The organism is Streptococcus mobilis (assembly GCF_059727625.1).
The window spans coordinates 1-461,373 of sequence record NZ_AP041823.1 but is presented as its reverse complement, the minus strand read 5'-3'; the positions used below and the strand labels follow the sequence as shown (position 1 = coordinate 461,373).

General features: G+C 42.1%; 404 protein-coding genes, 28 tRNA genes, 6 rRNA genes, 1 other RNA gene, 6 pseudogenes and 1 riboswitch (1 of these 446 only partly in view). Of the genes and pseudogenes, 221 read left to right on the top strand and 224 right to left on the bottom strand.

The genetic code is table 11. From position 1 onward, the window contains the following. The 20 genes from spxB to AC6IZR_RS02130 all read right to left on the bottom strand — a co-directional run. A protein-coding gene (spxB, locus tag AC6IZR_RS02225) for a pyruvate oxidase (protein WP_497848693.1) crosses the window boundary here: on the bottom strand, positions 1–398 show its 5' end (the start). 1,378 nt of this gene lie to the left of the window's left edge; 398 of the gene's 1,776 nt are visible here — the first part of the coding sequence; the start codon lies at positions 396–398; its stop codon lies off the left edge, out of view. A gap of 502 nt (positions 399–900) precedes the next feature. Next, the gene (locus AC6IZR_RS02220; RefSeq protein WP_497848692.1) at positions 901–3,123 is read right to left on the bottom strand and encodes a heavy metal translocating P-type ATPase; all 2,223 of its coding nucleotides are present in this window, start codon (positions 3,121–3,123) and stop codon (positions 901–903) included. A gap of 11 nt (positions 3,124–3,134) precedes the next feature. Beyond that, complete coding sequence (locus AC6IZR_RS02215; protein WP_003013285.1) at positions 3,135–3,506, bottom strand: cupredoxin domain-containing protein; 372 nt, start codon at positions 3,504–3,506, stop codon at positions 3,135–3,137. An 18-nt stretch (positions 3,507–3,524) separates the two neighbouring features. Continuing rightward, a complete protein-coding gene (locus AC6IZR_RS02210; protein ID WP_003013309.1) occupies positions 3,525–3,920 on the bottom strand; it encodes a CopY/TcrY family copper transport repressor in 396 nt (131 codons plus the stop codon). A gap of 148 nt (positions 3,921–4,068) precedes the next feature. Beyond that, the gene (locus AC6IZR_RS02205) at positions 4,069–4,701 is read right to left on the bottom strand and encodes an SGNH/GDSL hydrolase family protein (RefSeq protein ID WP_497848691.1); all 633 of its coding nucleotides are present in this window, start codon (positions 4,699–4,701) and stop codon (positions 4,069–4,071) included. After that, positions 4,702–5,550: a Cof-type HAD-IIB family hydrolase gene (locus tag AC6IZR_RS02200; protein ID WP_269796134.1), complete on the bottom strand. Its 849-nt coding sequence runs from the start codon at positions 5,548–5,550 to the stop codon at positions 4,702–4,704. It lies immediately after the preceding gene. A gap of 136 nt (positions 5,551–5,686) precedes the next feature. Further along, complete coding sequence (locus AC6IZR_RS02195) at positions 5,687–6,265, bottom strand: HD domain-containing protein (protein WP_021153850.1); 579 nt, start codon at positions 6,263–6,265, stop codon at positions 5,687–5,689. Between the two features lie 259 nt (positions 6,266–6,524). Beyond that, positions 6,525–7,934, bottom strand: coding sequence for an ABC transporter ATP-binding protein (locus AC6IZR_RS02190; protein ID WP_497848690.1), 1,410 nt, complete (start codon positions 7,932–7,934; stop codon positions 6,525–6,527). Continuing rightward, positions 7,934–9,448, bottom strand: a complete 1,515-nt coding sequence (locus AC6IZR_RS02185) for an ABC transporter substrate-binding protein (protein ID WP_049498616.1) — start codon at positions 9,446–9,448, stop codon at positions 7,934–7,936. The genes AC6IZR_RS02190 and AC6IZR_RS02185 overlap by 1 nt, the downstream gene beginning before the upstream one ends. After that, a complete protein-coding gene (locus tag AC6IZR_RS02180; RefSeq protein ID WP_021153854.1) occupies positions 9,445–10,233 on the bottom strand; it encodes an ABC transporter permease in 789 nt (262 codons plus the stop codon). The genes AC6IZR_RS02185 and AC6IZR_RS02180 overlap by 4 nt, the downstream gene beginning before the upstream one ends. Next, positions 10,230–11,165 (bottom strand): ABC transporter permease, encoded by a 936-nt coding sequence (locus AC6IZR_RS02175; RefSeq protein WP_497848689.1) that lies wholly within the window; start codon positions 11,163–11,165, stop codon positions 10,230–10,232. Before AC6IZR_RS02175 ends, AC6IZR_RS02180 begins: the two co-directional genes overlap by 4 nt. Before the next feature lie 13 nt (positions 11,166–11,178). Beyond that, positions 11,179–11,904 carry a class I SAM-dependent methyltransferase gene (locus AC6IZR_RS02170; protein ID WP_065426843.1) on the bottom strand — a complete coding sequence of 242 codons (726 nt, stop codon included), beginning with the start codon at positions 11,902–11,904 and terminating at the stop codon, positions 11,179–11,181. 5 nt (positions 11,905–11,909) lie between these two features. Beyond that, the gene (locus tag AC6IZR_RS02165; RefSeq protein ID WP_049488973.1) at positions 11,910–12,686 is read right to left on the bottom strand and encodes a class I SAM-dependent methyltransferase; all 777 of its coding nucleotides are present in this window, start codon (positions 12,684–12,686) and stop codon (positions 11,910–11,912) included. Between the two features lie 379 nt (positions 12,687–13,065). After that, positions 13,066–13,782, bottom strand: a complete 717-nt coding sequence (locus AC6IZR_RS02160) for a DUF554 domain-containing protein (protein WP_497848688.1) — start codon at positions 13,780–13,782, stop codon at positions 13,066–13,068. Positions 13,783–13,814: 32 nt separating this feature from the next. After that, positions 13,815–15,479, bottom strand: coding sequence for a MutS-related protein (locus AC6IZR_RS02155; RefSeq protein WP_497848687.1), 1,665 nt, complete (start codon positions 15,477–15,479; stop codon positions 13,815–13,817). A 3-nt stretch (positions 15,480–15,482) separates the two neighbouring features. Next, positions 15,483–16,826 carry a CapA family protein gene (locus tag AC6IZR_RS02150; protein ID WP_497848686.1) on the bottom strand — a complete coding sequence of 448 codons (1,344 nt, stop codon included), beginning with the start codon at positions 16,824–16,826 and terminating at the stop codon, positions 15,483–15,485. Positions 16,827–16,966: 140 nt separating this feature from the next. Next, complete coding sequence (locus AC6IZR_RS02145) at positions 16,967–17,680, bottom strand: CPBP family intramembrane glutamic endopeptidase (RefSeq protein WP_497848685.1); 714 nt, start codon at positions 17,678–17,680, stop codon at positions 16,967–16,969. 541 nt (positions 17,681–18,221) lie between these two features. Next, positions 18,222–19,157 carry a peptide-methionine (R)-S-oxide reductase MsrB gene (gene msrB / locus AC6IZR_RS02140; RefSeq protein ID WP_201037317.1) on the bottom strand — a complete coding sequence of 312 codons (936 nt, stop codon included), beginning with the start codon at positions 19,155–19,157 and terminating at the stop codon, positions 18,222–18,224. Positions 19,158–19,432: 275 nt separating this feature from the next. Beyond that, positions 19,433–19,789, bottom strand: coding sequence for a hypothetical protein (locus AC6IZR_RS02135; protein WP_049514572.1), 357 nt, complete (start codon positions 19,787–19,789; stop codon positions 19,433–19,435). Positions 19,790–20,067: 278 nt separating this feature from the next. Next, a complete protein-coding gene (locus AC6IZR_RS02130; RefSeq protein ID WP_003016837.1) occupies positions 20,068–21,003 on the bottom strand; it encodes a dihydroorotate oxidase in 936 nt (311 codons plus the stop codon). Between the two features lie 299 nt (positions 21,004–21,302). On the opposite strand from AC6IZR_RS02130, the gene gdhA reads away from it, so the two are divergent. After that, the gene (gdhA, locus tag AC6IZR_RS02125) at positions 21,303–22,649 is read left to right on the top strand and encodes an NADP-specific glutamate dehydrogenase (RefSeq protein ID WP_003004977.1); all 1,347 of its coding nucleotides are present in this window, start codon (positions 21,303–21,305) and stop codon (positions 22,647–22,649) included. 280 nt (positions 22,650–22,929) lie between these two features. Further along, a complete protein-coding gene (locus AC6IZR_RS02120) occupies positions 22,930–23,247 on the top strand; it encodes a hypothetical protein (RefSeq protein ID WP_003016835.1) in 318 nt (105 codons plus the stop codon). Positions 23,248–23,837: 590 nt separating this feature from the next. On the opposite strand, the gene AC6IZR_RS02115 is transcribed toward AC6IZR_RS02120, so the two are convergent. After that, positions 23,838–24,686 (bottom strand): mechanosensitive ion channel family protein, encoded by an 849-nt coding sequence (locus AC6IZR_RS02115; protein ID WP_195623418.1) that lies wholly within the window; start codon positions 24,684–24,686, stop codon positions 23,838–23,840. Between the two features lie 137 nt (positions 24,687–24,823). On the opposite strand from AC6IZR_RS02115, the gene sstT reads away from it, so the two are divergent. Then, positions 24,824–26,041: a serine/threonine transporter SstT gene (gene sstT / locus AC6IZR_RS02110; protein WP_497848684.1), complete on the top strand. Its 1,218-nt coding sequence runs from the start codon at positions 24,824–24,826 to the stop codon at positions 26,039–26,041. A gap of 53 nt (positions 26,042–26,094) precedes the next feature. Here sstT and AC6IZR_RS02105 read toward each other — a convergent pair. The 5 genes and pseudogenes from AC6IZR_RS02105 to AC6IZR_RS02085 form a co-directional block, all read right to left on the bottom strand. Further along, positions 26,095–27,425: pseudogene (locus AC6IZR_RS02105) on the bottom strand (alanine/glycine:cation symporter family protein). A 102-nt stretch (positions 27,426–27,527) separates the two neighbouring features. Continuing rightward, a riboswitch (glycine riboswitch) is annotated at positions 27,528–27,622 on the bottom strand. Positions 27,623–27,751: 129 nt separating this feature from the next. Beyond that, positions 27,752–29,170 (bottom strand): C69 family dipeptidase, encoded by a 1,419-nt coding sequence (locus AC6IZR_RS02100; protein WP_155167299.1) that lies wholly within the window; start codon positions 29,168–29,170, stop codon positions 27,752–27,754. Between the two features lie 398 nt (positions 29,171–29,568). Next, positions 29,569–31,908, bottom strand: a complete 2,340-nt coding sequence (locus tag AC6IZR_RS02095; RefSeq protein ID WP_497848683.1) for an endonuclease MutS2 — start codon at positions 31,906–31,908, stop codon at positions 29,569–29,571. 73 nt (positions 31,909–31,981) lie between these two features. After that, positions 31,982–32,536, bottom strand: a complete 555-nt coding sequence (locus AC6IZR_RS02090) for a CvpA family protein (protein ID WP_021153876.1) — start codon at positions 32,534–32,536, stop codon at positions 31,982–31,984. Between the two features lie 10 nt (positions 32,537–32,546). After that, complete coding sequence (locus AC6IZR_RS02085; protein ID WP_003005477.1) at positions 32,547–32,837, bottom strand: hypothetical protein; 291 nt, start codon at positions 32,835–32,837, stop codon at positions 32,547–32,549. Between the two features lie 136 nt (positions 32,838–32,973). Here AC6IZR_RS02085 and rnhC point away from each other — a divergent pair, with 136 nt between their 5' ends. From rnhC to recD2, 3 genes are all read left to right on the top strand, one after another. Then, positions 32,974–33,873 carry a ribonuclease HIII gene (gene rnhC, locus AC6IZR_RS02080; protein ID WP_497848682.1) on the top strand — a complete coding sequence of 300 codons (900 nt, stop codon included), beginning with the start codon at positions 32,974–32,976 and terminating at the stop codon, positions 33,871–33,873. A 3-nt stretch (positions 33,874–33,876) separates the two neighbouring features. Next, positions 33,877–34,527, top strand: a complete 651-nt coding sequence (lepB, locus tag AC6IZR_RS02075; RefSeq protein ID WP_070449379.1) for a signal peptidase I — start codon at positions 33,877–33,879, stop codon at positions 34,525–34,527. A 67-nt stretch (positions 34,528–34,594) separates the two neighbouring features. Continuing rightward, positions 34,595–37,027 carry an SF1B family DNA helicase RecD2 gene (gene recD2, locus AC6IZR_RS02070; RefSeq protein ID WP_497848932.1) on the top strand — a complete coding sequence of 811 codons (2,433 nt, stop codon included), beginning with the start codon at positions 34,595–34,597 and terminating at the stop codon, positions 37,025–37,027. A 231-nt stretch (positions 37,028–37,258) separates the two neighbouring features. On the opposite strand, the gene dinB is transcribed toward recD2, so the two are convergent. Then, complete coding sequence (gene dinB / locus AC6IZR_RS02065; RefSeq protein ID WP_497848681.1) at positions 37,259–38,365, bottom strand: DNA polymerase IV; 1,107 nt, start codon at positions 38,363–38,365, stop codon at positions 37,259–37,261. A gap of 260 nt (positions 38,366–38,625) precedes the next feature. Here dinB and pflB point away from each other — a divergent pair, with 260 nt between their 5' ends. From pflB to AC6IZR_RS02045, 4 genes are all read left to right on the top strand, one after another. Next, positions 38,626–40,941, top strand: a complete 2,316-nt coding sequence (pflB, locus tag AC6IZR_RS02060; protein ID WP_003005386.1) for a formate C-acetyltransferase — start codon at positions 38,626–38,628, stop codon at positions 40,939–40,941. 418 nt (positions 40,942–41,359) lie between these two features. Further along, positions 41,360–42,118: a threonine/serine exporter family protein gene (locus tag AC6IZR_RS02055; RefSeq protein ID WP_023919150.1), complete on the top strand. Its 759-nt coding sequence runs from the start codon at positions 41,360–41,362 to the stop codon at positions 42,116–42,118. 4 nt (positions 42,119–42,122) lie between these two features. Next, positions 42,123–42,590, top strand: a complete 468-nt coding sequence (locus tag AC6IZR_RS02050; RefSeq protein ID WP_003005049.1) for a threonine/serine exporter family protein — start codon at positions 42,123–42,125, stop codon at positions 42,588–42,590. Positions 42,591–45,014: 2,424 nt separating this feature from the next. Then, positions 45,015–45,302, top strand: coding sequence for a hypothetical protein (locus tag AC6IZR_RS02045; protein WP_368397669.1), 288 nt, complete (start codon positions 45,015–45,017; stop codon positions 45,300–45,302). A 707-nt stretch (positions 45,303–46,009) separates the two neighbouring features. On the opposite strand, the gene AC6IZR_RS02040 is transcribed toward AC6IZR_RS02045, so the two are convergent. Next, complete coding sequence (locus AC6IZR_RS02040; RefSeq protein WP_037608378.1) at positions 46,010–46,216, bottom strand: hypothetical protein; 207 nt, start codon at positions 46,214–46,216, stop codon at positions 46,010–46,012. An 80-nt stretch (positions 46,217–46,296) separates the two neighbouring features. On the opposite strand from AC6IZR_RS02040, the gene AC6IZR_RS02035 reads away from it, so the two are divergent. Continuing rightward, the gene (locus tag AC6IZR_RS02035; RefSeq protein WP_173018706.1) at positions 46,297–46,470 is read left to right on the top strand and encodes a hypothetical protein; all 174 of its coding nucleotides are present in this window, start codon (positions 46,297–46,299) and stop codon (positions 46,468–46,470) included. An 83-nt stretch (positions 46,471–46,553) separates the two neighbouring features. On the opposite strand, the gene AC6IZR_RS02030 is transcribed toward AC6IZR_RS02035, so the two are convergent. Then, positions 46,554–47,810 (bottom strand): MFS transporter, encoded by a 1,257-nt coding sequence (locus AC6IZR_RS02030; protein ID WP_497848680.1) that lies wholly within the window; start codon positions 47,808–47,810, stop codon positions 46,554–46,556. A gap of 710 nt (positions 47,811–48,520) precedes the next feature. Here AC6IZR_RS02030 and AC6IZR_RS02025 point away from each other — a divergent pair. The 4 genes from AC6IZR_RS02025 to AC6IZR_RS02010 all read left to right on the top strand — a co-directional run bounded on the left by AC6IZR_RS02025 (position 48,521) and on the right by AC6IZR_RS02010 (position 52,243). After that, positions 48,521–49,141 (top strand): tetratricopeptide repeat protein, encoded by a 621-nt coding sequence (locus tag AC6IZR_RS02025; protein WP_490679182.1) that lies wholly within the window; start codon positions 48,521–48,523, stop codon positions 49,139–49,141. 249 nt (positions 49,142–49,390) lie between these two features. Then, positions 49,391–49,621: a hypothetical protein gene (locus AC6IZR_RS02020; RefSeq protein WP_045759877.1), complete on the top strand. Its 231-nt coding sequence runs from the start codon at positions 49,391–49,393 to the stop codon at positions 49,619–49,621. A gap of 187 nt (positions 49,622–49,808) precedes the next feature. Further along, complete coding sequence (locus tag AC6IZR_RS02015; RefSeq protein ID WP_497848679.1) at positions 49,809–50,981, top strand: hydroxymethylglutaryl-CoA synthase; 1,173 nt, start codon at positions 49,809–49,811, stop codon at positions 50,979–50,981. Further along, complete coding sequence (locus tag AC6IZR_RS02010; protein ID WP_497848678.1) at positions 50,981–52,243, top strand: hydroxymethylglutaryl-CoA reductase, degradative; 1,263 nt, start codon at positions 50,981–50,983, stop codon at positions 52,241–52,243. The genes AC6IZR_RS02015 and AC6IZR_RS02010 overlap by 1 nt, the downstream gene beginning before the upstream one ends. A gap of 48 nt (positions 52,244–52,291) precedes the next feature. Here AC6IZR_RS02010 and AC6IZR_RS02005 read toward each other — a convergent pair whose 3' ends face one another. From AC6IZR_RS02005 to AC6IZR_RS01970, 8 genes are all read right to left on the bottom strand, one after another. Next, a complete protein-coding gene (locus tag AC6IZR_RS02005; RefSeq protein ID WP_497848677.1) occupies positions 52,292–53,119 on the bottom strand; it encodes a PrsW family glutamic-type intramembrane protease in 828 nt (275 codons plus the stop codon). Beyond that, positions 53,112–54,773, bottom strand: coding sequence for a C69 family dipeptidase (locus tag AC6IZR_RS02000; protein ID WP_497848676.1), 1,662 nt, complete (start codon positions 54,771–54,773; stop codon positions 53,112–53,114). The genes AC6IZR_RS02005 and AC6IZR_RS02000 overlap by 8 nt, the downstream gene beginning before the upstream one ends. A 314-nt stretch (positions 54,774–55,087) precedes the next feature. Further along, positions 55,088–56,092, bottom strand: a complete 1,005-nt coding sequence (gene fni / locus AC6IZR_RS01995) for a type 2 isopentenyl-diphosphate Delta-isomerase (RefSeq protein ID WP_497848675.1) — start codon at positions 56,090–56,092, stop codon at positions 55,088–55,090. Further along, complete coding sequence (locus tag AC6IZR_RS01990; protein ID WP_497848674.1) at positions 56,089–57,096, bottom strand: phosphomevalonate kinase; 1,008 nt, start codon at positions 57,094–57,096, stop codon at positions 56,089–56,091. Before AC6IZR_RS01990 ends, fni begins: the two co-directional genes overlap by 4 nt. Further along, on the bottom strand, positions 57,086–58,036 hold the full coding sequence (gene mvaD / locus AC6IZR_RS01985) for a diphosphomevalonate decarboxylase (protein ID WP_497848673.1): 951 nt from the start codon (positions 58,034–58,036) through the stop codon (positions 57,086–57,088). Before mvaD ends, AC6IZR_RS01990 begins: the two co-directional genes overlap by 11 nt. Continuing rightward, positions 58,018–58,896, bottom strand: a complete 879-nt coding sequence (gene mvk / locus AC6IZR_RS01980) for a mevalonate kinase (protein WP_070587397.1) — start codon at positions 58,894–58,896, stop codon at positions 58,018–58,020. Before mvk ends, mvaD begins: the two co-directional genes overlap by 19 nt. A gap of 148 nt (positions 58,897–59,044) precedes the next feature. Next, complete coding sequence (locus AC6IZR_RS01975) at positions 59,045–59,986, bottom strand: serine hydrolase domain-containing protein (RefSeq protein WP_497848931.1); 942 nt, start codon at positions 59,984–59,986, stop codon at positions 59,045–59,047. A gap of 10 nt (positions 59,987–59,996) precedes the next feature. Next, complete coding sequence (locus tag AC6IZR_RS01970; protein WP_070586823.1) at positions 59,997–60,764, bottom strand: CppA N-terminal domain-containing protein; 768 nt, start codon at positions 60,762–60,764, stop codon at positions 59,997–59,999. A gap of 211 nt (positions 60,765–60,975) precedes the next feature. Here AC6IZR_RS01970 and AC6IZR_RS01965 point away from each other — a divergent pair, with 211 nt between their 5' ends. The 3 genes from AC6IZR_RS01965 to AC6IZR_RS01955 all read left to right on the top strand — a co-directional run bounded on the left by AC6IZR_RS01965 (position 60,976) and on the right by AC6IZR_RS01955 (position 64,510). Beyond that, the gene (locus AC6IZR_RS01965) at positions 60,976–63,264 is read left to right on the top strand and encodes a Xaa-Pro dipeptidyl-peptidase (RefSeq protein WP_497848672.1); all 2,289 of its coding nucleotides are present in this window, start codon (positions 60,976–60,978) and stop codon (positions 63,262–63,264) included. Between the two features lie 104 nt (positions 63,265–63,368). Beyond that, positions 63,369–63,863, top strand: a complete 495-nt coding sequence (locus tag AC6IZR_RS01960) for a DUF536 domain-containing protein (RefSeq protein WP_003008835.1) — start codon at positions 63,369–63,371, stop codon at positions 63,861–63,863. A gap of 53 nt (positions 63,864–63,916) precedes the next feature. Then, positions 63,917–64,510: a 3'-5' exonuclease gene (locus tag AC6IZR_RS01955; RefSeq protein WP_070466615.1), complete on the top strand. Its 594-nt coding sequence runs from the start codon at positions 63,917–63,919 to the stop codon at positions 64,508–64,510. A 207-nt stretch (positions 64,511–64,717) separates the two neighbouring features. Here the strand turns inward: AC6IZR_RS01955 and AC6IZR_RS01950 are convergent, their stop codons facing one another. The 4 genes from AC6IZR_RS01950 to AC6IZR_RS01935 all read right to left on the bottom strand — a co-directional run bounded on the left by AC6IZR_RS01950 (position 64,718) and on the right by AC6IZR_RS01935 (position 67,223). After that, the gene (locus AC6IZR_RS01950) at positions 64,718–65,047 is read right to left on the bottom strand and encodes a YbaB/EbfC family nucleoid-associated protein (RefSeq protein WP_350007393.1); all 330 of its coding nucleotides are present in this window, start codon (positions 65,045–65,047) and stop codon (positions 64,718–64,720) included. A 132-nt stretch (positions 65,048–65,179) separates the two neighbouring features. Next, positions 65,180–65,704: a DUF924 family protein gene (locus AC6IZR_RS01945; protein WP_023919178.1), complete on the bottom strand. Its 525-nt coding sequence runs from the start codon at positions 65,702–65,704 to the stop codon at positions 65,180–65,182. 3 nt (positions 65,705–65,707) lie between these two features. After that, positions 65,708–66,556 (bottom strand): ATP-dependent sacrificial sulfur transferase LarE, encoded by an 849-nt coding sequence (larE, locus tag AC6IZR_RS01940; RefSeq protein ID WP_023919180.1) that lies wholly within the window; start codon positions 66,554–66,556, stop codon positions 65,708–65,710. 1 nt (position 66,557) lies between these two features. After that, positions 66,558–67,223 (bottom strand): Crp/Fnr family transcriptional regulator, encoded by a 666-nt coding sequence (locus AC6IZR_RS01935; RefSeq protein ID WP_021153951.1) that lies wholly within the window; start codon positions 67,221–67,223, stop codon positions 66,558–66,560. Positions 67,224–67,383: 160 nt separating this feature from the next. Here AC6IZR_RS01935 and larA point away from each other — a divergent pair, with 160 nt between their 5' ends. From larA to aao, 5 genes are all read left to right on the top strand, one after another. Continuing rightward, entirely contained in the window at positions 67,384–68,658 is a 1,275-nt protein-coding gene (gene larA, locus AC6IZR_RS01930) for a nickel-dependent lactate racemase (RefSeq protein ID WP_021153952.1), read from the top strand. Between the two features lie 8 nt (positions 68,659–68,666). After that, positions 68,667–69,434, top strand: coding sequence for a nickel pincer cofactor biosynthesis protein LarB (larB, locus tag AC6IZR_RS01925; protein ID WP_023919185.1), 768 nt, complete (start codon positions 68,667–68,669; stop codon positions 69,432–69,434). Further along, entirely contained in the window at positions 69,434–70,795 is a 1,362-nt protein-coding gene (gene larC, locus AC6IZR_RS01920; protein ID WP_497848671.1) for a nickel pincer cofactor biosynthesis protein LarC, read from the top strand. Before larB ends, larC begins: the two co-directional genes overlap by 1 nt. 20 nt (positions 70,796–70,815) lie before the next feature. Next, positions 70,816–71,529 (top strand): D/L-lactic acid transporter LarD, encoded by a 714-nt coding sequence (larD, locus tag AC6IZR_RS01915; protein WP_024056458.1) that lies wholly within the window; start codon positions 70,816–70,818, stop codon positions 71,527–71,529. A 137-nt stretch (positions 71,530–71,666) separates the two neighbouring features. Next, complete coding sequence (aao, locus tag AC6IZR_RS01910; RefSeq protein ID WP_497848670.1) at positions 71,667–72,839, top strand: aminoacetone oxidase; 1,173 nt, start codon at positions 71,667–71,669, stop codon at positions 72,837–72,839. 35 nt (positions 72,840–72,874) lie between these two features. Here the strand turns inward: aao and AC6IZR_RS01905 are convergent, their stop codons facing one another. The 6 genes from AC6IZR_RS01905 to tsaB all read right to left on the bottom strand — a co-directional run bounded on the left by AC6IZR_RS01905 (position 72,875) and on the right by tsaB (position 76,934). Then, positions 72,875–73,537 (bottom strand): hypothetical protein, encoded by a 663-nt coding sequence (locus tag AC6IZR_RS01905; RefSeq protein ID WP_497848669.1) that lies wholly within the window; start codon positions 73,535–73,537, stop codon positions 72,875–72,877. A 102-nt stretch (positions 73,538–73,639) separates the two neighbouring features. Next, on the bottom strand, positions 73,640–73,966 hold the full coding sequence (locus AC6IZR_RS01900; protein WP_175742838.1) for an AzlD domain-containing protein: 327 nt from the start codon (positions 73,964–73,966) through the stop codon (positions 73,640–73,642). Further along, positions 73,953–74,648: an AzlC family ABC transporter permease gene (locus AC6IZR_RS01895; protein ID WP_003015242.1), complete on the bottom strand. Its 696-nt coding sequence runs from the start codon at positions 74,646–74,648 to the stop codon at positions 73,953–73,955. The genes AC6IZR_RS01900 and AC6IZR_RS01895 overlap by 14 nt, the downstream gene beginning before the upstream one ends. A 168-nt stretch (positions 74,649–74,816) precedes the next feature. Further along, positions 74,817–75,827, bottom strand: coding sequence for a tRNA (adenosine(37)-N6)-threonylcarbamoyltransferase complex transferase subunit TsaD (gene tsaD / locus AC6IZR_RS01890; RefSeq protein WP_061591222.1), 1,011 nt, complete (start codon positions 75,825–75,827; stop codon positions 74,817–74,819). After that, entirely contained in the window at positions 75,817–76,254 is a 438-nt protein-coding gene (rimI, locus tag AC6IZR_RS01885; protein ID WP_497848668.1) for a ribosomal protein S18-alanine N-acetyltransferase, read from the bottom strand. The genes tsaD and rimI overlap by 11 nt, the downstream gene beginning before the upstream one ends. Beyond that, a complete protein-coding gene (gene tsaB, locus AC6IZR_RS01880) occupies positions 76,251–76,934 on the bottom strand; it encodes a tRNA (adenosine(37)-N6)-threonylcarbamoyltransferase complex dimerization subunit type 1 TsaB (protein WP_497848667.1) in 684 nt (227 codons plus the stop codon). The genes rimI and tsaB overlap by 4 nt, the downstream gene beginning before the upstream one ends. 292 nt (positions 76,935–77,226) lie before the next feature. Between tsaB and AC6IZR_RS01875 the strand changes: the two genes are divergently transcribed. Both AC6IZR_RS01875 and rnjA read left to right on the top strand, forming a co-directional pair. Further along, the gene (locus AC6IZR_RS01875; protein ID WP_003008866.1) at positions 77,227–77,457 is read left to right on the top strand and encodes a DNA-directed RNA polymerase subunit epsilon; all 231 of its coding nucleotides are present in this window, start codon (positions 77,227–77,229) and stop codon (positions 77,455–77,457) included. A 3-nt stretch (positions 77,458–77,460) separates the two neighbouring features. Beyond that, positions 77,461–79,143 (top strand): ribonuclease J1, encoded by a 1,683-nt coding sequence (gene rnjA / locus AC6IZR_RS01870; protein ID WP_003003107.1) that lies wholly within the window; start codon positions 77,461–77,463, stop codon positions 79,141–79,143. 251 nt (positions 79,144–79,394) lie between these two features. Here rnjA and glnA read toward each other — a convergent pair whose 3' ends face one another. From glnA to rsgA, 16 genes are all read right to left on the bottom strand, one after another. Next, positions 79,395–80,741, bottom strand: coding sequence for a type I glutamate--ammonia ligase (gene glnA / locus AC6IZR_RS01865; RefSeq protein WP_003008870.1), 1,347 nt, complete (start codon positions 80,739–80,741; stop codon positions 79,395–79,397). Between the two features lie 39 nt (positions 80,742–80,780). Next, the gene (locus AC6IZR_RS01860) at positions 80,781–81,140 is read right to left on the bottom strand and encodes a MerR family transcriptional regulator (protein WP_003008872.1); all 360 of its coding nucleotides are present in this window, start codon (positions 81,138–81,140) and stop codon (positions 80,781–80,783) included. Between the two features lie 67 nt (positions 81,141–81,207). Then, positions 81,208–81,741 (bottom strand): FUSC family protein, encoded by a 534-nt coding sequence (locus AC6IZR_RS01855; protein WP_003008874.1) that lies wholly within the window; start codon positions 81,739–81,741, stop codon positions 81,208–81,210. A 268-nt stretch (positions 81,742–82,009) separates the two neighbouring features. Further along, a complete protein-coding gene (locus AC6IZR_RS01850) occupies positions 82,010–83,209 on the bottom strand; it encodes a phosphoglycerate kinase (protein WP_223325393.1) in 1,200 nt (399 codons plus the stop codon). A 203-nt stretch (positions 83,210–83,412) separates the two neighbouring features. Beyond that, positions 83,413–88,203, bottom strand: a complete 4,791-nt coding sequence (locus AC6IZR_RS01845) for an endo-beta-N-acetylglucosaminidase (RefSeq protein WP_497848666.1) — start codon at positions 88,201–88,203, stop codon at positions 83,413–83,415. 234 nt (positions 88,204–88,437) lie between these two features. Next, on the bottom strand, positions 88,438–89,448 hold the full coding sequence (gene gap, locus AC6IZR_RS01840) for a type I glyceraldehyde-3-phosphate dehydrogenase (RefSeq protein WP_023919220.1): 1,011 nt from the start codon (positions 89,446–89,448) through the stop codon (positions 88,438–88,440). A gap of 279 nt (positions 89,449–89,727) precedes the next feature. Continuing rightward, complete coding sequence (fusA, locus tag AC6IZR_RS01835; RefSeq protein ID WP_003003071.1) at positions 89,728–91,809, bottom strand: elongation factor G; 2,082 nt, start codon at positions 91,807–91,809, stop codon at positions 89,728–89,730. Between the two features lie 319 nt (positions 91,810–92,128). Beyond that, positions 92,129–92,599, bottom strand: a complete 471-nt coding sequence (gene rpsG, locus AC6IZR_RS01830) for a 30S ribosomal protein S7 (RefSeq protein ID WP_003003105.1) — start codon at positions 92,597–92,599, stop codon at positions 92,129–92,131. A 19-nt stretch (positions 92,600–92,618) separates the two neighbouring features. Then, positions 92,619–93,032: a 30S ribosomal protein S12 gene (rpsL, locus tag AC6IZR_RS01825; RefSeq protein WP_001142332.1), complete on the bottom strand. Its 414-nt coding sequence runs from the start codon at positions 93,030–93,032 to the stop codon at positions 92,619–92,621. Positions 93,033–93,237: 205 nt separating this feature from the next. Further along, positions 93,238–93,774, bottom strand: coding sequence for a hypothetical protein (locus AC6IZR_RS01820; protein ID WP_462128353.1), 537 nt, complete (start codon positions 93,772–93,774; stop codon positions 93,238–93,240). Between the two features lie 23 nt (positions 93,775–93,797). Then, a complete protein-coding gene (gene purR / locus AC6IZR_RS01815; RefSeq protein WP_037599408.1) occupies positions 93,798–94,613 on the bottom strand; it encodes a pur operon repressor in 816 nt (271 codons plus the stop codon). Between the two features lie 135 nt (positions 94,614–94,748). Continuing rightward, a complete protein-coding gene (locus AC6IZR_RS01810) occupies positions 94,749–95,693 on the bottom strand; it encodes a 3'-5' exoribonuclease YhaM family protein (RefSeq protein ID WP_497848930.1) in 945 nt (314 codons plus the stop codon). Next, the gene (locus AC6IZR_RS01805) at positions 95,680–96,930 is read right to left on the bottom strand and encodes a DNA recombination protein RmuC (protein ID WP_003012406.1); all 1,251 of its coding nucleotides are present in this window, start codon (positions 96,928–96,930) and stop codon (positions 95,680–95,682) included. The genes AC6IZR_RS01810 and AC6IZR_RS01805 overlap by 14 nt, the downstream gene beginning before the upstream one ends. A 1-nt stretch (position 96,931) precedes the next feature. Beyond that, the gene (locus AC6IZR_RS01800) at positions 96,932–97,564 is read right to left on the bottom strand and encodes a thiamine diphosphokinase (protein WP_497848665.1); all 633 of its coding nucleotides are present in this window, start codon (positions 97,562–97,564) and stop codon (positions 96,932–96,934) included. Next, a complete protein-coding gene (gene rpe, locus AC6IZR_RS01795) occupies positions 97,557–98,216 on the bottom strand; it encodes a ribulose-phosphate 3-epimerase (protein WP_070594476.1) in 660 nt (219 codons plus the stop codon). The genes AC6IZR_RS01800 and rpe overlap by 8 nt, the downstream gene beginning before the upstream one ends. A 14-nt stretch (positions 98,217–98,230) precedes the next feature. Further along, positions 98,231–99,109: a ribosome small subunit-dependent GTPase A gene (gene rsgA, locus AC6IZR_RS01790; RefSeq protein ID WP_031573894.1), complete on the bottom strand. Its 879-nt coding sequence runs from the start codon at positions 99,107–99,109 to the stop codon at positions 98,231–98,233. A gap of 248 nt (positions 99,110–99,357) precedes the next feature. Here rsgA and AC6IZR_RS01785 point away from each other — a divergent pair. Further along, positions 99,358–99,440 (top strand) — tRNA-Leu (locus tag AC6IZR_RS01785). A gap of 4 nt (positions 99,441–99,444) precedes the next feature. After that, positions 99,445–99,533, top strand: a tRNA-Ser gene (locus AC6IZR_RS01780). A gap of 294 nt (positions 99,534–99,827) precedes the next feature. Here AC6IZR_RS01780 and rsmA read toward each other — a convergent pair. The 10 genes from rsmA to AC6IZR_RS01730 all read right to left on the bottom strand — a co-directional run bounded on the left by rsmA (position 99,828) and on the right by AC6IZR_RS01730 (position 107,055). Then, positions 99,828–100,703: a 16S rRNA (adenine(1518)-N(6)/adenine(1519)-N(6))-dimethyltransferase RsmA gene (gene rsmA, locus AC6IZR_RS01775; protein ID WP_497848664.1), complete on the bottom strand. Its 876-nt coding sequence runs from the start codon at positions 100,701–100,703 to the stop codon at positions 99,828–99,830. 52 nt (positions 100,704–100,755) lie between these two features. Further along, positions 100,756–101,340: a ribonuclease M5 gene (rnmV, locus tag AC6IZR_RS01770; RefSeq protein ID WP_497848663.1), complete on the bottom strand. Its 585-nt coding sequence runs from the start codon at positions 101,338–101,340 to the stop codon at positions 100,756–100,758. Continuing rightward, complete coding sequence (locus AC6IZR_RS01765) at positions 101,312–102,082, bottom strand: TatD family hydrolase (RefSeq protein WP_497848662.1); 771 nt, start codon at positions 102,080–102,082, stop codon at positions 101,312–101,314. Before AC6IZR_RS01765 ends, rnmV begins: the two co-directional genes overlap by 29 nt. A 125-nt stretch (positions 102,083–102,207) precedes the next feature. After that, the gene (gene rpmH / locus AC6IZR_RS01760; protein ID WP_003003086.1) at positions 102,208–102,342 is read right to left on the bottom strand and encodes a 50S ribosomal protein L34; all 135 of its coding nucleotides are present in this window, start codon (positions 102,340–102,342) and stop codon (positions 102,208–102,210) included. A gap of 147 nt (positions 102,343–102,489) precedes the next feature. Continuing rightward, the gene (locus tag AC6IZR_RS01755) at positions 102,490–103,119 is read right to left on the bottom strand and encodes an HI_0552 family protein (protein ID WP_497848661.1); all 630 of its coding nucleotides are present in this window, start codon (positions 103,117–103,119) and stop codon (positions 102,490–102,492) included. A 78-nt stretch (positions 103,120–103,197) separates the two neighbouring features. Continuing rightward, positions 103,198–104,145 (bottom strand): RNA-binding cell elongation regulator Jag/EloR, encoded by a 948-nt coding sequence (gene jag, locus AC6IZR_RS01750; protein ID WP_031573879.1) that lies wholly within the window; start codon positions 104,143–104,145, stop codon positions 103,198–103,200. A gap of 15 nt (positions 104,146–104,160) precedes the next feature. Further along, positions 104,161–104,976, bottom strand: a complete 816-nt coding sequence (locus AC6IZR_RS01745; protein WP_497848660.1) for a YidC/Oxa1 family membrane protein insertase — start codon at positions 104,974–104,976, stop codon at positions 104,161–104,163. Between the two features lies 1 nt (position 104,977). Beyond that, a complete protein-coding gene (gene rnpA, locus AC6IZR_RS01740) occupies positions 104,978–105,319 on the bottom strand; it encodes a ribonuclease P protein component (RefSeq protein ID WP_003002960.1) in 342 nt (113 codons plus the stop codon). Between the two features lie 93 nt (positions 105,320–105,412). Further along, positions 105,413–106,075, bottom strand: coding sequence for a CPBP family intramembrane glutamic endopeptidase (locus AC6IZR_RS01735; RefSeq protein WP_497848659.1), 663 nt, complete (start codon positions 106,073–106,075; stop codon positions 105,413–105,415). Between the two features lie 86 nt (positions 106,076–106,161). Further along, positions 106,162–107,055, bottom strand: coding sequence for a TDT family transporter (locus AC6IZR_RS01730; RefSeq protein WP_497848658.1), 894 nt, complete (start codon positions 107,053–107,055; stop codon positions 106,162–106,164). Between the two features lie 96 nt (positions 107,056–107,151). Here AC6IZR_RS01730 and AC6IZR_RS01725 point away from each other — a divergent pair. Beyond that, positions 107,152–107,647 (top strand): annotated as a pseudogene (locus AC6IZR_RS01725) (transposase); the annotation flags it as partial. A 124-nt stretch (positions 107,648–107,771) separates the two neighbouring features. On the opposite strand, the gene AC6IZR_RS01720 reads toward AC6IZR_RS01725, so the two are convergent. The 16 genes from AC6IZR_RS01720 to AC6IZR_RS01645 all read right to left on the bottom strand — a co-directional run bounded on the left by AC6IZR_RS01720 (position 107,772) and on the right by AC6IZR_RS01645 (position 137,669). Further along, positions 107,772–107,936 carry a hypothetical protein gene (locus tag AC6IZR_RS01720; RefSeq protein ID WP_176745534.1) on the bottom strand — a complete coding sequence of 55 codons (165 nt, stop codon included), beginning with the start codon at positions 107,934–107,936 and terminating at the stop codon, positions 107,772–107,774. A gap of 15 nt (positions 107,937–107,951) precedes the next feature. Then, positions 107,952–108,341 carry a hypothetical protein gene (locus AC6IZR_RS01715; protein WP_497848929.1) on the bottom strand — a complete coding sequence of 130 codons (390 nt, stop codon included), beginning with the start codon at positions 108,339–108,341 and terminating at the stop codon, positions 107,952–107,954. Continuing rightward, a complete protein-coding gene (locus AC6IZR_RS01710) occupies positions 108,313–109,131 on the bottom strand; it encodes a glycosyltransferase (protein ID WP_497848657.1) in 819 nt (272 codons plus the stop codon). Before AC6IZR_RS01710 ends, AC6IZR_RS01715 begins: the two co-directional genes overlap by 29 nt. Positions 109,132–109,148: 17 nt before the next feature. Then, on the bottom strand, positions 109,149–110,027 hold the full coding sequence (locus AC6IZR_RS01705) for a glycosyltransferase family 2 protein (RefSeq protein WP_497848656.1): 879 nt from the start codon (positions 110,025–110,027) through the stop codon (positions 109,149–109,151). A 437-nt stretch (positions 110,028–110,464) separates the two neighbouring features. After that, on the bottom strand, positions 110,465–111,922 hold the full coding sequence (gene gltX / locus AC6IZR_RS01700) for a glutamate--tRNA ligase (protein ID WP_455238505.1): 1,458 nt from the start codon (positions 111,920–111,922) through the stop codon (positions 110,465–110,467). 181 nt (positions 111,923–112,103) lie between these two features. Next, positions 112,104–112,886, bottom strand: coding sequence for an alpha/beta hydrolase (locus AC6IZR_RS01695; RefSeq protein ID WP_070586761.1), 783 nt, complete (start codon positions 112,884–112,886; stop codon positions 112,104–112,106). Positions 112,887–112,956: 70 nt separating this feature from the next. Further along, on the bottom strand, positions 112,957–114,618 hold the full coding sequence (locus AC6IZR_RS01690) for a ribonuclease J (RefSeq protein WP_070449438.1): 1,662 nt from the start codon (positions 114,616–114,618) through the stop codon (positions 112,957–112,959). Positions 114,619–114,821: 203 nt separating this feature from the next. After that, on the bottom strand, positions 114,822–115,364 hold the full coding sequence (locus AC6IZR_RS01685; protein WP_497848655.1) for a hypothetical protein: 543 nt from the start codon (positions 115,362–115,364) through the stop codon (positions 114,822–114,824). 952 nt (positions 115,365–116,316) lie between these two features. Further along, the gene (locus AC6IZR_RS01680; RefSeq protein WP_003012490.1) at positions 116,317–117,081 is read right to left on the bottom strand and encodes an ABC transporter ATP-binding protein; all 765 of its coding nucleotides are present in this window, start codon (positions 117,079–117,081) and stop codon (positions 116,317–116,319) included. After that, on the bottom strand, positions 117,078–117,944 hold the full coding sequence (locus tag AC6IZR_RS01675; protein ID WP_061604848.1) for an ABC transporter permease: 867 nt from the start codon (positions 117,942–117,944) through the stop codon (positions 117,078–117,080). The genes AC6IZR_RS01680 and AC6IZR_RS01675 overlap by 4 nt, the downstream gene beginning before the upstream one ends. A 618-nt stretch (positions 117,945–118,562) precedes the next feature. Continuing rightward, positions 118,563–122,951 carry a Rib/alpha-like domain-containing protein gene (locus AC6IZR_RS01670; protein ID WP_497848654.1) on the bottom strand — a complete coding sequence of 1,463 codons (4,389 nt, stop codon included), beginning with the start codon at positions 122,949–122,951 and terminating at the stop codon, positions 118,563–118,565. A gap of 361 nt (positions 122,952–123,312) precedes the next feature. Next, positions 123,313–134,457, bottom strand: a complete 11,145-nt coding sequence (locus AC6IZR_RS01665) for an SspB-related isopeptide-forming adhesin (protein ID WP_497848653.1) — start codon at positions 134,455–134,457, stop codon at positions 123,313–123,315. Positions 134,458–134,677: 220 nt separating this feature from the next. Continuing rightward, on the bottom strand, positions 134,678–135,172 hold the full coding sequence (locus tag AC6IZR_RS01660) for a beta-class carbonic anhydrase (RefSeq protein ID WP_497848652.1): 495 nt from the start codon (positions 135,170–135,172) through the stop codon (positions 134,678–134,680). A 134-nt stretch (positions 135,173–135,306) separates the two neighbouring features. Further along, on the bottom strand, positions 135,307–136,668 hold the full coding sequence (radA, locus tag AC6IZR_RS01655) for a DNA repair protein RadA (protein ID WP_497848928.1): 1,362 nt from the start codon (positions 136,666–136,668) through the stop codon (positions 135,307–135,309). Between the two features lie 13 nt (positions 136,669–136,681). After that, positions 136,682–137,221, bottom strand: coding sequence for a histidine phosphatase family protein (locus AC6IZR_RS01650; RefSeq protein WP_070587845.1), 540 nt, complete (start codon positions 137,219–137,221; stop codon positions 136,682–136,684). A 1-nt stretch (position 137,222) separates the two neighbouring features. Further along, positions 137,223–137,669, bottom strand: a complete 447-nt coding sequence (locus tag AC6IZR_RS01645) for a dUTP diphosphatase (RefSeq protein ID WP_009731797.1) — start codon at positions 137,667–137,669, stop codon at positions 137,223–137,225. A 417-nt stretch (positions 137,670–138,086) separates the two neighbouring features. Here AC6IZR_RS01645 and AC6IZR_RS01640 point away from each other — a divergent pair, with 417 nt between their 5' ends. After that, the gene (locus AC6IZR_RS01640; protein ID WP_070587842.1) at positions 138,087–140,993 is read left to right on the top strand and encodes a SpaA isopeptide-forming pilin-related protein; all 2,907 of its coding nucleotides are present in this window, start codon (positions 138,087–138,089) and stop codon (positions 140,991–140,993) included. Positions 140,994–141,142: 149 nt separating this feature from the next. Here AC6IZR_RS01640 and AC6IZR_RS01635 read toward each other — a convergent pair whose 3' ends face one another. Further along, positions 141,143–141,832 carry a gamma-glutamyl-gamma-aminobutyrate hydrolase family protein gene (locus AC6IZR_RS01635; RefSeq protein ID WP_049487584.1) on the bottom strand — a complete coding sequence of 230 codons (690 nt, stop codon included), beginning with the start codon at positions 141,830–141,832 and terminating at the stop codon, positions 141,143–141,145. Between the two features lie 273 nt (positions 141,833–142,105). Here AC6IZR_RS01635 and AC6IZR_RS01630 point away from each other — a divergent pair, with 273 nt between their 5' ends. Further along, entirely contained in the window at positions 142,106–143,122 is a 1,017-nt protein-coding gene (locus AC6IZR_RS01630) for an NAD(P)H-dependent glycerol-3-phosphate dehydrogenase (RefSeq protein WP_070587836.1), read from the top strand. A gap of 45 nt (positions 143,123–143,167) precedes the next feature. Next, positions 143,168–144,076 (top strand): UTP--glucose-1-phosphate uridylyltransferase GalU, encoded by a 909-nt coding sequence (gene galU, locus AC6IZR_RS01625; RefSeq protein ID WP_070587833.1) that lies wholly within the window; start codon positions 143,168–143,170, stop codon positions 144,074–144,076. 160 nt (positions 144,077–144,236) lie between these two features. Here galU and AC6IZR_RS01620 read toward each other — a convergent pair whose 3' ends face one another. The 17 genes from AC6IZR_RS01620 to AC6IZR_RS01540 form a co-directional block, all read right to left on the bottom strand. Beyond that, positions 144,237–146,201, bottom strand: a complete 1,965-nt coding sequence (locus tag AC6IZR_RS01620; RefSeq protein WP_497848651.1) for a C69 family dipeptidase — start codon at positions 146,199–146,201, stop codon at positions 144,237–144,239. 448 nt (positions 146,202–146,649) lie between these two features. After that, positions 146,650–147,327 (bottom strand): rhomboid family intramembrane serine protease, encoded by a 678-nt coding sequence (locus AC6IZR_RS01615; RefSeq protein WP_049491404.1) that lies wholly within the window; start codon positions 147,325–147,327, stop codon positions 146,650–146,652. Next, positions 147,311–147,850, bottom strand: a complete 540-nt coding sequence (locus AC6IZR_RS01610; RefSeq protein WP_070587827.1) for a 5-formyltetrahydrofolate cyclo-ligase — start codon at positions 147,848–147,850, stop codon at positions 147,311–147,313. Before AC6IZR_RS01610 ends, AC6IZR_RS01615 begins: the two co-directional genes overlap by 17 nt. Positions 147,851–147,959: 109 nt before the next feature. Continuing rightward, complete coding sequence (locus AC6IZR_RS01605; RefSeq protein ID WP_497848650.1) at positions 147,960–149,093, bottom strand: N-acetyldiaminopimelate deacetylase; 1,134 nt, start codon at positions 149,091–149,093, stop codon at positions 147,960–147,962. Positions 149,094–149,146: 53 nt separating this feature from the next. Continuing rightward, positions 149,147–149,845, bottom strand: coding sequence for a 2,3,4,5-tetrahydropyridine-2,6-dicarboxylate N-acetyltransferase (dapD, locus tag AC6IZR_RS01600; protein ID WP_070587822.1), 699 nt, complete (start codon positions 149,843–149,845; stop codon positions 149,147–149,149). Between the two features lie 65 nt (positions 149,846–149,910). Continuing rightward, positions 149,911–150,825 (bottom strand): hypothetical protein, encoded by a 915-nt coding sequence (locus AC6IZR_RS01595; RefSeq protein ID WP_497848649.1) that lies wholly within the window; start codon positions 150,823–150,825, stop codon positions 149,911–149,913. A 14-nt stretch (positions 150,826–150,839) separates the two neighbouring features. Further along, positions 150,840–151,529 (bottom strand): hypothetical protein, encoded by a 690-nt coding sequence (locus tag AC6IZR_RS01590; protein ID WP_497848648.1) that lies wholly within the window; start codon positions 151,527–151,529, stop codon positions 150,840–150,842. 5 nt (positions 151,530–151,534) lie between these two features. Next, on the bottom strand, positions 151,535–152,242 hold the full coding sequence (locus tag AC6IZR_RS01585; RefSeq protein ID WP_497848647.1) for a hypothetical protein: 708 nt from the start codon (positions 152,240–152,242) through the stop codon (positions 151,535–151,537). 108 nt (positions 152,243–152,350) lie between these two features. Beyond that, positions 152,351–153,436, bottom strand: a complete 1,086-nt coding sequence (locus AC6IZR_RS01580) for a hypothetical protein (RefSeq protein WP_070587812.1) — start codon at positions 153,434–153,436, stop codon at positions 152,351–152,353. A gap of 118 nt (positions 153,437–153,554) precedes the next feature. Then, the gene (locus tag AC6IZR_RS01575) at positions 153,555–154,442 is read right to left on the bottom strand and encodes an LPXTG cell wall anchor domain-containing protein (protein WP_497848646.1); all 888 of its coding nucleotides are present in this window, start codon (positions 154,440–154,442) and stop codon (positions 153,555–153,557) included. Between the two features lie 297 nt (positions 154,443–154,739). Beyond that, positions 154,740–156,089: a glucose-6-phosphate isomerase gene (locus AC6IZR_RS01570; protein WP_497848645.1), complete on the bottom strand. Its 1,350-nt coding sequence runs from the start codon at positions 156,087–156,089 to the stop codon at positions 154,740–154,742. A 489-nt stretch (positions 156,090–156,578) separates the two neighbouring features. Then, positions 156,579–156,673: signal recognition particle sRNA small type (gene ffs / locus AC6IZR_RS01565), an RNA gene on the bottom strand. A gap of 39 nt (positions 156,674–156,712) precedes the next feature. Continuing rightward, positions 156,713–157,222 (bottom strand): tRNA adenosine(34) deaminase TadA, encoded by a 510-nt coding sequence (tadA, locus tag AC6IZR_RS01560; protein ID WP_497848644.1) that lies wholly within the window; start codon positions 157,220–157,222, stop codon positions 156,713–156,715. 302 nt (positions 157,223–157,524) lie between these two features. Then, complete coding sequence (locus AC6IZR_RS01555) at positions 157,525–159,102, bottom strand: ATP-binding cassette domain-containing protein (protein WP_049498605.1); 1,578 nt, start codon at positions 159,100–159,102, stop codon at positions 157,525–157,527. A 144-nt stretch (positions 159,103–159,246) separates the two neighbouring features. Next, positions 159,247–159,525, bottom strand: coding sequence for a hypothetical protein (locus AC6IZR_RS01550; protein ID WP_003009004.1), 279 nt, complete (start codon positions 159,523–159,525; stop codon positions 159,247–159,249). A gap of 118 nt (positions 159,526–159,643) precedes the next feature. Continuing rightward, complete coding sequence (locus tag AC6IZR_RS01545; RefSeq protein WP_003002091.1) at positions 159,644–160,288, bottom strand: HAD family hydrolase; 645 nt, start codon at positions 160,286–160,288, stop codon at positions 159,644–159,646. A gap of 209 nt (positions 160,289–160,497) precedes the next feature. Then, positions 160,498–161,790, bottom strand: a complete 1,293-nt coding sequence (locus AC6IZR_RS01540; RefSeq protein WP_070587805.1) for an adenylosuccinate synthase — start codon at positions 161,788–161,790, stop codon at positions 160,498–160,500. A 319-nt stretch (positions 161,791–162,109) separates the two neighbouring features. Between AC6IZR_RS01540 and hslO the strand changes: the two genes are divergently transcribed. Together hslO and dusB are read left to right on the top strand one after the other, a co-directional pair. Further along, a complete protein-coding gene (gene hslO / locus AC6IZR_RS01535; protein ID WP_070587802.1) occupies positions 162,110–162,982 on the top strand; it encodes an Hsp33 family molecular chaperone HslO in 873 nt (290 codons plus the stop codon). Then, a complete protein-coding gene (dusB, locus tag AC6IZR_RS01530) occupies positions 162,969–163,946 on the top strand; it encodes a tRNA dihydrouridine synthase DusB (protein WP_003012894.1) in 978 nt (325 codons plus the stop codon). Before hslO ends, dusB begins: the two co-directional genes overlap by 14 nt. Before the next feature lie 37 nt (positions 163,947–163,983). On the opposite strand, the gene AC6IZR_RS01525 is transcribed toward dusB, so the two are convergent. From AC6IZR_RS01525 to AC6IZR_RS01450, 16 genes are all read right to left on the bottom strand, one after another. Then, entirely contained in the window at positions 163,984–164,670 is a 687-nt protein-coding gene (locus tag AC6IZR_RS01525; RefSeq protein ID WP_070587799.1) for a YoaK family protein, read from the bottom strand. A gap of 239 nt (positions 164,671–164,909) precedes the next feature. Next, positions 164,910–165,245, bottom strand: a complete 336-nt coding sequence (locus tag AC6IZR_RS01520; protein WP_045759986.1) for a hypothetical protein — start codon at positions 165,243–165,245, stop codon at positions 164,910–164,912. 10 nt (positions 165,246–165,255) lie between these two features. After that, positions 165,256–165,798, bottom strand: coding sequence for a DUF6773 family protein (locus tag AC6IZR_RS01515; RefSeq protein WP_070587796.1), 543 nt, complete (start codon positions 165,796–165,798; stop codon positions 165,256–165,258). Between the two features lie 17 nt (positions 165,799–165,815). Next, positions 165,816–166,010 carry a helix-turn-helix transcriptional regulator gene (locus AC6IZR_RS01510; protein WP_021154050.1) on the bottom strand — a complete coding sequence of 65 codons (195 nt, stop codon included), beginning with the start codon at positions 166,008–166,010 and terminating at the stop codon, positions 165,816–165,818. A 315-nt stretch (positions 166,011–166,325) separates the two neighbouring features. After that, positions 166,326–167,102 carry an NUDIX domain-containing protein gene (locus AC6IZR_RS01505; RefSeq protein ID WP_070587793.1) on the bottom strand — a complete coding sequence of 259 codons (777 nt, stop codon included), beginning with the start codon at positions 167,100–167,102 and terminating at the stop codon, positions 166,326–166,328. Then, the gene (pnuC, locus tag AC6IZR_RS01500) at positions 167,103–167,885 is read right to left on the bottom strand and encodes a nicotinamide riboside transporter PnuC (protein WP_070587866.1); all 783 of its coding nucleotides are present in this window, start codon (positions 167,883–167,885) and stop codon (positions 167,103–167,105) included. A gap of 10 nt (positions 167,886–167,895) precedes the next feature. Beyond that, the gene (locus AC6IZR_RS01495) at positions 167,896–168,957 is read right to left on the bottom strand and encodes an AAA family ATPase (protein ID WP_070587790.1); all 1,062 of its coding nucleotides are present in this window, start codon (positions 168,955–168,957) and stop codon (positions 167,896–167,898) included. A 164-nt stretch (positions 168,958–169,121) separates the two neighbouring features. Then, the gene (locus tag AC6IZR_RS01490; protein ID WP_070587786.1) at positions 169,122–169,856 is read right to left on the bottom strand and encodes a hypothetical protein; all 735 of its coding nucleotides are present in this window, start codon (positions 169,854–169,856) and stop codon (positions 169,122–169,124) included. A 318-nt stretch (positions 169,857–170,174) separates the two neighbouring features. After that, positions 170,175–170,582, bottom strand: coding sequence for a DUF4430 domain-containing protein (locus AC6IZR_RS01485; protein ID WP_497848643.1), 408 nt, complete (start codon positions 170,580–170,582; stop codon positions 170,175–170,177). Then, positions 170,560–171,048, bottom strand: a complete 489-nt coding sequence (locus AC6IZR_RS01480) for an ECF transporter S component (RefSeq protein ID WP_497848642.1) — start codon at positions 171,046–171,048, stop codon at positions 170,560–170,562. The genes AC6IZR_RS01485 and AC6IZR_RS01480 overlap by 23 nt, the downstream gene beginning before the upstream one ends. 9 nt (positions 171,049–171,057) lie before the next feature. Beyond that, positions 171,058–173,487, bottom strand: coding sequence for an ATP-dependent Clp protease ATP-binding subunit (locus AC6IZR_RS01475; protein ID WP_497848641.1), 2,430 nt, complete (start codon positions 173,485–173,487; stop codon positions 171,058–171,060). Further along, the gene (locus AC6IZR_RS01470) at positions 173,488–173,952 is read right to left on the bottom strand and encodes a CtsR family transcriptional regulator (RefSeq protein WP_049489260.1); all 465 of its coding nucleotides are present in this window, start codon (positions 173,950–173,952) and stop codon (positions 173,488–173,490) included. Between the two features lie 375 nt (positions 173,953–174,327). Further along, entirely contained in the window at positions 174,328–177,840 is a 3,513-nt protein-coding gene (locus tag AC6IZR_RS01465; protein WP_497848640.1) for an alpha-L-fucosidase, read from the bottom strand. Between the two features lie 70 nt (positions 177,841–177,910). Next, positions 177,911–178,039, bottom strand: a complete 129-nt coding sequence (locus tag AC6IZR_RS01460) for a YSIRK-type signal peptide-containing protein (RefSeq protein ID WP_141751792.1) — start codon at positions 178,037–178,039, stop codon at positions 177,911–177,913. 104 nt (positions 178,040–178,143) lie between these two features. Continuing rightward, positions 178,144–184,944 (bottom strand): Ig-like domain-containing protein, encoded by a 6,801-nt coding sequence (locus AC6IZR_RS01455; protein ID WP_497848639.1) that lies wholly within the window; start codon positions 184,942–184,944, stop codon positions 178,144–178,146. A 215-nt stretch (positions 184,945–185,159) separates the two neighbouring features. Continuing rightward, positions 185,160–185,681: a Dps family protein gene (locus tag AC6IZR_RS01450; RefSeq protein ID WP_003001978.1), complete on the bottom strand. Its 522-nt coding sequence runs from the start codon at positions 185,679–185,681 to the stop codon at positions 185,160–185,162. 169 nt (positions 185,682–185,850) lie between these two features. On the opposite strand from AC6IZR_RS01450, the gene AC6IZR_RS01445 reads away from it, so the two are divergent. Next, entirely contained in the window at positions 185,851–186,321 is a 471-nt protein-coding gene (locus AC6IZR_RS01445; protein WP_497848638.1) for a COG2426 family protein, read from the top strand. Between the two features lie 127 nt (positions 186,322–186,448). On the opposite strand, the gene tsf is transcribed toward AC6IZR_RS01445, so the two are convergent. Both tsf and rpsB read right to left on the bottom strand, forming a co-directional pair. Beyond that, complete coding sequence (gene tsf / locus AC6IZR_RS01440; protein ID WP_003001949.1) at positions 186,449–187,489, bottom strand: translation elongation factor Ts; 1,041 nt, start codon at positions 187,487–187,489, stop codon at positions 186,449–186,451. 81 nt (positions 187,490–187,570) lie between these two features. After that, entirely contained in the window at positions 187,571–188,353 is a 783-nt protein-coding gene (gene rpsB, locus AC6IZR_RS01435; RefSeq protein WP_003002189.1) for a 30S ribosomal protein S2, read from the bottom strand. A 264-nt stretch (positions 188,354–188,617) separates the two neighbouring features. On the opposite strand from rpsB, the gene AC6IZR_RS01430 reads away from it, so the two are divergent. After that, a tRNA-Cys gene (locus AC6IZR_RS01430) sits at positions 188,618–188,688 on the top strand. A 144-nt stretch (positions 188,689–188,832) separates the two neighbouring features. Further along, positions 188,833–189,591, top strand: a complete 759-nt coding sequence (locus tag AC6IZR_RS01425) for a hypothetical protein (RefSeq protein ID WP_480992558.1) — start codon at positions 188,833–188,835, stop codon at positions 189,589–189,591. A 50-nt stretch (positions 189,592–189,641) separates the two neighbouring features. Here AC6IZR_RS01425 and nusG read toward each other — a convergent pair whose 3' ends face one another. The 3 genes from nusG to rpmG (AC6IZR_RS01410) form a co-directional block, all read right to left on the bottom strand. Then, positions 189,642–190,178, bottom strand: a complete 537-nt coding sequence (gene nusG, locus AC6IZR_RS01420; RefSeq protein ID WP_003002077.1) for a transcription termination/antitermination protein NusG — start codon at positions 190,176–190,178, stop codon at positions 189,642–189,644. Positions 190,179–190,365: 187 nt separating this feature from the next. Beyond that, entirely contained in the window at positions 190,366–190,542 is a 177-nt protein-coding gene (gene secE / locus AC6IZR_RS01415; RefSeq protein WP_003002261.1) for a preprotein translocase subunit SecE, read from the bottom strand. A gap of 9 nt (positions 190,543–190,551) precedes the next feature. Further along, positions 190,552–190,704: a 50S ribosomal protein L33 gene (gene rpmG / locus AC6IZR_RS01410; RefSeq protein WP_003009043.1), complete on the bottom strand. Its 153-nt coding sequence runs from the start codon at positions 190,702–190,704 to the stop codon at positions 190,552–190,554. Between the two features lie 144 nt (positions 190,705–190,848). Between rpmG (AC6IZR_RS01410) and ypfJ the strand changes: the two genes are divergently transcribed. Then, positions 190,849–191,763: a KPN_02809 family neutral zinc metallopeptidase gene (ypfJ, locus tag AC6IZR_RS01405; protein WP_024055188.1), complete on the top strand. Its 915-nt coding sequence runs from the start codon at positions 190,849–190,851 to the stop codon at positions 191,761–191,763. Positions 191,764–192,096: 333 nt separating this feature from the next. Here the strand turns inward: ypfJ and pbp2a are convergent, their stop codons facing one another. Then, on the bottom strand, positions 192,097–194,331 hold the full coding sequence (pbp2a, locus tag AC6IZR_RS01400) for a penicillin-binding protein PBP2A (RefSeq protein WP_497848637.1): 2,235 nt from the start codon (positions 194,329–194,331) through the stop codon (positions 192,097–192,099). Positions 194,332–194,434: 103 nt separating this feature from the next. Between pbp2a and AC6IZR_RS01395 the strand changes: the two genes are divergently transcribed. Next, on the top strand, positions 194,435–195,298 hold the full coding sequence (locus AC6IZR_RS01395; protein ID WP_497848636.1) for an RluA family pseudouridine synthase: 864 nt from the start codon (positions 194,435–194,437) through the stop codon (positions 195,296–195,298). Positions 195,299–195,492: 194 nt separating this feature from the next. On the opposite strand, the gene AC6IZR_RS01390 is transcribed toward AC6IZR_RS01395, so the two are convergent. The 34 genes from AC6IZR_RS01390 to AC6IZR_RS01225 all read right to left on the bottom strand — a co-directional run bounded on the left by AC6IZR_RS01390 (position 195,493) and on the right by AC6IZR_RS01225 (position 234,165). Continuing rightward, positions 195,493–198,288 (bottom strand): GBS Bsp-like repeat-containing protein, encoded by a 2,796-nt coding sequence (locus AC6IZR_RS01390; protein WP_497848635.1) that lies wholly within the window; start codon positions 198,286–198,288, stop codon positions 195,493–195,495. 139 nt (positions 198,289–198,427) lie between these two features. Further along, complete coding sequence (locus tag AC6IZR_RS01385; RefSeq protein ID WP_497848634.1) at positions 198,428–201,919, bottom strand: GBS Bsp-like repeat-containing protein; 3,492 nt, start codon at positions 201,917–201,919, stop codon at positions 198,428–198,430. 144 nt (positions 201,920–202,063) lie between these two features. Then, complete coding sequence (locus AC6IZR_RS01380) at positions 202,064–203,116, bottom strand: glycosyltransferase (RefSeq protein ID WP_497848633.1); 1,053 nt, start codon at positions 203,114–203,116, stop codon at positions 202,064–202,066. Between the two features lie 15 nt (positions 203,117–203,131). Beyond that, positions 203,132–204,229, bottom strand: a complete 1,098-nt coding sequence (gene glf, locus AC6IZR_RS01375) for a UDP-galactopyranose mutase (protein ID WP_497848632.1) — start codon at positions 204,227–204,229, stop codon at positions 203,132–203,134. Between the two features lie 10 nt (positions 204,230–204,239). Next, complete coding sequence (locus AC6IZR_RS01370; RefSeq protein ID WP_497848631.1) at positions 204,240–205,655, bottom strand: flippase; 1,416 nt, start codon at positions 205,653–205,655, stop codon at positions 204,240–204,242. 59 nt (positions 205,656–205,714) lie between these two features. Continuing rightward, the gene (locus tag AC6IZR_RS01365; RefSeq protein WP_497848630.1) at positions 205,715–206,761 is read right to left on the bottom strand and encodes a glycosyltransferase family 4 protein; all 1,047 of its coding nucleotides are present in this window, start codon (positions 206,759–206,761) and stop codon (positions 205,715–205,717) included. Positions 206,762–206,773: 12 nt separating this feature from the next. Further along, positions 206,774–208,021 (bottom strand): O-antigen ligase family protein, encoded by a 1,248-nt coding sequence (locus tag AC6IZR_RS01360; RefSeq protein ID WP_497848629.1) that lies wholly within the window; start codon positions 208,019–208,021, stop codon positions 206,774–206,776. A 19-nt stretch (positions 208,022–208,040) separates the two neighbouring features. Beyond that, the gene (locus AC6IZR_RS01355; protein ID WP_497848628.1) at positions 208,041–208,880 is read right to left on the bottom strand and encodes a glycosyltransferase; all 840 of its coding nucleotides are present in this window, start codon (positions 208,878–208,880) and stop codon (positions 208,041–208,043) included. Continuing rightward, complete coding sequence (locus tag AC6IZR_RS01350; protein WP_497848627.1) at positions 208,877–209,809, bottom strand: capsular polysaccharide synthesis protein; 933 nt, start codon at positions 209,807–209,809, stop codon at positions 208,877–208,879. Before AC6IZR_RS01350 ends, AC6IZR_RS01355 begins: the two co-directional genes overlap by 4 nt. Beyond that, positions 209,790–210,794 carry a glycosyltransferase family 2 protein gene (locus AC6IZR_RS01345; protein ID WP_497848626.1) on the bottom strand — a complete coding sequence of 335 codons (1,005 nt, stop codon included), beginning with the start codon at positions 210,792–210,794 and terminating at the stop codon, positions 209,790–209,792. The genes AC6IZR_RS01350 and AC6IZR_RS01345 overlap by 20 nt, the downstream gene beginning before the upstream one ends. Then, a complete protein-coding gene (locus AC6IZR_RS01340) occupies positions 210,781–211,839 on the bottom strand; it encodes an NAD-dependent epimerase/dehydratase family protein (protein WP_497848625.1) in 1,059 nt (352 codons plus the stop codon). The genes AC6IZR_RS01345 and AC6IZR_RS01340 overlap by 14 nt, the downstream gene beginning before the upstream one ends. 2 nt (positions 211,840–211,841) lie before the next feature. Next, the gene (locus tag AC6IZR_RS01335; RefSeq protein WP_223355695.1) at positions 211,842–212,561 is read right to left on the bottom strand and encodes an IspD/TarI family cytidylyltransferase; all 720 of its coding nucleotides are present in this window, start codon (positions 212,559–212,561) and stop codon (positions 211,842–211,844) included. Beyond that, complete coding sequence (locus tag AC6IZR_RS01330) at positions 212,561–213,457, bottom strand: LicD family protein (protein WP_497848624.1); 897 nt, start codon at positions 213,455–213,457, stop codon at positions 212,561–212,563. Before AC6IZR_RS01330 ends, AC6IZR_RS01335 begins: the two co-directional genes overlap by 1 nt. A 6-nt stretch (positions 213,458–213,463) precedes the next feature. Next, positions 213,464–214,636, bottom strand: coding sequence for a beta 1-4 rhamnosyltransferase Cps2T (cps2T, locus tag AC6IZR_RS01325; RefSeq protein WP_497848623.1), 1,173 nt, complete (start codon positions 214,634–214,636; stop codon positions 213,464–213,466). 38 nt (positions 214,637–214,674) lie between these two features. Beyond that, complete coding sequence (locus tag AC6IZR_RS01320; RefSeq protein WP_497848622.1) at positions 214,675–216,051, bottom strand: sugar transferase; 1,377 nt, start codon at positions 216,049–216,051, stop codon at positions 214,675–214,677. Positions 216,052–216,070: 19 nt separating this feature from the next. Next, positions 216,071–216,763, bottom strand: coding sequence for a tyrosine-protein kinase (locus tag AC6IZR_RS01315; protein WP_195529614.1), 693 nt, complete (start codon positions 216,761–216,763; stop codon positions 216,071–216,073). A 12-nt stretch (positions 216,764–216,775) separates the two neighbouring features. Further along, positions 216,776–217,471, bottom strand: a complete 696-nt coding sequence (locus AC6IZR_RS01310; RefSeq protein WP_195529615.1) for a Wzz/FepE/Etk N-terminal domain-containing protein — start codon at positions 217,469–217,471, stop codon at positions 216,776–216,778. 44 nt (positions 217,472–217,515) lie between these two features. Then, positions 217,516–218,247, bottom strand: a complete 732-nt coding sequence (gene cps4B / locus AC6IZR_RS01305) for a capsular polysaccharide biosynthesis protein Cps4B (protein ID WP_045760016.1) — start codon at positions 218,245–218,247, stop codon at positions 217,516–217,518. Beyond that, positions 218,244–219,713, bottom strand: coding sequence for an LCP family glycopolymer transferase CpsA (cpsA, locus tag AC6IZR_RS01300; RefSeq protein ID WP_480992543.1), 1,470 nt, complete (start codon positions 219,711–219,713; stop codon positions 218,244–218,246). The genes cps4B and cpsA overlap by 4 nt, the downstream gene beginning before the upstream one ends. A gap of 188 nt (positions 219,714–219,901) precedes the next feature. Further along, complete coding sequence (gene nrdG / locus AC6IZR_RS01295) at positions 219,902–220,507, bottom strand: anaerobic ribonucleoside-triphosphate reductase activating protein (RefSeq protein ID WP_201037440.1); 606 nt, start codon at positions 220,505–220,507, stop codon at positions 219,902–219,904. A gap of 4 nt (positions 220,508–220,511) precedes the next feature. Beyond that, positions 220,512–221,012 carry a GNAT family N-acetyltransferase gene (locus AC6IZR_RS01290; protein ID WP_214259979.1) on the bottom strand — a complete coding sequence of 167 codons (501 nt, stop codon included), beginning with the start codon at positions 221,010–221,012 and terminating at the stop codon, positions 220,512–220,514. Positions 221,013–221,049: 37 nt separating this feature from the next. Further along, entirely contained in the window at positions 221,050–221,190 is a 141-nt protein-coding gene (locus AC6IZR_RS01285; protein WP_003002079.1) for a hypothetical protein, read from the bottom strand. 11 nt (positions 221,191–221,201) lie between these two features. Beyond that, positions 221,202–223,412, bottom strand: a complete 2,211-nt coding sequence (gene nrdD / locus AC6IZR_RS01280; RefSeq protein WP_070846152.1) for an anaerobic ribonucleoside-triphosphate reductase — start codon at positions 223,410–223,412, stop codon at positions 221,202–221,204. A gap of 122 nt (positions 223,413–223,534) precedes the next feature. Continuing rightward, a complete protein-coding gene (locus tag AC6IZR_RS01275) occupies positions 223,535–225,373 on the bottom strand; it encodes a glycosyltransferase family protein (RefSeq protein WP_497848621.1) in 1,839 nt (612 codons plus the stop codon). Between the two features lie 164 nt (positions 225,374–225,537). Continuing rightward, the gene (gene cls / locus AC6IZR_RS01270) at positions 225,538–227,073 is read right to left on the bottom strand and encodes a cardiolipin synthase (protein ID WP_497848620.1); all 1,536 of its coding nucleotides are present in this window, start codon (positions 227,071–227,073) and stop codon (positions 225,538–225,540) included. A gap of 276 nt (positions 227,074–227,349) precedes the next feature. Beyond that, positions 227,350–227,760, bottom strand: coding sequence for an SP_0198 family lipoprotein (locus tag AC6IZR_RS01265; RefSeq protein ID WP_049515005.1), 411 nt, complete (start codon positions 227,758–227,760; stop codon positions 227,350–227,352). A 76-nt stretch (positions 227,761–227,836) separates the two neighbouring features. Next, positions 227,837–229,069 (bottom strand): bifunctional folylpolyglutamate synthase/dihydrofolate synthase, encoded by a 1,233-nt coding sequence (locus AC6IZR_RS01260; RefSeq protein ID WP_497848619.1) that lies wholly within the window; start codon positions 229,067–229,069, stop codon positions 227,837–227,839. Between the two features lie 205 nt (positions 229,070–229,274). After that, positions 229,275–229,580, bottom strand: coding sequence for a DUF1292 domain-containing protein (locus tag AC6IZR_RS01255; protein WP_003001941.1), 306 nt, complete (start codon positions 229,578–229,580; stop codon positions 229,275–229,277). A gap of 22 nt (positions 229,581–229,602) precedes the next feature. After that, complete coding sequence (gene ruvX / locus AC6IZR_RS01250; RefSeq protein WP_049492638.1) at positions 229,603–230,022, bottom strand: Holliday junction resolvase RuvX; 420 nt, start codon at positions 230,020–230,022, stop codon at positions 229,603–229,605. Beyond that, positions 230,022–230,288 carry an IreB family regulatory phosphoprotein gene (locus tag AC6IZR_RS01245; protein ID WP_003002070.1) on the bottom strand — a complete coding sequence of 89 codons (267 nt, stop codon included), beginning with the start codon at positions 230,286–230,288 and terminating at the stop codon, positions 230,022–230,024. The genes ruvX and AC6IZR_RS01245 overlap by 1 nt, the downstream gene beginning before the upstream one ends. A gap of 124 nt (positions 230,289–230,412) precedes the next feature. Then, the gene (locus AC6IZR_RS01240; protein ID WP_031576799.1) at positions 230,413–231,009 is read right to left on the bottom strand and encodes an SP0191 family lipoprotein; all 597 of its coding nucleotides are present in this window, start codon (positions 231,007–231,009) and stop codon (positions 230,413–230,415) included. Positions 231,010–231,145: 136 nt separating this feature from the next. Next, complete coding sequence (gene spx / locus AC6IZR_RS01235) at positions 231,146–231,544, bottom strand: transcriptional regulator Spx (protein WP_003009108.1); 399 nt, start codon at positions 231,542–231,544, stop codon at positions 231,146–231,148. Positions 231,545–231,631: 87 nt separating this feature from the next. Beyond that, positions 231,632–232,777, bottom strand: coding sequence for a recombinase RecA (gene recA, locus AC6IZR_RS01230; protein WP_003002082.1), 1,146 nt, complete (start codon positions 232,775–232,777; stop codon positions 231,632–231,634). 119 nt (positions 232,778–232,896) lie between these two features. After that, positions 232,897–234,165, bottom strand: coding sequence for a competence/damage-inducible protein A (locus tag AC6IZR_RS01225; protein WP_497848617.1), 1,269 nt, complete (start codon positions 234,163–234,165; stop codon positions 232,897–232,899). Positions 234,166–234,541: 376 nt separating this feature from the next. Here AC6IZR_RS01225 and AC6IZR_RS01220 point away from each other — a divergent pair, with 376 nt between their 5' ends. Continuing rightward, positions 234,542–235,573: a S66 family peptidase gene (locus AC6IZR_RS01220; RefSeq protein WP_049487735.1), complete on the top strand. Its 1,032-nt coding sequence runs from the start codon at positions 234,542–234,544 to the stop codon at positions 235,571–235,573. A gap of 59 nt (positions 235,574–235,632) precedes the next feature. Here AC6IZR_RS01220 and AC6IZR_RS01215 read toward each other — a convergent pair whose 3' ends face one another. From AC6IZR_RS01215 to mutL, 3 genes are read right to left on the bottom strand one after another with little or no spacing between them, the layout of a single operon-like run. After that, positions 235,633–236,199 (bottom strand): DNA-3-methyladenine glycosylase I, encoded by a 567-nt coding sequence (locus AC6IZR_RS01215; RefSeq protein WP_049487736.1) that lies wholly within the window; start codon positions 236,197–236,199, stop codon positions 235,633–235,635. 9 nt (positions 236,200–236,208) lie between these two features. After that, entirely contained in the window at positions 236,209–236,802 is a 594-nt protein-coding gene (ruvA, locus tag AC6IZR_RS01210; protein ID WP_013904320.1) for a Holliday junction branch migration protein RuvA, read from the bottom strand. Positions 236,803–236,822: 20 nt separating this feature from the next. Further along, a complete protein-coding gene (gene mutL / locus AC6IZR_RS01205) occupies positions 236,823–238,766 on the bottom strand; it encodes a DNA mismatch repair endonuclease MutL (protein WP_497848616.1) in 1,944 nt (647 codons plus the stop codon). Between the two features lie 248 nt (positions 238,767–239,014). On the opposite strand from mutL, the gene AC6IZR_RS01200 reads away from it, so the two are divergent. Both AC6IZR_RS01200 and AC6IZR_RS01195 read left to right on the top strand, forming a co-directional pair. Next, on the top strand, positions 239,015–239,455 hold the full coding sequence (locus AC6IZR_RS01200; RefSeq protein ID WP_021154101.1) for a LytTR family DNA-binding domain-containing protein: 441 nt from the start codon (positions 239,015–239,017) through the stop codon (positions 239,453–239,455). Next, positions 239,449–239,904: a DUF3021 domain-containing protein gene (locus tag AC6IZR_RS01195; protein WP_049474159.1), complete on the top strand. Its 456-nt coding sequence runs from the start codon at positions 239,449–239,451 to the stop codon at positions 239,902–239,904. The genes AC6IZR_RS01200 and AC6IZR_RS01195 overlap by 7 nt, the downstream gene beginning before the upstream one ends. Before the next feature lie 32 nt (positions 239,905–239,936). Here AC6IZR_RS01195 and mutS read toward each other — a convergent pair whose 3' ends face one another. Both mutS and argR read right to left on the bottom strand, forming a co-directional pair. After that, positions 239,937–242,486, bottom strand: coding sequence for a DNA mismatch repair protein MutS (mutS, locus tag AC6IZR_RS01190; protein ID WP_497848615.1), 2,550 nt, complete (start codon positions 242,484–242,486; stop codon positions 239,937–239,939). Between the two features lie 120 nt (positions 242,487–242,606). Beyond that, entirely contained in the window at positions 242,607–243,047 is a 441-nt protein-coding gene (gene argR / locus AC6IZR_RS01185; protein ID WP_023919910.1) for an arginine repressor, read from the bottom strand. A gap of 104 nt (positions 243,048–243,151) precedes the next feature. Here argR and argS point away from each other — a divergent pair, with 104 nt between their 5' ends. Both argS and AC6IZR_RS01175 read left to right on the top strand, forming a co-directional pair. Beyond that, complete coding sequence (gene argS, locus AC6IZR_RS01180) at positions 243,152–244,840, top strand: arginine--tRNA ligase (RefSeq protein ID WP_049507196.1); 1,689 nt, start codon at positions 243,152–243,154, stop codon at positions 244,838–244,840. 153 nt (positions 244,841–244,993) lie between these two features. After that, positions 244,994–245,239, top strand: coding sequence for a hypothetical protein (locus AC6IZR_RS01175; protein ID WP_023919916.1), 246 nt, complete (start codon positions 244,994–244,996; stop codon positions 245,237–245,239). A gap of 240 nt (positions 245,240–245,479) precedes the next feature. On the opposite strand, the gene nrdI is transcribed toward AC6IZR_RS01175, so the two are convergent. The 5 genes from nrdI to malQ form a co-directional block, all read right to left on the bottom strand. Next, a complete protein-coding gene (nrdI, locus tag AC6IZR_RS01170; RefSeq protein WP_070587707.1) occupies positions 245,480–245,935 on the bottom strand; it encodes a class Ib ribonucleoside-diphosphate reductase assembly flavoprotein NrdI in 456 nt (151 codons plus the stop codon). 61 nt (positions 245,936–245,996) lie between these two features. Next, the gene (locus tag AC6IZR_RS01165) at positions 245,997–246,512 is read right to left on the bottom strand and encodes an ABC transporter permease (RefSeq protein ID WP_070587705.1); all 516 of its coding nucleotides are present in this window, start codon (positions 246,510–246,512) and stop codon (positions 245,997–245,999) included. A gap of 426 nt (positions 246,513–246,938) precedes the next feature. Next, complete coding sequence (locus AC6IZR_RS01160) at positions 246,939–249,668, bottom strand: GbpC/Spa domain-containing protein (RefSeq protein WP_497848614.1); 2,730 nt, start codon at positions 249,666–249,668, stop codon at positions 246,939–246,941. Between the two features lie 592 nt (positions 249,669–250,260). Beyond that, entirely contained in the window at positions 250,261–252,519 is a 2,259-nt protein-coding gene (glgP, locus tag AC6IZR_RS01155; protein WP_342983926.1) for a glycogen/starch/alpha-glucan family phosphorylase, read from the bottom strand. 46 nt (positions 252,520–252,565) lie between these two features. After that, on the bottom strand, positions 252,566–254,095 hold the full coding sequence (gene malQ, locus AC6IZR_RS01150; RefSeq protein WP_497848613.1) for a 4-alpha-glucanotransferase: 1,530 nt from the start codon (positions 254,093–254,095) through the stop codon (positions 252,566–252,568). A 449-nt stretch (positions 254,096–254,544) separates the two neighbouring features. Between malQ and AC6IZR_RS01145 the strand changes: the two genes are divergently transcribed. The 6 genes from AC6IZR_RS01145 to pulA all read left to right on the top strand — a co-directional run bounded on the left by AC6IZR_RS01145 (position 254,545) and on the right by pulA (position 262,108). Next, positions 254,545–255,801 carry an extracellular solute-binding protein gene (locus AC6IZR_RS01145; RefSeq protein ID WP_497848612.1) on the top strand — a complete coding sequence of 419 codons (1,257 nt, stop codon included), beginning with the start codon at positions 254,545–254,547 and terminating at the stop codon, positions 255,799–255,801. 132 nt (positions 255,802–255,933) lie between these two features. Next, positions 255,934–257,229, top strand: coding sequence for a sugar ABC transporter permease (locus tag AC6IZR_RS01140; protein ID WP_497848611.1), 1,296 nt, complete (start codon positions 255,934–255,936; stop codon positions 257,227–257,229). Between the two features lies 1 nt (position 257,230). Continuing rightward, positions 257,231–258,073 carry a sugar ABC transporter permease gene (locus AC6IZR_RS01135; RefSeq protein ID WP_041818389.1) on the top strand — a complete coding sequence of 281 codons (843 nt, stop codon included), beginning with the start codon at positions 257,231–257,233 and terminating at the stop codon, positions 258,071–258,073. A gap of 143 nt (positions 258,074–258,216) precedes the next feature. Beyond that, positions 258,217–259,029 (top strand): DUF1189 domain-containing protein, encoded by an 813-nt coding sequence (locus tag AC6IZR_RS01130; protein WP_497848610.1) that lies wholly within the window; start codon positions 258,217–258,219, stop codon positions 259,027–259,029. Positions 259,030–259,040: 11 nt separating this feature from the next. Continuing rightward, complete coding sequence (locus AC6IZR_RS01125; protein WP_497848609.1) at positions 259,041–260,024, top strand: LacI family DNA-binding transcriptional regulator; 984 nt, start codon at positions 259,041–259,043, stop codon at positions 260,022–260,024. An 8-nt stretch (positions 260,025–260,032) separates the two neighbouring features. Continuing rightward, positions 260,033–262,108 carry a type I pullulanase gene (gene pulA, locus AC6IZR_RS01120; RefSeq protein WP_070587689.1) on the top strand — a complete coding sequence of 692 codons (2,076 nt, stop codon included), beginning with the start codon at positions 260,033–260,035 and terminating at the stop codon, positions 262,106–262,108. Positions 262,109–262,289: 181 nt separating this feature from the next. On the opposite strand, the gene AC6IZR_RS01115 is transcribed toward pulA, so the two are convergent. The 11 genes from AC6IZR_RS01115 to AC6IZR_RS01065 form a co-directional block, all read right to left on the bottom strand. After that, the gene (locus AC6IZR_RS01115; RefSeq protein ID WP_021154122.1) at positions 262,290–263,231 is read right to left on the bottom strand and encodes a YitT family protein; all 942 of its coding nucleotides are present in this window, start codon (positions 263,229–263,231) and stop codon (positions 262,290–262,292) included. A 75-nt stretch (positions 263,232–263,306) separates the two neighbouring features. Then, on the bottom strand, positions 263,307–265,061 hold the full coding sequence (aspS, locus tag AC6IZR_RS01110; protein WP_070594645.1) for an aspartate--tRNA ligase: 1,755 nt from the start codon (positions 265,059–265,061) through the stop codon (positions 263,307–263,309). Between the two features lie 97 nt (positions 265,062–265,158). Continuing rightward, a complete protein-coding gene (locus AC6IZR_RS01105) occupies positions 265,159–265,383 on the bottom strand; it encodes a hypothetical protein (protein ID WP_021154124.1) in 225 nt (74 codons plus the stop codon). 251 nt (positions 265,384–265,634) lie between these two features. Next, entirely contained in the window at positions 265,635–266,903 is a 1,269-nt protein-coding gene (gene dltD / locus AC6IZR_RS01100) for a D-alanyl-lipoteichoic acid biosynthesis protein DltD (protein ID WP_049495718.1), read from the bottom strand. Next, the gene (gene dltC / locus AC6IZR_RS01095; protein ID WP_003002265.1) at positions 266,896–267,135 is read right to left on the bottom strand and encodes a D-alanine--poly(phosphoribitol) ligase subunit DltC; all 240 of its coding nucleotides are present in this window, start codon (positions 267,133–267,135) and stop codon (positions 266,896–266,898) included. Before dltC ends, dltD begins: the two co-directional genes overlap by 8 nt. A 15-nt stretch (positions 267,136–267,150) precedes the next feature. Next, the gene (gene dltB / locus AC6IZR_RS01090) at positions 267,151–268,404 is read right to left on the bottom strand and encodes a D-alanyl-lipoteichoic acid biosynthesis protein DltB (protein ID WP_223345503.1); all 1,254 of its coding nucleotides are present in this window, start codon (positions 268,402–268,404) and stop codon (positions 267,151–267,153) included. Continuing rightward, complete coding sequence (gene dltA, locus AC6IZR_RS01085) at positions 268,401–269,951, bottom strand: D-alanine--poly(phosphoribitol) ligase subunit DltA (RefSeq protein WP_485786274.1); 1,551 nt, start codon at positions 269,949–269,951, stop codon at positions 268,401–268,403. Before dltA ends, dltB begins: the two co-directional genes overlap by 4 nt. 18 nt (positions 269,952–269,969) lie before the next feature. Further along, on the bottom strand, positions 269,970–270,098 hold the full coding sequence (locus AC6IZR_RS01080; RefSeq protein ID WP_251457995.1) for a teichoic acid D-Ala incorporation-associated protein DltX: 129 nt from the start codon (positions 270,096–270,098) through the stop codon (positions 269,970–269,972). A gap of 167 nt (positions 270,099–270,265) precedes the next feature. Beyond that, complete coding sequence (locus tag AC6IZR_RS01075) at positions 270,266–271,525, bottom strand: S41 family peptidase (RefSeq protein ID WP_497848608.1); 1,260 nt, start codon at positions 271,523–271,525, stop codon at positions 270,266–270,268. A gap of 92 nt (positions 271,526–271,617) precedes the next feature. Next, entirely contained in the window at positions 271,618–272,301 is a 684-nt protein-coding gene (locus AC6IZR_RS01070; RefSeq protein WP_340281114.1) for a DUF4956 domain-containing protein, read from the bottom strand. Then, positions 272,294–273,073: a polyphosphate polymerase domain-containing protein gene (locus AC6IZR_RS01065; protein WP_371496323.1), complete on the bottom strand. Its 780-nt coding sequence runs from the start codon at positions 273,071–273,073 to the stop codon at positions 272,294–272,296. Before AC6IZR_RS01065 ends, AC6IZR_RS01070 begins: the two co-directional genes overlap by 8 nt. A 213-nt stretch (positions 273,074–273,286) precedes the next feature. Between AC6IZR_RS01065 and AC6IZR_RS01060 the strand changes: the two genes are divergently transcribed. Beyond that, positions 273,287–274,534 (top strand): carbohydrate-binding domain-containing protein, encoded by a 1,248-nt coding sequence (locus tag AC6IZR_RS01060; protein WP_497848927.1) that lies wholly within the window; start codon positions 273,287–273,289, stop codon positions 274,532–274,534. An 89-nt stretch (positions 274,535–274,623) separates the two neighbouring features. Further along, positions 274,624–275,289, top strand: a complete 666-nt coding sequence (locus AC6IZR_RS01055; protein ID WP_497848607.1) for a DUF4947 domain-containing protein — start codon at positions 274,624–274,626, stop codon at positions 275,287–275,289. Positions 275,290–275,377: 88 nt separating this feature from the next. On the opposite strand, the gene AC6IZR_RS01050 is transcribed toward AC6IZR_RS01055, so the two are convergent. Beyond that, positions 275,378–278,173, bottom strand: a complete 2,796-nt coding sequence (locus tag AC6IZR_RS01050) for a YhgE/Pip family protein (protein WP_497848606.1) — start codon at positions 278,171–278,173, stop codon at positions 275,378–275,380. Between the two features lie 133 nt (positions 278,174–278,306). Between AC6IZR_RS01050 and AC6IZR_RS01045 the strand changes: the two genes are divergently transcribed. Then, positions 278,307–278,840 carry a TetR/AcrR family transcriptional regulator gene (locus AC6IZR_RS01045; protein ID WP_003001962.1) on the top strand — a complete coding sequence of 178 codons (534 nt, stop codon included), beginning with the start codon at positions 278,307–278,309 and terminating at the stop codon, positions 278,838–278,840. Between the two features lie 149 nt (positions 278,841–278,989). Here AC6IZR_RS01045 and rpsD read toward each other — a convergent pair whose 3' ends face one another. The 13 genes from rpsD to apf form a co-directional block, all read right to left on the bottom strand. Further along, the gene (gene rpsD / locus AC6IZR_RS01040) at positions 278,990–279,601 is read right to left on the bottom strand and encodes a 30S ribosomal protein S4 (RefSeq protein ID WP_003002210.1); all 612 of its coding nucleotides are present in this window, start codon (positions 279,599–279,601) and stop codon (positions 278,990–278,992) included. Between the two features lie 205 nt (positions 279,602–279,806). Continuing rightward, the gene (locus AC6IZR_RS01035) at positions 279,807–280,538 is read right to left on the bottom strand and encodes an ABC transporter ATP-binding protein (RefSeq protein ID WP_070505976.1); all 732 of its coding nucleotides are present in this window, start codon (positions 280,536–280,538) and stop codon (positions 279,807–279,809) included. Continuing rightward, positions 280,531–281,526, bottom strand: a complete 996-nt coding sequence (locus AC6IZR_RS01030) for an ABC transporter substrate-binding protein (RefSeq protein WP_049506426.1) — start codon at positions 281,524–281,526, stop codon at positions 280,531–280,533. The genes AC6IZR_RS01035 and AC6IZR_RS01030 overlap by 8 nt, the downstream gene beginning before the upstream one ends. A 57-nt stretch (positions 281,527–281,583) precedes the next feature. Then, the gene (locus AC6IZR_RS01025; protein WP_021154138.1) at positions 281,584–282,342 is read right to left on the bottom strand and encodes an ABC transporter permease; all 759 of its coding nucleotides are present in this window, start codon (positions 282,340–282,342) and stop codon (positions 281,584–281,586) included. A 210-nt stretch (positions 282,343–282,552) separates the two neighbouring features. Continuing rightward, positions 282,553–282,825 carry a Veg family protein gene (locus AC6IZR_RS01020; RefSeq protein ID WP_003009183.1) on the bottom strand — a complete coding sequence of 91 codons (273 nt, stop codon included), beginning with the start codon at positions 282,823–282,825 and terminating at the stop codon, positions 282,553–282,555. Position 282,826: 1 nt separating this feature from the next. Then, on the bottom strand, positions 282,827–284,185 hold the full coding sequence (dnaB, locus tag AC6IZR_RS01015; RefSeq protein WP_014714093.1) for a replicative DNA helicase: 1,359 nt from the start codon (positions 284,183–284,185) through the stop codon (positions 282,827–282,829). Positions 284,186–284,210: 25 nt separating this feature from the next. Continuing rightward, on the bottom strand, positions 284,211–284,663 hold the full coding sequence (rplI, locus tag AC6IZR_RS01010) for a 50S ribosomal protein L9 (protein ID WP_003002156.1): 453 nt from the start codon (positions 284,661–284,663) through the stop codon (positions 284,211–284,213). Continuing rightward, positions 284,660–286,636, bottom strand: a complete 1,977-nt coding sequence (locus tag AC6IZR_RS01005; RefSeq protein ID WP_497848926.1) for a GGDEF domain-containing protein — start codon at positions 286,634–286,636, stop codon at positions 284,660–284,662. Before AC6IZR_RS01005 ends, rplI begins: the two co-directional genes overlap by 4 nt. A gap of 197 nt (positions 286,637–286,833) precedes the next feature. Beyond that, positions 286,834–288,744 carry a tRNA uridine-5-carboxymethylaminomethyl(34) synthesis enzyme MnmG gene (gene mnmG, locus AC6IZR_RS01000; RefSeq protein WP_497848605.1) on the bottom strand — a complete coding sequence of 637 codons (1,911 nt, stop codon included), beginning with the start codon at positions 288,742–288,744 and terminating at the stop codon, positions 286,834–286,836. A gap of 10 nt (positions 288,745–288,754) precedes the next feature. Beyond that, the gene (locus AC6IZR_RS00995; protein ID WP_497848604.1) at positions 288,755–289,210 is read right to left on the bottom strand and encodes an NUDIX hydrolase; all 456 of its coding nucleotides are present in this window, start codon (positions 289,208–289,210) and stop codon (positions 288,755–288,757) included. A gap of 146 nt (positions 289,211–289,356) precedes the next feature. Continuing rightward, on the bottom strand, positions 289,357–289,779 hold the full coding sequence (locus AC6IZR_RS00990; RefSeq protein ID WP_497848603.1) for an SseB family protein: 423 nt from the start codon (positions 289,777–289,779) through the stop codon (positions 289,357–289,359). A 21-nt stretch (positions 289,780–289,800) separates the two neighbouring features. Beyond that, entirely contained in the window at positions 289,801–290,922 is a 1,122-nt protein-coding gene (gene mnmA / locus AC6IZR_RS00985) for a tRNA 2-thiouridine(34) synthase MnmA (RefSeq protein ID WP_497848602.1), read from the bottom strand. A 204-nt stretch (positions 290,923–291,126) separates the two neighbouring features. Beyond that, the gene (gene apf, locus AC6IZR_RS00980; RefSeq protein ID WP_070664944.1) at positions 291,127–291,669 is read right to left on the bottom strand and encodes an aggregation-promoting factor; all 543 of its coding nucleotides are present in this window, start codon (positions 291,667–291,669) and stop codon (positions 291,127–291,129) included. A 228-nt stretch (positions 291,670–291,897) separates the two neighbouring features. Here apf and sdaAB point away from each other — a divergent pair, with 228 nt between their 5' ends. The 3 genes from sdaAB to AC6IZR_RS00965 are packed head-to-tail and all read left to right on the top strand — an operon-like array spanning position 291,898 to position 294,082. Continuing rightward, complete coding sequence (gene sdaAB, locus AC6IZR_RS00975) at positions 291,898–292,569, top strand: L-serine ammonia-lyase, iron-sulfur-dependent subunit beta (protein ID WP_003002135.1); 672 nt, start codon at positions 291,898–291,900, stop codon at positions 292,567–292,569. Positions 292,570–292,578: 9 nt separating this feature from the next. Further along, complete coding sequence (gene sdaAA / locus AC6IZR_RS00970; protein ID WP_223325513.1) at positions 292,579–293,451, top strand: L-serine ammonia-lyase, iron-sulfur-dependent, subunit alpha; 873 nt, start codon at positions 292,579–292,581, stop codon at positions 293,449–293,451. Position 293,452: 1 nt separating this feature from the next. Next, on the top strand, positions 293,453–294,082 hold the full coding sequence (locus AC6IZR_RS00965) for an HAD hydrolase-like protein (protein WP_201087700.1): 630 nt from the start codon (positions 293,453–293,455) through the stop codon (positions 294,080–294,082). Positions 294,083–294,106: 24 nt separating this feature from the next. On the opposite strand, the gene AC6IZR_RS00960 is transcribed toward AC6IZR_RS00965, so the two are convergent. From AC6IZR_RS00960 to yfmF, 8 genes are all read right to left on the bottom strand, one after another. Next, positions 294,107–294,757, bottom strand: a complete 651-nt coding sequence (locus tag AC6IZR_RS00960) for a LysM peptidoglycan-binding domain-containing protein (protein WP_201087699.1) — start codon at positions 294,755–294,757, stop codon at positions 294,107–294,109. A 157-nt stretch (positions 294,758–294,914) separates the two neighbouring features. Further along, positions 294,915–295,712, bottom strand: a complete 798-nt coding sequence (locus AC6IZR_RS00955; protein ID WP_118396220.1) for an energy-coupling factor transporter transmembrane component T family protein — start codon at positions 295,710–295,712, stop codon at positions 294,915–294,917. Next, a complete protein-coding gene (locus AC6IZR_RS00950; RefSeq protein ID WP_021154152.1) occupies positions 295,705–296,547 on the bottom strand; it encodes an energy-coupling factor transporter ATPase in 843 nt (280 codons plus the stop codon). Before AC6IZR_RS00950 ends, AC6IZR_RS00955 begins: the two co-directional genes overlap by 8 nt. After that, positions 296,532–297,356 carry an energy-coupling factor ABC transporter ATP-binding protein gene (locus AC6IZR_RS00945; protein ID WP_003010767.1) on the bottom strand — a complete coding sequence of 275 codons (825 nt, stop codon included), beginning with the start codon at positions 297,354–297,356 and terminating at the stop codon, positions 296,532–296,534. The genes AC6IZR_RS00950 and AC6IZR_RS00945 overlap by 16 nt, the downstream gene beginning before the upstream one ends. Beyond that, the gene (gene pgsA, locus AC6IZR_RS00940; RefSeq protein WP_003009208.1) at positions 297,357–297,896 is read right to left on the bottom strand and encodes a CDP-diacylglycerol--glycerol-3-phosphate 3-phosphatidyltransferase; all 540 of its coding nucleotides are present in this window, start codon (positions 297,894–297,896) and stop codon (positions 297,357–297,359) included. It abuts the gene before it with no gap. Between the two features lie 31 nt (positions 297,897–297,927). Continuing rightward, complete coding sequence (locus AC6IZR_RS00935) at positions 297,928–298,335, bottom strand: helix-turn-helix domain-containing protein (protein ID WP_003009210.1); 408 nt, start codon at positions 298,333–298,335, stop codon at positions 297,928–297,930. Positions 298,336–298,361: 26 nt separating this feature from the next. Further along, positions 298,362–299,636: an EF-P 5-aminopentanol modification-associated protein YfmH gene (yfmH, locus tag AC6IZR_RS00930; protein WP_497848601.1), complete on the bottom strand. Its 1,275-nt coding sequence runs from the start codon at positions 299,634–299,636 to the stop codon at positions 298,362–298,364. 8 nt (positions 299,637–299,644) lie between these two features. Continuing rightward, a complete protein-coding gene (yfmF, locus tag AC6IZR_RS00925; protein ID WP_497848925.1) occupies positions 299,645–300,892 on the bottom strand; it encodes an EF-P 5-aminopentanol modification-associated protein YfmF in 1,248 nt (415 codons plus the stop codon). A gap of 155 nt (positions 300,893–301,047) precedes the next feature. On the opposite strand from yfmF, the gene yaaA reads away from it, so the two are divergent. Together yaaA and recF are read left to right on the top strand one after the other, a co-directional pair. Further along, on the top strand, positions 301,048–301,410 hold the full coding sequence (gene yaaA / locus AC6IZR_RS00920; RefSeq protein ID WP_049471768.1) for a S4 domain-containing protein YaaA: 363 nt from the start codon (positions 301,048–301,050) through the stop codon (positions 301,408–301,410). Beyond that, positions 301,410–302,504, top strand: a complete 1,095-nt coding sequence (recF, locus tag AC6IZR_RS00915) for a DNA replication/repair protein RecF (protein WP_497848600.1) — start codon at positions 301,410–301,412, stop codon at positions 302,502–302,504. Before yaaA ends, recF begins: the two co-directional genes overlap by 1 nt. A 45-nt stretch (positions 302,505–302,549) precedes the next feature. On the opposite strand, the gene guaB is transcribed toward recF, so the two are convergent. Together guaB and trpS are read right to left on the bottom strand one after the other, a co-directional pair. Next, entirely contained in the window at positions 302,550–304,031 is a 1,482-nt protein-coding gene (gene guaB / locus AC6IZR_RS00910; protein ID WP_003009220.1) for an IMP dehydrogenase, read from the bottom strand. 141 nt (positions 304,032–304,172) lie between these two features. Beyond that, entirely contained in the window at positions 304,173–305,201 is a 1,029-nt protein-coding gene (trpS, locus tag AC6IZR_RS00905; protein ID WP_003002236.1) for a tryptophan--tRNA ligase, read from the bottom strand. A gap of 206 nt (positions 305,202–305,407) precedes the next feature. Between trpS and AC6IZR_RS00900 the strand changes: the two genes are divergently transcribed. After that, positions 305,408–307,033 carry an ATP-binding cassette domain-containing protein gene (locus AC6IZR_RS00900; RefSeq protein ID WP_497848599.1) on the top strand — a complete coding sequence of 542 codons (1,626 nt, stop codon included), beginning with the start codon at positions 305,408–305,410 and terminating at the stop codon, positions 307,031–307,033. A gap of 49 nt (positions 307,034–307,082) precedes the next feature. Then, positions 307,083–309,650: a YfhO family protein gene (locus tag AC6IZR_RS00895; protein ID WP_497848598.1), complete on the top strand. Its 2,568-nt coding sequence runs from the start codon at positions 307,083–307,085 to the stop codon at positions 309,648–309,650. A gap of 99 nt (positions 309,651–309,749) precedes the next feature. On the opposite strand, the gene AC6IZR_RS00890 is transcribed toward AC6IZR_RS00895, so the two are convergent. The 6 genes from AC6IZR_RS00890 to rlmH all read right to left on the bottom strand — a co-directional run bounded on the left by AC6IZR_RS00890 (position 309,750) and on the right by rlmH (position 312,994). After that, positions 309,750–309,823: transfer RNA gene (locus AC6IZR_RS00890), tRNA-Asn, on the bottom strand. Positions 309,824–309,831: 8 nt separating this feature from the next. Then, a tRNA-Glu gene (locus AC6IZR_RS00885) sits at positions 309,832–309,903 on the bottom strand. A 50-nt stretch (positions 309,904–309,953) separates the two neighbouring features. Further along, the gene (locus tag AC6IZR_RS00880) at positions 309,954–310,712 is read right to left on the bottom strand and encodes a response regulator transcription factor (RefSeq protein WP_129824949.1); all 759 of its coding nucleotides are present in this window, start codon (positions 310,710–310,712) and stop codon (positions 309,954–309,956) included. Continuing rightward, a complete protein-coding gene (locus AC6IZR_RS00875; protein ID WP_455165718.1) occupies positions 310,709–312,049 on the bottom strand; it encodes a sensor histidine kinase in 1,341 nt (446 codons plus the stop codon). Before AC6IZR_RS00875 ends, AC6IZR_RS00880 begins: the two co-directional genes overlap by 4 nt. A gap of 349 nt (positions 312,050–312,398) precedes the next feature. Then, positions 312,399–312,472: transfer RNA gene (locus AC6IZR_RS00870), tRNA-Arg, on the bottom strand. A gap of 42 nt (positions 312,473–312,514) precedes the next feature. After that, a complete protein-coding gene (gene rlmH, locus AC6IZR_RS00865; protein ID WP_003009233.1) occupies positions 312,515–312,994 on the bottom strand; it encodes a 23S rRNA (pseudouridine(1915)-N(3))-methyltransferase RlmH in 480 nt (159 codons plus the stop codon). Positions 312,995–313,198: 204 nt separating this feature from the next. On the opposite strand from rlmH, the gene htrA reads away from it, so the two are divergent. From htrA to AC6IZR_RS00840, 5 genes are all read left to right on the top strand, one after another. Further along, positions 313,199–314,380, top strand: a complete 1,182-nt coding sequence (gene htrA, locus AC6IZR_RS00860; RefSeq protein WP_497848597.1) for a serine protease HtrA — start codon at positions 313,199–313,201, stop codon at positions 314,378–314,380. 71 nt (positions 314,381–314,451) lie between these two features. Next, complete coding sequence (locus tag AC6IZR_RS00855; protein ID WP_023920003.1) at positions 314,452–315,213, top strand: ParB/RepB/Spo0J family partition protein; 762 nt, start codon at positions 314,452–314,454, stop codon at positions 315,211–315,213. Positions 315,214–315,480: 267 nt separating this feature from the next. Beyond that, positions 315,481–316,839: a chromosomal replication initiator protein DnaA gene (gene dnaA / locus AC6IZR_RS00850; protein WP_031574821.1), complete on the top strand. Its 1,359-nt coding sequence runs from the start codon at positions 315,481–315,483 to the stop codon at positions 316,837–316,839. 159 nt (positions 316,840–316,998) lie between these two features. Then, positions 316,999–318,135, top strand: a complete 1,137-nt coding sequence (gene dnaN, locus AC6IZR_RS00845) for a DNA polymerase III subunit beta (RefSeq protein WP_021154169.1) — start codon at positions 316,999–317,001, stop codon at positions 318,133–318,135. A 12-nt stretch (positions 318,136–318,147) separates the two neighbouring features. Further along, positions 318,148–318,339, top strand: a complete 192-nt coding sequence (locus AC6IZR_RS00840) for a DUF951 domain-containing protein (protein WP_003002008.1) — start codon at positions 318,148–318,150, stop codon at positions 318,337–318,339. Positions 318,340–318,374: 35 nt separating this feature from the next. On the opposite strand, the gene AC6IZR_RS00835 is transcribed toward AC6IZR_RS00840, so the two are convergent. After that, positions 318,375–318,872: a DUF1307 domain-containing protein gene (locus AC6IZR_RS00835; protein WP_497848596.1), complete on the bottom strand. Its 498-nt coding sequence runs from the start codon at positions 318,870–318,872 to the stop codon at positions 318,375–318,377. 177 nt (positions 318,873–319,049) lie between these two features. Here AC6IZR_RS00835 and ychF point away from each other — a divergent pair, with 177 nt between their 5' ends. From ychF to purH, 52 genes are all read left to right on the top strand, one after another. Next, positions 319,050–320,165 carry a redox-regulated ATPase YchF gene (gene ychF, locus AC6IZR_RS00830; protein ID WP_003010773.1) on the top strand — a complete coding sequence of 372 codons (1,116 nt, stop codon included), beginning with the start codon at positions 319,050–319,052 and terminating at the stop codon, positions 320,163–320,165. A gap of 68 nt (positions 320,166–320,233) precedes the next feature. Continuing rightward, complete coding sequence (gene pth / locus AC6IZR_RS00825; RefSeq protein WP_003002186.1) at positions 320,234–320,803, top strand: aminoacyl-tRNA hydrolase; 570 nt, start codon at positions 320,234–320,236, stop codon at positions 320,801–320,803. A 4-nt stretch (positions 320,804–320,807) separates the two neighbouring features. Then, positions 320,808–324,302: a transcription-repair coupling factor gene (gene mfd, locus AC6IZR_RS00820; protein WP_497848595.1), complete on the top strand. Its 3,495-nt coding sequence runs from the start codon at positions 320,808–320,810 to the stop codon at positions 324,300–324,302. Positions 324,303–324,370: 68 nt separating this feature from the next. After that, positions 324,371–324,637 carry an RNA-binding S4 domain-containing protein gene (locus AC6IZR_RS00815; protein ID WP_003002258.1) on the top strand — a complete coding sequence of 89 codons (267 nt, stop codon included), beginning with the start codon at positions 324,371–324,373 and terminating at the stop codon, positions 324,635–324,637. After that, positions 324,630–324,998, top strand: a complete 369-nt coding sequence (locus AC6IZR_RS00810) for an FtsB family cell division protein (protein ID WP_003009251.1) — start codon at positions 324,630–324,632, stop codon at positions 324,996–324,998. Before AC6IZR_RS00815 ends, AC6IZR_RS00810 begins: the two co-directional genes overlap by 8 nt. 3 nt (positions 324,999–325,001) lie before the next feature. Then, complete coding sequence (locus tag AC6IZR_RS00805) at positions 325,002–325,130, top strand: SP_0009 family protein (RefSeq protein ID WP_003009253.1); 129 nt, start codon at positions 325,002–325,004, stop codon at positions 325,128–325,130. Further along, on the top strand, positions 325,123–326,388 hold the full coding sequence (locus tag AC6IZR_RS00800; RefSeq protein ID WP_497848924.1) for a serine hydrolase: 1,266 nt from the start codon (positions 325,123–325,125) through the stop codon (positions 326,386–326,388). The genes AC6IZR_RS00805 and AC6IZR_RS00800 overlap by 8 nt, the downstream gene beginning before the upstream one ends. Continuing rightward, complete coding sequence (gene tilS, locus AC6IZR_RS00795) at positions 326,388–327,662, top strand: tRNA lysidine(34) synthetase TilS (RefSeq protein ID WP_497848594.1); 1,275 nt, start codon at positions 326,388–326,390, stop codon at positions 327,660–327,662. The genes AC6IZR_RS00800 and tilS overlap by 1 nt, the downstream gene beginning before the upstream one ends. A gap of 4 nt (positions 327,663–327,666) precedes the next feature. Beyond that, positions 327,667–328,209 (top strand): hypoxanthine phosphoribosyltransferase, encoded by a 543-nt coding sequence (gene hpt, locus AC6IZR_RS00790; RefSeq protein WP_003018402.1) that lies wholly within the window; start codon positions 327,667–327,669, stop codon positions 328,207–328,209. A 10-nt stretch (positions 328,210–328,219) separates the two neighbouring features. Beyond that, on the top strand, positions 328,220–330,193 hold the full coding sequence (gene ftsH, locus AC6IZR_RS00785) for an ATP-dependent zinc metalloprotease FtsH (protein WP_070464840.1): 1,974 nt from the start codon (positions 328,220–328,222) through the stop codon (positions 330,191–330,193). A gap of 91 nt (positions 330,194–330,284) precedes the next feature. Then, positions 330,285–330,356 (top strand) — tRNA-Glu (locus AC6IZR_RS00780). Positions 330,357–330,510: 154 nt separating this feature from the next. Beyond that, positions 330,511–330,990 carry a sigma-70 family RNA polymerase sigma factor gene (locus AC6IZR_RS00775; protein ID WP_003009261.1) on the top strand — a complete coding sequence of 160 codons (480 nt, stop codon included), beginning with the start codon at positions 330,511–330,513 and terminating at the stop codon, positions 330,988–330,990. A gap of 243 nt (positions 330,991–331,233) precedes the next feature. Beyond that, positions 331,234–332,779, top strand: a 16S ribosomal RNA gene (locus tag AC6IZR_RS00770). Positions 332,780–332,832: 53 nt separating this feature from the next. Beyond that, positions 332,833–332,905, top strand: a tRNA-Ala gene (locus tag AC6IZR_RS00765). 123 nt (positions 332,906–333,028) lie between these two features. Further along, positions 333,029–335,925: ribosomal RNA gene (locus tag AC6IZR_RS00760) — 23S ribosomal RNA — on the top strand. A 79-nt stretch (positions 335,926–336,004) separates the two neighbouring features. Continuing rightward, a 5S ribosomal RNA gene (gene rrf / locus AC6IZR_RS00755) occupies positions 336,005–336,120 on the top strand. Together the 16S, 23S and 5S rRNA genes with 19 tRNA genes alongside form the textbook arrangement of a ribosomal RNA operon. Positions 336,121–336,154: 34 nt before the next feature. Further along, a tRNA-Val gene (locus AC6IZR_RS00750) sits at positions 336,155–336,227 on the top strand. 2 nt (positions 336,228–336,229) lie between these two features. Further along, a tRNA-Asp gene (locus AC6IZR_RS00745) sits at positions 336,230–336,302 on the top strand. A gap of 24 nt (positions 336,303–336,326) precedes the next feature. Beyond that, positions 336,327–336,399 (top strand) — tRNA-Lys (locus tag AC6IZR_RS00740). 6 nt (positions 336,400–336,405) lie between these two features. Then, positions 336,406–336,487 (top strand) — tRNA-Leu (locus tag AC6IZR_RS00735). A gap of 17 nt (positions 336,488–336,504) precedes the next feature. Continuing rightward, positions 336,505–336,577 (top strand) — tRNA-Thr (locus tag AC6IZR_RS00730). Between the two features lie 23 nt (positions 336,578–336,600). Then, positions 336,601–336,672: transfer RNA gene (locus tag AC6IZR_RS00725), tRNA-Gly, on the top strand. Between the two features lie 7 nt (positions 336,673–336,679). Beyond that, positions 336,680–336,765, top strand: a tRNA-Leu gene (locus AC6IZR_RS00720). Between the two features lie 19 nt (positions 336,766–336,784). Continuing rightward, positions 336,785–336,858: transfer RNA gene (locus AC6IZR_RS00715), tRNA-Arg, on the top strand. Between the two features lie 36 nt (positions 336,859–336,894). Beyond that, positions 336,895–336,968, top strand: a tRNA-Arg gene (locus AC6IZR_RS00710). A 19-nt stretch (positions 336,969–336,987) separates the two neighbouring features. Beyond that, a tRNA-Pro gene (locus tag AC6IZR_RS00705) sits at positions 336,988–337,061 on the top strand. 6 nt (positions 337,062–337,067) lie between these two features. Next, a tRNA-Met gene (locus tag AC6IZR_RS00700) sits at positions 337,068–337,141 on the top strand. A gap of 16 nt (positions 337,142–337,157) precedes the next feature. Then, positions 337,158–337,231 (top strand) — tRNA-Ile (locus AC6IZR_RS00695). A gap of 10 nt (positions 337,232–337,241) precedes the next feature. Further along, positions 337,242–337,331, top strand: a tRNA-Ser gene (locus tag AC6IZR_RS00690). A gap of 12 nt (positions 337,332–337,343) precedes the next feature. Further along, positions 337,344–337,417: transfer RNA gene (locus AC6IZR_RS00685), tRNA-Met, on the top strand. A gap of 3 nt (positions 337,418–337,420) precedes the next feature. After that, positions 337,421–337,493, top strand: a tRNA-Phe gene (locus AC6IZR_RS00680). Between the two features lie 16 nt (positions 337,494–337,509). After that, positions 337,510–337,580, top strand: a tRNA-Gly gene (locus AC6IZR_RS00675). Positions 337,581–337,613: 33 nt separating this feature from the next. After that, positions 337,614–337,687 (top strand) — tRNA-Ile (locus AC6IZR_RS00670). 4 nt (positions 337,688–337,691) lie between these two features. Then, positions 337,692–337,779 (top strand) — tRNA-Ser (locus AC6IZR_RS00665). A gap of 62 nt (positions 337,780–337,841) precedes the next feature. Continuing rightward, on the top strand, positions 337,842–338,660 hold the full coding sequence (gene mreC / locus AC6IZR_RS00660; RefSeq protein ID WP_497848593.1) for a rod shape-determining protein MreC: 819 nt from the start codon (positions 337,842–337,844) through the stop codon (positions 338,658–338,660). Position 338,661: 1 nt separating this feature from the next. Next, positions 338,662–339,162: a rod shape-determining protein MreD gene (gene mreD, locus AC6IZR_RS00655; RefSeq protein ID WP_070586641.1), complete on the top strand. Its 501-nt coding sequence runs from the start codon at positions 338,662–338,664 to the stop codon at positions 339,160–339,162. Positions 339,163–339,255: 93 nt separating this feature from the next. Continuing rightward, complete coding sequence (gene pcsB, locus AC6IZR_RS00650) at positions 339,256–340,497, top strand: peptidoglycan hydrolase PcsB (RefSeq protein ID WP_070586640.1); 1,242 nt, start codon at positions 339,256–339,258, stop codon at positions 340,495–340,497. A 178-nt stretch (positions 340,498–340,675) separates the two neighbouring features. Further along, positions 340,676–341,650 carry a ribose-phosphate diphosphokinase gene (locus tag AC6IZR_RS00645; protein ID WP_021154183.1) on the top strand — a complete coding sequence of 325 codons (975 nt, stop codon included), beginning with the start codon at positions 340,676–340,678 and terminating at the stop codon, positions 341,648–341,650. 47 nt (positions 341,651–341,697) lie between these two features. Next, positions 341,698–341,838, top strand: a complete 141-nt coding sequence (locus tag AC6IZR_RS00640) for a hypothetical protein (protein WP_192835347.1) — start codon at positions 341,698–341,700, stop codon at positions 341,836–341,838. Between the two features lie 222 nt (positions 341,839–342,060). Then, the gene (gene abpA, locus AC6IZR_RS00635; protein WP_070586639.1) at positions 342,061–342,663 is read left to right on the top strand and encodes an amylase-binding adhesin AbpA; all 603 of its coding nucleotides are present in this window, start codon (positions 342,061–342,063) and stop codon (positions 342,661–342,663) included. An 88-nt stretch (positions 342,664–342,751) separates the two neighbouring features. Continuing rightward, the gene (gene srtB / locus AC6IZR_RS00630) at positions 342,752–343,600 is read left to right on the top strand and encodes a class B sortase, LPKTxAVK-specific (RefSeq protein ID WP_497848592.1); all 849 of its coding nucleotides are present in this window, start codon (positions 342,752–342,754) and stop codon (positions 343,598–343,600) included. Positions 343,601–343,755: 155 nt separating this feature from the next. Next, entirely contained in the window at positions 343,756–344,937 is a 1,182-nt protein-coding gene (locus tag AC6IZR_RS00625) for a pyridoxal phosphate-dependent aminotransferase (RefSeq protein WP_497848591.1), read from the top strand. Continuing rightward, positions 344,921–345,700, top strand: a complete 780-nt coding sequence (gene recO / locus AC6IZR_RS00620) for a DNA repair protein RecO (RefSeq protein WP_455238564.1) — start codon at positions 344,921–344,923, stop codon at positions 345,698–345,700. Before AC6IZR_RS00625 ends, recO begins: the two co-directional genes overlap by 17 nt. Beyond that, on the top strand, positions 345,697–346,692 hold the full coding sequence (plsX, locus tag AC6IZR_RS00615) for a phosphate acyltransferase PlsX (RefSeq protein ID WP_049473290.1): 996 nt from the start codon (positions 345,697–345,699) through the stop codon (positions 346,690–346,692). Before recO ends, plsX begins: the two co-directional genes overlap by 4 nt. Positions 346,693–346,695: 3 nt before the next feature. Beyond that, positions 346,696–346,944 carry an acyl carrier protein gene (locus tag AC6IZR_RS00610; RefSeq protein WP_021154192.1) on the top strand — a complete coding sequence of 83 codons (249 nt, stop codon included), beginning with the start codon at positions 346,696–346,698 and terminating at the stop codon, positions 346,942–346,944. Between the two features lie 150 nt (positions 346,945–347,094). Next, positions 347,095–347,802, top strand: a complete 708-nt coding sequence (gene purC, locus AC6IZR_RS00605) for a phosphoribosylaminoimidazolesuccinocarboxamide synthase (RefSeq protein WP_497848590.1) — start codon at positions 347,095–347,097, stop codon at positions 347,800–347,802. A gap of 211 nt (positions 347,803–348,013) precedes the next feature. After that, a complete protein-coding gene (locus AC6IZR_RS00600) occupies positions 348,014–351,739 on the top strand; it encodes a phosphoribosylformylglycinamidine synthase (protein ID WP_497848589.1) in 3,726 nt (1,241 codons plus the stop codon). A 12-nt stretch (positions 351,740–351,751) separates the two neighbouring features. Further along, positions 351,752–353,191, top strand: coding sequence for an amidophosphoribosyltransferase (gene purF / locus AC6IZR_RS00595; RefSeq protein WP_003015381.1), 1,440 nt, complete (start codon positions 351,752–351,754; stop codon positions 353,189–353,191). A gap of 10 nt (positions 353,192–353,201) precedes the next feature. Next, positions 353,202–354,416, top strand: coding sequence for a PDDEXK-like family protein (locus AC6IZR_RS00590; RefSeq protein WP_497848588.1), 1,215 nt, complete (start codon positions 353,202–353,204; stop codon positions 354,414–354,416). Then, positions 354,406–355,428: a phosphoribosylformylglycinamidine cyclo-ligase gene (gene purM, locus AC6IZR_RS00585; protein ID WP_497848923.1), complete on the top strand. Its 1,023-nt coding sequence runs from the start codon at positions 354,406–354,408 to the stop codon at positions 355,426–355,428. The genes AC6IZR_RS00590 and purM overlap by 11 nt, the downstream gene beginning before the upstream one ends. Beyond that, positions 355,428–355,982 carry a phosphoribosylglycinamide formyltransferase gene (purN, locus tag AC6IZR_RS00580; protein ID WP_497848587.1) on the top strand — a complete coding sequence of 185 codons (555 nt, stop codon included), beginning with the start codon at positions 355,428–355,430 and terminating at the stop codon, positions 355,980–355,982. The genes purM and purN overlap by 1 nt, the downstream gene beginning before the upstream one ends. A gap of 75 nt (positions 355,983–356,057) precedes the next feature. Further along, positions 356,058–357,605, top strand: coding sequence for a bifunctional phosphoribosylaminoimidazolecarboxamide formyltransferase/IMP cyclohydrolase (purH, locus tag AC6IZR_RS00575; protein WP_497848586.1), 1,548 nt, complete (start codon positions 356,058–356,060; stop codon positions 357,603–357,605). 53 nt (positions 357,606–357,658) lie between these two features. On the opposite strand, the gene AC6IZR_RS00570 is transcribed toward purH, so the two are convergent. After that, entirely contained in the window at positions 357,659–358,678 is a 1,020-nt protein-coding gene (locus tag AC6IZR_RS00570; RefSeq protein WP_497848585.1) for a GBS Bsp-like repeat-containing protein, read from the bottom strand. A 182-nt stretch (positions 358,679–358,860) separates the two neighbouring features. Between AC6IZR_RS00570 and purD the strand changes: the two genes are divergently transcribed. From purD to purB, 9 genes and pseudogenes are all read left to right on the top strand, one after another. Then, positions 358,861–360,123, top strand: coding sequence for a phosphoribosylamine--glycine ligase (gene purD, locus AC6IZR_RS00565; RefSeq protein WP_497848584.1), 1,263 nt, complete (start codon positions 358,861–358,863; stop codon positions 360,121–360,123). Positions 360,124–360,317: 194 nt separating this feature from the next. Further along, positions 360,318–360,806 carry a 5-(carboxyamino)imidazole ribonucleotide mutase gene (purE, locus tag AC6IZR_RS00560; RefSeq protein ID WP_497848583.1) on the top strand — a complete coding sequence of 163 codons (489 nt, stop codon included), beginning with the start codon at positions 360,318–360,320 and terminating at the stop codon, positions 360,804–360,806. After that, entirely contained in the window at positions 360,793–361,866 is a 1,074-nt protein-coding gene (gene purK / locus AC6IZR_RS00555; protein WP_497848582.1) for a 5-(carboxyamino)imidazole ribonucleotide synthase, read from the top strand. The genes purE and purK overlap by 14 nt, the downstream gene beginning before the upstream one ends. A gap of 9 nt (positions 361,867–361,875) precedes the next feature. Further along, on the top strand, positions 361,876–363,357 hold the full coding sequence (locus tag AC6IZR_RS00550) for a hypothetical protein (RefSeq protein WP_497848581.1): 1,482 nt from the start codon (positions 361,876–361,878) through the stop codon (positions 363,355–363,357). 45 nt (positions 363,358–363,402) lie between these two features. Continuing rightward, positions 363,403–364,065: pseudogene (locus tag AC6IZR_RS00545) on the top strand (ATP-grasp domain-containing protein); the annotation flags it as partial. Positions 364,066–364,092: 27 nt separating this feature from the next. Further along, complete coding sequence (locus AC6IZR_RS00540; RefSeq protein ID WP_497848580.1) at positions 364,093–366,609, top strand: DEAD/DEAH box helicase; 2,517 nt, start codon at positions 364,093–364,095, stop codon at positions 366,607–366,609. A 123-nt stretch (positions 366,610–366,732) separates the two neighbouring features. Beyond that, positions 366,733–366,960: a phosphoribosylaminoimidazole carboxylase gene (locus tag AC6IZR_RS00535; RefSeq protein WP_497848579.1), complete on the top strand. Its 228-nt coding sequence runs from the start codon at positions 366,733–366,735 to the stop codon at positions 366,958–366,960. A 13-nt stretch (positions 366,961–366,973) separates the two neighbouring features. After that, entirely contained in the window at positions 366,974–368,230 is a 1,257-nt protein-coding gene (locus AC6IZR_RS00530; protein WP_497848578.1) for an SNIPE associated domain-containing protein, read from the top strand. A gap of 162 nt (positions 368,231–368,392) precedes the next feature. After that, the gene (purB, locus tag AC6IZR_RS00525; protein WP_003009314.1) at positions 368,393–369,691 is read left to right on the top strand and encodes an adenylosuccinate lyase; all 1,299 of its coding nucleotides are present in this window, start codon (positions 368,393–368,395) and stop codon (positions 369,689–369,691) included. Between the two features lie 187 nt (positions 369,692–369,878). Here the strand turns inward: purB and AC6IZR_RS00520 are convergent, their stop codons facing one another. Continuing rightward, positions 369,879–370,595, bottom strand: a complete 717-nt coding sequence (locus AC6IZR_RS00520; RefSeq protein WP_014712626.1) for a GntR family transcriptional regulator — start codon at positions 370,593–370,595, stop codon at positions 369,879–369,881. 132 nt (positions 370,596–370,727) lie between these two features. Here AC6IZR_RS00520 and AC6IZR_RS00515 point away from each other — a divergent pair, with 132 nt between their 5' ends. From AC6IZR_RS00515 to AC6IZR_RS00385, 27 genes and pseudogenes are all read left to right on the top strand, one after another. Then, complete coding sequence (locus tag AC6IZR_RS00515; protein WP_497848577.1) at positions 370,728–372,515, top strand: glycoside hydrolase family 35 protein; 1,788 nt, start codon at positions 370,728–370,730, stop codon at positions 372,513–372,515. Further along, entirely contained in the window at positions 372,512–372,988 is a 477-nt protein-coding gene (locus AC6IZR_RS00510; RefSeq protein ID WP_003009322.1) for a PTS sugar transporter subunit IIB, read from the top strand. Before AC6IZR_RS00515 ends, AC6IZR_RS00510 begins: the two co-directional genes overlap by 4 nt. A 26-nt stretch (positions 372,989–373,014) precedes the next feature. Then, the gene (locus tag AC6IZR_RS00505; protein ID WP_156671591.1) at positions 373,015–373,929 is read left to right on the top strand and encodes a PTS mannose/fructose/sorbose/N-acetylgalactosamine transporter subunit IIC; all 915 of its coding nucleotides are present in this window, start codon (positions 373,015–373,017) and stop codon (positions 373,927–373,929) included. Then, a complete protein-coding gene (locus AC6IZR_RS00500; protein WP_003015398.1) occupies positions 373,916–374,737 on the top strand; it encodes a PTS system mannose/fructose/sorbose family transporter subunit IID in 822 nt (273 codons plus the stop codon). The genes AC6IZR_RS00505 and AC6IZR_RS00500 overlap by 14 nt, the downstream gene beginning before the upstream one ends. A gap of 11 nt (positions 374,738–374,748) precedes the next feature. Next, on the top strand, positions 374,749–375,153 hold the full coding sequence (locus AC6IZR_RS00495; RefSeq protein WP_497848576.1) for a PTS sugar transporter subunit IIA: 405 nt from the start codon (positions 374,749–374,751) through the stop codon (positions 375,151–375,153). A gap of 83 nt (positions 375,154–375,236) precedes the next feature. Next, positions 375,237–376,406: an SIS domain-containing protein gene (locus AC6IZR_RS00490; RefSeq protein ID WP_272157716.1), complete on the top strand. Its 1,170-nt coding sequence runs from the start codon at positions 375,237–375,239 to the stop codon at positions 376,404–376,406. Between the two features lie 81 nt (positions 376,407–376,487). Then, a complete protein-coding gene (locus AC6IZR_RS00485) occupies positions 376,488–377,528 on the top strand; it encodes an aldose epimerase family protein (protein ID WP_021154207.1) in 1,041 nt (346 codons plus the stop codon). A 355-nt stretch (positions 377,529–377,883) separates the two neighbouring features. Beyond that, the gene (gene ruvB, locus AC6IZR_RS00480) at positions 377,884–378,882 is read left to right on the top strand and encodes a Holliday junction branch migration DNA helicase RuvB (protein WP_118228649.1); all 999 of its coding nucleotides are present in this window, start codon (positions 377,884–377,886) and stop codon (positions 378,880–378,882) included. Between the two features lie 6 nt (positions 378,883–378,888). Continuing rightward, positions 378,889–379,455, top strand: a complete 567-nt coding sequence (locus AC6IZR_RS00475; RefSeq protein WP_118228648.1) for a nucleotidyltransferase family protein — start codon at positions 378,889–378,891, stop codon at positions 379,453–379,455. Positions 379,456–379,629: 174 nt separating this feature from the next. Further along, positions 379,630–380,055: a low molecular weight protein-tyrosine-phosphatase gene (locus tag AC6IZR_RS00470; RefSeq protein ID WP_118228647.1), complete on the top strand. Its 426-nt coding sequence runs from the start codon at positions 379,630–379,632 to the stop codon at positions 380,053–380,055. 28 nt (positions 380,056–380,083) lie between these two features. Next, complete coding sequence (locus tag AC6IZR_RS00465) at positions 380,084–380,488, top strand: MORN repeat-containing protein (RefSeq protein WP_031572807.1); 405 nt, start codon at positions 380,084–380,086, stop codon at positions 380,486–380,488. Beyond that, positions 380,478–382,280, top strand: coding sequence for an acyltransferase family protein (locus tag AC6IZR_RS00460; RefSeq protein WP_049498137.1), 1,803 nt, complete (start codon positions 380,478–380,480; stop codon positions 382,278–382,280). The genes AC6IZR_RS00465 and AC6IZR_RS00460 overlap by 11 nt, the downstream gene beginning before the upstream one ends. 402 nt (positions 382,281–382,682) lie before the next feature. Beyond that, the gene (gene adhE / locus AC6IZR_RS00455; RefSeq protein WP_070505206.1) at positions 382,683–385,334 is read left to right on the top strand and encodes a bifunctional acetaldehyde-CoA/alcohol dehydrogenase; all 2,652 of its coding nucleotides are present in this window, start codon (positions 382,683–382,685) and stop codon (positions 385,332–385,334) included. Between the two features lie 313 nt (positions 385,335–385,647). Then, positions 385,648–386,229 (top strand): hypothetical protein, encoded by a 582-nt coding sequence (locus AC6IZR_RS00450; RefSeq protein ID WP_014712637.1) that lies wholly within the window; start codon positions 385,648–385,650, stop codon positions 386,227–386,229. Between the two features lie 13 nt (positions 386,230–386,242). Further along, a complete protein-coding gene (locus tag AC6IZR_RS00445; protein ID WP_049498136.1) occupies positions 386,243–386,548 on the top strand; it encodes a hypothetical protein in 306 nt (101 codons plus the stop codon). Continuing rightward, positions 386,548–386,871, top strand: coding sequence for a hypothetical protein (locus tag AC6IZR_RS00440; protein WP_003009394.1), 324 nt, complete (start codon positions 386,548–386,550; stop codon positions 386,869–386,871). Before AC6IZR_RS00445 ends, AC6IZR_RS00440 begins: the two co-directional genes overlap by 1 nt. Positions 386,872–387,078: 207 nt before the next feature. Further along, positions 387,079–387,196: pseudogene (locus AC6IZR_RS00435) on the top strand (alcohol dehydrogenase); the annotation flags it as partial. A 79-nt stretch (positions 387,197–387,275) separates the two neighbouring features. Then, the gene (locus AC6IZR_RS00430; RefSeq protein ID WP_049498135.1) at positions 387,276–388,178 is read left to right on the top strand and encodes a helix-turn-helix domain-containing protein; all 903 of its coding nucleotides are present in this window, start codon (positions 387,276–387,278) and stop codon (positions 388,176–388,178) included. 228 nt (positions 388,179–388,406) lie between these two features. Beyond that, entirely contained in the window at positions 388,407–388,793 is a 387-nt protein-coding gene (locus AC6IZR_RS00425; protein WP_049498134.1) for a hypothetical protein, read from the top strand. 170 nt (positions 388,794–388,963) lie between these two features. Beyond that, a complete protein-coding gene (locus AC6IZR_RS00420; RefSeq protein WP_049498133.1) occupies positions 388,964–389,662 on the top strand; it encodes an N-acetylmannosamine-6-phosphate 2-epimerase in 699 nt (232 codons plus the stop codon). 139 nt (positions 389,663–389,801) lie between these two features. Next, a complete protein-coding gene (locus AC6IZR_RS00415; RefSeq protein WP_013904413.1) occupies positions 389,802–391,118 on the top strand; it encodes an extracellular solute-binding protein in 1,317 nt (438 codons plus the stop codon). A gap of 182 nt (positions 391,119–391,300) precedes the next feature. Continuing rightward, entirely contained in the window at positions 391,301–392,188 is an 888-nt protein-coding gene (locus AC6IZR_RS00410) for a carbohydrate ABC transporter permease (protein ID WP_013904414.1), read from the top strand. A gap of 15 nt (positions 392,189–392,203) precedes the next feature. Next, positions 392,204–393,043, top strand: a complete 840-nt coding sequence (locus AC6IZR_RS00405) for a carbohydrate ABC transporter permease (protein WP_003002334.1) — start codon at positions 392,204–392,206, stop codon at positions 393,041–393,043. Between the two features lie 74 nt (positions 393,044–393,117). Beyond that, positions 393,118–393,570 (top strand): NanQ anomerase/TabA/YiaL family protein, encoded by a 453-nt coding sequence (locus AC6IZR_RS00400; RefSeq protein WP_347102175.1) that lies wholly within the window; start codon positions 393,118–393,120, stop codon positions 393,568–393,570. 21 nt (positions 393,571–393,591) lie between these two features. Next, positions 393,592–394,239 (top strand): DUF624 domain-containing protein, encoded by a 648-nt coding sequence (locus AC6IZR_RS00395; protein ID WP_195915561.1) that lies wholly within the window; start codon positions 393,592–393,594, stop codon positions 394,237–394,239. 31 nt (positions 394,240–394,270) lie between these two features. Further along, positions 394,271–395,188: a dihydrodipicolinate synthase family protein gene (locus AC6IZR_RS00390; RefSeq protein ID WP_497848575.1), complete on the top strand. Its 918-nt coding sequence runs from the start codon at positions 394,271–394,273 to the stop codon at positions 395,186–395,188. Positions 395,189–395,203: 15 nt separating this feature from the next. Further along, positions 395,204–396,091 (top strand): ROK family protein, encoded by an 888-nt coding sequence (locus AC6IZR_RS00385; protein ID WP_013904418.1) that lies wholly within the window; start codon positions 395,204–395,206, stop codon positions 396,089–396,091. 97 nt (positions 396,092–396,188) lie between these two features. Here AC6IZR_RS00385 and AC6IZR_RS00380 read toward each other — a convergent pair whose 3' ends face one another. Then, positions 396,189–397,028: a MurR/RpiR family transcriptional regulator gene (locus AC6IZR_RS00380; protein ID WP_021154218.1), complete on the bottom strand. Its 840-nt coding sequence runs from the start codon at positions 397,026–397,028 to the stop codon at positions 396,189–396,191. Positions 397,029–397,320: 292 nt separating this feature from the next. Between AC6IZR_RS00380 and AC6IZR_RS00375 the strand changes: the two genes are divergently transcribed. From AC6IZR_RS00375 to AC6IZR_RS00325, 11 genes are all read left to right on the top strand, one after another. Next, positions 397,321–397,644, top strand: a complete 324-nt coding sequence (locus tag AC6IZR_RS00375; protein ID WP_497848574.1) for a hypothetical protein — start codon at positions 397,321–397,323, stop codon at positions 397,642–397,644. Further along, positions 397,634–399,595, top strand: a complete 1,962-nt coding sequence (locus AC6IZR_RS00370) for a V-type ATP synthase subunit I (RefSeq protein ID WP_497848573.1) — start codon at positions 397,634–397,636, stop codon at positions 399,593–399,595. Before AC6IZR_RS00375 ends, AC6IZR_RS00370 begins: the two co-directional genes overlap by 11 nt. A 30-nt stretch (positions 399,596–399,625) precedes the next feature. Next, entirely contained in the window at positions 399,626–400,105 is a 480-nt protein-coding gene (locus tag AC6IZR_RS00365) for a V-type ATP synthase subunit K (RefSeq protein WP_003009435.1), read from the top strand. Between the two features lie 70 nt (positions 400,106–400,175). Beyond that, positions 400,176–400,766: a hypothetical protein gene (locus tag AC6IZR_RS00360; protein WP_101770961.1), complete on the top strand. Its 591-nt coding sequence runs from the start codon at positions 400,176–400,178 to the stop codon at positions 400,764–400,766. A 9-nt stretch (positions 400,767–400,775) separates the two neighbouring features. After that, on the top strand, positions 400,776–401,795 hold the full coding sequence (locus AC6IZR_RS00355) for a V-type ATPase subunit (protein ID WP_003015308.1): 1,020 nt from the start codon (positions 400,776–400,778) through the stop codon (positions 401,793–401,795). Continuing rightward, positions 401,776–402,096, top strand: a complete 321-nt coding sequence (locus tag AC6IZR_RS00350) for a V-type ATP synthase subunit F (RefSeq protein ID WP_003009443.1) — start codon at positions 401,776–401,778, stop codon at positions 402,094–402,096. Before AC6IZR_RS00355 ends, AC6IZR_RS00350 begins: the two co-directional genes overlap by 20 nt. Further along, positions 402,093–402,797, top strand: a complete 705-nt coding sequence (locus AC6IZR_RS00345; protein ID WP_003015412.1) for a GNAT family N-acetyltransferase — start codon at positions 402,093–402,095, stop codon at positions 402,795–402,797. Before AC6IZR_RS00350 ends, AC6IZR_RS00345 begins: the two co-directional genes overlap by 4 nt. A gap of 33 nt (positions 402,798–402,830) precedes the next feature. Then, a complete protein-coding gene (locus tag AC6IZR_RS00340; RefSeq protein WP_003015402.1) occupies positions 402,831–404,621 on the top strand; it encodes a V-type ATP synthase subunit A in 1,791 nt (596 codons plus the stop codon). Beyond that, positions 404,608–405,993 (top strand): V-type ATP synthase subunit B, encoded by a 1,386-nt coding sequence (locus AC6IZR_RS00335; RefSeq protein WP_003002370.1) that lies wholly within the window; start codon positions 404,608–404,610, stop codon positions 405,991–405,993. The genes AC6IZR_RS00340 and AC6IZR_RS00335 overlap by 14 nt, the downstream gene beginning before the upstream one ends. 3 nt (positions 405,994–405,996) lie before the next feature. Continuing rightward, entirely contained in the window at positions 405,997–406,620 is a 624-nt protein-coding gene (locus AC6IZR_RS00330; RefSeq protein ID WP_003002380.1) for a V-type ATP synthase subunit D, read from the top strand. Positions 406,621–407,105: 485 nt separating this feature from the next. Then, entirely contained in the window at positions 407,106–408,236 is a 1,131-nt protein-coding gene (locus tag AC6IZR_RS00325; RefSeq protein ID WP_497848572.1) for a LysM peptidoglycan-binding domain-containing protein, read from the top strand. A gap of 86 nt (positions 408,237–408,322) precedes the next feature. Here AC6IZR_RS00325 and AC6IZR_RS00320 read toward each other — a convergent pair. After that, a pseudogene (locus AC6IZR_RS00320) lies at positions 408,323–409,508 on the bottom strand (CynX/NimT family MFS transporter). Between the two features lie 504 nt (positions 409,509–410,012). Beyond that, positions 410,013–410,930, bottom strand: a complete 918-nt coding sequence (locus AC6IZR_RS00315; RefSeq protein ID WP_497848571.1) for a helix-turn-helix domain-containing protein — start codon at positions 410,928–410,930, stop codon at positions 410,013–410,015. 211 nt (positions 410,931–411,141) lie between these two features. On the opposite strand from AC6IZR_RS00315, the gene AC6IZR_RS00310 reads away from it, so the two are divergent. The 4 genes from AC6IZR_RS00310 (at position 411,142) to AC6IZR_RS00295 (ending at position 414,306) form a co-directional block, all read left to right on the top strand. Beyond that, positions 411,142–411,744, top strand: coding sequence for a hypothetical protein (locus AC6IZR_RS00310; protein WP_003015343.1), 603 nt, complete (start codon positions 411,142–411,144; stop codon positions 411,742–411,744). A 510-nt stretch (positions 411,745–412,254) separates the two neighbouring features. Next, positions 412,255–412,536, top strand: coding sequence for an autorepressor SdpR family transcription factor (locus tag AC6IZR_RS00305; protein ID WP_003013876.1), 282 nt, complete (start codon positions 412,255–412,257; stop codon positions 412,534–412,536). Further along, on the top strand, positions 412,523–413,158 hold the full coding sequence (locus AC6IZR_RS00300; protein WP_497848570.1) for an SdpI family protein: 636 nt from the start codon (positions 412,523–412,525) through the stop codon (positions 413,156–413,158). Before AC6IZR_RS00305 ends, AC6IZR_RS00300 begins: the two co-directional genes overlap by 14 nt. Positions 413,159–413,502: 344 nt before the next feature. Next, positions 413,503–414,306 carry a hypothetical protein gene (locus AC6IZR_RS00295; protein WP_497848569.1) on the top strand — a complete coding sequence of 268 codons (804 nt, stop codon included), beginning with the start codon at positions 413,503–413,505 and terminating at the stop codon, positions 414,304–414,306. A gap of 446 nt (positions 414,307–414,752) precedes the next feature. Here the strand turns inward: AC6IZR_RS00295 and rpmG (AC6IZR_RS00290) are convergent, their stop codons facing one another. Beyond that, complete coding sequence (rpmG, locus tag AC6IZR_RS00290; RefSeq protein ID WP_001265622.1) at positions 414,753–414,902, bottom strand: 50S ribosomal protein L33; 150 nt, start codon at positions 414,900–414,902, stop codon at positions 414,753–414,755. A gap of 15 nt (positions 414,903–414,917) precedes the next feature. Beyond that, positions 414,918–415,100 (bottom strand): 50S ribosomal protein L32, encoded by a 183-nt coding sequence (gene rpmF, locus AC6IZR_RS00285; RefSeq protein ID WP_003009516.1) that lies wholly within the window; start codon positions 415,098–415,100, stop codon positions 414,918–414,920. A 214-nt stretch (positions 415,101–415,314) separates the two neighbouring features. Here rpmF and ilvD point away from each other — a divergent pair, with 214 nt between their 5' ends. Both ilvD and AC6IZR_RS00275 read left to right on the top strand, forming a co-directional pair. Then, on the top strand, positions 415,315–417,018 hold the full coding sequence (ilvD, locus tag AC6IZR_RS00280; protein WP_497848568.1) for a dihydroxy-acid dehydratase: 1,704 nt from the start codon (positions 415,315–415,317) through the stop codon (positions 417,016–417,018). Positions 417,019–417,605: 587 nt separating this feature from the next. Continuing rightward, positions 417,606–418,880: a uracil-xanthine permease family protein gene (locus AC6IZR_RS00275; RefSeq protein ID WP_003011521.1), complete on the top strand. Its 1,275-nt coding sequence runs from the start codon at positions 417,606–417,608 to the stop codon at positions 418,878–418,880. A 161-nt stretch (positions 418,881–419,041) separates the two neighbouring features. Here AC6IZR_RS00275 and AC6IZR_RS00270 read toward each other — a convergent pair whose 3' ends face one another. Further along, complete coding sequence (locus AC6IZR_RS00270; RefSeq protein WP_003010891.1) at positions 419,042–419,383, bottom strand: metal-sulfur cluster assembly factor; 342 nt, start codon at positions 419,381–419,383, stop codon at positions 419,042–419,044. Between the two features lie 170 nt (positions 419,384–419,553). Here AC6IZR_RS00270 and hisS point away from each other — a divergent pair, with 170 nt between their 5' ends. The 16 genes and pseudogenes from hisS (at position 419,554) to AC6IZR_RS00190 (ending at position 437,384) form a co-directional block, all read left to right on the top strand. Continuing rightward, positions 419,554–420,837 carry a histidine--tRNA ligase gene (gene hisS, locus AC6IZR_RS00265; protein WP_070464633.1) on the top strand — a complete coding sequence of 428 codons (1,284 nt, stop codon included), beginning with the start codon at positions 419,554–419,556 and terminating at the stop codon, positions 420,835–420,837. Positions 420,838–421,017: 180 nt separating this feature from the next. After that, a complete protein-coding gene (gene thrC, locus AC6IZR_RS00260; RefSeq protein ID WP_014712664.1) occupies positions 421,018–422,502 on the top strand; it encodes a threonine synthase in 1,485 nt (494 codons plus the stop codon). A gap of 50 nt (positions 422,503–422,552) precedes the next feature. Then, a complete protein-coding gene (locus tag AC6IZR_RS00255) occupies positions 422,553–423,833 on the top strand; it encodes an MATE family efflux transporter (RefSeq protein ID WP_497848567.1) in 1,281 nt (426 codons plus the stop codon). Beyond that, complete coding sequence (locus AC6IZR_RS00250) at positions 423,830–424,459, top strand: HAD-IA family hydrolase (protein ID WP_302692907.1); 630 nt, start codon at positions 423,830–423,832, stop codon at positions 424,457–424,459. Before AC6IZR_RS00255 ends, AC6IZR_RS00250 begins: the two co-directional genes overlap by 4 nt. A gap of 268 nt (positions 424,460–424,727) precedes the next feature. Then, on the top strand, positions 424,728–425,156 hold the full coding sequence (locus tag AC6IZR_RS00245; protein ID WP_003009542.1) for a MarR family winged helix-turn-helix transcriptional regulator: 429 nt from the start codon (positions 424,728–424,730) through the stop codon (positions 425,154–425,156). A 15-nt stretch (positions 425,157–425,171) separates the two neighbouring features. Continuing rightward, positions 425,172–425,534 carry a DUF1304 domain-containing protein gene (locus AC6IZR_RS00240; protein WP_227247820.1) on the top strand — a complete coding sequence of 121 codons (363 nt, stop codon included), beginning with the start codon at positions 425,172–425,174 and terminating at the stop codon, positions 425,532–425,534. 514 nt (positions 425,535–426,048) lie between these two features. Next, the gene (gene trpE, locus AC6IZR_RS00235; protein ID WP_497848566.1) at positions 426,049–427,407 is read left to right on the top strand and encodes an anthranilate synthase component I; all 1,359 of its coding nucleotides are present in this window, start codon (positions 426,049–426,051) and stop codon (positions 427,405–427,407) included. Further along, a pseudogene (locus AC6IZR_RS00230) lies at positions 427,404–427,964 on the top strand (aminodeoxychorismate/anthranilate synthase component II); the annotation flags it as partial. The gene trpE and the pseudogene AC6IZR_RS00230, both read left to right, overlap by 4 nt. A 9-nt stretch (positions 427,965–427,973) precedes the next feature. Then, positions 427,974–428,978: an anthranilate phosphoribosyltransferase gene (gene trpD / locus AC6IZR_RS00225; RefSeq protein ID WP_347112562.1), complete on the top strand. Its 1,005-nt coding sequence runs from the start codon at positions 427,974–427,976 to the stop codon at positions 428,976–428,978. Then, positions 428,975–429,742, top strand: coding sequence for an indole-3-glycerol phosphate synthase TrpC (trpC, locus tag AC6IZR_RS00220; protein ID WP_347112550.1), 768 nt, complete (start codon positions 428,975–428,977; stop codon positions 429,740–429,742). Before trpD ends, trpC begins: the two co-directional genes overlap by 4 nt. After that, complete coding sequence (locus tag AC6IZR_RS00215) at positions 429,729–430,316, top strand: phosphoribosylanthranilate isomerase (protein ID WP_497848565.1); 588 nt, start codon at positions 429,729–429,731, stop codon at positions 430,314–430,316. Before trpC ends, AC6IZR_RS00215 begins: the two co-directional genes overlap by 14 nt. Further along, positions 430,306–431,511, top strand: coding sequence for a tryptophan synthase subunit beta (gene trpB / locus AC6IZR_RS00210; protein WP_497848564.1), 1,206 nt, complete (start codon positions 430,306–430,308; stop codon positions 431,509–431,511). Before AC6IZR_RS00215 ends, trpB begins: the two co-directional genes overlap by 11 nt. A 1-nt stretch (position 431,512) precedes the next feature. Continuing rightward, a complete protein-coding gene (gene trpA / locus AC6IZR_RS00205) occupies positions 431,513–432,289 on the top strand; it encodes a tryptophan synthase subunit alpha (protein WP_490679464.1) in 777 nt (258 codons plus the stop codon). Positions 432,290–432,430: 141 nt separating this feature from the next. Continuing rightward, positions 432,431–433,894 (top strand): alpha-L-fucosidase, encoded by a 1,464-nt coding sequence (locus AC6IZR_RS00200; protein ID WP_497848563.1) that lies wholly within the window; start codon positions 432,431–432,433, stop codon positions 433,892–433,894. 257 nt (positions 433,895–434,151) lie between these two features. After that, positions 434,152–436,797: a DNA polymerase I gene (gene polA, locus AC6IZR_RS00195; protein WP_497848562.1), complete on the top strand. Its 2,646-nt coding sequence runs from the start codon at positions 434,152–434,154 to the stop codon at positions 436,795–436,797. Between the two features lie 134 nt (positions 436,798–436,931). Beyond that, positions 436,932–437,384, top strand: a complete 453-nt coding sequence (locus AC6IZR_RS00190; protein WP_031576673.1) for a CoA-binding protein — start codon at positions 436,932–436,934, stop codon at positions 437,382–437,384. A 57-nt stretch (positions 437,385–437,441) separates the two neighbouring features. Here the strand turns inward: AC6IZR_RS00190 and AC6IZR_RS00185 are convergent, their stop codons facing one another. After that, positions 437,442–438,311 carry a DUF975 family protein gene (locus AC6IZR_RS00185; protein ID WP_497848561.1) on the bottom strand — a complete coding sequence of 290 codons (870 nt, stop codon included), beginning with the start codon at positions 438,309–438,311 and terminating at the stop codon, positions 437,442–437,444. A gap of 150 nt (positions 438,312–438,461) precedes the next feature. Between AC6IZR_RS00185 and tgt the strand changes: the two genes are divergently transcribed. The 36 genes from tgt (at position 438,462) to AC6IZR_RS00005 (ending at position 461,373) form a co-directional block, all read left to right on the top strand. Then, entirely contained in the window at positions 438,462–439,604 is a 1,143-nt protein-coding gene (gene tgt, locus AC6IZR_RS00180) for a tRNA guanosine(34) transglycosylase Tgt (protein ID WP_497848560.1), read from the top strand. 432 nt (positions 439,605–440,036) lie between these two features. After that, positions 440,037–440,345 (top strand): 30S ribosomal protein S10, encoded by a 309-nt coding sequence (gene rpsJ / locus AC6IZR_RS00175; protein ID WP_003009585.1) that lies wholly within the window; start codon positions 440,037–440,039, stop codon positions 440,343–440,345. A gap of 81 nt (positions 440,346–440,426) precedes the next feature. Beyond that, the gene (rplC, locus tag AC6IZR_RS00170; protein ID WP_003010846.1) at positions 440,427–441,053 is read left to right on the top strand and encodes a 50S ribosomal protein L3; all 627 of its coding nucleotides are present in this window, start codon (positions 440,427–440,429) and stop codon (positions 441,051–441,053) included. 24 nt (positions 441,054–441,077) lie between these two features. Then, positions 441,078–441,701 carry a 50S ribosomal protein L4 gene (gene rplD, locus AC6IZR_RS00165; protein ID WP_003010827.1) on the top strand — a complete coding sequence of 208 codons (624 nt, stop codon included), beginning with the start codon at positions 441,078–441,080 and terminating at the stop codon, positions 441,699–441,701. Beyond that, complete coding sequence (locus tag AC6IZR_RS00160; protein WP_003009593.1) at positions 441,701–441,997, top strand: 50S ribosomal protein L23; 297 nt, start codon at positions 441,701–441,703, stop codon at positions 441,995–441,997. The genes rplD and AC6IZR_RS00160 overlap by 1 nt, the downstream gene beginning before the upstream one ends. A gap of 17 nt (positions 441,998–442,014) precedes the next feature. Next, the gene (gene rplB, locus AC6IZR_RS00155) at positions 442,015–442,848 is read left to right on the top strand and encodes a 50S ribosomal protein L2 (protein WP_000512900.1); all 834 of its coding nucleotides are present in this window, start codon (positions 442,015–442,017) and stop codon (positions 442,846–442,848) included. Between the two features lie 96 nt (positions 442,849–442,944). Next, complete coding sequence (rpsS, locus tag AC6IZR_RS00150; protein ID WP_000533766.1) at positions 442,945–443,226, top strand: 30S ribosomal protein S19; 282 nt, start codon at positions 442,945–442,947, stop codon at positions 443,224–443,226. An 11-nt stretch (positions 443,227–443,237) separates the two neighbouring features. After that, the gene (rplV, locus tag AC6IZR_RS00145) at positions 443,238–443,582 is read left to right on the top strand and encodes a 50S ribosomal protein L22 (RefSeq protein WP_000818139.1); all 345 of its coding nucleotides are present in this window, start codon (positions 443,238–443,240) and stop codon (positions 443,580–443,582) included. A 12-nt stretch (positions 443,583–443,594) separates the two neighbouring features. Beyond that, positions 443,595–444,248, top strand: a complete 654-nt coding sequence (gene rpsC, locus AC6IZR_RS00140) for a 30S ribosomal protein S3 (RefSeq protein ID WP_003002336.1) — start codon at positions 443,595–443,597, stop codon at positions 444,246–444,248. A gap of 3 nt (positions 444,249–444,251) precedes the next feature. Next, on the top strand, positions 444,252–444,665 hold the full coding sequence (gene rplP, locus AC6IZR_RS00135) for a 50S ribosomal protein L16 (protein WP_000960947.1): 414 nt from the start codon (positions 444,252–444,254) through the stop codon (positions 444,663–444,665). Positions 444,666–444,674: 9 nt separating this feature from the next. Continuing rightward, positions 444,675–444,881 (top strand): 50S ribosomal protein L29, encoded by a 207-nt coding sequence (gene rpmC, locus AC6IZR_RS00130; RefSeq protein ID WP_003002350.1) that lies wholly within the window; start codon positions 444,675–444,677, stop codon positions 444,879–444,881. A 23-nt stretch (positions 444,882–444,904) separates the two neighbouring features. Continuing rightward, complete coding sequence (gene rpsQ / locus AC6IZR_RS00125; RefSeq protein ID WP_000440801.1) at positions 444,905–445,165, top strand: 30S ribosomal protein S17; 261 nt, start codon at positions 444,905–444,907, stop codon at positions 445,163–445,165. A 25-nt stretch (positions 445,166–445,190) separates the two neighbouring features. Beyond that, complete coding sequence (gene rplN / locus AC6IZR_RS00120) at positions 445,191–445,559, top strand: 50S ribosomal protein L14 (RefSeq protein ID WP_003002384.1); 369 nt, start codon at positions 445,191–445,193, stop codon at positions 445,557–445,559. A gap of 74 nt (positions 445,560–445,633) precedes the next feature. Beyond that, a complete protein-coding gene (rplX, locus tag AC6IZR_RS00115; protein WP_003002315.1) occupies positions 445,634–445,939 on the top strand; it encodes a 50S ribosomal protein L24 in 306 nt (101 codons plus the stop codon). A gap of 23 nt (positions 445,940–445,962) precedes the next feature. Further along, a complete protein-coding gene (gene rplE / locus AC6IZR_RS00110; RefSeq protein WP_497848559.1) occupies positions 445,963–446,505 on the top strand; it encodes a 50S ribosomal protein L5 in 543 nt (180 codons plus the stop codon). A 17-nt stretch (positions 446,506–446,522) separates the two neighbouring features. Further along, positions 446,523–446,708 carry a type Z 30S ribosomal protein S14 gene (locus AC6IZR_RS00105; protein ID WP_001085699.1) on the top strand — a complete coding sequence of 62 codons (186 nt, stop codon included), beginning with the start codon at positions 446,523–446,525 and terminating at the stop codon, positions 446,706–446,708. 283 nt (positions 446,709–446,991) lie between these two features. Beyond that, positions 446,992–447,390, top strand: a complete 399-nt coding sequence (gene rpsH / locus AC6IZR_RS00100) for a 30S ribosomal protein S8 (protein WP_003010897.1) — start codon at positions 446,992–446,994, stop codon at positions 447,388–447,390. A gap of 227 nt (positions 447,391–447,617) precedes the next feature. Beyond that, a complete protein-coding gene (rplF, locus tag AC6IZR_RS00095; protein WP_049504188.1) occupies positions 447,618–448,154 on the top strand; it encodes a 50S ribosomal protein L6 in 537 nt (178 codons plus the stop codon). A gap of 83 nt (positions 448,155–448,237) precedes the next feature. Next, the gene (gene rplR / locus AC6IZR_RS00090; RefSeq protein ID WP_003010871.1) at positions 448,238–448,594 is read left to right on the top strand and encodes a 50S ribosomal protein L18; all 357 of its coding nucleotides are present in this window, start codon (positions 448,238–448,240) and stop codon (positions 448,592–448,594) included. 17 nt (positions 448,595–448,611) lie between these two features. Continuing rightward, positions 448,612–449,106, top strand: coding sequence for a 30S ribosomal protein S5 (gene rpsE / locus AC6IZR_RS00085; RefSeq protein WP_003009617.1), 495 nt, complete (start codon positions 448,612–448,614; stop codon positions 449,104–449,106). A 14-nt stretch (positions 449,107–449,120) separates the two neighbouring features. Continuing rightward, complete coding sequence (rpmD, locus tag AC6IZR_RS00080; RefSeq protein ID WP_002894509.1) at positions 449,121–449,303, top strand: 50S ribosomal protein L30; 183 nt, start codon at positions 449,121–449,123, stop codon at positions 449,301–449,303. Positions 449,304–449,448: 145 nt separating this feature from the next. Continuing rightward, the gene (rplO, locus tag AC6IZR_RS00075) at positions 449,449–449,889 is read left to right on the top strand and encodes a 50S ribosomal protein L15 (RefSeq protein ID WP_003002405.1); all 441 of its coding nucleotides are present in this window, start codon (positions 449,449–449,451) and stop codon (positions 449,887–449,889) included. A gap of 12 nt (positions 449,890–449,901) precedes the next feature. Further along, positions 449,902–451,212 (top strand): preprotein translocase subunit SecY, encoded by a 1,311-nt coding sequence (gene secY / locus AC6IZR_RS00070; RefSeq protein WP_023920186.1) that lies wholly within the window; start codon positions 449,902–449,904, stop codon positions 451,210–451,212. A gap of 96 nt (positions 451,213–451,308) precedes the next feature. Further along, positions 451,309–451,947 (top strand): adenylate kinase, encoded by a 639-nt coding sequence (locus AC6IZR_RS00065; RefSeq protein ID WP_003009627.1) that lies wholly within the window; start codon positions 451,309–451,311, stop codon positions 451,945–451,947. 116 nt (positions 451,948–452,063) lie between these two features. Then, entirely contained in the window at positions 452,064–452,282 is a 219-nt protein-coding gene (infA, locus tag AC6IZR_RS00060) for a translation initiation factor IF-1 (protein WP_001029883.1), read from the top strand. Positions 452,283–452,305: 23 nt separating this feature from the next. Next, positions 452,306–452,422 carry a 50S ribosomal protein L36 gene (gene rpmJ / locus AC6IZR_RS00055; RefSeq protein WP_001808836.1) on the top strand — a complete coding sequence of 39 codons (117 nt, stop codon included), beginning with the start codon at positions 452,306–452,308 and terminating at the stop codon, positions 452,420–452,422. Between the two features lie 17 nt (positions 452,423–452,439). Next, entirely contained in the window at positions 452,440–452,805 is a 366-nt protein-coding gene (rpsM, locus tag AC6IZR_RS00050; protein WP_003009631.1) for a 30S ribosomal protein S13, read from the top strand. A gap of 23 nt (positions 452,806–452,828) precedes the next feature. Beyond that, positions 452,829–453,212: a 30S ribosomal protein S11 gene (gene rpsK, locus AC6IZR_RS00045; RefSeq protein WP_003002390.1), complete on the top strand. Its 384-nt coding sequence runs from the start codon at positions 452,829–452,831 to the stop codon at positions 453,210–453,212. A gap of 45 nt (positions 453,213–453,257) precedes the next feature. Then, positions 453,258–454,196 carry a DNA-directed RNA polymerase subunit alpha gene (locus tag AC6IZR_RS00040; RefSeq protein ID WP_003009635.1) on the top strand — a complete coding sequence of 313 codons (939 nt, stop codon included), beginning with the start codon at positions 453,258–453,260 and terminating at the stop codon, positions 454,194–454,196. 11 nt (positions 454,197–454,207) lie between these two features. Beyond that, the gene (rplQ, locus tag AC6IZR_RS00035) at positions 454,208–454,594 is read left to right on the top strand and encodes a 50S ribosomal protein L17 (RefSeq protein WP_003002399.1); all 387 of its coding nucleotides are present in this window, start codon (positions 454,208–454,210) and stop codon (positions 454,592–454,594) included. A gap of 253 nt (positions 454,595–454,847) precedes the next feature. Further along, a complete protein-coding gene (locus AC6IZR_RS00030) occupies positions 454,848–456,119 on the top strand; it encodes a glutamate-cysteine ligase family protein (protein WP_497848558.1) in 1,272 nt (423 codons plus the stop codon). Positions 456,120–456,377: 258 nt separating this feature from the next. Next, positions 456,378–457,924: ribosomal RNA gene (locus AC6IZR_RS00025) — 16S ribosomal RNA — on the top strand. Between the two features lie 53 nt (positions 457,925–457,977). Beyond that, a tRNA-Ala gene (locus AC6IZR_RS00020) sits at positions 457,978–458,050 on the top strand. A gap of 123 nt (positions 458,051–458,173) precedes the next feature. After that, positions 458,174–461,073 (top strand): 23S ribosomal RNA (locus tag AC6IZR_RS00015). Between the two features lie 79 nt (positions 461,074–461,152). Beyond that, positions 461,153–461,266, top strand: a 5S ribosomal RNA gene (rrf, locus tag AC6IZR_RS00010). Between the two features lie 34 nt (positions 461,267–461,300). After that, positions 461,301–461,373, top strand: a tRNA-Val gene (locus tag AC6IZR_RS00005).

Below are 461,373 nucleotides of genomic sequence, written 5' to 3'. Positions count from 1 at the left end.
CGTTTGTTGTAAACAGCGATACCGTTGTACATTGGGTTTTGGTTCAATTCTTGAAAAGCATCCATGTTCAATTCATTAACTGGACGTGATCCAAGAATGGCAAGGAATGGAGTGTTATCCATAGCTGCATCGTAAACACCGTTGATCAAGTGAGTCGCACCAGGTCCACCTGAACCAACTGCAACCCCGATAGAGCCACCAAATTTAGCTTGCATAACCGCTGCAAGAGCACCAGTTTCTTCGTGACGAACTTGCAAGAAACGGATATCTTTGTCTTCAGCCAAAGCGTCCATAAGTGAGCTAAGTGTTCCAGATGGGATACCGTAGATCGTATCTACGCCCCATGTTTTCAATACATTAAGCATTGCTACAGATGCAGTAATTTTCCCTTGAGTCATTCTAACTCTCCTTTAAATCTATTTTGATCCTTTAAAAATGTAGCATAGCGCTTCTACTCCATCTTTGCGATCAGGTTTCGTTTTGAAAATGAGTTTTTTCTGACATTTCTCATGAAAACGATTTACAAAACGATTACAGTATTAATTTATCACAAAGAGAGTCACATGTATAAGAATCTGCTCAGAGATGCTCAATCCCTATTACATAACAGATGCTGATTTTGAGAAAATTTCACAAACTATAGTAGAATAGGATATTTTATTATAATTTGCATGCACCTCTAAGGCTTGTAGCTGTAGGAAATCGAACAAAAAGAGGCTGGGACAAAAGTCCTAGCCTCTTAACTGTTTTTGGATTGTCGAGCAAGACGCAGTGGTTGAGTAGGCTCTACTACGCTAATTTCATTAGCTTTTACAGCCCTACTCAACTGTGCGGAGGTGAGACGACGAAATCGAATTCTAACGAATTACCGATTTCTGTCCCACTCTCTTTTTGTTTCATTTAATCAATTTTCGCAACATTGAGAAGCAGAGAGCTAATCAAAACAGACAAAGAACTAAGGGCCATGGCAAGACCTGCTAGTTCTGGATTGAGGGTCAATCCCAGTCCTACAAAGACTCCAGCAGCAATTGGAAGCCCAAGGAGATTGTAGATAGAGGCCCAGAAGAGATTGAGTAAAATCCTGCGGAAGGTCTTTTGACTCATGTCAAAGGCGCGCACAACGCCAAGCAAATCATTTTGCGTGAGCACGATGCCACCGGACTCGATCGCAATATCCGTTCCAGATCCCATAGCGATCCCCACATCCGCGATCGAGAGAGCTGGAGCATCATTGATCCCATCTCCAACAAAGGCGACCTTGCTAGTTTCTTGCAGTTTTTGGATGGCGCTAGCTTTTTCTTGAGGAAGGACATCAGCAATGACGGTGTCAATTCCCACTTGCTTAGCAATAGCTTGGGCCACCCGTTCATTATCCCCCGTTAACATGACCGTTTTCAAGCCCCGTTCTTTGAGCTTTTTGATCGCTTCTTTTGAGCTGGCCTTCGGAGCATCTTGAATGGCAATCAAGCCAATCACTTGCCCATCCACAGACAAACTGATCACTGTTTTGGCCTGTTCTTGCAACTCTACCATCCGTTTTTCAAGCTCCGGATCCATCGCTGTCCCGTCATGAAGTTTACCATTTCCCAAGGTCACCAACTGCTGGTCGATCTGACCTTGGACCCCTTTTCCTTCAATCGCTTGGAAGTTTTCCACAGGGGATAACACCAAACCTTTTTCTTCTGCTTGGGATAACACCGCTTGGGCTAGTGGATGTTCTGAAAAAGTTTCAAGACTAGCAGCCAGTGTCAAGACACGCGCTTCATCTCCTACAACATCGGTTACAAGTGGTTGACCAATAGTAATAGTCCCTGTCTTATCAAACACAACGGTTTGAATCTTTTGCACTTCTTGAAGAACTGTTCCATTTTTAATCAGAACCCCCATCTTGGCACTACGGCCGGTTCCGACCATCAGGGCTGTTGGGGTTGCTAAACCAAGGGCACAAGGACAGGCAATAATGAGGACAGAGACTGCATAGAGCATGGCCTCTTGAAGCGACGCGCCCAGAAGCACGGACCAAACCCAGAAAGTCGCAATGGCCAAAATCGTCACCACTGGAACAAAGATACCTGAAATCTTATCCGTCAAATCTTGAATAGGAGCACGACTGGATTGGGCCATTTTGACAAAGTCCACAATTTGAGATAAGAGGGTCTCACTACCGACTTTTTCAGCCTTAAAGAGAATGGTCCCATTGCTGTTGATAGTGGAGCCGATCACTGCATCACCAACTGATTTTTCCACAGGCAAGCTTTCACCTGTCACCATCGACTCATCAATGGTCGTACTTCCTTCTACAATCGTCCCATCAACCGCGATCTTTTCCCCAGGACGGACCCGAATCAAGTCACCAATTTGGATATCTTCTGCCGCCACCTCGACATAGTTCCCATCACGGAGAACTTGAGCTGTTTTTGCCTGCAAATCCAACAACTTTTCCACAGCCTCGGAGGCATTGTTACGCATCCGTTCTTCAAAGATTTGTCCTAAGAGGATAAAGAAGATGATAAAACCCGCAGCCTCAAAGTATACTGGCTGACCAGTAAAAAGGGCAAATACACTATAGACATAGGCTACTAGGGTTCCAAGAGCTACCAAGGTATCCATATTGGAATGGTGCTTCTTAAATGAGGCCCAGGCACTCTTGATAAAAGGAACTCCTGCTACCAACATGATCGGCGTTGTCGCTAGAAAGTTTCCCCAGCGATTGACTGGATGGGAGACAAGTCCTGCCCACATCCCGATCATCAAGATTAATAAAGGAAGGGTAAAGATACTAGTAATCCAAAAGCGATCCCGTAAACTTAAGACACGACGGCGTTTTTCCACAACCGTGTAGGAACCCTTTTGCATCTTCATTCCACATGAAAACTCGAAGTCCCCTGTTTCTGTCGGGGTAAAGGATATCACCTTATCCACACCGACTTCCAAAGGCTCTAAAATCCCCTGATCTTCAAACAAAATTTCCTTGTAACAGCCGGAAGGATTGACCCGATGGAAGGTGATTTCAGCAGGGATCCCTTTTTGAAGTTGAAATTCTTTGGGACTATAGCCCTTTTCTGCTGTAATACGGATCTTTTGCACTCCGTTTTCCACAACTGCTTTTTGTTTTTCTACCATACCTAACTCCTTTATTCCACAATCATTTGACCATGCATCATGTTCATTCCACATGAAAACCCATATTCGCCCGCTTTTTCTGGCGTAATTTCAATGACATGTTTTTCACCTAAAGGCAAATCTTCATGAACGCCAAAGTCTGGAAAGATCACTTGAGCCAGACATGAAGATGGATCCTTGCGATTAAAGATGATCCGGGCTGGAACATTCTTTTTCAGGACAATGGTTTCAGGCGAATAGCCCCCCATGACTTCGACTTCAATTTCTTGATAACCTGATTTCTGACGAGCGTGGCCGCTTACCTTTTCATGCTCTGCAAAGAACCACCAAGCAATAAAAGCAACCCCAAGTAAACAAACAATACTAATTAACAATCCAAACATGGAATTTCCTTCTTTCTATTACATACAATTGCAAGGGACTGTTTCGACAGCCTCTGCTTTCTTTTCTTCGAGGACCTGCTGCAGCTGATTAAGATCTGCAAGCGTAAAGTCACTCTCCTGAATCAAGTTTTCAAGCACCTGGACAATTCTTTTTGAGCAAACCTTGTCTTTCACATCCTCAACCACCAAGTCTAAACCCTGGTCCTGCTTCAACAAAGCCGAGTAAACAAAGGCTTTGCCTGATTTTTCTCTAGTCAAACATCCTTTCTCCACCAAGCGGGTCAAGAGAGTCTTGATGGTCGACTTCGACCAGTCAAAGCGCTCGGACAAGACGGCGATCAAATCCGTGCTGGTTTGCTTGCCTTCCATCCAGATAATCTTCATGATGCGCCATTCCGCATTGGAAATTTGCATGGCTTCTCCTTTCTAAATCTACATTTGTAAATCTTATGATGCTATTTTACACCTAAGATTTACATTTGTCAACAAAAAGTTTTAAAAAAAACAAATCTTCCTTTGAAAATTTGTCTAGTTGGGCTTTTTTCACTCCCTATTTTTATCTCTATAATATCTCCTGCAAAGCTTGAGCTAGGATGCGATACCCGGCCACACTTAGATGGAGGCCATCTGTCGTATAGGCTTCTGCTAACTGCCCCACTTCATCCAATAAAGACGAATACACATCGACATAGCTGACCTGGTGGTAGGCTTGGGCCAATTCTTGATAGGCCTGATTGAGGGCCTGAATGTTTTCATTGGTCCGGACATAGACCTTTTGCTTGTAGCGCTCTTCTTGACTCACCGGTAAAACCGAGATCAGGTTGATGTGGGTCAGCGGAAAATCCCGCATGATTGCTTGTAAGACCGATTCTATATTGTCTAAGGTTTCCTTTTGTGGAATTTCTTTTCCGATATCATTGGTCCCGATCAAGAGAAAGATCTGATCCACCGTCGTCCCAAAGACATGGGCATCTAGATGCTTACGAAGGAGATCCGTCTTATAGCCTCGCACTCCTCGATTGACCATGTGCTTAGGACTTTGTAATAGTTCATGAATAGGAAAATACTCCATGATAGAGTCCCCGATAAAGATCAAACCAGGCTCCTTCAGAGGGGCTTGATTGAGCTCCCGATAGGTTGTTAAAATTTTCTCCTGCTCCTTTAAGAGCCAGTCTTCTAACAGTTGTACCGCCATCTACTTCTTTCCTTTCACTTGTTCCCAGAGGGTCAGTCCTAGATACTCTTCGATCACTTGGTAGACACCGCCTTCTTGATGGCTCGGCGCTAGGTGTTTGGCAACAGCCTTGACAGCTTCTTCTGCATTGGCCACAGCATAGGAGTGACCAGCCATTTCAAGCATTTCGATGTCGTTTCCGCTATCCCCAAAGGCCATGACCTGACTAGCATCGAGCTGCCATTTCTCCATTAATTGAGCCAGTCCCCAAGCCTTGTGAATACCTGCTTGTAAGAGATCCATGCTCCCAAAACCGCTCGAAACCGCCATGAGCTGATCTCCAAAAGCCTGTTGGACTTCCCGACTCACTTGATCAAGACGATCCAAGCCAACCACCAAGCTCATTTTAAGCACCTGGTCAAACAAATCGGCTGTCAATTCCGGAACAAACTTCATTCGCTTGTACAAGGCTTCAATCACTTCCGGCTGCATGAATTTTTCAACTTCTGTAAAGACCGTGCCTTCCTTGACAAAGCCACCATTGACAGCTGATACAACCAACTGATCTGAAATTTCCCGGCCCTTAAAATAAGCAAGAACCGCCTCCACCAATTCCCGATCCCAGAATTTTCCTAGAACCATCTGGTCATTCTCAAAAATCCGAGCTCCATTGGCGACGACCAGGGTCACCCGCTTGACCAAGGGACCCAAGAGCTGGCGCATGCGATGGATTTCATTTCCCGTCGCAATGACAAAGCGAATCCCTTTTTGATCCAAGTGGTCCAAAAGCCTTTCCAGACGCGGAAGGTCCACCTCTCCTCGTTCATCTAATAAGGTTCCATCCATATCTGTTGCAATCAACTTAATCATACAATCTAACCTTTTCCCTTTCATAGGGTGCAAACTATCTGTTCCCATTATACCACAGATCAAGCAAGTCAAAACCACCCGTGAAAACAGGTGGTTTACTTTTAGTCTGAAAGTTGCTACTAAAGACCAAGTGATATCATAAATATAATCCCTTTTCTACACTTTCCTGAACCAACTCTTCCGTCAGTTTCCATAACGCTTTGGACTCATTTTTTATAAATTTTTTCTTTTCTAATACCATCTCTGAACGGATATGATCGGGATTATAATTTACTTCTGACACTTCCAAGTGATTGATCAGTGGTACCAAAGCGTCAATCACTCTTGCATATCTTGCCTCAGGACTCTGTCCTTTTTCAAACTCCAACCACAAATTTTTCATATTCAAATAGGTTGCTTCTGGAAGGAGGCTCATTGTTTTTTCTATAGATGCTAGCTCTCTATCATGAGCATGAACCTTTTTTTCATCATCAAACACCCAAGTATCTCCGGCATAAATCTCACCTAAATCATGAATCAATAACAGAAACATGACCTTTTCCATATTCAATTTTTCAGGATAATAATCTTGCAAAACCATCGCAGCTATCGCACCCTGCCAGGAATGCTCGGCACTATTTTCAAACCGTCCATCAAGGGTTCTATTAAACCTTGTTACTGACTTTAATTTCTCGATTTCTTTAATAAAATCAACTGTCTGATTCAAATCACTCATGGCGACTCCAACCTCCCTATTCGAAATTACGACTATCATACCAAAAATCAGGTTTTCCATAAATGAATTCCCGTATTTGCAAAAAGAAAATGTCCCTCCTTTTCCAAGTTCTTCCTTTTTTCTAACAAGAGCAAGAAAAAAGCTAACCGATCCTGACCGGTTAGCTCAGAAGGAAGCTCCATTTTGACAGTGGAGCTTACTAAAATAGGAATCGTTTTTGGCAACACAAACCAGTTTAGGATTATTCACTGCTCGTTCTTCAAATTAAAGTCTCTATCAATTGACCCTCTTTTAAAGCAACGACGGTTGAACAAATCGCTTCAATTAACGACTGATTATGACTAATAAAGACTATCGTCATATTTGTTTCCTCTTGAACTTTTTGCAAAACTTGTATCACTTTTTCCTGATTCGCATCATCTAGCGAACTCGTTATTTCATCACAAATCAAGCACTCTGGTTGTGCGAATATTGCCCTTGCAATGGCACACCTTTGACATTGCCCTCCGGATAATTGATGAGGATATTTTTCTAACCAATCCAATTCTAACTCGAGATTTGTAAATAATTCCTGTATCATTCGAATCCGTTCTGAACGATCCTTTATTTTTCGAATAAATCTTAATGGTTCTTCTAAGCTTTTCAATATCGTTTGATTCGGATTAAAAGATAATAAACTATTTTGGAATAAATATTGAACTCTTCGATAATAGCTTTGTTTTTCTTGAGCCAATACTTCTCTTAATTCTTTTCCTTCAATCAGAATATGGCCTTCATATGGAATAAAGCCAGATAAAATCCTTGCAAGAGTTGTTTTCCCAGCTCCTGAATGTCCGATGATTCCTGTTACTTCATATTTTGGAATATCAACTGTAAGATTTTTAAGAATCACATTCTCATCTTTATAATGGCTTGTTACATGTTTCAATTGGAAAAATGTTTCTTTTTTCTCATTCGATAATCGATTAAAATTGAATTTCTTATGAGAATCTTCCTTCTGTGCGACTAATTCCCCCTCTTCTAAAGTCAACACTTTTGTACAAAATTTATACGCTAACTCTCGTTGATGAGTCACCATAATCGTTGCTGTACGATATTGCTTTGCAAGATGAACAATTAATTGCATCATTTCCATTTGCAATGGAACGTCTAAAGCACTAAAGGGTTCATCCGCAATGATTAATTTCGGATGATTGATAAACGCCATTGCAATCATTACTCTTTGCAACATTCCTCCAGATAATTCATGAGGATATAATTGTAATACTTTTTCTTCTAATTGAACCATTTTCAGTGCTTCAATTATTTTTTGAGGATTGGCTTCTAGCATTATTTCTTCCAACTGTTGTCCAATTGTAAATAAGGGATCTATGCTATGTTGTCCATTTTGAAAAATGATGCCAATATCTTGTCGTAAATATTCTCTTCTCTTTTTACTAGATAAGGTCAACCAGTTTTCTTCTAAAAACTTCATTTCACTCGCATTCATCATGACCTTTTGATGAATATTCCCAAGTAAACATTCTAAAAAAGTCGATTTTCCAATACCGGACTCGCCAATTATCCCGATGACTTCTCCTTCTTTAATAGAAAAGTCTAAATTTTTGAGAATTACTTCCTGTCCGTATGAGGCGTTTAATTGTTTGACTTCAAAAATAGTCTTTTCCATTAGTCTTTTACCAATTTATTCGTAACTTGATAGATATCAGACGGAGATAGTTCAAAATGATGAATAGAATTGTTCATTGCTGCATGTAAGTTGACAAATCCAATGTAATAAACAACTGCTTCGTCTTTCGCATAGTCTTGAATTTTTGCTACTTCACTAGGTAGTTTATCCGCATCTTCTTCATGAGCTAAGGCAGAAATTTTTTCATCTAACCATTGATCTGAATTTTTCACATAATTCAATGCCCCATCACTCGATAAAGCTGCATTTAGGAAGTAATAAGGATCTCCCGTTGCCAATGTTAATGAGGAAGCTAATGCAATGTCATAATCTAATTGATTAAATCCATCGACAGTTTCTTGAATATCAATTTTCAAATCAATCCCTACTTTTTTCAATTGTTGTTGCAAAGCTGTAGCAATTTTTTCATTGGCTAATCTCTTATATGTTTTTAGAACAATTTGTAATGGTTCATTTTGTGCATTAACTAGAATACCATCTGCATTTTTCGTTTTATAGCCGGCTTCTTCTAATAATTTTTTCGTCATTTCTGGTTGGTATTGTTTATTAGCAAAAGTACCACTTGAATAAATACTTGAATCTAAAAAGGCACCATCTGCAGGAGTTACATGACCTTTTAAGAAATCTTGTGTCAATTCTTTTTTATCAATCGCATATAAAATAGCTTGACGAACTTTTTTATCTTGCAATCTTGCTTTATTCAATTCTAAATGATAGGTTCTTGTACTTGATTGATTATACACTTGTACGGAAGAATCTTTCTTTAATGAATCCGCTACATCATCATTTAAATCTACTCCACCATCTACTTCTTTTGATTTAATCGCTAATTCCAATGTTTTTTGATCCGGAATTAATTGATAATGAACTTCCTTAATGGAAGCATTGCCACCCCAATAATGAGTCGAAGCCGTTAATGAAATGGAATCATTTGGTTTAAATTCTTTCACCTCATAAGGGCCTGTTCCTACAATTTTATCCTTGCTTGTTACATCTACAATGGCCGTTTTTGAATCCACTAATTCATGAATAAATTGAGGACTTGGTTTTTCAGTATGAACTGTAAAAGTTTGTGAATTATTCGCTGTATAAGTAGCTGTTTTAAAAATTTCACCTTCCTTATGATTTTCTCCTACTCTTTTCAGGCTAGCAATGACTGCATCACTATTAACAGGATTTCCATTTGAAAATTTTACATTTTCTTTTAAATGAATTTCCCATGTTTGATCATCAATCTTCTTATAAGAGGATGCTAACCAAGGTTCTACATGAAAGTCATTTGTTAAACGAAATAAGGTTTCGCCAATCCCAAAACGAATGGTAAACCAGCCTTCCCAATCTTTTGCTGGATCAATCCCTGCTGTAAATTGAGGATCCCCAATTTTCAAAATTGAATTTTGGCTACCTTTTTGTTGTTGAGATGTTGGATGTACAGGTGCGCATCCAACTAATACTGCTGCTGCAATGATGCATAACAAATTTTTTAATTTCATATTTTCCTCTCTTTCGTCTGTTGAATCCAATGATGAATTCCGTTAAACATAATAATCGTTAGCGTAATCGCAAGTCCTGGAGCAATCATTAACCATGGCGCTTGTTCAAACGATAATCTTCCCTCATTTAACATAGCTCCCCATTCTGGTTGAGGGACTTTCACTCCTATTCCTAAAAAAGATAAGGTTGCTAAACTTAAGATCGTACTTGAAATATTGACGATCATATACGTCACTAATGGTCGTTGAATATTTTTTAAAATCGTCATCAGCCGATACCACAATGGAGCTCCTTGCATATACATCACTGTGACATATTCTCGAACTTTAATTTTACGAATTTCTCCTCTTGTTAATTTGGCATAATAAGGTAAATAACTAATGACAAGAGCAATGATCCCATTTCTTAACCCTCCACCTAATACTCCAGCTACCGTAATAGCTATGAGTAAACTAGGAATGGCTAACAAAATATCAATGATACTCGTTATGATTCTATCAATCCGCTCACCAAATATCCCTGCTAATCCTCCTAAAAGAATTCCTCCTAAATAAGATAAACCAACAATGAAGAGAGAAGCTCCAATCGAATATCTAGCTCCTACAATCACTCGAATAAAAATATCTCGACCAAAATCATCCGTACCAAACCAATGACTAGCATTTGGTGGACTTAACACAGCATTGGCATTCATCGTCTCATAGTTTAAAAATAATGTACTCCATAATAGTAATACAAATACTAAAACAATCATGCCAATTTTCCATTTTCTCTTATTTGTCATGACAAGTCACCGCCTTTAATACGGGTATCTGTCCTATTTTGTATTCCGTCAGAAATTTGAGTGAGCACTAAATATAAAAAGCTAATAGAAACTACAATCATTTGTACGAGTGGATAGTCTCTCGAACGAATACTATCCATTAATAACTTCCCAATTCCTGGCCAATAAAAAATGGTTTCTACTACAACGACACCCGCCATTAAAGAACCAAACGATAATAAGATAATGGTCACCATCGTAGGCAATATATTTTTCAATAAATGTCGTTGAAAGATTTTTGACTCTTCTATTCCACGGTAATAAAGCACTTTAACATATTCCTGTTGTAATTCTTGTTCTAACAAGACCGAAAATTGTTGAATAAATTTTGCACTCATTGGAATAACAAGCGTCGTAACCGGTAATATTAAACCACTCCCCCCTTGTTTAGCTAGTAAAGGAACCCATCTTAATTGAACGCTAAATACATACATTAAGAAATAACCAATCACGAAAGACGGTAATGACATGTTGAAAAACAGAACCAATTGAAAGAGTGACTTTACAATCCGATTGTGACATCGTACAAAAAATATAGACAAGGGGATGGAAATTCCTAGTGAAACCATTAATGTTATCACTGCCAATTGAACCGTATTCATAACGGCTGGAATCATTAAATTCTTAGTCGGGATATCTGATATTAAGCTCTTTCCAAAATCTCCTTGAAGAAATTTAAGGAGCCAATTTCCATATTGTACAAGTAAGGGTTGATTCAGTCCCATTTCCTCACGCATGAGTGCAAGAGCTTCTGTAGAGACACGACCCGTTCCAACTGACATTTTGACAGAAGCAGGATCACTAGGAGCTATATGAATGAGTAAAAATACAAAAAATGAAATGGCAACAAAAAGTATAAATATGGTTAAAATTCTTTTCATTACTTTAAACAATTATTTCCACTCCTTACTTTTTAGCACATAGTAAGAATAAAGGTGTTGGATTATAAAATTCATCTTTTTCTAGATAAATCCTTTGGCTAATAGATCGATCAATTTGCAGAGAGTCAACTTCTTGATTTAATAAATATTGTACATCCCATTGAGGTCGTACTTCACTAGAAATGGATAAACTTCTTTGAATCAGTTCGCATTCTGTTAAAGTATCTTGACTTAAATGATGATGAGCATGATGCTGTGGTAAATGACTCGTATCCGTCATACTAGAAGCACCATAATTTCCATCAATATTAATAAGTAACCCACCTTTTTTTAATACTCGAAGCCATTCACGATAAGCTTTCGGAACATCTGGTAATGTCCAAGTAACATTTCTTGCAATCACTATATCAAAGCTTGCATCCGCAAATGCTAGATTTTGAGCATCCATAGTTAAAAATTGTGCATCGAACTTTTCCTGTTTAGCAAAAACAGTAGCTAAATGGATCATTTCCTTTGTTAAATCAATTCCGATTACTTCATGTCCCATCTGACTTAAAATTCCTGTAAAGAATCCTGTTCCACAACCAATATCTAAAATTTTTAACAGTTTCTTTTGTGGTAAATATTTTTCAAATTCTGTAATCCATCTATCTTTTAAGGGACTATGAAACTCTCTTGTTCGTTGTTCTAAAAAAGAAGAACTTCGATTTGTCCAATAATTTTCAACTCGTTCATGCATGGTTTGTTCCATGGCCTTCACTTATCCCCCTTTACGATTTTGATACAAAACATCGGTGTTGCTCCATAATTTAATTGTTCTTCATAATCCCACACTAAATCCCCAAAATTTTCTTCCGTTTCTACTGAGATCCCTTCCAGTGAAGAAAAATAGTCTATATCCCATTGTGGTCTTTGTTGATAGGTCAAAGGTAATTGCTGAACAATCCAATCCATTTTTTCCTCATCAATCCCTTCACCTTGCCAATAATCTTCTAACTTCTCTTCAACAGCTTTTTGGCGTTTTTTTTCAAATTCTTTTTCTAATGATTCATTTTGAAGAAACGCATACCAGTTTGCGTCAAAAATCAATAAGGTTCCATTTGGTTTCAAGACTTTTAACCACTCTGAATAAGCTTGTTGTGGTTTTTCTAGATTCCAAGTTAAATTTCGACTAACAATGATATCAAAACTTTCTGGTTTAAAATCTAAATTTTGGGCATCCATTTTCATGAGTTGGATGCTTGAATGGCCTTTGCCATATTTTTGAATATTCTCTTTGGCAACTTCTAGCATGTTATTGGAAACATCAATACCAGTTATAGTTGTATAACCTAATTCTTCTAAAATAATTGTGAAAAACCCAGGGCCTGTTCCTATATCTAACACTTTAACATTTTGGTTAGCTGGTAACAATCGTTGCAATTGTTGTTTCCAACTTTCTCTTTGAGTTCCTTCTAATTCTTTTTCATTCACTTTAGAATAGCCTGTGTACCGATGATTCCAATAGTTTTGTATTTCTTCTAACAGGTTCACATTTGTTACTCCCTTTTCAACTCGCTTATTTAATTTCTGTTACAAGTTTACCAAAGAATGCTTGAATTAATGTTAACAAATCATCACATCGAAAATGATTTTTTTAAGGAAACATATGTTAACAAAAAAGAATTCCAGATGACATCCGAAATTCTTCCCCCAAAATTCATAGCTTGATGCAATTTAAGAATCTGTTGCAATTAGTTGGATTATAACCTTTCACCCTTCACCTTAGAAATGAATCCAATCTTTCATCCTTTCTTTTATTTTATCCTATTTAAGGGAAATCCCCTCCTTTTTGGAATACTTCCATTTTTCTAACAAGACTACAAGGGCAATTAAAAAAGCTAACCGATCCTTACCGGTTAGCTTCTCTTTTTTACCCAACAAAAGCCCAAATAATGGCAATCAACACTGCTGGAAGGAGGTTGGCGACCTTGATTCGTTTGCCCCAGATGAGGTTGATCCCAACACAGAGAATGAGACTGGAGCCAACCAGTGAGAGATTCGAAAGAGCTTGTGGGGTCATGATCGGTGCGATCAAATGGGCCAAAAGCGTGATCAAGCCCTGAAGGATCATGAGTGGGACTACCGCAAAGATCGCACCCTTTCCTTTCGAAACGGTCAAAACTAAAACGATGACCATATCCAGAATAGCCTTAGCCAACAAGGTCGAAGTGTCACCTGTCAAGCCATCCTGGACAGCTCCGACCACCGCCATAGCTCCGATACAGATGGTCAGGGCCGTGGTCATAAAGGCATCGACAAAGCTGGTATCACCTTGATTGCCCGTCTTTTCCTTCAGCCATGTCCCGAGGTGCTCCAAGCCCTCTTCAATCTTCAAAAGCTCTCCAAGCACCGTCCCAAGCACTAGACTCAGAATCAACATCATACTGCCGTGACTTTCCACATGACTTCCATGCACCACCAGCATCTTTTCCAAGGTCCCCGCGATGCCCAAGACAAAGACAGCAACTCCTGTCACTTTCAGAAGAGTCTCATGAAAATCTTCTGACAAACGTTGGCCGATGAGCAGTCCTAAAAGCCCACCAAATACAACTCCTAAGGCATTATAGAAGGTTCCTAAACCGATCATTTACAAATTCCTTCGTTCATTTTCGTTCATTTTCATTCCTTTTCAATTTCTTTCAAAGACCAGTGTCCCGTCTCTTCATACTGGTCAATCAAGTCCTTGGCTGTTTGCGTAATCTCCTCTGGATAATGCAGGCTTTCTAGAGTATTGACCGCATTCTTGGTTACTGCTGATCCTGGCTTGATCTGGTAGTCAAAGACAATCTTGCCATCCACATAGCGACTGTCAAAATGGTAATTATCATTAACCTCACCAGAGGCTGCGACCAGCTCAATATCGTGACTGGAAATCATGTAGAGGCAGTTTTGGGCAGCCAACCAGCGGACAATCCCAAGACCTGATCCGATCCGCTCGATGGTATTGGTCCCCTTAAAGAGCTCGTCAATAAAGAAGTAGTGAAAGCCAGACTTCTTCAGATGCTGAATCATACGTAAAATAGCTTTACTTTCAGTGATGAAGTAACTATCTCCAACTTCAATGTCATCGCTCACATCCATAGCCGTTAGCACATGACCATAGGGAAGGGCTAATTTTTCTCCATAGGCAAAGCCTAATCCTTGAGCCAGAATGGCATTGATGGCGACAGTTTTAAGGTAGGTCGATTTCCCGGAGGCATTGTCCCCACTGATGACCATATTTTTCTGAAAATGCACATCATTCGCAATCGGATTGGACAGCAAGGGATGATAGAGCGTCTCGCCCTCAATGCCACCTGTCTCCATAAAGACCGGCTCACAGACCACTTCTAGATCCCGCTTATGGCGCAAGAGACTAATGGCGACTTCCATCTCTCCAAGGAGATCCAGAAGCTTCTGGGCCTCTTTTTGATGAGCCTTCACCTGATTGTAAATATAAACCTGAGCGATCTGCGGGAGTAAAAAGAGGACGTTGAGGTAGAGGAGAATAATTTCCATTTCCGAAGTCCCCGTTGGACTCTGCAAGACACTGGCAAGGATCCGCGTTTTCTTAAAGGGTTTGACCGCTTGCTTCAATTCTTCTTGTTGTGGCAAGGCTAGATGGCTCAAGCGTTCTGCCGAAGCAAAGATGCGGACCAAATAGCTAACATTGTCCAGACGGATTTTATTGGACCAATTGCGCAAACTCGAAAAGACAATATTAAAGACCACACTGATAACCAAGAGGGTAATGGCACCGACTGGCTCAAAGGGGATGGCAAAGAGACAGACAATAGGAAGACAGGCCAAGGCTAGATAGAGGGGTAAACCTGCATAATGCTTGCCGGGATTTGCGACAATGCTCCGCGCCATGTTGTGGTTCTTCTTGCCCAGTTGGTTGAAAATGACCTGGACCTTGAGGCGCAAATCAGGATGCTCTTCAAAGAAGGCTTCTAAGTCATGAAGCTGGTCCTGAGGCTGGAATTCCAGCAGGCGCATCTTTTGATAGAGAGCCTCTGCTCCAAGGCTCGATTGGGTATAGTTGAGCTGATCAAAGACCGCATCCAAAGCCAAATCATGCCAGGTCTGATCATCCACTTGGCTATCGATCGTCTTTCCCTTAGCTGGATAAGCCAGACTATCTATCAAACTTTCTTCTGTGTCTTTCTTGCGAAAGAAAGGCGCTCCATCCCAAGCCTTCTTCAGCTTTTGCTTGAGGCGGATGGCTGTAAGAAATTTGGTTGCCCAAATCACCACGATCAATCCTAGGATCCCAAGCGGGATCCAGTTCACATTTCCTTCCATGCTCTATTCCTTTCCACTCTGAGGCCAGTCCAAGTGGACATGTTCCTTCATTTCTCGGTATGCCGTGTCCACTCTCTCCTTGGTCTCCTCATCCAGCTTGTCGCGGTATTTGCCACCCTGGATAAAATCTTCCAAAATATAGGTCTGGTACTTGTACAAGTCATAGCCTTCAGGAGAATAGGTTCCCTTCGGAGTCCGACTAACCCAGGTTGGATGAGCAGTAGCCGTCTTAATCCGTGTCTTGCGGCCAATCTTTTCGATGGTCACATCCATCAAGACTCCTCGTTCTGTCCATTGAGCTGTCTCCACGTCCCCCATGGTTTCCAGACGCTGATTGGACAGAAAATTCCCCATTGAGTAGATGATAAGCTTGTTTTGACCATCTTTATTGACCACTTCAGCAGGCTCTACAACATGGGGATGCCCGCCAAAGACGATATCAGCTCCCCAAGAAACCATCTTGTGATAGAGTTCTTTTTGCTCTTCTGTCGGCTCCAATTGGTACTCAATTCCCATTTGGGGCATGACAATGGTGATATCGGCCTCTTGCTCCGCCTTTTGGATCTCCGCCTTCATCCGCTCTTCATCCAGATCAGACAAGACATCTGCTTGCTCCTCTGGAGTAAGGGTCGTTTCCATTCCATTAAACCCATAAGCGTAGGCTAGAATAGCAATCTTGATGCCATTCACTTCCTTGATCACCAAGGGGGCCTGGCCTCTCTTTTCATGCGTGTAGACACCGACAGGGGTGATGCCTACATCTTCAAAGGCTTTGGCTGTCGAATAGACCCCTTCTAGACCTGAATCCAGGATGTGGTTGTGTCCCAAATCCATGACATCATAACCAGCATCCTTGATGGCTGGTACGACTTCGCTCGGCGCATTAAAAAGAGGATATCCTGACAAATAATAATTGGGGTTAATGGTTCCCTCAAAATCACCCAAGGCTAGATCCGCCTTTTGTAGCCAGGGTTTGACATACTCATAATTTTCATGAAAATCATAAGTCCCATCTTCTTTTTGCGCGCTCATATAGACCAGATCATGATAGAGCTGATCTCCATTAGCCATGATCCGAGCTGTATGAGGAATCTGATCAGCCGGTGTCTTGGCCTTGTACACAACCTCTGGCCGTTCGGTTGCGGTGATCGGAAAGCCTTGGAACTTTTGCACCCACAAGATAGCATTGGCCACGATAAAAACGACTGACAAGAGCACATAGACAAACTGTTCATTGGTCAGCTGAATCCTTGAAAAAAGACGATCAAAAGCCCAGTCAAAGGCCGCCGATAGTTCTTTTCCCATCGTTTTGATGGTCCCTTTCACATTCTCCCACTTCTCTAACATTCCTACCTCTTCTTCCTACCTCAACAGATTGAGCTGTCATTGAAATACTTTCTCTTCATTGTATCACAAATTTCCAGAGGAGAAAAAAGTTCTGCAAAACAGAACTTTCAAATGACTAATTACTTGAAACAATAGCTTCGTCACACCAAAAAATGCCAGTAGATATAATTGTAGACGAATATCCAAATTGGTTTCCAGTAAGGTAAAAAATTGTAAAAAGCATGTAAGAGAATAACCAATCGTATATCCCTGTGTTTTTTATAAATTTCTGCTAAGAATACCCCTCCAACAAAAAAGAGCAGGAAGGAGATCGGATCGCGAAACACAAACACTAGATGAAGCACTGAAAAAAACAGAGCTGATACTAATACATCTAAGTGCAAGCGACTATGTTTAAAAAAGACATTCATCATGTAAGCACGACAAGTCAATTCTTCCAAAATTGGACCAGTCATAATAGACTGAACGAATTTCAAAAAAACTACTATACCAGTTCCCTTCAAAAACACTGAATCTGGTAGTCTAGGTAATAAATCATTTGGTGCGGGAACAATATAGTTTTGAAATATTGTAGCAATCCACATCGTCATCATATTTAAAAGGAAAATAAGGAAAAAGTAAATCAGATAAGACCACTTCCATTTTGAAGCGGTAAACGTTATCGGAAGTTTTTCCCGTTTCATCCAGAGGATGATCCCAAGACTCAGAAACACCTCAAGAGCTAGCTGGATACTATAAAAAAAAGTAATACTCCCACTGAATAAAGTTGTAATTTTTATCGCAGCCATTACTACAACAAATAAAGCCATAAAGGAAAAACATAGCAAGGCAATCGTATGTTTCAAATATTTCATAATTTCATCTCTACTTTTTTAATTTGGAATTTCATGAAAATGATATTTATTATAGCATAGATTACCTTTATTGAGAACACTATATTTTAGTTTTTCTTTCGTTTCTGAAATATATAATAGAGTCTTCCGCACCTTATAATGCAGATGGAACCTTTTACATAAACCATCCTTAGTAAACTGTCAGAAAAACTCTTAATGATTGTTACTGATGCAAGCATCTACTGAAACTTTCCGCTGTGAGAAAAGTGCCTGAAACATAATTGTTTCAGGCACACGGGAGTTTTGAAAGTAAAACAGTTCGGGGAACTGTTTTAGCCTGAGCCTAAAAATTGAAAAACGAAGGGGTTCAAAACGAATTGAACACGGGCTGCGGATTGTGTCAAAAAGATAAGTCCTCCTAGAATCGAAAGATTCTGCGTCAAACTTCCTATTTTGACTTTATCCGCAGACGCCCTTTGTATCTTGATTTAGTCATGGAACTTCTTCGAAGTTCGCTGACGTCCGTACTCACCTAAGGAAAGTTTCTAAGATGCTTTTTCTATTATTTCAAAGCATTTAACAAATATCCATAACCTTCTTGCTCCATCTCTTCTTTTGGAATAAAGCGCAACGAGGCCGAATTGATACAATAGCGAAGACCACCCTGGTCTTTTGGTCCATCGGTGAAGACATGGCCTAGATGGGCATTGCCTGAGCGGGAACGAACTTCGATCCGCTCCATCCCGTGGCTATGGTCCTGGTAATAGTGGACGACATCTTTGGCAACGGGACGGGAGAAACTTGGCCAGCCACAGCCAGACGCAAACTTATCCTTGGCAAAAAAGAGAGGCTCCCCCGTCGTAATATCCACATAGATCCCCTCTTCAAAGGTCTGGTCATAGGCATTGTGGAAAGGACGTTCCGTCGCGCTTTCTTGAGTGACTTGGTACTGCTCTGCTGTCAGTTTCGCCTTTAGGATTTCTTGATCTGGCTTCTGATAAGCTGCTGGATCAATCAAGGGCTGCTCAGCATCTGTCACATCGATATGGCAATAGCCTCCAGGATTCTTCTTCAGGTAGTCTTGATGGTAGTCCTCCGCCAAAATATAGTGGCGCAAGGGTTCTAGTTCAACCGCAATTTTGCGTCCCAGTTGCTTCTCTTCTTCTGCAAACACTTGGGCGATCACTTCACGATCTGCCTCGTCTGTATAATAGACACCCGTCCTATATTGGCGGCCTCGATCATTTCCCTGTTTGTTAATGGATAAGGGATCGATCACCCGGAAATAGTAGAGCAGAATCGCTCGTAGAGTGATCTTGTCTGGATCGTAGATAACTTGTACAGTCTCTGCATGATCCGTTTCCTTAATCAGTTGGTAATTGGTCGTTTCTACCTGGCCATTGGCATAGCCCACCGTCGTCTGTTCTACACCGGGGATCCGTGAAAAATATTCCTCCAAGCCCCAAAAACAGCCACCTGCTAAATAAATCTCTGCCATCTTTTTTCCTCACTTCCTGCATTCCCCACAAGGAACGCTTCTCATCTATTAGCTCCATCATAATCCAAGAGCCTCAGATTTTCAAGGATTCTGCATCAAAAATCCCTTCTACTATATGTAAAAGGGATTCAATCCTTCTTATTTTTCAAATAAGAAAAAGAGCGAGTAGTAGAAATTCCAAAACGAAATGCTTAACTGATGTAGAAAATCATGAAGAACTACCATGACCAACACCTCCTCTGAATATCTGTGGACAAACACAAAGCTAGTATCAACTACAAAACCACCGTCGGTCCGTAGACCTGTAACTGAGGCTTCACTACCTCATAATGCCAGTGATCATAAGCTCGCCAAGCTTGAAAGGCTTCTTCGTTCAATGCTAGCCCGCCCAGACCAATCAATAGACTGGCGGTCTGATAAAACTTTTCCAACTCGATCAACAAGCGATTGTCTACCCGCCTAGCCTTTCGTAAACCTTTCAACATCTGCTCCAGATTTTCTCGAAATCGAAAGGCATCTGGACTGGGGGTGAATCCTTTCAAAAAGGCTGTTTGAAGAAGGCTGACCGTCGTCCTTGCCTCTTGAATCACATCCCTTTCTTCCATAGCAATCACCTTCCTTTTCACCTCCATTGTACACCTTTTTCTCTCTATAAAAATGGAAAATTCCTAAAACTAGGAACAGAATGAGGTTGGGTCAAAAGTCCTAGCCTCTCAATTATTTTTGGATTGTCGAGCAAGACGCAGTGGTTGAGTGGGCTCTACTACGCTGATTTCATCAGCTTTTACAGCCCTACTCAACTGTGCGGAGGTGGGACGACGAAATTGAATTCTAACGAATGACCGATTTCTGTCCCACTCTCATAAAAAACTTCCCCAAGTTTCCACTTGAGGAAGTTCTTTTCGAAAGATTAGTCAATGTAGTGCAATTTCCCACGGAAGTCTTCCAGGCTTTGGTATCCTTTTTCTTCCATGATGGCTTTGAGCTCCGCAGTGATGCGGTCAAAAGCTCCTACTCCTTCTTTATGGAGTGTCGTTCCAATTTGCACCATACTAGCCCCACAAAGGATATGCTCAAAAGCATCGCGACCAGTCAAGACGCCCCCTGTCCCCACAATCTGGATTTCTGGATTCAGACGTTGGTAAAAGGCATGGACATTGGCGAGAGCCGTTGGTTTAATGTATTCTCCACCAATCCCACCAAAGCCGTTCTTCGGACGGATCACCACGGATTCATCCTCGATGTAGAGGCCATTTCCGATCGAATTGACGCAGTTGACAAACTTGAGCGGGTATTTGTTAAAGATCGCTGCTGCTTGGTCGAAATGAACGATATCAAAATAAGGGGGCAACTTGATCCCTAGAGGTTTGGTGAAATAGGCAAAGACCTCAGACAAGATCCGATCTGTCGTATCAAAATCATAGGCAATCTGAGGTTTCCCAGGGACATTGGGACAAGATAGGTTCAACTCTGTCAATCCTTTAAAGTCACTGTCTTGCACCTTTTTCAAGATGGTATGAGTTTCTTCAGGAGACATGCCGACGAGAGATAAGAAGAAGGTCCGATCTGGATCCGTTTCTTGCAACTCCAATAAGTAATTCAAATAATAGTCCAACCCTTGGTTAGGTAGCCCCATCGAATTGATCGAACCAAGCGGCACATCTTGGTAGCGTGGCTCTGGATTACCAGCACGGAATTCTAAGGTCGCTGTCTTGGTCACAAAGGTCCCCGCAGCTGAGTTCTTCACTTCTTCTAATTCCTCAGTGGTCATACAGGCTACACCTGCCGCATTCATCAAGCAGTTGTCAAATTCAAAACCAGCAATTTGCGTTTTTGTCGATACCATCTTGTACTCCTTTTTTGAAACACCACCAACAGAATCGTTCGGGATGCTCTCTATTTTCTTCTTTCATTATACCATCACTTGGAAGCTTCCGGACAATCAAAGCTAAAAATTCTTCCAAACATTCGGACTTTCCTAGTCACGATAAAATTTTCAGAAAATTCAACTTTTTTCTTTACAAGCCAAAAAAAGTCTGCTATAATGATCCATGTAATAAAACATGACATTGTTTGTCAACTGTCTCAAAGCCACTCCCCTAGCGGGTTTGCTGGTTTTCGTTTCATTCACAAAGGAGAATTAACATGACAACTGCTAAAGAATATATCCAAAGCACTTTCGAAACTGTAAAAGCTCGTAACGGCCACGAAGCTGAATTCCTTCAAGCTGTTGAAGAGTTCCTCAGCACTTTGGAACCTGTTTTTGAAAAACATCCTGAATACATCGAAGAAAACATCTTGGCTCGTATTACAGAACCTGAACGCGTAATTTCTTTCCGTGTTCCTTGGGTTGACCGTGAAGGAAACATCCAAGTAAACCGTGGTTACCGTGTTCAATTCAACTCTGCTGTAGGTCCTTACAAAGGCGGACTTCGTTTCCACCCAACTGTTAACCAAGGGATCTTGAAATTCCTCGGTTTCGAACAAATCTTCAAAAACGTCTTGACTGGTCTTCCTATCGGTGGTGGTAAAGGTGGATCTGACTTCGATCCTAAAGGAAAAACAGACGCTGAAGTGATGCGTTTCTGCCAAAGCTTCATGACTGAATTGCAAAAACACATCGGTCCTTCTCTTGATGTCCCAGCCGGTGATATCGGGGTTGGTGGACGTGAAATCGGATACCTTTACGGTCAATATAAACGCCTTCGCCAATTCGATGCTGGTGTCTTGACTGGTAAACCTCTTGGTTTTGGTGGTAGCTTGATCCGTCCAGAAGCAACTGGTTATGGTTTGGTTTACTACACTGAAGAAATGCTCAAAGCAAACGGCGACAGCTTTGCTGGTAAGAAAGTCGTGATCTCAGGTTCTGGTAACGTTGCTCAATACGCTCTTCAAAAAGCAACTGAACTTGGTGCAACTGTTATCTCTGTATCTGACTCAAACGGTTACGTAATCGACGAAAACGGTATTGACTTCGACCTTCTTACAGACGTCAAAGAAAAACGTCGTGCACGTTTGACTGAATACGCTGCTGAAAAACCAACTGCTACTTACTACGAAGGTTCTGTATGGACTTATGCTGGTAACTATGATATCGCTCTTCCATGTGCAACTCAAAATGAAATCGATGGCGATGCTGCAAAACGTTTGGTCGCTCAAGGTGTGAAAGTTGTCTCTGAAGGAGCAAACATGCCAAGTAACATCGATGCCATCAACGTATACAAAGAAAATGGTATTCTTTACGGACCTGCTAAAGCAGCCAATGCTGGTGGGGTTGCTGTATCTGCTCTTGAAATGAGCCAAAACAGCCAACGTCTTTCATGGACACGCGAAGAAGTGGACGGACGTTTGAAAGACATCATGACCAACATCTTCAACACTGCTAAAACAACTGCAGAAACTTACGGACTTGGTAAAGATTACCTTGCAGGTGCCAACATCGCTGCCTTTGAAAATGTCGCAAACGCGATGATTGCACAAGGTCTTGTATAATCAATCGATATTTTTCTTTAAGACCTTCGGGTCAAAGCCTCTCAACTCCTGAAACCAGTATGTTTCAGGAGTTTTTTTGTAGTCTCCGATCTCTGCGAGGGCAACTGACCCTAAATCATGAGAGTCATTTTTAAAGACAAGGGGCTCGACTGTCTGTAGTGGGGAGATTTGAGCCTTCTCTTTTTCTGTATCTTTTTCTAAAAAATTTTTATTTTTTTTACTTTACCCCCTTGCATTTTTAATAAATTAGTATTAAACTATAGCAAAAGGAGGTGTGCTTATGTTTCTTTTAGCTCAAGAAAAATCAGATACGATCGAATTCCTTAAGTCTGAATTGGTCCAATTACTCTCCAATATGCGACAAGAAATCGCAGCTAGCCGTCAATCACAGACCGGTGCAGCTTGCCATCATATTGAATATTGCATGGACAAGATCCAAAGGGCAAAAAGTTCCGTAGCCATTGCCCTCCCCATCGAATCCTTAAATCTTGAAATCACGACGATGTTGCGCCAGCAACTCATCGTCTTGCCACCAGAGGCTCGAAAAAATTGGGACCAGATTAAAAAGCTGGATTTCAAATACTGCCACTTAAAATAGAGAGTGGGACAGAAATCGGTAATTCGTTAGAATTCGATTTCGTCGTCCCACCTCCGCACAGTTGAGTAGGGCTGTAAAAGCTGATGAAATCAGCGCAGTAGAGCCCACTCAACCACTGCGTCTTGCTCGACAATACAAAAATAATTGAGAGGCTAGGACTTTTGTCCCAGCCTCTTTTTTGTGTTAAAAAATATAAAAAATTAGTTCATAAATTAATTTATTCGATAGAATTATCAATCGTCTACTTAAACTTTCCGCTGTGAGAAAAGTGCCTGAAACAATAACGTTTCAGGCACTCGGGAGTTTTGAGAGTAAAACAGTTCGGGGAACTGTTTTAGCCTGAGCCTAAAAATTAAAAAGCGAAGGGGTTCAAAACGAATTGAACACGGGCTGCGGATTGTGTCAAAAAGATAAGTCCTCCTAGAATCGAAAGATTCTGCGTCAAACTTCCTATTTTGACTTTATCCGCAGACGCCCTTTGTATCTTGATTTAGTCATGGAACTTCTTCGAAGTTCGCTGACGTCCGTTCTCACCTAAGGAAAGTTTCTAAGAGGACCTTGTCTACATTCTAATTTCTGAGCTTTTCTTATTACATGATCCCATTCTTTCCTGTCGGTAGGCTAATCCCTGCTTCCATCAAGGCATCATGGTAGAGTTTATAGTAGGTATGATAGACCGTCGTCTGGGTGCCATTTTGCGCAGTCATCGCAATACGGAAGGAATAACGACCATTTTTTTCGATCTGTGGGCCTAAAATCGTAGGACCTGTCAACACTTCTGGGTGTTTGTCTTGTTGAGACTGATTGACCTGAGCAATCACCTGATAGATCTTGTCGAGATCGGTATTTGCATCTAGCGGAATATCGATCAGCACTCGCATATCACCGCGTGAGAGATTGCTGACGACGGTGATGTTGCGATTCGGAACAAAGTGGAGAGTCCCATCAAAGTCCCGCACCTGGGTCGTGCGAATCCCGACACTGCTGACGATTCCGGCAATATTGATAGATCCATTCGTGAGACGAACATTGTCTCCCACATCCAGCTGGCGTTCTAAAAGGATGAAGAAACCATTGACCAAATCGGAAAGAAAGCCCTGGGCTCCCATCCCAATCGCCACCCCAGCAATCCCAGCACCAGCCAAGAGACTAGAGACTGGAAGACCCAGTATCGACAAAATCCAGTAGATCAAGATGAAATACAAACAATAGTTTAAAAGGCTCTCAACCAAACGGAGAATCGTATTTTTACGGGCTTCATCCTGCACCGTATACTTAAAGGATGGGGTTAATATCCGCTTAACCAGGCTATGGATGACCTTTTTAGCAATAAAAAATAAGAGAAAGATAAAAATCAGAGAGATACATTTTGATATCAGATCATCAAAAATCTTCGTCCAGTCTATTTTACTGAAATAACGTTGGAAAGCTTGACTCATTTATTCGGGCCTTTCTATCAAAGAATAGTATGATTATATCAAATATTCGGAAATAAGGCTATTTTTTGAAAATTTCATTGCTTTTCCCCCCTCACTATCGTATAATATTCCTTAATTATTTTTTAAGGAGGTCTTACATGATTCATCGATTGATTACCACTTGGAATAAAACCAACCTTATGAAAAGGATCGCAATCGGGATTGTACTTGGTGTCATCCTAGCCCTTATCTTCCCGAAAGCAACTGGCATTGGACTCTTAGGAGAGTTCTTTGTTGGGGGGCTCCGTGCGATCGCACCCCTTCTGGTCTTTGCGCTCGTCGCAAACGCCCTCTCCCAACACCAAAAAGGGACAGAGACCAATATGAAAAAGGTCATCGTCCTCTATCTCCTAGGAACCTTTGCAGCTGCCTTCGTCGCTGTTTTGATCAATTACATTTTCCCGATCACCATTACCCTGACTGGAAAGGCCGCTGAAGGATCCTCTCCAAACGGGATTGGCGAAGTGATTAGTAACCTCTTGCTCAAGATCGTCGACAACCCGGTCAATGCCTTGCAGCAAGCCAACTACATTGGGATCCTTTCTTGGGCAACTGTCTTTGGGATTGCCATGAGAGAGGCGAGTGAACATAGTAAAGACCTCCTCCAAACTCTAGCAGACATCACTTCAAAAATTGTTGAGTGGATTATCAACCTAGCTCCATTTGGGATCTTAGGCTTGGTCTTCACGACCATCGCTGGCCAAGGACTCAGTGCCCTTAGTAACTACGGGATTCTCTTACTTGTTTTGGTTGGTACCATGGCATTTGTAGCCCTGGTCATCAATCCATTGATCGTCTTTTTCATGATCCGCAAGAACCCCTATCCCCTTGTTTTTAAATGCCTCCGTGTCAGTGGGGTAACAGCCTTTTTCACTAGAAGTTCTGCAGCTAACATCCCTGTCAATATGCGTCTCTGTGAAGAGTTGGGGCTGAATCCAGATACCTATTCTGTCTCCATTCCACTTGGTTCAACTGTAAACATGGCAGGCGCAGCCGTGACGATCAATATTTTGACGCTCGCTGCTGCCAATACCTTGCACATTCAGGTTGACTTTGGAACTGCTCTCATTCTGAGTGTGGTAGCGGCTATCTCTGCTTGTGGAGCATCTGGAGTTGCGGGAGGATCTCTCCTTCTCATCCCTGTTGCTTGTAGCCTCTTTGGTATCACCAATGATTTGGCCATGCAAGTCGTCAGCGTCGGCTTTATCATCGGGGTCATCCAAGACTCTTGCGAAACAGCCCTCAACTCTTCGACAGATGTGCTCTTCACCGCCATCGCCGAAATGAGTAGCTGGCCAAAAGAAAAACGCTATTAAATGCTCCTATCTCAAATAGATAAGAAAACCCAGATCCATCAATCTGGGTTTTCTTATTTCTTAAAGTATTGTTTGCTTTCTTTGATGATGACAGGGGAGAGAGCTAAAAGGGCAATCAGGTTGGGCAAAGCCATCAGCCCATTCACAATATCCGCGATCACCCAGACCAGATCCAGCTTAAGGAATCCTCCTAGTCCAACCATAAAAACAAAGAAGGTCCGATAGAGGTTGATATGTTTAACACCAAATAGGAATTCAAAACACCGCTCTCCGTAATAAGACCATCCAAGAATGGTCGTGGTCGCAAAAAGCACTAAACATAGGGTCAGAATGATGCCTCCGACTGGGCCAAAGACGCCTGTAAACGTATCCTGAGTCAGGGTACTAGTACTGCCCTTAGCCGTCCACTCACCTGAAACCAAGAGCGAAAGTCCTGTCAAACTACAGATGATAATGGTGTCAATAAAGGTTCCTGTCATGGAGATCAAACCTTGCTCGACAGGTTCATTAGTCTTCGCCGCAGCTGCTGCAATGGGGGCAGATCCAAGACCCGATTCATTAGAGAAAACTCCACGCGCCACCCCTTTTTGGATAGCCATTTTGACCGTTGCTCCTGCGAAACCTCCCTGGCTGCAGTCCCTGTAAAAGCACCCGAAAAGACCGATTTCAAGGCTGGAAGCAATTGGTCCAGATGCAAGGCAATGATCGTGACAGTCGCAAAGATATAGGCAGCAGCCATAAAAGGAACCACTTTTTCAGAGACTTTGGAAATCCAGTGAATCCCTCCAAAGATGATGGTCGAAACCACCAGAGCAATCACTACACTAGCTACTTCTGGAGCTGTTCCAAAACTGGCTTGAAGGGATCCCGTAATGGAATTAACCTGGGTCATGGTTCCGATCCCAAAGAGGGCTACCAACACTCCTGCAACCGCAAAGAAAATAGCCAGTGGTCGCCACTTCTCTCCCATCCCGTGAAGAATGTAGTACATCGGACCACCTGAGATATGACCATTGTCATCCTTGGTCCGATAACGAATGGCTAAGAGCCCTTCTGCATACTTGGTCGCCATTCCAAAGAAGGCTGCCATCCACATCCAAAAGAGGGCACCTGGGCCACCTGTCTGAATCGCTGTAGCTACCCCTACAATATTCCCCGTCCCTACAGTAGCCGCTAGAGCTGTCGCAAGGGCTCCGAAACTCGAGATATCCCCGTGTCCCTCATCTTCTGTAAAGATCAAGCGAAAAGCTTTTGGAAGGTAGCGGATCTGAAGTAAACCCAAGCGAAGGGTCAGGTAGGTCCCTGTTCCTACCAAGAGCACCAACAGCGGGGCGCCCCACACTAGATTATCGAGTTGTTGAAAAAACTGCAATACATGATCCATTTTCTGTCTCCTTTTTCATCGACCACTCGACAGAAAAGAGAAAAAGAAAGAGCACATGTCAAACATGTACTCTGGTCCTGCTTAAAATAGGGGACTTCCCCTATTTTTCGCTCTGTCCTTTTACCTGAGAGTTTGAGTAGATGCATCCTCTACCTTGCCCCTTCGGTGCCATTTCTGGTCTCTCCAGAGTTCCGTCCATTCACAGTCACTCACGCTCCTGCAAACTTCATTCGGTCGTATGTAATTTTCTCTATTTTAATCGATTTTCAAAAGTTTGTCAATCATTTCTGAAAATATCTTGTAAACTACCTGAAAATGCACAGTTTTTAATCACTCAAGGAGAAGTGATTGGTCATGAGGTTGCTAGCATCGAGCAAAATCTTGTCCAAGAGTTGATCTGTCGCTTCCTGGATTTGATCACTCATGGCTTGGTTTTCCGTCTCAAAATCAACGGTTTCACCTGCTGCAAGTGCACGATCGACTTTATTGATGCGTGCATGTCCCCAAGCCATTGTCGATTCTTGGTAGTCATCTAGATCCCCAACATGGTGAGCATAGTGAGGGTCAGCTAGTCCCGCAATAATCCGGTTAGCCCAGTAGAAGGAATCCGTAGTTACCTTAGCCGTCGTATTGGCAAAGTAGTCTGGCGTTGTATCCACTTGGGCAAAGAAAGGAACAGCTGTATTGTATGGCATGGAGCCATAAGAAATCCATTGGATGCCTGTCGTTTCTTGTGGTTTATTGGGACGCAATTGCAGAATCGCTGTCTGGCTGGTCCGGTTGATCCCGATCGTCCGGAAGGTCCGCTGACTCACGTGATCTCCTTCAGGGCCATAAGGATCGTAGATAGTGTCTTGGTAGTGGTTGCTCAAGACATATTTGACATCTTCAATCGTTACCTTGCGATAAGGTTTTTGACACCAAGGAATCTCAAAACTCCGTGGATCCTGCTCGATTTCAGGATTGAGGAAACGCTGGATGGCCCAAGCCCGCGGTGTATTGTAGTGACGGTCCTTGTCTTTTTGGCTACCAAAGGCATAGCGTGGATTAAAGCCTTTCCCTTCTTGATCCAGAATCAAATGGTGCTCTGTGACAAACTTTTCAAGATTCGGGTCACAAAGAAACTCATCGGGATTGCCAAATTCAAAATAATCACTTCCCAGTTGGTTCGGGTTGGTCACATAGGCATCATCAGGGACACGGCGCGCCATCCAGTGGTGACCTCCGATGGTTTCCAACCACCAGATTTCATTCACATCTGAAATCGCAATCCCGTTAGACTCATAAGTTCCGTACTCTTCCAAAATCTTTCCGAGACGCAAGACCCCTTCGCGGGCAGTCTTAACATAAGGCAAGACCAAGGTCAGCATGTCTTCCTCACCGATGCCACTCTCTACAAGAGGATCTGCCCCAAGCACACGGCTATTGGTCGTAATGGTCTCTGTCTCACTCATGGCGACATTATAGACATTGATCCCAGCTTCTCCCCAGATCCCGTCTTTAGGAATGGCATCTGGAACCGCTGTATAGCGAACTGGATTATCTGGCAAGTCGATTTCAAAAGTTGATAAAACAGACTTGTAATGACGTGGTTGATCTTCCGGTTTGACCACGATCAATTTCTTGGGCGTAAAAACGCCATTTTGAGAATCCTCTGTTCGTGCTACAATGGTCGAACCATCATAGCTAGCATTTTTTCCGACTAGAATCGTTGTACACGAATCTGCACTTTCACGTTTACGCATGCGTATCCTCCCAAATCATTCATTGCCTCTATTATAGCACTTTTAAAAGGGAGGACCTATTGAAAATCAGATTTAAAAGCGAATCCTTTTCAACAACTTTCATATTTTCATTATGTAAGATTTTAAAAAAACTAGCTGATAAACAGCCAGGATTTAGAATGTAGATAAATTTTTTTACTTAAAACAACTTAAGTGATATAGAATAATTAAAACTGATACATACTAATAGGCTCATTCAAACATATACTGAAACTTTCCGCCGTGAGAAAAGTGACTGAAACACAATTGTTTCAGTCACTCGGGAGTTTTGAGAGTAAAACAGTTTGGGGAACTGTTTTAGCCTGAGCCTAAAAATTGAAAAGGGAAGGGGCTCAAAACGAATTGAACTCGGGCTTAACTTATCCTTTAAACGTGACAATGGTTGCGCCGCTTCCACCTGCATTTTGTGGGGCATATTCAAAACTTTTGACATGTTTGTTGCGGCGGAGATACTTGGTCACCCCTTCACGGATAACTCCCGTCCCGATCCCATGGATGATATCGACTTGTGCCATATTGTTGAGCAGGGCCTGATCGATAAAGCCATCTAGCTCTTGCATGGCCTCTTCATAGCGTTTCCCACGGAGGTCCAGACGCGCTCTCGGCCCACTCGTGTTCGAGCGTTTGACGACATTCACCTGGCGTTTCTTAGGTTGAGATGCTTCTTTTTCAGCCTTGATGAGGTTGAATTCTTTTTCTTCCAGGGTCATCTTGATCAAGCCGACTTGCGCCTCCCAGCGACCATCTTTGAGTTGCTTGACCAGGCTTCCGCGTTGGCCATAGCTGATAACCAAGATTTCATCTCCCACCTTAGGAGCACGCGCCTTTTTGGCTTTTTTCAAGACCTTGTTTTTAGAAAGGTCGACGGTCTCAGGAGCTAGTTTTTTCAACTGAGCCTTGGCTTCAATGATCTCATGTGGTTTCAACTGGGATTTGGCGTGAAGGCCTTGAAGGATACGGTCACTCTCTGAGAGGGCCATGTCCACAATTTCCTTGGCCTCTTCTCTCGCCTTATTGAGCTCTGTTTCTCTCTCTCTGGTCAATTCGTTATAGAGCTTTCGAAGAGCGCGATTGAATTTGAGATTTTCTTGCTCGACCTCTTGAATGGTATCTAAGCGCTTGCGACTTTCTAAGGTCTGCGCCTCCAATTTTTCAATAATTTGATTGACATCATTATCCGTATTGGTCATCTTCATGGCATCCTGGATAATGGTCTCAGACAAGCCCAAACGACGGGCAATTTCAAAGGCATTGGAGCGACCAGGAACTCCTTGCATGAAGCGATAGGTTGGACGCAGACTCGCAGTGTCAAATTCCATACTGGCATTTTGCACCCCAGCAGTCTCAATTCCATAAGCCTTGAGCTCTGGATAGTGGGTCGTCGCCATGGTCTTAATCCCGCGTAAGCGCAGGTCTTCTAGGATGGCAATAGCAAGGCCAGCCCCCTCTTGAGGATCGGTTCCAGCCCCCAACTCATCCAGAAGGATCAAGGAGGCGGTATCCACTTGATGTAAGATAGATACGATATTGGTCATATGACTGGAGAAGGTCGACAAGCTCTGCTCGATCGATTGTTCATCTCCAATATCTGCAAAGACCTGTGAGAAGATCCCCACACGACTACCTGGATCCGCTAGGATGGGAAGACCAGACTGGGCCATAATTTGCGCTAGTCCCAACGTTTTTAGCATGATGGTTTTCCCCCCTGTATTGGGACCGGTAATCACGATTTCTGTCAAGTCCTCAGTAAAATGCAGGTCATTCGCAACAGCATTTTCAATCAAGGGATGACGTAGTTGCAAGAGCTGAATAGAGCGATTGCTGCTAACCTCTGGTACAACTGCCTTACAATCGCGCATAAACCGATACTTGGCCTTGATCAAGTCTAAGTGACCAATAATCCAAGCGTTATTTGCAATCTCTGCTGCGTGAGGGCGTAGGGTGTCAGACAATTCCTCCAGAATCTGAATGATTTCATACCGTTCATCGGCTCGATGGTTGGCAATTTCTTCATTGAGATTGACGACTGCCCGAGGCTCGATATAAACGGTATTCCCGCTGGCTGAGATATCGTGGACCACCCCTGCAATCCGGTTGCGATAGGTGTTTTTTACTGGTAGAACATTGCGGCCATTCCGGCTAGCAATCACAGCATCCGCTAACATATCGGCTTTGCTTTTCAGCAGGTCTTGTAGAATCTCTCTGACCTGGTGTTCATTTTCCTGGATTCGGCGACGAATTTTGGCCAATTTTTCGCTGGCAAAAGACTCGACAAAGCCTCCTTCGTTGATAGCTTGAAGCCCACCTTGTAGGCGAGGAAGATCTACCAAGTTGTCAAAGAGGCGATTGAGCCTTTCCAGACGGACATTTTCCAAGTTGTCGTTGAAATCCTTGAGCTCATGTGTCACCCGAAGGACAGCTTTTAGCGCTAGTAATTCATCGATATTGAGGGATGCCTCCATCTCCAAACGCTTGGCCACTGGACGGACATCTTGAATGGTCGATACGGCAAAGCGAGGCTCTTCCAAGAGGATCTGCTCCATATCTTCTAGCTCCATAAAGGCCGTTTCGATGCTTTCTTTTTTATCAGTTGGAGTAAGGGCTGCTAGCTCCATCTCCCCTTGTTCTGTCTGTAGATAGGGTTCAAAGAGTTGCTTTACCTTGTCAAACTCCAGAATATCTAAGATTTTTTTATTCATATTTCTCCTACAAAAAAAGTGAGCGTCCTTCCTTGAATCGGACTTGTCTCACTCCTTTCTTCATTTTTGCTCCTTAAGCTCCGATAATCGCAGTCACCCACAAGTTGTGGAACAGACTGGAACTGATCGGGGTATGAAGGATAATAAAGCGGATCAATCCACTTGCATTGAGTCTATTTTGGATGGAAGCCATGGGAACCGTTGAGAGGACAGTCAAGCCCATCTGGATGACCAAGAGAGTTATCACGACGGCGATCACACCCGCTCCAATTTGATACTTGCGATCCTCCAGTTTTTCTGGCTGAGGTACCAAGTGCATAAAGATCCCAATCACACGACCAATCAGGTAGATCATCGCAAAAATCAATACATATGCTAAACCTGCATAAAAGATGTCATCTAATTGAAATAGGTAGCGGTTGGCATAAAAATAATTCACCGATTGCTGGGTGGGACTCGAAAAAGGAACCCATAGAGACAACACCTTGGCCAGTCCCTTGTAGCTACCACCTGCAATCAAGAGGGCCACTAAGGTCACTAGAAAATAATAGGACTGGAGGATAATCCCTCTTGCATAGCCAATATAAAAGCTCCATGCCAAAATCAATAAGATTAAGAAAGTTAACATGTATCTCCTCTTATTTGGATGATTTATCCTTTAAGTCGTCTAAAGCCTTGCGACGAAAATCATCTAATTCTTTTTCTTTGTCGTCAAACTCGATCTCGCGATTTAGTTGCATGGACAAACTATTTACTGCCAATAGGATCGCGATGGTTTCATCATCTGCCTCTGGCATTTGTTCCTTAATTGCTTGGTATTTTTCTTTCGCAACACGTTCGACTTCTTCCATAAACAAATTATCATGGTTGGTTGTTAAAGTGAGCGCTTTGTTTCCAAATGTAAATTTATATCTATTTAAGCTCGCCATAAAAATCACCTCACGGTATTATACCAAAAAAGGCTAGCTTTGTCAGTAGCAAAGCCCCTCTTCACAGGGATTTTCCAGTGAATTCTTTCTTTCTTTTTGCTCCCTCTCTCCCTGAATTTGTGGTACAATAGTGGTTATGGAAAGTATGACACTCACTCCAACACAGGAGCAAATCCTTGATTTTGTCCATACCTATCGCAACTCTCTCTCTCAAAGCAAGAATCCTCATATGGATTATTTCTTTCGACTAGAGGGAGCGACCGTTTCGATCTACAAGTCTGGAAAAGTCTTGCTTCAGGGCAATGACCTTACTCCTTACCTGACCTTTTTCGGGCAAGATGCTGGGAACCCTAAAGGTTCTACTACTTCATCTGCAGGACAAGATCTAGCCATGATCGGAACCGATGAGGTCGGAAACGGCTCTTATTTTGGTGGACTCACCGTCGTTGCATCCTTTGTCACACCTGACCAGCACGACTGGCTCAAAAAGCTCGGTGTTGGGGATTCAAAGACCTTGGATGATCGAAAAATTCAGCAATTGGCTCCTCTCCTTGAGGAAAACATCCAGCACCAAGCACTCTTATTGTCTCCAAAGAAGTACAATGAAGTCATTGCTTCTGGCTACAATGCTGTTTCGGTCAAAGTGGCCCTGCACAATCAGGCTATCTATCTTCTATTAAATAAGGGAGTCCAAGCAGAGCGAATTGTGATCGATGCCTTTACGACGGCTAAAAACTACCAAAAATACGTGAAAGCTGAAAAAAATCAGGTCACCCAAGCCATTGAGTTGGAAGAAAAAGCAGAAGGTAAGTATTTATCTGTTGCAGTTAGTTCCATCATCGCCCGCAATCTCTTCCTTCAAAATCTGGAAGATCTGGGCAAGGAACTGGGCTTTAATCTCCCTAGTGGAGCAGGGGCGAAGTCAGACCAAGTCGCTGCTAAATTGCTTCAGACCTACGGGATGAAGGCTCTGGATTATTGTGCCAAACTCCATTTTAAAAACACAGAAAAAGCAAAGAAATTACTAGAAAGATAAGTTATGTCAAAAAGAAGTTCAAAACATACATCTAGCTCACCAGTTGTGAGATTCCTTAAAGAATGGGGCCTCTTCAGTATTATTGTTGGTCTCATTATCGCCTCTCGCATCTACCTCTGGGCTCCGGTCAAGGTGGACGGCCATTCGATGGATCCAACCCTAGCAGATAGCGAGTATCTCCTTGTGGTCAACCACCTCTCAATTGATCGTTTCGACATTGTCGTTGCCAATGAAAAAGACGACGACGGCAAAACCAAGGACATCGTCAAGCGGGTCATCGGTCTTCCTGGAGATACCATTCAGTACGACAACGATACCCTCTACATCAATGGGAAAAAGACCAATGAGCCCTATTTGAAAGACTACATCGCTCGTTTCAAAAAAGATAAATTGCAATCAACATACACTGGAAAAGGTTTCGAAGAAAACGGAGAACTCTTCCGCCAATTGGCCAATACAGCCCAAGCTTTTACAGTAGACAAGGATGGCAATCCTAAATTTACCTTGAAGTTGCTCGACGATGAATACCTCCTACTTGGAGATGACCGGATCGTTTCAAAAGATAGCCGTCAGGTCGGAGCTTTCAAAAAAGAACAAATCAAAGGACAAGCCGTCTTTAGACTATGGCCGATCTACCCTTTCAAAACTTATTAGTATAGATTAACAGACTGAGGCTGAGACAAGTATGTCCCAGCCTCGCTTTATAAAAAGGAAAGAAATGATGGAATATTATTTTTCTGGTACTATTGAGCGCATTATTTTTGAAAATCCTAGCAGTTTTTTTCGAATCCTCTTGCTCGACATCAGCGATACAGATGCCGAAGACTTTGATGATTTTGAGATTATTGTGACGGGCACCATGGCAGATATCATGGAAGGCGAAGACTACACCTTCTGGGGGGAGCTGGTCCATCATCCTAAATACGGAGAGCAGCTCAAAATCAGTCGCTATGAACGTGCCAAACCCTCTAGCAAGGGCTTGGTGAAATATTTTTCCAGTGATCACTTCAAAGGAATTGGTCTCAAAACAGCCCAAAAAATCGTGGACCTCTATGGGGACGATACCATTGACAAAATTTTGGAGTCCCCTGAAAAATTAGAAGAAATCACAGGTCTCTCCAAGAAAAACCGCCTGGCTTTTGTAGAAAAACTCCGTCAGAATTACGGAACGGAGCGCATTCTCGCCCAACTAGCCAACTACGGCATTCCCAATAAATTGGCCTTTCAGATCCAGGATTTCTACAAGGAAGAAACCCTCCAGATCGTGGAGCAACAGCCCTACCGATTGGTGGAAGATATCCAAGGCATGGGCTTTAAAATCGCGGACCAACTAGCCGAAGAATTGGGGATTGCAAGTGATGCCCCTGAGCGATTCCGCGCGGGTCTGATCCACAGCCTTTTTAGCTACTCTATCGAGACTGGAAATACCTATATCGAAGCCAAGGACCTCCTGCGCTATACCATTGACCTGTTAGAATCCGCTCGGCCAGTAGAATTGGACCCTTCCACTGTCGCCCAAGAATTAGGACGCCTCATCGAGGAAGACAAGATCCAAAACATAGATACCAAGATCTTTGACAACAGCCTCTTCTTTGCGGAGGAAGGGATTCGCAGTCATATCGGTCGCCTCCTAGAAAAAGGAAAGTCGACTTCATTTGACCCTGAGAAAATCAACCAGGCGATTGAGGAGGTTGAAAAAGATCTAGGGATTCGCTACGATGCGATTCAAAAAGATGCGATTCACCAAGCTATCCAAAACAAGGTCTTTATCCTCACCGGGGGACCGGGGACAGGAAAGACCACCGTTATCAATGGGATGATCAGCGTCTATGCCCAACTCCACCAGCTGGATCTTCGGAAGAAACAAGACCTGCCGATCCTCTTGGCTGCTCCAACAGGACGGGCAGCTAGACGCATGAATGAGCTGACAGGACTTCCGAGCGCCACCATCCACCGCCATTTGGGGATGACAGGAGATGATGACACCAGCCACTTAGAGGACTATTTAGACGCAGACTTTATCATTGTGGACGAATTTTCCATGGTCGATACCTGGTTGGCTAATCAATTACTCAGCAATATCGCAACCGATACCAAACTCTTGATTGTGGGAGATGCAGACCAATTGCCTTCTGTCAGTCCTGGTCAGGTCTTAGCTGATCTCTTGCAGACCCCAAGCATCCCTCAGACCAAACTGGAGCATATTTTCCGTCAGAGTGAGGACTCGACCATTGTCTCACTAGCAGGAGACATTCGCCAGGGCAAGCTTCCTCAAGATTTCACAGAACGAAAAGCTGACCGCTCTTATTTCGAAGCCGGAAGCGAACACATCCCTAAGATGATCGAACAAATCACTTCTGCTGCCCTTCGCAGTCAGATCCCTGCTCGAGATATCCAAGTCTTGGCACCCATGTACAAGGGCCAGGCCGGCATTGACAATATCAATACGCTCATGCAAGACCTTCTCAATCCAGCTGTCAAAGATCAGGTGGTCTTTGACACGCCAGACTGCCAATACCGCGATGGAGATAAGGTCATCCATCTGGTCAATGATGCAGAAAGCAATGTCTTTAATGGAGATATTGGCTACATCACCGACCTTCTCCCAGGAAAATATACAGAATCCAAGCAAGATGAATTGACCATCCAATTTGATGGCAATGAAATCGTCTACCCGCGCAATGATTGGTACAAAATTCGCTTAGCCTATGCGATGAGTATTCACAAATCACAAGGAAGTGAATTTCCGGTGGTGATTTTACCCATTACCAATCAAAGCCACCGAATGTTGCAGCGTAATTTGATCTATACTGCCATCACGCGCTCCAAGAGCAAACTGATCCTCTTAGGGGAATACAGCGCCTTTGATTACGCTACTAAAAATACCGGTACTGCGCGCAAGACCTACTTGGTGGAGCGCTTCAAGGACCTGGACGGAGGCGAGGCGACCAAAGACTCTTCTTCAGCCGTTGCCACCGCTTCTGCTACAGTCGAATCCGCACAAAGCAAGGAAGGGACTGTTGAAAGGAAGGCTGAGCCTGATGAACCGACTGTCTATCGATTGACAGAAGACAATCTTCACACCATCTCTCCTATGATCGGACTGACTGAAGAAGAAATTGCAGCCTTTTTTGATGTCAAACAACCTAATTGATACCCCAAAAATTAAAATAATATATTTTTTAAGGCTCATTCAAATACAGCTGAAACTTTCCGCCGTGAGAAAAGTGCTAGAAACACTATGGTTTCTAGCACTCGGGAGTTTTGAAACTTTAGGTTCAAAACTAAGTCATGGAACTTCGTAGAAGTTCGCTGACGTCCGTACTCACCTAAGGAAAGTTTCTAAGATGACTTTGTCATCAATCTTAGGCGACTAGTGAACAAACTAGTCGTTTTCTTTTTCTTCCACTAAAGGCAACTCGGTATGATCCACGAAATTGGTCATGGTGACACCCAAGAGGCGGATTCCAGTATTTGTCGATTCGATTTCTTGAAAAATTTGGCAAGCGGAACGATTGATCCGCTCAGCCTCTCGTGTTGGCTCCGTCAATGTCATTCGCTTGGTCAGGGTGGTGAAGTCTCCATAGCGCACTTTTAAGACCAAGGTCTTTCCTTGCTTGCCGTGTTTTTCCAGCGATTGGGCCACCTTACTGGACAGATTGGCAATTTCTTCTACAATATCATCCTCAGCATAGAGGAGCTTGCGGTAGGTCCGCTCTTTTCCGATCGACTTGCGGATACGATGGCTCTTGACAGGGCTATTGTGAATCCCTCGCGCCTTACGAAAGAGATCATAGCCAAAGCGCCCAAATCGATCGATCAAGGTCATCTCCGGGATAGCTAAAAGATCCGCGCCAGTATAGACCCCCATCTCATGCAGGCGCTCCACTGTCTTCTTTCCTACCCCGTGAAATTTGGCAATGTCCATCTGGCTCAGGAAATCCTCGGCATCCTCCGGCAAGACCACCGTTAGGCCACGGGGTTTTTGGTAGTCACTTGCCATCTTTGCCAGAAACTTATTATAAGAGACACCTGCTGAAGCTGTGAGATGCAGCTCTTCCCAGATCGCATGCTGAATCAAGCGAGCAATCTTGACAGCTGATTTGCTCTGGATTTTATTTTCCGTCACATCTAGATAGGCTTCATCAATACTCATAGGCTCGATCAGATCTGTATAGCGCTTAAAAATCTCACGAACCTGCTCACCCACCTCGCGGTATTTCTCATAATTTCCAGAGATAAAAATCGCTTGAGGACAAAGCTCCAGCGCTTCTTTGGAACTCATGGCCGAATGAATGCCATATTTCCGTGCTTCATAGTTACAGGTCGAGACCACACCTCTCCCTCCTGATTTACGAGGGTCCTGGCCAATTACGACAGGCTTCCCCTTTAAACTAGGGTTATCTCTTTCTTCGACGGCAGCAAAAAATGCATCCATATCAATATGAATAATCTTGCGACTCGTATCATTCACCAATGGAAATATCAGCATTTTTCACCCTCCTTTTTTCTATTATAAGAAGAAAATTTTAGAATTGCAAAAATCGGCCCTTCCTAAAAACATGAAAATTGATGGAAATTCATGTTCATTTTCAAAAATGTAGTACAGTATCGCGGAAGAATTGAAACTGTATTATAAAAGAATCTGCTATTTTTCGCAATTTGTCTTTGTGTAACCGGTTTCTGTATGGTATACTACTATTGTAAGTGCAACAGATATAGTTGCTAGAAAGACAATAGAGGAAAATAAAAATGGTTGTTAAAACAGTCGTTGAAGCACAAGATATTTTTGACAAAGCCTGGGAAGGCTTCAAAGGTGAAGATTGGAAAGAAAAAGCAAGCGTTTCTCGCTTCGTTCAAGCTAACTACACACCATACGATGGAGATGAAAGCTTCCTAGCTGGTCCAACTGAACGTTCTCTTCACATCAAGAAGATTGTTGAAGAAACAAAAGCTCATTACGAAGAAACTCGTTTCCCATACGATAACCGTCCAACATCTATCGCTGATATTGCAGCTGGATATATCGACAAAGAAAACGAAGTGATCTTCGGTATCCAAAATGATGAATTGTTCAAATTGAACTTTATGCCTCGTGGTGGTATCCGTATGGCGGAAACTACTTTGAAAGAAAATGGATACGAACCAGATCCAGCAGTTCATGAAATCTTCACAAAATACGTTACAACTGTAAACGACGGTATCTTCCGCGCTTACACTTCTAACATCCGTCGCGCTCGTCACGCTCACACTGTAACTGGTCTTCCAGACGCTTACTCTCGTGGACGTATCATCGGGGTTTATGCACGTCTTGCTCTTTACGGTGCCGACTACTTGATGGCTGAAAAAGCAAACGACTGGAACTCTATTACTGAAATCGATGAAGAATCAATCCGTCTTCGTGAAGAAGTAAACCTTCAATACCAAGCACTTCAAGAAGTTGTTAAATTGGGTGACCTTTATGGTGTAGACGTACGTCGTCCTGCCTTCGATACAAAAGAAGCGATCCAATGGACAAACATCGCCTTCATGGCTGTCTGCCGTGTGATCAACGGTGCTGCTACTTCTCTTGGACGTGTGCCAATCGTTTTGGATATCTACGCTGAACGTGACTTGGCTCGTGGTACTTACACTGAATCAGAAATCCAAGAATTCGTTGACGATTTCGTTATGAAATTGCGTACTGTTAAATTTGCTCGTACAAAAGCTTACGACGAATTGTACTCAGGTGACCCAACCTTCATCACAACATCAATGGCTGGTATGGGTAACGACGGTCGTCACCGCGTTACGAAGATGGACTACCGTTTCTTGAACACTTTGGACAACATCGGTAACTCTCCAGAACCAAACTTGACAGTTCTTTGGACTGACAAATTGCCATACAACTTCCGTCGCTACTGTATGCACATGAGCCATAAACACTCTTCTATCCAATACGAAGGTGTAACAACAATGGCGAAAGACGGATACGGTGAAATGAGCTGTATCTCATGTTGTGTATCTCCACTTGACCCAGAAAACGAAGAACAACGCCACAACATCCAATACTTCGGTGCTCGTGTTAACGTTCTTAAAGCTCTTCTTACTGGTTTGAACGGTGGTTACGACGATGTTCATAAAGACTATAAAGTATTTGACATCGATCCAATCCGTGACGAAGTTCTTGAATTCGAATCTGTTAAAGCAAACTTCGAAAAATCTCTTGACTGGTTGACAGACACTTACGTAGATGCTTTGAACATCATCCACTACATGACTGATAAGTACAACTACGAAGCTGTTCAAATGGCCTTCTTGCCAACTCACCAACGCGCTAACATGGGATTCGGTATCTGTGGATTCGCTAACACTGTTGATACTTTGTCAGCAATCAAATACGCTACTGTTAAACCAATCCGTGACGAAGATGGCTACATCTACGATTACGAAACAATCGGTGAATACCCACGTTGGGGTGAAGATGACCCACGTTCTAACGAATTGGCAGAATGGTTGATCGAAGCTTACACTACTCGTCTTCGCAGCCACAAACTTTACAAGAACGCTGAAGCAACTGTTTCACTTCTTACCATCACTTCTAACGTTGCTTACTCTAAACAAACTGGTAACTCACCAGTCCACAAAGGGGTATACCTCAACGAAGATGGTTCTGTGAACTTGTCTAAATTGGAATTCTTCTCACCAGGTGCTAACCCATCTAACAAAGCTAAAGGTGGATGGTTGCAAAACTTGAACTCACTTGCTAGCCTTGACTTTGGTTACGCAGCTGATGGTATCTCACTCACTACTCAAGTATCACCACGTGCTCTTGGTAAAACTCGTGACGAACAAGTTGATAACTTGGTAACCATCCTTGATGGATACTTCGAAAACGGTGGACAACACTGTAACTTGAACGTTATGGACTTGAACGATGTTTACGAAAAGATCATGTCAGGTGAAGACGTTATCGTTCGTATCTCTGGATACTGTGTAAACACTAAATACCTCACTCCAGAACAAAAAACTGAATTGACACAACGTGTCTTCCACGAAGTTCTTTCAATGGATGATGCCTTGAACTAAGATTCAAATAGGTCTTAAAAACCAGTCGGAAACGGCTGGTTTTTTCATCCCCATCGCAAGAGTATTCTGAATTTTGAAAGAGTTTAAGAGCCTACTATATAGAGTTTGACAGCGTTTTCTCCAAGTGTTATAGTAGAGCTGTAAATAATATAGAAGGGGTGATCCTATGTTTTTAACATTTATTTTCGCTATTATTTGGCTCTTTATCCTGATTGCACTGATCTTTTTAGCAACCCTTCTCGTCCAGGACAGCACCGTGCAGCACCACCACCCGAGTTAGCGAATGATAAGCCTAAACAATAGCTATTCTAAACGAATTCAGAAAGGATAAGAAACAAACTAGAATTGTCAGATTTTAGTTCTGTCTCTCGTCCTTTTTTGCTATAATAGAAACAGATTATTTAGTAAGAAGGAAATTATGGAAGAGTCAAAACAGATCAACCAAGTGATCGACGTCCTGATGTTAGCTGGAACCCTCCTGATAGAGAGCGGTTCTGAGATTCACCGGGTCGAAGATACCATGATCCGGATCGCCCATTCACAGGGAATCGTCGATTGTAATGTTTTAGCGATGCCAGTCGCTATTTTCTTTTCAATTGAGAATGCCAATGTCACGCGCATGAAACGGATCTTGCGGACTAATTATAATATTGAAAAGGTCTGTGATGTCAATCAGATCTCTCGTCAACTCGTCTCTGGAGAGATCGATCTCGAGCAAGCCTACCAAGCCCTGAGCGAGTTGAAAATGAAGCGCGTTCCTTATACCAATCTCCAGTTGACCATTGCGGCAACCCTCAGTGCTCCTTTCTTCTCCATCATGTTTGGAGGAAATTTCTATGATGCGATTGGAGCAGGTATTGCGACTGTCTTTGCCTTTGCTTTTTCTCTTGTCGTTGAGAAATACGTTCGCATTCCTTTTGCCACTGCCTTTGCGGCCGCCTTTGTCTTTGGCTTTTTGGCCCATATCTGGACGCGCTATAGTGGTTTTCCTTCCAATACCGATCTCATTATCGCAGGCTGTGTCATGCCCTTCGTTCCTGGAATCGCTATGACTAATGCCGTCCGAGATCTGATGAATTACCACCTCAACTCTGGGATGAGCAAACTCTTTGAGACTCTTCTCATTACTCTTGCACTTGGTGCCGGTACAACGGTCGCCCTCGTCCTTATGAAATAAAATGATGAACCTAACTGAATTTTTAATCCAAGCGGTGGCCAGTTTGATTGCCATCATCACCTTTTTAATCGTCCTCAATGTGCAGCGCTCCATGTTGATTCCTGGAGGAATCCTAGGCATGGGCATCTGGCTACTTTACTATATCCTGAAAGGGCCTACCAATGTCATCGTTGCAACCTTTATTGCAGCCATTGTCGGCTCCTGTATCAGTCAGATTTTAAGTATCATTCTCAAGACGCCTGTTGTGGTCTTTATGTTGTCCATTCTCGCACCCTTGGTTCCTGGATATATTTCCTATCGGACTACTTCCTTCTTTGTCAGTGGCCAATATCGCCAAGCAGTGACCAGCGTGACCCTGGTGGTTATTCTGGCCTTGGTGATCTCCATCGGGATGGCTAGCGGCTCCGTTGTCTTGAAACTCTACCATTCTTACCAACGCCATCAAAAAAGAAAAATGACCAATGCCAACTAGCATTTGTCATGTTGGTGACAAAGTCTTCTTAAAACTTTCCTTAGGTGAGCACGGACGTCAGCGAACTTCGTAGAAGTTCCATGACTTAGTTTTGGACCTAAGGTTCCAAAACTCCCGAGTGCTAGAAACAATCGTGTTTCTAGCACTTTTCTCACGGCGGAAAGTTTTTGTATTTTCTTGATTCATTTTAACAATTGGAACTCATTTTTATTTTTTGAAGAAAACTAAAAGTTTATGTACAATTGACTAAACTAAAGCTAAACCATTGATACAACTGAATTAGAAGCATAAAGTACATTCTTTAAAAAGTGTACTTTATTTTTGTTTTGTAAATTATTCTGAAACTACTTTCACATATTAAAAATTGAATCTAAATTGCTGTAGGCCTATAATAAAGATAGGGATAAAAAGAAATCTTCCTAGAAAGGAGTATACTGTATCATATGTGACAGTATTATTAATAAATCATGAAAAAAATAATTACTATAGTACAGTGCATTTTGTTCCCCGTGTCTCCTTACATTGCTAGAGAACTGTGCTTGATGAGTAAAAATCTAGTCGATAATATGTTCCTTACATTCTTTATCATGCTAACAATTTCTTTTTGGCTTTGTATTTGGAAGTTAGGAGATCTTGTGGGAAATCCAAAATAGAAAGTAAAAAGTTGTGCTAGAGATGAGATTTTTATTTATTTTAATTATTAATACACCTTATTTCTTTTATTTAAAATGGAAGGATAAGCCTAAACAAAAAAATAAGTCCTTTTGTTATCTTTATAAGTTTTACATGATTTACTTGTGGTTTATCCTCATAATTTGCATAATGGCTATCGGTATTTTATCCCTTGGAGTAGTAGCTGGTATGGGAAGAAAACTTCCGTTTGGTTTCTTTGTTTTATCTGTTTTATTTGTAGTTCTATTTAGTTTCTATATTTTTAGTATTCTAAAAGAGATAAAGGAATTAAAGCAAATAAAAGGTAAGTAAATATTAACTAAGAGAACTAGCTAACTAGCTTAAGTAAAACATAACACGGCCATGATTCATGAGCCGTGTTTTTGTATGAATGTACAATTGAAAAATTTTTAATTTTCACTTAAATAAAGTACATAATTGACAATGATTAGCACAAAACATTTTTTGGTTATCAAGAAACGAAAGTAGTATGCCATCTTTTTACGAAAAAGCCTATTTTCTTCAAAAAATAACTTTCCGAAAATTTTTCTTTTCCCGAAAGATGTTGAATGAACTAAAAAACAGCCTAAACCGTTGGGGCTGTATGGAATTTTAGCGATAGATTGTCCGCCCTCTAAACTTAAATCAGCTCAGAATGGCTATCTCAGCATGATTTTTTAACATTTTATGCAAAAAAATAACTATTCGGTATCAAAATTTCGAGAATTTTACCGAATAGTTAAAAAAAGAGCAGAATAGAATTTTTTTATCGTATCTAATTTATAGAGTTTGTTGGGATTGTTGCTGAGTTTTTTGTTTATCATTCGAACTTTATTATTATATCATAAAAATGATTAGAAAAATAGACTTGAATTATTTTGAAATTGGTATATGATGAAGGTATAAAAACTATTAAAATAGCCTGATAGAAAGGGGGATAAAAGAATTAATCAGGCTATATAAAATTGGTGATTGGTATTTAATGTTGTAAAACAAGAAAGGGTAGGGTAAAAAATGCAAATACATAAAAAAATTTTTATAGTGGCGTTGGTTTTATCTATTTGTATCTCACTATATTTTCTTATCAATCCGTCTAATATCTTCACCTTTCCGATCCGTGTGCATTCATTTGATGACACATTTAAATATTACATGTTTGTGAAGATTGGAATTGTATTATTATTTATCAAATTCTTACTGGATATATGCTTAGAGTATATCAAGAATTGGTTTAAAAAGTTTTGATATATCTTCACACAAAAAATTTAACATGTAAATAGCCACTGCACCCATAAAATGAGACATAAGAAAACACCCCTGTTGAGATCTGATAAGCTAGAAACAGGGATGTTTTTTTATAGTCAAAAAAGCATATTCATATGTAAAAATTGCAATAATAGACAAGATAAAAATAATTATTTTTTTACTTTGTCAAATATCGAAGTGTGAATAAGTAGATATATAAAAAATGTTGGAATCGAGAGTAATATGCCTAGCAATGAAATTTTACTACCTGTGTATTGATATAATAATGCATTACTAATAAAAAAAGCTAACCCCCCTAATATTATTAAATATATTATAGTTTTAAAAATTTTTTTCATAACAAAAACCTCCTTATACTTGGATACGCTTTCAATTTATTATATAATAAAACTGTATAATAAATCAAATTGGAGGTACATGTAGTAGTTCTCCTTTATTTTTTGTATGATTATATCAGAATGTTTTTAAAAAATGAAAGGGTTTTCTATGGGAAATGATGTGTTTTTTGATTATTTTTTAAGATCACTTAGGTTTCATTTACGTGATAGGTGTAAGGATATTGGATTTATAAAGTTTTTTAAAGATGAAAATAATTGTTTTATTACTATAGAGGATTATGTTTTGGAATCATTTGTGATATTGTCAAATATTTTGAGTGAAAAGAGGATTGTGTTTTCTTGTGGAATTATTTATAGTAAGGGGGTAGTTACTGGAGTAGAAGTATATATGAGTGTATTAGAGTTAGAAAGATTAAATAAATTGTTTAAAATATAGTTTTGAAGCATATTAAATTTTGTCGGACAATAACGAAGCGGTCCTACTAGTCATTTTGAAAGCTGGATGACTTATCTAAGTTACCCAGCTTTCGAAAAAAGTCCTTGTTGTTCGAGGACTTTTTTATGTATATAAAGTTAAAAAAGATGGGATGTACAAAGCTATTCTCAAAATTTCCACCATTTTTTTATGTTCTAGTAGTAGGGTCTCATTTCTTACTGTCAGGGCTCCGATCAGTTGCAACTGGCTGTTGCTTATCCAATCATGACGAAATATAAAAAAAAGCTTCCAACACTATTCAAGCAATTAAAAGTGGGAAAACTTAATCCGTTTAGAAAGATAAACATTTGCCTTTTTTCGCACTTTTGCATCGTCTAAATTAACTATTAAATAGTGAAAGGGGGTAGTAAATGGATAAAGTGATAAAAATCGTTGGCGTGTCTTAACTCTTTTATCGGTTGGCTTTTCATCTTCTTCTATGAGACTGATCTAGTTTTTAGTGTCACAGTGCCTCAGATATGGACGATAGCCTATGCTATAATATTTATTTAAAGATAATCAACAACAAAATAAACAAGAATAGGGAAAAGTCTTTAGGATCAAAAAACGCATAATATTAGGTTTTGAAGAACCTTGATACTATGCGTTTTATTGTGGGGTGATTTACTTTATTTTCTCCTGAAATTGAGTTTTTACCTAGTATCGTTTTACTTCCGATTAGAGATAACAAATTTATCAATGAATAGTAAGTGATATAATGCAAGTACAAATCCCCAGAAACTACCACGAAGAGAAAATTCTTGATGATTAAGAGGAAGCAAATCACGGTTTCCTATATAGATGCATGTCAAAATCACAAATAGAATCCAAAATAAATCAGTCCATTTATATTTTGAAAAATATTTTTTTAGCATAAGAACACCTTCTTCCTTTACTACATTAGTATTATATGATAAAATGTAAGCGAATACAAATAAAAAGGAGGATTTATCTTATGAATGAAAAAAATCGTACATATTTTATTTGTGCAAGTATTATTATTTCATCTATAATTTTAGGACTCTTTATTTATAACGGAATTTATAACGGATTTGACGTTTTGGGTCAATATATAAACGATGGCCTCAGGGTAATTAATAGTAATTTACCTAATGTTTTTAGGCAGTAATAGTAATAGAATTTAAAAAAAAGACAAGGTGTTTTATCCTTGTCTTTTTCGTTTTACGTTTTAATACTGCTTTTGTTTCAATATCAATAAATGTGTTCTTTTTGGAGTATTCTATAGATTCGAGGTAACATTATCATGGTATAGATCAGGAGAGAAACTCCTCCAAATACGAATATCAGGCCTCCGTTTATGTCCTTTTGAAATAAATAAGTAAATACAATGGTACCTATCGGCATGATAGACGTATTCAGTGTGAACAAAGTACTCATTACTCTTCCTAAATAATTTGTTTCAATACTACTTTGAAGATAGGTCATGACGACAATATTTAGAATAACAAGAGTGAATGCGATAATTCCCATAAATAAACCGCCAACGGAAGAAATAATCACTTGGGTGTTAGTAGTTGTAAATGTAATACCCAAACCAACGATAGCGATGGTTAGAAGAAAAAGTGGAATTCGAATTCTATTAGAGAGAAGTGTGTTATTTTCTTTTTTGTCTGGCAGTAGTGACATAGACACACTGGCTAATAACATTCCAACCGCAGACATAGTTTCTAGGATACCTACTGTTGCATTATCTAATAAAAGTTGCTCTTTGATTACAAATGGTACTCCAATGCTAATGGAAGTATAGAAAAAATTCAGTACAACACTAACAAGAATAATATATTTGACAATCTGATTTTCTTTTAAAAATCGGATAATTTCTTTGAACCCCTGTTGATGCTTTTCATTCTGTTTAATCTTAGCTTCTTGCTCTTCATTTTCATAGAAGAATTTCATGGTAAGTAAGACACCTAAAGAAAGGAGATTTGCAATGATTTCTATAAGAATAAAGCCTGAGAAGCCTAACCAATTATAAAGAATGACTCCAATAGCTGGGGAAAGCATGGTTGCGATAGCAATGGCGGTTTGTGTAACAGAGCTTAATCGTTGAATTTTTTTATCATTTACTAATTCGTGGATAGAGGCTGAATAACAAGTATCATTGATGTTAACTGTAATAGAGTGGAATATGACAAACGGAATTACTAAATATAAGATAGTAGATGAATTCGTTAAAAAATAAAATGCATAAAACAGAAGAAAGATAATAAGTCTAAAAATAAAATTATAAATTAAGATCTTTTTATGACGGTATCGGTCTACTAAATTACCGATTGGAACCAAGAAAATCAAACTAACTAAAGGATAGATGATCATGTTGATTCCAAAACTCATTGCCGATTTTGTTTGGTCCAGTAACATTAATCCTAAAGCAAAATTAAAAGCTTTTCCACTTAAAGAACTAATAAAACTACTAATAAAGTCTTTGATGATTTGTCTATTAGACATTTGATCACTTATTAAATTCTTAATATTAACCCCCTCCATTCGTTTCAACATTGCTTCGATTATCTAATACTATTCAATGAACTTGTGTTGTAAGGTAATTGGAATATTAGATAAGCCATAATTTTTGTTAATTAAGATTTTATCAATTATACTAATAAAAGTATAATAAAAAATGTAAAAAATATTGTATTTATGTTTACTCATTATATTTCTTTCTTGCTTTGACATTATCTAAATTGATAACTTCATACGTACCTCTTCTAAAATAGGATATATTTTACAATCGTTAAAGGATTTCAAAATGGAACAGATTGCTTTATCTTGCTTTTTATAGGCTTTAACTTCATTCTAGATGTTGATACTATTTGTCACAATTCTTGACACCGCTTTCGAACGAGACTATAATAATTTTGAGGGCAAGATGGTTTATCTCTTTTATTTGGGAGGTGTCAGATATGCAAATCTATTTTGTTTATTCTATTTTCTATCTATTATCACGCGTAGTAGCACTTGTAGTTCTAGCTTATCTTATTAAGTTACTCATTGCTCGTTTAAAAAGAAACTAAGTAACATTTTGCCCAAATAGTAGTTATTTGGACTTTTTGCTATACTTTAGCCTAGTGGATTAAATTTATAAAGGTAGTGTTTAGCATCTTCTTGTTTAGTGATTTTATTTTATGAAGGTTGTTTATAGGTAAGGGGGGAAATAGATGGTCTCTAAAATCGATGTAGCTTGGGACTTGTTCCTAGAAGGAAAAACATCAGAAGCTAAAAAGTTGGTTGAACAAGATTTTTCCATTGATACCTGTACAGATTTTAGCCTTTTAAATCTGATGGGGTATTTATTATTGGCAGAAAAAGACTATGCCTCGTGTACCCGTATATTTGAGAAATACATTTTATTAGCTCAACAAAATGAAGATAAAGAACATGAACACATTGGTTTACATCAATTAGCGATGATCTACAGAGATCAAGGTGATTTTCATAAGGCTTTAAAACTCATTGAAAATGAAGAGGAGATAATTGAAGAGCATTTTCCAAATGATAATCTAAAGAAAGCTGTGAATAACTACGAACAAGGCTATTTGAGATTGAAATTAAACAATCTTAATGAAGCTCTTACATTCATGAATCTGTCACTGGAACAATCTTTAGAGACTGATGATGTGATTTCTCATGCTTGTAGCTATAGAGGGTTAGGTGAAATCTATTTAGCCTTGGAAGATAAAGGATTAGCCAACACACATTTCAAACGAGCTATAGAACTTTTCAAAAGTGTTGGAGAGTTTGAAGGGGTAAAGGAAATTGAGGAATTGATTAATCGATGATTTTGCATTTAGTTTTTGTTATTTGTTTGCTTAAATAAAGTACATAATTGACAATGATTAGCTCAAAAAATTTTTTGGTTACTAAAGTAATCGCTTCACTTATCTTAAAATAGTTTTTCTCCATTCAAACTAATGCAAAATAATATTCGTTTTTCAATTTCTCTAAGTGTTATCGCTTGCATTTTTACTTAAAAGGGATACAATGATAGTGAAAAAACAAATCCTTTAAAGTATGCGAGGTGCTGTATGATGATAAGCAAGTATATCAAGTATCTTCCTTGGATGATCCTAGGAACCCTCTCCTCCTATCTATTAGCAACTGATTATGCCCGCAATTCATTTGACTTGTTCTATCTGACCTTGAACTTTACGATTGTGTACATCGCTTTAATCGTCTTCTACGAAAAAGTTCTAAGAGACAAATGCAAAGAACTCTTCATACGAATCATGAGCAACCCTAAAAAAGATAAGCAAGGATAAGAGTTGAAAAGCCATCTGAGGATGGCTTTTTCTTATAGATTTTCTATTTTTTATTTGAAACATTGCAAAATCGGTCCCGAGAATGATTTCCTTGCTGATCTAGCTTTTTCAAGGGAGTTTTACCCTTAAATATGGTAAAATAGTAACGAAATATACTAGTAGATATCAAATAAAAAAGAGGTTAAGAATGACAATTGGGATTGATAAGATTGGTTTTGCGACGAGCCCTTATGTCTTGCGTTTAGAAGATTTGGCTGCTGCTCGTAATACTGATCCCGAAAAACTGAGCAAGGGTCTTCTCTTAAAAGAACAAAGTGTTGCACCGATCACAGAAGACATCGTCACATTGGCTGCTACTGCAGCAGATGATATTTTAACAGACGAAGATAAAGAAGCGATCGACATGGTGATTCTTGCGACAGAATCTGGAATTGACCAGAGTAAGGCTGCTGCCGTGTTTGTCCATGGCTTACTAGATATCCAGCCTTTCGCCCGCTCTTTTGAGATGAAAGAAGCCTGCTATGCTGCGACTGCTGCCTTGGATTATGCTAAACTCCATGTTGAAAAATTCCCTCAGAGTAAGGTTTTGGTCATTGCCAGTGACATTGCGAAATACGGAATTGGAACTCCTGGAGAACCAACACAAGGTGCCGGAGCAGTTGCTATGCTGATCAGCCAAAATCCTCGTATTCTATCTTTTAACGATGACAATGTTGCCCAAACACGCGATGTGATGGATTTTTGGCGTCCAAATTATGCGACAACTCCCTTCGTGAATGGGATTTATTCAACGCAACAATATCTAGATTCTCTGAAAACAACCTGGGCAGAATACCAGAAACGGACTGGCCTTACCTTGACAGACTTTGCAGCCGTCTGCTTCCACTTGCCTTATCCGAAATTAGCTCTCAAGGGCTTGAAAAAAATCCTGGATAAGTCAGTGTCAGAAGAGAAAAAAGATCAATTACAATACAACTTTGATCAATCGATTCTATACAGCCAACGCGTGGGAAATATCTACACTGGATCTCTTTTCCTAGGCTTGCTGTCACTACTGGAAAATGACCCCCAACTTAAAGCTGGAGACCGAATCGCCCTCTTTAGCTATGGAAGTGGAGCGGTTTCTGAGATCTTTAGTGCCAATCTCGTTCCTGGTTTTGAGCAACTCTTAGATCACAAACGCATGGAAAAACTGGACCAACGTACGGTTCTTAGTGTTGCTGACTACGAACGACTCTTTTATGAGGAAGTAGATCTAGATCCTAGTGGCAATCAAGTGTTTGAGCCTGCTACGCATCAAACTTTTGCTTTGACAGAGATCAAGGAACACCAACGCACTTACCAGAAAGTAGAAAAATAATGGCACGATTACCAGGTTTTGCAAAACTTTCTCCCACAGAACGCATAGAGGCCTTACTGAAGGAAGGCCTCTTAACTTGGGATGAAGCACAGATCTTAAAAGAACAAAAGGGACTCCCACTTTCTATTGCAGATCAATTGACGGAAAATGTCTTGTCGACTTTTGACTTGCCCTTTAGCCTCGCTCCTTATTTCCTGATCAATGGTCGTGACTATGTCCTTCCCATGGTCACAGAAGAGCCTTCCGTGGTTGCGGCTGCCAGCTTTGCAGCCAAGCTCATCCAACGTTCGGGTGGCTTCACCACCCAGGTGCACCAGCGGCAAATGATCGGTGAGATCGCTCTGACGGATGTTGAAGACATGGAAGTTGCTAGCAAGCGTATCCTAGAAGACAAGAAAACCCTTCTTCAGCTCGCTAATGAAGCCTATCCTTCGATCGTCAAGCGTGGAGGTGGAGCAAGGGATCTTTGGGTCGAAAACAAGGGGGACTTTCTTATTGTCTACTTGGCTGTCGATCCCAAAGAAGCCATGGGGGCCAATATGCTCAATACCATGTTAGAAGCTCTGACCGATCGTATCCAGGAACTCTCTGGTGGTCAGGCCTTGATGGCAATTTTATCCAACTTGGCTACTCGCTCTTTAGTGAGTGCACGGTGTGCCATCGATTTTAAAGCACTGAGTCGAAATCCTGATGAAGCCATTGAGATTGCCCACCGGATGGAGCTAGCTAGCCAACTGGCTCAAGTGGATCCTTACCGTGCGGCTACTCATAACAAGGGAATTTTTAACGGGATTGATGCCCTGGTCCTTGCGACAGGCAATGACTGGCGGGCCATCGAAGCAGGAGCCCATGCCTATGCTGCACAAAGTGGTTCTTACAAGGGGTTGAGTCACTGGACAAGTCAGCCGGAAGAGAAAAAACTCTATGGAGAGATCACCCTGCCAATGCCGGTTGCAACAAAAGGAGGCTCGATTGGCCTCAACCCAACGGTTCAAGTCAGCCACCGTTTGCTAGGAGAGCCTTCTGCTATTGAATTAGCAGGTATCATCGCTTCGCTCGGTTTGGCGCAGAATTTCGCAGCCCTCAAAGCCCTTGTCACCACAGGGATCCAAGCAGGACATATGAAACTCCAAGCACGCTCTCTAGCCCTTCTAGCAGGAGCTAAGGAAGAGGAAGTTCCCCGATTGGTCTGCCAACTCCTTGAAAACAAACCCTTTAACTTAGAAAAGGCACAAACACTCTTACAAGAATTGAGAAAATAAAAGAACTAAGACCCACGTCTTAGTTCTTTTGTGTTTGAAAAAATTTTCTTATTGTTTAAAAAATGGCAACTCGGGATGTTTCTTGGTATAGAGCACCACTTCGATAAAGGTCCCTACTTGGACGGCAAAGAGCAGTCCGACGAGAAGATTAATCCGATGGTCTGTTTCATAAAACGGAGAGTTCCATAAGAAGTGATTGGCTACTGTTGAGAGAACACACCAGAGCCCAAAGAGTTTTTCCTTTTGCTGGGTCACTTGAGACAACAAGAGGAAGACACCAACGGATACAACAGCTGTATAGAGGGCATGTGAAGCTAATCCACCAGATATCCGGTTAATGGCCTCAGTAACCGCGGCTAATTGGCTGGTTTTCGTTTGGCGGGCAACGTACCCTAAATCCTCAATGATTTGAAAACCAAAGCCAGATCCCAAGCCTGCAATTAGAATCGCTTTTAGATCTTTCTTGCCAACCATCAAGACAACCCAAAAGGCAACCAGAGTCTTAAAGAATTCCTCTGAAAACGGGGCCGTCAAAGCATCGGTCCACTTGTTAAAGACAGTGGCATCCTTGATCACATGGCTATTCATAATATCAATCAAGCTATTGCCTGAAAAGCTCAACCAGCCTGCTACGAAGGCTCCTCCAAACATGGCAATCCATAAGACATAAGTTGGGACAGACAACTGCTTGGCCAATCGTTTTGAAAAGAGATAGAGCGGGATAATAATTGCAGCCAAGACAGACAAGTTTAAGACCAAATCTCTGCCGGCAGACTGGCTAAATTCTTGTTGAGAAAGATGACCGAGTTCAAACTCCAAGCCAATTCCTGCAAACAGTAGAAAAAGATAGATAGAGGCTCTTTGAATTTTAGTCATCTTGTTTTCCTCCCTTTTGTTTCTTTGAGCGAATCAGGTAGATTACAATCGCTAGAAGGGTTGCCCCGAACAAGCCTGCTGCTAAAATGTAATCATAGTCAAATTCAACGAGATCAATCTTCTCTTCATAAGCAGCATCTTCTTCGTCATCTAGATCCTGCAGGGCACTTTTTCCGTGTTCATCTGCCACCTTTTGTTCTGCTTCTTTTCTGATTTCTTGCAAGCGTTCGAAGGTCTTCTCAGCTCTTGCTAAGCTTTCCTCTGTTGCCTTCTTACTAGCTTCTTCAGGCTGAGAAGTAAGAGCGATTTGTTCCTGATCACTCAGATCTTGTTCGACCATCCACTGAGACTCCAATCGTTCCATTTCAGTACGAATCGCCCCATCTTCGAATAAATCTGGATACTTGGCCACAAGGTCATTGATTCTTGAAATGGTCCAATACCAAGAGCGATCATTGTAATGATCCCCTAATTCTTGGTAGGCTTGATAGGTGTTGAGAATATTTCCATAGTAGGGTAGGTATGGAGCATTTCGTGGACTACCCATCGACAGCCACATGGTGCCTCCACCTGCACTCGCTGGGACCTCATCTTTCAGTTGGAAAATATGGGCCTCCATGACATTTGGATTGGAAATAGGGTATTTATAAACCGCATCAAACTCCCCTTTTTTCGGAATGCCTTTTCCATCCAGCTCCATTTGATCCTGTGGTTTATATTTGGTTCCTTCCAAACGATTGCGTTGGAGATTCATGGCATCGCGGAGGGTTAATTTTCGATCGGTTGTATGAAGAAGATCAAAGGACGCATCGTCATATTTAACAGGAGAGCTTGGGTCTAGCGATTTGATTCCCGACCAAACCCGAGAGCGATCTGCTTCTTGCAAAGGCGGATTATAGGATTGAGAAACGTGGAATTTTCCGTCCACTTCCTTATAGCTATTGGCTTCTTTGGCGACTTTTTCAAGATCTTTTGAAGCGATCGTGCGTTCGGTATCCGATAGATCGACATGCCCTAAGAAGAAGGTATTTGGAAAGACCGCAAATCGATCCTCTGGGAAGAGAATTGCCGCATATTGATGGCCAGATAGGATTTCCATATACCAGACACCTTCTTTATCGGCAATGGTCACAATATTTCCTTCTGCAGCGCCTTTTTCTTCGACGATTTTAGCAATGAGTTCAACCCCTTCTCTTGCGGTTTTCACACTTGGGAGAACGATACTGGTCAAGCCCGATTCTGCGAGGCCATCCTTGACATAGGGATCCACCTTTTGGATCTTGTCATTTGCTGAAGCAGATACAGTGGCAGAAATGGAAACCCCATATTCATTGAATCCTGCTTCGTCAAAAATCCCCTGATCAGGGGTGACATCTGGAACCGCTGTATACTTATAGCTAATCTCTGGCAAAGGGTATTGAAAACCGTTGGCAGCATCTTCAAAGATGGCTCCTTTTTTATTGTATACACGCTCTCTGACCACAAAATTTTTATTATGGTTGGGTTCTAAATCTTCGGTACGCCCTACCAAGGTCGAACCGTCGGCAGTCAGTTTCTTCCCGATGATGAACCCTGTACAAGCCTCAACAGGTTGAGCAATCAACAAAAGCGGAAGCAAGGCTGCTACAGCTGATCGAAAATAGTGCTTCTTCATCCTAAACTCCTTTTTAAAAATGTTTTTCCTTATTTAGTATACTCTTTTACAAGCCTATTTTGCAAGCGTTTCCAGCAACCGTAAACGATTCGTAAACTATCAGAATTTTTGAGGGAAACACTTTTTCAAAAAAAGAAGAGGCTGGGACAAAAGTCCTAGCCTCTCAATTATTTTTGGATTGTCGAGCAAGACGCAGTGGTTGAGTGGGCTCTACTACGCTGATTTCATCAGCTTTTACAGCCCTACTCAACTGTGCGGAGGTGGGACGACGAAATCGAATTCTAACGAATTACCGATTTCTGTCCCACTCTCTTTCATTTTCTCTGTTGATTTGCTTGCCATAATTTTCCATAGAGGAGATAGTCGACTTTACGGAGCTCTTTCAGGTTCTGACAACCGAGCGCACATAGGAGCAATCTGAGATCTTCTTTCCAGCCTTGGACAAGGGCGATTGCTTCTTCAATGCTCTTAGTCTCTACCATCTCAAGAAAAACGCGGGAAAGTCCTACGCCACGCGCTCCGAGGACCAAGGCCTTGACCATGTCAAGAGGATGACGGATACCACCACTTGCGAGGATCTCAACCTGATCCATCTGATCCTGTAACTGTAAGAGACACTGCGCAGTTGATTGTCCCCAATCATCCAGATAAGCGCGATTGCCACCACGACGATTCTCAATATAGGCAAAACTAGTGCCACCACGACCAGAAATATCGACGGTTTTGATCCCAGCATCTAGCGCAGCCTGAACTGTTTTGGGATCCATACCAAAGCCGACTTCCTTAAGGACTACAGGCACTGGAAAGCCCTGCCCATAGATCTTGAGATGGTCTTTCCAAGTGTGGAAAATCCGCTCTCCTTCGGGCATGAGCAACTCTTGCATCAGATTCACATGAACTTGAAGAAAGAGAGGGTGTAGCTCTTCCACTGTTCGCAAGCCCAAATCTGGCTCTTTATCGATGCCAATATTGGTCGCTAAAAGAAGATGAGGATGGTCTTTTTGGACCGCATACGATTGATCGCTCGGATCCTTCAGCCCTGCACTGTAAGAGCCAGTCACAAAGAGAATCCCACAGGCTTCGGCTACCGCTGCCAACTTTTGATTGATCTCTTTGGCCCGTTTACTCCCGCCTGTCATGGCATTGATATAAAAAGGGACCTCCCAATCATGCCCTGCGAAATGGGTTGTCAAATCAATCTCCACTAGATCCACAAGGGGGAGGGATCGGTGAATCAGCTCGATCTCATCAAAGCTATTATAGGAGGAGCTTTGCTCCAAGGCATAGCGAATATGCTGGTCTTTTCGATTTTCGCTCACGAATCTCCCATCCTTTCTTGGTAAATGACTTCAATATTCTTTTCCTTCCAGCGCTCTATCAAGGTCTGAGTCTCAACTGGGGCAAAACTAAGGGCGATTCCACAGTCGCCTCCCCCAGCACCACTAGATTTGGCACAGGCAGAAAGACCCTCTGTCGCTTCTTGCAGAACTTTCAGAGCTGGGGTATAGATCAAAGGGTTCAAAGACTTTAGGTTCTGATCGGCACGTTTGATACTGGCCTCAATTTCCTTTTGGTTCCCTTCACGGAGGCCTTTTTCAAGATTCTTCACTGCACTCTGGCTCTCCTTGCGAAAGTCTTCCTTGATCGCTCCCTTGACCTGGCGGATCAAATCACTTGAAATCGCTGGTTCCTTGGTCCAACCAACCAGAAAATCATAAGAGATGGCCGGCTTGATCGAGCAGATCTGGTAGTCCCAATCCAGGTCTAAAACTTGTGAAAGGGGCTGAGAAGTCAAGACTTCATGCAACCAAGTCCGATCAAAGGATTGGTAATAAATCAAGTCCTCGTAGGCAATACAAGCCAAATCGCCCATGGAACCATTGTCCCCTCTTTGCACCAAGACCACTGCTGCTAGTCGAAAGAGCAGGTCTGGATTTAAGTCTAACTCATACAGAGCAGCCATGGCCTTGATCACGAGCAAGACCACACTTCCGCTGGAACCAATCCCATACTTTTTCCCCTCTTCGCCCAGTGTTCCTCTAAGGTGAAGGTCAAAAGGTTTAGGGGCTATTCCCTGATCTTTCAGCCACTCTTCCATGAGCTGAATGGTCTCTTGAATCAAGGCGTAGTCCTTATTTGGGGTCAAATCCACCTGGTAACCAAAGAGATCTGAGGCTAGCTGATAGCTTCTAGATTCTTGGATAGTAGCTGACAGATAAATGGGAATAAACTGAATCACGGCTCCATAGCCAGGTGTTAGCACCGCGTATTCTCCAGCTAGATAGAGCTTGCCTCCAGTCTGTACCTGATACTTAGTCTTCATCTTGAGGGTCCTTTGTCTTAGATACGATGGTCCGATAGCGGGCATCAAATAAAGGCACCAGCTGATCCAAGTCTTCTTCTAAACAGAGAACCTTAACGTTTGGCCCTGCATCCATAGTAAAGTAACAAGCATGGCCTGCTGCGCGAAGCTCACGGACAAAGTCCATGGCTTTGTGGCTTTCTTCTGTCAAGTAGCTAAAGGCTGGAGTGGCTGTTCTAGTCGTCGCATGCATAGCAAGGGCATTGCGCTCTGTCAGCTGACCGACCTGTTCAAAATCATTGCCAGCTAGATAGTCCAGCATGTCCTTGTAATCTTGTCGAGACTCTTCGATCCATTCTTTGAAATTAGTCGAGGTCTCCATGCAACGTTTCATCCCTTCCCGGCTGGAAACGGGTTTTTGCTTGTCATTGAGGACCAGCATGATCATCGCGAGTTTCAGGTCTGTCTTGACCTTATAAATTTCTCCACTTTCTTTGTCCCAGGCTGCTAAGGGACCAAAGAAAGACCGTGAAGAAGAGCCCGAAGCAAACTTGGCTTTTTGAGCTAATTCCTCCTGACTCAAGCCCAAATCATAGTACCGATTACAAGCCTTGACGAGAGCAGAGAGCCCGCTTGAGCTAGAGGACAAACCTGCTGCGGTTGGCATGTTGTTGCTGGTATCCACCCGAACAAATCCTGCTTCATCTGCTGGCTTCAAGCTATCAATCACAGCTCCAATTTTGGCTTGCTCAGCTGGATTTTGGAATTCCCCATCGATGTAAAATTTATGCGCAGTCGCATCTGCTGGCAAGGGAGAGAGACTCGTCTCTGTATACATATTCTCTAAGGTCAACGAAATCGAACTGGTCGAAGGGACCATCTGTTTGGCATCTTCTTTTCCCCAGTATTTGATAATCGCAATATTAGCATAGGACTTAGCCTTTACAGGTTTTCGATCCATGTATGGTGCGCTCCTTCTTTTTCTAATGCATGGGCAATGGTTGCTGCTTCACGAGAATCCTTGACGAGGGCAATCACACAGCCTCCAAGACCGCCTCCGCTCATTTTAGCACCTAAGGCCCCATTTTCAAGGGCAACGGCGACCAGGTGGTCTGCTTTTTCACAGCTGACACCTACGGCTCTCAAGTGCTCATGGCAAGTAGTCAAAGCCTGTCCTAGGTTCGTTAGATCATTCATTTTCAGAGCCTCTTCTACCTGCTGGGTCAACTGACCAATCTCATGGAAATGGGACAAAACTTCCTGCCCCCTGGCTTCAACCTTTTGAATCGCCTCACGGGTATTGCCGTGAATCCCCGTATCTGCAATTACCAAGCTAGCTTTTATACCCAGCTCCAGCGGGTAAAAGCCGACATTCCGTATGAATTTAATGGCTTGATCACTCAAACAAGTCTTGGCATCGAGCCCACTTGGATTCATATGGGCAATGGTTTCTGCTCGATTGACCAGGATTTCCAAGGTCTCATCGTCCAGCTCCTCTTGATAATAGTCAAAGACTGCACGAATAGCTGCGATACTCACCGCTGCAGATGATCCCATCCCCCGTTTTTCCGGCACCATGGACTGAATGCGACAGCGAATCCGGGCCTCGCGAATCCCGAGGTGCTCAAGAGACGCAAAAACTGCCATGGACAAGGTGTCATCTTCAAACAAAATCCATGGACTGTCTGCTGGGACGATCTGGCAGATCACTTCGATATGATGGAGTGGCAAAGCAATAGCCGGATAACCATAAACCACCGCATGCTCTCCAATTAAGATAATTTTACTATGCGCCCTTCCGACGCCTATCTCTTTGTTCATATTCATCTCGCTCTATTAAGGTCATTACTATTTTAATATAAATCAGCCAAAAAAGCGATGCTTTTGAAGGAAATCCAACCTAAGACGGAGTTGAGTTTTATCTGACAGATAGCAAAGGGCTAGGATCCATCATCCTAGCCTTCCATTTCTATTTTTCACATTCTTGTTTGATTAGGTCCATCAAGGAGTTGCGGTCCAGGATCCATTGGGCCCGTTCGTCCTTCTCATAGGTCCGGTTGGACAAAAAGATCACAGCTTCCTGCCTCTTTCGATTGTACATGATGAAGGTTCCTGTATAGCCCGTATGATCCAACCAGTCCCCCTCTAGATTCCATCCAAGAGCGCGGGTCTTGCCCTCTTCACGCGCAAAATTCTGAGACAAGTCACGCGCAAAATCATCCTTCAGATAATGCTCTAAGAAGCGCTCTAGATCAGCAACAGTTGAAAAAAGTCCAGCACTTCCCGCATGACGGCCCAGAACTCTCGCTTTGGGATCATGGACACTTCCAGAAGCCACTCCACGGACCGTTGGCACCGCCTTTTCGACCGGTCCAAACCGTGTCTCCGTCATCTTCCAAGGTGTAAAGATCAGCTCTTCAAATAAGCGATCCAAGGGCTGGTGAAACCTGTCTTCTAACCAAAAGGCCAGCAGAAGAAAATTGACGTCAGTGTAATGAAAACTCTTGTCTTCTTTTAACTGCAAATTTTCAAGGGCTGTTTTCAACTGTCTCGCATCCAATTGATCCCGATTGGGGATAAAAGGATCGAGACCAGAAGTATGGGTCAAGAGTTCCCGGATGGTCGTCTTGTCATGAGCAAAACGTGGGTAAAGCTCTTTAAAGGGGCGATCGAGCGGAAGCTCTCCTTTCGCATACAAAAAGGCACAGATGGTAGCGACTCCGACGACCTTGCTGACACTGGCCAAATCATAGACCAGATCAGCCACTACGGGCTCTCCTTTTTCAGGATCCGCAAGTCCTAGATAGTGCTCACTCCATTGACCCTTGCGGTAAAGCGCAAGAGAGGCACCTGGATAGATGCCTTCTTGGATTTGTTCGGTAATTTTTTCGATGATTGCCTTCACGCTCATCACTCCATTCTTATTCTTCATAAGAAATATGGACCTGATCTTGATTGGCTTCAAACCAGAGTTCGATCTGGCTTAGATCCTTGGCAATCAAGAAAGTTCCCTTACGGTGCACAAAATCGACAGTTTCTCCTAAGCTTTCTTTCAGAACTTCCACATCAAAAGGTGCCAATTCGACCTTGATCATGCTCAAATCCCAGGTCACCTTGTTCTCCACTTGGAGATCTTCTCCTTGGGCTTCCTGCAAATGGATAAAGCGGGCAAGATCTGGTAAGCTGCTATAGAACTTCTCAGCCTCAGCAAAATCGGCCACATTAACCTCAAGAAAGTCCACATCAAAGCTCGTCAAACCTTTGAAATCTTCTGGCACGTCAACAAGAGGCGCTTTCTCCAAAGGTTCTAGGCTTTCAAGATTTTCTTCAGCATGCACGAAAATGGTATCTCCTTGAGGAGACACAACTTCAAAGGCGCGACCATTAGCTCCTTGGTAAAGGGCGCTTGTTTCTGGCTGGCGGGCCAACAAATAATCAATTTCTTGAGCTTGTGCCACTTTCACCACGATGCGACCCAATTTCTTTGGACCTTCGACCTTACGCGAACGCATACTCGGTGACTCTTCTAAGACGATTTTTTCTACTTTTGAGGCATCTCCTAAAGATAGGAGAGCTCCTTCTTCCACTAATACTTTCATTCCCAATGTCTCTTCATAAAAGCGTTGATTGACATTTCGGTTATTCACTTTCAAGACTGGGATCACTCTTACGATCTGATTTGCTGTCATACTTTCCTCCAAGCACTTTTTATTGTAAAAGATTTTCTGGCTTTTTACAAGAAATTTTGCGCAGATTTATGAAAAACTCTATCGACAAACGCTTTCCCTATTTTCTTTAGACAATCCCTTTTTGATTCAGTATAATAGAAATTGGAACGATGACAGCGCTGATGCGACTGCTCACTCAATTCGAGATGTGAACAAGATAGGAGAATCCACCATGAAATTTAATCAATTTAGCTATATCCCTACAGCCAATGACACGATGAAGGAAGAGTTGGCTCTTTTGGGCTTTAGCTTCCAAGAAGAGAGCGATCCGAAAAAAATGTTGGAAGCCTTTGTCCGCCAAGTTTCTTTCCAATATAAGGACACAGACTATGCCTTATCGACTCTTGTGGCAGATAAAGAAACCGATTTGCTGGCTTTTTTCAACTCTGAAAAACCCTTAACAGCAGATGTTTTTTATACAGTTGCCTTCCAATTACTGGGCTTTAGTTTTTTTGTCGACTTTGATGATAGTGAAGTCTTTCGCAAGGAGACGGCTTTCCCCATCATATATGGCTCTCTCCTAGAAAACCTCTACCAACTCCTGAACACTCGCACCAAACGAGGCAATATCTTGATCGATCAGTTGGTCAGCGATGGTTTGATTCCTGAGACCAACCAGTATCACTATTTTAATGGCAAGAGCCTCGCGACCTTTACAAGCCATGATGCTATCCGTGAGGTCGTTTATGTCGAAAGCCGGGTCGATACCGACAAGGATGGCCTGCCAGACTTGGTCAAGGTCAGCATCATCCGTCCTCGCTATGAAGGCAAGATTCCAGCTGTAATGACCGCAAGTCCTTACCACCAAGGAACTAACGACAAGGCCAGCGACAAGGCCCTCTACAATATGAATGTCGACCTGGAAGTCAAAGAATCTCATACCATTCAACTAGAAGAACCTCAATTAACAGTAGTCGAACCTGTCGGTCAAGCTGAAGAGGTGGAGGAGGCCGAAGAGCTCCTAACCCATATCAACTCTAGCTATACCCTCAATGACTACCTGCTTCCACGCGGCTACGCTAATCTCTACGTATCTGGAGTGGGGACAAAAGATTCGCAAGGGCTGATGACCAATGGAAATTACCAACAAATCGAAGCCTACAAGAACGTCATCGACTGGCTCAATGGCCGTTGCCGGGCCTTTACAGATCATACACGCAAGCGCCAGGTCAAAGCTGATTGGTCTAATGGAAAGGTCGCAACCACCGGGATCTCTTACCTTGGAACCATGTCTAACGGTCTTGCCACCACAGGTGTGGACGGCCTAGAAGTCATCATTGCAGAAGCTGGTATCTCTTCTTGGTACAACTACTACCGCGAAAATGGTCTCGTGACAAGTCCTGGGGGCTATCCAGGTGAAGATTTTGATTCCCTTGCCGAATTAACCTATTCACGCAACCTTCTAGGTGGGGATTATTTACACCACAATGCGGCTCACCAAGCCGATCTTGATCGCGTCAAAAAAGAGCTGGACCGAGCTTCTGGAGACTACAATCAATTCTGGCACGACCGCAATTATCTCTTAAACGCAAATCGGGTCAAGGCAGAGGTGGTCTTCACTCATGGCTCCCAAGACTGGAACGTCAAACCGCTTCACGTCTTTAACATGTTCCAGGCCCTTCCAGCAAACATCAAGAAACACCTCTTCTATCACAATGGTGCCCATGTCTACCTCAACAACTGGCAATCCATTGACTTCCGTGAGAGCATGAACGCCCTTCTCTCTAAAAAATTGCTGGGCTATGCTTCAAGCTATGAATTGCCTACTGTTATCTGGCAGGACAATACAAAAGAACAAAGTTGGACTTCCTTGGATGATTTTGGCAACCAAACAAGTCAGCGAACCTTCCTACTCGGAGACGGTGAAAAAGTCATCCAAAACCGCTATGAAACAAAAGATTACGAGCGCTATGGCAAGGCTTATCCGACCTTCTTAAGCGATCTCTACCAAGACAAGGCGCAACAGGTGACGATCGATCTTCCAATCGAAGAAGACCTGCACCTCAACGGGAAAGCTCGCCTTCACCTACGACTTCACTCCAGCACCAATAAAGGCCTTCTCTCAACCCAACTCTTAGAGCTTGGAAGCAAGAAATACCTCCAACCCTATCCTGCAGTCTTATCGGTCCGTACACTGGATAACGGTCGCTACCATATGCTAGACAACTTGACCGAGTTGCCATTCAAGGAAGCGGGCCAACGAGTCATTTCGAAAGGTTATCTCAACCTCCAAAACCGGCATGACCTCTTAGAGGTTGAGGCCGTAACACCAGGCGAGTGGATGGAATTTGACTTTGATCTCCAACCAACCATCTACAAGCTCGAAAAAGGTACAACTCTTCGCTTGGTCCTTTACACGACGGACTTTGAAATCACGGTGCGTGATCAAACCGATTACCAACTCACCATTGACTTAGCACAATCAAGCCTCCATCTTCCTGAAATGACAGAGTCCCACTAATCGTGGTATCAAGGCTTAGCCTTTCTTTGCTTCATTTGACAGCTTAGCCTACTTATGTTACTATCTAATAGAGTATTTCATAGAAAAAGATATTAGAGGAAGTTATGGCGATTGAAAAAACTGTCAGCGAAATTGCTGAAATTTTAGGAGTCAGCCGCCAGGCGGTCAATAACCGTGTCAAGGCGCTGGCTCCAGAAGATACCCAAAAAAACGAAAAAGGGGTTACCGTTGTAACCCGTAGTGGCTTGATTAAGCTCGAAGAAATCTACAAAAAAACTATTTTTGAAGATGAGCCAGTCAGCGATGATGTGAAGCAACGCGAATTGATGGAAATTTTGGTAGATGAAAAAAACGCTGAAATCGTCCGTCTCTACGAGCAACTCAAAGCCAAAGACGAGCAACTCGCTAAGAAAGATGAACAGTTGCGCGTGAAAGATGTTCAAATTGCTGAAAAAGACAAGCAATTGGACCAACAACAACAATTGACTTTACAAGCAATGAACGACCGCGATACCTTGAAACTTGAACTCGAACAAGCCAACGAAAAAGTTCAAGAGCAAGAAAGCAAAGGTTTCTGGGCACGCGTTTTCCGTCGATAATCCGGGGCTGGATCCTACCAGTCCTTTTTCTTTTCTACCACAGGAGATTTCCCATGAAAGCATTAGAAGATTATATCGCCTTTGATCTCGAATTTAACCAATACGAAGGCGCCTATCAGATCATCCAGGTGTCTGCCGTACGCTTTACGGACGGTAAAGAAGTCGATCACTACGACTCCTACGTTTACACCGATAAGCCCCTAAAAAGCTTTATTAACGGCCTGACTGGCATTACCCAGGACAAGATCCAAAATGCCCCACAACTCGAACAGGTCCTCAGCGAATTCAAGGCCTTCGTTGGAGATCAGCCCTTGATCGGATACAATGCCAAAAAGAGCGACCTTCCCATCCTACTTGAAAATGGGCTGGATCTAGAAGACCAGTACGCTGTCGATGTCTTTGACGAGGCTTTCGAACGTCGTCCATCTGATCTCCATGGCATTAAAAATCTCCAACTCCACACTGTTGCAGAATTTTTGGGAGTCGCAGGAAAATCACACGATAGCTTAGAAGACGCCCGCATGACAGCTCTTGTCTACGAACAATTCCTCGAATTTGATCAAGGTCGCACCCTCCTTGAAGAGCAAGAGAACTTCTCTACCAACCCCTTCGGAGGCTTGGACTTATCCGGATTTTTTGATGAATAAAAAGAGAGAGTGGGACAGAAATCGGTAATTCGTTAGAATTCGATTTCGTCGTTCCACCTCCGCACAGTTGAGTAGGACTGTAAAAGCTGATGAAATCAGCGTAGTAGAGCCCACTCAACCACTGCGTCTTGCTCGACAATCCAAAAACAATTAAGAGGCTAGGACTTTTGTCCCAGCCTCTTTTGAGTTAATGAAAACTTCCTTAGCTTAAAATGGCAATTTCCCTGCGAAAGCACCGAGTTTTTTCTTGGTTGCAGCATCAATTTCTTCAATGGCAGCATTGATGGCTTGAACCGTCATATCAGAAAGAGTTTCTGTATCTTCAGGATCGACCACTGCAACATTGAAATCAATGGAGAAGACCTTCTTATCACCTGTAAGAGTCGCGACAACCAAATCTTGAGCAGATTTTCCGACAAATTGAGTTGCAGCTAGCTCCGCTTGGCTTTGCTCCATTTGCTTTTGCAATTTTTGAGCTTGCTTCATCATATTTTGCATATTCATCATAGCAATAACATTCCTTCCAAATTGTGAAATTTACAGTTCATTATACCATTTTTTAGACGCTTGGAAAAGCCTAGGTGAGGGAACTCTGACATCATGCCTGCTGTTTCAGGCAATTTCATGAAGAGAGAAAAGAGTTTTGAAATCTGTGGGCCTCATCTTCCCTTAAAAGCCAGAATGTTCTTTCAAATACTCCTCTTCTTCCTTGGTCGAAGGCCGTCCTAAGATGGCATTCCGATGTGGATAACGCCCAAATTGTTGAAGAATGTCCATGTGCATCTTCTCATACTTCAAACGCTTTTCTAAGCCCGGTTGATCAAATAGGCGCAGAGCTTCTTCATGAATGGTTAAAGATTCCGAATGCATAAAAGGCATGTAGAAAAATCCTCTTTGTACAACTGGTAGATCCAAGGCTTGCTCTAAGCCTTCTTGGGCCAAGACCAAGGCCAGGGAATCTGTCGCAAAAGCTTGGGCAGTCCCTCGAAAAATATTGCGAGGAATTTGGTCCAAGAGCAAAATCTCTGCTAAACGCCCTTCTGCCGTAGCCCGCCAGTGAAACAATTCCCCACGACTGGCCTTCCAATAAAGTTCCTCAAAGCGCTCCCGCATTTCTTGATCCAGTGCTTCTGATTTTTTGAACCAATCCTCTGGCTTCAACTCTTCGAACCAGAACCTTATCACTTCCTTCATTGCTTAACCTGCCATAATTTTTTCTTTTGTTTTTTCATCCAATGCATCATTCATCCGGCCGTACTTATATCCAGCCAAATCCAAGGCTACATAGGTAAATCCGATTTTTTTCATGTAGTCATTGATCTTGTCATGCAGTTGGATGGCTTTAAGCAGATGGTCTTCTTCCACTTCGATGCGCGCCAAGTCTCCATGCACACGCACACGGACTTGCTCAAAGCCAAGTCCTACAAGGAACTCTTCCCCTTCAAAAACCCGTTGTACATTTTCTGAAGTGATTTTCACTCCGTATGGGAAGCGTGAGGCAACGCTACAAGATGGCACCTTATTCCAATTGGAGACCCCTCTTTCCTTGGCCAATTGACGAATTTCTGTCTTATAGAGGCCGGCTTCTTGCAAGACACTGCGGACACCCGCTTCGTCCCGAGCCTTGATACCAGGGCGAAAATCGTCGATATCATCCATAATATTGCCGTCTACCAATTGCTTAAAGCCCAGTTCTGTAACTGAATCCTTAATAGTTTGGTACATCAATTGTTTGGTGTAATACCAAATATTGGGCGTATTGGCAGCAATCCGTGGATCACTCAATTCTCTCATTTCCAGTCCAAGCACAGGTGCTCCTAGCTGATCGGCCAAGTCGAGCGCTAGATCGAATTCTTCATTTGAAAACATCTCAGAGTTCACGACGGCCGCAATAACATTGTCAGGTCCCAAGGTATCCAAGGCCACCTTCAAGAGATAAGAGCTGTCAATCCCACCTGAATAGGTAACGGCTACCTTTCCGATTTTTCGTAAAATATCTTGTAATTTTTCTTCTTTTTCTTTTCTGATTTGTGCTTCTGTTGCCATCTTAGAATAGCTCCCTTCCGATAAATTCTTCAATCCGTTCATTATCCAAAATCACGATCTTTTGCTGTCGAATATCCAAAACACCTTCTCGTTTTAATTCATTGAGAATGCGATTGACACTGTTTCGCGTCGAAATCCCACAAAAACCGGCAATATCTTCATTGGTAATGTTGAAATCAATCAAGAAGCCGTCTTCTTGCTCCACACCAAACAAACTGCTTAGTTTTTGCAAATGAAAACAAACCGCCCCTTTTTTACCATTCATCATCATATACTGCTGAGACTCCATACTTTCAGACAGTTTATTACGATAATAGTCCCTCACATAGTCCTGCAGCTCTTTATGCTCTTTGACAAAATTCCAAAACTTGACCCGAGGAATACGATAAAAACTTGCTTCTTCTGTCTCCACTCGCACATTGAAAGGTGAGTCTGTATAGTTGGACACCTCATCACGAATCAAAGAGACAATGTCAATGGCTTTTAGATAGGAAAAGTTAAACTCACGCCCATCACGCATGATGACACTTGTCTTGACCACACCTTCTTTCAAGATGTAGATGTAATCCTCTTTGATCCCACGATAGGAGAGGTAACTATGGTATTTTTTCTTGACGATCGGCGTTCGCCTCTCTTCCAAAAATTTCACTAAAAATTCTGAATTCACGACGGTTTTTCCTCCCCATCTGCTCTTTCTTGAAATCACACTAATGATACACCTGTTCTTAAACAATATAGTTAACATTTGTTGACATCAATTGATGCACACCTCTTTTTAAAAAGAATTATACTATAAGTATCAGTATTAATAAAGGAGATCGCAAATAATGGTAGAAATTAAATTACCGTACGACAAAAAATCGATTGTTGCAAAGATTCCAGATGAAAACTTTGCAGGATTGTTAGAGTCTAAGGCGGAAAACTTCCATAACCCACTGTCTGAAGAAGAAACTGTTGAACGTTCAATGGACAACCCTATCGGCAGCCCTACTTTGGAAGAACTTGCTAAAGGCAAAAAAGACATCGTGTTGATCAGTTCTGACCACACTCGTCCCGTTCCTTCTCACATCATCACTCCAATCATTTTGCGTCGTATTCGCTCAGTTAACCCTGATGCACGCGTGCGTATCTTGGTTGCTACTGGTTTCCACCGTCCTTCAACTCGTGAAGAATTGATCAATAAATACGGCCAAGAAATCGTTGACAATGAAGAAATCGTTATGCACATTTCAACAAACGACGATGACATGGTTAAAATTGGACAACTCCCTTCAGGTGGTGACTGTATCATCAACAAAATCGCTGCTGAAGCTGACTTGTTGATAGCAGAAGGATTCATCGAATCTCACTTCTTCGCTGGATTCTCAGGTGGACGTAAATCAGTCCTTCCAGGTATCGCATCATACAAAACTATCATGGCGAACCACTCAGGTGACTTCATCAATTCTGATAAGGCACGTACTGGTAACCTTGACCACAACCCAATCCACGAAGATATGCTTTACGCTGCTCGTACTGCAAACTTGGCCTTCATCGTCAACGTTGTATTGGACGGCGAAAAACACATCATCGGATCTTTCGCTGGGGACATGGTTGAAGCCCACAAAGTTGGTTGTGACTTCGTTGCAGACTTGGCACATGTGTCTAAGATCGAAAGCGACATCACAATTTCAACAAACGGTGGTTTCCCACTTGACCAAAATATCTACCAAGCTGTTAAAGGGATGACTGCAGCCGAAGCTTCTAACAAAGAAGGCGGAACAATCATCATGGTGGCTGGATGTGCAGATGGTCACGGTGGAGAAGGTTTCTATCGCAACCTTGCTGACGTAGAAGATCCAAAAGAATTCTTGGAACAAGCCATCAATACACCTCGTTTAGAGACTGTCCCAGACCAATGGACTTCTCAAATCTTGGCACGTATTTTGGTACACCACCATGTTATCTTTGTATCTGACCTTGTAGATCCTGAATTGATCACAGGTATGCATATGGAACTTGCAACTTCATTTGACGAAGCGCTTGAAAAAGCCTTTGCTCGTGAAGGAAAAGATGCTAAAGTAACAGTTATCCGCGACGGACTTTCTGTCGTTGTTGAATAGAATCAAACATGGATTTTCAACCCAATCTAGAACAAACACTCCGTTCTTTGCAAGCAGGTCATCTCTCAGTAGAGGATGCGCTGGAGCAAATCAACGGGGTTAAAGAACTAGGGTATGCAGCAATTGATACTGACCGGCAACGTCGCAACGGCTTCCCTGAAGTCGTATACGGCGAAGGAAAGACAGTTGAGCAAATTGAAGGAATCCTGCAATTTCTTTCACAGAAAGAATTGCCGATCCTCACAACAAGAGTCTCTCTCCAAAAGGGAGAGGCTCTTTCTCAGCGCTTTCCGACTGGCCACTATTATCCAGAAGCCCGCTGCTTCGTTCTCAACTCTAAAAAGGAAGAAGCCGATCCTGAACACTACATTGCGGTCGTCACAGCAGGGACAAGTGATGTTCCTGTTGCAGAAGAAGCTGCAGTCACTGCAGAAACCTTTGGCCATTCGGTTCGCCGAATCTATGATGTGGGAGTCGCCGGTATCCATCGCCTCTTCAATCGCTTAGAAGAGATCCAAAAAGCCAGTGTGATCATCGTGATTGCCGGTATGGAAGGAGCTCTTGTCAGTGTCGTAGGAGGCCTTGTGGATGTCCCCGTTATTGCCGTTCCGACCAGCATTGGATACGGAAGCAACCTTCAAGGGCTAACAACCTTGATGAGTATGTTGACCTCTTGCGCTTCTGGCGTAACGGTCGTCAACATTGATAACGGATTTGGTGCAGCTTATTCAGCATGTATGATCAATCGACTCAACCACAATCGAAAGGAAAACTGATGACCAGTCTATTTTTAGAACCTTTTTCTGGAATAAGTGGCGATATGCTCAATGGTCTTCTTGTGGACCTTGGGGCAGATGTCGAGCTTCTTCACACAGAACTCGAGAAACTGGGAGTGGATGGTTTCCACCTCCACGTTCATCGCGTCGCAAAAAGCGCAATTTGGGGAACTGATTTCGATGTTCACCTTCACCACGGGGAGAAAGATACGGGGATTGAAGGTGATTTTGATCACGATCATGAACATCATCACGATCACGAACATCATCATGATCACGAACATCATCACGATCACGAACATCATCACGATCATGAACATCATCACGATCACGATCACCATCACGATCACGAACACAATCATCACCATTCCCACGCGGATGCTCGCAGTTATGCGGATATCCACGATCTGATTGCCGCTTCACAGTTGAGTCCTTTTGTGAAAGAAAAGAGTCTTGAAGTCTTTCTTGATATCGCAAAGGCCGAAGCAGCTGTGCATAACATGCCTGTCGAACAGATTCATTTCCATGAAATTGGTGCAATTGACTCCATCGTCGATATCGTTAGCTTTTTCATCCTAGTGGAATCGCTCGGTATCGATACAGTTTACTCTACTCCTCTCACTGAGGGAAGTGGGACTATTTCAGTTGCCCATGGAGAAATGCCTGTTCCGGTTCCCGCTGTGATGCAGTTGAGAAAAGGAACGACTATTCCGATTACTCAAGACTTCACAGTTAAAACGGAGTTGATTACTCCGACAGGGTTAGCCCTCCTTAAAGCATTGTCACCAATCTTTGAACCAATCCCCTCTCACCTTTCCATCGAAAGTGTGGGCTATGGATTTGGTAAAAGAGAGACTGGAAAATTCAATGCTTTACGCGGTTCGCTATTGAAAGAAGACACCTCTCACAGCACCACTGTTGTTCATCGCACGGAAGATCAAATTATTGAGATCACCACTACGATCGATGATCAAACACCAGAGCAACTCGGTTATATTATCCACCGTTTCCTGGACGCTGGAGCTTTAGATGTCTACTATCGTAGCGTCGTTATGAAAAAGAATCGCCCTGGCTTTGAATTGATTCTCTTGATTCAAGGAAGTCAGTTGGAAGATTTTTCAGCCCTCTTGTTCAAAGAAACCAGTACCATTGGTTTTCGATACCAACAAGTCGACCGAAAGGTCATGCATCGTCGATTTGAACAAATCGATACGGAATTTGGACCCGTTACGGTAAAAATTAACCAGTACGGATCTACCACTAAAAAAACACTTGAATACGAAGACTGTCAGCGTATTGCTACGGAGATGCAGTTGCCGATTCAAGAAGTTTATCACCAATTACAAAAATACATTTATTAATTTAGGAGACATTAATTAACATGACACATCAATTACTTGCAGAAGTTATGAGTACAGCTTTGATGATTATCTTCGGGGTTGGCGTACACTGTGACGACGTTTTGAAGAAAACAAAATATGCTGGAACTGGACACTTATTCGCGATCACTACATGGGCATTCGGTATCACTGTCTGCTTGTTCGTCTTTGGTGGCGTTTCAATGAACCCTGCTATGGCTTTGTTGAAAGTCCTTCTTGGTAAATTGACAATCGCTCAATTCTTCCCAATTGCAATCGCTGAAATGATCGGTGCCTTCCTTGGAGCTTTGATTGCTTACTTTATGTATGCTGACCACTTCAAGATTTCTGAAGGTCAAATTGATGGTGTTGCTATCCGTAACATCTTCTCAACTAACCCTAACTGCCGTAACCTTCCACGTAACTACTTCGTCGAAGCGTTCGCAACATTTATCTTCTTGACATCTATCATGGCTGCTGAACACGCCAACGAAGCAATGCTTCCATTCACTGTTGGTTTGATCGTTTGGGCTATCGGTATGGGTCTTGGTGGTACTACAGGTTTCGCGATGAACCAAGCGCGTGACCTTGGACCTCGTTTCGCTTACCAAATCTTGCCAATCAAAGATAAAGTAAACAACGACTGGCAATATGGTCTTCTTGTACCAGGTACTGCTCCATTTGTTGGTGCTGTCCTTGCCTTCTTCTTCATCCGTTACTTCCTTGGAATCATGTAATAAGTTGATCGAAGAATCATTCAAAAGCAAGCATCGAAAGGTGCTTGTTTTTTGATTCCTTCGTTTTCCGAAGCCGTCCATAAAATGATATAATGGACAAAGCAAATCATGAAAGAAACAAAAGAAGGAAGAACGACATGACTCATTTTCACACCATTGTCATCGGCGGTGGCCCAGCAGGTATGATGGCGACCATTGCCAGCGCCTCTTATGGCCAACCTACGCTACTGATCGAAAAAAATAAAAAGCTGGGTAAGAAACTTGCAGGTACCGGAGGGGGGCGCTGTAATGTCACAAACAACGGGACCTTAGACGATTTGATGGCCGGTATCCCTGGAAATGGCCGTTTCCTTTACAGTGTGTTTTCCCAATTTGATAATCATGATATCATCCAATTTTTTACCGATAATGGCGTCAAGTTAAAAGTCGAAGACCATGGCCGGGTCTTTCCTGTTAGTGATCAATCTCGCACCATTATTCAAGCCTTAGAAAATAAGATTCTTGAGCTTAGTGCTAGCATTGCCACCAACTGTGAAGTGGTCTCTGTCACCAAGCCAGAAGACGTCTTCATCGTCAAATCAGCTGAAAACACTTGGACAGCTGATAAGCTGATCGTTACGACTGGAGGCAAATCCTACCCTTCTACCGGCTCTACTGGCTACGGACACGAAATTGCCCGTCACTTCAAACATAACATTACGGATCTAGAAGCGGCAGAAAGCCCTCTTTTGACAGATTTCCCACACAAGGCCCTCCAAGGTATCTCTCTGACAGATGTGACCCTCAGCTACGGCAAACACATCATCACACACGACCTTCTCTTTACCCATTTTGGACTTTCTGGCCCTGCAGCCCTTCGGATGTCCAGCTTTGTTAAAGGCGGTGAAATCTTATCTCTGGACCTCCTTCCGACAACCTCTTCTCAAGAGTTAAAAGACTTTCTAGAAGAGCATCGAGAAAAGGCAATTAAAAATAGCCTCAAAGCCCTGCTTCCTGAACGATTAGCTGATTTCTTGGCGCAAGGATTCCCTGAAAAAGCCAAGCAACTCACTCCTCCTCAGACAGAAGAGCTCATTCAAAAGATCAAAGAGTTGCCTATCCCCGTCACTGGGAAGATGTCTCTAGCCAAGTCCTTTGTCACCAAGGGCGGTGTCAGCCTTAAAGAAATCAATCCTAAAACCCTAGAAAGCAAGCTCGTTCCTGGACTCCACTTTGCAGGAGAAGTCCTCGATATCAATGCCCATACAGGCGGTTTTAATATCACATCCGCCCTCTGCACCGGTTGGGTAGCAGGGAGCCCTCATTACTAAAAAAACGAACTCGATTTTCCATCGAGTTCGTCTTTTTATTGTTCTTTGGTCAATGAAAAGCGGAAATCATTGTATTTGGTGTAGTCAAATTCTGAATTGACAGGCGCTGTGAAAACAATCGGGGTATAATGGCCTTCTTCTAAGACAAAACCTGGCTCCAGTCGGAAGTTAGCTACACCTAGCCCTGTGATCCCAGGAAGCAAGGCATCAGCTCCATCCAATCCTTCTGACTCCCAATAATAGATATTGCCTGTTGCTTGGACGGCTCTTGCTGTATAGGTCGCTGTCCGAGTCGGTTCGCTATCGTTCTTGAAGCTAACCACTGTTGTCACATTTCCATTGGTATCCACTGTCATTTTAATCGCATCCGCTTGTGGGCTAGATCCTACCCAAGTTCCCACCAATTCTGCAGGGACAGTAGCTTGCGTCGTAGTAGACGCATTCTCGGTCTTACCAGAGTCTTTTGCAGCTGTCGCGCTACTTGCTTGAGTCGAAGAGCTAGCTGTATCGTTTGCCTGAGAGGAAGATGCTGCACTCTTTTTGCTATTGCTCTTGGCTTTTTTCTCTACCTTACTGGTAGATGCTTTTGCGGATGAGGTAGCTGTCTTTTTATCCTTTGCATCACAACCACCGAGAGCTAGACCAAGTGAAGCAGCCACCAGAACAGCGGCACTCCAACGGAAGATTGATTTTTTCATAAGATCACCTCTTTATCTTTCTGACTCCCATTATACTCCAATTGTTACAAAAATCAAGTTTTTTTGTAACAATTGTAATTTTTTTGTAACATATTTTTACATTTAAAATACCAATCGTAATAGGGCGATCAAGACAATTCCAAACAAAACGGTTCCCATAAGGTTTTTGTAACGAAAGGCTACAAAGAGACTGGGAATGGTCACTACTAGGTCCAACCAGTGAAACTGCGGGAGGCTTCCAATTTTCCCATCTACTAAGCTTGATAAAACCAAGGCAAAGATAATGGAAATAGGCAGGTATTTGAGAAAGCGGATTACAGGAGCCGGCAGTCCCTTGTATTTGACTAATAGGAAGGGCAAGATCCGAGGAATCCAGGTAACGAGGGCTGAGGCCAGAATGGCCATGAAGATATAACTATTCACGCGCATCACAGACCACCCCCACAAAACAGCCGATCAAGGTCGCAGCTAGCACAGCTAGCGGTTGCGAAACAAAAAAGAGTAAGAGAAAGAAACTCACTGCTACTGCTAACAGCACCATGAGCATGGTCTTGGTCTTTTCTGTCAGTTGCATTCCTTGAAACTGGGCTGCAAAAATCCCAATAAACATAGCCACTAAAGCAAAATCAAGCCCAAAAGCCTTTGGATCAGGTAGGAGAGATCCTAGAGCTGTTCCGATAACCGTCGCACTGATCCAAGCCACATAGCCTACTAGATTATTCCCATGCATCCAAGGAACTGTAATGGTGTCCGTCTTTAACTTCTCACTCAAGTAGACCCCATAACTCTCATCAGTCAGGAGACTACCAATCCCAATGGTATGAGCAAGACTAGCATCCTTAAAGTCAGACGACGTATGCAGACTCATCAACATATTACGGAGATTGATCAAACACACCGTCAAGGCCATATTCAAGATCGAAGAATGGGCCGCAATCAGAGAGATCATCGCAAACTGGGCCGCCCCAGCATAGACCAATACACTCATCAAGGCCATCTCCAAAGGAGAAAGATAGGGAGATGCCACCACACCGCAAGCTAGGCCAATACTGATATAGCCCAAAGCCGTCGGTAGCGCGTCCTTCACCCCCTGCCAAAAATCTTTTTCCACTCTCTCACTCCTTTCTGAATCATTGACTTCTATTATAACACAAGAAAAAAGGTTGAAAAAGGATCAATGAAAGAGAAAGCTTTATAATCCCTTCGCAAATCCGCTACTAGTTGGTGAGACCCCAGCAAAAAAGCCATTGGAATCGCACATCCAATTGGCTCCTTTTTCTTATTCAATTCCTTCAAAGGCTAGGCTTGGTTTGGCATTAAGATCCCAGCCTGCGAAGTTTTCTTTGTTCCACTCACTGACGCTGGCATAGGCGATCATCCCTGCATTGTCCCCACAGAGGCGCAGAGGAGGAATGATGACCTTAACATCGGTGATCTCAGAAGCCAGGCGTTCACGGAGACCTTGGTTGGCTGCGACCCCACCAGCGACGACTAGAGTTTTGACCGGATATTTCTCCAAAGCCTTCTTGGTCTTGGCCATGAGAATGTCTAGTACGGCTGCTTGAAAACTCGCTGACAAGTCTGCATTGGAGAGGCTTTCCCCTTTTTGCTGCGCGTTATGGTGCAGATTGATAAATGCCGATTTGAGCCCTGAAAAGGAGAATTCCAGATTGTCTTCCTTGATCATGGCTCGTGGGAAATCGTAGATATCAGATCCTTGGTGGGCCAGCTGATCAATCTCACGTCCTGCTGGATAGGTCAAGCCCATGACGCGCCCGACCTTGTCATAAGCTTCTCCGACAGCATCATCACGGGTCTCTCCAACGATCTTATAATCACCCGCTTCACTGACGTAGACTAGCTCGGTATGTCCTCCACTCACCAACAAGGCCAAAAGCGGAAACTCTAAGGGCTCGACGCTTTGAGCGGCCATCAAGTGCCCTGCCATATGATTGACAGGAATCAAAGGGAGCCCGTGTGCCCAGGCAAAAGCCTTGGCTGCAGCTAGGCCGACCAAGAGAGCTCCAACCAGGCCTGGACCGTAGGTGACAGCCACAGCTGTGACATCGGCTTCTGTGATGCCGGCTTCTTCTAAGGCTTCTTCAATACAAGCGGTGATGACTTCCACATGGTGACGAGAGGCTACCTCAGGTACTACCCCACCAAAACGCTTGTGACTTTCGATTTGACTGGCAATGACATTGGACAAGAGTTGGTCGTCATTTTTCAAGACAGCCACACTGGTCTCATCACAAGATGTCTCAAAAGCCAAAATATATCTATCTTTCATTCGGGTTCCTCTTCATGATCACAGCATCCTCTATGGGATCGTGATAGTAGTTTTTCCTCCGTGCAATTTCTTCAAAACGCATTTTTTTGTATAGGCCTTGGGCCGGTTGATTGGACACGCGCACTTCTAAGAAAATCTCTTTTTGGTCCGGCAACTGCGCGAGTAACTGCTGAGCTAGGCCTCGGCCTTGAAAGGCGCGCTTGACCGCAATTTGTAGGACCTCTGCTTCATAGAGAGTCTCTTGAATGGCGACAAACCCAAGGACTTGTCCTTCATCCACAGCTAGGAAATAGGAGGTCAATTCCTGCTCTAAATCGGCTTCAATCTGCTCCAACTTCCAAGGGCTAGCTTCATAGACATCTTCCATGACAGCGAGAATAGCGGCCGCATCCTGGCTGCTCCCTTTCCTGATTGTTCCTTTCATCATAGGCGCTTGATGTAAGAGGTCGTTGTTTCCGTGTGGTTTTTGAGCCAATTTTCCTCTGCTTCGACCCGTTTGAGATAATGAGGGACAAAATCATGGAGGCTAGCGGGCGCTTGTTTGAGACCGAGACGTCCGATTTTCACTGCATCTGGCAGTGTTTCATAACAAGCAGCACTTGACAAGCTAGAGGCGATCTGCTCCTTAAAGGCCGTGACTTCTCCGACAAAGGTGACCTGCTCACTCGTCGCTGCACGCTCTAGGACTTCCTCAAATGGAAAATGCCCTTCTGGTGCGACCAGCTGATCATCTTGGTAAAAACCTGCATAAACGTTGTTCCGACGGGCATCCATGACAGGCACTACCAAACCTTCTAGATCATCTGGCACTAGGGCTAAGAGGCTCGAAACCCCGACCAATTCAATCCCTAAAGTATGAGCCAAGGTCTTTGCGGTTGCGACCGCAATGCGCAGTCCAGTGTAGCTCCCAGGACCTTCTGCCACCACGATGCGGTCCAAGTCCTTGGGTGTCAAGTCAATTTGTTGCATCAAAAAATCGATGACCGGCATCAAGGTGATACTATGATTTTTTTTAATAGTTAATGTTGTTTCTGCAAGTAGAGTCTCATCTTCTAAAATCGCTACAGAAAGAGCCTTACTCGAGGTATCAAATGCTAATAATTTCATTTCCCACTCCTCTTGAACTGGATTATATTATACTACAAATTCCCTTCAAATCCCAGCGAAACTCTCCCTTAGAGCGCAGGATTTTCATATCCAAAACCGCTCAAAAGCTTCTCTATTATAGCCCTTTGCCTCTCTGACTTTTCCAGTCTATCTTTTACTTACAGGCAAATTTATGATATAATGATAATTAATTGTATCGAATCAGGTCCACTAGTTGCGAGTAGGAAACTCTAGTGATTGCACTCCTTCGTAGCTAACAAATAGACCGAAATAATGAAAGGAAAATTACTTCATGATTTACAAAGTTTTTTATCAGGAAACAAAAGACCGCAACCCTCGTCGTGAAACCACGCATGCACTTTATCTCGATATTGATGCACCAAATGAACGCGAAGGACGCATCCAAGCTCGTCAATTGGTTGAAGCAAACACAGATTTCAACATTGAATTTATCACACCACTTTCTGAGCAACACCTTGCTTACGAGAAAGAGTCAGGTGCTTTTGAACTAACGGAGTACTAATCCATGGCTTATACCTTAAAACCTGAAGAAGTTGGTGTATTTGCCATTGGTGGACTTGGAGAAATCGGAAAAAATACCTACGGGATCGAATACCAAGATGAAATCATCATTGTCGATGCCGGGATCAAATTTCCAGAAGATGACCTCCTTGGGATCGACTATGTAATCCCAGATTACTCTTATATCGTTGACAATATCGATCGCGTCAAAGCGGTCCTCATTACCCACGGACACGAAGACCACATTGGTGGGATTCCTTTCCTTTTGAAGCAAGCCAATGTCCCTATCTACGCTGGACCTTTGGCGCTTGCCTTGATCCGTGGAAAATTAGAAGAGCACGGTCTTCTTCGTGATGCCAAACTCTACGAAATCAACCAAAACACTGAGCTTCAATTTAAAAATCTTAAAGCAACCTTCTTCCGTACGACTCACTCGATTCCAGAACCTTTAGGGATTGTGATTCACACCCCTCAAGGAAAGATTGTCTGTACCGGAGACTTCAAATTTGACTTCACACCTGTTGGGGAACCGGCTGACCTCCATCGTATGGCGGCCCTTGGAGAGGAAGGCGTTCTCTGTCTGCTTTCAGACTCAACCAACGCGGAAATCCCAACCTTTACTAACTCTGAAAAAGTGGTTGGCCAATCCATCATGAAGATCATCGAAGGCATCCATGGACGCATCATCTTTGCTTCCTTTGCCTCTAATATCTTCCGTCTCCAACAAGCTGCTGAGGCCGCTGTCAAGACAGGTCGTAAGATCGTCGTCTTTGGACGCTCAATGGAAAAAGCCATCGTCAATGGAATCGAGCTTGGCTACATCAAGGTCCCTGCTGGAACCATTATCGAGCCAAATGAGATCAAAGACTATGCAGCTAATGAAATCCTGATCATGTGTACAGGAAGCCAAGGAGAGCCAATGGCAGCCCTCTCTCGGATTGCCAACGGAACGCACCGCCAAGTGCAACTCCAACCAGGAGATACTGTGATCTTCTCTTCTAGCCCGATTCCTGGAAATACAACCAGTGTGAATAAATTGATCAATACGATTTCTGAAGCGGGTGTAGAGGTTATTCACGGGAAGATCAACAACATCCATACTTCTGGACACGGGGGGCAACAAGAACAAAAACTCATGCTCCGCTTGATCAAACCAAAATACTTTATGCCTGTCCATGGTGAATACCGGATGCAGAAGATCCACGCAGGACTTGCGCGTGACTGCGGAGTGGAAAAAGACAATATCTTCATCATGAGTAATGGTGATGTCCTCGCTCTAACAGCCAACTCTGCTCGGATCGCAGGAAGCTTCAATGCTCAAGATATCTATGTCGATGGAAACCGCATCGGGGAAATCGGGGCTGCTGTCCTTCGTGACCGGAGAGACCTTTCCGAAGACGGTGTCGTGCTTGCTGTTGCGACTGTTGACTTCAAATCGAAGATGATCTTGGCTGGACCAGACATCTTGAGCCGTGGTTTTATCTACATGCGTGAATCAGGAGATCTGATCCGTGAAAGCCAACGCATCCTCTTCAATGCAATTCGCATCGCCTTGAAGAACAAAGATGCCAATATCCAAACCGTCAATGGTGCGATTGTCAATGCTCTTCGTCCATTCCTATACGAAAGCACGGAACGTGAACCTATCATTATCCCAATGATTCTCACACCCGATGACGAAAATTAAAAAACAACCAGTTGAGACCACTGTTTCAACTGGTTTTATGATGACTTTTTGAGGATCAAAAAGAGAGTGGGACAGAAATCGGTCATTCGTTAGAATTCGATTTCGTCGTCCCACCTCCGCACAGTTGAGTAGGGCTGTAAAAGCTGATGAAATCAGCGTAGTAGAGCCCACTCAACCACTGCGTCTTGCTCGACAATCCAAAAATAATTGAGAGGCTAGGACTTTTGTCCTAGCCTCTTTACTCTTGTTTCTTAATAAAGATCTAAATAGTTGTCTACTTCCCATTGAGATACGAAAGTCGCATAGCTTGCCCATTCGATTCGTTTTGCTTCAAGGAAGCTGGTGTAGATGTGTTCACCCAAGGCAGCTTTCACCACTTCGTCTTCTGTCAAGGCTTTCAAGGCATTGTGAAGGGTAGAAGGGAGATCTGTGATTCCAGCTGCTCTACGTTCTTCCGGTGTCATCACATAGATATTTTCTTCGATCGGAGCAGGTGCTTCGATTTTATTTTCAATCCCGTGAAGGCCGACTTCAAGCAAGACTGCCAAGGCTACATAAGGATTGGCCATTGGGTCTACGGAGCGCAATTCCAAACGAGTTCCCATACCACGTGATGCTGGCACACGTACCAATGGGGAACGGTTGCGACCTGCCCAAGCGATATAAACAGGTGCTTCATATCCAGGAACCAAACGTTTATAAGAGTTAACGGTCGGGTTGGTCACGGCTGTAAAGTTGTAGGCATGCTTGATCAAACCACCCAAGAAGTGATAAGCTGTTTCTGACAATTGCATTCCACGTGGATCTTCTGGATCAAAGAAGGCATTGTTGCCATCTTGGTCAAAGAGAGACATATTACAGTGCATACCTGATCCGGCAATTCCAAATTTTGGTTTGGCCATAAAGGTTGCATACAAGCCGTGTTTACGAGCAATGGTTTTCACGACAAGTTTAAAGATTTGGATCTTGTCACAAGCGCGAAGCACTTCGTCATACTTAAAGTCGATTTCATGCTGACCAACGGCTACTTCGTGGTGACTGGCTTCTACTTCAAAGCCCATCTTGGTCAAGACATTGACGATTTCACGACGAGTGTTATCTGCAAGGTCTGTTGGAGCCAAGTCAAAATAGCCACCTTTGTCGTTTACTTCAAGAGTTGGGTCTCCATTTTCGTCCAACTTGAAGAGGAAGAATTCTGGTTCTGGACCAAGGTTAAAGGATTTGAATCCAAGTTCTTCCATATGACGAAGAGCACGTTTCAAGTTGCCACGTGGGTCTCCTGCAAATGGTTCCCCTTCTGTCGTATAGACATCACAGATCAAGCCAGCTACGCTACCATTTTCATCTCCCCAAGGGAAGACTGTCCATGTATCCAAATCTGGGTAAAGATACATATCTGACTCGTTGATACGGACAAATCCTTCGATAGAAGAACCATCAAACATGGCTTTGTTTGAAAGAACCTTGTCCAGTTGCTCATCGGTAGCTGGAATTTCGACGTTCTTCATGGTTCCCAAAATATCAGAGAACATCAAGCGAATAAAAGTAACATTTTTTTCTTTTACTTCACGGCGAATATCTGCAGCAGTAATTGACATTTTTGTCTCCTTAAAATAGATTACAAGCTTATGAAATGATCAACGAAATTGACCATATGGCGATGGGGAAGATGTGAAGCGACTTTGCTGAAGAATGTCACGATGAAGAGCCTTACGGATCTCTTCTTGACTGACAACCTTGGTTTGCTCTTGCTCTTTTTCCGCATATTTCTTCTTAATATCCGCAATATTGAAGCCATCTGAGATATAATCTTTGATCTCAAGCAGGCGGTCCATATCGTCCAACGAATACATGCGGCGATTGCCTTCTGTCCGATCAGGAGAAATCAATCCCTGATCTTCATAATAACGAATCTGGCGAGCTGTCAAGTCGGTCAGCTTCATAACACTGCCAATCGGAAAGACTGCCAGCGAGCGTCGTAATTCCTTTTCCTTCATACCATTCCTCTTTCTATTCTATTATATCGAAAAAAAAATCTATGTCAAGATTAAATGTTATATAATCTTACATAGGTTTTTTGTGTTTCTTGAGAAAATCGCGAATGCGATCCACATCCGAATTGACCAAAATCGCAACGAAAACGCCAATAAAGGTCTCAAATATTCGGGCAAAAACATACAAGAAGGTTTCTCCGTTAGGAATCGAGAGGGTAATGATCAGCATTGCCGAAACTCCTCCGATAATTCCTGCTTTATTATTCATAGCGACATTTGTCATAATGGTTAACATGGTCGCAATGGGTACAAAAATAAGAGTCACCCAATACGCCCCATGAAAGAGCGTTTTTAAAAGGAAGAACAATACGGCATAAAAACCTCCGATACTGTTGCCCATGACACGCGAAGCCCCGAAGTGGACACTCTTATCAAAGTCTTCCCTCAAGCTAAAAACAGCTGTCAAAGTCCCGATCTGAAGGCCTCGCCAACCAAATATTCCAAAAATAAGTAGTACAATAAAAACGGCAATCCCTGTTTTAAAGGTTCTCATCCCCAAACGGAATTTGGACCAATCAAATTTGTGTCGTTTAAAGTAATCCATGGTCACCTATCTTTCTATTTCTATTATTCTACCATATTTTCAGAAAGGAGAGAACAGTTATCAATAGAAAGAAAAAAGAGAGTGGGACAGAAATCGGTAATTCGTTAGAATTCGATTTCGTCGTCCCACCTCCGCACAATTGAGTAGGGCTGTAAAAGCTGATGAAATCAGCGTAGTAGAGCCCACCCAACCACTGCGTCTTGCTCGACAATCCAAAAATAATTGAGAGGCTAGGACTTTTGTCTCAGCCTCTTTCATTTTATTTAGATTATTTGTCTGTAAGAGCAGCCAATCCTGGAAGTTCTTTACCTTCAAGGAGTTCCATAGAAGCACCACCACCAGTAGAGATCCATGAGAATTTGTCTGCACGGCCAAGGTTGATCGCAGCAGCAGCTGAGTCACCACCACCGATGATTGATTTAACGCCTGGTTGTTTCACGATAGCGTCCATCACACCGATTGTACCAGCTTGGAAGTCAGGGTTTTCAAATACACCCATAGGTCCGTTCCATACAACTGTTTTCGCACCAGTCAATTCTTGGTCGAATTTAGCGATTGATTTAGGACCGATATCAAGACCAAGGAATCCTGGGTCTACTGCTTCACCTTCAGTGTCTTTCACTTCAGTGTAGTCAGCAAATGCGTTCGCTTCTTTTGAGTCAACTGGCAAGATCAATTTACCGTTTGATTTTTCAAGAAGAGCTTTCGCCACATCCAATTTGTCTTCTTCTACAAGTGAGTTACCGATTTCGATACCTTGTGCTTTGTAGAATGTGTAAGTCATCCCACCACCGATAAGGACTTTATCAGCTTTTTCAAGCAAGTTTTCGATAACACCGATCTTGTCAGATACTTTAGATCCACCAAGGATAGCTACGAATGGACGTTCTGGAGCTTCAACTGCTTCTTTGATGTAAGCAATTTCGTTTTCAAGAAGGAATCCAGCAACAGCTTTATCAACGTTTGCAGAGATACCAACGTTAGATGCGTGTGCACGGTGAGCAGTACCAAATGCATCGTTTACGAAGATACCATCTCCAAGTGATGCCCAGTATTTACCAAGTTCAGGATCGTTTTTAGATTCTTTCTTGCCGTCAACATCTTCAAAACGAGTGTTTTCAACCAAGAGAACTTGTCCATCTTCAAGAGCGTTAACAGCTGCTTCCAATTCAGCACCACGTGTAACACCTGGGATAAATTGAACTTCTTGACCCAATTTTGCAGCCAAGTCAGCAGCTACAGGAGCAAGTGATTTACCTTCTTTATCTGCTTCTTCTTTAACACGTCCAAGGTGAGAGAAGAGGATTGCACGTCCACCTTGTTCAAGGATGTACTTGATAGTTGGAAGAGCTGCAGTGATACGGTTATCATTAGTGATCACGCCATCTTTTACAGGAACGTTGAAGTCAACACGAACGAGAACTTTTTTCCCTTTCAAGTCAACGTCTTTAACAGTCAATTTTGCCATTAGATATGACTCCTTCTTTTTTTAATACATGATAATTATATCACAAAAGCTGTAAAAGAGGTAGAAAAATCCAATGCTTTTCCCCTCTAATTCACAGGATCCGAACGACACTTCTAGATACAAGATCAAACCTCTCTGGTTTTCACCAGAGAGGTTTTTTTGAGAGTGACTTTTTTAGTGAACGAAAGAATCCTGTAAAAGACTTACTCTTCTTTCTTCTTACCAGCAAAGAGGAAGCCGCCTAAGGCTGCTAGGAGAACAGCTTCAGCTGCAAAGGAAGCTTCTAGGCTAGCCGTATTTGGCAAGTGTTCCGATTGACTTTCTTTGCTTGCATCTTTTGTTTCTTGCTGAACAGTCGGCTGTGAGTTTACTCCTTGGTGGGCACTTAACAACTGATGGATCTCTTGATCGACCATATCCTTGTGATCTTCCTCTTGATGACCCGCTTGAGTAGAAGTCGTTGGGGCCAACTGATCCACTTGAGAAGGCTCTGTAGGCTTCAATGGATTAGCTGGATCTGGAGTCACTGGGGCAGCTGGTTGGACTGGTTGATTTGGTTGAGCCGGTTGAACTGGATGATCTGGTTGAGCCGGTTCTTCTGGTTGGATCGGTTGGTCTGGTCCTTCCGTTTGTGCTGTCTTATAGACAATCGCATAGTGGGTAAAGTGAGGAGCTGTAAAGATGACTATATCTCCGACTCTCTCAAAGGCCAAGGATTGAGGAGCTTGACCTTCTGGGAAGAAGAGAACTTGCTCCACTTCTTTATCCTTATCCACAGGGATTTTCACAAGGGATGGATGGTGGGTATCGATATCTTGACCGCTTGCATCCACGCCTTCAATATCAAAGACGATTCCTTCTCGGCCCTTCAGCTCTTCTTTTTCTGCCTGATTGGCTTCAACTTTTGCGACTTTTAGTCCTTTGACAACGGTTGGCTCTAAGTTGGAGAATTGAACTTCGACTCCAGTCGCAGGGTCTACAAAGACCGCTGGCTTATCTTCTTTCAGGAGTGCAATCAAGGTCTCTAGACCTGTCTTAGCTGTTTCAAGCGCTTCAGGAGTGAGTTCTGAAGAAGCTAGAAGTTCTTTATTTTTCTCCAGAAGTGCCTGTAAAGCTTCACCAGAAGGGTGATTTGGCTTGCTTGCTAATAGAGCCGTCGCTTCAGTTGTTAGGGCAGAGAGAGCTTCTTTTTCTTTTGTTAGATTGGCTTGACCATCCAAGGCTTTCAAGAGAGCGGTCAATTGGTTCAACTGCTCATTGACTTGATCTTGTGTGCTGGTATCATGCTCTTTCAAGACTTTTTCAGAAGCAGCCATTCCAGCCAGCAAGGCTTCTTTGACTTCAGGAGTCGCAAAAGTAAAGTCTACTTTGGCTTTTGCAGCTTCAGCTTCAGCCAATTTTTGCTTGAGGTATTCATCGTTGAGAGCTGGTTTTGGATTCACGAGGACATCAAAGCTTGTGCTAGCTCCTTTGTAATGGACAGTGATGGTTTGGCGACCTTCCTTAGTCGTATCAAAGCCAGTCACTTCCACACCTTCATCTGTCAAGGCGTGCGTTTCGGTTGTTTCATCATCAAAGACGACTGTAAAGCGTCCGCCTTCTTTCTCCAATGCTTCTCCGACAATATATTCCACTTTTGGTTTGTCGGTCAATTCTAGACCAGCAACTGCTTTTTCACCTGCTTCTTCTGCACTGACCACAAAAACAGTGAGAGTCTTATCCAATTTCTGACCAAGGTAAGAGACTTCTAGATGTTGTTCTCCCAGCTTGCTACTGTCAAATCCATGAATCTCTACACCTGAGTTGGTGAGGTTGACCAGTTGATCTGCTTGGCCATCTTTATAATGAACGCGGAGAGTTGCCCCTTTCAAGGAAAGGGCATCACCTTCCCGGTAGACCTTCTTAGTCAATCCATCTTCAAATTGAAGTCCTGCAATTTCTTTATCATTCTTTGGAACTTCGATCGCCAAAACATTACTGATATCTTTACCAGGAACTTGTGCGCGATAGTAAAGAAGAGACGGGGTTGATTCAAAAGCGAGTGGTTTAAAGATGAGATTTCCAGCTTGATCGGCTGTCATGGTCGCAATTGGACTAGTGGCTTCTTTATCGGCATAAAGAGTCAGAGTAGTATGAGCCGGAACATCTTTGAAACCGACTTGGACAAAATGATTACCTAGGTTTTGCGCTGCAGCATGTTTCATCGGGATGTTGACCGTTTCAGTATCCAGACTTTCATACATCTTCCAGTTGTAAATCCGGATGGCTTGCCATGGGGTGCCGTTATCGGCTGTAATGACATGGAGACGCCAGTCTTGAGCCTTGATCGGATGATCAAGTGTAATGTCAGATACATGGGCTTTATTGCCACGAACTTCCTTAGCGAGCTTCCATTCACCGGCTTCGTCCTTGTAGTAAAGGTCGAAGTCACGGGTATTCATCTTGCCATCATCGACAGATTCCCCACCAGCACCGGCATGGTCCATGACCCAACGAACAATGGTCCGAGGTTGTGTCAAGCGGATATCGACGGTTCCACTCAATTGAGCAGAAGACCATTTATCTGAAAGACTGGTAATGGTCCCATTTAACATACCTTCAATGCCTTCACTACCATCCGCATCTGGGAAGCTTGAACCGATCACTTTGGCTCCGATGACTACGTTTGGCGCTAAAGCTTTTGGTAGACTGGTATCTGACACGGTCATGCCCCAATCAAAGGCTACAGTTCCCGCATCTGAACGTTGACCATTCTTTCCAACTGCCACAACCTTGAGTTCCTGAGTGGTTCCTTCAGCACTTGCTGAACGGGTAACTTTTGGTAGATAGACGGTTGTCGCAGAAGACCCTGTTAAGAGACGCCAGTTGTCGCCATCTTTTTCATAGACTTCATAATAATCCACATCTGCTACCCCTTTAAAATTGAGGACTGCTTCTGCTTCTTGCGCATTTTGTAGGCGTTTTGCCCGAACGGTTACTTCTGCTGGAGTAGCTGGTTTCTCTTGGTTGGACGTAATCGACAATTGGCCGAGATTAAATTTGTAGTCTTTGACATCCGTATCATGGTCAAAGAACATCTTCACAGCATAAATGGTCTTGCCAGCCAAACTTCCCAAATCAAAGGTTTGAGTGGACCAATCCGCACTTGGTGTCAATTCTTTCCATTCGTATTCAGAGTAGTCTTCTTTGGTGGCAACAGCTACCCAAGCAGCAGCTCCGATCCCACCCTTGTGAGAGACGCTCAATTTTGTCGTTTCTGTCACAGGAATCTTGGTCGAATAGAGCATGACATTTTGACTGCTATTGGCTTTTAAATCTCCTTCAAAGGCTAGAGAATTTCCTCCATTGTAGGCTTGATCAAAATCATAGCGACCTTTCAATGGTGTACTATCTTCACTATGCTCTACCCACCAACGCCAGGTTGGAAGGTAGCCAGAAACAGAACGGTAGTTCCACTCCCCTTCTTTAGAAATCTTGCCATCCACAAACCAGTGTTTTCCGTGTCCAGTATTAAAGGAAGTATTGAAATCTTCACTTGTAATAGGAGTTTTGTCCACTACTAGATTGGACATACCGTACCAAGATTGGTCTGCTGGTTTTCCTTTAGTCGGATCTCCTTGGAAACCTGTCCAGAATAGATCCTCATGGGTATGGTATCCTTCTCCAGTCTTTCCTAGACCTGTAATCGTATCAGGCGCATAAAGACCAAGGGATAGACGCAACTTGCCATGTTCATCTAAAATGGCATTCCAGTCTACATTAGTCTTATAAGAGCCTCCTTTTTGGAGCTCAAGTCCAGCTAGAACATCATAAGGATTCCGATGAATCCATTTGGCTGTACTGATGGAATAATCCACTTCTGATTTGCCCCAGTTAAAGTTGGCAAAGAAAGTATCAACTGGATTTTCTCCATTTTCTGGCTGCATGAAATTGTAGTTGTATTCTCCCAGCGCATTCTCATGGTAACGGCCATATTCATAGGTCATAGCATCATACCAAGAATACTTAATCGGATAGTTCAGACTTTTCGCATATTCCTTGGTATAAAGAAGAAAATCTCTCAATTTTGGACCCAATGGTTCTACAAGATTTCCGGTTGTTTCTTGGTTGATAAAGTAACCATCAAAGCCATAGTACTTAGCAAGTTCGACTAATTTACGGGCGATCGGGAAAGTTTTAGAGCCTTCACTATCTTCTTTCAAGGTTTCTGCAAAATGTTCTTGATCCTTGATGCTGCTAGACCAGTTATAAAAGATTGTTCCATAAATAGGAACCCCATTTCGGTGGGCAGCATCGATCACATCTGCTGATGGAACCAGCCCTTCCCAAAAGACCATGGAATCCAAATATTGCCAGTAATCAAAAGCATAGGCCTTAAATTCTTCCCCACCGACAGACGCATGATCCTTGGCTTTGGAGTTCATGTTTGACAGTGCTTGGATCTTCGCTTCAGGGTTGGCTTGTTCATTAATTTGTTTCCCTTGAAAACGACTCGCAAGTGGGACGCTTGCTCTGTTCATATCGTCATCCACTCGTTTTCCTGGTTCCCACTTCAAGAGATCGTCCCAGGTATCGAACTTAACTTCTTTGGGTCTTAATTGTTTTTCTTCATTGGTTGGTAAATCAGCCACTTTTTCAGCAGTAGCTTTCGGTTTTTCAGTCTCTGAAACAGCTGGATGATCTGTAGTTGTCGAGCTAGCTTCTGTACTTGTAGGGCTAGCCTCTGGAGTGACCGCTTCTGCGGCTGGTTTTTCCGTTTCTGCAGCAGGTAAGGCCGCATCTGCAGTATAGACGCCAGCTTCTCTCACTAGATGATTGACATCTTCGGTTGTTGCTGAAGAGGTTTCCAAGGGTTGCTCACTAGTAGAAACCGCCTCATCTGCAGAGACAGCGCCTGTTCCTAAAAATGCTAACCCAATCAATGCGGAGCAAACTCCCACACTGAATTTTCGTATACTAAATCGTTCTTTCTTTTCAAATAGATGACCTTTCATCTTGACCTCCTTGTATGGTTTTTTTCTTTTTCTTGAGCGATTTCCATTGGCTCCTTTCTCCACGACCTGTAATCGCTTTCATTTTCTTGTATTAGAAATCTCCAATCAAGAATAGGATACCCTAATCTATTTAGCACTGTCAATCCATTTTGGCAATTCCTATAATATGATGAGAAAGCCCTAAAAAAAGTACAAAAAAAGAGGAGGTTTCCCTCCTCTCATCATACGCATGAATTATTTAGCAATTTTTGCGAAGTATTCAAGAGTACGAACAAGTTGTGCAGTGTAAGACATTTCGTTGTCATACCATGAAACAACTTTAACCAATTGTTTACCGTCAACGTCAATAACTTTAGTTTGAGTTGCGTCAAACAATGATCCATAAGACATACCTACAACGTCTGAAGATACGATTGGATCTTCAGTGTAACCGTATGATTCGTTTGAAGCTGCTTTCATAGCTGCATTCACTTCATCAACAGTAACGTTCTTATCAAGAACAACTACCAATTCAGTAACTGATCCAGTTGGAACAGGAACACGTTGTGCAGCTCCGTCCAATTTACCGTTCAATTCAGGGATAACCAAACCGATTGCTTTAGCAGCACCAGTTGAGTTAGGAACGATGTTAGCAGCACCAGCGCGTGCACGACGAAGGTCACCTTTACGGTGTGGACCGTCAAGGATCATTTGGTCACCAGTGTAAGCGTGGATAGTAGTCATCAATCCTTCAACAACACCGAAGTTATCTTGAAGAGCTTTAGCCATTGGAGCCAAGCAGTTTGTAGTACATGAAGCACCTGAGATAACTGTTTCAGTACCATCAAGAATATCGTGGTTAGTGTTAAATACGACTGTTTTAACATCTGATCCACCAGGAGCAGTGATAACAACTTTCTTAGCACCACCAGCATGCAAGTGTTTTTCAGCAGCTGCTTTAGTAGCAAAGAAACCAGTTGCTTCAAGAACGATTTCTACACCGTCGTTAGCCCAGTCGATTTGTTCTGGATCGCGTTCAGCGGAAACTTTAATGAATTTACCGTTAACTTCGAATCCACCTTCTTTAACTTCCACAGTACCGTCGAAACGACCTTGAGTTGTATCGTATTTCAACAAGTGTGCAAGCATAACTGGATCTGTAAGGTCGTTGATGCGTGTAACTTCAACACCTTCTACGTTTTGGATACGACGGAAAGCAAGACGTCCGATACGACCGAAACCGTTAATACCAACTTTAACTACCATTCGTGATTTCCTCCTTATGAAAATCAAAAAAATTTTTTGTGAAAAGAGTAACTTGACACAGCGCCAAACATCTTTTAACAGTCTCTATTATATACTTTATTGCATTAAAAAGCAACTATTTCCCCACGAAAAGCAAGATTTATCATAGATCATTACCTTTTTTATTAAAGTTTTTCACAAAGTCTTGCCTGCCAGGAAGGAGTTTTTTTTATTTGTATTCACTTTTGGAACAAAGAAAAACTCTTCCCGAAATGGGAAGAGTTTTTAAGCATTGGTAAATTAAGCTTCACCTTTAGCTTTTTTAATGATTTCTTCTTGTACTGATTTTGGTACATCTTCGTAGTGGTCAAATACCATCATGAAGGTACCACGTCCTTGAGTTGCAGAACGAAGGACAGTAGCGTAACCGAACATTTCAGCAAGTGGCACATAAGCACGAACGATTTGGCTTGCACCGTGTGCTTCCATACCATCTACACGTCCACGACGAGCAGTTACGTGACCCATAACATCCCCAAGGTTTTCCTCAGGAACTGTGATGGTTACAAGCATCATTGGTTCAAGGATAGCTGGTTGTGCAGTCTTAGCAGCTTCTTTAAGCGCAAGAGATGCAGCGATCTTGAAGGCAGTTTCAGATGAGTCGACATCGTGGTATGAACCATCGTAAAGCTTAGCTTTCACGTCAACCATTGGGTAACCAGCAAGAACACCGTTCGCCATAGATTCTTGAAGTCCTTTTTCTACTGCAGGGATGAATTCACGTGGAACCACACCACCGACGATAGCATTTTCGAACTCGAATCCTTTACCTTCTTCGTTTGGAGTAAATTCGATCCAAACATCACCAAACTGACCTTTACCACCAGATTGACGTTTGAAGAATCCACGTGCTTGTGTAGAAGCGCGGAATGTTTCGCGGTAAGATACTTGAGGAGCACCAACGTTAGCTTCAACCTTGAATTCACGTTTCATACGGTCAACAAGGACATCCAAGTGCAACTCACCCATACCAGAGATAACTGTTTCACCAGTTTCAGGGTTTGTTTCAACGCGGAATGTTGGATCTTCTTCAGCCAATTTTTGAAGGGCGATACCCATCTTGTCTTGGTCTGCTTTAGATTTAGGCTCAACCATCAATTGGATAACTGGTTCTGGAACTTCGATTGATTCAAGGATGATTTTTGCTTTTTCATCTGTCAATGAGTCACCAGTTGTAGTATCTTTCAAACCAACGGCAGCAGCGATATCTCCAGAGTAAACTGTTTCGATTTCTTTACGAGTGTTGGCGTGCATTTGAAGGATACGTCCGATACGTTCACGTTTACCTTTAGAAGTGTTCAATACGTATGAACCTGAGTTCAAGACACCTGAGTAAACACGGAAGAATGTCAAACGACCTACGAATGGGTCAGTCATGATCTTGAAGGCAAGAGCTGCAAATGGCTCTTCATCAGATGCTGGACGTTCTTCTTCTTCGTCTGTATCTGGGTTTACACCCTTGATTGCAGGGATATCAAGTGGGCTTGGAAGATAGTCAAGGACTGCATCCAACATCAATTGAACCCCTTTGTTCTTGAAGGCAGAACCACAAAGTACTGGGTAGAATTCAACGTTGATTGTAGCTTTACGGATACCAGCTTTCAATTCTTCGTTAGTGATTTCTTCCCCTTCAAGGTATTTCATCATCAAGTCTTCATCAGTTTCAGCAACTGCTTCAACCAATTTTTCACGGTATTCTTGAGCTTGTTCAAGGTATTCAGCTGGAATATCTTCTTCAAGGATATCTGTACCAAGGTCGTTCGTATAGATTTCAGCTTTCATCTTGATCAAGTCAATGATTCCGCGGAAGTCATCTTCAGCACCGATTGGCAATTGAATTGGGTGAGCGTTTGCTTGAAGACGGTCATGAAGTGTGCTTACTGAGTAAAGGAAGTCAGCACCGATTTTATCCATCTTGTTAGCAAATACGATACGTGGAACTCCGTATTCAGTTGCTTGACGCCAAACTGTTTCAGTTTGAGGCTCAACACCTGATTGTGAGTCAAGAACGGTTACAGCACCGTCCAAAACGCGGAGTGAACGTTGAACTTCGATAGTGAAGTCCACGTGTCCTGGTGTGTCGATGATGTTTACACGAGTGTCTTTCCATTGAGCTGTTGTAGCGGCAGATGTGATGGTGATACCACGTTCTTGCTCTTGCTCCATCCAGTCCATTTGTGACGCACCTTCGTGAGTTTCACCGATTTTATGAATCTTACCAGTGTAGTAAAGGATACGCTCAGTTGTAGTTGTTTTACCAGCATCGACGTGAGCCATGATACCGATATTACGAGTTTTTTCAAGTGAAAATTCGCGTGCCATGAGGTTTGTTTCTCCTATATTTTTTATTTCTATATTCTATTATAACATGATTTAATAAAAACGGATAGGCAGGACCTACCCGTTTTCAGTGTTTTCATGCTAAGTTTTGGTTCCAACTTGTAAGAAGAGTTGAATTGAACCCGGGCTAAAGTTAGTTAGCCGATTTGAGCTCAATTGAACCTGGGCTAAAAGCTCAAGTTAACTGATTTGAACCCGAGCGAGGCCCGGTGCAAAAAAGATAAACTGCTTTGTGTTCACGGAACACTGCATCAGTTTCCTATTTTTGTCTTGGGCCTTTGCCGCTCTTAGTATCATTTTATTACCAGCGGAAGTGTGCGAATGCACGGTTAGCTTCAGCCATACGGTGAGTATCTTCACGTTTCTTAACAGCTGCACCAGTGTTGTTCGCTGCATCCAAGATTTCTTTTGCAAGACGATCAACCATTGTGTGTTCACCACGTTGACGAGCGATTGTTACCAACCAACGAAGTCCAAGTGTTGTACGACGTTCTGGACGAACTTCAACTGGGACTTGGTAGTTAGAACCACCGACACGGCGAGCACGTACTTCAAGTACAGGCATGATGTTTTCCATAGCTGTTTCGAATACTTCAAGAGCATCGTTTCCAGTAGCTTCTTTAATTTGTTCGAAAGCTCCGTAAACGATTGAAGCAGCTGTACCACGTTTACCATCAAGCATAACGCGGTTGATAAGACGAGTAACTAATTGTGAATTGTAAAGCGGATCTGGCAATACATCGCGTTTAGGCGCACGGTTTTTACGACTCATTTCTCTTTATCCCCTTTCCTTATGCTTTTGGACGTTTAGTACCGTATTTAGAACGGCCTTGTTTACGATCGTTTACACCTGCAGTATCAAGTGCTCCACGGACGATATGGTAACGTACCCCTGGAAGGTCTTTTACACGTCCACCACGAAGAAGAACCACGCTGTGTTCTTGCAAGTTGTGTCCGATACCTGGGATATAAGCAGTAACTTCGATCAAGTTGCTCAAACGTACACGGGCAAATTTACGAAGGGCAGAGTTAGGTTTTTTAGGTGTCATTGTTCCAACACGAGTTGCAACACCACGTTTTTGTGGTGAAGAAACGTTTGTTTGAACTTTTTTATGACTGTTGTAACCAACGTTCAAAGCTGGTGATTTAGATTTTTCTACTTTTGATTTACGCGGTTTGCGAACCAATTGGTTAATTGTAGGCATCTACATTCTCCTGTGAATTTTTTTATTTTTGGTGATGATACACTTGGTGACAGCTACCATCTGTGTGTACTTTTGCAACATTTGTCAGCACGTCCCTGTACACTCTTGAGAGACCAAAAGTAAAAAGTACCGTCTATTATTATAACATGACGGCACTTTGATTGCAAGATGTTTTTTTATTTTTTAAAGAAGTCGAAAAAGTTCATTATTGACCAGCTTCAGCAGGTACTTCTGCCCCTGCATCTGCAGCCGGAGCATACTGTTGTTGCTGTTGTGGTTGAACTGTCGCATTGGCTCCAGCTACTCCAGCGTTGGCATTAGCGTCTGTTTGAGTCTGCTGCGTTGCCACTGTGTCACTCTCATAGGTCAGTCCATAATAGTTAGCGATGTATTGGATACGGGCATCAAACGATTGCTTTTGAGTCGCATCTTTGACTTTCTTCACAGCAGCTTGGGCAGCGTTCACAGAATCTTGACTTGGCGTTGTTTCCATTTGAACGACTGCTTTTTCAGCAGCTTCTGTATTTTTCTTTTCTTCCTTCTTTTCTTTTTCTTCCTTTGTTTCCTTTTTCACTGGAAGGGAACCTGTTTTTCTAGCAGGTTGAATTTCTGTCGTTACCTGGGCAGCCGTATTCTTTTTAACGGTATACAAACCAGCTACCAAAATAAAGGATAGAGACAGAACTGTCACCAAGCGAATCCACAAAGGACTATTATCAAATCGATCTAAAATTCTTTTCACTTTTTGATCCTCCTTTGTTGCTCTTAATCAAAGATATTCCCAACTTCGACACTCAATTTATTTTCTTTTACATCGATGTTGGTCACGCGCAATAAGGATTTGTGTTCAAAGAATTCACGGTCGGTTGCAGCATTATCCGCAAAGACAGCTACTCCTGCTAATTCAGAATCAAATTCAGACAAGAGGCTGACCATCCCGTTAATCGTTCCGCCACCTTTAAGGAAGTCATCGACAATCAAGACCCGGCTTCCTGCTTTTAGGCTCCGTTTTGAAAGGAACATTTTCTCAATGCGATCCCCACTTGAGCCTGAAACATAGTTGACACTAACGGTTGACCCTTCTGTGATTTTCAAATCACGACGGACAATGACGAATGGAACATTCAAGACATTGGCCACTGCATTCGCTAAAGGAACTCCCTTGGTCGCTACAGTCATGACAGCATCAATTTTCTTATCTCGAAAGGCTTTGGCAATGATGCGGCCGATCCGATTCAAAATCTTTGGATTGCTCAAAAGATCAGACAGGTAAATGTAGCCACCAGGAAGGATACGATCACTTTCAGACAGTTGCTTGCAAAGATCTTCGACGATTTCTTTGGATTCTTGATCTGAGATAGACGGTGTAAAGATCACGCCTCCACCAGCTCCTGTGATGGTCTCAATATTTCCGATTTCCATCTCTTCAAACGCACGCTTAATGATCACGATATCTTCTGAGATTGAAGACTTGGCAGACTCATATTTTTCCGCAAACGTATTGAGGCTAGTCAATTCATAGGGATGGTTGATCAAGTAATTAGAAATCACGACCATCCGTTCACTTCTTCTTAATTTCATTTTCTCACCGTGTAGTTTTTTCTATCATTATACCATAAGAAGCGAAAAAAACGAACATTCTGATTTACAGAAGGCCGTTTTTTCCTGATTATTTCATTTTTGGCAGAATCATTCCCGTATTTATCTCTGTTTTTACTAGTCGAGATTCGGTTTATAGAAGGAACGATTTTCCATAGCAAAGATTTTATTGGTCATTTCGCCAGGACCAATTAAGCCAAGTGCTGTTGTCATCATCATCATTTCCGCATCCAAATTATCGATCATATGAATAATCTCTGCTTCCATGATTTTTGGACGAACAGGACTACCGTATTCGAGCAAGCCATGGTGACTCAAGATCACATGGCGAAGGACGATGACTTCTTCTTTTTGGTCATCAATCTTCAAGTCTTGCAAGACCTTGGTGATTTCTTCATCGATCAGTGCAATGTGGCCGATGAGGTTGCCTCGAACAGTGTATTCTGTATTTTCAGGTCCCGTCAACTCGATCACTTTGGCCAAATCGTGTAACATAATCCCCGCAAAGAGCAAGCTCTTATTCAACTGAGGATAGATATCGCCGATACTATCTGCCAAGCGGACCATGGTTGCCGTATGATAAGCAAGGCCTGCTTCAAAGGCATGGTGGTTGGTCTTAGCAGCTGGATAGCTATAAAACTCTTTCTCATATTTCCCATAGAGGGCCCGGACAATCCGTTGCCAGACTGGATTTTCAATTTTGAAAATCATATTTGACAGGTATTCATGCAATTCCTTAGGATCTACTGGTGGTTTTTCCTTGAAGTCTGCTGGATTGTTAGGCTCTCCCGCTTGTGGCAAGCGCATGTTTAATTGGTTGACTTGCGGAGTATTATTGTAAACTTCTCGACGTCCAGACATATGGACCACGCGCCCAGCCATAAAACTCTCTACATTGTGGGGTTGGGCATCCCATAGTTTACCTTCGATTGTACCGGTCTCATCCTGGAAGATAAAGGCGAGGTAGTTTTTCCCGGCCCGCGTTTGACGCACTTCTGCTGACTTGATCAAATAGAATCCTTCGAACAATTCATCTTTTTTCATTTGGTTAATTTTGACCATCATCTTCTCCATCTTCTATATATACATCTAGTCCCAGCAGGTCCTCATCGCTTTCGATTTGGCGGAGTGTCCGCTCGATGGCACTGGTCCGTCTGGTTAGCAAATCATCAATATTATTGGAAGCATTCTTTAAATGGCGCTGAGTCTTGGCCAGAATCCCTCCAAACTTATGGAATTCTGATTTGACCGATCCCAACACCTTGCTAATGTCATCTGCACTCTTTTGGATGTTGAGCGTTTTAAAGCCAACAGACAAGGAGTTCAAGAGGGCTGATAGCGTACTTGGCCCAGCCACTAAAATTTGTTCGTCCCGACGCAAGCGGTCGAAGAATTCTGGATTGCGAACCACTTCGGAATAGAGGCCTTCAGTTGGCAAAAAGAGAATTCCGAAATTCGTTGTCGCTGGTGGAAAGAGGTATTTTTGTTGGATATCCTTAGCAAAACGCTTGATACTAGCAAGAAGGGCCTTGCGGTAACGCTCGATCTCCTCTTTCTCTCCTGATTCATAAGCTTCTTCCAGACGATAGTAGTCTTCCAGTGGGAATTTAGAGTCAATCGGCAGATAGACTGGCTCCTCTCCTTGTCCTGGAAGCTTAATAGCATACTCCACGCGCTCACTGGATTGAGGAACGGTGACAAACTCCCGCTCATACTGGGCTGGGGTCAAGATATCTTCAATGATTTGACCTAGCTGCAATTCGCCCATAATCCCACGCGTCTTGGTATTGGAGAGAACTTTATTAAGAGTTCCGACATCCCGCGCCACCGTCTGCATTTCTCCCAGCCCTTTGTTGACCGACTCCAATTGTTTTGAAACCGTCTCAAAGGAGGTCTGCAAGCGGTGCTGCAAGGTTTTCTCCAATTTTTCTTCTACCGTTTGGCGCATCTGTTCTAGCCGCACTTCATTGGACTCTTGGATCTGGCGCATGCGCTCATCTGTTTTGTCCCGATTTTTAGTAAAGTGCTCGTTCATCTCAGCGCGCAGAGCTGTCGTCTGCTGGTGGATCTCCACTCGCATCTCGGTTAAGCGATCTGTCAGGGCGATCTCTAACTGCTGATTGGCAATCTGGCTTGCTTGTCTTTCTTTTTCAAAACGATAGTCCAACTGGTCTGTCAAATGATCCTCGTGGTCTTCCAGCATCTCTCGTAAAGCCGGTCTTGTGTCATCTGACCGTTGCAAGAGATAGATGAGGAGACCCAGATTGAGCAGGCCAATCAGAAGCAGAATGATATTCATATTAACCTCTGTCTTTACTATAAACAATGACAAGATAGCCACGATCAAGACTCACTTGAATCAGTTGATCCAAAAATTCATTGGAGCCATACATGGCCTTCAAAAAATAATTCTCCTGATGGAGCGGATACTTGGCCCCTGTGATCTCTAGGTGGCCTTGTCCGACAGGCATAAAACCAACATAAGACATGGCTGGATCTGGCTGAATCTCATGGCAACCAGCTGTTCTGTAGATCAAGCAATTTTGACCGTCGACTAATTGGATTTGCTCCATGTAGGGAGCTAGGTCTGGATCGGTCGGCAAAAAGATATTGGACAAAAAGTGATCCAAACGACCGCCAAAAGCACCATAAACGGTGACTGCAGCCTCTGGATAGGCCTCAAAGACCGCTTTCAAGGCCAATTCCAAATCCGTATCGTTCTTTTCAGGGACGGATTGAACAACCTGCTTGGCTTGGGTTTGGATCTTGCGCAAATCGGTCTCAGAGACAGAATCGAAATCCCCCACAGCCATATCTAAAGGCAGACCTTGTTCCAGTAACTTCAAACAGCCTCCGTCAACGCCTACATAAACGTCATGATCTCTTGGCAAGAGCGTGCTGTCACCTCCTGCCAGTATTGCGATGTTACCCATTTACAGCATCTCGGAGCGTTTGAACGCGCTCATTGACATCTCCATTAAAGACATAAGAGCCTGCTACAAAAACATTGGCCCCGGCTTCTTTTGCTTGGGAAATACTTTGAGCATCAATTCCTCCATCGACTTCGATATCAAAGTCTAAGCCTTTTTCTTCACGAAGCGCGGCTAATTCGCGCACCTTGTCCATGGTTTCAGGCAAGAAGGCTTGGCCACCGAATCCTGGATTAACGGTCATGACCAAGACTTGATCCACCAAGTTCAAGACGTGTTTGATACTGTCTACAGGGGTCCCTGGATTAATCACAACACTCGCCTTCACACCCGCTTGACGAATTTTTTGAAGAGCTCCGTGGATATGAGGAGTTGCTTCTACGTGGATGCTGATGATGTCAGCACCTGCACGGGCAAATTCTTCGATATGGTGTTCAGGATTGGTGACCATCAAGTGGCAATCAAAGACCAACTTGCTATGTGGACGCATGCTCTCTACGACACCAGCTCCAAAGCTGATATTGGGCACAAAATGGCCATCCATGACATCAATATGGGCATAGTCAGCTCCTGCTGCTTCTAAGCGTTTCAATTCACTTTCAAAATTGGCATAATCGGCACTCAAAATTGAGGGTGCAATTTTCATTGTTTTCATCGTTGTAGTGTCTCCTATTTTGGCATTTTTTTCGAAACTTTTTTATAGGTTTCGCGACGGTTTTCAATCTCACTTAGAAATTGCAAGTAATCCTCATAACGGAAAGGCGCAATTTCCTCTCTTTCAACGGCTGGTTTCACTGCACAAGCGGGCTCATGCGTGTGGGTACAGGTACGAAATTTACAAGAGTGGCTCACATCGGCGATCTCTGGGAAGGCTTGATTTAAGTCTTCACTGGTCGTCACTTCATAATCAAGAGAGGAGAAGCCTGGCGTATCTGCGATCTTTCCTCCATTTAAATGGTAAAAGCTGACAGCTCGGGTCGTGTGTCGCCCGCGCCCCAGACTATCTGAAATCTCACCCGTTTCAAGCTCCAGATCCGGAGCGATTTTATTGAGCAAGGTCGATTTTCCTACACCAGTCTGTCCCATAAAGACCGTGGTTTGATTGGTCAAAAGGGGCAAGAGCTCCTCAATCGACAAGACAAAATCATAGCCAATAGCCTGGTAGATTCCTTGGTAGTAGTGGATGTCTTCCATATCTTCTAACAAGTCCAGTTTTGAAATATAGACAATGGGATGAATCCCCTTATGCTCCAAAAGAACTAGAAAACGATCTAAAAGATTGGCGTTGAAATCTGGCTCCTTAGCTGACATGATCACTACTGCCTGATCAATATTGACAATAGGAGGGCGCACGAGGCTATTTTTTCGAGGCGCAATGCTCAAGATGTAGCCTTCTGAATTCTCTTCAGCAGAGAACTCCACCTGATCCCCCACATAAGGAGTCTGTCCTTTTTTTCTAAAATTTCCACGAGCCCGTGTCTGGTAAATGTGACCATCTGACTCCACGTAGTAGAAGCCAGCCAAGGCCTTGACGATTGTTCCTTGCAAATCGTACTCCTTTGAGATTAATACTATCTATTATACCAAAAAATGAGAAATAAGGCTGGATTGCTTGATAAGAAAAAACGAAAAGTGAACCTCTCCGGACACTTTTAGAAACGAATAGGTTCGTTTTTTAAATGGATAGAAACAGAAGACGGAGTATCCGTTATGACTTGTCTTTTAGCAGAATTCGGGAAAGGGCACCTTCCTTTTTTTCCTTGGCATTTTTCCTAAAAAGTGTATAATAGAACTATGCGGAGGTGGTGGAACGGCAGACACGCATGCTTCAGGCGCATGTGCCCCTTCGGGCGTGAGGGTTCAAATCCCTTTCTCCGCATCTTGGAAAGGTGGCCCAGCTCGGTACGGCACCGGACTCGAAATCCGGCAAGTGGATTTTATTCACGCGCGGGTTCAAATCCCGTCCTTTCCTTACGATACAAATAAGCCATAGGTTATAACCTATGGCTTATTACTTATAAAACTTCTTTGAGACTTTCCTTAGGTGAGTACGGACGTTAGCGAACTTCTCCGAAGTTCCATAACTAATTTTTGAGCCTTAAGTCTCAAAAATTCCGAGAGCCTAAACTACCTTTTATTTAGGCTCTTTTCTCACAGCGGAAAGTCTCAATTTATAATCGATATCATTCGAAAACACGTGAAAAACATAGTGCTTCATAGTGTATTTAGAATTAAGAAAGAAGATTACGAACCTATGTCTTTTCTATTATTTGATCCCGGCTTCTAGAAGTCCGTCAGCTAGTCGGGCGAAGTCTTCTAAGCTAAGGGCTTCTCCTCGTACAGAAGGTTGCAGGCCTGCAGCTTGGATCCCTGCTTCCAATTTGGCTTTGATTTCTTCGGTCTTGCCAAAGCGACTGGTCAAGTTGTTCCAAAGCGTTTTGCGACGGTGGACAAAGCTAGCCTTGCTGACAGAGAAGAAGAAATCTTCATCCTTGACGGCTACTGCTGGTTCTGGGCGACGCACCATCTTGAGGATGGCAGAATCAACGTTTGGCGCTGGCACAAAGACGGTGCGAGGCACGATAAAGGCTACCTTAGCGGTCATATAGTATTGGACTGCAATGGACAAAGACCCGTAAGCCTTGGTATTAGGTTCGGCTGAAATGCGATCTGCCACCTCTTTTTGCATCATGACCACAAATTCTTGGAAAGGAATTTTAGACTCGATCAAGTGCATGAGGATGGGAGTCGTGATGTAATAAGGAAGGTTGGCCACTACCTTGATCGGAAGCTCTGGATTTTTAAACTCTGCGATATACTGGTTGAGGTCTACCTTGAGGATGTCTTGGTTGACAACCGTGACATTGTCAAAATCACGCAAGGTATCCGCCAAAATGGGAACCAAGCGGTCATCGATCTCAAAGGCCATGACTTCTGCCGCATTTTCCGCCAAGAACTCAGTCAAAGCTCCAATTCCGGGACCGATTTCGATGACATTGACTTGCTTATCAATCTCAGCCGTATCCACAATTTTTTGAAGGATGTTGGTATCGGTCAAGAAGTTCTGACCGAAGGATTTTTTAAAGGTAAAACCGTGACGCTCCAGCACTGCCTTGGTCACGCTATAATCTGCAATTTTCATTTTTTCTCTTTTCTAATCAGTTTAGGGGTAAAGGATCCCCTCTACTTCCGTCTTAATAACTGGCCATCGCCTCTTCGACTTGGGCCAAACAAATCCCAAACAACTCCAAGCGTTTGATCAATTGCTTGCCATTGCAGTAGCCGATGCGCAAGGCTTCGCCTAGATATTCCCGTCGTTTGCGACTATCGCTTCCCATCAACAGTCCAAGACGCATCAAGTCGATCTTTGTGATATCAAAGAAATTCTCATCTTCGTAAGACCCGACCAATCCAGCTAGGGCTTTTTCTAAGTCTTCAAAACTGGCATGCTCCACTCCTAAGGAACGCCCCTTGGTCTTGGATTTGGGGACTGCTTCACCACGATTTAAAAAGGCATGTTTGGCCTGGGGCACCTCTTGCATAATGATCTTGCGAATTCGCTCGCCATTATAGTCTGGATCGGTAAAGACAATGATCCCACGCAACTCTTGCAAGGTAGCAATTCGTTCCAAGTCATCTTGATCGATCGCAGAGCCTCGTGTTTCATAAGTATCCACCTCATAAAAACGACGGAGATTGGCTGTGTCGTCCTTGCCCTCCACGACAATCACTTCTGGTATTTTTCTTTTCTCAATCAAGGCCAAATACCTTTCTTGCATTGTCATAGGTTGCCTGAGCCACTTCTTCTGTTGTTAAGCCACGTAGACCTGCAATAAAATCTACCACATAACGTGTGTAGGCTGTTTTATTTTCCCGACCACGTTTGGGAACTGGCGCCAGGTAAGGGGCATCTGTTTCAACCAGAATCTTGTCTAACGGAAGGCCAGCTGCAGCTTCTTGGACATCTGTGGCTTTCTTAAAAGTGACCACTCCAGAAAAAGAGATCATCATTCCCAGATCCATGAAGCGTTTGGCTTCTTCTAAACTTCCTGAGAAAGAATGCATGATCCCACCGCGAGGCCCGACTCCTTCACTCTTGATGATGGCATAAGTGTCTTTGAGAGCATCACGCGTATGCACTACAAAAGGCAAGTCCAAGTCTTTAGACAATTGAATCTGACGACGAAAGACCTTTTCTTGAATGTCTTTTGGTGCTGTCATCCAGTGGTAATCCAGACCAATTTCTCCTAGGGCGACGACTTTGGGATGTTTCAACTGTTCAAGTAAATAGGCCTCCACTTCAGGACTATAATCGCCCGCCTCAGTGGGGTGCCAACCAAGCGTGAGATAGAGCTCTGGATGCTGGTCTGCCAAGGCTATTCCTCGCTCAATCGTCGGTTTGTCAAAACCAACGATATTGTGGGCTACAACACCCATTTCCTTGGCCAAGTCCAGCTCTTCTTGTTCTTTTCCTGCGAATTCTTCCACATTGAGATGGGTGTGGGTATCAAAAATCTGCATGATCTTCCTTTTCTTCCGAGTTTTTCTTCTTTCTATTATAGCAGAAAGCGCCTCTAAATTCACTTTCGGACAAAACAAAAACCAGTAGTCTCGAGTTTCTACTGGTTTTTAGTTTTTTATCTGAATTACGCAGCCAAAACTTTGCGTCCTTTACGACGACGAGCTGCCAATACGCGACGACCGTTTTTAGTTGCCATACGGTGACGGAAACCATGTTTGCGCGCACGACGAAGTTTACTTGGTTGATAAGTACGTTTCACGATGAATACCTCCTCATAGATTTTGTATTCGTTTAGCCGGCTAGTTGTGATCAGTTACTAAACATACTTTACTATTCTATCGGATTCAGCTCTATTTGTCAATAGCTATGACAAAATTGTTGCAAATACAGGTCGGAGAAAACCTTTCTACACCTGACGGGTTGCCAAGTAATAGGGTTCCAGAGCCACCAGTGCCTCTTGCAACTGATCCAAGATAGCTTCAAGAGAACCTTCCTTGACTAGAGAAACATCGTATTTGACGAGAACCTTACGAACCGCTCCTTCTGCTACTGCTTGTAACAGATCATGGCGATTCTTTTCTGTTCCCTCGATCCTTCGACTCTCTCCGTCTTCTTGAGCAAGATAATAGACTGGTTGAGAGATGGGAAGAGTGAGAACCTTGTGTTGCTTTGGAAGGCTCTGCTCATCTTTTTTTCGCTCGATAAAGCTCACCTCTAAGGAAACTCCAAAATCAGCTGCGTCTCCATAAAGTCTCAAGGCAAACATAGGCTCTGCCATCGTTCCTTCTCCTTTTAGATAGGCCCAAAAATGAGGACGCAAGACTTGAGCCTGGTTCATCCACTGGCTGGTCCGATCTTGCTCCAAATAGGGGTGAAGCTGCTGAAAGGCCGAGACTAAATCGGTGAATTCCTTACGAGCCGCTTGAGCTAGTGTACGATACTGCTCCATCTCTGGGGCTAGCACTCCTGCCTTTTCTGGTGACTGGTATTTGATTCCTTGAAGCTTTAAAAACTCTCGAATCGCTGCAAATGCCATTTGTTTCCTTTCTAAACCCAATAAAAAGAGAGAGAGAGGCTCAATCCCATCTCTCCCTCATGAGAAATAATCGCTAGATTATCCTTCGATGTCTACCACCACGTAACGATTTGGTTCTTCGCCTTCAGAGTAGCTGGTGACCCCTTCCATCTTAGAGACGATACGGTGAATGATTTTCCGTTCACTGTTTGACATTGGATCTGTCTGTTGGGCTTGCCCGTCTTCAAGGGCACGCGTTGCCAACTTCTGAGCATAGCTTTGAAGAACTTCCGCCCGGTGTTCTACATAGTCATTAACATTAATGGTAATGTAAAAATTCTTTGAGTAGCGGTTATAAAGATAGTTTTGTGCCAAGAGTTGAAGAGCCTTCAAGACTTTCCCATGGTAGCCGATGACACGTCCTGGCTCATTGGTATCAATTTGCATATTGACCGTACGGCGGTTGTGACTACTTGAGATGGTCGCATCCACATCCATTTCATCGATTACTGTTTGAACATAGGCTGTCACATCTGTGACGACTTCTTCGATATTGTAGTTTTCCTCTACTTCGATACCAAGGTTTGAGAAATCAGACTCATTTGATTCTTTTGCTACTGGTTCTTTGACTTTCTCAAGGATATGTTCATGCCCTTTTTCTTCAAGAACGGTGTCTGCTTCTTTGTCATGTTTGAGGATTTCTGTCTTGATTTCTTCAGAGACAACTTCTCCTTCTTCTTCGACCTTTTTGATCGCTGCAACGACGCGTCCGAGATCGACCGTTGCTTCGCTCACCGTCTTAACCGGCTCGTTTTGCGCATTGATCTCATCTGGGACACCTTTGACGGCTTTTTGATTGGCTTTCACAACCGTTGTTTCTGCAATCGGCTCAATCTCAACCTGGGCTGGTTTTTTCCCAAACAAGCCAAGAAAACCTTTCTTCTCACGCGCTACAACCGTAATGTGTGCCTTCATACGGGGAATATCTAAATCGTTCAGGCCTTTTTGAATGGCTTCTTCAACAGTTGCTCCAGTATATAGGACCATATGTCCACCTCTTTCTTATTTTTTCTTTTTCTGTGCTTTGTTTAGGGCACGGCGTTTTTGTTTTTCCATGTCTCGCGAAGCTTGCTCTTTTGCTTCACGCTCTGCGATAATCTTGAAGGGGTTGTTCAAGAGATAGGTTTGCCCGACTTGGTAAGCATTGGAAGTCACCCAGTATAGTGCGACCCCGCTGGCTGAGAACAAGGCAAAGAAGAAGATCATCACAGGCATCACATACATCATGGTTGTCGCACTACCATTGCGCTCTGGCATGGCTTTATTGGTCAACCAACTGCTGAAAAATGTGAAGAGTGCTGCAAGAACCGGCAAGATATAAGTCGGGTCGATCGCGCCAAGGTCCAACCAGAGGAAGTGAACGACTTTAAGGAATTCGACACGGCTCAGCGCTTGGAACAAGGCCATCAAGACCGGCATCTGGATTAAGAGAGGAAGGAAGGCTGAAGACGTTTTGACGCCTTTTTCCTTGTAAAGGGCCCGCATCTCTTCGGAAAGCTTGGTCCGGCTATCAAGATCCTTCCCAGGATACTTAGCTTGCAATTCCTTGAGGAGGGGTTGAATTTCCTGCATTTTGCGGGTTGAATTCATTTGATATTGGAAGAGAGGCAAGAGGACCGTCCGTATGACAATGGTAAAGACGATAATCCCTACACCGATACTTCCGCCAAAGGACAAGAAGCGGATGGCTTCTGCAAAGAAGTAGACGAAGCGTTCCCAACCACCTGTCGACTGAGCTGTCACTTGAGAGGTTCCACAAGCTGTCAAGACCAATAAGGCCGCTCCTAATAATCCAGTTAACTTCAGTTTCTTTTTCACATTATTCCCTTTCTTGGTAGACATGCGCTAATTTTAAGACATGTACAAGATTTTTCTCTACTTGATGAAAGTCGAGCTCCTCCACTCCTTTACGAGCAATGACAACAAAATCATCGGTCGTAAGGAAGGCTTGGTGTTTGATCAAAACATGGCGAATCAAACGTTTGATGCGATTTCTGGTCACAGCATTTCCCAGTTTCTTACTAACAGACAGGCCGACTCGAAAATGCGGTTGGTCTTTGCGCAAGCGGTAAACAACGAATTTCCGATTGGCAACATTTTGACCACTTTTAAAAATAGCATTAAAATCTTTGTCACGTTTGACGCGGTAGCTTTTTTTCAAACCTCAACTCCCTCTATTAAATTTATTCTATTATACCATATTTTCAAAAAAAACCAATCTCACTCAGGAAATCGGTTGCTACTTGAATACAGATTAAAGCAAAGGCAAGGTGTAGTAGAGATTGAGCAAGATATGAGCCAAAATAGGAGAAAGGAGCATCTTACTCCGATAATACAGGATCCCAAAAATCACACTCGGCAGGAGATAGATGATAGAAGCTCCCAGCGAAAAGGGAGTGTGGAGAAAATGTAGGCCACTGTAGATGAGGGCTGGAAGCCAAATCTCAGCATAGAGTTTCCAGCCTTTGAAGTAGGCATTCACCAAGGCTCCACGAAAGATCAGCTCTTCTGTCACCGGCCGGATGATAACCATTGCGATCACTAGGATAAGCACTCCTGTGGGGCTAATTTCCCGAGGAAAGAGACTCAAAACGGCTGCCCGTCCTTGAACAAAACCACTGATGAAGTAGTCCAACCAGTAGACCAAACAGGCTGCAAAAATGGCTTCCATCAGAGCTTGAAGAGGGTTTTTCCCCAGCTTAAACTGCGCTTTTTTAGAAAAACGATAGACCAAAAATCCTGCAAAGCTTGCATAGAGCCCTTCTAGGCCAAATAAGGTCCAATAATAGCTATTGGCGCTTGCTAGACTAGTGGAGACATACTGGGCCAAGGGGCGAAACTGAGGCCGGATATAAAAATAAAACAAGAGCAGAAAGAAGGGATAAAGCAGTGAGAGCTTTCCTTTGATGAATTTCATAGAGACCTTTCTTATAGAGTATGACAAATCGTATAGTGCATCTTACCATAATCGCGTCCAGGAATCAATCATAAGGATGCCTACCCTTACTCTTTAAGAAAAGCTACATAACCTCCTAAAACAGCGACTAAAATCAAGAGACAAAGAAGAGTTTCCATCCATACAAGAACTGACAAGAAAGGTAATTGCAACAAGCCTTGGGCCATTTTCAAAGAGGTCGCTGTGATGACCGTTGGAAAGGTCAGAGCTGAAAAAGCGGGTTGAAAACCTTCTTTGATCATTCTTGGCAGGCGCGTCAAAACAAAGAAATAAAACCCTTGCGAGGCCACCACCATGATCAGTAAGAACCAGGTAGGAAGGCTTGCTCCACCCACACGAACCAGGGCTGCTAAAAGAAGGGAAAATGGAGCACAATAGATGCCTTCTTGCCCTAGCAGATGATTGGGTAAGGGCTGCTTTTTCCCATCAAAATAAATGACTGGGTAGAGAAGAAAGGTCAAACCAAAACCAATCACTAAAGCGAGATAAGCAATCTCTCTGATTCCTACAACAGGGTAGGTCAAGGCTGCTACTGCAATGCCCACATAGAGAACGGTCCAACTCGGAGTGGCATTGGCTCTTGGACGCGCTAGGACATGGGTCTTGGTAAAATAAAGAATCAAGCAAAGATCCAAGAGAAAGGCTGACCACCAAACCAACTGAGATAGACCTCCAAAGGCGGGAAAGAGGCGAAAAAGATAGGTGGATAGAATCATCCCTGCCATGGGAAAGGTCGCCATCCCAGATAACAGGGCTGGCTGTTGGAGTTCTATCTTGGTTTCTTGCCAGCGAATCGCATGATAAACTAAAAAGAAAAACCAGAAGAACAAACCTGTCAGACTAAAGGCATGGGCAAGGAAGGGTAGCGAGTCTGCAAGAAGGTTTCCAGCGCCAACCAATCCTAACAGACAACCTGAAAATACTAAGGGAATCTTTTTCATCGGAAGCTCCAATCATTTTATCGCTTTCAGTATACCATAAAAGAGAAGGAAGCAGGATAAAATATAAATCGTATGCACATCCAAACCATAAATTAATTTAATAGAAAATCTCATAAATATAAGGCACTAAAACGTTACTGGAAACTCATTCAAGAGGATAACCGTAAAATAGGCGATAAACGTTTTTATCGCCCAACTTTTTAGATCACACTTTACTAATAAAGGGATTTTCGAAAAGCTCCTTGTATACTCTCAAGAATTTAGACAGTACTACGACCTCTATCAACTCTTACTTTTTCATTTTAAAGAGAAACAAACAGACCATTTCTTTGAGCTTATTGAAGAAACAATTTCTTGTGTAAATCCTATTTTTTAAACTGTTTTTAAGACCTTTTTGAAAGATCAGGACAAGATCAATAACGCACTGGTACTGCCCAACTCAAACGCAAAACTAAAGGCTACTAATAACCTCATTTAGATCTTCAAGCGCAATGCTTTTGGCTTCCGGAACTTTGAAAACTTCAAAACTAGAATCCTCATCGCTTTGAACATCAAAAAGGAAAGGACCAAGTTGGTCCTTTCCAGGTTATAACTTTTCATCAAGCCACTTCGGTTGACAAAAAGCATTTTTTCTTAAAATCTTGATAAACTTGACAATTAGGAGCAATAATTTTTCAAGGATTTTAACTACTAAATGGTCCAATAAATATTAGAAATTATAAGTATCTAAACAATGATAGCAAAACTGAAACCGTTACTAATATAACCACAATAATATAAAAAGTAGATTTTCTATTTTTCACCTCATCTGGTTTCTCATAACGTATTTTTTTGATGCGTTCCTGTATATCCTTATCTAATAGTTCATTTCTATCTGTCACAATTCTACTCCTTCATTAATCTACATTACTAACCAATACCTGTTTATAATCTATATAAGTCATCGGAAATAAGTCTGATCGCCAACACGAAACTGTCTGTGAATAATCATCTAAATTCAATAACCAATCAGATAATGTTTGAGGCTTACTATGATTAAAAATACCACTTTCATGATGAAAAATCGGTGAATGAACAGTATTATCGTATGCTAAAATAAGGAGACTTCGTTCAAAAGCTTGTCGAACTATTGATAGAACTTCATTTCCATGATTAATATCTAGATAAATATCACATTGTTCCAGTAAATCTAACATAGTTTTAGGAGACATATTAGGATAGAGGAGAACATTTTCTTTTTGACCAATATTTTGTAATTTATCCGACATACCCGTCAACGCACCAATATGGAAGGTATAAGCCGAAAGATTGTCCGTTAATGTTTCTATGCCTTCTATGTTTATAAGAACAGTACAATGATTGATATTCCTTATCCTTGTCATCCATCCATACCAAACCAAATCCTCCCTGCGACATCTCCATTAAGAGTTGTTCGTCTGGACGATAGTTAATTTTATGAACATTTTGAGGTAAGTCAACATTCTGCCATGTATAGATTTTTAAAGGAATATCATACTTCCACCCTTTCACAAAACTAAAACGTTCGGGATTCCCTGGAAAATGAATTTCTCTTTTTAAATCTGCAGGAAACATAGGCGCTTGTGTTGGATGGTCCCACATTCCTTGAACAACTGTTTTCGAAACATTCAATCCAAAGTCTCTCAACTTATCAATCATTTTTTGACTTGGAGCAACAACAACATCTGCTTTATTATAGTATGCTATTGTTCGATCCATTAGGTAAAAATTCCCTGAAAACATAAGAGGAACTACATCATGAATAAATAATACGATTTTAATATCGTATAATTTTAATTTATTCATTAGTTTTTCATCAAATTCTGTTGTATTCCAAGTTGGAGTTTGAAAAATGACAACATCTCCATGCCGTAATCCTGCTACAATACCATCCAAACGTTTACTCAATTCACTTTCAGAATCTGTGTGGATTTGATAACAATAAATTCCTAATTCACGATAACCAAGAGAAACAGCTACATCTGTAACTGTATTCTGACACAACTGTGCAGTACTTTGGGCAGACTGGCCATTGATATTTGTGATATAAACACGCATATTTTACCTCTTCTACTCTAGTTCTTTCGATATTTTTCTATCATATTTAATTGAAACTGAAGTTCTTTATATAACGCTACATTTCCATTAGTCAGCGAAATATTTTTTACCAAATTGCCACGCCAATCAAAAGCAGCTATTTCATTCTTAAGATCAAAACCTAACATAGATAATAGTGCAAGCCGCTCTAATACAGGCTCAACTGAAAATACCTCACTTTGTTCAGTAGTCTGAGTCAAGCTCTCACTATTAACACGATAAACCATAGTCGATCGGTGCATATATGCAATTTTATCTGCCGCTAAGTATAATTTCCAAGTCGTACGATCATCTTCACCAAATGGTCCTGTATAATATAATATGTTATCGAATAGAGATCGCTTATATAATTTCCCCCATGGGACTGTAAAACACAAACTTAAATTATGAGGTTTTCCATACTGATAAGTAAACCACTCTTGTGGGGTAAATATCTGCTCATAATAATCGTCATCAGTAATATGAATTTCATATCTATTATCGGATTCAATATAACGAGTAAAATTTGCGATTGATACATCACTATCTGTTCTCACTAATAAATCGTAAAGATCACTGATATGATTTGGATCAATCCAATCATCACTATCCAAAAACAGAATATACTGCCCTGTAACAAGTTCTAGAGCACTATTTCTTGTGGCACCAATTCCCTCGTTTATTCTTTTATGTAATGTTCTAATCCGAGAATCCTTCTCTTTCAATCGTTCAATTATTTCAGCTGTACGATCTGTCGAACCATCATTAACAATAATGATTTCTATATTATTATATATCTGGGTTCGCACGCTTTCAACACATTGTTCTAAATATTTTTCTGCATTGTATGCAGGTATTATCACACTTATTTTTTCCATAACTCCTCTAATCATTTGAACGATAAAATTTTTATTATACTTAATAATAACATTATTGTATACCTTTAAGCAATAGTCATCATACCTTTTCAACAACTTTATTTTAAAGTGTACTCTCTAGCTTATTCTTCAGAATTTCCTATTGCAATAATAATTTTATAGATTCTTTTTTTAAAAATGCACTATTAAACTTTCCACAATAAATCTCAGTTTCAATTAATGCCCAAACACCTCATCACGATCTTCTTAAACTTTATTCATTCCGTTAAGAATATTACACCTTGTTAACAATACTTAATATCATTTTATTATGACCATTTAATTCAACACCTCATAAGAATCGAATTCCACCCTTAGGTAATAATCAAAGTACAAATAGCACTGTTAATCTAGTAAGTAAAACAAAAAGCCCCATTTAATAGGGGATTTTCTGATAATTATCTGATTTTTTCCAACATACTTTCAATGTGTTGGATGGATTTCTCGCGTCCAAGCAAGTAGATGGTATCTGGCAATTCAGGACCATGCATCTCACCTGAAACGGCAATACGGATTGGCATAAAGAGATTCTTTCCTTTGATACCAGTTTCTTTTTGAACCGCTTTGATTTGTGGGAAGATATTTTCAGCCACAAACTCATCGTCTGACATGGCTTCAAGTTTTGCCTTGAAAGCTTCAAGGACAGTCGGAACGGTTTCACCAGCCATGACTTCTTTCTCTGCTTCTGTCAATTCTGGGAAGTCTGAGAAGAAGAGGTCTGTCAATGGAACGATTTCATCCACTGACTTCATTTGTGGTTTGTAGAGTTCCACCAATTTCTCAGCCTTGTCTGTCAAACGTCCTGCTTCTTCGAGGAATGGTTTGGCCATTTCAAAGATAGTCTCAAGATCCGCATTCTTGATGTACTCATTGCTCATCCAGTCCATTTTCTTTTGGTCGAAAGCAGCTGGAGACTTGCTGAGACGATTTTCATCAAAGAGCTTGATAAGTTCTTCGCGAGAGAAGATTTCGTCTTCCCCACCAGGGTTCCAACCAAGAAGGGCGATAAAGTTAAAGACTGCTTCTGGAAGGTAACCTTTCTTCCGGTAATCTTCGATGAACTGAAGGGTATTGGTATCCCGTTTAGACAACTTCTTACCAGTTTCAGAGTTGATGATCAAGGTCATGTGACCGAACTCTGGCGCTTCCCATCCAAGCGCTTCATAGACCATGAGTTGTTTTGGAGTGTTGGCGATGTGGTCATCTCCACGGATAACGTGAGAGATTTGCATATCGTGGTCATCGATCACAACGGCAAAGTTATAAGTTGGATAGCCATCCTTCTTTTGGATGACCCAGTCCCCACCGATATTGCCACCTTCAAATTCGATATCGCCTTTGACCATGTCATGCCATTTGTAGATACCTGACTCATTCACTGCCAAGCGAACCGTAGGAATAATTCCCGCTGCTTCACGTTCTGCGATATAAGCGGCTTTTTCTTCTTCGCTCATGCCAAGGTATTCATTGATATAGCGAGGTGTTTCACCCGCCGCTTCTTGGCGTTCACGTTCAGCTGCCAACTCTTCTTCTGTAACGTAAGATTTATAGGCTTTTCCTTCGGCCAAGAGTTGGTCAATGTATTTTTGATAGAGTTCCAAACGTTCAGACTGGCGGTAGTTTTCATGCGTCTCAGGACTTTCATCCCAGTCCATGCCCAACCAACGAAGGTTTTCGAGCTGTGAACGTTCTCCGTCTTCGACGTGACGTTTGCGGTCTGTATCCTCGATACGGATGATAAAGGTTCCACCATGGTGACGCGCATACAAGTAGTTAAACAATGCTGTACGAGCATTTCCGATGTGTAGTAGCCCTGTTGGACTTGGTGCATAACGCACACGAATATCTTTTGCCATATTTCTCTCCTCTTATCTTGTTCGCTATTTCTAGCTCATTTTTCAATCGTTCCTATTATACCACAAAGAAAGCAGGACTGAAATGAATAAGTGACCTTTCTAGCCTTTCTTCCTATATATATGAATATATATGAAAAAAGCCAGAACAAATGCTCTGACTGATATCCAATCTATTGGTATCTTATTTTAACCGTTCTTCTAATTCAAAGTCGATTGGTAGGGTTTGTAAAAAGTGCTCCAACTCACGTTCCCAGTAGAACCATTCGTGCTTGCCTGGGCTGTGGGTATAGGTGACATCCAAACCTAACTTTTCTAATTCCTTGACTTCAAAATTATTGGCTTCATAAAGGAAATCCTGCTCTCCACACCAGATCCAGAGTTTGGTCTTCTTATCTGAAAACTTCTTGGCAGCAGTCTCTAGCGAATAGGGACTGGTTGTCCAATCCTCAATCTCTCCAAAGATCCCCTTCCAAAAAGCTGGTTGTTCCAAGTCATTGTTTTCAAAATCCCGATCGTGGAAACTCAGAGCACCGGAAAAACTAGCCGCATGGGAGAAACGATTCGTCTTGAGAGCCAAGAGCATCGATCCATAGCCACCCATGGATAGGCCAGCAATAAAGGTTTTCTCCCGTTTCTTGGTCATATTAGGGAAGAAGCGAGAAAGAGTCTCTGGCAATTCCTCCGCAATAGCTGTGTAATAGTTGTAGCCATACTGGGTATCTGTGTAAAAACCATTATTGGTATTAGGCAGGACCACGATCAGATTGGTATTTCGCAAAATGCGCTCCACATTAGTCCGCTTCAACCAAGAGTGGTGGTTGCCATTCATCCCGTGCAAGAGATAAAGGACCGGAATATCCGTATCCGCTGGATCTTCCACGCGCGATGCATCGGGATAAAGGACGGACACGCCCCACTCCATCTTCAAGGCTTCTGAATAATACTCAATCTGCATAACTGCCATTTGATTTCCTCTTTCTACTGTTAAAAACACTCGGCAAGCCTCGGGCCGCCAAGCGTTTCGTTTTCTACTATTATTTCACTTCCATCACGACTGGTAGGATGGCTGGACGACGTTTGGTTTGTTCAAACAAGAACTTAGACAAGTTGTCGCGTACCAAACCTTTTAATTCACCCCAGTCAAAGCTGTCTTGTGCCAAATAGTCTTCAACGCTTTGGTTGACCAATTCGCAACTTTCACGAAGAATATCCCGACTCTTCTTGACATAGACAAAACCACGGGTGTGCACGCGCGCTTTGGAAATAATTTTCTTCTCTTTGCGATTCACCGTGATCGCCACGATAAAGATCCCGTCTTCTGACAAGACCTTGCGGTCACGAAGGACAATATTGCCCACATCACCAATGGCGTTCCCATCGATCATGACATCTCCAGCTGAAACGCTACCGGCAGGAACGAAGTCACCCTTTTCATACTCCATTACCGTTCCGCGTTTTGGAATAAAGATGTTTTCAGGCAAGATACCGACTTCCATCGCTACTCGCGCATGGGCATCCAATTCGCGGTATTCCCCTTGGATTGGGAAGAGGTATTTAGGACGAAGAAGGTTGATCATCAACTGCAAGTCCCGTGCGTTTCCGTGACCAGACACGCGCAAGCTAGACGTGATCAATTTGACAACTCCACCTGCTTGGTAGACCATGTTTTCTACACGAGCTACCACTGCTTCTTTGGCAATCGATGGCGTTGTAACGATGTAGACCAAGTCTCCATCTTTGATTTCCACATAGCGGTGACGACCAATCGACATCTTGCGCAAGCCGTTGATCGGCTCACCCATCCGGCCTGTTTCCAAAATGATCAATTCATGATCCTCGAAACGGCTCATTTCTTTTGGCTTGATCAAGAGTTTTTCATTAGCAAGAGACAATTTGTTCAAGCGAATGGCTGTGCGGACGATGTTTTCCACATCAAACCCTGTCAAGACCACTCGACGGCCAGTCTCAGCTGCAGCGTCAAAGACCTGCTGGATCCGAGAAAGGTTGCTGGCTACCGCCGCCACGATCACACGACCATCCCAGTCTGCAATCGTATCTAAGATGGCATCGCCTACTTCTTGCTCACTGGCAACTTGAATCTTGCTATCCGCATTGGCTGAATCACTCAAGAGGGCAAGCACACCTTCACGTCCAATCTCAGCTAGGCGAGCAAAGTCTGTCGCGTAGGACTCGCTGGCAGTTTGGTCAAATTTAAAGTCTCCTGTGTAGACGATATTGCCCTCAGGAGTGCCAATCACAATCCCGATACTTTCAGGGATCGAGTGGGTTGTTTGAAAGAAAGAGACGACGGCATCACCAAAATCAATCTCAGAATTCTGATCGATGACATGGAAGTCGTTGAATTTCTTCACACTGTCATTGCTTTTGACAAAGAGTTTAGCCAACTCAATGGTCAACTCTGTCCCGAATACAGGGACTTTCGCTTCCGCCAAAAGATAAGGCAAGGCCCCAATGGCATCTGCGTGACCATGGGTCAAGAAAACACCCGCAATGCGGTCCTTGTTTTCAAATAGATAATCCATGTTGGGGATAACGACATCCACCCCAAGTTGCTCATTTTCTGGATACTTCAAACCTGCATCCAAGACAAAAATTGAATCGTTCACTTCGGCAACGTAGAGATTTTTCCCATTTTCTCGAACACCGCCAAGAGTGACTAATTTAATACTACTCACTGTTGTCTCCTTTAGTGTGTTTATTTTAATACTTACGGTCCTTGGTCGCCCAAGTCGAATTACAGCTTTGCAAATACTTGCATATCCACTCTATTATACAATTTTTTTCTCTTTTTTTCAAAAAGCTTTCCACAGCAAAAAAGTCCTCTCATCTGAAGTAGATGAGAGGGCTTCTAGGCGCCTATTTTTAGGGGGAAAAGACCCTAAAGATGGTAATCTCCCCATTTATTTTCAATGATCCGCATGGCTGCCTTGATCACATGAAACTTGCCTAACAATTCCTCTAGGCGCTGACTATTTCGCTCGCTCAATTGGCCGTTCTTGACCGCTTGGGACAGGCGATAAAAATCATCCAAGTCCTCCCCAATGTTTTCAAACAGCTCTTTAGCTTCCTTGAGTCGGTAGCGATTGACTAGGTGGTTCACATCTTTTTTGAAGGAAGCGACATTGTTTTCGTGAATGTCCGTATAGGCTTCCTCTTCTTCCTTAGATTCTTGGTAATTAACCGCCTTAAAGCAAGTGATGAACTCCCGACTTTTGATATTGCAAACAAAGATGACGCCATCACTGGCTACATAGGCTTCTGTGTTGGCGGGTTGAACCACATTACTATCATAAGGAGAGAGGGAGGAGAGGTGTTGGTTGATCCACTTATTCAAGTGCTGATCATCTACGCCAAAGCGCTCAAAAGCTCTTTGTCGAAAATGGTCCCGACAACTATATTCTTGCGCATACGACAATCCCATACTCTCACCTCCTCCTGAGTATTTTATAAAAATGGCCTCCAGTCTTACGGGACTAGAGGCCTGGTCTGCTTCACTGACTTGGTGCAATTAACCTTTTGGCTAACAAAACAATGTTTATGATGTTGATTTCATTTAATAGTATTTGTGTAAAATACCAGAGGTTTTCTTTGCTATCCTAAATCCAAATGATTAGTTTTCGACTGGACGCATTGAAGTTTGAAAACCTTTACAAAAAGCTTCTACCTACTATTTCCACGTTTTCTTATGTCTCCGGACAAACTAAGCAGGTTTGCCCGACCGTCCAACCGATCCGACACACACGACATGACTGCTCTTTTACGATAAGAGCATGAACAGATATCAGCAAAACAGGCCTAAAACGAAGTAACCTAAATTTTAACTCGATAAGGCATTGGTATCAATCCCTTCTTTATCTTTCTAACTATATTATACTCAGCTACCTAAGTAATTGCAAGCGATTTCAGCTGAAACTAGTTCCAATTTTTATGCGGTTTTATAGATGATTTAAGGAAAAGAAAAGAGGCTGGGACAAAAGTCCTAGCCTCTCAATTATTTTTGGATTGTCGAGCAAGACGCAGTGGTTGAGTGGGCTCTACTACGCTGATTTCATCAGCTTTTACAGCCCTACTCAACTGTGCGGAGGTGGGACGACGAAATCGAATTCTAACGAATTACCGATTTCTGTCCCACTCTCTATTTTCACTTTATCCGCTACGCCCATTGTATCTTAGCGAAATGCGACAGGACGAAGGTGGATCTATACCATCCACCTGAGGAGTTAGTGAGTCGTGTAGGCAAGGTACCATAGTACTTGCCGTTACACGAATTGAACACGGGCTGCGGATTGTGTCAAAAAGATGAATTCTCCTAGAATCTGAAGATTCTGCGTCGAATTCCCTATTTTGACTGTATCCGCTACGCCCTTTGTATCTTAGTCTTTCTCAAATAATTGATAATAGTCTGCGATGGTCATTTGGGCTTTTTCTTCTTGATTGAGGTCTTGGACGATGTGTCCGTCTTTCATGACAATCAAGCGATTTCCATATTTCAAAGCATCTTCCATATGGTGGGTGATCATAAGAGCAGTGAGGGCGTCTTGTTTCACAAACTCATCCGTCAAGGTCATGAGGGCCTGACTGGTTTTTGGATCCAAGGCTGCAGTGTGTTCGTCTAAAAGCAAGAGTTCTGGGCGTTTCAGTGTCGCCATCAACAGACTCAAGGCTTGTCGTTGCCCCCCTGATAGAAACTCAACGGCTGTATCGATATGATTTTCCAAGCCATTGCCGATCTTAGCAAGGACTGTTTGAAACTCTTCTTTATAGCTGGCCAAGTGACGCGGAATCAAGCCACGTTTTTCTCCACGAAACTTCGCTACCAAGAGGTTTTCCGCTACTGTCATGCGAGGCGCTGTCCCCATCTTAGGATCTTGGAAGACACGAGATAGGTACTTGGCTCTCTTCTCAGGAGAGTAGTTGGTCACATCTTCCCCTAGAATATAGATCTTCCCGCTACTAACTGGAAGTGTCCCAGCAATGGTATTAAAGAGGGTTGATTTCCCAGCTCCATTGCCCCCTAAAATCGTGATAAAATCATGCTCTCGAATTTCCAAGGAGACATCATCCAGAATGACTTTTTCTTCATTCATCCCATTGCTCACAGCTTTGGTTACATTTTTTAATTCTACAATTGCTGTCATTTACTGAATTTCGCTCCTTTCATGATTTTTCCCTTAAAGGTTGGAATCATCAGGCAGATAGCTAGGATCAAGGCACTGAAAATCCGGATATAGCTAGTATTGATGCCAAGCGCAATCACAGCCCAAATCAAAAATTGGTAGGCAATCGAACCGACTGCGACACTGAGCAAACGCTCCGTCAAGGTGACATTTGAAAAAAGAACTTCCCCAATAATGAGACTGGCAAGTCCAATAACGATGACACCAATCCCACGTGAAGCGTCGGCATAGCCTTCTTGTTGGGCCATCAGTGCACCAGAGAGGGCAATAATCCCATTTGAAATCACCAAACCCATCAATTCCATCCGGTCGGTATTGATCCCGAAACTTTTAGCCATGTCAGAATTGTCACCTGTCGCGATATAGGCTTGACCCAAACGTGTATCTAAAAAGAAAATCAAGCCAAGAATCACAAGCGTTACGAAAATCAAGCCAATCAAAATTTCACTTAAACCTCCAGCAAAGGGAAGATAATCTTGAATTTTTTTATAACCCAAGAGTCCCAGATTGGCCCGTTGCATCACAAAAAGAATGACTGAGTTACAAGACGTCATCACAAGAATTCCTGACAAGAGCGTAGGGATTTTCCCTTTTGTATAGAGAAGACCCGTCGCAAGTCCTGCCAAGCATCCTGCACCAATAGCAGCAAGCGTCGCAAGCAGTGGATTGACCCCCTTGGTAATCAAGGTCACCGCCACCGCTCCTCCTAGCGGAAAGGAACCTTCAGTTGTCATATCTGGAAAATCTAGAATTCGGAACGTCATAAAGATTCCTAACCCTAAAATGGCCCAAATCAAACCTTGTGAAACAATTGAATTAATCATAGTTTCTCCCTTCGATAATAGTAGTTTAATTGTAACATAAATATGGAGGAGAACCTATAGCTTTGGAAGAATTAATTCTAATCTGTGTTCTAACTTCCTAAAATTCATTTTCCTTTTTCAGTCGATTCGAACAAACCATCTCACCGGCGTCGCAGCGATCAATAGAAAAAAAACGAACGATAGGTACCTTGCCTTTGTGAAAACCAAGGTTTTTCATTCGTTTTTTCTATCATCAAGTTTGATCTTTGGAAATATTTCTAGTCGCTTTGTTTCCTATCTTGCTCTACGACAATAAGGGCGTGAAGTTCTTCCACTCCAAACCCTACTGTTATTCCAATTTCAAGTGGATTCATTCCCCTTGTTGCCGACAGTTTGATCTTTCAAATTGCTGTACTAGTATACTGTTTTCTCAATTTTAAGTCAATGAAATTCTAATGAAACTAGTAACAGAATGAAATGAATATATAGAATTTTACTGAAACTTTTTCATCACATTTATGCATGTTTTTCTAAGTTTCCAATACCAAACAAAGAGGCCTTGCTCTTTCGAGCAAAGCCTCTTCCTGTTGGATCTAAAATTGTCACCTCATCAACAAGTTTGCTGATGTCACCTCAATTTTAGTCTTCGCGTTTTTTGCGTTTTGCAAGTCCCGCAAGACCAACCATACCAAGTGCAGCACCTAGTAAAGTTGCAGCAGTCGAGGCAGTTTCACCTGTTTGTGGCAACACTTGTTTCTTATCGCCAGTTACAACTGATGTTGCAGTTTGAGCAACAGGTTGTTTTTCTGAACTTGATGAATCTGATTTGCCATCTCCTGGAACAACTTTTGGAGTTGGAATTGGTGTCGGAACTGGGGTTGGAGTTGGAATTGGTGTCGATGGTTGATCTTGACCCGGTTTGTTAGTGTCTGTACGTGGATCTACTACCTTAACAGTTACTGGAACTTCATCCTTAGAACCATCTGGGTAAGTCACAACGACGGTTGTACTCTTATCACCTGGGGTTGTTGTATCAACCGGTGTCTTGTATTCAACTGTAGTGCCGCTTGGGAGATCATCTACGTTACCAATTGATTTCTTAGGATCTGGAGTTTCACCAACATTGACTGTTTGGTCCTTAGGTGTTGGCGTGTTCTTATCCGCATCGGTACGTGGATCTACTACCTTAACAGTTACTGGAACTTCATCCTTAGAACCATCTGGGTAAGTCACAACGACGGTTGTACTCTTATCACCTGGGGTTGTTGTATCAACTGGTGTCTTGTATTCAACTGTAGTGCCACTTGGGAGATCACCTACGTTACCAATTGATTTCTTAGGATCTGGAGTTTCACCAACATTGACTGTTTGGTCCTTAGGTGTTGGCGTGTTCTTATCCGCATCGGTACGTGGATCTACTACCTTAACAGTTACTGGAACTTCATCCTTAGAACCATCTGGGTAAGTCACAACGACGGTTGTACTCTTATCACCTGGGGTTGTTGTATCAACCGGTGTCTTGTATTCAACTGTAGTGCCGCTTGGGAGATCATCTACGTTACCAATTGATTTCTTAGGATCTGGAGTTTCACCAACATTGACTGTTTGGTCCTTAGGTGTTGGCGTGTTCTTATCCGCATCGGTACGTGGATCTACTACCTTAACAGTTACTGGAACTTCATCCTTAGAACCATCTGGGTAAGTCACAACGACGGTTGTACTCTTATCACCTGGGGTTGTTGTATCAACTGGTGTCTTGTATTCAACTGTAGTGCCGCTTGGGAGATCATCTACGTTACCAATTGATTTCTTAGGATCTGGAGTTTCACCAACATTGACTGTTTGGTCCTTAGGTGTTGGCGTGTTCTTATCCGCATCGGTACGTGGATCTACTACCTTAACAGTTACTGGAACTTCATCCTTAGAACCATCTGGGTAAGTCACAACAACGGTTGTACTCTTATCACCTGGGGTTGTTGTATCAACTGGTGTCTTGTATTCAACTGTAGTGCCGCTTGGAAGATCACCTACGTTACCAATTGATTTCTTAGGATCTGGAGTTTCACCAACATTGACTGTTTGGTCCTTAGGTGTTGGCGTGTTCTTATCCGCATCGGTACGTGGATCTACTACCTTAACAGTTACTGGAACTTCATCCTTAGAACCATCTGGGTATGTCACAACAACGGTTGTACTCTTATCACCTGGGGTTGTTGTATCAACCGGTGTCTTGTATTCAACTGTAGTGCCACTTGGGAGATCATCTACGTTACCAATTGATTTCTTAGGATCTGGAGTTTCACCAACATTGACTGTTTGGTCCTTAGGTGTTGGCGTGTTCTTATCCGCATCGGTACGTGGATCTACTACCTTAACAGTTACTGGAACTTCATCCTTAGAACCATCTGGGTATGTCACAACAACGGTTGTACTCTTATCACCTGGGGTTGTTGTATCAACTGGTGTCTTGTATTCAACTGTAGTGCCACTTGGGAGATCATCTACGTTTCCAATTGATTTCTTAGGATCTGGAGTTTCACCAACATTGACTGTTTGGTCCTTAGGTGTTGGCGTGTTCTTATCCGCATCGGTACGTGGATCTACTACCTTAACAGTTACTGGAACTTCATCCTTAGAACCATCTGGGTATGTCACAACAACGGTTGTACTCTTATCACCTGGGGTTGTTGTATCAACTGGTGTCTTGTATTCAACTGTAGTGCCACTTGGGAGATCATCTACGTTACCAATTGATTTCTTAGGATCTGGAGTTTCACCAACATTGACTGTTTGGTCCTTAGGTGTTGGCGTGTTCTTATCTGCGTCTGTTTCCTTAGCTTTGATTTCAATTGGAACATTAACTGTTTCAGTTGTACCATCTGGGTAAGTGACAAGCATAGGCACATTTACTAAACCAGGTGTAGCATTAGCAGAAGTCTTACTTGTAATCGCCCCTGTATCTTCATCAACAGAAACAGAATCAATTCCAGCTGGAAGTGTTCCAGCTTTAAAAGCTGTACCAGAAGGAACAGGTACTTCCTTGCCTTCAACATCACGTACAAGTGGAATTTGTGGTTGAGTTGTATCGCCAGCAGTTACTTCAGATTTACTGTAAGTCACATCATAAGTTTGATTTTTAGGTGCATTAACAGTCAATAGGTTCGTATCAAGGAAAGCATTGGCATATGAACCTTGATGAACACCTTCAGTGTTCCCCTTCCAACTACGTTGAATAGCATTCAAGTTTGGTTTGACTCCACGTTCCATCCACTGTTCAAAGAGGAGCATACCATTGTTTTTCTTGATCTCTTCGTTCAATTTCTTAGCTAATTCAACTGAATCAATTGTATCTTTAAATTTATACGAAATAGTATATGAACCAAGTTGTCCTGAAGCTGTTCCAAGGATGTTCTTATCGATATAATTACGAACTTTATCCACATCACTTTGTGATGGGTTTGATTTTGTGGCAATACTAATGGCATCTGTCTTACGTGTATCAAGTTTTCCTGATGCATCCATCACAACTTTAGTTTTTTGAACGCCACTGACAGCAGAACCATCTGCATCAGATTTATAAATATATGTTTCGTTCAAGTCTAGGTATGGCAAAAGACTCTTAGGCAATACTTGTTCAATGTATGGGACAGATTGGAAAGTATTTGAACCTAGGTTTATGACACCCATAGCCGCTGAAACTTTCATGGTATAGACCAATTCAATTGAATCTGCTTTTCCATCACTTGTAAAGCGTGGAAGCACTTTCAAGGTTGGTTGAGTATTCACACCAGTACCAGGTGTACCTGTAAAGGCATTTGTTAAACCATTATCAGAAGCTTCTTTTTTCTCATTACCTGCCGCGATAAACCATGAGTTGTCAATACTTTCACGAACTAATTTGTTTGGAATAACTCTTCCATAATCCTTACCTGTAATCCATGCAGATGAGAATGACAATGGAGTATTGGCAAGTCCAAGATCGTTTAGGGTCTTGCCATTTTTCAAGGTAATTGTGATTGGGTGGTCATAAGCTGCCCCAATACCACCTGAAGCTACAGTGTTGTTGGCAATTGGAATTGACCAAACTGAACCATCTTCATGTCGTGTAAAGCTTTGTGCACTCCCTGATGCCGTTGGTTTGATTGTGATTTTTTCAATATTTTCATAGAAGGTTGGATTTTGGAAGTTCATAATCATATGAGCGCCAAGAGGGAAAGCTTTATCTTTAGCCCATCCACCTGCTAATCGTGTCCAAGAAGTTCCTGTCAAGGAAATGCTACCATCTGCATTGACCTTATTAAATTCTACTCCGGCATTCTTCACAACATAAGGAGCTTCTTTATCAGTCGTAATCCCTGTAGAGTCAAATTTATTTGCAATGGTCAGAGATGAATCAGTAGGTTTAATAACGCCGTTCACCGTAGTTGGAGAAACATTCAATTGTTTGGTGACTGTTTTTCCAGATTCATCGGTTACAGTTGCTACTACAGTTCCACCTGAAGAAGGGCGTTTAAAGGTATAAACCCCATTAGAACCACTGATAGAAACTGCTTGACCATCCACAGTGACAGTAACAGTCGCAGCCGCATCTGTACGAATAGTCACATACTCATCACCAGCTTCGATAGATGCAGTCAGTTCTTTTGAAGCTTCTGCTGCAGCTGGTTGAGCAGAGGTGTCACGACGCGAACGAACGCGAGGTGTTTCCGAATCTGAAGCAGACCGGTTAGCTGAACCAGCTTCTGAATTCCCTTGTTCGCTTGGGTTTTCTACAGAAGAACCTCCACTTGTTGGAAGAGCTACATCTGCTGCATAAGCAGTTGGTGCCTCTGTATTTCCAGTACTTGTATCGGCAGTTGTCGGAACCACTGCGTTTGCTGAAACTGCATCCGTACTAGTCTCATTTTCATCCGCAGAAACAGTCTGTGCTCCAGCTAAGAATAATGCCGTACCTAACAATACTGAGCATACCCCGAAACTGTATTTTCTCAATGAAAAACGTTGACGTCTATTAAACATATCTTTCATTTCCCAAAAATCTCCTATAATTTCATTTCATGTTTCCATGATACCTTTATATTGTACTTCTCACTACCTAGTAATGTCAACAATTTTGAATCATATATTCAAAAATATATGATTCTCCTATATTTTTCCCAATTTAAATGCTGATTCTCTTTGAATTTAAGCGATTTATCATATTTTTTCATAATACGTACATTTTTTTAAAACATTTTTAAACATGTATTTCTCTCTATATATAAATAGGTCATTTTTTCTTAGTTTTTTCAATAACAAACAAAGAGGCCTTGCTCTTTCGAGCAAAGCCTCTTCCTGTTGGATCTAAAATTGTCACCTCATCAACAAGTTTGCTGATGTCACCTCAATTTTAGTCTTCGCGTTTTTTGCGTTTTGCAAGTCCCGCAAGGCCAACCATACCAAGTGCAGCACCTAACAATGCGGCAGATGCTGATTGTTCTTCACCAGTTTCAGGAAGTGCTGGAGCTGGAGGAGTTGTAGGTGGTGTTGGTGGTGTTGGCGGTGTTGGCGGTGTTGGCGGTGTTGGTGGTGTTGGTGGTGTTGGTGGTGTTGGTGGTGTTGGTGGTGTTGGTGGTGTTGGTGGTGTTGGTGGTGTTGGTGGTGTTGGTGGTGTTGGTGGTGTTGGCGGAATAACAGTGTTATTAAACTCTGTATCTTCTGGCAACTTAGTAGTAGCTACTAATACCTTACCTGCTTTATTCACCACGATACCAACAGTTGCAACCATCTTATCGTATACAACGCTAGAATCTGTGCCACGGATTTCTTCTACATGATAGATATAGGTACCTTCTTCTCCACGTTTGAATTCAAGAGCGGTTACTTCTTTTCCTTCTTTATTAGTATATTTAACTGGAGTGAATTTGATGTTTCCGTTAGCATCATTTGTTACTGTCGTAACCACTACACCATCTTTGTCTTTAAGAACGAAGCTGAATTCATTGGCTTTAAGTTCACGACCTTCCAAGCGTTTAGTGAAGTTGAATTCCACTTCAACTGGAACGTTGTTGACACGTTTTTCAGTTGGTTTGCTTGGTTTTTCAACTTTCTTAGTAGTTGGGTTGTAGTAGTTAACTACTTGAGCCGCAGTATTTTCGATATCTACTCCGCCTTTAACGTCAGCTTTCACTGTAGCTGGGATATCAAACTTGTAGTAACGTCCGAATTCGAATTTAGTTGTGTCGATGACTTGTGTGTGTTCCGCATCGCCAAGTGACTTAGTGAAGCCATCTTTAAGAGTTGCAGTAATCACACCGTTGTTCACAGTGATATCGAATTTAGCTGTTACATCCGCACCAGTCTTACCATCATAAGCTTTGATTGCTGAACCATCTACATCAACTTTAGCCTCATCGTAGTCATCTGAGATTCCTACTGATTGGATATGGTCTTTGTTGTTTGCATCAAATTTAGTTGTATCCAACCATACTTGGTAAACAAGTTTTTGACCTGGTTTAACTGATTTAGTATTGATATTCGCTGCTTCGTTATTAGATGCATCGTCCGCATATGGGTTCGCATTGGTATCTGCGTACTTGTCTGCCAACTCTTTATCATCATCTAATAATGAAGTTCCAGTCAAATCAAATTCTTTTTCGTTTAGAACATATTTTTCTGGATTGAATTCTGGAGTTTCAGGAGGGGTTACACGGTTGTTAAATTCTTTATCCGCAATTTCGCCTACAGTCGCGATAAGTACTTTAGCTGTACCATCGTGTTTCACTGTAACTGTTACATTCGCTTTCATTGTATCGTATGTAACGGTTGCGTCAGATCCTTTAACTTCTTCTACTGTGTAGTTGTGTACGCCTTCGTCACCCTTCTTGAATTCAAGAGCTTTGAACTTAACGTTACCAGAAGCATCATTGCTTACAGTCTCAACTTCTTTACCAGTTGAATCTTTAAGCATGAAGCTGAATTCGTTAGCTTTAAGCTCACGGCCTTCCAAGCGTTTCGTGAAGTTGAATTCCACTTCAACTGGAACGTTGTTGACACGTTTTTCAGTTGGTTTGCTTGGTTTTTCAACTTTCTTAGTAGTTGGGTTGTAGTAGTTGACTACTTGAGCCGCAGTATTTTCGATGTCTACACCACCAGGTACATCAGCTTTCACTGTTGTTGGGATGTCGAACTTGTAGTAACGTCCAAATGCGAATTTAGTTGTGTCGATGACTTGTGTGTTTTCTGCATCGCCAAGTGACTTAGTGAAGCCATCTTTAAGGGTTGCAGTGATCACACCGTTGTTGACAGCGATATCGAATTTATCTGTTACTTCTGCACCTGTTACAGAGTCGTAAGCTTTGATGTCAGCCGCATTAAGATTTAATTTAGCTTCATCATAGTTATCTGAAATACCTACTGTTTGGATGTTGTCCTTGTTAGCTGCGTCAAATTTAGTTGTATCCAACCATACTTGGTAAACCAACTTGTCGCCACGGTTCACAGTCTTGGTGTTCAAGTTTTCTTTTTCGTTGTTTGATGCATCGTCCGCATATGGGTCCGCATTAGTATCTGCGTACTTGTCTGCCAACTCTTTGTCATCATCAACGAGCTTGTCACCTGTGATATCGAATTTTTCTTTAGAAACAACGTATTTCTCTGGTTGGAACTTAGGTTCTTCTGGAGGTGTTACACGGTTGTTAAATTCTTTATCCACAATGTCGCCAACAGTCGCGATCAGAACTTTAGCTGTTCCATCGTGTTTCACTGTGACTGTTACATTCGCTTTCATGGTGTCGTATGTAACGGTTGCGTCTGTTCCCTTCACTTCTTCTACTGTGTAGTTGTGTACGCCTTCTTGGCCTTTCTTGAATTCAAGAGCTTTGAACTTAACGTTACCAGATGCATCGTTCTTCACAGTTTCAAGAGTATTACCTTCTGAATCTTTAAGAACGAAGCTGAATTCGTTAGCTTTCAGTTCACGCCCTTCCAAGCGTTTAGTGAAGTTGAATTCCACTTCAACTGGTACGTTGTTTACACGTTTTTCAGTTGGTTTGCTTGGTTTTTCAACTTTCTTAGTTGTTGGGTTGTAGTAGTTGACTACTTGAGCCGCAGTGTTTTCGATGTCTACACCACCAGGTACATCAGCTTTCACTGTTGTTGGGATGTCGAACTTGTAGTAACGTCCAAATGCGAATTTAGTTGTGTCGATCACTTGTGTGTTTTCCGCATCGCCAAGTGACTTAGTGAAGCCATCTTTAAGGGTTGCAGTGATCACACCGTTGTTCACAGTGATATCGAATTTATCTGTTACTTCTGCGCCTGTTACTGAGTCGTAAGCTTTGATCTTAGTAGAATCAAGTTCCAATTTAGCTTCATCGTAGTCATCTGAGATTCCTACTGATTGGATGTTGTCCTTGTTAGCTGCGTCAAATTTAGTTGTATCAAGCCATACTTGGTAAACCAACTTGTCGCCACGGTTCACAGTCTTCGTATTGATGTTTTCTGCTTCGTTGTTGCCTGTTTTGTCTACATATGGATCTGTATTTGTTTCACCATATTTATCAGTCAACTCGGCATCATCATCAAGAAGCTTGTTATCAGTGATAGAGAATTTCTCTGTATTCAAGACATATTTCTCTGGTTGGAACTTAGGTTCTTCTGGAGGACGAACTGTGTTATTGAATTCTTTATCAGCTGGTTCTGTCACGTTTGTGATCAAGGCTTTCGCTGTACCATCATGAGAAACAGTAACAGTTACAACAGCAGCCATTGTATCGTAATCGACAGTCGCGTCTGTACCCTTAACCTCTGTTACAGTGTACTTGTAAGTACCTTCTTGACCCTTCTTGTATTTAAGGGCTGTAACAGTTTCACCAGCTTTATTTGTGTAATCTACTGGAGAGAATTTAATCTTACCAGCTGCATCGTTGGTTGCAGTTGCAATCACAACATTGTCGCTATCTTTCAACTCGAATGTGAATTCGCCAGCTTTAAGATCACGACCTTCCAATTTCTTAGTGAAGTTAAATTCTACTGAGATTGGAACACTGTTGACACGTTTTTCAGTTGGTTTTTCAGGTTTTTCAACTTTCTTAGTTGTTGGGTTGTAGTAGTTAACAACTTGAGCTGCTTTGTTTTCGATATCTGCACCAGCTACAACATCGTCTTTCACTGTTGCTGGGATATCAAATTTATAGTAGCGTCCAAATTCAAACTTAGTAGTATCAATGATTTGAGTATTTTCAGCGTCTCCGAGTGACTTCGTGAAGCCATCTTTAAGGTTCGCTGTCAGGACACCATTGTTATCAGAGATATCGAATTTAGTCGTAACGTCTGCACCAGTAACTGAATCGTAAACCTTGATATCTGAAGCATTAACAGTCAATTTATCCTTGTCGTAGTTATCTGTGATTCCTACTGTTTGGATATTTTCTTTGTTAGTTGCTGAGAATTTAGTTGTATCCAACCATACTTGGTAGTAAAGTTTTTGACCGCGTTCAACTGGTTTCGTATTCAAGTTTTCATCTTCGTTGTTGGCAGTTGTATCGACATATGGGTTTGTATTTGTTTCACCATATTTATCAGTCAATTCAGAATCATCATCAACGAGCTTAGTACCTGTAATATCGAATTTCGCTTTAGAAACAACGTATTTCTCTGGTTGGAACTTAGGTTCTTCCGGAGGTGTTACACGGTTGTTGAATTCTTTATCGGCAGGTTCTGTCACGTTTGTGATCAAGGCTTTGGCTGTACCGTCATGAGAAACAGTAACAGTTACGACAGCTTTCATTTCATCATAAGTGACAGTTGCGTCTGTACCTTTAACCTCTTCTACTGTGTACTTGTAAGTACCCTCTTGACCCTTCTTGTATTTAAGGGCTGTAACAGTTTCACCAGCTTTGTTTGTGTAATCAACTGGAGTGAACTTGAAGTTACCGTTCTCATCGTTGGTTGCAGTCGCAATCACAACATTGTCACTGTCTTTCAACTCGAATGTGAATTCACCATCTTTAAGAGCACGACCTTCCAATTTCTTAGTGAAGTTAAATTCTACTGAGATTGGAACATTGTTAACACGTTTTTCAGTTGGTTTTTCAGGTTTTTCAACTTTCTTAGTAGTTGGGTTGTAATAGTTAACTACTTGAGCCGCAGTATTTTCGATATCTGCACCAGCTACCACATCGTCTTTCACTGTTGTTGGGATATCAAATTTATAGTAACGTCCGAATTCGAATTTAGTTGTGTCGATAACTTGTGTGTTTTCTGCATCGCCAAGTGACTTAGTGAAGCCATCTTTAAGGGTTGCAGTGATCACACCGTTGTTGACAGCGATATCGAATTTATCTGTTACTTCTGCACCTGTTACAGAGTCGTAAGCTTTGATGTCAGCCGCATTAAGATTTAATTTAGCTTCATCATAGTTATCTGAAATACCTACTGTTTGGATGTTGTCCTTGTTAGCTGCGTCAAATTTAGTTGTATCCAACCATACTTGGTAAACCAACTTGTCGCCACGGTTCACAGTCTTGGTGTTCAAGTTTTCTTTTTCGTTGTTTGATGCATCGTCCGCATATGGGTCCGCATTAGTATCTGCGTACTTGTCTGCCAACTCTTTGTCATCATCAACGAGCTTGTCACCTGTGATATCGAATTTTTCTTTAGAAACAACGTATTTCTCTGGTTGGAACTTAGGTTCTTCTGGAGGACGAACTGTGTTATTGAATTCTTTATCAGCGATATCACCAACAGTTGCCACGAGAACTTTAGCTGTTCCGTCGTGTGATACTGTTACAGTTACTTCTGCTTTCATTGTATCGTATGATACTGTTGCATCTGTTCCTGCGACTTCTTCAACTGTATACTTGTGAACGCCTTCTTGACCCTTCTTGAATTCAAGAGCTTTGAACTTAACGTTACCAGAAGCGTCGTTGCTTACAGTTTCAAGAGTATTACCTTCTGAATCTTTAAGCACGAAGCTGAATTCGTTGGCTTTCAGTTCACGACCTTCCAAACGTTTAGTGAAGTTGAACTCTACTGGTACTGGAACGTTGTTTACACGTTTTTGAGTAGGTTTCTCTGGTGTTTCAACCTTCTTAGTTGTTGGGTTGTAGTAGTTTACAACTTGCGCTGCAGTATTCTCAATATCTACACCAGCAGCAACATCAGCTTTCACTGTTGTTGGAATGTCAAACTTGTAGTAACGTCCAAATTCAAATTTAGTTGTGTCGATAACTTGAGTATTTTCTGCATCTCCTAGAGATTTAGTGAAGCCAGCTTTAATAGTTGCTGTGATTACTCCGTTATTAACTGTAATATCGAATTTATCTGTTACTTCTGCGCCTGTTACTGAATCGTAAGCTTTGATCTTAGTAGAATCAAGTTCCAACTTCGCTTCATCGTAGTCATCTGAAATTCCTACAGATTGGATGTTTTCTTTGTTAGTTGCTGAGAATTTAGTTGTATCCAACCATACTTGGTAAACCAACTTATCTCCACGGTTAACAGTCTTGGTATTGATGTTTTCTGCTTCGTTGTTGGTATCTTTGTCAGCATATGGGTTTGCATTTGTATCTGCATACTCATCTGTCAACTCATCATCATCGTCAGCAAGTTTTGAACCAGTGATATCAAATTTTTCTTTGTTAAGAACGAATTTCTCTGGTTGGAACTTAGGTTCAGTTGGTGGTGTTACTGTATTGTTGAACTCTTTATCAGCGATGTCACCAAGTGTAGCTACTAAAGCTTTAGCTGTTCCGTCATGTTTAACTGTGATGGTTACAGTTGCTTTCATTGTGTCGTATGTCACAGTAGCATCTGTACCTGCAACCTCTTCAACAGTGTAGTTGTGTACGCCTTCTTGACCCTTCTTGAATGTAAGAGCTGAGAATTTCACATTACCATCTTTGTCGTTGGTTACAGTTTCAACTTCTTTACCATTTGAATCTTTCAATACAAAGCTGAATTCGTTCTCTTTCAATTCACGTCCTTCTAGGCGTTTAGTGAAGTTGAATTCAATTGAGATTGGTACAGAGTTTACACGTTTTTCAGTTGGTTTGCTTGGTTTTTCAACTGTCTTGCTTACTGGGTTGTAGTAGTTGACTACTTGAGCCGCAGTATTTTCGATGTCTACTCCACCTGCAACGTCAGCTTTAACAGTTGCTGGGATATCAAATTTGTAGTAACGTTCAAATGAGAACTTAGTTGTGTCAATGATTTGAGTATTTTCTGCATCACCCAATGACTTCGTAAAGCCATCTTTAAGAGTTGCAGTCATCACACCATTTTCAACCTTGATATCGAATTTGTTTGTTACATCGTTACCAGTTACTGAGTCGTAAGCTTTAATTTCAGAAGCAACGACATCAACTTTTGTTTCATCGAAGTCATCAGTGATTCCTACTGATTGAACGTTTTCTTTGTTAGTTGCTGAGAATTTAGTTGTATCCAACCATACTTGATAGTAGATCTTATCTCCGCGGTTAACAGTCTTGGTATTGATGTTTTCTGCTTCGTTGTTGTTTGTTTTATCAACATATGGATCCGTATTTGTTTCACCATATTTATCAGTCAACTCAGCGTCATCATCAAGAAGTTTGTTATCAGTGATTGAGTATTTAGCTGTATTCAATACATACTTCTCTGGTTGGAACTTAGGTTCTGTTGGAGGAGTTACTGTATTGTTGAACTCTTTGTCAGCTGGTTCAGTTACGTTAGCAATCAATGCTTTCGCTGTACCGTCGTGAGATACTGTTACAGTTACTTCTGCCTTCATTGTATCGTAAGTGACAGTCGCGTCTGTACCTTTCACCTCTGTTACAGAGTAAGTGTATGTACCTTCTTGACCCTTCTTGTATTTAAGGGCAGTGACAGTTTCGCCAGCTTTATTTGTGTAAGACACTGGAGCAAATGAGATCTTACCAGCTGCATCGTTGGTTGCAGTCGCAATCACAACATTGTCGCTGTCTTTCAACTCGAATGTAAATTCGCCAGCTTTAAGCTCACGACCTTCCAAACGTTTTGTGAAGTTGAATTCTACAGTGATTGGGACACTGTTCACACGTTTTTGAGTTGGTTTTTCTGGAGTTTCTACAGATTTGCTTACTGGGTTGTAAACGTGAACGATTTGGTTAGCTTTGTTTTCGATGTCTACTCCACCTGCCACTGAATCTTTAACAGTTGCTGGAATATCGAATTTGTAGTAGCGACCAAATGCAAATTTAGTTGTGTCGATAACTTGAGTGTTATCAGCATCACCTAAAGATTTGTTCATAGAAGATTTAGAAGTTGCAGTAATGACACCATTTTCAACCTTGATGTCGAATTTAGCTGTCACATCTTCACCAGTTACGCTGTCATATGCTTTGATATCAGCAGTGTTGACAGTCAATTTATCTGCATCGTATGTATCAGAGATACCTACAGCTTGGATGTTGTTCTTGTCAGTGAAGTTCTTAGTATCCAACCATACTTGGTAAACTAATTTTTCACCGCGTTCAACAGTCTTGGTATTGATGTTTTCTGCTTCGTTGTTAGTAGTTTTGTCAGCATATGGGTTTGCATTTGTATCTGCATACTCATCTGTCAACTCATCATCGTCGTCAACGAGTTTTGTACCAGTGATGTCAAATTTTTCTTTGTTCAGAACGAATTTTTCTGGTTGGAACTCAGGAGTTTCTGGAGGAGTGATCTTGTTGTTGAACTCTTTATCCGCTGTTCCATCAGTTGCGTTACCATTCGCATCTACCCCACCTGTAGAAACTACGTTAGTTACAGTTGTTAATGCATGACCATTTTTAGCAACTTCTACAGTAATAGTAGCTTTCATAGTATCATACGTCATACCAGCTTCTTTAGCTGCAGGAACAACTTCTTCTACAGTATAAGTGTGAGTACCAACTTTAGAGTTGTCGAATGAGATTTCAGTGAATGTTACAGTTCCATCAGCTTTGTTAGTTACTGTTTCAACTTCTTGTCCGTTTGCATCTTTAAGAACGAATTTGAATTCTCCGTCTTTAAGTTCACGCCCAGCTAATTTCTTAGTGAAGTCGAATTTAGTTTTAACAGGTGCTACAACGTAGTTGTTGAAGATTTTATCATCAGCACTTGATTTGAATCCACCTTCAGCACTGTATTTAACTGTAGCTTGTAAATCACCTTGAGCGTTCTCAGTTACATTAACAGTCATAGTTACTGTCATTGCATCGTATTCAACGTTTGCATCTGAACCTGGAGTCTCAGTGATTGTGTAAGTGTAAGTTCCCGCTTTGTTAAATGTTAATTTGCTGAATGTAGCTTTTCCGTCTGCTTTGTTAGTTACAGTTTCTTCATGAGCTGAGATTGATTTGTTTGGTTGTACTTCTTTTAGTTTGAATGTAAACTCACCATTTGCTAATACACGTCCTTCAAGTTGTTTTTCAACTTCTGGAGTTACTTCAACTGGCTCTTGTTTTACATAGTAGTAAATTGGTTGTTTATATGGTGTTAGTGAGTTTAATAAGTCAACATTTACACCAATACCTCCTACACCACGTTCTAACTGTGAATTTGGTGAAGAGTGACCAATACCATCCCCTAAGAATGGTACAAATACTGTTTTCTTAGGTGTATATCCTGCTGCAGTTTGGAAACCAAAATCAACTTCTACTCCATTAGGATGATTAACACCGTCAGTACCAGTGAAAGCAATTGTGTTAAGAGGTGATTTCTTAACTACTAAATCTTCTTTATTGTAATCACCTGGTTTAATAGGTTTAGTTTCTGCTAGTAACATATATCCATCTGTGCTTAATGTACCATCAGAACGTTTGCTTTGTTGTTTTGGATCTAGTAAGTAAACTCGAACTACTACAGTTCCATCTTCACCTACTATTTCTTTAATACGTTTAATACCATAACGGTCCGCATCCATGAATTTAGTACCAACTGTATAAGGACGGCTTACAAAACCTGATTTATCGTTCGCATCAGCTGTTTGATAAAGTTTATATCCATCGAATTGACGCTCTCCAGATGCTGTAAAGCTTTGACCTTCCATAGCTTTAAGAGTGTATCTAGCTAAGTCTACTTCATTACCATTTGGTACGTAGTCTTGAACAGTTTTATCTGTTTTATTAGCGTTAAATGTTGGGTTATTTTTATCAACTACTCTATAGTAAGTTGTTTTGTCAACTGACACTGGAATTTTAGCGTTAGTTTCAGTAATTGAACGCCCATTGTAAGCTGGTTCTACAACGTTAATAATATCTGTTGATCTACGAGCAGCATAAACAGCATCGTATAATTTTTGCTCATCTGGAGTAAGGTTATGTCCAGAAGCTACAAAAGCTTGGATATGAGCACCAACTTCATACTGCAATTGAATAAATGGTTGGTTAGTTTTCCCAGGTCCAGCACCTTCTCCTTTATCGTATTCAACTTGCCAAGTTAATTCTCCATTAGACGCTGCTGTAGTAGTAGTGAATTTTTGAACACCACTAGATGCATTAACAGTTCTAGTTTCTAGTACATTACCAGTAGTTTTATCAATTAATTCTACTATAGTTTCTGTAGATTCATCAAATCTCTTGTACGCACGTGTATAATAATTTCTACCATAACGTTCATTAAACTTAGTAAGATCTACGATACTGTAAGTGTACCAATCTCCTTCTTTAGCAGAGTAACCAGATGGTACTGTTTGAGATCTTACAGTTGCACCGTTAGCATCTTTGATTTCCGGAGTTACTTTTTCCCCATCTTTTAAGTAAGTAGTTACCGCTACTGGGTTAGAGTTGTGGTCTCCAGTTACAGCTTCATCAGTAACAGCACGACGGCTACGACGACGGCTACTTACTGCTAAAGCTCCTGCATTTGTACGTTCTTCATTAGCAGTTGCCACAGCCGCAGCAGCATCTGTACTTGCCGCTCTATCTTGTGCAGCTGCTTCCGTACCAGTGATTGGAGCTGCTGGATTTACAGTAGCTGAAAAAGTAGTTGTTACTGCTGGTGCTTCACTTGCTGCTGGTGCTTCTGAGTTTTCACTTGTTGCAGCATGAGTTGCAGTAGATTTTTCTGTAGTAGCAGCTGGTGTAGAAGCTGGTTTAGAGCTTGACTCTTTTTTCTTCTCTACAGGTTTGCTTGTTTCTGATGACGCTGTCGTTTTTGGAGCTTCTTCAGATTTTTTAGTTTCAGCTTTTTCTTCTTTTTTAGGCTCAGCTTTTGCTTCCTTGTTTTCTGTAGCAACTGGTTTCTCAGTTCCTTCAGATTTTTCAGTCGCTGGCGCTGGTGCTTCTGAAGTTGCAGCAGTTGTTCCAGAAAGGTCAATTTTTGGAACTGATGCCCCTTCCCCGTATGCCTTAGAAGCAGCTGGTGCTCCTGTTTGACTTGACTCTGTTTTAGCAGGTTGTGCTGCTTCTGAAGCTGCTGTCCCCGCAGATTCAGAGGCTGCTGTTGCTTCATCCGCTGATGCAGATTGAGCTCCTGCAGCAAAGAGTGCCGTTCCTAAAAGAACTGAACAAACCCCAACGCTATATTTTCGCAATGAAAAGCGCTGGCGTCTATTGAAAATATCCTTCATCCCGTTGGATCTCCTTGTTTTTTTTTGATCTTACGACCCATTTTGAATTTTATCAAAAGAAACATATAGTGTCAATTTGTTGTACTAAAAAAATATAATTCGTTATTTTCTTTTAGCATATTACAAAACAGTAGGAAATTTAGCACTTTTTTTTATTTTTTTCCTATAATAGACGATTTTTTAACATACCAAAAAAAGAAGTATCAATTTGATACCTCTTCTATTTCACCTCTGAGATCAAACCAGTATCGACATCATACACAGCTCCCGAAATAACGACATCCTCTGGAATCAAAGGAGAAGCCTTTAAAAGATCCATATCCTCGCGGACACTCTCTTCAATGTCTTGAAAGGGAAGGAAATCTCGATCTCCCACATCCACTCCCAGTTCTTTCTTGAGATACTGACGGAAGCTCTCGTTTTCAAAGGTCTGAGCACCACAGTCTGTATGGTGCAAGACCACAATTTCACGGGTACCCATCTGCTGCTGGGAGATGACCAAAGACCGAATCATGTCCTCTGTCACGCGCCCTCCAGCATTCCGCAAAATATGGGCATCTCCAAGAGCCAGACCTAGTGCCGGTGCCACGTGAAGGCGGGAATCCATACAGGTCACAATGGCGACTTTTGTTTTGGGCTTAATCGGAAGACGGAGGTCTCCATGTAGCGCCACATAAGCTTGGTTGGCTGTTAAAAAATTATCAAAATAAGACATGGTCTCTCCTTTATTCCTTTGAAATTCAAATCATCTATTATTTTACCATATCCGATCCTTTCTGTCAGGGGATACCTCCTGTCATCTGTCACATCTGAAAAAAAGTCTTAAACTTCCCGTTTAAGACTTTTCTACTATTGAAATACTTTCTTCAAGACTTCAGACAATGTACTCACTCCGATCACCTGGATCCCCGACGGCGTCATGATCCCCGTCAGAGAATTTTTCGGAACATAAATCTTGGTAAAACCGAGCTTAGCAGCTTCATTGATCCGTTGTTCGATTCGGTTGACCCGGCGAACTTCTCCTGTCAAGCCCAACTCTCCAACAAAACACTCTTGCGGGTTAGTTGGCTTGTCCTTGTAGCTGGAAGCAATGGCTACAGCTACGGCTAGGTCGATAGCTGGCTCATCCAACTTGACACCACCAGCAGACTTGAGGTAGGCATCCTGATTTTGAAGCAAGAGGCCTGCGCGTTTTTCTAGCACCGCCATGATGAGACTGGCTCGATTGAAATCAAGCCCAGTCGTCGTCCGCTTGGCATTACCAAACATGGTCGGAGTCACCAAGGCCTGCACCTCGGCTAGAATCGGACGAGTCCCTTCCATTGTCACAACGATGGACGATCCAGTCGCCCCATCCAAACGTTCTTCTAGAAAGACCTGGCTCGGATTAAGGACCTCAACCAGCCCGCCTGACTGCATCTCGAAAATCCCGATTTCATTAGTGGAACCAAAACGGTTTTTGACCGCTCTCAGGATCCGGAAGGTATGGTGGCGCTCACCCTCAAAGTAGAGCACCGTGTCCACCATGTGCTCCAGCATCCGAGGACCTGCCAAGGTTCCTTCCTTGGTCACATGGCCTACGATAAAGATAGCGATGTTATTGGTCTTGGCCAGCTGCATGAGCTCAGCTGTCACCTCACGCACCTGAGAAACAGACCCCTGCACCCCTGAAATCTCAGGAGACATAATGGTCTGAATCGAGTCGATGATGAGGAAGTTAGGCTGGATGCGCTCCACTTCTGCCCGCACGCTCTGCATATTGGTCTCGGCGTATAGATAAAACTCACTATCAATATCACCTAAACGCTCTGCTCGGAGTTTAATCTGTTGAGCAGACTCCTCCCCACTGACATAGAGAACTGTCCCCACTTGAGACAGCTGGGTTGAGACTTGTAAGAGCAGAGTTGATTTCCCAATCCCAGGATCTCCCCCGATAAGGACGAGACTCCCTGGTACCACACCGCCACCAAGGACGCGGTTGAATTCTTCCATCTCGGTCTTGGTCCGATGGACATTGATGGAGCTCACGTCCGCCAGTTTCATGGGTTTGGTCTTTTCACCCGTCAAGGATACCCGTGCATTCTTGACCGCTGCGACCTCGACCTCCTCGACAAAGGAAGACCAAGAACCACAGTTAGGACAGCGCCCTAGGTATTTGGGTGAATTATAGGCACAATTTTGACAGACAAATGTCGTTTTTTTCTTTGCGATGATAAACCTCTTTCTAAATCTCTATCTCACACTCAATCACTTGGCAAAAATCAATCTTCTCATTTGGCACAAACTGGCGCATGAGCATTCCGTGAGTTACAATGATAATAGTTTTATAATTTTTATATTTTCCCAAAGCTCTTAAAAAACGATGACGCATCTCTATATCAGTTTCATAGCGATAAGGAGAATCTTCAGATAAACCTCCTTGATGTTTTAGATAATATTCATGAGCTACCAATACACTAGTTAAATCAGAGTTAGTGCCATCTAAGTCTGGACGCCACTCATGAAAAAATGGCTCCACAAATAAGTCCAATCCTGTTTCAACTGCTATATAATGTGCTGTTTCTAAAGCCCTCGTCACAGACGATGAAATAATAATCTCTGCCTTTCCAAAACATGCAGTTTTAGCAACTTCTTTTGCCAGACTGCGACCTTTTCCTGTCAATGGTGCTAAATCACGACCAAAACCACTATAGAGTTGCGGATTTTCAAGTTTATCAAGCATACGATAATCTGGCTCCCCATGACGGACAAAGATAATCTTCATCTTAGTGCCCTGTTGACCCAAATCCACCAGTACGAACACCGTCTGCTTCATCTCCATCTGCAATCAAGAAAGGAGCAAAGACAGCCTGAACCACGCGTTCGCCAACTTCAAGGACAACTTCCTGATCAGTAATGTTTTTCATCTGAGCAAAGATATGGCCTTCATTTCCTGGATTGCCATAGTAGTCTCCATCAATAACCCCAACAGAGTTGATCAAGACCAGGCCTTTTTTGCGAGGGTTGGACGAGCGATCGTAAAGATAAAGCACCTCACCCGCTTGCATATAAGCCTTGACCCCAGTTGGCACGAGGACGATTTCCCCAGGAGCAATGACCGTGCGCTCGGCCACTTTTAAGTCATAGCCGGCCGCATGCGCTGTCTCCCGTTTTGGCAGCAAATCCTGATTGGTATAGCTTGATACAAGTTCAAATCCACGAATTTTTGTCATCATAATTCCTCTTTTATTCTAAATTGTTTCTATTTTTTCTATTATACCATCACTTCGCCCTAGCGTCTCCCCTATACTACTATTCGTATTTTTTTAAAAATTCTCTTCAATTTGGAAGTTACATATTGTTTTCATGTTTTTTCTGAAAATGATATGCTATTATGACAGATTTGACATATAACTTGTGCTAAATAATGCTATTTTAAGCTTGAAGATAAGCATTATTTTTGCTATAATTCCCTGTGTAGGGAATAATTTTGAAATTAAAAAATTTTACCCTGTAAAATTATTTTGTGGAGGTCGTGTCTCAGCATTCAATTCTTATTACCAACAGATAGGATTCGAAAAATCCCGATCTTTAAGAGTAATCAGACATTGATGATTAGGCACTATTTTTTTATGAAAAGGGAAGATAAAATGAAAAAGAAAAGGTATATTAAAATTTTCTCATTTGTCCTTTGTATAGTGACCATGCTTTTCGCTTTAGGTCTGCATCGCACTTCAGCAGAAACTCCTGGAGTGACAGTAAGCGGAAAATTGGTCGATACAATCAAAAATATGAAAGTAACCAACAATGAAGGTGGTAACCTTACTTGGGATTTAGAACAATGGGCAACGTTCCGTATCAATGCTGATTTCGACTTAGCAGGTAAGGATGTCAAAGCAGGCGACACAACTGATATCACTGTTCCAGACGCATTGATGATCACCTCTGACAATTTTAAAATTCGTGATGTTAATACGAATGAGGTCATTGCCAATGCCAAGGTCGATAAAGACAATAAGAGATTATCACTGACATACACCGATTATGTTCAAACACATTCAGATATCAAAGGATCATTTTTCTTTTATGCACGTATTGACTTTAAAAAACATCCCCAAAAAGGTGAGATTCCTGTTGAAATGACCGTCAACGGGGAAACCAAGATAGGTGGGAAAGTTTCCTTTAAAGGAATTGGTGATGGGAATCCAAGAGCTTTAACAAAAACTAGCTGGGTCAATACAAACGACCATAAAACAGTTTCCTATACTATTTCAGTTAACAGAAAAAAACAGAATATTAAAGAAGTTACTATTGAAGACCATTTGAAGTTTACAAATGCTTCCTACGTACCAGATAGTATTAAAGTCCTAAAAGGGAAATTCTCTTTTGAAACAGGAGAATGGGTCTTTTCAGATCGCGTTGATGTGACGAATCAACACCCTGCTACCATTAGTGAAGATGGACAATCATTTGTCATTAAACTGGGAGACATTAGCGAAAACGATCAATACCGAATCGCTTATGATGTTCGTTTAAATTACGACCCTGTGGACGGGGAACTTCTTAAAAATGATGCTACCCTGAAAGGAAAACAATTTGATCAAAAAGATGTGACAAATGTTGCAGCAGTTCAAATTCCCTATGGTTTTGGCGTTGGTTACGTCTTTACCATTCATGTCCACAAAGTAGACGATGAAAACCAACCACTTGCTGGGGCTAAGTTTAAAATCGTTCGTCAAGCCAACAACCAAGTGATTGGGGAATACGTTACAGATGAGAACGGAGATATTACGGTTAATGCGCTCTTAAAAGATAAATACATCTTAACAGAAACCGAGGCCCCTGCGGGTTATACGATCAAGGAGGCTGACACCTTCGTAAATGCTGAAGATTTTGGTAAGGACCATAAGGTTACGAAGACGATCGTCAATCCAAAAGCGAAGCCAAAAGAAACAAAAGCTACCATCGAACTGGATAAAGCTCTTACTGGTCGTGATCTAAAAGACGGTGAGTTTAGCTTTGAATTGTACGAGGGTGCAACTAAGCTTCAAACTGTTACCAATAAAAACGGCAAGGTCACATTTGATCCGATTTCTTATAAGGAAGCAGGAGAACACACTTACACTGTAAAAGAAGTTGTTGGAAATACACCAGGTATCACCTATGATACAACTGAAAAACAAGTGCCCGTGAAGGTTACACAAGACGGACAAGCTCTAAAAGCTGATCTTGTCTATCCAGAGAATAAAACATTTAACAACACTTATACGGCTCCTCAACCAGCAAAAGCTAAAATTTCAGCTAGCAAGATTTTAGAAGGTGCTGAATTGAAGAATGGCGAATTCAATTTCCAATTGTTGGATGAAACCGGAAAAGTTCTTCAAACAAAACAAAATGCTGCAGATGGTACGGTAACCTTTGATGACATTTCATATTCATCAGAGGACGCAGGAAAAACCTTCCACTACACGATTAAAGAAGTTGTTCCTGAAAGCAAAGCAAAAGGAATGACCTACGATGAAGGAAGTATTGATGCTACTGTAACTGTCACAAAAGATGATGCAAGCAATACACTCAAAGCTTCTGTGGCATATGGTGATAAGAAATCATTCACTAACAAATTGGTAACAACTTCCATTCCACCAACTCCTCCGACTGTTGACAAACCAGAATTGAAACTGTACAACATTCAATTGCACAAAGCTAACGCAGACGGAAATGCTCTTGCAGGTGCTGTATTCGGGCTTTTTGAGGCAGATGGGACTACTCCAGTCGCTAACCCTTACGGTGAAGGTCAAGCGACTGCAACTTCTGATGCAAATGGTCTTGTAACCTTTACAGGATTTGAAGCAAAAGATTATGTGGTGAAAGAACTTACTGCTCCAGAAGGTTATCAACTATCAGCAGATGTGATTAAAGTTTCTGCTAGCGAGTTGAAAGCTGCGACTAACCTCGTCGTAGACAAAGGAACAGTGGTCAACAAACCATTCACTTCAATTCCACCAACTCCTCCGACTGTTGACAAACCTGAATTGAAACTCTACAGCATCCAATTGCACAAAGTGAACCAAGAAGGGAAAGCTCTTGTTGGTGCCGTATTCGGTCTCTTTGAAGCCGATGGTACGACTCCTGTAGCGAACCCTTATGGTGCAGGTCAAGCAACTGCTACCTCTGATGCAAACGGTCTTGTAACCTTTACAGGATTAGAAGCAAAAGATTATGTAGTAAGAGAGCTTACAGCTCCAGACGGTTACCAATTATCAGATGAAGTCATCAAGATCGCAGCTAGTGATTTGGTTGGTTCAAACAGTGTAGTGGATAAAGGAAATGTCGTTAACAAGAAGACACCTCCAACTCCGCCAACTACTCCTTCAACACCTCCAACGCCTTCAACTGATAAACCGAAAGGAAATCAGCCTTCTGGTAAACAATCAAAAGAAGGTAAAAAACAAAGTCTTCCTTCTACTGGTGAGACAGTAAGTGCTGGACTTCTCATGACAGGACTTGCCCTTGCAGGTGCTGGAAGCATGCTCGTTGCTAAAAAACGCCACGAATAAGTTCTTAAAACAGGTATTCATCTAGCATTGCTAAATGAACCTGTTTTTTCGTAACGATTATCCTATTTTTTCATCTTATTACCAGCGTTTTGTCTATATTTCCTTAGACACACAAAGAGAGATTGGCTCAAGTCCAACCTCTCTTTTTCTTACAATTCCTGTAATAAATAACGGAAGAGTTCTAAATTCCCTTCTTCTTCATTGACCAAGTATTCTGGATGCCATTGTAATCCCATAATCCGATGACCGTCTACTGCTTCAATGGCTTCGATGGTGTGATCACGCGGATCAAAGGCAGTTGCACGGAAATTTGGTGCAAGATCCTTGATACTTTGACGGTGCACAGAATTGATTCGACTAGCCCGACCAAAGAGCTGCTCCACCACACTGCCTTTTTTAGTCTCGATAGAATGGAAAGTCCCAAATGGAAGACCTTGCCAATGTCCTTCAATCTCTTGGTTGAGTGTTCCTCCAAAAGCCACATTGATCAACTGAACCCCACGGCAGATTCCTAGAACCGGTTTGTTTTGGCGAACCGCTTCCTTCAGCAGGGCAAGCTCAAATTGGTCCCGTTCGATATTGTAATCATCGCTTTCGATGGTTTTTTCTTCGCCATAGAGACTAGGATCGACATTTTGGCCTCCACTTAAGATCAACTTGTCAATCGTTTCAACATAGTCCTTAACCAAAGAAGGGTCTCCCATCGGGATGACCATTGGAAGTCCACCTGCTTGACGGATCCCTTCCGCAAACTGACTAGACACGGAGGAATGAAGGTTTTTCCCTTCCGGGTCCACCGGACAGAGATTAGCGGATACTCCAACAATTGTTCTGCACATATTCATTCCTCCTTCATTTTAACTACTACTTATCTTACCACCCATTAGCGATCGTGTCTAATATGTATTTTTTAAAACCGTGATAGATTTTATTTATCACCCTCACCTTCCTCACAAAACAATTGATGATCATACAAGTTTTTTTACCTATATTATGTTAAAATAGAGAGGAAAATAGAATCGTCCTTCAAGGCACACATTAGGCCGTTTCGAAGGTGCAAGTGCTAGATTCCTAGCCTTGTTGAAAAAATAGACATAGAAATGGAAGATACAATGGAAAAACAAACCGTTGCAGTATTGGGTCCTGGTTCATGGGGAACAGCCCTTTCACAAGTCCTCAATGATAACGGCCATGAAGTCCGTCTCTGGGGAAATATCCAAGAACAAATCGATGAAATTAATACCACTCATACCAATCAACGCTATTTCAAAGACATCGTTATTAGCGATCAAATTACCGCTACGACCGATCTGAAAGCTGCTTTGGACGGTGTGGATGCTATCCTTTTTGTCGTTCCTACAAAGGTGACCCGCTTGGTTGCTAAACAAGTCGCTGAAACACTAGATCACCCTGTCACAGTCATGCATGCTTCCAAGGGACTAGAACCTGGTACACACGATCGGATTTCTCAAATCCTTGAAGAAGAAATTCCTGCTTCTCTTCGCAGTGAGATTGTAGTTGTTTCTGGACCAAGTCACGCGGAAGAGACCATCGTACGGGATATCACCCTTATTACAGCAGCCTCAAAAGATTTAGAAGTTGCTCGCTATGTTCAAGAACTCTTTAGCAATCACTACTTCCGTCTCTATACCAATACAGATGTTATCGGAGTGGAAACTGCTGGAGCCTTGAAGAATATCATCGCAGTCGGAGCTGGAGCTTTGCACGGTCTTGGTTATGGTGACAATGCCAAAGCAGCCATCATCACGCGCGGTCTCGCTGAAATCACGCGCCTTGGCGTTAAGCTCGGAGCTAGTCCATTGACCTATAGCGGTTTATCAGGGGTCGGTGACTTGATCGTTACTGGTACTTCTGTTCACTCTCGCAACTGGCGAGCTGGGGATGCTCTCGGACGCGGCGAAAAATTGGAAGATATCGAAGCCAACATGGGTATGATCATCGAAGGGATCTCTACGACCAAAGTCGCCCACGAGCTGGCCCAAGAATTGGATGTCTACATGCCGATTACACAAGCCATTTACCAAGTCATTTATGAGGGGAAAGATATCCGCGAAGCCATCCACCACATGATGAGCAATGAATTTAAAGAAGAAAACGAGTGGAAATAAGTCAACCACCCCATCACAAATCCTACCTTTTAGAAAGGAAACCGCATGACTAAAGTTAGAAAAGCAGTCATTCCTGCAGCTGGCTTAGGGACCCGCTTCCTCCCAGCTACCAAAGCTCTGGCAAAAGAAATGTTGCCAATCGTTGACAAACCGACGATTCAATTTATTGTAGAGGAAGCTCTGAAATCTGGAATTGAGGAAATCCTTGTCGTAACAGGGAAGGCCAAACGTTCGATCGAAGACCATTTCGATTCTAACTTCGAATTGGAATACAATCTCGAGCAAAAAGGAAAGACTGACTTACTCAAGTTGGTCAATGATACAACAGCGATCAATCTTCATTTCATCCGCCAAAGTCACCCTCGAGGTTTAGGGGACGCTGTTCTTCAAGCCAAGGCCTTTGTTGGAAATGAGCCTTTTGTCGTTATGTTGGGAGATGATCTGATGGACATCACCAATGATGATGCCTTGCCATTGACCAAACAGTTGATGAACGACTACGATGAAACCCATGCGTCAACCATCGCTGTGATGGAAGTCCCTCACGAAGAGGTTTCTTCTTACGGTGTGATCGCACCTCAAGGCGAAGGCATTAACGGTCTTTATAGCGTTGAAACTTTTGTCGAAAAACCAGCACCCGAGGAGGCACCAAGTGACCTTGCCATTATCGGACGCTACCTCTTGACTCCTGAGATCTTTGATATTCTTGCAAATCAAGAACCAGGTGCTGGCAATGAAATTCAATTGACGGATGCGATCGATACCCTCAATAAGACCCAACGAGTCTTTGCCCGTGAATTTAAAGGCCAACGCTACGATGTAGGTGATAAATTCGGCTTCATGAAAACTTCGATTGACTATGCCTTGAAACACCCTCAAGTCAAAGATGATCTCAAACAATATATTATCGACCTTGGAAAAAAATTAGAAGCATCTGAACAAACTGCAGACTAATCATTCTCAAATCTAAAGAATACAAAAGAGACTGGCCATATCATGTAAGAGCTTTGCTGCCTTACAATGGTCAGTTTTTTTTATAAAAAAGAGGCTAGATAAAATCCGGCCTCTTTCATTTCATTGGACTTGGTCCAATTCACTTTTTAATTCTTATTGTTTAAGGATGAACATTGTAAGAATAATTGGTATTTGGGAAAGTTTCAATTTCGCCTGGATTGAAATTAGAACCGAAGCGATTATTATTGTTGTTCACATTTTCTGCTACAGTAGCCTCTGAAGTAGATTGAACTTTCGCTTCTGGTTTTACAACCGTTTCTGCTTTTCCAGATCCATATGTAGGCATTGCTTTTGTTGCTGCATAGCCAAAACGGTTATTTGGATTTCCTTCTGCATTTGCTGGGATATCCTTATTAGAAGGGGTAGCTCTATAATATGAAGCAGGAATTTCAATTTTTGTAATATTTCCGTCAACTTGTGGTTTTTCTGGAACTTTTGGTGTATCTGGTTTCTTAGGTTCTTCAGGTTTCTTAGGTTCTTCAGGATCTTTATAATTATCTGGTTGAGAAGCACGATATGGATCAGATTTACGTCCAGCTGCTTCTAATTGTTTTTCCATTAATTTTTCATAATCTTTGAAGTGTTGGAAAAGACGATCAGACAATTCCAGTGCATCTTTCGTCACCTTATCTTCAGCAGCTTTTGCAGCTTCAGGTTGATCTTTCAATGAATAATATTCAATATCTTTCTTTTCTTGATCAACAATAAATTGTTTTTCAAGAGCTTTCCAGTGATCTTGGACTGATTTTCCAAAGACATCTTGGTTATTGATCGCCATATTGTCAATGTGCCATACTGTCCAATACCATGAATTTGGATCATAAGTTGCTGTTTGAGGTTTGAAGGCTTCGTAAGTATCTTTTAGATTACCGTAGAATGGAACATAAGGTGTGTTCCGAGATGGTCCCATACCAAGCCATAACGTACCACCAAATGATTTTGGAAGTTTTGGATTGATTTGGTAGACATGGGCATCGATAACGTTTTCGTTTCCTAAAGCATACTTGTATTGGTCTTTACGAACAGCATCATTGCTACCATTATCCCCTTGTTTCTTGACACCAATTTGATCGTCTGGAACAAAACGACCATTCAAATGTTCAAAACGGTTGCGTTGGAAAGCAAAGGCATCTTCCAAAGTAAATTTCTTGTTTGGATCTGTTGGTGAGCGGAAGAGTTCGTATTCATCATCTTCATAAGTCACTTTTGAATTTGGATCCAAAAGAGTGATTCCTGCGTATGTACGTGAACGGTCTCCTTCAGCATATTTTTCTGGTCCATAAGATTTAGCAATATGGAAGTTACCATCTTTGTCTGTCTTGTAGTTACCAGATTCTTTGGCTACTTTTTCGACATCTTTCGAAGCGATTACATTTTCCTTGTCATTCAAATCCACATGACCAAGGTAGTAGGTATTTGCAAAGACTGCATATTTGTCTTCTGGGACTTTAACAGCTACATATTGGTGACCAGAAAGAATTTCCATATACCAAGTTTCTTTTTGGTCCGCAAAAACGACAACATTCCCCTCTGCTGATCCTTTTTCTTCAATGACTTTAGCTAGGAATTCAACCCCTTCACGAGCAGACTTAACGCGTGGTAAAACTACGTCCAACATAGCAGCTTCAGGAATTCCGTTTTCTGTCAATGGGTCAGTCTTCAAGACTTTTTTGTTTGGAATTGCTGTAACAGTTGATGTCATAGAGACGCCGGCTTCGTTAAATCCATGTTCACCAAAAGCACCGTTACTACCATCTCCACGAGCAGAGTCATAAGTCGCTGTGTATTTCATTTCACTAGCAGCATGTGGATAGGTAAAACCATTGGATTCGTCTTCCAGTTGATCCCCTTCCTTATAGTTCTTCGCATCAACAACTACAAAGTTTTTGTTGTGCTTGCCACCATTTGGATAGTAAGGGTAGTCTTCTGTCCGACCAAAGAGAGTGGTCCCATCCTTGGTCAATTGGCGACCAATGATAAAACCGCAACAGGCTTGAACAGCTTGAATTGGTAGGAGCAAAAGTGTCATCGCTACCAATGAGAGTTTTAACAACCATTTTTTCATGGCAAATCTCCTTTGTTTTTGCACTACTTTTGACAAAATAGCACTATTTTTGATTTTTATATCTCCAGTTTACACCTTTCTCAGTCCTTTTGCAAGCGCTTTCTATTTTGCGTTTTTATACCTCTTTACCCATGATTGCCTTCTCTATGGACCTAGCAATAGAGGGCTCACTTGACTCATGCAAACATATTATAATAAATATATACAATTCTTTGCATTTCAAACAATTTTCTGTTAGTTTACGATTTTGCTACATTTTTTAGAAAAAAAGGAGGCTGGGACAAAAGTCCTAGCCTCTCAATTATTTTTGGATTATCGGGCAAGACGCAGTGGTTGAGTGGGCTCTACTACGCTGATTTCATCAGCTTTTACAGTCCTACTCAACTGTGCGGAGGTGGGACAATGAAATCGAATTCTAACGAATTACCGATTTCTGTCCCACTCACTCTTAAAATAGATTCAAGATTTTACCTAAGAAATAAAGCAAAAGCAAGAGATAAGATAGGGCTGCACTCATCTGATAGGTTCGGTTCATAAAACGAGCTTCCCCTCTTACTGGAAAGACATAAGCCAACATGACCCCAGCTACTAAGCCACCGATATGCCCCGCCATACTGATTCCTGGCATGAAGCTAAAGATCAAATTGACCACAATCAAGCTGGTATAGGACTGACTCAAGTGGCGAATATAGGGACTTTGGACAATAAAGCGCAGAGCACCAATGGTCCCAAACAGTCCAAAGAGGGCTGTAGAAGCTCCTGCTGCAATCACATCTGGCGTAAAAATAGCAACAAAGACATTGCCCATCATGCCTGATAAGAGATAGAGAGCTAAGAAAGCCTTCGATCCAAAGAGATCTTCTGCCAAACGTCCCAAGTAATAGAGAGTGATCATATTGAGCACAAAATGTTCTAGGCCGATATGAACAAATGTAGCTGTCACGATTCGCCATAACTGGCTAGGATCGACTTTCACAACCTCTCCAATAATCCCACCGCTATAGTAAACAGCGGCACCTGTTTGGTAGTCGCCTCCAAATCGGATAAACATGGAAAGAAAGACTGCCGTTGTCACGAGCAATAAGAGGCTGGTCACAGGATAACGACGATCAAAGAGTAACTTCATAGACTAGCACCTCCTGAACTGCCTGATCAAACGTATCTGGCTGGAACTCCTTCTGCTGGATGGAATAAATCGTACTAACCGTTTTTCCAGTAAAATCTTCCAAATAACGATCATAATAGCCACCACCATAGCCAATTCGGTAGCCTTTTGACTGGAAGACCACGCCTGGTACATGGATCAGATCAATCTCTGACTGATCCACAAGCTTCCCTTTTTCATTGGGCTCCTGCAAACCAAAGCGTGTCTTTTCCAAAATGTCAGGATCGTATTCCACAAATTCCATTCGCCCTTGTGGATAGGTACGGGGAACACAGACGCGTTTCCCAAGTTGAAGAGCTGCTTGGATCAAGCCAGCTGTGGAAACTTCATGGTCAAAAGACAGATAGGTCGCAAGGGTCTTTGCCTCTTGAAAAGCTGGGAGCTCCAAGAGGCGCTGAGTCAGCTCTTCATCTGCTTGGGTTTTCACAGTTTGCGGCAGTGCTTTCATGGCTGCAATGGTTTCTTTTCGTAGTGTTTTCTTCATTCCCTACTCCTTTTGTCTAGCTTTTATTGTATCATTTTTTAGGAAAGATCCGAACAGTTTTTATACGACAAAGAAAAAATCCAACTCCAGACGGAGTTGAATCTATCCTTTATTGGTTGGCCTTCATTTTCAAAAATTTACCAATGTTTTCCACAGCAAAGGGAAGGGCTGCTTCATTTGGGCTCATCTTCGGATGGTGCAGGGCATAAGGGGTATCAATCCCCAACCAGAACATGACCCCAGGGACCTTGCTCAAGAGAAAGCCAAAGTCTTCTCCTGTCATTGCAGGCAGGATATCAATCAAGTTCACGTCTTTCTCAGCTGTGAAAAAGTCCATGAGTTCTTTGGCCAATTCTGGTTGGTTTTCCACAGGCAGGTAACCTCCTTGCTTGAGTTCCAGGTCCAATTTTACATCAAAAGCAGCTGCAACTCCTTCTGCAATGGCTTTGACCCGTTTTTGAGTCAGGAGGTTCATCTCCATGGTCAAGGTCCGAATGGTCCCATGAAGGAAGGCTGTCTCAGCAATCACATTATTGGTTGTTCCTGCATGCATGGAACCAAAGGTCACCACAGCACCTTCAATCGGATCGACATTTCGACTCACGACCGATTGGACTTGGGTAATGAAGTAAGAAGCTGCTACAAGAGCGTCATTGGCCTCATGTGGAAAGGCAGCATGTCCTCCCTTACCTGTAAAGGTCATCTTGACTTCACAGGTACCCGCAAAAAGGGTACCCGTATTGGTCGCAATGTCCCCCACCTTCAAATCAGGGCGTACATGCAGACCATAAAATTCATCAGGGAGCCAGTCTCCAAAAGCATTGTCCTTATACATGAGCATACCACCAGCCTCATTTTCTTCAGCTGGTTGAAAGAGAAAAAGCAGGTTATTTTTTGGTTGTACTTGAACCAGTTGATCCAAAAGTCCAAGGGCTGTCGTCATGTGCATATCATGACCACAAGCATGCATCCGTCCTTCGTGCTTGGAGGCAAAATCAAGGCCCGTTTGTTCCACAATCGGTAAGCCATCGATATCCGTCCGCCAGCCGATAGTTTTTTCAGGTGCAGACCCATGGAGATAAACTAGGATCCCAGTCCGCCAAGTCCGTTGCTCAACAAAGTCCTTGCCCGCTGTGATCTCTGCGATTCGCTCTAAGAGGTAGGCTTGAGTTTTAAATTCTTCCAAGCCAATTTCAGGGATTTGGTGCAAATCCCGTCTGATTTTGATTAAATCCAATGTCATCGTCGTCTTCTTTCTATTAGAATAGAGGCCTTGCGGCCTCTACCATTCATATCTTACAAATTACGCAAGGCGTCTTCCAACGCTGTTTTTTGTTGTGTTTTTTCGTCGATTTCCTTGATGATGCGAGCTGGGACACCAGCTACGACCACATTTTCAGGGACATCTTGAGTAACGATCGCTCCAGCGGCAACGACTGAACCGTTTCCAACTTGAACCCCTTCAATCACAACTGCATTGGCACCGACCAAGACATTGTCACCGATCCGAACAGGCTCAGCAGAAGCTGGCTCAATGACACCCGCAAGAACGGCACCTGCACCGATGTGGCTGTTTTTACCAACTGTTGCACGACCACCAAGGATAGCCCCCATATCAATCATGGTTCCTGCACCGATTTCAGCACCAATATTGATGACAGCCCCCATCATCACGACAGCATTGTCTTCGATAGTTACTTGGTCACGGATAATAGCACCTGGTTCGATACGCGCATTCAGGTGACGCTTATCCAACAATGGAACAGCTGAATTCCGACCATCTTGTTCCACCACATAATCCTTGTTCTCCGTTAAGTTGGCAAGAAGGGGCTCGATATCTTTCCAGTCACCGAACAACACATTGCCCAGCTTGGTAACAGAAGCAGGAACAGCTGTTGCCAATTCCCCTTCAAAGGTTACTTTCACATTTGTTTTCTTTTCTGCATTCCCGATAAAAGCGATAATTTCTTGTGCAGACATTTTTTGTGCAGTCATGAGATTCTCCATTCTTTTCAATTAAAGGTATCCATATTATACCACAAACCCAAAGAGATGAACACCTAAGGCGACGTGGTTGTAGCCGAATCCTCCAGGCCTGTCATTTCACTGATGGTGCGATTGCTTCCAAAGTGAATAATGACTGAGTGCGAACCAGAAAGTTTATAGTAAAAGATTAAGAAGGACTCTGAACTCATCATACTTGACCAAGAAACACGGCTAGGAATTCCTACGGTATTCACAAGATCTGCATAGCTGATTCCTATTTTAATATTGGCAAAATCCTCTCTGTTCAAACTGCCATTTTTATTGGCTAATCGCTCACTGTTTAAGTTCTCAAAATTAAGAGAAGATAGACGGCTACTAATCATATTTGAAAGCAAAACAGATACAGAAGAAGGGGATCCTTCAGCCTCATAATCCAAGCTTGTCATGAAAGGACCGACACTACCCTCTTGGTAGGTTTCTTCCCCACTACTAGCCTTGCCCAGTACAGCTACCACATCCTGCGGAGACAGATAAGTTGAAGAGGTACGGCCTTGATCCTCCTCACTTAAACCAGGAATCAGGGAAATCGCCTTCTCATAGGTCACTTGAAACTGAAATTCACCTTCCGGTGCAATCAAGGTACTCGTACCACTCTTCAAGGTTTCCTTTCTGGTTCCATAAGACCGGCCAGTACTTCCGTATTCACTAGTAGTAGAAGAAGGATGTTCCTCACTATGGATACCTCCTGAAGCCAGATAGGCAAATAATCCCAGCATGGCCAATAATCCAAAAAAGGCTGCCAGCGAAGACCCTCCACTATTAGAGGAAGGAGAGTAGGTTTTCGCCCTATCCGATTGGGAGTCTAGTACCGTTTGTCTTGGTTCTGAATGCCTGCTTCCCCCTATTGAAGCCAGGTCCGCTTCTGAAATCAAGCGGCTCCCACCCTGGTGAGAGGAAGCTGCCTTGATGTCTGTCCGTTGATCGTCCAATGATGTCTCCTTTCTTATACCAACACCAATTTCTTGGCTTTTTTCTTGAATTCCATCACCACTTCTGGTTGCCCTGGTAGCTGGTAAGTCGCGCGATAGCCCATTCCGCCATCTGGCATTTCCCCCCAGACCAAGCGTTGAGGATTTCCTAGTTTCTTAATGAGCTGGGCGAATTCTGTACCTTTTTTCTCTTTTTCAGTAGTGATTTCTTTCTCACTGCTTGCTTTTTCTTTTGCATCCAACAAATTCGTCGCATCCACCATCGTCAAGCGATACCCCTGGTCTCTTTCCTGTTCAAACCACAAGGTCACACTTTTCTTGCCCTGATCGGTTTGCTTAGCCGCATAAGTCAAGACAAGAACCGTTTTATCCCCTTGGGCTGTCTTAGTGTAGCGAACTTTTTGAGCTTTTCCCCATTCCGTCACAACTGTTTCCAAGCGGGTTCCTGGTTGCTGACTCTGCTTAAGACGAACTTTCAAATTCGCCACAGCTTCGATGGTCCATTTAAACTGCTTGATTTCTTGTTCCTTGCTGACCAAATTCTTGTAATCCTTTGGCTGGAAACGAGTCAGTGTTTGGTCCTCCTTGGTATCGGTTCCCTGCTCTTGCACCTGGATGCTTGCAATCGCAAGTAAGAGCCCTAAAACAAAACACAAAAACGGCAGCAAGAGTTCTTTTCGATTCTTTTTCATCCACTCGATCATCTGCTTCACCCCTTCTTCGTCAAACGATACTGACCAGTCTGGTCGCGTTCAAAGGTCAAAGAGACCAGTCCATCTGTCACCTGATAAGACAGGGCTAAGACTTGCTTGTCCTTTGCAGAGGTCAAACTAAGAGAATTGGGAAGACCTGATTTTTTCAAAACATCTTCTACTGACGTTCCTTTTTCCTTTTTTCCATCTAGCGTCTGATAGCCTGTAAAATCTACCAGTTTTAAGTTCTTTTTGCTCTGATAGTGAGCCGACTTGGGTGAAAAGCTTTGAATCGAGTTCAAATAAAAGGTATCATCCTGCTTTTGAAATTCTATGGTATAAGGATGAATCCCCTGCACAGGAGTCCCATAGCCTAGCTGGACTTGCGCTCCAAAACTCGTATCTTCTTGTGTAAAACTCGCTGCTTTTCCAAATTTTTTGACAAATGCAGACAAAGTCACCCAATTTTTTTGCGTCTTTCCTTCTTCCCTTGCAAGGTCCAATGACAACAAGTCTTCTAAAGCCGGCTCTTTGGAAGAAGACGCAACAAATCGCTGGCTATCTTCTTGCATGCGAGACAAACTCAACAAGCGATCTTTGGGCAAGGTTTTCACTGGATGAATCATAAACACCAAGCAAACACCAACCATAAAAGCCAGCAAAGCACTTGCAGCTTTTTGGAGGATCCGCTTATGATGTTCTATCCACTCTTTCATTTCTTCCATCCTTCATGCTCTTTCTATTCAAACTCTTTCTATTGTATAGAAAATTAGCGTATTTGTCTCGTCTTATCCCAAAAAAGAGGCGCTTGCCTCTTTCTTTTATTCAGTTATTTAGTAGCTGTCTTTACTGCTTAAGAGAAAATCTCCATTTTCTTGGCGAATAAAGGTCAAATCTACATAGTCCCCGTTTTTCTTTTGGAAGTCCATGACCAATTCTATCTCGTCTGAATCATCAGATGAACTCACCGTCAGATTGACTGCATCACCGTATTTTTCTAAAAGCTCTTTGTAAGAGGTTCCTCCAGCACCGGTCTCACTATTTCCAACTTTGAATCCATCTGCAAAGTTGTCCTCAACCGTAAGATTTTTCCCAAATTGATTAAACTCAAATTTGACAAGCTGTAATTCTTTTCCTTTCTTAGAGTAGGTCGCTTTGACCTCTTTATTATAAGAGTTATCATCCCAGAATAATTTCAATTCTCCACTATCAAATTGGACAGAACTAGCCTTTCCATAAGCGTCGACCATTGCCTCAGGAGTCTCCCCAGAATCCTTTCCGGTCAAAAACTGAAGTTGCTCGATATCAGATTGTTCCCAGCTAAAATTGGCTTCCGCGTCTTCTGCGGTCAATTGCTCCAAATCGATATTGGAAGAAGAACCAGACTGGTTACCTGACCAAGAAGTCTGCTTTCTAGATGGTGACGTACTAGGGCTAGCATGACCAATTAAATAGCCGCTGACTCCACCGATAAGAAGCCCAACTAAAATCCCAAGGGCAAAACGAATCGCCTTCTTGTCTGCAGTATCCATCGGTCTTCCAACAGGAGAAAGAGGAGCTTGTGGAATAGGTGTCTCAGGAACAGGCACTGTTTGCGGACCAACTGGTTCAGCTGCCATGTTTTGAGGAGCTTGAGGCGCAGGTTGGAATGGAGGAGTCAGTTGAGGAGCAGCAACTACATCTGGATTTTCTCCAACAGTTGCTTCATCTGCTTTTGGATGCTCCATAGTTTCTGATATAGCTGGCTCTGCCTCTTCTTTCATTGCTTTCGTCTCCGTCACTGAAAGGCCACTAGCTTCTGGAACGACCAACTCTTCGGCTTCTTCTTTTGGGACAAAGGCTGGCGCAGCCACATCAAATTGAGGCGCACCCTCTACGGGAGTATGTTTCATAAATTGTTCTTGATCTTTCTCGGACATTTCGAATTCTCCTTTTTATTCTTCTCTTCTACTATAACATAAAACCAAGCAAGGACCAACTCCTGTCTTGATGGACTAAAAAAGATCGGAGAGATATCCGACCTTTTAGATGCTTATCTTAAAATTTCTTGCGAAGGGAGACAATAGCAATTCCTGCAAGTGAGAGCAAGCCCAATGTTGCCAAAACGACACCTGTTTCTTGACCTGTTTTTGGCAATAAACGGCCAACTACAGATTTGCTTGAGTCGCTTGAATTTGAGGAAGAACTAGAAGAAGAACTTGAGCTCGATGAAGAAGTTGAACTTGAGGAGCTTGAAGATGAGCTGCTTGAAGATGAGCTCGATGAGCTACTTGAGCTAGAAGAGGAACTACTTGAGCTAGAAGACGAACTGCTTGAGCTACTTGAACTTGAGGATGGGCTTGTTGTACTTGGTGAAGTCGACCCATCTGTACCAGGACTTTTATAGCCTGTAATGAAATTACGATAAATTGGGTTTGAACTTTCAAGTGAATCCACCATCAAGCGTCCTGACCCATCATAAGCAAGGGACACTGTTACTTCCCCTTCTCCATTATCCAACTGTTTGAAGCGACCATCATCTTTTGTAGTTTGACGAATGTAGAGTTTAACAGTTCCAGAATTCAGTCCAGAGAGATCCACGTCATCAAATTCGATCGTCCCATCAGCTGTATTTTGCCCTTTAGCAACGGTCTCTTCTTCGCCACCTTCAGATTTGTAGATCAATGCAAATTGGTAGGCTCCTGCATCATGCGCACTTTCTTTCTTGCCTTCACGCGCTCCCACTACATCGACACGACCTGTTTTCAATTTCAAAGAAAGCTGATTCGATTCGAAACCTTCATATGTTGGGTTTTGAACAAGGTCTAGCTGACCATTTTTGTACTCATAAATCGCAGCTTTTGTATTCGCAGAAACTGGGTGAGCAATAGCCATACCACCAAGCATAGATGAAAGTAACAAGAATTTAGCCAAGTTATTTTTCATAATTTTCATTCCTTTTTCAAATATTTTCATTCATTTTATATTTTATAATATGAAACGACAAATGACAACTTTTATGTTCAAATAACTTTTTATATTAAAGGATTTGAGTATAAAATCCGTGCCGTTAGCTATCGCCTAGCTAGAAAGCCTGCATCATCAGTATTTTAGAAATGATATTAGCAAATGATTAAGAATAATAACTAATTAGTGTTTTTATAATTGGATCTAAGGGGAAAGTTTATGAAATTATTTTACAAGTAAAAAAACGACCTCTTGCGAAGTCGTTTTGTCTATTGATTAAAGACGAGCGTTGAGTTCTGCTCCAAGTTCTTCAAATCCTGGTTTACCAAGAAGGGCAAACATATTTTTCTTGTAGGCTTCAACACCTGGTTGGTCAAATGGGTTGATTGCATTCAAGTAACCTGAAAGGGCGATGGCCAATTCGAAGAAGTAGATGGCATAACCAAGAGTGAAGGCATCTTGCTCAGGAAGAGTTACGTACATGTTTGGTACATCACCGTCTGTGTGGGCAAGAAGAACACCGTCAGTTGCTTTTTTGTTTACAAAGTCAACGTCTTTTCCTTGAAGGTAACCAAGTCCGTCAAGGTCTTCTTCCAAAGTAGGGATGATCACGTTCTTACGTGGTTTGTCCACACGGACAACTGTTTCAAACATGATACGAGTTCCTTCTTGGATAAATTGACCCAATGAGTGCAAGTCTGTTGAGAAGTTAGCTGAAGTTGGGTAGATTCCTTTTTGGTCTTTCCCTTCTGACTCACCAGCCAATTGTTTCCACCATTCTGAGAAGTATTGAAGTGATGGCTCGTAGTTGACCAAGATTTCAGTTGCATAACCTTTACGGTATAGGATGTTACGAACAGCTGCGTATTGGTAAGCTTCGTTTTCAGAAAGTTTGTCTGAAGTGTATTCTTTACGGGCAGCGTTCGCACCTTCCATAAGGGCTTTGATATCTGCACCTGATGCAGCGATTGGAAGCAATCCAACTGCTGTCAAGACTGAGAAACGTCCACCGATATCATCTGGAACTACAAATGTTTCCCAACCGTTAGCATCTGCTTCAACCTTAACTGCACCTTTTTGGCGGTCAGTAGTTGCATAGATACGTTTGTTTGCTTCTTCTTGACCGTATTTCTTCACCAAGAGTTCTTTGAAGACACGGAAAGCGATGGCTGGTTCAGTTGTTGTACCTGATTTAGAAATCACGTTTACTGAGAAGTCTTTGTCTGCTACGTACTCTACCAAGTCAGCAAGGTAAGTAGATGAGATTGAGTTCCCAGCGTAAAGAATTTGTGGAGCTTTGCGTTCTTCTTTTGTTTGCAAGTTTGCAAAGTGGTGGTTCAAGAAGTCAATAGCTGCTTTGGCTCCAAGGTATGACCCACCGATACCGATCACGACCAAAACATCGCTGTCTGATTTGATTTGTTCAGCAGCTTTCAAGATGCGGTCAAATTCTTCGCGGTCGTAATTTTCAGGAAGGTCCAACCAACCCAAGAAGTCGCTACCAGCACCTGTTCCTTTACGGATCAATTCATCAGCTGCAGTCACTTGTGGTTGCATGTAATCCACTTCATGTGGGGCAACAAATTTACCCAAAACTTTTGAGTAGTCAAATTTAATATGAGACATGTTATTCCTCCAAAATTTCTTCTTCTCTATGATATCGCTTTACTGGGATTTAATCAAGGGAAACCATCCTGTAAAACGTTTTCATTTGCTAATTTTTTTATTTTCACAAATCAAGCAACGACGCAATAGCAATCGTTTGCATATTTGCACTATTTTTGGCTAGATAATCAAAAAAAGAAGCTTCTCACGAAACTCTATTTTTTCTCTTTTATTCTATGAATAAGAAAGTCATTTCTACATGACTCTGGTGAGTGATAGCCCTCACGTCGCTTCGCTCCTCAGGATCAATATCTCTAAGCTCGGTCGCGCCTTACAGGCTAATTTCATTTACGCTATAGCCCTCACGTCGCTTCGCTCCTCAGGATCAATATCTCTAAGCTCGGTTGCGCCTTATAGGCTAATTTCATGTTACGCTATAGCCCTCACGTCGCTTCGCTCCTCAGGATCAATATCTCTAAGTTCGGTTGCGCCTTACAGGCTTACCTCACTAAGAGCTATAGAAAAAGAGCACACAGTTCACTTCGCTTAGGGCTGCTGGATTCCTCCCCTGACCCGCTTCACGCAGAACTGTTGCTCCGATAGGTATTATATCATAATTTGTTCGATTTGCAAAGGTCCGGTTTTTATTCTTGTGTTTCGGCCTTGGCTGCGAGCTTGGCTTGTTTTTTTCGTTCTCGGCCTTGGCGGAAGAAGGTCTGCATGATGGTTGCACATTCTGCTTCCAAGATTCCTGTTTCCACTTCCACCCGGTGATTAAGACGTTCATCTGTCAAAATATCATAGAGGCTTCCTGCTCCACCAAACTTCTGATTGGTCGCCCCGTAAATCACCTGGGGAATCCGAGCTAGACCAATGGCACCACTACACATGACACAGGGCTCAATCGTGACAAAAAGCGTCGTATCCAGCAGGCGCCAGCTATTTTCACGCTGATTGGCCTCCTCGATCGCCATGATTTCCGCATGCATGACCGCTCGTTGCAATTCCTCTCGTGCGTTGTGGCCACGTCCAATGATCTCACCGTCTTTGACAATGACACAGCCAATCGGTATTTCCTCATGGGCCAAGGCAATCTCCGCCTCCTTCAGGGCTTCCCTCATAAACATCGCTTTTTCCTCTATCGTGTAGTCCATCTCTTCCTTCTTCCTTTTAGTTTCTTTGTTCATTATACCATAGGCAGCTTACGACTCACAAAAAAAGCCGCCGATTGGGCGACTCTTATGGGAGATTATTATGAAAAAGTTTAGGAGGTTTAAACAAAGTTAGGAGGTCTTTGTTTATGCTTCTAGTATAGCTGGCCTATCTTAAATAAAGCTTAAGTTCTCTGAGTATTGATGATTTTGGAAATATCACCACTTAGAATCTCAAAAATATCTGACAAATTGCTGGCTTACTACTATCCGCTTTGTCGCAGAACCAACTATTGTGGCATCGCTCATCCTTTACGTAACTCAAGGATTTGGTCATAGCGCTCTTCTTCATCAATATGATGGGCTATTTCTAGTACCGTGATCGGCAAAGAAAAGATTAGGTCTCTAACCAGACGACTATTTTTTTCGTCCAAAGCTGATGTCACTTCGTCCGCTAATAAAATATCCTTCTCGCGTAAGAGAAAACGAGCCAACTCTAATCTGACACGCTGACCTCCTGAAATGTTTTCACCATTATTATGAATTTCTACATTCAAAATATCCTGAAATTCATCTATTAAGCCAACTCGGTCCAATACCTCCAATAATTCATGGTCCTGAAAAGGCTGACCAAAAGTTAGATTATAGCGGATAGTATCGTTAAACAGGAAGGGATGCTGGCTAATTAAACCGATATTCCCTTGGAAATGACTCGTTATTTGATTTCCATCATACTGAACGAAAATGTCACCCTCATCACATACTTCTTCTCCTAAAATCAAGCGAAAAAGAGTCGTCTTTCCAGACCCGCTCGGTCCTTTGATTAAGACCTTCTGACCTACTGAAATCGTCGCCGTCAAATCAGAAAAAAGCTGACGTTCAGCAAAACTTTTTGAAATATGATTTAAGCGCAACGATTCGAGATTTTCAACAAATTGATCCTTTGTCTCTTCGAAATCAGGTTCTTCCTCGATAATCTTAAACAGGCGGTTCGCAGTCGGCAAGGCACCTTGGAGATTGGCTGCACTGTACATCAGAGTTTGGATCGGTTCTACCAGCATCCCCGCAGCAACATACATAGAGATGAGGCTTGTAATAGAAATAGAATTTCCCTGTAAACTCAAATAAAAGCCTAAAGCAAGAGGAACAACCTGACTAAAAAAGACCATAAATCCATTAAAGAAAAAAATAATATTATGTGTGAAACAAAATCTTTGGATGGCTTTTTGATATTCTCCGTTTAAATCATTCACGCGCTCTTCATTCAGCCTCATGGCCTGATTAATCCGTAAGGTTTGGCTGCCTTGCATACTATCCGAGACAAGCCCATGTAATTTCGTTCTAAGCTTGGACCAGCTGTCTCCCGAATCTTGTAAACGACGATTCATGATGAACTGAGGAATAGGTCTCATAATCGTAAAAATGACAAAAATAAGTCCTAAGAGAAAATTTTGTGAAACAATATAAATGGCTGTAACAAGGGCGACAAATCCCCAACTCACCATAACATTTATATTTTCCAAATAATTATCGCCCACATATTCCATATCTTGAGTTAGCAGACTAACTTTTTCATCATTGGAAAATTTAGGATTCAATATGACTTTCTTAAATAAAAGGGCACGGACACTTTTGTTGATTTCTCTTCGGAATATATTGTGCGAATGGTTTGAAAACAGCATCAGACTATAAATAACAAGATAGACAGACAAACCAAATAAAACAAAATTGAGAATTTTTCCATAAGAAAGGCCGTCTTGATCTAACTTCAAGGCCTTCGTTAAAATCAGAGGTTGCGCCAACACCAAACCACTATTCACAATACGCCCTAAAAAAATAGGAAAAAGATACTTCTTATCAATGTACTTATAAATATTTCTCATAATTATCATCCATCAAAATAGAGGGCTAGCACAACCCTCTTCTCTAATTTATTTAAAATCGTGATTATTTACAATCACAATTATAGTTAAATACTCTAGGTTTAGCATTCATTTTGTCATCGAATTTGTTATTCACTTTAACCTTCACCGAAAATTACAATCTCCATGTGTCAAAATTGTTAGTTCCAATAATTCAGCATCTGTATCGCTTATTTTAGATAGATACTTTTCGACCTCATACTCACCCTCACTTAAATATTTATTTTTATCAAGATAAGCATGAAACTCTTTCCTAATCACATCATTGCTGTCGACTACTCTATTCAATTCATTCGTAAGAAAAAATGAATGATTGGTTTTAGTATTAAAATACAACGTACCATCATCAGTACTATATTTTAATATATATCGTGACAAATTCATATTATCACCTCTTAATCTGTGTGACTTAACGTACAGTAAGTATACACCGATAGAAATATTAAATAAAGCAATATTCAGCAGATTAGAAAAGTTCCAACTTTTAATATTTTGGAAAAGGTTATCCTATAAAAGCTGCAATTTCGCCAACTTCTTGAGCAATATAGGTGGCGCCGGCTTCTTCCAATTCTTCCCTGCTTCCAAAGCCATAAAGGACACCGATAGAATCAAGCTTTTGCGCTTGAGCGCCAAGCACATCGTGCTCCCTGTCTCCAATCATGATGGTATGCGCCAAATCTGTAATCCCATTTTGCTCCAAGGCATACTGGATAACATCGCTTTTTTTACTACGTTTTCTATCCATGGTCGCACCAGCGACAAAGTCAAAATAATCATACAAACCAAAGTGTTTGAGAATTTGAATGGAAAATTCTTCAGGCTTTGACGTAGCTACAATCAACTGTTTGCCAGCCTGCTTGAGAGAAGCCAGCAAGTCAGGAACGCCTAGATAGACCTCATTTTCATAAAGGCCTTTTTCGGAAAAATACTCATGATAGTAGTCAATGGCCTTTAAACATTCTTCCTTAGAAAATCCATAAAAGCGCTCAAAAGACTCCTGCAAGGGCGGACCGATGAAAACTCTCAATGCTTTCTTGTCTGGCACTTGAATCCCATATTTTCCTAAGGCATAGGCCACCGAGTTGGTAATCCCTAGTTCTGAATTGGTCAAGGTGCCGTCTAGGTCAAATAAAATCGTTTGATACATTTTTTCCTCTTTCTGCTTTCAAAAAGAGGCTGGGACAAAAGTCCTAGCCTCTCAATTGTCTTTGGATTGTCGAGCAAGACGCAGTGGTTGAGTGGGCTCTACTACGCTGATTTCATCAGCTTTTACAGCCCTACTCAACTGTGCGGAGGTGGGACGATGAAATCGAATTCTAACGAATGACCGATTTCTGTCTCACTCTCTTTTTTAAATTATTTACTTGACCAGACACTTTCAAGGATATTGGTTTGGTCACGATCTGGTCCGACTGAGAAGGTTGAAATGCGCACACCAACCAATTCACCGATCCGGCGGACATAGTTGCGGGCATTTTCTGGAAGCTCATCCAAGTGGCGCACACCGGTGATGTCTTCTGACCAACCTGGCAATTCTTCATAGATTGGTTTGCAACGTTTGAGTTGCTCCAAGCTGGCTGGATAGTGATCAATGCGTTCGCCATCTAAGTCGTAGGCCACACAGATTTTCACTGTATCCAAGCCTGATAGAACGTCGATCGAGTTCAAGCTTAGGTTAGTAATTCCTGAAACACGACGGCTATGGCGCATGACAACTGAGTCAAACCAACCGACACGACGTGGACGACCTGTTGTTGTCCCATACTCATGACCGACTTCACGGATCCGATCCCCCACTTCATCAAAAAGCTCCGTAGGGAATGGTCCATCACCAACACGGCTGGTATAGGCTTTACATACACCGACAACCTTGTCGATCTTACTTGGGCCGACACCTGATCCGATGGTCACCCCACCTGCAACAGGGTTTGATGAAGTAACAAATGGATAAGTTCCTTGGTCGATATCCAACATAACCCCTTGGGCTCCTTCAAAGAGCACGCGCTTGCCGTTATCCAAAGCATCGTTCAAGATGACAGAAGTATCGGTTACATATTGTTTGATTTGTTGACCATATTCATAGTATTCTTCGAAGATATCGTCAAATGAAAGAGCCTCTGCATCATAGAGTTTGGTAAATTGACGGTTCTTTTCTTCCAAGTTGATACGAAGTCGTTCTGCAAAGACGTCACGGTCCAAAAGGTCCGCAATCCGGATTCCCACACGCGCTGCCTTGTCCATGTAGGCTGGGCCAATCCCTTTAATCGTCGTTCCGATCTTGTTGTCTCCTTTAGATTCTTCTTGGAGACGGTCCAATTCGATATGGTAAGGAAGGATAACATGGGCGCGGTCTGAAATGCGCAAACTGTCCGTTGTCACACCTTCTTCATGAAGATAAGCCAACTCTTTGACCAATGATTTAGGGTTGACCACCACGCCGTTTCCGATGACAGAGATCTTTTCAGGGAAGAAGATACCAGAAGGAATCAAGTGCAACTTGAACTTTTTGCCGTCGATTACGATGGTGTGCCCGGCATTGTCCCCACCTTGATAGCGAGCAATGACTTCTGCATTGGCTGATAGGAAGTCTGTAATCTTCCCTTTTCCTTCATCACCCCATTGGGTTCCTACTACAACAACTGATGTCATAATTCTTTTTCATATACCATAGATAGTTGCCTATCTATGCCTTTCTTCAAACTAAGGGCAGGAGTCTCACCTGCAAGTTTGTCTTACACTCTATTATAAGCAATTTTTAATGTTTTTTCAAGATCCACTCAGCTATCGTTTATTTTTCTCCTTCCTTTTTAAACCAACTTCTCTATGAAACTCGTCTTTTACTTGGAAATTGCTTCTTTCTAAAAATAACGTTCGGAATTTTCTTTTCTTCCTGTCCTTCTTCTGAAACGACTGATTTTCGGAATTCTCCTTGTCCCCACTTTGCTTGATTTGTGCTAAAATAGTAGGTATGGACAAAATTATTAAAACTATCTCAGAAAGCGGCGCTTTTCGTGCCTATGTACTAGACAGTACAGAAACTGTACGAACAGCCCAAGAAAAACATCATACACAAGCTAGCTCCACGGTCGCACTTGGCCGTACCCTCATTGCCAGTCAAATCTTGGCAGCAAACGAGAAAGGAGATACTAAAATTACGGTCAAAGTCCTTGGGACTAGCTCACTCGGAGCCATCATCACCGTGGCAGACACCAAGGGAAATGTTAAAGGCTACGTACAAAATCCTGGAGTGGATATCAAGAAGACAGCAACTGGTGAAGTCCTGGTGGGACCATTTGTCGGAAACGGAGAATTCCTGGTCATCACTGACTATGGTACGGGCAATCCTTATAACTCCATGACCCCTCTTGTCACAGGTGAAATCGGAGAAGACCTGGCCTTTTATCTGACGGAAAGCCAACAAACACCTTCTGCAGTTGGACTCAATGTTCTGTTGGATGACGAAGACAAGGTCAAGGTGGCTGGTGGTTTCTTGCTTCAGGTCTTGCCAAATGCCAAGGAAGAAGAAATCGCGCGCTTTGAAAAACGCATCCAAGAAATGCCTGCTATTTCAACACTTTTGGAATCTGAAGATCATATTGAAGCTCTTCTTTCTGCTATCTATGGGGATGAACCTTTCAAACGCCTCTCTGAAGAAGAACTTCGCTTCCAGTGCGACTGCAACCGTGAGCGCTTTTTGAACGCTTTAGCAAGTCTGCCAGCTAGTGATCTAGAAGAGATGAAAGATGAAGATCACGGTGCAGAGATTACCTGCCAATTCTGCCAAACACACTACCACTTTGACGAAAATGACTTGGAGGAACTCATTCGTGACAAATCTTAATACGCCATTTATGATCGGGGATGTCGAAATCCCTAACCGTACCGTCCTAGCCCCAATGGCCGGAGTGACCAACTCAGCTTTCCGGACCATTGCCAAAGAACTGGGGGCAGGGCTCGTTGTGATGGAAATGGTCTCTGACAAGGGAATCCAGTACAACAATGAAAAGACGCTTCACATGCTCCATATCGATGAAGGAGAAAACCCTGTATCGATCCAACTCTTTGGAAGTGACGAAGATAGCCTGGCACGCGCAGCTGAATTTATCCAAGAAAATACCAAGACCGATATCGTCGATATCAACATGGGTTGCCCGGTGAATAAAATCGTCAAGAACGAGGCTGGTGCGATGTGGCTCAAGGACCCAGACAAGATCTACTCCATCATCAATAAGGTTCAATCCGTCCTCGATATCCCCCTCACTGTTAAAATGCGGACGGGTTGGTCGGATCCTTCCCTAGCAGTTGAAAATGCCCTTGCTGCTGAAGCCGCAGGTGTCTCTGCCCTCGCCATGCATGGACGGACTCGAGAGCAAATGTATACGGGTCATGCGGACCTTGAGACCCTTCACAAGGTTGCACAGGCCCTAACTAAGATTCCATTTATCGCGAACGGAGATATCCGTACGGTTCAAGATGCCAAACAACGGATCGAAGAAGTCGGTGCTGATGCGGTCATGATTGGTCGCGCTGCTATGGGCAATCCTTATCTCTTCAACCAAATCAATCACTACTTTGAAACAGGAGAAATTCTGCCTGATTTGACTTTTGAAGACAAGATGAAGATCGCTTACGAACACTTGAAACGCTTGATCGATCTCAAAGGTGAGCACATTGCCGTTCGTGAATTCCGCGGACTTGCCCCTCACTACCTTCGTGGAACCTCTGGCGCAGCCAAACTCCGCGGAGCCATCTCGCAAGCTAGCACTCTAGCAGAGATTGAAGAACTTCTTCAATTAAAAGCATAGGAACACAAAAAACAGGACCTCGCATGAGGTCCTGTTTTTATAGATTATCTGTTTGCAGGCCGAGTTGTTTGACTCTGGCGGTGTAGTAGGTCATGATCAAAAAGAGGTTCACTGTGATCAGCCAGATGGCCCATTGGTGAATGAAATGCATGAGGATGGCGACACTAATAGCTCCCGCAACAAAGCTTCCAACAACAATCCCGTAATTCATCGCCTGTCTGCGATACTCGACCAAATTCCCCTCACCTCGAGCGATTCGGTACAAGGCTGTCAACATCTTGCGGTAATTACCGGAAGTCATAAAGATCACATAAGGGTGGTTTTCAATCAAGCTCCCTGTAAAGGTCAACATCATCATCCCTGTTCCAAAAGCAATAAAGGGGACTTCGATGGGCGGTATAACAGATACCAAGGGAATTAGAAGCGTCACCACAAATAAAGGAAGCAACATCTTGGTCCGCCAAAAGGCTGTCTTGCGATATTCTTTGATATGGAGGGCAACCAGAAAGCCGATCGAGAAAAATATAATAGATGAAAAACGCATGATGGTATTTTCAACACGAGGATCGTGCCAATCAGCGATAAGGAGTAAGAGGTTCCCAGTTTGTGTTGCGACCAAACTCCGGTAGTGCATGTGGCAAAAGACATCGAGACCTCCTCCGATAAAACCAAGCAGAGCCCCCATCAGTCGTGTATTTTGTGGTAAAATTATTTTTTCTTCCATAGTCTTGTCCCTTGTGGTTTCAATTATTTTTATTATACCACTTTGCACCATAGCTGAGTATTGAAAATCAATCACAACCACTCATCAAACAAGTGGTTTACATCAAGATCATCAATAATTAGAGTTTTCCTATCACAGTATAGTGCTAAGAGAATCCTAATTCATAACTTTCGTAGTTCGTGAAAGAAAGTTCAAAATAAGTCCGTTGTCCTATCTTCTTTTTTCATGGTAGTGACCTCTTAAAAACATTGTTTGCCTTCTTTAAAGAGTTGATAGAGAGTATAGATATAAATGAGACTAAAAATAATACAGATGGTTAGAAATAGGAGATATCTCCAATCCATAGAATTCGTTATCAGTTGTGGGAGAGATACGAGGATAAAGCAGAGAGATGCGTTCAAGAAGCGTATTTTTTTTGATGTGATTTTCTGAAATCTTTGTCCCTTATTCAAGACTGGAAGAACTAAAAGGAAAATGATCAGAAAAGGACGCGTAACTTGGCCATAGACTAGGAAAAAGGTAACAAAGATGCTAACTAAAATATGACTGAAGATTAAAGTTTGTAATGATTTCATAAGCTTCCTCCTAATCGTCGTCTTGATCATTTTTGGCTTTTCGAATGCGAAGCCAGACGATAATTTGCATCACCAATCCGAAGAAGAAAGCTGCGAAAAGGATTGATATAAAATGACCTAGATTGAAAAGATAGGTAAAATAGTTCTTGCTATTATCCGTTAAGACATTGAGAAGTGGTATTCCAAAGAACATAAAAACTCCATAGAGCAGACCAGCTTTAAGACCAGGGTAGCGCAATTGTTTGCTTTCTTTTTGGCTCAACATATCAGGATCAATAGCAGTAATACCTGTTTTTTTAGTTTGAGTGCTGACATAGATAGCACAAACCATAGAAACCAGAAGGATAATGATTGGATAACCAAAAGCGACAACCTGAGGATACTTATAAGCAAGGACAAAGGGAATGAGATTGCCAAATATCATCAGGTAAAAGAGGACCATAAAGACCTTATTTCCAATGCGATCTGCCTCGCGTCGTTTGTGTTCATCAAGTGGTCCAGAAATGCCATATGTGCGTTTAATCAGTTTTTCAGTAAAAGTTTCTTGTTTCATTTTCTTTTTCCTTTTTGTTAAAAATCATCTTCCCAAAAGAGACTATTAAGGTCTGTTTGGAGGGTACGAGCGAGATTGAGACAGAGTTCCAGGGTCGGATTGTACTTGTCGTTTTCAATCATGTTGATGGTTTGCCTTGAGACACCGATATCCTTAGCAAGTTCGAGTTGAGACATGCCCAATTCCTTGCGGAATTCTTTCACACGGTTCATGTTTCCTCCTATTCAATGAATGTCGCATATATTTGACTATAGTATAGTATTCTGAATATAAAATGTCAACTATTTTTGACATATTTTTAAATATTTCTTACTAGAACAAAAAAATGAGGCTGGGACAAAAGTCCTAGCCTCTCAATTATTTTTGGATTGTTGAGCAAGACGCAGTGGTTGAGTGGGCTCTACTACGCTGATTTCATCAGCTTTTACAGACCCACTCAACTGTGCGGAGGTGGGACGACGAAATCGAATTCTAACGAATTACCGATTTCTGTCCCACTCTCATTTCCGGAAAGAACGCGACTCTACCTACTGTTTTAAGCGATAGGTCTTGCGCGGTTTTTTCTTAGGTACCCGCTTGACACCCACTTCTTCCACGAATTCTCCGAATTTTACGAGGAAGTTATTGCTAACGATGGGGCGTCCTGGATTGATCAGGTTAACCAACTCCGTCGCTTCATAGACGGTGAAGGGCTCCTCTAACAGATAGAGGAAGGTTGGATTCCAATCCAGACGCCCCTGAATCCGCTTGATCGATTCTTGAATAATCTGGTAGTGGTCAAAGGCAAAATCAGAAGCAGCTAAGGGTTCTCCATCAAGCAAACACTGTGACTGTTTGAAATCGACATCGAGAAAAACGACTTCCTTGGCATCGTCCCCTGCGTGGGCTAAGTCTACTGCTTCTGCTGGCAGATAGACCAGATGGGCAATGGTAATGACCCAGCCTCTGGGGTCCCGCCCAGGGGTGGAAACGGTCATGAGCTGCTCCACCTTATTCACTGGCAGATCGAGCCCAACTTCTTCTCTGACTTCTCGGATGCAGGCATGGGTCGCATCTTCATCCTTGTTCACAAAGCCCCCCACCAAGGCGAGGCGGTGTTGATAAGGGTGGGCCTTGCGGCGAATGGCTAAGAGCTTGAGCTTGCCTTCAACAAAACAGTAAGCTACCATGTCCGCTGTGACACTTGGAGTTTCATAAGTCGGCAGGTCTTGCTCCTTGTACCACTTGAGAAAGTCTGCTTCACTAGCGGCCGTCTCAAAATACTCTTTCTCCGTCATTCCTGCTGGAATTGAGAGACTTGCCATCTAAGCCACCTCCTTCTTGAGGGCTTTGGTCCATTGGTACCAGCCCACTAGACTATTGAGGGTGTAAACCCAGTACATCCCTTGAATGTGAAGACTCTGATCCCACCAGAGATAGATACTAAAGACGTTGGTCGCAATCCAGAAGATCCATTGCTCCCGGTAAAGGCGGGTCATTAGGAGCTGGCCGACCCCATTGGTCGCATCGGTGATACTATCACGGAAAGGGCGAGCGCTATGGATACTCTGATACGCGAAGCCCATACCAATCCAAATCACAGCACACAAGGCCAAGTAGCGCATCCACTCAATCAAGTTCAATTTCTTGGCTTCAAAGTGAGATTCTTCGACCTTACCTTGATCATTGATCCGATTAGAGAGCCAAACATAAAGGCCGATTGGTTGCATGATGAAGAAATAAAGAGTTGTCAGAACTTCCCCGTAGAAGTTCTTATTGAGGGCTAAAACGAGGTAGATCGCTGAATTCACTGCTCCAAAAAGGTAGTTACTCGCACGTCCTTCGGCAACCAGGATAACACAAACAATGCCTGTCCAAGAGGCAAACAGTCCCAGCCAATCATGCTGTCCTGTCCGATTGGTCCATTCTAAGAAGAAGGGAACACTGGAAAGAAGCAGGAGATAGATCCATTGAAAGGCTGTGCGTCCTACAAAAAGGTCCTTCCACAGGAGTTTCATAATATTGACAAAGCCTTGCTTTTTCGCTTCTTGGTGAACATTTCTAAAGTCTTGGCTAAAAGTTGCGAATTTTTCAGATAGGTTTTTCATAAGCTGCTCCTTAGTCGGCTTGGTAGATGGCATCGATCACCTTCTTGGCTTCTTCGTAGTTGCCGAGGTAGTCTGATGCGAGGAAAGTAGTCGGAATGTTTCCTAGGTATTGCTGGCGCAATTGGTCCAGGTAATTTGAAAAGCTGGTGCGGATCTTTTCATCAGCCATGGTCATATCTCGGAAACCATCATTGACATAAGAGCCGATCGGCTGTACAAAGAGGATCAAATCCCATTTTTCTTTGGACAAAATACTAACAAAGAGGTTGTCAAAGGTATCGGTCATGCTGGTATCCTGGCCTTCGACTTCCATGTAGTAGTCGTAGTAACCCTTGGTCACCAGGGAATTGGTATCTGCGATGACTAGGCCTCGATTGGCACTACTATCGATGAGCTTAGAGGTTTGATCATACTGTCCTAAGAGTAGGTAATAGTAATCTTTTGGCGTGAGCTCATCATCTCGAACATTGTTCTTGATCTGGTATTCACGTGCATACTCAAGACTAACAGGTGCATCGTAAAAGCGAGCCAAGTCCTTTGCAAGGGTCGTTTTCCCGTTGCTGGCGCTCCCCATGATCAAGACTTTTTTCGTGAACTGGCGACGGAAGGGCTGGGCAATGTATTTCCAGTATTTGCTTGGATTTTCCCGGATCATGGTAGCAGAGATCCCAAAGCGACGCTCTTCTAAGTGAACTTCAAACCCTCTAGCTTCCAACTCTTCCTTATAGGCTTTCTCCCCTACATAAAAGATCAACTCTTCTGTCTCTGTTTGATACTGGATGGTGTCAAGGGCTGTTTGTAACCAAGGCTCCCAGCCCAAAGGATAACGAGGAAGTTCTGTCTCATCTAGCTTATAGACTTGGGTCAACTCATCATTAGAGAAGGCTTCGCGGATATAACGGAAGCGTTTTTGTAAAGTCAACCCGACTTCTTCGCCACGATCCCCTTCATAACCAGATACGATGACACGAACGCGATCACACTGACGCTTGGCCCGCTGGATCAGGTCAATATGCCCTTGATGAAGAGGCGCAAAGGTTCCAAAAACCAGGGCAATTCTTTCTTTTTTCATATGAACTCCTTTTTATAATTTTTTATAAATAGATTTTCTTTATGTTTTTATTATAAACTATATTTTCCATCTGTCAATAGTTTTTTATAAAAAAATATATTTTTCTTCAAACCAACAAAAAAAGATCTGAAAAGAGAAGCTTATCCTTTCAGATCTTTCGAATTTTATTCACGAGTGAGGGAGTGGCTGACACCGTCTTTCAAAACCGTCACACTAGATACAGAGCCATCTTTTCCAACTACGATATCTAGAGTAGCCGCAGACCCATCGCCTGCTGAGAGATTAGCATGGTAATGGCCATCATCCAAGGTATAGTTATAAGCACTGATACCATAGGCTACGGGTTGGCCCCCAGGAAGTTGGATGGTCACTTGACCACCTTGGCCAATAGTGACTCCAGTGTCGCGTTTGTCAGACCAATTCCCAGCTGCTGCAGAGAAATCCCCTGCTGCTACAGAATAGACTCCCTTGTATTGGGCATTCTCCGTAGCAGAAGCTTGCTTCTTAGCATGGGCATGACCGTCTTCTAGACTTGGCAATTTTGCTTTCGCTGGTGTTGCTGGAGTGGCTACTTCTTTTGTTTCTTTTGTTTCTTTTGTTACGGGTGCTGCTGGTGTTGCTTCTTTGGCTGGAGCAGGTGTTTGACTAGCTGCAGCTTGGTTATTTTTGCTACCAACAGTATGACTTTCTTCTGATTTGCTATCAGAGGATGAAGAGGCAATCGGATCTTTACTAGTGATCACTTTTTTCTTAGAAGAAGAACTTGTTTGTTTAACCAGACTGGTCTTTGAACTACTTGCTTCTGTTGTCTTTTCTTCTTTATTCCCGCCACAAGCTCCTAGGAAAAGACTAGCTGTCAAAGCTAGGGCTGCTAGGGAAATGATTTTTTTGTTTTTCATAACAGAACCTCTTTTTGTAACATTTGTAATATTTTGTAACATTATTGTAACACTGTTATATGAGGCTGTCAATAGTTTCTCAAATATTTTTCTAATTTGAAAGAAGTTTTAAGTAAGTTCTAAACTTTAGCAAAAAAGAGGCTGGGACAAAAGTCCTAGCCTCTCAATTATTTTTGGATTGTCGAGCAAGACGCAGTGGTTGAGTGGGCTCTACTACGCTGATTTCATCAGCTTTTACAGCCCTACTCAACTGTGCGGAGGTGGGACGACGAAATCGAATTCTAACGAATTACCGATTTCTGTCCCACTCTCTCCTCATTATTTATACACTTCTTGATAGAATTCGATCTTATCCCCTTTTTTAACGGTGGTTTCAGCAGCACCTTTTGGAGCCATTTCGCCATTGATCTTGTACATCCAGTAAAGACCTTTTGCTTCATCTTGGCTGTGACCGTCAATCGAGGTGATCATGCCATTTTTTTCTTCAATCTTGTAGTTGGCTTTGAGCACTTTCATAAGGTTGCTCTCTTCTGCTACTTTCAAGGTTTTCGATTGCGCTTTTTGACCTTCTGGCGTCACGCTAATCGTAATCGAAATTTCGTTTTTCTTGGCAACTTCTGTGCTAGAAGCTGTTGTTTGATGGTTTGTGCTATGAGACGAAGCGCAACTCGCTAAAAGAAGAGCTGCAAGTAAGGTCATCAAGCTAGAAATGTTTTTTTTCAACATAAAATCTCCTAAAGATTTGATAGATAATGGGATAGAAAATGATCGTCGACAGAGCATGGGCAAGGTTAAAACTAAAACCATTGACCAAAGCATAGGTCCACCAAGGAATATGGTACATCAAGGCATGAACACTATCGATCAAGACCCCATAAGCAAAGGACAGTAGGCCCACAAAAAGGATCTGAAGGACAAAGGGCAACCACTTGTAACTGATGCGCCAAATGAGCATCAAACAGCCAAAGGCGACAATCTGAAAGAACACAATCAAGCTCATCCCCAGGAAAAAGGCAGAGACAAACATGGTGATCATCATCACAAGAAAAGCAAAGTTATACCCTTCAAATATCACCAAGAGAAAAAAGATAGCAGAAATAGGTTGGACATTTGGGAAAGGGGCAAAAGCCTGACGTAGAGCGACACAAAGGGCCGCCAAAAGCGAAATACGGGTTAATCGCTGAAGCGTCATGACATCCTCCTAGACAATCTCGAACTTGATCGTTCCGGCTGTCGTTCCAACCTTGATCGTTTGTCCTTCTTGGGCTTGACCTTTCAGCAATAGCTCTGCTAACTGATCTTCCACTTCGGTCTGCAAGACACGACGCAGTGGGCGAGCTCCCATTTCTGGATCATAGCCTTTGGTTGCTAGCAACTTGAGCGCTGAAGGCTGGAATTTGAGGGTTATGCCTTGTTCTGCCAAGGTCGCAATGAGCGGTTTGACCATGACTTTCACCACCTGTTGCATGTCCTCGCTTGAGAGGCTATGGAAGACCACCTTTTCATCAATCCGGTTGATAAACTCTGGACGATAGGTCTTCTTCAACTCTTCAAACATGCGTTTTTCCATATTGGCTTGGTCAAAGCGGATATCTTTGGCACCAAAGCCAACTGTCTTATCATCCCGAAGGGCTGTTGCTCCCAGGTTTGAGGTCATGATGATAATGGTATTGGAGAAGTCGATCTTCCGGCCTTTGCTATCGGTTAAGACCCCGTCATCCAAGACTTGTAAAAGGACATTAAAAATGTCTGGATGGGCTTTTTCCACCTCATCAAATAAGAGAACTGAATACGGTTTGTTGCGGACTTTCTCGGTCAACTCGCCTCCTTCTTCGTAGCCCACATAGCCTGGAGGGGCTCCGTTGAGGCGACTCGCCGCGAATTTTTCCATGTACTCACTCATATCAAAACGGATGAGGGCCGATTCATCATCAAACAGAACCTCCGCCAAAGCTTTGGCTAACTCTGTTTTTCCGACACCGGTAGGTCCTAGGAACATGAAAGAACCGATCGGACGTTTATTGCTACGGATACCTGATTGATTGCGTCGAATAGCCCGACTGATACTCGAAACGGCTTGGTCTTGACCAATCACGCGCTTGTGCAATTCTGTTTCTAAGTTGAGGTACTTCTTGGCATCGGTTTGAGTCAGTTTTTGAGTTGGAATACCAGATAATTGGCTCAAAGTCACCAAGACATCTTGGTCAGTGACTTCTTTTTTGTAGACAACGGGAGCAGCCTCTACTTCTAAGAACTGGGCTGCTTTCTTCCACTTGCCATCCATCAAGGCCCGATCCAAGGCGGTCAACTCTTCTTTTACGTGACCGTTGGAATCGCGGTTTTGTACGGTAGCTGCCGCTTCATCCAAGAGATCAATGGCTGAATCTGGCAATTGACGACTGGTCAAATAGCGGTGGGCATATTTGACAGCTGTTTCGATCGCTTCATCGGTAATGGTCACATGATGGTGGTCCTGATAGGTCTCTTTCAAGCCTTGGAGAATTTGGATGCTATCTGCAACACTTGGCTCTTCAATGGTGACTTTCGCAAAACGCCGAGAGAGGGCTGCATCTTTTTCGATATGCTTTTGGTACTCATCTTGAGTCGTTGCTCCAACTGTACGCAAGGTTCCCCGTGCCAGGGCTGGTTTTAGAATATTGGCTGCGTCTAAGGTCGAATCAATACCGGATCCTGACCCCATAATGGTATGCAGTTCATCGATAAAGAGAATCACGTGACCGTCTTCTTCGATGTCCTGGATGATATTGTTCATCCGTTCTTCAAAGTCCCCACGGAAGCGCGTCCCTGCAACGACATTCATGAGATCCAATTCTAAGACACGCATCTGTGCGATTTCAGCTGGAACATTGCCACTAGCGACACGCTGAGCCAGACCTAAGGCAAGGGCGGTTTTTCCGACCCCTGCTTCTCCCACCAATACAGGATTGTTCTTCGTCTTGCGGCTGAGGATTTGGATCATGCGTGAAATCTCTGCATCCCGACCAATCACAGGCTCGAGCTGGCCGGCACGCGCCATTTCTGTCAAATCACGAGTATAATCTTCAAGACCTCCACTGGTGCTTGGGGGCATGCCCATCATATTTCCCATGGTTTGGCGGTTAGGATTTTGGGCCCGATAGAGGCTCCGAATGGCTTTGATATCATTCTTATCCCAGCCTGCCTTGTCCTCAAGATTCTTTCGAAGGGAGGCAATAGGAACTCCCTTGTCTTGCTCTGTAAAGGCAAAGCCGGCAAACTCCATGACTTGGCTCGCCAAGGTCCCACGGTCTGCTAGAAGAGAGAGGAGCACATGCTCTGTTCCCAAGGCCTTGGCATGAAGGACCTGGGCAATCTCTCTTGCGTGTTTCATAATGGCTTCCATCCGATATGAAAATGGGAAGATTTCATACCGATTGTCGCTTTGAAAAGTTTGGCCTGTAATATGCTCCGCTGCATCCTGAAACTCATCGATCTGCATAGGATAATCGTTAAGTACAGAACCTGCCACGCTATAGGGATTATTGGCCATAGCCGTCAGGAGATGCCAAGTATCTAAGGTATGCCCCTGATAGTGGCCTGCTAGTATTTGGGCCGCTTCTATACTTTCTAACAGTGCTGTTGAATAGTTCATCTAGTCGGTATTTCCTTTTCTATCTACTTGTTGAATAATTTTTTTCAGCATCGTTGCTCGTAGGATGAGAGCATCTCGGCCTAGGACTTCATCGGAGGTTGTCGCAAGCAAGAGCTGAGTCTCACGTCTTGTCAATAATTTTTCTTCATAGAGCATCTGGAGGATATCATTGAAGACCTGCTGGCTGATGGTCTCTCCAATATTGGCTGCCAAGTCTTGGAGCATCTGATGGTGATCTGAAAACTGGACCTTGCCAATGCGGATATAGCCCCCACCACCGCGCTTGCTCTCTACAATATAGCCTCGACTCTCGGTAAAACGAGTCTTAATGACATAGTTAATCTGACTGGGTACGACCTGAAAGACATCGGCTAACTCACTTCTTTTGAGCTCTGCCATGCCAGCTTGAGCCAGCAAGGCCTTAATATAAGCTTCAATGCTATCAGATGTGTTCTTATTTGCCATGATGCTCCTTTCTGGCTTGTTTTTTTTCTAGATGGATGCTCTGCTCTTTGGCCCATAAAAAATGGCCTTGGAGTGTTCCTTCTCATCATTGACCTTATTTGACTATTATACAATTTTTACGCCTGTAAATAAAGCAAAGACTCCATGGAAATAGGAATCTCTTAAGGAAGGGAGAAAAATAAAAGAGAGTGGGACAGAAATCGGTAATTCGTTAGAATTCGATTTCGTCGTCCCACCTCCGCACAGTTGAGTAGGGCTGCAAAAGCTGATGAAATCAGCGTAGTAGAGCCCACTCAACCACTGCGTCTTGCTCGCCAATCCAAAAATAATTGAGAGGCTAGGACTTGTGTCCTAACCTCTTATGCGAAGAATGAACTACTCTTTGCGACGAGCGAATTTGGCGCCTCCACCCAAGAAACCTAGACCAAGAAGGCCTAACCAAGCAAAGAAACCACCTTCTTTTGTACCGGATTGAGGAAGTTTTCCTTCCGATGGTAGAGACGGACTTTCAACACCTTCTTTTTCCGAATGGTCTGAAGTCAAAACAGAAACTGCTTCTGGGGTTTTCGGTTGCAAGAGAACGGGTCTTTCTTTTTCTTTTTGGTCTTCTGCTTGAGAAAGAGTTGTAACTTCTGGCTGCTCCTTACTTGGAGTTACAGGTGTGGTTGGAGTCGGCATATCAGCTATTAACGGACTTTCTTCCGCTTCCTTCGTTCCGACTTCTGTGATCTGGTCCTGGGCCTCCACTTCGACAAAGGCATCGACTTCTGTCCGAATTTCTTTGCCTTCTTTTTGTCGAACCTCGATCAATTTCAGCCGGCGTCCGACCTTCCCTGCTTGAAGGATCCGGCTCTCGCCCTTGGCCAAATCCTTGTTTTCACGCGTTTGACTCTCAAATGGAATCTCCTCTGCTTCGATGAGAAGTTCTGGCTTTTCAAGAATCAGATCCCGAACACCTTGATCTGGTCGTGTCTGCGTCAGGGGTTCATAATTGTGAGCATCTTCTAAGATGGTTTCAAGGGCTTCCACTTGATTAGCTATAGCAACCAGATCTGGTCTCTCTGGATCCAACAACTGCGTCAAGTCCGTCAATTTTCCTTGAACCGTCGGTTTGAGGTCTGCTTTCAAGCGTTCGAGAGAAGTAGCCTTGATCTTTTCTACTCCTTCTCTGATGATCTGTTGCAGCTCTTCTTGACTGAGCAACTGGCTATCTTTCCCTGAGAGGATAAATCGGTCTACCTGGATGGCTCTGGATGACTGAGGATCATTGAGAGCTGGATCCAGATGCAAGCGTAGCTGGTGGTAGCCTTTTGCTAGACCTTGCAGATTGACCAAACTCTGGTCGAGCTTGCGTTGGTATCCATAGCCACTGAAGTAATGATCGCCGTCGATTTCATAATCATGGCCACGACCTTCTTCGAAGGCCATTTCTTTTCCATCTAGGGTGACGCTGTAGAGACCATGACTTGGGTCGACTACTCCTCGAACCTCCACACCCGTGCCCTTAAAGGTAATGGTCACATCAATGTGTTTCTTGCCTTCCTCATCGGTCACTTGGTTAAAGCTCGACCAAGATTCTGTGCCATTTGAGAAGTTTGGATTGTCTGTCTCGTGGTGCCAACCCTCACTGTAGTGCAGCTTTGGATCTTGGTCATCTACTTCTTTGCGATTTTCTGGAAGCAAGTCCTCGTTCATCACTTGGACTGTCAGTTCTGGAATAAAGCCGACCAAGCTTCCTTGATCCGGATGGAGCAATTTGACCTTAAAGTCATAGACATCGGTCGCTTTTCCTGCAAAATCAAGAGTTGGAACTTGGACTGTTTTTTCCGTCTCTCCATCTGCGAACTCAAGGGTGACGTTGGTATCTTTGTAGACCTTGCCATGAACTCCTGTTCCTGGTTCTGTGATTAATTTCAGACTGGCACTTCCTTTAGAGCCACCTTTTCTCTTGACGACGACTTGCGCTGGGTCGCCTTTCTTAACAGCTAGGGTTGGCTGAGCAAACTCAAAGAGCCCCTTTTCTTGGTTGTTAAGGGCATAAATCCCTTCCGTTGCGATCGCATCTCCCTTGCTATTGACCAAGGTCAAGGTGTGAGATCCTGCTGCCAAATCCGGTGTTTCATAGACCTTTTGGCTGCGTTTGCGGCTTGGACTTTGGGTATTGACGGTCGCTAGCTTTTGGCCATCGACATAGACATCCATTTCCCCATGACCAGGGTCGACAGTTGCGACGACATAGGCCTTGGTGCCTTCAAATTGATAGGTCACCGAAGCTCCCTTTTCTTTGGTCCACATAGAGGTGCCTCGGACGCCTTCTCCCTCTTCATTCCATTGGCCATTGGCCCGCTCAGCAGTCCGGTCGGAATGATAAGTCAAACCAAGCGGATAGCCATCGGTTTCTTCAATGCTGGCTGGCGTCTTATAGACAGAGACTCCGTTCAAGATTGGAGTAGCTTGGGCATCGGTGATGGACACCCGGATATAGCGACTATCAACTGGTTGCCCTTTGATTAATCGGCGGTATCCTACAGTTGAGCCAGCCCCATATGGAACCCATTGGCCATTCACTGCCACATCAATGGTGAAACCAGAAATCCGTTGGCCTTTCTCGATGGTTTCTTTGAGCTCTACCACATCAAAATGCTGTTCTTTTCCAAGATCCAGGACAAAAGAGCCGGTCTTGGCATCATCAGCCGGGGCCCAACTGGTCTTTTCATCGCCATCTGTCAAATGGCTGGCCTTGTAGAGAGGATTGCGTCGTGTTGAGTCAGCTTCTACCAAAGCTCCTGCCGCATAGTTCACACTGTAGAGTTGGTCCAAGGTCTGACGGAATTCTTTCAAACGGGCCACGTCAGCCTCCGCAAATTTTCCGTCTTGGTTGGGTGGAATATTGAGCAAGAGTGGAGTTCCACGGCCAACCGATTTGAAGTAAATGTCCATCAATTCGCGCAAGGACTTAGGCTCTTGGTTGTCATGGTAGAACCAGCCGGAGCGAATAGAGACATCGGCTTCTCCCACTGAGTATTGATTCCCTTCCGGATCCCCGTGATTGAGGTAGCTATTAGATGGATTGTTGCGGATCTTATCCGGATTGACCTTTTGCCAAACCGGATCTCCAGCAATCCCCTTTTCATTTCCAATCCAACGAACATTGGTCGGCTCAGCTGAGAAGATAGCTATATCCCCTTGGGCCTTGCGAATGGCTTCAAACCACTTGTCAAAGGTATAGGTGACCTTTTGAGCTCCATCGCCACGCGCACCATCCATCCAGACTTCTACGAACTTACCCTTGTTCCCATATTTTGGATCTTCAAGGATTTCCTTAAGCTGGTTGAGATAGTATTCATTGTATTGGTCCTCTGTATCCACATGGTAGAGCGGGCTGTGGGCATCCCAAGGAGAGAGATAGACCCCCATGTCCATATCATACTTGCTGGCAGAAGCAGAAACCTCGGCTAGGACATCGCCTTTTCCTTCCTTCCAACCACTTTTGGCAATGGTATGGTCGGTGTATTTGGAAGGGTACAAGAGAAAGCCATCGTGGTGCTTGACGACCATGATCGTCCGTTTAAAGCCAGCATCTTTCAGGGTTTTGATCCACTGATCGGTATCCAGATGCTCTGGATAGAAATAATAAGGATCTTCTTGCCCATCTCCCCACTCACGATCGTAGTAAGTATTCATCCCAAAGTGGATGAAAGCTGCTAGTTCTTCGCGGTGGTATTGCATCTGAGCCTTGCTTGGAAGTGGTCCGTAATCCGCAATCTCAGTCTCCTCGTCTAGAGAAGTGGCAGGTTGAGTGGCTTCTGTCCCTTGGCTGACTGTGCGATTTTCTTTCTCACTAGTAGCTGGTGAGGGTTGTTCTGATTCTTCTTGGTGCTCGTTCACAGTTTTTTCCTCCTTTCCTTGGTGATCGACATCGCTCGTTTCAACCCGTTCTTCACGTGGTTCACTCCTCTCAGCTTGTTCCTCTGCGTAACTGGTAGTAGCTCCTAAAAAAACAAGTCGCTACGACTACCGAGCAGACGCCCACTGAGAGTTTACGAATGCCAAATCGATTTCTCTGATCAACTAATCTTTTTCCCATATTCTATTCCTTTATGTCACCAGGTAAAGAGGGTGGGGCTTCCCCATCCTCCTTCTTTTTACCTGTGAACTTTTCACCGTATTTTGCTAGTTTCTCTAGCTGTTTTACTTGGCCTTATTGGCTCTTTTTTTCTGATCGTCCAGCACAGCACTGGCAAGGCCTGCCGCTAAGATTCCAGCAACGAGGCTTGCGACGCTTTCTTCCGTTCCTGTATTTGGTAATCTTCCTTCGGAAACTGGAGCAGCTGAAACTGCTGGTGTTTGAGCTGTTTTCTCGACTTCCTCTCCTGCTGCATCTGTCCCTTCCTGGCGCACCGCTTTGACCTCAAGAGATGCTTGAGGAGTTGCGGTAGCTACTGGTCCTTCTGAGACATGAGAAGTCTCTGGGTTCGGAAGCGGTTGTGGCTCTGGCTGCGGTTGTGGTTCTGGTTGTGGAGTGTCTGGAAGCACTTCTTTCGTGCCCACCTCTGTGATTTCTGCCACTGGATCTAGCTCTACAAAGGCATCCAGTTCCTTCCGGCTTTCCACACCATTTTCTTGAGAAACTTCCACCAAGCGCAATTTGCGGCCTTTTTGACCTTCTTGAACCACACGTTTCTCACCTTTTGGAAGATCCGCATTTGGACGTTCTAGGCGTTCAAAGCCCATCTCTTCTGGCTCAATCACCAACTCTGGTTTGGTGTGGACCAGATTCTTAACCCCTTCTTCGGGAATGGCTGAGCCTGTAGGTGCTTTTGCGGATAGAGAAAGTTGATATACTTTTTCGAGCTTGCCATCTTCTGAGACAACCTTGACAAGAACCGGAGCATTGGCACTTTTAGCATCGATGACCGTAACGGCTGTTCCATTCTTGCCTTGTGCTGAAACGATTGGACGGTCTCCTTCATACTCTATATGATAATCTGTCACATCTGGTTGAAAGCCTTCTAGGTCTTTGCCATTCACTTGGATGGTGACATCAGTTGTTGCCTGAGCCTCTTCTGTTGGGGCATAGGCGCTCAATTCAATGATTCCGATTCCTTTTAGATGTTCATCACGGACCATTCTTAAACGGATGGCTTTAGTTCTGGTTTCGTTGAAGCTGAGATTAGAGATATAACCAGGTTCAAAGGCATAATCCAAGCTATACGGGATTTCTTCCCAGTTAGAGGCCTGGTTAAATGGATGATCTGGAAGATTCTTCAGATTGCCATAATCATCCGGAACATCAAAGTCTGGACCAATATAGCGTTCAAGAACCGTTTTCGTTGGCAGGCCTGTTTCCTGATCTGCAAAGAAGTCGACTGCTACTTTATTGACCAAACGCTCTGTTACTTGACCATTTTTCTTGAAGATGAGACCAGCAAACACTTCAGTTTGATCAGGCTCTCTCTTCCAGTTGGTCCAACGGTAGTACTCATTGTAGCCACCATCATTGATGTAATCGATATAGTCGATTTGATTTGGATCGAGATCGTTTGTTTCACTAGCAAATGCTCTGGTATCCTCTGCATTGTAGTCACGGTTCACAGAGAGGATTTCTCCTGTCTTTTCTGACACCCGGACGGTCAGCTGAGCTGTCAGATCATAGCCAATGACTTTTCCTTCCAGCGTGAAGCTACCTTCGTGAGAAAGTGCATCAGCTGGTAGAGGCTGCCAGTCCACCGTAAGTTCCTTGCGTTCATAGCCTGTGTCCCCTTGGAAATAAACGCCTACGGTAGATGGTAGAACCAGATCTTGACCGACTTTCACAAAACGTCTGCCTGCTTCTACTGCTACTGGAGCAGCTTGTTTCAGTTTTTCTGCATCACTTGTGAGATGGAGGCGGTATTCTTGTAAGATAGTACCATCTTCTGCTTTATGGATGACACGGATTGGCTCACCTTCATGGACGCTTGGCACAACCGTTGCAAGGCCGTGATGGCTGGCTGTCGCTTCCACTTGTGGATAAGCACGATCACGCGCATCGATGTAGTAATCGGTCACACTTGGGTTGACACCTGGCAATACATCGCCATTGACGCGAATGGTCAACTGGCTCTTTTCTTCTGCCGCCACCTTATTGGCAAAGATCTGAATCTCTGAAATAGAGCTTCCACGCTTGCCTTCTGGCGTCTTCATACGGATCCGAACGGCATAAGTGTCGACCTTATCAAAACTGAAATGATTCATCTTACCAGCTGCTACCGGTTCTTCAACGGTTAGGTTGCTGACTTCTTTCCAGTTAGCTGGATTGTTAAATGGATGGTCTGTTTCGTCTTTGACACGATTTGGATTGCTTGGAACTGTTGGGATTTGTTCCCCTGTATAGTACTCAATCACATATTCACTTGGAGCTCCAACGCCGTGGTCTTCGTGGAAACCAACATGGAGGTTGTCCACTGCTCGCTTGGTCAAGATACCAGAATCCCCAAACAAGATACCGACAGAATCTTCCGCATTGTTACGACCCCAGTTGGTCCAACGGTTAGCTGGAGCATCGGTAAAGGAGATGACTTTATCATTGACCTTAGCAACTGGATCTGCATCGTTAGAGTCACTTGCAAAAGCGAGTGGCAAGACTGAGCCTGTCCATTGTTCTGCTACGTTGGCCCCCTTGACTGTATTTGCAGAAACACGAATATGAAGACGGGTTGGAAGATCCGTTCCTTCTACACGACCGGCTAGGACAACTTCTCCTTCTTTGGCCAAGAGCTGCGGATCGACCGCATCCCAGGCCACCTTAGCAGTATAGGTCTTGCCATTAGAGTGATAGGTCCGTACGCTTTCTGGAAGGGCTGGTTTTTCACCGACTGGCGTTGTCGTGCTGACTTCTTCTACAGCGATAATGCCTTCAACCGTCACTTGGGCTTGAGCTTCTTTCTCCACACCCTCTACATGACCGGTGACTGTAAAGCTATGGTAATCCTTGACTTGGTCTGCTGTCACGGCATCCCAGGTCACGCGTTTTTCTTTAGGGAATCCCTTGTCATACTCGACCAAGACGGTCTCTGGAAGAGCTGGCAAAACGTTTCGATCCGTACTAATCCGTACAGGACGCACCTTGACAACTGTCTTTTCTTCTGGATTTGGCGTGATAGTAAAGCTGACTTCTCCCGTTTGTCCTTGGAAGTTGGCTTCTAAATGAACCAATCCTGCTTCTCGCAATTCCAAACCTTTATTGGTTGCGACGGCTTTTCCTTGGCTACCAGCTCTTGTTTTCACATCGATTTGATCTGCTTTGAGACTTGCCTGGCTACCATCTTGGTAATGGGCAATGACTTCAAGTGGTACCGTCTGGTCTTCCTTGAGTTCCTGTCCTTCTGGCAGACGCAATTCTAGGCGCTCAATCTGTGGACTTTCTTCTTGGAATTGAACCACATAGGTCTGGACAGCTCCCGTATCCTTAGCAGTCACAAAGATTTGGGCTTTCAAACCATTTTCACGGTTAGCTTGTAGAACTGTCACTTGGGCATTTTCTGCACTAGCTGTGACTTGACCTGGCTCTTGACCATAAGCGAGGGAACGGAAAATGGTATGGTTGCCACTACCAAATTTTGGAAGAGCTACTCCATCTAGCTGAACCGTTGGTTTCTTAGCCTTGGCTACATCTCCTCCTGCAACCACTAGCGTCGCTTGGACCGTTTCCCCATTGCCTAGGAGACCTGTCGCCTTCAAGCGAGCACCTGGTGTGGACAACTGATCTTCTTGACCAGCTTCCAAGGTCCATTGATCAACTTCATAGTGAGCAGTGGTCCCATCGGTGAAGACTAATTGCACAGCTTTATCCACTGTCGCTAGATCTGCTCCCTGTGGGATTTGTTTGATGACTGGAAGGACTTGTTCCACGCCGATCACATCGACCAGAGCTTCGACCGTGCGTCCTTGAACATGTCCTGTCACACGGACTTGGCCAGCACGACTATAGTCTGCCGCATCCCATTCAACGGTTTCTTCTTGGGCCTTGCCATCACTATAGACCACATTGACCTTACTTGGTAAGGTTGGTTTTTCTCCTAGATAAGCACTTTGTCGAACAGGTTCCACACCTAATACAGTGCGTTCTGCTTGGTCCTTCTTACCTGTAAAGAGGCTGACTTGGTCTGATTGCAAGCGATCTGAGTCTGCATACAGGGTAAAGGCACCCGCCTGCTCAGTTGATTTGACAATGACCACCCCTTTGCCGTTGAAGGCTTTGCGTTGCCATGAGCCATCTTCCTGCGCTTTGTAGCGTTCACGGCTGGCTTGTTCCCCATTATCGACACCGACAATTTGGCCTTGTCCATGCAAATGGAAATGCACCAAATTATTGGCAGTTGGCACGACACGGCCTTCTTCATCGACGATCTCATAGGTAATATAGGTCAAATCCTTACCGTCCGCTGCGATCGCGTGTTCTTCTTTCAACAAACGAACACCCGCAGGCTTGCCGGCTGTTTCGACTTGATCTTTCGCGATCACTTCTCCTGCTTCGTTGCGCGCAATAGCTTCTACTTTACCTGGTACATAAGGGACCAACCACTCTAGATAGAGTTCATCTGGATTTGCCCCTTCTTGGTAGGTCCGGCCATCAGCTGTGGTCTTCTTGGTAAAGGTCTTCACTCCTTGTGATTCCCCATTGACAATCAATTCCACACTGTGGGCATTGGAGAAGGTCCGAACAGGGATCCGTCCTTCTTCATCCATGACTCGATTGGCTAATTCTGGATTGTCCCAGTTCCAGTGTGGCAAGAGATGGACCATCGGATGTTTCTCGGCCGATACCCATTGACTTTGGTAAAGATAAAAATCATTCTTTGGAAGGCCAGCAGTATCGACAATACCGAAATAAGAACTTTTCACAGGTGTGTCATTTTGGTTGTGCCATGGGGTTGGCTCACCGATATAGTCCGTACCAGTCCAAATAAATTGTCCTGCATAGCCGGCATGATCGCGGTCAAAGGTCCAAGAGGCGGTCGCTGTCCGACCCCAACCAACCCGGTCATTGCCGTAGTCTGATTGTTCATAGTGGCGGTCTTCTTGGTTGCTACCGACCCACTCTCTTTCAGGGTGATAGTAAGAGCCCCGTGTCCGCGTTGCAGAAGAGGTTTCAGAACCATAAATGAGCCAGTTTGGATGTTTAGCGCGTAGGCTTTCATAGTTAGCCTCTGAATAGTTAAATCCAACTGCATCGAGCTCTGCCGCTACCTTTTCATGCCCTCCTGATCCATCACCAAAGCGGAATTTATCAGCTCCCATGGTGACATAGCGAGTTGCATCCACGTCCTTGATGGTCTTGACCAGACGACGAACGGTTGCGACAGATTTGTCTGAACCATCTGCTTCACCGACTTCGTTACCGATTGACCACATGACAATGGCTGGATTGTTCTTGTCCCGCTCTACCATGGTCCGTAGATCGTAATCTGACCAAGTATCCCCCTTACGAGCTTCTGGGTGAGTGGCATCTTTTTCAAAGAAACGACCATAATCGTATTGCTTCTTGCCACCATACCAGGTATCAAAGGCTTCTTCTTGGACCATCAAGCCCAACTCAGCAGCAATTTTTAAGGTTTGTTCACTGGCTGGGTTGTGGGTCGTCCGGATGGCATTGACTCCCATGTCCTTCATCTGTTTGAGACGACGGTATTCAGCCTTGTAATTTTCCTCAGCTCCAAGAGCCCCGTGGTCATGGTGAAGGGATACCCCGTGGAATTTCGTCGCCACCCCATTGAGGAAGAAGCCACCTTCTGGTGTCCAGTTGAGATAGCGATAACCAAAGCGTTCCTTTTGCACATCCACCAACTGCGAATCCCGATAAACCCGCGTATACAAGGTATAGAGAGCTGGATGATCCGTTTTCACATCCCAGAGGGTTGGTTTTTCAACATGGAGGGTTTGAGATAGGTTGATCTCTTGACCTGCTAAAACAGCTTGTGCTTCACTGCGCGTTTTTTCGCTCACCACTTGGCCATTTTGATCGACAATTTCATATTCCGCATAAATACTATGAGCTTGATCATCTTGGTTGACAATGCGGCTCTTCACCACTGTATCCACTGCCCCGTTTTGCTGTTTTTCCAACTGAGGGGTCGTAATCGTAGTCCCATACTGCGCTAAATGAACCTTGTCCGTTACACTCAGCTTAACATCCCGGTAAATCCCGCTACCAGAATACCAGCGGCTACTTGGTTGTTGATTGACCACATGAACGGCGATGGTATTCTCGCTTCCATCCGCATTCAAATAAGGAGTAATATCATAAGAAAAGGCATTGTAGCCATTTGGATAATGACCAACGAATTGTCCGTTTACATAGACTTTGGAATCCATATAAACCCCGCCAAATTCCAAGCGGACCTTCTTATCTAGATCCTTGTCGTCCAAACGGAAGGTCTTACGATACCAAGCATCCCCACCGTTTAATTGCCCCCCTTCATTTTGAGCAGGAGAGTTGTGATCGAAATCAAAGAAAATAGACCAGTCATGAGGAAGATCTAATTTTTTCCAATCCTTGACATCCACTTGACGCCCTTCTGCACCAGGAGCCGCATTTAATTTAAAATACCAATCTTTATTAAAATCACGTTCTCGATCTTGCACAATATCCTCCGCCACACGATTTTGATTTGGAGCAGCAGTTTCCTCCGTTCCTGTAGCACGCTCAGATGAAGCAGAAACGGGCTGGCCTTCGCCTTGAGGCGCTGGCTTTTCCTCAGCTCTGGTAGGGGTGATGACAGCTGGAGCTTCTGAAACCCTTGCACCAGCTTCAGGAACTTCCGCTTCTGATTTTTCCGTCACAACACTTGGTGTCTCCATCGAAGTCGGTTCACTTTCGAGGCCTGGCTTTTCTTCCGCATAGACCCTTGAAAGACCCAAGGCAGAAATCCCAATCACAACAGAACAAGCTCCAACTGAGAGCTTACGAATACTAAAAACAGGACGCTTTTCAAAAAAAGACTTTCCCATAAAAACCTCCTCTTAGGATTAACAATTTAATTTGTAAGCGCTTTCTTATACCTGCGAACGCTTACAGAAAATCACATATTAACTATACCAAAAAAATAGGAGCGATAGGCCTCGATTTCGCTCCAACTATAGTTAGATTAAGAATTCCTTTAATTAGTGGAAATCTCCTACAAACCAAAAAAATAGAAGCCAACGGCTTCTATTTTTTTATGATCTTATAATCCTGGTTCTTGACCAAGTTCAGCAGCCACCATCCAAATGTTCTTTTCAAGTTCTGCTTTAGCCCCAACAAAGATATCGTTGGTTACATCGTCGCCTTCAGCATCTGTAACATCCAAAGCTTTTTGGTAAAGGCCATCAAGGTAATGGAAGATTTCAAGAACACGTGTCAAGCTTTCTTCTACATTTTTCGTAAATGTTCCACGGCGTTCTTCAATATTGCTGTGTTCCAAAAATTCAGTCATGCTAGAATAAGGAGCTCCACCAAGAGTGATCAAGCGTTCGCTCACTTCATCCAAGGTTGCATCCAAGCTGTCCATGTATTCATCCATTTTTGGATGCCAAACCATAAAGCCACGTCCACGCATATACCAGTGTACTTGGTGAAGGGCAATGTGAGCGACGTAGAGATCTGCTACGACTTGGTTCAAGAGGGCTTTTGTTTCTGGAAGAGTTTCTTTATTAGAAGGTGCAAAAGTTGCTACATCAGTAGCTGCTTCATGTTTCATAGTTGTCATATCGTTTCTCCTTTTTTATAATGATTCTAATTAACTATGTCTTTATTATATGCTTCCTCATTCAGAAAGTCAAGATAAAAGATTTAAAAAGTTCATTCCAAAGCTGGAATAGTTGTCAATTGAAGGAAGATACGATAGAATGAAGAAGACTAATCGAAAGGCTTGACTAATGAAATATATCTTTACCTTCCTGATCTCCATGGTGCCCCTTGTTGAATTGCGCGGGGCCATCCCTTTTGCCATTGCAAATGGTATTCCCTTATGGACAGCGCTCCTGATCGGCGTGATCGGAAATCTTCTCCCTGTCCCTCTGATCTTCTTCTTCGCCCGCCATATTCTTACTTGGGGGGCAAAAAAACCAATTATCGGAGGCTTTTTTAGCTGGTGTCTCAATAAGGGCCATAGAGGCGGACAGAAATTAAAAAAAGCTGCAGGAGACAAGGGAATCTTCTGGGCCTTATTGCTCTTTGTGGGAATTCCTCTTCCGGGAACTGGTGCCTGGACTGGTGCCCTTGCAGCTTCTATCCTTGACTGGGACTTCAAACGCAGTAGCCTCGCAGTCATGCTCGGAGTGATCCTAGCCGGCCTCATCATGGGAACCCTGTCCCTGCTTCTAGGAATCGATACCTTCGCACATTAAGCAAATGAATGACCCCATAATATCAATTCACATAATATTTTCTCTGAATCTTTCCTTAAGTGAGTTATTTAGATGAATTTATATTACAAAAAAGAGGTTTCCTTCGAAACCTCTTATTTTTTTATTCTTAGTTGTTAAGAGCTGCTGCCATTGTAGCTGCAACTTCTGCTTCAAAGTCATTTGAAGCTTTTTCAATACCTTCACCAACTTCAAAACGAACGAATTCGATAACTGAAGCATTTACTGATTCAAGGTAAGCTTCAACTGTCTTGCTGTCATCCATGATGTAGACTTGTGCAAGAAGAGTGTAGGCTTGGTCAACTTTTGTGTTGTCCAAGAAGAAGCGATCCATTTTACCTGGGATGATTTTATCCCAGATTTTTTCTGGTTTACCTTCAGCTGCCAATTCAGCTTTGATATCTTCTTCAGCTTGAGCAACTACTTCGTCAGTCAATTGAGCTTTAGAACCAAATTTCAAGTGTGGAAGAGCTGGTTTACCAACCATTGCACGGCTTTCGTTATCTTGGTCGATGACGTGGTTCAATTGTGCCAATTCATCTTTCACAAATTGTTCATCCAATTCTTTGTATGAAAGAACAGTTGGTTTCATTGCAGCGATGTGCATTGAGATTTGTTTAGCAAGTGCTTCGTCTCCACCTTCGATCACAGAGATAACACCGATACGTCCACCGTTGTGTTGGTAAGCACCGAAGTGTTGTGCATCTGTTTTTTCAAGCAAGGCAAAACGACGGAATGAAATTTTTTCACCGATTGTAGCTGTTGCAGATACGTATGCAGCTTCAAGAGTTTCACCTGAAGGCATTGTCAAAGCAAGAGCTTCTTCGTTGTTAGCTGGTTTACCTTCAGCGATGACTTTTGCTGTTGCGTTTACCAATTCAACGAATTGAGCGTTTTTCGCAACGAAGTCAGTTTCAGCGTTTACTTCAACTACTGCTGCAACGTTACCATTGACATAAACACCAGTCAAACCTTCAGCGGCAACACGGTCAGCTTTCTTAGCTGCTTTAGCCATACCTTTTTCGCGAAGCAATTCGATCGCTTTTTCGATATCACCTTCAACTTCAACCAATGCCTTTTTAGCGTCCATGACACCGGCACCAGATTTTTCACGCAATTCTTTTACAAGCTTAGCTGTAATTTCTGCCATTTTTGTTCTCCTATATTTTTTAATAAAATAAGAGGGTCGGGCTGAGCCCTGCCCTCTTAGGTTCGTTACTTATTGAATGAATTAAGCGTTGTCGCCTTCTACAACTTCAACGATTTCTTCGATTGAATCAGCTTGACCTTCAGTAGCTGCCAATTCAGCTTCTACTGTAGCAACACTGTCTTCACCTTGACGTCCTTCGATAACAGCATCAGCCATTTTTGCAGTGATCAATTTAACAGCGCGGATAGCGTCATCGTTCGCTGGGATGATAACATCGATATCATCTGGGTCAGTGTTTGTGTCGACCATCGCTACAACTGGGATACCCAATTTCTTAGCTTCTTTAACAGCGATTTGTTCTTTATGTGGATCCACAACGTACATTACGTCTGGGATACGAGGCATGTCTTCGATACCGCCCAAGAATTTTTCAAGACGAGCGCGTTGTTTGTTCAACAATGCAACTTCTTTCTTAGGAAGAACTTCAAAAGTTCCATCTTCTTCCATGCGTTTGATTTCTTTCAAACGAGCGATACGTTTTTGGATTGTTCCCCAGTTAGTAAGAGTTCCACCCAACCAACGGTGGTTGATGAAGTATTGACCTGCACGAACAGCTTCTTCTGCAACAGCATCAGCAGCTTGTTTCTTAGTACCTACGAACAAGATCACTGCATCGTTTGCAGCTGCATCACGCATGAAGTCGTATGCTTGGTCTGCATATTTTACAGTTTGTTGCAAGTCGATAACGTGGATTCCGTTACGTTCTGTGAAGATGTACTTAGCCATCTTAGGGTTCCAGCGACGAGTTTGGTGACCGAAGTGTACACCAGCCTCAAGAAGTTGTTTCATTGAAATTACTGCCATGAGTAGTTTCTCCTTTTTTGTTTTTTTCTCCTCTCTCAGACGTCAACTTGCAGCACGACCACAAGGGCAACGGTGCCACAATGGATCCGAGATGAGTATTTGCTGTCTTAGACAACTCTATAAGTATAGCAGAAATCACTAGAATTCGCAAGCTATTTGAGAGATTTTTTCAATCCCTACGATGAAATGGTTTTCTAAAGTTGTTTGACGTAAAAAGTTTTTCTTGACCTATCTTGTTTTTTAGGTTACAATATTATATGTTATGGCGGTATAGCCAAGTGGTAAGGCACGGCTCTGCAAAAGCTTGATCGTCGGTTCAAATCCGTCTACCGCCTTGATAATAAAATTTTTTATCATCTTTTATCTTTTAAAAATTCCCCTAGCAATAGGGGGTTTTTTTGTTGCCATTTGCTCCATTCCTTGATTATTGATATAATAAAACCTCGCCTGATCGGCGAAGCACATTAGAAAGGGTATTTATGAAAAACATTCGTTTCTTTACGATCGGCCTTCTTTCACTAGTGACACTAGCCGCTTGCTCACCTGCCAATTCTGCGCAACCAGCAAAAACAGCTTCTAGTTCTAGAAAACCGATCAAACAATCCTCAACAAAAAAATCATCTAGTAAATCGTCGAGCACTTCTTCAGACAGCAGTAGCTCAGATGATTTTTCAGGTCGCTTCAGTTTGGATCCAGATGATGGCGCATCTCTCCAATATGTGCCAGGAGCTGCATCCATTCCTGAGATCGAAAAGCTCAAGAACCTCCACCCTACCACCGGTTTTGTATTGAGAACCGAAGATGGACAAGAGGTTGGTGGGCCAAAAGAAAGAAGCAGTTACGATGACGTAGTTGCAGCCTTTGGTCAACCCGTAAGTAGCTCAGACAGTGCGAATCCTGGTGATGGAGTCAATGTTTGGGCAACAGACAATGGCGATATCATGGCTTTCTTCCGCAATAATGTGTTAACAGATATCACCTTCCAACTAAGAGGGGGCGATGCCAACCACCAGTCTACTGGCAGCATTTCCAAATCCGATACACCAAAAACGGCCCTCGAACGTCTCGGAAAACCCTATGCCATTATGCGTTCAGAAAATGGTACCAGCTATGTCTATAAAGATAGTAACGGAGATGAATCTAGCTTCTCTACACAAGGAAATAAGATCTTCAATGTTACGTCTACTGCAGAAACCAAGCAGTTAAAAAAGATCACTGGGCTAGATAAAAATCAATAACGATCCATACAAAGAACCCTCCAAGTTTTTCTTGGAGGGTTCTATTTTTCTTACAATTCAGCAATTTGGTTCAAATTCACTTCTGCAACCGTATCGTTACCGAACATAGAAATGACCATTTTCACCTTGTTGTTATCAATTTCAGTGATCTTACCAGTATAGTCTGTGAAAGCACCGTCGATGATGCGAACTGTGTCGCCCACCTTGACATCCAAATCAAACTCTTGAACGGTTTGACCCATAGAGAGCAAGATGCTGCGGATTTCTTCTTCCAACAATGGAGTTGGTTTTGAACGGTTCCCGTGGGATCCAACGAAACCAGTAACGTTCGGTGTATTCCGAACGACAAACCAAGCTTCATCTGTCATGACCATTTCTACCAAGACATAACCTGGGAAGCGATTTTCTTCGATTTCTTTTGTTTTACCGTTTTTCTCAACTTGTACGGTTTGAGTCGGAATCTCTACGCGCAAGATGTTTTCTAACATATTGTAAGTTTGCGCACGTTGCAAAAGATTCTCTTTTACCTTGTTTTCATATCCTGAGTAGGTTTGTAGTACAAACCAGCCTTTATCAAAACTGTCCATTTGGGCATCCTTTCTTTCTGTTTAGCCTGCTCGAGCTTTTGTGAACATACTAAAAAAAGCCTCTTGGCTTTCCTTTTCCTAGCTTCATTATACCACATTTTGCAGGAATGCAAAGAGGTTTGCTGATTTATTTTTAAGAAAAAACCGCAAAAAGTGGGACCCTGGGGATCCCACCTGGCTTCTTTTCTTAAAAGAAATTGATCATGTGCAATAGGCCACGTGCAATGACTTTGTCGAACAAATAAATCAATGCAACAAAGAAAGCGGTGTACTCAATCACTGAGATAAAGTTTTTCCATCTTTCCTTGCGATTTGGCCAAGTTGTATCTTTTAGTAAGACGAAAATATCTTTAATGAATTTCACAACTCTCTCCTATCGTGTTTCTTTATGGATGGTATACTTGCTGCAATGCTTGCAGAATTTATTGACTTCTAGACGTGTTGGTTTTGGCGTCCCACTCAACTTAATGGAGTAATTGCGTGACCCACAAACCGTACACGCTAGACTTGCTTTTTTTAATGCCATAACGCCTCCGTTCACCCCATTATAGCAAGTTTTCCACGTTTTGACAAGAACAGAAAATCTCCTGTCAAGAAAAAAGCAAATCTAAAGCGTTATCACTCTGGTTTTTTCCTCATTTTTGGTAAAATAAAACAAAAGGAGACGAATATGAAAAGTGATAACCTAAAAGAAAGTAGAAATATCGAAGACCGTCGAGGGCAAAGCTACTCCCAATCTTCAGGCAATAGTAATCTTGGTGGGGGCATTTTACAAATCTTGCTATCGCCCGGAAGCTTCAAGAGTAAGATTGTCCTCATCCTTCTTCTGGTTCTTCTAGGAGGTGGTGGCGCTAGTCTTGGTGGACTCTTTGGAAACGAGACTTCTTCCCAACCTTACCAGTCCACCCAAGTCACGCGCACCAACAAGACCCATGTCGACGATGCAGATGCCGAGTTCGTCAGCAAGGTCCTTGGAACAACAGAAGATCATTGGCACAAGGTCTTTCAAGCCGAAGGACGGACCTACCAGGAGCCCAAACTAGTCTTCTATACCGGACGGACGCAGACAGGCTGTGGGGTTGGACAAGCATCGGCTGGTCCCTTCTACTGTCCGACCGACAAAAAGATTTATTTGGATATGAGCTTCTACAAGGAATTGACAACCAAATACAAGGCAAGCGGGGACTTTGCCATGGCCTACGTGATCGCCCACGAAGTCGGCCACCACGTACAAAATGAGCTGGGAATCCTTGGCAAATACCATCGGATGCAACAAGGCCTTTCTGAAAAGGAACGAAATGCCATCAGTGTCCGTATCGAGCTACAAGCCGATTACCTAGCAGGTGTCTGGGCCCGCTCCATTCAAGACCGAAACCTTCTAGATATCGGCGATATCGAAGAAGCCATGAATGCGGCTCATGCAGTCGGGGATGATACTCTCCAGGAGCAAGCCTACGGCTACTCGGTACCAGATAGCTTTACCCACGGAACTTCCGAGCAACGCATGCGCTGGTTCAAACGGGGCTACCAGTACGGGGATCTCCAACACGGCGATACCTTTAGCTTGTCAGATAGTGAACTTTAAACAAAGGTCTATTCAGAAATCCTTCTGAATGGATCTTTTTAGAATATAGACAAATTGCATTTTACATAAAACAATCTAAGTAACGTTGAAAAATTAAAATAATTAATACTATTAGGATCATTTCAACAGAAACTTTCCGCCGTGAGAAAAGTGCTAGAAACACTATTGTTTCTAGCACTCGGGAGTTTTGGAACCTTAGGTCCAAAACTAAGTCATGGAACTTCTTCGAAGTTCGCTGACATCCGTAATCACCTAAGGAAAGTTTCTAAGAAGACTTTGTCTTCTTCAATCTGCAAAAAACGATTCAGAAATCCTTCTGAATCGTTTTTTTGATTAGAAACCAAGCCAGCCTTTGAAGGTATCCCAAGCGTTTTTCGCTTTTCCTGGGATATCGGCCTCGTCGATTGCTTTCTTCGCATCATCAACCATATTCGACGCCTTTTCTTTGACATCCTCAAAGAAACCTTTGTCTTCTTTGCTATCTGTTTCTGTCGTTTCTTCTCCGACTGGCGCAATGCCATTTTCAGCATAAGAGTTCTTCACCGAGTCAAACTGGGTACCATCTGTATAAGGCAGAACACTGTTGGCAACATTGCGGAAGATCTCGGACGCCGTTCCAGCACTACTGTCCGTCAGGTAGTGATTTTCATCGGTCGTTGGGAAACCAAGCCACTGACTGATGACCACATCTGGCGTGTAGCCGATCACCCATTGGTCTCCAGAGAGGTCCTTGTTAAAGCTGGTCTCTGTCGTACCGGTTTTCCCTGCCATGGTATAACCATAAGGCGCAGCGTTAACCCCTGTACCATTACTAAAGGTACCTAGCATCATATTGGTCATCTTATCTGTCGTTGAACCACTGAGCACTCGGGTTGATTTCTGGCTGTGGCTCTTGACCACTTGGCCGCTTGCATTTTCAATCTTGGTAATGAGGTGGGCATCATTCATGACACCACCATTGGCAAAGGTTCCATAGGCTTGGGCCATCTGCATCGGATTGGTTGTCACACCAGCTCCCAAGGCAACAGCAAGCGACTTGTCCACCTTGTCCATGTTGAGTCCGAATTTTTTCCCGTACTCAAAGACCGTATCGAGACCCAAATCATTAGCGGTCGCTACGGCTGGAAGGTTAAGGGACTCTGCCAAGGCCTGGTACATCGGTACCGTTGGGCTAGACTGGATTCCCGCGTAGTTATTGACCTCATAGCTTCCATATTGGGTGGTACTATTGTCCAATTCCTTATTGGTCGACCAACCTGCCGCAACGGCTGGGCTATAGACGACTAAAGGTTTGATGGTTGATCCTGGACTACGGGCAGCCTGGGTCGCATAGTTATAGGTACGGAAACCTGGATTTTGATCGCTTCCGACACGCCCTACGAGAGCCCGAACCCCTCCGGTCTTAGGATCAAGGGCGACACTACCAGATTCCGCGCGCGTGCCGTCTTCCGCTACTGGGAAGAGGGCCGTATTGTCATAGATCACCTGCATGCTTGCTTGGTAATTCTGATCCAGCTCGGTGTAGATCCGGTAGCCATTTTTGACAATGTCTTCTTCGGTCAGGCCGTATTCATTGACCGCCTCATTGATGACCGCATCAAAATAGGATGGGTAGCGGTAATCCTCTGACTTGCCTTCATAGGCATCGACCAGCTGGCCATGGATATCGACAGCAGCAGACTGATCAGCCGTTGCCTGGTCAATATAACCAGCCGCCACCATATTTTGGAGGACCGTATTGCGGCGATTGGTCGCATTCTCTACCGAATAGAGCGGGTTATAGATCTCAGGTCCCTTGAGCATACCGGCGAGAACAGCAGACTGATCCAGGCTTAATTGACTGGCTGAAACCCCAAAATACTTCTTGGAAGCATCCTCAATTCCCCAAACCCCATTTCCAAAATAGGCATTGTTGAGGTACATGGTGAGGATCTCTTTTTTACTATATTTCTTATTGATTTCAAGCGCTAGGAAGAATTCCTTGGCCTTACGCTCCACCGTCTGGTCCTGAGACAGGTAAGCATTCTTGGCTAGCTGCTGAGTGATGGTCGACCCACCACCTGAGCGACCCAGGGTCAAAATCGCTAAGAAGAAGCGACCATAGTTAATCCCGCTATTCTTGTAAAAGCTCCGGTCCTCTGTTGCGACCACGGCATTTTGCAGATTCTCACTAATGGCATCGAGTTCGACATAGGTTCCTTTTTGCCCGGTCAAACTTCCCGCCTGGTCCCCATTCTTATCATAGATAATGGTAGTCGCCTTCAGTGCATTCTGCAAATCCTTGACGTTGGTCGTCTTTGCGAGGTAGAAGAGATAGCCCCCTGTCAAGAGGCTAAAGCCTAGCCCAATGATCAGGAGAATCTTAGTCAAATGGAAGCGACGCCAAAAACGACGGAAGGGGTGCTGAGAGAGAGGTTTGCTTCTGTGCTTGCCTGAGCGACTATAGATCGGCTCTACTGTCTCTTCCGGTAGTTCCGTGTCTGGCACTTCTTCTGCCACCGTTTTGGGCGGATGATCCTTTCTAAAAAAAGTGATCAGGTTTTCAAATAATTCTTTTATTCTATTCATACCTGTTATTGTAACACCTTATCCTTGTCCTAGCAAGAAAAGATGGCTCATTCCCTTCTCCCATTTAGTTTTCTTTAAGCTTAGATTTTGCTACAATAGGGTCATGAACTATCAATTTACCATTCCACAATCCTTTCCCCAGATGACTGTGAAAGAGTTGCTTGAGGACTACTTCCTCATTCCCCGTAAGATCCGGCATTTTTTACGAACCAAGAAGCACGTCTTGGTCAATGGCGAGACCATCAACTGGCAGAGCCCCGTTCAAAAAGGAGACCAGATCCAGCTGATCTTTGACGCGGACGATTACCCTGAAAAAGAGCTCCCAGCCGGAGACCCGAGTCTGGTCGAAGAACTCTATCAGGATGAGCATGTCATCATCGTCAATAAGCCCGAAGGTATGAAAACCCATGCCAATGAGCCGACAGAAATTGCTCTTCTCAACCATGTTTCCAGCTATGTTGGATCTACCTGCTACGTCGTGCATCGGTTAGACAAGGAAACCAGCGGAGCGATTTTATTTGCCAAAAATCCTTTTATCCTGCCCATTCTCAACCGCATTTTGGAAGATAAAAACATCCAACGCGAGTACTGGGCCTTGATCCAAGGCAGCTTAGCACAAAAGACCATCGTCTACAAGGATAAAATCGGACGCGATCGCCACGATCGGCGCAAGCGCCTGGTCGATCCACGAAAAGGTCAGTACGCAGAAACTCAGGTGACGCAACTGAAAAAAATCGGGCGAAACAGCCTGGTCAAATGCCAGCTCAAGACGGGGCGCACCCATCAGATCCGGGTGCATCTCTCCCATCATGGGCACCCGATTGTCGGGGATCCTCTCTATAACCCTGCACGCGGAGAGCGACTCATGCTCCATGCTCACCGCTTGATCTTCACCAATCCATTAACCCTTGAAACCATCCAAGTCGAGGCCCCTTCTAAGAGTTTCGAAGAAGGGTTGAAAGACTAAAAAAAGAAGCCACAAAAAATAGGCTGGACAAAAACTGTTCAGCCTTTTATATTTGATAGAAATAACTGTATGACGCAGTGGTTGATTGGCATCTTTGTTCTCTTTTTAAGCTCCAAAGATGACCTAATCAACTGTGCGGGGGTGGGAAGACGAACTCTTTTTACTAGTCGGAGTTCTTTCCCACTCCCTTTTTATTATTGATAGCGTGGGGTTGCAAATCCACGGATATTGCCATGTCCGATTCGGTAGGTATTGCGACGGACTTGGTTGTTGGAGTTTCCTTCAATGGTATGAATGATCCCATTTGAGACGCTCTCAACAATTCCGATGTGATCCGCAAAACCATTATTTGGCTGACTATCTTGATCCCAGTTAAAGGTGATGATATCCCCTGCTTTTGGTGTAGAAGCACCATTTTCATTCCAAATGCCCAAGCGTTTGAAGATCTGGATGTGACGTTCAACTCCACATTCACGGCCAATCAAACCACTCAAACCTTCCCGCTGGAAGACTGTTGTGACAAAGATATCACACCAGTCATCGGTCGTCTTCACTGCATAACCAACCGGAAGTGGTTTGACACTGTTATAATCGTTGACCAATTGATGGTGAGCTGCAGTTCCTCCACGAACGCCCACTAGACTAGCTGCTGCCCGCAAGACACGGTCCCGTTGTCCATTCGTTACACGAGGACTAAAAGCTGTTTGATCTACTGTCGCACGGGGATGAAGGGCTGTTTGACCAAGGTTAAAGCCTTCAACGCCACCATCGACATAATCCACATAGACGTGAGTGGTATAGTTACCTGATTGGTACTGGTGATTTGCTGCAGAAACCTGCACTTCTGTATGCATTCCAGAAGGTGCTGTTGAATACCAGAAAAGATTTTCTTGGTGTGCTTGAGACCAGGCTGCGACACGGATATTCTTAATCCGACGTCCCTGAGGCGCTTGATCTACCGTTACCGTATAGGTTCCAGCACCAGAATTGACGTTCTTAATAGAAGCTTGCGTCTTGGTCATGGCATTTCGGAACTCCACTTCTGTAGTCGTAGTACCAACACCTACACGAGAACCATCATTTTGGATATAGTAAAGGTGAACATGGTACTTACCAGTAGAATTCTTATGATCGCTCGCTTTGACCGAGACCTTGTAGTCTCCATTTGATTGGCGAGTCGCTTCATACCAACGGATGTCGTCTTGGCCGTCCTTATCAGACCAAGTTGGGACTTGAACGGTCCGCACACCTTTAGGACTGTAGACATCCTTGATAATGACGTCAAAAGTACCCGCATCCTTGTTGTTGTTTTGGATTAAGAGAGTGCCAGAAAGACGGGCTTGACGCACTTCTGTCGTAATTTCTGTAATATAGTTTCGTTGATTATTTTGATCTACGTAATAAACATGGACGTTGTACTTACCATCCTCATTTTTATGATCTGAGGCTTTGATGGTTGCACGGTAGCTGCCATCACTTTGACGGACTGCTTTGTGCCATACTAGATCATCAGGCCCGTTCGAATCTGACCATGTTGGGATTAGAACTTCTTTCAATCCGTTTGGAGCTACTACATCGCGAACAACTGCTTCAAACGTACCTGTTACAGTATTGTTGTTCTCAACAGTCAACGTACCGCTTGCACTAATCGGCTTTGTTTGATATACATTTGTAGCAGTGCTTGCCACATATTCTTTTTTCCCTAAGTCATTAACATAATAGGCGTGAACCAAATATTTACCTTGAGAATTCTTATGTTCACTTGCTTTGATAACTGCTTTATAGCTACCGTCACTTTGACGAATTGCTTTGTGCCATACTAGATCATCTTGACCATTTGTTTCACTCCACGTCGGAATCAGAACTTCTTTCAAGCCATTTGGAGATACTACATCGCGAATAACTGCTTCAAACGTACCGTTCTCAGTATTGTTGTTCTCAACAGTCAACGTACCGCTTACATTGGTCGGTTTTGTTTGATATACATTTGTAGCAGTGCTTGCCACATATTCTTTTTTCCCTAAGTCATTAACATAATAGGCGTGAACCAAATATTTACCTTGAGAATTCTTATGTTCACTTGCTTTGATAACTGCTTTATAGCTACCGTCACTTTGACGAATTGCTTTATGCCATACTAGATCATCTTGACCATTTGTTTCACTCCACGTCGGAATCAGAACTTCTTTCAAGCCATTTGGAGATACTACATCGCGAATAACTGCTTCAAACGTACCGTTCTCAGTATTGTTGTTCTCAACAGTCAACGTACCGCTTGCATTGGTCGGTTTTGTTTGATATACATTTGTAGCAGTGCTTGCCACATATTCTTTTTTCCCTAAGTCATTAACATAATAGGCGTGAACCAAATATTTACCTTGAGAATTCTTATGTTCACTTGCTTTGATAACTGCTTTATAGCTACCGTCACTTTGACGAATTGCTTTGTGCCATACTAGATCATCTTGACCATTTGTTTCACTCCACGTCGGAATCAGAACTTCTTTCAAGCCATTTGGAGATACTACATCGCGAATAACTGCTTCAAAGGTTCCTGTTTCAACATTATTATTTTCAATTGTTAGCGTGCCACTTGGCTTCTCTACTTTCTCAACCGGCAAACTATTATCTTCTGATTCTACCACTCGTGCGCGTGCGCCATATGGTGCACGACTAGCTACCACAGCTTGTGCTGGTTGCTCTGATACAACCTTGTCGCTAGTGCCCTTGTCAGAAGACTGGTTATTGCTAAGAGTCGGTGTGACAGGTGCTGCCTCTGTTGCAACGGTATTTTCTGTCTGAATACCTTTCTCAACTCTCACTCCTTCGCTCACGGTATTCTGTGCTTCTGATGAAGTTGTTGCAACGATAGCTGATGTATTTTCTGGTGTTTGATCGGACGCATGTTGCTCATCGGCTTTGACTTGTTGTGTCGAAAAAGCAAACAAAACGGCTGTCCCAGCATAAAAAATAAGATCTTTCTTTTTCATGTATCTTCCTTACAATTTTTTATACGGATTGTACCCACATAGTAGTATTATAGCACAAACCGCCGGATCAAGAAACAATATCATGAGAAGAATCCTATTTTTAAAGAAAACAGAAGGCCAGATTGGCCTTCTGTTTAGCTTATGCAAAAATTGAGAAGAAAGGTGCTCCAAGCTTGTTATCCATCGGGTCCTTACTCTTAATAGAGTGAAGATAGTTGATGGAGTACCAGCCGTTGTTGCTGCTATTATATGGATCGCGTACGTAGGTTCTTCCATTGTCATAACCATGCAAGACTAATTCATGAGTATAAGGATCGCTAGTAAATTGGCTATTGCCTACTGCAGCAAGTACATGCTTGCCAGCCATGAGGGCTTCTGCAATACCTCCAGCTCCATTAATCAATTGGCTCTTCAAGCCCCAGTTACGAGTGGCAGCTACAATCCCATCAGAATCTGTTCCTGCTTCACCTTTGTTGAATGAATCAGTATTGTTGTAGAGATAATCAGCTACTGTTGTTGGCAAAATAGTTCTACCTAAGATATCTGTAAAGGTCATGGCAAGGGAGGTTGGCACACAACCTGACTGATCGACATTGCTCACACCGTAATATTTCCCAGCCCAACGAGGATCCCGTTGAGAATAATAGGTTGTTTGTGGATTCACCTTTTGATTTCGTGGAGACAAGGCTGTCTGACCGAGGTTAAAACCTTCAACTCCCCCATCTTTGTAGTCTACATAGACGTGAGTGGTATAGTTGCCCGCTTCATTACCGTGATTATTGGCAGAGACAGTGATCTCTGTATGCATACCTGTCGGTGTTGCGGAATACCAGTATAGATTTTCTTGGTGCGCTTTAGACCAAGCTGCGACACGAATATTCTTAATCTGACGTCCCTGAGGTGCCTGATCTACAGCTACTGTATAAGTCCCGTTCGTTGCATTGACATTCTTGATAGCAGCTTGCGTCTTGGTCATGGCATTTCTAACTTCTACGTCTGTAGTAGTGGTACCAATACCTACACGAGAACCATCATTTTGAATATAGTAAAGGTGAATATGGTATTTACCAGTAGAGTTCTTGTGGTCGCTCGCTTTAACCGATACCTTGTAGTCTCCGTTCGCTTGGCGTGTTGCTTCATACCAGCGAATATCGTCTTGGCCGTCCTTTTCAGACCAAGTTGGGACTTGAACGGTCCGCACCCCTTTAGGGCTGTAGACATCCTGGATGATGACGTCAAATGTTCCTGTATCCTTATTGTTGTTTTGGATCAAGAGAGTGCCGGTTGACTTAGAAATACTGATATTTGTAGCAGTGCTTGCCACATATTCTTTTTTCCCTAAGTCATTGACATAATAGGCATGAACCAAATATTTACCTTGAGAATTCTTATGTTCACTTGCTTTGATAACTGCTTTATAGCTACCGTCACTTTGACGAATTGCTTTGTGCCATACTAGATCATCTTGACCATTTGTTTCACTCCACGTCGGAATCAGAACTTCTTTCAAGCCATTTGGAGATACTACATCGCGAATAACTGCTTCAAACGTACCGTTCTCAGTATTGTTGTTCTCAACAGTCAACGTACCGCTTACATTGGTCGGTTTTGTTTGATATACATTTGTAGCAGTGCTTGCCACATATTCTTTTTTCCCTAAGTCATTAACATAATAGGCGTGAACCAAATATTTACCTTGAGAATTCTTATGTTCACTTGCTTTGATAACTGCTTTATAGCTACCGTCACTTTGACGAATTGCTTTATGCCATACTAGATCATCTTGACCATTTGTTTCACTCCACGTCGGAATCAGAACTTCTTTCAAGCCATTTGGAGATACTACATCGCGAATAACTGCTTCAAACGTACCGTTCTCAGTATTGTTGTTCTCAACAGTCAACATGCCGCTTACATTGGTCGGTTTTGTTTGATATACATTTGTAGCAGTGCTTGCCACATATTCTTTTTTTCCTAAGTCATTAACATAATAGGCGTGAACCAAATATTTACCTTGAGAATTCTTATGTTCACTTGCTTTGATAACTGCTTTATAGCTACCGTCACTTTGACGAATTGCTTTGTGCCATACTAGATCATCTTGACCATTTGTTTCACTCCACGTCGGAATCAGAACTTCTTTCAAGCCATTTGGTGCAACAACATTACGAATTACCGCGTCAAACGTACCATTCTCAGTATTGTTGTTCTCAACAGTCAACGTACCACTTGGTTTTAAATCCTCTGGACGTTTTCCAATGTAAACATTTGTCGTTGTTCCACCCACACCCGTCATTTGTCCATTGTTCTGAACATAGTAAAGATGGACATTGTAAAGACCGGTTGAGTTTTTATGGTCCGCTGCTTTTACATTGACGGTATAGGTCCCATTTGCTTGACGATTGGCTGTATACCAAACAAGGTCATCTTGACCACCTGTTTCTGACCAGATCGGTACAGAAACGGTTCGAACTCCATTTGGCGCCTTAACATTTGAGATGACAACGTCAAAGCGGCCCGTCATAGTATCGTTATTGACAATGTCAATCTTCCCACTTAAGCTGCCTTCTGTTGGATCCGCTGCAGGTTTTGCGTTCGCGGTGAAGCGACCGGTATAGTCCACACTGTGGTCAAAGAGGTGTTTTCCTGGAAGCAATTCCGCTTGAGAAGTGAACTGCCACGCGCCAGCTTTCCCATTGTAACGCAAACTTTTCGCATCGTTTACAGATAGTTTTGGAGAAGGGTATTGGGCAACCCAGAAATTCTGAAGTCCAAATTGAGCGGTGTTGACTGGACCTTTCTTGCGAAGGTTGTTTTCATCCAACCAGCTAGCACTGGTGTAGAACATCAAGTTGGTGTAGCCATTTTTACGCATTTCGTCCGCCCAGGCTTGGGTGTTGCGGTTAATGTTTGGCTGCATCTTGGCATCCTCAAAGTCATTGACCATGAGGGTGTTCTTTGGAAGACTCAAGCGTTGCGCCTCTGCAATGTAGAATCGCGCTTCTGCACGCGCCGCTTCCTCGGAAGTATAGCGTGAGAAGTGGTAGGTCGATACTTGCAGACCCGCAGCTTGTGCATTACGAATTTGGTTCTCCGCATTCGGGTTCTTGTACCAAGTGTCTTCTGTCAATTTGACAACGACACCGCCCACGCCTTTATTAGCTAGGGTACGGTAGTCTCCAATACTAATGTCTCCGTTGTGGCTACTCACATCAACGAATGATTTTGGTTGAACCGCCACATCTGTTGAACGACCAGCTGGAGCGTGAGCGCCTGTGTTAAAGAAGGTCGTGCTTCCTGTATTAGACTGAAGAGGAGTTTCTTCTTTTTTCTCAGTCGTCGATGCATCTGTAGCTTTCTCTACAGATGGAGCCCCACTTTCTGAAGCCGCGGCCTTGTTCACAGGTGCTACAGGCTGTTCGGTCACATTTGCTGGTGCTGCATAGTTGCTTACGACAGGTGCTACCGACTTTTCAGCAACGGCTACTTCTGGCACTTTTTCAGCTTGGACTTGGTTGCCTTCAGTAGTAGCAGCCTCGTTTGAAACCAGCTCATCTGCACTGACTCCCTGAGCAGATACAGCCATCAAGACTGCCGCTCCGGCATAAAAAATAAGATCTTTCTTTTTCATATAAACTTCCCTTTATACAAATTTTATACTTTAATCATTTTACCACACGGTTTCAGCGATGAAAAGTTTTATAAGGCAAATTTTTAAAATTAGTGATATTTTTTTGAAAAACTAAAAAAGAAGTCTGTCTGACTTCTTTTGATCTTATGATAAATGCTTTAAGGCTGTCTTTAAGTAATGACCATCTCGGATTTCCTGGCCAACACGCTTGGCATTGTCTACCAAATCTTGGTAATCAGCATCTGAAAGATTGTCGATGGTCTCCTTCAAGTCATGAAGAGACTCTACTGCAATCCCACAACCCTTCTCAAGCACAAAGTGAGACAAGGCTGACTGTTTCCAAACGACAAGCGGGAAGCTCGATGCTAGATAAAGCGACGCCTTATGAGAGTTGTTGTAGCGAAGGTACTCACCAAAAACACCACTACAGGTTTCCGCACTATCCCCATCCCAGACCAGTCCAAAACCACCCTCAAGGGCTGCAGGAAGCTCATCCGGTAGGAAGGAGCCAAAGTAAGTTTCATTCTCTAAAGCTCTACTCTCATCAAAACCAACACCATAGAGATTATAGGCAGGTTGTGCAGGAAGAGCATAGAGATAACCAGCTTTTTCTTGTGCCAAATTACCAGCCACAATAATTGGCTGATTCTTAGTTAGACCTGTCTTCTCTTGGAAATTTGGAATCAAATAGTCAAAAATACCAAGGCTGATAATCTTATCTTCCGCAATTCCTTTATCCACCAAAACAGATTTCATCACCGGGTTGTGGGCGATGATCCCATCAGCTGCACCAAGAAGACCTGATTCCTGGATCTTCATTCGAATTCTGTGTTTCAAAGGAACAGCTTGACCATTCATGAAACGAAGTGCATCTAGATCATGGATAATAAAATGAACTTTTACGCCTTTTTTCTGCGCTTTTTTTACATGATGTGTTGTGAAAAAGCTATGGTTAATTATTGGTAATTGGATAAGTAGCTCGTCGCCCTGCTTTAATTGATCCAAGACTTCCCCAAATACCTTAGATTTACAGAGCTGAGCTTTAAGTATCCCCATCTCATACCAATTATCAACTGAAAGAACTAAATCTTGATAACCCTCTTTTTTCACAATTTGTTCCACATCATTACGTGCCTTACTTCCAGCGTTTTTTAAATTTTTTTCATGTAAAAATTCTTCTTTTAAGTAGTATTTCATAGATTATCGTTTCTTTCAATCAAATTCATTTGCTACGACTTCCAAAGCACGCTCAATGACCACGTGCATGTCGTAGTATTTATAGTCTGCCAAACGTCCACAGAAGATAACCTTGTCATTTTTCTCAGCTTCTTCTTTGTACTTAGCAAACATGGCGTTGTTCTTTTCATCATTGATTGGGTAGTATGGTTCATCCCCACGTTTCCAGTCAGCTGGGTATTCACGTGTGATAACTGTCTTAGGTTGTGTACCATACTCGAAGTGCTTATGTTCGACGATTCGAGTATAAGGAATCTCACGCTCTGTGTAGTTGACTACGGCGTTCCCTTGATGGTTTTCCTCATCCAAGACTTCGTGCTCAAAACGAAGACTGCGATACTCCAACTCACCATGTTTGTAATCAAAATACTGGTCAATCATTCCTGTAAAGACAACTTTATCCGCTGAAGCTTCAAGTTCTTCACGATTGGCAAAGAAGTCAACTCCAAGTTCTACTTCTACATCGCCCAGCATATTTTCGATGATGACATTGTAACCACCGATTGGAATTCCTTGGTAACGGTCATTAAAGTAGTTGTTATCAAAGGTCAAACGAACTGGAAGACGTTTGATGATAAAGGGTGGAAGGTCTGTGGCAGAACGTCCCCATTGTTTTTCAGTGTAGCCCTTAATCAACTTTTCATAGATGTCTGGGCCGATCAACTTGATGGCTTGTTCTTCCAAGTTCTTCGGTTCAACATCTTTCATATCAGCTGTCTGCTCGGCAATCTTGTCCTTGACTTCTTGAGGAGTCTTGGTTCCCCACATAGCATAAAAAGTATTCATGTTAAAGGGAAGATTGTACAGACTGCCCTTGTAGTTAGCTACTGGTGAGTTGATATAGTTGTTGAATTCAGCGAACTGGTTGACATAGTCCCACACTTTTTTGTTGGACGTATGGAAAATGTGGGCACCGTACTTATGGACGTTGACGCCTTCAACCTCCTCGCAGTAGATATTTCCACCGATGTGATCTCGCTTATCAATCACTTTTACTTTTTTACCACGTTTAGTAGCTTCATGTGCGAAAATGGCTCCAGACAAACCAGCACCAACAATCAGATAATCGTACATAGTTATCTCCCTATTTCTTTATTAATTGCTGTTTCAACTCTTTCAGATTTACCACCTTGAAGAGCAAAATCAAGGTTCCATAGATGATTGCGCCACATCCAGCATACAAAACAACATTCAGAGTCGACGAAAGATGGACAATGGACTTGACAAATAGCAAGAGACCATACATGAGTACTGAAGCGAGCACAATCTTCATCATTGAGCCCATAATCGGCACTTCTTTAAGATAAGTCCGTGTAAAGTAGAGTTGAATTCCCCATACCAAGCCTTCTGTCAATACTGATACAATCGCAGCTCCAATAAAGCCCAGTTTTGGTAGGAAGAGTAGGTTCAATCCGACACTGACAATGGCAGGAACAGTAGTCGAAATCATAAATTCTTTATTTTTATTATGAGGAATCAGGATTTGAATCCCCATGATATTGGTCCATCCGATAAAGAACATTCTAAAAATCATGATGGCAATAGCATAACGCGCATCCTGGAAATCCTTTCCTAGGAAAAACTGAACAAAGTCATCATTGACGATTAACATACCGGCAATAATGGGGAAAATGACCAAATTATAGATCAAAAAAGACATTTGGTGCATCTTATTGACAGCCTTATGGTCCCCTGAGGATAAGAGGCTCGATACCCGAGGCAACATGACGCTCCCCAGTGAGGTCACCAAGGTCAACAAAATATTGACGAGTTTTAAGGCCTGATCATAAATCCCCACATCCTTTGTAGATGCAAGAGCTCCCAGCATGGTCCGATCCAAAGTGACATAGAGGGAAATGGCAATCTGCGGTAAAAAGAGCAGAATGACTGGCTTTAAATGTACCCGTGCATAAGCCATATCAAAATGGGCTTTCCCAATAAATTCACGGGCAGGCAACCACATACTGAGCTGACCTAAGAGCTCAAAGATGGTCAGTAAGAATACATAGAGATACAGATCTTTCGCAGACTTGACAAACAAGAAGATCGAAATCACTCCAACCATTTTGACCGTGATATTCCGAACCGTAATCTTACGAAAGTCCTCTAATCCCTGAAAGAGCCAGGAAATGTCGAGGCCCTTTGAGACCAAGCTGATCCCTAGGATATAGGCAACAGGATTTTGCATGGAAGGCAGGGTCACACATAAAAGAACATAGAGGGTCAGGGACAGAATCGTAGCCCCCAACTGGAGGGTATAAATCCCCCAGAAATTCTTTTGGATATCTTTGCGGTGTCCTGAGATCTCTTTGGTTCCATAATTGGCCACTCCTAGAGTCCCTAAAAGGATAAAATAGGTGACAATGGAGTTAAAATAGCCATAGGTCCCCAAGTCATTCGAGCTAAAAACCCGTGTTACATAGGGGGTGGTAACAATGGGAAGAATAATAACTAATAATTGATAAGATAAATTATAAGCATAATTTTTTAAGACTTTCATTGGACTCCTTCAACTCCTTGAAATAGAAGTTAGGACTCCTATTCCTTTTTAGAAATGTTCTACTCCATCAATTCAATGAGGGTTTCTATGGCTCTTTCTAGTGAGAAGCCTTTTAGGTCCTCGCTACCCTTACTAGCCAGAGCATGGCGGAGATCAGCATCCTCAATAGCTCGTAAGATATTGGCTGCAAGGGCTTGAGGATCATTGACTGGCGACAACAAAGCATTGGTATCATTTGCATATTCAAAAACACCTTTATAGGCAGTTGAAACCAAAGTACAGCCACAGGCCATACTCTCTGCTCCGGTCAGACCAAATCCTTCATTGACACTAGCACAAACAAAAATCGCCGCCTCATTATAGAGGGCTCTCAATTGAAGGGCTGTTTGGTTTTGATGATAGTCGATCCACTCTTTATCAATATCCTCTCTCTTTTCACGCGCACCAAACATGGTTACATGGAGGTCTGGATGACGTTTGCGAACTAATTCCAAAGCTTCTAGTGCGACTGGAATTCCCTTGTGTTCTCCATAGTGATAGAGCATAGCAATTTCCAGTGGATTTCTTTCTTCGATGGGCTTGGCTACAGAAAAAGCATCGGTGTCAATCGGATTCTTAAGGAGCTTCACTTCTGAATCATAGGGGTAAACCATATCATAAAGCCACTGGGAGACAACAATATTGGTCATCCCCATTTGGTAGGTCTGGTAGACATCCTCATCCGAAAAGGACCAATTCTCAAAATCTTGAATCAGGTAATACTTGCGCCCACATCGCTTGGGTAAGTCATGGACGATCTCTGCTGTATTGACAGCTGTCGCAAAAACCACATCTGCATCCGGAAAGTGGGTCTCATTGCGATAAGGGGTCGCGATTTTTTTGACCCGTTTATCGAGAGGAAACCACTTGGGATAAAAATGTTTATAGATATGGGACAAGTAATATTTGATGGTATAATTCTTAATTCTTGTAAACTTTTGATCGGTGAAGCAAACAAGTGAGACTTCATGCCCTTTATCGACTAGTCGATTGGCATATTCAAAGACGACTTTAAAGCCACCAACTGGCACATCTGGTAAAGACGGCAAGCAAAAAGTAATTTTCATTGATTTCTCCTATTATAGGCCACTTCTTTCTGTTTTGGTTCCCGCTCGTGCAGCCATGACTCCCCATACCATGTAGAACAAGAAAAGGGTAATATTGTTTGCGAAAAAGTCAAAAAAGAACATTTCAATTAAGGTCATGACTAAAAATAGAAAGATAAAGCGATCAAAAGGCTCCTTGGTGTCTAAAGAAATAAGATAGATGACCAAGCCAACTACTAGCAAGATAGAGCCAACTATACCTGCTTCTACCAAATAGGTAGTCAACATAGAGTCTGTTGTTTGAAAGCCAGTAAAAAATGAATACTTTGGCAAAAAGTCATATACAGTAGAGGCATAACCTCCTCCTATTAGAGCTTTTAAAGGGTGCTCTGCCATATAAGGAGATATATTTTGGAGAGTCCCAAATCTCTGCCCCAATGATCCATCTGAAAATCCCATTGAAAAAATTCGGCTAAATCGAGTCGAAACTAAAGCTGCTACTCTTCCAAAAACTCCTGTAACATATAAGATAAACATTGCTACTGGAGTTCCAATAACCCAGGTTAGTTTAGCTTTTCGAGCAAAAAATAAATAATAAATCACCATGATAACAATAAAGGTGATCCAAGCCATCCGTGACTGACTGACAATCAAGGCAAAGAGAACTGTTCCCTTATAGAGGTAATCAATTACTTTATTCTTACTTGGGAAACTCAAGGCCAAGAGCCAACCTACTAAGAGAACATAGGCAAAATAGGTATAGTGAGTGAAAAAAGAGCTAGGATAATACACAATATGAGAAAATTCATTCATTCGATTAATCCATTCTGCAGCTCCTGTAGAAATAAAACTAGAAATTGGATTGTATCTTACATACCACTCATAAATTCCAAAGAGTGCAAAAAACATAATAAAAAGCTTGAGGCATTGAACAAAAAATAATTTAGATTTATTGCCATTTCCCATCAATAAGCTAGTGACATAGAAAGCTATAATTGGTAACATTACATAACGAATCAATAAATTCGTAAAACTAGCAGATGACCTAAAGAAGATTACGCTAGTAAAAATATAATACACCGCAAATAACACTATAAAAATACTTTTTTTGTTTATTTGAATGACAAGCCCTTTTGAAAAAATCCTATGAATCAGCACTAAAACAAACATAGGGAGGATGAGAGTTAAATTCATATTACGATAATATGCAACTCCAATAATAATCCAAAGAGAAAATATCATAAAGGTAATGAGTCTACTTCTTTGGGATAATCTATTCATGTTTTCTCCATTCTTGGATCTATTTTAAAGTTTTTATAATATTTTTAATTGATGGAATTCTTAAATAGTAGTAAAGAATATAGTAATAATAATGTTGGACTTTTGATACCCGATTCAACTGTCTCAAAAAAGTAACCATTGATGGTTCAATTTTTGGAAATTTAATCCGTTTCAAACCAAAAATATTTGTCTTCGTACCAAAACCAATCGTATTGTTTTCATGAATACGATATCTTATTAATTTTTCATTTAAAAAGCATACTTTTCCAATTTTTGAAGCAATTAATAATAATTGATGATCGTGATACAAGGTTCTATTATCAATTTTCAAATACAGTTCTCGAGCCTTCTTTGAAATACAATATGTAGCACCTTGGACAACATTCCCCAACATAAGGTAATCAAATGATAAATCAATAATTTTATCATTCTTTTTCTCTAATTCTGTAAAAAAACGATTGGGAACAAACTGTTCCGTAGTTTTTAAGTCACTACCGTTTTTATCAATTAAGCTAAAATTTGTACAAACAGCTTCACACTTGTACTCCTTCATAACTTCCATTGTTTTTTCAACTTTATCAAATTCCCAAACATCGTCTTGATCCGCTAAAAAAATGAAATCTCCCGTACAAGATTCAATTGCATTATAAAAATTTTGAATATATCCTACATTTTCCGGATTCCGAATGAATTTCACCCGAGAATCTTCCACTTTTGATAAAACACCAGCTGTATCATCGGTCGAACAATCATCGAAGATAATGACTTCATCAACTTCTACACTTTGATTTAAGATAGAACGTAGCTGAGTAGCCACATAATCTGCACCATTATAGGTTGTCATTGCGACAGAAATCATTTTATGAGCTCCTTCATAATTTTTTTATAATAAGTCCCATCTTTCATCGTTTCAGATTTATCAAACTTATAGGATAATTTATGGAAAGGCGTTGTCAATAATAGATTGTCCCACCACGTTTGGTTAAAATCTTCAAATAAATTAAGTAAAAGAATATGTGGCAAAGTATTGGAAGCTGGGAAAACTTCTTTCCACTTTTCAGGATAGGTTTCAATTGCCAATTGAAACATTAAATGGAAAATGAAATAGTCTTTCACATAATCATATTTTCCCCAATATTTATACAATAAATATTTTGTTAATTCCAATAATTCATTGTGAGTTTCAGATGTGATAAACCAATTAGAAATTTGCATCACATGGCCATCGATTGGCTTTAAACCTTGAAACACAAATAAATTGGAATCTAACATATAACCTGGAATATCTGGAGAAGTACAATAAACTGTAGAGTCAATCCAGGTCCCGCCATGTCGGGTTAATAATTCCAACCTTAGTAAGTCAGAAAAATGTGTCGGACTTATAATTCCTTTGGCAAATTTGTTCATAACATGCTCAGGAAATTCAACATATTGCGAATAATTTTCCTCAGTGATCAGCACAACATCCCTATCAGGAAGATTCTCTTGAATAGATGCGACGCACCTTTGAACAAGTTCAGGTGCACTTTCTAATCCTTGCATCCAACAAATCCACACCTTGTTAGTTTTCTTTTTATCAAATGATTTCTTTGAAGAAAGAAATTCTTTGATTGCAGGTCCATTTTCTTTTCTCAATTTTTTCATGAGCTTATAACGTACGATTAGACGCACTAGCTCAAGACCTTTTCTATCCCGTCCTATAAAAAGCGTCCCCAGTGTTAATGGAAAAAAAGTCCCATTTTTTAAGGAAGTCAGTAATATTTCTTTTTTATTTATCTTCTTTTTCATTAGTTCTCATATACTTTTTATACAATTTACTAAATAGAATCACTGTTCTACTCAAGGTTTTAACTGGTTTACCCCAATCAATCTTTTCAGACCGAACTTTCTTGACCGCATAAGCCCCGCCTCGTTGGATAATGTCTTCTACTTGATCCAAAAGCATTTGTTCCGATTCAGAACTTACTTGTTTTCTCAGTAAACGCGTAGCCACCAGGGTCTGTCTGTAAGTCAGGGCATGGTCCTTTGCTAGTTCATTCACCTTGGACAAGCGTTTAAAAATTCGGCTCCATTTAAAATTGTACTCGTGCTTACTCGTGACATTACTTCCATAACGACGATAGCCCATCACTATTTCAGGATAAAAGTAGACATTGCCTTTCAGAGCTGCTACTTTTGTCGTGAAATTGTCATGTGAAAGATAGGCTAATTCAGGTGCATCATTTTCTAACTCCGGAAGAATTGAGAACAATTCTCGGTTGAAAAAGGTATTGCATCCATAAACCTTGTGGGCCATGAAGACAGAAATAGGATTGGTATAGTGAATCCCCATCAACTGGTCCATACTCGGAGAGGTTTCCTTACCAGCTCCGTCAATAATTCTCATATCTGCATAAATCAGGGTTGGCCCACCCGTATGAACTTCTTGGTAGAAACCTTGTAGCCGTTCTAACTTGTCTGGATCCCAAACATCATCCTGATCCGCAAATACAAAATAATCTGAATGAGCTCCTTGCTGACGAACTGCATTGATCAAGCCAAAGAAGTTGTAATAGGCTCCATGAAAATCAGATTCATTTTGGATCAACTGAATCCGTTCATCCTTAGCCATGTATTCTTGGATGATGTCAACCGTGCGATCTGAAGAATGGTCATCTCGAATGATAAGGCTCCAATCTGTCACAGTTTGATCGAGGATACTATCCAACTGCTCTCGGAGAAAGGCCTCTCCATTATAGGTCGCCATCATGATCAATAGCTTATTTGTTTGCACGAGCGAACTCCTTTAAAATTTGATAGGTATGGCCAAAACCGGTCTTAGCATCAAACAATCCTTTCCAGCCTAAACCTTCGAGTTTATCACTGGTCAGACTGGCATTTTGCATAGGATTGGCCTGTTTACGATCTTGTTCTGTTGGAAGATCCATCACCAAGGCCACCTCTCCAACTTGGGCGATCACTTCTGCCATCTGCTTGATGGTAATAATCGAAGTGGGATTTGAAATATTATAGGCTTGACTTGAGGTTCCTGCCAACAAGACCGTCAAAATTGCACTGGCACAATCGAGACTATAACAGTAGGATCTCAATTGGCTTCCTGTACTTTTCATTACGAGATCCCTTCCTGCGAGGGCTTCGTTCATAAAGAAAGAAGAGACCCGATTGTCTGATCCCTTGGCACTTGGTCCGTAAATATGACCTGGCCGAACGATGCTAATCTTTAAATCATATTCCGAAGCGAAGCTGACACAGAGGGTTTCCGTCGCTCGTTTAGAACTAGCGTAGGAAGAACGGACATGGAGATGGTCAACCTCCCCAATAAAATCCTCAGCTAGCGGTTGAGCCGTCGAACTTGCCCCATAGACCTCGCTCGAGGATACATAGACCAGATTTGAAACACCTGCATCCTTGGCATAACTTAAGAGATGGTACATACCCATAAAATTACTGGTCATGGTTTCGACTGGTTGTTGAACATAGAGTTCTGGACTAGCTGGGCTGGCTGCATGGATGACAAAATCGACAGTCATCTTAAAATCAGGGACTTGAGTGGCATCATAAAAGATAAAGTGCAAGTGACTTATTTCCTTGCCAAAGCGCTCTTCTAAAGAGGACAGATTCCGACCACAGCAGTAAATCTCTATGTCAAAGTCTCTGACCTGATTGAGAAATAAGAGCTGGTCGACCAGGGTTGAGCCAATTAAACCAGAAGCTCCTGTTATAAGGACCGATTTCCCTCTCAGTTCATCGAGACAAACGATTGAGGACAAGGAGTGCTCAACGTCTTTTCTATAGGTGGCATTAGCTAATAATTCCATTGTTATTTGATCCAATTATCCCGTGTTGAACTTAGTAAGGCTTTAAAAATATCTAAATCTTCAACAGTTGTAATTTTAAGATTTTTCTCTGATCCGAGTGAGAAATAGCTCTTCTCACCAAACAATTGCATCATTTGGCAAGAAGCTGCGACATCTGTAATCCCTTGTTCTAAGGCTTTGTGATGAAGAGACAAAATCTTGTCCAGATGGTAGACATGAGGTGTCTGAGTACGAAGCAACAAATCACGGTTCAAGGATTCAGATGAAGAAGTTGATTGAGGCTCATCTAAGACAAAGACAACCTCTGTTGTTGGAATGGCTGCAACCGCATTTCCAAATTGTTGGTAGGTCGCCAAAGCATCGCTAATAATCTCATTGCTGACCAAAGGACGGTTCCCATCATGGATCAAGACAGTTACATCTTCGTCTGGATGAGCTTCTTTAACAGCTGTCAAGCCCTTGAAGATTGACTCTTGCCCAGAAGCTCCTCCGGTTGTAATGATTTTCAACTTGGTGATCCCGAATTGTTCGGCATAGGCTTTTACCATTTGCTCCCATCCCTTTAAGATGACGATACAAATTTCATCGATTTCTGGATGGTGTTGGAATTTTTCAAGAGTATAAATAATAACTGGTTTATTTTCCACATGGATAAACTGTTTTGGGATATCCTGTCCAATGCGGCTACCAATACCAGATGCTGTTAAAATTGCGATATTCATTATTCTTCTCCATATTTTAACTCTAGGAACAAGTGTTGTTCTCTCTTATCTGCAGAAGGAACCACCATGTAATCTTTGCCATAAAACATTTCCAAATATTCTTCAGACCAGACTGGAATATTGACCATCTCTGTCTCGAAAGGAACTTTCTTATAAACGTTCATGTTTTCACGTAGATAAGTCTCTCGTCTAAAGTGTTTGCGCCCTGTCGGGACAGAAACATATTTCGTATGAGGATCTTTACAACTGGAGTTGCACTTGTCTAACCAGGTTAACCAAGTCTTCATCGGAATAATCCCAAAGAACCAGCCCACCATCAACTTACCAGCTGAATAGTTGAGCTTTCTCCCCTCTAAGCGAAACATCTCTTTCATCAAAGCATGATTCTTTGTTTCACGTACAGAGGCCAAGGCAAAGGTTAGAAACATACTGGTAAAACCTTGGAAAAAGCGTTTGATGGGTTGATCAAAGACATTTTCCACAATATATAAGTCGATGGAGATCCCACATTCTTTGGCCGCGTAATCATATTTCCTACGAGCCACTGTCCCTTTTTTGCGAATCTGTGAAACATGAAGCCCAAGCTCTGGGTGAGTCTTAGGGCTTTGAAGATAGTAGTGAGAACTAAAATCATGATCCGTTTCAAATAAGGCGACTAGTTTATCATAACTTTCTCGTGGAATATTGATATCGACATCATCATCCCAAGGGATAAAACCTTTGTGGCGAACGGCTCCTAAAATACTCCCGCCACTCAATGAATACTTAATCCCATGCTCATCGAAAAACTTGAAAACATCGGAAATCATCTTAAGGAGTTCCGCTTGGTACCGTTTTAAGCCCTCATCGTCTAAAAAGATAATATCTGATTTGTCGTATTTTAATTTTTCTGCCATTCTTGTTTATCCCTTAAACTCTTTCTCATAATCGGCTACGATCTTTTCCCAAGTGAAAGCTTGGGCAATCCGTTGACTTGATTTTTGGTTGAGATATTCGATTGCTTGAGCATCTAATTGCTCAGCTTGATCAATGACATGTGCCAATTGATCTTTCTTCCAATAGAGCGCCCCATCTTCACCGACTTCACGGTTAAAGCCAACATCCAACAAGAGGTTGAGTTTAGTAGACTCTAGTGCCTCAAGAAGGGATGGATTGGTACCACCTACTTCATGACCATGGAAGTAAGCAAAGGCATTCTCGCGGATGTATTTGAGCAATTCTTGATCGTAGACCGTCCCCACAAACTTCACTCGAGGATCTTGATCAAATCCTGTATCCTTACGCAACTGCTCATAGAACTTGTTTTCTTCTACATTGGTAATCAGAACAAAATCTTTTTGGGAGTTTGACTTCATAAAGCCACGAATCATGGCCTCATAGTTATTCTCCGGTACAAAACGTCCCACGACAAGGTAGTAATTTCCTTCAGATACTTGCTTATCCGCAAACCAAGTCCGTACTTTCTCGTCTTCTTTACTCAGGATGGATTTACTTGTATCCGTTCCATAAGCAATATAGGTCGTCTGAGGCTGATACTTGGCATAATCCTTCTGGATATAGGCTTCGATGTTCTTGCTATCACAAATCAACAGGTCGGCGCGTTTGACCATGAGTTGTTCAGAAAACTTCCAGTATTTGCGGACTGGAAGACTCCACTTCGCGCGAAGCCACTCATGACCATCCGGATTGACCATCAGAGTCCCTCCGATAGCCTTGATTTTCTTTTTAATTTTTGAGATAAAAGGACCAATCCGGCAAGCCAAGACATAGAAGATCGGAGCCTGGTCTTTGTTTTCTTTTGCGATTTCAACGGCCTTGTTGAGGGCTGCAATATCATAAGCAATAGCACGCGCAGGACCGATATTAGGGACATCAATGTTGTAACAGATCGCGCCATTATGTTCGAAAGCATCTGCAGTAATTCCTGATTTTGCTGAATTCTCCCGCATACAAGCTACATAATACTGGATATTTTTATCTTGTTGGAATTCTGTCAACTTCTCAACAAAGGTCTCAAAACCACCATATTTTGCTGGAATACCTTTGGAACCAACGATATAAATTGATTGTGTCATTTTTCTCCTAACATGGAAAGGACGAAGTAGGCAGTTTCCTACTTCGCTCCTTCTTTTCTAAGTACAACCTTCACGGTTTTGAGCAGGATCTGAATATCTCTCCAGATCGTCCAACCATCCATATACGCAACGTCGAGTTTGACTACCTCGTTAAAGTCTGTAATCTCACTGCGTCCACTCACTTGCCAAAGGCCGGTAATGCCGGGCTTGAAACTGAGTCGTCGTTTTTGGGCTGGCGTATAGTCTTGATATTCGTCTACCGTTGGAGGACGAGTTCCGACCAGACTCATATCACCGATCAGAACATTGTAAAATTGTGGCAATTCATCGAGACTGGTCTTACGAATAAAGCGTCCGATTGGTGTTACCCGCGGATCATTTTCCATCTTGAACATCCCACCTGTCATGGTGTTTTGCGCCATCAGATCTTTTTTAATCTCTTCGGCATCCACTCGCATAGAGCGGAATTTATAGAAGTTAAAATACCGTCCGTTCTTTCCGACCCGCTTCTGTACAAAGAAGGCAGGGCCCCCATCTTTACGGATTAGAGGGACCAAAACGATACTCACTAGTCCACAAATCAAGAGACCAAAGAGGGCTCCCGCAATGTCCAAAAGACGTTTAGCAAAGACGTGGCTCGGTTTGTAGAAATTGGTTGAGAAAGTGACGACATTTAGTCCCCCGACTTCTCGAACCCGTTTATTGCCTAAGGAAGCGAAGTTAAAGGCATTGAGATTGACCGATACATCAATCCCCATACTCTCAAACTCCGAGACGAAATCACTAATATTGTAGTCCTCACTTGGCAGATTGATAAACACTTCATCCACCACTTCCTTGGTCACAAAGTTCATCATTTGATCCGGCTGCACCACCCGTACATCCGAATGAGCAAAATCCGTATCATCCATGACGGTGACACCGATCAATTCCCCATGATAAAGGCTAGGCGAATGCAGAATATCAAATACCTTTTCCATCCGACTGGTCGCTGTAATCAGGAAAATCTTTCGCGAACTTTTCCGCCGCGGTGAAACAGACTTCCGGTATCTCTTGAGCAAGAGATCCATGATGTAGACGGAAAACGTATTGAAAAGAAAGAAGTAGATCATCCCCCGACGAGAAATGGAAAAAACCCCGTCGAGCATAAAAGAGGTAAAGGTGATCCCAACCGCGAAAAATACATTGTATTTCAAGACCTGAAAGAGCTCATCTAGATAGCCTCTGCTGTAAAAACGATAGGCAATATTGCTAATGTAGAAGGCTACAAAATGCAAGAGATAGAGAATCGCAATTGTCTGCGATGTGTATTCTGCATCCTTAAAAAGACTCACAATGTAAGCTGAAAATAGGACAGCCAAACTTTGAAAGAGAACAATATTTAGTTTTTCCAGCTCGATTCTTTCTTCTCCCATTTCCCCTCAATCCTATTCTTTACTTCTTCCCATACTCTCCGTAGGTTCCGTATCCACCATATGAACCATACTCAGCAGCTTTAATGTTAAATTTATTGAGCACTACTCCTAAGAAAGATGTGCCTGTTTGTTCCAATTGATACTTGGCTTTTTGGACAGCCTTACGTCCATTGGCACCAGATTCTGTGATCAAGACAGTTCCATCACAGCGTTGGGCGATAATCGCCGCATCAATCACAACCCCGATTGGAGGTGTATCGACAATGATATAGTCAAAATGCTCACGAAGTGCATCCATCATCACAGTGAAGTTCTTGCTTTGTAAGAGACCTGTTGGGTTTGGCGCGACCTGCCCAGACTCGATGATATCCAAGTTTGGAAAATCAGTCGCATACAAGATTTGGTCCAATTGGCTACGGCCAGATAAGAAGTCGGTCAAGCCTTGGATCTTAGTACGGCTACGGAAAATCCCTGTCATGACAGAGTTCCGGATATCACAGTCTACCAAAAGGGTCTTGTAACCCGCACGCGCAAAGGCAACGGCCAGGTTGGTTGAAGTGGTTGATTTCCCTTCATTTTCTTGAACAGATGAGATAGCGATGACTTTTAAGTCTACCCCACTCAATTGGATATTCGTCGCAAGGGCATTGAAGTACTCTTCTGCCTTCCGAATTTCTTGTAATTTGTTTTTTGAAATTTCTAACGTATTCATGCGATCCCCAGTCTACAGTTTCTTAATATCTGGCACAATACCAAGCAAGGTTAAGCCCATCAGCTCTTCGATATCTTCTGGTCTCTTGACACGATCATCCAAGACTTCTACTACGACCATGAGAACCACCATGAGGCCTGCTCCAGCAATAAAGCCAAGAAGGACATTGCGTCGGATATTTGGTGAAGAAGGTGATTGAGGCACTTCTGCTTCATCCAAGGTCGTAACATCTGACACCTTGGTCACAGCAATGATCTTTTCAGCTGCTACATTCCGAAGGCCATTGGCAATACGAGCTGCTTCTTTTGGATCTCCGTCCTTAGCCGTGATCGAAAGGATACGAGTATCTGTCGGAACGGATACACTGATCTTTTTCGACAACTCACCAGGTGTCATATCGAGTTTCAATTCTTCAATGGCTTGGCTCAAGACATTTTGAGAAAGAATGATCTCACGGTAGTCTTTAACCAAGTAAGAACCCGCCTGCAAATCAGAGTTTGTCAAGGCATTGTTGTCTTGGTTTTGACGACTGACCACGTAGATCCGGCTAGTACTTTGGTATTCTTTCTTGGCTAAAAAGGCACTGTAGCCAAATGCTGCGATGGCAAAGACAAGAGCGACCAAAACGATCGAAAACTTGCGTTTCCATAGGGTCTTCAGCATAGCGAAAACATCAATTTCCACTGCTTGATTTTCTTGATTGTTCATTTCCTAATTACTCCTTCATGTGGATCTCTCCACCTGTTTCCTGGTTAGATTAATTCATCCGCTAACAAGAGTTCTTGATTGCTGACAAAGAGAGCTTGTGCTCGTTGTTCTCCGTATTCTTCCTTGATCAAGCGATAGGCTTCTGCCATATAAGGCGGTCGTTTATCTACATTGTGCATATCACTGGCCACAAAGTGCACCAAGTCTTTTTCTAAGAAGTACCGAGCTCGTTTTTTGAGTTGTTTTTGCTCATCCCCAAAGAGGCGAGGCTTGAGAACACTGGAACTATTGATCTGCATGTAGCAGCCCATGTCAATCATCTCTTGCACGCGCTCTTCATTTTTCTCCAAGCACTTGTAGCGCTCGATATGGGCCACCACTGGTGTCACACCTAGATGGAGCAAACGGTCCAAGGCCGTATGAATCTCCTTGTAAGGTGTTCCCATGCTGAATTCAATCAGAGCAAAGCGCGTCTCTGCCAAACGTGGAATGATCTTTTCTTCCAGTTTTTTCAAGACATCATTCGTAAAGTATATCTCTGCCCCGTAATGAATCGTTAAATCTGGCGCGACCTCTGCCGCAATTTTTTTCACTTCTTGAAAATTTTCAGAAATCTTTTCTTCGGGAGTTTCAAACATCCCCTTGCGACGATGAGAAGTGGAGATAATGGTCCGCACCCCTTGGCGATAGCTTTCTTCCAATAAGGCACGCGTATCTTCTCTTGTCTTTGGTCCATCATCCACATCAAAGACGATGTGCGAGTGGATATCAATCATTTTTCTTTTCCTTCCATTACTTTTTGAATGGTTTCCTTAGCCTTGGTCAAGCTGGCTTGATCCAACTCCATGACATAGAGGTTGTAACCAGGCATAGCATAAGACGGCAAGTCATTTCGTCCTTGACCGGTGATCGCTTGAGAAGTCACCTCATAAGAACCACCCGTTTCTAACTGGGTATTGATCAAGTTCATCATAGTCGGCAACTGCATATTGGTTTGGACAGAATCTTGGAGGTTTCCGATAATCTCATTGTAGTTGCTTAAGACCTTGGTAGAGGTCAACTTTTTGATAATGGCCGCAATGACTTTTTCTTGGTTTTTCCCACGGTCATTGTCACCACCTTGAAGAGAGTAGCGTTCTCGGACAAAACCGAGAGCTTGCTCTGAATTCAAATGAACCTTTCCAACTGGGAAATGGAACTTGCCATGAAGGCTCGTGAATTCTTGGTCATTTTCCACATCGATTCCCCCTAGAAGGTCAATCAACTTGAGGAAGGAGGTGAAATTGAGACGAACGTAGTAGTTGAGCTTGATATCATAGAGATTCTCAAGGGTATGGATCGAAGCATCCACTCCGTAGATCCCCGCGTGGGTCAACTTATCGTTCTGGTTGTTACCACCATCTGCAATCGGTACATAGGCATCCCGTGGAGTCGTTGTCAACAGGACTTGCTTGGTCTTCCGATTAACCGTCATGATGATATTGACATCTGAACGAGAAACCGAGGTTACCGGCCCATAGGTATCGATCCCGCTGACATAGATGTTAAAGACATCCGCATTGGCAGATACCTTGCTCGTCGCTGCCACTTCTTTTCGGATCTTGTAGGAATAGATTTTCTTCAACTTCTTCGCATAGTCCGCATCTTCTGCGGCAATGGTATCCTCAAAGGTACTGTTGAGGACCATAGCAGAAGCATTCCCTTCTTGCAGGCTCTTATAGGCATCTAGATAAGTCGGTGCATCCACTACAGAAATTTCCTGACCCTTGGTCTTTTTGATGTTGTCCAAGAGGGCAGTGAGATTGGCTTCGTTATTGTTGCCCTTTGGAGCCACCACTTCCTTGATTTCTTTGATATCTTTGATGTCACTGTCTTTCTTGACATAGACAGCCATCTCAAACTCTGTATAGTTAGAGTGGCCATTGACATTACTGGTCAGATTCAGCAGCTGTTGACTAGCAAACAACACTCCTGAACTAGCCAATAAGCCGACAAGAAGCAGGACCAAAGTTGTCTTTTTAGCCTGATTTTTGATCACAAACCAAGCTGACAAGAGCAAGAGAAGAGCTAGTAGTGCAATCACGAGAACATTGACATAGCGAAAAGCCAAGATATTATTGGCCAACATGGTATAGGTCGCCCAACCTGCAGTCATAAGCAAAAAAATAAGCAATACGGAATTAATGATTCGCAATTGCCCCCACTTATGTTCTGAACGACGACTCCGTCTCCTTTGTGACATAAATACCTCCAATTAGTCCTAATCATATTTATTGTAACATATTTTTAGCAAAAAATGCATTAATTATCACTTTTTTGCCCATTATGGACATTTGAAAAGTAAGCGTTTTCTGAAACGGGTGAAACCCCTTGTATACTTATGCAGAGAATCCAAAAAACCGGGTGAAAAACCCGGTTTTTTTGAGGATCCTACAAAAGATCGTCCCGTTTGACCTGCTCAAAACTTTCCTTGCCATCATTGAGCTTGTCCCAGATGACGACTTTTCCTTCTTTGAGGGATTTTTGAACATCAATAATCCGCTGGTTAGAAGACCCTCGGAACTGCAACATGAGGTTGCGTTTGCTCTTATCATAGCGACCATCAACCAGAATATCAATCAGCGAGAGAAGCTCTAGTTTGTCTGGCGTCTCTAGCATCATTTCTTCCCAAGTGTAGCCAGTCCAAGACCAAATGTCTTTGTCGGGCAACTCTTTCCGAATGCGTTTAACGAGAGGCAAAAGAATTCCAGTATTCAGGAATGGCTCCCCCCCAAGCAGGGTCAAGCCCTGGACATAAGGTTGGGCCAGATCAGCCATGATCTGTTCTTCCAACTCTTTGGTGTAGGGAATACCCGCCTTGAAAGACCAGGTCGCTACATTGTAACAGCCCTCACAGTGAAACATGCAACCTGAAACATAAAGCGAATTGCGCACCCCTTCGCCATCGACAAAGTTAAAAGCCTTGTAATCAATGATGCGCCCTTGACTCAGTTCCTCACTCTTCCATTCGCCTGGTTTAGGTGTATTCCATGTCATCCTTCTACTCCACTTCTATCCAATAACGCTCCGTTCCATTTCGAACATCTTCAAATTGACCGCCATTAGCTAAGATAACCGCTCGACTGGCCGGATTTTCCGTGCTACATGTCACCAGAGCACGATGGATGTTCTTTTCCTTAGCAACTCGCAGACCTTGACGGAGAGCTTCCTTGGCATAACCCTTGCCTCTTTCAGAGGGACGGATGGAGTAGCCAATATGGCCAGCATAATTCAGCAATCCCTCATTTAGTCTCAACCGTAAATTTAAAAAACCTAAAGCATGGCCTGATTCATCAAACAATACGAACTGAATTGATGGAACGCGATTTTCAGGCAATCCTATTCCCATTTCTTTATTAAGGTTAGTTTCTAGCCACTCCTCATAATCAAAGTTCTCAGCATCCCAAAAGCCACCGTCGTGAGCTGATCGGGTCTCTTCGAACTCTGCCATCATGCTTAGAATGGCCTCTTTATCCGCTAGAGTTGGTCTACGTAATTCCATCTTTACCTCCTCATAAGAGAAAAGCGAGAGCGAACTCTCACTTTTTCTTATTCTTATTTAAAAATTGTTCTCTCAAGCTGGCTACTCGGTCTTTTTTATTGATTCCACCCTTTGAATGCTTTTCGTGGAATCGTTGAACCTGAGCCTTGCCTTTATCATCTAATTGGTATTTTCCCATAATATCCTTTTCTAATCTGTCACTTGGTGTCCAGCTGATTTGATCGTGGATCCATTCATGTGTTTGACCCGTGCAGCGATTTCCTTATGACGGCCATTGACCATCGGACGAGCTTGTGGGTTTCCGAGATAACCACAGGTCCGTTTGACCACATCAACCGTTTTCGGATCGCTATTGCCACAGTTTGGACAAGCAAATCCGCGCTCAGTCGGCGTGAAATCTCCTTCAAAATCACACTTGTAACAACGGTCAATCGGCGTATTGGTTCCGAGATAACCGACCCGGTCATAAGCATAATCCCAAACTGCTTCAAGGGCTTTTGGATTTTGTTGAAGCACAGGGTATTCACAATAGTGGATAAAGCCACCAGAAGCTCCAGCTTCAGGATAAACTTTTTCAAAATCCAACTTTTCAAATGGCGTTGGGTTCTTACGAACATCGTAGTGGAAACTATTGGTGTAGTATTCCTTGTCTGTAATATCCGGAACCTTACCAAATTTCTCCGTATCTAGGCGACAGAAGCGGTCTGTCAAGCTTTCTGATGGTGTCGAATAGATGGAGAAGTGGTAATCATACTGGTCAGACCATTCTTCCACGCGCGCTTTCATGTCCTTGATGATATCGATCGTGAATTGTTTAGCTTCTGGATTATGTTCCCAATTTGGACCATAAAAGACGGTTGCAACTTCATAGAGCCCGATATAGCCAAGAGAAACGGTCGCTCTGCGATGACGGAAGAGCTGATCTACCTGGTCATACTTGCCCAAGCGTTTCCCGAAAGCCCCATATTGGTAGAGAATCGGCGCATTAGCTGGTGTCGCTTCTTTGGTGCGTTCCACCCGGTAAACTAAGGCATCTTCAGCGATGTTCATCCGTTCATTAAAGATTTGCCAGAACTTCTCCTTGTCTCCGCCTGATTCCAAGGCAATCCGAGGTAAATTGACTGTCACAACCCCTAGGTTCATCCGGCCAGAATTAACTTCCACACCATTCTCGTCCTTCCAACCTTGAAGGAAAGAGCGACATCCCATCGGCACCTTGAAGGAGCCTGTCAACTCGACAATCTTGTCATAAGACAAAACGTCTGGATACATGCGCTTCGTCGCACATTCCAAGGCCAATTGCTTGATATCATAGTTAGGCGTTCCAGGTTCTAGGTTGAGCCCCCGCTTGAGGGTAAAGATCAGTTTTGGAAAGATAGCGGTCCGATGTTCCGATCCAAGTCCCTTGATTCTGATTTCCAAAATCGCTTTTTGGATTTCCCGCTCGAAGCGATTGGTTCCAAGACCAAAGCCAAGTGAAGTAAAGGGAGTTTGCCCATTGGATGTAAAGAGGGTATTGATCTCATATTCCAGCGATTGCATGGCATCATAGATATCTTTTTGAGTCTTGCTCCAAGCATAGTCCTCTTGCTTTTCAGGAAGCACCCACTCTTTGGCATCTGCCAAGTGTTTTTGGTAGTTCTTTTCTGCATAAGGGGCCAGGACCTCATCGATCCGGTCAGCTGAACAGCCCCCGTACTGACTAGAGGCTACATTGGCAATAATCTGCGAGATTTGAGCCGTCGCAGTTTGGATGGATTTAGGACTTTCTACTTCTGCATTCCCAATCTTAAAGCCATTTCTGAGCATGCCTTCAAAATCGATCAAACAGCAGTTAGTCATCGGTGTATAAGGACTATAGTCCAAATCATGGTAGTGGATATCCCCTTTTTGATGAGCATTGGCTACGTGTTTAGGCAACATTTTGAGACCAATAGACTTACCAACAATCCCCGCCGTCAAGTCCCGTTGCGTATTAAAGACATCGCTGTCCTTATTGGCATTTTCATTGACAACCGCTTGGTCCTTGTTGAGAAGTTTGCCGATGGTAAAGTTGATATCCGTTGCTTTTGAGCGCTCAAAATCCCGCTGAGTCCGATAAGTAATATAGCTCTCTGCGATGGCATATTCATTAGCTTGAAGCAATTCATGTTCGACGACATTTTGGATCTCATAGATCTTCACACCATTTGGAAAACGTTCCAAGATCTCTGCAATCACGCGATCGACAATGGTTTCTAGCTTGGCTTCTAGCACTGGAGTGAGAGAAGTCACTTCTTCTGTCGCCTTCAACAAGGCTTTATAAATTTTTTCAACATCGAATTGAACACGACGGCCATCTCGTTTTTCAACAAAAATATCCGGTGCCATTCTCAGTTTTTCTTCTCTCAAGGTGATCATACCAAACATGCCTCTCTTCATTTATTTACATACAAGTTGTATTATACCACTCCAAAAATAAAAATCAATATCTTGTGGTGAAAATTCTAAAAAACTTTCTAAAACACAAGATATTGATTTTCTTAAGAGCGTTGATAGAGTTTGAAATGACGGTATTTCTTCTCAACGAGACGATAATTTTCTTTGAGCAAGTCCTTCATATTGGAGGTCAACTCTACCTGATTGTTGACCACAATATACTTAGGTTCAGACCGATCGATTTGTTGGATCACATTGGTCCGATTTTCATTAATCCCCAGATAAGACGTCGGAGTCAATAAGGCAGAAGCTGCCAAACGATCGCTTTCTTGATAGAGAGTAGCTGTCGTATCCCAAGCATAGATGGTATCTTTCGACTTGGTGTGATTTTTAATGTAGCTGGCAATAGTACTCCGTTCACTCGATTGACCAGACTGAAGCACGACATCTTGAACCACTGGATTCGCCAAGAGATAGACAAGGGCTACTAGCGGTAAGAAAACTTGGCTCGTAAAGTAAGCGGCCCAAACTTCCTTGTTTTTCTTCTTCCGACCACGACGTTCGATCCCATCGTTTTCTTCCCCATCTCGTGAGAACCAGATCGCAAACAAAGGAAGAACAAATGGCAACATCGGTAACAATTGGTAAGCGCCTTGTTCAGGAAGACCAATCGACACAATGAGGACCACCAAGCTACCTGCCCATCCCATAAAGCGGAAGATCCGGCGAGCACTGCTATTTTGCTTCGTAAAGGACATCAAAAAGGCAGAGACTAGGCCAAAGGCCAGCGCCAATAGGCCATAATAAATGGCATTACTGAAGGTCTGTCCATTCGTGAAATTCAAGGCATTAAAGACATAGGTCACTTGGTTAATGGCATAGCCAAAAGTCTGATTCAAAACGGTGATATAGCCAATTGGATAAAAGACAAGTGAAAAACCAAGGAGAGCTGCCAGCAGTTGATAAAAGCCCCGCGCCCATCTCTTCTGCTTGATATTAAAGGCTGTTAATCCAAGGAAGGCCAACAAATAAAACAGGGCACTGGTCATCGGATCAATCAGGAAAGCCACAGCTGCAATCGCACCATAAAGGATAAAGCCTTCATCCTTACGATGCCCAATCAAATAAGCCAAAATGAAATTCATGCTGGCAAATAGGATTGGAAGGCTAAAGAGAGTCACATAAGTTCCTCCAAAACCAAGGCCTAACACCAAGAAATAAAAGAGTAACTGGACATTCTTCGCTGTATCTTTATCAGACACCAGCAAGCGCACAACCCGATAGAGATAAGTCCCCGCAAAGAAGAGAGCAATCGCTTGAAGGATCATCAAGATCCAATGTCCACCAGCTAAACTTCCCAACCAGTTGATCGCATAATAGAGCAGACCATTGGTCCCGTAAAAATCACCAAACGGTACTTGCCCCTTGGTCATTGCCCAGCCAGCATACAAGTTTTGAGATTGTTGATTGGTGGCAAAACGGGTTAAAAATGGCACCCCGACATGCAGCAAACTAATCAAGAGACTCAACACAAAAGGAATCGCTAGGGGCACTGGACGCTTGGATTGACGACGGATAGGCTCAACTGCCACATCTGCCTCTAGCTCTTCCGTATTCTCTTCTACCTTAGATGCTTCCACTTTTGTCGCTTCAACTCCCGCCTTACGCGAACGACGACTCATCCGACTAAGCGGTTGCTCCGGTTCCTGTTCCGATTCTTGTGTAGGTTCTGCTACTGCTTCTGGCTTTGCATCACGAATAGGCTCTGATACCTCCATTGCAACCGGCTCCTCCAAAACTTCTGCCTGCTGGCTATGAGTCGGCTCTTCTTCACGAAAGACTGATTTATCTAGCACTTCGCGAATCTCACGTGTATCCTGAAAACTATCTCCCACGCGAATCCCTAATTTTTTCGAAGTCATTTCTTGCTCTTTTTCGCTCATTCTTTTTCCTTTTTCTAGATCTTTGCTCTTTCCTTTTAGAAAAAAGCCCATTATCTTCTCTAGTATACCAAATTCTGCCGACCCTGTCAGCCTCTTATCACATAGTCATATGTAAAAAGAGTCAGGCATCTCGATTCCTGACTCTGATTTTCGTTTTTATACATTTACAACATCGGTGCGAACAATTGCATAATTTCCTTGATTAAGCTTTGGTGCCATGTAAAGCGGAAGGTATCCTCTGTAATTTCTTGAGACACTTCAAAGATATGGTCAAAGTCCTCCCGAATCTTTTTCAAGGCAGGCGTCCGATACATCCAGATGGCATTTTCATAGTGATGGACCAAACTGCGGTAGTCAAAGTTAATCGACCCTACAACCGCCATTTCGTCATCTGCCAGGACTTGCTTGCTATGGACAAAACCAGGTGTATACTCATAAATCTTTACTCCTGCATCCATCAGATCCAAGTAAGCCCCACGAGTTACGATTTGGATCAATTTTTTATCTGGAATATGCGGGGTCACGATCCGAACATCTACCCCTCGAAGGGCTGCATTGCGGATATCCTCTGTCAAATCATAGTCAATGATCAAGTAAGGAGTTGTGATGTAGACATAATCCGTTGCTTGATTGATCATATTTTGATAAACCGTCTTTCCGACCTGCGACTTGTAAATCGGCTTTGGTCCACTCCCATAAGGAATGTAAAGCCCTTCTCCCTCAACCGCCTTGTTTTCAATATGGTAGCGGTCAAAATCCTCGATTTCCCCACGGTTGATGTACCAGTTCATGAGAAAGAGTCGCGTTAAGGCCTTAACAGCTCGTCCATCCAAACGGATGGCACTGTCCTTCCAGTGACCAAAACGCTCAATGTGATTAATGTACTCGTCTGCCAGATTGACCCCACCTGTATAGCCGATTTGCCCATCAATGACCAGAATCTTTCGGTGGTCTCGGTTATTATAAGCTACCGTTAAGCGGGGGATCACCTTGTTAAATTTATGGGCATCAATCCCCATTTTTCTTAATCGTTTGGTATAGTTTCCAGCCAAAGTCGCCATACAGCCGATATCGTCATAAAGGAGTTTGACTTCAACCCCCTCTTTCACTTTCTGCTCTAAAATCTCTAGGATACTGTTCCACATCAAGCCCTCATCAATGATGTAAAACTCGATGAAGATAAATTTTTTCGCTGCTTTTAGATCCTCAAGTAATTGCTCATACATGTCCTCCCCTAAAGGGTAAAAGGTCGATGCCGTCCCATTATAGAGATCCGCATTGTGGTCCATGGATAAAATCGACTTGACCAAGCCATAAACCGCTTTACTTTCTTGCTTGAGCTCCTTACGCAACTGATGACTATTGTCCTCTCGAAACTTCATGGACTCCATATTTTCCAACTGGATCATTTCCTTCTTGGACAAACGTCGCTCTCCAAACATGAGATACAAGAGTGATCCAAAGACAGGAATGACGGCAATCAAGAGCCAGGTCACCTTATTTTCAGGCGGGGTATTTCGATTAACAATAGCCAAGATTGTCGACACATATAAGAGCCCAATGACCGCAACAGATAGCCAATGCGGGAACCATCTATTAAGCCAGAAGAAGGCCGCAAAGGATGCCCAAAGTTCAAAGCCCATAAACAAAATACTAAATCCATATTTGGACATTAATAGACGTAATTTTCGAAAGGTCACAGCATCCTCCTTTTTTCTTTCTACTAGTATACCAATTCTTTTTACCCGATGCAACGACCAACCAAGCCCCTTCTAGACAAACAAAAAGAGAGTGGGACAGAAGTCCTAGCCTCTCAATTATTTTTGGATTGTCGAGCAAGACGCAGTGGTTGAGTGGGCTCTACTACGCTGATTTCATCAGCTTTTACAGCCCTACTCAACTGTGCGGAGGTGGGACGACGAAATCGAATTCTAACGAATTACCGATTTCTGTCCCACTCTCTTTTGTTTCGTCCCTTATTGCTTGGTCAAAACGATAATCCCTTGATCATCCTCTGCTTGCTCCAGGTCTTCTAGCGACAACTGATTTCCTTCGATCCGATAGCGATAAGGCTCATCTCCGATACGCATGGATTGATTGACCGGATCAATACTAACCTCTTTGGCCTCTTCTTCTCCATCAGCATCTTGCACCGTAAACGTGCCTTTTCGACCCGTCACCACCAAGAGGATCGTATTTTCCTCGTCCTGTCCACGATAACTGCCATCTATGGACACTCCTTCTTTCTGTTCTTCACTCGCTGAAGTCACAGTCTGTGATGAAGCAGACGTCTGTTTGCTCGAAGTCTGTGTCGCTTTTTCTTGCTGGCTACAAGCAGTCAGGAAAAGGGCTACTGCCAAGGTCATTATAGACATGATTTTTTTCATTAAGATCGACTCCTTTCGCCATAACCGTATACTATCTACCACCAGTATACGCCAAGAAAGTCTTTAGGTCAATTGTTTACCCCTCTAATAAAAATGCCCTTACTTCCGCAATAAAATACAAGGATCCTGTCACAAATAAGACTTCATCTGGACGACTCTGATCCATAAATTCTTTGATATAGGCCTTGTAGTCAGCTACATAGGGCAAGTCTTGTCGGTCACCTTGTGCCACCACTTCTCCGTAATGGAAGGTTGTCAAAATCAATTCAGCTTCTGGCAATCCCGCTTGAAGCGTTTGGAGCATCCCACTATAATCTTTTCGCTTGAGGGCTCCAAATAAAATCTTCACGCGCTTTCCTGCTAAGCTATTGGCAAACTCGATCAAGCGCAACATAGCATGAGGATTATGAGCGCCATCCAGATACACCTGGTCGCCAAATAACTCTAAACGGCCCGGCCACCTTGTCTCTTGCAAGGCGTGCTTGACCTGCTCCATATCCACTTCTTGATCTAGGCCTTCCATATAGAGGAGAAAGGTCTCCAGAGCTACTGCAGCATTTTCCCGTTGGTAATCACCCTTCAAGCCCAGAGACGGCCAGACAAGATCCACACGTTCATTCCAAAAACGGTCCTGCTCTAAGCCAAAATCTTTCTGGAAGGCATGGAGATCCACATCCAATTGCTTCGCTTTTTCTTGACAAACAGCTATGGCATCATCCGACAAGGGACCCACCACAGCTTTCTTGCCCTTCTTAAAGATTCCTGCCTTTTGCTGGGCGATTTCCGCAATCGTCCCTCCCAGTGTTTCTTGGTGATCGAGACCAACCGAAGTGATCACTGCGATTTCTCCTGTCACTACATTGGTGGTATCTAGTAGCCCTCCGATACCAACTTCCAGCAAGACCACATCCACAGCTTGTTCCTTAAAATACAAGAGGGCCATGAGGCAGATAATCTCAAAATAAGAGAGTTGGTCCTGGGTTTGAAGCAAGGTCTGCTCCATTTGTTGGACTTCTTGGCCAATCCGAGTAAAATCTTCATCTGAAATCGGCTGATCCCCAATACAAATCCGATCATGGATACTGATCATATGAGGAGAGGTAAAGGTCCCAACCTTCTTTCCGTGAGCCATCAATAATTGACGCAGAAAGGCGATTGTGGATCCCTTCCCATTGGTTCCTGTCACATGAAGGATCGGGTATGCCTTATCCGGCCTCCCTAAAAGGCTCACTGCCTGCTCCATACGATCCAGTCCCGATCGAAAATTCAGACCGATCCGACTATTCATCCATTGCTCAATCTTATTCACATCTTCCTCCTAAAAGAAAAAAGCGACAAAACCTCTCCTGACGTTTGCGCTCCTTTCTTTTGTAGTTATTTCTTTCTCATTTTTACAGCAAGTCCATCGGACTTCCTGCTTTTTCTTGTTTCTTGAAGCAGGGCTAAAAACGTCCACCGGGCTTACTTGCGGTCTTTGTTTCTAGCGCAAGGGTAAAAACATCCACTGGATGTTTTTACTCCTCCATAAAGCTGTTGAAGACTTCCTCGATCATATCCCATTCTGCATCTGAGTCTTCTGGGATTGGTTGAAGGTCGCCTTCTGTTCCGTCTTCGTTTTCTGTAAATGAATAAGCTTGGATTTCAACTTCGCCGTTTTCATCTTCTTCTGCATTTGCAGGGATCAAAAGGACATAGTTCTTTCCAAATTCTTCTTTGCCATCAATGGTCAAAAGAATTTCAAACAAGGTTTCATTTCCTTGTTCATCCACCAATGTGATTAATTCACGTTCTTCATGGTCGTGGTTATGATCATGTGCCATACTATTCTTCCTCGTTTTCTTTCTAAAAATTGCGATCTAAATAATTTTGTAAAATAAGCTGCGCCGCTAACTTATCAATAACTTTTTTACGTTTGCTACGGCTAACGTCTGCTTGCTCAATCAACATCCGCTCTGCAGCAACTGTCGTCAACCGTTCATCTTGGTAGTCGACTGGCAACTCAAACTTTTCAGCAATCATCGTGCCGTAAGCCTGACTGGCTTCCACACGCGGTCCGCTGGTGTTGTTCATGTTTTTTGGCAAGCCCACAACAAAACGGTCCACCTTGTATTGAGCTACTAATTCGGCTAAGCGCTCCAAACCGAATTCTTTTTTGTCTTCATCGATTTGGATGATTTCAAGACCTTGAGCTGTAAAACCGAGAGGATCACTCACAGCAACCCCAACGGTCTTTGAGCCAACATCCAATCCCATAATTCTCATTAGAGGTCTATTCCTTGCCCTTTCAAATAATAACGTACCAATTCTTCCACGATCTCATCTCGTTCATATTTACGAATTTGGTTCCGTGCATTATTATAACGAGGTACATAGGCAGGATCACCACTGAGTACGTATCCTACGATTTGATTAATTGGATTGTAGCCTTTTTCATCCAGTGACAAGTATACATCTTTCAAGGTCTCGCTAATTTCCTTACGATTTGAATCATCAAGATTAAAACGTACTGTTTCATCTGTAAATCCCACAAGAACACCCTCTTTCCTTAGAATATTACTATTATACCATAATTAAGAGTTTTCCACAACGGCCAAGCCCTTGATTTTACGGCTTTTTCAAGCATTTTTGAGCTATTTTAGCTAAACTGTTTTTTTATTTTTGCTCACTTGCTCCAGCATTGATAAGATTATCCGCAAATTGACTCGGTGTCAACTTCAACAACTCTGGTAAGTGATTGTTTTTGAAGTAGGTCATGCCTTCAGCCTTCTTCACATCCATTGCTTCAAAGTCATAGGTGATGGTTACCTTGTATTCATTCTCATTTTCCAAGGTTAAATCAGCTGTGAAACCTGGCACTGTCAAAGCTTCCTTAAAGGCATCGTCCTTGTTAAAGGATTCTCTCAATTGCTTTTGCGCTTCCTCGACGCCAACCTGTTGGATCCCTTTTTTCAACTCCTCATCGGTTGCCGTCACATTGATGGTCTCCAACTTTTTAAAGGTATTCCCCACATAGGTGACGATTTGCGTTTGTTGTGTCCCCTTGTCATCTTTTGGAAAAACAAAGGTTCTAGTGATGACTTTATTTTCTTCAGCTTTTTGCAGGATACTCTTATTATCCTTTTGCAGTTGCTCTGCTTTTGCTTGGATTGCCTTTTGTTCACTTGAATTTGGCGTTTTCGCTTGTTTTTTTTGACCGCATCCAGTCAAACACAAGGCAAGTGCACCCAATAAGAAGATTTTCCTTTTCATTTTCCATTCCTTACTAGTTATTGTTTTCTAAAATATTGTATCATAGATTTCGTAAAATGGCGCAGTAAACTGCTTTTCATTCCGATTTTTAAAAAGAAAAAAATCAGAAACAAATTGTTTCTGATTTTCAATCGCTTTAAAGAGCTGCACGCATCCGCGCTTCTGCATTTTCTACATTTCGAACTGATCGTGGCAAGAAGGCACGAATATCGTCTTCTTTGTAGCCCACTTGGAGACGTTTGTCATCTACCAAGATCGGACTTTTAAGAATACGAGGTGTTTCCATGATGATGTCAATGACTTCATTGACACTCAAGTCTTCGATGTCCACTCCTAGATTTTTAGCGTATCGATTTTTTGAAGAGACAATACTTGCCACTCCATTTTCAGTCTTTGTAAGGATATCCAACAATTCTTCTTTGGTGATCCCTTCCTTACCGAGGTTTTGTTCTTTATAAGTTAGCTGGTGAGCGTTGAGCCAAGTCTTTGCTTTTTTACAGCTGGTGCAACTTGACACTGTATAAATTTTAATCATGCATGCACTCCTTTCGCTACACGATAATACTATCGTATTAAATTATAACACAAAAACCATCAGTCTAGCGACCTATTTTGAAAAAAATTAATCTTCAATTTCAATCGCGTCATCTAAATCTAGAGTTACTTCTTCTACGACAGGAGCTGCTTCTTCAGTTTTATCAAGGGTTTTCACTGCTTCGTCTTCTTCGATCAAACCAAAATGAACCCGAACCTTGTGGTCGATTTCGTCAAAAATTTCTGGGTGGTCAGCCAAGAATTTCTTAGCATTTTCAGATCCTTGACCAATTTTTTCGCCATTATAGGAGTACCACGCACCCGCTTTTTGGATGATATCCAAATCTGTTGCAATTTTCACCAATTCACCTGTACGTGAAATTCCTTCTCCGTACATGATTTCAACCATGGCTTCTTTGAACGGTGGAGCCACCTTGTTCTTCACAACCTTGATTTTGGTTTCCTTACCAACGTTGGTATCTTTTTGGTCCCCAGTCCCCTTGATTTGAGTATTTCCACGAACATCTAGACGGACAGAAGCGTAGAATTTCAGGGCACGACCACCAGGTGTGGTTTCAGGGTTCCCAAACATGACCCCAACTTTTTCACGCAATTGGTTGATAAAGATGGCAATGGTCTTGGTCTTATTGATCGAAGCTCCGAGTTTACGCATCGCTTGGCTCATCATCCGCGCTTGCAAACCAACGTGGCTATCCCCGATATCTCCATCGATTTCCGCACGTGGTACCAAAGCCGCAACAGAGTCGACAACCACCAAATCAACCGCACCAGAATCGATCAATTTACCAGCAATTTCAAGTCCTTGTTCCCCTGAGTCTGGTTGAGACAAGAGAAGTTCGTCGATATTGACCCCAAGAGCTGCTGCATAAGATGGATCCAAGGCATGCTCGGCATCGATAAAGGCAGCAATGCCTCCTTCTTTCTGTGCTTGCGCTACTGCATGGAGGGCAACGGTTGTTTTACCAGATGATTCTGGACCATAGATTTCGATGATCCGACCTTTTGGATAACCACCAGCACCCAAGGCAATATCAAGCGCCAAGGAACCAGAGCTCATGACTTGTACTTTTTGTTCTGCACGTTCCCCCAGACGCATGATCGATCCCTTACCAAAGTCTTTTTCGATCAACTTCAGAGCATCGTTGAGCGCTTTTTCACGCTCATCTCCAAATTTCTTAGAGATATCATCTAATTTTTTCTGTTTTTTCGCCATTCTTTTCTCCTATTTTTTACTATACAGGAAATGTATGCAACTCACTGACGCTTTCCGTCATTTGAAAGGCACATTTCCTATCCATTTTTAGAATTATTCTTCATTTGGCACAAGCTTCATTATACCAAATTTTCACCATTTAATACAGCCAAGCGCACCAAATTAAAGGCATGAAGGACTGCAATTTCGCGGACATCCGCCCGGCTACGTCCAGCGATATTAACTTGGACACTATCCACTCCATTTGGAGTCGCAAGTCCGATAAAGACAGTCCCTGCTGGGTGCCCTTCTAGACTATCTGGCCCCGCAACTCCGGTCAGGCTAACACCATAATCGGATCCTGTTAACTTACGGGCCTGTGAAGCCATGGCTTGAGCTGTAAAGTGAGACACCACTCCATGTTGCTCTAACTCTTGAGCTGGAATAGACAACATCTTGCTTTTTTCTTCCAGACTATAGGTGACAAAACCACCTGCAAAGATGCTGGACGCCCCTGAAAAATCTGCCAGAGTCGCTTGGAAAAGGCCAGCCGTCAGGCTTTCTGCAGCTGTAATGGTCTTACCAGTCCGTTTCAAGAGATCAAAGGCCACCTTGGCCATCGAATTATCATCCCCATAACCATAAAACAACTTATGCAAGGGTTGATGGTCCAGGGTATGGCGTGATAAGATTTCCTTTTCTAAGACATCGAGCTTAGCATCCGCTGAGGCTTGATCCTTCGCCTTTGTAGACAGACGCAAGGTTACTTCTCCCGTCTTGGCATAAGGAGCCACCGTCGGATCACTCTGCTTTTCAATGATATCAGCTAGGATCGTAACCAGCTGGCTTTCCCCAATCCCAAAGAAGCGCAAGACTCTTGAAAAGAGCTCTTCCCCTGTTGTCAAATGAGGCACCAATTGTTCATTAACCATGGGCTTTAACTCACTTGGAGGACCAGGTAGAACGACATAGGTCACACCGTCGACTTCAATCAAACCTCCAACCGCGAGACCTGTACGGTTTTGAAGAGGGATTGATCCGGCGATCATTTGTGCTTGTCGCTCATTATTGGGCGTCCGGACATAATCAGGGCGACTCGCAAAGAAGGTGTCAAGTTTGGCGAGCGCTGTCGGATCAAAAATCAGTTCTTTCCCTAAAAACTTGGCAAGGGTTTGCTTGGTCAAATCATCCTCTGTCGGACCAAGTCCACCGCACAAAATCACCAAATCGCTGCGCTTTGAAGCTGTCTCAATGGTCGAGAAGAGACGGCCTTCATTGTCTCCTACCGCCACATGATAATAGACATCAATTCCTAAACTAGCCAATTTTTCAGACAAGAATTGAGCATTGGTGTTCACAATTTGTCCTGTTAGAATTTCTGTTCCAACTGCAATAATTTCCGCCTTCATGGTGCCTCCCACTTATACTATTCGTAATTTTCATTTCATTTTAACACAATTTCCTAAATTATTTAAAAAACAGATTGAAGATAAAGTTCATTTTGGACAACTTTCTTCAATCTTTTTCTTTTAGAGTATAAAGTGAAAAACTCTTAGAAACACTATTACATCAACATTCCTAAGAGTTTTAACTATGTGGTAATCAACTTCTAAAGGGCTATTTTCTATTGTTGATAGAGCTTATCTCTATTCTGAAGCAACCATATCGAGCGGTTGCTTTTTTCTTCTTTCTTGATCTAAAAGCCTTCTTCTGGCTCTAATTCTTGTTGTTTCCCCTCATTTTTTGTGATACAATAGCATCAATTTATTTCTAGGAGGATGAGATATGGTTTCTACTATTGGTATTATAAGTTTATCTAGTGGGATTATCGGAGAGGACTTTGTCAAGCATGAAGTGGACTTGGGGGTCCAACGACTCAAAGACCTGGGACTCAATCCTATCTTTTTACCTCATTCACTAAAAGGCTTAGACTTTATCAAAGAACATCCTGAAGCTCGTGCGGAGGATTTGATTCAGGCATTTTCTGATGATAGCATCGACATGATCTTATGCGCCATCGGTGGAAACGATACCTATCGTTTATTGCCCCATCTTTTTGAAAATGACCAACTACAAAAGGTTATCAAGCAAAAGATTTTTCTTGGCTTCTCGGATACGACCATGAACCATCTCATGTTGCATAAACTAGGAATCAAGACTTTTTATGGGCAATCCTTTTTTGCAGACATTTGTGAATTAGACAAGGAAATGTTGCCATATAGCCGCCACTACTTTAAAGAATTGATTGAGACTGGAAAAATCTCAGAAATTCGCCCTAGTAACGTTTGGTACGAGGAACGGACTGATTTTAGTCCCAAGGCTCTGGGAACACCTCGTGTTAGTCATGCAAATACAGGTTTTGACTTGTTACAAGGCAATGCTCAATTCGAAGGGGAAATCCTCGGTGGTTGTCTTGAGTCTCTCTATGATATTTTTGACAACTCTCTACACGCAGATAGCACAGACCTCTGCCAAAAATACAAACTTTTCCCTGACTTATCCGACTGGGAAGGAAAAATCCTCTTGCTAGAAACCAGCCAAGAAAAGCCTAATCCTGAAGACTTCAAAAAGATGTTGCGGACTTTAAAGGAAACTGGTATATTCGAGGTCATCAGTGGACTCTTGGTCGGAAAACCTATGGATGAAACTTTCTATGACGACTATAAAGAGGCACTATTGGATATCATTGATAGCAATATCCCGATTGTCTATAATCTAAATGTTGGACACGCAACTCCAAGAGCAATTGTCCCCTTCGGAGTCCACGCCCATGTAGATGCAACGGAGCAAGTCATCCACTTTGACTATAACAAATAAAGCTGGGAAGAATTTCTCAGCTTTTTTTCTATATTCTCCGATGTTCTAGACATCTAACGTCACTTATTTCCACTTTTCCAGTCACAAGCATTCTCATGGTCATTGACCAGGCCTGCTGCTTGTAGGTAGGATAAAACTGCGACTGGTCCTGTGAACTTAAAACCACGTTTTTTGAGGTCCTTGGCTAGCTTCTCAGAAAGAGCTGTCTTCGCTGGAGCCTGCCGGTAATCTGGGACATCATTGACGATAGTTTTTCCATCGACAAAAGACCAAAGATAAGCATCAAACGATCCAAATTCCTCCTGGATTTGTAGAAAGGCTTGAGCATTGGCCCGTGTCGCAAAGATCTTAGCACGATTTCGGATGATAGCTGGATTGTCCATCAAAGCCTCCAGTTCCTCATCCGTCATCTCCGCGACACTTTGAAGATGATAGCCATGAAAAGACTCTCGGAAAGCCTGCCGTTTATTGAGGACCGTTTCCCAAGATAGACCGGCCTGATAAGTCTCCATACAGAGCAACTCAAAAAGCGCTTGGTCATCATGGAGGGGCTGTCCCCATTCCTCATCATGGTAGGCTATATATAACGGATTGGTCATTTTAACCCATCCACAACGTTTTGGCATCTTCTTCTCCTATTTGACCAACATCTTAAGGGCAGACTTGATGTAGTTTTCAGCAGTATCAGAAGTTCCTTCAAAGAATTTCTTGATTTTCTTGAGTTCCGTTGCTTTGTAGCCCAATGCCAACATGGCTTCCATAGCTTCTTCAAGGGCTTGGTTTTCTTCTGCAACTTTGGCTTTGGACTGAGCCGGTGCATCTTCTAGATCAAGATTGATCTTACCTTCCAAGTCCAGCACCATCTGTTGGGCTGTTTTCTTGCCGATCTTTGGAAACTTGGTCAAGTAGGTGATGTTCTTGCTTTCGATAGCTTGGACAAGGCCTGCATTGTCATCCGCAGCAATGATAGCCAGAGCTGAGACAGGTCCAATCCCAGAGACTGAGATCAAGTTTAAAAAGAGCTGTTTCTCTTCCTCTGTCGCAAAGCCATAGAGAAGGTGAGCGTCTTCACGGACCACTTGGTGCAGATAGACTTGCACCTCTTGATTCATTTTGCCAGAGTAGGCATAGGGATTGGCCACATGCAAGAGATAGCCGATCCCAGCTGTTTCTACCACAATGTATTTAGCAGTGATTTTCGTTAAAATTCCTTTAATGTATTCGTACATAATCTTCCTTTATTGTTTGTTTAATACTTGCCCAATTCCCGTAGACTGGTGTGATTTTCTTGAATACGTCGGAACATCTTTTCCATATCTGACTTGGTAAAGTTAACCAAGACGGGACGGCCGTGGGGGCAGTTATAGGGGTTGTCACATTGGGACAGTTGATAGATCAGGTCGCGTGCAGAGTAATCGTCCAGTATATGGTTGGCCTTGATAGAGCGTTTGCAGGACATCATGATAGCCAACTCAGCTCGGTATTTCTTGATGGACACTTCCTTGGTCAAGAGGAGCATATCACACATTTCATAGATACCCGACTCGATCTCTTCCTCCTTCATCCAGATCGGATGCTCCCGTAAGATCAACTGGTTGGCTCCGTATTCTTCTAAGTAGACGCCCACTTCTTCTAGGAGGTGCTTGCGCTGTTGTAGGCGGATTAGATCGTCTGCAGGGAACTCAAAGATATAGGGCACCAGCAGTTGTTGCTGACTGCCGTCTACGTCCCCGATGCTCTCCCGGTATTCTTCGTATTTGACCCGCTCTTGGGCCGCGTGCTGGTCAATGATATAAAGGCCCCCATTGCCTTGGGCAAAGAGATAGGTTCCATGCATCTGACCAAAATATTCCAACTCTGGGAAGGTCGAATGTTCTTCCCCATCCAACTTATCATAGACCTTGTCTAGACTAGCCAGATCCAACTCTGGATGATCCAGTTCATCATAAACCACAGCCTTTCTTTCCGCAAACTTGATCGCGCTTGTTGGTTTTTCTACTGGGTTTTCTTGGATTCTAGCTTCAGTAGCAGTCTCATCTGCTAGAGGCCGTTGAGGATCTGCCACTTCTGGTCGAAACTTGAAATCTTGGCTCTCTCGGTCATAATAGAGGCGGTTTTCTTTTAAAGGCAGGGTTGTCTGTACTGGCTTTTCTGTTCGGCGAATGGTCGACTTGGCTAGATTTTCTAGAGCATCCGGAATCAGGTCCTGCTCTTTCAAAGCGTTCGCAATAGCCTGGGAGATCAAGGCCATCAGTTCTCGTTCTTTGGAAATACGAACCTCTTGCTTGGTAGGGTGAACATTGACATCCGCTAAGTAAGGGTCGATCTGGATATTAATGATCGCGAGTGGAAAGCGACCCACCATGAGTTTACTGCCATAGCCGTCTAAAATAGCTCGATTGAGCAAGAAATTCTTGATGTAACGGCCGTTGATAAAGAGACTGATGTAGTTGCGATTGGCACGAGTCAATTCAGGCAAAGACACAAAGCCCGTCACTTCAAAATCTAGGTCGCGATTTTCAATGGCCACCATCTTCTTAGCAGACGCAAGTCCATAGACACTTGCAATCGCTTGCCGGAGATTGCCAGTCCCCGCTGTTTTGGTCATTTCTTTTCCATCATTGATCAAGGTGAAAGCAATCTCTGGATGGGCCAAACTCAATCGGTTGAGAATATCCACGATATGGGATAGCTCTGCCTGCTGGCTCTTTAAATACTTGAGACGAGCAGGTGTATTAAAAAAGAGATCTTCCACTGTGATCTTGGTCCCGACAGGGCTTGTCGCTGGCTCCACTTCCTCAATTTCGCCACCCTTTGCGACCAATTTGGTCCCGTGGGCAGCTCCTTCTTGCGCCGTTAGAAGGGTTAGAATACTGACAGAAGCAATGGAAGGCATGGCCTCACCACGAAAACCAAGCGTTCGAATACGAAAGAGATCCGCTTGACTCTTGATCTTACTGGTCGCATGTCGACGGAGGGCCAAAGCGACCTCATCGTGCGCAATTCCTTCCCCATTGTCTGTAATCCGAATCGACTTCAATCCTGCTTCTTCGATTTCAACAACGATCTGGCTAGCCCCAGCATCGATCGAGTTTTCAACCAATTCCTTGACCACACTAGCAGGTCGTTCAATCACTTCACCTGCCGCAATCTGATTGGCTAGGACTTCTGGCAATTCAATAATCTGTGACATGTCTGCTCCTTTACCTATTTTTTCACCGATACATGTAGCTCTATTATACCACAGATCCACAAGACTCCCTTTCTTAAAAAATAGAGGCTGGCCCCATCTTCTTCCTTAAAAACCGCATAGGCAAAGAAAACGACCACATAGACAAATTTCCTTGTCTTCCCTTTGGAAAAAGTGTTTAATAGTAGTGTAAAGAAGGAGCCGGGCTAGCAGGCCAAACGACTTTACCCAAAGGAGGGAGAAACGATCTTATGAAAGTTGAAGTACAAATTGATTCCCACTTCCAAGAAGAAGCGGTGATGATCACAGCACCTGCACTATCTGCGCGTGTAGAGAAAATCCGTGACTTTGTGGAAGAATTGGATCAAAAAGGGCGCTTACGTGCCAAAAAGGATGGGGAAGCTTACCTGATCGAAAGCCAGCTATTCCAACGTTTTTACATTGAAAATCGGCAAGTAATTGGCGAGACCATGACAGATCAATTTATTCTGACTGGGCCACTCTATCAGTTATCTGAAGACTTACCGACCTGCTTTCTCAAAATTTCCCAATCTGAAATTATCAACACAAAAGAAATCGATCACCTGCACTTTACTAGTGGAGGATCGGTGCAAATCTATCTTAAAAACGGGAGTCTGACCTACTCCTCCCGTCGTTATTTAAAAGCCATTAAGGAGAAATTATCATGCTAAAACAATCTTTTTCTGACGCCCTAAAAGGGATTTTCATCGGGCTCATCTTATCCATCTTCTTTTCCTACCTCTTCTCACCTGAGTTGTACCTTCCCTTAAGTCCCAACTCTGCAGTCGGCCGCTGGATGTTCTTGCATCATGTTCACGGCTCACTGGTCATGCTCTATTGCGCCCTCGTTTGGGGTGCGATTGGGGTCCTCTTTAGCTTCGGGAGTCTCCTCTTTCAAAAAGACTGGAGCCTCTTACGGGCTACTCTGAGCCATTACTTGCTCATGTTGCTTGGCTTTATTCCCCTAGCTACGTTAGCCGGCTGGTTTCCAGCACGACTCGGATTTTACCTCTCACTCATTGTCGAATTCACCCTTGTTTACGTGATCATCTGGTTGGTCTCACATCATTTTTATAAAAAACAAGTTCAAGAAATCAATCAAAGCATTGCTAAGCACTAAAAGAAGATCCTCGCTATTACGAGGATCTTCTTTTACAATTTCTTTTTCAATTCGGCGACTGCCATCATGACTTCCATCGGAGTCATATTGTAGAGATCCAGATTCTTCAATTCTGTGATCACTGTACTTTCTGTTTCTTCCTCAAAGAGGGACATTTGTTCAGCAACCTGTGAAGGTACTTCCTTTTTAGGGGTTGCATCCGCAAGCGGTACTTGCTGGGCTTGTCCTTCGAGCTTGGTCAAAATCGCATCCGCCCGCTTCAGCAATTCTTCTGGCAAACCAGCGATCTTGGCCACGTGAATCCCATAGGACTTATCTGCTGGGCCGGGTTCAATCTTGTGCAAGAAGGTAACCTGACCATCTCGCTCCAGAGTCGCAACATGGACATTTTCCAAGCGAGACAAAGTTTCTGAAAGTGCCGTCAACTCATGGTAATGGGTCGCAAACAAGGTTTTGGCACCCGTGCGATCGTGAATGTATTCGATGATGGATTGGGCGAGGGCCATCCCATCATAGGTCGCCGTTCCCCGTCCCAACTCATCAAACAAAATCAAGGACTGGGTCGTTGCCTTGCGAATGGCGTGATTGGCCTCCATCATTTCCACCATGAAGGTAGACTGACCCGATACCAGGTCATCAGCAGCTCCGATTCGGGTATAAATCGCATCAAAGATTGGCAACTCGGCCTTTTGCGCTGGTACATAGGAGCCAATTTGGGCAAGAATCACAATGATCGCCAATTGGCGCATATAGGTAGACTTCCCGCTCATATTTGGCCCAGTAATCAGCTGAATATCCCGTTCCTCATCCATAAAGATGCTATTAGGAATATAGGACTGGGCTCCCATCACTTTTTCAACAACCGGATGACGACCTTTGTCGATCGCGATTCGCCGTTCTTCATGAAAGAGGGGACGATTCAACTGTTGCGACTCAGCGACACTGGCTAGACTTTGTAAAACATCAACCGTCGCAATCGCCTGAGCTAACTGTTGCAGACGTTGGATATACTTGCCAACTTCTTCACGAATCTGCATAAAAATTGTATATTCCAAATTAGCAGACTTCTCACGCGCCTCTAGCATATCTCCTTCGATGCGTGCCAATTCCTCCGTACCAAAGCGTTCTGAATTTTTCAAGGTCGCCTTGCGGAAAAAATGAGCAGGAACGTGGTTCAATTGAGAATTGGTGACATGGAAATAGTAGCCATCCTTCTTGTTGTAATCAATTTTCAGACCGGTAATGCCACTAGCTTCGCGTTCCTTGGCCTCAATCTCAGCAATCCAACCAGTGCCATCCCGAAGAACGACACGGTACTGGTCCAATTGCTCGTCAAAACCGGTTCGGATGATATTTCCCTCTGTAATAACAGCAGACGCTTCCGGAGCAATCGCTGAGGTAATCAAGCGGTGCAACTCAGGAAGTTCATCCAAGCGTGCAATCAAGACATCTAAGACCGGATCACCAATCCCCAGTAGAATCGACTTGATCGTCGGCACATGACCCAGAGTATCTCCTAGCTGCAAGAGATCCTTAGGATTGATCTTGCCAAAGGAAACCCGACTCGCTAAGCGTTCAATGTCATAGACCCCTTTGAGGCTGTCGGTCAAATCGCTCCGTTCAAAGAAATGATCCATAAAGACCTGAATGATGTCCTGGCGCTCTCGAATCCGTTTCAAATCGACTAAGGGTTTCTGAATCCAGGATCGCAACAAACGACCTCCCATGGCCGTCTTGGTTTCATCCAAATACCAATACAAGCTACCATGTTTCTTCCCAGTTCGCGCATTCTCTGTCAAATCAAGACTAGCCTTGGTCGCAAAGTCCATCTGCAAGAAATCGCAAATCTCATAATGATGGGCTTTTTTGAGGTGGCTCAATTCCCGCATTTGTGTCTGGTGGACATACTGGAGAAGTTTTCCAGCCGTTTTCTTTTCGAGCTCACTCAACTGATCCCCTAAGAGTTGAACATCGTCGAGCGCCGTCTCTACATGTGACAACAAGAGATTCATCTGGCTCACAAACACACGCTCTTCCTGTTCTGGCAACTCATAACCCAGGACCACCTCACGCGCACGTAAATTGCGGATTTCTCCACAAACCATGCTAAAGTCATTGAGGGTCGTCACCTGAAACTCCCCTGTCACCAGATCCATATAGGCTAGCCCATACTCATTTCCTGAACGATCCAAAGCAACCAGGAAGTTGTTCTCACTATCTGGCTTGGTCGAATCCACCACTGTACCCGGCGTAATCACCTGTACAACTTCCCGCTTAACGACCCCCTTGGCTTCTTTGGGGTCTTCCATTTGTTCTGCAATCGCGACCTTATACCCCTGTTCAATGAGAACATCAATATACTGCTGAGCCGAGTGGTAGGGAACACCCGCCATGGGGATCGGATTCTCTGCATTTTTATTCCGTGAGGTTAAGGAAATCTCTAAAATTTGAGCTGCATTCACTGCATCTTCATAAAATAATTCGTAAAAATCTCCCATTCGAAACAGCAAAAAGGCATCCGGATAGTCTTTTTTGATATCTAGATACTGCTGCATTCCAGGGGATATTTTCTCTACTGCCATACTTCTTTATTCCTTACTGTTGCATCATTTTCTGACACAAGCTCCATAGATGAAAACAGGAGTAGATAGCTCACTATCTTCCTCCTTTTGACATCTCTCTTTCTCTCCAACGGGGCTTGATTACTGCATCATCCCTAAAATTTCATTTTGAATTTCAATGGCTGCCTCTTGGTCACGGCAGACAATCAAGAGGGTATTGGCCCCTGCTACTGTTCCCAAAATACGCTCATCTGACATTTCATCTACACCATTGGCCAAGAGAGCTGCTTCTCCTAGCTCTGTCCGCAAAACCAAAGTGAATTCTGCTCGTGAGACAGACTTGGCGTGGCTGGACAACATAATATAAATCTCTGCCACCTCAGGCTCATTTGGCAAAATATAATACAACTGGTCTTTTCGTTTCACCTTGACTAGACCCAGATCGCGCAAATCTCGTGACAGAGTTGTTTGCGTTACAGCAATTCCTTTTGCTTCTAATCGATCCTGAATCTCTTTTTGAGTCGACAATTTTTCATTTCGAATCATTTGTTGAATCAAAAGGTGACGTTCTGTCTTTTTCATTGGACCTCCACTTTTGAATAAATATACTTTAAATTATACCAAAAAAATTGAAAATTCGCTCAGAATTGTGTTAAAATAATAGTTAAAAGGACTAAGGAGCTAATATGAACAATAAAGAACTCATTGCTAGTGAATTGGCCAAAGTGATTGACTCTCTTGACCAAGATGCTATTTTAAACTTGCTTGAACAACCAAAATCATCTGATCTTGGTGACATTGCTTTTCCAGCCTTCTCACTTGCAAAAGTGGAACGCAAGGCTCCTCAAGCAATCGCTGCAGATATTGCTGAAAAGATCGACCAAAGTGCCTTCGAAAAAGTCGTTGCAACTGGACCTTACGTGAACTTCTTCTTAGACAAATCTAAGATCTCTGATCAGGTAATCAAATCCGTCATCGAAGCAGGGGCAGACTACGGTCAACAAGACGAAGGTCATGGCCAAAACATTACCATCGACCTTTCAAGTCCAAATATCGCAAAACCATTCTCAGTTGGTCACTTGCGCTCAACCGTTATCGGGGATGCTCTTTCGAACATCTTCCGCAAAATGGGCTACAACACGATTAAAATCAACCACTTGGGAGACTGGGGTAAACAGTTCGGTCTCCTGATGGTGGCCTACAAAAAATGGGGTAGCAAGGAAGCTGTCGAAGCCAACCCAATCGATGAATTGCTAAAACTTTACGTTCGAATCAACGCTGAAATCGAAAACGATCCTGAGCTTGATGAAGAAGGACGTAAATGGTTCAAAAAATTGGAAGATGGGGATCCAGAAGCAACTGAATTGTGGCAATGGTTCCGTGACGAAAGCTTGGTGGAATTCAACCGTATCTACAAACTCCTCGGTGTTGAGTTTGATAGCTTAAACGGGGAAGCTTTCTACAACGACAAGATGGATGAAGGGGTTCAAATCCTTGAAGACAAAGGCTTGTTGAAAGAATCTAAAGGGGCTAGCATCGTTGAGTTGGATGATGTCAACCTTCCACCAGCTATGATCAAAAAATCAGACGGTGCAACCCTTTATATCACTCGTGATATCGCAACCGCTATCTACCGTGCACGGACTTACAACTTTGTGAAAAACATCTATGCTGTAGGTCAAGAACAATCCAACCACTTCCGTCAGTTGAAAGCTGTTTTGAAGAAAATGGGATTTGACTGGAGCGACGATATGGTTCACGTTGACTTTGGTTTGGTGACGAAAAACCGCCAAAAATTGTCAACTCGTAAAGGAAATATCATCCTTCTCGAACCAACTCTTCAAGAAGCCATCTCTCGTGCCAAAGCTCAGATCGAAGAAAAGAATCCTGAACTTGAAAATAAGGAAGAAGTAGCACATGCAGTCGGTGTTGGTGCGGTTAAATTCTACGACTTGAAGACGGACCGCCGCAACGGGTATGACTTCGACCTCGAAGCCATGGTATCCTTCGAAGGAGAAACTGGACCTTACGTTCAATACGCTTACGCTCGTATCCAATCAATCCTTCGCAAAGCAAACTTTACACCATCTACAGATGCGACATACAGCTTGAGCGATCCTGAAAGCTGGGAAATCATCAAGCTTCTCCAAGACTTCTCTCGTGTTGTCAAACGTGCTGCTGAAAACTATGATCCATCCTTGATCGCAAAATATGCTATCAACTTGGCTCAAGCCTTCAACAAATACTATGCACACACTCGTATCTTGGATGAAAGCCCAGAACGCGAAAGCCGTCTTGCTCTTAGCTACTCAACAGCAGTAGTCTTAAAAGAAGCCCTTCGCTTACTTGGTGTCGATGCACCTGAGAAAATGTAATTTCTTATCTAATGATTGATAAGTAGAACATCTCTTATGGGAGTGAGAGGAGAAACTAAATGCGATTCAATTTAGTTCTTTCTCACTCCTTTTCTCATGCCCAATGCCCTTCATTCTCTACATTTTCAGATCCTTTATATACAGGAGAAATCTATGAATCAAACCGTTTACATCTTAATCCTCATCAGTTTAGTGGTCCTCTTTTTATTTAACAAGTACGAAAGAGAAAAACTACAACGGCTCTTACAAGAGCAACTCTTGAAAGATCAAGCTTTTAAAGATAGCATCAAGGAAAAAATCCAAGAGACCGACAATATCAACGATGTCATCCATGCAATCAACAAGGACTATCGATTGGGACTCCTACTTGCTAAAGAAATCACTGAAAAATTAAAATAAGCCATAGAAGAGGAGTCATATAAAATGTGACTCCTCTTCTATTCAGTCGCAACAAATAAGAGGCTGGGACAAAAGTCCTAGCCTCTCAATTATTTTTGGATTGTCGAGCAAGACGCAGTGGTTGAGTGGGCTCTACTATGCTGATTTCATCAGCTTTTACAGCCCTACTCAACTGTGCGGAGGTGGGACGACGAAATCGAATTCTAACGAATTACCGATTTCTGTCCCACTCTCTTTATTTTAAAGATGATACAACTCTTCTACAATGGCAGCTACTTTTTTAATATCTCCCAACATCCCCCGCATTTCAAAATCGGCTAACATGGGGAAACCAAAGCGTTGGCTGTATTGCTTAGCGGTTAAACAATATTGATTGTTAAAATTCCGATTGCCTGATCCAACCACTCCTAAGCACTTGCTGGCATTGTCTCCATAAGCAATAAAATCCGCGACATCTGTCGTCAAAATTTCCACATCGCCATTGTCAACACCATTTCCACCCTCCAAATAGGTAGGCAAAAAAGTGATAAAAGGATTGGTCATTTCAAAGAAGGGCTGGCCCTCTTTGACCAGGTCTTTCACATGAACTTTCTCGATTTCAAGTCCGGGATGGACTTCCAGCAAATAGTCACTTAAGCGACGGACAAAACTCTCTGTATTTCCACTCAGACTAATATAAACAAAGGATACTTTCATCTTTTTTCTCCAATCAAGAAGCTCTCTTATCCTCTAAGAGAGCTCCCTTTAAACTTATCTATTACGCCGTAGCTTGAGCTTTTCTCAAACGCAAGGTTTTATACAAAACAATTCCAAGGAAGAGAAGAGATAAAGCAGTCAAGAGTAACAAAGCAATGGACGAAGATGCCAGATATCGTTGGCGAAGGGACGGAGTTGAAAAACTAGCTAACAGTGGACGCCCTGCAAAATAATTATAGCAAGAGAAGGCTTGACTTAATAAAATCTGCCCCATATAAGTATAATGTGCTGTTAACAGATCCTGCTTCATAAAGAGGAAATAGAAAGTTGCAAGCAAAGCAATCAGAATCAGGGAAACAAATAAAAAGGTTAATGGAGACTGATTGAGTTGGGCTGATTTCTCATAATATGTCACATAGTCAGCCTTGTCTTGAGCCGTTGTTAAACCAAGTTGTTTCGCAAAATCATCTGTCAACTCAAAACTCTTTGAAGCTCCAAAGGTTGAAACAGCTGAAGTTAGGGTTCCAACCGTAGAGAAAAATAACAGGATGTAAAGATAGATAGGTTTCTTTTTCATACAAACTCCTTTTCATTTCTTACACCCTATTATATCGCGATACAGATAGAAAGGCAAGCGCCTCAAAACCGTGGAAGCACTTGCCTGATCACTGATACGTTCAAATGAAATTCATTTGGAAAAGTAATGTGTGCAAAAGATGAAAAGCCATCGCAACTGTATAATTGGAATGATTAGAGATATAACGGAGTCCTATAAACTTTCATTCGAACACCACCAGTATACCTCATTCTCTTCTTCTTGTGTCATCCATTTCTATTCTGCTTCATTTCGACACGATTTGGTCTATAAAAGCCATTTCCTCTCCTTATCCAAAAACTATTCTGTTCTATTTCTCAACTATTTGGTCATCACTCCATCAAAAAAGCCAGAAGGACTTGCCTTCTGACTTTCTTTATTTAGATGAATGAACGAAAGAAACAAGAATTAATCTTCTTTTTTCTTGCGTGCAAGACCCAATCCAAGCAATCCAGCCATCGCAACTGCAAGAACAGCTGCAGTTGAGCTTTCTGTACCTGTATTTGGAAGCGCAGGTGTTTGTGGTTGCGCAGGTTGTACAGGCTGGTCCGGAACTTCAGGAGTTGGTTCTGTTGGAACCTCTGGAGTCGGTGGAACAATTGGTGTTGGTGGGTTATATAGAGTTGGTGGAGTTGGTGGAACTGGTGTTGGTGGGGTTGGAATATCTGTTTCCGTTACCACTTTATTCTTATGCCATTTCACTTCAGCTTCCGGTTTCACCGGATTCGTATTTGGAACGACTTCTGGAGTCGGTGGGGTTGGAGCTGTTGGCTCCTCAGCATCAACTGTCACTACTGTATAGTTTGGCTCTGTTGGAGCTGTTGGCTCTGTTGGCGGAGTTGAAGCTGTTGGCTCTGCAGGTAGTACTTCAACTGTGATCGTTGGTGGAGTTGGAGCCTTTGGTTCTTCAGGAGCTGTTGGCTCTGTTGGTGCTTCACCTGGATTTTTTGGAATACCAACATTTGAGTTAATCGCGAACCAATATACTGTTGGTTGACCAGCAGCATTGGCACCATTAGCCGTAAAGACTAAGTGACCATCAGACATCTTCAATCCTGCCCCACCATAATAGAAGTATGGAGAAGATGGATTGTCCCAACCTTCAAGAGTCGTTGAAGATTCACCATTAAAGATAGAGCCATGTTCAATGTATTGGTTATCTTTAAATGATGTTACCTCTTTTGTAGCAGAATCGTAAGAAACACTTGAATTTGGAATTGGAATGTATTTATTGTTACCAACATTTACAGACTCTTGGTGCTCTATATTTTCAAACTTCTTCTTAGGCGTGAAGATGATCCGTCCTGAAGTTGGATCAATCGTATAAGAACCGATAACATCATCTTTACCATCAAATGTGAATTCATCTGTTCCGATAGAGTGACCATTCCCAGCACCTGAAGCATTGACTGAAGTTGCGTCAATTACAGTTTCTTCACTAACTGTAAATTCACTTCCATTCCACGTTGCTTTTTGTGCCACAATCTTGATTGGGTTTTCAGCAGAGATCGTCACATCAGCAGTACCAAAGTCAGCAGTTCCATTTTTAACAACAACCGCATTGTTTTCAATGCTCATGGATGAACCATCTGCATATGGATCCCAAGTTCCACGAACAGTGTTGCCATCTTTATCTTTGGCTTCTACTGTAAGGGCACGAGGTTTATCTCCGCTATCTACATAGGATGCACCTGTCCAGTGGTTGAGGGAGTTCAAAGCGACAATCGCATTATGCTGTGTCAAATCAAACTTATTGCCATCACCATCATAGAATTCAACATCGACAGCAACTTTAACAGGTTTGTCTTTATCTGTTGAAGCTCCGACTGTCATAGTAACAGTTGGGTCCACACTGACTGCTGCAATCCCTTTACTATCATTTGATGGAAGACTCAAAATCTCATAGCGATAAATCACGCGTTTGATTGGATGCATATCCGTATTTTCACGCATGCTAGACTGATTCAAGTTATCATAAGTAACGACAAATTTATCGCCTTCTTTCACTTGAATGTACTCAGTTTCATTATTGGCCCAAGGACTAGTTGCTACAATATCTGAAGCTTCCAATTTATTGGAATCATACTGATGCACATTGCTTGTATTTAAACGAGCTTGAGCATCACGAGTAAGATATGTGTTGATGCCATCAATGGTGTGAATAGCCCCACCTTCACGTTGGAAGGTCAAATCTTGAACAGTTTCTACATTTTTAAGATCTTGGAAACCATTGTCATTCATGTACTTATCATAGGCTTTTTTAGCATCTTTGTACTGTGCCAAAGCTGTTTGATATTCAGCAAGTTTTGTTTGGTATGTAGCAAAATCTTTGCCGTATTGTTCTAGGTCTACATTGTATTTAGCAAGCTCCACTTCATACTTAGCTTTAGCAGCATCTTCTTCTGCTTTAATAGCAACAAGTTGATCATAGGCTGCTTTATCTTTGTCGTATTGCGCTTTCTTAGCTTGATATTCTTGTAAATCTTTATCGTATTGCGCTTTAGCCGCATTATAAAGAACCATTTCCGCATCATACTTGGCTTTTGCTTCTGCATTGGCCTTATCTGCTGCTGCTTTTTCTGCTACTTTGGCATCATAAGCTGCCTTTTGCTGATTGTACTCTGCTAATTTCTTTTGATAATCTGCTTCTGCTTCCGCATTTCTCTTTTCAATCAATGTGATTTCTTGAGATTTTGTTTCATACTCAGCTTTTGCCTTTTTGTAGTTTTCAACGACTGTGTTGATTTCAGCTGTTTGGGCTTTATTATCTGCTTCTGCTGCTGCGATAGATGGTTGAACTTTTTCAGCTTCTTCTGTAACTGTCACACCTTCTGTAGCTGCATCAGCTTTTGATTTTTCAAGTTCTGGTGATTCTACATAAGTAGTCGTAACTGTTTTATTTCCTTCTGTCACAGTTGTAGATGTCAACTTAGAACTTGTTGCAACAGCTGCATCGCTTGTTGCTGTATCCGTAGTAGTCGCTTCAGTTGTAGGTCCCGTCTCCTCGTCAGCTTTTACTTCTGCTCCGTAAGTGTTTACAGTAGCCAATCCAGCGACGGCCAATGAAACAACACCGACTGATAATTTACGAATTGAAAATTTTTCCTGCTTCGAACACTGTTCACGATAGCTTTTCATTTCCAATATTCTCCTTTTTAGTCAAAAAATCTCACGGTAGGTACAAAAAAATGCTACTACCAGTTAATTACATTGTATCACAATCAACTATTTTAAAAGATGTGTTAATATAATTTTTTATTTTACTCTCAATATATAGCACTTTTATTTGCTAACATTTCCAATTTTTTCGTTGAAAATAAATGCACTATGTATTGAAAAAATAATGGATTCTCAAGGCATTTCCTCTGTTTTTTATTTTTAAAACTTTCACCACTAAACAAAGATAGGTACAATAAATATTTATAATCCATCGGTAAGGAACAGACTCTAGAAATTTAAATTATGTAACTTTTTCCCTTATGTATTTTGCAGATTCAAAAAAAAGACATCATTAAAATTCTCATTTGATAGCCATTAGGTTTCATTTTTTATCTTTTTCCTTCAAACAAGAAAACCATTCTCAATTATGAGGAGCTTCTCAGTTTATTTGAAAAAAATGTCGTATCTCTATCTTCCTCCCATTGTACATCTCTTAAAGTTCACCAGTGGCCTCTCTCAAAGCTACAAAAAAAGACCAAGGTCCTAAGAACCTTGGTCTAATAACTAGTGATTAGTTTAAGTGCCAGATATCTTCGTTGTACTGAGCGATCGTACGGTCAGATGAGAAGAATCCTGCTTTAGCAATGTTAACGATGACTTGATCCAACCATGCATCACGGTCTTCGTAGTCAGCCAACATACGTTCTTTGGTTACAATGTAGTCTTCCAAGTCAAGAAGAGTCATGAACCAGTCTTTGTTGATCAATTCATTATGAAGGCGAGTCAAGCGTTCCTTGTTACCTACTGCAAGAACTGCATCGCTGACAATGAAGTCTACCAATGGTTTGATAGCTTCACGTTCATAGAAGTCTGCTGATTTGTATGCTGATTTAGCGTAAAGATCGATAACCGTTTCTGAATCTTCACCGAAGATGTAGATGTTGTCACGTCCAACCAATTCAGCGATTTCCACGTTGGCTCCATCCATCGTACCAAGTGTCAATGCACCATTCAACATGAATTTCATGTTACCAGTACCTGAAGCTTCCTTAGAAGCAAGAGAGATTTGCTCAGAAATATCGCTAGCTGGGATCAAGTAGCTTGCAGCAGTTACGTTGTAGTTTTCTACCATAACAACTTGCAAGTGTGGAGCTACCGCTGGATCGTTTGCAATCACTTCAGACAAGCAAAGGATCAAGTGGATGATATCTTGTGCAATGGTGTAGGCAGGAGCTGCTTTACCACCAAAGAGAACAGTGATTGGGCGAGCAGGGATATTTCCAGCTTTGATATCCAAGTATTTGTGGATCACATACAAAGCGTTCATTTGTTGACGTTTGTATTCGTGAAGACGTTTGATTTGGGTATCAAAGATAGAATTTGGATTGATTTCCACACCTTGATGGTCTTTCAAGAAACGAGCCAATTTGCGTTTGTTGTGAGACTTGATGTTTTCTAATTTGGCTTTGACGGCATCTTTATCTTCATAAGAAAGAAGGTCTTCCAATTTAGATGCGTCATGGTGCCAGTCACGTCCGAGGATATCATCCAAGTAGTGTGACAAGGTTGGGTTAGCATGCATGAGCCAACGACGGAAGGTAATACCGTTTGTTTTGTTGTTGAATTTTTCAGGGTAAATATCGTAGAAGGCTTTCAACTCAGAATTCTTCAAGATTTCTGTATGGAGAGCTGCAACCCCGTTTACGCTAAATCCGTAGTGGATATCCATGTGGGCCATGTGTACGCGATCATTCTCATCAATGATTTGAACAGCTGGATCTTTGTATTCAGCGCGAACACGGCGGTCCAATTCTTCAATGATTGGTACCAAGTGAGGAACCACTTCTTGCAAGAATTCAAGTGGCCATTTTTCAAGGGCTTCTGCAAGGATTGTGTGGTTGGTGTAAGCTGTCATGCTACGTACAATAGAGATAGCTTCATCCATTCCAATACCACGTTCTGTCAAAAGACGGATCAATTCAGGGATGACCATTGATGGGTGAGTATCGTTGATTTGGACAACAGCATAGTCAGCAAGGTCATGCAAGTTGCTTCCTTTTTCGATGGCTTCGTCGATGATCAATTGTGCACCATTTGATACCATGAAGTATTGTTGGAAGATACGGAGCAATTCCCCTTGACGGTTACTATCATCTGGGTACAAGAAGAGGGTCAAGTTGCGAGCGATATCTGTCTTGTCAAAGTTAATACCATCTTCAATAATAGATGAATCAACTGAATCCAAGTCGAACAAACGCAAACGGTTCTTGGTATCAATCTTGTAACCAGGGACATCGATATCATAAAGGGTAGAAGTCAATGTGAAGTGTGCAAATGGCACTTGGTAGCTACGGCTTGAACGAACGAGCCAGCTTTGGTCAGTCAACCATGCGTTTGGAATCGTTTCTTGTTGGTTGTTTTTAAGGACTTGTTGGAACAAACCAAAGTGGTAGTTCAAACCAACCCCATCCCCTGTCAAACCAAGGCTTGAGATAGAGTCGATAAAGCAGGCTGCCAAACGTCCCAAACCACCGTTACCAAGTGATGGTTCCAATTCCACTTCTTCGACTTCGATTAAGTCTTTACCAGCATCTGACAATTCTTTTTTAACATCGTCGTAAAGACCCAAGTTGATCAAGTTATTAGACAAGAGTTTACCGATCAAGAACTCAGCTGAGATGTAGTAAACTTTTTTCTTACCAGTATTTAATTTCTTTTGGGCACTTGCTTGCTTGGTGTAATTAAGCAAAGCAAGGTACAATTCTTCATTTGAACATTCTGCAATTGTTTTTTGATGATGATCAATCACATATTTTTGTAATGATTCCATGTTGAGTATCTCCTTTGTTTCAACAATTTTTTAATAGGGGGAAAGATTATTTTTCTGCTTTCGTAACTTCTTTTTTCAAGTCTTTGTTTTCACGACGATAGATCGTAGTGAAATCAAGCAATTCTTGCTCGACAGCTGGAGTCAATTGATCCGCTGTCATTCGCCATGACCAGTTACCACCAAGAGTTGATGGGAAGTTCATCCGAGCTGAACCATCCAACTCAAGCAAGTCTTGCATCGTAGCAATCGCCATGAAGCTGACGGAAGCAAAGACGGTGCGAAGCATAGCATGCGGTACAGATTCGTACTCTTTCCGGTTGGTATAACGAGCAAGGTACTCACGAGTTGGATCGTCGATTTCATTGCGGTACCATCCAAGAACTGTGTTGTTATCATGTGTTCCAGTGTACATCACAGAGTTGTTTGGTGCCAAGTGAGGGCTATCGATACTTTCATCGTCAGGATTGAAGGCAAATTGAAGAATCTTCATTCCTGGGAAGCCAGTACGTTCGCGAAGCTCGATGACTTCGTCTGTCATGAAGCCAAGGTCCTCAGCGATGATGTTCAAATCACCGAGCTCTTCCTTCACGGCTGCAAAGAGTTTGTAGCCAGGACCTTTGACCCATTTACCAGGTGCGGCAGTTTCAGAACCAGCTGGGATTTCCCAGTATGATTCGAAACCACGGAAGTGGTCGATCCGAACGATGTCATAGATCTTGAAGCTTTCACGCAAGCGTTCAATCCACCATTGGTAGCCATCTTTGTCCATTGCTTCCCAGTCATAGATTGGGTTCCCCCAAAGTTGACCAGTTGCTGAGAACTCATCTGGCGGGCATCCTGCAATGCAAGTTGCTTTTCCGTTTTCATCTGTTTTGAAGAGATGAGGATTAGCCCACATGTCGCTTGAATCTTCTGCTACATAGATTGGCATATCTCCCACAATTTCAATGTGGTGGTCGTTAGCATAAGCTTTCAAGGCCAACCATTGTTGGAAGAAGAAGAATTGAGTCACACGATGGTAAGTCAATTTATCAGCCAATTCTTCACGGTATTTAGCCAAAGCTTTTGGCTCACGCGCACGAATAGCTGCATCTGGCCACTCTGTCCAAGCTTTCAAATCAAAGTGTTCTTTAATAGCCATGTATTCTGCGAAGAGCTCCAACCAAGAAGCATTGGCTTCACAAAATTCTTGGAATTCTTTTTGATCACTTGATTTTAAGAAATTCGCAACTGCTTTTTCAAGCAAGGGACGACGTTGTTCGAAAACCTTTGCATAATCCACTTGAGTAGGATCTTGACCAAAGTCCACTCCTTTAAGGTCTGCTTCTGTTAACAAACCTTGCTCGATCAAAAGATCGAAATCAATAAAATGAGTGTTCCCAGCAAAAGCTGAGAAAGATTGGTATGGAGAATCTCCATAACTAGTTGTACCAAGCGGCAAGATTTGCCAGTAACGTTGCTTGGTTCGAACGAGGAAATCAACAAAATCATATGCTGATTGTCCGAATGATCCGATTCCGTATTGTCCAGGAAGGGAAGAAATGTGCATCAAAACACCACTTTGACGTTTTTTCATGGGTTACCACCTCTTTTTATTTCTTTGAAGCCTGCGATTCGGTGCACGGTATGGGTATCGTTGCAGAGTCGTATCCAGCTCTCAAGCGGCTCTACTCTTTGTTAAAAATCGAACAGGCGCAACTCAGTTTACGCAATTTTTGCGAAAACGTTTGCGTACCATGTTATTATAAACTTTTTCCCTATTTTCTGCAAGGGATTTCTTAAAAACTTTTTTAACTTTTTTCAGAATGTCCTCACCCCCTTAGTGTATTCTTTCCTTTGGCTAATGTCAACAAATTTGATGCACTTTATAGAAGAAAGTTCGGAATTAAAATATTTTTAAAAAAATTGTTTAAAACTACTTGCAAACGTTTTCGCCTTGTGATATACTTAAGACGTTTTAGGAAAACGTTTGTCTAAAACGGTTTCTAATTATTATCTTTTTTTATTCTTTAGGAGGAATAAATCATGAAACGTACAATTTTACGTAGTGCTGCTGTACTTGGTACAGTTGGTTTTGCCGGCTTCTTACTTGCTGCTTGTAGCAATAGCTCATCAGGTTCTTCTGAGGCAAGTAAAGAAATCAACGTCTATGTAGACAAAGGCTACAAATCTTATGTTGAAGAAGCTGCAAAAGCTTTTGAAAAAGAAAATGGCGTAAAAATTAACATCAAGACTGGTGATGCTCTTGGTGGATTGGATAACCTTTCTCTTGATAACCAATCTAAAAAAGCTCCAGACGTAATGATGGCACCATACGACCGTGTAGGTGGTCTTGGTAACGACGGTCAATTGGCTGAAGTGGCATTGAACAAAGACAGCAAGTATGACAAAACAACTGAAGAACTTGTAACAAACGGTGGTAAAGTTTACGGTGCACCTGCTATCATCGAAACTTTGGTTCTCTACTATAACAAAGATCTTTTAAGCGAAGCTCCAAAAACATTTGGTGATCTTGAAAATCTTGCAAAAGATAGCAAGTACGACTTCGCTAGCGAACCTGGTAAAACAACTGCCTTCTTAGCTGACTGGACAAACTTCTACTACACTTACGGTTTACTTTCAGGTAACGGCGGTTATGTATTTGGTAAAGACGGTACAGATCCTAAAGATATTGGATTGAACAACCAAGGTTCTGTCGATAGTATCGAATATGCAAAAACTTGGTATGCTAAATGGCCAAAAGGTATGCAAGATAGAAAAGGTGCTCCTAACTTCATCCAAACACAATTCCAAGAAGGAAAAACAGCTGCTATCATCGATGGTCCTTGGAAAGCTGCTTCATTGAAAGAAGCTAAAGTAAACTACGGTGTCGCAACAATTCCAACCCTTCCAAACGGAAAAGCATACTCTGCCTTCGGTGGTGGTAAAGCTTGGGTTATCCCTTCAGGTGCGAAAAACCTTGACGGCGCTCAAAAATTCATTGACTACTTGACAAGCACTGATCAACAAAAAGCTTTGTTTGACAAGACCAATGAAGTTCCTGCTAACACAGAAGCTCGTAAATATGCGGTTGGTAAAAACGATGAATTGACAACTGCCGTTGTTGAACAGTTCAAGAACGCTCAACCAATGCCAAACATCTCTGAAATGAGTGCTGTTTGGGATCCAGCTGCTACTATGCTTTTCGATGCTGTAAGTGGTAAAAAATCTGCAAAAGCTGCTGCTGACGATGCAGTGAAATTGATTAAAGAAACCATCGAACAAAAATTCGGTAGCAAATAAGACAGTTTTTAGGTTTGAGTAAGAGGTTGGCGACAAGGTCCCAACCTCTTATGTTCCATTATCAACCTTCTACTAGATCACTGTCAAACTTGTCTTCTTGCTCTCTGGCAAGGACATTATAAGGAGATTTGAATGACTACAGAACAAAACCCAAAAAAGGCTATGTGGCTCTCTTTGATCCCGGGTCTTGGGCAAATTTATAACAAACAAAAAGCTAAAGGCTATATTTTTCTTGCAGTGACTGCTCTCTTTCTCGTTTACTTCATTGGAATTGGAGCTGGAGAATTAGCGAAGTTAGTCACACTTGGAACCGTTCGTGGACAAGATAATTCCCTCTTTATCTTGATCCGTGGGGCCTTCCACTTGATCATCACTGTTGTTTACTTCCTATTTTATGCCTTAAATATTAAGGACGCTGGGACAGTTGCTAAACGCATCAACAACGGGATTGCCGTTCCAAAAACCTTGAAAGATATGGTTCATGCGATCTATGAAAATGGATTCCCTTATCTTTTGATTATCCCTTCTTATATCGCTATGACCTTTGCGATTATCTTCCCAGTTTTGGTTACCTTGATGATCGCCTTTACCAACTATGACTTCAAACATACCGCACCAACAACCTTGTTGGATTGGATCGGGTTCCAAAACTTCACTAACATGTGGACCTTGAGTACCTTCCGTTCAGCCTTTACATCTGTTCTTGGTTGGACCTTGATTTGGGCTCTCGCAGCATCAACTCTTCAAATCGTGCTCGGTATTTTGACAGCCATTGTGGCAAACCAACCATTCATAAAAGGAAAACGAATCTTTGGGGTTATCTTCTTACTTCCTTGGGCTGTTCCAGCCTTCATCACTATCCTTACATTCTCAAATATGTTTAACGATAGTGTCGGTGCCATCAACGCCCAAGTTATCCCATTGTTTGCCAAGATCTTCCCATTCTTAGATGGTGTCTTGGTTCCTTGGAAGACCGATCCTACTTGGACAAAAATCGCTTTGATTATGATGCAAGGTTGGCTCGGTTTCCCTTATATCTATGTCTTGACTTTGGGGATTCTTCAATCGATTCCAAACGATCTTTACGAAGCTGCTTATATTGACGGTGCCAACGGTTGGCAAAAATTCCGCAACATTACTTTCCCAATGATCCTTGCGGTTGCAGCACCAACCTTGATTAGTCAATACACCTTCAACTTCAACAACTTCTCCATCATTTACTTGTTTAACGATGGGGGACCTGGTTCTGTCGGAGGAAATGCTGGATCTACAGATATCTTGATTTCTTGGATCTATAAGTTGACAACTAATACTTCTCCTCAATATTCAATGGCCGCAGCGGTAACCTTGATTATCTCTGTGATCGTGATCTCAATCTCAATGATTGCCTTCAAGAAACTACATGCATTTGATATGGAGGATGTATAAAATGAAAAATTCAGTTCAATTTAAACGCCGCCTCAATCATTTCTTGACTTACCTGTACATGGTGGTTCTTTCAATCATCATTATCTACCCGCTGTTGATTACGATCTTATCAGCCTTCAAGTCAGGGAACGTCAGTGCCTTTACACTTGATTTTAGTGGCAATCTTAGTTTTGATAACTTCTCAAAACTTTTCTCTGAAACTCCTTATGGCACTTGGTATATGAATACCTTGATCATCGCGATTATTACGATGGTGGTACAAACCAGCATTGTCACCTTCGCAGGTTATGCCTATAGTCGTTACAACTTCTTAGCGCGTAAGCAAAGTTTGGTCTTCTTCTTGATCATCCAAATGGTCCCAACTATGGCAGCCCTCACAGCCTTCTTCGTTATGGCTTTGATGCTGAATGCCTTGAACCAACCTTGGTTCTTGATCTTCCTTTATGTTGGTGGTGGTATTCCAATGAATGCTTGGTTGATGAAGGGTTACTTCGATACCGTTCCAATCTCACTTGATGAATCTGCTAAATTGGATGGTGCAGGACACTTCCGTCGCTTCTGGCAAATTGTCCTTCCACTTGTTCGTCCAATGATTGCCGTTCAAGCACTTTGGGCTTTCATGGGTCCTTTCGGAGACTATATCTTGTCTAAATTCTTGCTTCGTGATGAAGTGAACTATACTGTAGCCGTTGGTCTTCAAACCTTTATCAGTGACCAAAAAGATCAAAAAATCGCCTTCTTTGCAGCCGGTGCTATTTTGATCGCGGTTCCAATCTGTATCCTATTCTTCTTCCTACAAAAGAACTTTGTTTCAGGCTTGACAGCTGGTGGGGATAAAGGATAAAATAGAACCTTATTTCAAACACATTTTATTTTTAAGTTAAGGGTAGTATGGTGGATGCTTTACTACCCTTCGTTAAGAATAAAATCAATCAAAGAGATTCCTCTTTGCATCTCTGATTCTCTTATGTTTAGAAAGGTCATCTCATGCCCTATCCTTTTAATTATTTCGCAAGTATCTTCAATTTCCGCTCTTCTTTTGCAAACCGCAAAAAGCTGAGTTGGTTCCAAATGATTTTTACTTCTTTCTTTCTGATTTCTGTCACACTATTACCAGTGGCTCTTCAAAACGCTCAACTCAAAACCTATCCCTTAACAACCTTTGTCAGCGATGTGTTTGATCCCTTATCAAATGACGTCATGAAAGATATCCAAGAACACGTCGTGATCAAAGACCAAGAGCTCACCTATACAGGAACTAGCCCTGTACACAAGACTTCAAAAGGACAGGTTGTCTTGGGCCAAGAAGCAAAGGCGAGTGAAGGCAAGGAGTTAACCCTCCATTTTGGTCGAAAACAGTTGATCATCTCAAAAGAAAATAAAGAACTCGCTACCGTCTCATACCAGGCTATCAATCAAGAGAGCCTCCGGGATAAAAAAAGCTTCACTCAAGCTATCTCTAGCGATTGGTTCCGTGAAAATCGACTCCCTGTCAGTCTCTTTCTCGTGATTTTCTCTGGCTTCTTATCGACAGTCAATTATTTGATTCTCATCGTAGGGGCATCTTTCTTCCTCTACTTGACACGAAAATCTCGACTCTTTTCACTACAAACTTTCAAGGAATGTTTCAATTGTATTCTGAATTGCTTGGGACTCCCTATTTTACTAAGTGTCCTCATCAGTTTACTATTCCATCAAGTATTTACTACGACGATCATGATCCAAAATGTCTTATTTGTACTCTATCTTGCTATGGTGTTTTATAAGACCCACTTCCGTGATCCAGACTATCACCGCTAGGAGGTTTTCTCATGCGTGTTACCATCAAAGATGTGGCGAAACTCGCTGGCGTCGCGCCTTCAACTGTCACGCGCGTCATCCAAAATAAATCCACGATTAGTGATGAAACAAAAAAACGAGTCCGTGAGGCCATGGTCGAGTTGGATTACCATCCCAATCTTAATGCTCGCAGCCTTGTCAGCCAATCTAGTCAAGTCATTGCTTTGGTTCTTCCAATCGATAGTGACGTTTTCTACCAGAACCCTTTCTTCCCAACTGTTTTAAGAGGAATTACCCAGATCGCGTCAGACAATGATTATGCCATCCAAATCTGTACGGGGCAAAATGAAGAACGGCGGCTCGACAACCTCAAACAACTCATCTACGGAAATCGTGTAGATGGTTTGATTTTCCTTTATTCCAACCCGAATGATCCCCTCGTTGAATTTGCGATCAAAGACAAGTTCCCCTTCCTCATTCTCGGAAAGGCAGCTTTACCTTTTGTATCGCTAGTGGATAATGATAATATCAAGGCTGCATTTGATGCGACGGATTATTTCATTCAACAAAACTACCGAAAAATTGCTTTTATTGGAGGAAACAAAGAACTGTTCGTATCTCAAGACCGCTACGAAGGTTATAAAGAAGCCCTCCAAAAAGCAGGGATTCCTCTCGATGAAAAACTGGTTCATTTTTCATTTGGTTTTATGTTAGAAGACAATTCTTATCAAATGATGGAAAGCCTTCCCCTAGCAGAGTTAGATGCCATCATGACAACCGATATTCTCGTTGCTGAAGGGGTGCGCCAATACTTATTAGAACACCAGCTGACAATCCCGATTATTTCCTTTGATTCGATCAAACCACGACTCGATATTGAAGCCTATATTGACATCAATGCGGTGGAACTCGGACGTGAATCTGTTCGGACGATTCTACAAATTATCAAGGATCACAAAGAAGGAAAAACCGTTTGCTACCGTCAATTGATTGACCATACCATTACGAAACTTTAGGAGTCTTTATGTCTACATTTACTGCTTATTTAGATGACCAAGACCTGATTCGTATCCAAAAAGGAGAGGAGCATATCCTTCCTTTTTATTTGGAAACAAACCAAGGTCGTCTTGCCTTAATCCCTGTCAAAACGTCAAGTGGAGCGACTGATACAGGAGACTATTTCTTAAGCCCGATTCCGCTTGAACTGGGAGAAGAGTACACCATCTACGATGCTGCTGGAAATTCTTCTATTCTCCACTATCGTCAAATTGTTCGCAAACCCATTTTTGATCAAACCTTCACCTATAGTGGAGAAGATCTAGGAAGTTTCTACACACCAAGTCAGACGCAATTTAAATTCTGGGCACCAATTTCGCAAGATGTGACCCTCCATATCGAAGATCAGGTCTATCCGATGAATCGTACAGAAAACGGTGTCTGGGAACTCGTGCTCAAAGGGGATTGGGAAGGAGCTGCCTACCACTATAAGTTTCGTGTCAATGGCCTAGAACGTCGGATTCATGATCCCTATGCTCTATCCTCTTTAGCGAACTCTGGAGATAGCTTGGTCATCGACCGGAAGAAGATCACACGTCCTATCACGCGTGCCACTCGTCAATTAGACCCAACAGAAGCAATCATTTACGAGATGAGCGTTCGTGATTTCTCTGTCCAAAAAGAGGCTGGCTTTAAGCATCCTGGTAAGTTTAAAGGCTTGACAGAATCGCCCCAACTAAATGGCCAGATCCTTGGATTTGATTACCTTCAAAAACTGGGCATTACCCATGTACAGTTACTTCCAGTTTACGATTTCGGTAGTGTCGATGAAGAGGATCAATGGAAAGCCTACAACTGGGGCTATGATCCTGTTCAATACAATGTTCCAGAAGGCAGCTATGCGAGTGATCCTAACGATCCTTATGCACGAATCCTAGAGCTCCAAGACACCATTGACACCTATCACCGGGCCAATCTGAGTGTTATCATGGATGTAGTCTACAATCACGTCTACCAGGCAGATGAGTATGCTTTTGAACAGATCGTTCCTGGTTATTTCTACCGTTATAATGCAGAGGGAGAGCGGACCAATGGAACCTTCTGTGGAAATGACGTAGCAAGTGAACGCTCCATGGTGAGACACTATATCAAGCAATCCCTCAAACAATGGGTTTCCCTCTACGGCTTTGATGGTTTCCGCTTTGACTTGATGGGAATCCTAGACATTCAAACCATGACAGAGATTGCAGAAGAACTCCGTGAAATCTATCCTAACATCTATCTCTATGGGGAAGGGTGGAAGATGGATACAGGCCTCTCTGAAGATCAGCTCGCTCACCAATATAATTCGAAACGATTACCAGCCTTTGGCTTTTTCAGTGATAACTTCCGGGATACGATCAAGAGAACACTTGTAGCTGGTCACCGTCGTGAGAGTCAACATCCTGCGAATGATTTTGCGAACATTCTAACGGCGAATGTCGGAAAGCTAGGGCCTGCTCATTTCACCCAACCGCAACAAGCCATTCAGTACGTCGAATGCCACGACAATGCAACTGTTTTTGATTATTTCCAACTTGAAAAGGAAGAGATTCGTTTAGAAGATCGAAAAGCTCTCTCACGTCTCGCGCTTCATTTGGTACTATTATCTCAAGGAGTGCCGTTTATCCATGCCGGTCAAGAATTTTACCGCACAAAAGGGCTCGAAGACAACACCTATAATCTACCAGATAATCTCAACCAATTGGACTGGACATCCCTTCCAAAATGCCAAGAAGAAATTGCTTTTCTTGAAGAATTGATTGCTTATCGGAAATCACAGCCACTCCTTCGTTTGAAAAAAGGGCAAGAGATTCGCGACTACTGTGATGTCAAATGGTTGTCTGATCATCATTTGATCTACACGATTGAGAAAGATCGTGAAAAAATAACGATTCTTGTCAATATCGGTGATCAAGAACAGACCTATCAACATCCGAGCGATAGTCAGCTGTTATTTGCCTATCCTCATGCCAACCTAAAAACCCCTATTCCTAAAGGAAAGGAACTTTCTATTCCTGCCCATAGTTGGCTCCTTCTCCACGAAACTGAATCAACAAAATAAGAGGCTGGGACAAAAGTCCTAGCCTCTCAATTATTTTTGGATTGTCGATCAAGACGCAGTGGTTGAGTGGGCTCTACTACGCTGATTTCATCAGCTTTTACAGCCCTACTCAACTGTGCGGAGGTGGGACAACGAAATCGAATTCTAACGAATTACCGATTTCTGTCCCACTCTCTTATTTTTATTCTTCTGTTTCCACAAAGCGTCCGATGATATGAACGTTTTCCGAAATGGTGATAAAAGCCTGAGGATCAGCTTTTTTCATAATATATTTGAATTCATTAAACTCTGCACGCGTAATAACTGTCAGCAGAACCGCTTTTTCCTGATGGTTATAGGTTCCTTCTGCATTGTGGATAATGGTTGCTCCACGATGCAATTTTTTATGAATCTTTTCAATAATGGCATCCGGCTGGCTCGTTACGATCATTGCCTGCATCCGTTTTTGCTTGGTAAAGACAGCATCCGTTACTCGACTCGATACGAAGATGGTAATCATAGAGTAAAGAGCATACTTCCAACCAAAGGTCAGACCAGCGATCAACATAATGGTCCCATTGACCAAAAAGGAGATACTGCCGACATTCTTTCCTGTCCGTTTTCGAATCGTCAAACTGACAATATCGGTTCCCCCACTGGAAATGTTGTTCCGAAGAGCAAAACCAATCCCTGTTCCCATGACAACCCCACCAAATAGGGCATTCATGATCGGATCGTTGGTCAACGTAATCACTGGCACGAACTGAATAAAGAGGGAACTCATCGAAACCGTAATAAAGGTAAAGATGGTAAATTTATGGCCAATTTGATACCAAGCCACAATCATCAAAGGGATATTGATGGCATAAAAGGTCAAGGAAACGGGAATCGTAAAGCCAATAAAGCGTTGGCTCAGAACAGATAAAATCTGAGCTAGCCCTGTTGCACCGCTGGAGTATACATGTCCTGGTTGAAAGAAGAAGTTGACGGCAATCGCTGATAGAAAACCATACAGCAAGGAAGCTGACACTTTTTCATCGTACTTCTCACGGGAGATGCTCTTCAGCACGCGCAATAATTTAATGTTATAAGCTAGTCGCCGCACATGATAGCGAAATAGCTTATGAAAGCGAGTTTTTTTCATTTTCAATCCATCGATTAGAAGAAAAGGAAGATCTTAGAGCAACTGATTCCTAGACTTTCCCTTTTCTCTCTTGTCCTATTCTTGCTCTGCTAGTTCTACTTGAAGATTTAACTCATCCAATTGCTTTTCAGAAACGACAGAAGGAGCTTGTGTCATTGGATCTGTCGCCTTGTTATTCTTCGGAAAGGCAATGACTTCCCGAATATTATCTTCACCTGCAAGAAGCATCACGAAGCGGTCCAAACCAATCGCCAATCCTCCATGTGGTGGGAAACCGTAATCCATTGCTTCCAACAAGAAACCAAATTGTTCATTAGCAGCTTCTTTTGTAAAGCCAAGTGCTTTAAACATCCGTTCTTGTAAATCTTTATGATTAATCCGTAGGCTTCCTCCACCTAATTCATAGCCATTTAAGACGATATCATAGGCAATTGCTCGAACTTTTGAAAGATCTCCTTCCAATTCATGCTCTGTTTCAGCTTGTGGGAGTGTAAATGGATGGTGAGCAGACATATAACGGCCTTCTTCTTCAGACCATTCAAACATTGGCCAATCCACTACCCAAAGGAAGTTGTATTGATTGTTGTCAATCAAGTCAAGCTCTTTCGCAAGACGAACACGCAAAGCACCAAGCGTTGCATTGGCTACTTCAAGAGTATCTGCTACAAAGAGAACTAGATCTTTGTCTTCTAACTGTAAAGCAGCTGTCAAGTCACTTGTCAAGTCTGTCAAGAACTTCGCAACAGGACCGTTCAAAGTACCCTCAGCATATTTCACCCAAGCAAGACCTTTTGCACCGTATTGCTTCGCAACTTCTGTCAATTTATCGATGTCTTTACGAGAGTAATGATCCGCTGCACCTTTGACAACAATCGCCTTAACTGCTGGAGCTTCTGAGAAGACTTTGAAGTCTACACCCTTGACAAGCTCTGTCAAGTCTTGGAGCAACATTTCAAAACGTGTATCTGGTTTATCTGAACCATACAAGGCCATAGCGTCATCATAATTCATCCGTGGGAATGGGAGTGTTACTTCAATTCCCTTGGTTTCTTTCATGACACGTGCAATCAAGCCTTCTGTGATATCCTGGATTTCTTGATCACTCAAGAAAGAAGTTTCCAAGTCGACTTGTGTAAACTCAGGTTGACGGTCTCCCCGTAAATCCTCATCCCGGAAACACTTCACGATTTGATAATAGCGATCAAATCCAGCATTCATCAACAATTGTTTTGTAATCTGAGGACTTTGTGGAAGGGCATAGAAATGCCCCTTATTGACACGGGAAGGAACCAAATAGTCACGCGCTCCTTCTGGAGTTGACTTAGAAAGAAACGGTGTTTCCACATCAATAAATTCTAATTCATCCAAGTAATTGCGGATTGAATGGGTTACTTTTGCACGAAGTTTGAGGTTTTCCAACATCTCAGGACGACGAAGGTCTAAGTAGCGGTAACGAAGACGAGTATCATCATTGGCTTCAATACCGTCCTTGATTTCAAATGGTGTTGTTTTTGCGGTATTGAGAACCGTAATAGTTTCTACCTTGAGTTCTACTGCTCCTGTAGGCAAGTTTGGATTAGCTTGTTCACGAGCTTCTACAAGACCTGTCACTTCTACAACATATTCACTACGGATGCTTTCGGCTGTAGCCATCACTTCTGTACTAACTGTTTCTGGATTGATCACCAATTGCATGATCCCTTCGCGGTCGCGTAGATCGATAAAGATCAAACCACCCAAGTCACGACGACGGCTAACCCATCCTTTCAAGGTAATACGAGTTCCAATGTGTTCTTCACGAACACGTCCAGCATACATTGAACGTTTCATTTCTAATTAATCTCCAAACTAATATTCTTCCTTCTATTTTACCATAAAGACCAGCAGAAAGTGGCCTTTAGCTCAACTTTTTCAGTCACCAACTTCTTTAATTATCGTGGCTCTCTTCTTTCTTTTTGGGATCATCGTAGAGAGTGGGTGCTAGCACCTTCATTAAAGTCGCCGTCCCAAATCGCAAGACAGCTGCTGCTAGTCCAAAAATAGGGGATAGGTAGCGGAAAAAGAAATCTCCCCTAAGCACATAGGTCATGCCACCCACAATAAAAAAGATCACAATTCCCTGAACGATTGCGTAAAACCAAATTTTTTTCACACTATTCTCCTTTTCACAAACCAGCTGACTTATCCACTGTTTTTTATCACTTATCCACAAAAATGTGGATAACTTTCACCTTTTGCTCCCTCAAAAGAGGAAGTGTCATCAGCACCAGGACTTGTTTTCATCCATTTACAAGGAAGTTTCCCACAGCCTGTGGATAACTCTCTTGCTCGTTTGTGACTTTCTCGTCACTTTCCTCACAAATCAAGGAGCCAGGATTTGATCCTGCCCCCTTTGATCAAGCATTATTTAAATTCGTCTGGTGTCCCTTTATATTGAGCCCAGTCTTTACTGAAGAAGCGATCATTTAGATGGTAAGTTGGTGCTTTTTCAGCCTTTGTGACAAAGGGATTGACCGCTTTATCAAAGGCTAGCCAACCATTCCATCCCATATGAATCGTATCTTCCATAAAATAGGGCTGATCACCATCTTTAGAAAAGTCTGCAATATTGGTGAATCCTTGACTTTCCAATTGGTAACGAATCTTTTGAACAGCCTGTTCATACTTTTCTTGGCTCAAGCCTGTGTATTTCATCCATTTGGCATTAACTGGAGGAATGACAAAGATAACATTGGTCCGAGATTTAGCAAACTGGTCTAGAACCAACTGCAAGTCATTGTACTCAGGAGATTGAACATAGGATTCGTTTTTTTGGAAACCTTTTAGTTTCTTCAACTTCATTTTTAAACGGGTATTGTAAAAATGATTACTGATTCCAAGGTCGTTGTTATTGGTTTTGACTTTTGCTTCAGCCGTTGCAATTTCTTCCAATTTCTCATATGAGAATTGATCTGGTAAATCTTGTAGACGTTTTTTGACCTTCTTATCGTAATTCCCGTTTGTACGCGTTGCAAGATTACTAAACAAAGCATCTTCGCGTTGGACAAGGTGGGAAACAAACTGGTTCAAAGACTGATCAAATCTGGAAATTTTCTTTCCTTGAGAAATTTTCGTTACAACACTTTGAAAGGCGACATTTGGATACTGTTGTAACAGACGCTTTGCAGCATACTGGGATGCAGCATCCTGTTTATGATTGGCAATAAAGCTATTCAACTGATCGCTATTAAAGAATTGTTGAAAGGCAGAGGAATCGTATCCCTTTTTGGTGAACCATTGCGGAGAAACTACATAAACAGCTGTATTGTCCTTGAGTTCTGGCAAAATCTGTTGCATCCCAAAATACTGGTTCAAAGAAGCCGCACCACGTTCTCCTAAAAAGTAGGGTCTGTAATTGCGGTCATATTTTTCAGCCAAAACTGCTGGATGCACCACATCAAAACGCAACCATTCACTGGAGCCGAAATAAGGGACAAAGCGATGCTGTGGATCAGAAAGTGCTTCTTGTTTCTTTGTACGACTCTTGAATCCTTCTGCATTCAGACTAACCGCAGCTTTTTTCTCTTCAGTATAGTTGTGCTTATGATTGATTGGATAAAAGAATAATAAAGCTGTTACCATGAGGAGCGCGCAAAATACGGGCCCTAAAATCAGCCATAAACGCTTAAGCATTCTGAAGCTCCGTTACACCTTCTACGATCTTGTTAGCAGTATTCCAATCATCGCGTCCAAATTCAGATACAGGAACACGAATGCCAAAGCGATTTTCCAGTTCCACAATCAATTCGACTGTCCCCATACTATCAAGGACACCCGCATCAAAGAGATCCTCATCCATCATGTCTGAGACATCTTCCATAAACAATTCGTCAATAATTTCAATTACTTGTGATTTTACATCCATTTTTCTATTCTCCTTTTATTTCAATTTTGGAAACCATTGCTGATCCAAGAATCCTGAGAAGATCAGGAAGGACAGCATCACTGTATTAAAGGTGATAAAGATCCCCAAAGCCTTGGTCCAACGATTGTCCGGTATCGGATCCAATCCTTTTGCTTTTCTTTCTTTATTAATAGATTTTTTCTTTCGAATCCAGGCATCATTGATAACCATTCCAAGCCCATGGAAGAGCCCATAAGCGATATAGTACCAGGTCACTCCATGCCAGAAGCCCATGACCAACATATTAATAATGTAGGCAACATTTGAGGTCGTGATCCGGCTCTTGAACACTTTATTGCGCATCAATACCATCACGAGACGCATAAAGACAAAATCACGGAACCAGAAAGATAAACTCATATGCCAGCGGTTCCAGAATTCCTTTAAATCACGTGATTTAAAAGGACGGTCAAAGTTGATGGGACTTTTAATCCCCATCAAATTGGAGGCCGCTAAAGCAAACATCGAATACCCTGCGAAGTCAAAGAAGAGGTCAAAGCCATAAACATACATGACTCCCAGTGTTCCGATGTTGAAGAATCCACCTTGAGACAAGGCATAGGTCTGCACATGACCTAACAATAAGTGGCCAAAAATATGAGCTAAGATAAATTTATAAAGGAAGCCATACATAATGTACTTAACAGCTTGCTCCAACATATCCAATAATTCTTCGCGCTCAGGAATGGCTTTATAATCCTCATTAAAACGCTTGAAACGATCAATCGGCCCACTTGAGAAGGTCGGCATAAAGAGCATAAAACGTAAGAATTCCCAGAGCGTGAATTCTTTCAAGACACCATCTCGCATTTCGATGATCATTCCGACAGCCCGGAAGGTCAAATAAGAAATCCCTAAAAATCCAAACAAGGATTGGTGTCCATTCTTGATCGCTGGCTCTACCTTAACAAAGATCAAGGGCAAGACAGACAAGAAGGAATGAAGATAGAAAATCCACTTATTGTCCGCTTTCTGACGATAAAATTTGTAGGAATACACAATCAAGATTTGCCAGACTACGTAAAAGAGTAAGGCATAAATTTGCTTGAGATTCGAACCTGTCAGCATCAAAATGATAAAGATCAGACTCACAAGTCCTTCATATACCGGAAACCGCTTTTTGAAAAAGAGACCCACAAAGATCGGCAAAAAAGCTAGAATGAGGTAGATAAAATAGATCGGTGTTCCATAGTGTTCTAAATGAGGGAGCTGTTTCAAAAACTCGATCATCGGTTGTTAACCTCGCTAATCAACCCTTTGATGTCGATTTTCCCGTTTGGTGTTAATGGCAGGCTGTCACGATAGAGGAATTTTGAAGGCATCATATAAGACATCATAATGTTTTCTAAATCTTCCTTAATGGCTTTCGTGATATCAATCTCGCGCTCAAATTGTTCTTTGACACCCTCTTTTAAGATGACATAGGCTAAGAGATTTTGAACCTTGTGATCTTTATTATAACGCGGTACCGCAACTGCTGAATCAATATATTTCGATTTGTTCAAGTTTTGAGAGACATCCTCTAGCTCGATACGGTAACCGTTAAACTTGATTTGGAAGTCCATCCGTCCACCATAGAGAAGGAGGCCCTCATCCGTCATGGTTCCGACATCTCCTGTATGGTAGGCTGGAAGACCTTCAAATTCGAAGAAGGCTTCTGCTGTTTTCTCTGGATTATTCATATAACCTTTTGAAACGGCTGGACCAGATACGATAATTTCCCCTTGCTCACCATTTGGCAATTTGTTTCCTGCCTCATCAATAATGAAGGTTGGAGAATCTTCTTTTGTATAACCGATTGGCAGACGTTTCAAGGTAGCTAACATCTCATCTGTTACGGCTACAGCTGAAAGAGCTACAGTTGCTTCAGTTGGGCCATAAGCATTGATGATGCGCGCATTTGGGAAACGCTCGCGCAATTTCTGAGCGGTTTTCACAGTCAACTCTTCCCCATCAAAGTAGAAATGGGTGATCCCTGGCATCTTTTCAGCATTGAAATCTTCAGATAACATGGCCATATCTGCAAAAGATGGTGTCGAAGTCCAGATAGCAATTGGAAGAGAAAAGATCGTCGCAAAGAGTTGTTTGAAATCTTGAGTAATGGCTGATGGAAGGGCAAAAAGCGTTCCTCCAAGAGCTAAGGTCGGTGCCCAATACATGACAGACAAGTCAAAAGAATACGGTGGTTGCGCCAACATTTGCGGACGCTCTGGCGTTGCAAATTCCTTGTCCGTAATCATCCAGTTGGTAAAGCTGAGTAAGTTATCGTGCGAAATTTGCACCCCTTTTGGTTTCCCAGTTGTCCCTGAAGTAAAGATGATGTAGTAGTTATCATTCCCTTTGACTGGATGTTGCAAGTCGTACGCATTCTGAGCTGCATAAGCTTCACGCACTTGCTCCAAGGACATGATTGGAGCAGCTGGGTTTTCCAAAGGAAATTCATTGATAGCAATAATCAAGCTTGGCTCTGCCACTTCAAGAATGGCAGACACGCGCTCCAAGGCAGAATGGCTATCAATTGGGATATAAGCATGGCCAGATTTGGTCAAAGCCACAAAGGTTGCTAACATTTCATATTCTTGTCCACCAAAGACAACAACAGGTGACTTTTCAGGAAGTCCCATTTGATCAATGTGAGCAGCCAAGCTATCTGAATCAGCCTTCAATTGCCCATAGGTATGCTCCTCACCAAGGACATTGTAGACCGGATAGTCTGGTTGTAGTTGCGCATAACGTTCAATTGTCTCGATCATATCGTGAATAGGTTGGTTTGACACGGGTAGGAGTCTCCTTTTCTAAAATTCGTTGTAGATAAAGCCACCCTGACCTTGACCAAGGTAACTAAAGAAATAAAGTAGGGCTAGGAAAATGGCGAAATACAAGACCGTCTGCCCGATAAATTTATAAAGTGTTTGATGTTTCATAAGTTTCACTCTTCATTTTGATTATTACTCTCTATTTTACCATTTTTTATACCAAGTAAGCAATTTTAAACATAGTGAGAATGCCCTGGAAAACGTTATCATTTCAGACATTTATCCCTTCTAACCAAAGAATTTCTCTTCTTTACATTTTCTGATGGGAATTCTTTTTATTTTATGTTGCTCTGATGAATTAACTCCAGACACTTGTCCAGATCCACATCTCTTTCAAAATGGTCAGGACTCCAGGGAACCTCTATATCCGGTTCAACACCTTGATCCGTCATTCCTTTTCCTTGATCCAGGCTTAGACAGCGAGAGGTAGGAAACATCAATCGATAATCACCATAGTCAACGGTACAACAATTGGAATAGTCTAAAATTCCGAGAGTTGGTCTACCTACCACCGTTACCTTCTTAAATTGCTTCATCATCTGGACAAAATTATCTCCAGAAGAAGCGCAGTAGGTGTCTGATAAGACAAAGATCCGCTCGGGATAGCGGCTTCCTCTAACCTCTGGGAAGAATTCCTCGCTTTCTTGCTGATACGGTACATAGCCTTTCCCCCGATGGCGGAGCAATTCCTCTTTCATCTCTTCAAGCAGTTTAATGGTTTCAGGACTAATTTCTTCCTGTTGCATCCAGTCCTCAAAGTCTTTCAAGCGCAGATCAACATTGCGCTCCGTATAGAGAATTTCCATGCCATCATCATCCCAGTCAAGCGAATCATAACCCTGATCCTTCTCTAAGCCTAGATGTAATAGAGGGAAGTATAAAGAATCTGTCCCTCCGCCGTTCTGTCGAACATCAACGAGAAGGAACTTGACCTTCGTCATCATCGGTAAGCACTCTTGATGTACCTGGCTAATAGCTCCCTCATCCATAAAGTTATCCAGACGAAGGTAAAGGATCTCATCGTCTAATCGTTTCCAAAAGATCTGATCTTTGATCGGCTCTCGACTGGGCGCTACTTCAATGGTCTTTTCTACCCCTTTCCGGAGAAGAGTGACCCTTCTTGACTGAGAGACCAAATCTGCCCATTCTCGGTAATGTCTTTCGGGGGTCTTACTGATAAAATAGTCCTTATGAAGAGACGCTACCTGCTCCAAATCACTTCCATCCAGACTTAGGATCTGGTCCCCTGCTTGGAGACCCGTATCTGCATTCGCCTTTTCAACATAAAGTTGATGGTCCGTTACGCGTAAGAGAAAGCCTTTCTGCCCAGCTTTTTTATTCTGAAAGGAGATATGGCCAATAATCCCAAAACTGGCTAGGTAGGACCTGACTTGATATAGAAAGGCATCATCCGTCATATCATCTGTCATTTTTTCTCGAAAGCGATCGGGGTCGCATCCTTTTCGATCCTTGATGGTAGATGAATCATGGCTCATAATCGAGATGACATCTTCAAAAATAGCAGTCTTTTTCATAAAGGATTCCTTCAATTTTTTAGAAATAGTATACCACTTTTTCTTAAAAAGTTCTTAAAATCCTAAAAAACTATCCTAAAGTAGGATAGTAGTTATAAATTCTTTCTTTTCTTGGCTTTCTTTGTCAGAGCAACATCACAATTTTCAATCTTGTTAATCAATAGATTAGCAAGGGCAAAATCATCGATGTTCGATTTCATATTCACCTCATAGTTCAAGGTCAGTTGTTCTCCAGCTTGGGCCGTTGTTACAGAAATAAAGTCAACTTCTGAACAACTTTGGTCTAACAACTGACTGATTTGTTCTGCAACAGCATCTTGTTTTGAGACTGTAATGGTCAAATGACGGCGCCGTTGATGATCTGCCTTACTCTGTTTGTTCTCCAATACAAGCCAAACCCCTAGTAAAGAGAGGGTTGATAAAATGGCCAATAAAAGATAGCCCGATCCTGCTGCTAGTCCTATAATCATGGCTAGAAAAATCGCAATCAACTCTCTCGAACCACTCGTAGCTGACCGGAAACGAATCAAACTAAAGGTCCCTGCCACTGCAATCGAGGTTCCCAAACTTCCATTGACCAAAAAGATCACTAAGGTCATCATACAAGGAAGCAAGGTCAAACTAATGACAAACTCTCGAGTGTACAGTGTCCGGTATTTATAGGTCCAAGATAGGGCCATTCCTAGAAAGAGGCTGATCAAAAGGGCCAGCAGTAAGCGCAAGGGATCCACCGTTGCTGTGGCATTATTAAAAATAGAATCAAATAGATTAGACATAGGCAGCACCTACCGTTTCTTCCACTGGTCTTGGGGCATAATCCAATCCTTGTGATTTATGATAAGCACAGCTATATTTTGAAAATTTCTGCTTGACCAAACCATACTTCTCTATAATATCCTTTAACCATTGAGGTTCTTGTCCGGGAGCCTTAATTTCCATGATCACGAAGTCATCCTCTAACAAAGGTTCTCCTTTCTTCCCATGAAAAAGACTAACAGCTTGATCACGAAAGACTAAGTTTTGATCGATTGTCACGCGAATTTTCTGATAAGGATAGCCCTGAATGGATTTCTTTTCTTTGAGAGACAAGCGATCATAGTAAATGAACATCCGTGGTTCCAATCGATGACCATAGCGTTTACACAATCTCTGAATCTCTTGCACTAAGTCTGGATCTTGTATCTGCTGATCTACTGTCCCATCTGTCATCAAGTTAATAATGGCTTGTGAAGTAGCGACTAGACGGAATTTATGGCCAATTCCTTCTTCATCTTTTGACTTCACCTCTAGAAATACCGGACTGTCTGCTTGAGGTGTTTCTATATAAGTCCGCATCCGAATTTTTTCACGGCGGTGTTGTTTCGCAAGAGCATCTTGAATGACCTCAAAATTTTCCGTATCAAAATAAATGTTTGAAATAGTTGAAGTTGGGTAATCATCTTCTACGACGTATTCTTTTAAGTCTTTGATCAAGTCTTTTACGTCATCTTTTGCGACGATATATTTTGTTTCGATTCGTTTAAAACTTGTCTCAATTGTTTTTTTCATGTTTCTACTCCTTTAAGGGGGGATATTGCTTCTAATCTTCAGTAAGTATGGATACGACTTACGTGTTTTCTAGTTTAATGGGACTTTCTTAACTGGTCATTAAGCCAAACTTAAAGAAAACTAAAGTTAAGATTCCTTTCAGAAAAACTTTAGGAAACTTTCAGCTAGCAACTTTAGACTAGGAGCATATCAATGGAACGAGAGGAAAAGCTCATGAAATCAAACAAATGGAAATTTTTATTAACGGGGGCCGCAACCCTCACCCTACTAACAGCGTGTAGCCAAGCATCATCTCAATCAGCTACAAAAAGCAATACTGCACAAACAACCGCTACTTCTACTTCAAAAAATAAAACAAACAATTCCAACTATTTTACAGATAAGGACAAGGACACCTCTTATGATGAAAGCAAAGCCTCTACTGTAAAACTGTCTGGATCTTCTGCAAGTGTATCAGGTGACGGCGTAGCTGTATCTGGATCAACTGTGACCATCTCAAAGGCTGGAACCTATGTCATCTCTGGTGAATCCGATGGGCTTCAAATCAAGGTCGAAGCAGGTGACTCAGATGATGTTCACATCGTCTTGAAAGGCGTTACCATGACCAACACCAACGCACCAATCTCTGCTACAAAAGCAGGACATGTCTACCTCACTTTAGCAGATGGCACGACCAATACCTTGTCTGATTCAAGTTCAAACAATGATGAAGATGCTGATGCAGTCATCTTCTCTAAAGGAGACCTTACCATCAATGGTTCAGGTACACTCAACATTAATGCCAAGAAGAACAATGGGATCAAGGCAAATGATACCCTCCACATCACAGGTGGAACCTATAAGATCACGGCTGTAGGAGATGCCTTCAATGTCAATGACGAACTCAATATCACTGGCACGACCATGACCATCGATGCAGATGAAGATGCAGTCAAGGTGGATAATGATGAAGATACTTCGGTCGGAACCATGTACCTTTCAGATAACAAAATGACCATCACAGCAGGAGACGATGGCATCCATGCTTCTGGTGATCTGATCATCGATAGCGGAACCTATAAGGTAACCGAGTCTGTCGAAGGTCTCGAAGGAAAATCGATCACCATTAACGGTGGAGATATCACCATCTATGCAACCGATGATGGTGTCAATGCAGCCAATGCCAATGCCAACCAAGATGAAATTTTCTTCACTATGAATGGTGGAACCCTCAACGTTGAAGTTGGCCAAGGCGATACCGATCCAATTGATTCGAATGGAAATATCACCGTTACCGGAGGAACCATTAAATTAACAGGTCAATCTGGATTCGACTTTGATGGTACCGCTACCTACACCGGTGGAGATATCTATATCAATGGTGAAAAACAAACAGAAATTGTCAATTCCATGCCTGGAGGCGGTGGTGCTCCCGGCGGTGGCGGACCTCAAGGTGGTGGACCTGGAGGCGGACATCCATAACAACAAATAAAGGCAGGATTTCTTCCTGACCTTTTTTTGTTACTCTTTTTATGATAGAATAGAGAATCAATCAACTTGTTGAAAGGAATATGATGAAAAAACAGACACTACCTCTTTTCTTCACACTCTTGCTGTCTCTTCTTTTTCTATCAGCCTGTGTGCCGGACCTTAAGATCAATTTTAAACAAGAGCCTACTACTACCAGCTCAAAAAAGAAAACCACTAAAAAAAGTAGCTCGAGTCGTTCAACTAGCTCAACTAGCACAGGTAATTCCTCTAGCTCTCCCTCAACTACTACGGAGACCACTTCTGACATCATCACAACCGAAGGGCTCCCTAGAAATGCCCAAGAAGCACCCAAGGATAAAATTTATGCAACAGGGAACTTAAAAGTAGCCTACTCTAGAAATGACGACAATATTTTTGTACAAACGCCGGATTATGAAGGGTATACCACTGCTCTTGTCCAAAAAATCCTTGGAAATCCAGAGAAACAAATAACAGACCCTGCTTATATTAGCGAATCTTTTCAAAATATTGAACTAGAAAATATTAAAAATCTCTACCGTAAGGGGAAAATTACAGAAGAACAAGCTCATGCCTTTTTATTGGGGGCAGTTGATCTGAAACAAGCTTCTAAATTCGGAGTAGATTACACCATTTACACCTATAAAAACAAGACCATCCAACTGGTCTTTGAAAACGACCAACTTCTCTATATTACGCCAAATCCTGATGTTGTCTTCTTTAAATAATGAATATTCTCGCTTAAACAAGCGAGAATTTTTGTTTCACATGAAACAAAAAACTCTCAACTCCAAATGAGTTGAGAGTTCTTGACGATTAGTCCTCTTCATATTTTTTTGGATTGTAAAACCACATCCCTAGTCCCGCAAATAGAGCAATGGTCATCAAAAGAAAGACCACTTGATTTCCAATTTCTCCTGTCATCGAAATCGTTTGACGAAGACCAGAGACGGTATAGCTCATTGGCAAGAATGGATGAATGGCTTGGAAAAATCCATTTGTCAAAGCAAGAGGATAAGTTCCTGCACTAGAAGCCAATTGCAAGAGCAAGAGGATCAACGAGAGGAAAGCACCGACCTTTCTTTGCCACGTTGTTAAAGCGGTCACGATAGACATGAAGGCCACACTACCGATCACACAAAGGAAGAGGGTAGCCATCTCATGATTGGCAGATAAACCAATCAAGTGAACAGCACCATAGACCAAGATTCCTGCAACCACCGCAATGGTTCCATTGACCTCAAAGCGAGATTTAAACCATGCCCAACGACTTTCAGGATGACGACCGGATGGCAATTTTGCAAAGATCATATTGGTTGACAAGGCACAAACAAAGAGTGCTACAGAGATCATATAAGGAGCCATTCCGACCCCATTTACAGGGACATTATCTTGATCTGTTTTAGAAGTCGTAACAGGATTGGCTAAGGTTTTTGCGTTTTCTTTTTCAGTTGTAGCAGCATTCAATTGTCCCTTAGCATCGTTTAATCCTTGACTCAAGGTTTGGCTTCCTGTTGCTAATTCACCTAAACCGTTTGTCAATGTTTGGCCACCCGTTGCTAATTTGCTGGATCCTTCTGAGATTTGATTTGCTCCGTCAGCTAGTTTATCAGCCCCCGTCACCAATTGACCTGATTTCTCTGTCAACTGGTTGACACCTGTGACAAGTTTATTGACACCACCTGCCAACTCTGGAGTTTTGCTGTTCAATTGCCCTACACCATCAGCTAATTTTTCAGCTCCAGCAACCAATTCACCAGACTTACCTGTTAATTGTGTTGCTCCTGAAGCCAGTTGATTCATACCTGATGTCAAAGCAGGCATCTTACCATTTAACTCACCTAGTCCAGAAGTTAATTGATTACTTCCTGCAAGCAATTCCGATGATTTACTATCTAGTTGGCCAACACCTGCTGCTAACTGACTAGCACCATCCGTTAAAGTGCTACTATTGGTCTGAAGTTGGCTTGCCCCACTAGCGATTTTATCAACACCAGCTGTATAAGCGCCGATTCCTTGACTGATGGTTTGACTAGCTGGTAACAATTGTCCACTAACTGCGGATTGGATTTTAGACAAGCCACTTGACAAGTCTGTCAAGGTTGAAGAAGCTGTCGGTAAAACTTGATTGGCTGCAGTTTGCAGTTGTGTCAAGTTATTTCCTGTATTCAAATTACTTTGGATCGTTTGAATCGTAGTCAAGATTCCTTGAGCCGCCGTTTCACTCGAGCTTGGGCTCGATGAGATTGCCGCACTGATTTCCGCTTGTTGATCAGCTGTCATTGCTTGATAGGCTGCTGTCCCTTGTACACTTGCAAGGGCATTTGCACGATCTGCTTGGGCTGAAGTAAGGATCGCTTGGGCTGAATTCACAATACTCGTCAAGCCAGATGAAAGTTGACTGGTATCTACCGAAGCATTTTGAATCGCTGCATTTAATTGGTTCAAACCAGCTGCCAATTGATCAATCTGAGCTGATTGGCTTGTAGAAGCTTGCAGCTGGCTTGATAATGTTTGAATACCTGATTCTAATTGAGAAACTCCATTTCGAAGAGTAGTGGATTGACTACTTAATTGACCCGCTCCCTCTGATAATGTAGCGACTCCATTTGTATAGGTCACTAAACCATTTGAAAAGTTAGATAGACCCGAATTCAATTGACGCACGCCATTGGTATAATTCCCAAGACCGTCATTGAGTGTCCCCATACCGCTGGTTAATCGACCAACTCCTGAGGCCAACTGAGGGGTTTGACTCGCCATTTGATTGAGACCATTTCCTAATTGATCCACTCCGGTAGCGTAAGCCATCAAACCTGTATTAAAAGTACCAAACCCATTATTTAATTGATTGACTCCAGATACCAAGTTTGGAAGTTGACCAGCCATTTGATTAAGACCATTTCCTAATTGACCAACACCATTTGTATAGGCTGCTAGACCCGTACGAAGGGTGGTTGCACCATCTGAAAATGTTAAACTGGAACTAGCTAAGGTATTCAAATTAGTGGTCAGTGTTTGCCCACCGTTTTCCAACTTTGTTGCACCATCTGCCAATTTAGCACTTCCATCTGCCGCTGTCCCCATACCAGATTTAAGCGATCCCATTTTGGAAAATAAAGCTGTTGTATAAGTGTTGGTCACTTTTTCAGCCACTGTCTGCTGCATTTTTGTCATCGCAGAGTCGCTCATTTTTCCTGCGATAAAACTATGACCACTGGACGTTTGGTAATCAATAGTCATCTGTTCCGGATGATTGGTTAAGATGGAGCTAGCTTTTTTTGAAAGATCCTCAGGTAGGGTTACAATCATATAATAATCCCCATTTTTGAGACCATCTTTCGCAGCTTTCTCATCTACAAAATGAAAATCAAGTGAATCATTGTCCTTCAAATTGGACACCATGTCTTTTCCGATTTCCATTTTTTGTCCATTATATGTAGCAGATTGATCCTTATTGACAACCGCTACAGGAAGAGCCGAAACCTGACCATATGGATCCCACATGGAAGATAGAAAAATAATATTATAAAGAGCTGGAATTAACGCAACTCCAATCATGACAATGATAAATGTCGGCTTTTTAAGAATAGCCTTCCATTCTTTCATCATATTTTTTGTCTCCTTTTTATACACAATGTCTAAATTTCTGATATAATAGATTATACAGTTTCTAGAAAATTTCACAAGTAGGAATTTTATTTTTTGGACACTGTGTATAATTTTGTGCAAAAAGGATTAACAGATGACTGAGAGCAATAAACGATTAAAAACAAAACGAAATATTGAGGAAGCGATGGTTCGACTACTCGAAAAGGAATCATTCGACCAAATCACAACGGTTGAGTTGGCGCAAGAATCCGGTATTAGTCGCTCTAGTTTTTATACCCATTATCGAGACAAGTACGACATGATCGAGCGCTACCAACAAGCACTCTTTCACAAACTTGAATACATCTTTGACAAACACCAAGACGACAAGCGTCAAGCGATTACAGAGGTGTTTGAATTTCTAACCAAGGAGCCCCTCTTTGCAGTTCTTTTGACAGAGAATGGAACCAAGGAGATTCAAACCTTCTTACGTCATAAATTGCAGATTCTATTGGTTGATAGTTTACAAGAGCGCTATAGTCATAAATCATTAACAGATATTGAAAGAGTATACAGCTCTGTCTATTTGACCAATGCCTTCTTCGGCGTCTGTCAAATGTGGGTCTCTCGTGGAAAAAAAGAAAGCCCTCAACAAATGGCTGAATTTTTGATGAAAATGTTACGGTAACAGTGCCTCCTGATCTAGATAGATCAGGATTTTTTTATTAGCAGTTTAGGTTTTAAGAAAATAAAAAGGGTAGCAAAGCCAGAAATCAACCCTTTAAGACAAAATAAAAAGCCCACTGTAGTAGGCTTTCTGCAAAGTATATCTTAAAATTAAAGCATTTTGTTGTAGAATTCAACGACAAGTGCTTCGTTGATTTCTGGGTTGATTTCATCGCGTTCTGGAAGGCGAGTCAATGAACCTTCAAGTTTGTCAGCATCGAATGATACGAATGCTGGACGTCCAACTGTAGCTTCAACAGCTTCAAGGATAGCTGGAACCTTAGCTGATTTTTCGCGAACTGAGATCACTTGACCTGGAGTTACGCGGTATGAAGGGATATCAACGCGTTTTCCGTCAACAAGGATGTGACCGTGGTTAACGAATTGACGAGCTTGACGACGAGTAGTCGCAAGTCCAAGACGGTAAACAACGTTATCCAAACGACGTTCTAAAAGAAGCATGAAGTTGAAACCGACAGTTCCTTCTTTAACTTTAGTAGCTTGTACGAACAAGTTACGGAATTGTTTTTCACCAAGTCCGTAAGAGAAACGAAGTTTTTGTTTTTCAGCTAATTGCAAACCGTATTCTGACAATTTTGAACGGTTGTTTGGTCCGTGTTGACCTGGTACGTAGTTACGACGTGCCAATTCTTTACCTGTACCTGTAAGTGACAAGCCAAGACGGCGAGATTGTTTCCAAGATGGTCCTGTATAACGTGACATTTGAAATGTCCTCCTATAAAAATAATTTTTGTAGGAAATAACGTTTTAGACAAACCTGATTCGTTCAGAAAGCCTTCGCCCAAACAGCAAAGGTTACTTTTCTAGCTGACTTCCTGTTGACGAGCTTCATTTTGTCCTGCTGTCATTTCGCACAAATTCTATTCTATCACGGAATAGAAACTTTGTAAAGTCCTTCAAAACAATTTCAATGAAATTCAGACAATAATTCTATGATTCGTTTTTTATATTGCAATTGTTGCCAGTCTCTATCCGTTGCTGGATCCCATTTTAAAGGAAGATCTGCAATAATTTCACCGGGATTATGATTTAAGATATAGATCCGGTCACTCAATGTCAAAGCTTCTTCGATACTATGAGTGATCACTAGAGTGGTGAGACCAAGACGTTCCTTACTGTCTAGATACCAGTGATAAAGATCCTGCCTTGTCAATTCATCTAAGGCACTAAAAGCTTCATCTAATAGGAAGACAGAATGACCCAGAAGATAGGTTCTCAATAGCGCCACCCGTTGCCGCATCCCCCCACTCAGGGCATTGGGATAAAGGTTGGCAATACTTCCCAATTTAAATTCATCTAACAATTTTAGAGCTGTAGATGTTGCCTCTTCCTTAGGAATCTTTTTTAATTGAAGGGGAAGAATAATATTTCCCAATACTGTCTTATGTTCTAACAAAAGATCCTTTTGTAGCATATAGCTGACTTTTCCAAAGGAGATCGGGGCATCATCTACTTCTATAGCGCCCTTTTGTAAGGGAAAGATCCCAGCAATTAAATTAAACAAGGTTGATTTCCCTACCCCACTTGGACCTAGAATAGAGACGATTTCTCCTTTTTGCACTTCTAGTGATACATTGTTTAAAACTGCTTTATCTCCAAAAGAGAAACTTACATCTTTTACGGTTAAAATATCAGTCACCTACCAATTCATTTGTAAAACCTTTGTCTTCTAAGTCATTTGAAACCAATCCTTGCTCTTTTGCCCAAGCATAAAAAGCATTCCAACGCTTGGAGTCAAACTGCCCCCATTTATCCTTGTCTGAAGCATATTGACTGGAAAGATATTTTTGAGAAGCTAGTACAAAATCACGCTGGTTAGCCAAAGCAGGGGCCTGTTTAATCAAGATATCTGCTGCTTCTTCTGGATGCTCTATAGCATATTGGTAGCCTTTTTTCACCGCTTGAATGAATTTCTTTGCTTCCTCTTTATGAGACTTCAAATAGTCATTGTTAGCAATAATAACAGGCGAATAGTAGTCAAATGCAGGAACAAAATCTTTCATATAGAAGAAATTGGTCTTCATTCCCTTTTGCTCAGCCAAAATTCCATCCCAACCGTGATAAATCCAAGCAGCATCAAAGACCTTATTTTCAATCGGAGTAATGGAATTTGAATCACTATTTGGAACCAATTTTACTTGATTAAAATCAGCCCCCTCTTTTTTCATCATCGATTTGATCATTTCCAACTCAATCGGATCATTCCAGGTACCATACTTCTTACCAACCAAATCTTTTGGACTTGTGATCGCTGCATCTTTTCTTGAAATAATCCCTGACGTATTGTGTTCGACGATAGCTGCAACAGCGGTAATCCCCGCACCTTTATCCAATTTCTTGGCCATAGAATCTTGGAAATAAATACCAAATGGAGCTTTCCCATTAATAATCAAATCAGAACTACTGTCTTCCGGCGGAAGTTTTATATCTACATCCAGTCCTGCATCTTTAAAATACCCTTTTTCCTTTGCTACATAGAGACCCGTATGATTGGTATTCGGGGTCCAATCTAGAATAAAATCAATCTTTTTCAAACCACTTGACGATTGCTTGACAGAATTTTGACAAGCACTCAAGAAAACAAATCCCAATATTATTGAGAAAAATAAACCTATTGACTTTTTCATTAGCTATACCTCTTTTACATTTTTGTCAATTTAATTTTTACACCATTTACAAGTTTGTCAATCCTTTTTCCATTTTAGAATGGTTCGTTCTAATTGGTCAACGAGAAACATACCGAGTAAACTAATAGCAGAAATCAATACAATGATCGCAAACATCGTATCATACTGAAATAACTTCTTCGATTGGATCATATAGACCCCCAATCCATCAAAACCTCCTAACCATTCTGAAACTACCGTACTGATAAAAGCATAGGAAACGCTCACACGTAAACCTGCAAAAAAATAAGGAAGCGCTGCAGGAATTTTATAATGAGCTAAGGTCTGAAAGCGATTGGCTTGCATAATCTGAAACAATCTCAGAATATCTTGATCGCAATGCCGAAAACCATCTAACAGACTGACTACGATGGGAAATACCACCGTAATAATGATCAAAACCAGTTTTGGAAGCATACCATAACCAAACCAAAGAACCAGGATAGGGGCCAAGGCAATCGTCGGAATGGTTTGAATAACAACCATAAAAGGATAGACCAGATCATTCACCCATTGAAAACTATCCATGAGAATCGCAAATCCAGCAGCAAGAAGAACCCCTATAACAAGTCCAATCAAGGCCACTTGAAGGGTAGACAAACTGTGATGAATCAGGAGAGCTCGATCTCGTACAAAGGCATTCCCAATTTCAAGTGGCGTTGGTAATACAAATTTGGGGAGGATATTTAAAAATCCTGCTAACTGCCATAAGACAAGAAGACTGCTAAAACCTGCAAATCCTATCAATTGTTTTGAATATCTTTTTACAAGAGACATCGTAACCTCCTTTCTCACAAATAAAAAACGCCTCCAAAATAGGAGACGGATTGCACAAGGTCACTCATAACGAAAAATACATTTCATTTGTTTCCTACGCTGGCATTACCCAGATCAGGTGCGGTCGAAGCTTACACTTCCTCTCAGACTGTACACAGACTCCCATATGTATTTATTATAATAACTGATTTAGACGATAAAAGCAAGAAATTAATCCAAATAACGAATTAAATTCTTCTCTGTTAAAATATCTGAATAGGTGTAAGACTCCACGTATGTATTGGCTGGTTCACCTGGTAAGCTGTTGTCGTTCGTATACTCGATAATAAATAAAGAAGGATAGACCTCAATCAAGCGTCCAAATTTATTTTTTTGACGTTTCCGTCCATTTTCAAGCGTCATTTCAACCACTTGTCCTTCATGAGCCTTGATCTCTTCTTTAATTTTTTTCATTTTTGCAACATCTGTAAATGCATCACTCATCTTATTGATCCTCTCTCTTTGAAATACTTGAGAATTTATTGTATTCCTTTTGGAATATTAATTCGACTGTCCCACGCGCACCTGAACGGTTTTTCTCGATAATCACTTCAACCGTATTATTAGGCATTCCATCTTCTTCCTCTTCACCAGCTCGATCATAATAATCATCACGGTACAAGAAAGCAACAATATCCGCATCCTGCTCAATCGATCCAGATTCACGAATATCAGAAAGAACAGGACGTTTGTCTTGGCGCTGTTCCACACCACGTGATAGCTGACTCAAAGCAATAACGGGAACTTTTAGTTCCTTAGCCAAAATCTTTAACTGACGAGAAATTTCTGAAACTTCCTGTTGACGGTTTTCTCTTCCAGTCCCTGTAATCAGCTGCAGGTAGTCAATCAGAATAAGACCGAGATTGCCTGTTTCCTGCGCTAATTTTCTTGCTCTCGAACGAATCTCAGTGATCCGAATCCCTGGAGTATCATCGATGTAAATACTCGCATTGGCCAAATTCCCTTGAGCAATGGCATATTTTCGCCACTCTTCATCCGTCAATTGACCTGTACGAATCGAATGGGATTCAATCAAGCCTTCAGCTGCTAACATCCGGTCAACCAAGCTTTCAGCACCCATTTCTAATGAGAAAATAGCTACTGTCTTATCCAACTTTGTCCCGATATTTTGAGCAATATTTAGAGCAAAGGCTGTTTTCCCTACTGCAGGACGAGCCGCTAAAATAATCAACTCTTCCTCATGTAGCCCTGTCGTCATATGGTCCAAATCGCGATAGCCTGTCGCAATACCCGTAATATCAGAGGTTTGAAGCGAGCGGGCTTCTAAGCTACCAAAATTTATATTCAAGATGTCTCGAATATTTTTAAATCCACTACGATTTGCGTTTTCACTAACATCAATCAGAGCTTTTTCAGCACCCGCAATGATTTCATCTGAAGGACTTGCACCATCATAAGCTTGATTAATACTTTCCGTTAATCGAGAGATCAATCGACGTAAGACAGCTTTTTCGGCAACAATCTTCGCGTAATACTCCGCGTTAGCTGAAGTTGGTACCGAATTAATGACTTCTACCAAATAGGAGAGACCGCCAATATTTTGGAGATCCCCCTGACTATCTAAAATATTTCGAACAGTCGTCGCATCAATCGCATCTCCGCGGTCAGCTAGATCGATCATGGCTTTAAAAATCAAACGGTGCGAGTACTTAAAGAAATCGCCCGGCTCGATATATTCACGAACAAAGACCAATTTCCCCTCATCAATAAAGATGGCTCCCAACACTGATTGCTCCGCTTGGATATCCTGAGGTTGTGTTCGTAATTCCTCTATCTCAGCCATAAAAAAACCTTTCTATCGATCGTGTTTACCCTTCGTTTACACGAATATTAATCACACCTGTAACATCTTGATAAATTTTTACAGGGACGTCAATCAAACCTGTTGAACGAATTGGAGAGGAAACTTGGATATGACGTTTATCAATTTTAATGCCAAATTGTTTCTCAAGCTCTTCTGCAATCTTTTTATTGGTAATAGAGCCGAAAGTACGGCCATCTGGCCCAATTTTTTCAGTGAATTGAACAACTGTTGCTTCTTCTTCTAATTTCGCTTTAATCTTTTGCGCTTCCGCTAACAATTCAGCATGCGCTTTTTCTTCTGACTTTTGCTTTCCACGAAGTTCACCGATTGCTTGGGCATTGGCTTCTTTCGCAAGATTTTTCTTGATCAAAAAGTTTTGTGCATAACCAGTAGGCACTTCTTTAATTTCGCCTTTTTTACCTTTACCTTTTACATCCGCTAAGAAAATAACTTTCATTCTACATTCTCCTTTTCAATAGTTACTTCGCTTTCAATCGTCTCAATCAGTTGTTGACGAATACTCATCAAATCTTGACCCTCAATTTGAGAAGCTGCCGAATTGAAATGACCTCCTCCGCCAAGCTGTTCCATGATACGCTGTACATTGACTTTGCTTCGACTTCGTGCAGAAATAGAGACAGTCCCACTTTGATTACAAGCAATGACAAAGGTTGCTTCCACCTCAGACATGGCTAGCATACTATCAGCTGCTTTACTAATAGTTACTGAATCATAGGCTTTAGTCGTATTGGCACAAGCTACGATGATATGTGGCAAAATCTTTTCACCAGTCAAGATCAGTTCGTTCACTTCACGATACTCATCAAACTGAATCGCAGAGATCTCCTGGATGGCTACACTATCACTACCTCTTGAGCGAAGGTAACTCGCCACATCAAAGGTCCGACTTGTAACACGTGCGGAGAAGTTCTTAGTATCCAGCATGATCCCAGCCATCAAGACACTAGCTTGAATCTTCGTCAACCGATTTTTCTTCGACTTCTGGAACTGAATAAGTTCACTAACCAATTCGCTCGCGCTACTTGCTCCACTTTCAATATAGGTGATCAGAACATTTTCAGGGAAATCATCATCCCGACGGTGATGGTCAATGACAATAATCTGTTGAAATTTCTGATAAAATTCTTTAGAAAGGGTCAAAGCTGTCTTAGAATGGTCAACCATAATTAACAAAGAGCGATCCGTCACCATTTGCATGGCTTCCTCTAGGGGAAGGATTTTCGTTACCTGCTCTTCTTCTAGTTTCGCAATTGCTCTTGAAATATCACTAGCCATTGCATGCGGGTCATAGACCACATAAGAGGAAGCCAAAATATTGCTAGAGAAAAACTGCATTCCCACAGACGCTCCTAAAGCGTCCATATCCAAGTTTCTATGCCCAACAATGAAAACTTGATCAACGGATTTAATCTTATCCAAAATAGCTGTCATCATAGCGCGTGTGCGAGTCCGAGTCCGCTTCACAGCCGAAGCTGTTCCCCCACCAAAGAAAATAGGGTTTTTCTGTTCATCATTTTCTTTGACAACCGCTTGATCCCCACCACGAACTTCCGCAAGGTTTAGGTTCAAGAGAGCCACTTTACCAATCTCATCATGCTCCCCGTCACCATACGAGAATCCCATACTTAAGGTAATAGGTAGCTCACGATTTTTAGCTTCCTCACGGAATTGATCGATGACAGAAAATTTTGATTCCATCAACTGTTCTAAGACCGTGTAGTCTGTAAACAAATAGAAACGATCCATCCCCACACGTCTGTAAAACATATGGTAATGAGCTGTAAACTCTTCTACAAAGTTGGCAATAAAACTATTGATATTGCTAATATCAGAGTCTGAAATGACATCTTCTAGATCATCATAGTTATCAACAGAAATAATACCGATAACGGGACGAGTTGTCACCAATCCCACAGTTGCTTCATACTCACTTGAAACATCAAAAAAGTAAACAACACTAGACGTCTGATCAAAGTAAACAGAATATTTCTTATCGGCTACAGTGACATAATGACCTTTATCCTCAAACAGAGTATTGAGTAACTTTTTCAAGGATTCAACATCAAAGTCCCCATCATCTGTTGAAAAAATCAATTCAGCATAAGGGTTGAACCACTCTACTTCATTTGACTCTTCATTAATTTTGATAACTCCAACAGGCATTTTATCAAGGAGGGATGCTAATCCGCTTTCTGCCTGATGGTTAACATATTGTATTTGTTCTAATTCATCTAACTCTGAAATTTGTAACTGGTATTCAAATAAAGCAATCAATCCAGCTAAGACTAAAAAAATTGCAATGAGAGTTACATAGCCTTTGCCAAAGATTCTTAAAAAAATTGCTAAAATTGCAAATGAAATAAAACCAATTAACACATAATGGATGAACGATAAACGAAATTTTTTCATCATAAACCTCTTCTCGGAATTATACCATAAATAGAGGTAAAAAGCGAGGTTTCTCTCTATATTACAGAGAAGATCGACCTGTAAAAGCTCTTCCTCGGCTTCACTACTTTGTAAACAAGGTTTACAACTGTGTAAACAGCAACAACAGATTTCAATCCATAAAATTGAGGCTGAAACATCATCTCAGCCTCATTTGATTAGTGGTTTGCTTTGTTTTTGGAGATACTCCGAGATTTACCTTCCAAGTAAACCATTAAAATAGAGATATCCGCTGGATTGACACCTGAGATACGACTTGCTTGACCAATCGTTTCTGGATTAATTAATTTAAATTTTTGACGCGCTTCGGTTGCGATGGAGTCAATATCATCCCAGTCAATATTCGCAGGAATTCGTTTTTCTTCCATACGCTTCATTTTTTCGACTTGGTCCATTGCTTTTGAAATATAGCCTTCGTATTTAATTTCAGTTTCAATCAATTCAATGATTTTATCATCCAGTTCTTCAGCTGCAGGACCGATAAATTCTACCACATCTTGGTAAGAGACTTCTGGTCGTCTCAAGAATTCTTTGGCTGTGACAGCATCTGTCAATAGTTTAAAGCCTAGCGCTGCCACCTTTTCGTTCGTTTCCTTTACAGGTTTTAGCTTGATACTGTCAAGGCGCTTCATTTCATTTTCAAACTGATACTTCTTGGTTTCAAAACGTGCCCAACGTTCGTCATCCACTAGACCAACCTCGCGACCGATTTCTGTTAAGCGCATATCTGCATTATCATGACGAAGAATCAAACGATATTCAGCACGACTAGTCAGAAGACGATAGGGCTCAACTGTCCCTTTAGTCACCAAGTCATCAATCATGACTCCGATATAGCCATCACTTCGTTTCAAGATGAGCTCTGGTTTTCCTTGAATTTTTAGCGCAGCATTAATCCCTGCCACAATCCCTTGGCCAGCAGCTTCCTCATAGCCAGACGTTCCATTGGTTTGGCCAGCTGTAAAGAGACCTGAAATTTTCTTAGTTTCCAAAGTTGCGCGCAATTGATGAGGCAAAACCATATCATACTCAATTGCATAACCCGTTCGCATCATTTCTGCCTTCTCAAGTCCCTTAATAGAATGGACGAGATCCCGTTGAACATCCTCTGGTAAACTCGTTGACAGCCCTTGAACATAGACTTCTTCTGTATTTCGTCCCTCAGGTTCTAAAAATAGTTGATGACGCTCTTTGTCAGCAAAACGGACAATTTTATCCTCAATGGACGGACAATAGCGAGGACCTACTCCCTTTACAACCCCTGTAAACATAGGTGCCCGGTGTAAATTATTTTGGATAATCTCATGGCTATGCCCATTCGTATAAGTTAACCAACAAGGAACCTGATCCTTTACATAATCTTCATCACGCGATGTATAAGAAAAATGATTTGGAGCTTCATCTCCGGGTTGAATTTCCGTTTCGTCATAATTAATTGACGACGCCTTTACACGAGGTGGCGTCCCTGTTTTGAAACGTCCAATTTCTAATCCTAGCTGTTTGAGATTATCGGCCAAATTGATAGAAGCTAGACTATGATTAGGTCCTGACGAATACTTGAGATCTCCAATGATAATTTCTCCGCGTAAAGCTGTCCCAGTAGTGACAATAACAGCCTTTGCTCCATATTCTTGGTGAGTTGCAGTCCTTACACCAACAACCTTACCATTCTCCACCAAAATCTCATCAATCATAGTTTGGCGAAGAGTTAAATTTTCTTGATTTTCAACCGTTTTCCGCATTTCTTTTGAGTAAAGTTCTTTGTCTGCTTGAGCCCGAAGTGCACGAACCGCAGGACCTTTACCAGTATTGAGCATTTTCATTTGGATGTAGGTCTTGTCGATGTTCTTCGCCATTTCTCCACCGAGGGCATCGACTTCACGCACGACAATCCCCTTAGCAGAACCACCAATAGAGGGATTACAAGGCATAAAAGCCAGCATTTCAATGTTAATAGTCGCAAGTAAGACCTTACAACCCATACGGCTAGCAGCTAGAGAGGCTTCTACTCCCGCATGCCCCGCACCGATTACAATGATATCGTATTCTTCTATAAAGTTATAATTCATTCTATTTCTCCTATTTCTCAAGATGGATGTGTCGTAATTTTCCGTCCCAGTCTGGTAGGGCTGATTTTAAAAAAGCCGGTTTCAGGTCAACAGTGTGTAAATCATCTAAAGCAATCCAACGGCAAGGTAATCGCTTTGTATCTTCCTGCATGACCAAAGGTGCATCTTCCAGCAAGTCCACCAAATAATGAAATTCAATGTTATGGTAGTGGATTCCAGCTTGTTCAAAGTGATTTTCAACCACGAAAGCTAACGGACCTACTGTAGATGTAACACCAAGTTCCTCTTTGACTTCACGAACTACCGCATCTTCTGTAGTTTCATTGACCTGAATAGCACCTCCGATTGTGTAACAGCCGTCCTCATCTTCAATGACAAACAAGCGATTATCTTTTACAATCAAAGCAGTCGCTCTCACACCAAAAACAGTAGAATCTATTTTCGTCCGAAAATCCTTTTGCCTCATTTTACTTCCTTTCGAAACCACACAAAAATAGTCAAAACTCTGAGAAGTGCAGGACAAAAAAGCCTGCAACATCCATGAGCTTTGACCATCATTTCTATTGCTTTTATTATTGTAGCAAATTGAGAAAATTTGTCAATTTAAATATACTAAGATTGACGGATTGCTTCAAAAACTCCTTTGTCAATCTCAACTGGATCAGAGAATGCATCTAGAACAATCCCTCTCACTGGAAACTTTCCTATCCTTTCTGCAGTAAATAAACAGTCCGTAAAAGGTATTTGCAGCCAAGAAAAACGATCGTAATAATCTTTAGGAATATCCTGTTCCGTCAAGAAACAAGGATAAAAGTAGTCGTCTCCCTTTCGTAGAATATCCGGTTTTAGACGAACACCTTCTTGTTCGTCACTCCAATCCATTAAAGAAGCATTAAAAGGAACCCAAACTTTAGATTGCTTCAATTCCTTGAACAAAGCTTCAATTGACTCCGTCGTTTTTTCCCTCAAATACTGTTTCTTATAATCAGAGATAGTCTTTGTGTTCTCTATTTTTTTCTTAAAGAACTGAAACACTTTCGTTCCTCCTAGAAAATTCTAAATATACTGACAAACTTTTCCATCCCGATAAGCATTGTCAATCAAACCACCGCCTAGGCACTCTTCACCGTCGTAAAAAACAACAGCTTGTCCTGGTGTAATGGCTCGTTGAGGTTCTGCGAAAATCACTTCTGCCTTGTCACCTTTAACCTGTACAGTCACCTTGGAATCTGGTTGACGATAACGGAATTTTGCTGTACATTCCATTTCAAATTCTTCTGGCATATCTCGAGTAAAGTGAATCATTGAAGCATCAAGAGAAGTTGACATCAACGACTCATGGTAGAAGCCTTGACCGACATAAAGAATATTTTGACTAAGGTCTTTACCAACTACAAACCAAGGAGCATTGTCTCCACCTTGTTGGCCACCAATTCCAAGTCCACCCCGTTGACCGATCGTGTAATACATCAAACCAGCATGTTCACCCATATCTCGTCCATCGATGGTCATCATTCGACCTGGTTGGGCAGGAAGGTAGTTCCCTAGAAATTCTTTGAAATTCTTTTCTCCGATAAAGCAAATCCCAGTAGAGTCTTTCTTTTTAGCTGTTGCCAATCCAGCTTCTTCAGCTAGACGGCGAACCTCAGGCTTTTCCAAATGTCCCAATGGGAACATGGTTTTTTGAAGTTGTTCTTGTGACAGTTGGCTTAAGAAATAAGTTTGATCCTTCCCGTTGTCAACGCCACGTAACATATGGACAATGCCATCCTCATCACGCGACACGCGCGCATAGTGCCCTGTCGCTACATAATCTGCACCGAGTGTCATAGCATAATCTAGAAAGGCCTTAAATTTGATTTCCTTATTACACATGACATCCGGATTAGGTGTTCGACCAGCGCGGTATTCAGCAAGGAAATATTCAAAGACACGATCCCAGTATTCTTTCTCAAAGTTGACAGAATAGTAAGGAATGCCAATTTGGTCTGCAACCGCTGCTACATCTTTGTAATCTTCTGTAGCTGTACAGACGCCATTTTCGTCTGTGTCGTCCCAGTTTTTCATGAAGATGCCGATGACATCGTAACCCTGTTGCTTTAATAATAAAGCTGTTACAGATGAATCCACACCACCACTCATACCAACAACAACACGTGTTTTCGAGTTATCACTCATAGATTTCTCCCATCTTTTCGTTTCTCACGATTGAAGGTCGTGGTTTGCTTCAACGATTGAAGGTCGTTTTGAGCAGTTACCATTTTAACACGCTTTATATTAGAAAACAAGCATCTTACTATTCTTTTTGTTGATCAGGATCGATGGGTTTACAAGTCTGTAAATTTAAAAAGAGTCCTATTCAAGAACTCTTTTTAAACGAATTTAATACCAGCCATTTGCCAACCAAAAATTTTTAGCTGCTGACCATGATCCATAACGGTTGACAACATATTGATTGGCCACTTTTTCTTGGTTTGCAGGTGATAAATCACCATTCAAATAAGTAATAGTCAATTGGTAACGACCATAATATTGGCCATTTTGTGCTGTATAACTACCACTTGACTCTTTTTGGGCAATCCATTCCTTAGCAGCTGCATCTTCCGCACTCAAGCCATCTGAAGCAGAGACAGTAGTTGTTGCCTGTGTAGTATCAGTTTTACTAGCAGGAGCTTGCTCCGTGGTTTTCTGCGTTGTATTTGCATCTTCAATCTCAAGAACTTGACCAACTGAGATGAGATTCACGTTACTAATCTTATTTTTCTTAGCAATCGCATCAACCGTTGTGTTTTTCTCTTTAGCAATAGCTGATAAAGTATCACCTGATTTTACAGTATAAGAATCTGCATTCGCTACAATTGGAAGGAAAAGTCCTGCAAGTAAACTAAGTCCAATCATTCGTTTCATCATTTGTTTTTTATTCATTATTATGTACTCCTTTATTGGTATACCTCTATACTACACAAGAAATATTTCATATTTATTGAAATTATATGTCAAATATTTCAGTCAGATGTTAGAAATACTAAAAATCCAGGATAATATAAATGCTTTAAGCCCCCTTTAAGATTTCTCAGATATTTCGGGAAAAATAGAAGAAATCATCAGCCATATCTGATATAATGAAGTAAAGTGATCACAAAGGAGCAGAGCATGAACTCTTTAAAATTCCAATCAGTTTTTGATATTATTGGACCTGTGATGATCGGCCCATCCAGTAGTCACACTGCAGGTGCTGTTCGAATTGGTAAAATTGTTTCTTCTATCTTTGGAGAGGAACCAAAAGAAGTTGAGTTCCAATTATTTAATTCCTTCGCCAAAACCTATCGTGGTCATGGAACAGATTTAGCCTTAGTAGCGGGCATCTTAGGAATGGACACAGATGATCCTAGAATCCCAGATAGTCTAAAAATTGCACATGAACGAGGCATTCGGATTGTTTGGTCTATTCAAAAAGAGAGCAATGCTCCTCACCCAAATACAACGACTATTACTGTTAAAAATGATCATAAAACGATTTCTGTCACTGGAATCTCAATTGGTGGCGGCAACATACAGGTTACTGAGTTAAATGGCTTTGCTATCTCGCTAAATATGAATACTCCAACCATTATCATTGTTCACCAGGACGTCCCTGGAATGATCGCCCATGTAACAGAAGCCCTTTCTCGATATGATATTAACATTGCACAAATGAATGTAACACGGGAAAAAGCTGGAGAAAAAGCGATTATGATTATAGAAGTTGACTCAAGGAGTTGTGAAGCAGCGATCGAAGATATCCGTAAAATTCCTCATCTTCATAATGTCAACTTTTTCAAATAAGGAGTTCATATGTTTTATTCAATTGTAGACCTCGTAGAACAAGCAAGCACGCAATACGAAGGAAACGTCGCAGAGTTAATGATTGCAACTGAATTTGAACTAACTGGTCGTGAACGAGAAGAAGTCCTACGATTAATGACCCGTAATTTAGAAGTGATGATTGATTCTGTAAGGTTAGGGTTAAATGAAAACCACTCTCGTAGTGGGTTAACCGGTGGGGATGCCGCAAAATTAGATTGTTATATCAAATCAGGAAAGACTTTGTCTGACTTAACCGTCTTAACCGCAGCGAAGAATGCTATTGCCGTCAACGAACACAATGCTAAAATGGGGTTGGTCTGTGCAACACCCACTGCAGGATCTGCTGGCTGTCTTCCTGCAGTTCTCACCGCGGCAACTCAAAAATTAGGGTTAAACCGTCAGCAACAATTAGATTTTCTACTGACAGCTGGAGCTTTTGGTTTAGTCATCGCCAATAATGCTTCTATTTCAGGTGCAGAAGGTGGTTGTCAAGCAGAAGTTGGTTCTGCTTCAGCTATGAGTGCGGCAGCATTGACACTAGCTGCTGGAGGAACTCCTTATCAAGCGAGTCAAGCAGTCTGTTTTGTCATCAAAAACATGCTTGGGCTCATTTGTGATCCAGTAGCAGGACTCGTGGAAGTTCCATGTGTCAAACGAAACGCAATGGGAGCCAGCTATGCCTTCATTGCTGCTGATATGGCCTTAGCAGGCATTGAATCAAAAATACCTGTTGATGAAGTGATTGACGCCATGTACCAAGTTGGTTCTAGTCTTCCGACTGCCTTTAGAGAAACAGCTGAAGGAGGATTGGCAGTAACACCAACCGGACGTAGATTACAAAAAGAGATATTTGGAGAATAACATGCAAGCCTTGTTTTTTGATTTAGATGGAACATTAGTTGACAGTTCTAAGGGAATTACAGAGAGCTTTCAACATACATTCGATACTTTGAAGGTTCCTCAACCCGATCTCAAAACCATCCGTAGTTTTATGGGACCACCTTTGATTTCTAGTTTTGAAGCTACCCTTCCGGAAACTTTGGTAGATCAAGCAGTGACTATCTATCGCCAGTATTATCATGAAAAAGGTCAATATAAATCAACTCTATTTCCTCAGATACTAGAAGCTTTGAAAGCATTACAAGACGAAAACATTCCTCTTTATGTAACCACTTCAAAACATGAACCAGTTGCTTTACAGATGTGTCAAGATTTAGGTATCGCTAAATACTTTAAAGGAATTTATGGATCAAATTCAGATCGTATCCACAAAGCCGATGTCATTCGATACGCCTTGTCAATCAATGACCTTCCAAAAGAGGAGACAGTGATTATTGGAGACACAAAATTTGACCTCATTGGAGGTCAAACAGTTGGTATAAAAACCATGGCAGTCACTTGGGGATTTGGAGATCTTGAAGAGCTACTTCTTTACTCACCAGATTTTATTTGTCACTCTCCACTTGTCATTCTTGAGACATTAAAAAAATAGGTTTACAAATTGTAAACCTATTTTTTAATAACCCCAAGCTGATAAACCTTGTGAGCTATATGCATTGTATGCGGCCTGGATTTGATCATCAACTGTTGCAGTTGAACCCCAACCTGGCATTGTTTGGAACAAACCACTAGCACCAGAAGCATTTGCTGCATTTACTTGACCATTTGATTCACGGGCAATGATTGCTTCCCAAGTAGAAGCAGGTACACCAGTCATTTCAGCCATACGAGCAGCCGCATAAGATCCTTGTTCTCCAGCAGTATTCCCATTTGATAGAACAATTCCACCATTTGTTGATTGTGCAGAAGTCACTGCAGCATTTGCTGCATAAGTTGTTTGTTTTTGAGCAGTTTGTGCTGTTGCAGTTGCTGTAGATGCACTTTCAGCAGGTTTTGCTTGCTCTTGTGGAGCAACTTTATCAATCATAGATTTTGAACGCTCACCTAACTCAATAATTTGTCCTGCATAGATCAAATCTTCATTGGTCAGATTGTTAGATGCAATAATATTTTCTACTGAAGTGTTATTTTCTAGTGCAATTTTTGATAGAGTATCTCCAGACTTCACTTCGTAAGTTTCAGCATTCACTGTAGCAATACCAGAAATGAAAAGTGATGCTGCTGAAAGTAGGGAAGTGACTGTCCATTGGAACTTTTTACTGTTCATGAATTCTATTCTCCTTTCGAACATAATTCTATCATACACACAAAATGTTACAGTTTATTGTAGAATATATTACAAATGTTACAAGAATATGTGAATTTAATGTAAAAAGCGCTTTGTATAGCGCTTTTTCCTTATTTTTGAACCAATACAACTAGCTCTATCCATTTTTTAGATAAAAAACTATCAACATGAGGCACAGAATAACGAGCAATGCCAGGGTATCTTTTACTCCCCACTGCAGAGTCCGATAGCGTGTTCGTCCCTCACCGCCTTTGTACCCTCTCGCTTCCATCGCAATTGCTAATGCATCTGCGCGTTTAAAACTTGAGGCAAACAAAGGAATGAGGATCGGAATAAAGGAACGGATCCTTTTTAATAGATTTCCTTCACCAAAATCAACACCACGCGCCCTTTGCGCATTCATAATTCGATTCGTATCATCTACTAAGGTTGGAACAAAGCGCAAACTCATAGATAGCATTAAGCCAATCTCATGAGCTGGAACCTTAATAATTTTTAGTGGGGTAAGGATCTTTTCAACAGCATCTGCTAAACTCAATGGTGTCGTCGTCACGGTTAAAATCGTCGAATAAAAAATAATTAAAATAAATCTACAAAATATGATGGTGGCTTGCATCAATCCTTGGTCGGTTAATTTAAAAAACCACCATTGATACAAAATAGTTCCTTGAGAGGTCGCAAATAATTGAAAAATAGTTGTAAAAGCAATGATAAAAATCATTGATTTTAAGCCTTTAATATAAAAACTAACCGAAATCCTCGTTAGATACATTAAAACAAAAATAAAAGCAAAGAGAAGAACATTTGTCTGGATATTATTTGCCCAAAACAGAAGAAATATGAATAAAAACATTGAGAGCAACTTCCCACGAGGATCTAGTTGGTGGATAATGGAGTTTCCAGGAATATACCTTCCTAAAATCATATTATTCATGAAGTAACAGCTCCTTTAGTTCCTCAATTTTGATTGGTAGTCTGTCCAGAGGAAGTCCTCTTCGTTTCAATTGAAGAGCAAAATTCGTAATTTGTGGGACTCCTAATTGAAGTTTTTGTAAATACTCAACCTGTTGAAACACTTCCCTTGGGGATCCGTTTAGGACAAGTTTTCCCGCTTCTAAAGCAAATACGGTATCAGCAAAATTTGCTACATCATCCATCGTATGAGTTACCAGAACTAGAGTCATCCCATTTTTATGTAATGTTTCAAACAGCGCCATCAATTCCTTTCTTCCAGCAGGATCTAGCCCTGCTGTTGGCTCGTCCAATACTAAAATCTCTGGTTCAATAGCTAAAATACCCGCGATCGCAACCCGTCTCATTTGTCCACCAGATAGTTCAAATGGACTTTTATCATAGATAGACTCTTCTAAACCAACGATCGCTAATTTTTCTTTGGCTATTTCCTCCGCTTTGTCCTTAGGTACCCCAAAATTTTGTGGTCCAAAGGCTACATCAGCTAGAACAGTTTCCGCAAATAGCTGACTTTCTGGAAATTGAAAAACCAAACCGACTTTTTTTCTCAGGTACTTCATTTCTTTTGGCTCAGAATGATTATCTAAAACAAAATCTTCAAATTGAATCGTTCCTTTAGTCGGACGCAGTAAACCATTTAGTAATTGCAACAAAGTAGACTTGCCACTACCAGTATGCCCGATGATGGCTGTATAAGATCCATCTTTTATTTCCAAACTAATATCAGAAAGCGCCTGCCCTTCAAAAGGACTTCCCTCTTGATAAGTATAATAGACATTCTTTAAAGAGATTCCCATAGTTGGTCTAATAACTCACTTTCTGTTAGATAATCCTGTTTTAGCGGAAAATGCGAGCTGAGAGATTCTTGAACCTGCTTACTAAAAGGCTTATCTAGTCCAATCTCATTAAGGTCATTTCTTGAAAACAATTCCCGCGGCGTCATAGAAGACTCTAGTTTTCCTTTTTGAAATACCAGTGTTCGATCACTTAAGGCAATTTCGGTTAAATCATGGGTAATGGAGATAATTGTTAATTGAAATTTTTTCTGAAGTTCTCTCATTACCGCCATTAGATCCTCTCTGCCTTCTGGATCTAACATACTAGTTGCTTCATCAAGGATAATAATAGTTGGTCTCAAGGCGATAATACCTGCTATGGCCACCCGTTGCTTTTGACCACCTGACAAACGAGATGGTTCGCGATCTTTAAACTCCAGCATACCAACTTGCTCAATAGCCTTCTCCACTCGTTGAAGCATTTCTTCCCGTGGAATTCCTTGATTTTCTAAACCAAAGGCAACATCATCTTCTACTGTCGCACCAACAAATTGGTTGTCAGGGTTCTGAAATACAATCCCAATTTTACTACGGATTTCCCATATGGTTTCACGAGTCAGTTGTTTTCCATCAACGTAAATCTCACCAGACTCAGCTTCCAAAAGGCCATCAATCAGGCGTACAACTGTAGATTTCCCACTACCATTATGTCCAACAATCGAAAGCCACTCTCCTTGTTTCACGTGAAACGAAACCGTGTCAATTTGATACTCTTCTACTGTTTTATCGTATCGAAAGGATACATTTTTTAGCTCAATCATCTGTTTCATTTATTTAAATGTATCTTTAAAGAGATAGCTACTTCCCTTAAAGTAGTCGTAACCAGAATAAATTGTGAAAATCAATGCAATATAAAGCAACACTTGCCCTGGAAGAGTCCAATGGCAGAGCAAAAAGATAATAGCAAACATTTGGCTAAAGGTTTTAATTTTTCCTGGCATGGCTGCAGCAAGAACTGTACCACCTGTCTCAACAAGTAGAAGACGCAAACCAGTAACAGCTAACTCACGACAAATGATAACGGCTGCAATCCAAGCAGGAACCATTTTTAATTCAATCATCATGATAAAAGCTGACATGACCAATAATTTATCTGCCATCGGATCGGCAAATTTACCAAAATTACTAACTACATTCCATTTTCGTGCAAGAAAGCCATCTAAATAATCTGTAATGCTAGCAATTGCAAAAATAACTGCCGCTACAATATGTCCTAAGTAAGAGTGACTTAAGCTTAAAATGGCAATAAAAATAGGAATCATCACAACCCGAATTAATGTCAATGCATTAGGAATATTTTCTTTTTTCATACTTCCTCCAAAAAATAAACTATCTTTACATCTATTTTACAGATGCTGTAAACTCATAAAAATATACGATATAAATCACAAAGCCAAGAATGGCAAAACTAACTAGTAGATAATACAGGATTGGTAACCAGCTCGCTTTCTGTCTTAATTTTCTTGAATGAAGCTCTTCGTCATCTACAAGTATTTCTTCATCAAATAACAATTCTTTTCCTTCACGAAAAGCTGTCAATAGGATGGACTCATCTAATCCCAAAGCCCATGCTAACTTTTTAAGATAGATCTGAGCGTAAAAGGGACTCGGTAATAGATCAAACTCATCGTTTTCCAACGCTTCTATATAAGGAATTTCAATGGCTGTCTTATTTGACACATCCTGTAAACTTAAGTGTAAATTCACTCTTGACAGTCTTAACACTTGACCAATCGTTCTCTTCTTCATGTTTTCCCTTCTTGATACATTGTTTACTACTTTTGAAAAATCATATAGTCAACCATATCAGCATGGTCGATGAACTGACGCCCTAATTTGATGATATCTTGTAAACTAATACCTTGTAAAATCTTTGGAAGATCATAAGAAGTGCTACCGTCTGAAAAATATTCAAACTGAGTAGCACTATACTCAAGCGAATTTAAACCTTGTAAGAAATCACCAAACATTTCGCTTTTAATCGTATCCAAATGTTCTTGATTGACATCTGGATCCTTCTCAAATTGTTTGATCGCTGATCTAAATTGATGAGATAAGGACACCGGTTCTTGAGTATCCATTGTCAAAATAACGAAATGAAATAATTCCTCAACCTCGACTTCAAGTGTCAATGAGTTGTCAATCTTCCCAGCTTCATATAAACTTTGAAACCGTTGCGAAGTCCAACCAAACATCATCGAAAACAGTAATTTCAACATCAATTTATAACGAAATTTTTCCTCTTCCTTAATGATATCATTTCCTCGAATTCCAATTGCCAACTTAGGAGTAGCAACTTCCATTCTACAAGATTGATTCAATCTTACTTCATTTTTTTCTACAGGAAAACGTTCTAACTCCACAGATGGATGAGGAGGAACCAGATCATATTCCTTTACTACTTGCAATACTTCATCAACATCAAAGTTTCCGATCACTAATAAGTGCATTTGAGAGGGATGATAGAATAGATCAAAGTTTTCACGGAGATTATCTATTGTAATGTCAGAAATAGACTCCCTAGTTCCAGCAATATCATCTGCTAACGGTGTTCCAGGATATAAATTTTCTAAAGCACCAAAAAATAATCGATAGTCTGGACTATCTTGGTACATTCCAATTTCTTGTTGAATGATTTCTCTTTCCTTAGATACAGATTTTTCTGTAAAGGAAACCTTTGAAACCATCTCCAATAACAATTGAATATTTTCAGGGACCTTTGAAGTTGTTGAGAAAAGATAACTTGTCTTTGTAAAGCTTGTAAAGGCATTACTTTCCGATCCTAAATGAACGAATTTTTTTAAATAATCTTGACCATTTTCATCTTCAAATACTTTGTGTTCTAGAAAATGAGCAATTCCTGCAGGATATTGCCTTTCATCACCATTCACTAGAATTCGTATATCCACTGAGCCAAACTTAGTTGTGATTATTCCATAGGTTTCATAATAATCTTCTTTGGGAATTAAATAAATAGTCAACCCATTTGACAAGCGTGTAAAGTATACTTGCTCACCAACTGATTCATAATATTTTTCTTTAATTTTCAATCTTTACACTACTTTCCTTCCATAAAATAAACAGACTGTAAATTAATTGTTTTTGCCACTTCAATAATTTCTTCTCTACTAACCTTATCGATGGACTCTAACCACTCTTCTAAAGAAAGGACTTTCTTTCCTAGGATCGTTTTCAAATATTCCCTTTCAATCAAGGTATTTTGCCGATCCTGTGCTAATAAGGTCGTATTCACCAACATTTCTTTTGTCAATTGAAGCTCTGACTCTGTAAACTTGCCTCGTTTTAAATCATTCAACTGTCTCATAATCAAGGTCATTACTTTCGTACGAGATTCCTTATCAATGCCTGCAAAAACTCTCATAAAGCCTGTAAAAATATCAAAATGGCTAGAGATGGTATAAGCAAGACCTTCTTTCTCACGAATTACTTGAAAAAGTCTTGAATGCGAGAAAGCTCCCAGCATCCCATTTAATACAACTAGTGGGATATGGAGAGATTCTCCATACTGGGTAGAAAAATGGTAACCTAATTCTAAAATAGATTGTTGGTTTTGTTTTTGCTCTAACTTTTCTCTAACAACATTTGTAAAAGATTGTTGATAGGTGACAGACAAATTGTTATCACGTGACTTGAATTCAAACTGGTTCACTCTATCCACAATAGCGACCTCATTAAAGTCACCTATGAAAAAGAAGTCAATGTTATCTAATTGGAGCATCTGATGAAACTGTTCAAGAGAACTTTGAGCTGTTTCTTGTCTCACTAAATCAACTTTCCCCAATCTTGACATCCCGATTGTTTCGTCTTCAAAAAACAGTTGATTCAATTGCCCATGTGCATAATAATAAGGCTCTTCAATTTCCGACTCCAAATCGGAAATTGTATTTTTCTTTTCAACGTCAAATGTATCACTGTCAAAGTGATCTTCTACTACCAAAGGTGAAAAGAAGATAGTTTCTATAATGTCCAAAACCTCATCAGTAAGAACATTTTTCTTGCTCAAAAAGTCATCGCGCACAAAGGAAATATTCAAATCAACATAATGAACACGCCCCCTCTTAGAGACTGAGGTGGACAATTCTACCCCGTATAGACTCGCTAATTTTTCACGGAATAATTGTGAAGTTGGATATTTTTGATTTGCAGTTTCCATCATACAGGCTACTAAAACACGCGCAGCCACGGTATTTTCATCTAATGGCGATGAAAAACGGACCTTAATTTTATTGGTTTTAAATTTTTTTGATTGAAGAAAGTGAAGATTCACGCCCTTTACTAATTCCATTTTCATCCTCGTTCTACTCAATAGTAACTTTCATTATAACACGAAATCAAACTAAAATCCTAATTCAAACTGTGAAAAATCTCCTCAAATCACTCAACATTCTCTACCCTAGAAAAACTAAAAATATGGTATAATAACACGCAAAGAGGTGAACTATGAATTACAAATTATTTGATGACTTTATTACATTACAAGCAATCTTAAAAGAACTCGGTATTATACAGAGTGGTGGTGCAATCAAAGCCTTTCTTCAAGAAAAAGAAGTCTTTGTTAATGGTGAATTAGAACAACGGAGAGGCCGTAAACTTCGTGTCAATGATCAAATTGACATTCCTGAACTGAACATGACTATCACCATTCTTGAACCTTCTCAAGAAGAAATAGAAGAGCATCTTAAAGAAAAGGAAGAAAAGGAACGTGTTGCTAAACTTGTCAAGCAACTCAATCAACAACAAAAGAAACTACCGACAAAGACTAACAAAAAAGAAAAAGCAATTCGCTTTCCTGGTATCTCGTAATGTGGTTAAAACAGTTATCCATTCAACATTTTCGTAATTATCAAGAACTTGAAGTCGAGTTTCATCCTGGATTAAATATTTTCCTAGGTCAAAATGCTCAAGGAAAGACCAATATTCTCGAATCAATTTATTTTCTAGCTTTAACCAGAAGTCATCGAACACGAAATGATAGAGATCTCATCTATTTTGAATCCACCGATTTTAAAGTTTCTGGTCAATTACAAAGAGAAACTGGTCCCCTTCCATTAGAAATTTCCTTGACAACAAAAGGTCGGATAACTAAGGTGAATCATTTGAAACAAGCCAAGTTATCGAACTATATTGGCCATATGAATGTTGTCCTTTTTGCACCCGAAGATTTGCAACTGATCAAAGGATCACCTGCAGGGCGTCGAAAGTTTATTGACATTGAATTAGGTCAGATGAAACCTCTCTATTTATCCGACTTATCTCAATACAACCATGTACTGAAACAAAGAAACAGTTATCTAAAAAATTCGGAAAAAATTGATGCTACATTTTTGGAGGTCTTAGATTCACAACTAGCTAGTTTTGGAAGTCGCGTCATCCATCATCGGCTTGAGTTTATTAATAAATTAGAAGCTAAAGCAAAAGAAAAACACACTCGACTTTCTGACAACAAAGAAGACCTATCGATTCAATATCAGTCAACTGTTTTTTCTGAAGATGGAAATGATATAGAAGAGCAATTTCTCTCTATGCTGGAAAAAAACCGTCAGAAGGATATTTTTAGAAAAACAACAAGTATTGGACCACACAGGGATGATTTGGCATTTTTTATCAATAATATGAATGCTACCTTTGGTAGTCAAGGCCAGCATCGAAGTGTTGTTCTCTCTCTAAAATTAGCAGAAATCGAATTGATGGAAGAAATCACAAGAGAAAAGCCGATTTTATTACTTGACGATGTCATGAGTGAGCTTGACAATTATCGTCAACTTCAATTACTTGAAACCATCTCTAATAATATTCAGACATTTATTACAACGACCACTCTCGATCATTTAAAAGAACTGCCTGAAGAGTTGAAAATTTTCACTGTTCAAGCTGGTCATATCAAAACAGCATCTTGACAATACTGTCAAGATGCTGTTGTTTTTATTTACAAATGTGTAAATTTATTGTGCTGAGTAGTTAGGAGCCTCGTTTGTGATTTGCACATCATGAGGATGGCTTTCTTTCAATCCTGCACCACTCATTTCGACAAATTGTGCATGATCATGTAAATCTTGAATGGTTGCTGCACCAACATAACCCATACCTGAACGAATACCACCGATCATTTGGAAGACCATATCTGCTACAGAACCTTTATAAGCAACGCGTCCTTCAATTCCTTCAGGGACCAATTTATTGGCTTCATTGACAGATCCTTGGAAGTAACGGTCACTAGAACCTTTCTTCATTGCTGCAATAGATCCCATACCACGGTATGTTTTAAATTTACGACCTTGGAAGATTTCTGTTTCACCTGGTGCTTCATCTGTACCTGCAAGCATTGAACCAAGCATTACTGCATTTCCACCAGCTGCGAGTGCTTTGACAATATCTCCTGAATACTTGATACCACCATCAGCAATGATCGTTTTTCCATATTCACGAGCTACAGCGGCTGCATCATAAATGGCAGTCACTTGAGGAACACCAACCCCTGCAACAACACGAGTTGTACAGATTGAACCTGGACCAATTCCGACCTTAACTACGTCTACCCCTGCATCAAATAATGCACGAGCACCTTCAGCGGTTGCAATATTTCCTGCAATCAAGGTACGATCTGGGAAGTGAGCACGAATTTCTGCGATCTTACGAAGAACACCCGCAGAATGTCCATGAGCAGTATCGATGACAATTGCGTCTGCACCAGCTTCAAAAAGAGCTTCTGCACGTTCAAAAGTATCTGAAGTAACCCCTACGGCACCTGCTACAAGCAAACGACCAAATTCATCCTTAGCCGCATTTGGGAACTCAATAACTTTTTCAATATCTTTAATGGTAATCAAGCCAGAAAGACGACCATTTTCATCTACTAATGGTAATTTTTCAATACGGTGCTCTTGTAGAATGCGTTCAGCTGTTTCCAAATCAGTTCCAACCGGTGCAGTCACCAAATTTTCACTTGTCATATGATTTGAAATGGGTTGATTGTAATCAGAAATAAAACGCAAATCCCGGTTTGTAAGGATACCAACTAATTTACGATTTTCAAGTGTTTCAACAACAGGAACACCACTAATTCGGTATCGTCCCATCAACTCATCTGCTTCTGCAATTGTATGAGACGGAGTCAAATAGAATGGATCAATGATAACCCCATTTTCAGAGCGTTTTACTTTGCGTACTTCATCTGCCTGTTGCTCAATTGACATATTTTTATGGATCACACCAAGTCCACCAGCACGTGCCATAGCAATTGCCATTTGACTTTCAGTCACTGTGTCCATAGCAGCAGTAATGATTGGGATATTCAAGCGTAAATTACTTGCTAATTGTGTACTTAAATCTGCATCATTAGGCAATACGTGACTTTCTGCTGGAATCAAAAGCACGTCATCGAATGTAAACCCTTTTTTTAAAAACTTTGTGTCCCAATTAGACATTAGCTGGATCCTCTTTTCTTTTTATTTGAGCAAGGCTCGAATTTTTATTGTTAATATCATACCATTCTATGGCAATTTGTCAATCATTTATTAGTAACTATCAATGAACGGTAAAAAATGTTCGCTATTAATGAAGTCGTTTTATTTTTTAAAATAGGTAATTCCCATCGCAGATTTGACTTCATCCAATGTTTGAGCTGCTACATTTCGAGCACGCTCACTTCCTTTTTCAAGAATAGAGTAGACTTCACCCATATCCTTTGCAAACTCAAGGCGTCTTTCACGAATTGGTCTTAATTCACGATCTAAAATTTCTAAAAGATATCGTTTGGTCTTTACATCACCAAGTCCACCACGTTGATAATGTTCTTTCATTTCTGCAATTTCAGCTGCATCTTCTGGACGGCCAAATACATCCAGGTAATGAAATACCATATTGCCTTCGATTTTTCCTGGATCCTCTACTTTAATATGATCAGGATCAGTATACATACTCATCACTTTTTTCTTTAAAGTATCTGCATCATCAGCTAGGTAAATGCCATTATTCAACGATTTAGACATTTTAGCATTTCCATCTAAACCAGGTAAGCGACCAGCTGCTTCATTTTCAGGATAAATTCCTTCCGGTTCCACCAAAGTATCTGTATTATAAGCATGATTAAAGGAACGAACAATCTCACGAGTTTGCTCAATCATTGGCTTTTGATCATTTCCTACTGGAACAAAATTCGCTTTAAATGCTGTGATATCGGCTGCTTGTGAAATGGGGTATACCAAAAATCCTGTTGGAATACTCTCACCAAAACCTTTTTGAGAAATCTCGGTTTTTACAGTTGGGTTTCTTTCAAGTCGCGCCAAAGATACAAGATTCATGTAATACATGGTCAATTCCGCTAATTCAGGAATCTGACTTTGAATGAAAATCGTAACTTTTTCAGGATCTAGTCCAGCTGCCAGATAATCTAAGGCAACATTACCAATAGATTCTACAATCGTTTTTGGATCTTTTGCATGGTCTGTCAAAGCTTGCTGGTCTGCTAGGAAAACAAACATATTATACTCGTCTTTATTTTGCAACAAGACGCGATTTTTTAAAGAACCGACATAGTGGCCAATATGGAGTTTTCCTGTCGGTCTATCTCCTGTCAGAATGATGGGTTTTGTCATACTCTTCTCCTTAATCGTTATCCCTATCATTATAGCACTTTCTAGTTGAAAATGTTAGTCTATCCTCTATGTTTGTAAGGAATTAACACTTTACTAAACTGTCAATTTAGTTTACATAGTTGTAAAAAACAAATTGACAGTAAAAAAGTTGAATTTTCCCCTATTTTCTAGTAAAATGAAGACATTATAGAAAGAGGAGAATATCATTGCTTACAGTATCAGACGTCTCACTACGTTTTAGTGATCGAAAATTGTTTGACGATGTCAATATCAACTTTACAGAAGGAAATACATACGGTCTCATCGGTGCCAACGGTGCTGGAAAGTCAACCTTTTTAAAAATTTTAGCTGGAGATATTGAACCAACAACCGGTCATATTTCTCTTGGCCCTGATGAACGTTTGTCTGTTTTGCGTCAAAATCACTTTGACTACGAAGACGAGCGGGTCATCGATGTTGTCATTATGGGAAATGAAAAGCTCTACAACATTATGAAAGAAAAAGATGCTATCTACATGAAAGAAGATTTCTCTGATGAAGATGGTGTCCGTGCAGCTGAACTTGAAGGTGAATTTGCCGAACTTGGTGGATGGGAAGCAGAAAGTGAAGCATCTCAATTGCTTCAACATCTAAATATTTCAGAAGACCTTCATTATCAAACTATGAGCGAGTTAGCCAATGGGGATAAAGTGAAAGTTCTCTTAGCTAAAGCCCTTTTTGGTAAACCAGATGTCCTTCTTTTGGACGAGCCGACCAATGGATTGGATATTCAATCCATTACCTGGTTAGAAGATTTTCTGATTGATTTTGAAAATACGGTTATCGTTGTGTCCCATGACCGCCACTTTTTGAATAAAGTCTGCACCCATATGGCGGATCTAGACTTTGGAAAAATCAAACTTTACGTCGGGAACTATGATTTCTGGAAAGAATCTTCTGAACTTGCAGCAAAATTACAAGCAGATAGAAATGCAAAAGCTGAAGATAAAATTAAACAATTACAAGAGTTTGTCGCACGTTTCTCAGCCAACGCTTCAAAATCAAAACAAGCAACTTCGCGTAAAAAAATGCTTGACAAGATTGAACTTGAAGAAATTGTTCCATCTAGTCGGAAGTACCCATTCATCAACTTTAAGGCAGAACGAGAAATTGGTAACGATCTCTTGACAGTTGAAAATCTTTCTGTCAAGATTGATGGAGAAACCATCCTTGACAATATCAGCTTTATCTTACGGCCTGGTGACAAAACTGCCCTTATCGGACAGAACGATATTCAAACAACCGCTTTGATCCGTGCATTGATGGATGATATTGAATATGAAGGAACTGTCAAATGGGGGGTTACAACTAGTCGATCTTATCTACCAAAAGACAACAGTCGGGATTTTGCAGGTGGTGAAAGTATTCTTGATTGGCTTCGTCAATTTGCAAGTAAAGAAGAAGATGACAATACTTTCCTTCGTGGTTTCTTAGGACGTATGCTCTTTTCGGGTGACGAAGTTAACAAGTCTGTCAACGTCTTGTCAGGGGGAGAAAAAGTTCGTGTCATGTTGTCTAAATTGATGCTCCTCAAGTCAAATGTTCTTGTACTGGATGATCCAACCAATCACTTGGATTTGGAGTCTATCTCAAGTTTGAATGATGGATTGAAGAATTTTAAAGAATCGATTATCTTTGCCAGCCATGACCACGAATTCATTCAAACACTCGCCAACCATATTATCGTTCTTTCAAAAAACGGCGTAATCGATCGTATTGATGAAACCTATGATGAGTTTCTTGAAAATGAAGAAGTTCAAGCAAAAGTGAAAGAACTTTGGAGCCAATCATAAAAATAAAGAGCCCTGAAATCATTATTTCAGGCTCTTTCAGTAGAAATATATGAATAAAACAAAGCTAAAAACATCCCTTTTTATAGTATCTTCTTTCCTGATTCCAGCTATCATGATGTTCTTTATTTACCTCTTACAAGGAATCTACTGGAACAGTGATACATCCCCCTTATTAGGAGATGGTTATCATCAGTATGTCATTTTTGATACCACACTTCGAAATATTTTACATGGGACAGATAGCCTATTTTACAGTTTTCAAAGTGGATTAGGCATTAATTTCTATGCACTCAGTAGCTATTATCTAGGAAGTTTCTTTTCTCCTCTTGTCTACTTCTTTAATGCACAATCCATGCCAGATGCTGTTTATCTCATCACTCTTCTTAAATTTGGAGCTATTGGATTAAGCACTTATATTAGTTTGCATGGAATGTTTTCTAAAATTCCTAGATCCCTGGTTCTTACTCTTTCAACATCATTTGCTCTTATGAGCTTTGCTATCAGCCAAATTGAAATCAAAACTTGGCTAGATGTTTTTATCCTAGCACCATTAATTCTTTATGGATTCAAAAAACTCATTTACAATGAGGGAGAGATTCTCTACTTTATCAGCTTAACCAGCTTGTTTATCCAAAATTATTATTTTGGGTTTATGATGTCTATTTTTCTTATTTTATGGTACTTGACACAACTGTCATGGGACATCAAAGGAATTGGAAAACGCTTCTTTCATTTTGTGATTGTATCTCTTTTATCAGTTATAACAAGCCTTGTGATGTTATATCCAACCTTCTTAGATTTACGCACTCATGGAGAAAGTTTTTCAAAGGTTGACAGTATCTTTACAGAAAAAAGTTGGTATCTTGACGTATTTGCAAAAAATTTCATTGGAAGTTTTGACACTACTAAATATGGATCAATTCCAATGATCTACGTGGGATTATTTCCACTTCTATTAGCGATCACCTTTTTCTTTGTAAAGTCGATCAAGTTTCACGTGAAACTTTCTTACTTTATATTCTTGACCATTCTTATTTTGAGTTTTCGTTTTCAATTATTAGATCTCCTTTGGCAAGGTATGCACGCGCCAAATATGTTTCTTCATCGATACTCTTGGATCTTTTCTTTGACGATTATTCTGATGGCAGGAGAAGTACTAAATCGAATAGAGGAGATCACTTGGATTCGTTTTAGTCTTGCTAATTTCCTCCTTATTCTAGGATTTGGAGCAACTGTCCTTTACAGCAGTCACTATAAATTTTTAGATGCAGTCAATTTCATTGTTACTTTTGAATTTTTAATTGCTTTCTATTTGGTCTGTTTAGGATTTATCCTAAAAAAGATACCGCCTAGACTTTTCTATCTTTCGATCCTGTTTTTCTCCATTTTTGAATTATCGGTGAATAGTTATTATCAAATGGAAGGAATTGCGAATGAATGGGTCTTTGCTTCTCGGTCATCCTACGAACGCGACTTAAAAGCCATCCAATCCTTAGTAAGAGAGAAGACAGACTCTAATTATCGGACTGAGATTTTACAGCCACAAACGGGCAATGATAGCATGAAGTATGGTTATAATGGAATTTCTCAATTTTCATCTGTACGAAATACGGATGCTAGCTCGACATTGGACAAACTAGGATTTAAATCTGAAGGAACTAACCTCAATCTTCGATACCAAAATAATTCTATTTTAATGGATAGTCTATTTGGTGTTCGCTATAATTTAAGCCAACAACCTGTTCAAAAATTTGGATTTAAAGAGATTGCAACCAAAAATGGAGTCTCACTTTCAGAAAACGAATATGCCTTACCAATCGCCTTTCTGTCAGCAAAACCTTATAAAAATACTTCCTTTACGAATTTGACACTGGATAATCAGACACGATTCATCCATCAAATCACGGATGAAAAATATAAATTTTATAAGAAATTAAATATTCTCTCGCCTACTTCACAAAATACTACATCTTCGTTGCAAACTGCAAAAATTGAAGAAGATAGTCATCTATCCTACGCAAGTATTCAATATGAAGTAACGGTTCCTGCCCATAGCCAACTATATGTCAATGTTCCAAATTTACAATTTTCAAACGATGATCGGAAAGATATTGAAATCAGCTACAATGGACAGACCCAACGCTATACCATTGATAATGCCTTTCCATTCTTTTCGATTGGCCATTTTGACACAGAGGAAACAGTTACTATTCGTATGAGTTTTCCAGAAAATTCGACAGTCTCCTTTGATACACCAGAATTTTTTGCTCTAGATCTCGACCAATACACACAAGCTATCGCTAGTATTCGTCAGCAAGAAGTTGCTATTCACAAAAAGAAAAACAAATTGGTAGCAGCCTATAACGCAAATAGAGACACTACCCTTATTTTTACACTCCCTTATGATAAAGGCTGGTCAGCTAAACAAAATGGAAAACCTATCCAAATTCATCGCATCCAGAAAGGATTGATGGGAGTTCGTGTTTCAAAAGGATCCGGAACAGTCACCTTAACATTTGTTCCCCAAGGCTTCATTGAAGGACTCATTGCCTTTTTCGTTGGAATCATTCTCTTCTTCATCTACGAATGGAGACAAATAAAAAGACGAAAAAGTTAAGGAATCTAACCATCGTTCACTTATAAATAAAAGGCTAGGATAGTAATTATCCTAGCCTTTTTCAAAACAAAAAAAACACCCAAATGGGTGCTATACTAGCTCCGCCAGTAGGACTCGAACCTACGACATCATGATTAACAGTCATGCGCTACTACCAACTGAGCTATGGCGGAATGAGATATAGTCCGTACGGGATTCGAACCCGTGTTACCGCCGTGAAAAGGCGGTGTCTTAACCCCTTGACCAACGGACCATATATTCATTAACAGAACATATCCCATTATATCAAAATTTAACTAATTGTCAAGCACTAAATTCTAAATTTTGCTCTTCAATTAATTTTTTGGCACGTTTGATATTGCTTCTTGAGATTGGACAAGAATAGCCTTCTTTCAACAGTAGCTGTTTCTTTTTCTTATCCATTCCAATGATCATACTTCTATTCACGATAAAAGATTGATGGGGACTGAAATATCTCTCCTCCACATCTTTCTCCAAGACATCTGATAAACTTCCCGCAATTTCTTTTTGAAAATTTTTCCCAACTAAGTTTAATTTATAAGCCGAACCAACAGTTTCAATATAAAGAATATCCTTAAATGGAATTTTTATCTTTTTATCCTTAAAGTCATATTCAAAATAATCTGTCAAATCATCATTTCCAATTTGAATAGTCGTTAGGTACTCAATACACTCCTTAATTTTTAATCTAAATAAATCTTCATTCAAATTTTTATCAATAAAATCTAAGGCAGATACTTTATAACGATAGGTAATCGAAGCGAATTCTGATTTTGTAGTAATAAAAACAATAATGGCATAAGGATTTGCTTCTCGTATTTTTTGAGCAATTTCCAGCCCACAATACTCATTGTCTTGGATATGAATATCTAGAAAATATAATTGGTGGATATCTGAATGCTGGATATAATTTTCAAATTCCGTAATTTTACCGGTGGAAATCACTTCAAGTTTAATTTCTAATTCCTTAGCAATTTCTGCAATATGTTTTTCTACCCGTATCTGTTGAGAGAGCTCATCTTCTAATAAAAAAATCTTCATTCTTGTTCGTATCCTCCAATCTTCAAAACTTGTAAAAAACGATTGCCTTGCAATTCCGTTTCTAAAAACATCGTTCCATAATTTGCTAAGATTTTTCTCACATTATTTAATCCTAGTCCTCTATTTTCTCCTTTTGTCGAATAGCCTTCTTCATATATTTTTCTAATATCAAAAGTGATTTCATTTGTTGTATTATGAATCACTAAGTAAACAATTTTTGAAATAGAGAAAATAGCAATATGAACTTTCTTTTCTTCTGCTTCTTTTGAAGCTTCCAAAGCGTTTGTCACCAGAATCCCAACGATTCTCACGATATCTAATAAATCAACTGGTAGTTGCTCGATTGGTTCACTCGTTTCAAAGGTCATTTCCACCCCAGCATCTCTTGCATCCAACCAACCTCGAATCAAAATACTTCGTAAAGCAGAATCTTTGATATTGACCAAGTTGAATCCTGATAACGCTTCTGTATTGATCTCTTTATAACCTTTTTCCAATACTTCTCTATGGATTCTCTGTATTTCTGGAATATTTTCTTCCTCAATGGCTAATGACATAGAAATAACTAAATTTCCCAAATCGTGACGAAATCCCCTAACAATAGAATAGAGACTTTGAATTTCAGCCATATACCGACTCATTTGTTGCTCAGAAAATTCTTTATACTCCAGTTCTAAATTTTTACGATACTGATCTCGCTCGATTTTCATATGGAATAAGCTGACTACAAAAGAGAAAAAACAAATCGTTGCCAACATACTCCCAAAATTTTTAAATTGCGCTTGTTCACTAATCCATAAAGCAAAATTAATCACTACAAATATAGCAAAATAGACACAGATGAGTCTCTTTAAATATTTTTCAAATTCTTTCTCATAAAAAGGAGTGAAATCAAATTCAAATAAGTCAATTAACTTCAAAATGATTCCTAAAGAAAGCAAACGAATACACATATTGTAGACAATCGAGTAAGCTGCTACTAAAGCATCTCCCAACACTGAAGAGACAATTATCGTCAGAAAAGTTGCTGTTCCTTCAACCGCTAAATAAGTAAAAAAAGAATAAAAAATGGCGCACAAGCGATTCGTCCGATTGGCATAATGATAATAAGGATATAAATAAACCGGCCATAAGAGCATATTTAAATCAGAGAGTCGAATATTTGAAAATAAAGTCACATCTAAAAATACTAAGAGACTTTCAAAAAGAAGAACAAAGGTGCTCAGCAGAAAGATAAATGCAAATTGATGTTCCTGATAGATTTTTTCGTCCACTAATGCAAACGTCAGAACAATGATCCCTCCCAAGAGAAAAGACAAGATTAATGACTGAATCACACAAACTCTCCCACTTTGTTTTTTCTATTTTATTATACTTTAGTATTATTATAAAAAAATAAAATTTTATATACAAAAAATTATAATATAAAATAGCCTAAAATTAAAGGGAATAGGTAAAATTGTAATGTTTTTAATGTTTTTGTTACATGAATGAAAACTATTTTACACAATTTATATAATCTACACTTTGCACTATATAGGGATTATTGGTTCTTTTTTAAAATATGCCTAATAAATCATTTCATTACTATTTGTCTATAGTGAAGTATACAAAAATTAATAGATAATGAAAATTTATACATTTTTACATAAAAGAAAAGATGCAGCAAAAGCTACATCTTTCATTTGATCCCAGCAGGATTCGAACCTGCGACCGTTCGCTTAGAAGGCGAATGCTCTATCCAGCTGAGCTATGAGACCGAACTTACTTCATTTTAGCAGAAAAAGGAAGGAGCGTCAAGGTTATTTATGGTAAGGACTCCCCTGTTGAATCATGAAAGCACGATAGATTTGTTCCACCAACACTAATTTCATCAACTGATGAGGAAGAGTTAATTGACCAAAGCTCATCAATAGATTTCCTCTTTTTTTCACTTCAGGAGACAGACCAAGACTGCCTCCAATAACAAAAGTAAGGTTTGAATAACCAGATGTCATAATCTGGTCAATCGTTTGACTAAATTTCTCTGAAGGAAATTGTTTTCCTTCGATGGCTAATACAATCACATATTCCTTATCTGAAATCTTAGAGAGAATTCGTTCCCCCTCTTTTTCAAGGATTTGTTGATTTTCGAGTTGACTGGCACGATCTGGAGTTTTTTCATCAACTAACTCAACCTGTTCTACTTTTGCAAATCGACCAAGCCTTTTAATATACTCCGCGATCCCATCTTTTAAGTATTTTTCTTTTAATTTTCCAACGGTTATCAATTTAATTTTCATTCCCCTATTGTAGCATAATTCTTCAATTCCACAAATAATCCACAGCTATAGAAAGGAAATCTATTCTATAAAGTCCTTTTTAAAGCCATTTCTCAACTAAATTCTACAACTTATCCACAATTTGTGGATAACTTTAGTTATTTAAGATATAATTAAGAAAGTTTTTCTATACTTTAGACAATTTGATATCCTTAGGAGGAAAATATGAAATCTTCATCTAATTTACTGAAAAAACTTGGAAACATAACCCTTATTTTCGTTGTAGGTTTTCTAGGTGGGATTCTTGGAACCTTTTTAACCATACAAACCTCTCATTCTTCTACTTCAAATACTGAAAGTAAGCAAGTACACTCAACCACTGTTAAAACAGCTTATAAAAATACAACCTCAACTAGTGAGGCCGTAGACAAGGTGAAAAATGCTGTAGTTTCTGTGATTACTTATTCTGATTCTTCGAATCAAGGAATGTTTGAAAAAGAAGAAAACTCTGACTCACAAATTTCTAGTGAAGGTTCTGGGGTCATTTATAAAAAAGAAGGAAAATATGCCTACCTTGTTACCAACACCCATGTGATTAATGGTGCTAAAAAAGTAGATATTCTTTTAGCAGATGGTAATAAAGTCCCTGGAGAAGTAGTTGGATCAGATGTCTATTCTGATATTGCAGTCGTTCGCATTAGTGCGGATAAAGCAAAGTCAGTAGCTGAATTCGGAGATTCAAACCAATTAACAGTCGGTGAGACTGCGATTGCGATCGGTAGCCCTCTTGGAACTGATTATGCGAATTCTGTTACTCAAGGGATCATTTCTAGCCAAGGTCGCAATGTGAATTTGAAAGCTGATAATGGACAAAATATCTCTACACGCGCCCTACAAACAGACGCAGCCATCAACCCAGGGAACTCTGGAGGTCCATTAATCAATATTCAAGGACAAGTCATCGGGATTACCTCAAGTAAAATTTCAAATAACGGACAAACTTCAGTAGAAGGAATGGGATTTGCAATTCCTGCAAATGATGTTGTCAATATTATCAAGCAACTAGAAGAAAAAGGAAAAGTAGTTCGACCAGCTCTTGGAATCCAAATGATGGATTTATCCAACCTTTCAACTTCTGATTTAAGCCAATTAAAACTTCCTGAAAAAATCTCTGGAGGAGTATTGGTTCGTTCAACACTTGAAAATATGCCTGCTTCAGATAAATTGCAACGCTATGATGTCATCACAAAGATCGATGATACAGATATCGAGTCAACTGCAGATTTACAATCTGCCCTCTATTCTCACCAAATCAATGATACGATCAAGGTCACATTCTATCGTGATGGAAAACAACAAACAACTTCTATCAAGTTGACAAAATCAACTGAGGATCTGAGCGATTAACTTTCACTTTCTTGACATACTTGTAAACACACCTTTACGAATTTGTAAAGGTGTGTTATTCTATTCATAAGATGGAAAAATTAGAAAAAATAGCGGTAAAGGACATTCGAACCAATCCTTTCCAACCAAGAAAAGTATTTGATCAAGAAAAATTAGAAGAACTGGCTCAGTCAATCAAAGAAAATGGCTTAATTCAACCCATTATTGTCAGAAAATCTCCAATAATTGGTTTTGAATTGCTTGCAGGTGAAAGACGTTTTAGAGCTTCAAAAATTGCTGGATTAGAGCTTGTTCCTGCGATTATTAAAGAGTTAACAGATCAAGAAATGATGCGACAAGCCATTATTGAAAATCTTCAACGAGAAGATCTCAATCCAATTGAAGAAGCTATCTCTTACCAGAAGCTCGTTGATCATGGCTATAAGCACGACCAAATCGCTCAATTTATGGGAAAATCTAGACCCTATATCAGCAATATGCTTCGCTTGTTACATCTAGCTCCCTCTGTTCAAGAAGCAGTCATTCAAAATGATATTTCTTCGGCTCACGCGCGTGTTCTTGTTCCTCTTGATGAAGAAGAGCAACGCTTTTGGTTGGAGCGAATCAAACAGGATCATTTAAATGTTCGAACATTAGAAAACAAGATCAGTTCAAAAAGAAAACAGAAAAATAAAAAAGCAAAAGAGAGCTTCCTATTGGAAGAGGAACAGCGATTGAAAAAAATATTAGGAACAGATGTGACGATACACTCCTCTTCTCAAAATAAAGGAACTATCCAAATTTCTTTTTCCAGTCTTGATGAATACCAACGAATTATCAACAGCCTTAAATAAGGCTGTTATTTTTATTTTTTGTATTGACAAGCTTTTCCACCATAAAAATCTTTTGTAAATAGCAGAAAAATAAGGATATTCACTAGTTATCCCCACTTTGTGGATAACTTTTAAAAACAATGTGAATTAAAATCCACAACTTGTGGAAAAGTTTAATACTATAATTTAATTTCATGAAATTTAGCCTGTGGAAAACTATTTTTGTTTGTGGTAGAATAGGAGTACGTATGATTTGATACAATTCAAGAAAAGGAGGGAAGTCTGATAGTGTCACAAGAAGAGCAATTTTGGTCTCGTTTTTTAGAATTAGCCCAATTACAACTAAAAGATAGTGCCTATGATTTTTTTGTCGCCGATTCAAAATTAGTCAAAATCGATGGAGAGACGGCTACCATTTATCTTGATGGAAATTATAAAGAATTATTTTGGGAAACAAATCTAAAAAATGCTTTGATCACAGCCAGCTTTGAAGTCTACAATACAGATTTGAAGTTCCATTTCGTTTTTGAAGATACCGAAGAAATTCCTAGTAGTCATAGCGGTGAGAATAGGAGATTATCTTCAGGTAGCTTAACAACCGAACCGTTACCTAAAATTGATACAGGTCTGAAATCAAAGTACACCTTTGATAATTTTGTGCAAGGGGATGGAAATATTTGGGCGAAAGCAGCAGCGCTTGCAGTTTCTGAAAATCTTGCAACAACTTACAACCCTCTCTTTATCTATGGTGGACCAGGGCTTGGAAAGACTCACCTATTGAACGCAATTGGAAATCAAATCCTAGAAAATATTCCAAATGCACGGGTTAAGTATGTTCCAGCAGAAACCTTTATTAATGAATTTTTAGAACACCTTCGATTAGGAGAAATGAAGACGTTCAAGAATACCTATCGAAGTCTTGATCTCTTACTGATTGATGATATCCAGTCACTCGGTGGGAAAAAAGTCACGACTCAAGAGGAATTCTTTAATACCTTTAATGCTCTCCATAGCGACAACAAGCAGATTGTTCTAACAAGCGATCGAAGTCCGGATCATTTAGATAGTCTTGAAGAGCGGCTGGTTACTCGTTTCAAATGGGGACTAACGCAAAATATAACACCACCTGATTTTGAAACTCGGATTGCCATCTTACGAAATAAAATTGAAGATCTAGATTATATTTTTCCTAATGACACACTAGAATATCTAGCTGGTCAGTTTGATTCAAATGTCCGAGACTTAGAAGGTGCCTTAAATGATATTTCTTTAATGGCGAAGGTGAAAAAACTAAAAGAAATTACGATCGATGTTGCAGCTGAAGCTATTCGAGCTCGTAAAAACGATAATAGCAAGACGCTTGTCATCCCCATTGAAAAAATTCAGGAAGCAGTTGGAGCCTTTTATGGAGTCAGTGTAAAAGAAATCAAAGGTTCTCGAAGAGTTCAGAATATTGTCCTAGCACGACAAGTGGCCATGTATCTTTCAAGAGAGATGACGGACAACTCACTTCCTCGAATCGGAAAAGAATTCGGTGGAAAAGACCATACGACTGTCATTCATGCTTATGAAAAAATTAAAAGTATGGTCGACACAGATGATAATCTACGACTCGAAATTCAAAGTATCAAGAAAAAGTTAAATTAATCTGTGGATAACTTCCTCTAAACTTCTAGGGGTTATGCACAATTTTTAAACAAGTAACTTTTCAAGTCATAGACAGGATTCTGAGAGTTTTCCACAACTTCCACACAACCTACTATTACTATTAACTTACTAATCATAAAATAAATAAAAGGAATGACCATGATAAATTTCTCTATTAACAAAACTTTATTTTTACAAGCACTAAATACTACCAAAAGAGCAATCAGTTCAAAAAATGCTATCCCAATCCTTTCAACAATCAAAATAGATGTAACTCCAGAAGGAGTTGCCTTATCTGGATCGAATGGCCAAATTTCAATTGAAAACTTTATTTCTATCAAAGATGAAAATGCTGGTTTATTAGTGACTTCTCCAGGTTCTATTTTATTAGAAGCAACTTTCTTTATTAATGTGGTTTCAAGTTTACCAGATGTTACTTTAGATTTTAAAGAGATTGAACAAAAACAAGTTCTCTTAACAAGTGGTAAATCAGAAATTACACTTAAAGGAAAAGATGCAGATCAATATCCACGTATTCAAGAAATTGCTGCAAGTAATCCATTAGTTTTGGAAACAAAATTATTAAAACAATTGATTAACGAAACGGCATTTGCAGCAAGTGTACAAGAAAGTCGGCCAATTTTGACAGGTGTTCACTTTGTTCTATCGGATAATAAAGAGCTAAAAACAGTAGCAACAGACTCTCACCGTATGAGTCAAAAAGTGATTACACTGGAGAAAAATGGAGACAACTTTGATGTTGTCATCCCAAGTCGCTCTCTTCGTGAATTCACCTCTGTCTTTTCTGATGATATTGAAACAGTTGAAGTTTTCTTTGCTAACAATCAAATCCTATTTAGAAGTGAACACATTAGTTTTTATACCCGTTTGCTAGAAGGAAATTATCCTGATACAGACCGTCTCATTCCAACAGAATTCAATACAGAAGCAACCTTCAATGTGGCTAACCTTCGATTTGCAATGGAGCGTGCTCGTCTTCTTTCAAATGCGACTCAAAACGGAACGGTTAAATTAGAGTTCAAAAATGGAGTGGTTTCTTCCCATGTTCATTCACCAGAAGTTGGGCGAGTAAATGAAGAGATCGATACGAGCGCTGTTTCAGGAGAGGATTTGTCTATTAGCTTTAATCCAACTTATTTGATTGAAGCGCTCAAAGCTATTGACAGTGAACAAGTTGTTATTCGTTTTATTTCTTCTGTTAGACCGTTTACATTGGTTCCAGAAGGAAATGAACAAGGGTTCATTCAATTGATTACGCCAGTTCGCACAAATTAACAAAGGTGAATCATGTATACGTTAGGTGATTTTGTAGAAATGAAAAAGCCTCACGCTTGTGTGATTAAAGAAACAGGCAAAAAGGCAAATCGTTGGGAAATTACGCGACTTGGTGCAGACATAAAAATCAAGTGTAGCAATTGTGATCATGTGGTCATGATGAGTCGCCATGATTTTGAACAGAAAATGAAGAAAGTACTATAAAAGGTTCAGTCACTTATGTGACCGAACCTTTTCGATTATTTTAATTCTTCAAATTTTCCATTTTTAACTTCTTTGAAACCACCCTGTTTCATCATATCAAAAGTTGATTTGAAGCTGATATAGTCGACTTTTTTATCTTTTTGTGTCGTTACTAATTTCTTTTCAATTAGCTGATCTAAGTCTGCCTTTTCATAATTTAGTGTTGTTTTTTCAACCATATAATCATCTTTATATTCAGCAGAATGTGTGAATCCTTTGACATCTTTGTATTCTTCATCATATTTATCGATCATTTTCTTTAATTGATCTTTCGTAACTCCCGCCTCTTTGTAATAAATAGTAGTGGTGGTTTGGTTACTGATCGCTTTATCACCTTTATGTTCTAGTGTAATACGAACATCTGTTTTCTTTTCTTGGTTGATTGCCTGAAGATAGGATTTTTGAACAGATTGTTGTCCACAAGCTCCAAGAAGAAAGAGAGTAAAGATAGCGATTAAAGAAAGAAAAATAGATTTCCATATTTGTTTTTTCATCTGAAAAACTCCTTTGTTCATTGTTAAATAGAGTATACCATATTTATCTTTTTAGAACGTTACAGTTTGATGAAAAAATCTAGTTTCAAAGGTGATGAAATATTTCATTTTTCATCACTTGTCTTTTGAATTATGTTATAATGAAAGAGATTGAAATTTGAACGGAGAAAAAGAAAAATGGCATTAACAGCAGGTATCGTTGGCTTACCAAACGTTGGTAAATCAACCCTATTTAACGCAATTACAAAAGCAGGAGCAGAGGCCGCAAACTATCCCTTTGCAACCATTGATCCAAACGTCGGGATGGTAGAAGTTCCAGATGAACGCCTCCAAAAATTGACGGAAATGATTACTCCTAAGAAGACAGTTCCGACTACTTTTGAATTTACAGATATTGCTGGGATTGTGAAAGGGGCTTCTAAAGGGGAAGGACTTGGTAATAAATTCTTGGCCAACATCCGTGAAGTAGATGCCATTGTCCATGTAGTGCGTGCTTTTGATGATGAAAATGTCATGCGGGAGCAAGGTCGTGAAGATGCCTTTGTTGATCCACTAGCAGATATTGATACCATCAATTTAGAATTAATTTTAGCCGACTTAGAGTCTGTCAATAAACGCTATGCGCGTGTAGAAAAAATCGCTCGTACACAAAAAGATAAGGATTCTGTTGCAGAATTTAATGTTCTACAAAAAATCAAACCAGTTCTTGAAGATGGTAAATCAGCTCGTACCATTGAATTCACGGAGGAAGAACAAAAAGTGGTGAAAGGACTTTTCCTTTTGACTACCAAACCAGTTCTTTATGTAGCCAATGTGGATGAAGATGTTGTTGCAGATCCAGATTCTATCGAGTATGTGAAGCAAATTCGTGACTTTGCGGCAACAGAGAATGCGGAAGTCGTGGTGATTTCTGCGCGTGCTGAGGAAGAAATTTCTGAGCTAGATGATGCAGATAAACAAGAATTTTTAGAGGCGATTGGCCTAACAGAGTCTGGAGTTGATAAACTCACGCGTGCAGCTTACCACTTGTTGGGACTTGGCACTTATTTCACAGCTGGTGAAAAAGAAGTGCGTGCTTGGACCTTCAAACGTGGCATGAAAGCTCCTCAAGCTGCTGGAATCATCCACTCTGATTTTGAAAAAGGATTTATTCGTGCCGTGACCATGTCCTATGATGATTTAGTTAAATACGGTTCTGAAAAGGCTGTAAAAGAAGCAGGACGCTTGCGCGAAGAAGGAAAAGAATATGTTGTCCAAGACGGGGACATCATGGAATTCCGTTTTAATGTATAAGAGAGTTAAAAAAATGTAAAGGTTGGAAAAAATATTTCCAACCCTTTTAGTGTTTTGAAAGGAAAGAGATGACGAAATTAATTGTTGGATTGGGAAATCCAGGTGATAAGTATGTTGAAACGAAACACAATGTAGGCTTTATGTTAGTTGATCAAATGGCAAAGTCTTTAAATCTTACTTTCTCCCATGATAAGATTTTTCAAGCTGATATTGCCTCAACATTTTTAAATGGCGAAAAGGTCTATTTTGTAAAGCCGACCACTTTCATGAATGAGAGTGGAAAAGCAGTCCATGCCCTTCTGACTTATTATGGTCTGGATATTGAAGATCTTTTGGTTATTTACGATGATTTAGATATGGAAGTTGGCAAGATTCGTCTTCGAGCTAAAGGATCAGCTGGAGGTCATAACGGAATCAAATCGATTATTAATCATATTGGAACTCAGACTTTTTATCGAATTAAGATTGGAATTGGAAGACCTAAGCAGGGCATGTCAGTTGTTCATCATGTCTTAGGAAAATTTGATAAAGACGATTACATCACTATTCTACAAACAATTGATCGAGTAGAAGAAGCGGTTAACGATTACTTGGTAGAAGAAAATTTTGAAAGAAGCATGCAGAAATACAACGGGTAAGTAGATGAATGTAATTGATTTAGTGAGTCAAAACTCCAACTTTTTATCCTGGCAACAAGGTTTGCAAAAAAATAATAGGGAATTGATCTTAGGATTGTCTGCGACCACAAAGGCTATTGTAATGGCTTCAGCCTTTGATTCTATTGAAAAAGCAGTCCTCATTACTTCCAGTTATAACGAAGCAGAACGATTGGCTAGTGATTTTATTGCTTTACTTGGAGAAGAGAAAGTCCATACATTTTTGGGAGATGATAACCCTTTAGCAGAATTTGTTTTTGCTTCACAAGAAAGGCAATTTTCACGATTAGAGGCTTTGAACTTTTTATGTCAAGAGGATCGTCAAGGCATCCTTGTGACCAATGTGAGTGGTATAAAACTACTATTACCTTCTCCTAAAGTTTTTGCATCTAGCATTTTTCAATTGAAGGTCGGTCAAGAAATAGACTTAACTACTCTGAGTGAAACATTACAGAAGATTGGCTACCAAAAGGTGAGCCAAGTTTTGCAACAGGGAGAGTTTAGTCTACGAGGAGATATTTTAGATATCTTTGAGATCGACCAACTCCAACCCTATCGGATTGAATTTTTCGGAGATGAGATTGATGGAATCCGAATCTTTGACCCAGAAAGTCAGCGTTCTGTTGAAAATGTTGAAGAAGTTCAACTGAAGGCAGTGAGTGATCTATTGTTGCAAGAGGAAGATTTTATACGTGGTCAGCAGCAAATAGAACAATTGCAAGAACAGAGCGCGAATGAAGAATTTAAATCTTATCTAGCAGAAATTCTGGGAGATATTTCTCAAAGGAAACTCCATCCGGATCTTAGAAAATTTATTAGTTTCTTTTACGAGAAGCAATATACCCTATTCGATTATCTCCCTAAACACACTCCAGTCTTTCTGGATGATTATCAAAAAATAGCAGATCAAATAGCGAGATTTGAACTAGATACAGCTAATCTCTTGACGGAAGATTTACATAAAAATAGAGCTTCTTCTCGCCAAGTGTATTTTGCAGACACCAGTACAACATTACGAAAATATACGCCTGCAACTTATTTTTCAAACTTTCAAAAAGGATTGGGAAATTTGAAGTTTGATCATTTGTATCAATTCAATCAATATCCCATGCAGGAGTTTTTTGGACAATTTGATTTACTAAAAGAGGAAATTGAACGGTATCGAAAATCAAACTATACTGTTATTGTCCAAGCAACTTCTCATCACAATCTTCAACAGCTCCATAAAAATTTAGAAGAGTATGGGATTCGATTAGATTATATTGATGGGGATACGATCATTCCTCAAGCTAGTCAATTAGTTGTTGGAGGATTAGCTCACGGTTTTCAATTTGTTGATGAAAAAATTGTCTACATTACAGAATCAGAGATTTATCAGAAAAAGATCAAACGAAAGATTCGCAGGCAAAATATTTCCAATGCAGAACGCCTAAAAAATTATAATGAACTGGAAAAAGGGGACTATGTTGTTCACCAAGTTCATGGTATTGGTCAATATTTGGGAATTGAAACGATTGAAATTTCGGGTGTCCATCGTGATTATGTTTCGATTCAATATCAAAATGGAGATCGCATCTCGATTCCTGTCGATCAGATTCAGATGTTGTCTAAATACGTTGCAAGTGATGGAAAAACGCCAAAAATTAATAAGTTAAATGATGGGCGTTTCCAAAAAACGAAGCAAAAGGTTCAGACTCAGGTGGAGGACATTGCGGATGATTTGATAAAACTTTATGCGGAGCGTAGTCAATTAGAAGGCTTTGCCTATTCCCAAGATGATGAAAACCAAGAGGCTTTTGAACAAGATTTTCCATATATTGAAACAGATGACCAATTACGTTCCATTGAAGAGATTAAAAAAGATATGGAATCGAATCGTCCGATGGACCGATTGCTGGTTGGAGACGTCGGTTTTGGGAAAACAGAGGTCGCTATGCGAGCAGCCTTTAAGGCAGTAAATGATCATAAACAAGTAACAGTGCTGGTTCCTACCACTGTTCTTGCCCAACAACATTATGCCAATTTTAAGGAGCGTTTTGAATCTTTTGCAGTAGAGGTTGCTGTTTTAAGTCGTTTCCAGAGTAAGGCAGAGCAGAAAGAAACGCTTGAAAAATTGAAAAAAGGACGAGTGGATATTATTATTGGAACTCACCGGCTCTTGTCCAAAGATGTTGTTTTTTCAGACTTAGGTTTAATCGTGATTGATGAAGAGCAACGTTTTGGAGTGAAGCACAAAGAAACCTTGAAAGAATTGAAAAAAAAGGTGGATGTGCTTACCTTGACAGCTACCCCTATACCTCGAACTCTTCATATGTCTATGCTAGGAATTCGAGATTTGTCTGTCATCGAAACACCTCCGACCAATCGGTATCCTGTGCAAACTTTTGTATTAGAGACCAATCCAACCATTATTCGAGATGCTGTGTTGCGGGAGATGGATCGTGGAGGACAGGCCTATTATCTTTACAATAAGGTAGATACAATTGAACAAAAGGTGTCTGAATTAAAAGAGTTGATTCCAGAGGCTTCGATTGGCTTTGTTCATGGCCAGATGAGTGAAGTTCGCCTGGAAAATACCCTGTTGGATTTCATTAATGGCGAATACGATGTCTTAGTGACGACAACCATTATTGAGACAGGTGTGGATATTCCAAATGCCAATACACTCTTTATTGAAAATGCGGATCATATGGGGCTTTCAACGCTTTATCAACTAAGAGGTCGTGTGGGACGAAGCAATCGAATTGCTTATGCTTATTTGATGTATCGTCCAGACAAATCTCTTACAGAAGTGTCTGAAAAACGTTTAGAAGCTATTAAAGGTTTTACTGAGTTGGGTTCTGGATTTAAAATTGCTATGCGAGATTTATCAATCCGTGGAGCAGGGAATATCCTTGGAGCTTCTCAATCTGGTTTCATCGATTCAGTTGGTTTTGAAATGTATTCTCAATTGTTAGAAGAAGCTATTGCTAAGAAACAAGGCCAAGAGCATCGCAGGCAAAAGAGCAATGCAGAGTTGAACCTTCAAATAGATGCATATTTACCTAATGAATATATTTCAGATCAACGTCAAAAAATTGAAATTTACAAACAAATTCGTGAAATGAATTCTGCAACGGACTATGAATACTTGCAAGATGAATTGATCGATCGTTTTGGAGAATACCCAGATGTTGTCGCCTACCTACTTGAAATTGGTTTAGTGAAAGCTTACTTGGATCAAGTCTTTGTCCGTCTTGTTGAAAGAAAACAACAAAAAGTGACAGTGAAATTTGAATCTATTGCCAAACAACTGTTTTTAACACAGGATTATTTCAAAGCTCTGTCAATGACACAGTTAAAGGCACAGATTGCAGAAGAAAAGGGATTGATTGAAGTGATCTTCGATATTCGAAATAAGAAAGATTTTGAAATTTTAGAAGCTCTGAAGCAATTTGGTAAAACCTTATTGGAAATTAAACAAGAAAAAGAAGAGAACTAGCAGTTCTTAGCTCATTTTTCGCATTTTATGTATAAAAAATGATACAATACTATGTTAGAGGTGACAGTATGAGATTAGATAAATATTTAAAAGTTTCTCGCATTATTAAGCGTCGCCCTGTTGCAAAGGAAGTTGCAGATAAAGGGCGAATCAAAGTCAATGGAGTATTAGCCAAAAGTTCAACGGATTTGAAAGTGAATGATCAAATTGAAGTTCGTTTTGGAAATAAAGTATTGACGGTTAAAGTCTTGGAAATGTTGGATAGTACAAAAAAAGAAGATGCATCCAAAATGTACGAAATAATTAGTGAAACAAGGATAGAAGAAGATGCCTAAAAATATCGTTCAAATGAACAATAAATATATCAAAGACGAAAGTCAGCGAAAACGTTTTTTAGAAGAAGAAAGAAAAAAACGCAATCGTTTTCTGGGGCTCGTTTTGATATTGGTCATGTTACTGTTTATTCTTCCAACTTATAATTTAGCCCAGAGCTATCAATCGCTACAAGATAAAAAAGAACAATACAAACAGTTGGAAAAAGAGTATAAAGAAACAAGTGAACAAAAAGAATACCAACAAGACATCGCTAAAAAATTAAAAGACGATGATTATGCAACAAAATATGCACGCGCTAAGTATTCTTTTTCAAAAGATGGTGAATATGTTTATACCATCCCAGATTTACTTCCCCAATAACCGATGGAAAATATCTTACAAACAGTTAAACAATTTCTTGAATTTTCGGATGAAAAATTAGAGGAATTAAAAAAGAAAAACCAAATGATCAAACTTCAAAAGGATGAAAAGGAAAGGAATACAGGTGTCTAAACGATTTCTGCTCCTATTGTTAGTTCCAATTTTATTTATTGGGTCTCAAGCAGCGAGTATCGAGCAGTCTGAGTCTTCTCAGACAATGGCTCATCCATCAGAACTTTATTTTTCTTCAATTCCAGCGAACCCTAATGTCTATCGCAAAATTTCTGTTTTTTCTGATCCTCAGTTGAAAAAAGCAAAAGGAGAAATTCTTCCCAACACACCGTTTACAATCGAACAACTCTTTGTAAATGATGAAGGGAAAGCTGTATTTAAAATAGCAGAGAAAGGATATGTATTAGCAGATTCTTCTGTCATTTTTTCTGATGTTGTACAAGAAACACAAGAAAAAAAACAAGACATGTGGCTAAAACCTGGTTTTAAAGTGTACGACCGACCCTTAATAAATGGTGCACAAGAAAAAAATACACCTCTTTCTCCTTATACAAAAGTGACAGTCTTACGTACAGCTAAGACTTTACGAGATGAGTTTGTGGAGATTGAAGGTCAGGGCTGGGTGAACAAAGCATTCGTCGCTGAAAAAGATAATCGAATGGAAAAAGTTCAGGACTTGTTAAATAGTAAATACAATTCTCCTTCGTATGGAATCTATGTAAAACAATTAGAGACTGGAAATACTGCTGGCATCAATCAGCAAAAAGAAATGTATTCTGCCAGTGTAACGAAATTACCATACTTGTACTACGTCCAAGAACAGCTCAATAAAAAAGCCATTTCTCCAACTACAACCTACAAATATATTCCAGAAGTAAATGATTTCAAAGGAGGCTATGAACCAGAAGGAAGTGGTAGTCTTTCAAAAACACCAGATGGAAAAGAATATAGTGTTCAAGAGTTGATAGATAAGATTGCAAAAGAATCAGATAATGTTGGACATAATATCTTGAATTATTATGTCACTCATCAATCAGATCAAGACTTCCAAAAAACATTGGATAAAATTGCAAAGAAACATTGGGATGTTGAAAAAAGAGAAGCATCCGCTGAAATGGCTGGCAATGTCATGGAGGCTGTCTATCAACAAAATGGCCCTATTATTGATGCGCTCTCCTCTACAAAATATGATGACCAACGGATTGCGCGTGACCTTCCAGTAAAAGTTGCTCATAAAATTGGAGATGCCTATGATTTTAGACATGATGTTGCGATTGTATACACAAATTCACCCTATGTAATAGCCATTTTTACAGATCATTCGAATTATGATACGATTTCCAACATTTCAAAAGATATCTATGAGGTATTGAAATAATGGAAAAGCGATTTTTAGAGTTTTGTGAAAAACAAGATCTATTTACTCCCCATCGCCGTGTTTTGGTTGCCTTATCTGGTGGATTGGATTCAATGAATCTGTATGAACTTTTATATAAGAATAAAGAACGATTGAAAATCCATCTGGTACTCGCTCATGTCAATCATGGACAAAGACCAGAATCAGATTTAGAAGAAAGTGAACTTCGAATGCTAGCTGATAGGCGAGAGACACGTATTCATGTGGCTCACTATTCGGGTGATTTTACGGAAGCAAAAGCTCGGACCTTTCGTTATGATTTTTTTAAACAGATTATGGAGAAAGAGGATTGCACCGCTTTAGTAACAGGTCATCATGCAAATGATCAAGCTGAAACAACTTTCATGCGCTTGATACGAGGAACAAAATTACGCCATTTAAGTGGCATTCCTGTACGACAACCATTTGGCAAGGGTGAGCTAATCCGTCCTTTGTTAACTTTTACCAAAGATGAGTTGATGAAAATCCCTCACTTTGAAGATAGTAGCAATGACTCACAGGACTATTTTCGAAATCGTGTACGCCATCAATACCTTCCAGAATTTGAAAAAGAAAATCCCCAAATGCAAGTAAGTCTTCGTTATTTAGCAGAGGAAGTGACTCATTGGCACCAAGCACTGAAAGAATTGACTAGCGAGTTAAGCATTCAAGATTTAGCTTCTTTTAGAACGTATTCTCATTCTGTACAATCATTCTTATTAGAAGAGTATTTGGCACAATTTCCAGATTTGCAACTTGGTAGGGCCCAGTTTCAAGAATTATTAGATTTACTGCGAAAAAAAAGAAATTGCATTCATTATTTAAAGTCGAATTATGAATTACATCAAGAATATGATTTCTTTGAAATACAAAAAATCATTCAAAAGTCGGATGACCAACCCCTCCCATTTTTGTTAGAATTTGGGAATATCTTTGAAATTGCAAATTATAAACTATCTTTTGGACAACCATTAGTAGGAGAAAATGTAGAAATTCTTTCTGTTTCACGCGAAACTCCCATCTTAATTAGAAGGAGAAAGGAAGGAGATCAGCTGCTTGTTAATGGCCACCATCAAAAATTAAGACGGTGGTTTATCAACCATAAAATTTCAATTTCGCTTCGGCAAAAGGCTCTCATTATAGAACAAAATCATAATATTCTTTCTGTAGTGGGATTGGTAACGAGTGATTTGAGTAAGCTCTCAAAAAGTGGTATAATGAAAGATAGTCTTTATATTCAAAAAATAGATAGGTAAAAACATGTTAGAAAAAGATATAAAAAAAGTATTGGTTTCACATGATGAAATTGTAGAAGCAGCAAAGAAATTGGGTGAAACCCTAACAAAAGAGTACCAAGGAAAAAATCCAATTTTTGTTGGAATTTTGAAAGGTTCTGTTCCATTTATGGCAGAGTTGATCAACCACGTGGATACACATATTGAATTGGATTTTATGCTGGTTTCAAGTTATCATGGTGGTACAGCAAGCTCAGGTATTATTAATATTATCAAGGATATCGACCAAGATATTACCGGTAGAGATATTTTATTTGTAGAAGATATTATCGATACAGGTAAAACCCTCAAGAGTCTAAAAGAACTCTTTGAAGAACGAAATGCAGCATCTGTGAAGATTGCTACCTTATTGGATAAACCTGAAGGACGTTTGGTTGAGATCGAAGCAGATTACACCTGCTTTACGATTCCAAATGAGTTTGTTGTAGGATATGGTTTAGACTATGATGAAAATTATCGTAACCTACCCTATGTTGGTGTATTAAAAGAGGAAGTGTACTCAAAATAGAGGAGACTAGATGAATAACAGAAAAAATAACGGTTTTGTTCGAAATCCATTTCTGTATTTGTTGATTATTGTAGCGGCTGTGACAGGGTTCCAGTACTTTTTTGCGGGTAATGGAGTTGGTCAAAGTCAGCAAATCAACTACACAGAATTGGTCAAAGAAATTAAAAATGACAATGTAAAAACGATCAGTTACCAACCAAATGGTAGTGTGATTGAAATTGCAGGGACCTATAATAAAGCTAAAGAATCAAAAGATGATACAGGAATTCAATTTTTTACCCCAAGTGTTCAAAAAGTATCTCGCTTTACTAGTGTCATCCTTCCATCTGATATCACCGTCAATGAATTACAAAAATTAGCAGCTGACCACAAAGCAGAAATCACCATCAAGCGTGAGAGCTCAAGTGGCATGTGGATAACAATTCTCACTTCAATTGTTCCATTTGTTATCGTCATGTTCTTCTTCTTCTCAATGATGAACCAAGGCGGTGGCGGAGGTGCCAGAGGTGCAATGAACTTTGGTCGTAATAAAGCCCGCGCTGCTAATAAAGAAGATATTAAAGTTCGTTTTTCAGATGTAGCAGGAGCTGAAGAAGAAAAACAAGAACTTGTTGAAGTTGTTGAATTTTTAAAAGATCCAAAACGCTTTACTAAATTGGGTGCAAGAATCCCAGCAGGTGTGCTTCTTGAAGGCCCTCCCGGAACTGGTAAAACCCTTTTAGCAAAAGCAGTAGCTGGTGAAGCTGGAGTGCCATTCTTCAGTATCTCTGGTTCTGACTTCGTTGAAATGTTTGTCGGAGTCGGTGCTAGCCGGGTTCGTTCACTTTTTGAAGATGCTAAAAAAGCAGCTCCAGCCATTATCTTTATCGATGAAATTGATGCTGTTGGGCGCCAACGTGGTGTAGGTCTTGGTGGTGGAAATGATGAACGTGAACAAACCCTCAACCAGCTCTTGATTGAGATGGATGGTTTTGAAGGTAACGAAGGAATCATTGTTATCGCAGCAACTAACCGTTCTGATGTCCTTGACCCTGCCCTTCTTCGTCCTGGCCGTTTTGACCGTAAAGTATTAGTTGGACGTCCAGATGTGAAAGGTCGTGAGGCAATTCTTCGTGTTCATGCTAAGAATAAGCCACTTGCTCCAGATGTGGACTTGAAATTGGTTGCTCAACAAACACCGGGATTTGTCGGTGCTGATCTCGAAAATGTTTTGAACGAAGCAGCCTTGGTTGCAGCTCGTCGAAATAAAAAAGTAATTGATGCTGCTGATATCGATGAAGCAGAAGATCGTGTTATTGCAGGTCCATCTAAGAAAGATCGGACGATTTCACAAAAAGAACGTGAAATGGTTGCTTATCACGAAGCTGGTCATACAATCGTTGGTCTGGTCTTATCAAATGCTCGTGTAGTTCATAAAGTTACGATTGTTCCACGTGGTCGTGCAGGCGGTTACATGATTGCCCTTCCTAAAGAAGATCAAATGTTACTTTCTAAAGAAGATATGAAAGAACAATTAGCTGGGCTCATGGGAGGACGTGTTGCCGAAGAAATTATTTTCAATTCGCAAACAACGGGTGCTTCAAATGACTTTGAACAAGCTACCCAAATGGCGCGTGCAATGGTAACAGAATATGGTATGAGTGAAAAACTTGGACCGGTCCAATATGAAGGAAATCATGCGATGTTTGGTGCTCAAAGCCCACAAAAAATGATTTCAGAACAAACAGCTTACGAAATTGATGAAGAAGTTCGTGGTTTGTTGAATGAAGCCCGTAATAAAGCGGCAGAAATTATTCAAGGAAATAGAGAAACGCATAAACTAATTGCGGAAGCTCTATTAAAATATGAAACCTTGGATAGTGTTCAAATTAAATCATTATATGAAACAGGAAAAATGCCCGAAAATTCAGAGCATGAATTGGAAGAAGAAGCAAAACCTCTATCATATGATGAGATTAAGTCAAAATTAGAAGAAAATAACTAATTCAAAAGAAGGAAAATATTTCCTTCTTTTTTTATTAAAAAAGTGTTGACAGAGTAAAAATATTCTGTATAATAGAATATGTTGTAAAAATGGTCCGTTGGTCAAGGGGTTAAGACACCGCCTTTTCACGGCGGTAACACGGGTTCGAATCCCGTACGGACTATCGATAAACTGTCACCAAGTGGCAGTTTTTTTGTGTATTTGGACAAAATAGCTAAAAATAATAACCAAATAGTTAAAAAAACGTACAGAATAGAAAAAAAGTCCAATGGGCTTCTTTATTTTTATAAAATACAGATAAAAGTAAAGGAGAGCTTATGGAATTTAATAAAATGTATCAAAAAGTAAAATATATAGTAAGAAAATGTGAAAAAGAATATTATATTCAATTATGGGAAAAGGATGATTGGGAACAAGAAGGACAGCTAACACTCTTTGAACTTTATCAAAAAAATCCTGAAATTGAAACAAATGAAGAATTACTTTATACATATTTCAAAACAAAATTTAGAAATCATATTAAAGATAAAATAAGACAACAGGAAAGTGATAAAAGAAAAATAAATAGACTTCCATATATTGAAATTGGAGAAATTAGTCACAGAATTTCATCAAGAAAAATATATTTAGATGAGCTGGTTGTTCTGAGAGATGCATTAAAACGTTTTAAAGAAAAATTAACCGTAAAAGAAAAAGAACAATATGAAGCATTACTAGCAAACAGAAGATGTCTAGGAAAAACAAAAATGAAAAAGAAATTAGAGAACTATTTAAAGGACTTTAAAAATTCGATTTAAGAACTAAAAGTTGACAGTGTATAAATGAACTTTCAAAAAAATAAAAAAATTTTTAAAAAAGTGTTGACAGTAAGGTGAGGTCATGATATACTAATATAGTTGTCGCGAGAGAGCGACAAAGACCTTTGAAAACTGAACAAGACGAACCAATGTGCAGGGCACTACAATGAAAGTTGTAGTAACTGAACAATAAAAAAACAATAAATCTGTCAGTGACAGAATGAGTTTAAGACAAACAATTATTTTAATGAGAGTTTGATCCTGGCTCAGGATGAACGCTGGCGGCGTGCCTAATACATGCAAGTAGAACGCTGAAGCTTGGTGCTTGCACCGAGCGGATGAGTTGCGAACGGGTGAGTAACGCGTAGGTAACCTGCCTCTTAGCGGGGGATAACTATTGGAAACGATAGCTAATACCGCATAAAAGTCGATATCGCATGATATTGACTTGAAAGGTGCAATTGCATCACTAAGAGATGGACCTGCGTTGTATTAGCTAGTTGGTGAGGTAACGGCTCACCAAGGCAACGATACATAGCCGACCTGAGAGGGTGATCGGCCACACTGGGACTGAGACACGGCCCAGACTCCTACGGGAGGCAGCAGTAGGGAATCTTCGGCAATGGGGGCAACCCTGACCGAGCAACGCCGCGTGAGTGAAGAAGGTTTTCGGATCGTAAAGCTCTGTTGTAAGAGAAGAACGAGTGTGAGAGTGGAAAGTTCACACTGTGACGGTAACTTACCAGAAAGGGACGGCTAACTACGTGCCAGCAGCCGCGGTAATACGTAGGTCCCGAGCGTTATCCGGATTTATTGGGCGTAAAGCGAGCGCAGGCGGTTAGATAAGTCTGAAGTTAAAGGCTGTGGCTTAACCATAGTACGCTTTGGAAACTGTTTAACTTGAGTGCAGAAGGGGAGAGTGGAATTCCATGTGTAGCGGTGAAATGCGTAGATATATGGAGGAACACCGGTGGCGAAAGCGGCTCTCTGGTCTGTAACTGACGCTGAGGCTCGAAAGCGTGGGGAGCAAACAGGATTAGATACCCTGGTAGTCCACGCCGTAAACGATGAGTGCTAGGTGTTGGGTCCTTTCCGGGACTCAGTGCCGCAGCTAACGCATTAAGCACTCCGCCTGGGGAGTACGACCGCAAGGTTGAAACTCAAAGGAATTGACGGGGCCCGCACAAGCGGTGGAGCATGTGGTTTAATTCGAAGCAACGCGAAGAACCTTACCAGGTCTTGACATCCCTCTGACCGCTCTAGAGATAGAGTTTTCCTTCGGGACAGAGGTGACAGGTGGTGCATGGTTGTCGTCAGCTCGTGTCGTGAGATGTTGGGTTAAGTCCCGCAACGAGCGCAACCCCTATTGTTAGTTGCCATCATTGAGTTGGGCACTCTAGCGAGACTGCCGGTAATAAACCGGAGGAAGGTGGGGATGACGTCAAATCATCATGCCCCTTATGACCTGGGCTACACACGTGCTACAATGGCTGGTACAACGAGTCGCGAGTCGGTGACGGCAAGCTAATCTCTTAAAGCCAGTCTCAGTTCGGATTGTAGGCTGCAACTCGCCTACATGAAGTCGGAATCGCTAGTAATCGCGGATCAGCACGCCGCGGTGAATACGTTCCCGGCCTTGTACACACCGCCCGTCACACCACGAGAGTTTGTAACACCCGAAGTCGGTGAGGTAACCGTAAGGAGCCAGCCGCCTAAGGTGGGATAGATGATTGGGGTGAAGTCGTAACAAGGTAGCCGTATCGGAAGGTGCGGCTGGATCACCTCCTTTCTAAGGAAATGGAAACCTGTACGTTGGTCTTGTTTAGTTTTGAGAGGTCTTGTGGGGCCTTAGCTCAGCTGGGAGAGCGCCTGCTTTGCACGCAGGAGGTCAGCGGTTCGATCCCGCTAGGCTCCATTAACACTGTAAGGGTGTTAAGATTGAACATTGAAAATTGAATATCTATATCAAATAGTAACAAGAAAATAAACCGAAACGCTGTAAATATTTAAAGAGTTTAGGTCGCAAGACCAAAAATAAGGTTAAGTTAATAAGGGCGCACGGTGGATGCCTTGGCACTAGAAGCCGAAGAAGGACGTGACAAACGACGAAATGCTTTGGGGAGCTGTAAGTAAGCGACGATCCAGAGATGTCCGAATGGGGGAACCCACTAGCTAATGGCTAGTACTCCTATCTGTTAAGGATAGGTAGAGGAAGACGTAGTGAACTGAAACATCTAAGTAGCTGCAGGAAGAGAAAGCAAAAGCGATTGCCTGAGTAGCGGCGAGCGAAACGGCAGGAGGGCAAACCGAAGAGTTTACTCTTCGGGGTTGTAGGACTGCAATGTGGACTTAAAGAATATAGAAGAATGACATGGGAAGGTCAGCCAAAGAGAGTAAGAGCCTCGTATTCGAAATAGTCTTTATACCTAGCAGTATCCTGAGTACGGCGGGACACGAGAAATCCCGTCGGAATCTGGGAGGACCATCTCCCAACCCTAAATACTCTCTAGTGACCGATAGTGAACCAGTACCGTGAGGGAAAGGTGAAAAGCACCCCGGGAGGAGTGAAATAGAACCTGAAACCGTGTGCCTACAACAAGTTCGAGCCCGTTAATGGGTGAGAGCGTGCCTTTTGTAGAATGAACCGGCGAGTTACGATATGATGCGAGGTTAAGTTGAAGAGACGGAGCCGTAGGGAAACCGAGTCTGAATAGGGCGGAATAGTATTATGTCGTAGACCCGAAACCATGTGACCTACCCATGAGCAGGTTGAAGGTGAGGTAAAACTCACTGGAGGACCGAACCAGGGCACGTTGAAAAGTGCTTGGATGACTTGTGGGTAGCGGAGAAATTCCAAACGAACTTGGAGATAGCTGGTTCTCTCCGAAATAGCTTTAGGGCTAGCGTCGACATTAAGATTCTTGGAGGTAGAGCACTGTTTGGGTGAGGGGTCCATCCCGGATTACCAATCTCAGATAAACTCCGAATGCCAAAGAATTATGGTCGGCAGTCAGACTGCGAGTGCTAAGATCCGTAGTCGAAAGGGAAACAGCCCAGACCACCAGCTAAGGTCCCAAAATAATTGTTAAGTGGAAAAGGATGTGGGGTTGCACAGACAACTAGGATGTTAGCTTAGAAGCAGCTATTCATTCAAAGAGTGCGTAATAGCTCACTAGTCGAGTGACCCTGCGCCGAAAATGTACCGGGGCTAAAACAATTTACCGAAGCTGTGGATACCTTTATAGGTATGGTAGGAGAGCGTTCTATGTGTGGAGAAGGTGTACCGTGAGGAGCGCTGGAACGCATAGAAGTGAGAATGCCGGTATGAGTAGCGAAAGACAGGTGAGAATCCTGTCCACCGTAAGACTAAGGTTTCCAGGGAAGGCTCGTCCGCCCTGGGTTAGTCGGGACCTAAGGAGAGACCGAAAGGTGTATCCGATGGACAACAGGTTGATATTCCTGTACTAGAGTATGTAGTGAAGGAGGGACGCAGTAGGCTAACTAAAGCGTGCGACTGGAAGTGCACGTCTAAGCAGTGAGGTGTGAATTGAGTTAAATGCTTAATTCTGTAACATTGAGCTGTGATGGGGAGCGAAGTTTAGTAGCGAAGTTAGTGACGTCACACTGCCAAGAAAAGCTTCTAGCGTTAATCATACTCTACCCGTACCGCAAACCGACACAGGTAGTCGAGGCGAGTAGCCTCAGGTGAGCGAGAGAACTCTCGTTAAGGAACTCGGCAAAATGACCCCGTAACTTCGGGAGAAGGGGTGCTGGCTTTAAGTCAGCCGCAGTGAATAGGCCCAAGCAACTGTTTATCAAAAACACAGCTCTCTGCTAAATCGTAAGATGATGTATAGGGGGTGACGCCTGCCCGGTGCTGGAAGGTTAAGAGGAGTGCTTAGCGTAAGCGAAGGTATGAATTGAAGCCCCAGTAAACGGCGGCCGTAACTATAACGGTCCTAAGGTAGCGAAATTCCTTGTCGGGTAAGTTCCGACCCGCACGAAAGGCGTAATGATTTGGGCACTGTCTCAACGAGAGACTCGGTGAAATTTTAGTACCTGTGAAGATGCAGGTTACCCGCGACAGGACGGAAAGACCCCATGGAGCTTTACTGCAGTTTGATATTGAGTGTCTGTGCCACATGTACAGGATAGGTAGGAGCCATTGAGATCGGGACGCCAGTTTCGATGGAGGCGTTGTTGGGATACTACCCTTGTGTTATGGCCACTCTAACCCGGTAGGTTAATCATCTACGGAGACAGTGTCTGACGGGCAGTTTGACTGGGGCGGTCGCCTCCTAAAAGGTAACGGAGGCGCCCAAAGGTTCCCTCAGAATGGTTGGAAATCATTCGCAGAGTGTAAAGGTATAAGGGAGCTTGACTGCGAGAGCTACAACTCGAGCAGGGACGAAAGTCGGGCTTAGTGATCCGGTGGTTCCGTATGGAAGGGCCATCGCTCAACGGATAAAAGCTACCCTGGGGATAACAGGCTTATCTCCCCCAAGAGTTCACATCGACGGGGAGGTTTGGCACCTCGATGTCGGCTCGTCGCATCCTGGGGCTGTAGTCGGTCCCAAGGGTTGGGCTGTTCGCCCATTAAAGCGGCACGCGAGCTGGGTTCAGAACGTCGTGAGACAGTTCGGTCCCTATCCGTCGCGGGCGTAGGAAATTTGAGAGGATCTGCTCCTAGTACGAGAGGACCAGAGTGGACTTACCGCTGGTGTACCAGTTGTCTCGCCAGAGGCATCGCTGGGTAGCTATGTAGGGAAGGGATAAACGCTGAAAGCATCTAAGTGTGAAACCCACCTCAAGATGAGATTTCCCATGATTATATATCAGTAAGAGCCCTGAGAGAAGATCAGGTAGATAGGTTAGGAGTGGAAGTTGTGTGAGCAATGGAGCGGACTAATACTAATAGCTCGAGGACTTATCCAAAGAGTCAGAAGATATTGACAACGAAAGGTTAACTTGTTAGAATATAGATGTTCAATTTTGAATGTTTAATCATTCAGAGTTAAGTGACGATAGCCTAGGAGATACACCTGTACCCATGCCGAACACAGCAGTTAAGCCCTAGAACGCCGGAAGTAGTTGGGGGTTGCCCCCTGTGAGATAAGGAAGTCGCTTAGCAAGAGATTGAGCCTAGTAGATACTAGGCTCATTTGGGAGTTTAGCTCAGCTGGGAGAGCATCTGCCTTACAAGCAGAGGGTCAGCGGTTCGATCCCGTTAACTCCCATAGGTCCCGTAGTGTAGCGGTTATCACGTCGCCCTGTCACGGCGAAGATCGCGGGTTCGATTCCCGTCGGGACCGTTAAGATAATGAAAATTATTTTAAGACTCGTTAGCTCAGTTGGTAGAGCAATTGACTTTTAATCAATGGGTCACTGGTTCGAGCCCAGTACGGGTCATATTTTGCGGGTTTGGCGGAATTGGCAGACGCACCAGATTTAGGATCTGGCGCTTTACGGCGTGGGGGTTCAAGTCCCTTAACCCGCATAAGAGAATAATAATGAGCCGGCTTAGCTCAGTTGGTAGAGCATCTGATTTGTAATCAGAGGGTCGCGTGTTCAAGTCATGTAGCCGGCATTTTTTTATATAAAGAAAGCAATGCGAACGTAGTTCAGTGGTAGAACACCACCTTGCCAAGGTGGGGGTCGCGGGTTCGAATCCCGTCGTTCGCTTGAGGAGGCCGGGGTGGCGGAACTGGCAGACGCACAGGACTTAAAATCCTGCGATTGGTAACGATCGTACCGGTTCGATTCCGGTCCTCGGCATAGACAAAGGTTGAAAGAAGCACCCTTAGCTCAACTGGATAGAGTACCTGACTACGAATCAGGCGGTTAGAGGTTCGACTCCTCTAGGGTGCATGGTCGCAAGGCTATGTAGTAATTGAATAGGAACGAGCACCCTTAGCTCAACTGGATAGAGTACCTGACTACGAATCAGGCGGTTAGAGGTTCGACTCCTCTAGGGTGCATAAAGCGGTAGCTTTAGATCGGGAAGTAGCTCAGCTTGGTAGAGTACTTGGTTTGGGACCAAGGTGTCGCAGGTTCGAATCCTGTCTTCCCGATATTATGGCGGTGTAGCTCAGCTGGCTAGAGCGTCCGGTTCATACCCGGGAGGTCGGGGGTTCGATCCCCTTCGCCGCTATATTGTTGATCTTGTTGGACCTTTAGCTCAGCTGGTTAGAGCTCTCGGCTCATAACCGAGTGGTCGTAGGTTCAAGTCCTACAAGGTCCATTATTATCTTGGAGGATTACCCAAGTCCGGCTGAAGGGAACGGTCTTGAAAACCGTCAGGCGTGTAAAAGCGTGCGTGGGTTCGAATCCCACATCCTCCTTTTTAAAATTAACGCGGGATGGAGCAGCTCGGTAGCTCGTCGGGCTCATAACCCGAAGGTCGTAGGTTCAAATCCTGCTCCCGCAATTTGGCTCGGTAGCTCAGTTGGTAGAGCAATGGATTGAAGCTCCATGTGTCGGCGGTTCGATTCCGTCTCGCGCCATTTCTTTTAATAATAAGCGGGTGTAGTTTAGTGGTAAAACTACAGCCTTCCAAGCTGTTGTCGCGAGTTCGATTCTCGTCACCCGCTTTGAACATAAGTTCATTACCAAGTTTTTAACTTGGGCGCGTAGCTCAGGTGGTTAGAGCGCACGCCTGATAAGCGTGAGGTCGGTGGTTCGAGTCCACTCGTGCCCATTTTGGAGAATTACTCAAGAGGCTGAAGAGGACGGTTTGCTAAATCGTTAGGTCGGGTAACTGGCGCGGGGGTTCGAATCCCCCATTCTCCGTATAATTTCGAAGTTTGAGATGTCATCTCAAACTATTTTTTATATTTTTGAAGGTTTTGTCTATGTTCTTGAATCGATTCTTTAAAATTTTTAGTTTTGTGTTTGTTTTAACTGTTTCAGGAATTTTATTTCTTTTTCCATCTGTTAGAACTTCGATTGTTTTAAAATCTTCTGATATATTAGCTATTGTTGATAAGGCAGTATCGGTACCATTTGTTGTTGTGGAATCTAAGGCAAAGGATTTAAAGAATTTATCTGAATTAAATGATGAAAACCGTTCGTTAAAATCACGTCTTTATCAAAAGGATATTGACCAGTCAAAACTTAAACGTTTGGAATCAGAAAATAGAGAATTAAAGGATTTGGTATCAATCAAGAATTCTTTATCGGGTTCTAAACAAGTCGTTAGTGAGATTATTGACCGTAATTATGGTTCGTGGGATCAGGAATTTGTTATTGATAAAGGTAGTTCAGATGGAATTTCTGATTCTATGTTTGTCCTTTCGTCTGGTGGCGTCATTGGTGTGGTAGAAAGTATAGAGAAAAATTCTAGCAAAGTGAAATTATTAGTCGAAGATACTATTTCTTCACAACACCTGACGTTTAAAATTGAGAGTCAAGGTCAATCTATTTTTGCTTTATTAAATGGTTATGACGAGAAGACAGGTGAGTTTCGGTTGTTGCAAATTGGAGATCCAGTTGAAATTAAAAAAGGATCTCTGGTTTCAACAAGTGGTTTAGGAAAATATAAGAGTAGTGACTTACCTCTTGGTACAGTGACTTCTACTCAAAAGGCATCTGATCAGTTAGGTCAAGAAATTCGTGTGAAACCAAAGGCTAATTTAGATGTTAATCGTTATGTACTATTGATCGGAGAGTAGTGTGAAAGTCATACGTAAGTACCATTTTTTCCCTTTAATCTTATTCTTATCTTTATTTGTTGACGGGCAGATCTCTTTTCTTATTTCTCGTTTCTGTCCAAACTCCTTTGAACCTACTTCATTTTTATTTCTATATGGTTTTATGTTATTGAGTCTCTATTTCTCTGAGATAGCTAGTATTTGGTGGGGAGTCTTCTTTGGTTTTTGTTTTGATGTGTATTTTTTACACACTCTAGGAATTGCATTCCTAGTATTTCCTATACTACAGGTGATTTTTTATCGGTGTAATCAGATTATTTTGGTCAATCGATTGACTCGTTTTTTTACATTTTTACTAACGATTCTATTATTTCAGATTTTAACAAATCTTCTTTTGATTCTTTTTATCGGCATAAAATTTAACTGGATTACACTAATTATTTACCAAATTTTTCCAAGTTTAATTTTGAATGTGCTTCTATTAATAGTATTACAGCCTTTACTTGAAAAGATTTATTTATAAACTCGAAATAAAAATGTAACAATAGCGTAATATAAATTTTTAAAAAATTTGTTATACTAGTTAGTGTCTTATTAGAAAGGGAAAATTTATCTAATGAAGAAAAAATTATTTGCCACAATCTTATTGAGTACAGTTGCTTTATCACAAGGTGCTGTCGTAGCTGGTGTATCAGCTGATTCAACAGATGATAAGATTGCTGCTCAAGATAACAAAATCAATAGTATTAATCAACAACAACAAAGTGCACAAGCTCAGGTAGATCAAATTCAAGGTCAAGTATCTGAAATTAAAAAACAACAAGAAAATCTTCAAGCTGAAAATGACCGTTTGAATGAAGAGTCTGAACGATTGTCAGCTGAGATCGATGAGTTGTCAAAAAATATTGTTGCTCGTCAAGAATCACTTGCAAATCAAGCACGTAGCGCTCAAACAACTGGTACTGCAACAAGCTATATTAATGCGATTGTTAGCTCTGGATCTTTGACAGAAGCTATCTCACGTATTTCTGCTATGAATGAAATTGCAGATGCTAACAACAAAATGTTGCAAGAGCAAAAACGTGATAAAGAAGATATTGCACAAAAACAAAAAGAAAACAACGACGCAATCAACACTGTCATTGCAAACAAACAGCAATTAGAAGATGATGCGCAAGCTTTGTCAACAAAAGAAGCTGAGTTGAAAGTAGCACAATTGAACTTAGCTGCTGAAAAATCAACTGCTGAAAACGAAAAGAATGCTTTGTTGCAACAAAAAGCTGAAGCTGAAAAAGCAGCAGCAGCGGCGGCAGCAGCTGAAGCAGCTTACCGTGCAAAACAAAAAGAACAACAAGCAGCTGTAAAAGCTTCTGCTAATACAACTCTTCAAGCACAAGTTCAGGCAGCGGCTCAAACACCTGCTGCAACACCAGCGGCTGCACAAACTCAAGCAGCAGCTCAACCTGCTGTTCAAACTCAAGCAGCAGCTGCACCAGTAGCAACTACTTCTCGTCCAACTTATAGTACATCTGCATCATCTTATCCAGTTGGTGAATGTACATGGGGTGCGAAGACATTGGCTCCATGGGCAGGTGATTACTGGGGTAATGGTGGACAATGGGCAGCAAGTGCAGCAGCAGCAGGATTCCGTACAGGATCTCAACCACAAGTTGGTGCCATTGCATGTTGGAATGATGGTGGATATGGACACGTAGCAGTTGTTACAGCTGTTCAATCTACAACAAGCATCCAAGTTTCTGAGTCTAACTATAATGGTATCCGTAGTATTGGGAACTACCGAGGTTGGTTTAACCCAACAACAGCACAAGGTACTGTTACTTATATCTATCCAAACTAAGAATTACACTGAAGCAGAACATTTGTTCTGCTTCTTTTTTGAGAGAATTTAGGTAGTGATAGATTTTGTAATTTCCATAAATTAATATTTGAATATTTGCTTAAAAAGCGATAAAATGATTACAGGAGAAATTTGTGCTGACTGTACAATATGGTTTTAGATTTTACTGGAGGAAATCATGTCATTTTCTGATTTAATGCTCTTTGCTTTGTCGTCAAATCAAGAATTGGCTCAACGTGTGTCTCGAGAAATGGGACTACCGCTTGGAAAGTCAACGGTTCGTCAATTTTCTGATGGAGAAATTCAGGTTAATATTGAAGAATCAATCCGTGGGAAAGATGTTTATATTTTGCAATCCACTAGCTCACCGGTTAACGATAATCTAATGGAAATTTTGATTATGGTAGATGCGTTGAAACGGGCTAGTGCGCAATCCATTAATGTGGTGATGCCATATTACGGCTATGCTCGTCAAGACCGGAAAGCTCGAGCTCGTGAACCAATCACTTCTAAGTTGGTAGCCAATATGCTTGAGGTTGCTGGAGTTGATCGTCTGTTGACAATTGATTTGCACGCCGCACAAATTCAAGGTTTCTTTGATATTCCTGTTGACCACTTGATGGGTGCGCCTTTGATCGCCGACTATTTTGAACGTCGCGGGATGATTGGGAAAGACTATGTTGTTGTCAGTCCAGACCATGGTGGTGTGACTCGTGCTCGGAAATTAGCTGAATTTTTGAAGACACCGATTGCGATTATTGATAAACGTCGAAGTGTCGATAAGATGAATACGAGTGAAGTGATGAATATCATTGGGAGTGTTGAAGGCAAGACTTGTATTTTGATTGATGATATGATTGATACAGCTGGTACAATCTGTCATGCCGCGGATGCCCTTGCAGAAGCAGGTGCTGTTGAAGTTTATGCGAGCTGTACTCACCCTGTTTTATCAGGACCAGCGATGGACAACATCCAAAAATCAGCCATTAAGAAGTTGGTGGTGTTGGATACGATTTATCTACCGGAAGATCGATTGATTGATAAGATTGAGCAAATTTCGATTGCGAAACTTCTTGCAGAGGCTATTGTTCGCATTCACGAAAATCGTCCTCTTTCCCCTCTGTTTGAAATCGGAAATGCCAAAAAATGTTAACAATAAGGAGGCTGGAGACCAGCCTCTTTTGTTTAGGAGGAATACAAATGAAAATCAGAAAATGGTGGCAAGATCTAAAAAAAGAAAAGGAACGGAAAAAACTGGTTCAAGCAGCTAAAGAACTAGAAGCAAAGGCTGATCCTAGTTTGCCCAAGAAACGACTGCCTAAAAATGGAGTTGTGAAATAGGATTCGTTTAGAAAAAATGAAGTTTTATTGAAAATGTTTACAAAAATAAAATTTATTTAGAAATGTTACGAATTCGTAATTTCATCTTTCAAATAGGTCAAAACCTTAAATTTTTTTTAAAATTTTAAAGAAAAAGTCTTGACATGGGAAGAATATCCTAGTATACTAGTCATAGTTACGAAGTAACGAATAATTTTTGAAAAGAAAAAAGGAGATAAAACAATGAAAAAAGTTTTATTATCATCAGTAGCAGCCCTTGCAGTCTTTGCAGCAGCAGCGCCAGCATTTGCAAATGATAACCCAGCAGTAAATGGTGGAACTAATCTTCCAGGTGCTTATGATTCACGTCAAGCATACGAACTTCAAACAGAATTTGTAAATGCTGATAAAGTAAATGAATATCTTGCACAACATGCTGAAGATATCGATGCTGAAGCAGCTCAAGATCCAGCAGTAGTTGCAGCTAAATCTGCACTTGATGCAGTTGAAGGCGGATCACACCTTTACACTGAAAAGAAAGAAGCTTATGAATCAGCGTTGAACACTGCTCGTAACAACGTTCGTAACAAATATGTTCAAGAGCTTCAAAAGAAATGGAATACAGCTTCTAAAAAAGAAGGAAACTTCTACATTTTGAATGAAACTCCAGAACAAAAGAATGCTCGTTACTTGAAAGAACATGGAATCAATCCAGAACAAGCTAAAGCAGACGCAGCTAAAGCAGACGCAGCTAAAGCTGAAGAAGCAGCTAAAAAAGCAGAAGCTGGTAAAGCTGGTTCAAAACAAGCTGGTAAAGCTCTTCCAAAAACAAGCGCAGCTAAATAATTTGATTATTAATTAGCTCGTAAAATATCACTGGACCTTCGGGTTCAGTGTTATTTTTTAGAAAAAATCATCAAGAGGAGATCAATCAATGAAAAGAGCTGGGGAAAAAAGTTCAACTAAATTAGGTGTTGTGATTGCTGCTCTTGTTGCAGTTGTTGTGCTTGTTGCTGGATTTATTTTCTTTAATCCTTTTGGAGGAAGTAAGTCATCTAGTACGGCTAAAAAGACAACTGGAACAAGTTCAACTAAGCAAGCAGCCAAATATGAACCTAGTCAAGAAGAAAAAGATTACCTGAAAAATCGTTTTGCTCAGTTAACTGCTGTTAATCCTGAAGCAATTGCTTATGTCTACGCACCGGGTACGGAGTTGGATGAACCTGTTGTGCAAACAAAGGACAACGAAACCTATCTGAATAAAACTTTCGATGGTGGGAATGAGCCATACATGGGGACAGTCTTCATGGATATGGATAACAAGAAAGACTTCAGTGATCGTTTGACTTGGTTGTTTGGTCATGCTCGTGGTAGTAAGGTTGGCGACCACCGCATGTTTAACGATGTCAACTTCTACGATACGCAAGAATTTTTCGATCAACATCCGTATGTTGTGATTGAGACACCAGAGCGGAAATATTACTATGAAGCGATGGGATTGGTCATTGTCCCAGAGGACACTGCTTTCTACCGTACAAGCTTTACAGATGATAAAGATTTCACCACTCAGTTGAAGAATATCTATGAGTCAGCTCGTACGAAGAATCCTAATATCAAGATCAAAGCATCTGATAAGTATTTAGTATTGTCAACTTGTCGTGAAGAGGATGAAACCATTCGTTCCAACCTCTACCTCCGTCAAATTCCTGATTCAGAAATGAAGGATTTTGTGGCGAAGCATGCAGATCAATTGAAATATGTGGCAACACGTGGCCAACAATAATGACTTGAAAGACTTAGCATTGCTAAGTCTTTTTTGCATGGAAGGATTTTTGAAATGTCCTTTGGTGGTAAGCAAAAGGTGGGGATCTTGCTTGTTCTTTTGCGATGGGGTCCTATTTATAGTATAATGAATATAAGTGTTTTTGGAGGTGTTCTATGGACTTAACGAAACGTTTTAATAAAAATCTGAATCGGATTGAAGTATCTTTGATTCGTCAGTTCGATCAATCAATTTCTTCCATTCCTGGTGTCTTGCGTTTGACTTTGGGGGAACCGGATTTTACAACTCCTGAACATGTAAAAGAAGCAGGAAAGGCTGCCATTGATGCGAATTTTAGCCATTACACTGGGATGAGTGGTTTGCTGGCTTTGCGTGAGGCTGCGAGTCAGTTTGTGGCGGATAAGTATGGTATTCACTACCGTCCTGAAGATGAGATATTGGTGACGATCGGTGCAACAGAAGCCCTGTCTGCAACCTTGACAGCAATCTTGGAACCTGGAGATGTAGTCCTTCTTCCGGCGCCAGCTTATCCTGGTTATGAACCCATTGTGAATTTGGTTGGGGCGGAGATTGTCGAAATTGATACGACAGCAGATCGTTTTGTCTTGACTCCTGAAAAGTTGGAAAAGGCGATTCTAGAGCAGGGTGAAAAATTGAAGGCTGTTATTCTCAATTATCCAGCTAATCCAACGGGTGTTACTTATTCGCGCGAACAGATGGCGGAATTGGCTGCTGTCTTAAAAAAATATGAAGTCTTTGTGATTTGTGATGAAGTCTATTCAGAGCTGACTTATACTGGAGAAGCGCATGTCTCTATGGCCTCCTTCATTCCTGAGCAGACCATTGTCATTAATGGCTTATCTAAGTCTCATGCCATGACAGGTTGGCGGCTTGGCTTTATCTTTGCGCCTGCTGCATTGACGGCCCAACTCATCAAGAGCCATCAGTATTTGGTAACGGCTGCTGGAACCATGAACCAGTATGCTGCGATCGAAGCTTTGACGGAAGGTCGGGATGATGCGGAGCCAATGAAGAAGGAATATGTGAAGCGTCGGGATTATATTATCGAACAGATGTCCGCGCTTGGGTTTGAGATTATTAAGCCAGATGGAGCCTTTTATATTTTTGCTAAAATCCCAGTTGCTTATAATCAAGATTCCTTTGCTTTCTTACAGGATTTTGCGCGTGAAAAAGCAGTTGCTTTCATTCCTGGTGCTGCTTTTGGTCAATATGGTGAAGGCTATGTGCGTTTGTCGTATGCAGCCAGCATGGAGGTTATCAAGGAAGCAATGAAACGCTTGAAGGAGTATATGGAAGAACATGCTGGAGTCAATTGAGACCCGGGGAATTGTCCTGTATAATCGGGAGTTTCGTGAGGATGACAAGCTGGTCAAAATCTTCACAGAGAAGTCAGGGAAGCGGATGTTTTTTGTGAAACATGCGGGAAAATCACGGTTGAATCCCATGTTGCAACCATTGGTAACGGCAGATATGTTGTTGAAAATCAATGATGATGGGTTGAGTTATATTGATGATTTTCAAGATGTGCAGGTTTATAAGAAAATCAATGCAGATCTTTTTGCCCTTTCTTATGCGACCTATGTTCTGGCGCTTGCGGATGCCAGTATTCAGGATAATCAGGCGGATCCAGCCCTGTTTGCTTTTTTGGAAAAGACCTTGTCTTTGATGGAAGAGGGACTGGATTATGAGGTTTTGACCAATATTTTTGAGATTCAGATTCTATCACGATTTGGAGTTATCTTGAATCTGCATGAATGCTGTTTCTGTCATCGGGTTGGTCTTCCTTTTGATTACTCTTTTCGCTATAGTGGGGTCCTTTGTCCGGATCATTATGATCAGGATGAGAGACGCGCTCACTGGCATCCGAATGTTCTCTATTTATTGGATCAGTTTCAAGCAGTACGATTCAGTGAGTTAGAGACGATCTCCCTACAAGCAGAGATGAAAGCAGCTCTACGTCAGGCAATCGATCAGTTGTATGAGGAGTATGTAGGGATCCATTTAAAAGCTAAAAAGTTTATCGATTCCTTGAGTGATTGGGGAGCGATTATGAAAGATTCATCTGGAGGTGAAACATGAAAAAAATTGCAGTAGATGCAATGGGGGGCGATAATGCACCTCAAGCCTTGGTTGAAGGCGTGAATCAAGCCATTCGTGATTTTGATGATATTGAGATTGTCTTATATGGCGATGAGGCAAAAATCAAAGACTATTTAACCGCAACAGAACGTGTATCGATTGTGCATACGGAAGAAAAAATCGATTCAGATGATGAGCCAACGCGGGCCATTCGTCGGAAAAAACAGGCTTCGATGGTCTTAGCTGCCAAGGATGTGAAGGATGGTAAGGTCGATGCAATGCTATCTGCAGGAAATACAGGTGCGCTATTGGCGGCTGGTTTCTTTATCGTTGGCCGCATCAAAGGGGTGGAACGCCCTGGCTTGATGTCGACACTTCCAACGGTTGATGGTCGTGGCTATGATATGCTAGACTTAGGGGCAAATGCGGAAAATACACCAGAGCACTTGCATCAGTATGCTGTGATGGGATCCTATTATGCTGAAAATGTTCGTGGGATTCAAAAACCGCGCGTGGGTCTATTGAACAATGGGACAGAAGCTAGTAAGGGAGATCCTTTGCGCAAGGAAACCTACCAATTGTTATCTGAGGATGAGTCAATTCATTTTGTTGGAAACGTGGAAGCGCGTGACTTGATGGATGGCGTTGCTGATGTCGTTGTGGCGGATGGTTTCACGGGAAACGCTGTTTTGAAAACGATGGAAGGAACGGCTTTTGGAATCTTGAAGCAATTGAAACAAGCGATTGCCACTGGAAACTGGAAGGCGAAATTGGGAGCTTTTCTGCTCAAGGACCGTTTGAAATCATTGAAACAAACCTTAGATTTCTCAGATGTTGGAGGGGCTGTCTTGTTTGGTCTTCAAGCACCTGTTGTTAAAACGCATGGTTCGAGTGATGCCAAAGCTGTCTATAGCACGATTCGTCAGATTCGGACCATGTTAGAGACAGATGTTGTTGGAAAATCAGTGAAGGAATTATCGAAGGAAGGGTAATGTATGAGTAAACAAAACGAAATTTTAGTTACAATTGAGGAATTTCTCAAAGATCGCAAGGGTCCAGACTTTCAAGTATCTTTGGAATCTGACTTACGTAAGGATTTACAGGCGGATTCTGTTGAATTGATGGAATTTATTATCAATCTTGAGGATGAATACCAAATTGAGATTCCGGACAAGGCTATTGATGAATTTAACACAGTAGGGGATGTTGTCGACTATATCGAAAAACGAACTGCTGGTCACTAATGAAAAAGGGATCGTTCAGAGATTATTCTGGATGATCTTTTTTTCTGTCCTTTTTATTCGGATTCTGCTTATATTGTACGGAATTTTATTGAAAATACACTTTGTATGTGATAGAATGAAGGTGATAAAATACGAAAGGCGAACAAAGTCATGACCAATCAACTGATTTATACTGGAAAAGCTAAGGATATCTATACTACTGAGGACGAACATGTGATTAAGTCGGTCTATAAGGACCAAGCAACCATGCTAAATGGGGCTCGTAAAGAGACGATTAAAGGAAAAGGTGTGCTAAATAATCAGATTTCGTCTCTTATTTTTGAAAAATTGAATGCTGCGGGAGTAGAGACTCACTTTATCGAACGTATTTCTGATACTGAACAACTCAACAAGAAAGTGAAAATTATTCCTTTGGAGGTTGTTCTTCGTAACGTGACGGCGGGTTCTTTCTCAAAACGTTTTGGCGTTGAAGAAGGTTTGGACTTAAAAACTCCAATCGTTGAATTTTACTATAAGAACGATGATTTGGATGACCCATTTATCAATGACGAGCATGTGAAGTTTTTGGATATTGCTAACGACGAACAAATTGCCTATATCAAGGAAGAAACGCGTCGTATCAATGAATTGCTGAAGGATTGGTTTGCACAAATTGGTCTTCGCTTGATTGACTTCAAATTGGAATTTGGTTTTGATAAGGATGGCAAAATTATCTTGGCAGATGAATTTTCACCAGATAACTGCCGCCTTTGGGATGCTGAAGGGCACCATATGGACAAGGATGTCTTCCGTAGGGACTTGGGCAGTTTGACAGATGTTTATGAAGTTGTATTGGAAAAATTGCAAGGGTTGAAGTAATCTTTTTGAAACGGAAAACCTTCGTCTTTCAAGTAAAAGGACTCAGGCTGAAAAGGTCTACTAGACCTTTTCACTCCGTCGTGATCTTGGTAGCTTGACAGATGTTTATGAAGTTGTATTGGAAAAATTACAAGGATTGAAGTAGCCTTTTACAAATAGAATACTTGGTCTTCACTACAATCTTTAAGTAGAAATAGATAAAGGAAATAAAATGGATAAACGTATTTTCGTTGAGAAAAAAGCTGATTTTCGTGTGAAATCTCAGTCTTTAGTAAAAGAATTAAAGCATAATCTTCAGTTGAAAACCTTGAAGGATCTTCGGATTGTTCAGGTTTACGATGTTTTTGGTTTGGCAGAGGACTTGTTTGCGCGTGCGGAAAAACATATCTTCTCTGAGCAAGTGACCGATACTGTTTTGGATGAAGCTGAAGTTCAAGCTGATCTTGAGAAATATGCTTTCTTTGCGATTGAAAGTTTGCCGGGTCAATTTGACCAACGTGCGGCATCTTCACAAGAAGCTTTGCTTTTGCTTGGTAGTTCAAATGACGTAACAGTGAATACAGCGCAATTGTACTTGGTTAACAGGGATATCGATGCGAATGAGTTGGAAGCTGTTAAAAACTACCTTTTGAACCCAGTGGATTCTCGTTTCAAAGATATCACTGTTGGCATTGCGAAACAGGATTTCTCTGAGTCTGACAAGACTATTCCAAGCTTGGATTTCTTTGAAACTTATACGGCAGAAGATTTTGCACAGTATAAGGCTGAGCAAGGATTGGCCATGGAAGTGGATGACCTTCTCTTCATTCAAGATTACTTCAAATCCATTGGACGGGTGCCAACTGAGACTGAGTTGAAGGTTTTGGATACTTACTGGTCTGACCACTGCCGTCATACAACTTTCGAGACTGAGTTGAAAAACATCGACTTCTCAGCTTCTAAATTTGAAAAACAATTGCAAGCGACTTATGACAAGTATATTGCCATGCGTGATGAGTTGGGACGTACAGAAAAACCTCAAACTTTGATGGATATGGCGACTATTTTTGGCCGTTATGAGCGTGCAAATGGTCGTTTGGATGACATGGAAGTGTCTGATGAAATCAATGCCTGCTCTGTTGAAATTGAAGTGGATGTCAATGGTGTCAAAGAACCATGGCTTCTCATGTTCAAGAACGAAACGCACAACCACCCAACGGAGATCGAACCATTTGGTGGAGCGGCAACTTGTATCGGTGGTGCCATTCGTGACCCATTGTCAGGGCGTTCCTACGTTTACCAAGCCATGCGTATCTCAGGTGCTGGTGATATTACAGCTCCAATTTCAGAAACTCGCGCTGGTAAATTGCCACAACAAGTGATTTCTAAAACAGCGGCTCACGGTTATTCTTCATATGGTAACCAAATTGGTCTTGCAACAACTTATGTTCGTGAATACTTCCACCCAGGTTTCGTTGCTAAGCGTATGGAGCTAGGTGCAGTTGTCGGTGCGGCTCCTAAGGAAAATGTTGTCCGTGAGAAACCTGAAGCAGGTGACGTAATTATCTTGCTCGGTGGTAAGACTGGACGTGACGGTGTTGGTGGAGCGACAGGCTCTTCTAAAGTTCAAACGGTTGAATCTGTTGAAACAGCTGGTGCTGAGGTTCAAAAAGGGAATGCCATCGAAGAACGGAAGATTCAACGTCTTTTCCGTAATGGGGAAGTGACACGTCTGATCAAGAAATCAAATGACTTTGGTGCTGGTGGTGTCTGTGTGGCTATCGGTGAATTGGCAGATGGTCTTGAAATTGATCTAGACAAAGTGCCATTGAAATACCAAGGTTTGAATGGTACAGAAATTGCCATCTCTGAATCTCAAGAACGGATGGCTGTCGTGGTCCGTCCAGAAGATGTAGATGCCTTCGTTGCTGAATGTAATAAAGAAAATATTGATGCTGTTGTCGTTGCGACAGTGACTGAAAAACCAAATCTTGTCATGCACTGGAATGGTGAAACCATCGTTGATTTGGAACGTCGTTTCCTTGATACAAATGGTGTGCGTGTGGTTGTAGATGCTAAGGTGGTTGACAAGGATGTCAAGCTTCCAGAAGAACGTCAAACATCTGCTGAAACCCTTGAAGCGGATACTCTTGAAGTCTTGGCTGACCTGAACCATGCCAGTCAAAAAGGTTTACAAACTATCTTTGATAGCTCAGTTGGTCGTTCAACAGTTAATCACCCACTCGGTGGTCGCTACCAAATCACACCAACGGAAGCTTCTGTACAGAAATTGCCAGTCCAACATGGCGTGACAACAACTGCTTCTGTTATGGCGCAAGGATTCAACCCTTATGTAGCAGAATGGTCTCCATATCATGGCGCTGCCTATGCAGTCATCGAAGCAACAGCTCGTTTGGTTGCTGCTGGTGCAAACTGGTCTAAGGCTCGTTTCTCTTATCAAGAATATTTCGAGCGTATGGATAAACAAGCAGAGCGTTTTGGTCAACCAGTATCAGCTCTCCTTGGATCAATCGAAGCTCAGATTCAACTTGGTTTGCCATCTATCGGTGGGAAAGACTCTATGTCTGGTACCTTTGAAGAATTGACAGTACCACCAACCTTGGTTGCTTTTGGGGTAACAACTGCAGATAGCCGTAAGGTTCTTTCTCCAGAATTTAAAGCTGCTGGTGAAAATATTTACTACATTCCTGGCCAAGCTTTGGCACAAGAAATTGACTTTGATCTTATTAAATCTAACTTTGCTCAGTTTGAAGCCATCCAAGCTAACCACAAAGTGACAGCTGCATCAGCTGTTAAATATGGTGGTGTGGTTGAAGCTCTTGCCCTTGCAACATTTGGTAACCATATCGGAGCAAACGTTGAATTAGATGATCTTGACACTAGCTTGACAGCCCAATTGGGTGGATTCGTCTTCACATCGCCTGAAGAAATTACAGATATTGCCAAGATTGGACAAACAGTAGCTGACTTTACACTTACTGTCAATGGTGTAACGCTTGATGGACACAAACTTGACAGTGCCTTCCAAGGTAAATTGGAAGAGGTTTATCCAACGGAATTTGCACAAGCAACTGAGTTGGAAGAAGTACCAGCTGTGGCATCAGATGCTGTGATTAAAGCTAAAGAAACAGTTGAGACACCAGTGGTTTACATCCCAGTATTCCCAGGTACTAACTCTGAGTACGATTCAGCTAAGGCCTTTGAAAAAGAAGGTGCCAAAGTTAACCTGGTACCATTTGTTACACTCAACGAAGAAGCGATTGTCAAGTCTGTTGACACCATGGTTGACAATATTGAAAAAGCCAACATTATCTTCTTTGCAGGTGGATTCTCAGCAGCGGATGAACCAGATGGATCGGCTAAATTTATCGTGAACATCTTGCTCAATGAAAAAGTGCGTGCAGCTATCGATCATTTCATCGAACGCGGTGGTTTGATTATCGGTATCTGTAATGGATTCCAAGCTCTTGTTAAATCAGGTCTTCTTCCATACGGTAACTTTGAAGATGCAAGCAGCACGAGTCCAACCCTCTTCTACAATGATGCCAACCAACACGTGGCTAAGATGGTGGAAACACGGATTGCCAACACGAACTCACCATGGCTTGCCGGCGTGAAAGTTGGTGACATTCATGCCATCCCAGTATCACACGGTGAAGGTAAATTTGTCGTGACAGCTGAGGAGTTTGCAGAGCTTCGCGACAATGGTCAAATCTTTACCCAATATGTTGACTTCGAAGGTAAACCAAGCATGGATTCTAAATACAATCCAAATGGTTCTGTCAATGCGATCGAAGGTATCACAAGTAAGAACGGTCAAATTATTGGTAAGATGGGTCACTCAGAACGTTTCGAAGACGGTCTCTTCCAAAATATTCCAGGAAATAAAGACCAACACCTCTTTGCGTCAGCGGTTCAATACTTTACTGGAAAATAAAAGGTATACAAAATGACATACGAAGTTAAATCTCTTAATGAAGAATGTGGTATTTTTGGGATCTGGGGACACCCAGATGCTGCAAAACTGACTTATTTCGGATTACACAGTCTTCAACACCGTGGTCAAGAAGGGGCGGGGATCCTTTCGAATGATGCGGGTCAATTAAAACGGTATCGTGATACGGGTCTTCTCTCAGAAGTATTTCGAAATCCTACTAACTTGGATAAGTTGACAGGAACGGGAGCGATTGGCCATGTTCGCTATGCGACAGCTGGGGAAGCTTCGGTGGATAACATCCAGCCCTTCCTCTTTCGCTTTCATGATACGCAGTTTGGACTTGCCCACAACGGGAATTTGACCAATGCCAAGTCCCTCAAACGGGAGTTGGAAAATAACGGGGCGATCTTTAGCTCAACATCTGATTCAGAAATATTGGCGCACTTGATTCGTCGGAGCCACAACCCATCTTTCATGGGTAAGGTGAAAGAAGCCTTGAATACGGTGAAAGGTGGATTTGCTTACCTTCTCATGCTGGAAGATAAGCTGATTGCGGCCTTGGATCCAAATGGTTTCCGTCCTCTTTCGATTGGGAAAATGGCTAATGGGGCCATCGTAGTTTCCTCTGAAACCTGTGCCTTTGAAGTGGTTGGCGCAGAGTGGATTCGGGATGTAAATCCGGGTGAAGTTGTGATCATCGATGATAACGGCATCACTTACGACAACTATACAACGGACACCCAATTGGCTGTTTGTTCGATGGAATATATCTACTTTGCCCGCCCGGACTCCAATATCCAAGGGGTCAATGTCCATACAGCTCGTAAACGTATGGGGGCTCAATTGGCACGTGAATTTAAACATGAAGCAGATATTGTGATCGGTGTACCGAACTCTTCACTTAGTGCAGCTATGGGATTTGCAGAAGAATCCGGCCTACCAAATGAAATGGGCTTGATTAAAAATCAATATACCCAACGGACCTTTATCCAACCAACACAAGAACTACGGGAGCAAGGGGTTCGGATGAAGCTCTCTGCCGTATCCGGTGTCGTGAAAGGCAAACGGGTTGTCATGATCGATGATTCTATCGTACGTGGGACAACATCACGTCGAATTGTGAAATTATTGAAAGAAGCAGGAGCTACAGAGGTCCACGTAGCAATCGGTAGCCCAGCCCTTGCCTACCCATGTTTCTACGGGATCGATATTCAAACACGTAAGGAATTGATTGCTGCCAATCACACAGTAGAGGAAACACGCGATATCATTGGTGCAGATAGCTTGACGTATTTGTCAATCGATGGCTTGATTGATTCTATTGGAATCGATACAGATGCCCCAAATGGCGGTCTTTGTGTGGCTTACTTTGATGGAAAATATCCAACACCTTTGTATGACTACGAAGAACGCTATGTGGAAAGTTTGAAAGAACATACTTCTTTCTATTAAGAGAGGGGCAATGGTGGAAATAGAAAATAAAATCACAGAGTTTCTACTATACCTTGAAAGAAATTCTGAAAAAGATTTTTCAAGATGGTTAACGGGTGTTAATATCTTTGAAATATTAGGTATATCTAGTGCTGAAATTCGTCATAGTCGAATTTTAGCATGGTTGCTTGATCCTAGAGAAAGTCATAATTTGGAAGATAAGTTTTTCAAAAAAATATTGATGAAAGTGATTGATAACAATATATCTTTTACAACAATTAAAGCAACTGAAATAATATTAAAAGATTTCTCGAAAGCAGAGGTATATAGAGAAAGTAAAAATAATATTGATGTTCTGTATACAAATAAAGAACATCGAATCAATTTAGTAATTGAAAATAAAACTTTCACTTCGGACCATGACAATCAGTTGAGAAAATATAGGACATTTATCGAAAACTCTTACGTTGGTTATCGTAATATATATGTCTATCTGACACCAAATGGAGATGCACCAATAGATGCTGATGTTGAGGAAAGGAAATTTTGGCGATTGCTTTCATATCAGGATATTTCAGATATACTGGAAGAATTGTATTTGGAAGAGATTGATAACGAGAAAGTTTCGTATATTCTTAAAGAATACAATGATAATATTAGGAGAAATATTTTGAATGATATAGAGTTGAAAGAGTTAAGTGCTGAAATTTATTTTAAATATAAAGAAGTTTTAGATCTTATTTTTGAAAACAGACCTGATACTCAGATGTTTCGTGAAAAATTAGTTGGTGTTTTAAACTATCTGAATGCACAGGGAAATTTAATTTTTGATGAAAAATATTGTTCAAAAACTTTTTTACGCTTTAGAACAAGACGATTAGATAATTTTATTGACAATGTTGTTAATGAGGAAGATTCGGAATGGTCTACAGGCTCAGCCTATTTTTATGAGATAACATATAGTAATTTTCAGGCAGATGTTTATTTATCAATATGTAAAAAAAATTTAACAGACTTGCAGTCTCAGAAATTTAAACTTTTGACTATTGATAAATATAGTAAGTATGGCTTTAATACTTCTAATAAATTTCTAAATTTTGATGCTTCAGAGGAAAACTTATTGTTATCAGAATCGACTCAAACCCTCATTGACTTTCTATTAGAAAATCTTCAACAAATAGATGAATTTGAAAAGGTATTTATTGATACTTGGAATGAAAAGCAAAAGGAGAAGAATTATGTCTAAAAATGCTTATGCCCAATCGGGTGTGGATGTTGAAGCGGGTTATGAAGTTGTTGAACGAATCAAAAAACACGTTGCTCGTACGGAACGTGCTGGTGTCATGGGAGCTCTTGGTGGTTTCGGTGGCATGTTTGATCTTTCAAAAGCAGGTGTCAAAGAGCCTGTTTTGATCTCAGGTACAGATGGTGTTGGTACCAAGTTGATGCTAGCTATCAAGTACGACAAACATGATACGATTGGTCAAGATTGTGTCGCTATGTGTGTTAATGATATCATCGCTGCAGGTGCGGAGCCCCTTTACTTCCTCGACTATATTGCAACTGGTAAAAATGAACCTGCTAAATTGGAACAGGTCGTTGCTGGTGTTGCTGAAGGTTGTGTGCAAGCTGGTGCAGCCCTTATCGGTGGGGAAACAGCTGAAATGCCTGGCATGTATGGTGAAGATGACTATGATTTGGCTGGGTTTGCTGTCGGTGTTGCAGAAAAATCTCAAATCATTGACGGTTCAAAAGTAGCTGAAGGTGATGTGATTCTTGGACTTGCTTCAAGCGGCATCCATTCAAATGGTTACTCACTTGTTCGTCGTGTCTTTGCAGATTACACAGGTGAAGAAGTTCTCCCAGAATTGGAAGGGAAGAAACTTAAAGACGTTCTTTTGGAACCAACTCGTATCTACGTCAAAGCAGCTTTGCCACTCATCAAAGAAGAATTGGTCAACGGAATTGCCCACATCACAGGTGGTGGTTTCATCGAAAATGTACCACGTATGTTCTCAGATGACTTGGCTGCTGAAATTGACGAAAGCAAAGTCCCAGTTCTTCCAATTTTCAAAGCTCTTGAAAAATATGGTGAAATTAAACATGAAGAAATGTTTGAAATTTTCAACATGGGGATTGGTCTCATGCTTGCAGTAAAACCAGAAAATGTGGAACGTGTTAAAGAACTTCTTGACGAACCTGTTTATGAAATCGGTCGTATTGTGAAGAAAGATGGCGCAAGTGTGGTGATTAAATAATGGCTAAAAGGATTGCTGTATTTGCCTCTGGCAACGGCTCAAACTTCCAGGTGATTGCAGAACAATTTCCAGTAGAATTTGTTTTTTCAGACCACCGGGATGCCTATGTTTTAGAACGTGCCAAGAATCTTGGTGTGGTTAGTCATGCCTTTGAACTCAAGGAATTTGACAATAAAGTAGCTTATGAAGAAGCGCTTGTTCACCTCTTGGATGAACACCAAATTGACTTGGTTTGCTTGGCGGGTTATATGAAAATTGTTGGACCAACCTTGCTAGCAGCTTATGAAGGTCGTATTATCAATATTCACCCGGCTTATCTCCCTGAATTCCCAGGTGCTCATGGTATTGAGGATGCTTGGAATGCAGGTGTTGCTGAGAGCGGTGTGACCATTCACTGGGTGGATTCGGGTGTGGACACCGGTAAGGTCATCAAACAAGTCCGTGTCCCACGCCTTGAAGGGGATACCCTTGATACTTTCGAAACGCGCATCCACGAAACAGAGTACAAGCTCTATCCAGAAGTCTTGGAACGTTTGGGAGTAGTACGGAAATAAGGAAGCCATTGATCGGAAAGAACATTTTCGACTGTAGCAGATAAAGAACTTTTTTAAAAAAGGAAAAGAAAGAAAATGACTAAACGCGCACTAATTAGTGTTTCAGACAAAGCGGGCATCGTTGAATTTGCCCAAGAACTTAAAAAACTTGGTTGGGACATTATCTCAACAGGTGGGACTAAAGTTGCCCTTGACAATGCTGGGGTAGACACCATTGCTATCGATGATGTGACTGGTTTCCCAGAAATGATGGACGGTCGTGTGAAGACCCTCCACCCAAATATCCACGGTGGTCTCCTCGCTCGTCGTGACCTCGATAGCCACCTTCAAGCGGCTAAAGACAATAATATCGAATTGATTGACCTTGTTGTGGTCAACCTTTATCCATTCAAGGAAACTATCCTCAAACCAGACGTAACTTACGCTGACGCAGTTGAAAATATCGATATCGGTGGTCCATCAATGCTTCGATCAGCAGCTAAAAACCATGCTAGCGTAACAGTTGTGGTAGATCCTGCTGACTATGCTGTGGTGCTTGACGAATTGGCAGACAATGGCGAAACAAGTTACGAAACTCGCCAACGTTTGGCAGCGAAAGTCTTCCGCCATACGGCAGCCTATGATGCTTTGATCGCAGAATACTTCACTGCTCAAGTAGGTGAAGAAAAACCTGAAAAACTCACTTTGACGTATGACCTTAAGCAACCAATGCGTTACGGTGAAAATCCTCAACAAGACGCAGACTTCTACCAAAAAGCTCTGCCAACGGATTACTCCATCGCTTCAGCGAAACAGTTGAACGGGAAAGAATTGTCCTTCAACAATATCCGTGACGCTGATGCGGCTATCCGGATCATCCGTGATTTCAAAGACCGTCCAACAGTTGTGGCCTTGAAACACATGAACCCATGTGGGATCGGTCAAGCTGACGACATCGAAACTGCTTGGGATTACGCTTATGAGTCTGATCCAGTATCCATCTTCGGTGGTATTGTAGTCCTCAACCGTGAAGTTGACGCTGCGACAGCTCAAAAAATGCACGGTGTCTTCCTTGAAATCATCATTGCACCAAGCTACACAGACGAAGCGCTTGAAATCTTGACAACCAAGAAGAAAAACTTGCGGATCCTTGAGTTGCCATTTGACGCTCAAGACGCTAGCGAAGTGGAAGCAGAATACACTGGTGTTGTTGGTGGTCTCCTCGTTCAAAACCAAGACGTGGTCAAAGAAAGCCCAGCTGACTGGCAAGTGGTTACGAAACGCCAACCAACTGAGACAGAAGCGACAGCTCTTGAGTTTGCTTGGAAAGCTATCAAGTACGTCAAATCAAATGGGATCATTGTGACGAACGACCACATGACACTTGGTGTTGGCCCTGGTCAAACCAACCGTGTGGCTTCAGTTCGTATTGCTATTGACCAAGCTAAAGACCGTCTTGACGGTGCTGTTCTTGCTTCAGATGCCTTCTTCCCGTTTGCTGATAATGTGGAAGAAATCGCCAAAGCAGGTATCAAGGCAATCATCCAACCGGGTGGATCAGTCCGTGACCAAGAGTCAATCGAAGCGGCTGATAAATATGGCTTGACCATGATCTTTACAGGTGTGAGACATTTTAGACATTAATCAAAAAGGCACTCGTTCAACGATGAGTGCCTTTTTTGCTGGTTAAGAAGACCTTAATCTGGGTAGATATAGGTGACGGTCCCCCAGATGGGATTGGTCGGATCGAACCAACCGCGGAAGTTGTCGATATAGCGATGGCCGTTGTAGTTAGCCTCTTGGATCTGAATTTTTTGGTCATGTTCAACGTCTGTAACTAAGGCGACATGGCCATATCCCCCATTATCCCAACAGGCGATGGCACCGACCTCTGGAGTGTCTCCTGTCCGGAATCCCGCAGCGCGTGCACTGGCTGCCCACCTGCCACCGTTTCCCCACCAGTTGTGGGCCCAAGGGGCTAATTCTTTGGCTCCCCAGGTGCACTCACCAATGGGGTAGGTATTTCCCGGGTGTGTCGCGAGTGGAGTGAGCCTTGGCTTTGCCTTTTCCACTTGAAAGCTAGTGGGGAATAGTCCTTTTAGTTGTCCCTGGCTTTTCTGGTAGACGTGGAGATGAAATAGCCCGCTTCCCTTGTGTTTTTGAGCTTGAAAGCGCAGTTGGAAATGTCTAGGTGCGATCTTCTTTGCGGGATACCAGATTAAATCATCCTGCCCATTTTCTTCAGACCAGATGGGGAAGACAATTTCGTCAACGTCTTCGAACAACTTTAGGTCTACCTCATATTCTCGTGAGGAGATGGGTGTGATCGTAATCTTGGGTTGGGAGGAAGCCAGGTCTTTTTGCTGGACGCTGGTCGTGAGAGGGTAAAGGCCGGTTAGCTGTTCATTTGACTCCACTCCATAGACATGGACATGATAAAGTCCGGCTTGATCAGAATGGTTGGTCAATGGCACTTGTAGGTCAAATCCCTTGTCACTGCGTTCTACAGGATACCAAATCAGGTCATCTTGGCCATTTTGGTCAGACCAGATGGGAACTTGGATCTTTTGATACTTATCCGGGACGTTTCCAAGATGAATCACCAGCTGCCCTTTTTCGGCATAGATAGCATTGGTCGCTTGATCTGCATGGGCAATAGAGGCTTGCATGCCCCATGTCGCACAAGTCAGTACAAAAAATTTTTTGATCGTTTGCATAATACTCCTTTTCGTCAATTAGTAGGTCTCACCTATACTATTCGGAAAAAAATGAGAAATAGGAGAAAATAGCAAAAAATGTTTGGATTCTACTGAAAATAGGAGACTTTTGCTGAAATCATTAGAATAAAACGAACGATTATGATATAATCTAATAAAATAATTCGCAAAAGAGGTTCGAGATGAAACTTTTGGTTGTTGGATCTGGTGGTCGTGAGCATGCGATTGCCAAGAAATTGTTGGAGTCTAAAGACGTTGAGCAAGTTTTCGTGGCTCCTGGTAATGACGGGATGCGATTAGATGGTCTGGATTTGATCAATATCGGAATTTCCGAACATTCTAGGCTGATTGATTTCGCAAAAGCGAATGATGTTGCTTGGACCTTCATTGGTCCAGATGATGCCCTTGCAGCTGGTATCGTGGATGATTTCAATGCAGCTGGACTCAAAGCATTTGGTCCGACCAAGGCTGCGGCTGAGCTGGAGTGGTCTAAGGATTTTGCTAAGGAAATCATGGTCAAATACGACGTTCCGACAGCAGCCTATGGAACCTTTTCAGATTTCGAGGAAGCCAAGGCCTACATCGAAGAAAAAGGAGCTCCAATCGTCGTCAAGGCAGACGGTTTGGCCCTTGGGAAAGGTGTCGTCGTTGCGGAGACAGTCGAGCAAGCCGTCGAAGCTGCTCACGAGATGCTTTTGGACAATAAATTCGGTGATTCAGGTGCGCGTGTGGTCATCGAGGAATTCCTTGACGGGGAAGAGTTCTCTCTCTTTGCCTTTGTCAATGGGGACAAGTTCTACATCATGCCAACAGCTCAGGACCACAAACGTGTCTATGATGGCGACAAGGGTCCGAACACTGGTGGGATGGGTGCCTATGCGCCAGTTCCTCACTTGCCACAGAGCGTGGTTGACACAGCAGTTGACACTATTGTCAAGCCAGTTCTTGAAGGCATGATCAAAGAAGGGCGTCCGTACCTAGGTGTCCTTTACGCGGGGCTAATCTTGACAGCTGACGGACCTAAAGTCATCGAATTTAACGCTCGTTTTGGTGATCCTGAAACGCAAATCATCTTGCCTCGTTTGACATCTGACTTTGCACAAAACATCACTGACATTTTGGATGGCAAAGAGCCAGCCATCACTTGGACGGACAAGGGTGTGACATTGGGCGTGGTTGTAGCCTCAAACGGCTACCCACTCGCTTATGAGAAGGGTGTCAAGCTTCCAGCCAAGACAGAGGGCGAAATCATCACTTACTATGCTGGAGCTAAATTTGCTGAAAATGGTCAAGACCTTCTTTCAAACGGCGGACGTGTTTACATGCTAGTAACAACAGCAGACACCGTCAAAGACGGCCAAAATATCATCTACAAGGAACTCAATAAACAAAACACAGAAGGCCTCTTCTATCGTACAGATATCGGTAGCAAGGCGAATAAATAATTAGCGACCGTAGGTCGTAAAAGGCGAGCGAAAGCGAGCTAGTATAGGATAATCGTCGCAGTAGTGGAACTCCTAGTAGCAGAGCTACTAGGAGCGGAAAACTGGAGACTCAGGCTCCAGTTTTAGTAATGGAACGCCACAGGCGGTCGCTTACGTCCGCACTACAATAGACGATTATCAAAAAAGGAGAATAAATGAAACCAGTAATTTCCATTATCATGGGCTCAAAATCTGACTGGGCAACCATGCAAAAAGCTGCTGAAGTCCTCGACAACTTCGGCGTCGCTTACGAAAAGAAAGTTGTTTCCGCACACCGTACACCAGACCTCATGTTCAAACATGCGGAAGAAGCACGTAGCCGTGGCATCAAGGTCATCATCGCGGGTGCAGGTGGTGCAGCTCACTTGCCAGGGATGGTTGCTGCTAAAACAACCCTTCCAGTTATTGGCGTACCCGTCAAATCACGTGCCCTTAGCGGTGTGGATTCACTTTATTCCATCGTTCAGATGCCAGGTGGTGTGCCAGTCGCAACCATGGCGATCGGTGAAGCAGGTGCGACTAACGCAGCCCTTTTTGCCCTCCGTCTTCTTTCAGTAGAGGAGCAGGCTATTGCGACAGCGTTAGCAGATTTCGCTGAAGAACAAGGAAAAATTGCAGAGGAGTCTACAAATGAGCTCAACTAAAATCATTGGGATCATCGGTGGTGGCCAGCTCGGTCAGATGATGGCGATCTCAGCTATCTACATGGGGCACAAGGTCATCGCCTTGGACCCAGCAGCGGATTGCCCAGCCTCTCGTGTGGCGGAAATCATCGTGGCCCCTTACGACGATGTAGAGGCTCTTCGTCAGTTGGCAGATCGCTGTGATGTTCTCACTTATGAATTTGAAAATGTGGATGCTGACGGCCTTGACGCTGTTATCAAAGACGGTCAGCTTCCACAAGGAACAGATCTACTCCGCATTTCTCAAAATCGAATCTTTGAGAAGGACTTTCTTTCCAACAAGGCCCAAGTCACTGTGGCCCCTTACAAGGTTGTGACCTCAAGCCAAGATTTGGCAGCTATCGACCTGTCGAAAAACTATGTCCTCAAGACAGCGACCGGTGGTTACGACGGCCATGGTCAAAAGGTCATTCGTTCAGAAGCAGATTTGGAAGAAGCCTATGCGTTAGCTGATTCAGCAGCCTGCGTTTTAGAAGAGTTCGTCAACTTTGATCTTGAGATTTCAGTCATCGTGTCAGGTAACGGCAAGGATGTGACAGTCTTTCCCGTTCAGGAAAATATCCACCGCAACAACATTCTTTCAAAAACCATTGTGCCAGCTCGCATTTCAGAAAGTCTAGCTGAAAAAGCCAAAGCCATGGCAGTGCGAATCGCAGAACAACTGAACTTGTCTGGTACACTTTGTGTAGAAATGTTTGCGACAGCTGATGACATCATTGTCAACGAAATTGCGCCACGCCCACACAATTCAGGTCACTACTCGATTGAAGCCTGTGACTTTTCACAATTTGACACGCATATCTTGGGTGTTCTCGGAGCACCACTCCCAGCAATCAACCTTCATGCATCGGCTGTCATGCTCAATGTTCTCGGCCAACACGTCGAGGCTGCTGAAACATATGTGACAGAAAATCCAAGCGCTCACCTCCACTTATATGGTAAACTAGAAGCAAAGCACAACCGCAAAATGGGACATGTGACTTTGTTTAGTGATGAACCAGATAAGGTTGAAGAGTTTTAGAGAATTGCTATGGAAAATATAAAATGTTTAGAAGTTATAATGATGGGAACAAAACTCATAACTGTAAGTGAGTTTTATGACTTTTTCGATGAGTTACAATCTAGGGAAGCGGGTAAATTGCCATTATTTTTATATAGCTTTAATTTAATAGATAAGTATGAATTTGGTAAGCTGAGTGGTTCAAATACTACTTTAGAGATAAAAAATAATACTCAAAATACTCATACAAGATTGAATATTGGAGAATATCTTTTAAAAAATAAAATTTACCAGAAAGATGTTTTTGAATTATCAAAAATTGTTGATAGTGATTTGAGAGTTGAAACTTCAGAAAGAGAATTGGTAATTTATGCCGCGGGTGCTCTAAAAGAATATTTTACTGTTTCTATGAATGGTAAACTTGATGTTGAATACGCTGTAAAAGAGTTACTTTGCGAAAGTTGGTTTGCTTGTGGAATAAAATTTATTCAGATTATTAATAATATTGAAAATTGGAGTGATGTTAATCACATTATTAATCGTTTCTCCAATGTTTATTATGATATAGATGTACGAAAGCAAGATATAGAATCAGTGTTTAAATCAATGTATTCAATTGTAGAGAATATGGAACATTGCCCAAAGCCTGGGAAATTTGGTATTAGCCTGCTAACAGAATTTTTAAGATTGTTAATTAATGAAAAAGATATCAATGTTAAAATACAAGAAAAAATCATTAGCTCTTTTATTCAAAGTCAAGAAGAGGTGTTACTAAAAAATAAAGAGGAGTTAATAAGAAGTTTCTACGTTAATATATATTTGGAACAGGTGTATAATAGAATTTATACTGTAAAAAAATCAGAGAATAATGATTCATTAGAATTCGAATTGTTAAATATTCGTCTTTGGGATATTTTGGGAAATAAGGAATTCTTAGATTATATGGAAAATGAAGATTTTAAAACACTTTCTTTAGAAAATCTTTATATTGGTCAGGCATTTGGGAAAGACGGAAATCGAAATGTTTTTGATAGGATAGGAGAAGGGCATGAAAAACTTCAAAGAATAATATCAACAGTACCTTCCAATAAAGAAGTAGCTTTACTATTTTTTTCTATGAGACCAAAAGGAAATTTATTTATAAGTCAATATGGATTAGAAGCTACAAAGCAGCTAAAAGAATTATTGAATGACAATATTGAACCAAAAGAGTATGTTGATCTGGCTGAAATTGCATTGATAACGTATTTGAAACCTAAGTACAATACTCAGCACATTAAAGATGATTTCAAAAGTTTGAAAACAGCTAAAGTTAAGGACATTATTAAAAGTAATGACGGTATACAAATTTTTATGGATTTTGAAAAAGTTAATTGGGAGATTATTTCAAGTAGTTGCACAAATAAGTTCGTTTCTAATAAACCTTATTTATATTGTCTTTTTAAAAAAGAAGCATTTAACTTAAAAATTAATGAGATTGAAAATTTATTTGAGACATATGTAGTAGATTAAGTAGATTTTTAAAAATTAAATAGAAAAGGAAGGAACAAGGGTCCTCGTATTTATAAAAACCGTATCCTTGAGAAGGACTTCGTCTCAAATAAGTTTCTAGTGAGGGGAGCTTCGTACAAGGTTGTGAAGTCAAGAATTGGTTAGGTATTGATTTCTATAAAAACTATGTTCTTAAAATTGTGACAGGTGGTTACAACGTCCATGGTCAAAAAGTCATTCGTTCAGGACTGGATTTGGAATAAGTTTTTGCTTTAATGGATTCATCACACAACATTCTTTCGAAAACTATCGTTCCAACTCGCATTTCAGAAAACCTTTAGGCCGAAATCAAAGCTATGGGTGTAAAGATTGCTGAACAATTTAACCTTTCAGGTACCCTATGTGTGAAGATGTTTGAGACAGCTGATGACATAATTATCAATGAACTTGCACCACACCCGCGTAATTCAGGTTACTACTTAATCGAAACCTGCCACTTTTTACAGCTTGACATGTATATCTTCGGTATACTCGGAGCACTACTCGCAGATATCTACCTGCTGTCATGCTCAATGTTCTCGGGCAACAGGTCTAAGCTACTGAAAAAATTATGACAGAAAATCAAGTATTTACCTACATTTATATGGTAAACTAGAAGCGAAGCACAATCGTAAGATGAGATATGTGACTTTGATTGGTAGTGAACCTGATAAGGTTGAGGAACTTTAACTTTTCTTAGGTAAAGGGAGAATAATAATGGGAATTGATGATTTAATTTTTAATAGAACAAATACAGATATAGTCGTAAGTAGTGATCCAATTCAAATATTTAATTATTTAGACAAAAAGGATGGTTTTGGATATCTTCGAACAAACCAAGCAGACTTCTTAAAAGAATGGAATGAACGGCGATCTGAACGTGATATCGTTGGTGTAATGCATACAGGAGCCGGTAAAACGCTAGTTGGTTTGCTGATGCTTCAATCTAAGTTAGTTGAAGAGAAAGAGCCAGCAATATATTTATGTCCAACAAAGCAACTTGTAGAACAGACTGTCAAGCAAGCAAGCCACTACGGAATGGATATTTGTGAAATAGGTGACGATAATCGTATTCCGATAGAGTTTAAAAATGCTGAAAAAATATTAGTTACGACTTTTTCTAAACTTTTTAATGGGAAGTCCATTTTTGGAGTTAAAGATTTCACTAATACATCTAGTATAATAAAAATAGGTAGCGTTCTGATAGATGATGCACACTCTTGTGTTGATTATGCTAGAAATAGTTCGACGATTATAATAAAAAATGATACTCCAGCATTTAATGGAATTTTTGAATTATTCAAAGCAGAAATTGAAAGGCAAAGTTATGGAAAATACAATTCAATTCAAAGGTCTGACGCCAGCGTGAGTATTCAGGTTCCATATTGGGAATGGTTATCGAAAATTAGAGATGTGAAAAAGATTCTAAGCACCCATTTCTCACAAGAAAGTGCAGATTTTGAGTATCGTATGATACAAAATTTATTAGATTTTTCTCGTTGTTATATTTCGGGAACACAAATTGAGATTACACCTAAATATAATCCTATCGAACAAATACCGTCGTTTAGCAATGCTAAACATCGATATATTCTATCTGCCACTATAAATGAAAAGGATTTGAGGGAAGAATTAGGGATTGAACAAAGCGCAATTGAAAATCCTATTGTGACAAACAGCTATGTTATTGATGTTGGCGAGAGAATGATACTAGCACCTACTAAGTATCATAAAGATATAACTGATAGCATTATAAGAAGTTGGATGATTGCTGAGTGTAAAAAACAAAATATGGGACTGGTTGTTATAGTACCTTCTCGAAATTCATCGGCAACACAAGAATGGGAGAAGCTAGGTGCGAAGATAATTGATAATTCGAATTATGAAGATATCTTTAGCGGCATAGAATCTGGTAACAGGGAACAAGTAGTATTAGTAAATAGATATGAGGGAATAGACTTTCCAGGAGAACAATCACATATTCTTATTTTGGATGGTTTACCTGAGTTTTCTACAAATAAAGATAAGGCTATTTCAACTACCTCCCAGGATAACAACTGGAAATTAAAAATCATTCAAAAAATTGAACAAGGACTAGGGAGAACAGTACGATCAAATAGCGATTATAGTGTAGTTTTGTTGCTTGGAGACAAGCTCATCGATTTTATTAGCCTGAAATCAAATATGAAATATTTTTCTTTAGCAACTCAAGCCCAACTTTCTATTAGTAATGAACTAGTTTCTGGATTTGTAATTTCAGATGTTAAAGCTGCAAAAGAAGAAATTGTGAAGTCAATCAACTACTGTTTGAGTAGAAATCCAAGCTGGGTAAAGTATGCTAAAGATAAATTATCTGAAGTGAATGTGTCGGAGTTAGCACATACAGATATCTCTGATATTGAAAATGAGTACGATTCCTATAAGCAGTATGTAAGACATGATTTTGTTAATTCTATATCTAAGTTGGAAGCTTTGCGAGCTAATAAATCTGGGAACGAGCTTGGTAGGATTTATCAAGAGGAAGCAGAGGTTAGATTTTATAGTAGTGATATTCAAAACTCTCAAAATTTACAAAATCTAGCATTTGAAGAATGGGATTATGCTTTTAAACCGGAAACTTCAGGATACCAAAAAGCGCTAAAAGCACCAGATATAATAGAAGCATCATTTAGATTTATTACAGACCATAGTGATAAATATTCACTAAGTAAATTTATAAATGATATAATAAGCAAATTACGTTATGATAATGAAGCATCTTCAGAACATTTTGAAAAAGCAGTTGAAGATTTAGGGAAATTACTCGGTTTACATTCCACTAGACCAGAAAAGATAAAGGATGATGGAGGGCCAGATAATCTGTGGCTTTCCAGAGACTATCAATTTGTTATAGAGTGCAAAAATAGAGAAGTTAATAATATTAATAAAGGTGATGTAGAACAATTACTTCATTCAGAATTGTGGTTCACTAATAATTATGGTGGTATGTACCATCAAAAATTGATTTTATTTCATGCAAAGTCAGAGAAAGAAAGAGAAGTTCAGTTTTCAGATAATATGTATATTGTTTCGAGAGAGAAACTTAATAGGCTTAAAGATAGAATAGAACAATTGAAGCAATTATTAAATGATAATTTCGATGGTCTAACTAAAGAACAATTACAGCAATATCTTTTCAAAACAAAACTTAATATTGGACAAATTGAACATCATTTCTTTACCAAAGCTAAATAAAGTTTGATTATACAGTGGAGAGAAATAGGATACTAGCTAGAAATAAAGGCAATATAAAAGAAAGGAACAGGGGACTCCGTATTCATTTAATTGAATACGAAGCTATGAACCTTATCAATTACTATGATTCAACTTATCGTCAACGCATTTGTTGAAAAAGAGAAGACTGGAGCAGTCGTCGAAGTCTTGTATGCTAGTAGTGATCATGAAAAAGTGAAAGCTAAGTATGAAGAGCTAGTTATACAATATCCTGAAAACTATTTAGCCATCTATGATCTACCGTTAGATACGGATTTGAATACACTGGATCATTATCCATCTGTTTGGATTGGGAAAGAAGAATTTGAATAGGAGAACTTAGTATATGGGGATATTTAGTTTTGGGAAGCCTAAAGATGAAGTTCTAGAAAATAAAATTCAAAAATTAAACCAAGAAATAGAATTAAAGAAAAAGAGTTTAGATGAATTAAAATTACAAATACAAACTGCTAAGGAAATATATTCTTTAAATGAAGAATTAGCAAATAAACAGAGTGAGCTTGATCGTTTAAATTATGAAATTTCTTTAGCAAATGATGACTTAGGTTTACAAGAATTTGGCTTTTTTAATCGGCAATATAAATTCACTGATTCACTTCAATACAAAGAAGCTTTAGAAAATCTTAGACTTAGGGAAAAAGAACTTGTTAAAAATGATAATGCTGCAAAGACTATTTGGACCTACACTTTTAACAACAGTGAAAAAAAGGGTCGTGCGATTCAAAATAAATTAAAAAAGGTGGCAATTCGAGGTTTTAATGGGGAAGCAGATGCCTTACTAGTAAAAGCAACGCCTGCTAATGTTGAGAATAAGAAGACCGCTCTTATACGCTCGTTTGATCAGTTGAACAAAATTTATGCTAGTAATGGTATAGAGATTAGTCCAGAATATTTACAACTGAAATTGCTTGAATTTCAATTGGCTGTTGAGTACGAGCTTCAGAAGCAAGAAGAAAAAGAGTTGCTTCGTGAACAACGGGAAAAGGAACGAGAAGATAAAAAACTTCAAGCTGAGATTAAAGCGAAACGAAAGCAATTGGAAAAGGATAGAGATCACTTTAAAAATATGGTTGCTAAGGTAACAGAGTTACTAAAAGAAGCAAAAAATGATGAAGTAGATGAACTCAGACGCCAATTGACTGAATATCAAGATAAACTATCTGAATTAGATGAAATTGAAGAAGACATTGATTACCGAGAAGGCCATGCAACAGCAGGATATGTGTATGTGATATCTAACATAGGATCTTTTGGTGAAGATGTATATAAAATTGGAGTAACTCGCCGTTTAGAGCCGTTAGAACGAATCAGGGAGTTGAGCAGTGCATCTGTACCATTTCAATTTGATGTCCATGCTTTGATATTTAGTGAGGAAGCATTTGCACTGGAAACAGAATTACACAATCAACTTGCTAATTATAAAGTAAATAAGGTGAATGGAAGAAAAGAGTATTTCAAGGTTCCCTTTGATAAAATTAAAAGTATTTTAGCATCCCATAAAGAATTAACGGTGGAGCTGAATGAAAATGCTGAAGCTTTTGAATACAGGCAAACCAAAGCTATTGAAGATAAACAGTTATAACAAAACTATTTTTAGTCGTTAAACGGATGTTTCACCCCGTGGGAAAAGCGGAAGCGGCGGAAATCTTGAGACTCTAGGCTCAAGATTTAGTCATGAGATTCCGGAGGAATCTGCTGACGTCCGCCCCACTTAAGTGGAACATCAACAGAAAGGAAAAAAACTATGATTGAACGTTACTCTCGCCCAGAAATGGCGAACATTTGGACTGAAGAAAATAAATACCGTGCTTGGCTTGAGGTGGAAATCTTGGCTGATGAAGCATGGGCTGAGTTGGGAGAAATCCCTAAGGAAGATGTGGCTTTGATTCGTGAAAAAGCGGACTTTGACATCGACCGTATTTTGGAAATCGAGCAGCAAACTCGTCACGATGTGGTGGCTTTCACACGTGCGGTTTCTGAAACGCTTGGTGAAGAGCGCAAGTGGGTTCACTATGGTTTGACTTCTACTGACGTGGTGGATACTGCCTATGGTTACCTCTACAAACAAGCCAACGACATCATCCGCAAGGACCTTGAAAACTTCCTTAACATCATTGCTGACAAAGCGAAAGAACACAAGTTCACCATCATGATGGGTCGTACCCACGGTGTGCACGCTGAGCCGACAACTTTTGGGCTTAAATTGGCCACTTGGTACAGCGAAATGAAACGGAACATCGAGCGTTTTGAGCACGCGGCTGCTGGTGTGGAAGCTGGTAAGATTTCTGGTGCGGTTGGTAACTTTGCCAACATCCCACCATTCGTTGAAAAATACGTCTGCGACAAACTTGGTATCCGTGCTCAAGAAATCTCTACACAGGTCCTTCCTCGTGACCTTCACGCTGAGTATTTTGCAGTTCTTGCTAGCATCGCAACTTCTATCGAGCGTATGGCGACTGAGATCCGTGGTCTTCAAAAATCTGAACAACGTGAAGTGGAAGAGTTCTTTGCCAAAGGTCAAAAAGGTTCTTCAGCTATGCCTCACAAACGTAACCCAATCGGTTCTGAAAACATGACAGGTCTTGCACGTGTGATCCGTGGTCACATGGTCACAGCTTATGAAAATGTGTCACTCTGGCATGAACGGGACATCTCTCACTCATCAGCTGAGCGGATCATCGCACCAGACACAACTATCTTGATTGACTACATGCTCAATCGTTTCGGAAACATCGTTAAGAACTTGACAGTCTTCCCAGAAAACATGATCCGCAACATGAACTCTACATTTGGTTTGATCTTCAGCCAACGTGCTATGCTGACTTTGATTGAAAAAGGTATGACGCGTGAGCAGGCTTACGACCTTGTTCAACCGAAGACTGCCCAATCATGGGATAACCAAGTAGACTTTAAACCACTTCTTGAAGCAGATCCAGAGGTAACATCTCGTCTCACTCAAGAAGAAATCGACGAAATCTTCAACCCTACCTACTACACTAAACGGGTGGATGAAATCTTCGAACGCATTGGTTTGGGTGACTAATCGCAACGAAAAACGGGAATTTGAAAAATAGACGAAAAGAAGCAGAGGAACCTGCTTCTTTTTTAAACTTTTTATAGCCAAACTATCACTAATTATATATATTTTTATAGAGGGCTTTAAAAATCGCTTTCAACGTGTTATACTGAACCTATAAAAAAAGACCGAGGTGTCTCAGTCTTTTTGGTTCTTAGTGATCGCGACTACAGGAGATGAATTTAATCTTGTAGTAGTCTCCGCGTTTATAGGTTTCCGTGTATTCAAGGATTTGGCCAGTCGCTTCTAGCTTGGTCGTCTTCACTTGTTTGACCGTTGGGAAATTTTCGTCGATCTTTAATACTTTGGCCACCTTGCTAGGTGTAGGGAAGACGATTTCGTTGACTTCTTCGAAGTGCTCATCATTCATATGAATGTGGTAGTCTTCTTTGAAGCGATCATAGATAGAGCTATAGTATTCCAAATTTGGATAGTTTGGATTGATGTATTGTTCAGGAATATAGGTTTGGTGGAAGATATACGTATCATCCTCTATTTGACGAGTCCGTTCGATCTTATAGTAGAATTGCGTTGGATTGAGGCCTAGTTTGTCTAGGATGTTCAAGGTATTTCCGCGTTTAATAGAGAGAACTTTGACTTTGGCTTTTTGGATGGGGAAAGTTTCAACATCTGAAAACTCAACCAGTTTGTGTTTTCGAGCACGAGAAACAAAGGTCCCTTTTCCTTGCTGGCGGACAATGTAACCATCAGCAGCGAGGTCGTTCAAAGCACGGACAACGGTGATAGAGCTGACATCATAAATTTTAATGAGTTCAGCTTCCGTATAAAATTTATCTCCATTTTCAAATTTTCCTGAGATAATTTGTTGCTTCAATTCATCTTTGATGTGTTGGTACTTTGGAATTGCCATAGTGCTACCTCTCTTTAGATTTCTCTTATGTAACCTTATTTTAACATATTTTTTACAAAAGTGTTGACATTTTTAAAATAATTTATTATATTAATAAATGTAAGTGATTACATACAAGAAAGGGAGGCGTTTATGGATGTTTTTGAAATTCGCGATGATTTCTATTTAAAAGGTCAACCTTTCAAGATTTTGTCTGGAGCGATTCATTATTTTCGAATTGATCCTGCCGACTGGTATCATTCCTTGTTTAATCTAAAGGCTTTGGGTTTCAACACGGTTGAGACTTATGTGCCATGGAATGTGCATGAACCCCACAAGGGGCAGTTTGACTTTAGTGGTCGGTTGGATCTAGAACGTTTCATCAAAACAGCTCAGTCCCTAGGACTTTACATGATTGTAAGGCCATCGCCCTTTATTTGTGCAGAATGGGATTTTGGTGGCTTGCCAGCCTGGCTCTTGGAAGAAGATATGCGCATCCGCTCATCGGACCCAGCCTTTATCGAAGCGGTGGATCGTTATTATGATCACTTGCTTGGGTTGTTGACGCGCTACCAAGTGGATCAGGGTGGTCCAATCCTCATGATGCAGGTTGAAAATGAGTATGGCTCTTATGGAGAGGACAAAGCTTATCTGCGTGCCATTCGGGATTTGATGAAGAAAAAAGGTGTGACCTGTCCCCTCTTTACATCAGATGGTCCATGGCGAGCGACGCTAAGAGCAGGAACCTTGATCGAAGATGACCTCTTTGTGACAGGGAACTTCGGCTCCAAAGCAGCTTACAATTTTGGCCAGATGCAAGAATTCTTTGACGAATACGGCAAGAAATGGCCCTTGATGTGTATGGAATTCTGGGATGGCTGGTTTACCCGCTGGAAGGAACCCGTGATTCAAAGGGAGCCAGAGGAGTTGGCAGAAGCTGTACATGAGGTCTTGGAGCTTGGCTCCATTAATCTCTATATGTTTCATGGCGGAACCAATTTCGGCTTTATGAATGGGTGCTCAGCTCGGGGAACGCTCGATTTGCCACAGGTCACTTCTTACGACTATGGGGCTTTGCTCAATGAGCAGGGCAATCCGACAGAGAAGTATTATGCTATTCAAAAAATGATGGCGGCCTATTATCCGGAATACCCACAGCAGGAACCGCTCATCAAAGAGTGTTTGCCAGAACAAACCTTGCAATTGGCAGCCAAGACTAGTCTTTTTGGGAATCTGGACAATCTGGCTCAGGTTGAGACCAGCCTTTATCCCGAAAAGATGGAAGAGTTGGGGCAAACCACAGGTTATCTACTATATGAGACAGACCTTGAGTTGGATGCGGAAGAAGAAAGATTGCGCATCATTGATGGTCGGGATCGGGTACAAATTTACCTAGATGATCGCCATGTAGCAACACAATACCAAACAGAGATCGGTGAAGATCTTTTTATCAAAGGAAAAAAGAAAGCGGTTACGAATTTAAAAATCTTGCTTGAGAATATGGGACGTGTCAACTACGGGCACAAGCTCTTAGCTGATAGCCAGCACAAGGGCATTCGTACAGGTGTCTGTGTGGATTTGCATTTCCACCTTCATTGGAAGCAGTATCCACTGGATTTACAAGATCTCAGTCAGCTCGATTTTTCAAAGGAATGGCAGGCAGGTGCTCCAGCCTTTTACCGATATGATTTTCAGCTGGACCACACCCTTGATACCTATCTAGATATGACAGGATTTGGAAAGGGGGTCGTCTTTGTCAATGGCCATAACCTTGGCCGCTTCTGGGAGGTCGGACCGACCACTTCACTTTATGTGCCTCATGGTTTCCTCAAAGAAGGAGCCAATAGCCTGATCGTCTTTGAGACAGAAGGGCGTTACCAAGAGACACTTCAGCTTGTTCAACAACCTACATTCAAAGAAGTAAAGGGGGAAAACTTATGACTATTGTAGGATGCCGTATCGATGGACGTTTGATCCACGGGCAGGTAGCCAATCTTTGGACTACCAAACTAAATGTTTCACGTATCATGGTGATCGATGATGAAGTCGCTCAAAATGATATCGAAAAAAGTGGCTTGAAACTAGCGACACCACCTGGTGTTAAGCTTAGTATCTTGCCAGTCGCAAAAGCTGCGGAAAATATCTTGGCTGGAAAATATGATAGCCAACGACTCTTTATCGTAGCTCGCAAACCAGATCGTTTCCTTCGTTTGATCGAAGCAGGCGTTCAGCTTGAAACGCTGAATGTCGGCAATATGTCTCAATCCGATGAGACCCGCGCGATTACCCGCTCGATCAATGTGGTGGACGCGGACGTGGAAGACTTCAACAAGATCCACGAAAAAGGTGTGAAAATTACGTCTCAGATGGTGCCAAACGACACTGCAGAAGACTTTATGAAGTTATTAAAGTAAAAGAAAATTTTTAGGAGGAAATTGTCATGATACAATGGTGGCAAATTTTACTACTTACTTTGTACTCAGCTTATCAAATCTGTGATGAGTTGACGATTGTTTCATCAGCAGGCTCACCAGTCTTTGCTGGTTTCATTACAGGACTTGTTATGGGGGATTTAGGAACAGGTCTCTTTATCGGAGCTTCTCTTCAATTGACAGTACTCGGTGTTGGTACTTTTGGTGGAGCTTCTCGTATTGACGCAACATCTGGTGCCGTTCTTGCAACTGCCTTCTCAGTAGCGCAAGGCATTAAACCAGAAATTGCGATTTCAACTATTGCCGTTCCCGTAGCTGCTCTCTTGACTTATGCAGATATCCTTGGCCGTATGAGTACTACTGCCTTTGCACACCGTATTGATGCGGCAATCGAACGCTTTGATTATAAAGGAATTGAACGCAACTACCTTCTTGGTGCGGTTCCTTGGGCTCTCTCTCGTGCCCTTCCAGTCTTCTTGGCTCTTGCCTTTGGTGGTGCTTTTGTCCAATCTGTTGTTGACTTTGTTGCAAAATATCAATGGTTTGCAAACGGCTTGACACTTGCAGGTCGCATGCTCCCTGGTCTTGGTTTTGCAATCTTGCTTCACTACTTGCCTGTGAAACGTCACCTTCACTATCTTGCCCTTGGTTTTGGCTTGACAGCGATGTTGACAGTGCTTTACAGCAATGTTCAAAGTGTTGGTGCTGCAATTTCTGCTATGCTTGGAACAGATGCTTTTGCAAAACTTCCAAAAGAACAAATGGTTGCCTTCGCAAACAACTTCAAATCTGTATCTATGATCGGGGTTGCCATCATCGGTATCTTCCTTGCAGTGCAACACTTTAAAAACAGCCAACGTACAGTTGTAGCTGCTCCAGCAAGCAATGTAGAAAGCGGGGAAATTGAAGATGACGAATTCTAAGAACTACAAACTCACTAAAGAGGATTTTAAACAAATCAACAAACGTAGCCTCTTCACCTTCCAATTGGGTTGGAACTACGAACGGATGCAGGCTTCTGGTTACCTTTACATGCTTCTTCCACAATTGCGGAAAATGTATGGAGACGGCACACCTGAATTGAAAGAAATGATGAAATTGCATACGCAATTCTTCAATACTTCTCCATTCTTCCACACCATTATCACTGGTTTTGATTTGGCTTTGGAAGAAAAAGATGGTGTCAACTCTAAAGATGCGGTTAACGGGATCAAGACAGGTCTCATGGGACCATTTGCCCCTCTTGGAGACTCTATCTTTGGATCTTTGGTTCCGGCTATTATGGGATCTATTGCAGCAACCATCGCGTCACAAGGTCAACCATGGGGGATCTTCCTTTGGATTGCTGTAGCAGTTGCGTATGATATCTTCCGTTGGAAACAGTTGGAATTTGCTTATAAAGAAGGTACCAACTTGATTAACAACATGCAAAGTACCTTGACAGCTTTGATCGAAGCAGCTTCTGTACTTGGTATCTTCATGGTCGGTGCCTTGATTGCAACCATGATCAATGTGGATGTAACCTGGATGCCACACATCGGGGACAAAGCCATCGATATTCAAGACATGCTCAATTTGATCTTCCCACGCTTGGTTCCAGCTATTATCACAGGTGTGATTTACTGGTTGCTTGGACGTAAAGGAATGAACTCAACTAAAGCCATCTTGTTGATTATCGTCGCAGCGATTGCCTTTTCTGCCTTTGGTCATTTCTGCTTCGGCATGCAATAATGGAGTAAGGTATGGCAAAAGAGTTAGTATTGGTCAGCCATGGTCGCTTTTGTGAAGAGCTCAAAGCTAGCACAGAGATGATTATGGGACCACAAGAATTCATCCATACGGTTGCACTCTTACCAGAAGAAGGACCAGAAGACTTTACTGCTAAATTTGAAGCAACAGTCCAAGGTCTAGAAGACTATATTGTATTTGCCGATCTCTTGGGAGGAACTCCTTGCAACACCGTGAGCCGCTTGATCCTTGAAGGACGTGCGATTGACTTATACGCAGGGATGAATCTTCCGATGGTCATCGAATTCATCAATAGCAGCCTGACTGGTAATGAAGGGGACTACCCTGAACGTGCAAAAGAAAGTATTGTCAAGGTCAATGACCTCTTGTCAAACCTTGATGATGATGAAGATGAGTAGGTTGGTATGGGAGTCTGGGAGCATCATCTCAGGCTCCTTTCCCATTTATCAACGTTAGATTGTAGAAAGGAACAACAGTTTCTATGTTAGACTATACAAAAGAAGACTTGCAGGAACTAGGAGCAGAGATCACCACTCGTGAGATCTACCAACAACCAAGTGTTTGGAAAGAAACGGCTCGCTTGTACCAAGAAAGAAAAGCGGAAATAAAAGCTTTCTTAGAAAAAATTGGGCAAGAGCATGACTATATCAAGGTCATCTTGACAGGGGCTGGGACCTCAGCCTATGTGGGAGATACCTTGGTTCCATATTTGCAGGAAGTACATGATGAACGCCACTGGAATTTTCAATCCATTGCGACGACGGATATCGTAGCACATCCTCAAACCTATTTGAAAAAAGAGGTTCCGACGGTTTTAGTATCCTTTGCCCGGAGTGGCAATTCGCCAGAAAGTGTCGCAACCGTGCAGTTGGCCCAAGACTTGGTCGCTGAGCTTTATCAGATCACCATTACCTGTGCGGAAGAAGGAAAGCTGGCCCAGCAAGCCCACGGAGATGAGCGCAATCTCTTGCTTCTCCAACCTAAAGAAACCAATGATGCTGGCTTTGCGATGACCTCTAGCTTCACCTCCATGCTCTTGACAGCTCTCTTGGTCTTTGATCCAAGTGAGGAAGAGATCAAGGAAAAACGAGTAGAAGAGCTGGTTGATCTGTCTGAGCAAATCTTGGAGAAGGACCGTGAGGTCAAGGAAGTGGTCGATCTAGACTTTGAGCGCGTGATTTATCTGGGAGCAGGACCTTTCTTTGGTCTAGCCCATGAAGCCCAGCTCAAGATTTTGGAATTAACCGCAGGCAAAATCGCGACCATGTACGAGAGTCCTGTCGGCTTCCGTCACGGTCCAAAATCCCTCATCAATGACCAAACCCTCGTCTTGGTCTTTGGCTCCATTGATCCTTATACCCGTCAGTATGATCTGGACTTGGTTCGAGAAGTTGCAGGGGATCAAATTGCCCGTCAAGTTGTCCTCTTGACGGATCAAGTTGCAGGGATTGAGCATGTACGGGAAGTGTTAGTAGAAGCATCAGCAGACTCACTAGATATTTACCGTGCCTTCCCATACATTATCTATGGTCAATTGATTTCTCTCTTGACTTCGCTCAAGGTGCAAAATCGCCCAGATACGCCTTCACCGACTGGTACCGTCAATCGGGTTGTGCAAGGGGTGATCATTCATCCATTTCATAAAGAATAGCCACTAATTTTCTATAAAAAGTGGAGTGTTTCTTCTTGTGAAACTGATACAATGGAGAAAAACAGTGAGAGGAGAAGGTTTGTGAAACAGTATCAAGAAAGCGTGTTTGGAGAATGGCAGAATCAAGAGGTTCGGGCTTATCGCCTCGAAAATGACAAGGGCTATCAATTATCTGTCATGACCTATGGGGCGACGATCTTAGAATATGTGACGCCTGATAAAGAAGACCAGTTTGCTAATATTATACTAGGCTTTGATCGCTTTGAGGACTATGTGGGTAATAGCCCTAAATATGGGGCTAGTATTGGCCCAGTAGCAGGCCGGATTGCAGGAGCCAGCTTTGAACTCAATGGTCAAACCTATCGTTTGGAAGCTAATAACGGTGCCAACTGCAACCACAGTGGACCGACGGGTTGGGACAGCGCCTTGTTTAGCGTGGAGTCGGTAACGGATCAGGAAATCACTCTGTACACAGAGCGTGCAGATGGTACCGGCGGTTTCCCTGGAAATCTCAAGATCTGGGTAACCTATGGTTTGACGGAAGATGGTGAACTCGAGATTGCCTATCGGGTAGAAACGGATCAAGATACCTTGGTCAACCCGACAAACCACAGCTATTTCAACCTATCTGGGAACTTCACCCAACCGATCAACGACCATGTCTTTCAGATCAACCATCAAGGGCTTTACCCTATCCATCCTGACGGTGTCCCTCTTCAGACCGTGGATAGAGAAAGTCCGGTTGTCCAGCATCTCTATCAAGCTATGCTCTTGGAGGATCTTTTTAAGGACTCTGATCCGCAAATCCGCCTGGTAGAAGGATTAGACCATCCATTTGCTCTTCCAGAAGGGCATGAAAATGCTGGCTTTCTTTACCATCAGCCATCTGGACGTTTTTTGACCTTCAAGTCAGAAGCCCCAGCCTTGGTAGTGTATTCAGCCAATTTCGTAGACGAGACTGTTCATCTGCAAGGTCAACCAATGGTTCAGCACAATGGCTTGGCTCTAGAATTCCAAACAGTGCCAGATGCCATTCACAGTGACCAGGCTGAAAAGGTCATCTTGAGAGCGGGTCAAGTCTTCACTAGCAAGACCAGCTACCACGCTATCGCTAAGAAATAATATGAAAAGGGGAGGCCCAAACAAGGATGTAAAATTCTTGATTGGAGCTCCCTCTTTTTCTCGAAAAAAATTTTTTAGAAAAACTATAAGGAAAGTTTAAGCTTCCTATCGTATACTAATACCATCATCAAAGACCTCCTAACTTTGAATGATAAAACTCCTAAAACTTTTTCATAATAATCTCCCTATAAGAGCCACCAAAACCGGTGGCTTTTTTCTACGTTCCTTATTCTTTACGAGCATCAGCGAGTTTAGGTACGTTGACGCAGTTCGAACGCTAGTGAGAACTAGGATCTTTAAAAAACACATTCTATTTATGGTACCGAAGGTATCATTTTTTGCTATAATAGACTGTATGAGTAGAATTTTAGACAATGAAATCATGGGCGATGAAGAGGCCGTTGAACGGACGCTGCGCCCGCAATATTTACATGAATATATTGGTCAAGATAAGGTCAAGGACCAGCTGAAAATCTTTATTGAGGCGGCTAAGCTTCGGGATGAAGCACTGGATCATGTCCTTCTTTTTGGCCCTCCGGGACTGGGGAAAACCACCATGGCCTTTGTCATTGCCAATGAACTGGGTGTCAATCTCAAGCAGACTTCTGGTCCTGTCATTGAAAAGGCTGGTGACTTGGTAGCCATCCTCAATGATCTAGAGCCGGGCGATGTCCTCTTTATCGATGAGATCCACCGTCTTCCTATGTCAGTCGAAGAAGTGCTTTACAGCGCCATGGAAGATTTCTACATCGATATCATGATTGGTGCTGGTGAGAGCAGCCGGAGTGTCCATCTGGACCTTCCTCCTTTCACCTTGATTGGGGCAACGACGCGAGCTGGTATGCTGTCCAATCCCTTGCGTGCTCGCTTTGGAATTACGGGGCACATGGAATACTATGAGCAAGATGATTTGACAGAGATTGTCGAGCGGACCGCCGAAATCTTTGAGATGGAAATTACCCACGAAGCTGCCGAAGAGCTTTCTCTTCGTAGTCGGGGGACCCCTCGGATTGCCAACCGGTTGCTGAAACGAGTGCGCGATTTTGCTCAGATCGTGGGCGATGGCTTGATTGATGATACCATTACCGACAAGGCCCTCTCTATGCTGGATGTGGACCATGAAGGACTGGACTATGTCGATCAAAAGATCCTGCGGACCATGATTGAGATGTACGGCGGTGGCCCGGTCGGGCTTGGGACTCTATCGGTCAATATTGCTGAAGAGCGAGAGACTGTAGAAGATATGTATGAGCCTTACTTGATTCAGAAAGGCTTTATCATGCGGACCCGGACAGGGCGCGTGGCGACTCGCAAGGCTTACGAACACCTGGGTTATCCCTACAATGGAGACTAGAAGAAGATGCTGACGGAAGAAGCGATAGTAAAGCAAATCCAAGCGGATCCGGAGATGATGACTGTCTTGGCTATCATTCGAGATCTCAACTTGGCAGATGCCTGGTTAGCGGCGGGTGCGGTGCGAAATTTCATCTGGAACCAGCTCTCTGGCAGACCAGGGTTTGACGCGACAACCGATATGGATCTGGTCTTTTATGATCCTACGATCAGCTATGAGGAGACTTTCCAGATCGAGCAAGAATTAAAGAAGACCTATCCTCAGTACGCTTGGGAAGTCAAAAATCAAGTCTATATGCACCAGCATAGTCCGGGGACGGCTCCTTATCGCAGTGCTTGTGACGCGGTTTCTAAATACCCCGAGCAGTGTACGGCTCTTGCGGTTCGCTTAAGGAAAAATGGTCAGCTAGAGCTCTTTCTCCCTTATGGGACAAAGGATATCGAGGACTTCATTGTTCAGCCAACTCCGCATTTTTTAGCCAGTCCAGAGCGTTTAGCGGTTTATACAGAGCGGATGAAAAAGAAAAATTGGCAGAGTAAATGGCCTCTATTAGAGGTTCGTTTTCCAAAATAGAGAAACAGATCAGATTTGAAAAAGGAATCTGATTTTTCTTTAAAATGATGGAGCCACTTTGTCATCTTTCTGTCACATTTTTGTTATAATAGTAATAGTATGCTGGTTTTTCCATAGTGGAAAGCCAAGAGCTCAGCTAGGTTGGGCAGTCCGAACAAGGAGTTAGGTGGAATCATGAAAAAAATCGTCTTTGTCTGCTTAGGAAATATTTGTCGGAGCCCCATGGCGGAGTTTGTCATGAAGGACTTGACGGATCAGTATGAGATTGAAAGTCGGGCCACCTCGAGCTGGGAACATGGCAATCCCATCCATCGGGGAACCCAGAAAATCTTTCAACAATACCAGGTCCCGTATGATCCAGCCAAGACGTCCTTACAGATCAAGGAAGAGGATTTTTACAACTTTGATTTGATCCTAGGGATGGACGAAAACAATGTAGCAGATCTGAAGCGAATGGCTCCTGCAGGAACAGAACACAAGATTCATCTTTTTGCTGCTGAAAGTGTGCCAGATCCGTGGTATACCGGTGATTTTGAGGAGACCTATTCCAGAGTCCTGAGCGGCTGTAAGGCTTGGTTAGATCAGTTAGCAACTTCTTAAGAGTTTGATATGTGAGAGAATACAGAATATGAAAGAATTTTATGAGACTTATAAGGTCTATCTGACGCGAAAAAATTTAGAAATAGCAGCATTAGTCGTGATTGTTCTATCTGCTTTGCTGGTTTTCCTTTCAGCCATTCCAGGTCAGGGCGTCTTGACCTTGGATAAGGGGGCGATCCGTTACGACGGAAGTTTGGTCCGTGGCAAGATGAATGGCAAGGGAACCGTCACCTTTAAAAATGGGGATACCTATACAGGTAACCTCGTCAACGGCTCTTTTAGCGGCTATGGTAAGTTTAAGTCCAAGGATGGTTGGACCTATGAAGGGCAGTTTGTTAACGGCCAGCCGGAGGGCAAAGGCACCTTAACCACAGAAGCCAACGTCGTATACAAAGGAACATTCAAGCAGGGGATTTATCAAAATGCGCATTAAATGGTTTTCACTAGTCCGTGTTACAGGACTCTTATTGGTATTGCTTTACCATTTCTTCCAAAAAGCCTTTCCTGGAGGCTTCATTGGGGTAGATATTTTCTTCACCTTCTCAGGATTTTTGATTACAGCGCTCTTGATCGATGAATTTGCGCGCAAGCAAGGAATCGACTACCTGGCATTCTTGAAACGGCGCTTTTACCGGATCGTACCACCCCTTGTCTTTATGGTCTTGGTCGTGATGCCCTTTACCTTTATGGTCCAACGGGACTACGTGGCTGGTATTGGGACTCAGATTGCGGCGGTCTTCGGTTTTGTGACCAATTTCTTTGAGATGGCAACGGGTGGTAGTTACGAAAGTAACTTCATTCCACATCTCTTCCTTCATACCTGGAGTTTGGCCCTAGAAGTGCATTACTATGTGCTCTGGGCACTTTTGGCATGGTTCTTGGCTAAGCGGGCTAAGACGGTTGGGAAATACCGAGGTATGCTCTTCCTGGCATCCAGCGGGCTCTTTCTCTTCCCCTTCTTGTCCATGTTCATCCGTGCCTTTCTGACAGCCAATTTCTCTACCATCTATTTTTCTAGCTTCACTCACATCTTCCCCTTCTTTGCAGGATCATGCCTAGCAACGGTGACAGGGATTGCCAATGTCAGCCCGAACTTTACAAAGCTGGTGCAGTCTTGGAGCATGAAAAAGACCTTATCGGTCTTGGGTGGAAGCTTTGCCTTCTTGTTTGTGCTCAGTCTTTTCTTGCCATTTGATAGCTTGTGGACCTATCTGTTTGGCTTTTTAGCAGCGACAATCGCAGCTTGTGCCATGATTCTGTCGGCCCGCATTCTCCATGAGAAGACGCCAGATAAAAAAGAACCAGCCATCCTCAATTTCTTGGCAGATACCAGTTATGGTGTCTATCTTTTCCACTGGCCTTTCTTTATCATCTTCTCTCAACATTTGGGAAATATGATGGCAGCCCTTGTGACGACGATCGTTTCCTTGATTCTAACGGCTCTGTCCTTCTATATTTTGGAGCCAACCATTGCAGGCAAGGAACCTCGGGTCTTTGGTATGAAGATGGATCTCAGTTTTTTGACCAAGCCGATCTTTTACCTCATGATTCCACTGGCTCTCTTGATGGTCGGAATCTCCGCCTTTGCACCAACCGTCGGAGCTTTTGATGAGAGTTTGGTGGTGAGTGGGCTCAATCAAGCAGACAGCAAAATGCAGGTTACACGGACGCAGGTGGACAATGCAACTGCAACAGACTATAACGTCTCAAATGGTGTGACCATGATTGGTGATTCGGTTAACTTGCGAGCGCAGGACTACCTAACCAAAGCGATCCCGGGCATCCAGATCGATGCAGTGGTGAGCCGTCAGTTGGAAAATGGAATGAAGGTCTTTGAGACCGATATCTCCAATAAAGTTCTCCTAAAAAATGTAGTCATTGCTCTAGGAACTAATACCGTGAGCAACTACAAAGAGTTGCTGGATCAGTACGTTGAAAAACTTCCAAAAGGCCGTCGCTTGATCCTTGTGACACCATATGATGGTCGATATGCCAACGATCAGTCCAGTGAATCGGTTCAAACCCGACTTTATGAGTTGGAACTAGCTAAGAAATACGACTATATCACCATTGCGGACTGGTACCAAGTAGCAATTGAAAATCCAAATATTTGGGTGGGAACAGACTCTGTTCACTTCAATATGGAAACCAATGGTGGAGAACTCTATGCTCAAACAGTCAAAGAAGCTCTTGACAAGGCTGAAAAAGGTCCAGTTAAGAAGTAAAAATGCTTCTCTGAAACTGAAACAAAACAAATCCTAACAAAATAAAACAAAAAGCAACTTTTTACTTGTAAAAAGCTGCTTTTTTTAGTAAGATTAAGAAAACGCTTACAAAAATCAATTGAAAATATCACTTTGTGAAGAAAAAATTTTTTTAATTATTTTTTCACAATTTTGCTAGATAATTGCTTTCACAGCAATAGGATTGATAAAATTTTCACAAACTTCAAAAAAATCTTTGTGAAAGTTGCTTGGAAGTGTTTACAAAAATCTCAAAATAGAGTACAATTATATTGTGAAATAATTAACAAATCGAAATTTCTTACACTATTCTTGAAAATTTCCGAAAACATGAAAAAGTTCTAGAAAAGGATAAGGGTTTCAAACATTGGAGGAAAGCATCAAATGGCTGATAAAAAAACTCTCTCACCTGAAGAAAAGAAACTCGCTGCTGAAAAGCATGTAGACGAGTTGGTGCAAAAAGCGCTTGTGGCGCTTGAAGAGATGCGCAAATTGAACCAGGAGCAAGTGGACTACATTGTAGCGAAAGCATCTGTGGCTGCTCTTGACGCACACGGTGAGCTCGCTCTTCATGCTTATGAAGAAACTGGTCGTGGTGTCTTTGAAGACAAGGCGACTAAGAACTTGTTCGCTTGTGAACACGTAGTAAATAACATGCGTCACACCAAAACAGTTGGTGTCATTTCAGAAGATGACGTCACTGGTTTAACTTTGATTGCTGAGCCAGTCGGTGTTGTCTGCGGGATCACACCTACAACCAACCCTACTTCAACAGCAATCTTTAAAGCATTGATTTCCTTGAAGACACGGAACCCTATCGTCTTTGCCTTCCACCCATCTGCTCAAGAATCATCTGCTCATGCGGCACAAATCGTACGCGATGCGGCAATTGCAGCTGGAGCACCTGAGAACTGTGTGCAATGGATTACCCAACCTTCTATGGAAGCAACCAGTGCCCTTATGAACCATGAAGGAGTTGCTACGATCCTTGCGACCGGTGGGAATGCCATGGTTAAAGCGGCATACTCATGTGGGAAACCAGCTCTTGGGGTAGGTGCCGGAAACGTACCTGCTTATGTTGAAAAATCAGCTAACATCCGCCAAGCAGCACACGATATCGTCATGTCTAAATCATTTGACAACGGAATGGTCTGTGCGTCTGAACAAGCGGTCATCATCGATAAAGAAATCTACGATGAGTTTGTTGAAGAATTCAAATCTTACCACACTTACTTTGTCAACAAAAAAGAAAAAGCCCTTCTTGAAGAGTTCTGCTTCGGCGTAAAAGCCAACAGCAAGAACTGTGCAGGTGCGAAATTGAATGCGGACATCGTTGGGAAACCAGCAGCATGGATCGCTGAACAAGCTGGCTTCTCTGTACCGGAAGGAACCAATATCCTTGCGGCAGAATGTAAAGAAGTTGGCGAAAAAGAACCGTTGACTCGTGAAAAATTGTCACCAGTCATCGCTGTTTTGAAATCTGAAAGCCGTGAAGACGGAATTAACAAAGCTCGCCAAATGGTTGAATTCAACGGTCTTGGTCACTCAGCAGCCATCCATACTGCTGATGAAGAATTGACCAAAGAATTTGGTAAAGCAGTCAAAGCTATTCGTGTTATCTGCAACTCTCCTTCGACTTTCGGTGGTATCGGGGATGTTTACAATGCCTTCTTGCCATCATTGACACTTGGATGTGGTTCTTACGGACGCAACTCTGTTGGGGACAACGTTAGTGCCATCAACCTCTTGAATATCAAAAAAGTCGGACGCCGGAGAAATAACATGCAATGGATGAAACTTCCTTCAAAAACATACTTTGAACGTGATTCAATTGAATACCTACAAAAATGTCGTGACGTTGAACGTGTCATGATCGTTACAGACCACGCTATGGTAGAGCTTGGTTTCCTTGATCGTATCATCGAACAGCTTGACCTTCGTCGCAACAAGGTGGTTTACCAAATCTTTGCAGACGTAGAACCAGATCCAGATATCACAACCGTTGAACGTGGTACTGAGATCATGCGTGCCTTTAAACCAGATACCATCGTCGCTCTCGGTGGTGGATCTCCAATGGATGCGGCTAAAGTAATGTGGCTCTTCTACGAACAACCAGAAGTGGACTTCCGTGACTTGGTTCAAAAATTCATGGATATCCGTAAACGTGCCTTCAAGTTCCCATTGCTTGGTAAGAAGACCAAATTTATTGCGATCCCAACTACATCTGGTACAGGATCTGAAGTAACCCCATTTGCCGTTATCTCTGATAAAGAAAACAACCGTAAATACCCAATCGCTGACTACTCATTGACACCAACTGTTGCCATCGTAGACCCTGCCTTGGTATTGACAGTTCCTGGATCTGTTGCAGCAGACACTGGTATGGACGTTTTGACGCACGCGACTGAAGCTTACGTATCACAAATGGCAAGTGACTACACTGATGGTCTTGCTCTTCAAGCTATTAAACTTGTCTTTGAAAACTTGGAAAGCTCAGTGAAGAATGCGGACTTCCATTCACGTGAAAAGATGCACAATGCGTCAACCATCGCAGGTATGGCCTTCGCCAATGCCTTCCTCGGTATTTCTCACTCCATGGCCCACAAGATCGGTGCGCAATTCCACACCATCCACGGACGGACCAATGCCATCTTGCTTCCATACGTTATCCGCTACAACGGTACACGCCCAGCCAAGACAGCTACATGGCCTAAGTACAACTACTACCGTGCAGATGAAAAATACCAAGATATCGCTCGTATGCTAGGACTTCCATGCTCTACTCCAGAAGAAGCCGTTGAAGCTTACGCAAAAGCTGTATACGAACTCGGTGAACGCGTAGGTATCGAAATGAACTTCAAAGCACAAGGCATCGATGAAAAAGAATGGAAGAAACATTCTCGTGAATTGGCCTTCCTTGCTTACGAAGATCAATGTTCACCAGCTAACCCACGTCTTCCAATGGTAGACCACATGCAAGAAATCATCGAAGATGCATACTATGGTTACAAAGAACGTCCAGGACGTCGTAAATAAGACACTAGAGAACAACTGATGTTTATCAGCTACCCCCTACTCTTTCGAGTGGGGGGATTTTTGATGGTATTTTCAAATTTTATGCTGACTATGGAAATTGTAAAATCGACTTTATCTTGGCGATTTAGAGTTGGAATTCTCTTTCTTTCATAGAAAATTAGACTTTTTTCAAAAATCTGTGCTATTTTTATAGCATTGCGAGCTAATTTATGTTACCCTATAATGTGTGAATCTGCTTGTAGTTGAAGGGTTATGATAGCTTTTCAGTTATAGGAAACAAATAATAAGGAACTTAGAAAGGAGGCCATCTCATATGGAGTTAGAAGGTGAAGTGCAAGGAAGACAAGATCAGGCACAGAAAATTATTGACATGCCCCAACGAGATCAGGGAACTTCCACTTCAGAAAATCAGCCATCATCTGCTTCGGTGGTCTCCATGTATGGGCAGGAAAGGCCTGGTCAAAGTAGTGGGCATTCGTCTAGTATTTCTAGTCTCCATCAGCAACTGGCAGGAGCATCTGGGACCCAGACTATTCAATTGCGGGAGGAATTGGTGCTGGCAGTAGCACAGAATGCTTCAGCGCAAGCCACTGTCTTTGAGGCAGAGGTCAAGGATAAACTGGAAGAGGCCAAGGAGATGGTTTCCCATAAAGTCGCTGAGGTGTCTCAAATGGCCCACAGTATGGCTCAATTTTTAACAGACGCAGAAGTGGAGCAACTATTAGGGGAGTTCTCCATGGATACTTGTTGGGACCAAGCAGTAGAGGCGGAGAACCTCGCCCAAGCAAAGGCCTACTCTACTCGCTTGTCAGATTTGGCGGGTCAGTTGGAGGCTGCATCAGCTCAATTGGTGGACTTGGACAAGGGACAAGCGACGGCCTTTGATTTTTCATAAGTAGGAGAAAAAAATGTTAGAGATCCTGGGAGAGGACAGAGAACGAATTGAGGAGCTCCATCGAGAGATTAAAAAGGAGCAAGAGCGGATTGCGATCCGAAGTTTGATTGCAACGCAAAAAGCCTTGATGATGTTGGAAGGGATGAGTTTGCAGGTAACCTTGGGCGGTCAATCCGAAAAGATGCGCTCTTTTGCTACAACGACCCTGGTTAGTGATTTGAAAGATGGATTTACAGGAGGAGCAGCGGACGCGGTAGAAATAGCACTGAAATCAGTGAAGAAGCCGATTTTATTGAGTCCGATTAAGGGAGGTATGTGATGTACCATTCAGGAAATAGTGAATTAGAACAACTAGAAGATCGACATTACCGCTTCAACCAGAAACTGAGCGAGTTGGAGTGGGATTATGCGGATATGCGTATGGATGTCCGCCAACATACAGAAAATTTAGTGGACTGGCTAAGTGCTCTGCATTTTCAAGCGCCAAGTGCGGAGGCCCAAAGTGGCTTGGAGCGTTTATTTGCCTTGCAAGAAGAGTTTGAGGCAGAACTCAAGCGCTATGAAGAGCGCTTAGAAGAAGAGCGTGAGCGCGAACAGCAAGAGTACTACAAGCAACGTCAACAATTAGAACAAGGTGATTGAAACATTCCTCTGGTAGAGATAAGAGGAATGTTTTTGTTTGCTCAAAAAACTTTTTAAAATATGCTTCGAACCATTGTAAACGCTTACTCTATATGTTATAATATCACAAAGAAATATACAGAACATGGTTTTATCAAACCAACAAAAAGGAGTCGCTTATGAAAGCTGCAACCTATGTATCTGCAGGCAATCTGCAACTGCTGGATCAAGCTCATCACCCACTACTTCAAACTCTCAGAAGTTAAAAAAAGCCTATGATGTCTTTAAACATGTAGGTGAAAGCCATGCACTCAAGGTCATTATCGAAAATGATATCAGTGAATGAAGTGGCAACTAATGTTTGTTCATAGTTTTTTTAGTAGGGCTGGGAGGTAACTTCTAGCCCTTTTTCAGAGGATTAAGAGATGAGAGATATAAAAAGTGAAATTGGGAAAAAACTAAGACGATTAAGAGAAGAAAAGGGGATGACGAGAGAAGTACTTTGTAATGATGAAAGTGAATTAACAGTTCGTCAGTTAGTACGTATTGAAAAGGGAGAGTCTTTGCCTAGCTTAAAAAAATTAGAATATATTGCGAATATGTTGGGTATTCCAGTGTCGAATATTGTAGATCATGAAAAAGCGGTATTGCCTCGTAGATATCTAGAATTGAAATTTCTAGTTACTCATTTTATGACATATGGGGATGAAGAACGGATAAGACTAAAGGAATCTTATTTTGATGAGATTTACGAATCGTATTTTGAAGATTTACCAGAAGAGGAACAAGTTGCTATTGAAGCTGTAGATGCAGCGTTAAATGTTTTTTCAACTGAGAAAGCTGAATATGGAGAAAATTTGATTGAGGAATATTTTGGGCAATTGATGACTAAAAAAGAATTTTCTCAAAATGATCTATTAATCATCAAATTATTTTTGTTCAAATGTCTCGCGAGAGCCAAGGATAAAAGAGATGCTATGGTTTTAGTTGATAAAATGATTGCTACCAAAGATTCATCTGATAAAACGAGCCTATATTTAATAACCAGAAATTTAATAGCGATGACTTCTATTTTATATCAAGATGAAGATTATGAGCAGTTGGGTCCATATATAGATGAATTGGATAAATTGGTACAAGAAACTCAATATTTTCAACAAAAGCCGGGTATAGATATGATGAAAGGAACCTATGCATTCTACGTGGAAAAAGACATAGAAAAGGCAAAAGTATTTTATCACCAAGCAATGGTTTGCGCTCATTCATTTGGCGAATTTGATCTTGAAAATAAAATAAAAAAAGAAATGGAAAAACATTTTAAAAAATGAGGACGTGACATTTATGTCATGTCCATTTTATTTTTAAAGTGATACCATTGTTATTGAAGGTGAAGTGGGAATAATAATTAGGTAGGGAAGATAATTATAACTATTACAGGAGGATGAAATTATCATGTATAAATTATAATTTTCACTTCATATTTCTTGTAAATAGCCTATTATAGTCTTATAATATAAGTGCAGAAAACGATTACATAAAGAGAAAGGTGTGATCTTATGAAACGGTTTTGTTATCATCGTGAATTCTGGATGGACTTCCATTTCTGGATCTTGGTCTTGCTTTTAGCGGCTGTAGCTTTGACGATGCGGTCTCCGCTTTCGGTAGTTAGCCTGGCTTATCTTGCTTTTGTTGGGATTTTGATCCTTCTTCAGGTCTTTCAACCAGCTGTATCGACACGTCAGTATCCAGAAGGTAGCTACCACTTCAATTGGACCTTTTATCGGGATACCCGACTGTATATCAATCTCTTTTTATTAGCAGGTCTCTTGGCGGGCCCAATGGCTTCATCGGATATGGTCTATTGGATCTTGCTTGGAGCCGTCGTCGGTTCTATCGGCTTTGTATTTGTCGTAAAGGAAAAAGCGACTCAAAAGATGGCCTAGGGAATCACCATGTGTTAGATCTCTGAAACTAGTTTCAGAGATCTTTTTATTTTGCCCTAAAATGTGAAACTATAATCCGATTGCACGATTAATATTGTAAGCGCTTTAAAAATAGATTATAATCAATTTACAAGTACTCGAGTTGCCTTATTATCAAAGGAGAAGGAGTTATGTCAAAGATTACAAAAGATGAACTGATTGAACAAATCAAAGATGGCATCATTGTTTCTTGTCAAGCTCTCCCTCATGAACCGCTCTATACAGAAGCAGGAGGAGTCATTCCTCTCTTGGTCAAAGCGGCTGAGCAGGGTGGAGCTGTCGGAATCCGAGCCAATAGTGTCCGGGATATCAAGGAAATCAAGGAAGTGACCAAGTTGCCGATCATTGGGATTATCAAGCGTGACTACCCACCGGAAGAACCCTTTATCACGGCTACCATGAAAGAAGTCGATGAGCTGGCAGCTTTGGAAATCGCGGTTATTGCGCTTGATTGTACCAAGCGGTCGCGTCATGATGGGCTTTCGATTAGTGACTTTATCCATCAAGTCAAAGAGAAATATCCAGACCAACTCTTGATGGCTGATATTTCGACTCTGGAAGAAGGATTGACAGCTGTCGAAGCGGGAGTGGACTTTGTCGGAACGACCCTTTCGGGCTATACGGACTACAGTCCAAAGGTTGATGGTCCAGATTTTAAACTGATCCATAGTCTCTGCCAAGCAGGAGTAGATGTCATCGCAGAAGGCAAGATCCACTACCCTGATCAGGCCAAGAAAATCCATGATCTCGGGGTTCGTGGTATCGTCGTAGGTGGCGCCATTACCCGACCAAAAGAGATTACAGAGCGCTTTGTCGCAGCCTTGAAATGAGAAAACAAAACAGTAGATTGAAGGAGGAGGAGACCGAATAGAGAGTAGTCGAATCTGAAACAAGAACAAGAATAGGCGTCCTCATTGAGGATAACCCCCTGTAAGAGTAATCTTACCGCAAATTGTGAGGAGAAATCACATGAAAATGAAAAAAGTATTGTGCTCGTTGGTAGCTGGTGCAGCTCTTCTAGCACTCGCAGCTTGTGGCTCTGGCGGAGGATCAAAATCAGAATCTTCTGGTGGAAATTCTGGTAAAACAGAAATTACCTGGTGGGCATTCCCAGTCTTTACTCAAGAAAAAGCAGAAGATGGTGTCGGAACCTACGAAAAATCAATTATTGCAGCTTTTGAAAAAGCGAATCCAGATATCCACGTGAATTTGGAAACGATTGACTTCAAGTCAGGTCCTGAAAAGATCACAACTGCTATTGAAGCAGGAACTGCTCCAGATGTGCTCTTTGATGCGCCTGGACGGATCATTCAGTATGGTAAAAATGGAAAATTGGCTGATTTGAACGATCTCTTTACCGAAGATTTTGTCAAAGATGTCAATAATGAAAATATCATTCAAGCCAGCAAGGCAGGCGACACAGCTTACATGTATCCAATTAGTTCAGCACCATTCTACATGGCGATGAATAAGAAAATGCTCAAAGATGCAGGAGTGTTGGATCTTGTCAAAGAAGGCTGGACAACAGACGACTTTGAAAAAGTCTTGAAAGCCTTGAAAGACAAAGGCTACACACCAGGATCACTCTTCAGTAATGGTCAAGGTGGAGACCAAGGAACTCGTGCCTTCATTGCTAACCTTTACGGTGGTTCTGTTACAGATGAAAAAGTAACCAAGTATACAACCGATGATGCGAAATTTGTCAAAGGTTTGGAAAAAGCTTCTAAATGGATCAATGATGGCTTGATGATGAATGGTTCTCAATTCGATGGTGGAGCAGACATCCAAAACTTTGCGAATGGTCAAACTTCTTACACCATCTTGTGGGCGCCTTCACAAAACGGTATCCAAGCTAAATTGTTGGATGCAAGTAAGGTCGAAGTAGTAGAAGTGCCATTCCCATCTGACTCAGGCAAGCCAAAATTGGAATACCTTGTCAATGGATTTGCAGTCTTCAATAATAAAGATGAAAAGAAAATTGCTGCTGCTAAGAAATTTGTACAGTTCATCGCAGACGACAAAGAATGGGGTCCAAAAGATGTTGTGCGTACAGGAGCCTTCCCAGTTCGTAGTTCATTTGGTAAGTTGTACGATGACAAACGGATGGAAACCATCAGCACTTGGACAAAATACTACTCACCATACTACAACACAATCGACGGTTTTGCAGAAATGCGGACCCTATGGTTCCCAATGTTGCAATCTGTCTCAAACGGGGATGAAAAAGCAGAACCAGCTTTGAAGACCTTTACTGAAAAAGCAAACGAAACCATTACGAAAAAATAATCAGTCTATGAAGCGGACCTAAGTCTTTCATAGAAATGAGAATTTGCAGGCCCCTTCGAATCCGTATCTCTCTTTTTGGAATGGAACGAAGGGGTCTTCATTCTTTCTGGATCTTCTTTTCTTAAGTCGTAAGATATGTTTAGAAAAGAAAATAGAAAAAGAACACTAGGAGGTGCCTTACTGTGAAGGTAAACAAAATCCGAATGAGGGAGACACTCGTTTCCTACGCATTCCTAGCACCCATTTTACTCTTCTTTACGGTCTTTGTCCTAGCACCCATGATCATGGGCTTTGTGACAAGTTTCTTCAACTATTCTATGACATCCTTTAAGTTTGTCGGTTTAGAAAATTATTCCCGTATGTTTGCGGATAAGGTCTTTGTGAAGTCCTTGATCAATACCGTCATCATCGTTATCGGCTCGGTTCCGATCGTCGTATTGTTCTCCTTGTTTGTGGCTTCTCAGACCTACCATCAAAATGCTATTGCGCGTTCTTTCTATCGTTTCGTCTTCTTCCTTCCAGTTGTTACAGGGAGTGTAGCGGTAACGGTTGTGTGGAAATGGATCTATGATCCACTATCAGGGATTTTGAACTTTGTATTGAAATCTGGACATGTCATCAACCAAAACATTTCTTGGTTGGGGGATAAACACTGGGCTTTGATGGCCATCATCATTATTTTGTTGACCACTTCAGTTGGTCAACCGATCATCCTCTACATCGCAGCCATGGGGAATATTGATAATTCTCTCGTAGAAGCTGCGCGTGTGGATGGTGCGACAGAACTTCAGGTTTTCTGGAAAATCAAATGGCCAAGCTTGTTGCCAACAACTTTGTACATTGCGATCATTACGACCATTAACTCTTTCCAATGTTTCGCCTTGATCCAATTGTTGACATCTGGTGGTCCTAACTACTCAACGAGTACCCTTATGTACTACCTCTATGAAAAAGCCTTTAAACTCTCTGAATACGGTTATGCCAACACCATGGGTGTCTTCCTTGCGGTGATGATTGCCATTATCAGTTTTGCGCAATTCAAGATCCTTGGAAACGACGTAGAATACTAAAGAAAGGAGCCTCAGATGAAACCAACACAAAAGAAACCCATCACTGCCTTTACAGTGATTTCAACGATCATTTTGCTCCTTTTGACAGTCTTGTTCATTTTCCCATTTTATTGGATTTTGACAGGGGCCTTTAAATCTCAGCCAGATACCATTATGATCCCACCTCAATGGTGGCCAAAGACACCAACCATGGAAAACTTCCAACAGTTGATGGTACAAAACCCAGCCCTACAATGGTTGTGGAATAGTGTCTTCATCTCTCTAGCAACCATGCTTTTGGTGTGTATGACCTCTTCCTTGGCAGGTTATGTCTTGGCTAAGAAACGCTTCTATGGGCAACGAATTCTCTTTGCTATCTTTATCGCGGCCATGGCCCTTCCGAAACAAGTTGTCTTAGTTCCATTGGTACGGATTATTAACTTTATGGGAATCCATGATACCCTTGCAGCGGTTATTCTACCATTGGTTGGATGGCCATTCGGGGTCTTCTTGATGAAGCAATTTAGTGAAAACATCCCAACAGAACTCTTAGAATCTGCTAAGATCGATGGTTGTGGAGAGTTGCGAACTTTCTGGAGCGTTGCCTTCCCAATTGTCAAACCGGGATTTGCAGCCCTTGCCATCTTTACCTTTATCAACACCTGGAACGACTACTTTATGCAATTGGTAATGCTGACCTCTCGTCAAAACTTGACTATTTCACTAGGGGTTGCGACCATGCAGGCTGAAATGGCCACCAACTATGGCTTGATCATGGCTGGGGCAGCCCTAGCTGCAGTGCCAATCGTTACGGTCTTCCTCGTGTTCCAAAAATCCTTTACACAAGGGATTACCATGGGAGCGGTCAAAGGATAAGTCGTCTGCTTGGACAAACGATAGTTGTGTACAGATCGGTTTGCTAGGCTGAGAAGTATCGAAAGGATGAGAATATGATATTTGATGATTTAAAAAACATCACCTTTTACAAAGGAATCCACCCCAATCTGGATCAGGCCATTGACTTTCTCTATGAGCATTGGAAGGATTCTTTTGAATTGGGGAGATACGATATTGATGGGGATAAGGTCTTTCTCGTCGTTCAAGAAAATACCCTCAACAAAGCAGAAAATGATCGCTTTGAACACCACAAAAGATATGCCGATTTGCATTTATTAGTAGAAGGGCATGAGTTTTCGAGTTATGGATATCGTGTGACAGGTGAGGCTATCGCATTTGATGAAGCATCGGACATCGGTTTTGTCCATTGTCAGGAGTCTTATCCGCTTCATCTAGGCTATCATAATTTTGCGATTTTCTTTCCAAGGGAGCCTCACCAACCCAATGGCTATGCAGGGCAAGAAGATATCGTGAAAAAATATCTATTTAAAATTGCGATCGATTGATCACGTTTGAAAGGAGTGCCTATGTCATCTAAGGGGGCAGGATTGATCAAAACCGTTTTTAACACGGACAATGTAGTGATGCGTATCAGTGAGAAGGTTCTTGACTTGGTAACCGTTAATCTTTTATTTGTGCTAAGTTGTTTACCAGTTCTCACGATTGGAATTGCGAAAATTAGTTTGTATCAGACCTTATTTGCCATTAAGCACCAGCGTCGTGTTCCGGTGATTCGTAGTTATGCGAAGGCTTTTCGGGACAATTGGAAAATAGGCTTGCAACTAGGAAGTTTAGAACTGATTGTTGCAGGTATTTGTCTCTTTGATTTATTCTTATTTTGGGGGCAAACTTCCCTAGCTTTCCAAGCTTTGAAAACCATTTGTTTAGGCCTCTTTCTCTTTCTTGTGTTGATCTTATTGGCTGCTTATCCGATTGCAGCCCGCTACCAATTGGATTGGAAAGAGTGTTTGCAAAAAGCCATGATTGTGACAGGCTTACATTTTCCTTGGTTCTTTGTCATGGGAAGTGCTCTCTTTCTTCTATGTATGGCTCTTGCAAGCTCAGTTTTAGCTTTCCTATTGGGGCTTATGATCTTTTTCTTGTTCGGCTTTTCAAGCTTGGCTTTTGCACAAGTTGGATTAATGGAAAAGCTTTTCGCCCAGTACCAAGAATAAAATGAATTTATTAGTGACAAAAGGAGAAAAAATGTCTGATTTAAAAAAATATGAAGGAGTCATCCCCGCTTTTTACGCCTGCTATGATGACCAAGGAGAAATTAGCCCGGAGCGGGTTCGTGCGCTGGTAGAATATTTTATCGTGAAAGGTGTGCAGGGCTTGTATGTCAACGGATCCTCTGGCGAATGTATTTACCAGAGCGTGGCCGATCGCAAGCTGATCTTGGAAGAAGTGATGGCAGTAGCTAAAGAGAAATTGACCATCATTGCTCACGTAGCCTGCAACAACACCAAGGATAGCGTGGAATTGGCACGACATGCAGAAGAACTAGGGGTGGATGCCATTGCGGCCATTCCGCCGATCTATTTCCGCTTGCCAGAATACAGTGTGGCCCACTACTGGAATGAAATCAGTGCAGCCGCACCCAATACAGACTTTGTCATCTACAATATCCCGCAATTGGCAGGGGTCGCTTTGACACCGAGCCTTTACAAGGAAATGTTGAAAAATCCACGGGTGATTGGGGTCAAGAATTCTTCGATGCCTATTCAGGACATTCAAACCTTTGCTTCTTTAGGAGGCGACGACCACATTGTCTTTAATGGTCCAGATGAACAATTCTTAGGTGGCCGTCTCATGGGAGCGCATGCTGGGATCGGTGGTACCTATGGTGCGATGCCAGAACTCTTCTTGAAGCTCAATCAGCTGATTGCTGAGAAAGACTTAGAGACTGCGCGTGCCCTGCAGTTTGCCATCAATGACATTATCGGAGTCTTGACGTCTGCTCATGGCAATATGTATGCGGTCATCAAAGCGGTTTTGCGCATCAATGAAGGTTTGGACTTGGGATCTGTTCGCTCCCCTTTGACGCCAGTAGTAGAAGCGGATCAAGAAGTGATTCAACGTGCTGCTCAACTCATTCAGGACACAAAAGCCAGATTCCTTTGATCAAAGGAGGTCTAGATGAATCCATATGTTGTAATTGATATCGGAGGGACCAGTATCAAGTATGGTCTAGCCGATGCAAAAGGGCAACTCCTAGAGACCCATGAAATGCCAACGGAGGCCCAAAAAGGAGGACCTCACATTCTTAACACAACAAAGGAAATCGTAGCCCGTTATTTGAAGAAGCATCCCTTGGCAGGGGTTGCGATTTCTTCGGCCGGAATGGTGGATCCTGATAAGGGAGAAATCTTTTATGCTGGCCCACAAATTCCCAACTATGCAGGCACCCAATTCAAAAAGGAAATCGAAGAGACCTTTCAGATCCCTTGTGAGATTGAAAATGATGTCAACTGTGCCGGTCTCGCAGAGGTCACTACAGGCCATGCAAAAGGATCGAACAATGCTGTTTGCTTGACAATTGGGACAGGGATCGGCGGTTGCCTCTTGCTCGATGGTCAAGTCTTTCATGGCTTTAGCAATTCAGCCTGTGAGGTTGGCTATCTTCATTTGCCAGACGGTGCCTTTCAGGATCTAGCTTCAACGACGGCTTTGGTCGAGTATGTGGCAGAACATCATGGTGATCCTGTGGAACAGTGGAATGGTCGTCGGATCTTCAAGCGGGCAACGGAAGGAGATAAAATCTGTATGGCTGGAATTGATCGGATGGTGGCCTATCTTGGAAAAGGACTGGCCAATATCGTTTATGTGGTCAATCCAGAGGTCATCGTTCTTGGAGGGGGGATTATGGCTCAGGAAGCGATCCTGAAACCTAAAATCTATCAAACACTGTGTGCGGAACTCGTTCCTAGCCTAGCAGATAAGATCCGTTTGGAATTTGCCCACCATCAAAACGCCGCGGGTATGTTGGGGGCTTACTACCACTTTAGACAAAAACATGGAACATAAAACAAGTCGCGTTAGCGACTTGTTTTTGATTCATCAAAAAAAGCATGAAAGATGAAGAAAACCTGATCTTTCATGCTTTTTAAATAGGGAGACCATATTAAGATTTTCGAGAACGTTGACTAGAAAGCTTTTTGTTTTCCCAGTAGCTATTAAAGACAATTTCCTTTTGTTCTCGGCTTTTATTAAGGAAATGAGCATAGATCAAATCGACCACAATGAGGAGTGGTAAAATCGCAGAGATTCGATCGATATAGGTACTACTAGGAAGGGGTGCGGCCGGTAACACTTCTGTGAATCCTTGGTGGATAGCAGCAGGATTAGCGGTCACAAGAACCGTCTTAGCCCCTTTTTCTTTGGCATCCAAAAGACTGTCTGTAATGGAATTTGTGCTTCCTGATAATGAGAAACCGATGACTAAACAAGAGGAATCGAGAATACTGGTCGTCCATGTAAACCCATCTTGATCGGTTAGGGCTTCACAAACGACCCCCAGGCGCATAAAGCGCAATTTCATTTCTCGAGCGACTAAACCGGAACTACCAATCCCGAAGAAATAGACTCGGTCCGCTTGATCAATTAGTTCAGCTACCTGATCTAATTGGGAATCTTTTACCAGACTTTCAGTGACGTTACTGATATGGTGGTAGCGTTGCAAGACACTGAGAGTGAGTTCGTCATGCTCTTGCACCTGTTTTTGATTTTTGGTTTCTTCGTTAAAGTGATAGACAAATTCCCGATAGCCAGTGAAGCCACATTTTTGAGAGAAACGCGTTAAAGCTGCCTTTGAGACATGGAGTAACTCCGTTACACGAGAAGAGGACAGGGAGTGCTGTCGTGCTTCGGATGATAAAAAGTACTGGGCAATGTCGCGTTCCATATCCGTTAACTCAGCTTCGTGGCTGGCGATAATAGTGCGTAAATCTTGATCTTGTTTCACAGCAATCCTCCTTTCTCACGAGATGAAATAACAGGATGCTCCTATAATATATTACACATTATAACATGGGTAACCGCTTTATTCAAGTAAAAGCAAGTAAGAAATACTGAAACTAGGAACAGGATAGGAGAAAAGAAGAGAACGCTACCAATCTTGGCAGTTGGGCTTGTTGGTTGTCCACAATTTTCTGAAAATTCCCGGTTGGGCCTGAACAAACGATATGAATTGTGGTATAATTTAAGATAATTGTACTGTTGTTGGAAGAACAATAGTTGAATAAGGAGGTGTGACGATGTCGAATGCAACACTCGAGATGATGCAAGAGATCGAGCAAGCCGCTCAGGGCGTGATCGTAGGCTATGAAGCTCAAGTTGAACAAATCCGAACGGATTCACGCGATCGCCTTGCAACAGTGGCACAGCATTACGATGAGGAAACCAAGCAATTGGTCACAGAGGCAGAAAAAAACGCCCAGGAAAGACTCGTCTGTTTAACGAAAGATCTGGAAGAAACGGTTGCGCGCAATGATGCCAAGGTACAAGAGGCGATGACCGATAAACGAGCTAGGTTAGTTGAAGCCATTGTAGAAAAGGTGGTAGCAAGCTATGGCCGTTAGTCAGATGCAAAAACTGTCCCTCATCTTGCCCAAAGATGACTTGGACAGTCTCCTACTAGCGCTACAGTCTGAGGCAAAAATCCAGATTTATGACCTCAGTGAACAGGAAGAATGGCAGGCTGCCTTTGAGGCAAATACCTTGTCTCAACCCTTGACAGAGGACAATAGTCAAGCCTTGGTAGAGCTGCAAAAACGTCAAGAACAAGTTGAAAAAATGATTCAGACTCTAGAGCCCTACATGCCTGAGAAGAAGGTTCTGCAAGCTCTGAAGGAAGAACCCTTAAGCTTGTCTTTTGATGACTTGCAGGCTCACGGGATGATTCGAGACGAGGATCTTCTATTGACCAAGTTGAAACGCCAATTGCGCGTGTTAGACAAGGCTCGTCAGAAGATTGCGGATGCAAAGGGAGAGATAGAGCGCTTAGAAAAATGGCGACCGTTAGAGGTGACGCCAGCTGCCCTCGCTACTTTTCACTATGTGCATGGCTTGATCGGGACGATCCCAAATAGCGATACAGACGCTGTTCGTTCTTCCTTAAAAGCTCATCCTGAGCTGGAGTTAGAAGAAGTCTTTACGTCTGAAACCGAACACGGCTATGTCATCTTGTATCGTTCGGGAGATCGTGTAGCTGTTCAGGAGCTTCTAGAAGATCATGGGTTCAAAGAATTGGACTATGAAGAAGAGCAGGTCCCGGCCGTCTACTTGGATCGCCTAGAAGGGGAAATCAAAGAGCAAGAAGCTGTAGTTGCAGCAACCCTAGCCGAGTTGCAAAACTCCCAGAAGGAGTTGGACCAGCTCAAGTACCAGATGGATTACTTGTTGAGCTTGGGAGCTCGTGAGGAAGCCAAGGCGCTTCTTGCCAGCACGCAAAGCTTGGTAGCTCTAGAGGGTTGGATTGAAACATCCCAAGTGGCCTCATTACGAGACTTCTTGCAAGAAGGTTTTGGTTCTCGGGTCTTACTAGAGACACGCGATGTGACGGAAAAAGATTGGGATGACGTTCCGATCCAGTTGCGAAATAATGCCTTGGTAGAGCCTTTTGAATTAGTCACAGAGATGTACGCCCTACCTAAGTATTACGAGAAAGATCCGACACCGATCGTTTCTCTCTTCTACTTTGTTTTCTTTGGCATGATGGTCGCAGATATCGGTTATGGACTGTTGCTAACGGTGGCGACAGGCTTTGCCCTTAAAGCCTTCAAGCTCAAGCCTGGGACAGCGAAGAACCTTCGTTTCTTCAGTCTCCTCGGAATTTCAGTTGCCCTTTGGGGTGTGGTCTATGGCTCTTTCTTTGGATTTGAGATGCCTTTTGCCCTGATCAGTACGACCAGTAACGCCATGACCATCCTGATCCTCTCAGTGGTCTTTGGTTTTGTCACTGTCTTAGTGGGACTGTTCCTAGGGGGGATGAAAAATATTCGCCTCAAAGACTACACGGAAGCCTATAATGCTGGCTTTGCTTGGGTCTTGATCCTACTTGGTTTAATGCTTCTAGCAGTAGGCAATATCTTGCCAGGGATGAGCCTTCTAGTTCCGATTGGCAAGTGGCTGGCTATTTTGAATGCCATTGGGATCTTGATTGTTTCCATTGTCAGTGCCAAGAAGTTGTCCGGCCTAGCCTCTGGTCTCTTTAACCTCTACAATGTTAGTGGCTATGTTGGAGACTTAGTCAGCTTCACCCGTTTGATGGCCTTGGGCTTGTCTGGAGCGAGTATCGGTTCAGCCTTCAACCTCATTGTCAATCTCTTTCCACCGCTTGGACGGTTTACGGTAGGGCTTCTGCTCTTTATCGTCCTACATGCCATTAATATGTTCCTGTCCTTCTTGTCAGGATATGTGCATGGAGCCCGTTTGATCTTTGTGGAGTTCTTCGGTAAGTTCTACGAAGGAGGAGGCAAACCATTTCGTCCTCTCAAACCTTCTGAACGCTATATTAAAACAAAAAAATAAGTATTATCTTTAATAAATAGGAGTATATTCATGGAATCTTTAGCATCATATTTTTCAGCCCATGGGGGCGCCTTCTTTGCAGCATTTGGTGTGGCGATCGCCGTTGCACTTAGTGGAATGGGATCTGCCCTTGGGGTTGGTAAAACGGGTCAAGCAGCAGCAGCGCTCTTGAAAGAACAACCTGAAAAATTTGCCCAAGCCTTGATTTTGCAATTGTTGCCAGGTACACAAGGTTTGTACGGTTTCGTTATCGGGATCTTGATCTGGTTGCAAATTAAGCCAGATATGCCACTTGAAACAGGGGTTGCTTACTTCTTTACAGCTCTTCCAGTTGCGATCGTTGGTTATTTCTCAGCCAAACACCAAGGAAATGTTGCGACAGCAGGGATGCAAATCTTGGCCAAACGCCCTGAAGACATGATGAAAGGGGTTATCCTTGCGGCCATGGTTGAAACCTACGCCATCTTGGCCTTCGTTGTGTCCTTCCTATTGACCCTACGCGTCGGCTAAGAGCTAGCTTTGATGGATTCGCCTCGCGAGGCGAAAAACACAAGACGCATGCAATAGGAGAAAAAACGATATGGATGAACAAACCCAATTAAAGGATTCGATCTTGGCACAAGCCCACGAAAAAGGGCGTAAACTCTTAGAAGAGGCCAAGGAAACCATCCTAAAAGAAGAGACTGCGCAAGAAGAGCGTTTGATTCAAGATAAACTCAATCAACGCTCCGAGCAGCTCAAGCGGATTCAACGTCAATTGCAACGTGAAACCCAACAAATCGAAAATAAAAAACGCCAATCAACCCTTGTCACCAAGCAACGAGTCTTAAAGGATCTCTTTGCAGATGCTTATGAAGCGATGGTGGCTTGGCCCCTTGAAAAGGAAATGCAGTTTGTAGATGCGGTCTTAGAGCGCTATCAGGGACAAGTTGTGACCCTGACCTTTGGGGCAGTGAGCGCTGCTAAATTTGATTCAGCAGCTCTTGAGAGATTGAAGCAGACGCATCAGAATGTGACAGTTGCAGATGCAACGATCCCAGCTCAAGCAGGCTTTGTCCTGTCGGTTGAGAAGATTGATGACAACTATCTCTACCGTGATTTGGTGGATTCCATTTGGGAGCAAGAAAGCTATCAGATGGCAGCCAGCATTTTCACAGATGAAGAGAACTAGGAGGTTGCAATGAGCGAACGGACCTATTCTCAAGTCAATACAGGAATCAGCGTACGTGAGGCTAGTTTTGTCAGTCCCAGTCAGTTCGAGCAGTTGCTTGCAAGTCCCTCAAGCGAGAGTCGAGAAGGTTTGCTACAAGGGACACCTTATGCTCTGGATAGCAAGGAGATCAAGGATTTGGCAGCCCTTGAAGCCCGCCTGATGGCAGCCTTGTTGGCAGAATACCAATGGGCTTTTGAAGTGACCCCTCAGTCAGACCTGGTTAGCCTTTTTACCTTGAAGTACACCTATCATAATCTCAAGGTTTATCTAAAACACAAGGCGACAGAGCGCAAGTTGGGGCACTTATTGATCCCTATCGGTCCTTATTCTCTCGATGTGCTCGAGCATTTGGTGGCGACCTTTTCTGCGGAGCATTGCCCAGCCTTTATGGCGGAAGAAGTGGCTGCAACCTGGCAAGAATTCCAAGACTATCAGGACTTGCGGGTTCTCGAAATCGGGATGGACTTGGCTTATTTTAAACACCTGAGATACTTAGGGGACAGCCTAGATCATCCGATTCTGAAGCAGTTGGTGGACGTGACCATTGACTTTTACAATGCGATTACGGTCAAGCGGGCCTTGGATCAGCAAAAACCGCATAGCTTTATGCACCAATTACTTTCAGATGAAGGGAGCCTCAGTGCCCATCAGGTGATCGACCTGTTAGAATCCGGTCAGTGGTTGACCTGGTTTTATCAAGTCAATCCGCTGGAGTACGATCTCGCCTTAGAGACTTATGAAGAAAAGATGCGCACCGGTCAACTAAAGACCGTAGAGTTGGAGTATTTAGAAAGTTTGGTGAAATTCAGTCTTCTAGATGCTGGCCGTTTTGAAGTCGATGGACCACTCCCTCTTGTTCGTTATCTTTACGGAAAAGAGTTAGAGGTGACCAACCTTCGTTTGGTCCTCTCTGGTTTGGACAATGGTTTTCCGCTAGCAGAAATCAAAGAAAGGATGAGACCGATTTATGGACAAACAGACCTATAAGATCGCCGTTGTGGGCAATCGGGACGCCATCCTTCCTTTTCGCCTGATTGGCTTTCAAACCTATCCGGTCACAGAGCCACAAGAAGCGATCAATACCTTGCGAAAACTCAGTCGGGAAAACTTCGGGATTATTTACCTGACAGAGGATATTGCTCAGGCCATTCCAGATACAGTAGCTTTTTACGACCAGCAGCTGACACCGGCTCTGATCCTTATCCCGACCCATAGAGGGACTACAGGACTGGGCCAACAGCGGATTCGTGATAATGTCGAAAAAGCAGTAGGACAGGATATTTTATGAGAACAAATGAATTTGGTCAAGCGATTGGCGATGCACTGCCGGATTTTACACCGGGGCGTCTGCCAGCTATTGAGCGGATCGAAGGTCGCTATACCGTGATCGAGCGCCTCTCAAAAGAAAAACATGGAGCAGATCTTTATCAGGTCTACGGGCCGGACTCTCCAGCAGCTATGTGGACTTTTCTGTTCAAAGGCCCTGCCCGCAATGAGGAGGAGTGGGACCACTTATTAGATGATCTCATGACAGCCCAAGGTCGCTTTTACTATGCGATTGTAGACAAAGATTCAGGCAAGGCTTTGGGGACTTTCTCTCTCATGCGGATCGATCAAGCCAACCGGGTGATCGAAGTCGGAGCAGTGACCTACTCGCCAGCGCTCCAAAAGACACGCATGGCTACGGAAGCCCAGTATCTGTTAGCGCGCTACGTGTTTGAAGATTTAGGCTACCGCCGCTATGAGTGGAAATGCGATGCCTTAAACCAAGCATCTCGCAAAGCAGCTGAGCGCTTAGGGTTCACCTATGAAGGCTGTTTCCGTCAGGCTGTTGTTTATAAAGGTCGGACCCGTGATACAGACTGGTTGTCCATCATTGACCAAGAATGGCCAGAAATCAAACATCGACTAGAAGCTTGGTTGGATCCAAGCAATTTCGATGCCAATGGCCAACAAAAGCAATCTCTAAGAGAGATAGCAAAAAAGTAAAACAAAGAAACAAAGGATTCCCAGGAGGAATACATGACTCAAGGAAAAATTATCAAAGTTTCCGGTCCCTTGGTGGTTGCATCAGGGATGCAGGAGGCCAATATCCAAGACATTTGCCGGGTCGGCGATCTTGGTTTGATTGGCGAAATTATTGAGATGCGGCGGGACGAAGCCTCTATCCAAGTATATGAAGAAACGTCTGGAGTTGGTCCAGGAGAACCAGTGGTAACAACCGGAGCTCCCCTTTCTGTTGAATTGGGACCAGGCTTGATCTCTCAGATGTTTGACGGGATCCAACGCCCCTTGGAACGCTTCCAAGAAGTTACTGCCAGTGACTTTTTGGTTCGTGGGGTGCAAGTTCCAAATCTAGATCGGGACACCAAATGGGCCTTTGAACCAAGCGTGACAGAAGGAACAGAGGTGGTTGCAGGAGACATCGTCGGTACCGTTCAAGAGACCAATATGGTGGAGCACCGCATCATGGTGCCCTTTGGTGTGAGTGGACGTGTGACCAAGATCGCAGCAGGTTCTTACACAGTAAAAGAGCCGGTTTATGAGATCGAGCAGGCAGATGGTAGCCTCTTTACTGGTACTTTGATGCAAAAATGGCCGGTTCGTCGAGGCCGTCCCTTTGCACAAAAACTGATTCCAGTAGAGCCTTTGGTCACCGGTCAACGGGTCATCGATACCTTCTTCCCAGTGACTAAGGGTGGAGCTGCAGCTGTTCCTGGTCCTTTCGGAGCTGGAAAAACAGTTGTGCAACACCAGGTGGCCAAGTTTGCCAATGTAGACATCGTAATTTACGTTGGTTGTGGGGAACGTGGAAATGAAATGACGGACGTTCTGAATGAATTTCCAGAATTGATCGATCCAACGACTGGTCAATCCATCATGCAACGGACCGTTCTGATCGCCAACACTTCGAACATGCCAGTAGCGGCGCGTGAAGCTTCCATCTACACAGGGATTACCATCGCCGAATACTTCCGTGATATGGGCTATTCCGTTGCCATCATGGCGGACTCTACTTCTCGTTGGGCAGAAGCTCTCCGTGAAATGTCTGGTCGTCTAGAAGAAATGCCAGGGGATGAAGGCTACCCAGCCTATCTTGGTAGCCGGATCGCCGAATACTATGAACGGGCCGGTCGGGTTAAGACGCTCGGAACCACTGCGCGTGAAGGTTCGATTACCGCCATCGGTGCCGTCTCTCCTCCGGGTGGAGATATTTCAGAGCCCGTCACGCAAAATACCTTGCGGATTGTCAAGGTCTTCTGGGGACTAGATGCTCAATTGGCCCAACGTCGTCACTTCCCAGCCATCAACTGGTTGAGTTCTTATTCGCTTTACCAAGATGAAGTCGGTCGCTATATCGATCTACATGAACAAATCAGCTGGTCTGAAAAAGTGACCCGCGCTATGAATTTGCTTCAAAAGGAAAGTGAATTGCAAGAAATCGTCCGCTTGGTTGGTCTAGATTCCTTGTCTGAAAAAGACCGCTTGACCATGAATGCGGCCAAGATGATCCGTGAAGACTACCTGCAACAAAATGCCTTTGATGAGGTCGATACCTATACCTCTTTCAGCAAGCAGGTGGCCTTGTTGACCAACATTTTGACCTTTGACCAAGAAAGTCAAAAAGCACTAGAATTAGGAGCTTACTTCACAGAAATCATGGAAGGAACCGTGGCTCTTCGGGACCGCATTGCCCGGAGCAAGTTCATCCATGAGGATCAGTTGGCAACCATTCAAGCCCTGAAAGAAGAAATCGTAGAAACCCTACACCAAATCGTCGCAAAAGGAGGAGTAGACAATGAGCGTGATTAAAGAATACCGTACTGTCAGCGAAGTTGTTGGCCCCTTGATGATTGTCGATCAGGTCGAAGGGGTTCACTACAATGAACTGGTAGAAATCAAGCTTCATGATGGAACGACCCGTCAGGGACAAGTCCTCGAAGTCCAAGAAGATAAGGCCATGGTCCAGCTCTTTGAAGGATCTAGCGGGATCAACTTGGAAAAAGCCAAAGTCCGCTTTACCGGACGTCCCCTAGAACTTCCTGTGTCTGAAGACATGGTCGGACGCATCTTTAACGGGATGGGAAAACCCATCGATGGCGGTCCAGAGATTATCCCAGAGAAGTACTTGGACATTGATGGACAAGCCATCAACCCTGTTTCGCGGGACTATCCAGATGAATTTATCCAGACAGGGATCTCAGCCATTGACCATTTGAATACCTTGGTTCGGGGACAAAAACTCCCAGTCTTCTCAGGTTCTGGTCTTCCTCACAAGGAGTTGGCGGCTCAGATTGCTCGTCAAGCGACGGTTCTTAATTCTGAAGAAAACTTCGCCGTGGTCTTTGCGGCCATGGGAATTACCTTTGAAGAAGCCGAGTTCTTTATGAACGACCTTCGGGAGACAGGAGCCATTGACCGCTCTGTCCTCTTCATCAACTTAGCCAATGACCCAGCTATCGAACGGATTGCGACTCCTCGGATCGCCTTGACCGCTGCCGAATATTTGGCCTATGAAAAAGACATGCACGTCTTGGTTATCATGACAGATATGACCAACTACTGTGAAGCCCTTCGAGAAGTCTCCGCTGCCCGCCGGGAAGTTCCAGGTCGTCGGGGCTATCCAGGTTACCTTTATACTAACCTCTCAACCCTCTACGAACGTGCAGGACGCTTGGTTGGAAAGAAAGGATCTGTGACCCAAATTCCGATCCTCTCTATGCCGGAAGATGATATCACCCACCCCATCCCTGACTTGACAGGCTACATCACCGAAGGTCAGATTATTCTGTCCCGCGATCTCTACAATAGTGGTTACCGCCCACCGATCAATGTTCTTCCATCCCTTTCTCGTTTGAAGGACAAGGGTTCTGGTGAAGGCAAGACTCGGGAAGACCATGCGGCGACCATGAACCAGCTCTTTGCGGCCTATGCCCAAGGAAAACAAGCCAAAGAATTGGCCGTAGTGCTTGGGGAGTCTGCCTTGTCAGATACCGACAAGCTCTATGTTAAATTTACGGACCGCTTTGAGCAGGAATACATCAATCAAGGTTTCACTACCAATCGGACGATTGAGGAAAGTTTGGATCTCGGTTGGGAACTCTTATCCATCCTTCCAAGAACAGAGCTTAAACGGATCAAGGATGAGATGATTGACAAGTATCTGCCAAACAAAGAGGATTAGCCTATGGCACGATTAAATGTAAAACCAACTCGGATGGAGCTTAATATTCTCAAAGAGCGCCTCAAGACAGCAACCCGAGGGCACAAGTTGCTCAAGGATAAGCGGGATGAACTTATGCGCCGTTTTATTGAAGCTGTGCGTGAGAATAATCGTCTGCGCCAAAAGGTGGAGGCAGCGCTTGTGGGCAATATGCAAGATTTCGTGATGGCCAAGTCCTTAGAGAGCGACCTCATGGTGGAAGAAATCTTTGCCGTTCCTACGCGAGAAGTGATGCTCCATATCGAGGAAGAAAATGTCATGAGTGTGCGCGTGCCCAAGCTCCATGCCCGTATCGATAATCCATACGGAGATGATGAAGGGGACGTGGTTTATAGCTACCTCGCCTCCAACAGTCAAATGGATAGCACGATCCAAGAAATGGGGGATCTACTCCCAGATTTGCTCAAGTTAGCGGAAATCGAAAAAAGCTGCCAACTCATGGCAGATGAAATCGAGAAAACCCGCCGTCGAGTGAACGGACTCGAGTATGCGACCATCCCAGACCTCAAAGAGACTATCTATTATATCGAAATGAAACTCGAAGAAGCCGAACGCGCCAACCTCGTCAGAATCATGAAGGTAAAATAAGATACATCAAGATACAAAGCCGTTAAGCAACTCAAAGGAAAATAGGGAGCAGGACAGAAGCACTGTTGTATAGAATGCTTCGTTGTCCTGCCCCCACAAGGCTGATTAGGATTTTTCCGAGCTCTTAAAGTGAGAGAAAAATCCAATCAGCTACTGTGCCTTTGAAGTTAGTACTATTACAGTTTGCGTTTTTCACCCAGCTTTTCAGCCCGGCCTCAATTACTTTAAAAAAACAAGAACCTCATCGAGGAACGGCTCCTGGATGAGGCTTTTTTGCACCCTCTCACTCTTCTTCCACTACCCTATTTTTATGTTACTAGTTTGTAACAATGTGACAAGAAAGACGAAATATTACAAGAAAAATACAGTTTTGTTAAATAGACAAAAAGACCTTTTATTATTTTTAAATTGTGATAAGATAGAGTAGTAGTTCATTTGTTCAAGAAAATATTGAGCAAAAAAACAAAGAAAAAAGAGGATAAAAGATGAAATTAAAAGTTAATACGAAAGCCTTGATCGCTTCAACAGTAGCTCTTGCAGTGATTCCATTTACAAAAGCCACTGCAGAAACACTTGAAGATTGGGTAGCTCGCTCAGTAGATGAAATCAAACATGATATCCAACAAAGCGGTGAAAACCAACAAACTTATACCATCAAATATGGTGATACATTGAGTTCGATCGCAGAAGCGCTTGGAATCGATGTACATGTGTTGGCAAACTTGAACAACATCAGCAACATGGATTTGATCTACCCAGGTACTGTTTTGAAAACAACAGTAAATGATCAAAAAGAAGTAACTTCAGTTGAAATCCAAACTCCTCAAGCAGGTGCGACAGATGCAACCGTTGCAAGTGCTGACTTGACAACAAACCAAGTGACAGTTGATGACCAAACAGTAGCTGTTAACGATTTGTCTAAATCAGTAAACGAAGATAACAAAGCTGTTCCAGTTGCTCCAGCAGCGGGCACTCAAGAAGCTCCAGCGGAAGCTCCTGTAATTGCTGTCTCAGGAGCAGAAACACCAGCTCAACCAGCTGTTCCAGAAACACCAAACTACGGTGCTCCAGCTGTCAATGTTGCAATTCAAAATCAAGAAGCAGCCCCAGCAGAAGCTCCTCAATCTGCTCCAGCAACAGAAGCACTTGCTGAAACACCAGCTTCTGCTCCTGAAGCTCCAGCAGAGACAGCTCCAGCAGTAGAAACTGCTGCTACACCAGAAGTGCAGCCAGTAGCATCAACTCCAACAACTGGTAACGTTCTTCCAACTGATCCAAATCTTAAACCGCAAGCGGAAGCTTTCCGTCAAGAAATCGCGGCGAAATTTGGTATTACAAATATCGGCGGTTACCGTGAAGGGGATCCAGAAGACCATGGTCAAGGACTTGCAGTAGACGTAATGGTTCCAACAAGTTCTGAACTTGGAGATCAAGTTGCCCAATATGCAATTGACAACATGGACCGTGCAGGTATCTCATACATCATCTGGAAACAACAATTCTACATGCCAGTCGACAACATTTACGGACCAGCTAATACATGGAACCAAATGCCAGACCGTGGTGGAGATACAGCAAACCACTACGATCACGTACATATCTCATTTAACGGATAATAAAACTTCGAACTAGGACAAGTGCCTAGTTCTTTTTTTGTATACACAAAAAAGGCCGGAAGACGAATCTTCCAGCCAGACGATGGTTATAAAATATGATCGACTTTTTCCACCTGATAAAGAGCAATGGCCATGATGATGGTTAAGACCAGGAGCATAAGAATGGCAGGTGTCCAAGAGTGAAAGAGAGATTTGCTGTAGCCGAAGAGGATGGGACCAAAGGCTGCAAAGACGTAGCCACCTGTTTGGGCAAGACCGGAAAGTTGAGCTGTTTTTTCAGGTGTGCTGGATTTCATGGAGAAAGCGACCATGAGGTAAGGGAAGAGCGAACTAACGGAACTTCCAATTAGGGCATTTAATACCAACCAGTAGAAGAAGTTGCTAGTCGGGATTAAGAGCATGGCTACCCCCAGAATCCCTGCTCCGACAACAATCGTAAGCATCAAGCGTCGATTGCGATCGGATAACCGTGTCGTTAAACTTGGGATCGTTAAGGAGAATGGGAGACTGATCAGGGTGAACACGGAGGCCAGTAGTCCAGATTCAACCTTTGAAAGGCCAGCTTGAACAGCCATGGTCGGAAGCCAAGTCATACTTGTGTAGAAAAGCAGTGACTGCAAGCCTCCAAAAATCATGATAGCCCAAACATATTTATTGGTATACCACTTGCTACTAGATTCCGTAGTAGCTGTCTTTTTTAGATGGTGGTTGTAGCGAAGGTTAGGAATCCAGATGACCAAAGCAAGAGCACATAAGGCTGTCAAGATGTTGACCAAACCTTGCCAAGAAGTGGCTTTGGTGATCGGAACGGCCACAGAAGAGGCGATCGCTGTGGACATCCCCATAGAGGTGATGTAGAGAGTCGTTAGCACACCGAGTTGCTTAGGCCGATTGGCCTGAATCAAGCTTGGAAGCAGCACATTGAGAAAGGCAATACTTGCTCCAATCAAGATGGTTCCCAGATAGAGAAAGGGAAGATTGATAATCCGAATGGCAGATCCGATCGTAATCACGATCAAAACTAGGAAAAAGAGGCGCTCAATCCCCAACCTTTTAGCAAATTGAATCGCAAAAGGTGAGAAAATGGCAAAGGTGAGAAGTGGCAAAGGTGAGAAGTGGTAAGCTAGTCAATAGTCCCAGAGAGCTCACATCTACCCCCAAACCAGCAGCGATGTCAGACAAGACCGTCGGAAGCGTAGTAAATGGTGTTCGTAAAACAATCCCAAGCATAATGATGCCCGGGATGAATAGCATAGAATGTGTTTTTTTCATAAATCCTCCTCAGACAAAAATTCCCTTCATTATAACATAGATCGAGCATAAATTGGAGTATTTGTACAAATGAAGGAGAAGGGACGTAGTTCTCACTGCCGTTCGAACTGCATCAATGTACCTAAGCTCGCTGATGTTCGCTAAGGGAATAAGGAACGTAGTTTTCGCTTTGCTCAAACTGCATCAATATCTCTAAATTCGGTTAAACTCTCTGAGTTCACCTCATTAAGTATTATAAAGACCGTAGTTCTCACTGTCGTTCGAACTGCGTCAATGTACCTAAGTTCGTCTACGTCTCTATTGGACTTGACTCACTAAGGTACGTAGAAAAAGCCACCGGTTTTGGTGGCTCTTATAGGGAGATTATTATGAAAAAGTTTAGGATTTTCTATCAAACAAAGTCAGGAGGTCTTCATTTGATGGTTTTATTATAAGGCGGTTTGCTTAAAGAAATCTTAAGAAAAGGCGCTGATTGAAAGAATCGGTCTAAAGTCTGAGATGCCTTTATTCGCTGAAGAAATCAATGCCGGTTTTGTTGAGTTCGTTGACTCGCAACATGAATTTTGTTTTGATCTGAACAAGCGGGCTTCCGAAATTTTCGAGTGCAATCAAACCTTCCAGGGCTTTTAGGACCTGCTTGGCACGGTAAACCCCTTCCTTGTCATTTAAGCCAAGGAGGGCATAGACCTGCATAAATTCTAACTGCATGGAAATACTGGTGTTTAAAATCGGTTTGCGCTTGCGAAGCTGGTTAATCGATTGAAGAAAATTCAGAGCTTCTAAGTAGAGTTCTTTTTTAATAAGATAGTTGGCTAGATTTAACAGCAAAGAGGCCAATGCATTGGCAGAGTAAGCTGAAGAACTGCTTTCAAAAAGTTCCAAGGATTCCTTTCGAATCTTAGCGACGACTTCATAGGGCAAGACAGACAAAAGAGCAATGGTAAAGTCTTGCTCAATTTCATTTTGATAGGCAAAAGGCACTTCTTGAGCGATTCGTTGAATCGAGACAGGTGCGTCTTCTAGGTGGATCTCTTTTCCCATCGCGTTATTGACATTGATTTCAAGCGAACGCAAATAGAGTTGCCAGAGTTCTTTGTTTTCCTCTGCAACAGGTGATTTTTCGTGCTTTAAGCGCTCAATAATGGACAGAAAATCCATGTTTTCTTGATTGATGTGTTTCATCAAAATGGGGCTGAAATTTTGAATGGTTAAGCCAGGATAATGGGACAAAAAGGTATCCCAATCCACCCCCATAGACAGCAAGAGGCGAGAGAAGGTCTCAATGGTTACTCCTTTTTGAGAACGCTCAAATTGGCTGAGGAACTGAGGAGAGACAATATCTGCAGCGACTTCTTTTAGAGAAAGACCGCGTGCTTCACGAATCTTACGAAATGTTGGACCAAATGGCGAAGATGAGGACATAGGGGAACTTCCTTTCAATTATCATACCATTAGTATACCTCAAAAAAGGCTGGAATTAAACTCTGAGTTTAATTTTTGACAAAAAAACTAGAAATTCTTCGATTTTTAAGAAAAATGAAACTATAGTTTACATGGCCCTTTTTTAGGAAGGGATTTTTGATAAAATAAGGTCAATTCTAGAAGATAAGCTTATAACAAAAGGAGTTTGACAATGACGACACAAGAAATTTTACAGCTATTAGATGAAAAGCGCGTGCTAACAGCCCCTGCAGCAGTTGCTTGGGATGAAGTTCAACGGCAACAAAACCGTTTAAATAAAGCAGCGAAGAGACTCAATGGGCCAATCACGGTCACACTGGCCCTCAATCTTCTTTTTGCTTTTACGATTTTTCTCTTAGAACAAAGTCACCTGATGCACGGTTTTCTACTAATGCTCGGATTGATGGGTGGGTTGATTGCGATCAAATATTTTGTATTTGTAGCCCCAGCCAAGCAAGCTCTTGCCAATGCCCGGGCTCTTTATAACCAGGAAATCAGCCAACCAGCCTACCAACAAGGGATGCAAGGTTTCCCGCAAAAATTTTACAATTACCACGACCTCTTCCGACTATATAACTTAATTGCAGAAGGCCGTGCCTCTACCTTGCCAGAAGCCTATAATCTGCTTGAAATGCAACAATTTCATGAAACGCAAGTGAATCTGCAAGAGGAGGCCAATGCCCTACAAGCCGATATCGCACGTAGCTCAAGGGTCAGTGCCGTTGCTAATGTAGTCACTGCTTACAATACTTATCGTATCCACAAAGATATGTAATGTCAAAAAGATAAAAGATGAAAAAACCTCCCGAGAGTCCAGATCAAAAATCAGAGCTCTCATGGAGGTTATTTTGTTGTCTTGTAAAAAGTAGTTCCGCAAGGCATCCATGTACTTAAGTTCGCTAACGTATTAAGGATCGTAGTTCTCACTGTCGTTCGAACTGCATCAATGTACCTAAGTTCGTCTAAGTCCCTATTGGACTTGACTCACTAAGGTACATAGAAAAAGCCACCGGTTTTGGTGGCTCTTATAGGGAGATTATTATGAAAAAGTTTAGGATTTTCTATCAAACAAAGTTAGGAGGTCTTCATTTGATGGTTTTATTATAAGGCTGATTTCTTAAAGAAAACTTAAGAAAAGACGCTGTTTATAAGAATCGGTCTTAGGTCTGATAAATTTTTACAACAGAAACTATTTAGATTTTTTTCTAAATAGAGTTGACAAACCCATCCGAAAGTACTAGAATCCATTTAGAAAGAAATCTAAATAGATTGGAGAAGATAGAGAATGAATTTTGCGCAAACATTTAAAGCTTTATCGAATCCGATAAGAAGAAGTATCTTAGAACTGCTAAAGACGGGGAAATTATCTGCTGGTGATATCGCTGGCCACTTTGATGTAGCAGGAGCGACCATTTCCCATCATTTAAGCCTCCTCAAGCAGGCAGATTTAATTCGAGAGGAAAAAGAGAAGAATTTTATCTACTATGAACTCAATACTTCTGTCTTGGAGGATTTAATGGTCTGGCTCGTTGATTTGAAAGGAGACTCTACTGATGAAAACGAATAAAAAACTATTGCTATTAACTTCTATGGTGATCCTTTTCCCCATGCTTTGGGGGCTGATGATTTGGTCGCAATTGCCTAACCAAATCCCGATTCACTTCAATTTTGCTGGCCAGGCCAATAACTTCCAATCGAAACCCCTGGTTGTGTTTGGTCTTCCTATTTTCGATCTCATGGTGCATCTGTTTATGATCTTTATGATCGGTCGCGATTCTAAGAATAGCGCTATGAATGAAAAAATGATCAGAGCGATTTACTGGTTGACCCCAATCGTTTCCTTAAGTACCTCCTATCTCATCTATAGCAAGGCGCTAGGATCTACTACCAATCCATCAGTTTTTGTTTCGGTTCTGCTAGGGCTCATCTTTGTGATCATGGGCAATTACATGCCTAAGCTAAAAGTGAACCATACGGTTGGAATCCGTCTGCCTTGGACCTTGCAGAGTGAAGATAACTGGCACAAAACCCATCGCTTGGCAGGGAAGTTGTGGGTCCTCGGAGGGTTGATCCTTCTTCTTGAAGCAGGCCTTCAATTCGCGCTTTCTTATGTTTTGGTGCTGGTCATCCTCGCTATTGTGTTTATCCCTGTGATGTACTCTTATCAATTAAGTCGGAAAAATCGTTAGTATGAAAAACAACCAGAGAAGAAGCAGTCGTGAACTGATTCTTCTCTGGTTGTTTTTCGATTTTGGATAGGAGAACAGAAAACTTGCATTCACAGCCAGAGTGATCCACCATTTAAAATTGATATATAAGACTGAAGATATGATAAAACTAACGAAGAGAGCTAACAGAATGTATATTACCATTAAGAATTACTTTTCAAAGGAGTCATTTCTCAGAGTTGTAGTATGTATGATTATTTCAATGGATATTTTTCTTCTAAGTATATTAAAAAATGTGAGAAAAAGCTATAAATATCAGTATATGGTATAATAATTTGGAGGAATTTAATTTTGGAGAAATTAGAATGAAGACATGGATGAAATTAGTCTTTCTATCATTGATAGCAGTAGTGTTGGTCGCTTGTGAAGGGTTACATATTAAAATTAAAGGGATAAAAATGACGGAAGAGTTGAAAACGGATTCTGTATGGATTGATGTCCATCATGGGGAAAAAGTTACTTTGAATCCATATGATGCAGTTACCGCTGTGTATCATTTTGATGGGAAAGGGAATGTGGTAGCTTATTTGGGACTGGATATAGATCTTGGTGAATTTAGTGGGAAGAATGACAAACAGATACTCGAAATTGCAAAAAAAGCTCATGAACGTAATTTTTATCGCCAAAAACAACAGCTCAGGGAAAGGATGGAAGTTCAATTAGAATCAATGAAGAAGGAAGGTATACAGCTATCGTGGGACGCGAAAAACTCCGCTGACGTGAGAGAAAAATTGAAACGCTTAGATGAAACAATCAAAGATGTACAAAAACAGTTTGATGCAGTCGTTGCATCAAACTATAAGGAACCAAAGGCAAGGGTAGTGAACTACACTTTTGGGACATATGATCGAGATGAGTATAGCAAAAATCAAATGCAGATGGTTTTAACATTTGCCGTACAACAGCTTGCCAAAGACTCAATGTCCTATCAAGTAGAAAAAACTCAAAAGATATTGAGAGAAGGTTTCTTCTCAAAGAGTGCAGAGGAAGTAAAAGATTCTTATTATGTGGGATTAACTGAGGCTGATTCAGAAAACGATGTTCCAGGAGATTATCATGATTTTATGATTTCTGTGAGAAAAGGTCATAGTGGTATTGACTTAAAATAGATAAGATATAAAAATCAGGTTTTCTATAGGAAGAAGATCGAATCAAAAAATATGCTGCTAATAAAATTAATGGACTGTTAGATAGATACGTAGCGTATGACTATAGTTATCAATTTGAGATAGAATATATATGGAAAAATGAAACTAAAGACTTTAAACTTTTGATTTCAGGTTCAGATAAGAGGTTCGAATATTTTAAAGTTTTCGTGAGTGATAAAAGCCCTATCTTTAGAGATTTCCTATATTATTAAATATAAAGTTGTATAATAATATATAATTTTAGTAGCGTTCATATCATTAAATGCAAATATCATGGAAAGACAATATTTTCCCAACTTAATTTTTGGAAAAAGCCAGAGCTTGAATTGAAATAGAGTGCAATATACTGCATTTGGCAAAAAGAAAAAAGTCGTTGAAATTGATTTTCAACGACTTTTTAAACTCAATTATTTAACTTCTGTAAACACAACGTGTTTGCGAAGTTTTGGTGAGTATTTCTTCAATTGAAGACGGTCTGGAGTGTTACGTTTGTTTTTAGAAGTAAGGTACAAGCGTTCACCAGATTCTTTGTGTTCAAGTGTAATATTTACGCGCATGGTATCTCCCTTCTATTATTCAGCTGATGCAGCTTTAGCGATCTTACGTCCTTTGTAGTATCCTTTAAGTGATACACGGTGTGAACGTGAGTAATCTCCAGTTGCTTCGTCAAAGTTTACAGATGGAGCTGTTACTTTGTAGTGCGTACGACGTTTGTTTTTCTTCGCTTTTGATGTGCGACGTGCAGGTACTGCCATTTCGTTTTTCTCCTTTTAAGATATAAATTCAATTAGGTTTGATTTTCATCAACTTTAACAGTATAACAAAACTTTTTTGTAAAGTAAAGTTACTTGACAAAAAAATTGAAATTTTTGGAAAAACTTGCTTCTCCCTAGTTGATCTCAAAGTTTGGATCTGCCTTTGAGCCGTCTTTTATGCTATAATGGTAAAAAATGAAACGAGAGGAATGACATGACAGAATTAGACAAACGCCATCGTAGTAGTGTCTACGACAGCATGGTAAAATCTCCCAACCGTGCCATGCTTCGCGCGACGGGAATGACCGATGAAAGCTTTGAAAAACCGATTGTCGGAGTGATTTCGACATGGGCGGAAAATACCCCTTGTAACATCCACCTTCACGATTTTGGAAAACTGGCCAAAGAAGGTGTGAAAGATGCAGGAGCTTGGCCGGTTCAATTCGGAACCATTACGGTTGCGGACGGGATTGCTATGGGGACACCAGGGATGCGCTTCTCCTTGACTTCTCGTGATATCATTGCAGACTCTATCGAAGCTGCTATGGGCGGTCACAACGTGGATGCCTTTGTAGCCATTGGGGGCTGTGACAAGAACATGCCTGGTTCGATGATTGCCATTGCCAATATGGATATCCCTGCGATCTTTGCCTACGGTGGGACCATTGCTCCAGGGAATCTCGATGGAAAAGATATCGACTTGGTTTCTGTTTTCGAAGGAATCGGGAAATGGAACCATGGTGATATGACGGCTGAAGAAGTGAAGCAACTGGAATGTAATGCTTGCCCTGGCCCTGGTGGCTGTGGGGGGATGTATACGGCCAACACCATGGCGACAGCGATTGAGGTCCTTGGGATGAGCTTACCAGGTTCCTCTTCTCACCCTGCTGAATCAGCTGATAAAAAAGCCGATATCGAAGAAGCAGGTCGTGCGGTTGTCAAGATGCTTGAACTAGGTCTTAAACCATCTGATATCTTGACCCGTGAAGCTTTTGAAGATGCGATTACAGTGACCATGGCGCTGGGTGGTTCCACCAATGCCACCCTTCACTTGCTTGCGATCGCTCACGCAGCTAACGTGGACTTGACGCTGGAAGACTTCAACGATTTCCAAGAGCGTGTGCCTCATTTGGCGGACTTGAAGCCTTCAGGAAAATATGTCTTCCAAGACCTTTACAATGTTGGTGGTGTGCCAGCCGTCATGAAATACCTTCTTAAGAATGGTTTTCTTCACGGAGATCGCATCACATGTACTGGTAAAACAGTAGCTGAGAATTTGGAAGCCTTTGCTGATTTGACACCAGGTCAAAAAGTTATCATGCCGCTTGAAAATCCTAAACGTGCCGATGGTCCATTGATCATCCTGAAAGGGAACTTGGCTCCAGAAGGGGCGGTTGCCAAAGTATCAGGTGTGAAGGTCCGTAACATCACGGGTCCTGCTAAGGTCTTTGACTCTGAAGAAGCTGCCATTGAAGCCGTTCTTTCAGACGAGATCGTGGATGGCGACGTTGTTGTTGTTCGTTTCGTAGGTCCTAAGGGTGGTCCTGGTATGCCGGAAATGCTGTCCTTATCATCCATGATTGTTGGGAAAGGACAAGGAGACAAGGTGGCTCTCTTGACAGACGGCCGCTTCTCAGGTGGTACTTATGGTCTCGTTGTCGGTCACATTGCGCCTGAAGCTCAGGTTGGTGGCCCAATCGCCTACCTCCACACTGGGGATCTGGTGACAGTTGATCAAGATACCAAAGAAATCACCATGCATGTCTCAGACGAAGAATTGGCGAAACGGAAGGCTGAAACAACCTTGCCACCACTGTATAGCCGTGGGGTTTTGGGTAAATACGCTCATATCGTGTCTTCAGCATCACGTGGTGCCGTGACCGACTTCTGGAATATGGAACAGTCTGGTAAACAGTAATTGCAAGGACGACTTTGTCCAAAGAGAGAGTGGGACAGAAATCGGCAATTCGTTAGAATTCGATTTCGTCGTCCCACCTCCGCACAGTTGAGTAGGGCTGTAAAAGCTGATGAAATCAGCGTAGTAGAGCCCACTCAACTACTGCGTCTTGCTCGACAATCCAAAAATAATTGAGAGGCTAGGACTTTTGTCCCAGCCTCTTTTTTGGCTCAAAGTCGCTATTTTTAACCCTGTCGCTGAAGCGTATGAATATTACTTTTTGGGGGATTTGAGTGTATTATCTGTCATTTTTCTTGTAAATCCGTCTATAATTTGCTATAATTGTGACTAATCGAATCAATCCTTTAATACTGTCCAGAGAGGCAGGCAAGGAGCTATGGAAATGAAAGGCCTGGGAAGACCAGCCTATATTTTGTGTATCTCCTTGTTGTGGGGGATTTTTTTGTATAGTTGAAAAGTGGTTTGATAAAAAAGAAATCGTCGATGATGGAAGTAGGGAGTGCATCCTTATGATTTGGTCATCGAAGGTAGACGTTTTTGTTCAGCCATAGCTTGTCGCATCTTAATTTTAGGAGGTTTTTACGATCGTGAATGACGTTAAATATGATGTGAATGATATGCCAAAACCTGGTTTATTGGTTGGTTTATCTTTCCAGCATTTGTTTGCCATGTTTGGGGCGACAGTGCTGGTGCCGATTTTGGTTGGGATTGATCCTGCCATTGCTTTGTTCTCATCTGGTTTGGGGACCTTGGCTCACTTGACCGTGACCAAGTATAAGATCCCTGCTTACATGGGGTCTAGTTTTGCTTATATTGCAGCGATGCAAATGCTGATGAAGTCAGATGGGATCGCGGCAGTTGCCCAGGGTGCCATGGCGGGTGGTTTGGTCTACTTGTTTGTAGCTCTGATTGTTAAGCATGCGGGTAAAGATTGGATTAATAAGGTCCTTCCACCAATCGTGGTTGGTCCCATTATCATGGTAATTGGTTTGAGTCTTGCGAAGAATGCCGTCACTGATGCGACAACCTTAAATAATAGCTACAGCGGCTATGCTCTATTGATTTCGATGGTGACCCTCTTTGCGGTTATCCTCTTTAACATGTATGGCAAGAAGATTGTCGGTGTCGTCCCAATTTTACTTGGATTAATTGTGGGCTATATTTTCTCATTGGCTCTTGGTTTGCTGACAGGACATAGTTTTGTCAATTTCTCAGAGGTAAGTGCGGCGCATTGGATTCAAGTTCCAAACTTTGACATTCCATTTGTGGATTATAGTTTTAAGCTCTATCCAAGTGCGATTTTGACCATGGCTCCGATTGCCTTTGTGACCATGACGGAACATTTTGGCCACCTCATGGTTTTAAATAGTTTGACTGAGCGTGATTACTTCAAGGATCCAGGGCTTGACCATACGCTTACTGGTGATGGCTTGGCACAGATTATTGCTGGATTCTTTGGAGCTCCTCCAGTAACTTCTTATGGGGAAAACATTGGGGTTATGGCCCTTAGTAAGGTCTACTCAGTTTACGTTATTTCAGGCGCAGCAGTGATTGCGGTTGTCATGAGCTTTATTGGGAAGCTATCAGCACTCTTGCACTCTATTCCAACTCCTGTATTGGGAGGTTTGTCTATTGCCCTCTTTGGGGTTATCGCTGCTAGTGGTTTGAAAATTTTAGTTGAACATAAGATTGATTTTGATAATAAAAAGAATCTCTTGATTGCAAGTGTGATCTTGGTATCAGGGATCGGTGGTTTGATGATTGACCTCGGTGGTCTTCAAATCACGGGTGTGGCAACGTCAACAATTCTTGGAATTGTGTTGTATCAAATCCTTCCAGAACCAAAAGCTGACGAGGCTTAGTCCATTCTGGTAGTGAAAAAGTTTGAATGGATTCAATCATTATAAAAAACGAGGAACAAACTCTGATGGCAGAGTTTGTTCCTCGTTTTTTTATGATGGATTGGACTTCCAAAGAGGCCTTCCTTCATTAGTTGACTTCATTTTTAAAAAGGTAATGTTTATTATCGTGGTGGAAGGCCAAGGGCGATGCGCCCGTATCGGCTGATTCGTGTAATTTTCCAAGCGGGTGACCAAGTCACTTCAACCTTGACATCTTCGATCCCCTCGATTTCTTTTAGGCGAGCGACGATCTCGATCGGAAGGCTCTCAGCACAGCTACAAGCCGTATCGGTAAAGGTCATAACCACCTTGCAAGTGCCGGCTTCATCTAGATGGATCTCGTAGATCAGTCCTAGGTTATAGACATCTAACTCAACATCGGTATCAAATACAAGCTCCAATTTTTCGATTAACGGCTTCTCTAGTGCCAGGGCGCGGTCATTGATTTTGATATCCTCTCTCATCGCAAGATCCTTTCAGTGTAGTATGGCTTCCATTTTCTCATAATTCGGCTGATAAGGCAAGAAGAGAAAGAGGATTTGAACGTGTCGAACGAAGGAAATTCGGTCCAGTCTCCATTTCTCTTCGAATTTGTGGTAAAATAGAGGCAAAAGTAAGACAAAGGATGAAGGCTATGAAATTACAAAAACCAAAAGGGACCCAGGATATCCTTCCTGGCGATTCAGCGAAATGGCAATATGTAGAAGGCTTTGCACGCAAGGTCTTTGCGCGATACAATTATGATGAAATCCGCACACCGATCTTCGAACATTATGAAGTCATCAGCCGTTCAGTAGGGGATACGACGGATATCGTTACCAAAGAAATGTATGATTTCTATGACAAGGGAGACCGTCATATCACGCTTCGTCCAGAAGGAACAGCTCCTGTTGTCCGCTCCTATGTAGAAAATAAACTCTTTGCGCCTGAGGTACAAAAACCAAGTAAGTTCTATTACATAGGCCCAATGTTCCGCTACGAACGTCCTCAAGCAGGTCGTTTGCGTCAATTCCACCAAATTGGGGTAGAATGCTTTGGATCGAGCAATCCTGCAACGGATGTCGAAACCATTGCCATGGCAGCGCAATTCCTGAAAGAACTAGGGATTGACAATGTGACCTTGCACTTGAACACCTTGGGAAGTCCTGCTAGTCGTCAGGCTTATCGTCAAGCCTTGATTGATTACCTCTTGCCAATGAAGGATCAATTGTCTAAGGACAGCCAACGTCGCTTAGAAGAAAATCCGCTTCGTGTCTTGGATTCAAAAGAAAAAGAAGACAAGGCGGCGGTTGAACAGGCTCCTTCCATCCTAGACTATCTTGATGAAGAAAGCCAAGCGCATTTTGATGCGGTTCGTCGGATGTTGGAAGATTTGGGGGTAGCCTATGTCATCGATACCAATATGGTGCGTGGCTTGGATTACTACAACCACACGATTTTTGAGTTCATTACAGAAATTGAAGGCAATGAATTGACAGTTTGTGCGGGTGGTCGCTATGATGGTTTGGTTGAATACTTCGGTGGCCCTGCGACAGCTGGTTTTGGATTTGGTATCGGTGTGGAACGGATCCTTCTCGTTCTTGAAAAGAAAGGCATTGAATTACCGATCGAAACAGGCCTAGATGCCTATATCGCTGTCCTAGGAGATGAGGTCAATGAAGCAGCGCTTAGCTTGGTTCAGGCCCTTCGAATCCAAGGTTTCAAGGCAGAACGTGATTACCTTGGACGCAAGCTCAAGGCACAATTTAAGTCAGCAGATGTCTTTGCGGCCAAAGCCTTGATTACCTTAGGAAGTAGTGAAGTTGAGAGCGGTCAAGTTACTGTGAAAAATAACCAAACTCGTCAAGAAGTAACGGTAGCTCTTGAAACCTTGAAGAAAGACTTCCCATCTGTTTTAGCAGAGTTGGGATTGGCTTGATCAAGTCTTGCAGACACCTGAAAAACAGATTCGCATGGGAGTAGGAGCAAAGTCGTTGCGCCTGCTCTCTTTTATCTAGCTTCTGTTTGCCGACCTTTGCCAAGATTTGGCGAAAAGCCGTTAAATTTTCTGACATTTATGATATAATGAGAAGACTACTAGTAAAGGAATGAAACAGTCATGACATTAGTTTATCAATCAACACGAGATGAAAAAAATACTGTAACAGCTAGTCAAGCCATCCTTCAAGGATTGGCGACAGATGGCGGTTTGTTTACTCCAGTCTCTTATCCTCAAGTAGAGCTGGATTTTGATACCCTCAAAGACGCTTCTTACCAAGAAGTGGCCAAGCTTGTTTTGTCAGCCTTTTTGGACGACTTTACAGCAGAAGAGTTGGACTACTGTATTTCTCATGCTTATGACAGCAAGTTTGATACCCCAGCTATTGCTCCTCTTGTCAAACTCGATGGGCAATACAATTTGGAACTCTTCCACGGCTCCACCATTGCCTTTAAAGATATGGCTTTGTCGATCTTGCCTTACTTTATGACAACAGCAGCTAAAAAGCACGGTTTGGAAAATAAAATTGTCATCTTGACGGCGACTTCTGGAGATACAGGAAAAGCTGCGATGGCAGGTTTTGCTGATGTTCCAGGAACAGAGATCATTGTCTTTTATCCAAAAGATGGTGTCAGCAAGGTGCAAGAATTGCAAATGACGACTCAAACTGGGGACAATACCCATGTCATCGCGATCGATGGAAACTTTGACGATGCCCAAACCAATGTCAAACACATGTTCAATGATGTGGCGCTTCGTGAAAAATTAGCAGCCAACAAGATGCAATTCTCATCAGCCAACTCTATGAACATTGGCCGTTTGGTGCCTCAGGTTGTCTATTACGTATACGCATATGCGCAATTGGTGAAGACAGGCCAAATCACAGCGGGAGAAAAAGTCAACTTCACCGTACCGACAGGAAACTTTGGAAATATCTTAGCAGCTTTCTATGCCAAACAAATCGGTCTTCCAGTTGGAAAATTGATCTGTGCGTCAAATGAAAACAATGTCTTGACAGACTTCTTCAAAACACATGTCTATGATAAGAAACGTGAGTTCAAGGTGACCACCAGTCCATCGATGGATATTTTGGTCTCTTCAAACTTGGAACGCTTGATTTTCCACTTGGTAGGCAATGATGCCACAAAGACCAAAGAATTGATGGAAAGCCTCGTTGCAACAGGTCAGTACCAGTTGTCCAACTTTGATGCAGACATCTTAGATTTGTTTGCGGCTGCATACGCAGATGAAGCAGAAACTGCTGCAGAGATCAAGCGGGTCTATGAAGCGTCTGATTACATCGAAGACCCTCATACAGCCGTAGCATCAGCCGTTTATCAAAAATACCGGACCCAAACAGGGGATACTGCTAAAACAGTCATTGCCTCTACAGCAAGTCCTTACAAATTCCCTGTTGTAGCAGTAGAAGCTGTGACAGGCGAGACAGGTCTAGGCGATTTCGAAGCCTTGGCTAAATTACACACCCTCTCAGGTGTTCCTGTACCACCGGCTGTAGACGGCCTTGAAACTGCACCGGTTCGCCATCGTACAAGCGTGGCAGCCAAAGACATGCAAGCAGCCGTAGAAGACTACTTGGGACTTTAATTCTCTGTATTAGAAAGATCAAAAGAGCCGTTTGGCTCTTTTCTATACGCATGAATTCATACAAAAAAATCTTAAATATCGCCCTTCCTGCCATGGGTGAAAATTTCTTACAAATGCTGATGGGCATGGTGGACTCTTATTTAGTGGCTCACCTGGGCTTGATTGCCATTTCAGGTGTTTCCGTCGCAGGGAATATCATCACGATCTATCAAGCCATCTTTTTGGCACTGGGTGCGGCAGTTGCCAGTGTAATGTCCAAAAGCTTGGGTGAAAAAAATAAAGAAACCATTGCCTACCATGCGACAGAGTCACTGAAGGTGACCTTGTTGTTGAGTGCTCTCCTAGGAGGGGCTTCGCTGTTATTTGGACGCCAGATGATTTCGCTGTTGGGGACTGAAGCTGCAGTAGCCGAAAGCGGGGGGATTTACCTTTCCTTGGTTGGCGGGACCATAGTTCTCTTAGGATTGATGACGACCTTGGGCTCCTTGGTTCGGGTGGCCAACAATCCACGTCTTCCTATGTATGTGAGCCTGTTGACCAATCTATTAAACGCTCTGTTCTCCTCTGTAGCCATTTTCCTTTTTGGTTGGGGCATTGTTGGTGCAGCTTTGGGGACAGTGCTGGCCCGTCTGGTGGGCGTCATCCTCTTGTGGCAAAAGGTCCAGCTACCCTTTGCCCCCCTTCGTTGGGGATTGGATCGTAAGCTCTTGAACTTAGCACTTCCAGCAGCCGGAGAGCGGCTGATGATGCGGGCTGGAGATGTGGTAATCATTGCGATCGTGGTTGCTTTTGGGACCGAGGCAGTCGCAGGAAATGCCATCGGAGAGACCTTGACCCAGTTCAACTACATGCCTGTATTTGGAGTGGCCACAGCGACGGTTATGCTCGTGGCACGGAGCCTGGGTGAAGGTGATCTTGAGCAGATTGCCCGCCTTCGAAAGCAGTCTTACTGCTTGTCCTTCGTGTTAATGTTACCCATTGCCTTGGGAATCTTTTTTGGGGGCACCCTTCTGACCCATCTCTACACACAAGATACAAAAGCAGTCGAAGCTAGCCTTTCGGTTGTCCTCTTTTCTTTGTTAGGAACGCCGTTTACAGCAGGAACGGTCATCTATACAGCTGTTTGGCAAGGCTTGGGAAATGGGAAACTTCCATTTTATGCAACGACGATTGGCATGTGGGTCATTCGAATTGGAGCCGGTTATCTGCTTGGAGTAACCCTTGGCTTTGGCCTTCCAGGGGTCTGGACGGGGACGCTGCTCGACAATGGCTTTCGTTGGCTATTTTTGAGTCAGCTATATAGACGAAAAGTAGGAGAGAAGAAAAAATGACAAAACGAGCCTTTATTTGGGATTTGGATGGGACCTTGCTGGATTCCTATGATGCTATTTTAGCAGGTCTTGAGGAGACCTATGCAACTTATCAGCTTCCGTTTGACCGAGCCAGCATTAAAGACTACATCTTGAAGCATTCGGTTCAAGATCTTTTAGTAGCGGTGGCGGAGGAGTATCATCTGGACGTGACTGACTTGAATCGTCGCCGAGCTGAAAGTCTAGCGGAGAAAAATGCCCAGGTCCTTCTGATGGATGGGGCGCGTGATGTCCTATCCTGGGGACAAGAAGCTGGAATTGAGCAGTTTGTCTATACCCATAAGGGAGAGAATGCCTTTGTCATCCTACGGGATTTGGGTTTGGAATCTTTTTTTACAGAGATTTTGACCAGTCAAAGTGGTTTTGCCCGCAAGCCTGACCCAGAAGCTGCTATGTATCTGATGGAGAAGTACGGGTTGGAGCCAGAAAAGACCTACTATATTGGGGATCGGAGCCTGGATATTGACTTTGCAAGAAATAGCCAGATTCAGAGTATCAATTTCTTGACGTCTGACTATGAAGGTAATCATCAGATGAACACCTTACTAGATATCCCAGGTATTTTAAACGCTGAAAAGAATCTGTAAAGAATTTGTTTTTATTTTGAAATAAAGTCGTAAGCTTTCTTTAAGAAATGTCCGTTATAATAGAAGCATAAACAAAGACCTCCTAACTTTGTTTAGAAAAATCCTAAAACTTTTCTTTTTCATAATAATCTCCCTAAGAGTCGCCCAATCAGGCGGCTTTTTTTGTGCGAAAGAATAGTGCAAGCTTTTTTTCTTGCCAGGATAGAAGAAAAAGTTTATAATTGACCTATCAATTATTGATTTATCAAAAATAATACGGAGAAGGAATATGGCAGAAATAAATGATTTACTCTACCAACTACGCTTGGCAGATCAATCAACTACACAGTTATTTGAAAAGCGCCTAGGGATTAGCTTAACGCGTTACCAAATCTTGCAGGATTTATTAGAACAAGCGCCTTGCAATCAGATCGCTGTTCAGGAACGCTTGCAGATTGATCCAGCGGCTTTAACCCGGCATTTCAAAATATTGGAAAAGGAAGGATTTGTCCATCGGAGTCGAAATCCAAAGAATCAGCGGGAAATCTTAATTCATTTGACGGATACGGCCTATAATCGTTTGGTCAAACATCCCCCTCGCCATCATGTGGCGGTGAAAGAACAGATGAGTCGGATTTTGACGGCTCAAGAACAAGAGCAATTTTCTTACCTGCTGGACAAATTAGTATCTGGCATTGAACAAATAACAGTTGAATAAAAAGGAGAATCTACGATGTCATTACTGACGATTATTTTAGCAAGTCTTGCTGCACTGGAGCATCTATATATTTTTTATTTGGAGAGCATCAGAACCACATCTGATACCACAAGTCGGGTTTTCAACATGGATAAAGAAGAACTCGCTCGCCCATCTGTGACCTCTTTATTTAAGAATCAAGGGATATACAATGCCTTGATTGGTGTCTTCCTCTTGTATGGATTGTTTGTGTCCAAAAATATTGAAGTTGTTACGATTTTCGTGCTCTTTATTATTGGAGCCGCAGCTTACGGTGCGATGACAGCCAATAAAAAGATTATCTTGACCCAAGGTGGCCCTGCTATTTTGGCCTTGTTAAGTATCCTATTTTTGGGTTAAAAAAGATGCGCCGATAGGGAACTTTGAGTTGATTGTATTAAATAAGTGTAGAAAAAAGTATAAAAAAAGACTAAAAATTTTATTGACTTTCTAAGAAAAAGGGTTATAATGGTAGCAACAGAAAAGTAATGAGTCAGCTATTTCCAGGGAGCTTGTGGGAATTGTGAACAAGCAATAGCGACTGATGAAAATTGGACTGTTATGATCAATGAATTCTAACCCATGTGAATTCGGTTAGCACCCCTTACCGTGCAACTCCTTGATAGAGGAGATAGAGATGTAGGGAAAGACCAGCTATTTTTCCCTATAAAAGAGGTGGCACCGCGGACACTACGCCCTCACACAGTTTTTGTGTGAGGGCTTTTCTATGTGCCTTAGCAAGCGAAGCGAGCTTAGGCACATAGATCCCAAAGCGCAAACAGAGCGATGGGATAACCTTAATCGCCTTAGCAAGCGAAGTAGGGTGCGGTTGAATTCATTAGAATAAAAGAGTTCTAAAAGAGAGGTTTCTGATATGAAAAAAGTTTTATCTGCTGATGTGTTGAGTCCAATTTTGGCTTATATGCGTTTGGAAGCGCCCCATAAAATGATCTTGGAGTCGATCCCTCGTGAAAAAGAGAATGCGCGTTTTTCAATTGTAGCCTATCGGCCGGTCAGTGAAGTCAAGTTTGAACATGGTGTCCTCTATTACAATGATCAAATTGTTGAAGAGGATCCTTTGGACTTTTTGAACCGCATCACGGTCAAAACGAAAACTTCAGAAGAACTTCCTTTTAACGGTGGGGCGATTGGATTTGTCGGCTATGACTTGATTGGCCTCTATGAGAACATTGGTTTCATTCCTGAAGATACGATCGGCACCCCAGATCTCCACTTTTTCTTATATGAGAGCTATGTGATTTTTGATCACAAAAAGGAAAAGGTCTATGTGGTGGAAGAGAACCTCTATAGTGGACGGAGTGAAGCAGAGCAAGCGTCGAGCTTGGAGCAAGTATTAGCACAGTTGGCAAGACCTGCAAAAGAAGAGTTTCAGGACAAGGATCTGCATGCACTTCATTTCCACAATCATTTGGAGCAAAAAGAGTTTGAGGAAATGGTGGCCCTAGCGCGGGACTATATTCGAAAAGGGGATATGTTCCAATGCGTGCTTAGTCAACGTTTTTCAGCTGATTTTTCAGGTAAACCATTGGATTATTACCGCAATTTGCGCGTGACCAACCCTTCGAATTATCTCTACTTTTATGATTTTGGGGAGTACCAAATTATCGGTGCTAGTCCAGAAAGTCTGGTGTCGGTCAAGGACCGAGTGGTGACGACCAATCCCATTGCGGGCACACGTCCCAGAGGGCTCGATGAAGAGAGTGATCGGCAATTGGCAGCTGATTTGGCAGGGGATCCAAAAGAAGTCGCAGAACACCGGATGTTGGTGGATCTAGGGCGAAACGATATTGGGCGTATCGCCCAAAATGGGTCGGTTGAAGTGACCAAATATATGGAAGTGGAGTTCTTCCGTTATGTGATGCACCTGACGAGTGTGGTCAAGGGTCAATTGCTTCCTGGACTAGCCTCCATTGAGGCTCTGAAGGCAACTCTTCCAGCGGGGACCGTTTCGGGTGCTCCCAAGATTCGAGCCATGAAGCGAATCTATGAGGCAGAAAAAGAGAAACGAGGCGTCTATGCGGGGGCTATTGGCTATCTCTCTGTGACGGGGGATCTCGATTTTGCTATTGCGATTCGAACCATGATCCTCAAAAATAAGAAGGCTTATGTGCAGGCCGGAGCAGGAATCGTTTATGATTCGATCGCTGAAAATGAATACCAAGAAACCGTCAATAAGGCAAAATCGATGACAAGGATTGGAGAAGAAGGATGATTTTATTAGTCGATAATTACGATTCATTTACTTACAATTTAGCACAGTATATCGGAAAATTTGATGAGGTCCAGGTGCTTCGAAATGATGATCCGGATTTGTACCAAGTTGCCCAAGGAGCAGATGCCTTGGTCTTTTCTCCAGGTCCAGGCTGGCCAAAGGATGCGGGCAAGATGGAGGAGATGATCCGAGATTTCACAGGGATCAAACCAATCTTGGGGATTTGCTTGGGACATCAAGCGATTGCGGAAGTTTTTGGAGGGCGCTTGGGATTGGCGCCACAGGTCATGCATGGCAAACAAAGCCAGATCCAGCTAGAAGCTCCTTCTCCGCTATACGCGGGTGTCGCAAAAGAAGTCCCAGTCATGCGCTACCATTCGCTGACGATTGAAGACATGCCAGAGGATTTTGTCATTACTTCTCGAACGACGGATGATCAAGCGATTATGGGGATTCAACACCGTAGCTTACCGATTTATGGTTTTCAATACCATCCAGAAAGTATCGGAACGCCAGATGGGCTCAAGACCATCGAAAATTTTGTCAAACTAGTCAAGGAGCGGAAGATGAAACAAGTGCTTGCAAAAGTAGCGGAAGGAATGGATCTAACTAGTGCAGAGTTAGAAGCGGCCATGGAGGAAGTTGTTGCTGGTCGTGCTTCAGAAGCGCAGGTAACGGCCCTTCTTCTAGGTCTCAAAATGAAGGGAGAAACGGTTGAAGAGCGGACGGCTATTGCAAAAGTGATGCAGGCCTATGCCGTCGCTATTCCGACTGAAGTTCAAGGAGCAATGGACAATTGTGGAACTGGGGGCGATCGTTCTTATAGTTTCAATATTTCAACAACAGCTGCCTTCGTCCTTGCTGGTGGTGGCATCAAGATGGCGAAACACGGAAATCGTTCGATCTCTTCTAAATCTGGTTCTGCGGATGTATTAGAAGCGCTAGGGATTAACCTTGATTTGGGTCCAGAAGACTTGGGACGAGTGTTTGAAAAGGCGGGGATTGTCTTCCTATTTGCCAAAAATCTGCATCCTGGCATGCGCTATATTATGCCCGCTCGCTTGGCGCTAGGGGTTCCAACGGTGATGAACTTAACCGGTCCTCTTATCAATCCGATTCCTCTAGAAACCCAGCTATTGGGAACCAGTCGTCCAGATATGCTGGAAAGTACGGCGGAGATTCTAAAGAATTTGGGTCGGAAACGCGCAGTGGTGGTGAGTGGTCCACAAGGTTTGGACGAGGCAGGCCTTGATGGGGCAACCCAGCTCGCTATTCTGGAAAATGGACAGGTTACCTTATCCAGCTTTCAACCAGAAGATATAGGAATGGAGCGCATCGAAATTGATCAAGTACGAGGTGGAGACGCCAAACGCAATGCGGAAATTTTGCTCAGTGTCTTGAAGAATGAAGCGAGTCCCTTCTTAGAGGTGACGGTCTTAAATGCAGGCCTTGGTTTTTATGCCAATGGCAAGGTAGATTCTATCAAGGAGGGGATTGCCTTGGCACGTGAAGTGATTGCCAGTGGGGCTGCCCTTGAGAAATTGAGATTATTACAGGAGTATCAAAAATGAGTCAAGAATTCTTACCAAAGATTCTAAAGGAAAAGGCGCGTGAAGTGGCTGCGATGAAAGAAGAGGAACTCCAACCTTTGCGCGAGACTTACCGCCTGTATGATTACCTAAAGAGTCATCCAGAAAAGCTTCAGGTCATTGCGGAAGTGAAAAAGGCTAGCCCGAGTCTGGGAGATATTCATGTCGATGTGGATATCGTCGCGCAGGCTAAGACTTACGAAGAAAATGGGGCCGTGATGATTTCTGTCTTGACTGATGAAGTGTTTTTCAAGGGCAGTATCGAGTATCTCCGGGAAATATCTAGTCAAGTACGTATCCCCACCCTCAACAAAGATTTTATTGTGGATGAAAAGCAAGTGATTCGGGCGCGAAACGCAGGGGCGACCGTGATCTTGTTGATTGTTGCAGCCTTATCAGAGGCTCGTCTGAAAGAACTCTTCGATTTTGCGACCCATCTTGGCCTGGAGGTCTTGGTGGAGACCCATAATCTGACAGAACTAGAGATCGCTCACCGGATTGGGGCTCAGATCATCGGGGTCAATAACCGCAACTTGGTGACCTTTGAGACAGATCTCCATACTAGCCTTGAATTGGCGACAAGCTTTGAACAAGAACCGGTCTATATCTCTGAGTCTGCTATTTTCACAGTAGCAGACGCGTGCATGCTGGCTCCTTATTTTAATGGCATTCTCGTTGGGACAGCCCTCATGAAGGCAGACAATGTGGCTGAAAAAGTAAAGGAGTTGCAGATTGACAAAGGTTAAAATTTGCGGATTGTCCACTCCAGAAGCCGTGAAGACAGCTGTTGAAGCTGGTGCGGACTACATTGGTTTTGTCTTTGCACCAAGCAAACGGCAAGTCACGCTGGAGCAAGCCCGGCAGTTGGCTACAGGCATTCCAAAGGGAGTCCAAAAAGTCGGTGTTTTTGTATCACCACAAAGAGAAGAAGTGGAGCAAGCTTGCCAAGTTGTGGGCTTGGACCTGATACAAGTGCATGGACCGATGGATGAAACCATCTTGCAAGACCTTCCCCAACAAACGATCCGCGCTGTTCAAGTGGGAAAAGACGCAGCTCTTCCTGAGACCAGTGCCGATTATCTGCTCTTTGATGCTCCTGTAGCAGGAAGTGGGCAGACTTTTGACTGGCAAAAGCTCGAAACCCAAAACTTCACAAAGCCCTTCTTTATTGCAGGAGGCTTGACGGAAGACAATGTAGCAGATGCCATTCGCTTCTTTCATCCTTATGCGGTGGATGTATCCAGTGGGGTCGAGACAAATGGAAAAAAAGATCAAGAAAAAATAAAACGATTTATAGAAAGGGTCAAGCATGGCATATAAACAACCAGATCAAAACGGATTTTACGGGCGGTTCGGGGGACGATTTGTCCCTGAAACCTTGATGACAGCAGTTTTAGAATTAGAAGAAGCCTACAGAGAAAGTCAAAAAGATCCTTCTTTTCAAGCAGAATTGGATCAGCTTCTGAAACAATATGTCGGTCGGGAAACACCGCTCTATTACGCTAAAAATCTTACCAAGTATGTCGGTGGAGCCAAGATCTTTCTTAAAAGAGAAGACCTCAACCACACAGGAGCTCATAAAATTAATAATGCCCTAGGACAGGTTTTATTGGCACACCGGATGGGCAAAAAGAAGATCATCGCAGAAACAGGGGCTGGACAGCACGGTGTTGCAACGGCAACGGCTGCTGCTTTATTTGATATGGAATGCACCATCTACATGGGGGAAGAAGATGTCAAACGCCAAGCCCTCAATGTCTTTCGGATGGAATTGTTGGGCGCCAAGGTTCAATCGGTAACAGATGGGTCACGGGTTCTCAAGGATGCGGTCAATGCTGCCCTTAGAGCCTGGGTAGCAAATGTGGAGGATACCCACTATATCATGGGGTCTGCTCTAGGGCCTCATCCATTCCCAGAGATTGTCCGTGATTTTCAAAGTGTCATCGGTCGAGAAGCCAAACGCCAATTTGCAGAGCAAAATGATGGTGCGCTACCAGATGCCGTCCTAGCCTGTGTAGGAGGAGGATCGAACGCTATTGGCCTCTTTTATCCTTTTGTTGAGGACACCTCTGTTGCCATGTATGGGGCAGAAGCTGCTGGCCTTGGGGTAGATACAGACCAGCATGCAGCAACCTTGACCAAAGGACGTCCGGGAGCCCTTCACGGTGCCTTGATGGATGTGTTACAGGATGCCTATGGACAGATTTTAGAAGCCTTCTCGATTTCAGCAGGTCTCGATTATCCAGGAATTGGGCCGGAGCATTCTTATTTTCATGAGATCAAGCGGGCAACCTATGTGCCTGTGACAGACCAAGAAGCCCTAGAAGCCTTTCAATTGCTTTCGAAAGTAGAAGGAATCATTCCAGCTCTGGAATCGAGCCATGCTATCGCCTATGCGGTGAAGTTGGCTAAGGAGATGGGGCCTGAAAAATCTATGATCGTTTGCTTATCAGGACGTGGGGACAAAGATGTGGTACAAGTCAAAGACCGCCTAGAACAAGAGAGAGGAGAGTAAGATGGGAAAGACCTTAACAGAGCATTTACAAAAGCTGAAAGACCAGCAGCAAGGGATCTTTGTTCCTTATATCATGGCAGGAGATCATGAAAAAGGCTTGGCAGGTTTGCAGGAAACCATCCAATTTTTGGAGGAGCTTGGTGTCTCAGCCATTGAAGTTGGCATTCCTTTTTCAGATCCGGTGGCAGATGGCCCTGTGATTGAAGAGGCAGGATTACGCAGTTTAGCCCATGGGACGACGACAGAGGGTCTGGTGCAAACGATCCAGCGCTTGAAGACTACTGTTCCTTTGGTCATCATGACCTATTTCAACCCCTTGTTCCAATATGGGCTCGAAAACTTCTTTAGAGCTGTAGAAGGAACAGCGGTCAAGGGAGTGATTATTCCGGATCTTCCTCATGAGCATGCGGATCTGGTAGAGCCTCTCTTAGTGGATAAAGACATCGCTTTGGTGCCGCTAGTGAGCTTAACCACAGGAATCGAGCGCCAGAAGAAATTGATCCATGATGCAGAAGGATTTATCTATGCCGTTGCTGTCAATGGAGTGACGGGGAAAGCTGGTAGCTATCGAGATGACTTGGACCATCACTTGGCCCAATTACACGAAATAGCGTCCATTCCTGTTTTAACAGGTTTTGGAGTTTCCAGCATGGAGGATGTTCACCGTTTTAACAAGGTCTCAGATGGGGTTATTGTGGGGTCCAAAATCGTTAAGGCTCTCCACCAAGGGGAGACAGACGCCATTGCTCGTTTTATTTCTCAAGCAGTGAAGGCCTAAAAGGTTCATTCCATTTATCATCAGCTTGATTCTCCTAGATCAAGCTCTTTGTCTACTATTTTAAACATTCCCCTTGTTTGTCTTTACAAACGAGGCTTTCTCGTTACAATAGAGGTAGTAACAAGAAAAGAGGAGAAGAGAATGATAAGCCTTGAAGAAATTGATCAAGTTGTCCAGTCAGGTCCTTTTGAACCAACCTGGGACTCTCTTAGCCATCAAGTCTGTCCAGATTGGTATCGAGATGCCAAATTTGGAATATTTATCCACTGGGGCGTCTACAGTGTACCTGCCTTTGGTTCGGAATGGTATTCGCGAAATATGTATATCCAAGGGAATCCTTGTTGTGACTATCATCGAGAGCATTTTGGAGATCAGGCTAGCTTTGGCTACAAGGATCTCATTCCTCTATTTACAGCCGATCGCTTTGATCCGGCATCTTGGCTGGATCTCTTTCAAAAAGCGGGAGCCCAGTATCTTTTTCCAGTTGCGGAGCACCACGATGGTTTTCAGATGTATGCCTCTACTCTCTCGCTTTATAATAGCTTAGAAATGGGGCCGAGACGAGATGTCTTAGGAGAGCTGAGGGAGGAAGCAGAAAAACGTGGCCTGCACTTCTGTACGTCCTCTCACCGGGCAGAACACCAGTTTTTCTTTTCACATGGCAAGGAATTCACTAGTGACATTCCGCAAGAAGTCCCAAGAGACAGCCTTTATTGGCCAGCCGAGCCAGAGCCCAAGGATCATTTTGATCTGACTTCCAAGCCTTATCCAAGTAAAGAATTTTTGGAAGATTGGCTGTTGCGAACCTGTGAACTGGTGCGGGACTACCAGCCAGAGCTCCTTTATTTTGACTGGTGGATCCAGCATGAGAGTTTCCGTCCCTACTTGATGCGCTTTTTGGCTTATTATTACAATCTAGCAGCACAAGAGGATCGCAAGGTGGCTGTTTGTTACAAACAGGACGCCCTCCCTTTCGGTTCAGGAATCGTTGAGATGGAGCGGGGAGGATACGGAGAGACGCAAGCCTTTCCGTGGCAAATGGATACCGCGATCGCCCGTAATTCTTGGTGCTATACCCAGGATCTAGCCTACAAGACCAGTAAGGAATTGCTACAAAATTTAGTCGATGTTGTGGCCAAAAATGGCAATCTTCTGCTCAATATTGGACCCAAGGCAGATGGCACGATCCCTGAGCAAGACCAAGACATCCTCACAGAGATCGGGGACTGGCTGGCGGTAAATGGAGAAGCCATTTATCAGAGTCGGCCTTGGCGGGTGTCATCGGACGGACCGACCGAGGCCCAGGAAGGTTCCTTCTCAGACGGGCAAGCGCCACTCTATACCAGCCAAGATTTCCGCTATACTATGCGTGATGGCTTTCTTTATGCTATCCAGCTGGAACCAAGTGGAAGGACAGAAGAGCTGACCTTGCCATCTCTCGCCTATGATCTCAAGCAACCGAGAATTCTTCATGCGCGCATTCAAAAGCTAGAGCTCCTTGGAGAAGGTCAGCTTCTTTCTTGGAGCCAAGATGAGACAGGGCTCCATCTTCAGTTACCAGCTTGTAGGAAAAAACAACCGCGTGTTTTGCGCCTCAGCTTTTAGTTTTCTTGAAGCTTTCTATAAGGAATCGTTTAGGTTTCTCTTGTATACTGTACTCATCCAATAAGAAATGAGGTACAGAAAATGAAAATCTCAGTTAATTATCCAAAACGCTTTAAGAAATTGCCACAACAAGGTTCTTGTTACGGCGAATAAACACTTCTCTTCATTTTTCATAAGAAACTCCTAAAGAAGGCTCTACCCGAAAGGGTAGAGTTTTTATGTACCAGAGACCTTGTGATTCGTGGTATAATAGGCCTATGGAAAAAAAGAATAAATTACTACTCATCGACGGGTCTTCCGTCGCTTTTCGTGCCTTTTTCGCACTCTATCATCAAATTGATCGCTTCAAAAATGCCAATGGTTTGCATACCAATGCGGTCTATGGCTTTAACCTCATGTTGAGTCATCTCTTGGAGCGCATCCAACCGACCCATGTCCTCGTTGCTTTTGATGCAGGAAAGACGACTTTTCGGACGGAGATGTATGCCGACTACAAAGGGGGCCGTGCAAAAACACCAGATGAGTTCCGCGAGCAGTTTCCTTTCATTCGTGAGCAACTGGATCATTTGGGAATCCGCCATTATGAGCTGGCCCAGTATGAAGCGGATGATATTATTGGAACACTAGATAAGATGGCAGAAACTACTTCGGTGCCATTTGATGTGACCATTGTCTCTGGGGATAAGGATTTGATCCAGCTGACAGATGACAATACGGTGGTTGAGATTTCCAAAAAAGGGGTAGCGGAGTTTGAGGAATTCACTCCGGCCTATCTGAAAGAAAAGATGGGGCTGACACCAGAGCAATTTATCGACCTCAAGGCCTTGATGGGAGATAAGTCGGATAATATCCCAGGTGTTACTAAGATCGGAGAAAAGACCGGGATCAAACTACTCCTAGAGTACGGCTCTCTTGATGGCATTTACGAGCATATCGACGAGATGAAGGCTTCTAAGATGAAGGAAAACCTCATCAACGACAAGGAGCAGGCCTATCTGTCTAAGACTCTCGCAACCATCGATACCAATGCTCCCATTGAAATTGGGCTGGACGATATCACCTATACGGGCCCTCATCTAGAAAATCTCGCCAAGTTTTATGAGGAGATGGGCTTCAAGCAACTCCGTCAGGCCTTGGATCTCAGTGGAGAAGAAGCAGCTCCTGTAGCTATTGACTATACAGAAGTCGAGCAAGTTGCTTCAGATATGCTCACGGAAGATAGTTTCTTCCATTTTGAGATTTTTGGGGACAATTACCATACGGAACCCATCATCGGTTTCGCATGGGGGACCAAGGGTCAGCTCTACGCGAGTACAGATATTGGTCTTTTACAAACACCGATTTTCAAAGAATTTCTCGAAAAAACGCCCCTCAAGGTCTATGACTTCAAGCGGGCCAAGGTCTTGCTCAGCCACTTGGGCATTACTCTTCAAAATCCGGCTTTTGACAGTCGACTGGCCAAGTATCTTTTGTCGACCGTAGAGGACAATGAAATTTCAACCATTGCGAGTCTCTATAGTCAGATTGCGCTGCCGCTGGACGAAGTCGTTTATGGCAAGGGAGCCAAAAAAGCTATCCCAGAAAAGGCGGTCCTATTAGAGCATTTGGCACGGAAAGTCGCTGTTTTACTAGACACGGAAGAGCCCATGGTAGAGCAGTTGCAGGCCCATGACCAACTAGATTTGCTCTATGATATGGAGCAACCGCTAGCAGCTGTTTTGGCCAAGATGGAAATCGCGGGGATCAAGGTAGAGCGTCAGACCCTAGAAGACATGCAGGTGGAAAACGAAGTGGTCTTGGAACGCTTGACTCAAGAAATCTACGAGCTTGCAGGAGAAGAGTTTAACATCAATTCTCCAAAACAATTGGGGGTTATTCTCTTTGAAAAATTGGGACTCCCACTTGAATATACAAAAAAGACCAAAACCGGCTATTCAACAGCCGTTGATGTCTTGGAACGCCTGGCTCCAATTGCACCGATTGTGTCTAAGATTCTTGAATACCGCCAAATTGCTAAGATCCAGTCGACCTATGTCATCGGTCTTCAAGATTGGATTTTGGAAGATGGGAAGATCCATACCCGCTATGTACAGGATTTGACGCAGACAGGCCGTTTGTCCAGTGTGGATCCCAACCTGCAAAACATTCCTGTCCGTTTGGAACAAGGTCGTCTTATTCGTAAGGCCTTTGTCCCAGAAGAGGAAAACAGTGTCTTGCTGAGTTCGGACTATTCACAAATCGAACTGCGCGTCTTGGCCCATATTTCGGGAGATGAGCATTTGATTGATGCCTTTAAACATGGGGCAGATATCCATACATCGACTGCTATGCGAGTTTTCAATATTGCAAAACCTGAAGATGTGACGCCGAACGACCGTCGCAATGCAAAAGCAGTAAACTTCGGTGTGGTTTATGGAATTTCCGACTTTGGACTGTCTAACAACCTAGGGATCAGTCGAAAAGAAGCCAAGGCTTATATTGAGACCTACTTCGAACGCTACCCTGGCATCAAGGACTATATGGAGAGAGTGGTACGGGAAGCGCGTGATAAAGGCTATGTGGAGACCCTCTTCAAGCGTCGTCGGGAGATTCCAGATATCAATTCTCGCAACTTCAATGTTCGAGGCTTTGCGGAGCGGACAGCTATCAACTCACCCATCCAAGGATCGGCAGCAGACATCTTGAAAATTGCCATGATCCACTTGGACCAAGCTCTAGAAGCAGGAGCATACAAGACCAAGATGCTTCTTCAAGTGCACGATGAAATCGTTCTGCAAGTGCCAAGTGATGAACTGGCAGCGATCAAAGAACTCGTCAAAGAGACCATGGAATCCGCTATCGAACTTGCAGTACCACTGGAAGCCGATGAAAATGAAGGCAAAACATGGTATGAAGCCAAATAAGATTAAGTTTGTTCAAAACAGAAAGAGGTAGGAAACTTTTCAGTTTCCTACCTCTTTTAATGACAAACACTTGCAATGCCTTCCGTATTGTTATACTATTTAAAGAAAGGAAACGCATACAAAAGGAGATTCTTATGGCTTATTCATTTCGCAATCCTAGTGATGGCATTATCAAACATTACCTAGAAACGAGCAAGATTATCGCTGTAGTTGGATTATCTGATCGTGAAGAGACGACCAGTCATCGTGTCAGCAAGGAAATGCAAGAGCGGGGCTATCGGATTATTCCCGTTAATCCTCGTGCAGCCGGTGGCCAAATCCTTGGAGAAACGGTGTATGCTAGCTTACAGGAGATCCCTTTCCCAGTGGATATCGTCGATGTATACCGTCGCAGTGAGTTTTTACCAGATGTGGCACGTGATTTTATTGAGACGGATGCGAAAATTTTCTGGGCACAATTGGAGCTGGAAAATCAAGAAGCAGAAGAAATCCTTCGTGGAGCTGGACGAGAAGATATCGTCATGAACCGCTGTATCAAACGAGAACACACCCGACTGATCTTAGGAGACTCCCTATACGGTTTATAAATGATAAACAATTGACATAGAAGAAAACCCCAGCTTGCTGGGGTTTTCTTCTTACTCTTATTCAGTTTCATGGCTTGGATGGCCTGTAAAATGGCGCGGCCCTTGTTTGATCTGCTTGATTTGATCATAAAAGGCAATTTGGCAGTTAATAAAGTAAGGCATGGTATAAAAGCCGATGACATCGCGCGTGAAGTAATTCAAGAAGTACCAACCAATCAAGGTTAGATCGAGCACCAAGCGATTGCTGCGGAACCCTTTCATGGTTTCACGACTTTGGCGAAGGACTCCAAAGGCTCCCTTGTAGTCGCCGTCTCGTAATTGCTCATAGAGGATCAATTCGACCAGGCTAAGACTGTAGTATTGTGGCAGGTAAAAGAAGAGGCCAATCAGGCCAAGTATGACACCAGCAGTCATCAGAGGCATTTGTTGCATGAGAGATTGAAATTCAGGACTGGAAGCACTCAGAGTGCTAGGGTTGCTCACCTTATCGTAGATCGCTAAAAATCGAATGCTGGCGTAGGTGCTGATGAGACTCCCCACATAGAGGATGAGTCCCCATAAAAAGAGGACGGCTTGCTTCAAGATCAAGGTGGCAAATACAGAGGTAAAGCGATCTTGTTTAAAGATATCTAAGACCCGTGTTCGGTGTCCGATCTTGGGATTAATCGTATCTAAATAGCTAAAAGTCGCACCAACCACTAAAATGGAGATGACAAAGGAGACGACAGAAGGAAAGAGCTGCCGCTGGATCATGTAGATACTTGCTTGCTGCAAGGTCATATCCGGTAGTAGATCGACCAGATCTTGCCCACTTAAGAGAAAGTTAGCAAGAATGGTCAACAGGACCGGAAGAGCAAAAAGGATAGCTAAGCCCGGTTGCTGGACTTGCATGGTACGTGCCCGGAGGCGAATCAGTTTAAGGTTCATAGATGACACTCTCTTCATAGTAGTACTTTTTATTATAACATAAGTCCGTGACAGAGCCGGTAAAATTTGGTACAATCGTACAGGTGCTCACAGGAAAACTGTGACAGGAATAAGAAGGCTGGGACTGTTTTTCCCAGTACGGAGGTAACCATGACAGATTCACCGATTCAATATCGATTAATCAAAAAAGAAAAGCATACAGGTGCTCGTCTGGGAGAAATTATCACCCCTCACGGGACCTTCCCAACCCCAATGTTTATGCCTGTAGGGACTCAGGCAACCGTTAAGACCCAATCGCCAGAAGAGCTCAAGGAAATGGGCTCCGGAATTATTTTGGCCAACACCTACCATCTCTGGCTTCGTCCCGGGGATGATCTAGTTGCAAAAGCAGGAGGACTGCACCAGTTCATGAACTGGGACCAGCCCATTTTGACAGATAGTGGAGGCTTCCAGGTCTATTCATTAGCGGATACCCGCAATATCACTGAAGAAGGAGTAACTTTTAAAAATCACCTCAACGGCTCGAAGATGTTCCTCTCTCCAGAAAAGGCCATCTCCATCCAAAACAATCTAGGAAGCGACATCATGATGTCCTTTGATGAATGCCCTCAGTTCTATCAACCCTATGATTATGTGAAAAAATCAATCGAACGGACCAGTCGTTGGGCAGAACGTGGCCTAAAGGCTCACCGTCGCCCTCATGATCAAGGTCTTTTCGGGATTGTCCAAGGGGCTGGATTTGAAGACTTGCGCCGTCAGTCTGCTCAAGATTTAGTCAGCATGGACTTCACAGGCTATTCCATCGGTGGCTTAGCTGTTGGGGAAAGCCATGAAGAGATGAATGCGGTGCTGGATTTCACAACTCCGCTCTTACCAGAGAACAAGCCGCGCTATCTAATGGGAGTAGGAGCTCCAGACAGTCTGATCGATGGCGTTATTCGTGGAGTGGACATGTTTGACTGTGTCTTGCCGACGCGGATTGCTCGAAATGGTACCTGTATGACTAGCCAAGGACGCCTAGTAGTGAAAAATGCGCAATTTGCAGAAGACTTTACACCGCTGGATCCTGAATGTGATTGCTACACTTGTAAGAATTACACCCGAGCTTATCTTCGTCACCTCCTCAAGGCAGATGAGACCTTCGGCATTCGCTTGACTAGCTACCACAACCTATACTTCTTGATCAACCTCATGAAGCAGGTCCGTCAAGCCATCATGGATGACAATCTCTTAGAATTCCGTGAGCATTTCGTCGAAAAATATGGCTATAACAAGTCAGGACGGAATTTCTAGGAAAAGCTAAATAGGAAGAAAAAAGACTACAGCCATCTGAGAATAATAGGAATAACTGATAGACGCAGTGGTTGATTGGTATCTTTGTTCGCTTGTTAAGCTCCAAAGATAACCTAATCAACTGTGCGGGGGCGAGACGACGAACAAATTGGATATAAATTTGTTCTGTCTCGCTCCCTTTTTCCTATATAATAGCAACTTTTTTACCACTCTATTTCTTTCGAAAACACTTTCATCAAAAAAACGAAAAAAATCTTCTCAAATCCCTTGCATTGGGCCTTTGTTTGTGTTAAACTACTATGGTGCTGTGAAAAACAGCTATTAGCTTTGATGCAAGAGGTTGCGACACGCTCGGTTGCATTGCCACGCAACGCGCGTCGGTTTTCTTGTGGAGCTAGCCTATTATCTTAAATAGACGAAAAGGAGAAAAAGATGGCAAACAAAAAAATCCGCATCCGTTTGAAAGCGTACGAACACCGTACACTCGACACAGCGGCTGCAAAAATCGTAGAATCAGCTACTCGTACAGGTGCACAAGTTGCGGGTCCAATCCCACTTCCAACTGAGCGTAGCCTTTACACAATCATTCGTGCGACTCACAAATACAAAGATTCTCGCGAACAATTCGAAATGCGTACACACAAACGTTTGATCGACATCATCAACCCAACTCAAAAAACAGTTGACGCTTTGATGAAATTGGATCTTCCAAGTGGTGTAAACGTAGAAATCAAACTTTAATCAAAAGCTTGATCCAGAGCATAAAAAACGCTCGTTAAAAACTTTTTGAATAAAAAACTATAGAAAAGGAACTATTTTCTCATGACAAAAGGAATCTTAGGGAAAAAAGTGGGAATGACTCAAATCTTCACTGAAGCTGGCGAATTGATCCCTGTAACAGTTATCGAAGCAACTCCAAACGTTGTTCTTCAAGTTAAAACTGTTGAAACAGATGGTTACAACGCTATCCAAGTTGGTTTCGATGACAAACGCGAAGTATTGAGCAACAAACCTGCTAAAGGACATGTAGCAAAAGCTAACACGGCTCCTAAGCGCTTCATTCGTGAATTCAAAAACGTTGAAGGCTTGGAAGTTGGTGCTGAAATCACAGTTGACACTTTCGAAGCTGGAGACATTGTTGATGTAACTGGTACTTCTAAAGGTAAAGGTTTCCAAGGTGTTATCAAACGCCATGGACAATCACGTGGACCTATGGCTCACGGTTCTCGTTACCACCGTCGTCCAGGTTCTATGGGACCTGTTGCACCTAACCGCGTATTCAAAGGTAAAAACCTTGCAGGACGCATGGGTGGCGATCGTGTAACAATTCAAAACCTTGAAGTTGTACAAGTTGTTCCAGAAAAGAACGTTATCCTTATCAAAGGTAACGTACCAGGTGCTAAGAAATCTCTTATCACTATCAAGTCAGCAGTTAAAGCTGGTAAATAATAAGGAAAGGGGAATACAGTCAAAATGGCAAATGTAACATTATTCGACCAAACTGGTAAACAAGCGGGCGAAGTTGTTCTTAACGATGCGATCTTTGGTATCGAACCAAACCAAGCAGTTGTATTTGATGTGATCATCAGCCAACGTGCTAGCCTTCGTCAAGGGACTCACGCAGTTAAAAACCGTTCAGCCGTTTCAGGTGGCGGACGCAAACCATGGCGTCAAAAAGGAACTGGACGTGCTCGTCAAGGTTCTATCCGCTCTCCACAATGGCGTGGTGGTGGAATCGTCTTCGGACCAACTCCACGTAACTATGCGTACAAACTTCCTCAAAAAGTTCGTCGCCTTGCACTTAAATCTGTTTACTCAGAAAAAGTTGCTGAAAACAAATTTGTAGCCGTTGATTCTCTTGAATTTACAGCTCCAAAAACTGCTGAATTTGCAAAAGTTCTTGCAGCTTTGAGCATCGATTCTAAAGTCCTTGTTATTCTTGAAGAAGGAAATGAATTCGCAGCTCTTTCAGCTCGTAACCTTCCAAACGTGAAAGTTGCGACTGCTACAACTGCAAGTGTTCTTGACATCGCAAATAGTGACAAACTTCTTGTTACTCAAGCAGCTATCTCTAAAATCGAGGAGGTTCTTGCATAATGAATTTGTATGATGTTATCAAAAAACCTGTTATCACTGAAAAGTCAATGGCTCAACTTGAAGCAGGCAAATATGTATTCGAAGTTGACACTCGCGCTCACAAACTTTTGATCAAACAAGCTGTTGAAGCAGCGTTTGAAGGTGTAAAAGTTGCGAATGTGAACACTGTAAACGTAAAACCTAAAGCAAAACGCGTTGGACGTTACACTGGTTTTACTTCAAAAACTAAAAAAGCTATCATCACGCTTGCAGCTGATTCTAAAGCAATCGAGTTGTTTGCTACTGAAGCTGAATAATCTAAGGAGGAAATATCGTGGGAATTCGTGTTTATAAACCAACAACAAACGGTCGCCGTAATATGACTTCTTTGGATTTCGCTGAAATCACAACAAACACACCTGAGAAAACTTTGCTTGTTTCTCTTAAAAACAAAGCAGGTCGTAACAATAACGGTCGTATCACTGTTCGTCACCAAGGTGGTGGACACAAACGTCATTACCGTTTGATCGATTTCAAACGTAACAAAGATGGAGTTGAAGCAGTCGTTAAAACGATCGAATACGATCCAAACCGCTCAGCTAACATCGCGCTTGTACACTACACTGACGGTGTGAAAGCTTACATCATTGCCCCTAAAGGTCTTGAAGTAGGTCAACGTATCGTATCAGGACCAGAAGCGGATATCAAAGTCGGAAACGCTCTTCCACTTGCTAACATCCCAGTTGGTACTTTGATCCACAACATCGAATTGAAACCTGGTAAAGGTGGAGAATTGGTACGTGCTGCTGGAGCTTCTGCTCAAGTATTGGGTTCTGAAGGTAAATATGTACTTGTTCGTCTTCAATCAGGCGAAGTTCGTATGATTCTTGGAACTTGCCGTGCTACAGTTGGTGTTGTCGGAAACGAACAACATGGACTTGTTAACCTTGGTAAAGCGGGACGTAACCGCTGGAAAGGTGTTCGCCCTACAGTTCGTGGTTCTGTAATGAACCCTAATGATCACCCACACGGTGGTGGTGAAGGTAAAGCACCAGTTGGACGTAAAGCGCCATCTACTCCTTGGGGTAAACCTGCGCTTGGTCTTAAAACTCGTAACAAGAAAGCGAAATCTGACAAACTTATCGTTCGTCGTCGCAACCAAAAATAATCATAAGCAACTAGCTTACACTTTCCGCCAGCTCGGTAGCGCTGCCTAGCAGCGCAAGCCGCTGTGGTACTAAATTTTAAAGGAGAAAATTACAAAATGGGACGTAGTCTTAAAAAAGGACCTTTCGTCGATGAGCATTTGATGAAAAAAGTTGAAGCTCAAGCAAACGACGAAAAGAAAAAAGTAATTAAAACTTGGTCACGTCGTTCAACGATCTTCCCAAGTTTCATCGGATATACTATCGCAGTTTATGATGGACGTAAACATGTACCTGTTTACATCCAAGAAGACATGGTAGGTCACAAGCTTGGTGAATTTGCACCAACTCGTACTTACAAAGGTCACGCGGCAGACGACAAGAAGACACGTAGAAAATAAGGAGAACATAAATGGCAGAAATTACTTCAGCTAAAGCAATGGCTCGTACAGTGCGTGTTTCACCTCGTAAATCACGTCTTGTTCTTGACAACATCCGTGGTAAAAGCGTAGCCGATGCCATCGCTATTTTGACATTCACACCAAACAAAGCTGCAGGGATCATCCTTAAAGTGTTGAACTCAGCAGTAGCAAACGCTGAAAACAACTTTGGTTTGGAAAAAGCTAACTTGGTAGTATCTGAAGCATTCGCAAACGAAGGACCAACAATGAAACGTTTCCGTCCACGTGCGAAAGGTTCAGCTTCACCAATCAACAAACGTACAGCTCACATCACAGTAGCTGTTGCAGAAAAATAAGGAGGTAAACTCGTGGGTCAAAAAGTACATCCAATTGGTATGCGTGTTGGTATCATCCGTGATTGGGATGCCAAATGGTATGCTGAAAAAGAATACGCGGATTACCTTCATGAAGATCTTGCAATCCGTAAATTCATTCAAAAAGAATTGGCTGACGCAGCCGTTTCAACTATTGAAATCGAACGCGCAGTAAACAAAGTTAACGTTTCTCTTCACACTGCTAAACCAGGTATGGTTATTGGTAAAGGTGGAGCAAACGTTGATGCACTTCGTGCAGCTCTTAACAAATTGACTGGTAAACAAGTACACATCAACATCATTGAGATCAAACGTCCTGACTTGGATGCTCACCTTGTTGGTGAAGGAATCGCTCGTCAATTGGAACAACGTGTTGCTTTCCGTCGTGCACAAAAACAAGCGATCCAACGTGCTATGCGTGCTGGAGCTAAAGGAATCAAAACTCAAGTATCAGGTCGTTTGAACGGTGCAGATATTGCCCGTGCAGAAGGATACTCTGAAGGAACTGTTCCACTCCACACACTTCGCGCTGATATCGATTACGCTTGGGAAGAAGCAGACACTACTTACGGTAAACTTGGTGTTAAAGTATGGATCTACCGTGGTGAAGTTCTTCCAGCTCGTAAAGACGCTAAAGGAGGTAAATAACCAATGTTAGTACCTAAACGTGTAAAACACCGTCGCGAATTCCGTGGTAAAATGCGCGGTGAAGCAAAAGGTGGAAAAGAAGTAGCATTCGGTGAATACGGTCTTCAAGCTACAACTAGCCACTGGATCACAAACCGTCAAATCGAAGCTGCTCGTATCGCCATGACTCGTTACATGAAACGTGGTGGTAAAGTTTGGATTAAGATTTTCCCACACAAATCATACACCGCTAAAGCTATCGGGGTACGTATGGGATCTGGTAAAGGGGCTCCTGAAGGTTGGGTAGCACCAGTTAAACGTGGTAAAGTGATGTTCGAAATCGCTGGTGTATCTGAAGAGATCGCACGCGAAGCGCTTCGTCTTGCTAGCCACAAATTGCCAGTTAAAACTAAATTTGTGAAACGTGAAGCAGAATAAGGAGAGGTCATGAAACTTACAGAAGTAAAAGAATTTGTTAAAGAACTTCGTGGTCTTTCTCAAGAAGAACTCGCGAAGCGTGAAAATGAATTGAAGAAAGAATTGTTTGAACTTCGTTTCCAAGCGGCTGCTGGTCAATTGGAACAAACTGGACGTTTGAAAGAAGTGAAAAAACAAATCGCTCGTATCAAAACTGTTCAATCAGAAGCTAAATAATAGACTAGGGAAGGAGAATTTCAATGGAACGCAATAATCGTAAAGTTCTTGTTGGACGTGTTGTGTCTGACAAAATGGACAAAACAATCACAGTTGTAGTTGAAACTAAACGTAACCACCCAGTCTATGGTAAACGTATCAACTATTCTAAAAAATACAAAGCTCATGATGAAAACAATGTTGCTAAAGAAGGCGATATCGTTCGTATCATGGAAACTCGTCCGCTTTCAGCTACAAAACGCTTCCGTCTTGTAGAAGTCGTTGAAGAAGCGGTCATCATCTAATCATACCTGAAAGGAGAAAACGTAAATGATTCAAACAGAAACTCGTTTGAAAGTCGCTGATAACAGTGGCGCACGCGAAATCTTGACAATCAAAGTTCTTGGTGGTTCAAAACGTAAATTCGCGAGCATCGGTGATGTAATCGTTGCATCAGTAAAACAAGCTACTCCTGGTGGTGCGGTTAAGAAAGGTGACGTTGTAAAAGCTGTTATCGTTCGTACTAAATCAGGTGCTCGTCGTAAAGATGGTTCATACATCAAATTCGACGAAAATGCAGCAGTAATCATCCGTGACGACAAAACTCCTCGCGGAACTCGTATCTTCGGCCCAGTTGCACGTGAATTGCGTGACGGTGGTTTCATGAAGATCGTGTCACTTGCTCCAGAAGTACTTTAATCAATAAAAAAACAAACACAGTCCCCTGGCATAGCCAGGGTGCCCATCGGGCGTAAGAATAAAAGGAGAATAAAATGTTTGTAAAAAAAGGCGACAAAGTTCGCGTTATCGCTGGTAAAGACAAAGGCGTAGAAGCTGTTGTTCTTACTGCTCTTCCAAAAGTAAATAAAGTTGTTGTAGAAGGTGTAAACATCATCAAGAAACACCAACGTCCAAATAACGAAAACCCTCAAGGTGCGATCGTTGAAAAAGAAGCTCCAATCCATGCTTCTAACGTTCAAGTTTTGGACAAAAACGGTGTTGCTGGACGCGTTGGCTACAAATTTGTAGACGGCAAAAAAGTTCGCTACAACAAAAAATCAGGCGAAGTGCTTGACTAATCACGAAGGAAAGGAGAAGTATAATGGCTAATCGTTTAAAAGAAAAATACCTTAATGAAGTAGTACCATCATTGACTGAACAGTTCAACTATTCATCAGTTATGGCTGTGCCAAAAGTTGATAAAATCGTTTTGAACATAGGTGTTGGTGATGCAGTATCAAATGCTAAAAACCTTGAAAAAGCTGCTGAAGAGCTTGCTTTGATCTCAGGTCAAAAACCATTGATCACTAAGGCTAAAAAATCAATCGCCGGCTTCCGTCTTCGTGAAGGTGTTGCGATCGGTGCAAAAGTTACCCTTCGTGGTGAACGTATGTACGAATTCTTGGATAAATTGGTAACAGTTTCACTTCCACGTGTACGTGACTTCCATGGTGTTCCAACTAAATCATTTGATGGACGCGGAAACTACACACTTGGTGTGAAAGAACAATTGATCTTCCCAGAAATCAACTTTGATGATGTTGATAAAACTCGTGGTTTGGATATCGTAATCGTAACTACAGCGAACACAGACGAAGAATCACGTGCATTGCTTACTGGCCTCGGAATGCCGTTTGCAAAATAATATAGGAGGTAAAACTAATGGCTAAAAAATCTATGATTGCTAAGAACAAACGCCCAGCGAAGTTCTCTACTCAAGCATACACTCGCTGTGAACGTTGTGGACGTCCACACTCAGTTTACCGCAAGTTTAAACTTTGCCGTGTTTGCTTCCGTGAATTGGCATACAAAGGTCAAATCCCAGGTGTTACAAAAGCATCTTGGTAATTTAAGATATCAAGGGCGTTAAAACTCCAAGTGAAAATAGGAAACTTGACGAAGAAACTTTAGTTTCTAGGAAAGTTTATCTTTTTCACACAGAGTTTAGCCCGGGTTCAGTTGGGCTTGCCGATTTGAACACGAGCTACAGCTTTGGCAAAAAAGACCAATTTTCTTTGGAGCATCGCTCCTGCATCAAATTGCCTATTTTTGCTCTCGCTGTTACGCTCTCTGTATCATGTATTAACTAGCAAGTGCAACTTGCAAACTACTAGTAAGAGGAGAAATTATAATGGTTATGACTGACCCAATCGCAGACTTCCTTACACGTATTCGTAACGCTAACCAAGCAAAACACGAAGTACTTGAAGTACCTGCATCAAACATCAAAAAAGGGATTGCTGAAATCCTTAAACGCGAAGGTTTTGTAAAAAACGTTGAATTCATCGAAGATGACAAACAAGGCATCATCCGTGTATTCTTGAAATACGGACAAAACGGTGAAAAAGTTATCACAAACTTGAAACGTGTATCTAAACCAGGTTTGCGTGTTTACAAAAAACGTGAAGATCTTCCAAAAGTTCTTAACGGACTTGGAATTGCTATCCTTTCAACTTCTGAAGGTTTGCTTACTGATAAAGAAGCACGCCAAAAGAACGTTGGTGGAGAAGTTATCGCTTACGTTTGGTAATTAATGATGTGAGAGCGTTAAAAGAATGTAGTGAAAATAGGAAGTTTGTAGTAGGAGCGATGCTCCAAGACAAACTTATCTTTATCACCAAATTCTTAGCTCGAACTCAAATCAAGATGCACAGTTCTTAGAGCGTGTTCAGTTCAGCTCTTGAACTAAATAAGTATCTTAAACCCCGTGAAAACTGGCCTTCAAAGGTCTGACAATTTAACAGGAGAATATAAAACATGTCACGTATTGGTAATAAAGTTATCGTGTTGCCTGCTGGTGTTGAACTCACTAACAATGACAACGTTGTAACTGTAAAAGGACCTAAAGGAGAACTTACTCGTACGTTCTCAAAAGATATTGAAATCCGTGTGGAAGGTGCTGAAGTAACGCTTCACCGTCCAAACGATTCAAAAGAAATGAAAACAATCCACGGAACAACTCGTGCCCTTTTGAACAACATGGTTACTGGTGTATCAGAAGGATTCAAGAAAGAACTTGAAATGCGCGGGGTTGGATACCGTGCACAACTTCAAGGATCAAAACTTGTTTTGGCTGTTGGTAAATCACACCCAGACGAAGTTGAAGCTCCAGAAGGAATTACTTTTGAACTTCCAAACCCAACAACAATCGTTGTTAGCGGAATTTCAAAAGAAGTAGTTGGTCAAACAGCTGCTTACGTACGTAGCCTTCGTTCACCTGAACCATACAAAGGTAAAGGGATCCGTTATGTTGGTGAATACGTTCGCCGCAAAGAAGGTAAAACAGGTAAATAATGTAGTTTGGTTGTTCTTCAACCAAACTTCATCTTACCAACTCAGTGCTTAGCACATGATTTTAAAATTAAGAGGTGAAAATTGTGATTTCGAAACCAGATAAAAACAAAATCCGTCAAAAACGCCACCGTCGCGTTCGCGGAAAACTCTCTGGAACTGCTGATCGCCCACGTTTGAACGTATTCCGTTCTAATACAGGCATCTACGCTCAAGTAATTGATGACGTAGCGGGTGTAACGCTCGCAAGCGCTTCAACTCTTGACAAAGAAGTTTCAAAAGGAACTAAAACTGAACAAGCCGTTGTTGTCGGCAAACTTGTTGCTGAACGTGCAGTTGCTAAAGGTATTTCTGAAGTGGTGTTCGACCGCGGTGGATATCTATATCACGGACGTGTTAAAGCTTTGGCTGATGCAGCTCGTGAAAACGGATTGAAATTCTAATAGGAGGACACTAGAAAATGGCATTTAAAGATAATGCAGTTGAACTTGAAGAACGCGTAGTTGCCATCAACCGTGTTACAAAAGTTGTTAAAGGTGGACGTCGTCTTCGTTTTGCAGCTCTTGTAGTTGTTGGTGACCGTAATGGCCGTGTTGGATTTGGTACTGGTAAAGCTCAAGAAGTTCCAGAAGCAATCCGTAAGGCTGTTGAAGATGCTAAGAAAAACTTGATCGAAGTTCCTATGGTTGGAACAACAATTCCACACGAAGTAACATCAGTATTTGGTGGAGCTCGTGTATTGTTGAAACCAGCTATCGAAGGGGCTGGGGTTGCTGCAGGTGGTGCAGTTCGTGCCGTTGTCGAATTGGCAGGTATTGCAGATGTTACATCTAAATCACTTGGATCAAACACTCCAATCAACATCGTTCGTGCAACTGTTAACGGTTTGGCACAATTGAAACGCGCTGATGAAGTTGCTGCCCTTCGTGGTATTTCAGTTTCTGACTTGGCTTAAGAAAGGAGATTCAAATGGCTCAAATTAAAATTACTTTGACTAAGTCTCCAATCGGACGCATCCCGTCACAACGTAAAACTGTTGTAGCACTTGGACTTGGCAAATTGAATAGCTCTGTTATCAAAGAAGATAACCCAGCAGTACGTGGTATGATCACTGCTGTATCTCACTTGGTAACTGTTGAAGAAGTAAAATAATCTATTTAAAATAGAAACAAAGTTTTCAGGGGTATGAGAAGTTCTCATCCCCTAAAACTAAATATAAGTATAGGCGAGTTTGTAGTTAGGACACCTTTTCCTGATTACATGCGTTAGCAATTTACAAAAGAGGAGAAAATAAATAATGAAACTTCATGAATTACAACCTGCTACAGGTTCACGTAAAGTCCGCAACCGTGTTGGTCGTGGTACTTCATCTGGTAATGGTAAAACTTCTGGCCGTGGTCAAAAAGGTCAAAAAGCTCGTAGCGGTGGCGGTGTACGTCTTGGTTTTGAAGGTGGACAAACTCCATTGTTCCGTCGTCTTCCAAAACGTGGATTTACAAACATCAACGCTAAAGAATATGCTATTGTGAACCTTGATCAATTGAACGCCTTTGAAGATGGTGCTGAAGTAACTCCAGTAGTACTTGTAGAATCAGGAATTGTAAAAGCTGAAAAATCAGGTATCAAAATTCTTGGTAACGGAGAATTGACTAAGAAGTTGACTGTTAAAGCAGCTAAATTCTCTAAATCAGCTGAAGAAGCTATCACTGCTAAAGGTGGTTCAGTTGAAGTCATCTAAGTGAGGTGACCTATGTTTTTTAAATTATTAAAAGATGCATTTAAGGTAAAACAAGTTCGGTCGAAGATTTTGTTTACGATCTTCATCATTCTTGTTTTCCGCATTGGAACCACGATTACAGTACCTGGTGTAAATGCGAAAATTCTGAACAACCTTCAAGATGTGTCCTTCTTGAACATGCTCAGTTTAGTATCTGGGAATGCTATGAGGAACTTCTCAGTTTTCGCATTAGGGGTTAGCCCATACATCACAGCTTCGATCGTCGTGCAACTTTTGCAAATGGATCTGTTACCTAAGTTTGTTGAATGGGGCAAACAAGGAGAAGTTGGTCGAAGAAAGCTCAACCAAGCAACACGCTATATTTCTTTGGTTCTAGCTTTTGTTCAATCCATTGGGATTACAGCGACCTTCCACACCTTGTCTCAGGCAAAATTAGTTGCAACTCCTAATACCAAGACCTATCTGTTAATCGGTGCAATTCTGACGACCGGTTCCATGATTGTGACTTGGCTTGGAGAACAAATCACAGATAAAGGATACGGAAATGGTGTTTCAATGATTATCTTTGCGGGAATTGTGTCATCGATTCCTGAGATGATTAAAGAAATCTATGAAAATGCATTTGTGAACGTACGTTCTGGTCAAATGACCAATTCTCTTATTTTTGTTGGGGTATTAATCCTTGCTGTCTTGGTTATTGTTTACTTTACAACCTTTGTAGAGCAAGCACAATACAAGATTCCAATCCAATATACTAAGATTGCGCAAGGAGCTCCATCAAGTTCTTACCTTCCTTTAAAAGTGAACCCAGCAGGGGTTATTCCTGTCATCTTCGCTAGTTCGATTACAGCAGCGCCTGCTGCGATTTTCCAAGTGATTAGCGCTATGGGTTACAATGCAGGATGGGTGAAAACAGCTCAAGCCATGTTGGCTACAAACACACCAACTGGTGTGGCAATGTATGCCTTATTGATCATTCTCTTCACCTTCTTCTACACGTTTGTTCAGATCAATCCTGAAAAAACGGCAGAAAACCTTCAAAAGAGTGGTGCCTATATCCCAGGCGTCCGCCCTGGTAAGGGGACAGAAGAGTTTATGTCTCGCTTGCTACGTCGTTTAGCAAGCGTCGGATCAGTATTCCTTGGCTTTATTACCATCATTCCAATCCTGGCTCGAGATTTATTTGGTTTGACAGACGCAGTTGCTCTTGGAGGAACTAGTTTGTTAATCATTATTTCAACAGGTATTGAGGGAATGAAACAATTAGAAGGCTACTTATTAAAACGTAAGTATGTCGGATTTATGGACACAACAACAGAATAGAATAAGGTTGACTTTGTCAGCCTTCTATTTTGTTTTTAAATGGAAATAGGAATTCGCTCCTGCTTCCATTTAAAAACAAAATAAGGAGAATTCATCATGAATCTTTTAATTATGGGATTGCCTGGAGCAGGTAAGGGGACCCAAGCAGCGAAAATCGTGGAAGAGTTTCACGTAGCGCATATCTCTACCGGTGATATGTTCCGCGCAGCAATGGCTAACCAAACTGAAATGGGTGTATTGGCAAAATCATTCATCGACAAAGGTGAATTGGTGCCCGATGATGTGACAAATGGGATTGTAAAAGAACGTTTGGCTCAAGACGACATTAAGGAAAAAGGATTCCTTTTGGACGGTTTTCCTCGCACGATTGAACAAGCTCATGCCTTGGATCAAATCTTGGTAGACCTTGGTTTGGAGCTTGAAGGAGTGATCAACATTGAAGTGGATCCATCATGTCTCCTCGAGCGCTTGAGTGGTCGCATCATCCATCGTGAAACAGGTGAAACCTTCCATAAAGTATTCAACCCACCAGCTGACTACAAGGAAGAAGACTATTACCAACGTGAAGATGACAAACCAGAAACAGTGAAACGCCGTCTGGATGTGAATATTGCTCAAGGTGAGCCAATTCTTGCTCATTACCGTGCAAAAGGATTGGTCCATGATATTGAAGGAAATCAAGACATCAACGACGTCTTCAAAGATATCCAAAAGGTCTTGGAGAATTTAAAATAAAAACGTTTTAGTCACTTGCAATATTTGACGACAAGTGATACAATTAGTTAGTCTGACTTATAATTGTTACCTCTGTGCTCAGAGGAATGAATCGAAATTTATGGAGGTACTTTTGCGTGGCAAAAGACGATGTGATTGAAGTAGAAGGTAAAGTAGTTGATACTATGCCGAATGCTATGTTTACGGTTGAACTTGAAAATGGACATCAGATTTTAGCAACAGTTTCTGGTAAAATTCGTAAAAACTATATTCGTATTTTAGCGGGAGATCGTGTTACAGTGGAGATGAGTCCGTACGATTTGACACGTGGACGTATCACATACCGCTTTAAATAATCGAAAAACTTGGAGGGATAAAAATGAAAGTAAGACCATCGGTCAAACCAATTTGCGAATACTGTAAAGTAATTCGTCGTAATGGTCGTGTTATGGTAATTTGCCCAGCAAATCCAAAACACAAACAACGTCAAGGATAAGATAGAAAGGAGAAAACATGGCTCGTATTGCTGGAGTTGACATTCCAAATGACAAACGTGTAGTAATTTCATTGACTTATGTGTACGGTATCGGACTTCCAACATCTAAGAAAATCCTTGCTGCTGCAGGCGTTTCTGAAGATATTCGTGTTCGCGATCTTACACCAGATCAAGAAGATGCTATCCGTCGTGAAGTTGACGCAATCAAAGTTGAAGGTGACCTTCGTCGTGAAGTAAACTTGAACATCAAACGCTTGATGGAAATCGGTTCATACCGTGGTATCCGTCACCGTCGTGGACTTCCAGTTCGTGGACAAAACACTAAAAACAATGCTCGCACTCGTAAAGGTAAAGCTGTTGCGATTGCAGGTAAGAAAAAATAAAATAAAATAAGGAGGTAAAAATCTTGGCTAAACCAACACGTAAACGTCGTGTGAAAAAGAATATCGAATCTGGTATTGCTCATATTCACGCTACATTTAACAACACAATTGTTATGATTACTGATGTGCATGGTAACGCAATCGCTTGGTCATCTGCAGGTGCACTTGGATTTAAAGGTTCTCGTAAATCTACACCATTTGCTGCTCAAATGGCATCAGAAGCTGCTGCAAAAGCTGCTCAAGAACACGGACTTAAATCTGTTGAAGTAACTGTTAAAGGTCCTGGTTCAGGTCGTGAGTCTGCTATTCGTGCACTTGCTGCTGCTGGTCTTGAAGTAACTGCAATCCGCGATGTAACTCCTGTACCACACAATGGTGCTCGTCCTCCAAAACGTCGCCGTGTATAATCATCAACAATTACACAGCTTTTCGTTTAAGAGGGAGTATAGCAAATGATTGAGTTTGAAAAACCAAATATAACAAAAATTGATGAAAACAAAGATTATGGCGTGTTTGTCGTAGAACCACTTGAACGTGGCTATGGTACAACACTTGGAAACTCACTTCGTCGTGTACTTCTGGCTTCACTTCCAGGTGCAGCTGTCACTTCAATCAACATTGAAGGTGTACTCCACGAATTTGATACCGTTCCAGGAGTCCGTGAAGACGTTATGCAAATTATTCTTAACGTTAAAGGAATCGCCGTTAAATCTTACGTCCAAGACGAAAAGATTATTGAACTTGATGTAGAAGGACCTGCAGAAGTAACTGCTGGAGATATTCTTACTGATAGTGACATCGAAATTGTAAACCCTGATCATTATCTATTTACAATCGGAGAAGGAGCATCTTTGAAAGCAACGCTTACTGTAAACAGTGGACGTGGCTATGTTCCAGCTGATCAAAACAAAAAAGATGATGCACCAGTGGGAACACTTGCTGTAGATTCAATCTATACGCCAGTGACTAAAGTCAATTACCAAGTTGAACCAGCACGCGTTGGTAGCAACGATGGCTTTGACAAGCTAACCCTTGAAATTTTGACAAATGGGACAATCATTCCAGAAGATGCCTTAGGTTTGTCTGCTCGTATTTTGACAGAACACCTAAATCTATTCACAAACTTAACTGAAATTGCTATTGCAACAGACGTTATGAAGGAAGTAGATACAACTTCTGATGATCGCATTTTAGAACGTACGATCGAAGAATTAGATCTTTCAGTTCGTTCATACAACTGTTTGAAACGTGCTGGCATTAATACTGTTTACGATTTAACTGAAAAATCAGAAGCAGAAATGATGAAAGTTCGTAACTTGGGACGTAAGAGTCTTGAAGAAGTTAAAATCAAACTTGCCGACTTAGGCCTTGGGTTAAAAAACGATAAATAGAGGAGGAATACATGGCTTACCGTAAACTAGGACGCACTAGCTCACAACGTAAAGCGATGCTTCGCGATTTGACTACAGATCTTATCATCAATGAAGCAATTGTAACAACTGAAGCACGTGCGAAAGAAATCCGTAAATCAGTTGAAAAAATGATTACTTTGGGTAAACGTGGTGATTTGCATGCACGTCGTCAAGCTGCTGCATTCGTACGTAACGAAGTTGCATCACAAAACTTTGATGAAGAAACAGGTAAATACTCAGAAACAACTGCACTTCAAAAATTGTTCTCTGAATTAGCACCTCGTTATGCTGAGCGCAATGGTGGATATACTCGTATCCTTAAAACTGAACCACGTCGTGGTGATGCTGCGCCAATGGCTATCATCGAATTGGTATAATATCATCAATTTTGTTGAGTGTTATGATGATGGAATACACTGTTATTCTTAGTCTAGCTCTGGTCTACCGCTGGGGATTTTCCCCAGCGGGAACACTCATCATATTGAATGAATGGTAGACGCTTGTTTACGAAATTGCTTTAATTTAAAACAATTTCGTAAGCAGGCGTTTTGTCTTGTTTTCGTGAGTAGTCGAGAATAGCAAAAAATGATATAATGGAACCCATATCTCCAATAGAAGAAAAAGGATTCAATGACAAAACAACAAGCAATTAAATTACTAAAAGAGAAGTACCTTAGTAATATGAAAGAGGATTCGGAACTCTTTGTCGGAGTTGAATTAGAGTTTCCGATTGTAGAAACAAATGGAAACAAAACAAATATAGAGGTGACGAAAAATCTTTTTCGAACCTTAGCAAACTTATCAGATTTTGAAGTTGAAAAAATAGATGACAATCAAAATCCCATTCAATTGGTTCACTGCTCTTCTAAAGATCGTATTCTATTCGAGTTGAGTTACAATACAATTGAATTTGCATTTGAGAGAGCTCGTTCTATAAATGATGTGGCCAAACGTTTTGAGGACTATTTGAAGATCATTCAACCGATTTTACAAGAAAATAATCACGAAATTCAAGGGCACGGAATCCATCCTTTGTGGAAAGAAAATGATAATAGCCCAGTGAAAATCGAACGATACAAGATGTTAATGGCTTTCCTTGCAATGAATGGTACAGGGATGAAGACACACTCCTATCCTTCGTACGGAGCATTTATATGCGGAAACCAGGTTCAATTGGATGTAAGGCGCGATAATTATATTCGCATCATTAATGCATTTAATAAAATTGAAGCAGCAAAAGCATATTTGTTTTCTAACTCAGAATTTTCAGCAGAGGCTTGGGATACAAAAATTGCTAGAGATATTTTCTGGGAAGAATCCTTACATGGTTATTATAAGGAAAATGTAGGGATTTATCCTAAGGATTACCAAAGCGAAGAAGAGTTTTTTAATAATCTCGCTAAAACGGCTATTTTTACAGCAACTAGAGGGGGCAAATCATATTATTTTAAACCAATTCGAGTGGAAGATTATCTAGATCAAAAAGAAATTACAGCCTATACGGCTGATGGAAATGAGAAGATCATTAAGCCTGTAAAAGAAGATCTAAAACAACATCGAAGTTACCAATTTCAAGATTTAACTGCTCGTGGGACTGTGGAATTTAGAAGTGTTTGTACGCAACCGTTAGAAACCACCTTTACCCCGATTGCCTTTGAGTTGGGCTTGTTTGTAGAATTAGAAAAACTGGAAAACTATTTAGAAGATTCTTCATTTTTTAAAAATGAAGAACAGGACTATCGAAAACTTAGAAAGAAATATTCAAAGAAAATTCTAAGTAAAGAAGAAAAAGAAGCGATCCAATCCTTTTCAAAAGATCTTCTAGACATAGCTGAAGCAGGTTTAATGAAAAGAGGCTACAAGGAAGAAAAATTTCTTATCATTACCAAAGAACTAGACTAATAGAAAAGCCTTATTACAGGCTTTTCTTTATTACTTTCAAAAAAACTTTCAAAAAAATAAAATTTTTTGGAAAAAAGTATTGACAGTAAGGTGAGGTCATGATATACTAATATAGTTGTCGCGCGAGAGCGACAAAGACCTTTGAAAACTGAACAAGACGAACCAATGTGCAGGGCGCTATAACGAAAGTTATAGTAACTGAACAATAAAAAACAATAAATCTGTCAGTGACAGAATGAGTTTAAGACAAACAATTATTTTAATGAGAGTTTGATCCTGGCTCAGGATGAACGCTGGCGGCGTGCCTAATACATGCAAGTAGAACGCTGAAGCTTGGTGCTTGCACCGAGCGGATGAGTTGCGAACGGGTGAGTAACGCGTAGGTAACCTGCCTCTTAGCGGGGGATAACTATTGGAAACGATAGCTAATACCGCATAAAAGTCGATATCGCATGATATTGATTTGAAAGGTGCAATTGCATCACTAAGAGATGGACCTGCGTTGTATTAGCTAGTTGGTGAGGTAACGGCTCACCAAGGCGACGATACATAGCCGACCTGAGAGGGTGATCGGCCACACTGGGACTGAGACACGGCCCAGACTCCTACGGGAGGCAGCAGTAGGGAATCTTCGGCAATGGGGGCAACCCTGACCGAGCAACGCCGCGTGAGTGAAGAAGGTTTTCGGATCGTAAAGCTCTGTTGTAAGAGAAGAACGAGTGTGAGAGTGGAAAGTTCACGCTGTGACGGTATCTTACCAGAAAGGGACGGCTAACTACGTGCCAGCAGCCGCGGTAATACGTAGGTCCCGAGCGTTATCCGGATTTATTGGGCGTAAAGCGAGCGCAGGCGGTTAGATAAGTCTGAAGTTAAAGGCTGTGGCTTAACCATAGTACGCTTTGGAAACTGTTTAACTTGAGTGCAGAAGGGGAGAGTGGAATTCCATGTGTAGCGGTGAAATGCGTAGATATATGGAGGAACACCGGTGGCGAAAGCGGCTCTCTGGTCTGTAACTGACGCTGAGGCTCGAAAGCGTGGGGAGCAAACAGGATTAGATACCCTGGTAGTCCACGCCGTAAACGATGAGTGCTAGGTGTTGGGTCCTTTCCGGGACTCAGTGCCGCAGCTAACGCATTAAGCACTCCGCCTGGGGAGTACGACCGCAAGGTTGAAACTCAAAGGAATTGACGGGGGCCCGCACAAGCGGTGGAGCATGTGGTTTAATTCGAAGCAACGCGAAGAACCTTACCAGGTCTTGACATCCCTCTGACCGCTCTAGAGATAGAGTTTTCCTTCGGGACAGAGGTGACAGGTGGTGCATGGTTGTCGTCAGCTCGTGTCGTGAGATGTTGGGTTAAGTCCCGCAACGAGCGCAACCCCTATTGTTAGTTGCCATCATTGAGTTGGGCACTCTAGCGAGACTGCCGGTAATAAACCGGAGGAAGGTGGGGATGACGTCAAATCATCATGCCCCTTATGACCTGGGCTACACACGTGCTACAATGGCTGGTACAACGAGTCGCGAGTCGGTGACGGCAAGCTAATCTCTTAAAGCCAGTCTCAGTTCGGATTGTAGGCTGCAACTCGCCTACATGAAGTCGGAATCGCTAGTAATCGCGGATCAGCACGCCGCGGTGAATACGTTCCCGGCCTTGTACACACCGCCCGTCACACCACGAGAGTTTGTAACACCCGAAGTCGGTGAGGTAACCGTAAGGAGCCAGCCGCCTAAGGTGGGATAGATGATTGGGGTGAAGTCGTAACAAGGTAGCCGTATCGGAAGGTGCGGCTGGATCACCTCCTTTCTAAGGAAATGGAAACCTGTACGTTGGTCTTGTTTAGTTTTGAGAGGTCTTGTGGGGCCTTAGCTCAGCTGGGAGAGCGCCTGCTTTGCACGCAGGAGGTCAGCGGTTCGATCCCGCTAGGCTCCATTAACACTGTAAGGGTGTTAAGATTGAACATTGAAAATTGAATATCTATATCAAATAGTAACAAGAAAATAAACCGAAACGCTGTAAATATTTAAAGAGTTTAGGTCGCAAGACCAAAAATAAGGTTAAGTTAATAAGGGCGCACGGTGGATGCCTTGGCACTAGAAGCCGAAGAAGGACGTGACAAACGACGAAATGCTTTGGGGAGCTGTAAGTAAGCGACGATCCAGAGATGTCCGAATGGGGGAACCCACTAGCTAATGGCTAGTACTCCTATCTGTTAAGGATAGGTAGAGGAAGACGTAGTGAACTGAAACATCTAAGTAGCTGCAGGAAGAGAAAGCAAAAGCGATTGCCTGAGTAGCGGCGAGCGAAACGGCAGGAGGGCAAACCGAAGAGTTTACTCTTCGGGGTTGTAGGACTGCAATGTGGACTTAAAGAATATAGAAGAATGACATGGGAAGGTCAGCCAAAGAGAGTAAGAGCCTCGTATTCGAAATAGTCTTTATACCTAGCAGTATCCTGAGTACGGCGGGACACGAGAAATCCCGTCGGAATCTGGGAGGACCATCTCCCAACCCTAAATACTCTCTAGTGACCGATAGTGAACCAGTACCGTGAGGGAAAGGTGAAAAGCACCCCGGGAGGGGAGTGAAATAGAACCTGAAACCGTGTGCCTACAACAAGTTCGAGCCCGTTAATGGGTGAGAGCGTGCCTTTTGTAGAATGAACCGGCGAGTTACGATATGATGCGAGGTTAAGTTGAAGAGACGGAGCCGTAGGGAAACCGAGTCTGAATAGGGCGGAATAGTATTATGTCGTAGACCCGAAACCATGTGACCTACCCATGAGCAGGTTGAAGGTGAGGTAAAACTCACTGGAGGACCGAACCAGGGCACGTTGAAAAGTGCTTGGATGACTTGTGGGTAGCGGAGAAATTCCAAACGAACTTGGAGATAGCTGGTTCTCTCCGAAATAGCTTTAGGGCTAGCGTCGACATTAAGATTCTTGGAGGTAGAGCACTGTTTGGGTGAGGGGTCCATCCCGGATTACCAATCTCAGATAAACTCCGAATGCCAAAGAATTATGGTCGGCAGTCAGACTGCGAGTGCTAAGATCCGTAGTCGAAAGGGAAACAGCCCAGACCACCAGCTAAGGTCCCAAAATAATTGTTAAGTGGAAAAGGATGTGGGGTTGCACAGACAACTAGGATGTTAGCTTAGAAGCAGCTATTCATTCAAAGAGTGCGTAATAGCTCACTAGTCGAGTGACCCTGCGCCGAAAATGTACCGGGGCTAAAACAATTTACCGAAGCTGTGGATACCTTTATAGGTATGGTAGGAGAGCGTTCTATGTGTGGAGAAGGTGTACCGTGAGGAGCGCTGGAACGCATAGAAGTGAGAATGCCGGTATGAGTAGCGAAAGACAGGTGAGAATCCTGTCCACCGTAAGACTAAGGTTTCCAGGGGAAGGCTCGTCCGCCCTGGGTTAGTCGGGACCTAAGGAGAGACCGAAAGGTGTATCCGATGGACAACAGGTTGATATTCCTGTACTAGAGTATGTAGTGAAGGAGGGACGCAGTAGGCTAACTAAAGCGTGCGACTGGAAGTGCACGTCTAAGCAGTGAGGTGTGAATTGAGTTAAATGCTTAATTCTGTAACATTGAGCTGTGATGGGGAGCGAAGTTTAGTAGCGAAGTTAGTGACGTCACACTGCCAAGAAAAGCTTCTAGCGTTAATCATACTCTACCCGTACCGCAAACCGACACAGGTAGTCGAGGCGAGTAGCCTCAGGTGAGCGAGAGAACTCTCGTTAAGGAACTCGGCAAAATGACCCCGTAACTTCGGGAGAAGGGGTGCTGGCTTTAAGTCAGCCGCAGTGAATAGGCCCAAGCAACTGTTTATCAAAAACACAGCTCTCTGCTAAATCGTAAGATGATGTATAGGGGGTGACGCCTGCCCGGTGCTGGAAGGTTAAGAGGAGTGCTTAGCGTAAGCGAAGGTATGAATTGAAGCCCCAGTAAACGGCGGCCGTAACTATAACGGTCCTAAGGTAGCGAAATTCCTTGTCGGGTAAGTTCCGACCCGCACGAAAGGCGTAATGATTTGGGCACTGTCTCAACGAGAGACTCGGTGAAATTTTAGTACCTGTGAAGATGCAGGTTACCCGCGACAGGACGGAAAGACCCCATGGAGCTTTACTGCAGTTTGATATTGAGTGTCTGTGCCACATGTACAGGATAGGTAGGAGCCATTGAGATCGGGACGCCAGTTTCGATGGAGGCGTTGTTGGGATACTACCCTTGTGTTATGGCCACTCTAACCCGGTAGGTTAATCATCTACGGAGACAGTGTCTGACGGGCAGTTTGACTGGGGCGGTCGCCTCCTAAAAGGTAACGGAGGCGCCCAAAGGTTCCCTCAGAATGGTTGGAAATCATTCGCAGAGTGTAAAGGTATAAGGGAGCTTGACTGCGAGAGCTACAACTCGAGCAGGGACGAAAGTCGGGCTTAGTGATCCGGTGGTTCCGTATGGAAGGGCCATCGCTCAACGGATAAAAGCTACCCTGGGGATAACAGGCTTATCTCCCCCAAGAGTTCACATCGACGGGGAGGTTTGGCACCTCGATGTCGGCTCGTCGCATCCTGGGGCTGTAGTCGGTCCCAAGGGTTGGGCTGTTCGCCCATTAAAGCGGCACGCGAGCTGGGTTCAGAACGTCGTGAGACAGTTCGGTCCCTATCCGTCGCGGGCGTAGGAAATTTGAGAGGATCTGCTCCTAGTACGAGAGGACCAGAGTGGACTTACCGCTGGTGTACCAGTTGTCTCGCCAGAGGCATCGCTGGGTAGCTATGTAGGGAAGGGATAAACGCTGAAAGCATCTAAGTGTGAAACCCACCTCAAGATGAGATTTCCCATGATTTTATATCAGTAAGAGCCCTGAGAGAAGATCAGGTAGATAGGTTAGGAGTGGAAGTTGTGTGAGCAATGGAGCGGACTAATACTAATAGCTCGAGGACTTATCCAAAGAGTCAAAAGATATTGACAACGAAAGGTTAACTTGTTAGAATATAGATGTTCAATTTTGAATGTTTAATCATTCAGAGTTAAGTGACGATAGCCTAGGAGATACACCTGTACCCATGCCGAACACAGCAGTTAAGCCCTAGAACGCCGGAAGTAGTTGGGGTTGCCCCTGTGAGATAAGGAAGTCGCTTAGCAAGAGATTGAGCCTAGTAGATACTAGGCTCATTTGGGAGTTTAGCTCAGCTGGGAGAGCATCTGCCTTACAAGCAGAGGGTCAGCGGTTCGATCCCGTTAACTCCCA

What these genes read in the sequence shown, in the direction of transcription:
- AC6IZR_RS02035 (WP_173018706.1), top strand. Translation starts at nt 46,297, where the DNA reads ATGAATGAAAAAAATCGTACATATTTTATTTGTGCAAGTATTATTATT.
- purH (WP_497848586.1), top strand. Translation starts at nt 356,058, where the DNA reads ATGACTAAACGCGCACTAATTAGTGTTTCAGACAAAGCGGGCATCGTT.
- AC6IZR_RS01640 (WP_070587842.1), top strand. Translation starts at nt 138,087, where the DNA reads ATGAAAAAGAAAAGGTATATTAAAATTTTCTCATTTGTCCTTTGTATA.
- malQ (WP_497848613.1), bottom strand. Translation starts at nt 254,095, where the DNA reads ATGAAAAAACGTCAAAGTGGTGTTTTGATGCACATTTCTTCCCTTCCT.
- AC6IZR_RS01390 (WP_497848635.1), bottom strand. Translation starts at nt 198,288, where the DNA reads ATGAAAAAGAAAGATCTTATTTTTTATGCTGGGACAGCCGTTTTGTTT.
- AC6IZR_RS01065 (WP_371496323.1), bottom strand. Translation starts at nt 273,073, where the DNA reads ATGAAAAAAACAATTGAGACAAGTTTTAAACGAATCGAAACAAAATAT.
- AC6IZR_RS02135 (WP_049514572.1), bottom strand. Translation starts at nt 19,789, where the DNA reads ATGGAGGTGAAAAGGAAGGTGATTGCTATGGAAGAAAGGGATGTGATT.
- thrC (WP_014712664.1), top strand. Translation starts at nt 421,018, where the DNA reads ATGACATTAGTTTATCAATCAACACGAGATGAAAAAAATACTGTAACA.
- AC6IZR_RS02095 (WP_497848683.1), bottom strand. Translation starts at nt 31,908, where the DNA reads ATGAATAAAAAAATCTTAGATATTCTGGAGTTTGACAAGGTAAAGCAA.
- cps2T (WP_497848623.1), bottom strand. Translation starts at nt 214,636, where the DNA reads ATGACACAATCAATTTATATCGTTGGTTCCAAAGGTATTCCAGCAAAA.
- AC6IZR_RS01130 (WP_497848610.1), top strand. Translation starts at nt 258,217, where the DNA reads ATGCCCTATCCTTTTAATTATTTCGCAAGTATCTTCAATTTCCGCTCT.
- AC6IZR_RS01145 (WP_497848612.1), top strand. Translation starts at nt 254,545, where the DNA reads ATGAAACGTACAATTTTACGTAGTGCTGCTGTACTTGGTACAGTTGGT.
- rplD (WP_003010827.1), top strand. Translation starts at nt 441,078, where the DNA reads ATGGCAAATGTAACATTATTCGACCAAACTGGTAAACAAGCGGGCGAA.
- argS (WP_049507196.1), top strand. Translation starts at nt 243,152, where the DNA reads ATGAACAATAAAGAACTCATTGCTAGTGAATTGGCCAAAGTGATTGAC.
- AC6IZR_RS02120 (WP_003016835.1), top strand. Translation starts at nt 22,930, where the DNA reads ATGTTTCTTTTAGCTCAAGAAAAATCAGATACGATCGAATTCCTTAAG.
- rnjA (WP_003003107.1), top strand. Translation starts at nt 77,461, where the DNA reads ATGGCTTATACCTTAAAACCTGAAGAAGTTGGTGTATTTGCCATTGGT.
- rplQ (WP_003002399.1), top strand. Translation starts at nt 454,208, where the DNA reads ATGGCTTACCGTAAACTAGGACGCACTAGCTCACAACGTAAAGCGATG.
- rpsL (WP_001142332.1), bottom strand. Translation starts at nt 93,032, where the DNA reads ATGCCTACAATTAACCAATTGGTTCGCAAACCGCGTAAATCAAAAGTA.
- rplC (WP_003010846.1), top strand. Translation starts at nt 440,427, where the DNA reads ATGACAAAAGGAATCTTAGGGAAAAAAGTGGGAATGACTCAAATCTTC.
- AC6IZR_RS01025 (WP_021154138.1), bottom strand. Translation starts at nt 282,342, where the DNA reads ATGTCTCTTGTAAAAAGATATTCAAAACAATTGATAGGATTTGCAGGT.
- AC6IZR_RS00995 (WP_497848604.1), bottom strand. Translation starts at nt 289,210, where the DNA reads ATGAGGCAAAAGGATTTTCGGACGAAAATAGATTCTACTGTTTTTGGT.
- AC6IZR_RS00340 (WP_003015402.1), top strand. Translation starts at nt 402,831, where the DNA reads ATGACTCAAGGAAAAATTATCAAAGTTTCCGGTCCCTTGGTGGTTGCA.
- AC6IZR_RS01525 (WP_070587799.1), bottom strand. Translation starts at nt 164,670, where the DNA reads ATGGAAGAAAAAATAATTTTACCACAAAATACACGACTGATGGGGGCT.
- AC6IZR_RS01365 (WP_497848630.1), bottom strand. Translation starts at nt 206,761, where the DNA reads ATGAAAATTACTTTTTGCTTGCCGTCTTTACCAGATGTGCCAGTTGGT.
- mnmG (WP_497848605.1), bottom strand. Translation starts at nt 288,744, where the DNA reads ATGAATTATAACTTTATAGAAGAATACGATATCATTGTAATCGGTGCG.
- AC6IZR_RS00510 (WP_003009322.1), top strand. Translation starts at nt 372,512, where the DNA reads ATGACTATTGTAGGATGCCGTATCGATGGACGTTTGATCCACGGGCAG.
- recO (WP_455238564.1), top strand. Translation starts at nt 344,921, where the DNA reads ATGCTGGAGTCAATTGAGACCCGGGGAATTGTCCTGTATAATCGGGAG.
- AC6IZR_RS01200 (WP_021154101.1), top strand. Translation starts at nt 239,015, where the DNA reads ATGAAAGTTGAAGTACAAATTGATTCCCACTTCCAAGAAGAAGCGGTG.
- jag (WP_031573879.1), bottom strand. Translation starts at nt 104,145, where the DNA reads ATGGTCCTATATACTGGAGCAACTGTTGAAGAAGCCATTCAAAAAGGC.
- AC6IZR_RS01810 (WP_497848930.1), bottom strand. Translation starts at nt 95,693, where the DNA reads ATGGTCAAAATTAACCAAATGAAAAAAGATGAATTGTTCGAAGGATTC.
- AC6IZR_RS01635 (WP_049487584.1), bottom strand. Translation starts at nt 141,832, where the DNA reads ATGTGCAGAACAATTGTTGGAGTATCCGCTAATCTCTGTCCGGTGGAC.
- AC6IZR_RS02180 (WP_021153854.1), bottom strand. Translation starts at nt 10,233, where the DNA reads ATGACAAATAAGAGAAAATGGAAAATTGGCATGATTGTTTTAGTATTT.
- rplI (WP_003002156.1), bottom strand. Translation starts at nt 284,663, where the DNA reads ATGAAAGTTATTTTCTTAGCGGATGTAAAAGGTAAAGGTAAAAAAGGC.
- secY (WP_023920186.1), top strand. Translation starts at nt 449,902, where the DNA reads ATGTTTTTTAAATTATTAAAAGATGCATTTAAGGTAAAACAAGTTCGG.
- AC6IZR_RS00355 (WP_003015308.1), top strand. Translation starts at nt 400,776, where the DNA reads ATGAGCGAACGGACCTATTCTCAAGTCAATACAGGAATCAGCGTACGT.
- AC6IZR_RS01385 (WP_497848634.1), bottom strand. Translation starts at nt 201,919, where the DNA reads ATGAAAAAGAAAGATCTTATTTTTTATGCCGGAGCGGCAGTCTTGATG.
- AC6IZR_RS00315 (WP_497848571.1), bottom strand. Translation starts at nt 410,930, where the DNA reads ATGTCCTCATCTTCGCCATTTGGTCCAACATTTCGTAAGATTCGTGAA.
- rplO (WP_003002405.1), top strand. Translation starts at nt 449,449, where the DNA reads ATGAAACTTCATGAATTACAACCTGCTACAGGTTCACGTAAAGTCCGC.
- AC6IZR_RS01075 (WP_497848608.1), bottom strand. Translation starts at nt 271,525, where the DNA reads ATGAAAAAGACTGCTATTTTTGAAGATGTCATCTCGATTATGAGCCAT.
- AC6IZR_RS00335 (WP_003002370.1), top strand. Translation starts at nt 404,608, where the DNA reads ATGAGCGTGATTAAAGAATACCGTACTGTCAGCGAAGTTGTTGGCCCC.
- AC6IZR_RS00160 (WP_003009593.1), top strand. Translation starts at nt 441,701, where the DNA reads ATGAATTTGTATGATGTTATCAAAAAACCTGTTATCACTGAAAAGTCA.
- rpsD (WP_003002210.1), bottom strand. Translation starts at nt 279,601, where the DNA reads ATGTCACGTTATACAGGACCATCTTGGAAACAATCTCGCCGTCTTGGC.
- AC6IZR_RS01275 (WP_497848621.1), bottom strand. Translation starts at nt 225,373, where the DNA reads ATGAGCGAAAAAGAGCAAGAAATGACTTCGAAAAAATTAGGGATTCGC.
- AC6IZR_RS01195 (WP_049474159.1), top strand. Translation starts at nt 239,449, where the DNA reads ATGCTAAAACAATCTTTTTCTGACGCCCTAAAAGGGATTTTCATCGGG.
- AC6IZR_RS00330 (WP_003002380.1), top strand. Translation starts at nt 405,997, where the DNA reads ATGGCACGATTAAATGTAAAACCAACTCGGATGGAGCTTAATATTCTC.
- AC6IZR_RS01485 (WP_497848643.1), bottom strand. Translation starts at nt 170,582, where the DNA reads ATGTTGAAAAAAAACATTTCTAGCTTGATGACCTTACTTGCAGCTCTT.
- trpC (WP_347112550.1), top strand. Translation starts at nt 428,975, where the DNA reads ATGAGTCAAGAATTCTTACCAAAGATTCTAAAGGAAAAGGCGCGTGAA.
- purK (WP_497848582.1), top strand. Translation starts at nt 360,793, where the DNA reads ATGAGCTCAACTAAAATCATTGGGATCATCGGTGGTGGCCAGCTCGGT.
- AC6IZR_RS01480 (WP_497848642.1), bottom strand. Translation starts at nt 171,048, where the DNA reads ATGACGCTTCAGCGATTAACCCGTATTTCGCTTTTGGCGGCCCTTTGT.
- mvk (WP_070587397.1), bottom strand. Translation starts at nt 58,896, where the DNA reads ATGAACAAAGAGATAGGCGTCGGAAGGGCGCATAGTAAAATTATCTTA.
- AC6IZR_RS01045 (WP_003001962.1), top strand. Translation starts at nt 278,307, where the DNA reads ATGACTGAGAGCAATAAACGATTAAAAACAAAACGAAATATTGAGGAA.
- rsmA (WP_497848664.1), bottom strand. Translation starts at nt 100,703, where the DNA reads ATGAAAATTGCAGATTATAGCGTGACCAAGGCAGTGCTGGAGCGTCAC.
- sdaAB (WP_003002135.1), top strand. Translation starts at nt 291,898, where the DNA reads ATGAACTCTTTAAAATTCCAATCAGTTTTTGATATTATTGGACCTGTG.
- AC6IZR_RS00855 (WP_023920003.1), top strand. Translation starts at nt 314,452, where the DNA reads ATGGAAAAATTAGAAAAAATAGCGGTAAAGGACATTCGAACCAATCCT.
- AC6IZR_RS02040 (WP_037608378.1), bottom strand. Translation starts at nt 46,216, where the DNA reads ATGCTAAAAAAATATTTTTCAAAATATAAATGGACTGATTTATTTTGG.
- AC6IZR_RS02145 (WP_497848685.1), bottom strand. Translation starts at nt 17,680, where the DNA reads ATGAAATATTTGAAACATACGATTGCCTTGCTATGTTTTTCCTTTATG.
- AC6IZR_RS00955 (WP_118396220.1), bottom strand. Translation starts at nt 295,712, where the DNA reads ATGAATAATATGATTTTAGGAAGGTATATTCCTGGAAACTCCATTATC.
- AC6IZR_RS01630 (WP_070587836.1), top strand. Translation starts at nt 142,106, where the DNA reads ATGGAAAAACAAACCGTTGCAGTATTGGGTCCTGGTTCATGGGGAACA.
- AC6IZR_RS00520 (WP_014712626.1), bottom strand. Translation starts at nt 370,595, where the DNA reads ATGGCAATTCCAAAGTACCAACACATCAAAGATGAATTGAAGCAACAA.
- AC6IZR_RS02185 (WP_049498616.1), bottom strand. Translation starts at nt 9,448, where the DNA reads ATGAAATTAAAAAATTTGTTATGCATCATTGCAGCAGCAGTATTAGTT.
- AC6IZR_RS01960 (WP_003008835.1), top strand. Translation starts at nt 63,369, where the DNA reads ATGGCGATTGAAAAAACTGTCAGCGAAATTGCTGAAATTTTAGGAGTC.
- AC6IZR_RS00425 (WP_049498134.1), top strand. Translation starts at nt 388,407, where the DNA reads ATGAAACGGTTTTGTTATCATCGTGAATTCTGGATGGACTTCCATTTC.
- larE (WP_023919180.1), bottom strand. Translation starts at nt 66,556, where the DNA reads ATGGCAACAGAAGCACAAATCAGAAAAGAAAAAGAAGAAAAATTACAA.
- rplE (WP_497848559.1), top strand. Translation starts at nt 445,963, where the DNA reads ATGGCTAATCGTTTAAAAGAAAAATACCTTAATGAAGTAGTACCATCA.
- AC6IZR_RS02150 (WP_497848686.1), bottom strand. Translation starts at nt 16,826, where the DNA reads ATGTTAGAGAAGTGGGAGAATGTGAAAGGGACCATCAAAACGATGGGA.
- nrdI (WP_070587707.1), bottom strand. Translation starts at nt 245,935, where the DNA reads ATGAAAGTATCCTTTGTTTATATTAGTCTGAGTGGAAATACAGAGAGT.
- fusA (WP_003003071.1), bottom strand. Translation starts at nt 91,809, where the DNA reads ATGGCACGCGAATTTTCACTTGAAAAAACTCGTAATATCGGTATCATG.
- AC6IZR_RS01510 (WP_021154050.1), bottom strand. Translation starts at nt 166,010, where the DNA reads ATGAACCGTGTGAAAGAATTCCGCAAGGAATTGGGCATGTCTCAACTC.
- rnhC (WP_497848682.1), top strand. Translation starts at nt 32,974, where the DNA reads ATGGAAAGTATGACACTCACTCCAACACAGGAGCAAATCCTTGATTTT.
- dltC (WP_003002265.1), bottom strand. Translation starts at nt 267,135, where the DNA reads ATGGATGTAAAATCACAAGTAATTGAAATTATTGACGAATTGTTTATG.
- pflB (WP_003005386.1), top strand. Translation starts at nt 38,626, where the DNA reads ATGGTTGTTAAAACAGTCGTTGAAGCACAAGATATTTTTGACAAAGCC.
- rpsB (WP_003002189.1), bottom strand. Translation starts at nt 188,353, where the DNA reads ATGGCAGTAATTTCAATGAAACAACTTCTTGAGGCTGGTGTACACTTC.
- AC6IZR_RS00295 (WP_497848569.1), top strand. Translation starts at nt 413,503, where the DNA reads ATGAAGACATGGATGAAATTAGTCTTTCTATCATTGATAGCAGTAGTG.
- AC6IZR_RS01575 (WP_497848646.1), bottom strand. Translation starts at nt 154,442, where the DNA reads ATGAAAAATAACTTGGCTAAATTCTTGTTACTTTCATCTATGCTTGGT.
- rpmG (WP_003009043.1), bottom strand. Translation starts at nt 190,704, where the DNA reads ATGGCATTAAAAAAAGCAAGTCTAGCGTGTACGGTTTGTGGGTCACGC.
- AC6IZR_RS01165 (WP_070587705.1), bottom strand. Translation starts at nt 246,512, where the DNA reads ATGAAAAAGAAACCTATCTATCTTTACATCCTGTTATTTTTCTCTACG.
- purC (WP_497848590.1), top strand. Translation starts at nt 347,095, where the DNA reads ATGACCAATCAACTGATTTATACTGGAAAAGCTAAGGATATCTATACT.
- AC6IZR_RS01645 (WP_009731797.1), bottom strand. Translation starts at nt 137,669, where the DNA reads ATGACAAAAATTCGTGGATTTGAACTTGTATCAAGCTATACCAATCAG.
- AC6IZR_RS01225 (WP_497848617.1), bottom strand. Translation starts at nt 234,165, where the DNA reads ATGAAGGCGGAAATTATTGCAGTTGGAACAGAAATTCTAACAGGACAA.
- purR (WP_037599408.1), bottom strand. Translation starts at nt 94,613, where the DNA reads ATGAAATTAAGAAGAAGTGAACGGATGGTCGTGATTTCTAATTACTTG.
- rpsS (WP_000533766.1), top strand. Translation starts at nt 442,945, where the DNA reads ATGGGACGTAGTCTTAAAAAAGGACCTTTCGTCGATGAGCATTTGATG.
- purN (WP_497848587.1), top strand. Translation starts at nt 355,428, where the DNA reads ATGGCTAAAAGGATTGCTGTATTTGCCTCTGGCAACGGCTCAAACTTC.
- AC6IZR_RS01475 (WP_497848641.1), bottom strand. Translation starts at nt 173,487, where the DNA reads ATGAACTATTCAACAGCACTGTTAGAAAGTATAGAAGCGGCCCAAATA.
- AC6IZR_RS00420 (WP_049498133.1), top strand. Translation starts at nt 388,964, where the DNA reads ATGTCAAAGATTACAAAAGATGAACTGATTGAACAAATCAAAGATGGC.
- hisS (WP_070464633.1), top strand. Translation starts at nt 419,554, where the DNA reads ATGAAATTACAAAAACCAAAAGGGACCCAGGATATCCTTCCTGGCGAT.
- AC6IZR_RS01900 (WP_175742838.1), bottom strand. Translation starts at nt 73,966, where the DNA reads ATGCGCGTGAATAGTTATATCTTCATGGCCATTCTGGCCTCAGCCCTC.
- AC6IZR_RS01055 (WP_497848607.1), top strand. Translation starts at nt 274,624, where the DNA reads ATGATGAAAAAACAGACACTACCTCTTTTCTTCACACTCTTGCTGTCT.
- mutL (WP_497848616.1), bottom strand. Translation starts at nt 238,766, where the DNA reads ATGTCACAGATTATTGAATTGCCAGAAGTCCTAGCCAATCAGATTGCG.
- AC6IZR_RS00105 (WP_001085699.1), top strand. Translation starts at nt 446,523, where the DNA reads ATGGCTAAAAAATCTATGATTGCTAAGAACAAACGCCCAGCGAAGTTC.
- tsaB (WP_497848667.1), bottom strand. Translation starts at nt 76,934, where the DNA reads ATGAAATTATTAGCATTTGATACCTCGAGTAAGGCTCTTTCTGTAGCG.
- rpmC (WP_003002350.1), top strand. Translation starts at nt 444,675, where the DNA reads ATGAAACTTACAGAAGTAAAAGAATTTGTTAAAGAACTTCGTGGTCTT.
- AC6IZR_RS01285 (WP_003002079.1), bottom strand. Translation starts at nt 221,190, where the DNA reads ATGGGAAAATACCAATTAGATGATAAAGGCAAGGCTCAGGTTCAACGA.
- AC6IZR_RS02050 (WP_003005049.1), top strand. Translation starts at nt 42,123, where the DNA reads ATGAACCTAACTGAATTTTTAATCCAAGCGGTGGCCAGTTTGATTGCC.
- ftsH (WP_070464840.1), top strand. Translation starts at nt 328,220, where the DNA reads ATGAATAACAGAAAAAATAACGGTTTTGTTCGAAATCCATTTCTGTAT.
- dnaB (WP_014714093.1), bottom strand. Translation starts at nt 284,185, where the DNA reads ATGGCTGAGATAGAGGAATTACGAACACAACCTCAGGATATCCAAGCG.
- AC6IZR_RS02015 (WP_497848679.1), top strand. Translation starts at nt 49,809, where the DNA reads ATGACAATTGGGATTGATAAGATTGGTTTTGCGACGAGCCCTTATGTC.
- AC6IZR_RS01355 (WP_497848628.1), bottom strand. Translation starts at nt 208,880, where the DNA reads ATGATTTCTGTCGCAATGACAACCTATAATGGTGCAGATTATGTGGCT.
- AC6IZR_RS01125 (WP_497848609.1), top strand. Translation starts at nt 259,041, where the DNA reads ATGCGTGTTACCATCAAAGATGTGGCGAAACTCGCTGGCGTCGCGCCT.
- AC6IZR_RS00390 (WP_497848575.1), top strand. Translation starts at nt 394,271, where the DNA reads ATGTCTGATTTAAAAAAATATGAAGGAGTCATCCCCGCTTTTTACGCC.
- AC6IZR_RS02220 (WP_497848692.1), bottom strand. Translation starts at nt 3,123, where the DNA reads ATGGTAGAAAAACAAAAAGCAGTTGTGGAAAACGGAGTGCAAAAGATC.
- AC6IZR_RS01060 (WP_497848927.1), top strand. Translation starts at nt 273,287, where the DNA reads ATGAAATCAAACAAATGGAAATTTTTATTAACGGGGGCCGCAACCCTC.
- dltB (WP_223345503.1), bottom strand. Translation starts at nt 268,404, where the DNA reads ATGATCGAGTTTTTGAAACAGCTCCCTCATTTAGAACACTATGGAACA.
- AC6IZR_RS00950 (WP_021154152.1), bottom strand. Translation starts at nt 296,547, where the DNA reads ATGGGAATCTCTTTAAAGAATGTCTATTATACTTATCAAGAGGGAAGT.
- argR (WP_023919910.1), bottom strand. Translation starts at nt 243,047, where the DNA reads ATGAAAAAGACAGAACGTCACCTTTTGATTCAACAAATGATTCGAAAT.
- hpt (WP_003018402.1), top strand. Translation starts at nt 327,667, where the DNA reads ATGTTAGAAAAAGATATAAAAAAAGTATTGGTTTCACATGATGAAATT.
- mnmA (WP_497848602.1), bottom strand. Translation starts at nt 290,922, where the DNA reads ATGAGTGATAACTCGAAAACACGTGTTGTTGTTGGTATGAGTGGTGGT.
- AC6IZR_RS01370 (WP_497848631.1), bottom strand. Translation starts at nt 205,655, where the DNA reads ATGAAAGTCTTAAAAAATTATGCTTATAATTTATCTTATCAATTATTA.
- glnA (WP_003008870.1), bottom strand. Translation starts at nt 80,741, where the DNA reads ATGTCAATTACTGCTGCAGATATTCGCCGTGAAGTAAAAGAAAAAAAT.
- gdhA (WP_003004977.1), top strand. Translation starts at nt 21,303, where the DNA reads ATGACAACTGCTAAAGAATATATCCAAAGCACTTTCGAAACTGTAAAA.
- AC6IZR_RS01550 (WP_003009004.1), bottom strand. Translation starts at nt 159,525, where the DNA reads ATGAATTTGTCACGATATATATTAAAATATAGTACTGATGATGGTACG.
- AC6IZR_RS01115 (WP_021154122.1), bottom strand. Translation starts at nt 263,231, where the DNA reads ATGAAAAAAACTCGCTTTCATAAGCTATTTCGCTATCATGTGCGGCGA.
- AC6IZR_RS00370 (WP_497848573.1), top strand. Translation starts at nt 397,634, where the DNA reads ATGGCCGTTAGTCAGATGCAAAAACTGTCCCTCATCTTGCCCAAAGAT.
- larB (WP_023919185.1), top strand. Translation starts at nt 68,667, where the DNA reads ATGGATTTTCAACCCAATCTAGAACAAACACTCCGTTCTTTGCAAGCA.
- AC6IZR_RS02085 (WP_003005477.1), bottom strand. Translation starts at nt 32,837, where the DNA reads ATGGCGAGCTTAAATAGATATAAATTTACATTTGGAAACAAAGCGCTC.
- galU (WP_070587833.1), top strand. Translation starts at nt 143,168, where the DNA reads ATGACTAAAGTTAGAAAAGCAGTCATTCCTGCAGCTGGCTTAGGGACC.
- AC6IZR_RS00240 (WP_227247820.1), top strand. Translation starts at nt 425,172, where the DNA reads ATGTCATTACTGACGATTATTTTAGCAAGTCTTGCTGCACTGGAGCAT.
- AC6IZR_RS00645 (WP_021154183.1), top strand. Translation starts at nt 340,676, where the DNA reads ATGTCATTTTCTGATTTAATGCTCTTTGCTTTGTCGTCAAATCAAGAA.
- AC6IZR_RS00570 (WP_497848585.1), bottom strand. Translation starts at nt 358,678, where the DNA reads ATGCAAACGATCAAAAAATTTTTTGTACTGACTTGTGCGACATGGGGC.
- AC6IZR_RS02155 (WP_497848687.1), bottom strand. Translation starts at nt 15,479, where the DNA reads ATGGAAGGAAATGTGAACTGGATCCCGCTTGGGATCCTAGGATTGATC.
- rpsG (WP_003003105.1), bottom strand. Translation starts at nt 92,599, where the DNA reads ATGAGTCGTAAAAACCGTGCGCCTAAACGCGATGTATTGCCAGATCCG.
- AC6IZR_RS02200 (WP_269796134.1), bottom strand. Translation starts at nt 5,550, where the DNA reads ATGATTAAGTTGATTGCAACAGATATGGATGGAACCTTATTAGATGAA.
- rplN (WP_003002384.1), top strand. Translation starts at nt 445,191, where the DNA reads ATGATTCAAACAGAAACTCGTTTGAAAGTCGCTGATAACAGTGGCGCA.
- AC6IZR_RS01805 (WP_003012406.1), bottom strand. Translation starts at nt 96,930, where the DNA reads ATGAATATCATTCTGCTTCTGATTGGCCTGCTCAATCTGGGTCTCCTC.
- AC6IZR_RS00935 (WP_003009210.1), bottom strand. Translation starts at nt 298,335, where the DNA reads ATGAAGAAGAGAACGATTGGTCAAGTGTTAAGACTGTCAAGAGTGAAT.
- AC6IZR_RS01800 (WP_497848665.1), bottom strand. Translation starts at nt 97,564, where the DNA reads ATGGGTAACATCGCAATACTGGCAGGAGGTGACAGCACGCTCTTGCCA.
- AC6IZR_RS00305 (WP_003013876.1), top strand. Translation starts at nt 412,255, where the DNA reads ATGAATTTTGCGCAAACATTTAAAGCTTTATCGAATCCGATAAGAAGA.
- AC6IZR_RS00490 (WP_272157716.1), top strand. Translation starts at nt 375,237, where the DNA reads ATGTTAGACTATACAAAAGAAGACTTGCAGGAACTAGGAGCAGAGATC.
- AC6IZR_RS00640 (WP_192835347.1), top strand. Translation starts at nt 341,698, where the DNA reads ATGAAAATCAGAAAATGGTGGCAAGATCTAAAAAAAGAAAAGGAACGG.
- AC6IZR_RS01665 (WP_497848653.1), bottom strand. Translation starts at nt 134,457, where the DNA reads ATGAAGGATATTTTCAATAGACGCCAGCGCTTTTCATTGCGAAAATAT.
- pulA (WP_070587689.1), top strand. Translation starts at nt 260,033, where the DNA reads ATGTCTACATTTACTGCTTATTTAGATGACCAAGACCTGATTCGTATC.
- purF (WP_003015381.1), top strand. Translation starts at nt 351,752, where the DNA reads ATGACATACGAAGTTAAATCTCTTAATGAAGAATGTGGTATTTTTGGG.
- AC6IZR_RS01380 (WP_497848633.1), bottom strand. Translation starts at nt 203,116, where the DNA reads ATGAAATACTACTTAAAAGAAGAATTTTTACATGAAAAAAATTTAAAA.
- AC6IZR_RS02190 (WP_497848690.1), bottom strand. Translation starts at nt 7,934, where the DNA reads ATGGAAAAGACTATTTTTGAAGTCAAACAATTAAACGCCTCATACGGA.
- AC6IZR_RS01855 (WP_003008874.1), bottom strand. Translation starts at nt 81,741, where the DNA reads ATGGATTACTTTAAACGACACAAATTTGATTGGTCCAAATTCCGTTTG.
- AC6IZR_RS00895 (WP_497848598.1), top strand. Translation starts at nt 307,083, where the DNA reads ATGAATAAAACAAAGCTAAAAACATCCCTTTTTATAGTATCTTCTTTC.
- rpsH (WP_003010897.1), top strand. Translation starts at nt 446,992, where the DNA reads ATGGTTATGACTGACCCAATCGCAGACTTCCTTACACGTATTCGTAAC.
- aspS (WP_070594645.1), bottom strand. Translation starts at nt 265,061, where the DNA reads ATGAAACGTTCAATGTATGCTGGACGTGTTCGTGAAGAACACATTGGA.
- AC6IZR_RS00350 (WP_003009443.1), top strand. Translation starts at nt 401,776, where the DNA reads ATGGACAAACAGACCTATAAGATCGCCGTTGTGGGCAATCGGGACGCC.
- AC6IZR_RS02030 (WP_497848680.1), bottom strand. Translation starts at nt 47,810, where the DNA reads ATGTCTAATAGACAAATCATCAAAGACTTTATTAGTAGTTTTATTAGT.
- AC6IZR_RS01520 (WP_045759986.1), bottom strand. Translation starts at nt 165,245, where the DNA reads ATGAAATCATTACAAACTTTAATCTTCAGTCATATTTTAGTTAGCATC.
- cpsA (WP_480992543.1), bottom strand. Translation starts at nt 219,713, where the DNA reads ATGTCACAAAGGAGACGGAGTCGTCGTTCAGAACATAAGTGGGGGCAA.
- AC6IZR_RS01050 (WP_497848606.1), bottom strand. Translation starts at nt 278,173, where the DNA reads ATGATGAAAGAATGGAAGGCTATTCTTAAAAAGCCGACATTTATCATT.
- AC6IZR_RS00200 (WP_497848563.1), top strand. Translation starts at nt 432,431, where the DNA reads ATGATAAGCCTTGAAGAAATTGATCAAGTTGTCCAGTCAGGTCCTTTT.
- AC6IZR_RS00840 (WP_003002008.1), top strand. Translation starts at nt 318,148, where the DNA reads ATGTATACGTTAGGTGATTTTGTAGAAATGAAAAAGCCTCACGCTTGT.
- AC6IZR_RS01470 (WP_049489260.1), bottom strand. Translation starts at nt 173,952, where the DNA reads ATGGCAAATAAGAACACATCTGATAGCATTGAAGCTTATATTAAGGCC.
- AC6IZR_RS01955 (WP_070466615.1), top strand. Translation starts at nt 63,917, where the DNA reads ATGAAAGCATTAGAAGATTATATCGCCTTTGATCTCGAATTTAACCAA.
- pcsB (WP_070586640.1), top strand. Translation starts at nt 339,256, where the DNA reads ATGAAGAAAAAATTATTTGCCACAATCTTATTGAGTACAGTTGCTTTA.
- AC6IZR_RS00505 (WP_156671591.1), top strand. Translation starts at nt 373,015, where the DNA reads ATGATACAATGGTGGCAAATTTTACTACTTACTTTGTACTCAGCTTAT.
- pgsA (WP_003009208.1), bottom strand. Translation starts at nt 297,896, where the DNA reads ATGAAAAAAGAAAATATTCCTAATGCATTGACATTAATTCGGGTTGTG.
- dltD (WP_049495718.1), bottom strand. Translation starts at nt 266,903, where the DNA reads ATGCTTAAGCGTTTATGGCTGATTTTAGGGCCCGTATTTTGCGCGCTC.
- rpsQ (WP_000440801.1), top strand. Translation starts at nt 444,905, where the DNA reads ATGGAACGCAATAATCGTAAAGTTCTTGTTGGACGTGTTGTGTCTGAC.
- AC6IZR_RS00590 (WP_497848588.1), top strand. Translation starts at nt 353,202, where the DNA reads ATGGTGGAAATAGAAAATAAAATCACAGAGTTTCTACTATACCTTGAA.
- AC6IZR_RS00535 (WP_497848579.1), top strand. Translation starts at nt 366,733, where the DNA reads ATGATTCAACTTATCGTCAACGCATTTGTTGAAAAAGAGAAGACTGGA.
- AC6IZR_RS01755 (WP_497848661.1), bottom strand. Translation starts at nt 103,119, where the DNA reads ATGGCATTTGCAGCGATTCGAGAGTTTTTAAAGCTTCAAGGAATCAAA.
- AC6IZR_RS00540 (WP_497848580.1), top strand. Translation starts at nt 364,093, where the DNA reads ATGGGAATTGATGATTTAATTTTTAATAGAACAAATACAGATATAGTC.
- AC6IZR_RS00460 (WP_049498137.1), top strand. Translation starts at nt 380,478, where the DNA reads ATGCGCATTAAATGGTTTTCACTAGTCCGTGTTACAGGACTCTTATTG.
- AC6IZR_RS01315 (WP_195529614.1), bottom strand. Translation starts at nt 216,763, where the DNA reads ATGAATACGTTAGAAATTTCAAAAAACAAATTACAAGAAATTCGGAAG.
- AC6IZR_RS00405 (WP_003002334.1), top strand. Translation starts at nt 392,204, where the DNA reads ATGAAACCAACACAAAAGAAACCCATCACTGCCTTTACAGTGATTTCA.
- AC6IZR_RS01160 (WP_497848614.1), bottom strand. Translation starts at nt 249,668, where the DNA reads ATGAAAAGCTATCGTGAACAGTGTTCGAAGCAGGAAAAATTTTCAATT.
- AC6IZR_RS00965 (WP_201087700.1), top strand. Translation starts at nt 293,453, where the DNA reads ATGCAAGCCTTGTTTTTTGATTTAGATGGAACATTAGTTGACAGTTCT.
- trpD (WP_347112562.1), top strand. Translation starts at nt 427,974, where the DNA reads ATGAAACAAGTGCTTGCAAAAGTAGCGGAAGGAATGGATCTAACTAGT.
- tgt (WP_497848560.1), top strand. Translation starts at nt 438,462, where the DNA reads ATGACAGATTCACCGATTCAATATCGATTAATCAAAAAAGAAAAGCAT.
- AC6IZR_RS01335 (WP_223355695.1), bottom strand. Translation starts at nt 212,561, where the DNA reads ATGAATATCGCAATTTTAACAGCATCTGGTATTGGTAGCCGCATTGGA.
- AC6IZR_RS02160 (WP_497848688.1), bottom strand. Translation starts at nt 13,782, where the DNA reads ATGATCGGTTTAGGAACCTTCTATAATGCCTTAGGAGTTGTATTTGGT.
- AC6IZR_RS02000 (WP_497848676.1), bottom strand. Translation starts at nt 54,773, where the DNA reads ATGAAGAAGCACTATTTTCGATCAGCTGTAGCAGCCTTGCTTCCGCTT.
- nrdG (WP_201037440.1), bottom strand. Translation starts at nt 220,507, where the DNA reads ATGACATGGAATACACCTAAACCAGGCGAATGGAAGAGTGAGGAACTG.
- purB (WP_003009314.1), top strand. Translation starts at nt 368,393, where the DNA reads ATGATTGAACGTTACTCTCGCCCAGAAATGGCGAACATTTGGACTGAA.
- AC6IZR_RS00440 (WP_003009394.1), top strand. Translation starts at nt 386,548, where the DNA reads ATGTACCATTCAGGAAATAGTGAATTAGAACAACTAGAAGATCGACAT.
- AC6IZR_RS01310 (WP_195529615.1), bottom strand. Translation starts at nt 217,471, where the DNA reads ATGAACAATCAAGAAAATCAAGCAGTGGAAATTGATGTTTTCGCTATG.
- yfmF (WP_497848925.1), bottom strand. Translation starts at nt 300,892, where the DNA reads ATGGAATTAGTAAAGGGCGTGAATCTTCACTTTCTTCAATCAAAAAAA.
- AC6IZR_RS00300 (WP_497848570.1), top strand. Translation starts at nt 412,523, where the DNA reads ATGAAAACGAATAAAAAACTATTGCTATTAACTTCTATGGTGATCCTT.
- AC6IZR_RS01675 (WP_061604848.1), bottom strand. Translation starts at nt 117,944, where the DNA reads ATGATTAATTCAATTGTTTCACAAGGTTTGATTTGGGCCATTTTAGGG.
- rnmV (WP_497848663.1), bottom strand. Translation starts at nt 101,340, where the DNA reads ATGCAAGAAAGGTATTTGGCCTTGATTGAGAAAAGAAAAATACCAGAA.
- apf (WP_070664944.1), bottom strand. Translation starts at nt 291,669, where the DNA reads ATGAATAAAAAACAAATGATGAAACGAATGATTGGACTTAGTTTACTT.
- abpA (WP_070586639.1), top strand. Translation starts at nt 342,061, where the DNA reads ATGAAAAAAGTTTTATTATCATCAGTAGCAGCCCTTGCAGTCTTTGCA.
- AC6IZR_RS01730 (WP_497848658.1), bottom strand. Translation starts at nt 107,055, where the DNA reads ATGAAAAAGATTCCCTTAGTATTTTCAGGTTGTCTGTTAGGATTGGTT.
- larC (WP_497848671.1), top strand. Translation starts at nt 69,434, where the DNA reads ATGACCAGTCTATTTTTAGAACCTTTTTCTGGAATAAGTGGCGATATG.
- nusG (WP_003002077.1), bottom strand. Translation starts at nt 190,178, where the DNA reads ATGGACAGTTTTGATAAAGGCTGGTTTGTACTACAAACCTACTCAGGA.
- AC6IZR_RS01240 (WP_031576799.1), bottom strand. Translation starts at nt 231,009, where the DNA reads ATGAAAAGGAAAATCTTCTTATTGGGTGCACTTGCCTTGTGTTTGACT.
- tadA (WP_497848644.1), bottom strand. Translation starts at nt 157,222, where the DNA reads ATGGACTACACGATAGAGGAAAAAGCGATGTTTATGAGGGAAGCCCTG.
- AC6IZR_RS01490 (WP_070587786.1), bottom strand. Translation starts at nt 169,856, where the DNA reads ATGAAAAACAAAAAAATCATTTCCCTAGCAGCCCTAGCTTTGACAGCT.
- AC6IZR_RS02025 (WP_490679182.1), top strand. Translation starts at nt 48,521, where the DNA reads ATGGTCTCTAAAATCGATGTAGCTTGGGACTTGTTCCTAGAAGGAAAA.
- sstT (WP_497848684.1), top strand. Translation starts at nt 24,824, where the DNA reads ATGATTCATCGATTGATTACCACTTGGAATAAAACCAACCTTATGAAA.
- AC6IZR_RS00515 (WP_497848577.1), top strand. Translation starts at nt 370,728, where the DNA reads ATGGATGTTTTTGAAATTCGCGATGATTTCTATTTAAAAGGTCAACCT.
- dapD (WP_070587822.1), bottom strand. Translation starts at nt 149,845, where the DNA reads ATGACTGCACAAAAAATGTCTGCACAAGAAATTATCGCTTTTATCGGG.
- rlmH (WP_003009233.1), bottom strand. Translation starts at nt 312,994, where the DNA reads ATGAAAATTAAATTGATAACCGTTGGAAAATTAAAAGAAAAATACTTA.
- rpmD (WP_002894509.1), top strand. Translation starts at nt 449,121, where the DNA reads ATGGCTCAAATTAAAATTACTTTGACTAAGTCTCCAATCGGACGCATC.
- AC6IZR_RS01765 (WP_497848662.1), bottom strand. Translation starts at nt 102,082, where the DNA reads ATGCAGATTTTTGATACCCACACCCATCTCAATGTGGAAGAATTCGCA.
- AC6IZR_RS02115 (WP_195623418.1), bottom strand. Translation starts at nt 24,686, where the DNA reads ATGAGTCAAGCTTTCCAACGTTATTTCAGTAAAATAGACTGGACGAAG.
- trpA (WP_490679464.1), top strand. Translation starts at nt 431,513, where the DNA reads ATGGGAAAGACCTTAACAGAGCATTTACAAAAGCTGAAAGACCAGCAG.
- glgP (WP_342983926.1), bottom strand. Translation starts at nt 252,519, where the DNA reads ATGGAATCATTACAAAAATATGTGATTGATCATCATCAAAAAACAATT.
- glf (WP_497848632.1), bottom strand. Translation starts at nt 204,229, where the DNA reads ATGTACGATTATCTGATTGTTGGTGCTGGTTTGTCTGGAGCCATTTTC.
- AC6IZR_RS01515 (WP_070587796.1), bottom strand. Translation starts at nt 165,798, where the DNA reads ATGAAACAAGAAACTTTTACTGAAAAACTGATTAAACGCACATATGGC.
- AC6IZR_RS01905 (WP_497848669.1), bottom strand. Translation starts at nt 73,537, where the DNA reads ATGAAAAAATCAATCTTCCGTTGGAGTGCCGCTGTTCTGGTGGCTGCT.
- mutS (WP_497848615.1), bottom strand. Translation starts at nt 242,486, where the DNA reads ATGGCAGTAGAGAAAATATCCCCTGGAATGCAGCAGTATCTAGATATC.
- AC6IZR_RS00815 (WP_003002258.1), top strand. Translation starts at nt 324,371, where the DNA reads ATGAGATTAGATAAATATTTAAAAGTTTCTCGCATTATTAAGCGTCGC.
- AC6IZR_RS01705 (WP_497848656.1), bottom strand. Translation starts at nt 110,027, where the DNA reads ATGGAAAAAATAAGTGTGATAATACCTGCATACAATGCAGAAAAATAT.
- AC6IZR_RS01320 (WP_497848622.1), bottom strand. Translation starts at nt 216,051, where the DNA reads ATGGGAGAAGAAAGAATCGAGCTGGAAAAACTAAATATTGTTCTCTTT.
- AC6IZR_RS00255 (WP_497848567.1), top strand. Translation starts at nt 422,553, where the DNA reads ATGAATTCATACAAAAAAATCTTAAATATCGCCCTTCCTGCCATGGGT.
- gltX (WP_455238505.1), bottom strand. Translation starts at nt 111,922, where the DNA reads ATGGCAAAAGATATTCGTGTGCGTTATGCACCAAGTCCAACAGGGCTA.
- sdaAA (WP_223325513.1), top strand. Translation starts at nt 292,579, where the DNA reads ATGTTTTATTCAATTGTAGACCTCGTAGAACAAGCAAGCACGCAATAC.
- AC6IZR_RS00415 (WP_013904413.1), top strand. Translation starts at nt 389,802, where the DNA reads ATGAAAATGAAAAAAGTATTGTGCTCGTTGGTAGCTGGTGCAGCTCTT.
- yaaA (WP_049471768.1), top strand. Translation starts at nt 301,048, where the DNA reads ATGAATTACAAATTATTTGATGACTTTATTACATTACAAGCAATCTTA.
- AC6IZR_RS00185 (WP_497848561.1), bottom strand. Translation starts at nt 438,311, where the DNA reads ATGAACCTTAAACTGATTCGCCTCCGGGCACGTACCATGCAAGTCCAG.
- AC6IZR_RS01965 (WP_497848672.1), top strand. Translation starts at nt 60,976, where the DNA reads ATGAAATTTAATCAATTTAGCTATATCCCTACAGCCAATGACACGATG.
- rimI (WP_497848668.1), bottom strand. Translation starts at nt 76,254, where the DNA reads ATGATGAAAGGAACAATCAGGAAAGGGAGCAGCCAGGATGCGGCCGCT.
- AC6IZR_RS00880 (WP_129824949.1), bottom strand. Translation starts at nt 310,712, where the DNA reads ATGAAGATTTTTTTATTAGAAGATGAGCTCTCTCAACAGATACGGGTA.
- AC6IZR_RS00385 (WP_013904418.1), top strand. Translation starts at nt 395,204, where the DNA reads ATGAATCCATATGTTGTAATTGATATCGGAGGGACCAGTATCAAGTAT.
- AC6IZR_RS01020 (WP_003009183.1), bottom strand. Translation starts at nt 282,825, where the DNA reads ATGAGTGATGCATTTACAGATGTTGCAAAAATGAAAAAAATTAAAGAA.
- nrdD (WP_070846152.1), bottom strand. Translation starts at nt 223,412, where the DNA reads ATGATCACCTTGAGAGAAGAAAAACTGAGAATGGCACCGGATATTTTT.
- AC6IZR_RS02020 (WP_045759877.1), top strand. Translation starts at nt 49,391, where the DNA reads ATGATAAGCAAGTATATCAAGTATCTTCCTTGGATGATCCTAGGAACC.
- AC6IZR_RS00475 (WP_118228648.1), top strand. Translation starts at nt 378,889, where the DNA reads ATGCTGACGGAAGAAGCGATAGTAAAGCAAATCCAAGCGGATCCGGAG.
- AC6IZR_RS01615 (WP_049491404.1), bottom strand. Translation starts at nt 147,327, where the DNA reads ATGAAGTTACTCTTTGATCGTCGTTATCCTGTGACCAGCCTCTTATTG.
- AC6IZR_RS01540 (WP_070587805.1), bottom strand. Translation starts at nt 161,790, where the DNA reads ATGACATCAGTTGTTGTAGTAGGAACCCAATGGGGTGATGAAGGAAAA.
- lepB (WP_070449379.1), top strand. Translation starts at nt 33,877, where the DNA reads ATGTCAAAAAGAAGTTCAAAACATACATCTAGCTCACCAGTTGTGAGA.
- AC6IZR_RS01460 (WP_141751792.1), bottom strand. Translation starts at nt 178,039, where the DNA reads ATGGGAAAAAGATTAGTTGATCAGAGAAATCGATTTGGCATTCGTAAA.
- AC6IZR_RS00775 (WP_003009261.1), top strand. Translation starts at nt 330,511, where the DNA reads ATGGAATTTAATAAAATGTATCAAAAAGTAAAATATATAGTAAGAAAA.
- AC6IZR_RS00250 (WP_302692907.1), top strand. Translation starts at nt 423,830, where the DNA reads ATGACAAAACGAGCCTTTATTTGGGATTTGGATGGGACCTTGCTGGAT.
- AC6IZR_RS01620 (WP_497848651.1), bottom strand. Translation starts at nt 146,201, where the DNA reads ATGAAAAAATGGTTGTTAAAACTCTCATTGGTAGCGATGACACTTTTG.
- AC6IZR_RS01555 (WP_049498605.1), bottom strand. Translation starts at nt 159,102, where the DNA reads ATGAGAAATATTTATAAGTACATTGATAAGAAGTATCTTTTTCCTATT.
- ruvB (WP_118228649.1), top strand. Translation starts at nt 377,884, where the DNA reads ATGAGTAGAATTTTAGACAATGAAATCATGGGCGATGAAGAGGCCGTT.
- AC6IZR_RS00550 (WP_497848581.1), top strand. Translation starts at nt 361,876, where the DNA reads ATGGAAAATATAAAATGTTTAGAAGTTATAATGATGGGAACAAAACTC.
- srtB (WP_497848592.1), top strand. Translation starts at nt 342,752, where the DNA reads ATGAAAAGAGCTGGGGAAAAAAGTTCAACTAAATTAGGTGTTGTGATT.
- AC6IZR_RS02130 (WP_003016837.1), bottom strand. Translation starts at nt 21,003, where the DNA reads ATGGTATCGACAAAAACGCAAATTGCTGGTTTTGAATTTGACAACTGC.
- AC6IZR_RS02170 (WP_065426843.1), bottom strand. Translation starts at nt 11,904, where the DNA reads ATGGAACAAACCATGCATGAACGAGTTGAAAATTATTGGACAAATCGA.
- AC6IZR_RS01140 (WP_497848611.1), top strand. Translation starts at nt 255,934, where the DNA reads ATGACTACAGAACAAAACCCAAAAAAGGCTATGTGGCTCTCTTTGATC.
- rpsE (WP_003009617.1), top strand. Translation starts at nt 448,612, where the DNA reads ATGGCATTTAAAGATAATGCAGTTGAACTTGAAGAACGCGTAGTTGCC.
- AC6IZR_RS01545 (WP_003002091.1), bottom strand. Translation starts at nt 160,288, where the DNA reads ATGTATCAAACGATTTTATTTGACCTAGACGGCACCTTGACCAATTCA.
- AC6IZR_RS02005 (WP_497848677.1), bottom strand. Translation starts at nt 53,119, where the DNA reads ATGACTAAAATTCAAAGAGCCTCTATCTATCTTTTTCTACTGTTTGCA.
- AC6IZR_RS01445 (WP_497848638.1), top strand. Translation starts at nt 185,851, where the DNA reads ATGAAATATATCTTTACCTTCCTGATCTCCATGGTGCCCCTTGTTGAA.
- trpE (WP_497848566.1), top strand. Translation starts at nt 426,049, where the DNA reads ATGAAAAAAGTTTTATCTGCTGATGTGTTGAGTCCAATTTTGGCTTAT.
- AC6IZR_RS01570 (WP_497848645.1), bottom strand. Translation starts at nt 156,089, where the DNA reads ATGTCTCATATTAAATTTGACTACTCAAAAGTTTTGGGTAAATTTGTT.
- AC6IZR_RS01350 (WP_497848627.1), bottom strand. Translation starts at nt 209,809, where the DNA reads ATGAAAAAGAAGATAAATAAAAAAGAAATATTACTGACTTCCTTAAAA.
- AC6IZR_RS01990 (WP_497848674.1), bottom strand. Translation starts at nt 57,096, where the DNA reads ATGAAGACTAAGTATCAGGTACAGACTGGAGGCAAGCTCTATCTAGCT.
- rpsM (WP_003009631.1), top strand. Translation starts at nt 452,440, where the DNA reads ATGGCTCGTATTGCTGGAGTTGACATTCCAAATGACAAACGTGTAGTA.
- AC6IZR_RS00500 (WP_003015398.1), top strand. Translation starts at nt 373,916, where the DNA reads ATGACGAATTCTAAGAACTACAAACTCACTAAAGAGGATTTTAAACAA.
- AC6IZR_RS02210 (WP_003013309.1), bottom strand. Translation starts at nt 3,920, where the DNA reads ATGCAAATTTCCAATGCGGAATGGCGCATCATGAAGATTATCTGGATG.
- AC6IZR_RS01080 (WP_251457995.1), bottom strand. Translation starts at nt 270,098, where the DNA reads ATGAAACATCAAACACTTTATAAATTTATCGGGCAGACGGTCTTGTAT.
- rplX (WP_003002315.1), top strand. Translation starts at nt 445,634, where the DNA reads ATGTTTGTAAAAAAAGGCGACAAAGTTCGCGTTATCGCTGGTAAAGAC.
- tilS (WP_497848594.1), top strand. Translation starts at nt 326,388, where the DNA reads ATGGAAAAGCGATTTTTAGAGTTTTGTGAAAAACAAGATCTATTTACT.
- recA (WP_003002082.1), bottom strand. Translation starts at nt 232,777, where the DNA reads ATGGCGAAAAAACAGAAAAAATTAGATGATATCTCTAAGAAATTTGGA.
- AC6IZR_RS01455 (WP_497848639.1), bottom strand. Translation starts at nt 184,944, where the DNA reads ATGGGAAAGTCTTTTTTTGAAAAGCGTCCTGTTTTTAGTATTCGTAAG.
- AC6IZR_RS01970 (WP_070586823.1), bottom strand. Translation starts at nt 60,764, where the DNA reads ATGACAGCAAATCAGATCGTAAGAGTGATCCCAGTCTTGAAAGTGAAT.
- larD (WP_024056458.1), top strand. Translation starts at nt 70,816, where the DNA reads ATGACACATCAATTACTTGCAGAAGTTATGAGTACAGCTTTGATGATT.
- AC6IZR_RS01580 (WP_070587812.1), bottom strand. Translation starts at nt 153,436, where the DNA reads ATGTCCGAGAAAGATCAAGAACAATTTATGAAACATACTCCCGTAGAG.
- mfd (WP_497848595.1), top strand. Translation starts at nt 320,808, where the DNA reads ATGAATGTAATTGATTTAGTGAGTCAAAACTCCAACTTTTTATCCTGG.
- AC6IZR_RS00835 (WP_497848596.1), bottom strand. Translation starts at nt 318,872, where the DNA reads ATGAAAAAACAAATATGGAAATCTATTTTTCTTTCTTTAATCGCTATC.
- AC6IZR_RS01220 (WP_049487735.1), top strand. Translation starts at nt 234,542, where the DNA reads ATGGTTTCTACTATTGGTATTATAAGTTTATCTAGTGGGATTATCGGA.
- AC6IZR_RS01680 (WP_003012490.1), bottom strand. Translation starts at nt 117,081, where the DNA reads ATGACAGCAATTGTAGAATTAAAAAATGTAACCAAAGCTGTGAGCAAT.
- AC6IZR_RS01255 (WP_003001941.1), bottom strand. Translation starts at nt 229,580, where the DNA reads ATGGCACATGATCATAACCACGACCATGAAGAACGTGAATTAATCACA.
- AC6IZR_RS00040 (WP_003009635.1), top strand. Translation starts at nt 453,258, where the DNA reads ATGATTGAGTTTGAAAAACCAAATATAACAAAAATTGATGAAAACAAA.
- adhE (WP_070505206.1), top strand. Translation starts at nt 382,683, where the DNA reads ATGGCTGATAAAAAAACTCTCTCACCTGAAGAAAAGAAACTCGCTGCT.
- AC6IZR_RS01135 (WP_041818389.1), top strand. Translation starts at nt 257,231, where the DNA reads ATGAAAAATTCAGTTCAATTTAAACGCCGCCTCAATCATTTCTTGACT.
- AC6IZR_RS01975 (WP_497848931.1), bottom strand. Translation starts at nt 59,986, where the DNA reads ATGAGCGTGAAGGCAATCATCGAAAAAATTACCGAACAAATCCAAGAA.
- trpB (WP_497848564.1), top strand. Translation starts at nt 430,306, where the DNA reads ATGGCATATAAACAACCAGATCAAAACGGATTTTACGGGCGGTTCGGG.
- AC6IZR_RS01735 (WP_497848659.1), bottom strand. Translation starts at nt 106,075, where the DNA reads ATGAAATTCATCAAAGGAAAGCTCTCACTGCTTTATCCCTTCTTTCTG.
- AC6IZR_RS02090 (WP_021153876.1), bottom strand. Translation starts at nt 32,536, where the DNA reads ATGTTAACTTTCTTAATCTTATTGATTTTGGCATGGAGCTTTTATATT.
- ruvA (WP_013904320.1), bottom strand. Translation starts at nt 236,802, where the DNA reads ATGTACGAATACATTAAAGGAATTTTAACGAAAATCACTGCTAAATAC.
- guaB (WP_003009220.1), bottom strand. Translation starts at nt 304,031, where the DNA reads ATGTCTAATTGGGACACAAAGTTTTTAAAAAAAGGGTTTACATTCGAT.
- recF (WP_497848600.1), top strand. Translation starts at nt 301,410, where the DNA reads ATGTGGTTAAAACAGTTATCCATTCAACATTTTCGTAATTATCAAGAA.
- AC6IZR_RS00470 (WP_118228647.1), top strand. Translation starts at nt 379,630, where the DNA reads ATGAAAAAAATCGTCTTTGTCTGCTTAGGAAATATTTGTCGGAGCCCC.
- AC6IZR_RS00375 (WP_497848574.1), top strand. Translation starts at nt 397,321, where the DNA reads ATGTCGAATGCAACACTCGAGATGATGCAAGAGATCGAGCAAGCCGCT.
- cps4B (WP_045760016.1), bottom strand. Translation starts at nt 218,247, where the DNA reads ATGATTGATATCCACTCGCACATCGTCTTTGATGTGGATGATGGACCA.
- AC6IZR_RS00030 (WP_497848558.1), top strand. Translation starts at nt 454,848, where the DNA reads ATGACAAAACAACAAGCAATTAAATTACTAAAAGAGAAGTACCTTAGT.
- plsX (WP_049473290.1), top strand. Translation starts at nt 345,697, where the DNA reads ATGAAAAAAATTGCAGTAGATGCAATGGGGGGCGATAATGCACCTCAA.
- AC6IZR_RS01265 (WP_049515005.1), bottom strand. Translation starts at nt 227,760, where the DNA reads ATGAAAAAAATCATGTCTATAATGACCTTGGCAGTAGCCCTTTTCCTG.
- rplV (WP_000818139.1), top strand. Translation starts at nt 443,238, where the DNA reads ATGGCAGAAATTACTTCAGCTAAAGCAATGGCTCGTACAGTGCGTGTT.
- AC6IZR_RS01340 (WP_497848625.1), bottom strand. Translation starts at nt 211,839, where the DNA reads ATGGAATTATTAGCTAATGCCACCTATAGAAAAGACGTTGAGCACTCC.
- AC6IZR_RS00495 (WP_497848576.1), top strand. Translation starts at nt 374,749, where the DNA reads ATGGCAAAAGAGTTAGTATTGGTCAGCCATGGTCGCTTTTGTGAAGAG.
- ychF (WP_003010773.1), top strand. Translation starts at nt 319,050, where the DNA reads ATGGCATTAACAGCAGGTATCGTTGGCTTACCAAACGTTGGTAAATCA.
- pnuC (WP_070587866.1), bottom strand. Translation starts at nt 167,885, where the DNA reads ATGAAAAACCTATCTGAAAAATTCGCAACTTTTAGCCAAGACTTTAGA.
- aao (WP_497848670.1), top strand. Translation starts at nt 71,667, where the DNA reads ATGACTCATTTTCACACCATTGTCATCGGCGGTGGCCCAGCAGGTATG.
- AC6IZR_RS01175 (WP_023919916.1), top strand. Translation starts at nt 244,994, where the DNA reads ATGAATCAAACCGTTTACATCTTAATCCTCATCAGTTTAGTGGTCCTC.
- AC6IZR_RS00400 (WP_347102175.1), top strand. Translation starts at nt 393,118, where the DNA reads ATGATATTTGATGATTTAAAAAACATCACCTTTTACAAAGGAATCCAC.
- AC6IZR_RS00530 (WP_497848578.1), top strand. Translation starts at nt 366,974, where the DNA reads ATGGGGATATTTAGTTTTGGGAAGCCTAAAGATGAAGTTCTAGAAAAT.
- htrA (WP_497848597.1), top strand. Translation starts at nt 313,199, where the DNA reads ATGAAATCTTCATCTAATTTACTGAAAAAACTTGGAAACATAACCCTT.
- rpmJ (WP_001808836.1), top strand. Translation starts at nt 452,306, where the DNA reads ATGAAAGTAAGACCATCGGTCAAACCAATTTGCGAATACTGTAAAGTA.
- AC6IZR_RS00245 (WP_003009542.1), top strand. Translation starts at nt 424,728, where the DNA reads ATGGCAGAAATAAATGATTTACTCTACCAACTACGCTTGGCAGATCAA.
- AC6IZR_RS00960 (WP_201087699.1), bottom strand. Translation starts at nt 294,757, where the DNA reads ATGAACAGTAAAAAGTTCCAATGGACAGTCACTTCCCTACTTTCAGCA.
- ypfJ (WP_024055188.1), top strand. Translation starts at nt 190,849, where the DNA reads ATGAAAAGTGATAACCTAAAAGAAAGTAGAAATATCGAAGACCGTCGA.
- larA (WP_021153952.1), top strand. Translation starts at nt 67,384, where the DNA reads ATGGTAGAAATTAAATTACCGTACGACAAAAAATCGATTGTTGCAAAG.
- spx (WP_003009108.1), bottom strand. Translation starts at nt 231,544, where the DNA reads ATGATTAAAATTTATACAGTGTCAAGTTGCACCAGCTGTAAAAAAGCA.
- AC6IZR_RS01585 (WP_497848647.1), bottom strand. Translation starts at nt 152,242, where the DNA reads ATGGAAGAAATGAAAGAGTGGATAGAACATCATAAGCGGATCCTCCAA.
- AC6IZR_RS02195 (WP_021153850.1), bottom strand. Translation starts at nt 6,265, where the DNA reads ATGAGTGATTTGAATCAGACAGTTGATTTTATTAAAGAAATCGAGAAA.
- rplP (WP_000960947.1), top strand. Translation starts at nt 444,252, where the DNA reads ATGTTAGTACCTAAACGTGTAAAACACCGTCGCGAATTCCGTGGTAAA.
- AC6IZR_RS01845 (WP_497848666.1), bottom strand. Translation starts at nt 88,203, where the DNA reads ATGAAAGGTCATCTATTTGAAAAGAAAGAACGATTTAGTATACGAAAA.
- AC6IZR_RS00610 (WP_021154192.1), top strand. Translation starts at nt 346,696, where the DNA reads ATGAGTAAACAAAACGAAATTTTAGTTACAATTGAGGAATTTCTCAAA.
- AC6IZR_RS01360 (WP_497848629.1), bottom strand. Translation starts at nt 208,021, where the DNA reads ATGAATAGATTATCCCAAAGAAGTAGACTCATTACCTTTATGATATTT.
- AC6IZR_RS01495 (WP_070587790.1), bottom strand. Translation starts at nt 168,957, where the DNA reads ATGAAAAAAGAAAGAATTGCCCTGGTTTTTGGAACCTTTGCGCCTCTT.
- recD2 (WP_497848932.1), top strand. Translation starts at nt 34,595, where the DNA reads ATGGAATATTATTTTTCTGGTACTATTGAGCGCATTATTTTTGAAAAT.
- AC6IZR_RS00190 (WP_031576673.1), top strand. Translation starts at nt 436,932, where the DNA reads ATGGCTTATTCATTTCGCAATCCTAGTGATGGCATTATCAAACATTAC.
- mvaD (WP_497848673.1), bottom strand. Translation starts at nt 58,036, where the DNA reads ATGGATCGAAAACCTGTAAAGGCTAAGTCCTATGCTAATATTGCGATT.
- AC6IZR_RS01850 (WP_223325393.1), bottom strand. Translation starts at nt 83,209, where the DNA reads ATGGCAAAATTGACTGTTAAAGACGTTGACTTGAAAGGGAAAAAAGTT.
- AC6IZR_RS01685 (WP_497848655.1), bottom strand. Translation starts at nt 115,364, where the DNA reads ATGGGATTGTCGTATGCGCAAGAATATAGTTGTCGGGACCATTTTCGA.
- AC6IZR_RS01875 (WP_003008866.1), top strand. Translation starts at nt 77,227, where the DNA reads ATGATTTACAAAGTTTTTTATCAGGAAACAAAAGACCGCAACCCTCGT.
- AC6IZR_RS00625 (WP_497848591.1), top strand. Translation starts at nt 343,756, where the DNA reads ATGGACTTAACGAAACGTTTTAATAAAAATCTGAATCGGATTGAAGTA.
- AC6IZR_RS01945 (WP_023919178.1), bottom strand. Translation starts at nt 65,704, where the DNA reads ATGAAGGAAGTGATAAGGTTCTGGTTCGAAGAGTTGAAGCCAGAGGAT.
- pth (WP_003002186.1), top strand. Translation starts at nt 320,234, where the DNA reads ATGACGAAATTAATTGTTGGATTGGGAAATCCAGGTGATAAGTATGTT.
- polA (WP_497848562.1), top strand. Translation starts at nt 434,152, where the DNA reads ATGGAAAAAAAGAATAAATTACTACTCATCGACGGGTCTTCCGTCGCT.
- AC6IZR_RS01330 (WP_497848624.1), bottom strand. Translation starts at nt 213,457, where the DNA reads ATGGCAGAAAAATTAAAATACGACAAATCAGATATTATCTTTTTAGAC.
- AC6IZR_RS01670 (WP_497848654.1), bottom strand. Translation starts at nt 122,951, where the DNA reads ATGAAAGATATGTTTAATAGACGTCAACGTTTTTCATTGAGAAAATAC.
- AC6IZR_RS00310 (WP_003015343.1), top strand. Translation starts at nt 411,142, where the DNA reads ATGACGACACAAGAAATTTTACAGCTATTAGATGAAAAGCGCGTGCTA.
- rpmG (WP_001265622.1), bottom strand. Translation starts at nt 414,902, where the DNA reads ATGCGCGTAAATATTACACTTGAACACAAAGAATCTGGTGAACGCTTG.
- AC6IZR_RS00065 (WP_003009627.1), top strand. Translation starts at nt 451,309, where the DNA reads ATGAATCTTTTAATTATGGGATTGCCTGGAGCAGGTAAGGGGACCCAA.
- AC6IZR_RS00450 (WP_014712637.1), top strand. Translation starts at nt 385,648, where the DNA reads ATGGAGTTAGAAGGTGAAGTGCAAGGAAGACAAGATCAGGCACAGAAA.
- rpmF (WP_003009516.1), bottom strand. Translation starts at nt 415,100, where the DNA reads ATGGCAGTACCTGCACGTCGCACATCAAAAGCGAAGAAAAACAAACGT.
- AC6IZR_RS01695 (WP_070586761.1), bottom strand. Translation starts at nt 112,886, where the DNA reads ATGGCAGTTATGCAGATTGAGTATTATTCAGAAGCCTTGAAGATGGAG.
- AC6IZR_RS00445 (WP_049498136.1), top strand. Translation starts at nt 386,243, where the DNA reads ATGTTAGAGATCCTGGGAGAGGACAGAGAACGAATTGAGGAGCTCCAT.
- AC6IZR_RS00600 (WP_497848589.1), top strand. Translation starts at nt 348,014, where the DNA reads ATGGATAAACGTATTTTCGTTGAGAAAAAAGCTGATTTTCGTGTGAAA.
- trpS (WP_003002236.1), bottom strand. Translation starts at nt 305,201, where the DNA reads ATGACAAAACCCATCATTCTGACAGGAGATAGACCGACAGGAAAACTC.
- AC6IZR_RS00945 (WP_003010767.1), bottom strand. Translation starts at nt 297,356, where the DNA reads ATGAAACAGATGATTGAGCTAAAAAATGTATCCTTTCGATACGATAAA.
- ilvD (WP_497848568.1), top strand. Translation starts at nt 415,315, where the DNA reads ATGACAGAATTAGACAAACGCCATCGTAGTAGTGTCTACGACAGCATG.
- AC6IZR_RS00810 (WP_003009251.1), top strand. Translation starts at nt 324,630, where the DNA reads ATGCCTAAAAATATCGTTCAAATGAACAATAAATATATCAAAGACGAA.
- rpe (WP_070594476.1), bottom strand. Translation starts at nt 98,216, where the DNA reads ATGAAAACAATGAAAATTGCACCCTCAATTTTGAGTGCCGATTATGCC.
- AC6IZR_RS01660 (WP_497848652.1), bottom strand. Translation starts at nt 135,172, where the DNA reads ATGTCTTATTTTGATAATTTTTTAACAGCCAACCAAGCTTATGTGGCG.
- AC6IZR_RS00430 (WP_049498135.1), top strand. Translation starts at nt 387,276, where the DNA reads ATGAGAGATATAAAAAGTGAAATTGGGAAAAAACTAAGACGATTAAGA.
- AC6IZR_RS00395 (WP_195915561.1), top strand. Translation starts at nt 393,592, where the DNA reads ATGTCATCTAAGGGGGCAGGATTGATCAAAACCGTTTTTAACACGGAC.
- AC6IZR_RS01450 (WP_003001978.1), bottom strand. Translation starts at nt 185,681, where the DNA reads ATGACAACTATGAAACATGAAGCAGCTACTGATGTAGCAACTTTTGCA.
- mreC (WP_497848593.1), top strand. Translation starts at nt 337,842, where the DNA reads ATGTTCTTGAATCGATTCTTTAAAATTTTTAGTTTTGTGTTTGTTTTA.
- dnaN (WP_021154169.1), top strand. Translation starts at nt 316,999, where the DNA reads ATGATAAATTTCTCTATTAACAAAACTTTATTTTTACAAGCACTAAAT.
- AC6IZR_RS01290 (WP_214259979.1), bottom strand. Translation starts at nt 221,012, where the DNA reads ATGGAATTACGTAGACCAACTCTAGCGGATAAAGAGGCCATTCTAAGC.
- AC6IZR_RS01215 (WP_049487736.1), bottom strand. Translation starts at nt 236,199, where the DNA reads ATGCCAAAACGTTGTGGATGGGTTAAAATGACCAATCCGTTATATATA.
- tsaD (WP_061591222.1), bottom strand. Translation starts at nt 75,827, where the DNA reads ATGAAAGATAGATATATTTTGGCTTTTGAGACATCTTGTGATGAGACC.
- AC6IZR_RS02205 (WP_497848691.1), bottom strand. Translation starts at nt 4,701, where the DNA reads ATGGCGGTACAACTGTTAGAAGACTGGCTCTTAAAGGAGCAGGAGAAA.
- AC6IZR_RS01650 (WP_070587845.1), bottom strand. Translation starts at nt 137,221, where the DNA reads ATGAAGATTATCTTTGTCCGTCATGGGGAGCCAGATTATCGTATGCTT.
- AC6IZR_RS00465 (WP_031572807.1), top strand. Translation starts at nt 380,084, where the DNA reads ATGAAAGAATTTTATGAGACTTATAAGGTCTATCTGACGCGAAAAAAT.
- AC6IZR_RS01590 (WP_497848648.1), bottom strand. Translation starts at nt 151,529, where the DNA reads ATGATCGAGTGGATGAAAAAGAATCGAAAAGAACTCTTGCTGCCGTTT.
- AC6IZR_RS00325 (WP_497848572.1), top strand. Translation starts at nt 407,106, where the DNA reads ATGAAATTAAAAGTTAATACGAAAGCCTTGATCGCTTCAACAGTAGCT.
- AC6IZR_RS02010 (WP_497848678.1), top strand. Translation starts at nt 50,981, where the DNA reads ATGGCACGATTACCAGGTTTTGCAAAACTTTCTCCCACAGAACGCATA.
- msrB (WP_201037317.1), bottom strand. Translation starts at nt 19,157, where the DNA reads ATGGCAGAGATTTATTTAGCAGGTGGCTGTTTTTGGGGCTTGGAGGAA.
- AC6IZR_RS00270 (WP_003010891.1), bottom strand. Translation starts at nt 419,383, where the DNA reads ATGAGAGAGGATATCAAAATCAATGACCGCGCCCTGGCACTAGAGAAG.
- AC6IZR_RS01395 (WP_497848636.1), top strand. Translation starts at nt 194,435, where the DNA reads ATGAACTATCAATTTACCATTCCACAATCCTTTCCCCAGATGACTGTG.
- AC6IZR_RS01710 (WP_497848657.1), bottom strand. Translation starts at nt 109,131, where the DNA reads ATGCGTGTTTATATCACAAATATCAATGGCCAGTCTGCCCAAAGTACT.
- AC6IZR_RS01425 (WP_480992558.1), top strand. Translation starts at nt 188,833, where the DNA reads ATGAAAAACATTCGTTTCTTTACGATCGGCCTTCTTTCACTAGTGACA.
- AC6IZR_RS02045 (WP_368397669.1), top strand. Translation starts at nt 45,015, where the DNA reads ATGGGAAATGATGTGTTTTTTGATTATTTTTTAAGATCACTTAGGTTT.
- dinB (WP_497848681.1), bottom strand. Translation starts at nt 38,365, where the DNA reads ATGCTGATATTTCCATTGGTGAATGATACGAGTCGCAAGATTATTCAT.
- gap (WP_023919220.1), bottom strand. Translation starts at nt 89,448, where the DNA reads ATGGTAGTTAAAGTTGGTATTAACGGTTTCGGTCGTATCGGACGTCTT.
- AC6IZR_RS01030 (WP_049506426.1), bottom strand. Translation starts at nt 281,526, where the DNA reads ATGAAAAAGTCAATAGGTTTATTTTTCTCAATAATATTGGGATTTGTT.
- pbp2a (WP_497848637.1), bottom strand. Translation starts at nt 194,331, where the DNA reads ATGAATAGAATAAAAGAATTATTTGAAAACCTGATCACTTTTTTTAGA.
- AC6IZR_RS01005 (WP_497848926.1), bottom strand. Translation starts at nt 286,636, where the DNA reads ATGAAAAAATTTCGTTTATCGTTCATCCATTATGTGTTAATTGGTTTT.
- AC6IZR_RS01610 (WP_070587827.1), bottom strand. Translation starts at nt 147,850, where the DNA reads ATGAAGAAAACACTACGAAAAGAAACCATTGCAGCCATGAAAGCACTG.
- rplF (WP_049504188.1), top strand. Translation starts at nt 447,618, where the DNA reads ATGTCACGTATTGGTAATAAAGTTATCGTGTTGCCTGCTGGTGTTGAA.
- AC6IZR_RS01070 (WP_340281114.1), bottom strand. Translation starts at nt 272,301, where the DNA reads ATGTCTAATCTATTTGATTCTATTTTTAATAATGCCACAGCAACGGTG.
- AC6IZR_RS00365 (WP_003009435.1), top strand. Translation starts at nt 399,626, where the DNA reads ATGGAATCTTTAGCATCATATTTTTCAGCCCATGGGGGCGCCTTCTTT.
- AC6IZR_RS01860 (WP_003008872.1), bottom strand. Translation starts at nt 81,140, where the DNA reads ATGAAGGAAAAGGAATTACGACGCTCGCTGGCAGTCTTTCCGATTGGC.
- AC6IZR_RS01505 (WP_070587793.1), bottom strand. Translation starts at nt 167,102, where the DNA reads ATGGCAAGTCTCTCAATTCCAGCAGGAATGACGGAGAAAGAGTATTTT.
- tsf (WP_003001949.1), bottom strand. Translation starts at nt 187,489, where the DNA reads ATGGCAGAAATTACAGCTAAGCTTGTAAAAGAATTGCGTGAAAAATCT.
- AC6IZR_RS02055 (WP_023919150.1), top strand. Translation starts at nt 41,360, where the DNA reads ATGGAAGAGTCAAAACAGATCAACCAAGTGATCGACGTCCTGATGTTA.
- AC6IZR_RS01605 (WP_497848650.1), bottom strand. Translation starts at nt 149,093, where the DNA reads ATGACATTGGATTTAATCAAAATCAGACGGGATTTGCACCAAATCCCT.
- AC6IZR_RS00360 (WP_101770961.1), top strand. Translation starts at nt 400,176, where the DNA reads ATGGATGAACAAACCCAATTAAAGGATTCGATCTTGGCACAAGCCCAC.
- purE (WP_497848583.1), top strand. Translation starts at nt 360,318, where the DNA reads ATGAAACCAGTAATTTCCATTATCATGGGCTCAAAATCTGACTGGGCA.
- AC6IZR_RS00805 (WP_003009253.1), top strand. Translation starts at nt 325,002, where the DNA reads ATGGAAAATATCTTACAAACAGTTAAACAATTTCTTGAATTTTCGGAT.
- AC6IZR_RS02100 (WP_155167299.1), bottom strand. Translation starts at nt 29,170, where the DNA reads ATGCGTAAACGTGAAAGTGCAGATTCGTGTACAACGATTCTAGTCGGA.
- hslO (WP_070587802.1), top strand. Translation starts at nt 162,110, where the DNA reads ATGGACAAAATTATTAAAACTATCTCAGAAAGCGGCGCTTTTCGTGCC.
- purD (WP_497848584.1), top strand. Translation starts at nt 358,861, where the DNA reads ATGAAACTTTTGGTTGTTGGATCTGGTGGTCGTGAGCATGCGATTGCC.
- ruvX (WP_049492638.1), bottom strand. Translation starts at nt 230,022, where the DNA reads ATGAGAATTATGGGATTGGATGTTGGCTCAAAGACCGTTGGGGTTGCT.
- AC6IZR_RS02215 (WP_003013285.1), bottom strand. Translation starts at nt 3,506, where the DNA reads ATGTTTGGATTGTTAATTAGTATTGTTTGTTTACTTGGGGTTGCTTTT.
- AC6IZR_RS00345 (WP_003015412.1), top strand. Translation starts at nt 402,093, where the DNA reads ATGAGAACAAATGAATTTGGTCAAGCGATTGGCGATGCACTGCCGGAT.
- rpsJ (WP_003009585.1), top strand. Translation starts at nt 440,037, where the DNA reads ATGGCAAACAAAAAAATCCGCATCCGTTTGAAAGCGTACGAACACCGT.